The sequence below is a fragment of the Arthrobacter sp. TJ-263 genome (genome assembly GCF_058269155.1).
Genome location: NZ_JBZCNE010000001.1, coordinates 1,080,816 through 1,529,193 on the forward strand (window position 1 = coordinate 1,080,816; position 448,378 = coordinate 1,529,193).

431 protein-coding genes, 5 tRNA genes and 1 pseudogene (2 of these 437 only partly in view) are annotated in these 448,378 nt (G+C 69.8%); 167 read left to right on the forward strand and 270 right to left on the reverse strand.

Features of this window, described 5'->3' with window-relative positions:
* The 7 genes from secA to mtrA all read right to left on the reverse strand — a co-directional run.
* Nucleotides 1–507 carry the 5' portion of a preprotein translocase subunit SecA gene (gene secA / locus AC4D2F_RS05085; protein WP_490909728.1) on the reverse strand. It extends 2,202 nt beyond the left edge of the window, so the window shows 507 of its 2,709 coding nt (coding positions 1–507); the start codon lies at nt 505–507; its stop codon lies beyond the left edge, outside the window.
* Between the two features lie 122 nt (nt 508–629).
* Nucleotides 630–1,841, reverse strand: a complete 1,212-nt coding sequence (locus AC4D2F_RS05090; protein WP_490909729.1) for a winged helix-turn-helix domain-containing protein — start codon at nt 1,839–1,841, stop codon at nt 630–632.
* Between the two features lie 99 nt (nt 1,842–1,940).
* A complete protein-coding gene (hpf, locus tag AC4D2F_RS05095) occupies nt 1,941–2,663 on the reverse strand; it encodes a ribosome hibernation-promoting factor, HPF/YfiA family (protein WP_104165900.1) in 723 nt (240 codons plus the stop codon).
* 195 nt (nt 2,664–2,858) lie between these two features.
* On the reverse strand, nt 2,859–3,815 hold the full coding sequence (locus AC4D2F_RS05100) for a ComF family protein (RefSeq protein ID WP_490909730.1): 957 nt from the start codon (nt 3,813–3,815) through the stop codon (nt 2,859–2,861).
* Nucleotides 3,816–3,875: 60 nt separating this feature from the next.
* On the reverse strand, nt 3,876–5,618 hold the full coding sequence (locus AC4D2F_RS05105; RefSeq protein ID WP_490909731.1) for an LpqB family beta-propeller domain-containing protein: 1,743 nt from the start codon (nt 5,616–5,618) through the stop codon (nt 3,876–3,878).
* A gap of 14 nt (nt 5,619–5,632) precedes the next feature.
* Nucleotides 5,633–7,402 (reverse strand): MtrAB system histidine kinase MtrB, encoded by a 1,770-nt coding sequence (mtrB, locus tag AC4D2F_RS05110; RefSeq protein WP_258069720.1) that lies wholly within the window; start codon nt 7,400–7,402, stop codon nt 5,633–5,635.
* A gap of 103 nt (nt 7,403–7,505) precedes the next feature.
* Entirely contained in the window at nt 7,506–8,183 is a 678-nt protein-coding gene (gene mtrA / locus AC4D2F_RS05115) for an MtrAB system response regulator MtrA (RefSeq protein ID WP_104165905.1), read from the reverse strand.
* Nucleotides 8,184–8,353: 170 nt separating this feature from the next.
* On the opposite strand from mtrA, the gene AC4D2F_RS05120 reads away from it, so the two are divergent.
* From AC4D2F_RS05120 to AC4D2F_RS05145, 6 genes are all read left to right on the forward strand, one after another.
* Nucleotides 8,354–9,805, forward strand: coding sequence for a DUF7847 domain-containing protein (locus AC4D2F_RS05120; protein WP_490909732.1), 1,452 nt, complete (start codon nt 8,354–8,356; stop codon nt 9,803–9,805).
* 43 nt (nt 9,806–9,848) lie between these two features.
* Nucleotides 9,849–10,508, forward strand: coding sequence for a DUF4129 domain-containing protein (locus tag AC4D2F_RS05125; RefSeq protein WP_490909733.1), 660 nt, complete (start codon nt 9,849–9,851; stop codon nt 10,506–10,508).
* Entirely contained in the window at nt 10,505–11,785 is a 1,281-nt protein-coding gene (locus AC4D2F_RS05130; RefSeq protein ID WP_490909734.1) for a DUF4350 domain-containing protein, read from the forward strand. Before AC4D2F_RS05125 ends, AC4D2F_RS05130 begins: the two co-directional genes overlap by 4 nt.
* Nucleotides 11,782–12,807, forward strand: coding sequence for an AAA family ATPase (locus AC4D2F_RS05135; RefSeq protein ID WP_104165912.1), 1,026 nt, complete (start codon nt 11,782–11,784; stop codon nt 12,805–12,807). Before AC4D2F_RS05130 ends, AC4D2F_RS05135 begins: the two co-directional genes overlap by 4 nt.
* 64 nt (nt 12,808–12,871) lie before the next feature.
* Nucleotides 12,872–14,164 carry a DUF58 domain-containing protein gene (locus AC4D2F_RS05140; RefSeq protein ID WP_490909735.1) on the forward strand — a complete coding sequence of 431 codons (1,293 nt, stop codon included), beginning with the start codon at nt 12,872–12,874 and terminating at the stop codon, nt 14,162–14,164.
* Between the two features lie 66 nt (nt 14,165–14,230).
* Nucleotides 14,231–14,965: a DUF4166 domain-containing protein gene (locus AC4D2F_RS05145; RefSeq protein WP_490909736.1), complete on the forward strand. Its 735-nt coding sequence runs from the start codon at nt 14,231–14,233 to the stop codon at nt 14,963–14,965.
* Nucleotides 14,966–14,987: 22 nt separating this feature from the next.
* On the opposite strand, the gene AC4D2F_RS05150 is transcribed toward AC4D2F_RS05145, so the two are convergent.
* From AC4D2F_RS05150 to AC4D2F_RS05165, 4 genes are read right to left on the reverse strand one after another with little or no spacing between them, the layout of a single operon-like run.
* Nucleotides 14,988–16,019 (reverse strand): uroporphyrinogen decarboxylase/cobalamine-independent methonine synthase family protein, encoded by a 1,032-nt coding sequence (locus tag AC4D2F_RS05150; protein WP_490909737.1) that lies wholly within the window; start codon nt 16,017–16,019, stop codon nt 14,988–14,990.
* The gene (locus AC4D2F_RS05155) at nt 16,012–16,455 is read right to left on the reverse strand and encodes a chorismate mutase (RefSeq protein WP_490909738.1); all 444 of its coding nucleotides are present in this window, start codon (nt 16,453–16,455) and stop codon (nt 16,012–16,014) included. Before AC4D2F_RS05155 ends, AC4D2F_RS05150 begins: the two co-directional genes overlap by 8 nt.
* Nucleotides 16,456–16,498: 43 nt before the next feature.
* Nucleotides 16,499–17,638, reverse strand: a complete 1,140-nt coding sequence (mnmA, locus tag AC4D2F_RS05160) for a tRNA 2-thiouridine(34) synthase MnmA (protein WP_490909739.1) — start codon at nt 17,636–17,638, stop codon at nt 16,499–16,501.
* On the reverse strand, nt 17,635–18,858 hold the full coding sequence (locus AC4D2F_RS05165) for a cysteine desulfurase family protein (protein ID WP_490909740.1): 1,224 nt from the start codon (nt 18,856–18,858) through the stop codon (nt 17,635–17,637). Before AC4D2F_RS05165 ends, mnmA begins: the two co-directional genes overlap by 4 nt.
* A 103-nt stretch (nt 18,859–18,961) precedes the next feature.
* Here AC4D2F_RS05165 and folP point away from each other — a divergent pair, with 103 nt between their 5' ends.
* The 7 genes from folP to AC4D2F_RS05200 all read left to right on the forward strand — a co-directional run bounded on the left by folP (nt 18,962) and on the right by AC4D2F_RS05200 (nt 24,930).
* Nucleotides 18,962–19,906 carry a dihydropteroate synthase gene (gene folP, locus AC4D2F_RS05170; protein WP_490909741.1) on the forward strand — a complete coding sequence of 315 codons (945 nt, stop codon included), beginning with the start codon at nt 18,962–18,964 and terminating at the stop codon, nt 19,904–19,906.
* Nucleotides 19,903–20,646 carry a pyrimidine reductase family protein gene (locus AC4D2F_RS05175; RefSeq protein WP_490909742.1) on the forward strand — a complete coding sequence of 248 codons (744 nt, stop codon included), beginning with the start codon at nt 19,903–19,905 and terminating at the stop codon, nt 20,644–20,646. The genes folP and AC4D2F_RS05175 overlap by 4 nt, the downstream gene beginning before the upstream one ends.
* Before the next feature lie 268 nt (nt 20,647–20,914).
* Nucleotides 20,915–21,901 carry a J domain-containing protein gene (locus tag AC4D2F_RS05180; protein ID WP_490909743.1) on the forward strand — a complete coding sequence of 329 codons (987 nt, stop codon included), beginning with the start codon at nt 20,915–20,917 and terminating at the stop codon, nt 21,899–21,901.
* 9 nt (nt 21,902–21,910) lie between these two features.
* A complete protein-coding gene (locus tag AC4D2F_RS05185) occupies nt 21,911–22,378 on the forward strand; it encodes a tRNA (cytidine(34)-2'-O)-methyltransferase (protein ID WP_490909744.1) in 468 nt (155 codons plus the stop codon).
* A 19-nt stretch (nt 22,379–22,397) separates the two neighbouring features.
* Complete coding sequence (locus AC4D2F_RS05190; protein ID WP_490909745.1) at nt 22,398–23,255, forward strand: class I SAM-dependent methyltransferase; 858 nt, start codon at nt 22,398–22,400, stop codon at nt 23,253–23,255.
* A gap of 180 nt (nt 23,256–23,435) precedes the next feature.
* Nucleotides 23,436–24,053, forward strand: coding sequence for an ECF RNA polymerase sigma factor SigK (gene sigK, locus AC4D2F_RS05195; protein ID WP_490909746.1), 618 nt, complete (start codon nt 23,436–23,438; stop codon nt 24,051–24,053).
* A gap of 16 nt (nt 24,054–24,069) precedes the next feature.
* Entirely contained in the window at nt 24,070–24,930 is an 861-nt protein-coding gene (locus tag AC4D2F_RS05200; RefSeq protein WP_490909747.1) for an anti-sigma factor, read from the forward strand.
* Nucleotides 24,931–24,954: 24 nt separating this feature from the next.
* On the opposite strand, the gene AC4D2F_RS05205 is transcribed toward AC4D2F_RS05200, so the two are convergent.
* The 4 genes from AC4D2F_RS05205 to AC4D2F_RS05220 form a co-directional block, all read right to left on the reverse strand.
* Nucleotides 24,955–25,707: a PIG-L deacetylase family protein gene (locus AC4D2F_RS05205; protein WP_490909748.1), complete on the reverse strand. Its 753-nt coding sequence runs from the start codon at nt 25,705–25,707 to the stop codon at nt 24,955–24,957.
* 3 nt (nt 25,708–25,710) lie between these two features.
* Complete coding sequence (locus AC4D2F_RS05210) at nt 25,711–26,658, reverse strand: electron transfer flavoprotein subunit alpha/FixB family protein (RefSeq protein ID WP_104165935.1); 948 nt, start codon at nt 26,656–26,658, stop codon at nt 25,711–25,713.
* A gap of 44 nt (nt 26,659–26,702) precedes the next feature.
* Nucleotides 26,703–27,530, reverse strand: a complete 828-nt coding sequence (locus AC4D2F_RS05215; protein ID WP_490909749.1) for an electron transfer flavoprotein subunit beta/FixA family protein — start codon at nt 27,528–27,530, stop codon at nt 26,703–26,705.
* 199 nt (nt 27,531–27,729) lie between these two features.
* Nucleotides 27,730–29,250 (reverse strand): S1C family serine protease, encoded by a 1,521-nt coding sequence (locus tag AC4D2F_RS05220; RefSeq protein ID WP_490909750.1) that lies wholly within the window; start codon nt 29,248–29,250, stop codon nt 27,730–27,732.
* 347 nt (nt 29,251–29,597) lie between these two features.
* Between AC4D2F_RS05220 and AC4D2F_RS05225 the strand changes: the two genes are divergently transcribed.
* The 6 genes from AC4D2F_RS05225 to AC4D2F_RS05250 all read left to right on the forward strand — a co-directional run bounded on the left by AC4D2F_RS05225 (nt 29,598) and on the right by AC4D2F_RS05250 (nt 36,865).
* Nucleotides 29,598–31,715 carry a TPM domain-containing protein gene (locus tag AC4D2F_RS05225; RefSeq protein WP_490909751.1) on the forward strand — a complete coding sequence of 706 codons (2,118 nt, stop codon included), beginning with the start codon at nt 29,598–29,600 and terminating at the stop codon, nt 31,713–31,715.
* Between the two features lie 54 nt (nt 31,716–31,769).
* Nucleotides 31,770–32,588, forward strand: a complete 819-nt coding sequence (locus tag AC4D2F_RS05230) for a PspA/IM30 family protein (RefSeq protein WP_490909752.1) — start codon at nt 31,770–31,772, stop codon at nt 32,586–32,588.
* A gap of 126 nt (nt 32,589–32,714) precedes the next feature.
* Entirely contained in the window at nt 32,715–34,106 is a 1,392-nt protein-coding gene (locus tag AC4D2F_RS05235; protein WP_490909753.1) for a cryptochrome/photolyase family protein, read from the forward strand.
* 395 nt (nt 34,107–34,501) lie between these two features.
* Nucleotides 34,502–34,939: a DUF7144 family membrane protein gene (locus tag AC4D2F_RS05240; RefSeq protein ID WP_219815682.1), complete on the forward strand. Its 438-nt coding sequence runs from the start codon at nt 34,502–34,504 to the stop codon at nt 34,937–34,939.
* A gap of 164 nt (nt 34,940–35,103) precedes the next feature.
* Nucleotides 35,104–36,495, forward strand: coding sequence for a hypothetical protein (locus AC4D2F_RS05245; RefSeq protein ID WP_490909754.1), 1,392 nt, complete (start codon nt 35,104–35,106; stop codon nt 36,493–36,495).
* Nucleotides 36,488–36,865: a DUF1622 domain-containing protein gene (locus AC4D2F_RS05250; protein WP_258069725.1), complete on the forward strand. Its 378-nt coding sequence runs from the start codon at nt 36,488–36,490 to the stop codon at nt 36,863–36,865. Before AC4D2F_RS05245 ends, AC4D2F_RS05250 begins: the two co-directional genes overlap by 8 nt.
* Nucleotides 36,866–36,940: 75 nt before the next feature.
* Here AC4D2F_RS05250 and AC4D2F_RS05255 read toward each other — a convergent pair whose 3' ends face one another.
* The 5 genes from AC4D2F_RS05255 to AC4D2F_RS05275 all read right to left on the reverse strand — a co-directional run bounded on the left by AC4D2F_RS05255 (nt 36,941) and on the right by AC4D2F_RS05275 (nt 39,557).
* Nucleotides 36,941–37,561, reverse strand: a complete 621-nt coding sequence (locus tag AC4D2F_RS05255; protein ID WP_104165946.1) for an Asp23/Gls24 family envelope stress response protein — start codon at nt 37,559–37,561, stop codon at nt 36,941–36,943.
* Nucleotides 37,562–37,633: 72 nt separating this feature from the next.
* A complete protein-coding gene (locus tag AC4D2F_RS05260) occupies nt 37,634–38,215 on the reverse strand; it encodes a DUF6286 domain-containing protein (RefSeq protein ID WP_146067396.1) in 582 nt (193 codons plus the stop codon).
* The gene (locus AC4D2F_RS05265) at nt 38,212–38,682 is read right to left on the reverse strand and encodes an Asp23/Gls24 family envelope stress response protein (RefSeq protein ID WP_490909755.1); all 471 of its coding nucleotides are present in this window, start codon (nt 38,680–38,682) and stop codon (nt 38,212–38,214) included. The genes AC4D2F_RS05260 and AC4D2F_RS05265 overlap by 4 nt, the downstream gene beginning before the upstream one ends.
* 5 nt (nt 38,683–38,687) lie before the next feature.
* Nucleotides 38,688–38,870, reverse strand: coding sequence for a hypothetical protein (locus AC4D2F_RS05270; protein ID WP_104165952.1), 183 nt, complete (start codon nt 38,868–38,870; stop codon nt 38,688–38,690).
* A 165-nt stretch (nt 38,871–39,035) separates the two neighbouring features.
* On the reverse strand, nt 39,036–39,557 hold the full coding sequence (locus tag AC4D2F_RS05275) for an Asp23/Gls24 family envelope stress response protein (protein WP_104165954.1): 522 nt from the start codon (nt 39,555–39,557) through the stop codon (nt 39,036–39,038).
* A gap of 319 nt (nt 39,558–39,876) precedes the next feature.
* Between AC4D2F_RS05275 and AC4D2F_RS05280 the strand changes: the two genes are divergently transcribed.
* From AC4D2F_RS05280 to AC4D2F_RS05290, 3 genes are read left to right on the forward strand one after another with little or no spacing between them, the layout of a single operon-like run.
* Nucleotides 39,877–40,569, forward strand: coding sequence for an RNA polymerase sigma factor (locus tag AC4D2F_RS05280; RefSeq protein WP_181033557.1), 693 nt, complete (start codon nt 39,877–39,879; stop codon nt 40,567–40,569).
* Nucleotides 40,560–41,162: an Asp23/Gls24 family envelope stress response protein gene (locus tag AC4D2F_RS05285; RefSeq protein WP_490909756.1), complete on the forward strand. Its 603-nt coding sequence runs from the start codon at nt 40,560–40,562 to the stop codon at nt 41,160–41,162. Before AC4D2F_RS05280 ends, AC4D2F_RS05285 begins: the two co-directional genes overlap by 10 nt.
* Nucleotides 41,152–41,553 carry a hypothetical protein gene (locus AC4D2F_RS05290; protein ID WP_490909757.1) on the forward strand — a complete coding sequence of 134 codons (402 nt, stop codon included), beginning with the start codon at nt 41,152–41,154 and terminating at the stop codon, nt 41,551–41,553. Before AC4D2F_RS05285 ends, AC4D2F_RS05290 begins: the two co-directional genes overlap by 11 nt.
* 71 nt (nt 41,554–41,624) lie before the next feature.
* Here AC4D2F_RS05290 and AC4D2F_RS05295 read toward each other — a convergent pair.
* From AC4D2F_RS05295 to AC4D2F_RS05305, 3 genes are all read right to left on the reverse strand, one after another.
* A tRNA-Met gene (locus tag AC4D2F_RS05295) sits at nt 41,625–41,698 on the reverse strand.
* 67 nt (nt 41,699–41,765) lie between these two features.
* Complete coding sequence (locus AC4D2F_RS05300) at nt 41,766–44,705, reverse strand: UPF0182 family membrane protein (RefSeq protein ID WP_490909758.1); 2,940 nt, start codon at nt 44,703–44,705, stop codon at nt 41,766–41,768.
* Between the two features lie 328 nt (nt 44,706–45,033).
* Entirely contained in the window at nt 45,034–46,128 is a 1,095-nt protein-coding gene (locus AC4D2F_RS05305; protein WP_258069726.1) for a YlbL family protein, read from the reverse strand.
* A gap of 358 nt (nt 46,129–46,486) precedes the next feature.
* Here AC4D2F_RS05305 and AC4D2F_RS05310 point away from each other — a divergent pair, with 358 nt between their 5' ends.
* On the forward strand, nt 46,487–47,986 hold the full coding sequence (locus AC4D2F_RS05310) for a zinc-dependent metalloprotease (RefSeq protein ID WP_490910522.1): 1,500 nt from the start codon (nt 46,487–46,489) through the stop codon (nt 47,984–47,986).
* A 107-nt stretch (nt 47,987–48,093) separates the two neighbouring features.
* Here AC4D2F_RS05310 and AC4D2F_RS05315 read toward each other — a convergent pair whose 3' ends face one another.
* The 3 genes from AC4D2F_RS05315 to nudC form a co-directional block, all read right to left on the reverse strand.
* Nucleotides 48,094–48,582 (reverse strand): M48 metallopeptidase family protein, encoded by a 489-nt coding sequence (locus AC4D2F_RS05315; RefSeq protein WP_490909759.1) that lies wholly within the window; start codon nt 48,580–48,582, stop codon nt 48,094–48,096.
* 70 nt (nt 48,583–48,652) lie between these two features.
* The gene (locus AC4D2F_RS05320; RefSeq protein WP_490909760.1) at nt 48,653–50,758 is read right to left on the reverse strand and encodes an ATP-dependent DNA helicase UvrD2; all 2,106 of its coding nucleotides are present in this window, start codon (nt 50,756–50,758) and stop codon (nt 48,653–48,655) included.
* Nucleotides 50,758–51,714 carry an NAD(+) diphosphatase gene (gene nudC / locus AC4D2F_RS05325; protein ID WP_490909761.1) on the reverse strand — a complete coding sequence of 319 codons (957 nt, stop codon included), beginning with the start codon at nt 51,712–51,714 and terminating at the stop codon, nt 50,758–50,760. Before nudC ends, AC4D2F_RS05320 begins: the two co-directional genes overlap by 1 nt.
* A gap of 162 nt (nt 51,715–51,876) precedes the next feature.
* Between nudC and AC4D2F_RS05330 the strand changes: the two genes are divergently transcribed.
* The gene (locus tag AC4D2F_RS05330; RefSeq protein WP_490909762.1) at nt 51,877–53,355 is read left to right on the forward strand and encodes a phosphotransferase; all 1,479 of its coding nucleotides are present in this window, start codon (nt 51,877–51,879) and stop codon (nt 53,353–53,355) included.
* 105 nt (nt 53,356–53,460) lie between these two features.
* Here AC4D2F_RS05330 and AC4D2F_RS05335 read toward each other — a convergent pair whose 3' ends face one another.
* Genes AC4D2F_RS05335 through AC4D2F_RS05345 form a run of 3 tightly spaced genes read right to left on the reverse strand, consistent with a single transcriptional unit; the run spans nt 53,461 to nt 60,736 of the window.
* Nucleotides 53,461–56,922 (reverse strand): ATP-dependent helicase, encoded by a 3,462-nt coding sequence (locus tag AC4D2F_RS05335; RefSeq protein WP_490909763.1) that lies wholly within the window; start codon nt 56,920–56,922, stop codon nt 53,461–53,463.
* Nucleotides 56,922–60,215 carry an ATP-dependent helicase gene (locus AC4D2F_RS05340; protein WP_490909764.1) on the reverse strand — a complete coding sequence of 1,098 codons (3,294 nt, stop codon included), beginning with the start codon at nt 60,213–60,215 and terminating at the stop codon, nt 56,922–56,924. The genes AC4D2F_RS05335 and AC4D2F_RS05340 overlap by 1 nt, the downstream gene beginning before the upstream one ends.
* 56 nt (nt 60,216–60,271) lie before the next feature.
* Nucleotides 60,272–60,736, reverse strand: a complete 465-nt coding sequence (locus tag AC4D2F_RS05345; protein WP_490909765.1) for an MGMT family protein — start codon at nt 60,734–60,736, stop codon at nt 60,272–60,274.
* A 74-nt stretch (nt 60,737–60,810) separates the two neighbouring features.
* On the opposite strand from AC4D2F_RS05345, the gene AC4D2F_RS05350 reads away from it, so the two are divergent.
* Nucleotides 60,811–61,560, forward strand: coding sequence for a 3'-5' exonuclease (locus AC4D2F_RS05350; RefSeq protein ID WP_490909766.1), 750 nt, complete (start codon nt 60,811–60,813; stop codon nt 61,558–61,560).
* Here the strand turns inward: AC4D2F_RS05350 and hemL are convergent.
* The 8 genes from hemL to hemE all read right to left on the reverse strand — a co-directional run bounded on the left by hemL (nt 61,557) and on the right by hemE (nt 70,312).
* Nucleotides 61,557–62,897, reverse strand: coding sequence for a glutamate-1-semialdehyde 2,1-aminomutase (hemL, locus tag AC4D2F_RS05355; RefSeq protein WP_104165974.1), 1,341 nt, complete (start codon nt 62,895–62,897; stop codon nt 61,557–61,559). The genes AC4D2F_RS05350 and hemL overlap by 4 nt on opposite strands.
* 26 nt (nt 62,898–62,923) lie before the next feature.
* Nucleotides 62,924–63,910, reverse strand: coding sequence for a porphobilinogen synthase (gene hemB / locus AC4D2F_RS05360; protein WP_490909767.1), 987 nt, complete (start codon nt 63,908–63,910; stop codon nt 62,924–62,926).
* Nucleotides 63,907–64,782 (reverse strand): uroporphyrinogen-III synthase, encoded by an 876-nt coding sequence (locus tag AC4D2F_RS05365; RefSeq protein ID WP_490909768.1) that lies wholly within the window; start codon nt 64,780–64,782, stop codon nt 63,907–63,909. The genes hemB and AC4D2F_RS05365 overlap by 4 nt, the downstream gene beginning before the upstream one ends.
* 5 nt (nt 64,783–64,787) lie before the next feature.
* On the reverse strand, nt 64,788–65,735 hold the full coding sequence (hemC, locus tag AC4D2F_RS05370; RefSeq protein ID WP_490909769.1) for a hydroxymethylbilane synthase: 948 nt from the start codon (nt 65,733–65,735) through the stop codon (nt 64,788–64,790).
* On the reverse strand, nt 65,735–66,889 hold the full coding sequence (locus tag AC4D2F_RS05375) for a ferrochelatase (RefSeq protein ID WP_490910523.1): 1,155 nt from the start codon (nt 66,887–66,889) through the stop codon (nt 65,735–65,737). Before AC4D2F_RS05375 ends, hemC begins: the two co-directional genes overlap by 1 nt.
* Nucleotides 66,890–66,936: 47 nt before the next feature.
* Nucleotides 66,937–67,656 carry a hydrogen peroxide-dependent heme synthase gene (hemQ, locus tag AC4D2F_RS05380; RefSeq protein ID WP_104165982.1) on the reverse strand — a complete coding sequence of 240 codons (720 nt, stop codon included), beginning with the start codon at nt 67,654–67,656 and terminating at the stop codon, nt 66,937–66,939.
* Nucleotides 67,657–67,727: 71 nt separating this feature from the next.
* Complete coding sequence (gene hemG, locus AC4D2F_RS05385) at nt 67,728–69,248, reverse strand: protoporphyrinogen oxidase (RefSeq protein ID WP_490909770.1); 1,521 nt, start codon at nt 69,246–69,248, stop codon at nt 67,728–67,730.
* Nucleotides 69,249–69,250: 2 nt separating this feature from the next.
* A complete protein-coding gene (hemE, locus tag AC4D2F_RS05390) occupies nt 69,251–70,312 on the reverse strand; it encodes a uroporphyrinogen decarboxylase (protein ID WP_104165984.1) in 1,062 nt (353 codons plus the stop codon).
* Between the two features lie 182 nt (nt 70,313–70,494).
* Between hemE and AC4D2F_RS05395 the strand changes: the two genes are divergently transcribed.
* Nucleotides 70,495–71,871, forward strand: coding sequence for a glutamyl-tRNA reductase (locus AC4D2F_RS05395; RefSeq protein WP_490909771.1), 1,377 nt, complete (start codon nt 70,495–70,497; stop codon nt 71,869–71,871).
* Between the two features lie 54 nt (nt 71,872–71,925).
* On the opposite strand, the gene moeB is transcribed toward AC4D2F_RS05395, so the two are convergent.
* The gene (gene moeB, locus AC4D2F_RS05400; RefSeq protein ID WP_490909772.1) at nt 71,926–73,149 is read right to left on the reverse strand and encodes a molybdopterin-synthase adenylyltransferase MoeB; all 1,224 of its coding nucleotides are present in this window, start codon (nt 73,147–73,149) and stop codon (nt 71,926–71,928) included.
* A 102-nt stretch (nt 73,150–73,251) separates the two neighbouring features.
* Between moeB and AC4D2F_RS05405 the strand changes: the two genes are divergently transcribed.
* Nucleotides 73,252–73,872 (forward strand): TetR/AcrR family transcriptional regulator, encoded by a 621-nt coding sequence (locus AC4D2F_RS05405; protein ID WP_258069737.1) that lies wholly within the window; start codon nt 73,252–73,254, stop codon nt 73,870–73,872.
* 48 nt (nt 73,873–73,920) lie between these two features.
* Nucleotides 73,921–74,142 (forward strand): DUF3107 domain-containing protein, encoded by a 222-nt coding sequence (locus AC4D2F_RS05410; RefSeq protein WP_104165992.1) that lies wholly within the window; start codon nt 73,921–73,923, stop codon nt 74,140–74,142.
* A 96-nt stretch (nt 74,143–74,238) separates the two neighbouring features.
* Here the strand turns inward: AC4D2F_RS05410 and AC4D2F_RS05415 are convergent, their stop codons facing one another.
* Entirely contained in the window at nt 74,239–75,108 is an 870-nt protein-coding gene (locus AC4D2F_RS05415; protein ID WP_490909773.1) for a ferritin-like fold-containing protein, read from the reverse strand.
* 382 nt (nt 75,109–75,490) lie between these two features.
* Here AC4D2F_RS05415 and AC4D2F_RS05420 point away from each other — a divergent pair, with 382 nt between their 5' ends.
* The 4 genes from AC4D2F_RS05420 (at nt 75,491) to AC4D2F_RS05435 (ending at nt 80,829) form a co-directional block, all read left to right on the forward strand.
* Nucleotides 75,491–76,993 (forward strand): RNB domain-containing ribonuclease, encoded by a 1,503-nt coding sequence (locus tag AC4D2F_RS05420; RefSeq protein ID WP_490909774.1) that lies wholly within the window; start codon nt 75,491–75,493, stop codon nt 76,991–76,993.
* Nucleotides 76,994–77,295: 302 nt separating this feature from the next.
* Nucleotides 77,296–79,029: a DEAD/DEAH box helicase gene (locus AC4D2F_RS05425; protein WP_490910525.1), complete on the forward strand. Its 1,734-nt coding sequence runs from the start codon at nt 77,296–77,298 to the stop codon at nt 79,027–79,029.
* 6 nt (nt 79,030–79,035) lie between these two features.
* A complete protein-coding gene (locus tag AC4D2F_RS05430) occupies nt 79,036–79,905 on the forward strand; it encodes a DNA-methyltransferase (protein WP_104165998.1) in 870 nt (289 codons plus the stop codon).
* Between the two features lie 180 nt (nt 79,906–80,085).
* Nucleotides 80,086–80,829, forward strand: coding sequence for a polysaccharide deacetylase family protein (locus tag AC4D2F_RS05435; RefSeq protein WP_104166000.1), 744 nt, complete (start codon nt 80,086–80,088; stop codon nt 80,827–80,829).
* 39 nt (nt 80,830–80,868) lie between these two features.
* Here AC4D2F_RS05435 and AC4D2F_RS05440 read toward each other — a convergent pair whose 3' ends face one another.
* Complete coding sequence (locus tag AC4D2F_RS05440; RefSeq protein WP_490909775.1) at nt 80,869–81,711, reverse strand: PHP domain-containing protein; 843 nt, start codon at nt 81,709–81,711, stop codon at nt 80,869–80,871.
* Between the two features lie 109 nt (nt 81,712–81,820).
* Between AC4D2F_RS05440 and AC4D2F_RS05445 the strand changes: the two genes are divergently transcribed.
* Nucleotides 81,821–83,464: an aminopeptidase P family protein gene (locus AC4D2F_RS05445; protein ID WP_490909776.1), complete on the forward strand. Its 1,644-nt coding sequence runs from the start codon at nt 81,821–81,823 to the stop codon at nt 83,462–83,464.
* A 95-nt stretch (nt 83,465–83,559) separates the two neighbouring features.
* On the opposite strand, the gene AC4D2F_RS05450 is transcribed toward AC4D2F_RS05445, so the two are convergent.
* Entirely contained in the window at nt 83,560–84,426 is an 867-nt protein-coding gene (locus AC4D2F_RS05450; RefSeq protein ID WP_490909777.1) for a general stress protein, read from the reverse strand.
* Between the two features lie 156 nt (nt 84,427–84,582).
* Between AC4D2F_RS05450 and AC4D2F_RS05455 the strand changes: the two genes are divergently transcribed.
* From AC4D2F_RS05455 to AC4D2F_RS05465, 3 genes are read left to right on the forward strand one after another with little or no spacing between them, the layout of a single operon-like run.
* Nucleotides 84,583–85,863 carry a magnesium transporter MgtE N-terminal domain-containing protein gene (locus AC4D2F_RS05455; RefSeq protein WP_104166007.1) on the forward strand — a complete coding sequence of 427 codons (1,281 nt, stop codon included), beginning with the start codon at nt 84,583–84,585 and terminating at the stop codon, nt 85,861–85,863.
* Nucleotides 85,856–86,455 (forward strand): DUF1003 domain-containing protein, encoded by a 600-nt coding sequence (locus tag AC4D2F_RS05460; RefSeq protein WP_490909778.1) that lies wholly within the window; start codon nt 85,856–85,858, stop codon nt 86,453–86,455. Before AC4D2F_RS05455 ends, AC4D2F_RS05460 begins: the two co-directional genes overlap by 8 nt.
* Complete coding sequence (locus tag AC4D2F_RS05465) at nt 86,452–87,582, forward strand: Mrp/NBP35 family ATP-binding protein (protein ID WP_258069741.1); 1,131 nt, start codon at nt 86,452–86,454, stop codon at nt 87,580–87,582. Before AC4D2F_RS05460 ends, AC4D2F_RS05465 begins: the two co-directional genes overlap by 4 nt.
* 27 nt (nt 87,583–87,609) lie before the next feature.
* On the opposite strand, the gene AC4D2F_RS05470 is transcribed toward AC4D2F_RS05465, so the two are convergent.
* Genes AC4D2F_RS05470 through sigE form a run of 3 tightly spaced genes read right to left on the reverse strand, consistent with a single transcriptional unit; the run spans nt 87,610 to nt 89,687 of the window.
* On the reverse strand, nt 87,610–88,014 hold the full coding sequence (locus tag AC4D2F_RS05470; RefSeq protein ID WP_490909779.1) for a twin-arginine translocase TatA/TatE family subunit: 405 nt from the start codon (nt 88,012–88,014) through the stop codon (nt 87,610–87,612).
* A gap of 33 nt (nt 88,015–88,047) precedes the next feature.
* Nucleotides 88,048–89,031, reverse strand: coding sequence for an anti-sigma factor family protein (locus AC4D2F_RS05475; RefSeq protein WP_490909780.1), 984 nt, complete (start codon nt 89,029–89,031; stop codon nt 88,048–88,050).
* A gap of 5 nt (nt 89,032–89,036) precedes the next feature.
* Nucleotides 89,037–89,687, reverse strand: a complete 651-nt coding sequence (gene sigE / locus AC4D2F_RS05480; RefSeq protein WP_490909781.1) for an RNA polymerase sigma factor SigE — start codon at nt 89,685–89,687, stop codon at nt 89,037–89,039.
* A gap of 269 nt (nt 89,688–89,956) precedes the next feature.
* Here sigE and AC4D2F_RS05485 point away from each other — a divergent pair, with 269 nt between their 5' ends.
* On the forward strand, nt 89,957–90,595 hold the full coding sequence (locus AC4D2F_RS05485) for an O-methyltransferase (protein WP_104166014.1): 639 nt from the start codon (nt 89,957–89,959) through the stop codon (nt 90,593–90,595).
* A gap of 17 nt (nt 90,596–90,612) precedes the next feature.
* On the opposite strand, the gene AC4D2F_RS05490 is transcribed toward AC4D2F_RS05485, so the two are convergent.
* The 5 genes from AC4D2F_RS05490 to AC4D2F_RS05510 form a co-directional block, all read right to left on the reverse strand.
* The gene (locus AC4D2F_RS05490; RefSeq protein ID WP_104166016.1) at nt 90,613–90,792 is read right to left on the reverse strand and encodes a DUF3117 domain-containing protein; all 180 of its coding nucleotides are present in this window, start codon (nt 90,790–90,792) and stop codon (nt 90,613–90,615) included.
* 163 nt (nt 90,793–90,955) lie between these two features.
* Nucleotides 90,956–92,179: a hypothetical protein gene (locus AC4D2F_RS05495; RefSeq protein WP_490909782.1), complete on the reverse strand. Its 1,224-nt coding sequence runs from the start codon at nt 92,177–92,179 to the stop codon at nt 90,956–90,958.
* On the reverse strand, nt 92,176–92,829 hold the full coding sequence (locus AC4D2F_RS05500) for a DNA-3-methyladenine glycosylase I (protein WP_490909783.1): 654 nt from the start codon (nt 92,827–92,829) through the stop codon (nt 92,176–92,178). Before AC4D2F_RS05500 ends, AC4D2F_RS05495 begins: the two co-directional genes overlap by 4 nt.
* Entirely contained in the window at nt 92,826–93,230 is a 405-nt protein-coding gene (locus tag AC4D2F_RS05505) for a DivIVA domain-containing protein (protein ID WP_104166020.1), read from the reverse strand. Before AC4D2F_RS05505 ends, AC4D2F_RS05500 begins: the two co-directional genes overlap by 4 nt.
* A gap of 25 nt (nt 93,231–93,255) precedes the next feature.
* Nucleotides 93,256–94,158, reverse strand: a complete 903-nt coding sequence (locus AC4D2F_RS05510; RefSeq protein WP_490909784.1) for an LOG family protein — start codon at nt 94,156–94,158, stop codon at nt 93,256–93,258.
* Between the two features lie 139 nt (nt 94,159–94,297).
* Here AC4D2F_RS05510 and AC4D2F_RS05515 point away from each other — a divergent pair, with 139 nt between their 5' ends.
* The 4 genes from AC4D2F_RS05515 (at nt 94,298) to AC4D2F_RS05530 (ending at nt 97,597) form a co-directional block, all read left to right on the forward strand.
* On the forward strand, nt 94,298–95,074 hold the full coding sequence (locus AC4D2F_RS05515) for an amino acid ABC transporter ATP-binding protein (protein ID WP_104166024.1): 777 nt from the start codon (nt 94,298–94,300) through the stop codon (nt 95,072–95,074).
* A gap of 57 nt (nt 95,075–95,131) precedes the next feature.
* Nucleotides 95,132–95,977, forward strand: coding sequence for a glutamate ABC transporter substrate-binding protein (locus AC4D2F_RS05520; protein ID WP_104166027.1), 846 nt, complete (start codon nt 95,132–95,134; stop codon nt 95,975–95,977).
* Between the two features lie 76 nt (nt 95,978–96,053).
* Nucleotides 96,054–96,731, forward strand: coding sequence for an amino acid ABC transporter permease (locus AC4D2F_RS05525; protein WP_104166029.1), 678 nt, complete (start codon nt 96,054–96,056; stop codon nt 96,729–96,731).
* Nucleotides 96,728–97,597, forward strand: coding sequence for an amino acid ABC transporter permease (locus AC4D2F_RS05530; protein WP_490909785.1), 870 nt, complete (start codon nt 96,728–96,730; stop codon nt 97,595–97,597). Before AC4D2F_RS05525 ends, AC4D2F_RS05530 begins: the two co-directional genes overlap by 4 nt.
* A gap of 85 nt (nt 97,598–97,682) precedes the next feature.
* Here the strand turns inward: AC4D2F_RS05530 and dapE are convergent, their stop codons facing one another.
* Nucleotides 97,683–98,774: a succinyl-diaminopimelate desuccinylase gene (gene dapE, locus AC4D2F_RS05535; RefSeq protein ID WP_490909786.1), complete on the reverse strand. Its 1,092-nt coding sequence runs from the start codon at nt 98,772–98,774 to the stop codon at nt 97,683–97,685.
* Nucleotides 98,775–98,807: 33 nt separating this feature from the next.
* Here dapE and dapD point away from each other — a divergent pair, with 33 nt between their 5' ends.
* The gene (gene dapD / locus AC4D2F_RS05540; RefSeq protein ID WP_490909787.1) at nt 98,808–99,779 is read left to right on the forward strand and encodes a 2,3,4,5-tetrahydropyridine-2,6-dicarboxylate N-succinyltransferase; all 972 of its coding nucleotides are present in this window, start codon (nt 98,808–98,810) and stop codon (nt 99,777–99,779) included.
* 3 nt (nt 99,780–99,782) lie between these two features.
* Entirely contained in the window at nt 99,783–100,661 is an 879-nt protein-coding gene (locus tag AC4D2F_RS05545) for a hypothetical protein (RefSeq protein WP_258069746.1), read from the forward strand.
* A gap of 25 nt (nt 100,662–100,686) precedes the next feature.
* On the opposite strand, the gene AC4D2F_RS05550 is transcribed toward AC4D2F_RS05545, so the two are convergent.
* Nucleotides 100,687–101,301: a hypothetical protein gene (locus tag AC4D2F_RS05550; RefSeq protein WP_490909788.1), complete on the reverse strand. Its 615-nt coding sequence runs from the start codon at nt 101,299–101,301 to the stop codon at nt 100,687–100,689.
* Nucleotides 101,302–101,461: 160 nt separating this feature from the next.
* Between AC4D2F_RS05550 and galE the strand changes: the two genes are divergently transcribed.
* On the forward strand, nt 101,462–102,487 hold the full coding sequence (gene galE / locus AC4D2F_RS05555; RefSeq protein ID WP_490909789.1) for a UDP-glucose 4-epimerase GalE: 1,026 nt from the start codon (nt 101,462–101,464) through the stop codon (nt 102,485–102,487).
* A gap of 78 nt (nt 102,488–102,565) precedes the next feature.
* On the opposite strand, the gene AC4D2F_RS05560 is transcribed toward galE, so the two are convergent.
* The 3 genes from AC4D2F_RS05560 to fdxA form a co-directional block, all read right to left on the reverse strand.
* Nucleotides 102,566–103,846: a citrate synthase gene (locus tag AC4D2F_RS05560; protein ID WP_490909790.1), complete on the reverse strand. Its 1,281-nt coding sequence runs from the start codon at nt 103,844–103,846 to the stop codon at nt 102,566–102,568.
* Nucleotides 103,847–104,009: 163 nt separating this feature from the next.
* Nucleotides 104,010–105,164: a succinyldiaminopimelate transaminase gene (gene dapC, locus AC4D2F_RS05565; RefSeq protein WP_104166045.1), complete on the reverse strand. Its 1,155-nt coding sequence runs from the start codon at nt 105,162–105,164 to the stop codon at nt 104,010–104,012.
* The gene (gene fdxA / locus AC4D2F_RS05570; RefSeq protein ID WP_043440973.1) at nt 105,165–105,491 is read right to left on the reverse strand and encodes a ferredoxin; all 327 of its coding nucleotides are present in this window, start codon (nt 105,489–105,491) and stop codon (nt 105,165–105,167) included.
* Between the two features lie 144 nt (nt 105,492–105,635).
* On the opposite strand from fdxA, the gene AC4D2F_RS05575 reads away from it, so the two are divergent.
* The gene (locus AC4D2F_RS05575; protein WP_104166047.1) at nt 105,636–105,866 is read left to right on the forward strand and encodes a putative acetyltransferase; all 231 of its coding nucleotides are present in this window, start codon (nt 105,636–105,638) and stop codon (nt 105,864–105,866) included.
* Nucleotides 105,867–105,889: 23 nt separating this feature from the next.
* Here the strand turns inward: AC4D2F_RS05575 and AC4D2F_RS05580 are convergent, their stop codons facing one another.
* On the reverse strand, nt 105,890–106,177 hold the full coding sequence (locus AC4D2F_RS05580) for a hypothetical protein (protein ID WP_104166049.1): 288 nt from the start codon (nt 106,175–106,177) through the stop codon (nt 105,890–105,892).
* 153 nt (nt 106,178–106,330) lie between these two features.
* Between AC4D2F_RS05580 and AC4D2F_RS05585 the strand changes: the two genes are divergently transcribed.
* Nucleotides 106,331–106,825, forward strand: a complete 495-nt coding sequence (locus tag AC4D2F_RS05585; RefSeq protein ID WP_104166051.1) for an ArsR/SmtB family transcription factor — start codon at nt 106,331–106,333, stop codon at nt 106,823–106,825.
* A gap of 13 nt (nt 106,826–106,838) precedes the next feature.
* On the opposite strand, the gene AC4D2F_RS05590 is transcribed toward AC4D2F_RS05585, so the two are convergent.
* The 8 genes from AC4D2F_RS05590 to AC4D2F_RS05625 form a co-directional block, all read right to left on the reverse strand.
* Nucleotides 106,839–107,306 (reverse strand): hypothetical protein, encoded by a 468-nt coding sequence (locus AC4D2F_RS05590; protein ID WP_490909791.1) that lies wholly within the window; start codon nt 107,304–107,306, stop codon nt 106,839–106,841.
* Between the two features lie 22 nt (nt 107,307–107,328).
* On the reverse strand, nt 107,329–109,245 hold the full coding sequence (typA, locus tag AC4D2F_RS05595; protein ID WP_104166055.1) for a translational GTPase TypA: 1,917 nt from the start codon (nt 109,243–109,245) through the stop codon (nt 107,329–107,331).
* Between the two features lie 200 nt (nt 109,246–109,445).
* Nucleotides 109,446–111,251: a BCCT family transporter gene (locus AC4D2F_RS05600; protein ID WP_490909792.1), complete on the reverse strand. Its 1,806-nt coding sequence runs from the start codon at nt 111,249–111,251 to the stop codon at nt 109,446–109,448.
* A 342-nt stretch (nt 111,252–111,593) separates the two neighbouring features.
* Complete coding sequence (locus tag AC4D2F_RS05605; protein ID WP_490909793.1) at nt 111,594–113,321, reverse strand: ABC transporter ATP-binding protein; 1,728 nt, start codon at nt 113,319–113,321, stop codon at nt 111,594–111,596.
* Complete coding sequence (locus AC4D2F_RS05610; protein ID WP_490909794.1) at nt 113,318–114,328, reverse strand: ABC transporter permease; 1,011 nt, start codon at nt 114,326–114,328, stop codon at nt 113,318–113,320. The genes AC4D2F_RS05605 and AC4D2F_RS05610 overlap by 4 nt, the downstream gene beginning before the upstream one ends.
* Nucleotides 114,321–115,247 carry an ABC transporter permease gene (locus AC4D2F_RS05615; protein ID WP_104166063.1) on the reverse strand — a complete coding sequence of 309 codons (927 nt, stop codon included), beginning with the start codon at nt 115,245–115,247 and terminating at the stop codon, nt 114,321–114,323. The genes AC4D2F_RS05610 and AC4D2F_RS05615 overlap by 8 nt, the downstream gene beginning before the upstream one ends.
* Nucleotides 115,248–115,382: 135 nt before the next feature.
* Nucleotides 115,383–117,020, reverse strand: coding sequence for a peptide ABC transporter substrate-binding protein (locus AC4D2F_RS05620; RefSeq protein WP_104166064.1), 1,638 nt, complete (start codon nt 117,018–117,020; stop codon nt 115,383–115,385).
* Nucleotides 117,021–117,237: 217 nt separating this feature from the next.
* On the reverse strand, nt 117,238–119,079 hold the full coding sequence (locus AC4D2F_RS05625) for an ABC transporter ATP-binding protein (protein ID WP_490909795.1): 1,842 nt from the start codon (nt 119,077–119,079) through the stop codon (nt 117,238–117,240).
* An 89-nt stretch (nt 119,080–119,168) separates the two neighbouring features.
* On the opposite strand from AC4D2F_RS05625, the gene AC4D2F_RS05630 reads away from it, so the two are divergent.
* The gene (locus AC4D2F_RS05630) at nt 119,169–119,792 is read left to right on the forward strand and encodes a PH domain-containing protein (RefSeq protein WP_490909796.1); all 624 of its coding nucleotides are present in this window, start codon (nt 119,169–119,171) and stop codon (nt 119,790–119,792) included.
* Between the two features lie 8 nt (nt 119,793–119,800).
* Here AC4D2F_RS05630 and AC4D2F_RS05635 read toward each other — a convergent pair whose 3' ends face one another.
* The 3 genes from AC4D2F_RS05635 to AC4D2F_RS05645 form a co-directional block, all read right to left on the reverse strand.
* A complete protein-coding gene (locus tag AC4D2F_RS05635; protein WP_490909797.1) occupies nt 119,801–120,835 on the reverse strand; it encodes an ABC transporter permease in 1,035 nt (344 codons plus the stop codon).
* Nucleotides 120,832–122,373, reverse strand: coding sequence for an ABC transporter permease (locus AC4D2F_RS05640; protein ID WP_490909798.1), 1,542 nt, complete (start codon nt 122,371–122,373; stop codon nt 120,832–120,834). Before AC4D2F_RS05640 ends, AC4D2F_RS05635 begins: the two co-directional genes overlap by 4 nt.
* Before the next feature lie 142 nt (nt 122,374–122,515).
* Complete coding sequence (locus AC4D2F_RS05645; RefSeq protein ID WP_306738437.1) at nt 122,516–124,279, reverse strand: ABC transporter family substrate-binding protein; 1,764 nt, start codon at nt 124,277–124,279, stop codon at nt 122,516–122,518.
* 436 nt (nt 124,280–124,715) lie between these two features.
* On the opposite strand from AC4D2F_RS05645, the gene AC4D2F_RS05650 reads away from it, so the two are divergent.
* Nucleotides 124,716–125,030, forward strand: a complete 315-nt coding sequence (locus tag AC4D2F_RS05650) for a hypothetical protein (RefSeq protein WP_104166077.1) — start codon at nt 124,716–124,718, stop codon at nt 125,028–125,030.
* Between the two features lie 35 nt (nt 125,031–125,065).
* Here the strand turns inward: AC4D2F_RS05650 and AC4D2F_RS05655 are convergent, their stop codons facing one another.
* Both AC4D2F_RS05655 and AC4D2F_RS05660 read right to left on the reverse strand, forming a co-directional pair.
* Nucleotides 125,066–126,760 carry a glycosyl hydrolase family 18 protein gene (locus tag AC4D2F_RS05655; RefSeq protein WP_490909799.1) on the reverse strand — a complete coding sequence of 565 codons (1,695 nt, stop codon included), beginning with the start codon at nt 126,758–126,760 and terminating at the stop codon, nt 125,066–125,068.
* A gap of 147 nt (nt 126,761–126,907) precedes the next feature.
* On the reverse strand, nt 126,908–127,477 hold the full coding sequence (locus tag AC4D2F_RS05660) for an HNH endonuclease family protein (RefSeq protein WP_490909800.1): 570 nt from the start codon (nt 127,475–127,477) through the stop codon (nt 126,908–126,910).
* Between the two features lie 102 nt (nt 127,478–127,579).
* Between AC4D2F_RS05660 and AC4D2F_RS05665 the strand changes: the two genes are divergently transcribed.
* A complete protein-coding gene (locus AC4D2F_RS05665; RefSeq protein ID WP_490909801.1) occupies nt 127,580–128,164 on the forward strand; it encodes a DapH/DapD/GlmU-related protein in 585 nt (194 codons plus the stop codon).
* A gap of 422 nt (nt 128,165–128,586) precedes the next feature.
* On the opposite strand, the gene AC4D2F_RS05670 is transcribed toward AC4D2F_RS05665, so the two are convergent.
* The 3 genes from AC4D2F_RS05670 to AC4D2F_RS05680 form a co-directional block, all read right to left on the reverse strand.
* Nucleotides 128,587–129,087 (reverse strand): GNAT family N-acetyltransferase, encoded by a 501-nt coding sequence (locus AC4D2F_RS05670; protein ID WP_490909802.1) that lies wholly within the window; start codon nt 129,085–129,087, stop codon nt 128,587–128,589.
* Nucleotides 129,088–129,736: 649 nt separating this feature from the next.
* A complete protein-coding gene (locus AC4D2F_RS05675) occupies nt 129,737–130,018 on the reverse strand; it encodes a hypothetical protein (RefSeq protein WP_490909803.1) in 282 nt (93 codons plus the stop codon).
* 155 nt (nt 130,019–130,173) lie between these two features.
* Nucleotides 130,174–130,416: a hypothetical protein gene (locus AC4D2F_RS05680; protein ID WP_490909804.1), complete on the reverse strand. Its 243-nt coding sequence runs from the start codon at nt 130,414–130,416 to the stop codon at nt 130,174–130,176.
* A 556-nt stretch (nt 130,417–130,972) separates the two neighbouring features.
* On the opposite strand from AC4D2F_RS05680, the gene AC4D2F_RS05685 reads away from it, so the two are divergent.
* Nucleotides 130,973–131,263: a DUF1905 domain-containing protein gene (locus AC4D2F_RS05685; protein ID WP_490909805.1), complete on the forward strand. Its 291-nt coding sequence runs from the start codon at nt 130,973–130,975 to the stop codon at nt 131,261–131,263.
* 109 nt (nt 131,264–131,372) lie between these two features.
* Nucleotides 131,373–131,870 (forward strand): GNAT family N-acetyltransferase, encoded by a 498-nt coding sequence (locus AC4D2F_RS05690; protein ID WP_490909806.1) that lies wholly within the window; start codon nt 131,373–131,375, stop codon nt 131,868–131,870.
* On the opposite strand, the gene AC4D2F_RS05695 is transcribed toward AC4D2F_RS05690, so the two are convergent.
* The 6 genes from AC4D2F_RS05695 to AC4D2F_RS05720 form a co-directional block, all read right to left on the reverse strand.
* Nucleotides 131,771–131,992 carry a helix-turn-helix domain-containing protein gene (locus tag AC4D2F_RS05695; protein ID WP_490910526.1) on the reverse strand — a complete coding sequence of 74 codons (222 nt, stop codon included), beginning with the start codon at nt 131,990–131,992 and terminating at the stop codon, nt 131,771–131,773. The genes AC4D2F_RS05690 and AC4D2F_RS05695 overlap by 100 nt on opposite strands.
* A 401-nt stretch (nt 131,993–132,393) precedes the next feature.
* The gene (locus AC4D2F_RS05700; protein ID WP_490909807.1) at nt 132,394–133,026 is read right to left on the reverse strand and encodes a class F sortase; all 633 of its coding nucleotides are present in this window, start codon (nt 133,024–133,026) and stop codon (nt 132,394–132,396) included.
* Between the two features lie 164 nt (nt 133,027–133,190).
* Complete coding sequence (locus AC4D2F_RS05705; RefSeq protein ID WP_490909808.1) at nt 133,191–134,390, reverse strand: excalibur calcium-binding domain-containing protein; 1,200 nt, start codon at nt 134,388–134,390, stop codon at nt 133,191–133,193.
* 415 nt (nt 134,391–134,805) lie between these two features.
* Complete coding sequence (locus AC4D2F_RS05710) at nt 134,806–135,117, reverse strand: hypothetical protein (protein WP_490909809.1); 312 nt, start codon at nt 135,115–135,117, stop codon at nt 134,806–134,808.
* Between the two features lie 225 nt (nt 135,118–135,342).
* Nucleotides 135,343–136,194: a phosphotransferase family protein gene (locus tag AC4D2F_RS05715; RefSeq protein WP_490909810.1), complete on the reverse strand. Its 852-nt coding sequence runs from the start codon at nt 136,192–136,194 to the stop codon at nt 135,343–135,345.
* Nucleotides 136,195–136,382: 188 nt separating this feature from the next.
* Nucleotides 136,383–136,907, reverse strand: coding sequence for a putative immunity protein (locus AC4D2F_RS05720; protein ID WP_490909811.1), 525 nt, complete (start codon nt 136,905–136,907; stop codon nt 136,383–136,385).
* 455 nt (nt 136,908–137,362) lie between these two features.
* Here AC4D2F_RS05720 and AC4D2F_RS05725 point away from each other — a divergent pair, with 455 nt between their 5' ends.
* Complete coding sequence (locus AC4D2F_RS05725) at nt 137,363–138,043, forward strand: zinc-binding dehydrogenase (protein WP_490909812.1); 681 nt, start codon at nt 137,363–137,365, stop codon at nt 138,041–138,043.
* A gap of 389 nt (nt 138,044–138,432) precedes the next feature.
* Here the strand turns inward: AC4D2F_RS05725 and AC4D2F_RS05730 are convergent, their stop codons facing one another.
* The 8 genes from AC4D2F_RS05730 to AC4D2F_RS05765 form a co-directional block, all read right to left on the reverse strand.
* Nucleotides 138,433–138,780 (reverse strand): VOC family protein, encoded by a 348-nt coding sequence (locus AC4D2F_RS05730; protein ID WP_490909813.1) that lies wholly within the window; start codon nt 138,778–138,780, stop codon nt 138,433–138,435.
* Nucleotides 138,781–138,867: 87 nt separating this feature from the next.
* Entirely contained in the window at nt 138,868–139,818 is a 951-nt protein-coding gene (locus AC4D2F_RS05735) for a diacylglycerol/lipid kinase family protein (RefSeq protein WP_490909814.1), read from the reverse strand.
* Nucleotides 139,819–140,213: 395 nt separating this feature from the next.
* Complete coding sequence (locus tag AC4D2F_RS05740) at nt 140,214–140,723, reverse strand: recombinase family protein (protein WP_490909815.1); 510 nt, start codon at nt 140,721–140,723, stop codon at nt 140,214–140,216.
* 169 nt (nt 140,724–140,892) lie between these two features.
* The gene (locus tag AC4D2F_RS05745; protein ID WP_490909816.1) at nt 140,893–142,161 is read right to left on the reverse strand and encodes an RNA polymerase sigma factor; all 1,269 of its coding nucleotides are present in this window, start codon (nt 142,159–142,161) and stop codon (nt 140,893–140,895) included.
* The gene (locus AC4D2F_RS05750; RefSeq protein WP_490909817.1) at nt 142,158–142,526 is read right to left on the reverse strand and encodes a YciI family protein; all 369 of its coding nucleotides are present in this window, start codon (nt 142,524–142,526) and stop codon (nt 142,158–142,160) included. Before AC4D2F_RS05750 ends, AC4D2F_RS05745 begins: the two co-directional genes overlap by 4 nt.
* A gap of 311 nt (nt 142,527–142,837) precedes the next feature.
* Nucleotides 142,838–143,323 carry a hypothetical protein gene (locus AC4D2F_RS05755; RefSeq protein ID WP_490909818.1) on the reverse strand — a complete coding sequence of 162 codons (486 nt, stop codon included), beginning with the start codon at nt 143,321–143,323 and terminating at the stop codon, nt 142,838–142,840.
* Complete coding sequence (locus AC4D2F_RS05760) at nt 143,313–144,140, reverse strand: CPBP family intramembrane glutamic endopeptidase (protein WP_490909819.1); 828 nt, start codon at nt 144,138–144,140, stop codon at nt 143,313–143,315. The genes AC4D2F_RS05755 and AC4D2F_RS05760 overlap by 11 nt, the downstream gene beginning before the upstream one ends.
* Before the next feature lie 630 nt (nt 144,141–144,770).
* The gene (locus AC4D2F_RS05765) at nt 144,771–145,109 is read right to left on the reverse strand and encodes a P-loop nucleotide/nucleoside kinase family protein (protein WP_490909820.1); all 339 of its coding nucleotides are present in this window, start codon (nt 145,107–145,109) and stop codon (nt 144,771–144,773) included.
* 367 nt (nt 145,110–145,476) lie between these two features.
* Here AC4D2F_RS05765 and AC4D2F_RS05770 point away from each other — a divergent pair, with 367 nt between their 5' ends.
* Nucleotides 145,477–145,890 (forward strand): VOC family protein, encoded by a 414-nt coding sequence (locus AC4D2F_RS05770; RefSeq protein ID WP_490909821.1) that lies wholly within the window; start codon nt 145,477–145,479, stop codon nt 145,888–145,890.
* Nucleotides 145,891–147,127: 1,237 nt separating this feature from the next.
* A complete protein-coding gene (locus AC4D2F_RS05775) occupies nt 147,128–147,313 on the forward strand; it encodes an NUDIX domain-containing protein (protein WP_490909822.1) in 186 nt (61 codons plus the stop codon).
* A gap of 944 nt (nt 147,314–148,257) precedes the next feature.
* On the opposite strand, the gene AC4D2F_RS05780 is transcribed toward AC4D2F_RS05775, so the two are convergent.
* The 5 genes and pseudogenes from AC4D2F_RS05780 to ychF form a co-directional block, all read right to left on the reverse strand.
* Complete coding sequence (locus tag AC4D2F_RS05780; protein ID WP_104166102.1) at nt 148,258–148,689, reverse strand: hypothetical protein; 432 nt, start codon at nt 148,687–148,689, stop codon at nt 148,258–148,260.
* Between the two features lie 128 nt (nt 148,690–148,817).
* Entirely contained in the window at nt 148,818–150,740 is a 1,923-nt protein-coding gene (locus AC4D2F_RS05785) for a hypothetical protein (protein ID WP_490909823.1), read from the reverse strand.
* 80 nt (nt 150,741–150,820) lie between these two features.
* Nucleotides 150,821–150,994: pseudogene (locus AC4D2F_RS05790) on the reverse strand (transposase); the annotation flags it as partial.
* A 403-nt stretch (nt 150,995–151,397) separates the two neighbouring features.
* Nucleotides 151,398–151,679 carry a pyrophosphorylase gene (locus tag AC4D2F_RS05795; RefSeq protein ID WP_490909824.1) on the reverse strand — a complete coding sequence of 94 codons (282 nt, stop codon included), beginning with the start codon at nt 151,677–151,679 and terminating at the stop codon, nt 151,398–151,400.
* 320 nt (nt 151,680–151,999) lie between these two features.
* Nucleotides 152,000–153,085, reverse strand: a complete 1,086-nt coding sequence (ychF, locus tag AC4D2F_RS05800) for a redox-regulated ATPase YchF (RefSeq protein ID WP_104166108.1) — start codon at nt 153,083–153,085, stop codon at nt 152,000–152,002.
* A 63-nt stretch (nt 153,086–153,148) separates the two neighbouring features.
* Here ychF and AC4D2F_RS05805 point away from each other — a divergent pair, with 63 nt between their 5' ends.
* Nucleotides 153,149–154,486 (forward strand): DNA recombination protein RmuC, encoded by a 1,338-nt coding sequence (locus AC4D2F_RS05805; RefSeq protein WP_490909825.1) that lies wholly within the window; start codon nt 153,149–153,151, stop codon nt 154,484–154,486.
* 61 nt (nt 154,487–154,547) lie between these two features.
* Here the strand turns inward: AC4D2F_RS05805 and AC4D2F_RS05810 are convergent, their stop codons facing one another.
* Both AC4D2F_RS05810 and AC4D2F_RS05815 read right to left on the reverse strand, forming a co-directional pair.
* A complete protein-coding gene (locus AC4D2F_RS05810; RefSeq protein ID WP_490909826.1) occupies nt 154,548–155,639 on the reverse strand; it encodes a 4-hydroxy-3-methylbut-2-enyl diphosphate reductase in 1,092 nt (363 codons plus the stop codon).
* A 61-nt stretch (nt 155,640–155,700) separates the two neighbouring features.
* Complete coding sequence (locus tag AC4D2F_RS05815) at nt 155,701–156,543, reverse strand: hypothetical protein (RefSeq protein WP_490909827.1); 843 nt, start codon at nt 156,541–156,543, stop codon at nt 155,701–155,703.
* 181 nt (nt 156,544–156,724) lie between these two features.
* Between AC4D2F_RS05815 and xseA the strand changes: the two genes are divergently transcribed.
* Nucleotides 156,725–158,026, forward strand: a complete 1,302-nt coding sequence (gene xseA / locus AC4D2F_RS05820) for an exodeoxyribonuclease VII large subunit (protein ID WP_490909828.1) — start codon at nt 156,725–156,727, stop codon at nt 158,024–158,026.
* Between the two features lie 100 nt (nt 158,027–158,126).
* Nucleotides 158,127–158,363, forward strand: a complete 237-nt coding sequence (locus tag AC4D2F_RS05825; RefSeq protein WP_490909829.1) for an exodeoxyribonuclease VII small subunit — start codon at nt 158,127–158,129, stop codon at nt 158,361–158,363.
* A gap of 28 nt (nt 158,364–158,391) precedes the next feature.
* Here the strand turns inward: AC4D2F_RS05825 and AC4D2F_RS05830 are convergent, their stop codons facing one another.
* The 10 genes from AC4D2F_RS05830 to AC4D2F_RS05875 all read right to left on the reverse strand — a co-directional run bounded on the left by AC4D2F_RS05830 (nt 158,392) and on the right by AC4D2F_RS05875 (nt 167,951).
* Nucleotides 158,392–158,769: a glyoxalase superfamily protein gene (locus tag AC4D2F_RS05830; protein ID WP_490909830.1), complete on the reverse strand. Its 378-nt coding sequence runs from the start codon at nt 158,767–158,769 to the stop codon at nt 158,392–158,394.
* A gap of 106 nt (nt 158,770–158,875) precedes the next feature.
* A complete protein-coding gene (locus tag AC4D2F_RS05835) occupies nt 158,876–159,712 on the reverse strand; it encodes a formate/nitrite transporter family protein (protein ID WP_490909831.1) in 837 nt (278 codons plus the stop codon).
* Nucleotides 159,713–159,761: 49 nt separating this feature from the next.
* Complete coding sequence (locus AC4D2F_RS05840) at nt 159,762–160,616, reverse strand: PPK2 family polyphosphate kinase (protein WP_490909832.1); 855 nt, start codon at nt 160,614–160,616, stop codon at nt 159,762–159,764.
* A 29-nt stretch (nt 160,617–160,645) separates the two neighbouring features.
* The gene (locus AC4D2F_RS05845; protein ID WP_104166122.1) at nt 160,646–161,863 is read right to left on the reverse strand and encodes a pyridoxal phosphate-dependent aminotransferase; all 1,218 of its coding nucleotides are present in this window, start codon (nt 161,861–161,863) and stop codon (nt 160,646–160,648) included.
* Between the two features lie 89 nt (nt 161,864–161,952).
* Nucleotides 161,953–162,921: an ABC transporter substrate-binding protein gene (locus AC4D2F_RS05850; RefSeq protein WP_490909833.1), complete on the reverse strand. Its 969-nt coding sequence runs from the start codon at nt 162,919–162,921 to the stop codon at nt 161,953–161,955.
* Nucleotides 162,918–163,664 (reverse strand): ABC transporter permease, encoded by a 747-nt coding sequence (locus AC4D2F_RS05855; RefSeq protein WP_490909834.1) that lies wholly within the window; start codon nt 163,662–163,664, stop codon nt 162,918–162,920. The genes AC4D2F_RS05850 and AC4D2F_RS05855 overlap by 4 nt, the downstream gene beginning before the upstream one ends.
* Nucleotides 163,664–164,359, reverse strand: coding sequence for an ABC transporter permease (locus AC4D2F_RS05860; RefSeq protein WP_104166128.1), 696 nt, complete (start codon nt 164,357–164,359; stop codon nt 163,664–163,666). Before AC4D2F_RS05860 ends, AC4D2F_RS05855 begins: the two co-directional genes overlap by 1 nt.
* Nucleotides 164,360–164,361: 2 nt before the next feature.
* Nucleotides 164,362–165,513 (reverse strand): ABC transporter ATP-binding protein, encoded by a 1,152-nt coding sequence (locus AC4D2F_RS05865; protein WP_490909835.1) that lies wholly within the window; start codon nt 165,511–165,513, stop codon nt 164,362–164,364.
* Between the two features lie 114 nt (nt 165,514–165,627).
* Nucleotides 165,628–166,650, reverse strand: a complete 1,023-nt coding sequence (locus AC4D2F_RS05870; protein WP_490909836.1) for an N-acetylglucosamine kinase — start codon at nt 166,648–166,650, stop codon at nt 165,628–165,630.
* A gap of 59 nt (nt 166,651–166,709) precedes the next feature.
* A complete protein-coding gene (locus tag AC4D2F_RS05875; RefSeq protein ID WP_490909837.1) occupies nt 166,710–167,951 on the reverse strand; it encodes an MFS transporter in 1,242 nt (413 codons plus the stop codon).
* Nucleotides 167,952–168,119: 168 nt separating this feature from the next.
* Here AC4D2F_RS05875 and AC4D2F_RS05880 point away from each other — a divergent pair, with 168 nt between their 5' ends.
* On the forward strand, nt 168,120–168,602 hold the full coding sequence (locus AC4D2F_RS05880; protein ID WP_181033585.1) for an Lrp/AsnC family transcriptional regulator: 483 nt from the start codon (nt 168,120–168,122) through the stop codon (nt 168,600–168,602).
* Between the two features lie 38 nt (nt 168,603–168,640).
* Complete coding sequence (locus AC4D2F_RS05885) at nt 168,641–169,519, forward strand: alanyl-tRNA editing protein (protein ID WP_490909838.1); 879 nt, start codon at nt 168,641–168,643, stop codon at nt 169,517–169,519.
* A gap of 13 nt (nt 169,520–169,532) precedes the next feature.
* Here the strand turns inward: AC4D2F_RS05885 and AC4D2F_RS05890 are convergent, their stop codons facing one another.
* The 4 genes from AC4D2F_RS05890 to galU all read right to left on the reverse strand — a co-directional run bounded on the left by AC4D2F_RS05890 (nt 169,533) and on the right by galU (nt 173,568).
* The gene (locus tag AC4D2F_RS05890; RefSeq protein WP_104166141.1) at nt 169,533–170,849 is read right to left on the reverse strand and encodes a phosphotransferase; all 1,317 of its coding nucleotides are present in this window, start codon (nt 170,847–170,849) and stop codon (nt 169,533–169,535) included.
* Nucleotides 170,850–170,913: 64 nt separating this feature from the next.
* Entirely contained in the window at nt 170,914–171,912 is a 999-nt protein-coding gene (locus tag AC4D2F_RS05895; protein ID WP_490909839.1) for a hypothetical protein, read from the reverse strand.
* A gap of 123 nt (nt 171,913–172,035) precedes the next feature.
* A complete protein-coding gene (locus AC4D2F_RS05900; protein WP_490909840.1) occupies nt 172,036–172,635 on the reverse strand; it encodes a GNAT family N-acetyltransferase in 600 nt (199 codons plus the stop codon).
* Between the two features lie 30 nt (nt 172,636–172,665).
* On the reverse strand, nt 172,666–173,568 hold the full coding sequence (gene galU, locus AC4D2F_RS05905; protein ID WP_104166147.1) for a UTP--glucose-1-phosphate uridylyltransferase GalU: 903 nt from the start codon (nt 173,566–173,568) through the stop codon (nt 172,666–172,668).
* A 56-nt stretch (nt 173,569–173,624) separates the two neighbouring features.
* Here galU and AC4D2F_RS05910 point away from each other — a divergent pair, with 56 nt between their 5' ends.
* The 3 genes from AC4D2F_RS05910 to cpaB (AC4D2F_RS05920) all read left to right on the forward strand — a co-directional run bounded on the left by AC4D2F_RS05910 (nt 173,625) and on the right by cpaB (AC4D2F_RS05920) (nt 175,514).
* The gene (locus tag AC4D2F_RS05910; protein ID WP_490909841.1) at nt 173,625–174,320 is read left to right on the forward strand and encodes a 5-formyltetrahydrofolate cyclo-ligase; all 696 of its coding nucleotides are present in this window, start codon (nt 173,625–173,627) and stop codon (nt 174,318–174,320) included.
* An 86-nt stretch (nt 174,321–174,406) separates the two neighbouring features.
* The gene (locus tag AC4D2F_RS05915) at nt 174,407–174,742 is read left to right on the forward strand and encodes an FmdB family zinc ribbon protein (protein ID WP_104166151.1); all 336 of its coding nucleotides are present in this window, start codon (nt 174,407–174,409) and stop codon (nt 174,740–174,742) included.
* Between the two features lie 100 nt (nt 174,743–174,842).
* Nucleotides 174,843–175,514 (forward strand): Flp pilus assembly protein CpaB, encoded by a 672-nt coding sequence (cpaB, locus tag AC4D2F_RS05920; RefSeq protein ID WP_490909843.1) that lies wholly within the window; start codon nt 174,843–174,845, stop codon nt 175,512–175,514.
* Nucleotides 175,515–175,564: 50 nt separating this feature from the next.
* Here the strand turns inward: cpaB (AC4D2F_RS05920) and AC4D2F_RS05925 are convergent, their stop codons facing one another.
* The 4 genes from AC4D2F_RS05925 to AC4D2F_RS05940 form a co-directional block, all read right to left on the reverse strand.
* Complete coding sequence (locus AC4D2F_RS05925) at nt 175,565–179,629, reverse strand: DUF4011 domain-containing protein (protein WP_490909844.1); 4,065 nt, start codon at nt 179,627–179,629, stop codon at nt 175,565–175,567.
* Between the two features lie 93 nt (nt 179,630–179,722).
* Nucleotides 179,723–181,309: a glutamine-hydrolyzing GMP synthase gene (gene guaA, locus AC4D2F_RS05930; protein WP_104166155.1), complete on the reverse strand. Its 1,587-nt coding sequence runs from the start codon at nt 181,307–181,309 to the stop codon at nt 179,723–179,725.
* 60 nt (nt 181,310–181,369) lie between these two features.
* Nucleotides 181,370–181,858, reverse strand: a complete 489-nt coding sequence (locus tag AC4D2F_RS05935; protein WP_490909845.1) for a DUF3817 domain-containing protein — start codon at nt 181,856–181,858, stop codon at nt 181,370–181,372.
* Nucleotides 181,851–182,726, reverse strand: coding sequence for an SURF1 family protein (locus AC4D2F_RS05940; protein WP_104166158.1), 876 nt, complete (start codon nt 182,724–182,726; stop codon nt 181,851–181,853). Before AC4D2F_RS05940 ends, AC4D2F_RS05935 begins: the two co-directional genes overlap by 8 nt.
* A gap of 130 nt (nt 182,727–182,856) precedes the next feature.
* On the opposite strand from AC4D2F_RS05940, the gene AC4D2F_RS05945 reads away from it, so the two are divergent.
* Nucleotides 182,857–184,578 carry an ABC transporter transmembrane domain-containing protein gene (locus AC4D2F_RS05945; RefSeq protein ID WP_104166790.1) on the forward strand — a complete coding sequence of 574 codons (1,722 nt, stop codon included), beginning with the start codon at nt 182,857–182,859 and terminating at the stop codon, nt 184,576–184,578.
* Nucleotides 184,571–186,316, forward strand: a complete 1,746-nt coding sequence (locus AC4D2F_RS05950) for an ABC transporter ATP-binding protein (protein WP_490909846.1) — start codon at nt 184,571–184,573, stop codon at nt 186,314–186,316. Before AC4D2F_RS05945 ends, AC4D2F_RS05950 begins: the two co-directional genes overlap by 8 nt.
* An 18-nt stretch (nt 186,317–186,334) precedes the next feature.
* Here the strand turns inward: AC4D2F_RS05950 and AC4D2F_RS05955 are convergent, their stop codons facing one another.
* A complete protein-coding gene (locus AC4D2F_RS05955; RefSeq protein WP_104166162.1) occupies nt 186,335–186,826 on the reverse strand; it encodes a PTS sugar transporter subunit IIA in 492 nt (163 codons plus the stop codon).
* A gap of 17 nt (nt 186,827–186,843) precedes the next feature.
* Complete coding sequence (locus AC4D2F_RS05960; protein ID WP_104166164.1) at nt 186,844–187,983, reverse strand: GuaB3 family IMP dehydrogenase-related protein; 1,140 nt, start codon at nt 187,981–187,983, stop codon at nt 186,844–186,846.
* 169 nt (nt 187,984–188,152) lie between these two features.
* On the opposite strand from AC4D2F_RS05960, the gene AC4D2F_RS05965 reads away from it, so the two are divergent.
* The gene (locus tag AC4D2F_RS05965; protein WP_104166166.1) at nt 188,153–188,518 is read left to right on the forward strand and encodes a hypothetical protein; all 366 of its coding nucleotides are present in this window, start codon (nt 188,153–188,155) and stop codon (nt 188,516–188,518) included.
* A gap of 24 nt (nt 188,519–188,542) precedes the next feature.
* Here the strand turns inward: AC4D2F_RS05965 and AC4D2F_RS05970 are convergent, their stop codons facing one another.
* The 3 genes from AC4D2F_RS05970 to AC4D2F_RS05980 all read right to left on the reverse strand — a co-directional run bounded on the left by AC4D2F_RS05970 (nt 188,543) and on the right by AC4D2F_RS05980 (nt 194,118).
* Complete coding sequence (locus AC4D2F_RS05970; RefSeq protein WP_490909847.1) at nt 188,543–190,372, reverse strand: ABC transporter ATP-binding protein; 1,830 nt, start codon at nt 190,370–190,372, stop codon at nt 188,543–188,545.
* Between the two features lie 36 nt (nt 190,373–190,408).
* A complete protein-coding gene (gene guaB / locus AC4D2F_RS05975; protein WP_104166170.1) occupies nt 190,409–191,935 on the reverse strand; it encodes an IMP dehydrogenase in 1,527 nt (508 codons plus the stop codon).
* Between the two features lie 128 nt (nt 191,936–192,063).
* Nucleotides 192,064–194,118 (reverse strand): acyltransferase family protein, encoded by a 2,055-nt coding sequence (locus AC4D2F_RS05980; protein ID WP_490909848.1) that lies wholly within the window; start codon nt 194,116–194,118, stop codon nt 192,064–192,066.
* A gap of 305 nt (nt 194,119–194,423) precedes the next feature.
* Between AC4D2F_RS05980 and AC4D2F_RS05985 the strand changes: the two genes are divergently transcribed.
* Entirely contained in the window at nt 194,424–196,058 is a 1,635-nt protein-coding gene (locus AC4D2F_RS05985) for a ribonuclease J (protein WP_490909849.1), read from the forward strand.
* 220 nt (nt 196,059–196,278) lie between these two features.
* Here AC4D2F_RS05985 and groL read toward each other — a convergent pair whose 3' ends face one another.
* Together groL and groES are read right to left on the reverse strand one after the other, a co-directional pair.
* On the reverse strand, nt 196,279–197,892 hold the full coding sequence (gene groL / locus AC4D2F_RS05990) for a chaperonin GroEL (RefSeq protein ID WP_104166176.1): 1,614 nt from the start codon (nt 197,890–197,892) through the stop codon (nt 196,279–196,281).
* 75 nt (nt 197,893–197,967) lie between these two features.
* Nucleotides 197,968–198,264 carry a co-chaperone GroES gene (gene groES / locus AC4D2F_RS05995; protein WP_104166178.1) on the reverse strand — a complete coding sequence of 99 codons (297 nt, stop codon included), beginning with the start codon at nt 198,262–198,264 and terminating at the stop codon, nt 197,968–197,970.
* A 320-nt stretch (nt 198,265–198,584) separates the two neighbouring features.
* Here groES and AC4D2F_RS06000 point away from each other — a divergent pair, with 320 nt between their 5' ends.
* From AC4D2F_RS06000 to AC4D2F_RS06025, 6 genes are all read left to right on the forward strand, one after another.
* On the forward strand, nt 198,585–199,529 hold the full coding sequence (locus tag AC4D2F_RS06000; protein ID WP_490909850.1) for a siderophore ABC transporter substrate-binding protein: 945 nt from the start codon (nt 198,585–198,587) through the stop codon (nt 199,527–199,529).
* A 32-nt stretch (nt 199,530–199,561) separates the two neighbouring features.
* Complete coding sequence (locus AC4D2F_RS06005; protein WP_490909851.1) at nt 199,562–200,575, forward strand: ABC transporter permease; 1,014 nt, start codon at nt 199,562–199,564, stop codon at nt 200,573–200,575.
* Nucleotides 200,565–201,593 carry an iron chelate uptake ABC transporter family permease subunit gene (locus AC4D2F_RS06010; RefSeq protein ID WP_490909852.1) on the forward strand — a complete coding sequence of 343 codons (1,029 nt, stop codon included), beginning with the start codon at nt 200,565–200,567 and terminating at the stop codon, nt 201,591–201,593. The genes AC4D2F_RS06005 and AC4D2F_RS06010 overlap by 11 nt, the downstream gene beginning before the upstream one ends.
* 30 nt (nt 201,594–201,623) lie before the next feature.
* On the forward strand, nt 201,624–202,382 hold the full coding sequence (locus tag AC4D2F_RS06015; RefSeq protein ID WP_490909853.1) for an iron ABC transporter ATP-binding protein: 759 nt from the start codon (nt 201,624–201,626) through the stop codon (nt 202,380–202,382).
* A 9-nt stretch (nt 202,383–202,391) separates the two neighbouring features.
* The gene (locus AC4D2F_RS06020; RefSeq protein WP_104166187.1) at nt 202,392–203,606 is read left to right on the forward strand and encodes a class I SAM-dependent methyltransferase; all 1,215 of its coding nucleotides are present in this window, start codon (nt 202,392–202,394) and stop codon (nt 203,604–203,606) included.
* Nucleotides 203,607–203,716: 110 nt separating this feature from the next.
* The gene (locus tag AC4D2F_RS06025) at nt 203,717–204,418 is read left to right on the forward strand and encodes an HAD family hydrolase (RefSeq protein WP_490909854.1); all 702 of its coding nucleotides are present in this window, start codon (nt 203,717–203,719) and stop codon (nt 204,416–204,418) included.
* A 33-nt stretch (nt 204,419–204,451) separates the two neighbouring features.
* Here AC4D2F_RS06025 and AC4D2F_RS06030 read toward each other — a convergent pair whose 3' ends face one another.
* Both AC4D2F_RS06030 and AC4D2F_RS06035 read right to left on the reverse strand, forming a co-directional pair.
* Entirely contained in the window at nt 204,452–204,745 is a 294-nt protein-coding gene (locus tag AC4D2F_RS06030; protein WP_490909855.1) for a DUF503 domain-containing protein, read from the reverse strand.
* 35 nt (nt 204,746–204,780) lie between these two features.
* Nucleotides 204,781–205,797: a LacI family DNA-binding transcriptional regulator gene (locus AC4D2F_RS06035; protein WP_104166194.1), complete on the reverse strand. Its 1,017-nt coding sequence runs from the start codon at nt 205,795–205,797 to the stop codon at nt 204,781–204,783.
* 178 nt (nt 205,798–205,975) lie between these two features.
* Here AC4D2F_RS06035 and AC4D2F_RS06040 point away from each other — a divergent pair, with 178 nt between their 5' ends.
* The 4 genes from AC4D2F_RS06040 (at nt 205,976) to AC4D2F_RS06055 (ending at nt 208,062) form a co-directional block, all read left to right on the forward strand.
* A complete protein-coding gene (locus tag AC4D2F_RS06040; protein WP_490909856.1) occupies nt 205,976–206,362 on the forward strand; it encodes a hypothetical protein in 387 nt (128 codons plus the stop codon).
* A gap of 30 nt (nt 206,363–206,392) precedes the next feature.
* Entirely contained in the window at nt 206,393–206,908 is a 516-nt protein-coding gene (ybaK, locus tag AC4D2F_RS06045) for a Cys-tRNA(Pro) deacylase (RefSeq protein ID WP_490909857.1), read from the forward strand.
* 93 nt (nt 206,909–207,001) lie between these two features.
* Nucleotides 207,002–207,424 carry a GNAT family N-acetyltransferase gene (locus AC4D2F_RS06050; RefSeq protein ID WP_490909858.1) on the forward strand — a complete coding sequence of 141 codons (423 nt, stop codon included), beginning with the start codon at nt 207,002–207,004 and terminating at the stop codon, nt 207,422–207,424.
* On the forward strand, nt 207,421–208,062 hold the full coding sequence (locus tag AC4D2F_RS06055; protein WP_258069758.1) for a GNAT family N-acetyltransferase: 642 nt from the start codon (nt 207,421–207,423) through the stop codon (nt 208,060–208,062). The genes AC4D2F_RS06050 and AC4D2F_RS06055 overlap by 4 nt, the downstream gene beginning before the upstream one ends.
* On the opposite strand, the gene AC4D2F_RS06060 is transcribed toward AC4D2F_RS06055, so the two are convergent.
* The gene (locus tag AC4D2F_RS06060) at nt 207,963–208,799 is read right to left on the reverse strand and encodes a PhzF family phenazine biosynthesis protein (RefSeq protein WP_490909859.1); all 837 of its coding nucleotides are present in this window, start codon (nt 208,797–208,799) and stop codon (nt 207,963–207,965) included. The genes AC4D2F_RS06055 and AC4D2F_RS06060 overlap by 100 nt on opposite strands.
* Nucleotides 208,800–208,829: 30 nt before the next feature.
* On the reverse strand, nt 208,830–210,284 hold the full coding sequence (locus AC4D2F_RS06065) for an APC family permease (protein WP_104166201.1): 1,455 nt from the start codon (nt 210,282–210,284) through the stop codon (nt 208,830–208,832).
* A gap of 185 nt (nt 210,285–210,469) precedes the next feature.
* On the opposite strand from AC4D2F_RS06065, the gene AC4D2F_RS06070 reads away from it, so the two are divergent.
* From AC4D2F_RS06070 to AC4D2F_RS06090, 5 genes are all read left to right on the forward strand, one after another.
* A complete protein-coding gene (locus AC4D2F_RS06070) occupies nt 210,470–210,916 on the forward strand; it encodes a VOC family protein (RefSeq protein ID WP_490909860.1) in 447 nt (148 codons plus the stop codon).
* A 306-nt stretch (nt 210,917–211,222) separates the two neighbouring features.
* Entirely contained in the window at nt 211,223–213,286 is a 2,064-nt protein-coding gene (locus tag AC4D2F_RS06075) for a beta-galactosidase (protein WP_490909861.1), read from the forward strand.
* Nucleotides 213,264–214,202, forward strand: coding sequence for a carbohydrate ABC transporter permease (locus AC4D2F_RS06080; protein WP_490909862.1), 939 nt, complete (start codon nt 213,264–213,266; stop codon nt 214,200–214,202). Before AC4D2F_RS06075 ends, AC4D2F_RS06080 begins: the two co-directional genes overlap by 23 nt.
* A gap of 95 nt (nt 214,203–214,297) precedes the next feature.
* Nucleotides 214,298–215,131: a carbohydrate ABC transporter permease gene (locus AC4D2F_RS06085; RefSeq protein ID WP_104166796.1), complete on the forward strand. Its 834-nt coding sequence runs from the start codon at nt 214,298–214,300 to the stop codon at nt 215,129–215,131.
* A 77-nt stretch (nt 215,132–215,208) separates the two neighbouring features.
* Entirely contained in the window at nt 215,209–216,543 is a 1,335-nt protein-coding gene (locus AC4D2F_RS06090) for an ABC transporter substrate-binding protein (protein WP_490909863.1), read from the forward strand.
* A 114-nt stretch (nt 216,544–216,657) separates the two neighbouring features.
* Here AC4D2F_RS06090 and AC4D2F_RS06095 read toward each other — a convergent pair whose 3' ends face one another.
* The gene (locus tag AC4D2F_RS06095) at nt 216,658–216,819 is read right to left on the reverse strand and encodes a hypothetical protein (RefSeq protein ID WP_181033563.1); all 162 of its coding nucleotides are present in this window, start codon (nt 216,817–216,819) and stop codon (nt 216,658–216,660) included.
* Between the two features lie 107 nt (nt 216,820–216,926).
* Between AC4D2F_RS06095 and AC4D2F_RS06100 the strand changes: the two genes are divergently transcribed.
* Nucleotides 216,927–218,918 (forward strand): amylosucrase, encoded by a 1,992-nt coding sequence (locus tag AC4D2F_RS06100; protein ID WP_490909864.1) that lies wholly within the window; start codon nt 216,927–216,929, stop codon nt 218,916–218,918.
* Here the strand turns inward: AC4D2F_RS06100 and AC4D2F_RS06105 are convergent.
* On the reverse strand, nt 218,849–219,646 hold the full coding sequence (locus tag AC4D2F_RS06105) for a shikimate 5-dehydrogenase (protein ID WP_104166798.1): 798 nt from the start codon (nt 219,644–219,646) through the stop codon (nt 218,849–218,851). The genes AC4D2F_RS06100 and AC4D2F_RS06105 overlap by 70 nt on opposite strands.
* Nucleotides 219,647–219,821: 175 nt before the next feature.
* Here AC4D2F_RS06105 and AC4D2F_RS06110 point away from each other — a divergent pair, with 175 nt between their 5' ends.
* Nucleotides 219,822–220,961: a glutamate--cysteine ligase gene (locus AC4D2F_RS06110; RefSeq protein WP_490909865.1), complete on the forward strand. Its 1,140-nt coding sequence runs from the start codon at nt 219,822–219,824 to the stop codon at nt 220,959–220,961.
* A 195-nt stretch (nt 220,962–221,156) separates the two neighbouring features.
* Here the strand turns inward: AC4D2F_RS06110 and AC4D2F_RS06115 are convergent, their stop codons facing one another.
* Nucleotides 221,157–221,468, reverse strand: coding sequence for a hypothetical protein (locus tag AC4D2F_RS06115; protein ID WP_490910552.1), 312 nt, complete (start codon nt 221,466–221,468; stop codon nt 221,157–221,159).
* Between AC4D2F_RS06115 and AC4D2F_RS06120 the strand changes: the two genes are divergently transcribed.
* Nucleotides 221,406–222,290 (forward strand): AraC family transcriptional regulator, encoded by an 885-nt coding sequence (locus AC4D2F_RS06120; protein WP_490909866.1) that lies wholly within the window; start codon nt 221,406–221,408, stop codon nt 222,288–222,290. The genes AC4D2F_RS06115 and AC4D2F_RS06120 overlap by 63 nt on opposite strands.
* A gap of 420 nt (nt 222,291–222,710) precedes the next feature.
* Here AC4D2F_RS06120 and AC4D2F_RS06125 read toward each other — a convergent pair whose 3' ends face one another.
* From AC4D2F_RS06125 to arr, 4 genes are all read right to left on the reverse strand, one after another.
* Entirely contained in the window at nt 222,711–223,286 is a 576-nt protein-coding gene (locus AC4D2F_RS06125; RefSeq protein WP_490909867.1) for a dihydrofolate reductase family protein, read from the reverse strand.
* A gap of 99 nt (nt 223,287–223,385) precedes the next feature.
* Nucleotides 223,386–224,576, reverse strand: coding sequence for a glycosyltransferase (locus AC4D2F_RS06130; protein ID WP_490909868.1), 1,191 nt, complete (start codon nt 224,574–224,576; stop codon nt 223,386–223,388).
* Between the two features lie 170 nt (nt 224,577–224,746).
* Nucleotides 224,747–225,067 (reverse strand): hypothetical protein, encoded by a 321-nt coding sequence (locus tag AC4D2F_RS06135; RefSeq protein WP_490909869.1) that lies wholly within the window; start codon nt 225,065–225,067, stop codon nt 224,747–224,749.
* A gap of 137 nt (nt 225,068–225,204) precedes the next feature.
* Nucleotides 225,205–225,615 (reverse strand): NAD(+)--rifampin ADP-ribosyltransferase, encoded by a 411-nt coding sequence (gene arr, locus AC4D2F_RS06140; RefSeq protein ID WP_490909870.1) that lies wholly within the window; start codon nt 225,613–225,615, stop codon nt 225,205–225,207.
* Nucleotides 225,616–225,754: 139 nt separating this feature from the next.
* Between arr and AC4D2F_RS06145 the strand changes: the two genes are divergently transcribed.
* Together AC4D2F_RS06145 and AC4D2F_RS06150 are read left to right on the forward strand one after the other, a co-directional pair.
* The gene (locus tag AC4D2F_RS06145) at nt 225,755–226,237 is read left to right on the forward strand and encodes a DUF2975 domain-containing protein (protein WP_306738452.1); all 483 of its coding nucleotides are present in this window, start codon (nt 225,755–225,757) and stop codon (nt 226,235–226,237) included.
* Entirely contained in the window at nt 226,237–226,518 is a 282-nt protein-coding gene (locus AC4D2F_RS06150; RefSeq protein WP_219815687.1) for a helix-turn-helix domain-containing protein, read from the forward strand. Before AC4D2F_RS06145 ends, AC4D2F_RS06150 begins: the two co-directional genes overlap by 1 nt.
* Before the next feature lie 184 nt (nt 226,519–226,702).
* Here AC4D2F_RS06150 and AC4D2F_RS06155 read toward each other — a convergent pair whose 3' ends face one another.
* From AC4D2F_RS06155 to AC4D2F_RS06175, 5 genes are read right to left on the reverse strand one after another with little or no spacing between them, the layout of a single operon-like run.
* Nucleotides 226,703–228,724: a beta-galactosidase gene (locus tag AC4D2F_RS06155; RefSeq protein WP_490909871.1), complete on the reverse strand. Its 2,022-nt coding sequence runs from the start codon at nt 228,722–228,724 to the stop codon at nt 226,703–226,705.
* Between the two features lie 34 nt (nt 228,725–228,758).
* Nucleotides 228,759–229,400 (reverse strand): hypothetical protein, encoded by a 642-nt coding sequence (locus AC4D2F_RS06160; RefSeq protein WP_490909872.1) that lies wholly within the window; start codon nt 229,398–229,400, stop codon nt 228,759–228,761.
* Entirely contained in the window at nt 229,397–230,308 is a 912-nt protein-coding gene (locus AC4D2F_RS06165) for a carbohydrate ABC transporter permease (protein WP_490910528.1), read from the reverse strand. The genes AC4D2F_RS06160 and AC4D2F_RS06165 overlap by 4 nt, the downstream gene beginning before the upstream one ends.
* 5 nt (nt 230,309–230,313) lie before the next feature.
* A complete protein-coding gene (locus AC4D2F_RS06170) occupies nt 230,314–231,297 on the reverse strand; it encodes a carbohydrate ABC transporter permease (RefSeq protein ID WP_104166237.1) in 984 nt (327 codons plus the stop codon).
* 39 nt (nt 231,298–231,336) lie between these two features.
* Complete coding sequence (locus AC4D2F_RS06175; RefSeq protein ID WP_490909873.1) at nt 231,337–232,629, reverse strand: ABC transporter substrate-binding protein; 1,293 nt, start codon at nt 232,627–232,629, stop codon at nt 231,337–231,339.
* A gap of 162 nt (nt 232,630–232,791) precedes the next feature.
* On the opposite strand from AC4D2F_RS06175, the gene AC4D2F_RS06180 reads away from it, so the two are divergent.
* Entirely contained in the window at nt 232,792–233,799 is a 1,008-nt protein-coding gene (locus AC4D2F_RS06180; RefSeq protein WP_490909874.1) for an acetylxylan esterase, read from the forward strand.
* 82 nt (nt 233,800–233,881) lie between these two features.
* Here AC4D2F_RS06180 and AC4D2F_RS06185 read toward each other — a convergent pair whose 3' ends face one another.
* From AC4D2F_RS06185 to AC4D2F_RS06195, 3 genes are read right to left on the reverse strand one after another with little or no spacing between them, the layout of a single operon-like run.
* Nucleotides 233,882–235,042, reverse strand: coding sequence for a mannitol-1-phosphate 5-dehydrogenase (locus AC4D2F_RS06185; protein ID WP_490909875.1), 1,161 nt, complete (start codon nt 235,040–235,042; stop codon nt 233,882–233,884).
* Nucleotides 235,039–237,021 (reverse strand): PTS mannitol transporter subunit IICBA, encoded by a 1,983-nt coding sequence (locus AC4D2F_RS06190; protein WP_104166245.1) that lies wholly within the window; start codon nt 237,019–237,021, stop codon nt 235,039–235,041. Before AC4D2F_RS06190 ends, AC4D2F_RS06185 begins: the two co-directional genes overlap by 4 nt.
* 59 nt (nt 237,022–237,080) lie before the next feature.
* On the reverse strand, nt 237,081–237,809 hold the full coding sequence (locus AC4D2F_RS06195) for a TetR/AcrR family transcriptional regulator (RefSeq protein ID WP_104166247.1): 729 nt from the start codon (nt 237,807–237,809) through the stop codon (nt 237,081–237,083).
* Between the two features lie 117 nt (nt 237,810–237,926).
* On the opposite strand from AC4D2F_RS06195, the gene ptsP reads away from it, so the two are divergent.
* On the forward strand, nt 237,927–239,612 hold the full coding sequence (gene ptsP / locus AC4D2F_RS06200) for a phosphoenolpyruvate--protein phosphotransferase (protein WP_104166249.1): 1,686 nt from the start codon (nt 237,927–237,929) through the stop codon (nt 239,610–239,612).
* A 55-nt stretch (nt 239,613–239,667) separates the two neighbouring features.
* Here ptsP and AC4D2F_RS06205 read toward each other — a convergent pair whose 3' ends face one another.
* Entirely contained in the window at nt 239,668–240,573 is a 906-nt protein-coding gene (locus AC4D2F_RS06205) for a DUF6807 family protein (RefSeq protein WP_490909876.1), read from the reverse strand.
* Nucleotides 240,570–241,742, reverse strand: coding sequence for a Gfo/Idh/MocA family protein (locus AC4D2F_RS06210; RefSeq protein ID WP_490909877.1), 1,173 nt, complete (start codon nt 241,740–241,742; stop codon nt 240,570–240,572). Before AC4D2F_RS06210 ends, AC4D2F_RS06205 begins: the two co-directional genes overlap by 4 nt.
* A 173-nt stretch (nt 241,743–241,915) precedes the next feature.
* Here AC4D2F_RS06210 and AC4D2F_RS06215 point away from each other — a divergent pair, with 173 nt between their 5' ends.
* Nucleotides 241,916–242,968, forward strand: coding sequence for a LacI family DNA-binding transcriptional regulator (locus tag AC4D2F_RS06215; RefSeq protein ID WP_490909878.1), 1,053 nt, complete (start codon nt 241,916–241,918; stop codon nt 242,966–242,968).
* Nucleotides 242,969–243,027: 59 nt separating this feature from the next.
* Here AC4D2F_RS06215 and AC4D2F_RS06220 read toward each other — a convergent pair whose 3' ends face one another.
* Nucleotides 243,028–243,252, reverse strand: a complete 225-nt coding sequence (locus tag AC4D2F_RS06220) for a hypothetical protein (RefSeq protein WP_104166254.1) — start codon at nt 243,250–243,252, stop codon at nt 243,028–243,030.
* Between the two features lie 212 nt (nt 243,253–243,464).
* On the opposite strand from AC4D2F_RS06220, the gene AC4D2F_RS06225 reads away from it, so the two are divergent.
* From AC4D2F_RS06225 to AC4D2F_RS06250, 6 genes are all read left to right on the forward strand, one after another.
* Nucleotides 243,465–243,761: a hypothetical protein gene (locus AC4D2F_RS06225; protein ID WP_104166256.1), complete on the forward strand. Its 297-nt coding sequence runs from the start codon at nt 243,465–243,467 to the stop codon at nt 243,759–243,761.
* A 112-nt stretch (nt 243,762–243,873) separates the two neighbouring features.
* Nucleotides 243,874–244,173, forward strand: coding sequence for a hypothetical protein (locus AC4D2F_RS06230; protein WP_490909879.1), 300 nt, complete (start codon nt 243,874–243,876; stop codon nt 244,171–244,173).
* A gap of 193 nt (nt 244,174–244,366) precedes the next feature.
* The gene (locus AC4D2F_RS06235; protein WP_104166260.1) at nt 244,367–245,554 is read left to right on the forward strand and encodes a Gfo/Idh/MocA family protein; all 1,188 of its coding nucleotides are present in this window, start codon (nt 244,367–244,369) and stop codon (nt 245,552–245,554) included.
* Complete coding sequence (locus AC4D2F_RS06240) at nt 245,551–246,705, forward strand: DUF993 family protein (protein ID WP_490909880.1); 1,155 nt, start codon at nt 245,551–245,553, stop codon at nt 246,703–246,705. Before AC4D2F_RS06235 ends, AC4D2F_RS06240 begins: the two co-directional genes overlap by 4 nt.
* Nucleotides 246,702–247,583 carry a sugar phosphate isomerase/epimerase family protein gene (locus AC4D2F_RS06245; RefSeq protein WP_490909881.1) on the forward strand — a complete coding sequence of 294 codons (882 nt, stop codon included), beginning with the start codon at nt 246,702–246,704 and terminating at the stop codon, nt 247,581–247,583. The genes AC4D2F_RS06240 and AC4D2F_RS06245 overlap by 4 nt, the downstream gene beginning before the upstream one ends.
* 9 nt (nt 247,584–247,592) lie before the next feature.
* Nucleotides 247,593–247,982, forward strand: coding sequence for a nuclear transport factor 2 family protein (locus AC4D2F_RS06250; RefSeq protein WP_104166265.1), 390 nt, complete (start codon nt 247,593–247,595; stop codon nt 247,980–247,982).
* Between the two features lie 78 nt (nt 247,983–248,060).
* Here AC4D2F_RS06250 and AC4D2F_RS06255 read toward each other — a convergent pair whose 3' ends face one another.
* The 6 genes from AC4D2F_RS06255 to alr all read right to left on the reverse strand — a co-directional run bounded on the left by AC4D2F_RS06255 (nt 248,061) and on the right by alr (nt 252,770).
* Nucleotides 248,061–248,675: a GNAT family N-acetyltransferase gene (locus AC4D2F_RS06255; RefSeq protein ID WP_104166267.1), complete on the reverse strand. Its 615-nt coding sequence runs from the start codon at nt 248,673–248,675 to the stop codon at nt 248,061–248,063.
* A 133-nt stretch (nt 248,676–248,808) separates the two neighbouring features.
* Nucleotides 248,809–249,894, reverse strand: coding sequence for a tRNA (adenosine(37)-N6)-threonylcarbamoyltransferase complex transferase subunit TsaD (gene tsaD, locus AC4D2F_RS06260; protein WP_104166269.1), 1,086 nt, complete (start codon nt 249,892–249,894; stop codon nt 248,809–248,811).
* Nucleotides 249,891–250,382 carry a ribosomal protein S18-alanine N-acetyltransferase gene (gene rimI, locus AC4D2F_RS06265; protein WP_490909882.1) on the reverse strand — a complete coding sequence of 164 codons (492 nt, stop codon included), beginning with the start codon at nt 250,380–250,382 and terminating at the stop codon, nt 249,891–249,893. Before rimI ends, tsaD begins: the two co-directional genes overlap by 4 nt.
* Nucleotides 250,379–251,059, reverse strand: coding sequence for a tRNA (adenosine(37)-N6)-threonylcarbamoyltransferase complex dimerization subunit type 1 TsaB (gene tsaB / locus AC4D2F_RS06270; RefSeq protein ID WP_490909883.1), 681 nt, complete (start codon nt 251,057–251,059; stop codon nt 250,379–250,381). The genes rimI and tsaB overlap by 4 nt, the downstream gene beginning before the upstream one ends.
* Nucleotides 251,060–251,068: 9 nt before the next feature.
* The gene (gene tsaE, locus AC4D2F_RS06275) at nt 251,069–251,614 is read right to left on the reverse strand and encodes a tRNA (adenosine(37)-N6)-threonylcarbamoyltransferase complex ATPase subunit type 1 TsaE (RefSeq protein ID WP_490909884.1); all 546 of its coding nucleotides are present in this window, start codon (nt 251,612–251,614) and stop codon (nt 251,069–251,071) included.
* The gene (gene alr, locus AC4D2F_RS06280) at nt 251,598–252,770 is read right to left on the reverse strand and encodes an alanine racemase (protein WP_104166277.1); all 1,173 of its coding nucleotides are present in this window, start codon (nt 252,768–252,770) and stop codon (nt 251,598–251,600) included. Before alr ends, tsaE begins: the two co-directional genes overlap by 17 nt.
* A gap of 90 nt (nt 252,771–252,860) precedes the next feature.
* On the opposite strand from alr, the gene AC4D2F_RS06285 reads away from it, so the two are divergent.
* Both AC4D2F_RS06285 and AC4D2F_RS06290 read left to right on the forward strand, forming a co-directional pair.
* On the forward strand, nt 252,861–253,439 hold the full coding sequence (locus AC4D2F_RS06285) for a GIY-YIG nuclease family protein (RefSeq protein ID WP_490909885.1): 579 nt from the start codon (nt 252,861–252,863) through the stop codon (nt 253,437–253,439).
* An 82-nt stretch (nt 253,440–253,521) separates the two neighbouring features.
* Nucleotides 253,522–254,580, forward strand: a complete 1,059-nt coding sequence (locus tag AC4D2F_RS06290; protein ID WP_104166279.1) for a phosphatase PAP2 family protein — start codon at nt 253,522–253,524, stop codon at nt 254,578–254,580.
* 7 nt (nt 254,581–254,587) lie between these two features.
* Here AC4D2F_RS06290 and AC4D2F_RS06295 read toward each other — a convergent pair whose 3' ends face one another.
* On the reverse strand, nt 254,588–255,727 hold the full coding sequence (locus AC4D2F_RS06295) for a carbohydrate kinase family protein (RefSeq protein WP_104166281.1): 1,140 nt from the start codon (nt 255,725–255,727) through the stop codon (nt 254,588–254,590).
* 123 nt (nt 255,728–255,850) lie between these two features.
* On the opposite strand from AC4D2F_RS06295, the gene AC4D2F_RS06300 reads away from it, so the two are divergent.
* Nucleotides 255,851–256,099: a hypothetical protein gene (locus AC4D2F_RS06300; RefSeq protein ID WP_490909886.1), complete on the forward strand. Its 249-nt coding sequence runs from the start codon at nt 255,851–255,853 to the stop codon at nt 256,097–256,099.
* Nucleotides 256,096–257,451: a family 4 glycosyl hydrolase gene (locus tag AC4D2F_RS06305; RefSeq protein WP_490909887.1), complete on the forward strand. Its 1,356-nt coding sequence runs from the start codon at nt 256,096–256,098 to the stop codon at nt 257,449–257,451. Before AC4D2F_RS06300 ends, AC4D2F_RS06305 begins: the two co-directional genes overlap by 4 nt.
* On the opposite strand, the gene AC4D2F_RS06310 is transcribed toward AC4D2F_RS06305, so the two are convergent.
* From AC4D2F_RS06310 to glmS, 11 genes are all read right to left on the reverse strand, one after another.
* Nucleotides 257,406–258,206 carry an HpcH/HpaI aldolase family protein gene (locus tag AC4D2F_RS06310; protein ID WP_490909888.1) on the reverse strand — a complete coding sequence of 267 codons (801 nt, stop codon included), beginning with the start codon at nt 258,204–258,206 and terminating at the stop codon, nt 257,406–257,408. The two genes, AC4D2F_RS06305 and AC4D2F_RS06310, sit on opposite strands and share 46 nt — an antisense overlap.
* Before the next feature lie 76 nt (nt 258,207–258,282).
* Nucleotides 258,283–258,792 carry a GNAT family N-acetyltransferase gene (locus AC4D2F_RS06315; protein ID WP_490909889.1) on the reverse strand — a complete coding sequence of 170 codons (510 nt, stop codon included), beginning with the start codon at nt 258,790–258,792 and terminating at the stop codon, nt 258,283–258,285.
* The gene (gene mgrA, locus AC4D2F_RS06320) at nt 258,792–259,838 is read right to left on the reverse strand and encodes an L-glyceraldehyde 3-phosphate reductase (protein WP_490909890.1); all 1,047 of its coding nucleotides are present in this window, start codon (nt 259,836–259,838) and stop codon (nt 258,792–258,794) included. Before mgrA ends, AC4D2F_RS06315 begins: the two co-directional genes overlap by 1 nt.
* Before the next feature lie 115 nt (nt 259,839–259,953).
* Nucleotides 259,954–260,670: an EAL domain-containing protein gene (locus tag AC4D2F_RS06325; protein ID WP_258069765.1), complete on the reverse strand. Its 717-nt coding sequence runs from the start codon at nt 260,668–260,670 to the stop codon at nt 259,954–259,956.
* A 171-nt stretch (nt 260,671–260,841) separates the two neighbouring features.
* Nucleotides 260,842–262,044, reverse strand: a complete 1,203-nt coding sequence (locus tag AC4D2F_RS06330) for a GGDEF domain-containing protein (RefSeq protein WP_104166293.1) — start codon at nt 262,042–262,044, stop codon at nt 260,842–260,844.
* 155 nt (nt 262,045–262,199) lie between these two features.
* A complete protein-coding gene (treZ, locus tag AC4D2F_RS06335; RefSeq protein ID WP_490909891.1) occupies nt 262,200–263,954 on the reverse strand; it encodes a malto-oligosyltrehalose trehalohydrolase in 1,755 nt (584 codons plus the stop codon).
* Complete coding sequence (gene treY / locus AC4D2F_RS06340; RefSeq protein WP_490909892.1) at nt 263,951–266,263, reverse strand: malto-oligosyltrehalose synthase; 2,313 nt, start codon at nt 266,261–266,263, stop codon at nt 263,951–263,953. The genes treZ and treY overlap by 4 nt, the downstream gene beginning before the upstream one ends.
* A 54-nt stretch (nt 266,264–266,317) precedes the next feature.
* Complete coding sequence (glgX, locus tag AC4D2F_RS06345) at nt 266,318–268,504, reverse strand: glycogen debranching protein GlgX (protein ID WP_490909893.1); 2,187 nt, start codon at nt 268,502–268,504, stop codon at nt 266,318–266,320.
* A 141-nt stretch (nt 268,505–268,645) separates the two neighbouring features.
* Nucleotides 268,646–270,208 (reverse strand): bifunctional ADP-dependent NAD(P)H-hydrate dehydratase/NAD(P)H-hydrate epimerase, encoded by a 1,563-nt coding sequence (locus tag AC4D2F_RS06350; RefSeq protein WP_490909894.1) that lies wholly within the window; start codon nt 270,206–270,208, stop codon nt 268,646–268,648.
* Between the two features lie 44 nt (nt 270,209–270,252).
* A complete protein-coding gene (locus AC4D2F_RS06355; RefSeq protein ID WP_490909895.1) occupies nt 270,253–270,624 on the reverse strand; it encodes a holo-ACP synthase in 372 nt (123 codons plus the stop codon).
* Between the two features lie 54 nt (nt 270,625–270,678).
* A complete protein-coding gene (gene glmS, locus AC4D2F_RS06360) occupies nt 270,679–272,619 on the reverse strand; it encodes a glutamine--fructose-6-phosphate transaminase (isomerizing) (protein WP_490909896.1) in 1,941 nt (646 codons plus the stop codon).
* A 61-nt stretch (nt 272,620–272,680) separates the two neighbouring features.
* Here glmS and coaA point away from each other — a divergent pair, with 61 nt between their 5' ends.
* The gene (gene coaA, locus AC4D2F_RS06365) at nt 272,681–273,658 is read left to right on the forward strand and encodes a type I pantothenate kinase (RefSeq protein ID WP_258069766.1); all 978 of its coding nucleotides are present in this window, start codon (nt 272,681–272,683) and stop codon (nt 273,656–273,658) included.
* Between the two features lie 2 nt (nt 273,659–273,660).
* Nucleotides 273,661–274,524, forward strand: coding sequence for a M15 family metallopeptidase (locus tag AC4D2F_RS06370; RefSeq protein WP_490909897.1), 864 nt, complete (start codon nt 273,661–273,663; stop codon nt 274,522–274,524).
* A gap of 15 nt (nt 274,525–274,539) precedes the next feature.
* Here AC4D2F_RS06370 and AC4D2F_RS06375 read toward each other — a convergent pair whose 3' ends face one another.
* Nucleotides 274,540–274,770: a hypothetical protein gene (locus AC4D2F_RS06375; RefSeq protein ID WP_490909898.1), complete on the reverse strand. Its 231-nt coding sequence runs from the start codon at nt 274,768–274,770 to the stop codon at nt 274,540–274,542.
* A 126-nt stretch (nt 274,771–274,896) separates the two neighbouring features.
* Nucleotides 274,897–275,286 (reverse strand): SDR family NAD(P)-dependent oxidoreductase, encoded by a 390-nt coding sequence (locus AC4D2F_RS06380; RefSeq protein ID WP_490909899.1) that lies wholly within the window; start codon nt 275,284–275,286, stop codon nt 274,897–274,899.
* A gap of 178 nt (nt 275,287–275,464) precedes the next feature.
* On the opposite strand from AC4D2F_RS06380, the gene AC4D2F_RS06385 reads away from it, so the two are divergent.
* Genes AC4D2F_RS06385 through AC4D2F_RS06395 form a run of 3 tightly spaced genes read left to right on the forward strand, consistent with a single transcriptional unit; the run spans nt 275,465 to nt 280,596 of the window.
* Nucleotides 275,465–276,877, forward strand: coding sequence for an MFS transporter (locus tag AC4D2F_RS06385; protein ID WP_490909900.1), 1,413 nt, complete (start codon nt 275,465–275,467; stop codon nt 276,875–276,877).
* A gap of 3 nt (nt 276,878–276,880) precedes the next feature.
* The gene (locus AC4D2F_RS06390) at nt 276,881–279,043 is read left to right on the forward strand and encodes a molybdopterin oxidoreductase family protein (protein WP_490909901.1); all 2,163 of its coding nucleotides are present in this window, start codon (nt 276,881–276,883) and stop codon (nt 279,041–279,043) included.
* Nucleotides 279,040–280,596 carry an FAD-dependent oxidoreductase gene (locus tag AC4D2F_RS06395; RefSeq protein WP_490909902.1) on the forward strand — a complete coding sequence of 519 codons (1,557 nt, stop codon included), beginning with the start codon at nt 279,040–279,042 and terminating at the stop codon, nt 280,594–280,596. The genes AC4D2F_RS06390 and AC4D2F_RS06395 overlap by 4 nt, the downstream gene beginning before the upstream one ends.
* A 47-nt stretch (nt 280,597–280,643) precedes the next feature.
* Here AC4D2F_RS06395 and AC4D2F_RS06400 read toward each other — a convergent pair whose 3' ends face one another.
* From AC4D2F_RS06400 to nirB, 3 genes are read right to left on the reverse strand one after another with little or no spacing between them, the layout of a single operon-like run.
* On the reverse strand, nt 280,644–281,765 hold the full coding sequence (locus AC4D2F_RS06400) for a uroporphyrinogen-III synthase (RefSeq protein ID WP_490909903.1): 1,122 nt from the start codon (nt 281,763–281,765) through the stop codon (nt 280,644–280,646).
* Nucleotides 281,765–282,805, reverse strand: coding sequence for a uroporphyrinogen-III C-methyltransferase (gene cobA / locus AC4D2F_RS06405; protein ID WP_490909904.1), 1,041 nt, complete (start codon nt 282,803–282,805; stop codon nt 281,765–281,767). The genes AC4D2F_RS06400 and cobA overlap by 1 nt, the downstream gene beginning before the upstream one ends.
* Before the next feature lie 3 nt (nt 282,806–282,808).
* The gene (gene nirB / locus AC4D2F_RS06410; protein WP_490909905.1) at nt 282,809–285,490 is read right to left on the reverse strand and encodes a nitrite reductase large subunit NirB; all 2,682 of its coding nucleotides are present in this window, start codon (nt 285,488–285,490) and stop codon (nt 282,809–282,811) included.
* Nucleotides 285,491–285,715: 225 nt separating this feature from the next.
* Between nirB and nirD the strand changes: the two genes are divergently transcribed.
* From nirD to AC4D2F_RS06425, 3 genes are all read left to right on the forward strand, one after another.
* Complete coding sequence (gene nirD / locus AC4D2F_RS06415) at nt 285,716–286,078, forward strand: nitrite reductase small subunit NirD (RefSeq protein WP_104166324.1); 363 nt, start codon at nt 285,716–285,718, stop codon at nt 286,076–286,078.
* An 18-nt stretch (nt 286,079–286,096) separates the two neighbouring features.
* Entirely contained in the window at nt 286,097–286,918 is an 822-nt protein-coding gene (locus AC4D2F_RS06420) for a sirohydrochlorin chelatase (protein WP_490909906.1), read from the forward strand.
* 105 nt (nt 286,919–287,023) lie between these two features.
* Entirely contained in the window at nt 287,024–287,701 is a 678-nt protein-coding gene (locus AC4D2F_RS06425; protein WP_490909907.1) for a M23 family metallopeptidase, read from the forward strand.
* A 27-nt stretch (nt 287,702–287,728) separates the two neighbouring features.
* Here AC4D2F_RS06425 and glmM read toward each other — a convergent pair whose 3' ends face one another.
* The 3 genes from glmM to rplM all read right to left on the reverse strand — a co-directional run bounded on the left by glmM (nt 287,729) and on the right by rplM (nt 290,178).
* On the reverse strand, nt 287,729–289,084 hold the full coding sequence (gene glmM, locus AC4D2F_RS06430; RefSeq protein ID WP_490909908.1) for a phosphoglucosamine mutase: 1,356 nt from the start codon (nt 289,082–289,084) through the stop codon (nt 287,729–287,731).
* 112 nt (nt 289,085–289,196) lie between these two features.
* The gene (gene rpsI / locus AC4D2F_RS06435) at nt 289,197–289,694 is read right to left on the reverse strand and encodes a 30S ribosomal protein S9 (RefSeq protein WP_043440692.1); all 498 of its coding nucleotides are present in this window, start codon (nt 289,692–289,694) and stop codon (nt 289,197–289,199) included.
* Between the two features lie 40 nt (nt 289,695–289,734).
* Entirely contained in the window at nt 289,735–290,178 is a 444-nt protein-coding gene (rplM, locus tag AC4D2F_RS06440) for a 50S ribosomal protein L13 (protein WP_490910529.1), read from the reverse strand.
* Nucleotides 290,179–290,630: 452 nt separating this feature from the next.
* Here rplM and AC4D2F_RS06445 point away from each other — a divergent pair, with 452 nt between their 5' ends.
* From AC4D2F_RS06445 to AC4D2F_RS06485, 9 genes are all read left to right on the forward strand, one after another.
* Nucleotides 290,631–290,870 (forward strand): Flp family type IVb pilin, encoded by a 240-nt coding sequence (locus AC4D2F_RS06445; RefSeq protein ID WP_490909909.1) that lies wholly within the window; start codon nt 290,631–290,633, stop codon nt 290,868–290,870.
* Nucleotides 290,871–290,937: 67 nt separating this feature from the next.
* Nucleotides 290,938–291,324: a TadE/TadG family type IV pilus assembly protein gene (locus AC4D2F_RS06450; RefSeq protein ID WP_490909910.1), complete on the forward strand. Its 387-nt coding sequence runs from the start codon at nt 290,938–290,940 to the stop codon at nt 291,322–291,324.
* Nucleotides 291,312–292,349, forward strand: a complete 1,038-nt coding sequence (locus AC4D2F_RS06455) for a pilus assembly protein TadG-related protein (protein WP_490909911.1) — start codon at nt 291,312–291,314, stop codon at nt 292,347–292,349. The genes AC4D2F_RS06450 and AC4D2F_RS06455 overlap by 13 nt, the downstream gene beginning before the upstream one ends.
* Nucleotides 292,346–293,110, forward strand: a complete 765-nt coding sequence (cpaB, locus tag AC4D2F_RS06460; RefSeq protein ID WP_490909912.1) for a Flp pilus assembly protein CpaB — start codon at nt 292,346–292,348, stop codon at nt 293,108–293,110. Before AC4D2F_RS06455 ends, cpaB (AC4D2F_RS06460) begins: the two co-directional genes overlap by 4 nt.
* Nucleotides 293,107–294,303, forward strand: a complete 1,197-nt coding sequence (locus AC4D2F_RS06465; protein ID WP_490909913.1) for a CpaE/TadZ family protein — start codon at nt 293,107–293,109, stop codon at nt 294,301–294,303. Before cpaB (AC4D2F_RS06460) ends, AC4D2F_RS06465 begins: the two co-directional genes overlap by 4 nt.
* Nucleotides 294,300–295,742: a TadA family conjugal transfer-associated ATPase gene (locus tag AC4D2F_RS06470; protein ID WP_490909914.1), complete on the forward strand. Its 1,443-nt coding sequence runs from the start codon at nt 294,300–294,302 to the stop codon at nt 295,740–295,742. Before AC4D2F_RS06465 ends, AC4D2F_RS06470 begins: the two co-directional genes overlap by 4 nt.
* Before the next feature lie 4 nt (nt 295,743–295,746).
* Nucleotides 295,747–296,682: a type II secretion system F family protein gene (locus tag AC4D2F_RS06475; RefSeq protein ID WP_104166340.1), complete on the forward strand. Its 936-nt coding sequence runs from the start codon at nt 295,747–295,749 to the stop codon at nt 296,680–296,682.
* A gap of 10 nt (nt 296,683–296,692) precedes the next feature.
* Nucleotides 296,693–297,574 carry a type II secretion system F family protein gene (locus AC4D2F_RS06480; protein WP_490909915.1) on the forward strand — a complete coding sequence of 294 codons (882 nt, stop codon included), beginning with the start codon at nt 296,693–296,695 and terminating at the stop codon, nt 297,572–297,574.
* A gap of 45 nt (nt 297,575–297,619) precedes the next feature.
* Nucleotides 297,620–297,997 (forward strand): Hpt domain-containing protein, encoded by a 378-nt coding sequence (locus tag AC4D2F_RS06485; RefSeq protein WP_490909916.1) that lies wholly within the window; start codon nt 297,620–297,622, stop codon nt 297,995–297,997.
* A 15-nt stretch (nt 297,998–298,012) separates the two neighbouring features.
* Here the strand turns inward: AC4D2F_RS06485 and AC4D2F_RS06490 are convergent, their stop codons facing one another.
* The gene (locus AC4D2F_RS06490) at nt 298,013–298,795 is read right to left on the reverse strand and encodes a response regulator transcription factor (protein ID WP_490909917.1); all 783 of its coding nucleotides are present in this window, start codon (nt 298,793–298,795) and stop codon (nt 298,013–298,015) included.
* A gap of 196 nt (nt 298,796–298,991) precedes the next feature.
* On the opposite strand from AC4D2F_RS06490, the gene AC4D2F_RS06495 reads away from it, so the two are divergent.
* Nucleotides 298,992–300,680, forward strand: coding sequence for a sensor histidine kinase (locus AC4D2F_RS06495; RefSeq protein WP_490909918.1), 1,689 nt, complete (start codon nt 298,992–298,994; stop codon nt 300,678–300,680).
* A complete protein-coding gene (locus AC4D2F_RS06500; protein ID WP_104166349.1) occupies nt 300,681–301,304 on the forward strand; it encodes a prepilin peptidase in 624 nt (207 codons plus the stop codon).
* A gap of 42 nt (nt 301,305–301,346) precedes the next feature.
* Here the strand turns inward: AC4D2F_RS06500 and AC4D2F_RS06505 are convergent, their stop codons facing one another.
* The 30 genes from AC4D2F_RS06505 to rpsJ form a co-directional block, all read right to left on the reverse strand.
* Nucleotides 301,347–302,339 (reverse strand): tRNA pseudouridine synthase A, encoded by a 993-nt coding sequence (locus AC4D2F_RS06505; RefSeq protein ID WP_490909919.1) that lies wholly within the window; start codon nt 302,337–302,339, stop codon nt 301,347–301,349.
* A gap of 22 nt (nt 302,340–302,361) precedes the next feature.
* A complete protein-coding gene (gene rplQ, locus AC4D2F_RS06510) occupies nt 302,362–303,018 on the reverse strand; it encodes a 50S ribosomal protein L17 (protein ID WP_104166353.1) in 657 nt (218 codons plus the stop codon).
* 69 nt (nt 303,019–303,087) lie between these two features.
* Nucleotides 303,088–304,098: a DNA-directed RNA polymerase subunit alpha gene (locus AC4D2F_RS06515; RefSeq protein ID WP_043440664.1), complete on the reverse strand. Its 1,011-nt coding sequence runs from the start codon at nt 304,096–304,098 to the stop codon at nt 303,088–303,090.
* A 149-nt stretch (nt 304,099–304,247) separates the two neighbouring features.
* Entirely contained in the window at nt 304,248–304,649 is a 402-nt protein-coding gene (gene rpsK / locus AC4D2F_RS06520; protein ID WP_043440662.1) for a 30S ribosomal protein S11, read from the reverse strand.
* Between the two features lie 151 nt (nt 304,650–304,800).
* Entirely contained in the window at nt 304,801–305,178 is a 378-nt protein-coding gene (rpsM, locus tag AC4D2F_RS06525) for a 30S ribosomal protein S13 (protein ID WP_104166355.1), read from the reverse strand.
* 163 nt (nt 305,179–305,341) lie between these two features.
* Nucleotides 305,342–305,455, reverse strand: a complete 114-nt coding sequence (rpmJ, locus tag AC4D2F_RS06530) for a 50S ribosomal protein L36 (protein ID WP_043440658.1) — start codon at nt 305,453–305,455, stop codon at nt 305,342–305,344.
* 21 nt (nt 305,456–305,476) lie between these two features.
* Entirely contained in the window at nt 305,477–305,698 is a 222-nt protein-coding gene (gene infA, locus AC4D2F_RS06535) for a translation initiation factor IF-1 (RefSeq protein ID WP_019481515.1), read from the reverse strand.
* A 265-nt stretch (nt 305,699–305,963) separates the two neighbouring features.
* The gene (gene map / locus AC4D2F_RS06540) at nt 305,964–306,791 is read right to left on the reverse strand and encodes a type I methionyl aminopeptidase (RefSeq protein WP_490909920.1); all 828 of its coding nucleotides are present in this window, start codon (nt 306,789–306,791) and stop codon (nt 305,964–305,966) included.
* 9 nt (nt 306,792–306,800) lie between these two features.
* Nucleotides 306,801–307,364, reverse strand: a complete 564-nt coding sequence (locus AC4D2F_RS06545; protein WP_104166359.1) for an adenylate kinase — start codon at nt 307,362–307,364, stop codon at nt 306,801–306,803.
* 5 nt (nt 307,365–307,369) lie between these two features.
* Nucleotides 307,370–308,680, reverse strand: coding sequence for a preprotein translocase subunit SecY (secY, locus tag AC4D2F_RS06550; protein ID WP_104166361.1), 1,311 nt, complete (start codon nt 308,678–308,680; stop codon nt 307,370–307,372).
* A 223-nt stretch (nt 308,681–308,903) separates the two neighbouring features.
* Nucleotides 308,904–309,401 carry a 50S ribosomal protein L15 gene (gene rplO, locus AC4D2F_RS06555; protein ID WP_104166363.1) on the reverse strand — a complete coding sequence of 166 codons (498 nt, stop codon included), beginning with the start codon at nt 309,399–309,401 and terminating at the stop codon, nt 308,904–308,906.
* Complete coding sequence (rpmD, locus tag AC4D2F_RS06560; protein ID WP_104166365.1) at nt 309,401–309,619, reverse strand: 50S ribosomal protein L30; 219 nt, start codon at nt 309,617–309,619, stop codon at nt 309,401–309,403. Before rpmD ends, rplO begins: the two co-directional genes overlap by 1 nt.
* Nucleotides 309,619–310,365, reverse strand: coding sequence for a 30S ribosomal protein S5 (gene rpsE / locus AC4D2F_RS06565; protein ID WP_104166367.1), 747 nt, complete (start codon nt 310,363–310,365; stop codon nt 309,619–309,621). The genes rpmD and rpsE overlap by 1 nt, the downstream gene beginning before the upstream one ends.
* On the reverse strand, nt 310,362–310,745 hold the full coding sequence (gene rplR, locus AC4D2F_RS06570; protein ID WP_104166369.1) for a 50S ribosomal protein L18: 384 nt from the start codon (nt 310,743–310,745) through the stop codon (nt 310,362–310,364). The genes rpsE and rplR overlap by 4 nt, the downstream gene beginning before the upstream one ends.
* A 2-nt stretch (nt 310,746–310,747) precedes the next feature.
* A complete protein-coding gene (gene rplF / locus AC4D2F_RS06575; RefSeq protein ID WP_104166371.1) occupies nt 310,748–311,284 on the reverse strand; it encodes a 50S ribosomal protein L6 in 537 nt (178 codons plus the stop codon).
* 18 nt (nt 311,285–311,302) lie between these two features.
* A complete protein-coding gene (gene rpsH, locus AC4D2F_RS06580; protein ID WP_043440638.1) occupies nt 311,303–311,701 on the reverse strand; it encodes a 30S ribosomal protein S8 in 399 nt (132 codons plus the stop codon).
* An 87-nt stretch (nt 311,702–311,788) separates the two neighbouring features.
* Nucleotides 311,789–312,364 carry a 50S ribosomal protein L5 gene (rplE, locus tag AC4D2F_RS06585; RefSeq protein ID WP_104166373.1) on the reverse strand — a complete coding sequence of 192 codons (576 nt, stop codon included), beginning with the start codon at nt 312,362–312,364 and terminating at the stop codon, nt 311,789–311,791.
* Nucleotides 312,364–312,738 carry a 50S ribosomal protein L24 gene (gene rplX / locus AC4D2F_RS06590; protein WP_104166375.1) on the reverse strand — a complete coding sequence of 125 codons (375 nt, stop codon included), beginning with the start codon at nt 312,736–312,738 and terminating at the stop codon, nt 312,364–312,366. Before rplX ends, rplE begins: the two co-directional genes overlap by 1 nt.
* Nucleotides 312,739–312,741: 3 nt before the next feature.
* Entirely contained in the window at nt 312,742–313,110 is a 369-nt protein-coding gene (gene rplN / locus AC4D2F_RS06595; protein WP_026549116.1) for a 50S ribosomal protein L14, read from the reverse strand.
* Between the two features lie 344 nt (nt 313,111–313,454).
* Entirely contained in the window at nt 313,455–313,766 is a 312-nt protein-coding gene (gene rpsQ / locus AC4D2F_RS06600; protein ID WP_459277630.1) for a 30S ribosomal protein S17, read from the reverse strand.
* Entirely contained in the window at nt 313,763–314,107 is a 345-nt protein-coding gene (rpmC, locus tag AC4D2F_RS06605; protein ID WP_043440628.1) for a 50S ribosomal protein L29, read from the reverse strand. The genes rpsQ and rpmC overlap by 4 nt, the downstream gene beginning before the upstream one ends.
* Nucleotides 314,108–314,109: 2 nt before the next feature.
* Nucleotides 314,110–314,526: a 50S ribosomal protein L16 gene (rplP, locus tag AC4D2F_RS06610; RefSeq protein WP_043440626.1), complete on the reverse strand. Its 417-nt coding sequence runs from the start codon at nt 314,524–314,526 to the stop codon at nt 314,110–314,112.
* Nucleotides 314,527–315,360: a 30S ribosomal protein S3 gene (gene rpsC / locus AC4D2F_RS06615; protein WP_043440623.1), complete on the reverse strand. Its 834-nt coding sequence runs from the start codon at nt 315,358–315,360 to the stop codon at nt 314,527–314,529.
* The gene (gene rplV / locus AC4D2F_RS06620) at nt 315,361–315,726 is read right to left on the reverse strand and encodes a 50S ribosomal protein L22 (protein WP_087030095.1); all 366 of its coding nucleotides are present in this window, start codon (nt 315,724–315,726) and stop codon (nt 315,361–315,363) included. It abuts the gene before it with no gap.
* 37 nt (nt 315,727–315,763) lie between these two features.
* On the reverse strand, nt 315,764–316,045 hold the full coding sequence (gene rpsS / locus AC4D2F_RS06625; RefSeq protein ID WP_026549122.1) for a 30S ribosomal protein S19: 282 nt from the start codon (nt 316,043–316,045) through the stop codon (nt 315,764–315,766).
* 12 nt (nt 316,046–316,057) lie between these two features.
* The gene (gene rplB / locus AC4D2F_RS06630; protein WP_104121367.1) at nt 316,058–316,897 is read right to left on the reverse strand and encodes a 50S ribosomal protein L2; all 840 of its coding nucleotides are present in this window, start codon (nt 316,895–316,897) and stop codon (nt 316,058–316,060) included.
* 32 nt (nt 316,898–316,929) lie between these two features.
* Complete coding sequence (rplW, locus tag AC4D2F_RS06635; RefSeq protein ID WP_026531955.1) at nt 316,930–317,235, reverse strand: 50S ribosomal protein L23; 306 nt, start codon at nt 317,233–317,235, stop codon at nt 316,930–316,932.
* Nucleotides 317,232–317,855 (reverse strand): 50S ribosomal protein L4, encoded by a 624-nt coding sequence (rplD, locus tag AC4D2F_RS06640; protein ID WP_104166377.1) that lies wholly within the window; start codon nt 317,853–317,855, stop codon nt 317,232–317,234. Before rplD ends, rplW begins: the two co-directional genes overlap by 4 nt.
* Before the next feature lie 4 nt (nt 317,856–317,859).
* Nucleotides 317,860–318,516 carry a 50S ribosomal protein L3 gene (gene rplC / locus AC4D2F_RS06645; RefSeq protein ID WP_104166379.1) on the reverse strand — a complete coding sequence of 219 codons (657 nt, stop codon included), beginning with the start codon at nt 318,514–318,516 and terminating at the stop codon, nt 317,860–317,862.
* 16 nt (nt 318,517–318,532) lie between these two features.
* On the reverse strand, nt 318,533–318,841 hold the full coding sequence (rpsJ, locus tag AC4D2F_RS06650; protein WP_026531952.1) for a 30S ribosomal protein S10: 309 nt from the start codon (nt 318,839–318,841) through the stop codon (nt 318,533–318,535).
* A 472-nt stretch (nt 318,842–319,313) separates the two neighbouring features.
* On the opposite strand from rpsJ, the gene AC4D2F_RS06655 reads away from it, so the two are divergent.
* Nucleotides 319,314–319,697, forward strand: coding sequence for a VOC family protein (locus tag AC4D2F_RS06655; RefSeq protein WP_104166381.1), 384 nt, complete (start codon nt 319,314–319,316; stop codon nt 319,695–319,697).
* 100 nt (nt 319,698–319,797) lie between these two features.
* Here the strand turns inward: AC4D2F_RS06655 and tuf are convergent, their stop codons facing one another.
* The 9 genes from tuf to AC4D2F_RS06700 form a co-directional block, all read right to left on the reverse strand.
* Nucleotides 319,798–320,988 (reverse strand): elongation factor Tu, encoded by a 1,191-nt coding sequence (gene tuf, locus AC4D2F_RS06660; RefSeq protein ID WP_104166383.1) that lies wholly within the window; start codon nt 320,986–320,988, stop codon nt 319,798–319,800.
* Between the two features lie 204 nt (nt 320,989–321,192).
* Nucleotides 321,193–323,307 (reverse strand): elongation factor G, encoded by a 2,115-nt coding sequence (gene fusA, locus AC4D2F_RS06665; protein ID WP_104166385.1) that lies wholly within the window; start codon nt 323,305–323,307, stop codon nt 321,193–321,195.
* An 87-nt stretch (nt 323,308–323,394) separates the two neighbouring features.
* On the reverse strand, nt 323,395–323,865 hold the full coding sequence (rpsG, locus tag AC4D2F_RS06670) for a 30S ribosomal protein S7 (RefSeq protein ID WP_043440595.1): 471 nt from the start codon (nt 323,863–323,865) through the stop codon (nt 323,395–323,397).
* A 1-nt stretch (nt 323,866) separates the two neighbouring features.
* On the reverse strand, nt 323,867–324,241 hold the full coding sequence (gene rpsL / locus AC4D2F_RS06675; protein ID WP_043440593.1) for a 30S ribosomal protein S12: 375 nt from the start codon (nt 324,239–324,241) through the stop codon (nt 323,867–323,869).
* Nucleotides 324,242–324,610: 369 nt separating this feature from the next.
* Nucleotides 324,611–328,504: a DNA-directed RNA polymerase subunit beta' gene (locus tag AC4D2F_RS06680; RefSeq protein ID WP_490909921.1), complete on the reverse strand. Its 3,894-nt coding sequence runs from the start codon at nt 328,502–328,504 to the stop codon at nt 324,611–324,613.
* 197 nt (nt 328,505–328,701) lie between these two features.
* Nucleotides 328,702–332,211, reverse strand: coding sequence for a DNA-directed RNA polymerase subunit beta (gene rpoB, locus AC4D2F_RS06685; RefSeq protein WP_104166389.1), 3,510 nt, complete (start codon nt 332,209–332,211; stop codon nt 328,702–328,704).
* A gap of 313 nt (nt 332,212–332,524) precedes the next feature.
* On the reverse strand, nt 332,525–334,147 hold the full coding sequence (gene crtI / locus AC4D2F_RS06690; RefSeq protein WP_490909922.1) for a phytoene desaturase family protein: 1,623 nt from the start codon (nt 334,145–334,147) through the stop codon (nt 332,525–332,527).
* Nucleotides 334,144–335,037 carry a phytoene/squalene synthase family protein gene (locus AC4D2F_RS06695; protein WP_490909923.1) on the reverse strand — a complete coding sequence of 298 codons (894 nt, stop codon included), beginning with the start codon at nt 335,035–335,037 and terminating at the stop codon, nt 334,144–334,146. The genes crtI and AC4D2F_RS06695 overlap by 4 nt, the downstream gene beginning before the upstream one ends.
* A 6-nt stretch (nt 335,038–335,043) precedes the next feature.
* Complete coding sequence (locus AC4D2F_RS06700) at nt 335,044–336,111, reverse strand: polyprenyl synthetase family protein (protein WP_490909924.1); 1,068 nt, start codon at nt 336,109–336,111, stop codon at nt 335,044–335,046.
* A gap of 123 nt (nt 336,112–336,234) precedes the next feature.
* Between AC4D2F_RS06700 and idi the strand changes: the two genes are divergently transcribed.
* Both idi and AC4D2F_RS06710 read left to right on the forward strand, forming a co-directional pair.
* On the forward strand, nt 336,235–336,846 hold the full coding sequence (gene idi, locus AC4D2F_RS06705) for an isopentenyl-diphosphate Delta-isomerase (RefSeq protein WP_490909925.1): 612 nt from the start codon (nt 336,235–336,237) through the stop codon (nt 336,844–336,846).
* 74 nt (nt 336,847–336,920) lie between these two features.
* Nucleotides 336,921–338,120: an acetyl-CoA C-acetyltransferase gene (locus AC4D2F_RS06710; RefSeq protein ID WP_104166399.1), complete on the forward strand. Its 1,200-nt coding sequence runs from the start codon at nt 336,921–336,923 to the stop codon at nt 338,118–338,120.
* Between the two features lie 99 nt (nt 338,121–338,219).
* On the opposite strand, the gene rplL is transcribed toward AC4D2F_RS06710, so the two are convergent.
* The 8 genes from rplL to AC4D2F_RS06750 form a co-directional block, all read right to left on the reverse strand.
* On the reverse strand, nt 338,220–338,597 hold the full coding sequence (rplL, locus tag AC4D2F_RS06715; RefSeq protein WP_104121380.1) for a 50S ribosomal protein L7/L12: 378 nt from the start codon (nt 338,595–338,597) through the stop codon (nt 338,220–338,222).
* A 57-nt stretch (nt 338,598–338,654) separates the two neighbouring features.
* A complete protein-coding gene (rplJ, locus tag AC4D2F_RS06720; protein ID WP_104166401.1) occupies nt 338,655–339,257 on the reverse strand; it encodes a 50S ribosomal protein L10 in 603 nt (200 codons plus the stop codon).
* Between the two features lie 234 nt (nt 339,258–339,491).
* Nucleotides 339,492–340,610, reverse strand: a complete 1,119-nt coding sequence (locus tag AC4D2F_RS06725) for a GNAT family N-acetyltransferase (protein WP_490909926.1) — start codon at nt 340,608–340,610, stop codon at nt 339,492–339,494.
* Nucleotides 340,611–340,713: 103 nt separating this feature from the next.
* Nucleotides 340,714–341,418, reverse strand: a complete 705-nt coding sequence (rplA, locus tag AC4D2F_RS06730) for a 50S ribosomal protein L1 (protein ID WP_104121382.1) — start codon at nt 341,416–341,418, stop codon at nt 340,714–340,716.
* A 142-nt stretch (nt 341,419–341,560) separates the two neighbouring features.
* Nucleotides 341,561–341,992 (reverse strand): 50S ribosomal protein L11, encoded by a 432-nt coding sequence (gene rplK / locus AC4D2F_RS06735; RefSeq protein WP_043440576.1) that lies wholly within the window; start codon nt 341,990–341,992, stop codon nt 341,561–341,563.
* A gap of 122 nt (nt 341,993–342,114) precedes the next feature.
* Nucleotides 342,115–343,038: a transcription termination/antitermination protein NusG gene (gene nusG, locus AC4D2F_RS06740; RefSeq protein ID WP_490909927.1), complete on the reverse strand. Its 924-nt coding sequence runs from the start codon at nt 343,036–343,038 to the stop codon at nt 342,115–342,117.
* A 104-nt stretch (nt 343,039–343,142) separates the two neighbouring features.
* A complete protein-coding gene (gene secE, locus AC4D2F_RS06745; RefSeq protein ID WP_258069770.1) occupies nt 343,143–343,400 on the reverse strand; it encodes a preprotein translocase subunit SecE in 258 nt (85 codons plus the stop codon).
* 153 nt (nt 343,401–343,553) lie between these two features.
* A tRNA-Trp gene (locus AC4D2F_RS06750) sits at nt 343,554–343,626 on the reverse strand.
* A gap of 253 nt (nt 343,627–343,879) precedes the next feature.
* Between AC4D2F_RS06750 and AC4D2F_RS06755 the strand changes: the two genes are divergently transcribed.
* Nucleotides 343,880–345,130 carry a pyridoxal phosphate-dependent aminotransferase gene (locus AC4D2F_RS06755; protein ID WP_258069771.1) on the forward strand — a complete coding sequence of 417 codons (1,251 nt, stop codon included), beginning with the start codon at nt 343,880–343,882 and terminating at the stop codon, nt 345,128–345,130.
* 38 nt (nt 345,131–345,168) lie between these two features.
* Here AC4D2F_RS06755 and AC4D2F_RS06760 read toward each other — a convergent pair whose 3' ends face one another.
* Nucleotides 345,169–345,843, reverse strand: coding sequence for a LuxR C-terminal-related transcriptional regulator (locus tag AC4D2F_RS06760; protein ID WP_490909928.1), 675 nt, complete (start codon nt 345,841–345,843; stop codon nt 345,169–345,171).
* A 111-nt stretch (nt 345,844–345,954) separates the two neighbouring features.
* Nucleotides 345,955–347,337, reverse strand: a complete 1,383-nt coding sequence (locus tag AC4D2F_RS06765; RefSeq protein WP_490909929.1) for an ATP-binding protein — start codon at nt 347,335–347,337, stop codon at nt 345,955–345,957.
* A gap of 125 nt (nt 347,338–347,462) precedes the next feature.
* On the opposite strand from AC4D2F_RS06765, the gene AC4D2F_RS06770 reads away from it, so the two are divergent.
* The 4 genes from AC4D2F_RS06770 (at nt 347,463) to AC4D2F_RS06785 (ending at nt 350,595) form a co-directional block, all read left to right on the forward strand.
* A complete protein-coding gene (locus AC4D2F_RS06770; protein ID WP_490909930.1) occupies nt 347,463–349,151 on the forward strand; it encodes a PspC domain-containing protein in 1,689 nt (562 codons plus the stop codon).
* Nucleotides 349,148–349,405, forward strand: coding sequence for a hypothetical protein (locus AC4D2F_RS06775; RefSeq protein WP_181033565.1), 258 nt, complete (start codon nt 349,148–349,150; stop codon nt 349,403–349,405). The genes AC4D2F_RS06770 and AC4D2F_RS06775 overlap by 4 nt, the downstream gene beginning before the upstream one ends.
* 57 nt (nt 349,406–349,462) lie before the next feature.
* Nucleotides 349,463–349,705, forward strand: a complete 243-nt coding sequence (locus AC4D2F_RS06780; protein ID WP_104166413.1) for a PspC domain-containing protein — start codon at nt 349,463–349,465, stop codon at nt 349,703–349,705.
* A 77-nt stretch (nt 349,706–349,782) separates the two neighbouring features.
* The gene (locus tag AC4D2F_RS06785) at nt 349,783–350,595 is read left to right on the forward strand and encodes a carotenoid biosynthesis protein (protein WP_490909931.1); all 813 of its coding nucleotides are present in this window, start codon (nt 349,783–349,785) and stop codon (nt 350,593–350,595) included.
* Nucleotides 350,596–350,701: 106 nt separating this feature from the next.
* Here AC4D2F_RS06785 and AC4D2F_RS06790 read toward each other — a convergent pair whose 3' ends face one another.
* The gene (locus AC4D2F_RS06790) at nt 350,702–352,129 is read right to left on the reverse strand and encodes a phytoene desaturase family protein (RefSeq protein ID WP_490909932.1); all 1,428 of its coding nucleotides are present in this window, start codon (nt 352,127–352,129) and stop codon (nt 350,702–350,704) included.
* A complete protein-coding gene (locus tag AC4D2F_RS06795) occupies nt 352,126–352,992 on the reverse strand; it encodes a UbiA family prenyltransferase (RefSeq protein WP_490909933.1) in 867 nt (288 codons plus the stop codon). The genes AC4D2F_RS06790 and AC4D2F_RS06795 overlap by 4 nt, the downstream gene beginning before the upstream one ends.
* Before the next feature lie 219 nt (nt 352,993–353,211).
* Between AC4D2F_RS06795 and AC4D2F_RS06800 the strand changes: the two genes are divergently transcribed.
* The 3 genes from AC4D2F_RS06800 (at nt 353,212) to AC4D2F_RS06810 (ending at nt 355,446) form a co-directional block, all read left to right on the forward strand.
* The gene (locus AC4D2F_RS06800; protein ID WP_104166421.1) at nt 353,212–354,237 is read left to right on the forward strand and encodes a 6-phosphofructokinase; all 1,026 of its coding nucleotides are present in this window, start codon (nt 353,212–353,214) and stop codon (nt 354,235–354,237) included.
* Nucleotides 354,238–354,240: 3 nt separating this feature from the next.
* On the forward strand, nt 354,241–354,954 hold the full coding sequence (locus tag AC4D2F_RS06805) for a GNAT family N-acetyltransferase (protein WP_490909934.1): 714 nt from the start codon (nt 354,241–354,243) through the stop codon (nt 354,952–354,954).
* Between the two features lie 120 nt (nt 354,955–355,074).
* Nucleotides 355,075–355,446, forward strand: a complete 372-nt coding sequence (locus tag AC4D2F_RS06810) for a DoxX family protein (protein ID WP_104166425.1) — start codon at nt 355,075–355,077, stop codon at nt 355,444–355,446.
* A 69-nt stretch (nt 355,447–355,515) separates the two neighbouring features.
* On the opposite strand, the gene AC4D2F_RS06815 is transcribed toward AC4D2F_RS06810, so the two are convergent.
* The 4 genes from AC4D2F_RS06815 to AC4D2F_RS06830 all read right to left on the reverse strand — a co-directional run bounded on the left by AC4D2F_RS06815 (nt 355,516) and on the right by AC4D2F_RS06830 (nt 358,673).
* The gene (locus AC4D2F_RS06815; RefSeq protein ID WP_104166427.1) at nt 355,516–355,929 is read right to left on the reverse strand and encodes an ankyrin repeat domain-containing protein; all 414 of its coding nucleotides are present in this window, start codon (nt 355,927–355,929) and stop codon (nt 355,516–355,518) included.
* A complete protein-coding gene (gene ygfZ / locus AC4D2F_RS06820; RefSeq protein WP_490909935.1) occupies nt 355,926–357,017 on the reverse strand; it encodes a CAF17-like 4Fe-4S cluster assembly/insertion protein YgfZ in 1,092 nt (363 codons plus the stop codon). The genes AC4D2F_RS06815 and ygfZ overlap by 4 nt, the downstream gene beginning before the upstream one ends.
* Before the next feature lie 67 nt (nt 357,018–357,084).
* Nucleotides 357,085–357,684, reverse strand: coding sequence for a heme-binding beta-barrel domain-containing protein (locus AC4D2F_RS06825; RefSeq protein ID WP_104166431.1), 600 nt, complete (start codon nt 357,682–357,684; stop codon nt 357,085–357,087).
* 236 nt (nt 357,685–357,920) lie between these two features.
* Complete coding sequence (locus tag AC4D2F_RS06830) at nt 357,921–358,673, reverse strand: hypothetical protein (protein ID WP_258069774.1); 753 nt, start codon at nt 358,671–358,673, stop codon at nt 357,921–357,923.
* Between the two features lie 182 nt (nt 358,674–358,855).
* On the opposite strand from AC4D2F_RS06830, the gene AC4D2F_RS06835 reads away from it, so the two are divergent.
* The 6 genes from AC4D2F_RS06835 to AC4D2F_RS06860 all read left to right on the forward strand — a co-directional run bounded on the left by AC4D2F_RS06835 (nt 358,856) and on the right by AC4D2F_RS06860 (nt 365,600).
* Entirely contained in the window at nt 358,856–359,563 is a 708-nt protein-coding gene (locus AC4D2F_RS06835; protein ID WP_104166433.1) for a winged helix-turn-helix transcriptional regulator, read from the forward strand.
* Nucleotides 359,564–359,760: 197 nt separating this feature from the next.
* On the forward strand, nt 359,761–360,732 hold the full coding sequence (gene mshD, locus AC4D2F_RS06840; protein ID WP_490909936.1) for a mycothiol synthase: 972 nt from the start codon (nt 359,761–359,763) through the stop codon (nt 360,730–360,732).
* Between the two features lie 76 nt (nt 360,733–360,808).
* Entirely contained in the window at nt 360,809–363,031 is a 2,223-nt protein-coding gene (locus tag AC4D2F_RS06845; protein WP_181033567.1) for an RNA degradosome polyphosphate kinase, read from the forward strand.
* Nucleotides 363,031–363,996 (forward strand): NUDIX hydrolase, encoded by a 966-nt coding sequence (locus AC4D2F_RS06850; protein ID WP_490909937.1) that lies wholly within the window; start codon nt 363,031–363,033, stop codon nt 363,994–363,996. The genes AC4D2F_RS06845 and AC4D2F_RS06850 overlap by 1 nt, the downstream gene beginning before the upstream one ends.
* Nucleotides 363,997–364,203: 207 nt before the next feature.
* On the forward strand, nt 364,204–364,440 hold the full coding sequence (locus AC4D2F_RS06855) for a hypothetical protein (RefSeq protein ID WP_104166441.1): 237 nt from the start codon (nt 364,204–364,206) through the stop codon (nt 364,438–364,440).
* An 80-nt stretch (nt 364,441–364,520) separates the two neighbouring features.
* Entirely contained in the window at nt 364,521–365,600 is a 1,080-nt protein-coding gene (locus AC4D2F_RS06860) for a 4'-phosphopantetheinyl transferase family protein (RefSeq protein ID WP_490909938.1), read from the forward strand.
* Nucleotides 365,601–365,783: 183 nt separating this feature from the next.
* On the opposite strand, the gene AC4D2F_RS06865 is transcribed toward AC4D2F_RS06860, so the two are convergent.
* Together AC4D2F_RS06865 and AC4D2F_RS06870 are read right to left on the reverse strand one after the other, a co-directional pair.
* A complete protein-coding gene (locus tag AC4D2F_RS06865) occupies nt 365,784–367,151 on the reverse strand; it encodes a M1 family metallopeptidase (RefSeq protein WP_490909939.1) in 1,368 nt (455 codons plus the stop codon).
* Nucleotides 367,148–371,068, reverse strand: a complete 3,921-nt coding sequence (locus tag AC4D2F_RS06870) for a Pls/PosA family non-ribosomal peptide synthetase (protein ID WP_490909940.1) — start codon at nt 371,066–371,068, stop codon at nt 367,148–367,150. The genes AC4D2F_RS06865 and AC4D2F_RS06870 overlap by 4 nt, the downstream gene beginning before the upstream one ends.
* Before the next feature lie 176 nt (nt 371,069–371,244).
* Between AC4D2F_RS06870 and AC4D2F_RS06875 the strand changes: the two genes are divergently transcribed.
* The 4 genes from AC4D2F_RS06875 to asd all read left to right on the forward strand — a co-directional run bounded on the left by AC4D2F_RS06875 (nt 371,245) and on the right by asd (nt 374,663).
* Complete coding sequence (locus AC4D2F_RS06875; protein ID WP_104166822.1) at nt 371,245–372,024, forward strand: thymidylate synthase; 780 nt, start codon at nt 371,245–371,247, stop codon at nt 372,022–372,024.
* Nucleotides 372,021–372,584, forward strand: a complete 564-nt coding sequence (locus tag AC4D2F_RS06880; RefSeq protein WP_104166447.1) for a dihydrofolate reductase — start codon at nt 372,021–372,023, stop codon at nt 372,582–372,584. The genes AC4D2F_RS06875 and AC4D2F_RS06880 overlap by 4 nt, the downstream gene beginning before the upstream one ends.
* Before the next feature lie 168 nt (nt 372,585–372,752).
* Nucleotides 372,753–373,415 carry a hypothetical protein gene (locus tag AC4D2F_RS06885; RefSeq protein ID WP_490909941.1) on the forward strand — a complete coding sequence of 221 codons (663 nt, stop codon included), beginning with the start codon at nt 372,753–372,755 and terminating at the stop codon, nt 373,413–373,415.
* A gap of 108 nt (nt 373,416–373,523) precedes the next feature.
* Nucleotides 373,524–374,663 (forward strand): aspartate-semialdehyde dehydrogenase, encoded by a 1,140-nt coding sequence (gene asd, locus AC4D2F_RS06890; RefSeq protein WP_490909942.1) that lies wholly within the window; start codon nt 373,524–373,526, stop codon nt 374,661–374,663.
* A gap of 206 nt (nt 374,664–374,869) precedes the next feature.
* Here asd and AC4D2F_RS06895 read toward each other — a convergent pair whose 3' ends face one another.
* Nucleotides 374,870–376,591, reverse strand: a complete 1,722-nt coding sequence (locus AC4D2F_RS06895; protein ID WP_490909943.1) for an HNH endonuclease signature motif containing protein — start codon at nt 376,589–376,591, stop codon at nt 374,870–374,872.
* Between the two features lie 183 nt (nt 376,592–376,774).
* Here AC4D2F_RS06895 and AC4D2F_RS06900 point away from each other — a divergent pair, with 183 nt between their 5' ends.
* A complete protein-coding gene (locus tag AC4D2F_RS06900; protein ID WP_104166453.1) occupies nt 376,775–377,203 on the forward strand; it encodes a hypothetical protein in 429 nt (142 codons plus the stop codon).
* Nucleotides 377,204–377,424: 221 nt separating this feature from the next.
* On the opposite strand, the gene AC4D2F_RS06905 is transcribed toward AC4D2F_RS06900, so the two are convergent.
* The 5 genes from AC4D2F_RS06905 to AC4D2F_RS06925 all read right to left on the reverse strand — a co-directional run bounded on the left by AC4D2F_RS06905 (nt 377,425) and on the right by AC4D2F_RS06925 (nt 380,696).
* Nucleotides 377,425–378,516: a UDP-N-acetylmuramate dehydrogenase gene (locus AC4D2F_RS06905; protein WP_490909944.1), complete on the reverse strand. Its 1,092-nt coding sequence runs from the start codon at nt 378,514–378,516 to the stop codon at nt 377,425–377,427.
* Complete coding sequence (locus tag AC4D2F_RS06910) at nt 378,513–378,953, reverse strand: MaoC family dehydratase (RefSeq protein ID WP_490909945.1); 441 nt, start codon at nt 378,951–378,953, stop codon at nt 378,513–378,515. Before AC4D2F_RS06910 ends, AC4D2F_RS06905 begins: the two co-directional genes overlap by 4 nt.
* A 2-nt stretch (nt 378,954–378,955) precedes the next feature.
* A complete protein-coding gene (locus AC4D2F_RS06915) occupies nt 378,956–379,405 on the reverse strand; it encodes an FAS1-like dehydratase domain-containing protein (RefSeq protein ID WP_490909946.1) in 450 nt (149 codons plus the stop codon).
* A gap of 85 nt (nt 379,406–379,490) precedes the next feature.
* Nucleotides 379,491–379,721 (reverse strand): hypothetical protein, encoded by a 231-nt coding sequence (locus AC4D2F_RS06920; RefSeq protein WP_104166459.1) that lies wholly within the window; start codon nt 379,719–379,721, stop codon nt 379,491–379,493.
* A 33-nt stretch (nt 379,722–379,754) separates the two neighbouring features.
* Entirely contained in the window at nt 379,755–380,696 is a 942-nt protein-coding gene (locus AC4D2F_RS06925; RefSeq protein ID WP_490909947.1) for a DUF2797 domain-containing protein, read from the reverse strand.
* A gap of 190 nt (nt 380,697–380,886) precedes the next feature.
* On the opposite strand from AC4D2F_RS06925, the gene AC4D2F_RS06930 reads away from it, so the two are divergent.
* Entirely contained in the window at nt 380,887–381,309 is a 423-nt protein-coding gene (locus tag AC4D2F_RS06930) for a pyridoxamine 5'-phosphate oxidase family protein (RefSeq protein ID WP_490909948.1), read from the forward strand.
* Between the two features lie 11 nt (nt 381,310–381,320).
* Here the strand turns inward: AC4D2F_RS06930 and AC4D2F_RS06935 are convergent, their stop codons facing one another.
* The 3 genes from AC4D2F_RS06935 to AC4D2F_RS06945 form a co-directional block, all read right to left on the reverse strand.
* The gene (locus AC4D2F_RS06935; protein ID WP_490909949.1) at nt 381,321–382,391 is read right to left on the reverse strand and encodes an ATP-dependent DNA ligase; all 1,071 of its coding nucleotides are present in this window, start codon (nt 382,389–382,391) and stop codon (nt 381,321–381,323) included.
* Nucleotides 382,392–382,522: 131 nt separating this feature from the next.
* The gene (locus AC4D2F_RS06940) at nt 382,523–383,089 is read right to left on the reverse strand and encodes a type 1 glutamine amidotransferase domain-containing protein (RefSeq protein WP_490909950.1); all 567 of its coding nucleotides are present in this window, start codon (nt 383,087–383,089) and stop codon (nt 382,523–382,525) included.
* A 107-nt stretch (nt 383,090–383,196) separates the two neighbouring features.
* Complete coding sequence (locus AC4D2F_RS06945; protein WP_104166467.1) at nt 383,197–383,781, reverse strand: helix-turn-helix domain-containing protein; 585 nt, start codon at nt 383,779–383,781, stop codon at nt 383,197–383,199.
* A gap of 92 nt (nt 383,782–383,873) precedes the next feature.
* Between AC4D2F_RS06945 and AC4D2F_RS06950 the strand changes: the two genes are divergently transcribed.
* From AC4D2F_RS06950 to AC4D2F_RS06960, 3 genes are all read left to right on the forward strand, one after another.
* The gene (locus tag AC4D2F_RS06950; protein ID WP_490909951.1) at nt 383,874–384,974 is read left to right on the forward strand and encodes an NAD(P)/FAD-dependent oxidoreductase; all 1,101 of its coding nucleotides are present in this window, start codon (nt 383,874–383,876) and stop codon (nt 384,972–384,974) included.
* Nucleotides 384,964–385,596, forward strand: a complete 633-nt coding sequence (locus AC4D2F_RS06955) for a class I SAM-dependent methyltransferase (RefSeq protein ID WP_490909952.1) — start codon at nt 384,964–384,966, stop codon at nt 385,594–385,596. The genes AC4D2F_RS06950 and AC4D2F_RS06955 overlap by 11 nt, the downstream gene beginning before the upstream one ends.
* A 68-nt stretch (nt 385,597–385,664) precedes the next feature.
* On the forward strand, nt 385,665–386,834 hold the full coding sequence (locus AC4D2F_RS06960) for an RtcB family protein (RefSeq protein WP_490909953.1): 1,170 nt from the start codon (nt 385,665–385,667) through the stop codon (nt 386,832–386,834).
* Nucleotides 386,835–386,900: 66 nt separating this feature from the next.
* On the opposite strand, the gene AC4D2F_RS06965 is transcribed toward AC4D2F_RS06960, so the two are convergent.
* From AC4D2F_RS06965 to AC4D2F_RS06995, 7 genes are all read right to left on the reverse strand, one after another.
* Nucleotides 386,901–386,974: transfer RNA gene (locus tag AC4D2F_RS06965), tRNA-Met, on the reverse strand.
* Between the two features lie 55 nt (nt 386,975–387,029).
* A tRNA-Thr gene (locus tag AC4D2F_RS06970) sits at nt 387,030–387,101 on the reverse strand.
* A gap of 126 nt (nt 387,102–387,227) precedes the next feature.
* The gene (locus tag AC4D2F_RS06975; protein ID WP_104166475.1) at nt 387,228–389,147 is read right to left on the reverse strand and encodes a DEAD/DEAH box helicase; all 1,920 of its coding nucleotides are present in this window, start codon (nt 389,145–389,147) and stop codon (nt 387,228–387,230) included.
* Between the two features lie 337 nt (nt 389,148–389,484).
* Entirely contained in the window at nt 389,485–390,141 is a 657-nt protein-coding gene (locus tag AC4D2F_RS06980) for an MOSC domain-containing protein (RefSeq protein ID WP_104166477.1), read from the reverse strand.
* Nucleotides 390,142–390,188: 47 nt separating this feature from the next.
* Nucleotides 390,189–390,863, reverse strand: coding sequence for a response regulator (locus AC4D2F_RS06985; protein ID WP_490909954.1), 675 nt, complete (start codon nt 390,861–390,863; stop codon nt 390,189–390,191).
* Entirely contained in the window at nt 390,860–392,404 is a 1,545-nt protein-coding gene (locus AC4D2F_RS06990; protein ID WP_490909955.1) for an ATP-binding protein, read from the reverse strand. The genes AC4D2F_RS06985 and AC4D2F_RS06990 overlap by 4 nt, the downstream gene beginning before the upstream one ends.
* A complete protein-coding gene (locus tag AC4D2F_RS06995) occupies nt 392,404–393,741 on the reverse strand; it encodes a glycosyltransferase 87 family protein (RefSeq protein ID WP_490909956.1) in 1,338 nt (445 codons plus the stop codon). Before AC4D2F_RS06995 ends, AC4D2F_RS06990 begins: the two co-directional genes overlap by 1 nt.
* A gap of 143 nt (nt 393,742–393,884) precedes the next feature.
* On the opposite strand from AC4D2F_RS06995, the gene AC4D2F_RS07000 reads away from it, so the two are divergent.
* From AC4D2F_RS07000 to AC4D2F_RS07010, 3 genes are all read left to right on the forward strand, one after another.
* Nucleotides 393,885–395,084 (forward strand): amidohydrolase, encoded by a 1,200-nt coding sequence (locus AC4D2F_RS07000; RefSeq protein WP_490909957.1) that lies wholly within the window; start codon nt 393,885–393,887, stop codon nt 395,082–395,084.
* Between the two features lie 9 nt (nt 395,085–395,093).
* Nucleotides 395,094–395,510 (forward strand): hypothetical protein, encoded by a 417-nt coding sequence (locus tag AC4D2F_RS07005; protein ID WP_104166485.1) that lies wholly within the window; start codon nt 395,094–395,096, stop codon nt 395,508–395,510.
* Nucleotides 395,511–395,728: 218 nt separating this feature from the next.
* Nucleotides 395,729–397,282, forward strand: coding sequence for an LTA synthase family protein (locus AC4D2F_RS07010; RefSeq protein WP_490909958.1), 1,554 nt, complete (start codon nt 395,729–395,731; stop codon nt 397,280–397,282).
* A 112-nt stretch (nt 397,283–397,394) separates the two neighbouring features.
* Here AC4D2F_RS07010 and AC4D2F_RS07015 read toward each other — a convergent pair whose 3' ends face one another.
* Nucleotides 397,395–398,558 (reverse strand): cystathionine gamma-synthase, encoded by a 1,164-nt coding sequence (locus tag AC4D2F_RS07015; RefSeq protein ID WP_490909959.1) that lies wholly within the window; start codon nt 398,556–398,558, stop codon nt 397,395–397,397.
* A gap of 26 nt (nt 398,559–398,584) precedes the next feature.
* Complete coding sequence (locus AC4D2F_RS07020) at nt 398,585–399,961, reverse strand: cystathionine beta-synthase (protein WP_104166489.1); 1,377 nt, start codon at nt 399,959–399,961, stop codon at nt 398,585–398,587.
* Between the two features lie 177 nt (nt 399,962–400,138).
* Between AC4D2F_RS07020 and AC4D2F_RS07025 the strand changes: the two genes are divergently transcribed.
* The 3 genes from AC4D2F_RS07025 (at nt 400,139) to AC4D2F_RS07035 (ending at nt 402,593) form a co-directional block, all read left to right on the forward strand.
* A complete protein-coding gene (locus tag AC4D2F_RS07025) occupies nt 400,139–401,215 on the forward strand; it encodes a tartrate dehydrogenase (protein ID WP_104166491.1) in 1,077 nt (358 codons plus the stop codon).
* Between the two features lie 41 nt (nt 401,216–401,256).
* On the forward strand, nt 401,257–402,231 hold the full coding sequence (locus AC4D2F_RS07030) for a DNA-3-methyladenine glycosylase family protein (protein ID WP_490909960.1): 975 nt from the start codon (nt 401,257–401,259) through the stop codon (nt 402,229–402,231).
* 74 nt (nt 402,232–402,305) lie between these two features.
* On the forward strand, nt 402,306–402,593 hold the full coding sequence (locus AC4D2F_RS07035; RefSeq protein WP_104166495.1) for a putative quinol monooxygenase: 288 nt from the start codon (nt 402,306–402,308) through the stop codon (nt 402,591–402,593).
* 91 nt (nt 402,594–402,684) lie between these two features.
* Here the strand turns inward: AC4D2F_RS07035 and trxA are convergent, their stop codons facing one another.
* Nucleotides 402,685–403,074 (reverse strand): thioredoxin, encoded by a 390-nt coding sequence (gene trxA / locus AC4D2F_RS07040; RefSeq protein WP_490909961.1) that lies wholly within the window; start codon nt 403,072–403,074, stop codon nt 402,685–402,687.
* A gap of 85 nt (nt 403,075–403,159) precedes the next feature.
* Here trxA and AC4D2F_RS07045 point away from each other — a divergent pair, with 85 nt between their 5' ends.
* The gene (locus tag AC4D2F_RS07045; RefSeq protein WP_490909962.1) at nt 403,160–403,594 is read left to right on the forward strand and encodes a DUF1810 domain-containing protein; all 435 of its coding nucleotides are present in this window, start codon (nt 403,160–403,162) and stop codon (nt 403,592–403,594) included.
* Between the two features lie 14 nt (nt 403,595–403,608).
* On the opposite strand, the gene AC4D2F_RS07050 is transcribed toward AC4D2F_RS07045, so the two are convergent.
* On the reverse strand, nt 403,609–404,052 hold the full coding sequence (locus AC4D2F_RS07050) for a MarR family winged helix-turn-helix transcriptional regulator (RefSeq protein ID WP_490909963.1): 444 nt from the start codon (nt 404,050–404,052) through the stop codon (nt 403,609–403,611).
* Between the two features lie 87 nt (nt 404,053–404,139).
* Here AC4D2F_RS07050 and AC4D2F_RS07055 point away from each other — a divergent pair, with 87 nt between their 5' ends.
* Complete coding sequence (locus AC4D2F_RS07055) at nt 404,140–404,673, forward strand: DUF6314 family protein (RefSeq protein ID WP_490909964.1); 534 nt, start codon at nt 404,140–404,142, stop codon at nt 404,671–404,673.
* On the opposite strand, the gene AC4D2F_RS07060 is transcribed toward AC4D2F_RS07055, so the two are convergent.
* The 3 genes from AC4D2F_RS07060 to AC4D2F_RS07070 all read right to left on the reverse strand — a co-directional run bounded on the left by AC4D2F_RS07060 (nt 404,588) and on the right by AC4D2F_RS07070 (nt 406,348).
* Nucleotides 404,588–405,652: an acyltransferase family protein gene (locus AC4D2F_RS07060; protein WP_490909965.1), complete on the reverse strand. Its 1,065-nt coding sequence runs from the start codon at nt 405,650–405,652 to the stop codon at nt 404,588–404,590. The genes AC4D2F_RS07055 and AC4D2F_RS07060 overlap by 86 nt on opposite strands.
* Before the next feature lie 147 nt (nt 405,653–405,799).
* A tRNA-Tyr gene (locus AC4D2F_RS07065) sits at nt 405,800–405,881 on the reverse strand.
* Nucleotides 405,882–405,970: 89 nt separating this feature from the next.
* Nucleotides 405,971–406,348, reverse strand: a complete 378-nt coding sequence (locus AC4D2F_RS07070) for a hypothetical protein (RefSeq protein WP_490909966.1) — start codon at nt 406,346–406,348, stop codon at nt 405,971–405,973.
* A 147-nt stretch (nt 406,349–406,495) separates the two neighbouring features.
* On the opposite strand from AC4D2F_RS07070, the gene AC4D2F_RS07075 reads away from it, so the two are divergent.
* Nucleotides 406,496–406,984: a YajQ family cyclic di-GMP-binding protein gene (locus AC4D2F_RS07075; RefSeq protein ID WP_043440455.1), complete on the forward strand. Its 489-nt coding sequence runs from the start codon at nt 406,496–406,498 to the stop codon at nt 406,982–406,984.
* Nucleotides 406,985–407,062: 78 nt separating this feature from the next.
* Here AC4D2F_RS07075 and htpX read toward each other — a convergent pair whose 3' ends face one another.
* The 3 genes from htpX to AC4D2F_RS07090 all read right to left on the reverse strand — a co-directional run bounded on the left by htpX (nt 407,063) and on the right by AC4D2F_RS07090 (nt 410,119).
* Nucleotides 407,063–407,944, reverse strand: coding sequence for a zinc metalloprotease HtpX (gene htpX, locus AC4D2F_RS07080; RefSeq protein ID WP_104166511.1), 882 nt, complete (start codon nt 407,942–407,944; stop codon nt 407,063–407,065).
* Between the two features lie 118 nt (nt 407,945–408,062).
* Nucleotides 408,063–409,349: an MFS transporter gene (locus AC4D2F_RS07085; protein ID WP_104166513.1), complete on the reverse strand. Its 1,287-nt coding sequence runs from the start codon at nt 409,347–409,349 to the stop codon at nt 408,063–408,065.
* A gap of 65 nt (nt 409,350–409,414) precedes the next feature.
* Nucleotides 409,415–410,119 (reverse strand): esterase/lipase family protein, encoded by a 705-nt coding sequence (locus AC4D2F_RS07090; RefSeq protein WP_490909967.1) that lies wholly within the window; start codon nt 410,117–410,119, stop codon nt 409,415–409,417.
* 95 nt (nt 410,120–410,214) lie between these two features.
* On the opposite strand from AC4D2F_RS07090, the gene AC4D2F_RS07095 reads away from it, so the two are divergent.
* Complete coding sequence (locus AC4D2F_RS07095) at nt 410,215–410,694, forward strand: Fur family transcriptional regulator (protein ID WP_104166834.1); 480 nt, start codon at nt 410,215–410,217, stop codon at nt 410,692–410,694.
* Between the two features lie 7 nt (nt 410,695–410,701).
* Complete coding sequence (locus tag AC4D2F_RS07100; protein WP_104166517.1) at nt 410,702–412,189, forward strand: catalase; 1,488 nt, start codon at nt 410,702–410,704, stop codon at nt 412,187–412,189.
* A gap of 67 nt (nt 412,190–412,256) precedes the next feature.
* On the opposite strand, the gene AC4D2F_RS07105 is transcribed toward AC4D2F_RS07100, so the two are convergent.
* Nucleotides 412,257–413,228: an SDR family NAD(P)-dependent oxidoreductase gene (locus AC4D2F_RS07105; protein ID WP_490909968.1), complete on the reverse strand. Its 972-nt coding sequence runs from the start codon at nt 413,226–413,228 to the stop codon at nt 412,257–412,259.
* Between the two features lie 101 nt (nt 413,229–413,329).
* Here AC4D2F_RS07105 and AC4D2F_RS07110 point away from each other — a divergent pair, with 101 nt between their 5' ends.
* The 3 genes from AC4D2F_RS07110 to AC4D2F_RS07120 all read left to right on the forward strand — a co-directional run bounded on the left by AC4D2F_RS07110 (nt 413,330) and on the right by AC4D2F_RS07120 (nt 415,812).
* The gene (locus AC4D2F_RS07110; RefSeq protein WP_490909969.1) at nt 413,330–414,172 is read left to right on the forward strand and encodes a helix-turn-helix transcriptional regulator; all 843 of its coding nucleotides are present in this window, start codon (nt 413,330–413,332) and stop codon (nt 414,170–414,172) included.
* A gap of 152 nt (nt 414,173–414,324) precedes the next feature.
* Nucleotides 414,325–415,335 carry an adenosine deaminase gene (locus AC4D2F_RS07115; RefSeq protein ID WP_490909970.1) on the forward strand — a complete coding sequence of 337 codons (1,011 nt, stop codon included), beginning with the start codon at nt 414,325–414,327 and terminating at the stop codon, nt 415,333–415,335.
* 96 nt (nt 415,336–415,431) lie between these two features.
* Nucleotides 415,432–415,812: a hypothetical protein gene (locus tag AC4D2F_RS07120; RefSeq protein WP_490909972.1), complete on the forward strand. Its 381-nt coding sequence runs from the start codon at nt 415,432–415,434 to the stop codon at nt 415,810–415,812.
* Here the strand turns inward: AC4D2F_RS07120 and AC4D2F_RS07125 are convergent.
* The 4 genes from AC4D2F_RS07125 to AC4D2F_RS07140 form a co-directional block, all read right to left on the reverse strand.
* A complete protein-coding gene (locus AC4D2F_RS07125) occupies nt 415,809–416,819 on the reverse strand; it encodes a glycine betaine ABC transporter substrate-binding protein (RefSeq protein WP_490909973.1) in 1,011 nt (336 codons plus the stop codon). The genes AC4D2F_RS07120 and AC4D2F_RS07125 overlap by 4 nt on opposite strands.
* Nucleotides 416,816–417,523 (reverse strand): ABC transporter permease, encoded by a 708-nt coding sequence (locus AC4D2F_RS07130; RefSeq protein WP_104166836.1) that lies wholly within the window; start codon nt 417,521–417,523, stop codon nt 416,816–416,818. The genes AC4D2F_RS07125 and AC4D2F_RS07130 overlap by 4 nt, the downstream gene beginning before the upstream one ends.
* Before the next feature lie 115 nt (nt 417,524–417,638).
* A complete protein-coding gene (locus AC4D2F_RS07135; RefSeq protein WP_490909974.1) occupies nt 417,639–418,940 on the reverse strand; it encodes an ATP-binding cassette domain-containing protein in 1,302 nt (433 codons plus the stop codon).
* On the reverse strand, nt 418,933–419,574 hold the full coding sequence (locus AC4D2F_RS07140) for an ABC transporter permease (RefSeq protein ID WP_104166840.1): 642 nt from the start codon (nt 419,572–419,574) through the stop codon (nt 418,933–418,935). Before AC4D2F_RS07140 ends, AC4D2F_RS07135 begins: the two co-directional genes overlap by 8 nt.
* 222 nt (nt 419,575–419,796) lie before the next feature.
* Between AC4D2F_RS07140 and AC4D2F_RS07145 the strand changes: the two genes are divergently transcribed.
* Nucleotides 419,797–420,432 (forward strand): YitT family protein, encoded by a 636-nt coding sequence (locus tag AC4D2F_RS07145; RefSeq protein ID WP_490909975.1) that lies wholly within the window; start codon nt 419,797–419,799, stop codon nt 420,430–420,432.
* Between the two features lie 60 nt (nt 420,433–420,492).
* Here the strand turns inward: AC4D2F_RS07145 and AC4D2F_RS07150 are convergent, their stop codons facing one another.
* Together AC4D2F_RS07150 and AC4D2F_RS07155 are read right to left on the reverse strand one after the other, a co-directional pair.
* On the reverse strand, nt 420,493–423,048 hold the full coding sequence (locus AC4D2F_RS07150; RefSeq protein WP_490909976.1) for an MMPL family transporter: 2,556 nt from the start codon (nt 423,046–423,048) through the stop codon (nt 420,493–420,495).
* A gap of 49 nt (nt 423,049–423,097) precedes the next feature.
* A complete protein-coding gene (locus AC4D2F_RS07155) occupies nt 423,098–423,748 on the reverse strand; it encodes a TetR/AcrR family transcriptional regulator (protein WP_490909977.1) in 651 nt (216 codons plus the stop codon).
* A 136-nt stretch (nt 423,749–423,884) separates the two neighbouring features.
* Between AC4D2F_RS07155 and AC4D2F_RS07160 the strand changes: the two genes are divergently transcribed.
* From AC4D2F_RS07160 to AC4D2F_RS07170, 3 genes are all read left to right on the forward strand, one after another.
* On the forward strand, nt 423,885–424,868 hold the full coding sequence (locus AC4D2F_RS07160) for an aldo/keto reductase (RefSeq protein ID WP_490909978.1): 984 nt from the start codon (nt 423,885–423,887) through the stop codon (nt 424,866–424,868).
* Between the two features lie 70 nt (nt 424,869–424,938).
* Nucleotides 424,939–425,850 carry a cation diffusion facilitator family transporter gene (locus tag AC4D2F_RS07165; RefSeq protein WP_490909979.1) on the forward strand — a complete coding sequence of 304 codons (912 nt, stop codon included), beginning with the start codon at nt 424,939–424,941 and terminating at the stop codon, nt 425,848–425,850.
* A gap of 2 nt (nt 425,851–425,852) precedes the next feature.
* The gene (locus tag AC4D2F_RS07170) at nt 425,853–426,164 is read left to right on the forward strand and encodes an ArsR/SmtB family transcription factor (RefSeq protein ID WP_490910530.1); all 312 of its coding nucleotides are present in this window, start codon (nt 425,853–425,855) and stop codon (nt 426,162–426,164) included.
* Nucleotides 426,165–426,232: 68 nt separating this feature from the next.
* Here AC4D2F_RS07170 and AC4D2F_RS07175 read toward each other — a convergent pair whose 3' ends face one another.
* The 5 genes from AC4D2F_RS07175 to AC4D2F_RS07195 all read right to left on the reverse strand — a co-directional run bounded on the left by AC4D2F_RS07175 (nt 426,233) and on the right by AC4D2F_RS07195 (nt 433,199).
* Entirely contained in the window at nt 426,233–426,640 is a 408-nt protein-coding gene (locus tag AC4D2F_RS07175; RefSeq protein WP_104166533.1) for a DUF779 domain-containing protein, read from the reverse strand.
* 8 nt (nt 426,641–426,648) lie between these two features.
* Complete coding sequence (gene exaC / locus AC4D2F_RS07180) at nt 426,649–428,172, reverse strand: acetaldehyde dehydrogenase ExaC (protein ID WP_104166535.1); 1,524 nt, start codon at nt 428,170–428,172, stop codon at nt 426,649–426,651.
* 133 nt (nt 428,173–428,305) lie between these two features.
* Nucleotides 428,306–430,234, reverse strand: a complete 1,929-nt coding sequence (locus tag AC4D2F_RS07185) for a M23 family metallopeptidase (RefSeq protein WP_490909980.1) — start codon at nt 430,232–430,234, stop codon at nt 428,306–428,308.
* A 129-nt stretch (nt 430,235–430,363) separates the two neighbouring features.
* The gene (locus AC4D2F_RS07190; RefSeq protein WP_104168142.1) at nt 430,364–431,716 is read right to left on the reverse strand and encodes a GAF domain-containing protein; all 1,353 of its coding nucleotides are present in this window, start codon (nt 431,714–431,716) and stop codon (nt 430,364–430,366) included.
* A gap of 61 nt (nt 431,717–431,777) precedes the next feature.
* Complete coding sequence (locus AC4D2F_RS07195; RefSeq protein WP_490909981.1) at nt 431,778–433,199, reverse strand: FAD-dependent oxidoreductase; 1,422 nt, start codon at nt 433,197–433,199, stop codon at nt 431,778–431,780.
* A gap of 196 nt (nt 433,200–433,395) precedes the next feature.
* Here AC4D2F_RS07195 and rarD point away from each other — a divergent pair, with 196 nt between their 5' ends.
* Nucleotides 433,396–434,358: an EamA family transporter RarD gene (gene rarD / locus AC4D2F_RS07200; protein WP_490909982.1), complete on the forward strand. Its 963-nt coding sequence runs from the start codon at nt 433,396–433,398 to the stop codon at nt 434,356–434,358.
* Nucleotides 434,359–434,385: 27 nt separating this feature from the next.
* Here rarD and AC4D2F_RS07205 read toward each other — a convergent pair whose 3' ends face one another.
* Nucleotides 434,386–435,606, reverse strand: coding sequence for a saccharopine dehydrogenase family protein (locus AC4D2F_RS07205; RefSeq protein ID WP_490909983.1), 1,221 nt, complete (start codon nt 435,604–435,606; stop codon nt 434,386–434,388).
* Complete coding sequence (locus AC4D2F_RS07210) at nt 435,606–437,168, reverse strand: APC family permease (protein ID WP_490909984.1); 1,563 nt, start codon at nt 437,166–437,168, stop codon at nt 435,606–435,608. Before AC4D2F_RS07210 ends, AC4D2F_RS07205 begins: the two co-directional genes overlap by 1 nt.
* Before the next feature lie 98 nt (nt 437,169–437,266).
* Here AC4D2F_RS07210 and AC4D2F_RS07215 point away from each other — a divergent pair, with 98 nt between their 5' ends.
* Nucleotides 437,267–437,809: a TetR/AcrR family transcriptional regulator gene (locus AC4D2F_RS07215; protein WP_104168138.1), complete on the forward strand. Its 543-nt coding sequence runs from the start codon at nt 437,267–437,269 to the stop codon at nt 437,807–437,809.
* Between the two features lie 28 nt (nt 437,810–437,837).
* Here AC4D2F_RS07215 and AC4D2F_RS07220 read toward each other — a convergent pair whose 3' ends face one another.
* From AC4D2F_RS07220 to AC4D2F_RS07240, 5 genes are all read right to left on the reverse strand, one after another.
* A complete protein-coding gene (locus AC4D2F_RS07220; RefSeq protein WP_490909985.1) occupies nt 437,838–438,353 on the reverse strand; it encodes a MarR family winged helix-turn-helix transcriptional regulator in 516 nt (171 codons plus the stop codon).
* A 134-nt stretch (nt 438,354–438,487) separates the two neighbouring features.
* Nucleotides 438,488–439,330: a universal stress protein gene (locus AC4D2F_RS07225; RefSeq protein ID WP_104168136.1), complete on the reverse strand. Its 843-nt coding sequence runs from the start codon at nt 439,328–439,330 to the stop codon at nt 438,488–438,490.
* Nucleotides 439,331–439,425: 95 nt separating this feature from the next.
* On the reverse strand, nt 439,426–440,946 hold the full coding sequence (locus AC4D2F_RS07230; protein ID WP_490909986.1) for an APC family permease: 1,521 nt from the start codon (nt 440,944–440,946) through the stop codon (nt 439,426–439,428).
* A complete protein-coding gene (locus AC4D2F_RS07235) occupies nt 440,943–441,842 on the reverse strand; it encodes a universal stress protein (protein ID WP_306738608.1) in 900 nt (299 codons plus the stop codon). The genes AC4D2F_RS07230 and AC4D2F_RS07235 overlap by 4 nt, the downstream gene beginning before the upstream one ends.
* Complete coding sequence (locus tag AC4D2F_RS07240; protein WP_490909987.1) at nt 441,839–443,272, reverse strand: flavin monoamine oxidase family protein; 1,434 nt, start codon at nt 443,270–443,272, stop codon at nt 441,839–441,841. Before AC4D2F_RS07240 ends, AC4D2F_RS07235 begins: the two co-directional genes overlap by 4 nt.
* Before the next feature lie 115 nt (nt 443,273–443,387).
* Here AC4D2F_RS07240 and AC4D2F_RS07245 point away from each other — a divergent pair, with 115 nt between their 5' ends.
* Both AC4D2F_RS07245 and AC4D2F_RS07250 read left to right on the forward strand, forming a co-directional pair.
* On the forward strand, nt 443,388–444,059 hold the full coding sequence (locus AC4D2F_RS07245; RefSeq protein WP_258069906.1) for a TetR/AcrR family transcriptional regulator: 672 nt from the start codon (nt 443,388–443,390) through the stop codon (nt 444,057–444,059).
* A gap of 164 nt (nt 444,060–444,223) precedes the next feature.
* Complete coding sequence (locus tag AC4D2F_RS07250) at nt 444,224–444,814, forward strand: GNAT family N-acetyltransferase (RefSeq protein WP_490909988.1); 591 nt, start codon at nt 444,224–444,226, stop codon at nt 444,812–444,814.
* 67 nt (nt 444,815–444,881) lie between these two features.
* Here AC4D2F_RS07250 and gabT read toward each other — a convergent pair whose 3' ends face one another.
* Together gabT and AC4D2F_RS07260 are read right to left on the reverse strand one after the other, a co-directional pair.
* Nucleotides 444,882–446,264, reverse strand: coding sequence for a 4-aminobutyrate--2-oxoglutarate transaminase (gene gabT / locus AC4D2F_RS07255; protein ID WP_490909989.1), 1,383 nt, complete (start codon nt 446,262–446,264; stop codon nt 444,882–444,884).
* Between the two features lie 28 nt (nt 446,265–446,292).
* The gene (locus AC4D2F_RS07260) at nt 446,293–447,723 is read right to left on the reverse strand and encodes a gamma-aminobutyraldehyde dehydrogenase (protein ID WP_104168130.1); all 1,431 of its coding nucleotides are present in this window, start codon (nt 447,721–447,723) and stop codon (nt 446,293–446,295) included.
* A gap of 166 nt (nt 447,724–447,889) precedes the next feature.
* On the opposite strand from AC4D2F_RS07260, the gene AC4D2F_RS07265 reads away from it, so the two are divergent.
* Nucleotides 447,890–448,378, forward strand: partial view of a PucR family transcriptional regulator gene (locus tag AC4D2F_RS07265; protein WP_490909990.1) — the 5' end (the start) only. 969 nt of this gene lie beyond the right edge of the window; the window shows 489 of its 1,458 coding nt (coding positions 1–489); it begins with the start codon at nt 447,890–447,892; its stop codon lies beyond the right edge, outside the window.

Here is a 448,378-nt window from a genome sequence, read left to right on the forward strand (position 1 = left end):
GTACTGCTCGCGGCGTGTCGCGGGGTCCTGCTTCGAGAGGATGCAGCCGCTCGTCAGCCCGAGGAACCGGTAGACGCGGCCCATCAGGTCCGACTGGTACTCGGCCAGGTAGTCGTTGACGGTGACGACGTGCACGCCCTTGCCGCTCAGGGCGTTGAGGTAGGCGGGCGCGGTGGCGACGAGGGTCTTGCCCTCGCCGGTCTTCATCTCGGCGATGTTCCCCAGGTGGAGGGCTGCGCCGCCCATCAGCTGGACGTCGAAGTGGCGCAGGCCGAGCGTGCGGCTCGACGCCTCACGGACGGCGGCGAAGGCCTCGGGAAGGAGGTCGTCGAGGGTCGCGCCGTCGGCGAGGCGCTTCTTCAGCCGGTCGGTCTCCCCGCGCAGCTCTGCGTCGGACATCTCGCGGAATTCGTCCTCGAGGACGTTGATCGCGTCAGCGTAGTTCCGGAGTCGCTTCAGTGTCTTCTTATCGCCGGTGCGTAGAACTCGTTCAAGAAGTGATGGCACTGGTATTTGCTCCCAATCTGATGCTGCCCAAAGATGGCGTCTCTAGTCTACGGGAGAGACGTTCGGCCCCCCGGTTCAGTTCCCCTGCGGCACGCCGCAGCGACTCGGAACTGCGTGTCCGCTCACAGTAGCCTGCCGACCTGCCCGGACAGCGCGGATGCCAGGTCGCCACGGTCCTCGACGACGACGTCGTCGAGCTCCAGCCACCGCGCCAGCAGGCGCAGCTCGTCGGCGAGGTGGACCGCGGTGTCGGCGGGAGCGCCGGGCTGCGCATGACCGGCGCGCACCAGCAACCGCCCGGACGCGCGGTCCGCCTTGAGATCCACCCGCGCGACGAAGGAGTCGCGCAGCAGGAAGGGCAGCACGTAGTACCCGTGGGTGCGCCGTGCGGCGGGCGTGTAGATCCCGATGCGGTAGTGGAAGTCGAAGAGCCGGTGGAGCCGGTCCCGCTCGAAGACCAGCGAGTCGAAGGGACTGAGGAGCGCCCTCCCCCGTGCCTGGCGCGGGCGGGCCGCCGCGGGGTGCAGGTACCACGGCTCCACCCCTGCGTCGACGGTCACGATCTCCAGCGCCCCGGCGCCCACCAGGGCATCGAGGACGGATCGCGTCTCCCGGACGGGGGTGCGGAAGTAGTCCGCGACGGACCGCGCGGACGCGACGCCGAGCGCTCCCGCGGCCCGCTCGGCCAGCACCGCGAGGGACTCCGTCCGGTCCGGGGAGGCGACGGCGAGGGCGGCGTCGGGCAGCACGCGCGCGATGGGGGCGTACAGGCGTTCGAACTGGTCCGTCCGCCCGGCGGAGCCGATCTCGCCGCGGGCGAAGAGATCCTCGAGCACGCGCTTCGCGGCGGTCCACCGCCACCCCCAACCGTCGGCGGGGCGTGCGTCGTCCCCGCCGAGCAGCCGCTGGACGCTCGACCCGGTGAGCGGCGTCCCCCTGCCGAGGAGATCGAGGACCGCGGATTCGAGGGACTCGCGCTGGGCAGCAGGGACGCTGTCCGCCCCCATCCACGTCCGGCGTTGCCATGCCTTCAGGTGGGGGAACAGCTCGGGGGGCACGAGGCTCGCCTCATGGGCCCAGTATTCGACAAGCCTGCGCGGGGAGCGGGAGTGGAGGGCATCGAGCCCGGCGCGGTCGTACGAGCCGAGGCGCGAGAACAGGGGCAGGTAATGGGATCGGGTGAGGACGTTCACCGAATCGATCTGGATGACCTGCAGTCGCCGTGCGGCGGCCGCGACGGCGCGCGGGGACGAGGGCTTCTCGAGGCGTGGGCGATGCAGTCCCTGGGCGGCGAGGGCGATCCGCCGTGCCTGGGCGAGGGTGAGGTTCGGCATGGGCTCCTGCACCGAACTGCCTCCGCGCTGGGCGCGGAGGCAGTTCCGTGGACGTCGGTGAAGAACACGGCCGGCAGGGGCAGGCCGTGGTGGTGACCTCTAGGCGGAGGCCGCCTCCCTGGCGCGGTAGGCCAGGAGCTCCTCGGTCCCTTCGGCGCCGTTCGAGTCGAGGGTGATGACTCCGTAGGTCCATGCCTGCCGCCGGTACACCACGGAGGGGGCCCCGGTTGCGGAGTCGACGAACAGGTAGAAGTCATGCCCGACGAGTTCCATGCTGTCGACGGCGTCGTCCAGGGTCATGGGGACGCCGGAGAAGACCTTGCGGCGGATCAGGACCGGTGAGTCACCCGCGGGCACGTCGTCCGGCGAGGCGTAGGCGTCGGCGTCGTCCGGCTGCGGGGCGGGCTCCTGGGGTGTCGAGGCGCTGGCCGCCGCCTCGAGGTAGAGGGGCTGCGCAGGATCGGCGGGTTCGAGATCGGCCGTGGCGACGCGGACGGCCACCGGGGTGTGGCGGCCGTGGTGGACCTTGCGACGGTCCCGTGCGCGGCGCAGGCGCTCGAGGAGTTTCCCGTAGGCCAGGTCGAAGGCTGCGAACTTGTCGGCCGCTGACGCTTCCGCCCGGACGACCGGGCCCCTGCAGATCACCGTCAGCTCGACGGTGAGAGAGGTATCCGCCATGCGGGCACTGGGCTCCTTGGTGATCTTCGCATCGACGCGCTGTACCTTGTCGCCGAGTTGCTCTATCTTGTCGATCTTCTCCGTCGCGTACTCACGGAAACGGTCCGATACCGCCAGGTTCCGACCATTGATCACGAATTCCATGGTGCCCTCCACATCACTTGGTGATACGACGGCGGCCGAGGCGTATCCGCAGAGCCGCCACCGACGGGTACGTGTCGTCACTGTGTCGTACCCGTACTTCACGGTAGTTCACCCCCCTCCTTTATTCATCCCTCGCCACTCCGAAAGTTCCGGTACTTCGCCCGGGCCGGCCTGTGCAGTGTCGCGGCCGTCCGCTCACCCGGTGCCCGGCCCGGGCACCGTGCCGGGGCGGGCACCGGCGGGCGAGGACGTGGCAGCGATGACGACGCCGCCCAGCACCCGCGCCCCGCCGCCCCGGAGGACGCGGTGCAGCTCGCCGATCGTCGCCCCGGTGGTGAGGACGTCATCGACGATGATGCAGTCGCGGTCCGCGAGCAGCGCCCGCGCGTGCCTGCCGGCGCGCATGGACCGCAGGACGTTGGCGCGGCGCCGACGACGGCCCAGACCCTTCTGCCCGCCGCCCGGCCCGGACAGCGCGGCCAGACCGTCCCGAAGGACACCTTCGACCCCTCCCCGCATCAGGGCGCCGCTCAGGCGTGCCGCCGGCGACACCTGGCGGGCCCCCGCGACGAGCCTCGTACCGGCCGGGAGCCCGCCTCTCCGCTCCAGGCGGGACAGCAGCAGCATGAGCGGGTCATAGCCGCGCCGCCGTTGCGACGAGGCACGGCCGGGCACCGGGACGAGCAGGACCTGACGTGCCGGTCCCGGGCCGTCCGGGGACCGGCACAGGTGCGTCACGGCCTCGTGCAGCGCACCGGCCAGGGCCGCTTCCACCGGCGCCGCGAGGTCCACGTGCCCGTGATTCTTGTAGGCGAGCAGGACACCCGACACGGCGCGTCCGTAGCGCCCGGCGGCGACGACGGGGAGCGGGCCGTAGGCGTCGGTGCGGTCGCCGGATCCGGCCGTCCCGGCCGCGTCGAGGGCGACGTCGGGCAGGGATTCCGCTCCTGCTTCCGCACGGAACGGCCGCGAGGTCGCACGCCGGAAGACCGCGCTGCATCCCGGGCAGAGGGACGTGTCCCACTGGCCGCAGATCACGCAGGACGACGGCAGGACGATCGCCGCGAAGGCGGTGAGCGCATCCGCCGCACGCCGGTAGGACCGCCCGAGGACGATCCGGTCCAGGACGGACGAGGGGTCGAAGATGTTCATCCCCGCAGTCCACAGGAGGGGACGCGCACGCGGGGCCGGGCAGCCCCTATGTGGATGTCCCTACCCCGGGAAGGCCGGGTCCGTCACGGCGACCTGCTCGTCCACCCAGCTGCCGCCGATGCGCCGGTACAGGGTGGAGCCGGCCTCGGCGTAGAACGTGTCCTCCGCGTCGGAGCCCGCGCTGAGGCCGAGGACGCCGTCGAGCGCCGCCATCGACTCGCGCTCGCCGTCGAGGTGCAGGATCACCGGGGTGGCCTCCTCGCCCGCCCCGACGGACGACGCCACGATCACGCCCTGGCCGGCCCACGTCGCCGTGTCGATCGACCCGTCCGTCGGCAGCGTGAGCGGTGTCGTGAGCGTCTGCGGAGCCCCCTCGGTGGAGCGCGTGATGCCCGCCAGCAGGACTTCGCCCTCCCCGCCGCGATCCGTGACGATCAGTGCGCGCGATCCGTCGCGGGCGATGCGGAGTTCCCTGACGCTCCGGTCGCCCAGCCAACCGGCCGAGAGGACGGCGGCATTCGCCTCCGTGCCGCCCGGCGGGATGGCGAGCACCTCGCTGCGGCCCCCGACCGAGCGGGTGGTCCACACCCAGTTCTCGGGATCGAACGAGGGTTTCGTCAGGGAACTGCCGCGGATGACGGCGCGCGCGTCACTGCCCGGCGCGGTGACGTAGAGGGTCTTCCGGTCCGCGTCGAGGAAGGAGTAGGCGCTGCCCGAGACGGACGTGGCGGGGTCGCGTGGTTCGAGTGCCCGCACCGACGCCAGCCCCTCGATCTCGGTGACGGCACCGTTGCGGACCCGCACCAGTTCGCCCTGCGCGACCGCCACCTGCTCGCCGCCGACATCGGGGGTCAGATCCGGAACGATCAGGTCCGGCGCCGGCGGTCCCAGCTCGATGGGCTGGTCGCTGGCCATCTCGACCGACGTGACGTCGTTCAGGCCGAGCAGATTGACCTGGAGCTGCTGGTTCATCTGCTGCAGCCTGAGGTTCGTCGCGTTCTCGAGGATCTCCGGTGAGAGTTCGACGGAGGCCTTGCCGGAGGTGATCGGCACCGAATCACGGATGAGCGTCACACCCTCGGGGAAGGCGCTGGTGACCGACCCCTGCAGGTAGGGCGCAGGACCTGCGAGCATCGCGCTGACGATCCGCGCGGTCACCCCCGTACGCCGGACGAACCAGCGGGCATCGGGCACCCAGTAGCGGTAGTTGCTGCTGTAGAAGTACAGGCTGTGCGAGATCAGGAGGTCGCGGGCGCTGCTCTGGGCGAGCATGATGCCGTCCGGGATCTCGTCGATCCGCCATTCGCCGTCGAGCTGGACCATCCGCACGCCCAGGGTCTCCGTCGCGGGGACGACCGTGTTGGTGCGCACCCCGCGGGCATCGACGGTCCCCGCGGTCTCGAGCTGGATCTGGTAGACGCCCTCGGCCTCGCGCTTCTCGACGCGCGGATCCGACCGGAACAGGACGATCCGCTCCTCGGGCTGCCACGTCGCGCGAAGGTCCGGGCTCAGGAACTGCCGTGCCACGCTGTAGCCGTCACTCGCGCCCGTCCCCGCGGTGATGAAGTCGCGGAGGATCTGCTCGGGCGTCGCTCCGGGCGCGGGGCCCTCGGGGTCGAACACCGGCGCGACGGCGTCCGGTTCGCCGTCGGACGCCTCGATCACCCCCACCGGCCCCGTCGTCGGAATGGCCGAGCACCCCGTGAGGACGAGGAGACAGGCGAGGAGCAGCACGGCGAGCCGGGCGCCGCAGGCGCGGACCTCGGCGCGAGCGCGGGTGTGGTGCCCCTGCCGGACTGCCATGGCGTGATCTCCCACTACTCTCCCTCGCTCCGTCCGAGTGTGCGTTCCGGCTCGCGTCCGCCGACCGGCGGCAGGGTCGGCGGCGGCAGGGCCAGCGGAGAGGACGTCAGCTCGGTCCCCTGGGTCCGGGGCAGCGTCAGGCGGAAGCACGCTCCCTCCCCCGGCCTGCCCCAGGCCTCGAGCCAGGCGTTGTGCAGGTGGGCGTCCTCCATGGCGATCGAGAGTCCGAGTCCGCTGCCCCCTGTCGTACGGGCCCGGGCGGGGTCGGCCCGCCAGAAGCGGTCGAACGCACGCGAGGCCTGCAGCGTCGTCATGCCGATGCCGTGGTCCCGGACCGCGACGGCGACCGCCTCGGGACTGGACGCGATGTGGACCTCCATGGGCTTCGCCTCACCGTGCTCGAGGGCGTTGACGATCAGGTTGCGCAGGATGCGGTCGATCCGGCGCGCGTCCGCATCCACGATGCACCGCGTCTCCTGCGACACGATCGTGACGTCCGATCCGAGGCGCTCCGCCAGGGGTCCCGCCCCCTCGATCGCGTGCTGGACGAGCTGGACGATGTCGACCGATTCCGCCTCGAGGACGGCGGCGCCGGCGTCGAACCGGGAGATCTCGAGCAGGTCCGCGAGCAGCGCCTGGAACCGCTCCACCTGGTCGAACAGGATCTCGGCGGACCGCTTGTTGACCGGGTTGAACTCCGCGCGCGCGTCGTGCAGGACCTCCGCGGCCATCCGGACCGTGGTGAGCGGTGTGCGCAGCTCGTGGGAGACGTCGGACACGAAACGCTGCTGCATCTGCGACAACTGGGCCAGCTGTGTGATCTGGTCCTGCAGGCTCCCGGCCATATGGTTGAAGGAGACGCCGAGCCTGGCCACCTCGTCCTCCCCGCTGACCTCCATGCGCTCCTGCAGCTGCCCCGCGGCGAGCTTCTCGGACACGGACGCCGCATGACTCACCGGCCGGACGACGCTCCGCGTCACGTACCAGGCGATCGCGCCGATGACGAGCAGGAGCAGGACGCCGGCCAGCCACAGCACCCGGTGGATGTCGTCGAGGGTGGACTGCATGGCCGACAGGTCGTAGTAGACGTACAGCGCGTACGAGGCCTGGTCCGGGGGGAGCTGCACCTGGGTCCCGAACGCGATCCCGGGCGCGTCGGTCGCACCGCTCTCGGTGACCGGGATCTGCATGGGGGCCCAGTGGATGTCGGGGCCGTCCGCGACGGCCTCCTGGAGGTCCTGCGGGAGCATGCCGGCCGTCACGCCGTTCTGGCTGACGGTCGTCGGGATGAGGACGTCGCCCGAGATCGGTACCAGGATCGCATGCCGGGGCGCGTCGGTGTCCAGGCTGACGAGTGCCTCGACGGAGTCCAGGACGAGGCGGCTGGTGGTGTCCCTGTCGGTCGCCGAGGACTCCTTGAAGACCGCCTTCGACCGGGTCAGCTCCTCGGTGGCCTCGGCGCTGAACTGGTCGAAGCGCTGGTCGTAGAGGGCGCCGGCGATCTGGTTGGAGAGGAACCCGCCGACGGCGACGAAGGAGACCGAGGTGAGCAGCATCGTGGCGACGACGGTCCTGAACTGGAGGGAACGCCGCCAGCGCTGCGCCACCGACTGCAGCATCGAGTGGCCGCGGACCGATGCGGTGTGCAGCCGAGCGGCGACGGGACCGGGCTCGCGGGGCTTCCCGCCCCCGGACGGGGTGTCCCCCGCCGTAGCCACGTCGGCGCTGCCGGGGTCCGCGGCGCCTGCGGCGGGAGCTGCACGCACCGCCGTCGCGGGAGTCACGGGGCCGGCCCCTGGGGCGGAGCCGCCCGGAGCGGGCCCTGGGGCCCGGGTGTCGGCAGGAGGAAGGCGGGAGCCGGGGGAGCGGCTGTCCGCGCTCCCCCCATCAGCCCTGTCCGGCCTTGTATCCGACACCACGCACCGTCAGGACGATCTCGGGCGCCTCGGGATCGCGCTCGATCTTGGAGCGGAGCCGTTGCACATGGACGTTGACGAGCCGCGTGTCGGCTGCGTGGCGGTACCCCCACACCTGTTCGAGGAGGAGTTCGCGCGTGAAGACCTGCCACGGCTTCCGGGCGAGGGCCACCAGCAGGTCGAACTCGAGCGGGGTCAGCGAGACCCGCTGTCCCGCGCGCGCCACCTCGTGCCCGGCGACGTCGATGGTCACGTCGCCGATCCGCAGCGTCTCGGGTGCCTTGGATTCGGCGGGCCGCAGGCGGGCACGGACGCGCGCCACGAGTTCGGCCGGCTTGAACGGCTTGGGGACGTAGTCGTCGGCCCCCGATTCCAGGCCCCGCACGACGTCGGAGGTGTCCGCCTTCGCGGTCAGCATGACGATGGGGAGGTCGGACTCCGCCCGGATCTGGCGGCACACCTCGATCCCGTCCATCCCCGGGAGCATGAGGTCCAGCAGCACCAGATCGGGATGCGTCGAGCGGAACACTCCGAGCGCCGCTGCTCCGTCGGCGCAGAACACGGGGTCGAAGCCGTCGTTGCGCAGGACGATGCCGATCATTTCGGACAGGGCCTCGTCGTCGTCGATGACCAGTATGCGTGCCTTCATACCCCCCATAGTGGCGCATCGACCCCGCAAAGTCCCATCCGCCACAGGGTGCGGGATGTCGCGTCGGAAACGATGCTGCGCGGCTGCCTCGAATGGGCGTCGGCCTCACTATGATGCAGGAGGGGGCCGCTGGTCGCACGCCCCCGGCGAGCATCGACCGAGGGGACGCGATGAAGGATCAGGCGGAGGGTCAGCCGGACGGCGGCCGGTCGGGCGACGGACCGCTGCCGGACCGGTCACCGGACCGGTCACCCGACCGGACGCCCCCTCAGCCGCAGGACGAGCCACAGGACCAGGCGCAGCAGCGGCCCGCCCCGTGGCAGGCACCGACTCCCGGCGATCCACCCTGGCAGTCCCCCGGCCGGAACACTCCCGTCGCCCCGTCCTGGGGAACGCAGCAGGCCGGCCCCACCGCGCCGGCCGACCCGTGGGGGCATCCCCCGGGCCCATCGCCCACGGGCGGCCGCGCATACCAGGGTCCGCCCCCGGGCAGCGGGTTCCTCCCCGCGCACCCCGGACCTGCGGCGGGCAGCCAGGGCTGGGGCGACGCCTACCCGCCGCAGGGGCCGTGGCAGGGCGGCCCCGGCTTCGCTCGGGCCCCCGGCTATCAGGCGCCGCCGAAGCCGGGGGTCATCCCGCTGCGGCCCCTCGGGCTCGGTGAGATCCTCGACGGCGCGTTCCAGGCCTGCCGGAAGAACCCCCTGGCGACCTTCGGCATCGCCATCCTCCTGCAGGCCGTCGTCGCGCTCGTGACGGTGCTCCTGCTCGGCAATGTCCTGTCCGCCCTGGAGGTCTTCGAATCCGCGAATCCGACGCCGGACAGCCTCGTCGGCGCCTTCGCGGGCCTCGGCGTCTTCGCGGCGGTCGCCGGGGTGGTGTCCGCGGCGGCGCTGCTGGTGCTGCAGGGAATCCTCGTGATCCCGATCGCCCGCGCCGTCATCAACCAGGCGACGACCTTCGGCCAGGCCTGGCGGCTCGCCCGCCGGCGCATCCTCCCGCTGCTCGCCTTCGGCCTGCTGGCCTTCGCCGCGGGGCTCGCAGGGCTCGCCGTCCTCGTGGGCATCTCGGCGCTCGCGATCCTCGGGCTCGAGGAATACTCGGCCCTCGTCATCGTCCCCCTCGTGCTCGGCGCGCTGGCGGCCCTGATATGGGTGAGCACCAAGCTCGTCGTCGCCCCTGCTGCGCTGATGCTGGAAGGCGTGGGACCCTGGACCGCCGTCCGGCGCTCGTGGCAGCTGACCCGGGGCAACTGGTGGCGGACCTTCGGCATCGTGCTCCTGACGAGCATCATCGTCTCGATCATCACCTCCGTCATCTCGGCGCCCCTCTCGTTCGCGGTGACGCTCTTCTTCGGCTTCAGCACCAGTGCGTCCGCCACACCGGACGCGATGGAATCCCTGCCGGTCCTCGCCGCCTCCCAGGCCATCACGGCCCTGTTCACCGCGGTCGGCTACGCCTTCCAGGCGGGGGTCACCTCGCTGCTGTACGTCGACCTCCGCATGCGCCGGGAAGGCTTCGACGTCGTCCTCATGCGGGACCACGAGCAGGCCGGTCCGGGCAGGACGGACATCCTGCCCGGCGGCACCACCTCCTTCGGCCACCAGCCGGACGGACCGGCCTGATGCCCGACGGCGCCACGACCGGCCCCCGCCCCGGGGCGCGCGCATGAGCGGTGGGACCCGCTCCCTCCTCACCCCTGACACGGACGAGGCGCGGCGCCTGCTCGAGGAGGAACTGGCCAGACCCCCCTACGCCGAGGCGCAGCCGGGCATCGTCGAACGCCTTCTCGCCGAGGTCCTGCGCGGCCTCGGGCGGCTCCTCGACGGGATGGGCGGACTCGCGCCGGGACCGGGCACCCTCGTGCTGGCCCTCGGTGCGGTGCTCCTCGTCGTCGTGGCCGTCGTGCTCATCAGGCCACGGCTGAACGCGCGCGGCGGGAAACAGGAGCCCGCCGTGTTCGACGACGGCGCGACGCGCTCCGCCGCCCACCACCGCACCAGGGCCGCCTCCCTCGCCGCCGACCGGGACTGGAACGGGGCCGTCGCCGAAGTGCTGCGGGCCGTCATCCGGTCCGCCGAGGAACGCCTCGTGGTCGCCGACCAGCCTGGACGGACGGCCACGGAGGCCGCCGCCCAGCTCGGCGGCGTCTTCCCGCCGCTGTCCACCGACGTCGCCTGGCTGGCCGACGTCTTCAACGAGACCCACTACGGCAGCGGCACCGCGTCCGAGGCCGTGTACCGGCGCGCAGCCGCGCTCGACGCGCGCCTCTCCGCGGAACGCCCCACCCCGTCCACGGGCATGACGGTGCCGGCGGCACCCCGGTGATCCGCGAGCAGCGGATCTCCTCCCCGGACCATCCCGCGGGCAGCTCCCGCGACGCCGGCCCTCCGGACGACCGCGGACCCACACCGGCCGGGCAGGCGACGGGACACGAGATCATGGGCGACGGCGGGAGCGCGCTGACGACGGCCCGCGCGAGGCTCCGCCGTTCCCTCCCCCTGATCCTCGGCGCCGTCGTCCTGGCCCTGATCCTCCTGATCAACCTCCTCGCCGGTCAGGAGGAGGACACCCGCCCGCTGTCCCCGGGCAATGCGGCGCCGGCGGGCGCCCGCGCGGTCGCGGAGGTCCTCGCGTCCGAAGGCGTCGACGTCGTCCGGGCCGACTCCTACGACGAGGCGGTCGCCGCCCTCGAGGAGGGGCCCGCGACACTGTTCCTCAACGACGCGCAGCAGTACCTCAGCGCCGGCCAGGTGGGAGACCTGGCCGCCCTGGCGGACCGCGCGGTCCTCGCCGCCCCGGCAGGGCGCCAGCTGACCGCCCTCGACGACGACTTCGCGCAGGTCGGCGCCGTGCCCCTCGACCTGTCCGGTGACGTCCCGGCCCTGTCCGCCGACTGCCCCGACCCGGACGCCACCGCGGCCGGCACACTCACCGCGACGGGGACCGCCTACACCGGCGCGGTCGAGTGCTTCCCCGTCGCCGTCGGGGACGCGACGGGCGGCCTGTACACCACGAGCGACGACGGGTCGATGGCCGTCCTGGGCGCCCCGTCGATCCTGTCCAACGAGGCCGTCACGGAGGACGGCAACGCAGCCCTCGCCCTGCGCGCGCTGGGGTCCTCCCCCACGCTCGTCTGGTACGAACCCACGGGGGCGGACGTCGTCTCCACCGGCGAGGGCATCGATCCGAGGACGCTCCTCCCGCCCTGGGTGGATCCCCTGCTCGTCTGGCTCCTCGTGTGCGCTGTCCTCGCCGTGCTGTGGCGCGGACGGCGCGTGGGCCCCCTCGCGTCCGAGCCGCTGCCCGTCGTCGTCCGTGCGGCGGAGACGGCGGAGGGCAGGGCCCGCCTCTACCAGGACTCCCGGGCCGTGGGTCACGCAGCAGCGACCCTGCGCGCGGCGACCCTGGCACGGCTGGCCCGCCGCCTCCGCGTGGACCGGTCCGCCTCCGCCGCGGAGGTCATCGACGCCGCCTCCCGCCACAGCGGCCGGCCGCGGACGGAACTCGAGCAGCGACTGCGGTACGTCCCGACCACCAACCACCAGCTTGTGCTGTGGGCACAGGACATCCTCGACCTCGAGAAGGAGATCACGCCGTCATGAACCAGACCCGACGCTGGCAGGAAGAGCAGGAAGCCGACCTGTCGGACCAGGCAGACCGGGCCGCCGTCGACGGCGCCTCGGCGCGGGACGCCCTGCTCCGGGTGCGCGCCGAGGTGGGCAAGTCGATCGTGGGCCAGGACGCGGCCGTCACGGGCCTCCTCATCGGGCTCCTCGCCGACGGGCACGTGCTCCTGGAGGGCGTCCCGGGTGTCGCCAAGACCCTGCTGGTCAGGACCCTCGCCACCGCCCTGGACCTCGACACGAAGCGTGTCCAGTTCACCCCGGACCTGATGCCGGGTGACATCACGGGCTCGCTCATCTACGAGTCGAAGACCTCCGAGTTCACCTTCCGCGAGGGGCCGGTGTTCACGAACATCCTGCTCGCCGACGAGATCAACCGCACGCCGCCCAAGACCCAGGCGTCGCTGCTCGAGGCGATGGAGGAGCGGCAGGTCTCCGTCGACGGCGTGTCGCGGCGCCTGCCGACGCCGTTCGTCGTCGCCGCCACGCAGAACCCCGTCGAGTACGAGGGCACCTATCCCCTGCCGGAGGCCCAGCTCGACCGCTTCCTGCTGAAGCTCACCCTCCCGCTCCCCGGGCGCGAGGACGAGATCGAGGTGATCCGTCGGCACAGCGTGGGGTTCGATCCCCGCAACCTGGGTGCGGCCGGGGTGCGGGCCGTCGCGGGTGCGGCGGACATCGACCGGGCGCGGGCCGCGGTGTCCCGCGTCGCGATCGCCCCCGAGGTCCTCGCCTACATCGTCGACCTGGTCCGCGCCACACGATCCTCCCCGTCCTTCCAGCTCGGCGTCTCGCCGCGCGGCGCCACCGCCCTGCTCAACACCTCGCGGGCCTGGGCGTGGCTCTCGGGCCGCTCCTTCGTGACACCCGACGACGTCAAGGCCCTCACCCTGCCCGCCCTCCGTCACCGGGTCGCCCTGCGGCCGGAGGCGCAGATGGACGGCGTCGGCGTGGACGACGTGCTGGGCAGCATCCTCGGCTCCGTCCCCGTCCCGCGGTAGCCCCACCACCCCGCCCGAACCGGGCACGCGCCGCCGCACCCGGCGTCCGAGAGGAGTCCTTCCCATGGTCATCACCGGCCGCCTGGTCCTGCTGGCGCTGCTCGGCGTCGTCCCCGTCATCGTGTACCCGGGGGCGACGTCGATCCTGCTGTGGGCCCTGCTCCTCGCAGTGGCCGTCGGCCTCGACCTCGCCCTGGCCGCGTCTCCCCGACGTGTGGGCATCCGCCGGACCCTGCCGGACAGCGTGCGGCTGGGCGAACAGTGCACCAGCGTCGTGGTCCTGCGGAACGACACCTCCCGCACCCTCCGCGCCACGGTGCGCGAGGCGTGGCAGCCCTCCGCGGGTGCCGTGGACCCGGAACAGTCCGTCGCCGTACCCTCCGGCAGGGCCCGGCGCCTGACGCTCCTCCTCCGCCCGACGCGCCGCGGCATCCTCCGCGTGGAGACGGTCACGGTGCGGAGCGCCGGGCCCCTCGGGATGGCCGCGCGGCAGGTCACCGTGCCGGCGCCGGGCGTCCTGCGGGTGCTGCCGCCCTTCGACTCCAAGCGGCACCTCCCGTCCAAACTGCGCCGCCTGCGCGAACTCGACGGTCGGGCCGCCGTCCAGATCCGGGGCGCGGGCACCGAGTTCGACTCCCTGCGGGACTACGTGAGGGGCGACGACGTCCGATCGATCGACTGGCGCGCCACCGCGCGTCGCCGCGACACCGTGGTCAGGACCTGGCGCCCCGAACGGGACCGCAGCGTCGTCGTCGTGCTGGACACCTCCCGCACCTCCGCGGCGAGGGTCCTCGACGAGCCCCGGCTGGACACCGGTATCGAGGCCGCGCTGCTGCTGTCCGTGCTGGCCGAGCGCGGCGGCGACAAGGTGCACTTCCTGGCCTACGACCGCAGGCTCCGCGCCCGCGTCGACTCGACGGCCAAGGGAAACCTGCTGGCCTCCCTCGTGACCGCCATGGCCCCGCTCGACGCGGAACTGATCGAGGCGGACTGGTCCCGCCTCCCCGCCCAGGTGCGTGCCGTCTCCCCTCACCGCTCCCTCGTCGTCCTGCTCACCTCGCTCGACGCCGGGGCCGTGGAGGAGGGCCTGCTGCCCGCGCTGCCGGGCCTGACCGAACGCCACGTCGTCGTCGTCGCGTCGGTGCGTGATCCGCGGCTCGGGGAGATGAGTGCGGACCGCTCGACGGCGGCCGCGACGTTCCGGGCCGCGGCCGCCGAGCGCTCCCTGCTGGACCGCGGCGCGGTGGCGCAGCAGATCCGGCTGCTCGGAGCGGAGGTCGTGGACGCGACACCCGCGGACCTCCCGCCGCTCCTCGCCGACACCTACATCAGGCTCAAGGCCACCGGGCGCCTCTGACGGGGCGTCGGCGGGTCCGTCGGGTGAGGCTCACGGCGCACACCGGTTCCCGCTCAGGAACCGGGGATGCGACGGAACCTCGCGCCCGCCGGCGTGGTTGACTGGGTGTCCGGGCGACGGAAGCGGACGGACATGACCTCGATCTACCAGCAGGCGATGGGCAGCGACTTCGGCCGCCTGCAGCCGGAACTGCGCGACTACTTCGGCCTGCACGCGGAGAGCGGACTGTCCGGTCACGGGCGCGGGGTCTTCGACGTCGCCGGGTGCCCGGCGTGGTTCGCACGCCCCGCCTTCCGCCTCACGGCCCTCGAGAACGCGTTCTTCCCCGAGTACGACAGCGACGTCCCGTTCACCATCCGCAACTACCCGCATACCGACCCGTTCGGGCGGCCGGCGCTCACGGCACGCCGTGAGCTGGACTTCGGGACCGCCCTGCGGGTGTTCGAGGACACGACGTCCCTGCGCGACGGCGTCCTCACCGACTACGTGGGCCGCCACCGGCGCATGGCGACGCTCCTCACCTGCTCCGCCACCGACGACGGCCGCATCCGGATGGTCTCCTCACGGACGCGCCTGTTCGCGGGCCTCCGCCTGCCGCTCCCCGATGCGCTCGGCGCGCTCGCCTACGTGGAGCAGTGGTGGGACGACGACGCCGGCCGGTTCAGGATCAGCACGCGGGTCGTCCACCGCCAGTTGGGGACCCTGCTCGTCTATGCGGGGAGCTTCGACTACGTCCTGGAGGAGTTCGACGGCGTCCTGCCCGCCGAGGTCCGGCCGCGGCGCTGGGAAGAGCGCGTCTGACCGGTGCGGCGCCCTGCGCGGGTCACCCCTCGGCGCGGACCTGGTCCAGGGCGTCAGCGGCCTGGGCGAGCCGGGTGAGGGCCTGTGTCGCGCCGGTCGGGGTGAGCGTGTCGAGGCCCGGCAGGGCGGTGACCGTGAGCGAGGCGAGCGCCGCCACGGGAAGTCCGACGCGGCGCCAGGCGGCGAGCACCGATTCCACCAGGACCCTGACCTGCGGGAGCCCGGTCCGTCCGTCGAGGATCGCGAGCCAGAGCCGGCGCCCGGACTCGATGTCCCCGGCGAGGTCCTCCCACCCGCGGTCGGAGATGCGCACGAGGTCCAGGGACAGGGTGTGGGCCGCACTGGACCGTGCGGCGTCGACGGCCACGTCGCCGTGCCCCGGCGCCAGCACCGTTCCCGAGCCTCCGGCGGCGACGACGGATGCCGTCACGAGGTCCCATGCCTCGGTGGCTTCGCGGCGATCCAGCGCCCGGAGGGTGCGGTAGCCGCTCGCGGTGGGCACCCTGCCCGTGAGGACGTCGTCGGCGTCGGGTTCGTCGAACTGCACCACCACCCCGGCCCCCCGGGCCACCGCCGACACCCGACGGACGAGGTCCGCGGTGCCGGCGGCCAGCGATTCGTAGAGCTCCCGCCGCGCGCCGGGGTCGATCAGGACGCGCTCGCCGCCGTGCAGGTGGGCGCCGGCCGCCAGCGACAGCGGTCCGTGGAGGTGCAGCTTGACGCGCGGCGCAGGGCTCTCCTCGGCGCCGGCGATGTCCCCGAGGGCGTTGATGTCGGAGGACAGGGCCGATTCGGCGCGGCGCTGGTCCTTGCCCGGCCGCTGGACCAGGCGCCAGCCGTGCGGCTGGAGATCGAAGGGCAGGTCGACGAGCACACCGAGCGTCCGCCCGACGGCGTCGCTCCCGGGTCCCCGCGCCGGCAGGGACGGCAGGAAGGGGAGGTTCGCTCCCCCGAACTCGCCCCGCACGGCACGATTCGCCTCGTGCGGGTCCGTTCCCGGCCAGTCGCCGGGTGCGGTCGCCCCGACGGCGGGTCCCAGCGTCCCGTCAGGCATGCGGGCCGTGCGTCCCGGGCCCGGCGGGAGCCTCCGCTGAAGGTCCGGCAGGGTTCTCGGGCGCCCGACCGGCCGCGTCGGCCGCGGGCCGGCGGTTCTCCGAGATGGCCTGATGGTGGCGGATCACCTCGGAGATGATGAAGTTGAGGAACTTCTCGGCGAACGCCGGGTCGAGCTGTGCCTCTTCCGCGAGCATGCGGAGGCGGGCGATCTGGGCCGCCTCGCGTTGCGGGTCGCCGGCGGGGAGGTCGTGTTCGGCCTTCAGGTGGCCCACCCGCTGCGTCGCCTTGAAGCGTTCGGCGAGGAGGTACACGAGGGTGGCATCGATGTTGTCGATCGAGCTCCTCACCGAGAGCAGCTCGGCCATCACCTCGGGAGCTACGTCGCCTGCGAGCGAACTGGCGGCCGGGTCGAAGCCGCTGCGTGGATGCGTCATGACTCCAGTCAAGCAGACCCCCGCAGGGCTCCGTGAACTGCGACTAGCCCTGCGCCACGGCCGGTTCGGGGCGGAGGGCGGAGCGTGCGGAGTCGATGGTCGCCTGGCCGAGCACCCGCGTGCCCTGGTACAGCACCACCGTCTGCCCGGGCGCCACCCCGCGCATCGGCTCGATGAGCCGCACCACGAGCTGCTGGACGCCGCCGTCCTCCTCGACCCGCGCGCGGGCCGCCACGGGGTCGCCGTGCGCCCGGACCTGGGCCGTGCAGTCGAATTCGACGCCGGTCCGCACGTCGTCGATGGGCACACCGGCCCAGGACACCTTGATACCCCGCATCTCGTCGATGGCGAGCAGGTGCTCGGGCCCGACGACGACCTCGTTCTGCTTGGGCCGGATCTCGAGCACGAAGCGGGGCTTGCCGTCGGCGGCCGGGGTGCCGAGCCTGAGGCCGCGCCGCTGGCCGACCGTGAACGCGTTGGCGCCCGGGTGGCTGCCGATCTTCCCGCCGTCGACGTCGAGGATGTCCCCCTCGGTCATGTCGATGCGCTCCTCGAGCCAGCCGCGGGTGTCACCGTCGGGGATGAAGCAGATGTCGTGGCTGTCGGGCTTGTTCGCCACGGACAGGCCCCGGCGTTCCGCCTCGGCGCGCACCTCGGCCTTCGACGGGGTCTCCGCCAGCGGGAACATGGAGTGCTTGAGCTGCTCATGGGTGAGCACGCCGAGCACGTAGGACTGGTCCTTGGCCCAGTCCGCCGCCCGGTGGAGCTCGGGATTGCCGTCGGCGTCCTCGATCACCTTCGCGTAGTGGCCGGTGCAGACGGCGTCGAACCCGAGCGCGAGCGCCTTCTCGAGCAGCGCGGCGAACTTGATGCGCTCGTTGCAGCGCATGCAGGGGTTCGGGGTGCGGCCGGCGGCGTACTCGGCGACGAAGTCGTCCACGACGTCCTCCTTGAACCGCTCGGAGAAGTCCCAGACGTAGTACGGGATGCCGAGGATGTCGCACGCACGCCAGGCGTCCCGGGAGTCCTCGATGGTGCAGCAGCCGCGGCTGCCCGTCCGGAGCGTGCCGGGCATGCGGGAGAGGGCGAGGTGGACCCCGACGACGTCGTGCCCTGCCTCCACCGCGCGCGCCGCCGCCACTGCGGAGTCGACGCCGCCGCTCATCGCTGCCAATACCCTCATGAGAACCCTGTTCCTGCCGTCTGGATGGTCGATGCGTGCCCGGCCATGCCGGCCTTGCGGGCGCGTGCGTACGCCGCGCCGATGGCACCCACCACCGCGTCAACGTCGTCGACCGTGGATGTATGCCCCAGGCTGAAGCGCTGGGCGCCCCGGGCCTCGTCCTCCGTGAGGCCCATGGCGAGCAGCACGTGCGACGGCCTCGGCACCCCGGCGGTGCACGCGGACCCCGTGGAGGACTCGATGCCCGCGAGGTCCAGGAGGAACAGGAGCGAATCGCCCTCGCAGCCCGGGAAGGTGAAGTGGACGTTGCCGGGGAGCCGGGCGCCCTCGGGCGCCGGGTGCGGGATGCCGCGCAGCACCGCCTCCGGGACCTCCCGGCGGATGCCCGCGACGAGCCGGTCCCGCAGCGCGGCCAGTCGGGGCGCCTCGTCACCGAGGTGCGCGACGGCGTCACCGGCCGCTGCGGCGAACGCGGCGATGCCCGCGCCGTCGAGCGTGCCCGAGCGGATGTCGCGCTCCTGCCCGCCGCCGTGCTGCACGGGGGTGAGCGTCACGGCGCGTCCCACGAACAGTGCGCCGACCCCCACCGGGCCGCCGATCTTGTGGGCGCTCACGGCCATGGTCGCGAGTCCCGACCCGGCGAAGGAGAGCGGGAGGGAGCCGAAGGCCTGCACGGCGTCGCTGTGGACGGGGACGCCGTACCGGGCGGCCTCCGCGGTGATCTCCTGGACGGGCTGCACGGTCCCGACCTCGTTGTTGGCCCACATGACCGTCACGAGGGCCGTGCGGTCCGGGGCCTCGGCGAGCGCGGTCCGCAGGGCCTCGAGGGAGACGAGGCCGGTGGTGTCGACCGGCAGCCACACCACCTCGGCGCCTTCATGGCGCTCGAGCCACTCCACGGTGTCCTGCACGGCGTGGTGTTCCACGGAACTGCACAGGATCCGGGTGCGGGAGGGGTCCGCGGCGCGGCGGGCCCAGAAGAGTCCCTTGACGGCCAGGTTGTCCGCCTCGGTCCCGCCGGAGGTGAAGACGACCTCCGAGGCGTGGGCCCCGGCGGCCGCCGCGATCGTCTCGCGGGCCTCCTCGACGGATCGCCGGGCGCGTCGGCCGGAGCCGTGAAGGGAGGAGGGATTCCCGCTCCGGCTGAGTTCGCGGGTGAGGGCGGCGAGCGCGGGCGCCGAGATCGGCGTGGTCGCCGCGTGATCGACATACACGGGCATGCTCCGATTCTACGGGCGCCGCGCCGGGCCGCCGATTCCGGTGGTACGCGTCACGCGCCGCTTTTCCGGGCGGCCCGCCGGCCCGCAGTGGTAGAAAGACAGGGTGGACAGTCATGCAGCGGCTCCTTCCCCGTCCGGCCCCTACCTCCCCGGTCTCCGGCACGCGGTGCACACCTTCGGCACGCGCACCCTGGACTTCGACCGCCAGGTCGCGCTCATGGCCGTGATCAACCGGACACCGGACTCGTTCTACGACCGGGGGGCGACGTTCGCGCTCCAGGCCGCCGTCGACGCATCCCTGCAGGCGGTCGACGACGGCGCCGACTGGGTGGACATCGGCGGCGCGCCCTTCTCGCCGGGAGACGCCGTCCCCGTGTCGGAGGAGATCGACCGGATCGTCCCCGTGATCAGCGCCGTGCGCGCGGCGTCGGACGTCATCATCTCCGCGGACACCTTCCGGCCGGAGGTCGCCCGCCAGGCGCTCGCCGCCGGGGCCACGGTGGTCAACGACACCACGGGACTGCGGGACCCCGACATGGCCGCGGTGGTCGCCGAGGCCGGCGCGCACCTGGTCATCACCCACAGCCTCGCCGCTCCGCGCACGGTCTACCCGCGGCCCACGTACGACGACGTGGTCCGCGAGATCACTGACTTCCTCCTGCGGAAGGTCGACGACGCCGTGCGGCTGGGCATCCCGGAGGACCGGATCCTCCTGGACCCCGGGCACGACCTCAACAAGAACACGCTGCACTCGCTCGAGATCACGCGCCGGCTCCCCGAGATCGCCGGACTCGGCTTCCCCACCCTCGCCGCGGTGTCCAACAAGGACTTCATCGGCGAGACGCTCGACCGCCCCAAGGGCGAACGCGTCGAAGGATCGCTCGCCGCCGCCGTGATCTGCATCCTCGGCGGTGCCCGCGTGGTCCGCATGCACAACGTGGCGGCGTCGCGGGCTGCGATCGACATCACCGAGGCGGTCCTCGGGTGGCGGCAGCCCGCCTACCTCAAGCACAACATGGGCGAGGTCAACGAGCCGGTGACCCGATGATCACCTCGCTCATCCCGCCTACCGGCGCGGCGGTCGACCACGACGCCCTGCACCGTATCTACGCCTACCCCGCCACCGACAGGCCCTATGTCCGCTTCAACTTCGTGGCCGCGGCCGACGGAGCCGCCACGAGCGGCGGCTTCTCCGCAGGACTGGGGAACGACGGCGACAAGCGCATCTTCGCGGTCCTGCGACGCCTCGCCGACGTGGTGCTCGTGGGGGCCGGCACGATCCGCGCGGAAGGCTACGGGGGTGAGCTGGTCGACGACGACGCCCGCTCGTGGCGCCGCGCCAACGGGCTCGCCGCGCACCCCGCCGTCGCGGTGATCTCGGGCAGCCTCGACCTCGACCCGTCCGGGAACTTCCTCCGGGAGGCGCCCGTCCGCCCGCTCATCCTCACGAGCGCCGCGGCACCGGCGGACCGGCGCGCCGCCCTGGAGCGGGTCGCGGACGTCGTCGACTGCGGCGCCGACACCGTGGACGCGCCGGCCGTGCTCGCCGAGCTCGGCCGGCGCGGACTGCCGAAGGTCCTGTGCGAGGGCGGGCCGGCCGTCCTGGGGGACTTCACCCGGTCCGGGGCCGTGGACGAGCTGTGCCTGTCGATCAGTCCGCTGCTGGCGGGCGGCGACGGACCGAGGATCGCGGTGGGACGCAGTCCGGAGGACGCCGTCGGCCTGACGCTCTCCTCCCTGCTGACGGAGGACTCTGCCCTCTACACGCTGTACCGGCGCGCGGACTGAGTCGGGACCGCGGCGGGACCACCGGGCGGGTGGGCGAACTTCTCCGCCCGCCGCGGCGTTGTACCAGGGCCGGCACCCGCAGGCACTCCTGTCGGGACGGCGTCCACCGCGGGAGGGGGCGGCCGCCGGGACGACCGCTTTGGTCCGGGCCCGTCCGTGCCCCTAGTGTCAGGTGGAAGCGCAGGACCGCCGCCAGGGTCGCGGCTCCAGGAGCGGCTCCTGGAGCGGCTCCTGGTCCGCCGGGGCGCACACCAGAAAGGGCCGATGGATGGCAGAGGCAGGACGGAAGTCGTACTACGACATCCTCGGGGTGCCCCCCGAGGCCGGTGCCAAGGACATCAAGGATGCCTACCGCCGTGCGGCGCGCGCAGCGCACCCCGACCTCGGGGGCAGCGCGGCCCGGTTCCACGACGTCGCCGTCGCCTACGAGACGCTGAGCGACCCCCGGCGCCGCGAGCGCTACGACGCGGACATCGGACGCGGGCGGGCCTCGACCACGGGAGACACGGGAGGCACCGGCCGCACCCCCGGCGCGGCGGCGACGGCCGGCCGCAACGGGGCGCCGGCCCCCCGCAGCTCGACGCGCACGAGCGTCGAGGACGAGGAGGCCGCGCGGTCCGCGCCGATCTACCTGCCGCCGTTCTCGCCGTCGTCCCCACCCGCCGTGCCCCTGATCCTCGCCGGCCGGCAGCTCCATGGGGCTCCCCGACAGCCGGGCATGTTCGGGAGGCTCTCCTCCGGCGTCCGGGCGAGGGCCGACGGCGAGCTCCGGACCGCCGTGCTGCTCGAGCGGGCGCTGCTGTCCACCTACCCGGCCGCGCGCCTGGTCAACGGCGTCCGGTTCGACGACCGCGACGGGACGACGGCGGGCCACGTCCTGCTGGCCGGCTACCGGATCGCGGTGATCGACTCCTTCACCGCGTCCCCCGGCAACTTCTCCTGGGACGGACAGTCCCTCCGCCACCAGGGCCGTCCTGTGGAGTTGCCGGTGCCGCGGACGGTGCGCGCGGTGCAGGAGCTCTTCCCCGAATGCAACGTGGCCGGCTGGGTGGTGATCCACGGGGCACCGGACAACCCCTTCGCCCCGGTGATCGACGTCCCACCGGGCTTCGACCGCGCCTCGACGAGCCTCGTCCAGGTGGTGAATGCCGGTACCGCCGTCCGCACCATCCGCTCCTTCCTGTCCTCGGGCCCCACCCCGAACGTCGTGCAGCTGCCCGTGCTCGAGCGCCTGCTGGCCGCGGCCGGAAGCTAGGATGAAGCCGTGTTCCGCATCCTCTTCCACACGCCCGAGATCCCCGGCAACACCGGTGCCGCCATCCGGCTCGCAGCCGTCGCCGGCGCCGAACTGCACCTCGTCGAGCCGCTGGGCTTCACCCTGGAGGATTCGAAGCTGAAGCGGGCGGGGCTCGACTACCACGACCTCACGGTGCTGCACGTGCACAAGAGCCTCGACGACGCCTGGGCCGCCCTGCAGCCCGCCCGGGTGTTCGCCTTCACGTCCGAGGGCGACGTGCCCTACACGGACATCGCCTACGAGCCCGGGGACGTGCTGCTGTTCGGGCGCGAGTCCGACGGGCTGCCGTCGGAGGTGAAGCAGGACCCCCACGTCACGTCCAGGGTCCGCGTGCCCATGCTGCCGTCCCGTCGATCGCTCAACCTCGCCAACACCGCATCCATCGTCCTCTACGAAGCCTGGCGTCAGCAGGGCTTCGCGGGGGCCCAGCGATGATCCACGCCTAGGAGCCCCGATGTCCGCTCGTCATGCCGCAACACTGCCCGACGGCGGGGCCGAGGACCACGACCGCCTCGCTCCGGCCGTCTGGAACCCGGTGGGCAACGCGGTGGTCGCGGCCGCCGACATCCTCGTCGGCGAGCGCGTGCTCGACGTGTTCGCAGCAACGGGCACGGGGACCATCCCTGCCGCGCAGCTCACCGGACCGGACGGACGCGTCGACGCCGTCGACCGCTCCCCGGCCATGCTGGACCTCGCCGAAGCCAAGGCGGAGGCACTGGCCCTGGACGGCGTCTTCTTCCATCGGGTGGACCCGGCGGAGTGGACGCCCGACGCGCCGTACGACGCCGTCGTGAGCTGCTACGGCGTCCTCCTCCTCGAGGACCTGGACGCCGGCATGGACCGGATCGTCGGCCTGCTGCGGCCGGGCGGGAGGATCGCCCTGAGCACCTGGGACGACGGCGCCCTGGAACGGTTCGGGGGCATCCTCCTCGACGTCCTGCGCGAGGTCCTCCCCTCCGGCACGGACGAGGACGGCGCCGACGGTATCGACGGCCCGGAGGCGTCGGGGCGGTCGTCCGGGACGGCCTTCGTCGAGAACTGCAGGAGACTGGCCTCCGTGGAGCTCCTGACAGACTGGCTGCACGCGCGGGGGTTGACGAACGTGCGGGTCGAGCAGTTCGGGCTGACGGTCCCGCTCGACCCGGACGGCGCCTGGTCCCTGGTGCTCGGCAGCGGATTCCGCGGGCTGCTGCCCGACGACCCCGAGATTCTGCTGCGCGTGCGGTCGGTCTTCGCGGAGCGGCTCGGCGACGCCTTCGTCCTCGACGCCGACTCCCTGATCGCGGTCGCCGACTACCGGCCGGCGCAGTAGGCGTTCCGGCCGGACCATCCACCGGCCGTGCAGCTTCGAATACTCCATGTCAGCGGAATGGTCAAAACCAGCGGGGGGCGTGGGATGGTGCTTGTTCGTGAAGGACGTGCACGGTACGGGCGCCGCGCGGGTTCCGGCGCCGTTCGGCGTGGGGCCGCGGGCGCTTTATGCTGGAGCCCTATGGAAACGCCACGAGTAAGCCGGGTCGGCCCCGTAGCTCCCGCGTCGGACGAGTCCGCCGCTGATCTCGGCGCCGGTCCTACCCTGACCGATCTGCTGTCGAGGATCGCACGACAGGATCGCACCGCCTTCGCCCTGTTCTACGAGCAGACCTCGAAGCGCGTCTACGGGCTCGCACGGCGCGTGCTCATCGACCCCGAACTCAGCGAGGACGCCACCCAGGAGGTCTACCTCCAGGTGTGGAACACCGCGGACCGCTTCAACCCGTCCCTCGGCAGTCCCATGGCCTGGCTCATGACCCTCGCCCACCGCCGCGCCGTGGACAAGGTGCGCTCCGAACAGAGCGCGACGGACCGAGAGGCACGGTACGGGGCCGCCACCCAGACGGTGGATCACGACGACGTCGTCGACACCGTGACCCAGCGGCTCGAGGCGGAGAGCGTCGTGCGGTGCCTGGACACGCTGACGGCGACGCAGCAGGAGTCGGTGAAGCTCGCCTACTACGGCGGACTCACCTACCGCGAGGTGGCCGAGAGACTCGGCGTCGCGGTACCGACCATCAAATCGAGGATCCGAGACGGATTACTCCGACTGAAGACATGTTTGGGGGTGACCTGAGATGCAGGACAAGGATATGAACCGACAGTTCGCCGATGACCTCGGCACGGACCTGGCCCGAGGCCACGTCCTCGAGTGGGCCGAGCTCTACGCGCTCGACGCCATCAGCGCGGACGAACGCCGCATCATCGATGCGTTCCTGGCGGATGCCGATCCGGCCGTCAGCGCGACGTTCACGGAACGTGTCCGCACGTGCCGTGAGACGGTGACCACCGCCTACGCGAACGAGCAGATGGACCCGCCCGCCGATCTCTTCGAACGCATCCTCGCCAGGCTGCCCCGGGCCGCCGGCGACGCGGACCCGACGCCCGCGGCGACCGGCACCGACACCGCAGGGGTGTACGCGATCGGTGAACCGACCGCACCCGACACGGAACACGACGCCGGACAGGACGAACTGGCGAAGCGCCGCACGGCGAAGGCCTCGATGTCCTCACGCGCCGCGCGCTGGGTGGTGGCAGCCGCCGCGGCCGCCGTGCTGGCGGTCGGTGGCGTGACCATCGCGCAGACCCTGCAGCAGACCACGCTCCAGGAGCAGGTCCTCCAGGCCTCGGACGTCAGGACGGCGCAGCTCGCCCTCGCGTCGGGCGGGACGGCGGACCTCGCGGTCTCCGGCGAGGAGAACGCGGCCGTGGTCACGCTCAGCGGAGTCCCCGCGCCGACCCCCGGGCACGTCTACCAGATGTGGCGGATCCCCGCGGACGGAGCGGAGCCGGAATCCGTGGGCACGATGACCGGGGAGGACGTCGCCGGGACGAAGGTCACGGAACTCGAGGACATCAGCGGGTACAGCGCGATCGCGATCACCGTCGAGCCCGACGGCGGGTCGGCGACACCCACCCTGCCCATCGTCGCCCAGATCCCGCTCGGGGCCTGAGCACCGGCGGCGTCGACGGCAGGGCTAGAAGCCGGCGATCGTCTCGTCGGTGTTGATGCCCACCACGTGGAAGGACTCGGCGCTGCGCCCCTCCGGCAGGCCGCCGCGACGCGCATTGTCCCGGAGGATGTCCCGGACCCGCGCCCGCATCCGCTCCACATCGGGATGCTGGCTGCGATGGGCGCTGATCGCCGCGATCTTGGTGTCCTCGGCTCCCGTGACGTCGACGAAGCGGTTCTCGAGATGCGCAGGCCCGCCGTAGAACCACAACCAGGGGACACGGAAACTCTTCACCCCCGCCGCCTCGAGCTCCGGGTACGCGAAGGGGTTCTCGACCGCCGGGTAGATGGCGCGGGTGACGGCCTCCCCGCACGCAAGGTGGTCCGGATGGCTCTTCTGGATCCGGTCCCAACTGCGCTCGGGGTGCATGGACAGGACGATGTCCGGACGCACCTCCCGCATGCGCCGGACGATCTGCCGGATGACGCCGTCCGTCGGCTGGAGATAGCCGTCGGGCTCGCCCAGGAAGGTGACGTCCGTGACGCCCACGAGCCCGGCTGCGGCGACCTGTTCCTCCCGTCGGAGCGCGGCCAGCCCGGGCCGGTCCTCGTCGGAGAATCCTCCGGCGTCACCGTCCGTCAGGATGCAGTAGCCGACCTCCGCGCCGGCGGCGGTCCACCGGGCGATCGTGGCGGACGCACCGAAGTCGATGTCGTCCGGGTGGGCGGCGAAGACGAGGACGCGTCCGGGAGGCGCGGAGTCCGGTCCGATCGGCACCTGCTACAGCCCGCGCTTCCGGATCTCCTCGGTGGCCTGCGGCAACACCGTGGTCAGGTCACCGACGATCCCGAAATCGGCGATCTCGAAGATGGGTGAATCGGCGTCCTTGTTGATGGCGACGATCACCTTGGAGGTCTGCATCCCGGCCTTCTGCTGGATCGCTCCCGAGATACCCGCCGAGATGTACAGCTGGGGGGACACCGTCTTGCCGGTCTGGCCGATCTGCGCGGAATGCTCGATCCACCCGGCGTCGGTGGCGGCCCGCGACGCACCGACCGCGCCGCCCAGCGCGTCCGCGAGGTCCTCCAGCGGGCCGAAGTCGCCGTCCACGCCGCGGCCGCCCGCGACGATCACGCGGGCCTCCGTGAGCTCGGGCCGGCCGCTCGCCGGCTTCTCCACCCGGCCCGTGATGCGCGCCGCGGCACGGGGGAGCTCGACGGCGACGCTGACCTCCTCGGGGGAGGACGGAAGCCCGGCCTCCACCGCCTCGAAGCTGTTCGGCTTGACCGTCAGGATGGCGACGCCGGTCGTCACGCGGCACTGCACGGTGTAGGAGCCGGCGAAATCCGACTTGGTCGCCGTCAGGTCGGCGTCGAGCCCCACGACGTCCGTGATGACTCCGGAGTCGAGCTTGATGCCCAGCCGGGCGGCGATCTCCTTGGATTCGTAGGAGTTGCCGAGCAGCACGATCCCGGCGCCGGAAGCCCGCACGGCCTCGGCGAGGAACGCGGCCTTCCCGGCCACGAGCACCTCCGAGACGGCCGAGTCCTCCGGTCGGTAGTACCGCTGCACGCCGTAGGAGCCGATGCCGTCGAGATAGGCCTGTCCGGCCTCGTCGGCGAGGGCTACGGCGACATCGCCGAGCGAGGCGGCGAGCGAGAGCAGTTCGCGCTCGCTCTTGGCGAGACTCGCTGCGGGGTGGTCGAGGAATACGAGGACCGAGGTCATGAGGGAACCCTCCTGGAAGGAACGGACGAGCGGGCGGGCACCGGCTAGAGGAGCTTCTGTCCGGCGAGGAAGTCGACGAGCCTGATGCCCGCGTCGCCGTCGTCGGTGATCACGACGCCCTGGCTCCGGGGCGGCCTGGGAGCGGCCGCCTGCACCGACGTCCATGATCCGGCGAACCCGACCTCGTCCGGCCGCACACCGATGTCCGCCAGGGACAGGACCTGGATCTGTTTCTTCTTCGCCGCCATGATGCCCTTGAAGTTCGGGTAGCGGGGATCGTTGATCTGGTCGGTCACCGACACCAGGGCAGGCAGTGAGGCCTCGATGGTCTCCGCATACGTGTCGCTGTCCCGTCGCGCGGCGAGCGTCCAGCCGCCGTCGCCGGGCGTCAGGTCGAGCGACGCCGCGAACGTCACCTGGGGCAGGCCGAGCCGTTCGGCCAGCTGTGCCGGCACGAGGGAGGTCTCGCCGTCCGTGGACGCCATCCCGGTCAGGACGAGGTCGAAGGGTCCGACGTGCTGCACGAGGGCGGCGAGGGCCCTCGACGTGGCGGAGGCATCGGAGCCGGTGAGCGCGTCATCGGTCAGGTGGACGCCGTCGTCCGCCCCGATCTGGAGGGACTTCTTCACCGCGTTCACTGCGGCCGGGGGGCCCATGGTGATCGCCGTGACGCGGTGCCCGGCTGCGGCTCCCCCGTGGGCCTCGACGAGCTGCAGGGCCGCTTCGAGCGCATACTCGTCGAGCTCGCAGAGGATGCTCTCCGCACGGACGGTCGTCAGGTCCTCGCCGCTGATGTGGCGATCGAACTGAGCGTCCGGAACATGCTTCACCAGGACCGCGATGCGCAGTCCGCTTGCTGTGGCCTCGTCCATTGATGACCTTCCTCGTCCGGGGATCTTCCCATCGACTAGCTAACCATAGTGGGGGTGACACGGACCGAGGTCCTGCTGGCGCACCGCGACCGCATGCGCTCCCGCTCCTACCGGTCAACGAGCAGGAGGCGGTCCCTGATCCGGGACCGCCTCCTGCTCGGGCGCCGACCTGCCGTGTCGTCGGCGTGCTCGGTGTCCGCTACTGCGTGGGAGCCTGCGCCAGCGTCACGTCCACCGACCGGGACTCACCGCTCCGCACCACCTCGATCGGCACCTGCTGCCCGACCGTCTGGATCCGGACCGCCGCAGTGAGGGACTGGGGGTCGCTGATGGTGTAGGTGCCCACCCTGGTGATCACGTCGCCGACCTGCAGCCCGGCGTCCTCCGCGGGTGATCCCGGCTCGACCCGTTCGACGAGCGCTCCGGCGGGGAAGGTGGACGTGCTCTGGGCTCCGTCGCTCCCGGCCGGCGTGACGCTGACCCCGAGGAAGCCGTGCGTCGCCTCGCCCTCGGCGATGATCTCCTGGGCGATGCGGTCCGCGTAGTTGATCGGGATGGAGAAGCCCACTCCGATGTTGCCCGTGGACTCCCCGGAGCCGCCCGACGCGATCGCGACGTTGACGCCGATGATCCGGCCGTCCGCGTCGACGAGCGCGCCGCCCGAATTGCCCTGGTTGATGGCGGCGTCGGTCTGGATCACGTTGAGGAAGATGGACCCCTGCGCCTGCGGCTGCTGTCCGCTCGAACCGCCCGGGGGCAGGAAGTTGAATCCTTCGCCGTCGTCGGACTGCCCGCTGTCCGGCTGTTCCTCCGGCACGGCGGAGGACGCCACGCTGATGGTCCTGTTCAGCGTCGAGACGATGCCGTCCGTGACCGTTCCGCTGAGACCCAGCGGGGCGCCGATGGCGATCGCCGTGTCTCCGACGTTGAGTTCGTCGGAATTGCCGAGGGTGGCGGCGGTGAGGTCCGGTGCGTCGATCTTGATGACGGCGAGGTCGCTCAGCGGGTCGGTCCCGACGACCGTCGCCGGGAACACCCGTCCGTCGTTGAGCTTGACCTCCACGGCCGGGTCGGAGACCTGGCCGCCGAGGGTCACGACATGCGTGTTGGTCAGGATGTGCCCGTCGGTGTCGAGGATGATCCCGGAGCCGGAACCGCCGGAGGTCCCGCCGCTGACCGCGATCGTGACCACGCTGGGCGAGGCCTTGACGGCCGCTCCGGTGATGGTGTTGACGTCGTCGGTGTTGTTCACCACGATCGACTCGGGCGCGGCCTGGGAGATCCCCGCCGTCGGATCGTCGTCGAGGGCGCCGAGGCCTGCTGCCGCGACGCCTCCGCCGACCAGCCCGGCAGCGAGCACGCCCGCGGCGAAGGTGGCCATGCCCACACGCCGACGCCCCCTGCTCCCCGTGCGGCCCACGGCGTTCGGCTCGGCATGGCCGTGGGCCCGGTTCTGCTCGCCGTAGAAGGGCTGGTGTCCCGTGTAGGCGGGGTGCGAGCCGGGACGGGAGACGGACCCTCCCTGCTGGGACCCTGCCTGCTGGGACCCTCCCTGCGGTTCGAGCGTCGGCTCCGGACCGGTGACAGGATGCTGCGCGGTGGGCGGTCCAGCGACCGGCTGGGTCCCCGTCACGGGGTGGGATGCGCCCGTGCCCCACGACGGCGGAGTCTGCGGCTGGGGAGGCAGGGGTCGGTCGGGGTTACCCGGCTGCTCGTTCATGGGGGTCCTTTCGTTGCTGTTGACAACATCATGACAACTTTCCCTGAGCCTTCCGCATGCGTCCGCTGTGCGGAATCTGGGAAGTCGCTGGAGATGTGCTGCTGCGGCACGCCGCCGTCCGGGTCCTGACCCCAGTATCCTCCGACATCCCCGACCAGGGCGCGGGTGCACCGCCGTCCGGCGTCGATGGAGGCCGTGCCTTTCGCTAGGGGCATAGGTGTCGATGGTGGACGCTCCCCCACGCCAACCATAGAATCGGAAAGACAGGGAGCCTCCGGCATCCACCGGCCTCAGTCCTGGGACCGGACAGGCCCGGAGGACGTGCTGAAGGGTCGAAGATGCGAATGATGAGCAGGCGCACCCGCGTCTCTGCTGTGCTGGGCGCCGTCGTGGCGATCCCACTGGTCTCGGGCACCGCGGCGTTCGCCGACGAACCGATCACCTTCCCGTCCGGGGACTACGTGATCGACAATGCCGGAGTGCTCAGCCCCGAGGAGGAGAGCGAACTCGAAGCCGCCGTCGCAGACCTGCAGGCGTCGGAGGGATTCACCGTCCGGGTGGCCTACGTCGACACCTTCGAGAACCCGAGCAACGCCGGGCAGTGGGCGGAGGAGGTCGCCATCGCGAACGCGTCGTCCGCCGACGAGGCCGTCCTGGCCGTCGCGGTGGACCAGCGTGAGGTGGGGTTCGTGGCCGGAGAGCAGTCGGGGATCTACCCCTCGGTCCAGGAGATCCGCACCAGCTACGTCATCCCGGAACTGCAGGCCGATGACTGGCTGGGAGGCGGTCTCGCAGCGGTGGAGGGGGTCGATCAGGCGCTCGCCGGCGGGACCGGCGGTTCCCCGGGTGACGGGACGTCCCAGGACGGCGGCAGTTCGGGCGGCAGTGGCCTCGGCGGCCTGGTGCTCGTCGGCGGGCTCGTCGCCGTAGCGGGTGCCGGCGGCTACATGCTGCTCAAGAGGAGCGGCGCCGGCAGCGCGCAGCGCAAGCGCGAGGAATACGGCTACGGGCCGGTACCGTCCTCCGAGGGCGAGATCGTGGATCCGCTCGCGGCCCTGAGCGTGGAGGACCTGCGCAAGCGGGCGGGCAGCCTCCTGATCGCCGCCGACGACGCCATCAAGTCCAGCGAGCAGGAGCTCGGCTTCGCGGAGGCGCAGTACGGGGCCGAGGCCATCGCCACGTTCTCCCAGGACATCGCGACCGCGAAGCAGCACATGGGCGAGTCCTTCAAACTCCAGCAGCAGCTCGACGATCACATCCCGGACACCGAGCAGCAGCAGCGCCAATGGCTCGGGGAGATCATCCGCCGGTGCGAGGACGTGAATGCCTCCCTGCAGGAGCACAAGGAGGACTTCGACGCGCTGCGCGAGCTCGAGCGGAACGCACCGGACGCCCTGCGCCGTGCGCAGTCCGCCGCCGACGAGGCCGGCCGGCGGTTCTCCGCCGCCGAGGGGACCCTGCGGACCCTGCAGGCCCGCTACCTCGAGTCGGCCACCACCCAGGTATCCGACAACATCGAGCAGGCCCGCGAGCGCCTGGCCTTCGTGGGCAGCGCGGCCACCGAGGCGCAGGCGCGGATGGCCCAGGGAGACACCGGGCGTGCCGTCGTCGCCGTCCGCGCTGCCGAGGAGTCGGTACACCAGAGCACCGTCCTGCTCGATGCGATCGACAAGCGCGCGGAGGAACTGGGCGGCGCCGAGCGCGAGCTCGACCGCGCGCTGCCCGACAGCGAGCAGGACCTCGCGCAGGCCCAGGCCATGGACCGCACGGGGCAGTACCGCGACCTCGCCGGACCCATTGCGGCCCTCCAGGCCGCCGTCGCGACGGTGCGCCAGGAGCGGCAGAACGGGCGCAGCAATCCGCTGGCCCTGCTCCAGCGCCTGGAGGCGGCACAAGCACAGCTCGACGCCGCGCTCGGTGGCGTGCGCGACCAGGCGGAGAACACCCGGCGCGCACAGGACGCCCTCCAGCACGCGCTGATCGCGGCGCAGTCGAGCATCTCCGGGACCGCCGACTACATCCGTGCCCGTCGCGGCGGCGTGGGCAGCGAAGCCCGGACCCGCCTGGCCGAAGCCGAACGCAACTTCGACTACGCCGTCGACCTCCAGCGCTCGGACCCGGTGACCGCGCTGTCCCACGCCCAGCAGGCGACCATGCTCGCCGAGCAGGCAGCCCAGCTCGCGGAGCAGGACGTCGACGGTTTCGGCGGCGGAGGCATGGGCATGGGCATGGGCGGCCGGTACGGAGGTCGCGGCGGCGACGGGATGGGCGGCGCCCTCCTCGGCGGCATCCTGCTCGGCGGCCTGCTCAACGGCGGTGGCTTCGGCGGCGGGCACCACGACGGCGGCGGCTTCGGCGGCGGCTTCGGGGGTGACGGCGGGAGCTTCGGCGGAGGCGGCTTCGGCGGCTTCGGCGGAGGCGGGGGCGGCTTCGGGGACTTCGGCGGCGGCTTCGGCGACTTCTAGCCGTCCTCGGGCGGCCGGACACAAGGATCATTCGCAGAATCGAAAGGGAAATCAATGGTAAAGCAGTCGATATTCGGCAGGATGGCTCAACTGACCCGGGCCAACATCAATGCGTTGCTCGACCAGGCGGAGGATCCGCAGAAGATGCTGGACCAGATGGTCCGGGACTTCACCAACAGCATCGCCGAGGCGGAGAGCGCCGTCGCCCAGACCATCGGCAACCTGCGGATGATGCAGGACGACTACAACGAGGACATCGAGAACGCCCGCAGCTGGGGCAACAAGGCCCTCGCCGCCTCCCGCAAGGCCGATGAGTACCGCGCTTCCGGCGACACCGCCGACGCCCAGAAGTTCGACAACCTCGCCAAGGTCGCGATCCAGCGTCAGATGGCGTCGGAGAACGAGGCGAAGGGCGCCGAGCCGACCATCGCCTCCCAGACGGAGATCGTCGAGAAGCTCAAGACCGGCCTGAACCAGATGAGGGGCAAGCTCAACGAGCTCACGGTCAAGCGTGACCAGCTGATCGCCCGCTCGCGCACCGCGCAGGCCCAGCAGCAGGTGCACGACGCCGTCAAGAGCATCGACTTCATGGACCCGACGAGCGAGGTGGGCCGCTTCGAGGAGAAGATCCGTCGTGAGGAGGCCAAGGTCCGCGGTCAGCAGGAACTCGTATCGTCCAGCCTGGATGCCCAGTTCGAGAGCCTCGAGGACCTCGGGGAGCAGACCGAGATCGAAGCCCGCCTCGCGGCGCTGAAGTCCGGCTCCGGGTCGCAGTCCGCGATCGGCCAGGGCGCCGACAGTGATGCCGACGCCGCCATCGACCCGAGCGCCGCCACCGGCGCTCCGGCGACAAGGAGCGAGACCACCTACTGATCCGGTCCGGTCCGGCCAGTGACCGGTCAGGACCAGGATGGACAGCAGGGGACCGCAGCCGTCAGGCTGCGGTCCCCTGCTGCGTCCGCGGCCCGGACTGTCGGAGCCCGCCGGTAGATTGAATGCATGGCTGTGACACTGGTGTGGTTCCGCGACGACCTTCGGATCTCCGACAACCCGGCGCTCGCCAGGGCGGCGGAGCAGGGCGACGACGTCGTCGCCTGCTATGTGCTCGATGATCGCACCGACGGCATCCGCCCCCTGGGTGGCGCGTCCCGCTGGTGGCTCCACCACTCGCTCGCCTCACTGGCCGGGTCCCTCGGCGAGCTCGGAATACCGCTCGTGCTGCGGCGGGGGGCGGCGGCGGAGGTCCTGCCGCAGCTCGTCGAGGAGTCGTCGGCGCGGTCGGTCCTCTGGAACCGGCGCTACGGTCTGGTCGAACGCACCGTGGATGCGACGCTCAAGACCTCCTTGACGGACCAGGGGGTCGAGGCCACGAGCTTCCAGGCCAACCTCATGTACGAACCGTGGGAGGTGGTGTCCGGCGCGGGCGAGGCCTACAAGGTGTTCACGCCCTTCTGGAGGGCCTGCCTCACATTCAGGACCCCGCGCACTCCCCTGCCCGCTCCGACGTCCCTCAGGGGCCCGAAGCTGGCTTCCGACGATCTGGACGCCTGGGGACTGCTCCCGACCGCGCCGGACTGGGCGCAGGGCCTGCGGGAGACCTGGACACCGGGCGAGGCCGGCGCCCACGCCCGTCTGGACGACTTCCTCGACGGTGCCGCCCACGGCTACAAGGACAACCGCAATCTCCCCGCGGTCCAGGGCACCAGCATGCTCTCCCCCCACCTGCGCTTCGGCGAGATCAGCCCGTTCGAGGTCTGGCACGCGGCGCAGGACCACAAGGACAGCTCGACGGCGGAGGACATCCGCGTCTTCGGGTCCGAGCTCGGCTGGCGCGAATTCAGCTGGCAGCTCCTGTACTTCAATCCCGAGCTCGCCACCGTCAACTATCGTCCCGAGTTCAATGCCTTCGCGTGGGAGAGTTCCTCGCAGTCGGAGCTGGAAGCCTGGCAGCGCGGCCGCACGGGCTACCCCCTGATCGATGCCGGTATGCGCCAGATGTGGGAGATCGGCTGGATGCACAACCGGGTGCGCATGGCGACGGCGTCATTCCTCATCAAGAACCTCCTGATCGACTGGCGCGTGGGAGAACGGTGGTTCTGGGACTGCCTCGTCGATGCCGATGCGGCGAGCAACGCCGCGAGCTGGCAGTGGGTGGCCGGATCGGGGGCGGATGCCAGTCCCTACTTCCGGATCTTCAACCCGGTGCTGCAGAGCAAGAAGTTCGACCGCGAGGGGCGGTATCTTCTCCGCTTCGTCCCTGAACTCGCCGACGCCGACAACATCCACGAGCCATGGAAGGGAGCGGCACCCAGCTACCCTGAACCGGTCGTGGACCTCAAGGAGAGCCGGGAGCGGGCGTTGAGCGCCTTCAAGGCCCTCTCGCAGGGCTGAGCCCGCGTCCGGGTCCATCCCCTCCTCCGCCACTGGCGGCGCCCGCGATGCCGCGGCAGACCGAGACCCAGCAGTCCGGCCCACCCGATGGTGGGCCGGACTTGTTCCGTGTCCGTCGAAGCCGTTCCCCCTACGTGGCGGCCCACGTCCCGCCGGGCGGCGCATCATCCGGCGCGGATGACCCTCCCCCGGCCCGGCGGCCGTGAGCCCCCTGCCGCCCGCCGACCACCATCCGCGTGCTCACCATCTTGGGGTGATGCGGGTGCAGCCGCCGTGCAGGATTCTCGGGGTGTACACATGGCCCGGCCTCGGGCAGGGCCACGGTGGACTACCCGCAAGGGCAGGTCCGGTAGCCAATGCGTCCCCCCGGGGGGCCCGACCAAGGAGTAGTCAGCATGTCGAACGACAGCAGGACCTCGACCACCAACTTCGACCAATCCACCTCCCGGCGCAGCGAAGGAGCCGTCGGCGTGACCGTCCTCGCCGGCACCCTGATGATCATGATCGGCGTCTTCCACGCCTTCCAGGGCATCGTCGCACTCCTGAACGACACGTTCTACGTCGTGCTGCCCGAGTACGTCCTGGCGTTCGACATCACCACGTGGGGCTGGGTCCACCTCATCCTCGGCGTGGTCGTGGCGGTCGCCGGCGTGGCCCTGTTCCAGGGTGCGACCTGGGCCAGGACGGTCGCCGTCATCGTGGCCTGTGTCAGCATGGTCGCGAGTTTCGTGTGGATGCCCTACTACCCGCTGTGGAGCCTGACCGTCATCGCGCTCGACATCTTCGTCATCTGGGCGGCCGTCCTCCACGGCCGCGACATCGTGGCCGAGTGACAGACCGGGGCGGCTCCACGCCGAGGTCCTCGTGAAGTGGTGAGGGTCCGCCGCCTCGACCTTCGTGGACCGGCGGACCCCTCGCCGCCCCGAGCGCCCGGCAGGCCGGCCCGAATCCCAGGCGTACTCCCACGCCATCCTCCGACTCGAGAGGCGCAGTGCAGATGCATGTCACCGAGACCCGAGACCAGGAAATCGCAAGGCTGTCGGCGGAGATCGCCCGGCTGCAGTCGCAGCTCCACGCCGATCCCGTCGGGACGCCACCGCCCGCACGCGTCCGCCGGACCGGACGTGGGCGGGCGTTCCTCGCCGTGCTGCTGATCGCGCTCGGGGTGCTCCTCGCCCCGCTCGCCGTCGTCGCGGCGTGGACGAAGGCCGAAGTCACCAACACCGACCAGTTCGTCGCCACCGTGTCCCCGATCCTCGACGATCCGGCCTTCCAGTCCTACCTGGTCGATGAGATCACCGCGGCCATCAACGAGAGCGTCGACATCGAGACGATCACCTCGGACCTGTTCGACGGGATCGCCACCCTCGACCTCCCGCCGAGGGCCGCCACCGCGCTCCAGCTGCTCGAACAGCCGGCCGTGGAGGGTGCCCAGTCGCTGATCCGTTCCACGACCGAGCAGCTCATCGCCTCCGACGCCTTCGAACAGGTGTGGGACCAGGCGCTGAGGAGAAGCCACGACGGGCTGACGTCCGCCCTCAGCGGAGACACCTCCGGCGCCGTCGTGATCAGCGACGCGGGCGAGGTAGGCATCCAGCTCGGACCGATCGTCGCCGCGGTCAAGGAGCAGCTGACGGCGCAGGGCTTCTCACTGGCCGACCGCATCCCCGAGGTCGACCGCACGATCGTCGTGGCCCAGTCCGATGAGCTCGTCCAGGCCCGCTCGGCCTACCAGGCCGTCGACGTGCTCGGCTTCGTGCTCCCCTGGGTGAGCATCGCCCTGCTCGCCGCCGGCGTCCTCGTCGCACGGAGGAGGGCACGGGCGCTGATCTGGGCCGGTCTCGGTCTGGCGGTCGCGATGGCGTTCCTCGCCCTCGGCGTGGCCATCGGACGCGTCGCCACGGTCGCCGCGCTCTCACCGCAGTACATGCCGTCGGGCGCCGCCGAGGCGATCTATGACGCCCTCGTCCCCCTGCTCTACTCGACGGCCCTCGCCGTCGGGGTGGCGGGCGTGACCACGGCCGTCGTCGCCTACCTCGCGGGGCCGTTCCGGGGCGCCGTGGCGGTGCGCCGCCTGACGGTCGACACGGCCAGGCGGGCACGCGCGGCGGCGGAGAGCAACGGAGCGACCACCGGAAGGTTCGGTGCGTTCCTCTACAGCTCGCGCCGGTACATCCGGATCGGGATCGCCGTCATCGGTGCGGCCATCGTGCTGTTCGTGAGGCCGCTGACGCCGGGGGTGACCCTCTGGACGGCGGCCGCCGCGCTGATCGCCATCCTGCTGCTCGAACTGCTGCAACGGCCGCCGGCCGTCGAGGTGGACGTGCGGGTCGAGGGCGAGCCCGTCGTCGGCGTGGCCCCGCCGGCGAGGGACACGCAGCGTGTTTGAGGAGGTCGTCTCCGTCGGGGTCCTCGTCATCGAGGTCGTCGGCGCACTGATCATGATCGTCGGCGCCGGATTCGCCCTCGTGGCCGCGGTGCCGTCGATGCGGCGAGCGGATTCCCGAGGGAAGGCGTACGAGCGGTTACGCCGGAACGTGGGCCGTGCGATCCTCCTCGGGCTGGAGATCCTCATCGTCGCCGACATCATCCGCACCATCCTCGTCGACCAGACCCCGCAGAGCGTGGCGGTGCTCGCGGGCATCGTCGCGATCCGCATAGCGCTCAGCTTCTCCCTCGAGGTGGAGATCGACGGCATCTGGCCCTGGGCGAAGTGGCGTGTCGCGGCCGCGCAGTCACAGGTCGAGCCAGGAGAATGACCGCGGCGCTCGACCCGGTCTGCTGCCCGTCACCCCCTCCGATCGTCGGTGGCCTCGGGGCGACGAGGGCTGTGCTCAGAGGACGGCAGTGCTGTCGTTGCGCTGCTGGTTCCCGACGGTGACCAGGACAGCGAGATTGCGCAGCGGTGTTTCCAGGGCCGTTTCGAGGTCTGCTGCCACGTCGGTGTGGATGAGGTGCAGCAGGTCCTGCAGGTCCGCACGGTCGTCGACGCGGACCGTGAGGAACAGATCGGGTTCGGTGGCGCTTCCCCTGAGTAACGCGTCTGCTCCGGTGACTCCGGGGAGTCGTAGCACATGGTTCTCGACGGCTTCGGCGAGGACTTTGGGCTCGCACCGCGTGTAACCGGTGCCTCCGTCGTCGGTGTGCAGCCGGAAGGTGCGGGCAGGATGCCGGCGTGGGACCTGTGCGAGTAGCCATAGCAGGGCCAGAAATCCGACGAGCACGGCGAGGGCTGTCAGGACGAGGGGCGCCGCGTCGGCCGTGAAGGCGTCACGGAGTCCGGCCGGAACCACCGTGTCGGAGGGTCGCGCGGGAATGAATCCGGCGTTCAGGGCCCCGGTGACGGTGGCGGCGGCCCCACTGGCCAGCAGGAGCCCGGCCGCGCCGAGGAGAAGGACGAGGAGCCCGATGATGGCCAGCCAGGTCCGGTTGAGCCGTCCGGCAGTTTCCCTCATGAGTTCCTTCTTCCCTTGAATGCCGTCGTGAGTGGTGGGTGGTCCTCGGTCGGTCATCGCCGACGGGTGGCATCAGTCGTTGGTCGTGCCGACGCGCACCCTGATGACGGGTTTCGGCGTGATTCCCAGATCGTCCATCCTGGTGTCGAGGGACGCTTGAAGGCGATTGCCGAGGTCGCCTGCGTCATGCAGCGGTGTGCGCACGCTGACGTCCATCCGCTTGGCAGTGGTCGTCACCGAGCTCCGGTCGACCCCGTCCATGCGATCGACGTGCGCTGCAGCGATCTTGCTGAGCCCGCGACGGGTGAGGACCGCCTCGGAGTTGCCTGCCCGACGGCCGTCCGGCTCGTTCAGTCGAACAGTGCTGTGCCGGCCCGGCAGCAGGGCTGCCAGGAGCAGGATCAGTCCGAGCAGGGCCGCGATGATCGATGCGGTGATCACGGTCGGGCTGTTCCAGGTCAGGGAAGCAGAGGCCTCGCGCCCTGAGCGAAGGAAGTCCGGCCAGGAGCCGGTCGCGATCCGGGTGATGCCCATCCACGCTCCGGCCACCGCTGCCGAGAGCAGGACCAGTGCCGTGAGCGTCGCGGGTAGCGAGCGGCTGGACCGTCGGTGCAGCGACTGCGTTCTGCTGGGTGGGGTGGCGGGGCGGCTCATGCGAGCTCCCTTCGGCCCTGACTCTTCGTGAGGTCGGCGAGGGTGTCGATGTCGATGTCGACCTGCCGGACGTCGAGTCCGCAGATCCGTGAGACTTCCTCGCGGACCCGCTCCCGCAACAGTTCGCTGGTCTGCTTCAGCGGTGCCGGGTACGTGATGCCGACCTCGAGACGGAGGGACGCGATGAGTCCGTTGAGTTGCACGGCGGCCTTCGGCCGCGCCGTGTCGCTGTGGCGGGCACCGAGACCGAGGAAACCGCCGGAGGGTCCGCTGACGCCCGGGACGTTCGAGGCCGCGTTGCTCGCCACTTTCTCGATCGCGCGCTCAGCGATGACCAGGGTCCCCCGTGTCGACGGATCGGAACCGGTCGACGTCGGCGAGGCGGTGGAGCGCAGCGGGGAGGGGGGCGTCCGAGAGTGCCTGGCGGAGCTCTCCGTCGGTGTTCTCCCTTCGGTGATGTCGTCCATGTCGCTCACCTGCGGGTGGTGGAGCGTCCGGTCAGGGATCCGAGGTCGAGCTTGCCGTCGATGACGCGGGCGACGATCAGTCCGACGGCACCGAAGAACGCGACGACGACGAACTCGTAGAAGCCACCGAAGGCCGCAGCCCATCCCAGGACGAGGCCGGCCAGCAGTCCCATAGCTGTTGTGCTCATGATCGGTTGCCTTTCCGTACAGCGCCCTCCACGGGCGCATTCACACGAGGTCCGCTGCCCGGAGGGCGGCGGACAGGAGGGATCTGCAAGGATCCGTCGACGCCCGGCCCCGTGGCCATCACCGGCGTGGGAGCGCGGTCATGGCCCCGGACCACCGCGCGAGTGCTACTGCAGGGCTGCATGGGCCGGCTCGTCCGTATCGTGCTCTTCGTCGTCGGGGAGGTGCACGTCGGTGACGTTGATGTTGACCTCGAGGACCTCCAGGCCGGTGGCTTCCTCGACGGAGGAGATGACGTTGCGGCGGATCATCTGGCTGACCTCGACGATGGAGGCACCGTACTCGACGATGATGCTGAGATCGACAGCTGCCTGACGCTCACCCTTCTCCACCGTGACCCCGCCACTGACGTTCGTCCGTGATCCGGGAATGCGCTCGGAGATGCTGCTGAACGCGCGCCGGCTTGCACTGCCCATGGCGTATACGCCGGGGACCTCGCGAGTGGCGATGCCGGCGATCTTCTGCACGACGGTCTCGTTGATGGTGGTGTTGCCCTGGCTGGTCTGCAGCGGGCCCACCGGCCGTGCCTGCTCGGCTTCACGGGACTGCTCCGCCTGGCGCTTCTGCTCCTCGCCCGTGTTGGGGACGACTGCTGCCCGACGTGCTGCGGTGCTCTGATCCTCTGTCATGTCGATCGATCCTCCTGTGTGAGGTGTTGGTGCCGTACACCCTTAAAGACACCAGCAAGCCCGAAACGTCACGTCGACAGGCCACATATTTTCCTCGATCCGGTGCGGACGACTGTTGGGCACGAAGTGCTCCCCCTATGCTGAGCAGCACGTCGACGTGCCGCAACTGCAGAGCTGCAGTGAGGTCCGGAAGGGGGCAGGTGCCATGGGACCCGAGCCTGGATGCCACCGGCCTTCCTCCCCGGCGGGATCCCCCTCGGAACTGCACGCGGGCTCCGGACCGAGCCCTGGACAGGTCCTTGAATCGGGCACTGGACCTGTGCAGGGCGCGTCTCGTACGGCCCTTGCCACCGAGGCTCCCGGGCACCCTGCAGTCCTGGCGTCGGCGGAGGCGCTGGACGACCTGGACGAGCTCACCATCGTCGCTCGAGCGCAGAACGGCGATGTCCACGCCTTCGAATGGCTGCTCTCCACCCATGAGGGCGGGGTGTTCCGGTTGGCTTTCAGGATGCTCGACGATTATGCGGAAGCCGAGGACATCGTGCAGGAGACGTTCATCGCCGCCCGGCGGGGCCTGCCGGACCTTGCAGCCCCCCAGGCGTTCACCCCCTGGCTCTACCGTGCGGCCACGAACAAATGCTTCAACAACCTCCGAAGCCGCAGACGCCACCCGGCTGCCCCTGACTCGTTCGACGACGAGCCCGTACCCGGTGGCTCCCACGGCGCTTCCGCCGTAGGAGAGGCCGAACTCAGGAATCAATGGGATGCGCGCGGAGGTGGGATCTGCCAGGACCCGGCGCTGCGCTACGAGGCGGAAGCGCAGATGCAGGCCCTTGCCTGTCTCGTGCGGGCAGTCCCGGCCGGTCCGCGGGCCTGCTGGCTACTGCGCGATGTCCATGAGTTCTCCTACACCGAGATCGCAGCGATCGTGCGACTGCCGGAGAGTACGGTTCGAGGGCGCATCGCCCGGACCAGACGGATTCTTGCAGAAGGGATGGAGCCATGGCGATGAACGAGGGGCAGCCCCGATTGGGGTGCGGACGGATCATCGACGATGTCTGGGAATCCATCGACCGACCGGCCAGCATCCACGAACGAACCTGCCGGGATTGTCGGAGCGCGCGAGCCGCCCTCGAGCACCTCGAAGCGGTCACCAGGTCCATGCGCGACCGTGACCGCAGTGACCCGGCCCTGCGACCGAGCCGTCGAGTGCGGGCAGCGATCCTGATGGTCGCCCGGGCGGAGATACGGCGCAGCCGACGTGTTCCCCTTGGCACCACACCTCGGGGGACCATCGACATCAGCGAACAGGCACTCACCGGCCTGATCCGGTTTGCTGCCTCCACCCTGCCCGGCGTCCGCGCTCGCCGATGCACCACTGCCGGCACCCGGGAACCACAGACCTCACCGGCAGGGCCGCCGTCGACGGCGGCGGTCGACGGCGAGGACGTGCGGATCACGCTCACCGTCGCGCTGTCCTCCCAGGTGAGGATTCCCGCCACCGTGACTCTGCTACGCGAACGGGTCGGCACCATCGTGCAGGCGCAGACGGGGATCACCATGCAACAGATCGACATCGGTGTGGAGGATCTCTATGACGTCTGAGCAGCCCTTCCATGCGCGGGTCGTCGATCTCGACTCCATCGCCGACACGCTCGGCACCGCGCTCGGCCGGCACCCGGGCGTCGTCCGCCTGGAACCGACCATGCGCAGTGTCCTGACGCGCTGGAAAGTCGCGTCAGTCAGCCAACTCCCCCGGAACGTCCGGCCCGACACCCCGCCCCCGGCAGTCGCTACCCGCGACGGGCTGGTTCTCTCCCTCACCGACGGCGTCCTGGACCTGCACGTCGAGCTGGCGACGAACATCTCGAGACCTGCGCTCGACCTGGCCCGTGAAGTGCAGGAAGTCGCCATCGACGTCATCAGGGCGAGCGGCCTGGCCGTCGGCCACGTCGACGTCACCATCCTCGCCATCGAAGGCACGCCCGCGCCATGACACTTCGGGCGCGGGCGCCCGGGAAAGCAAGAAGTCCGGCCCATTAGATGGTGGACCGGACTTCTTTTCCGTTGCGGGGACAGGATTTGAACCTGTGACCTCTGGGTTATGAGCCCAGCGAGCTACCGAACTGCTCCACCCCGCGGCGTGTAACTAACGTTACCGGCCGCGGGGTGGAGAAGCAAATCGGGCGGCTGCCCGGGGCGCTCGGGCTACTGTCCGGCCGCAGCCGCGCCGCGTTCCTCGGCGTCGAGCGCCCGCTGGATGGCCTGCTCCAGGCGGTCCTGGGCCTCACCATAGGCTGCGAAGTCGCCCGACTCGAGGGCGGCGTTACCGTCCTGGATCGCGCTGTTCGCGTCGGCGAGTGCTGCCCGCAGATCGGCGGCCGGGTCTCCGGTCGCGCCACCGGGGGTTCCGCCCTCGGAAGGCGTGGGTGCGGGCGACGGTGTCGCTCCCCCGTCCCCACCCTCCGCCGGAGGCGCCGCCGGGTCGTCCGGGGTCTCCCCGACGTTCTCCTCGTCGCCGGTCGTGGCCCCCGAGTTGCCGCCGAACACCTGGTCCAGTGCCTCGGCGAGGGTCGGTGCGAACCCGACGGTCTCCCCGAAGCTGACCAGGACCCGCCGCAGGACGGGGAAGGACGAGCTGCCCGAGGACTGGACGTAGACGGGCTGCACGTACGCGATCCCGCCGCCGATCGGCAGCGTCAGGAGGTTGCCGTTGATGACCTCGGACGCACCCTGCCGGAGCAGGTTGAGCTCCTGCGACACGGTCGTGTCCGAGTTGAAGAGGTTCTGGGCCTGTCCGGGACCGACCACGGAATCCTGGCCCGAGCTGTCGAGCAGGGTCAGCCTGCCGTAGTTCTCGTTCTTGACGCCGTCCTCGCCCGTGCCGGCGTCACCGTTGGCCGCGAGGAAACCGTACAGCACGTTCCGCGGCGTCTGACCCACGGGCACGTACGGGATGTACGGCGTCGTCAGCGAGAACGCCGCCTCCTCCTGGTTGGGCATCTGGAGCGTGAGGTAGAACGGCGGCTGCCGCGGGGTGGACGCCGTCGTCGTGCTGTCGGACCCCGCGCCGGGGTCCGCGGGTACGCTCCACGCCTCGCTGTTGTTGTAGAACGCGTCGGTGTCGGTGACGTGGTAGCGCGCCAGGAGCTCCCGCTGCACCTTGAAGAGGTCCTCGGGGTACCGCACGTGCGCCATGAGGTCGGCCGACATCTCGCTGTAGGGCTTCAGCGAGGTCGGGTACACGTTCTGCCACGACTTCAGGACCGGATCCTGATCGTCCCACGCGTACAGGTTCACGGAACCGTCGTACGCGTCCACGGTGGCCTTCACGGCGTTCCTGATGTAGTTGACGCGCTCCGCGGGCAGCGCCGTGGCCAGGCCCTCCGCGGTCTGCGAATCCTGCGTCGCCTGCTCCAGTTCCTGCTGCATCGAGTAGGGGAAGCTGGCACTGGTGGTGTACCCGTCGATGATCCACTTGACGCGGCCGTCCACGATCGCGGGGTAGCTGTTGCCGTCGAGCGTCAGATACGGAGCGACCTTGCGCACACGGTCCACGGGATCGCGATCATAGAGGATCTGCGAATCGCCGTTGACCTGGTCGGACAGCAGCAGGTCCGTGGACTGGAACTTGAGGGCATAGACGAGGCGGTTGAAGGCGTTGCCGACGTTGGGGCCGCCCTCTCCGCTGAAGGTCGTCCGGGACTCGTTGTCGGAGTTCTCGTTCTGCGGCCGGTCGATCTCGGCGGGGGCCTGGCCCTCCGGCGCTCCGACGACCGAGTACTCGGGGGATTCCTCGCCGAAGTAGATGCGCGGCTCATAGGTGGACTCGTCGCCCAGCACACCGGTCGAGGGGATGCCGGACTGCAGGAAGGACGGGCGGCCGTCGGGCTCCACGGTCGAGCCGGCTGCGGCGACCACACCGTAGCCGTGCGTGTAGAAGACGTGCTCGTTGACCCAGCCGTCCGGCACACCGTTGGTGTCCAACTCGCGCACCGCGATCACGGTGTCCTGTACTTCGCCGTCGATCTCGTACCGGTCGACGTTGAGGGTCTGCGGGAACTGGTAGTACTGACGGAACTGCTGGAGCTGACTGAAGGCATCAGAGACCAGATTCGGGTCGAGCAGGCGGATGTTCGCGGTGGTTTCCCCGTCCTCGCCCAGCGCGCCCGCGGCCGGGATCGACTCCGGTGAGTACGCCTCGACCTCCACCTGGTCGAGCCCGTAGGCCTCACGCGTGAGCTGGATGTTCCGTTCGATGAACTCGTCCTCGAGGCTGAGCTCGGAGGGACGCACCTGGAAGCGCTGCACGACCGCCGGGTACACGCCGCCGGCGAGCAGCGCCGTGATGATGAGCATCGCGGTCCCGATCAGCGGCAGCCGCCAGCGGCCGACGAACGCGGAGGCCACGAACAGGGCGGCGACGATGATCGCAGCCACCGCGAGGATGGCCTTCGTGGGGATGACGGCATTGACGTCCGTGTACAGCGCGCCGGCCCAGGTGCCCTGGTTCAGCAGGGTGTCGTAGCGGTCGAGCCAGTAGTTGACGCCCTGCAGCACCAGGAAGAGGGCGGCGACGACGGCGATCTGCACGCGGGCCGCCTTGGTCGTGAACAGGCCCTTCTCCTCGAGGCGGATGCCGCCGTAGAGGTAGTGCGTGAGGATCGTCGCGATGGCGCTGATGATGACCACGCTGATCAGGAACCCCGTCACGAAGTTCAGGAACGGCAGCGTGAACATGTAGAAGGCGTAGTCCAGACCGAACTCCGGGTCCTGACGGTTGAACGGTTCCTGGTTGATGAACAGCAGGACCTGCTGCCACTGTGAGGAGGCGGCCGTGCCCGCGAAGGCTCCGAGGACCACGGGGATACCGAGCATCAGCAGCCGGCGGATCGGTTCGAGCTGCGCCTGGTACCTGTTGAGATTGTCCTGGATGGCACTGTCCGGCGCGTAGATGGGCCTGTTGCGGAACGCGATGCGCAGGCTGAAGTACACGGCCGCCGCCATGACGAGGAACGCGACGACGAAGAGGACGATGCGCGTCAGGTTCTCCGTCACGAAGACCTCGAGGAACCCGAGCTGGTTGTACCAGAGCACGTCAGCATAGACCTGGGACAGGTAGACGAAGGCGATGACGATCACCGCCACGACGATGATCGTCGGTATCAGCGGACTGCGGCGCCTGCTGGTGGTTCCACGTGCTGGGCTCGGGCTACTGCCGAACGGACGGTCTGGTCCGGATGTCACATCTACCTCATCGTTAGCTGCTGCGGGTCACGCCGACCGGTCCTGCGCACCGCTCCCCGCCCGGGCGGGGGCAGAGGAGAGCGCACAGTCAGGCCCTTCGTGATTTCATTCTGCCCTGTTCACGCTTGGCCCGACCAATTAGGTTCCCGCCCCGCCTCGAGGGCGTCGGGATCGTCACCGAACCGTGTCGTGCGGTGGCCGGGCGACGGCTGCACCGTTTCGCGGAGCGTCAGCAGGCGGGCACGTCGGACGCATCGCCGCCGGCACCCAACGTCTCGACGGCGTCGACGGCGTCGCCGAGCGTCTCGACCTTCACGACCGTCAGGCCGTCAGGGATGTTGCCGATGACCTCGTCGCAGTTGCCGGCGGGTGCCAGGAAGAAGTCCGCCCCACCGGCTCGGGCCCCGACGAGCTTCTGGGCGATCCCACCGATCGGCCCGACGACGCCGCCGGAGTCGATCGTGCCGGTGCCCGCGAAGTGCCTGCCGCCCGTGAGGTCGCCCTCCGTCAGGTTGTCGACGATTCCGAGGGCGAACATGGTGCCGGCCGAGGGACCACCCACGTTGTCGAGCTGGATGGACACGTCGAAGGGGAAATCGAAGGTGGAGGCGAGCAGGACACCCAGCTGGAACTCCCCCTCGGCCGATTCCTTCGGCGTGACCGCGACCTCCATCTCCGCACCGTCCCGGACGATCCCCAGGGTGGCGGCAGCGCCGCCCGCCTGGGCCAGCACACTGCGGAGGGTCTCGATGTTCTCGATCCCGCGCCCGTCGATGGTGCGCAGGATGTCCCCGACCTCCAGGATGCCCTCCGACGCGGAATCATCCGCCAGCCCCGCGACGGACAGCTCCTCGGTGAACTCGATCCCCTCGTGGGAGAGGGCCGCGGCGATCGCCGATTCCTGCGACGACGTCATGGCCACGGCGTTCCGCTCCTGGACGTCGGAGGAGGTCGTCCCTTCCGGGTACACCAGCTGCTCCGGCAGGACGTCCATGTCCGGATCAGCCCAGGCCCGGAAGGTGTCGAGGACGTTCACCCGGCCGTTCGGACCACCGCTGACGAGGACGGTGGTGAGATCGAGCTCGCCCTCGGGGGGAAAGCTCTCCCTCCCCTCCACCCGGATGAGGGCCTGGCCGTCGACCTCCCCGATGGTGTTGAAGGTGGGGCCGGGCGATTCGATGATGTAGGGCGACGGCAGCAGCACGGCGGTCGCGCACAGGACGACGGCGAGGCTCCCGGAGACGGCCATGGCGCGGAAGCGCGGATCCCTCGGCCGGGCGGGTCCCTCGGGGCTGTACGTCTCGAAGTGGACAGGCTGCGTCACTGTGCTTCTCTCTGTAGGCGCGTGCCGTGCGACGGCGCGATCAGCGTCTTCCGGCTTACTTAGAGTAGACGCTCAGGCCGGGGTCGATCCGGGAGGATGCCGTCCGTCCGCCGCCCGGCCCTTCCCGGCGCCGTCGACTGCTGCCCGAACCCCGGGGTGGGCTTTGCCCTCAGCGAACGGCCGACGGCCCGAGGGACAGCGGCGATGCCGTGCCGGTAGCGTGTATCCAACAGCCGGCGGGAGCGGAAACCCCCTCCTGCCCGGATCCCCAAGCTACTCCCCAGGACCGGTGGTATCAGTGACCAACCCATCCAACCCTTCGAACGACGACGACACACCCCAGGATCCGCTGTCCGAGATGCTGGCGAAGATGTTCGGCGGCGGGGCCGGGGGCTTCGACCCCCAGGAGATCGCGAAGGCGGCCGGGCTCCCCTCCGATCCTGCGGCGATGGCGATGATGATGCAGCAGGTCCAGGCGATGTTCTCCGCGCCGAGCGAGGGACCCGTGAACTGGCAGATGGCCCATGAGCAGGCCCGGCGGGTGGCGGCATCAGACAACGATCCCTCGGTCACCTCGCTCCAGCGCCGGAGCGTCGACGAGTCACTGAAACTCGCCGAGCTGTGGCTCGATCCCGTGACAGAGTTCCCGAGCACCGGACAGCTCGGCCGTGCGTGGTCGCGCGCCGAATGGGTCGAGGCCACGATGGCCACCTGGCGTCGGCTCACCGAGCCCGTGGCGACGAGCATCGCCAAGGCCCTCTCCGATGCCATCACCGGGCAGCTTCCCGACGAGATGAAGTCGATGATGGGCATGATGGGCGGTCCCGCCTCGATGCTCCAGAACGTGGGCGGCGCGATGTTCGGGATGCAGCTGGGGCAGGCCGTCGGTGCGCTGTCGAAGGACGTCGTCGGGTCGACGGACATCGGTGTCCCCCTCGCCGACGGGCGGATGGCCCTCCTCCCGGCCAACGTGGCGGCGTTCGGTGCGGGACTCGACATCCCCGAGCAGGAAGTCCAGTTGTTCCTCGCGGTGCGCGAGGCGGCGCACGTCCGGCTCTTCACGCATATCCCCTGGCTCACGGGCCACCTCCTCGGCAGCATCGAGCGTTATGCCCGGGGCATCCACATCGACATGGGCAAGATCGAGGAAGCCGCCCGTGACATCGACCCCACCAACCCCGAGAGCCTTCAGGGCGCCCTGTCGCAGGGCGTCTTCATGCCGGAGAGGACCCCTGAGCAGGACGCCGCCCTTGTGCGGCTCGAGACCACCCTCGCCCTCGTGGAGGGGTGGGTGGACGAGATGACCGCCGCAGCGGCGGCGAATCTGCCGTCGGCGGGTGCCTTGCGGGAGATGCTCCGTCGCCGTCGGGCCACCGGCGGCCCGGCCGAGCATGCCTTCGCCTCGCTGGTGGGACTCGAGCTGAGGCCGCGCAGGCTGCGAGACGCCGCGGCCCTGTGGTCCCTCCTCACCGAGGAACGCGGCATCGAGGGGCGCGACGCCCTGTGGCAGCATCCCGATCTGCTGCCCACCGCTGAGGACCTCGACGATCCCGCAGGCTTCGCGGGACGACGTCGGCTGCTCGACTCCTCCGACGCCGACGTCGATGCGGCCCTCCAGCGGCTCCTGTCCGGAGGCTTCGAGGAGCCGGAGGGGGAGGAGCCGGGCGAGGACTTGCCTGACGCCTCCGGGGGCACGGCAACCGGGGACGGAACGCCCACGCCCGGTCCCGACGGCGCCTCGCCCGCCGGTCGGTCCGACGACGGGGCCGGCCACCCGTCCGACGGCGGGCCGGCGGACGGGCCAGCCGACGATCCGCAGGGTGACGGGCCCGCCCCGGACGGCGACGCCAGGCGCTGACGTCGCGGCGTCCGCCCGGGCGGCGCCCCTGTGCGTCCGTCACCGGGCGGCGCCCCTGTGCGTCGACACCGGGCGGCTCGTTCCCGATGATCGGGATGACCCGGGCCCTAGAACTCCTCAGGTGTTCCCGTGAGGTTGCGGTGCGCTGCGAAGGCGGCGCCGTCGAGGAACGCCTTGGCGGTCTCGGTGCTGGGGTAGGACGTCAGCAGGTCCCAGAAGGCGGCGCTGTGCGAGGGTTCGATCAGGTGGGCCATCTCGTGCAGGATCACGTAGTCGACGACCCACTCCGGCATGCCCTGCAGCCGATGCGAGAGGCGGACGGTACGGTGGGCGGGCGTGGCGGAGGCCCACCGGGTGTTCTGGTTGGTGACCCAGCCGATCGTGCTCGGCACTCCCCTGCCACCGAGGTACTGCCGGGCCAGCGCCTCGGCTCTCCGCTGCAGCGCGGATGTGGCTTCGTCGTCGACGGCCGGCTGTGCGAGGTACTTCGCGGACATCCGTTCCACCATGCGCTCCACCCAGTGGCGCTCCTGGCCGGGCGAGAAATGGCCCGGGATGGAGACCCGCAGCACGCCGTCGCGGATGTCCGCGCTCACCGTGCGCTTCCGCCGTGCCGACCGTCTGACCTCGACCGGAAGCCGCGCGGGGTGAGGCGGCCCGCCGGTGTCAGGCGGTGTCACTGATGATCTCCAGGACCGCTTCGCCGTACCGCTCGAGCTTCGCGGAACCGACGCCGGCGAGATCGCCGAGTTCGTCGAGGGTCTGCGGCCGCGCCTCGGCGATGGCCACGAGCGTCGCGTCCGTGAACACCACGAAGGCGGGGACGTCCTTCTCCTTCGACTCCGCGAGCCGCCAGGCGCGCAGCGCCTCGAAGGTCTCCTCCTCGTAGGTGGCCGGGCAGTCGCTGCAGCGACCGATCTTGCGCTCGGCGCCCGTGAGCAGCGGCCGCTTGCACACGCGGCAGACCGCCGGCCCGGTGGACTTGCGGGTGGCCTTCGCCCGCGGCTGACGGAAGGATGCCTGGCCGGCGGTCGCGGGCCGCAGTGCATCGAGGAAGCGCGAGGGTTTCCGGGTGGCGCGTCCGCCCGCGGATCTGGACGTCGACCACGACATCGACAGGTGGATCCGGGCGCGTGTGATGCCCACGTACAGCAGCCGCCGCTCCTCGTCGATGCCTTCCTGCGTGTCCGCGAACGAGATCGGCATGAGCCCCTCGCTCAGCCCCACGAGGAAGACGGCGTCCCATTCGAGGCCCTTCGCCGAGTGGAGGGACGCGAGGGTCACACCCTGAACGGTCGGGGCGTGCTGCGCCGCGGCCCGCTCCTCGAGTTCGGCCACGAACGTCTGCAGCGTGAAGGCCTCGCCGCGGACCCTGCTGAGCTCGTCGGCGAGCCCCACGAGGGCGGCCAGCGATTCCCATTTCTCGCGGACGGCGCCGGAGTTCTGCGGGGCGACGGAGGTGTAGCCGAGGGACGCGAGGACATCGCGGACCTGCTGCGGCACGTCGTCGTCGCCCTGGGTGCGTGCCGCGGCCCGGAGCTGCAGCAGCCCGTCGCGGACCTCACGCCGCTGGAAGAACCGCTCGCCGCCGCGCAGCTGGTATCCGATGCCGGCGCTGGCGAGCGCCTGCTCGTAGGCCTCGGACTGCCCGTTCGTGCGGTAGAGGATGGCGATCTCGCTCGCCTTGACGCCCTGGCCCAGCAGGAGACCGATGCGCCGGGCGCACTCGGCCGCCTCGGCGTCGTCGTCGGTGCACTCCGTGTACACCGGCTCGGGGCCGGCGGGGCGCTGGGCGACGAGTTCGAGCGGGGCCGACCATGTCGTCTCGCCCGCGCGTCGGTCCACCTCGGTGCCCCGCGCGGCGAGCAGCGTGTTGGCGGCGCGCACCACCTGGGGTGTGGAGCGGTAGTCGCGCACCAGCCTGACCACCTGGGCACCCTCGTAGCGCTTGGTGAAGTCGAGGAGGTGGCGTGAGGTGGCGCCGGTGAAGGAGTAGATGGTCTGGCTGGCATCACCCACGACGCACAGGTCGCGACGCTCGCCGAGCCACAGATCGAGCAGGCGCTGCTGGAGCGGGGAGACGTCCTGGTATTCGTCGACCACGAACTGGCGGTACTGCGCCCGCACCGTCGCCGCCACCTTCTCGTCCTCCTCGAGGATGGCGACGGTCGTCAGCAGGACGTCCTCGAAGTCGATGAGGTTGCGGTCGATCTTCAGATCCTCGTACGCCGAGAAGATCCGGGACACCGTGATGAGGTCCATGCCCGCCGGTTCCGCCCGGCCGGCGGCGGCCCCGGCGTAGGCGTCGGGGGTGAGCATCGAGACCTTGGCCCACTCGATCTCCGCGGCGACGTCGCGGATCGCGGCGCGGTCGGTCGACAGGCGCAGCCGGCGCGCCGACTCCGCGATCAGCTGGGCCTTGTGGTCCACGAGGGCCGGCAGCGGGCCCCCGACGGCCTGCGGCCAGAAGTACTGCAGCTGCCGGAGCGCCGCCGCGTGGAAGGTCCGCGCCTGGACCCCGCCGGCCCCGAGGTCGCGGAGCCGTGTGCGCATCTCCGCCGCGGCCCGCGCGGTGAAGGTCACGGCGAGGACCTGCTGCGGCTTGTAGACGCCGGTGTGCACGCCGTACGCGATGCGGTGGGTGATGGCGCGGGTCTTGCCCGTACCTGCTCCGGCGAGCACGCACAGCGGTCCGGACAGAGTGCTGGCCACCGTCCGCTGTTCGTCGTCGAGTCCCTCGAGGATGCTGTCCTCGAGCAGTTGTCCGGACACTAGGGACGCGCCTCCGATGGCTCCTCGTCCAGCGGCCCGCCGTACCACCGCTCGATCATCGCCCGCGCGATGGAGACGCCGCCCGCCACGACGATCTTCTCGTCGCGCACCTCGGCGAAGAGTTCCTCCCGCGTGAACCACCGCAGCGACCGCACCTCCTCGCGGTCGGGTACTGCATCGGTGTTCGCGGCCCGTGCGGTGAAGCCGACCATCAGGGATGCCGGGAACGGCCAGGGCTGGGAGCCGAGGTACTCCGGGGATTCGACCCGGATCCCGGATTCCTCCCCGACCTCGCGGACGACGGCGGCCTCGAGCGACTCACCGGGTTCGACGAAGCCGGCCAGCGTCGAGTAGCGGTCCTCGGGCCAGGCGACGGCGGAGCCGAGCAGGATGCGGTCGTCGTCGTCGATGATGGAGACGATGATGGCGGGGTCCGTGCGCGGGTAATGCTCGGACCCGTCCCTCGGGCACCGCCTCACCCAGCCGGCGTGGGTGGAAACCGTGGCGGCACCGCAGCGGGGGCAGTGGGTGTGGGTCGCGTGCCAGTTGGCGATCGCGGCACCCGCCACGAACAGGCCGGTATCGCGCGCGTCGAGCGACGCCGCGATCTCGCGCAGGCCGAACCACTGGCCGAGGGGCGCGACGGCGGCGTCCTCCTCGTCGAACACGGCCAGGACGACGCGCCGCCCGGCATCGGCGAACCCCTCGTCGACGCGGCCGAGGTAGACGACCATGGCCGGGCGGGCGAGGTCCGCGGGACCGAGGAGACGGAGGGCGTTCCCGACGACGGGGGCCTTCCCGCGGGCGAGCGGCAGGACCCGTGTGTCCGCCGACGCCCACAGGTCGTCGAGGAAGTGTTCGGTGGGCCGGGCCTCGCCGTCCCGGTCCGTGGCGGCACGTGACAGTGGCAGCGATCCGAGGGGAGGGAGCACGAGGGCCCGGAGTGGATCGGTCATGGTTCTACGGTACGTTCTTGCACTCCCAAATCCCATTCACCGGAACCCCGGTGGAGGAGTAGTGCGGGGCCCGACACGAGTGGTGCATCCGGCGACTCGCCGAACAGCTGCGAGCGGCCGGAGCTGGAACGCCCTACGGTTGATCTTGTGAAACGGACACCCATGGAACTTGCAGCCATCGCCAGCGCCGCAGTACCTGGCCTCGCTCCGACCGGCGTCGCCGGCGCCCCCGACGACGCCGCGGACTTCGACGCCGCCCTGCTCGTCGACGATGCGGGGAAGCAGTGGAGGGTCCGCTCGCCCCGGCACGCGGAGGCCAGCATGCGCCTCGAGACCGAGTTGCAGGCCCTGCGTGCCTTCACCCCCGCCGTCAAGGCGGAGCTGCCGTTCCTCATCCCGCACATGGCCGGCAGCGTCCGCCAGGGTGAGCTCAGCACCTTCGTGTATTCGCACCTGGCCGGCACCACCCGATCGCTCGACGCGCTCACCGCCGGCGGGTCCGCGATGGCAGAGGAACTCGGCCGCGTGATCGCCGCGATCCACACGTTGCCGCCGGAGATAGTGCAGCGCGCGGACCTGCCCGGGTACGAGGCCGACGAGTACCGCCAGCGCAAACTGAACGAGCTGGACCAGGCCGCGACCACCGGGAGGATCCCCTCCATCCTGCTGCGCCGCTGGGAGCACGCGCTCGAGGACGTCGCCCTCTGGCGGTTCAGCCCGACCGTGGTCCATGGCGACCTCCACGAGGACCACCTCCTCATCGCCGCGGGTCGCGTCTCGGCCGTGACCGGGTGGACGGACCTGTGCGTCGGCGATCCCGCCGAGGACTTCGCCTGGCTCGCCGCGGCCGAGGACACCGCGTTCGTCGACGCCGTGTATGCGGCCTACGCGGCCGCAAGGGCCACCGCCGTCGATCCCCACCTGTCCCGCCGCGCTGCGCTCGCCGCGGAGTTCGCCCTGGCGCAGTGGCTGGTCCGAGGGATGGCCCTCGAGGACGCCGGCATGATCGACGAGGCGGAGGACATGCTCGCCGAGCTCGAAGCCGACGTGGAATCGATCGAGCGCGAACAGCACGAGGCCGCGGAACGGGCACGGCACGAGCACGAGCAGCGCCTCGAGTGGGGCGACGAACTGGGCACGGACGCGGACGGCGCGCACCTCCCGTCGGGGTCCGAGGAGGCTTCCGATGATGCGCCCGATGATGCCGGGTCGGTCACCGGCGAAGCATCGCCCCGCCCGACCAGCGGTGCAGGGGGCGTCGGGGCCGACCACCGCGGCACGCACGATCCGGCGTCCGTAGGCGGATCCCGTGCCGCGGATGACGAGGGGCCGTCGGGGCAAGCCGGGACTCCGGCCGTGGACGGTGCCCCTGCTCCGGAGCGCACCGGCAGCCACCTCTTCGACCCGAAGGCCGAAGCCAACCGGGCGCATCTCCATGCGGCGCCGACCGAGGACGACCGGCGCCGCGACCATGGGACCCCCTCCGGATCCTCGCTGGCGCACGCCCGCCTCACGGCGGGGCGTCAGCGGCCTGTCACGACCTCGTCGAAGGTCACGGTGCTGACGGGCACCGACCCCGGAACGGGGTCCCCGGACGACGTCGCCACCTCCGCCCTGCCGATCGTCCAGGCCCGGCGCTGACCCCTCCGGCCCACCTGCCGTCCGCCGTCGCCCTGACGTCGTCCAGACGGGACAGGGGTCCCGGGGACGAGCGACGCATGCGGGTACGCCCGCCCGCGCCCGTGCTCAGGAGCCGGCCGGGCCGGCCGCCCGGATGATCCTCTCGAGTTCCCCGGCATCGGCGAGATCGTGGGGCCGGACCACCAGGTTGTCGGCGACGTAGAAGAACGCCGCGCGCACCTTCTCGAGGGGCACCTCCTTCAGCCGCGACCATGCGAGCCGGTAGACGGCGAGCTGGACCGCCTTGGCTGCGCGCCGGTCCGGCGACGGCGGCCGCCCCGTCTTCCAGTCGATGAGGTCCCATCCGCCGTCGGCGTCGCGGAACACCGCGTCCACCCGGCCACGCACCACGATGCCGCCGATCTTCGTCTCGATGGGCGCCTCGATCGCCGCGGGCTCCCGCAGGGCCCACTCGGACTGCTCGAAGATCGCCGCCATGTCCGTCAGTCCGAGGGTCTCGTCGACATGCGAATCCGCACCGCCGGGGTACTCGCCGAGGTCGAGCATCCCGCCGGCCCCGTAGAACTCCTCGATCCAGGCATGGAACGCGGTGCCCTTGCGGGCGGCCGACCCCGGTCGCCGGGGCAGCGGCCGCCGCAGCTGCTGCATGACTGCGGCCGCGTCCTCGCGCAGTTCCACCAGGGTCGAGGCGGAGATGTGCGAGGGCAGGGCGAGGGGTATCCGTTCCCGCTCCCGGGCCTGCCGCGCCAGGGCGAGCCGGACCTCCCGACCCCAGCGACCGGCGTCCGGTTCGGTCTCGGGCGTGGGTGCTGCGGCCTGCTCGAGGACCGCCTGTGCCGCGTGTTCGATGGACGGCCGCCGGATGCCGAGCGGATCGAACGGCCACCGTGCCCGCTCCGGGCTCGCGTTCGCCGGGTTCGCGTCCCCCTCCTCCCCTTCCGGGAGCCAGTGCGGCAGGACGACGCCGGCCGTCCCGGATTCGGCGAGCGCCACGAGGTCCGCCAGGTAGGAGGACGGCGCCGACGGTTTCGACCGCCCGCCGCCCCACGCCGAGGACGTGCACACCAGGGCGTGCTTCGCGCGGGTGAATGCAACGTAGGCGAGCCGGCGTTCCTCGCGTTCGGCGTGCGCCCGCGCCTCTCCGGTGAACTCCGTCTCGCTGGCCAGCCATTCCTTCTGGTCCTGCTGCTCCCAGTCCCACTGCGGCAGTTCGGGCGCATCGCCACGCAGGGGCCAGGGGATGGCGGAGTCGCCGCTGCTCCAGCGCGAGTCCTTGCCGCTCGGGAACGAGCCGTCGTTGAGGCCGGGCACGAACACGACGTCCCATTCCAGGCCCTTGGAGGCGTGCACGGTGAGGAGCTGGACCGCGTCACGGCTCGCTTCGAGCTGCGTCACCGGCAGTCCGTCCTCCTCCTGGTCCGCGGCCTCGAGCCAGGCGAGGAACGCGGGCAGGTCGACGCGCTCCGCGGTGGACACGAAGCCGGCGACGGCCTCGGTGAAGGCGTCGAGGTTGCGGCGTGCCTCGTGGATGCTCACACCCGGCTTCGCGGCCACCTCGATGTCCAGCAGGATCGTGCGCTCGACCTCGCCGATCATGCTGCCCAGGTCATCGCCCACGAAGCTCCGGAGGCCGCGCAGTTCGTGGCGCAGGAGCTCGAGCCGCTGCCGGGCGGTACCGCTCAGGGTCCTGCCGGCCGACGACACCCAGTCGAGCGGCGGGAGGTAGTCGACGGCCTCGACCAGGCTCCCCGCCTCGGCGAGGTCGGGGGCCACGACGGCGTCCCTGCCCTGCTCGCGGTCGAGCTCGCCCTCCGGCTCTCCGGCGGACGGGCTGCCCCGGCGGAACATGGCCTCACGCGTCCGGGCCAGTTGCCGGGACCAGTCCCCGAGGGCCATCAGGTCCGCCGGGCCGAGCCGCCAGCGCGCGCCGGACAGCAGCCTCAGCATCGAGTCGGAGCGGTCCGGGTCGCCGAGGACCCTCAGGGTGGCGAGCAGGTCGACGATCTCGGGGGTGCGCAGCAGGCCGCCGAGCCCGACGACCTGCACCGGGATGCCGGCACGCTCCAGTTCCCGCCGGATCGGCTCGAACTGCTTGCGCCCACGGCACAGCACGGCCATGGTGGGCCGGAGCGGCGACCCGTCGTCGTCGGTCTCGAAGCTGCGCCGGCGCTGCCTCAGGGCCTCGCGGGCGACGGCCTCGGCCTCGCTGAGCGAGGTCTGCGGACCGACGGTCGGCTGCCCGTCGGCTCCCGCGGGGTCGTCCGGGGCGGCGTCGGAGCTGCTCGGCGCAGCCTGCCCGGCAGCGGGCGCATCCGTGAGGAACCGCCCCAGCAGGACCTCGCCGAGGGGCGCCCCGGGCCGCGCCACGAGTCCGGGGACCTGTTGGACGGTGGTGTTACGGAGCCACGGCGCCGGCACGTTGAGCGGAGCCGACACCGTGTTCGCGGCTTCGAGGATGGAGGTCGCGTTCCGCCAGGCGACCGACAGGTGCGCCACCTCCGACGGCGCACGGCTCTCGGGGGTCACCCGCGGGAACGCGGTGCGGAAGGTGCCGAGCTGCCCTGCGGACGCGCCCCGGAACCCGTAGATGGACTGATGGGGGTCGCCGACCGCGGTGACGGAACGCCCGTCGGCGAACAGGCGTGAGAACAGGACCATCTGGGCGTGCGAGGTGTCCTGGAACTCGTCCAGCAGCACCACCCGGTACTTCTCCCGCTCCATCGCCCCGGCCTCCGGGATGTCGCGGGCGATCCTGGCCGCGAGCGAGACGAGGTCGCCGAAGTCGAGCTGCCTGCGTGCGAGCTTCGCGGCGGCGTAGTGCTCGACCAGTTCGGTGACGGTGATGCGGGTGCGCAGCTTGTCCAGCAGGTCCTGGACCTTCTGCGTGGCTGCCCTGCCCGATCCTGCGACGTACGGCCGGGTGGCCACGTGCTCGACGTGGCGGCGGAGTTCGTCCCGGACCGTGGCCGGGCTGACCAGGTGTTCGGCGCACTCCCCCGCCATGCCGAGCACCGCCTTCACGAGCGTGCTCTTCGCTGCCGTGAAGTGCTCCCAGTCGCCGTCGTAGGCCTCGACGACGGCGTGCGCGAGCTGCCAGGACTGGGCGGTCCCGAGCATCACCGAATCACGCTCCACACCGATGCGCAGCCCGTAGTCCTGGACGATCCCGTTGGCGAAGGAGTGGTAGGTGGAGATGGTGGGATCGAGCCGGTCCAGAGCGTCCCCGCCCGCGGGTGCAGGGGCGTCCTGCGCGAGCGCGGCGTAGAGCTGGGCCAGCCGCTGCCGGACCCTCGACGCCAGCTCTCCGGCGGCCTTCCGGGTGAAGGTGACGCCGAGGACCTGTTCGGGGCGCACGAGGTCGTTGGCCACGAGCCAGACGACCCTGTCCGCCATGGTCTTGGTCTTCCCCGAGCCCGCGCCGGCGATGACCAGCAGCGGCTCCAGGGGTGCCTCGATGACGCGTGCCTGATCGTCGGTCGGGTACTGGACGGGGGCATCCGGGTCCGTGTGCAGCAGCTCCGCGAGTGCCCGGGCCGAATACCGTGCTGCCCGTCGTGCAGCGGCCACTACTGCGTCACCTGCTTTCCCTCTTCGCACAGGGGGCAGACTTCGGGCAGCCGGCATCCGCTGCCGCCGAACCCCGACCGGCGGGGGTCGTGGACGGTGTCGAACGTCGCGGCGGACATCAGCGCGGCGGCGTCCTCGATCATCGTCCTCGCCCAGGTGTCCTCCGGTCCCACCGGGGGCTGCACCTGCACCGCGACCCCCTTGGCCTTCGTGCCCAGCTGGACCAGTGCAGCGCCCCCCGGTGCGGTGCCTCCGGTGTTCGCGGCCTCCTCGGGCGCGGCCTGTGGGGCGTCCGGTGTGCCGTCCGTGTCCTGGTCGCCGAACCGGGCACCCGCGGCCAGGGCCGTCTGGTAGGCGGCGAGCTGCGGGTGGCGTGGGATGTCCGCCTGTGCGGGCGAGCTCCTGCCCGTCTTGAGGTCGACGACGACGAAGCGACCGTCGGCGTCGACCTCCAGCCGGTCGATCTGCCCGCGCAGGCGCACGAGCCGTTCGGCGTCCGCCAGGCGGAGCTCGAGCTCGACCGCGAAGTCGACCTCCGTGGCCAGCAGGCTGCGTCCGTCCTTCCGCATGGAGAGCACGTAGGCGGCGAGCTTCCGCACCATGGTCTCGGCGCGCCGGAAGTCGGACCGGCCCTCCCAGGTGTCCTTGATCCCCAGCTGCGGCCAGCGCCGTTCGAGCTCCCGCACGTACTCGGTGCCGGTGGCCTCCGGAAGGTCCTGGGCGATCTGGTGGACGAGCGTGCCGAGGGACCGGGCGAAGTCGGTGGTCCGCTCCCCGCCCGCGGCGGAGACGAACCAGCTCAGGGGCGAGGCGAGCACGGACTCGACCTTGGAGGGCGATACCGGGATCGGCTGGTCCATCGGCACCACCGGGTCCTCGCTGGTCATGCCGAGCACGCCCCACCACCGGGCCGGATGCGCTCCCGGCACCGGCGGCTCCAGCACTGCCATGCGCCCGAGGTGCCGGGCGGCCTCCGTGGACAGAGCCGGGCTCGCCTGCGGGTCCTGCGCGAACTTCCGCAGCTCGGCGACGAGCGCGCGGAGGGTGAGGGGGCGCAGGACCTCGGTGCGCGGTCGCGCTGCGATGCCGGGCGGCAGGGGGTCGAGCACGTCGAGGAACGGTGAGGGTTGCTCGTCCTGGGAGGCGACGGCGCAGCACACCAGCTCCTGCGTGGCCCGGGAGACGGCGAGCGAGAAGGTCCGCAGCTCGTCGAACCGGATGTCCTGCAGCAGGGACACCGGGTCCCGGTTGCTGCGGAACGATTCCCCGTAGTCGAGCAGCGCACGCAGTTCGCCCGATCCGAGGAGTTCTCCCCGCAACCGGAGATTGGGCCAGACGCCGTCCTGCACGCCCGCCACGATCACGAGCGGCCAGTGCCTGCCGGCGGCACTCGCGGGCGTCAGGACCGACACCGACGCCTGGCGGGCGATGCGCGTCGTCAGGGTGTCCATGGGGATGTCCTGGCTGAGGATGTAGTCCAGGAACAGTTCCGGGTCGGCGCCGGGCATCTGTTCCACGAATCGCTCCGCGGTCTGGAAGAGGGCCATCATCGCGTCGAGGTCGCGGTCGGCGCGGCTCGAGGACGGCCCCTCGGACAGGGCTGCGGCCGACCACTGCTGCGCGAGCCCCGAGGCGGACCACAGCGCCCACAGGACGGTCTCGGGATCGCGTCCGGGATCGGCGGCCGCGGACCGCCCCGCCTCCAGCATGCGGGCCAGACGCCGGACCGGCGCCCCCTCGGACGGCAGGGCGGCGATCTGCTCCGGCGCGGAGAACAGGGCGGTGAGGAGTTCATCGCTCGTCCGCCCCCCGCCCTCCTGCAGCTCGGTCCGCCGGAGGATCTGGCGCAGGCGCCGGAGATCCAGGCTGCCCGCCCCGCCGATCCGCGAGGTGAGCAGCGAGATGCACAGCTCCGTGTCGAGTTCGGTGCGGCCGACGACGACGGCGAACAGCTCGAGCAGGGGGCGCACGGCCGGTTCCTCCCGGATGGCGGTCTCCGCGGCGGGGACGTTCACGGCGATGCCCTGGGCCGTGAGGAACCGCTGCACCGCGGACACCTGCGCACCGTTGCGGACGATCACGGCGATGTCGTCGAGGCTGCGCTCCCCGAACAGGTGCGCCTCGAGCACGCGCTGGGTGATGAACCGCTGTTCGTGGAAGGCGCTGTCGAGGACGTGGGCGGACATGGCCGGGCCGTCCGTCGTGGTGCCGTCGGTTCGAGGACCCTCCACGTTCCGGTAGGCCGTGCTGATGCCCGTGGTCGCGATGCGCGCCGCGACGTTGCTCCACGCCCCGGCGAGCGGGCCGTGGAGGGTCAGCGACCCCGGCAGGGTGACCGTGGTCAGGCCGCCCCCGCGGCGGAAGAGGGTGGACAGGCGTCCGGTGAGTTCGGGGCGTGCTCCGCGGAAGCCCTGCGCCACCACGTCCGGGCAGGAGGTGATGACGACGTCGTTGCCTGCCCCGATGAGCCCCAGCAGGGCATGGACGGCGGGGTTCGCCTCCTGGTAGTCGTCCACGAGGATCAGCTGCAGGCGCCCCCGCTCCCGGTCGAGGAAGTCGCGGTCCGTCTCGAGGATCTCGCGGGCGGCGGTGAGGATGCCGGCCGGGTCGAAGGCCTCGGGCATGCGGAGGTCCAGGACGTCGCGGTATTCGCGGTAGAGAGCGGCCGCTGCGACCCAGTCCGGGCGGTCGAACCGCTCGCCCCAGGCGGAGAGCTCCTCGGCGGGGACCCCGTACTCGCTCACGCGGTCGAAGAGGTCGCGGATCTCCTGCCGGAAGCCGCGGGTCGGCAGGGCGAGGGCGAGGCCGGAGGGCCAGTCGAGTCCCGGAGCGCCGTCGCGTCCGTGGCCGGAGAGGAGCTCCTTGATGATGAGGTCCTGTTCGGCGCCCGAGAGCAGCCTCGGTGCACGCGTGATGGCGGGGGTGCGGCCCTCGGCCCTGGCCCGGCGGATGAGGTCGAAGGCGTAGGACGCCCAGGTGCGGGCGGGCGCCGTGCTGATGCTGCGGTCGAGTTTGGCGGTCAGTTCGTCCCGGAGCCGCGTCGAGGCCGCGCGGGTGGGACCGAGGAGGAGCAGGCCTTCCGGCGCCACGGTCCCCGCCCCGATACGGGCGACGGCGAGGTCGGTGAGCAGGGACGACTTGCCACTGCCCGGCGCACCGAGGACCAGCACCTGACCGGTCACGTCCGTCAGCGACCGGAGCACGTCGGCGTACCCTTCCGCGGGGGTCGCGGAGGCCGTGGCGGCGCCGTCGCCGAGGGCTGCCGACGGAGCGTCAGGAAGAGTGCTGGTCATGGATCAAGACCATCACACGCCACGGACAAACAGGAGCATCGCAACGGGCCCCGGCGTCAGGGACCGGCGCGTCGCAGGGACGCGCCGACGTCGTCGAGGACGGCCTGTTCCTCCGCCGTGGGCCACCAGCGGGCGGAACGCAGATCCACGCGGTACTCGCCGGGGTCGGTGCTCCCCTGCGGCACGCGGAGCGGCGTGCCCTCGGTCCCGTAGTGTGCGCGGGCACGCAGGGCCAGGCCGTGCGGCGGGTGGCCGCCGGCACGCAGGACACGCCACCAGGGGACGTCCCGGGTGGTGCGGGACAGCGCCCTGCCGACCTGGCGGGGCCCGCCGCGGTCGAGGAGTTCGGCGATGTCCCCGTAGGTCAGCACCTTCCCGGCGGGGATCAGTGCGGTCACGGCGAGGACGGCCTCGCAGTAGTCGTCCGGGTCGGTCCGCGGCGTCGGGTCGGCGCCGGGGACGAGGGCGGAATCCGGGACGGGCCCCCGCCCGCCGGGATGCTCGCCGGCTCGTCGCTCCATGCGCTCCACCCTAGCCCGGCGGGCCGCGCGGGCCGCACGCCTATTTGGTCGGAGCCCGCCCGTACGGTGGTCCCATGACGAGCTGGCACGAAGGCCCGAGGGCCGGGTTCGACCTCGAGACGACGGGGCGGGATCCGCTGACCGCGCGCATCGTCACCGCGACGATCGTGCTCGTCGACGACGACGGGGACGTGCTCGAGCACCATGAGTGGCTGGCTGATCCGGGTATCGACATCCCGGAGGGCGCCGCGGCGATCCATGGCATCACGACGGCACACGCGCAGGCGCACGGCCTGCCGGCCGCGGAGGTCGTCCACGGGATCTCGGCCGTCCTGGCGCGCTTCTTCTCCGCCGGCATCCCCGTGCTGGCCTTCAACGCCCGGTACGACTTCACGGTGCTGGCGCAGGAGGGGCGCCGCCACGCAGCCCGGGTCCCGGTGCCCTCGCCCGTGATCGACCCGTACATCATGGACAAGCAGGCGGACCGGTACCGGCGCGGCAAGCGGACCCTGACGGCCGTGTGCGAGCACTACGCCATCCCGTTCGAGAACGCACACACGTCGGCGGCCGACGTCCTCGCGACGCTCCGGGTCGGTGCGGTTCTCGCCGAGCGGTTCGCGTTCCTCCGGCGGCCCGCCACGGATCTGCATGCCTCACTCGTCGTCTGGGCCGATCGGCAGGCGGCGAACTTCGAGGAGTATCTCCGCCGGACGGAGCCCGACGCCGTCATCGAGCGGGCGTGGCCCGTCGTCGGCTGCACCCCCGACCAACAATCGGACCGGGCCGACGATCGACCAGCACAGCCGGTCGACCAGTTCAGCTAGTCGACCGGCACGGCCTCCGCTGCTGCCCGCGCGGCCGCCGGAAGGGCGGCGTGGATGCGCTCCATGGCGGCGTCGTCGTGCGCCGCGGAGAGGAACCACGCCTCGTACACGGACGGCGGGAGGTACACGCCCGAGTCGAGCATGGAGTGGAAGAAGGGCCCGTAGCGGAACGCCTCCTGCCCCTGGGCGTCGGCGTAGTTCCGCACGCCGTGCTCGGCGGTGCCGAACGCGACGCTGAAGAGGTTCCCTGCCCGCTGGATGGAGTGGTCGACGCCGGCCTTCGCGAGCTCAGCGGTGAGGGCATCGCCGACCTCGAGCGAGCGCGCGTCGACGTGCCGGTAGACGTCGTCCGTCGCGGCGGTGAGGGTCGCGACGCCGGCCGCCATGGCGATCGGGTTCCCCGACAGGGTGCCCGCCTGGTAGACCGGCCCGATCGGCGCGAGGTAGTTCATGACGTCCGCGCGCCCTCCGAGCGCCGCGGCCGGGATGCCGCCGCCGATGACCTTCCCGAAGGTCAGCAGGTCCGGTGTCCACGGGTGCTCGGCGTCGTCGGCGCCGCCCGTGAGCTTCCAGTACCCGCCCGGGTGGGTGCGGAACCCGGTCATGACCTCGTCGACGATGAACAGCGCGCCGTGCTCGGAGGTGATGCGGCTGAGGAAGGCGTTGAAGCCCGGCGCCGGGGTCACGACCCCCATGTTCGCGGGAGCGGCTTCGGTGATGACGGCGGCGATGCGCTCGCCGTGCGTGCGGAAGGCCTCCTCGACGGCCTCGACGTCGTTGTACGGCAGCACGAGCGTCTCCGCGGTCGTCGCCTCCGTGACGCCGGCGGAACCGGGCAGCGCAAGCGTGGCGACTCCCGAGCCGGCGGCCGCGAGGAGGCTGTCCACGTGCCCGTGGTAGCAGCCCGCGAACTTGACGATCAGGTTCCGGGACGTGAAGCCCCGCGCGAGCCGGACGGCGGTCATGGTCGCCTCGGTCCCGGTGGACACCATGCGCAGCAGTTCCACGGCGGGGACGCGCTCCTTGACGAGCTGCGCGAGGTCGGCCTCGGCCGGCGTCGAGGCGCCGAAGGTCAGCCCGTGGTCGACGGCGCGGTGCACGGCGGCGATGACGTCCGGATGCGAATGGCCGAGCAGTGCCGGGCCCCACGAGCAGACGAGGTCCACGTACTGCTTGCCGTCGGCATCGGTGACGTAGGCGCCGTGCGCGTCGACGAGGAAGCGCGGCGTCCCGCCGACCGAGCCGAAGGCACGGACGGGCGAGTTGACGCCTCCGGGCATGAGGGCGCGGGCGCGCGCGTAGAGATCCTCGGACGTGCTTGCTGGTGGTGTCGTCATCGGTGCGGTTCCTTCGCTGTGGGAGTTCAGGGGGTGGGCTCGTCGAGCCAGAGCGCGAGCTCCGAGGCCCAGTAGGTCAGGATCATCTGGGCGCCGGCGCGCTTGATCCCGAGGACGGATTCCTCGATGGCGCGGCGTCGGTCGATCCAGCCGTTCGCGGCCGCGGCCTCGATCATCGCGTACTCCCCCGAGATCTGGTACGCCGCGACGGGGACGGGCGACATGGCGGCGACGTCGGCGAGGATGTCCAGGTAGCTCATGGCCGGCTTGACCATGACCATGTCGGCGCCCTCCTCGATGTCGAGTTCGACTTCGAGGATCGCTTCACGGCGGTTCGACGCATCCATCTGGTAGGTCCGGCGGTCGCCGACGAGCTGCGAGTCGACGGCCTCGCGGAAGGGCCCGTAGAACGCGGAGGCGTACTTGGCGGCGTACGCGAGCACCACGGCGTCCTGGTGTCCGGCCTCGTCCAGCGCCTGCCGGATGACGGCGACCTGGCCGTCCATCATCCCGGAGGGGCCGAGGACGTGCGCGCCGGCCCGCGCCTGCTCGACGGCCATCTGCGCGTACAGCTCCAGGGTCGCGTCGTTGTCCACCGAGCCGTCGGCGGCGAGGACACCGCAGTGCCCGTGATCGGTGAACTCGTCCAGACAGACGTCGCTCATGACGACGAGGGAGTCGCCCACCTCGGAGCGGACGTCGGCGATCGCCCGGTTGAGGACGCCCTCCGGGTCGATGCCCGCGCTGCCGGTCGCGTCGCGATGCTCGGGGATGCCGAACAGCATGATGCCGCCGACGCCGCGCTCGACGGCTTCCGCGGCCGCCCGCTTCAGGGAATCCGTGGTGTGCTGCACCACGCCGGGCATGGAGAGGATGGGCGAGGGCTCGGCGAGCCCTTCCCGGATGAACGCCGGCAGGATCAGCTCGGACGGGTGGACGCGGTACTCGGCCACCATGCGCCGCAGGGCGGGGGTCGAGCGCAGCCTCCGGGGCCGGTGCTGGGGGAAACTCATGGCTGATCTCCGTTCGATGGTGCGGCATGCGAGGTGGGTGCGTCGTCCTGCGCGAAGGCGTCCGCCGCCGCTCGGGCGATCCCCTGCGGCGTGGGGTCGGCGGCCGTGGCGGCCGCCACCCACCCCTCGGACCGGAGCGCTCCGGCCGTGGTGCGGCCGATGGCGACGGCCCGGAAGGACAGCGGGCCGGTGCCCAGCCTGTCACGGAACTGCCGGACCGCGCTCGGGGCGGTGAAGACGACCGCGGGCCGGGGACCGCCGGACGCGAGTCCCAGGAGGTCGTGGAGGGACAGCATGGGCGGTCTCGGCCCGTCCTCCTCGACGCCGGGCACGCGGCGCGTGGACTCCGCCGGGTAGGGCACGGTGCGGTAGGCCTCGACGCGGTGGACGGTCCGGCCCGAAGCCGCGAGTCCTGCACGGAGGTCGTCCGGGGCGAGATCCGCCTGGGGCAGGAGCACCGCGCCGGGTCCGGACGGGAACGCCGTCAGCAGACCGGCCGACGACGCCTCGCCGGGCACCAGGTCGACGACGACGCCCGCCCCGGCCAGCGTCGACGCGGTCGCGGTGCCGACGGCGGCGACCCGCACTCCCCCGCGGCGGACGAGGGTGGCGAGCGGCGTACCATCGGCCGCAGCGAGCATCCCGAGGGCCTGGACGGCGTTGGCGCTGGTCACGACCAGCCACTCGTACCCGCCCTGCCCGAGGACCGCCAGCGCTCGGGCGACGTCGTCGGTGTCCGCGGGGAGCTCCGTATCCGTGAGCGGCAGGGCGTAGGCGGTCATGCCGCCGGCGCGGAGGGCGTCGGCGATCCTGACCGCCCGGGCCGGCTGCCGGAGGACGACCACCGGCCGGTCCCCTGACCAGCTGACCATGCGGGCTAGCTGTTCAGGGGCGCGATGTCGGCCGCGCCGGCGGCGAGCAGCTCCTCGGCGAGCTCGAGACCGAGCTGCGCGGCGGCGACCGCATCGGTGGCCGGCGCCGAGCGGGTCAGGCGGATCATCGACCGGCCGTCCAAACTGCACACCACGGCCTCGAGGGCGAGTACGTCGCCCTGCAACCCCGCCAGGGCGCCGATGGGCGCCGCGCAGCCCGCCTCCAGCTGCAGGAGGACGGCGCGCTCGGCCGTCACCGCGAGCCGTGTGGGCAGGTGGTCGTAGGCGGCCAGGGCGTCGCGCACCCCCGGGGTCGCCTCGCTCTCCCGGCACTCGATGGCGAGGGCTCCCTGGCCTGCGGCGGGCAGCATGACGTCCGTGTCGATCAGCTCCGTGATCGCCTCCTCGCGCCCGAGCCGCCGCAGTCCCGCCGCGGCGAGGACGACGGCGTCGAGGTCGCCGGGCGCCCCGGGGACGAGTCCGGCGACGCGTCCGAGCCGGGTGTCCACGTTGCCGCGGATGTCCACGACCTCGAGGCCGGGCCGCGCGGACCGCAGCTGCGCGGCCCGCCGCGGGGACCCCGTGCCTACGCGCGCGCCGTCCGGGAGGGTGGCCAGAATGAGGCCGTCCCGGGCGCAGAGGGCGTCGCGGACGTCCTCGCGCTCGGGTACGGACGCCACCGTCAGCCCCGGGGCGGGCAGCGTGGGGAGATCCTTGAGCGAGTGCACCGCGACGTCGCACCGCTCCTCGAGGAGGGCGTCGCGGAGGGCCGCGACGAAGACGCCGGTGCCGCCGATCTGAGAGAGCGAGCCCTTGAGGACATCCCCCTCGGTCCGGATCCGCACGAGCTCGTACGGCAGGCGGGCGAGCTCGGAGACCCGCTCCGCCACCGTCGTCGTCTGCGTCATCGCGAGGGCGCTGCCCCGCGTGCCCACCCTGATGGCTGGGCTCATCACGTACCGGGGTTGGGCAGGGGCGTTCCCACGGTGGAGTCGACGGCGGCGATGGTCGGCTTCTCCCCGCGGCGGTTCGCGCAGCAGTTCGGGCGGCACACATCGAACCAGGGTCCGAGCGCCGTCGCGGACGGGCGGTCCGCGATGTTGTCGTCGACGGTGCGCTCGAGGATGAGGTCCACCAGCCCCTCGACGAACTTCCGGTGCGTGCCCGGCGTCGGCACGCGGTCCGCGACGATCCCGAGTTCGCCGCACGTCTCCATGGCCTCGGTGTCGAGGTCCCAGGCGACCTCCATGTGGTCGGAGACGAAGCCGAGGGGGACGATCACGACGCCGCGCGTGCCGGCCTCGTAGCGGTCGCGGAGTGCGTCGCTGATGTCGGGCTCGAGCCACGGGATGTGCGGGGCGCCCGAGCGGGACTGGTACACCAGGGACCACTCGACGCCGGCGGCGTCGGGGATGCGGTCCAGCACGGCCTGCGCGGTCGCGAGGTGCTGCGCCACGTAGGCGCCCTCCTCGTAGGCCGGTCCGCCGTCGCCGTCGCGGGGTCCGGCGGCCTCGGCGTCGCCCATGGGGATGGAGTGCGTGGAGAACATGATGTGGACGGGCGCGTCCGGGGTGCCCTGCCCGGCGAGTCCGGTGCGGACCTTGGCGAGACCCTCGGTCACGCCCTCGACGAACGGTTCCACGAAGCCCGGGTGATCGAAGTACTGGCGGACCTTGTCCACCTCGAGCCGGCCCTCGAGCCCGGTCTTCACGAGCGCCATGCCGAGGTCCTCGCGGTACTGGCGGCAACTCGAGTAGCAGGAGTAGGCGCTCGTGGTCACGGCGAGCACCTTGCGGTGCCCGGCGTCGTACGCCTGCTGCAGGGTGTCGGCGATGAAGGGCTCCCAGTTGCGGTTGCCCCAGAAGACGGGCAGGTCGATGCCGCGGCGGCGGAGCTCGGCCTCCATGGCGGCCCGCAGGGCGCGATTCTGGCTGTTGATGGGGCTCACTCCGCCGAATGCGCGGTAGTGGTGCGAGACCTCCTCGAGGCGCTCGTCGGGGATCCCGCGGCCGCGGGTCACGTTCCGCAGGAAGGGGATGACGTCGTCCTGCCCCTCCGGTCCACCGAAGGAGGCGAGCACGACGGCGTCGTACGCCTTCGGTGCCATCCGCCCGTTCTCGTCGACTCCGTCGAGGGGGTTGAATGCCTGTGTCGTCACTGGAGCACCTCTGCAATCTCGTCGTGGCTGATCCGCCGGCCGGTGTAGAACGGCACTTCTTCGCGGACGTGGCGCCGCGCTTCGGTCTCCCGGAGGTACCGCATGAGGTCCACGAGGTCCACGAGCTCGGGAGCTTCGAGTGCCAGGATCCATTCGTAGTCGTTCAGGGCGAAGGATGACACCGTGTTGGAGATCACCTGCGGGTACTTCCGCCCCTTCATGCCGTGGTCGGTGAGCATCTCGCGCCGCTCGTCCGAAGGGAGGATGTACCACTCGTAGGAACGCACGAACGGGTACACGCAGACCCACTCCGCCGGCGCGACCCCGCGGGAGAACGCCGGGCTGTGCGACTTGGAGAACTCGGCGTCGCGGTGCACGCCCATGGCGGACCACGCCACCGTGGTCGCGGCGAAGGCGTCGGTGCGGCGCAGCGTCCGCACGGCGGCCTGGAGATCCTCGGGGCGGGGTCCGTGCAGCCAGACCATCACGTCGGCGTCGGCGCGCAGGCCCGAGACGTCGTAGAACCCGCGGAGGACGACGCCGTCCTGCTCGAGGGTGGAGAGGACGTCCGCCAGGGGGTGCGCGCCCGAGCCCGTGGCCGCGGCCTCCCGCTTGAAGACGGTCCAGAGGGTGTAGAAGAGCTCTCCGGGGGCTTCGGCGCCCTCTCCGGTCGGCTGTGGAGCGTGGGCGGGTGTGCTACCGGTGAGCTCAGTCATGGTACTAGTCTGCCCCTGCCCGCAGGCGAACCGAAATCGTTTTCTTCTACGATGCGTAGAAGAGATGAAGGTCACACGGCGGGTGTCCGGCCGCCCCCGATCAGGGCATCCGCGAGCGCGTCGGCCCGTGCCCGGGCGTCGTCGATGACGGCGACCAGCCCGGTCCCGGCGAGCCAGCCCCCGGCCACGGCGAGGGACGCCGACTGCTCCGCGACGAGGGCCCGGATGCGTGCGACCCGCTCCCGGTGCCCTACGGAGGCGTGCGGGAGGGCGCCGGCCCAGCGCACCACGTCCCAGTCGAGCACGTCGGCCTCGCCGACGGGTACGCCGAGCAGGGCCGAGGCGTCGGCGAGGGCGTGGCGGTAGAGGGCGTCGTCGGGCGTCTCGATCCCGACGGCGGTGGGCCGGTCCCCGACGCGGCCGAAGGACAGCCGGAGGACGTGGGAGCCGGGCCCGGCCTGTTCCCGCAGCCACGCCCACTTGGCCGTCGCGTGGGTGAGCGCCTTCGCGGCGACACCCTCGACCCCCCGGGCGACGAGCACCCCGGTGCCCCGGGGCCGGGCGTCGAGCTCCGGGACGTCGACGATCAGGGTGACGAGGGCGACGCCGGGCACGGGATCGGGGCGCTCCTCCGCCAGGGCGGGGAGTGCCGGGACGAGGAGGTCCACGGCGCCCCTGCCCTCGGTGGCCACGAGCACGGCGTCCGCCGGAAGGCGGCGCGAGAGGGCCGAGTGTTCCGTCGTCACGATCCACCCGGAGCCCGAGCGGGCGAGGCCGCTGACGTGCTCGTTCGACCGCAGGTCCACCCCGTCCTCGCGGAGCTGCCGCACGAGCGCGTCACGGAGCTGGGCGATGCCGCCGACGAGACCGCCCACGGCGGCACCGGCCGGAGCGGCCCGGCGCAGGGCGCCCGCCGCGGCACCGAGGGAGCCCAGGCGGCCCATGGTCGAGCGCAGCCCCGGCGCCACGGAGTCGACGTCGAGGTCGTCGGGGTCGGCGGAGAAGACGCCGCCCGCGACGGGCGCCACCAGGCGGGTGAGGACCTCCTCGCCCATCCTCGTCCGGACCAGGTCCCCGAGACTGACTCCGGGGCGGGTCGCGAGGGTACCGACCGGGAGCACCTTGTCCCGGGCGGCCCGGAGGGAGCCTGCGCGGCCGAGGATCGCGCTGATCGAGGGTTCTGAGGGGTCCGCGGGGATCCCGAGGACGCCGGAGTTCGGCAGCGGCCGCGCGGCAGCCAGGAGGTCCCTGCCGGGCAGCTGCACCCAGGCACCCGTGGCGTCGGGGGCCACGATCCGGTCGCCCAGCCCGAGTTCGTCGGCGAGCGCCGGCACGGTGGCGGACCGCGTGGAGAAGGATTCGGCGCCGCTGTCGAGCTGGAAGCCCCCGAGCACGCGGCTGTCGACCGTGCCGCCGAACCGGTCGGATCTCTCGAGCACGGTGACGCGCAGCCCCCGCTCCACGAGCGTCCGCGCCGCGACGAGGCCTGCCATGCCCCCGCCGACCACGACGACCGATCGGGGGCGGGCGCGCTCCGGCGGGACTCCGGCCGGTTCCGCCGGCACCCGGTCCGCCCCCGCCGCCCTCGTCACGGCTACGGCTCCACGGAATGGATGAGGTCGACGACGCGCGTCAGGACGTCCGGGTCCGTCTCCGGCGGGACGCCGTGCCCGAGGTTGACCACGTGCCCCGGCGCCGAGGCCCCGGCGGCGAGGACGTCGCGGACGTGCTGCTCGAGGACGGGCCACGGGGCGGGCAGCAGGGCCGGGTCGATGTTGCCCTGGAGGGGTACGGTCCCGCCGAGGCGGCGGTTCGCCTCGTCGAGGGGCAGACGGTAGTCGACGCCGATGACGTCCACCCCGACCTCGTGCATCGCCACGAGCAGCTCCGAGGTGCCGGTGCCGAAGTGGATCAGTGGCGCGCCGAGGCCCCGGACGTGGTCCAGGGCCCTGCGGGAGGCCGGTGCCACATGCCGCCGGTAGTCCGCGAGGCCGAGGGACCCGGCCCATGAGTCGAACAGCTGGGCGGCGCTGGCGCCGGCCTCCAGCTGGGCGCGCAGGAACATGCCGGAGGCGTCCGCCGCCCATGCGGTCAGGGCGCGCCAGGTGTCCGGATCGGCGTGCATCATGGTGCGGGGGCCGAGGTGGTCGCGGGACGGCTTGCCCTCGACCATGTAGGCCGCCAGGGTGAACGGGGCACCCGCGAACCCGATCAGCGGGGTGGATCCGAGCTGGGCGACCGTGAGGGCCACGGCCTGCCGGATCGGTTCCAGCGCCTCGTCCGTCAGCGTGGGCAGCGCGGCGACATCGGCGGCGGAACGGACGGGCGTCCCGAGCACGGGTCCCACGCCGGGCACGATATCGACGTCGACCCCCGCCAGCTTGAGCGGGATCACGATGTCGGAGAAGAAGATCCCGGCGTCCACGTCGTGCCGTCGCACGGGCTGGAGGGTGATCTCCGACGCCATCTCGGGATCGAGGCAGGACTCGAGCATGTTGGTGCCCTCGCGCAGGGCGCGGTACTCCGGCAGCGACCGTCCGGCCTGGCGCATGAACCAGACGGGGCGCCGGTGCGGAGCCTGGCCCCGGTAGGCGGAGATGAGGGCCGATCCGGACGTGCGTCCGTCGACCAGCGGGTGCGATGCTCCAAGGTCCATACCGCCGATTCTGCCGAAGTTCCCCCCGGATGGATAACCGGAGCTGCAGGATCGGGCCCGGGGTGGCCAACATCACCCCGGGCGCGAGGGGCAATATTCCGCAGGTTTCCGCGGAATGCAAGCCTCGGGTAAGCCTTGCCTATTCGGTGGAAGGTCCCCGTCCTCGATATGATCGGAGCGCTGTGGTACTTCTTTCACTTGTCGCGACACATTCGAATGTGGACCTGGAAACCGTTGCCCGACTCAGCGTCGGGGCGCCCCAGGTCCCTTCTGCTGCGCTCGCCGAGGACCGGTCCGTCTCCGGCGCCGTGGTCCTCGCGACCTGCAACCGCTTCGAGATCTACGCCGAAGCCCCGTCCGAGGACGACATCGAGGCTGCCCGTTCCGCGATCGTGGCGGCCGTGAGCGAGTACTCGGGCATCCCCGAGCAGTCCGTGTCCTCGTCCTTCGAGACGCACACCGGCCAGGATGTGGCCGAACACCTCTTCGCCGTCGGTGCAGGCCTCGATTCGGCCGTCATCGGCGAACGGGAGATCGCCGGCCAGGTCCGTCGGGCCCTCATCGAGGCCCAGGGCTCGGGTGCCGCCAGCGGCGGCCTCGTCCGCCTCTTCCAGGCTGCCTCCCGGACCGCGAAGGACGTCGGCGCGCAGACGGCGCTCGGCAGCCGGGGTCGGTCCATCGTCTCCGTGGCCCTCGAGCTGGCCGGCGACCTCTCCGAGGATGCCGACTGGTCGGCCAAGACCGTGGTGCTGTTCGGCACGGGAGCCTACGCCGGGGCCACGATGGCAGCCCTCAAGGACAAGGGGTGCACCGACGTCTCGGTCTTCTCCTCCTCCGGGCGGGCCCAGGCCTTCGTCGCTACCCGCGGCGGGACGGCGCTCGCGGCCACGGACCTGCCGGCCGCCATGCGCCGGGCGGACGTGGTCATCGGCTGCAGCGGCAGTGACGCACGCATCGACGCCGCCGACATCGAGCGGGTACGCGAAGGCAGTGCCCGTCCGCTCGTCATCATCGATCTGGCCCTGAGCCACGACTTCGACCCCGCCGTCGCGACCCTCGACGGCGTCGAGCTCATCACCCTTGAATCCGTCCGCGCGGCGGCACCCGAGGAGCAGGCCGACGCCCTGGTGCAGGCCGGCGACCTCGTGCGCGAGGCCGCGCGTTCCTTCGAGGAGCAGCAGGCCACGCGGGCGATGAATGCGGCCATCGTGGCCCTCCGCCAACACACCCAGACAGTCCTCGACGCGGAGATGGAGCGCGTCCGTGCCCAGCACGGCTGCACCGCCGCCGCGGAGGAGGTCGAGTTCGCCCTGCGGCGCATGGTCCGCCAGCTCCTGCACGTCCCCACCGTCCGTGCCCGCGAGCTCGCCGCAGAGGGACGCCAGGACGAATACACCGCAGCCCTCGAGGCCCTCTACGGCATCGACGTGGTACCTGCGCCGTCGGCCGCCGTCACCGCCCCGGCTGCGGGAGCACCCGCCGCCCTCCACACCGACCATGCCCACCTCGACGGTGCCGTGTGTCCCGTGGACCACGAACGGCCCGCGCAGAGCGCCTGACCGTCGGGCGCCGGTGCACCACCGGACGTCCGGCCCACCGGGTCCCGGTGGATCCTAGTAGGTCATCTTCTCCGGTTCGATCGCCCGTACCCATTCGATGATGCCTCCGTCCACCGACCAGACGTCCCGGTGACCCCTGCTGCGGAGGTGGCGCACGACGTCGGCCGAACGGACCCCGGACTTGCAGTGCACGTAGACCGTCCTCGTGCTGTCCACGGCGGCGGTTCCTTCGAGGATCAGGGGCTTCGGGACGAGCATCGCACCGTCGATGCTCACGATCGCGTGCTCCTCCGGGTTCCGGACGTCCAGCAGGTCGAAATCCGCGGAGCCCGCCGCCCGCGCGGCGAGGAGCTCCGCGAGTTCCCCGACGGACACGGTGGGCACCTCCGCCGGATCCTGCCCCGTCGCCGCGGCGGACGCGGAGGGCAGTCCGCAGAACTGCTCGTAGTCGATCAGTCCGGTGATGCGCGGAGCCGTCGGATCCGGCCTCACGCGCACTTCCCGCCAGCTCATGTCCAGGGCGTCGAACACCAGCACCCTGCCGAGGAGGATCCGGCCGACGCCGGTGATGAGCTTGATGGCTTCGTTCACCATCACGGACCCGATCTGGGCGCACAGGACGCCCAGCACACCGCCTTCCGCGCAGGACGGCACGGAGCCGGGCGGCGGGGCATCCGGGTACAGGTCGCGGTAGGTGGGGCCGCGGTCCTGCCAGAAGACGCTGACCTGCCCGTCGAAACGCAGGATGGAGCCCCAGACGTACGGCTTGCCGAGGATGGCCGCCGCGTCGTTGACGAGGTAGCGCGTGGCGAAGTTGTCCGTGCCGTCGAGGACGAGGTCGTACCCGGAGAAGAGTGCCAGGGCGTTGGAGGTGTCGAGCCGCTCCTCGTGCAGGACCACCTCGACCAGCGGATTCAGTGCGAGGATGCTGTCGCGCGCCGATTCGGCCTTCGACCGGCCGAGGTCCGGGACGCCGTGGATGACCTGGCGCTGCAGGTTGGAGAGCTCGACGTCGTCGTCGTCCACGATGCCCAACGTGCCGACGCCCGCCGCCGCGAGGTACAGGAGGGCGGGTGAGCCCAGCCCGCCGGCGCCGATCACGAGGACGCGGGCGTTCTTCAGCCGCAACTGCGCCTCGGTGCCGAAGCCGGGGATGATGAGGTGCCGCGAGTAGCGCAGGGTCTCCTCCCGGGTCAGGCTCCCGACGGCGTCGACCAGGGGCGGCAGGCCCGCCGGGCTGTTCTCGGGGGCATGCGCGGACGAAGTGGTAACGGTCATGCCCAAGGGTATTCCGCGCCCGCACGGCCGGGCCAGCCGCCCGGGGTGGGTAAACTGGTCCGACGCCCCCCCCCCCGACCGCTGAACCGAGGATCGCCCCCCGTGAGTGTTGAACCGACCGCCGCAGGAAAGGCCGTCCGGCTACCGCGGGACGAGCGCCGTCGCCAGCTCCTGGCGGCAGCCCAGGAGGTCTTCGTGGGCAACGGCTACCACGGGGCCGCCATGGATGACATCGCGGTGGCGGCCCGGGTGAGCAAGCCCGTGCTGTACCAGCACTTCCCCGGCAAGCGGGACCTCTACCTCGCGTTGCTGGACAGCCACCTGGCCGAGCTGACGCAGTTGCTGGTCGATGCCCTGCGCTCCACCGACGACAACAAGCTGCGCGTGCACGCGACCATGCGCGCCTACTTCCAGTTCATCGCCCAGGACAGCAAGGCGCACCGGCTGGTCTTCGAATCCGACATCAGCAACGAGCCCGATGTCAGCAGCCGGCTGGAGGCCTTCAACGCCCACTTCGCGGGCGCGATCGCCGGGGTGATCGCCGACGACACCCAGCTGTCCATGGTGGAGGCGACCCTGCTCGGCCGCGGCCTGGCGGGCATGGCGCAGATCAGCGCGCGCTACTGGCTGGAGACCGACGGGAGCCTCGACATCGATGCCGCGGCGGAGCTGATCTACCGTTTAGCTTGGCGCGGAATCAGCCGTTTCCCCAAGGAGATCTAGGGTAGGTTTCGAAGCAGCACCAGGCTCACACAACAGGAGGCACGCGCCGTGGAAGTCAAGATCGGTATCCAGAACGTCAACCGGGAGATCATCCTCGAATCCTCCGAGAGCGCGGACGCCATCGCCGAGCTCGTGGGGCAGGCCCTGGGCGGCACGGAGCTGCGGCTCAAGGATTCCAAGGGCCGCCTCGTGATCGTCCCGACGGGCGTCCTCGGCTACGTCGAGATCGGCGCCGAGGAGACCCGCCGCGTCGGGTTCGGTGCGCTCTAGCAGTACCGAGTACCCCGAACGGCAGCCGGAGAGCAGGACCGGCGACAGGAGGGCCCGCAGCCACCGGCTGCGGGCCCTCCTGCGTTGCAGGCAGCCCTACGCGGTGAGCCCCAGCGCACTCATGCGCCGTGAGTGGTTGCGGGTGAGCTCGGAGAAGAGCGCCGTCGTGTGCTGCGTGTGGTCCGGCTCGTCGGCGAACAGGAGGCCGGCCAGGTCCCCGCGTTCGATGCCCACGCGCTGCGCCTGGGTCAGCGCCTCGCCCACGAGCCGGCGCCCCCACAGGGCGAGGCGCGACGCGAGGCGGGGATCGTCGGAGAGCGCCTCCCTGAGGCGGCGCTGCAGGTGGGCGGCCCCTTCCCCGGAGTCGATGGTGCTGATGAGCCGGCGGGTCCGCGGATCGAGGGTGTCGGCCAGCGATCGGTAGAAGTCCCTGGAGAAGGCGTCGAGGACGTAGGCCTTCATGAGCGATTCGTACCAGTCGCCCGGGCGGGTTCGCTCATGGAAGGCATCGATCGAGGGCTGGAAGGGTGCCATCGCCTCCTCGATCGTGACGCCGAGTTCGCCTACGAACCGGCCCACCATCTCGAAGTGCTCGAATTCCTGCACGGCGAGGCGGCCGAGGCTCGCACGGTCGGCGAGACTCGGTGAGAAGCGTGCATCCGAGGACAGGCGCTCGAAGCCGGACAGCTCTCCATAGGCGACGACGCCGAGCAGATCGGTGATGAAGCGCGCATAGACGGGATTCGCCAGCGGGTCCTCGACACCGTCCGGGACGGTGCTCGCCGCGGCCGGGGCCGTCGGACCCTCGTCCGCGCTGCTCACGTGCGCACCTGTGACACTCGCGGCGCCCGTGGGAGCCGGCGCGGGGGACGGGCTCTTGGGCGCGGCCGCCGAGGGCCCGACGGACCCGGCGCGCTTCCGTTCGGTTGCCGAGAGGGCCGTGCTGTCGGAGGAGCCGTTGTTCATTCTGCTAAGAGTACGCACTCCAGGGGGTGCGGCAACCTGCCCCGCCCCGCCAGGGTCCGTCCCGAACCGCCGTCGCGGGTCTCTGCCCGTCACCTTTCACCGGGGGACCAGGCACGACCTGCCGGTGCTCGCGGATGACGGCCGATCCCGCGCTCGTCTCTGCGGTCGGTGCGTTGTCCGTCACCCGCCGGATGGCGCTCGTCCTGCCCATCTAGCAGGCGAAGGGACCGGACACGCGGCGGAACCGCGTCCCGAAGGCCGGCGCCGCGTCCCGAAGGCTGCGGCGTCGCTCCGCCCCCGGTAGTGCCCGATCCCGGGTCCGCGCCGCTGCGCCTGCGACTGCGACTGCCGGAAGTCTGCGACGTGCATTACCGTATTGCCTGTGCCCGCACAGCATATGGACCTCAGGGATCGGGAGTCTCACCAGCGCCTCACCGAGTCGCTGCGATCCCTCCGCGAGGAACTCGGCATCCGCGAGCAGTTTCCCGAGGGCGTCCTGCACGAGGCCGACGCCTCGGTGGCCGCGCACACCCTGCCCTCCACCGACCTCCGCGCACTGCCCTTCCTGACGATCGACCCGCCCGGCTCCACCGACCTCGACCAGGCGGTGCACTTCGCACGCCGCCGGGGTACCGGGTCTGCGGCGTACGAGGTCTGGTACGCCATCGCCGACGTACCGCTCTTCGTCGAGGCCGGGGGTGCGATCGACGCCGAGGCGAGACTCCGCGGGCAGACCCTCTACGCGCCGGACGGGCGGATCTCCCTCCACCCGGAGGTCATCTCGGAGGATGCGGCGAGCCTGCTCCCCGACCGCGACCGCCCCGCGTTCGTCTGGCACTTCCTGCTGGACGCCGCGGCGGAGGTCGAATCCGCCACCGTCCGCCGCGCCACGGTCCGCAGCCGCCGCCAACTCACGTACGCGCAGGTGCAGGCGGAGATCGACGCCGGCACCGCCGACGAGCAGCTCATGCTCCTGCAGGAGATCGGCCTGCTCCGGATCCGGCAGGAACTCGATCGCGGGGGCGCGAGCCTCAACCTGCCACGCCAGGAGATCATCTATGCCGGCGGGAGCTACGGCATCATCACGGAACCGGCCCTGCCGTGCGAGGACTGGAACGCCCAGATCTCGCTCATGACGGGCATGGCCGCCGCGCGCATGATGCTCGACGGCGGCATCGGCATCCTGCGGACGATGCCCGAGCCGGACGACGGCGCCCTCGGCAAGTTCCGGCGCCAGTCCGAGGCGCTCGAGCACCCCTGGCCCCCGGACATGCCCTACGGCGCCTTCCTCCGCACCCTCGACGTCGCCGAACCCCGGCATCTCGCCCTCATGCACGCGGCCGCGTCGCTGTTCCGCGGCGCAGGGTACACGGCGTTCGACGGCGAGGTACCGGACGCCGTCGTGCAGTCGGCCATCGCCGCACCGTACGCGCATGCCACCGCTCCCCTCCGGCGGCTCGTGGACCGCTTCGTGCTCGTGACGTGCGAGTCGCTGTGCAGCGAGAACGAGGTGCCCGCCTGGGTCCGGGCGGCCCTGCCGGAACTCAACGCGCTCATGGCGTCGTCGAACCAGACGGCGTCCCGCCTCGACTCGGGGGCCATGGACGCGGTGCAGGCCGCACTGCTGAGCAACCGCATCGGCGAGGCCTTCTCCGCCGTCGTCCTGCAGGGCTCACCCCCGGCGATCGAGGATGCACCCGGGAAGCAGGCACCCCGCCTGTCCGGGACCGTGCAGGTCACCGAACCCGCACTCGAGGCCACCTGCTACGGAGAGCTGGTGGCCGGGGAACGGGTCACGGTGGTCCTGCTGGAAGCCGACATCGCGCGCCGGCGCATCCGCTTCGAGGTGAAGCCGACGGACGCGCCCTCACGCAGCCCGCGATGACGCCGCGCAGGGGGCGGGCAGGGTAGGCTTGCCGTGTAGTAATGGATGCCCGGTCGTTATCCCTCGATAACCCGCAGTACCTACTCGATCCCGAGTTCCCCGCAGGCGCAGGTCTCACTCCGCCGCCCGCACGCAGTCGCAAGCCCGCGATCGGCTTCCACTGGACGCCCTGCGCCCGCCGATACGCTCCGCCGCGGATGGATCCCATTCGAAGCGTCGAGCCTCAGCGGCCGCTCGGCCTGAATGAACGGTAGAACGTGCAGAACACACACCACGATACGAACACAGGCGCCGGCGACACCGTGGCCGACAGCCACCACCTCGTCGCGGACAACTCCCCCGACGTCATCGACGTCGAGGAGACGCTGATCACCACGGCGGAGCCGCACGCGGCCGTGCCGGAGACCTTCGCGGACTTCAACGTCCGCCCCGACATCGTCGAGTCCCTCGCCGACGCCGGGATCATCCACCCCTTCCCCATCCAGGCGATGACCCTGTCGATCGCCCTCGGCGGCCACGACATCATCGGCCAGGCGAAGACCGGAACGGGCAAGACCCTCGGATTCGGCATCCCCGCCATCCAGCGCGTCGTCGGCCCGGAGGACGAGGGCTACGACCGCCTCCCGGTGCCCGGCGCCCCGCAGGCGCTCGTCGTCGTGCCGACCCGCGAGCTCGCGGTCCAGGTCGCGAGCGACCTGACGACGGCGGCGAAGAAGCGCAACGCGCGCATCGTCACCATCTACGGCGGACGCGCGTACGAACCGCAGATCGAGGCCATCAAGAAGGGCGTCGAGATCGTGGTCGGAACGCCCGGGCGCCTGATCGACCTGTACAAGCAGAAGCTGCTCGTCCTCAAGAACGTGAAGATCGTGGTGCTGGACGAGGCCGACGAGATGCTCGATCTCGGCTTCCTGCCCGACGTCGAGACCCTCATCGCCGCGACTCCCCCCGTGCGCCAGACGCTCCTGTTCTCCGCGACCATGCCCGGTCCCGTCATCGCGATGGCCCGCCGCTACATGACCCAGCCCACGCACATCCGGGCCGCGGACCCCGAGGACGAGGGCATCACCAAGAAGGACATCCGCCAGGTCATCTACCGCGCGCACAACCTGGACAAGGCCGAGGTCGTCGCCCGGATCCTGCAGTCCCGCCACCGCGGGCGCACGATCATCTTCTGCAAGACCAAGCGCACCGCCGCGAAGCTCTCCGAGGAGCTCATCGACCGCGGGTTCGCGGCCGGTGCCATCCACGGGGACCTCGGCCAGGGCGCCCGCGAGCAGGCCCTGCGCGCCTTCCGCGGCGACAAGATCGACGTCCTCGTCGCCACCGAGGTCGCCGCCCGCGGCATCGACGTCGAGGACATCACGCACGTCATCAACTACCAGTGCCCCGAGGACGAGAAGGCCTACCTGCACCGCGTCGGCCGCACGGGCCGTGCCGGCAAGAAGGGGACGGCGGTCACCTTCGTGGACTGGGACGATCTCCCGCGCTGGGGCCTCATCAACAAGGCCCTCGGACTCGACGCGCCGGAGCCCGTGGAGACCTACTCGTCGTCACCGCACCTGTACGCGGAGCTCGACATCCCCGAGGGCACCAAGGGACGCCTGCCCCGCAAGGACCGCAGGCTCGCGGGGATCAACGCCGAGGTGCTCGAGGACCTCGGCGAGACCGGCAAGCGCGGCGGCGGACGCCCGGACGCACGGACCGACGGCGGACGCGACGGCGGACGTGGGCGTTCGCAGTCGGGTGGACGCGGCGGACAGCGCCGCGACGGCGACGCGGGTGGAGCATCGGGCGAGGGGTCACGCGGCTCGCGCGGCCGGGGTCGCGGGGGCAACCGGAGCCAGGACGCCGACGCACCGGCCGCCCAGGGCGCTCCGGCGGCGTCGGCCGGCACCACCGACGGTGCGACCGGCGGCGGACGCCGTCGGGCCGGTGAGGGTGAGGCACCGTCGGGTGACCGGCCGCGCCGCAGCCGGACCCGGCGCCGCAACGGCGAGGTCGTCGCTAATCCTGCCGGCGGCGCAGAGGACTAGCGCTCGGTGACCGAGCTTCCTGCGCCGTCCGCGGCTCCCCCGTGGAGCCCGGACGGCGCCAACCTCGTGGTGCACGCCGACAACGCGGAGTACCTGGCCCTGCTGCCGGACGCCGCCTTCACGATGATCTACGTGGATCCGCCGTTCAACACCGGACGGGTCCAGCGCCGCCAGCAGACCACCATGGTGCGCGCGGTCGGGGGTTCCGGAGACCGTGTGGGGTTCAAGGGCAAGTCCTACTCGACGGTCAAGGGAGCGCTCGCGAGCTACGACGACGCCTTCGAGGACTACTGGGACTTCCTGGCGCCACGCCTCGCCGAGGCCTGGCGGCTCCTCGCCGACGACGGCACGCTCTACGTGCACCTGGACTACCGCGAGGTGCACTACGCCAAGGTCATGCTGGACGCCCTGTTCGGGCGGGACTGCTTCCTGAACGAGATCATCTGGGCCTACGACTACGGCGCCCGGGCGAAACGCCGATGGCCCGCGAAACACGACAACATCCTCGTGTACGTGAAGAACCCGTCCGGCTACCACTTCGACAGCGCCGAGGTGGACCGCGAACCCTATATGGCACCGGGCCTGGTGACGGCGGAGAAGGCGGCCCTCGGCAAACTGCCGACCGACGTCTGGTGGCACACCATCGTGTCCCCCACGGGTCGGGAGAAAACGGGCTACCCCACCCAGAAACCGGAGGGCCTGCTGCGCCGCGCCGTGGCGGCGAGCAGCCGCGAGGGCGACTGGGTGCTCGACTTCTTCGCGGGGTCCGGGACGCTCGGCGCCGTCGCGGGGAAGCTGGGCCGCCGCTTCGTCTGCGTGGACAGCAACCCACAGGCCATCGAGGTCATGCGGACCCGTCTGGCGGCCTGGACCTGACGTCGCCGCGGGCCGGCGATCCCCGGACTGTCGCCTGCATCGGAGCGTACCGGCCGGAGGGAAACGCGTACTACGCCCCGCCAGCCCTTCGCGCGCGAGTGTTTACAGTGCCCCCCGGCAGTCGTAGTGTGCTCATCGAGCAAGGCTGGACCCAAGCGTCGAGAACGGGAGCTGAGCACTATGAAGAAGAACAAGGTCGCCGTCACCGCCCTGGCCACCGCGAGCCTGGTCCTCGCACTGCTGGGCGGAAGCCCCATGTCGCCCGCACAGGCCGCCGACAAACCCCTGATCGGCCTGACCTTCGACGACGGGCCCTCGCCCGAGCGCACCGCGTTCGTCCTCGACGTCCTCAAGCAGAAGAACGTCAAGGCGACGTTCTTCGTCCAGGGCTCCAACGTTGAGCGCTACCCCGATCTCGTCCGCCGAATCAAGGCCGAGGGGCACGTGATCGGCAACCACTCGTGGGACCACCCCGATTTCCCCAGCATCAGTGCGACGAGGCAGAAGCAGCAGATCGACCGGACCAATGCCGCCATCAGGACCGTCACGGGTGAGGCGCCCAAGCTCATGCGCTTCCCGTACGGCAACAGCACCTCCTCCGCCACGGGCTACCTCAGGACCATCGGGATGAGCGGCGGGGTCCTCTGGCGCTGGAACGTCGGCAATCCAGGCGATTTCGAATGCCCCGGTGCGGCCGGCGTCCAGAAGTTCGTGATGGCGGAGGCTGCGCCGGGCGCGATGATCCTGCTCCACGACGCCGAGGACGTCCTATCCTGCCCCGCGTCCCAGTGGACCTACCTGGCCAGGACCATCGACGCACTGCGGGCCAAGGGGTACGAGTTCGGCGTGGTCGCTCCCTCGTCCAGTGCCAACCCGGTCAATCAGGGCTCGCCAGCCGTCGTGGTCGCGCCTGCCGCGAGGTGATCCCACTGACGATCGACAGCCTTCGGCGCCGCCCCGGTCCTAGCCGACCGCCGCGCCCGTGGCGAGGGCCCGGATGGCGTCGAAGGTCTCCTGCGCGGTGACGTTCTCGCCCAGCAGGTTCGGCTTGCCGCGCCCGTGGTAGTCGCTCGAGCCCGTCATGAGCAGTCCGCGGTTCCGCGCGATCCGCCGCAGCTTCACGCGGGCGCTCTCGGGGTTGTCCCGGTGTTCCACCTCGAGGCCCAGCAGACCCGCGTCGATCATCTCGTCGAGGACGGCTCCGCCCGCCACGGCGCCTCGGGTGAAGGCCGACGGGTGGGCGAAGACGGGGACCCCGCCGGCGTCGCGGATGAGCGCGACGGCGTGCGCGGGATGCGGTGCGTAGTGGCTGACCCAGTAGGGTGAGCGCGCGGTCAGGATGGTCTCGAAGGCCTCGGATCGCGTGGCCACGATGCCGAGCGTGATCAGCGCATCGGCGATGTGCGGGCGCCCCACGGTGGCACCCTCCGTCACGTGCTGCTCCACGAGCTCCCAGGTGATCGGGAAGTCCTCCCCCATCAGTTCGACCATGCGGCGTGCACGCGTCAGGCGGGCCGTCCGCGACTTCTCGATCTCGGTGAGCAGACCGGGATGCAGCGGGTCGTGCAGATAGGAGAGCACGTGCACGCTGATGCCCGTGTCCGTCTGGCAGGACACCTCCATGCCGGGGATGAAGGCGATGCCGAGGGTGGTGGCTGCGGCCCGGGCCCGGTCCCAGCCGGCCGTCGAGTCGTGGTCGGTGAGGGCGACGGCGTCCAGCCCCGCGGCTGCCGCGGACCGGATGAGGACGTCGGGGTCCTCGGTGCCGTCCGAGACGTTGGAATGCGTGTGCAGATCGATTCTCACCGGATCCAATCTACGCGTACCCGGCGCGAGGCCTCGCCAGGACGCCTGCGACCGTCCCGGCTGCCTCGCGCCCGGATGCGCCGCTCACCGGGATGATCCTCCCCGCCACATGCCCGTCCTCGCTCCGGGGCCAGACTTTCCCGCGGTACGGCCTCGGTGGGAGGATGACGGGGTGAGCTCTGACGACACCGCACCCGCATCCCTGAATCCCACTAACTCCCCCGAGGGCCAGGCCCTCTCGGACCGGAACGACAACCGCTCCCAGCGGCCCGACTCCGAGGCCTTCAAGGCCTTCATGGCGGGCAACTGGGCACCGGCCTCCGGGGAACTCCCCGCCGCGTCGCCCGTCGCCCCGCACGCCGCACGCCGCCGGCGGGCCATCTCCGACCGCTTTCCCGGCGAGCGCATCGTGGTCCCCGCGGGCCCCTTCAAGGTGCGCTCGAACGACACCGACTACCGCTACCGCCCCCATTCCGGCTTCGCCCACCTGACCGGCCTCGGCCTCGACCACGAGCCCGACGCCGTGCTCGTCCTCGAGCCCGTGGAGCAGGGCACCGGCGACGACGGCGGCAACCACACCGCAACGCTGTACTTCCGCGAACCCGCCGGACGCGACAGCGACGAGTTCTATGCGAACGCCCGCTACGGCGAGTTCTGGATCGGCCAGCGCCTGTCCATGGCCCAGATCGAGGCCCAGCTCGCGCTGAGGACCGCCGATCTCGCCGGGCTCGAGGTCGCCATCACGAAGGACGCCGGCGTGGTCGAGATCGGCGGCGTCGGCATCCGCCTGCTCCGCGAGGTCGACTTCAACGCCGATGCCCTCGTCGACACCTCGCGGATCAACACCGGGGTGGACCTCGAGAAGGCCGATGCCCTCGACGCCGTGCTCGCCGAGGTGCTGTCCGAGCTGCGGCTCGTCAAGGACGCCTGGGAGATCGAGCAGATGGAGGCGGCCGTCGCCGCGACGGTCGAGGGCTTCCACGAGGTGGTCCGGACCCTCCCGCGCGCCATCACGCACCCACGCGGGGAGCGGGTCGTCGAAGGCGCGTTCTTCACCCGTGCCCGCGAGGAGGGCAACGACCTCGGGTACGACACCATCGCCGCCTCCGGCAACAACGCCACCACGCTGCACTGGATCCGCAACACGGGTCATGTCCGTGCCGGGGATCTGATCCTGCTGGACGCCGGAGTCGAGGCCGAGAGCCTCTACACCGCCGACATCACCCGCACCCTGCCGGTGAACGGACGGTACACCGAGGTGCAGCGCCGGATCTACCAGGCGGTGCTCGACGCCGCCGACGCCGGTTTCGCGGCGGCCCGGCCCGGCCGGAAGTTCCGCGAGATCCACCACGCCGCGGTCACCGTGCTCGCCGAGAACCTGGATGCCTGGGGACTCCTGCCCGTCTCCCTCGAGGAGGCGCTGGCACCCGAGGGCCAGCACCACCGGCGGTGGATGCCGCACGGGACCAGCCACCACCTCGGCATGGACGTCCACGACTGCGCCCAGGCCAAACGCGAGCTCTACCTCGACGGGGTCCTCACCGAAGGCATGGTGTTCACCATCGAACCGGGCCTCTACTTCAAGGCCGAGGATCTCGCGGTCCCCGAGGAGTACCGCGGGATCGGCGTACGCATCGAGGACGACATCCTCATGACGGCCGAGGGCCCGGTCAACCTCAGCGCGGCCCTCCCCCGCACGCCCGGGGACGTCGAGGACTGGATGGGTGGCATCTGGGGCAGCACCGGCGAGTAGCCCGACCGGCGCAACCAAGGAACGAAGGCAGGGACCCCGGTCGGGTCCCTGCCTTCGTGCGTCGGGCGCCGTCGTCGTCCGACGCCGCCCGGGCTCTAGCGCTGCCCGCCTGCCGCGGTCGAGCCGTGCCCGCCGCCGTCGGCACGCGGTCCGGGTCCGGTGCGGGTGCTGTCGCCGGGGCCCGCCGCGGGCGTCCCGTCCCCCTGGCCGTCCACGCGTTCGCCGTACTGCGGCCGTCCGTCCGGGAGGTCGGGGAACTGTCCCCGCCGGGGACCCGTGGTGCCGAGGCCTGCGGTCTGGCCCTCGTCCGGCCCGGGCTGCTCCGGCTGGGTCTCCTGCTGCGGCTGCGGCTGCTGCTGACCCGCGTAGGGGTCGTTCCACGAGGCGGGGCGCTGCGGCGGCTGGCCCGGCTGCCGGCCCGGTGCCTGCCCCCAGGCGGAGGGGTTGGCGCCCGGATGCTGCGCCTGGCCGTTCATGGGCAGCTGCTGCAGGAGCCTGCGGGCCTCCGCGGCGAGCTCCGGTTCGACGATCACGTCGTAGCTCGTCGCCACGACCTGACTGGTCGAGGTGAAATCGCGCTTGCCCCGCTGGAACGCGTAGGTGATGACACCGAAGAGCAGCCAGAAGATGGCGCCGAGGACGATCGACGAGGTGATGGTGACCCCCGACTCGCTCCCCGCGAACAGGCTGAGGATGAGTCCCACGAACAGGCCGAACCATGCGCCGGTCGCCGCACTGCCGAGCGCCACCCGAGGGTAGCTGAGGCGCCCCGTGACCCGTTCCACGGTCTTCAGGTCGTTGCCGATGATGGCCACCCGCTGAACCGCGAACTTGTTGTCGGCGAGGTAGTCGACGGCCTTCTGGGCATCCAGGTAGCTGGTGTACCGGCCGATCGGCTCGCCCGTGGGCAGTACCCGGCCGAGGTCGCGGGCGGCGGTGGTTCCAAGTGGTGGTGTGGACATGCTCTCCATTCTTGCCTACCGCTCCGGCTGATGGGAGGCACTTCGCCCGGAGAGAACTGCCGGTCCGCTGGACGTGTCCTGACCGGTGGCTGGACGGGTGTCGCCCCGACCAACTCTGATGCCGTCCTGACGTGCCGCGCCCGATAGCCTAGGGAGGTGACTACCAACTCGACCCGCGTCTTCGTGGCCCGACTCCTGGGCCTCGACGTCTTCGACCCGCTCGGTGACCGCCTCGGTCGCCTGCGGGACGCCGTCGTGCTGGACCGCGGCCCCACCAAACCGCCGCAGGTCATCGGCCTCGTCGTCGAGGTGCCCGGCAAGAAGCGCGTCTTCGTGCCCATGACCCGCATCACCTCCATGGACCCGTCCCAGATCATCTGCACCGGCCTCGTCAACCTGCGCCGCTTCGAGCAGCGCGGCGCCGAGATGCTCATGGTCGCCGAACTCTTCGACCGCCGCCTGACCCTGCGTGACGGCAGCGGGAACGCCGTCGTCGAGGACGTCGCGATGGAGCGCAACAGGACCGGCGACTGGCACGTGTCGCAGCTCTTCGTGCGCCGCGGCGGCTCGTCGCCCCTGCGCGGGCTGCGCCGCGGCGGGGAACGCCTCATCATCGACTGGCTCGACGCCTTCCACGGCACCACGGACGAACCGCAGGGAGCCACCCAGTTCGTCGCCCAGCATGACGACCTCAAGGCCGCCGACTTCGCGGACGCCCTGCACGAGATGAACGACAAGCGGCGCATCGAGGTGGCCGGCGAACTGCAGGACGACCGGCTCGCCGACGTGCTGCAGGAACTGCCCGATCACGACCAGGTCCAGATCCTGACGTCCCTGACGCGCGAGCGAGCGGCCGACGTCCTCGAGGAGATGGACCCCGACGACGCCGCGGACCTCCTCAACGAGCTCCCCGAGGCGCAGAAGGAGGAGCTCCTCCAACTCATGGAGCCCGACGACGCCGAGGACGTGCGCCGCCTGCTCGAGTACGAGGAGGACACCGCAGGGTCCCTCATGACCACCGTGCCGGTGATCCTGCCGCCGGAGGCGACCGTCGCGGAGGCACTCGCCCACGTGCGGCGTGAGGAACTGACCCCCGCGCTGGCGTCCTCGATCTTCGTCTGCCGCCCACCCCTGGAGACGCCGACCGGCCGCTACCTCGGCGTCGTGCACATCCAGCAGCTGCTGCGCTACCCACCGCCGGAGCCCCTCGGCAACATCATCGACACCGACCTCGAGGCGATCGGCGACCAGTCGAACGTCAGCGAGGTGTCGCGCATCCTCGCGACCTACAATCTGAATTCGCTGCCCGTCGTCAACACGGAGGGCCGACTCGTCGGCGCCGTGACCGTCGACGACGTGCTGGACCACCTGCTGCCCGACGACTGGCGGGCACAGGACGATGCACCCGTACAGAAGCGAGGCGACCGCCGTGGTTGAGAAGATCAGGTCGAGCTCACGTGGACTGGACACGCCCCGGGTGGTCCGGAAGCGCTTCCTCCTGAGGCCGCGGCCCAACCCGGACCGCTTCGGCAGCGCGACGGAGAACTTCGCCCGCTTCATGGGCACGCCCCAGTTCCTGCTGTACATGACGGTGTTCTGCATCATCTGGCTCGTCTGGAACACTTTCGCGCCGGCGGACTTCCGCTTCGACAGCGCGGCGCTCGGGTTCACCGCGCTCACCCTGATGCTGTCCCTCCAGGCCTCCTACGCGGCTCCCCTGCTGCTGCTCGCCCAGAACCGGCAGGACGACCGCGACAGGGTCTCGCTGCGGCAGGACCGCCAGCGCGCCGAACGGAACCTGTCGGACACCGAGTACCTGACGCGGGAGATCGCCGAGCTGCGCATCGCACTGCGCGAGGTCGCCACCCGCGACTACGTGCGCTCCGAGCTCCGGTCCATCCTGGAGGAGCTGCTCGAGACGACGGACGGGCAGGAACTCACGCTGCAGAAGCGGAAACCGCGCAAGCCGTCCGAGAACACCGTCGCCCTGCCGAAGGTCCCGGCCGCCGGGAGGAAACAGTCCCGGTGAGCCGCGACCTGCCCACCGAGGAGGCCGTGCGCTCGGCCCTGGACACGGTCATCGATCCCGAGCTGCGCCGTCCCATCACCGAGCTCGGCATGCTCGAGTCCGTGGAGATCGTCGGGCGGACGGTGCGGATCCGCGTCCTGCTGACCATCGCGGGCTGCCCGCTGCGCGACACCATCGTGCATGATGCCGAGGCGGCCCTCTCCGCCGTCGACGGCGTGGACGGCACCGAGGTGGACCTCGGGGTCATGACCCAGCAGCAGCGCGACGCCCTGAAGGAGCAGCTGAAGGGCGCGGGCGGGCGCCGCGGCATCCCCTTCAACGATCCCGAATCGCTGACCCGGGTCTACGCGGTGGCGAGCGGCAAGGGCGGCGTCGGCAAGTCGAGCGTCACGGTCAACCTCGCCGTCGCCATGGCCGCGCAGGGTCTCCGCGTGGGCATCGTGGACGCCGACGTCTACGGTTTCTCCGTCCCCGCCCTCATGGGCATCACGCAGCAGCCCACACGGGTGGACGAACTCATCCTGCCGCCGGTCGCCCACGGCGTGAAGGTGATCTCGATCGGCATGTTCGTCGAGGGCAACCAGCCCATCTCCTGGCGCGGCCCCATGCTGCACCGCGCCCTCGAGCAGTTCCTCACGGACGTCTACTTCGGGGACCTCGACGCGCTGTTCCTGGACCTCCCCCCGGGCACCGGCGACATCGCCATCTCCGTCGCCCAGCTGCTCCCGGCCTCCGAGCTGCTGGTGGTCACCACGCCGCAGAGCGCTGCCGCGGACGTCGCCGAGCGGGCCGGTGCCATGGCCGCGCAGACCGGGCAGGGCGTCGCCGGGGTCATCGAGAACATGTCCTGGCTCGAACTCCCCGACGGCACCCGGCTGGAGCTGTTCGGGGCCGGCGGCGGCAGCGCGGTCGCAGCGCGGTTGTCGACGACGCTCGGCTCCCAGATCCCGCTGCTCGGCAGCATCCCGCTGGACGTGGCCCTCCGGGAGGGCGGCGACGCCGGCATGCCGCTCGTCCTGCAGGGAGGCGGTTCGGCGGCGGGCGCGGAACTGGAGTCCATCGCCGGCGCCCTCGCACGGCGGCCCCGCGGGCTGGCGGGACTGAAACTGCCGGTCAGCGTCCGCTGAGGGCTCCGACGCACCGCGGGAACGGTCCTAGGTCGCCTCGAGGTCGTACGGCGCGGCCTGGCCCGCGGGCAGCCGGGGGCCCACCGGCACGGGGAGGGCGGGGCGCGCGGCGCCCGGTGTGGCGGCCGCTGGAACGGTTCTGGGGGCGCCCTGACTGACGGGCTTGAAGGCGTCCTCGACGTCGTCGAGCAGCGCTTCCTTGATGATGCGCCGGGGATCGTACTGGCGCGGATCGAGCTTCCGCCAGTCCACCTCGTCGAGTTCGGGGCCCACTTCCTCGCGGAGCTGCTCCCGTGCCCCGGTCGCCATGCGCCGGAGCCCCTTCACGAGCCGGGCGAGCTGGGCAGCGTACTCCGGAAGCCGCTCCGGGCCGAGCACCATGACGGCGATCAGCGCCAGGACCACGAGTTCGAGACCGTTGATTCCCAACACGTGAAAAGACTACCTTCCCGTTCCGCACCGGACCTATCCGGCGTCGTCCTGCGGGTGGGTGATCATCGACAGGCCCCGGATGATGCGCCCCACCATCGAGTCCTCCCGCCCCTGCGGAGCGAGGGAGAGCTGGGCGTGCTCCGTCGTGACGAGCTGGCTGAGTGTCTGCGGCATGGAGGCCGGTGGGAGGTCCGAGACCACGGTGTAGGTGACCGATGGCGAATCGAGGACCGCCTGCCAGGGCGCCCCGGCTCGGACCCAGACGTCCTGGGCCGCACCGCCGACGTGCTCGAAACCGTCCGAGACCACGCTGTTGCCGGTGACGGCGTTGCGGGGAGCCGCGGAGGCCCTCCGGTCCATGCCCGCGCCGCCGACCTTCCGCTGCTCGTACACGGTCACCGTGTCGCCGTCGTTCTCGAGGACGAGTTCGAGCGTCGGCCTGCCGCCCACGGTGATGCCCTCCGCACTCTGCAGCGTGAAGCCGAGCGCCTCGAGTTCCGGGCAGTACCAGCCGCCGGCCCGCAGCGTCTCGAGCTGGTCCGTGTCGAGGAAGGTCGGTGTCCGGGGGGCGACCGCCTCCCAGCCCGACCGCACCGCCGCCGCCCCGGTCATCGAGCCCCCTGCCACGGGCCTGGCTTCCGAGCCCACCACGTAGGCGGAGGCGAGGATGGCGGCGGCGACGACGGCGGAGCCGCCGGCCACGGCGAGGACCGTCGGGCGGAGGCGACGGGGTTCGGCGCGCTCGTGGTGGTCGCCGACGAAGGCCGTACTCGAGCGGGCAGGGAGTCCGCGGGGCTCCGGAGCGCCATCGGGCCCTGAAGAGAGCAGCCGGCGCTGGAAGTCCGGATGCGGCTGCGGACGGCTGAGGCCCAGCAGCGTGCTCTTCAGGTCGCGGATCCGCACGAGGGCAGCCGCACAGGACGGGCAGCGGGCGACATGCCGTTCCACGGCGATGCGCCGTCGATCCGACAGCTCACCGTCCACGAGGTCCTGGAGGGAGCGATGGGGATGGAGCATGACTTTCAGCCCAGGCCCGCGATCCGCGGGACACCCAGGGCGGAACCACTCCTGCCGGCCGTACGGGGGTCGCGGTGCGCGAGCTTCTCCCGCAGCATGGTCCGGCCCCGGTGGATGCGCGAGCGCACGGTGCCGAGCTTGACCCCGAGCACCCGGCCCACCTCGTCGTACGCGAGCCCTTCGAGATCGCAGAGCACCACGGCGGCGCGGAAGTCGGGCGGGAGTTCCTCCAGGGCGGCCTGGACGTCGATGTCGAGGTTGTTGAACTCGAAGCTGCGCTCGGGGCCGGGGTGCTTGCTGGGCAGGCGGCTCTCCGCCTCCTCCGTCAGCCCGTCGAACCGGATGCGGGTCTTGCGGCGCGCCTGGTCGAGGAAGAGGTTCGTGGTGATGCGGTGCAGCCAGCCGTCGAGGGTTCCGGGCTTGAAGTTCGCGAGCGAGCGGAAGACCCTGACGAAGACCTCCTGCGTGAGGTCCTCGGCGTCGAACCTGTTGCCGGTGAGCCGGTAGGCCAGCCGGTAGACCTTGGGCGAGTAGGTGGTGACGACCTCCTCCCACGACGGCGCCACCCAGGGGTTGCCGTGCTCATCGAGGATCGGCGCATCCGCGGCAGGGAGTTCCTCCCCGGTCGCCTGGGCCGCCTTCGCACTGGACATCATGTTCCCCTCTTCGCCTCGACTTCCGGACCTGATCCGCCCGTCGCCGTGGGGCGCGGACGGTGGTGACAGGGATTCGAGACTGTGCTCGCGCCGGATGTCCCGAGCGAAAAGTCTTTCCCACCAAGCTGGGAACTCGCTGGCAGGTGCGCGGGCGTACGCCCGCGCCCGTCCCCGCATGGAAGTGCGCCCGCGCCGCACAGTAGTGTTGGGGCGGGGCTCCGGCCTGCCGACGGCCCCCGAAATCTCCCGCGCTCACAGAATGGATGTCCATGGCCGCCGACAAACACAGCAGCTGGTCCTACACCGAAGGACTCCCCGAGGAGGACGACACCCTGCTCAGGGCGCGCGATAGGTCCCACGAACTCGGGGTCAGCCCTGTGACACCGGCCGTCGGGGCGGCCCTGACCGTGCTCGCGGCGGCGTCCAAGGCGACGACGGCGGTCGAGGTCGGCGCCGGCGCGGGCGTCTCCGGTGTCTGCCTGCTGCGGGGCCTGGGCCGGAACGCGGTCCTGACGACCATCGACTCCGACGTGGACCACCTCCGTGCCGCGCGGGAGGCGTACGCGGAGGCGGGCATCCCGTCCAACCGGACGCGGACCATCTCCGGGCGCGCCGCGGACGTGCTCCCCCGCCTCACCGATGCGGCCTACGACCTGGTCTTCATCGACGCCGACAAGCCGGGACTCCCCGTGTACGTCGAACAGGCCACGCGCCTGCTGAAGGACGGCGGCATCATGATCGTCAACGACGCTCTGGACCAGGACCGGGTGGCGGAGCCGGCCGTCCGCGAGCAGTCCACCAACACCCTGCGTCAGGTCGGCCGGATGGTCCGCGAGAACGACGCCCTCGTGTCCGCGCTCCTGCCCACCGGCAGCGGGCTCCTCCTGGCGGTCAAGCAGCGCGCCTGACGGCTCGGCGTCGGGACCTAGCGCGCGAGCTGGTTCGTGACGCCGAGCAGGCAATCCTTGAGACGGCCCGCCTCCTCGGCATTGAGTTCGACGACGAGGCGTCCGCCGCCGTCGATCGGCACCCGCATGATGAGGCTGCGCCCCTCCTTGGTGACTTCCATCGGTCCATCGCCGGTACGCGGTTTCATGGCAGCCATGGGGGTGTCCCTTTCAACAGGGCGCAACCGCGATCAGCGGCAGCGCGTCAGTAAACAGTGCTCCACCGCAGCGACCTGTACAGGGCCCCGATGTGCACGTCATCACCTTTATTATTCAGCACAAGTCCTGCACCTGCTAATTCGGGTGCGGCGTGGATCACAATCATGGTGGATAATCCCCGTCCGGGCCGGTCGGGGTCCAGGCCCACAGCCGGTCCACCCACAGGAACTGCAGGACCACGCAGACCGGCAGGAGCACCCAGAGCAGGCGCCCCCCGCGCGGGGTCGCGACCGCGAGTGCCAGGGGGAACAGGGGCAGCAGGATGCGCCAGGTGCTGGACTGCGGGTCCCAGAACGCCGCGAGGTAGAGCAGGTAGGCGGCGCACCAGGCGCCGGGCACGAGGCCGATCGAGCGCACCGACGGTGCGAGGAACATGCCGGCCAGCCCGAGCACGAGGCCGAGGACCACCAGCGCCCCCGCCGCGGGGCCGACGACGGCGGCCGGCGCGTGGAACCAGGGCAGGAACGGCACGAGGGCCTCGCCCCGCCAGGCCGTCTCCGTTGCGACGTAGGCGGCGCGTTCCCCGGTCGCGGCCCAGGCGATGAGCGGCCAGGCGACCGCCGCGACGGAGGAGACCACGCCGAGCAGGAACAGCGGGACGAGGCGTCCGGCCGCCTCGTGGCGGTCGCCCGGATCACCGCCGCGGCGCGCAGTCCACAGCGCGTGGAGGAAGAGGATGCCGATCGCGATCGCGAAGGGCACCCCGGCGGGGCGGGCCAGGCCCATGAGCACGACGACGGGCATGGCTGCGACGTACCGGCCGATGGAGACGAGGTACAGCGCGGTGGCCAGCAGCAGCAGGTGCAGCGACTCGGCGTACGGCACCTGCAGGACGGCCGCGACGGGTGCGAAGGACACGACGGCGACCCCTGCGAGCGCTGTCCGGTGTTCCGATCGCAACCGGAACAGGCGGTAGACCACGAGCGACGCCGCCGCCGCCGCGGCCACCGACACCACCGGGGCGAGGGCCCCCCACCCCAGGCCGGTGGCCGCGGCCAGGCCGCGCACGAGCCCCGGGTACAGGGGGTAGAACGCCCACTGGTTGTGGCTCACCACGCCGAGTGCGTCCCTTGGCAGTTCGGACGGGTAGCCCTCCGTGAAGATCCGCTCGTACCAGCCGCTGTCCCAGAAGCTGATGAAGGCGCCGTAGCCGGGAGCGGGGCCGGACCACGGGCTGGGACCCTGGCGTGCCGCGGCGAGCAGGAGGATCGCGGTGGACACGAGACGACCGGCGGCGAAAACGGCCAGGACCTGCAGGGCCCAGTGGACCCGTGGACGGACCGGCCGTGCGGTGGAGCCGGTCGCGGCGGTCCCCGTCCGGTTCACGCGGTGCCGTCGTCGGACGAGGTCCTGACGGTCACGCCGGTGCCCGCGGGCTGCCCCGCCTCCACGGTCCCTCCCGCGGAGGCGCGGACCCAGCAGTCCTGGAGGTGGTCGTCGACGTACCCCGTGGCCTGCAGCATGGCGTACGCCGTCGTCGGGCCCACGAAGCGGAACCCGAGGCCGCGGAGGTCCCGGGCCAGCGCCGTGCTGTCCGCGGTGACCGCCGGCACATCGGCGAGGGTGGCGGGGGCAGGGCCCGCCTCAGGGCGGTGACGCTCGAGGACCGAGCCGAGGGTGGTGCCCTCCGGGAGTGCGAGGAGGGCCCGGGCGTTGGCGATCGTCGCGTCGATCTTCTGCCGGTTCCGGACGATGCCGGCGTCGGCCATGAGCCGCTCGACGTCGTGCTCGTCGAACAGCGCCACCGCTTCCGGGACGAAGCCCGCGAACGCCCGGCGGAACGCCTCCCGCTTGCGCAGGATGGTGATCCAGCTCAGGCCGGACTGGAAGGCCTCGAGGCTCAGCCGCTCGAAGAGTCCCGTCTCGTCCCGGACGGGGCGGCCCCATTCGAGGTCGTGGTACTGCTCGTACTCGGTGCTGGAGACCGCCCAGCCGCACCGCGGCCGGCCGTCCGAGCCGGGGACCGCGCCGCTCATCGCCGGACGTCCTGCGCCGCGAGCCGCGAGCGCAGCTCACCGATGACGGCGTCCCGCTCGGCGAGGGCGGCGGCGAGCCGGTCGAGGACCTCGTCCACCTGGTCCATGCGGTAGCCGCGGAGCCCGAGGCCGAACCGCACGGCGTCGACATCCGGCGCGGAGGGGTGCTCCGGCAACAGCACGGGGGGCAGGCTCGCCACCGGCTCGACGAGGCCGAGGCCGTCCGGCCGGGACGGCCCACCCCTCCCGCTGTCGTCCGCGGGCCGTCCGCCGGCCTGGCGGGAGCCCGCCCCGAGGGCCACGCCCGGGCGCCGGAGCAGTGCCGGGAGCCGGGGCCCTGCGGCGAGGACGGCGGTCCCTCCCACGAGCAGGACGGCGAGGATCACCAGGAAGATAGTCACACCGCTATGGTGCCAGAATCGCCTGTCAGCGGTGTCCGGATGCGGCACTCGGGGCCTGCCGGTGCCCCGACGAGGCCGCCACGATCCGCACGGCCTCCTCCGCCGTGTCCACGAGCTGCACCAGCGAGAGATCGTTCTCCGAGATGGTGCCCTCGGCGAGCAGCGTGCCCTCGATCCAGTCGAGGAGCGGGCGCCAGTAGTCGACGCCGATGAGCACGATCGGGAAGGAGGTGACCTTTCGGGTCTGCACGAGGGTCATCGCCTCGAACAGCTCGTCGAGGGTCCCGAAGCCGCCCGGCAGCACGATGAACCCGTTGGCGTACTTGACGAACATCGTCTTCCGGGCGAAGAAGTACCGGAAGTTGATCCCCAGGTCCACCCACTCGTTCATGCCCTGCTCGAAGGGCAGTTCGATGCCGAGACCCACGGAGACCCCGCCCGCCTCGCAGGCGCCCTTGTTCGCGGCCTCCATGGCGCCGGGGCCTCCCCCGGTGATGACGGCGTACCCGGCTGCCACGAGGCGCCGGCCCACCTCCTCGCCGATGGCATAGAAGGACGAGTCCTGCGGCGTGCGGGCCGACCCGAACACGCTGATGGCCGGGCCGAGGTCGGCCAGCGTGCCGAACCCCTCGACGAATTCGCTCTGGATACGCAGCACCCGCCACGGATCCGTCCGGGTGAATCCTCCGCCGGGATCGGCGTCCAGCAGCATGCTGTCGGACTGCGGAGCCGCCGCCTGGCCGCGCCGGAGTTCCACCGGACCCTTGTGCCGCGTCGCCCGGACCGGTGCGGGCCCCCCGTTCGCGCGGGCGCGGGACGTGCCGTTCGCGGCCTGCACGGGGCCGTCGGGTACTGCCTGCACGGCGCCGTCGTCAGCGGTGGAAGGTCCGGTGCGATCACCGGCCGAAGGATCCTGGGAGTGAGACATTGTCCTAGGCTAACCAATGACCCGGGTTCTCAGGAGATGGACAGGCCACTGGACAGGGCACTGATTGCACTTGAATCACAATCGCCCCCATCGCACCCCGGTGTATTGCTGACAAGGAATAGTTCGCTACATTTCTCCCATGACCAGTGAACCGCAACCGACTACGCCCGCGTCCTCGGGAAGCCCCCTCGTCTCGCTCAGGAACGTGAACAAGCATTTCGGGGATCTCCACGTCCTGCGCGACATCAACCTCGAGGTCGGGCGCGGCGAGGTCGTCGTCGTGATCGGGCCCTCCGGGTCGGGGAAGTCGACCCTGTGCCGCGCCATCAACCGCCTCGAGACCATCGACGACGGCGAGATCGCGATCGACGGCAAGGTCCTTCCCGCGGAGGGCAAGGCCCTCGCGAAGCTGCGCGCCGACGTCGGCATGGTGTTCCAGTCCTTCAACCTCTTCGCGCACAAGTCGATCCTCGAGAACGTGACCCTGGGCCCGATCAAGGTCAGGGGCATGAAGGGCGGCGAGGCCAAGGAGCTCGCGATGTCGCTGCTGAAGCGCGTCGGCGTCGACAACCAGGCGCAGAAGCTCCCCGCCCAGCTGTCCGGCGGCCAGCAGCAGCGGGTCGCCATCGCACGCGCCCTCGCCATGAAGCCCAAGGTGATGCTGTTCGACGAGCCGACCTCGGCGCTCGACCCGGAGATGATCAACGAGGTCCTCGACGCCATGGTCGCGCTCGCCAAGGAGGGCATGACCATGATCGTCGTGACGCACGAGATGGGCTTCGCCCGCCGTGCCGCGGACCGCGTGATCTTCATGGCCGACGGGCAGATCATGGAGGAGGCCACACCCGAGGAGTTCTTCACCAATCCGCAGAGCGACCGCGCCAAGGACTTCCTCGGCAAGATCCTCTCGCACTGACCCCCGCATCACCAGAACCCACGAGGGCCTCCCGAGGCCGCGACGCAAGGAGAACCAATGCGAAAGACCCGATATGCAGCAGCCGCAGTGGCTGCCGTAGCAGCACTCACGCTGTCCGCCTGTGGTGGCGGCGACAGCCCCGAGAGTGAAGGCGGCGGCGGCGGCGAGGGCGGCGGCGAGACCCTCCGCATCGGCATCAAGTTCGACCAGCCGGGCCTCGGCTACGACGAGGGCGGGTCCTACTCCGGCTTCGACGTCGACGTCGCGAAGTACGTGGCGGCCGAGCTCGGGGTGTCCGAGGAGAACATCGAGTTCGTCGAGGCGCCGTCCGCGAACCGCGAGAACCTGCTGGCCAACGAGCAGGTGGACATGATCTTCGCGACCTACTCGATCACCGACACCCGCAAGGAGACCGTGGACTTCGCGGGACCGTACTTCGTCGCCGGCCAGGACCTCCTCGTCCCGACGGACAGCGACATCACCGGCCCCGAGGACCTCGAGGGCAAGAACCTCTGCTCGGTCACGGGCTCGACGTCGGCCCAGAAGATCAAGGACCAGTACCCGGGCGTGCAGCTCGTCGAGCAGCCCGGCTACGCCGAGTGCGTCACGGCCATGGGCGGCGGCCAGATCGACGCCGTCACCACCGACGACATCATCCTCGCCGGCCTCGCCGCGCAGGAAGCCAACGCGGGCAAGTTCAAGGTCGTCGGCAACACCTTCTCCGAGGAGAACTACGGGGTCGGCCTGCCCAAGGGCAGCGACCGCTGCGGGGACATCAACTCGGCGATCACCAAGATGATCGGTGACGGGTCGTGGGAGGAAGCGATCACCAGCAACACCGAGGGTGCCGACTACACCTACAACGCGGAGCTGAACCCGCCCACGCCGGAGCCCTGCGCCTAGCATCACCCCTATTGGCGGGGTGGTCCGCCCGGACCGCCCCGCCAATGCCATGTCCCCACCAGGAAAGAGGTGAACCGTGGAGGACTACCTGTCGCTGTTCGAGACCTACGACGTGCTCGCCGCGTTCTGGGTCAACATCCAACTGTCGTTCTGGGCCGCCATCTGCGCGCTCATCATCGGCACGGTGCTGGCCCTGTTCCGCATCTCCCCCATCCCGAGCCTGCAGTGGTTCGGTGCAGCGTACGTCAACATCTTCCGCAACACGCCGCTGACCATCATCCTGGCCTTCGGCTTCCTCGGGCTGTTCTCCGTCATGCAGATCAGCCTGGCGGCCGACCTGAATGCCAGCCTGTTCCGCATCGCCATCGTGGGCCTGTCCGTGTACCACGCGGCCTTCGTGTGCGAAGCGATCCGCAGCGGCGTCAACACCGTCCCGCTCGGACAGGCCGAGGCTGCACGGGCCATCGGCCTGAGCTTCCTGCCGGCGGCGCGCCTCATCATCCTCCCCCAGGCCTTCCGCGGCGCCATCGCACCCCTGGGGAACGTGCTCATCGCCCTCATCAAGAATTCGACGGTCGCCGCTGCGGGTTCGGTGGCCACCGAGGCCTCGAGCCTCATGAAGACCATGATCGAGTTCCGCTCCGACCTCGTGATCCCGATCTTCCTCACCTTCGCCCTCGGTTTCGTGATCCTGGTGATCCCGATCGGACTGCTGACCACCTGGGCCTCACGGAAACTGGCGGTGGCACGATGAGCGCGCAGCAGGTCCTCTTCGACGCGCCAGGTCCGCGCGCACGCCGGAACATCCTGATCGGCAACATCGTCGGAGTGCTGATCGTCCTCGGCATCCTCGCCTGGATCATCGCGACGCTGGGCGAGAAGGGACAGCTCGAGGCGAGCATGTGGACGCCCTTCCTCGAGGCGAGGACCTGGGAGTTCTTCATCCTCCCGGGGCTCGCCAACACGCTGAAGGCTGCCGCGATCGCCATCGTCACCTCGGTGGTGTTCGGCCTGATCTTCGGCGTCGGCCGGCTCTCGCACCTGACGCCCGCCCGGTGGGTCGCCGGCGTCGTCGTCGAGTTCCTGCGTGCCGTCCCCGTGCTGCTCATGATGATCTTCTTCTGGCTGGCGCTCGGCAGCTCGGGTGCCGTGCCGCCCCAGGACGCACCGTTCATCGCGGTGGTCGTCGCCCTCACGCTCTACAACGGCTCCGTGATCGCGGAACTGGTCCGGTCCGGGGTCCAGGGCCTGCCCACGGGCCAGCGCGAGGCCGGCATGGCCATCGGTCTCACGGCCAGCCAGTCGCTGCGCAGCATCGAGGTGCCGCAGGCCCTCATCGCCATGCTGCCGGCCCTGATCAGCCAGTTCGTGGTGATCCTCAAGGACTCGGCGCTGGGCTTCATCATCACCTACCCCGAGCTCCTGCAGTACATGCGCCGGCTCGGCGTGGGCGAGGGCAACATCATCCCGTCGCTGATGGTCGCCGCCGCGATCTTCATCATCATCAACTTCGGGTTGTCCACCCTCGCGACGCGACTCTCCGTCCTCCTGAGCTTCAGGACCAAGGGACGCAAGCCCGCCGCGGAGGAAGCCATCGCCATGGATCCCGCCTCCACCTGAGCCGTTCCTGCACCCTCGACGGCGAAGGACCCGGCGGACAGGCCGGGTCCTTCGTCGTTCAGGCGGTGCGCTGCGGCGACGCCGGTCAGGACAGCCAGGTCACCAGGGCGCCCAGGCACGCGCGGATCGCGTCGGTGTGCACGTGCTCGTCGTCCGTGTGCGCGAGGAGCGCGTCGCCCGGACCGAAGTTGACGGCCGGCACCCCGAGGGCGCTGAAGCGCGCGACGTCGGTCCAGCCGTACTTGGGCTTCGGGTCCGCGCCCACGGCTGTGACGAACGCGGCCGCCGCGGGGTGCTGCAGCCCCGGGCGCGCTCCGGCGGCCGCATCGGTCCGCTCGACGTCGAACCCCTCGAGCAGCGTCCTGACGTACTCCTCGGCCTGCTCCGGCGTCTTGTCAGGGGCGAAGCGGTAGTTCACCTCGATCACCGTGCTGTCCGGGATGACGTTGCCGGCGGTGCCGCCGGTGATCGTCACCGCGTTGAGGCTCTCCCGGTAGTCCAGGCCGTCCACGTGGACGGTGGCCGGCGTGTGATCCCGGAGGCGGACGAGGACCTCGGCGGCGCCGTGGATCGCGTTGACGCCCCGCCAGGCACGCGCCGAGTGCGCGGCCTTGCCGGCGATCCGGACGTCGAACCGCGCGGTGCCGTTGCAGCCGCCCTCCACGGTGCCGTCCGTCGGTTCCAGGAGCACCGCGAAGTCCGCCGTCAGCCACTCGGGGTAGGACGCCGCGACCCGGCCGAGACCGCTGAGGGAGGCCTCGACCTCCTCGTGGTCGTAGAAGATGAACGTGATGTCGCGCGAGGGCTCCGTGAGGGCCGCTGCGAGCGCGAGCTGCACGGCGACGCCGCCCTTCATGTCGGTGGCTCCGCGCCCGTACAGGACGTCGCCGTCCCACGCCGACGGCACGGTGCCCCGCGAGCCGGGGACGGTCGGAAGGGGCACCGTGTCGATGTGCCCGGCCAGGATGACCCGCTCTGATCGTCCGAGGCCGGTCCGCGCCATGACGCAGTCGCCGTCGCGCACCACCTCCAGGTGGTCCAGCCGCCGCAGGGCCTGCTCGATGGCGTCCGCGATGCCCGCCTCGTTGCCGGAGACGCTCTCCAGGTCGAGGAGGCGCGCTGTCAGGTGGGCCACGTCGGAGCTCAGGTCGAGTGTCGTGGAGGGGGTGGGCATCATGCTGCAACACTATCGCTCGGTAGACTTGCGCCCATGACTCCTCCCACGCCCAGCTCGTCCATGTCCGCTCCCGGCCGGCCGGCCGGCGGCCTCGGCCTCGCCACCGTCGCCTCCGACGGCACCGTCCTGGACACCTGGTACCCCGCCCCCTGGATCGGCGAGCCCACGATCGACGCCGCGGCCGGCCTGCGGGACACGCTCGAGGCCCTCGCGGAGTCCGGCGTCGACAACGCGCGGCGTGTCACGCAGCGGGTCGTCGACCTGGTCGTGGACCTCGACGACGCCCCCGCGGGGACGGAGGACGCCTACCTGAGGCTCCACCTCCTGTCCCACCGGCTCGTCCGGCCGAACACCATCTCCCTCGACGGCATCTTCGGCCTGCTGGCGACCGTCGTGTGGACCAACCACGGGCCGGCTCCCGTGGACGGCTTCGAGACGGTGCGGGCCGCGCTGCGCGCCAGGGGCCCGGTGGCCGTCCACGGCGTCGACAAGTTCCCGCGCATGGTCGACTACGTGGTCCCGGCGGGCGTCCGGATCGCCGACGCCGACCGCGTCCGTCTCGGCGCCCACCTCGCCGACGGCACCACCGTGATGCACGAGGGCTTCGTGAACTTCAATGCCGGCACCCTCGGCCACTCCATGGTCGAGGGGCGCATCTCGGCGGGCGTCGTCGTCGGGAACGGTTCGGACATCGGCGGTGGGGCGTCGATCATGGGGACGCTCTCCGGCGGAGGGAAGGAACGCATCACCATCGGCGAGCGGTGCCTGCTGGGCGCCGAGTCCGGCGTCGGGATCTCCCTCGGCGACGACTGCGTCGTCGAGGCCGGGCTCTACCTCACGGCGGGCACGAAGGTGACGCTGCAGGACGGGTCGCTGGTCAAGGCCACGACGCTCTCCGGGGAGGCCGGGATCCTCTTCCTGCGCAATTCCGCCACGGGCGCCGTCGAAGCCCGTCCCCGGAGCGGCGAGGGCATCGCCCTCAACCCCGCCCTGCACGCGAACTAGCGCATGTCCCCGCGGCCCCCGTCGGCTGCCGTCCGACGACGGCGGCGACAGCTCCGTACCGGCGCCATGCTCACCGGGCTCGCCGTCGTCGTGGTGGGCGGTACCGCCGTCGCCGTACGCCAGCTGGACGAGAGCGAGGTCCTGGTGCAGGAGCGGTGCAGCGCGACGGTGGGGGCGGACACCTTCGAGCTCACCCCGGAGCAGGCCGGCAACGCCGCCCTCATCGCAGGCGTCGCCGTGAACCGGGCGCTGCCGGCCCGTGCGGCGTCGATCGCCATCGCGACGGCGATCCAGGAGTCCCGGCTGGAGAACATCGACTACGGGGACGACGCCGGACCGGACTCCCGCGGGCTGTTCCAGCAGCGTCCCTCGCAGGGCTGGGGGACGGAGGAGCAGGTCATGACGCCCCTCTACGCCGCGGGGGCCTTCTACGACGCCCTGGTGAGGATCCCGGGGTACGAGAGCCTGCCGGTCACCGAGGCCGCGCAGACGGTCCAGCGCTCCGCCTACCCGACGGCGTACGCCGACCACGAGCCGGAGGGCCGGGCGTTCGCCTCCGCGCTGACGGGCCACTCCCCCGCCGCCCTGGACTGCACCCTCCGCGAGCCCTCCGCCGACGGCGACCCGCTCGCCGTCTCGATCGCGGCCGAGGAGGTCTTCGGTCCGCTCGGCGGGACGGCGGACGGGACCCGCCTCACGCTGGACGCCGCGGACGTCAGGGGCTGGGCCGTCGCGCAGTGGGCGGTGGCGAACGCGTCCGCCCTGCAGATCACCTCGGTCGCGTTCTCCGGCCTCGAATGGGTCCGCGCGGACGGCGGCTGGTCGTCGACGACGACCGAGACCGGGGCGGTGACCATCACCGTCGCGGGGGCCACACCCTGAGGCACGGCGCATGGCGGCCAGGGGCTCAGGCGAGCACCCTGATGATCGGCTCCACGTAGCTGCGGAAGGACCGCTCGTCGTCGAACAGGTCCTGGCTCATCAGGAGCTTGTCCGGCTCCACCCACCAGGCCCGTTCACCGCCGAGGGGCAGTTCGATGACCTCGAGCATGAAGGGGCGGGCCGGCCGCTCCAGCTCGAGTTCCCGTTCCTGGATCATCCGGCCGAGCAGGCGGTCCATGCTGTCCACCCCCCTGGACCCCACGCGAAGGGCGTACTCGGCGCACCGTTCCGCCGCCCACGCCATCGCGGTGCCGAAGTGCGCGCGCAGGAGGGCCTTCAGCCCCGCCATGCCGTCCAGCGCCTCGAACGATGGCGGCAGCGGCAGGACCGCGTCCCCGACGCGGTGGGCGAGCAGGCTGTGCCACCACGCCTCCCACTCCACGCGCAGCGTCGCCCGTCCGCCCACGGGCCCGGTCAGGCGCCGTGTCTCGACCCTGCGTACCGCCGGGAGCAGGGGCGGCAGCGCCGGCAGGCCCGTGCCCTGCAGCCCCGCGCAGTCCCTGAGGTACAGCGCCACGAGCAGCACCTCCGAGGTGTCCACCGTGAAGTATGCGCTGTAGCCGGATTCGGCGTGCGACATGGGCCTCCTTCGGAGCCGGTCGGGTTCACGTCTACAGTAATCCCAGGATCCCGACGGCTCCAGAGGCATGGGCGGCATCGGCCACGGCGGCCCGCCGCCGTCCGGGGGCCGGGCCGGTCGCATCACGTCCCACCCGCGCGGATGCACCTAGGATGAAAGCGTGAAAATACTCGTTACCGGTGGCAGCGGCTACATCGGCTCGCACACCGTCCTGACCCTGCTCGACCACGGCCACGACGTCGTCGTCGTCGACAACCTGCTGAACTCCACCGAGACCTCGCTCGAACGGGTCGCCGCCCTCACCGGCCGCACGCCGACCTTCCACCGGGCCGACCTCCTCGACGAACCCCGGCTGCGCGCCATCTTCGCCGAGGAGGAGGTCGACGCCGTCATCCACTTCGCGGGCCTGAAAGCCGTCGGCGAGTCCGTGGAGAAGCCGCTGTACTACTACCACAACAATGTCGGCGGCACCCTGAACCTGCTGCGGGCCATGGACGACGCCGGCGTACGGACCCTGGTCTTCAGTTCGTCGGCCACCGTCTACGGCGCCTCCGAGGAGGTGCCCCTGACCGAGAAGCTTCCCCTCGACGCGGTGAACCCCTACGGGCGCACGAAGGAGCAGATCGAGGACATCCTGACGGACCTCGGTGCCGCGGACCCCCGCTGGAACATCGCGCTGCTGCGGTACTTCAACCCCGTGGGCGCACACTCCTCGGGCACCATCGGCGAGGACCCCACGGGCATCCCCAACAACCTCCTGCCGTTCGTGGCGCAGGTGGCGGTGGGCCGCCGCGAGAAGGTCCTGGTCTTCGGCAACGACTACCCCACGCCGGACGGCACCGGGGTCCGCGACTACATCCACGTCGTGGACCTGGCCGAGGGCCACCTCGCCGCCCTGGACTACCTCGTGGCCCGCGGCGGCGTGCACACCTGGAACCTCGGGACGGGGAACGGCTCCTCCGTCCTCGAGGTCCTCCGGGCCTTCTCCGCCGCGGTGGGCCGCGACATCCCCTATGAGTTCGCTCCCCGCCGGCCGGGCGACGCCGCGGTCAGCTACGCCGACCCGTCGTCCGCCCTCGCGGACCTCGGCTGGTCCGCGACCCGCACCCTCGCGGAGATGTGCGAGGACCACTGGCGCTGGCAGAAGAACAACCCGCAGGGCTACGCGACCGCCGGCGGGAACTGACCCGCCCGGCACGGAACGACGGCGGCCGCCCACCTCCTGGAGGTGGGCGGCCGCCGTTCGTCCGGGTGGGAGCCGGGGTCAGTTCGCGGGGTAGTGGCGCTCGCCCTCACCCGTGTACAGCTGGCGCGGACGGCCGATCTTCGTCTGCGGGTCCTGCATCATCTCGCGCCACTGGGCGATCCAGCCCGGGAGGCGCCCGATGGCGAACAGGACGGTGAACATCTTCTCCGGGAAGCCCATGGCCTTATAGATCAGACCCGTGTAGAAGTCCACGTTCGGGTACAGCTTCCGCTCGATGAAGTAGTCGTCCGCGAGGGCCTTCTCCTCGAGCCGCATGGCGATGTCGAGCAGTTCGTCGTTGCCGCCCAGCTTGCTGAGGATGTCGTGGGCCGTGGCCTTGACGATCTTCGCGCGGGGGTCGTAGTTCTTGTAGACGCGGTGCCCGAAGCCCATGAGCTTGACGCCGTCTTCCTTCTTCTTGACCTTCTCCATGAAGTCCTCGGGCTGCATGCCCTGGGCCTTGATGTCGCGGAGCATGTTCAGCACGGCCTCGTTGGCGCCGCCGTGCAGCGGGCCGAAGAGCGCGTTGATCCCCGCGGAGACGGACGCGAACATGTTCGCGTTGGAGCTGCCCACGAGGCGGACGGTCGACGTCGAGCAGTTCTGCTCGTGGTCGGCGTGGAGGATGAGCAGGAGGTCCAGCGCCTTGACCATCAGCGGGTCGAGGTCGTACGGCTCGGCGGGCAGGCCGAAGGAGAGCCGCAGGAAGTTCTCCACCAGGTTCATGGAGTTGTCCGGGTACAGCATGGGCTGGCCGATGGACTTCTTGTGCGCGTAGGCCGCGATGACCGGCAGCTTCGCCATGAGGCGGAAGGTGGAGAGCTCCACCTGCTCGTCGTCGAACGGGTCGAGCGAGTCCTGGTAGAACGTGGAGAGCGCGGAGACGGCCGAGGACAGCACGGGCATCGGGTGCGCATCCCGGGGGAAGCCGCCGAAGAAGCCCTTCAGCTCCTCGTGCAGGAGCGTGTGCCGGCGGATGCGGCCGTCGAAGGCGGTCAGCTCCTCGGGCGTCGGCAGGTTCCCGTAGATCAGGAGGTAGGAGACCTCGAGGAAGCTGGAGTTCTTCGCGAGCTCCTCGATCGGGTACCCGCGGTACCGCAGGATCCCCGCATCGCCGTCGATGTAGGTGATGGCCGAGGTGGTAGCCGCGGTGTTCATGAAGCCAGGGTCGAAGGTGACCTGGCCCGTCTGCTTCAGCAGCTTCGACACGTCGTAGCCGTGGTTGCCCTCGGCTGCGCGTACCAGCGGCAGGCTGAGTTCGCCGTCGCCGTAGTGCAGTGAGGCATTCTGCTCGGTCATTGATTCTCCTTCAGGAGCTGGAGCGCGGTCATCGCCACAAATCATCGCTTCGCACGAGGGCCCCCGGGCTCAGCACATTCACGCCAAACGCTACCGTCAGCGGGCCCCCGATCGCTAATCCTGCTGCCCTCCGGAAGTCGACGGCACGGACGACCACCGCGTCTCAGCGCGGAGCGTCCGCGAGACGCGTCACCGCGGCCCGGATCCGCTCGTCGCTCCCCGTGAGGGCCATCCTGATGAAGCCGTGCCCGGCCTCGCCGTAGAACGTTCCCGGGCCCGCGAGGATCCCGAGTCCGGCCAGCCTGTCGATGGTGTCCCAAGTGGGGCTTCCGTTCGACGCCCAGAGGTACAGTCCGGCCGCCGAGCCGCTGATCGTGAAGCCGGCGGCCTCGAGGGCCGGGACGAGCAGGGCACGACGACGACGGTACAGGTCCTTCTGCGCGGCCACGTGGGCGTCGTCCCCCAGTGCCACCCGCATGGCCTCCTGCACGGGGTACGGCACGATCATCCCCGCGTGCTTGCGGGAGTTGACGAGGTTCGCGACGATCACCGGGTCCCCGGCCGTGAACGCGGCCCGGTAGCCGGCGAGGTTGGACTGCTTGCTCAGCGAGTAGACGGCCAGCAGGTTCTCGTGGGATCCGCCGCACACCCGGGGGTCGAGCACGCTGGGCACGGGCTCGCCGCCCTCCGCGGGGTCCCAGCGGCCCCAGCCCAGCTCGCCGTAGCATTCGTCGGACGCCACGACCGCGCCGAGCGCACGGGCGTCGTCGACGACGGTCCGCAGGCCCTCGACGTCGAGCACCTCCCCCGTCGGATTGCCGGGCGAATTGATCCACACCAGGCGGACGCGGGCCCGCACGTCCCCGGGAAGGTCGGCGAGGGAGTCGGCAGCGACCGGCGTCGCCCCCGCGAGGTGGGCACCGACGTCGTACGTGGGGTAGGCGACGGAGGGCCGGACGACGACGTCGCCCTCGCCCAGTCCCAGCAGCAGGGGCAGCCACGCGACGAGCTCCTTGGAGCCGACGGTCGGCAGGATGTCCGCGGGGTCGAGCCCCGGCACTCCCCTGCGCCGTGCGAACCAGGCGCTGATCGCCTCACGGAGTGCCGCCGTGCCGTGGGTGGTGGGGTAGCCGTGCGCATCGGCGGCGGCGGCGAGTGCCGCCCGGATCAGGTCCGGCGTCGGGTCCACCGGGGTGCCGATGGACAGATCCACCAGGCCCCCGGGATGGCGGGAGGCGGTCTTCCGGTAGGGCACCAGCGCGTCCCACGGGTAGTCGGGCAGGTGCAGGCCGAACGGCTTCGGCTCCCCGGCCGCCACCTATGCGGGCTGGTTCTGGGGCGGCAGGACGGCGATGATGGGGTGGTCGAAGCCCGTGTTGCCGACCTTCGCCGCGCCGCCGGGCGAGCCGAGGTCGTCGAAGAACTCGACGTTGGCCTTGTAGTACTCGGCCCACTGCTCGGGGGTGTCGTCCTCGTAGTAGATCGCCTCGACCGGGCACACGGGCTCGCACGCGCCGCAGTCCACGCACTCGTCGGGGTGGATGTAGAGCGACCGCTCGCCCTCATAGATGCAGTCGACAGGGCACTCCTCGATACAGGCCTTGTCCTTGACATCCACGCATGGCTGCGCGATTACGTAGGTCACTTCCCACGCCTTTCCTGGTGACTGGGGTCGGGCTGACGCACCCGCGGTGCGGATTCCAGCTTAACGCAACGGCCCGTCCCGGCAGCACCGGGGCTTCCGCGGCCCCGTCGCCCGCAGGGTCCCGCCGGGGCCTACCCTTGAGGCGTGCAGACACCCGCATCCCTCCTCGCCTCCTTCCCCCTGGGGACGAGGGTCGTCGTCCGGCGTCGCGTGGACACCGGGTTCACGGACTCGCTCGGCGACCTCGTCGCCATCGACGGGACCACCTGTACGGTGCGGACCCGCAGGGGCGACGACGTCGTGCGCCTCGCCGACGTCACCGCGGCCCGGCCGGTGCCGCCGGCACCCCCACGCCGCGCGCCTCGGAGGCGGTGACCGCGTCCGCTCCGCGGACCCTGTCAGTCCCCGGGCTCCCGGGCGGCCACGCCCGACGCCGCTGATGCGAGGGCCTCGGCGTGGCGCATCACCAGCGCCGCGCCCACCAGGGCTGCGGAGAACGGGAGGAGCACGGTGGGGAGCATCGACACGAGCACCGTCACCGTCGTCGAGGCAGCCGATGCCCCCTCGACGATCGTCGTCCCGACGTTGGCGATGATCACCGGGCTCACCAGCAGCACCGTCACCGCGACGGCCCCCAGGATGATCCCCCATCGCAGAACGACTTCCCACGTCCTGACATCGGCCATACCGTCCCCCTGATGCTCACGTGATGCAGTCCCGCTACCGAATCACCGATCGGCCCGGATGGCAAGGTCCGACGAGGATGGCCGGCGGTCGCCTGCCCGACTCAGTGATTGGGACCTGCCAATCCCGCAGGCGATCTCCCGTACAATCGGCGCATGGACTCAGACGAGGATCTCCAGGCCCGGGGTCGGGCGCTCAGCTCTCCCGTCAGGCTCCGTATCCTGCGGCTGTGCCTGCACAGGGCGAGGACCAACAAGGAGATCGCGGAGGCCCTGGGCCTCAACCCGGCGACGACGCTCCACCACGTGCGCACCCTGCTCACCACGGGATTCCTTGCCGCCGAGGACACCCGCGTCGGCAACCGCGGGGCGAAGGAGATCCCCTACCGCGCCACCGGATTGTCGCGCACCAGCCGCGTGCCGCATTCGGCGCCCGCCCTCGTCGAGACGTTCCTGCAGGAGATCGAGGGCCTCGAGCCGTCGGAGATCGACGTCTGGCGCGTCGGCGTCCGGCTCAACGACGAGCACCGTACGGAGATGATGGGGCGCATCCGCGCGGTCTTCGAGGACTACGCACGGCGCGGGCCCGACGAGGACGGCACGGCGACCTCCGTCATGCTGGCCCACCACCTCGACCGCACGGCCGACTGAGTCCGGCCGCTTCCTAGGGTCGCCGGCGTGGCCGGAGCACGGCGACAGCCCGCACCACCGCGGCGAGCGTCACGACGAGCACGCCGAAGAGCCAGAGATTCCCCGCGAGCGCCGTCCCCGGGGCGACCGTCGAGGATCCGGTGACGATCAGCGTCTTCGACGACCGCGAGAGGAGCCCCACGATCCCGTACGCGACGGCGCCCGCCACCGCCGTCATCATCACGTTCCGCGCCCAGAGACCGCACAGCAGGAACAGGCTGCCCGCCAGCACCAGGGCGGCCGCCGCCCCGACGGGGAGGGCAGCCCCGCCCACGAAGAGCACGTGCGCGTGCAGGGCCGTCCCGAAGACCCCTGCCGCCACCCCTGCCGCCACGGCGCCGGCGATCGCGGCACCGCGCCGCGGGGTGTCGGGAGATGGCACCGGGAACGGCGAACGCCGGCCCTCCCCGGCAGGGGGAGGACCGGCGTCGTCGTAGGCCATGGTGCTGACGTTCCCGTCGGGACTAGGCCCGGGCGCGCGAACGCGAGGCGCGCATGCGCTCGTTGGCGTCGAGGATGACCTTGCGGATGCGGATGGACTCGGGGGTGACCTCCACGCACTCGTCCTCGCGGGCGAACTCGAGGGACTCCTCGAGGGTGAGGTTGCGCGGGGGCGTCAGGTTCTCGAAGGTGTCGGAGGAGGCCGCACGCATGTTGGTGAGCTTCTTCTCCTTCGTGATGTTGACGTCCATGTCGTCGGCGCGGGAGTTCTCGCCGACGATCATGCCCTCGTACACCTCGGAGGTGGGCTGCACGAAGAAGGAGCCGCGTTCCTGCAGGTTGATCATCGCGAACGGGGTGACGACGCCGGAGCGGTCGGCGATCATCGAGCCGTTGGTGCGGTACTCGATGTCGCCGGCCCACGGCTCGTAGCCCTCGGAGATCGAGGCCGCGATGCCGGCGCCGCGCGTGTCCGTGAGGAAGCGGGTGCGGAACCCGATCAGGCCGCGGGCGGGGACGATGAACTCCATGCGGACCCAGCCGGTGCCGTGGTTGGCCATGTTGGTCATGCGGCCCTTGCGGGCGGCCATGAGCTGCGTGACCCCGCCGAGGTACTCCTCGGGGACGTCGATGGTCATGTGTTCCATCGGCTCGTGGATCTTGCCGTCGATCGTCTTCGTGACCACCTGCGGCTTGCCGACGGTCAGCTCGAAGCCCTCGCGACGCATCTGCTCCACGAGGATGGCGAGTGCCAGCTCACCACGGCCCTGGACTTCCCAGGCGTCGGGGCGGGCCGTGGGCAGGACGCGGAGCGAGACGTTGCCGATCAGCTCCTTGTCGAGGCGGTCCTTGACCTGGCGGGCGGTGACCTTGGCGCCCTTGACCTTGCCGGCGAGCGGCGAGGTGTTGATACCGATGGTGACCGAGATCGCGGGGTCGTCGACGGTGATCAGCGGCAGCGGCTGCGGGTTGTCGACGTCGGTGAGCGTCTCCCCGATGGTGATGCCCTCGATGCCGGCGACGGCGACGATCTCGCCGGGTCCGGCGGAATCGGTGGGCACGCGGTCCAGCGCCTTGGTGGCGAGGAGTTCGGTGATCTTGACGGTCTTCAGCTCACCGTTCTGGCGGGCCCAGGCGACCTGCTGGCCCTTGCGCAGCGTGCCGTTGAAGATGCGCAGCAGCGCGAGGCGGCCGAGGAAGGGCGAGGCGTCGAGGTTGGTGACGTGCGCCTGCAGGACGCCGTTCGGGTTGTAGCGGGGCGCGGGGATGTGCTCGATGATCGTCTGGAACAGGGGCTCCAGGTTGTCGTTGGCCGGTGCGGAGCCGTTGGCCGGCTGCTCGATCGAGGCGGCACCGACGCGGGCCGCGGCGTAGACGACGGGCACGTTGAGGATCAGGTCGAGGTCGAGGTCGGGGACCTCGTCGGCGAGGTCGGACGCGAGGCCGAGGAGGAGGTCCATCGACTCGCTGACGACCTCCTCGATGCGGGAGTCCGGGCGGTCGGTCTTGTTGACCAGCAGGATGACGGGGAGCTTGGCCGCGAGGGCCTTGCGGAGCACGAAGCGCGTCTGGGGCAGCGGGCCCTCGGAGGCGTCGACGAGGAGGACGACGCCGTCGACCATGGAGAGGCCTCGCTCCACCTCGCCGCCGAAGTCGGCGTGGCCCGGGGTGTCGATCACGTTGATGGTGATGGTCTCGCCCTTGGCGGAGGGGCCGTCGTAGAACACCGTGGTGTTCTTCGCGAGGATGGTGATGCCCTTCTCGCGCTCGAGGTCACCCGAGTCCATGACGCGGTCGGCGACGTCTCCGTGCGCAGCGAACGAGTTGGTCTGCTTCAGCATGGCGTCGACCAGGGTGGTTTTTCCGTGGTCAACGTGGGCCACGATGGCTACGTTGCGGAGGTCGCTGCGAACAGCGGTGTTGCCTGTGGTTTCAGACATGCGTTATTACTCAATTCGGTATCTACTGCGGGAAAATTGACGGCGGCTGCACTGCTCGCCCTCTTACCAGTCTAGGCGCTGGGCAAAAACGGACCTAATGCACCCTGTCAACCGGCGTCCGGAGGGTGTGCACGGACGACGGCGGCGGCCCTCCCCGCGGGAGGACCGCCGCCGTCGTGCGTGGATCGCGGGGTGTGCGGCTACGGCCGGCGGGTCCGCCGGAACCGCGGACCGGCAGCCTCGCCGGCGCTCTGCCCGGCGGACCGATCGGTGCCGGCAGGTCCCTCGGACAGCGTGTCCGACGCATGGTCGGCGAGGTGTTCCTGCACCTGCCGCTCCACCCGACCTGACATCGACTCGTGGACCTGATCGGCCACGCGGTCGGCCATCGCCGTCGCCGCGAGCCTCCGCTGGGTCGCCTGCCACGCTCGGTGCTCCCCGTGGAACGCCTTGGCCGTCGCCACGCACATGGCGAGCATCACGACGCTGAACGGGAGCGCCGTGAGGATCGCCGCCGTCTGGATGGAGCTCAGGCCGGTGTCACCCACCAGGAGCAGGGCGATGGCGACGAGCGCTGCCAGCACCGCCCAGAACACGCGGATCCAGTTCCTCGGATTGGGGTCGCCGCCCGTGGAGATCATGCTCATCACGAGGGCACCCGAGTCGGCGGACGTGATGAAGAAGATCGCGATCAGGAGGATGGCGCCGATGAGCAGCGCGGGCCCGCCCGGCAGTCCGCCCAGCAGCCCGAAGAGCGCGTTCTCGGTGTCCACCGAGCCGTCCTCCGCGATCAGGCCGCCCTGGCCGAAGATCTCGCGGTAGATGGCGGAGCCGCCGAGCACGGAGAACCACAGGAAGCCCAGGGTGGTGGGGACCAGGAGCACGCCCGCGACGAACTCGCGGACGGTGCGTCCCTTCGAGATCCGGGCGATGAAGATGCCGACGAACGGAGCCCAGGACATCCACCAGCCCCAGTAGAACGTGGTCCATGCCGCCTGCCAGGCCTCACCCTCCGCGCCGGAGAACGCCAGCGTGTTGAAGGTCAGCCCGACGACGTTCTGGAGGTAGTTGCCGATGGACTGGACGAACTCGCGCAGGAGGAAGAGCGTGGGACCCGCGAAGAGCACCACGAGCAGCAGGAGCCCGGCGAGGACGAGGTTGATGTTCGAGAGCCACTTCATGCCCTTGCCCACGCCGGAGATCACGGACACGATGGTCAGGGCGGTGATGCAGAGGATCAGCCCCACCTGCGTGGCTTCGGTGGCGGCGAGGATGTTCGCGCTGTCCAGCCCCGAGGAGATCTGGAGCACGCCGAGTCCCAGCGAGGTGGCGACGCCGAACAGCGTTCCCACGAGCGCGACGACGTCGATGGCGTGGCCCCAGGCGCCCTTGACGCGGTCGCCGAGCAGGGGTTCGAGGGTCCAGCGGATGGAGATCGGGCGGCCGCGCCGGTGCACGGCGTAGGCGATCGAGAGGCCCACGACGACGTAGATGCTCCAGGCGTGCAGTCCCCAGTGGAGGAAGGTCTGGGTGATGGCCTGCTGCCCGATCTGCACCTCGGTGCCGGTGACGCCGGGGCGGGGGCTGGCGAAGTGGTTGAGCGGTTCGGCCACGCCCCAGAAGACCAGGCCGATGCCCATGCCCGCGGCGAAGAGCAGGGCGAACCAGGACATGGTGGAGAACTCGGGCTTGTCGTCGTCCTTGCCGAGGCGGATGTCGCCGTAGCGGCTGAAGCCCACCCACAGCGAGAACGCCACGAAGAAGGCCACGATGGCCACGTAGTACCAGCCGAAGGCGCCGATCACGTTCTCCTGGATGCCCGCGAACAGGGCGGCCGCGGTGTCCGGGGAAACGAGGACGAACGCGACGAAAACCACGATCAGGGCCGCGGCCGGGATGAACACCGGCAGGGCCAATCGCGCTCTTTGTCCCGTGCTCGTTTCTCTGGTCCGCTCCTTCGGCGTGGGCGGACCGGCGACAGCCTCTTCCGGGGGCTTGATACTCATGAATCGTCTCCTTCGGTGATGCGACGTGACGCGTCGCGGTGGCGCCGCGTCACAGGGCAACTGCCAAGCCTACCGAGGATCACCGCGTCAAGAGGCGAAGGACAGGAGTGCCCCGGCGCTCCCGACGTCGTACGCTGCGCCGTCGGCGCCGTACGGATCGGCGCCAGTGCAGGGATCCCGGGCGATCGGCTCCCGCGGAGGGCGCCGCCGCGGATCGTGCGCTCATTGTTACCTCCGGGACGGGTGTCACCTGTCTGTACGCAGCAGGCGGCCCCCGACCGGGGACCGCCTGCCGTCCGTCGACCGGCCTGCGCGACGACGCGCGCAGGCCGGGCCTCTACCTCAGGCGACCTCGGGAGGCAGGACCAGCCCCGCCCCGGGGATCGCCGCGAGCAGGGCCTGGGTGTAGGCCGTGCGGGGGTTGTCGAACACCTCGTCGGTGGTGCCCTGCTCCACGAGCCTGCCCTTCTCCATGACGGCCACATGGTCGGCGATCTGCCGGACCACCGCGAGGTCGTGGGTGATGAACAGGTAGCTCAGGCCGAGCTCCGACTGCAGGTCGGCGAGCAGGTTGAGGATCTGCGCCTGCACCAGCACGTCGAGCGCCGAGACGGCCTCGTCGCAGATGACCACCTCGGGGTCGAGCGCCAGGGCGCGCGCGATCGCCACGCGCTGCCGCTGCCCGCCCGAGAGCTCGTTGGGGAAGCGCTGCATCATCGCGGACGGCAGCGCCACCTGGTCGAGCAGCTCACGCACCTTCTTCTCCCGGCTCTTCGCGTTCCCCACGCCGTGGACGCGGAGCGGCTCCTCGATGGTCCGGTAGATGTTGTACATCGGGTCGAGCGAGCCGTAGGGGTCCTGGAAGATCGGCTGCACGCGCCGGCGGAAGTCGAACATCTCCTTCCGGCCGAGGGTGGTGATGTCCACGCCGTCGAACCGGATGCTGCCCGACGTCGCGTTCTCCAGGCCGAGGACCATCCTCGCCACGGTGGACTTCCCCGAGCCCGACTCCCCCACCACGGCGGTGGTGGTCCCGCGGGCGATGGAGAAGGACACCTTGTCCACCGCGGTGAAGTCGGTGGACCTGCCCCAGTTGCCGCGGATCCTGAAGACCTTCGTCAGGTCCTCGACCTCGATCACCCTGTCCCGGGCGGCGTCCGCCGGTGCCGCCGGTGCGAGCAGGTCGTCGGTCGCGACACCGGCCTTCTTGGCGGACTCGATGCGGCGCGACGCGATCGACGGCGCGGACGCCACGAGCTTCTGCGTGTAGGGGTGGCGGGGGTTCGTGAGCAGCTCGAGGGCCGGCCCGGCCTCGACGACCTGCCCCTTGTACATGACGATCACCTTGTGCGCGCGCTCGGCGGCGAGCCCGAGGTCGTGGGTGATGAGCAGCACGGCGGTGCCGAGCTCCTCGGTCATGGTGTCCAGGTGGTCCAGGATCTGCCGCTGCACGGTGACGTCCAGGGCCGACGTCGGCTCGTCGGCGATGAGCAGGCGCGGCCGGCAGGACAGCCCGATCGCGATCAGCGCGCGCTGGCGCATGCCACCGGAGAACTCGTGCGGGTACTGGTTGGCGCGCGACTCGGCGTCGGGCAGGCCCGCCTCGGAGAGCACCTTCGCGACATCCTGCGGTCCGCTGGGAAGCCCGTTGGCCTTCAGCGTCTCCCGGACCTGGAACCCGATCTTCCAGACGGGGTTCAGGTTGGACATGGGGTCCTGCGGCACCATCCCGATCGAGGACCCGCGGAGTGCGACGATCCGCTTCTCCGAGGCGTGGGTGATGTCCTCGCCGTCGAAGATGATGCTGCCGTTGGACACCCTGCCGTTGGCGGGCAGGAGGCCGATCGCGGCCAGCGCCGTCGTCGACTTGCCGGATCCCGACTCCCCCACGATCGCGACGGTCTCGCCGGGCATCACGGTCAGGTGCGCGTTGCGCACCGCCGGGACCTCCCCGGTCGACGTCGAGAAGGTGATGGCGAGGTCCCGGAGCTCGAGCAGCGGCTGCGGTGTATCCGCTCCGTCCGACGCGGCGCGGCGGCCGCGCGTCTGGGTTCCTGTGCTGTGACTCATCGTTTGCGTGCCTTCGGGTCGAGAGCGTCACGCAGGGCGTCGCCCAGCATGATGAAGCTCAGAACGGTGATCGACAGGGCGAGGCCCGGCCAGAAGATCGCCATGGGGTTGCTGCGCAGCGACGGCTTCGCCGAGAAGATGTCATTACCCCAGGACATGACGTCCGGCGGGAGCCCGATGCCGAGGAAGGACAGCGTCGACTCCGCGACGATGAACGTGCCGAGCGAGATCGTCGCGATGACGATGACCGGCGCGAGCGCGTTGGGGATGACGTGCTTGACGAGGGCGCCCAGCGGCGAGACGCCCAGCGAGCGGGCCGCGGTGACGAAGTCCGCGTTGCGCACCTCGATCACCGCCGCCCGCGTGATGCGGGCGATCTGCGGCCAGCCGAAGGCCACGAGGATGACGACGAGCGTCCACACGTTCCGGTTCTGCTGGAACACGGGCAGCTGCACGACGACGATCGCGCCGAGGATCAGCGGGAGGGCGAAGAAGATGTCGCCCACGCGGGCGAGGATCGCGTCGACCCAGCCACCGAAGAAGCCCGCCAGTGCACCGATGAGGCCGCCGATCACGACGACGCCGAGCGTGGCGAACAGGCCGACGGTCAGCGAGGACTGCGTGCCGTACACCACGCGGGAGAGGATGTCGCAGCCCTGCACGGTGAAGCCGAGCGGGTGGCCGGGGGCCGGTCCGCCGTCCGAGTTCTCCAGCAGGCAGTTCTCGTTGGGCGGCTCGCTGGTGAAGAGGCCGGGGAACAGCGCCACGAAGATGACCGCGAGGATCAGGATCGCACTGATGATGAACAGCGGCTGCTTCCGCAGGCTGCGCCACGCCTCGCCCCACAGGCTGCGGGGAGCGGCGTCGGACACCGCGCTGTCCGTGGCCCGGAGCGGCGTCTCGTCGAGGTCGGCGACGAAGTGCTCGATCGGGTAGGCGGACGTCTTGGTGCGTGCCACGGGCGCGGCGGCCTCGGTGACGGCAACGGAAGATGTTGGTTCAGGCATATCGAATCCTTGGGTCCAGCCACGCGTACAGGAGATCCACCAGCAGGTTCGCCAGGCAGAAGATGAGGATCAGGAACGTGACGATCGAGACGACCATCGGTCCGTCACCGTTCAGCACGGCGCGGTAGAGGGTGTTGCCGACGCCGTTCACGTTGAAGATGCCCTCGGTCACGATCGCGCCGCCCATGAGGGCACCGAGGTCCGCACCGAGGAAGGTCACGACGGGGATCAGGGAGTTGCGGAGGACGTGAACGACGACGACGCGCCGGCGGCTGAGGCCCTTGGCCGTCGCGGTGCGCACGTAGTCGGCGTTGACGTTCTCGATGATGCTGGTCCGGGTCAGGCGCAGCACATAGGCGAAGGACACCAGTCCCAGGACCACGGCCGGGAGCAGGAGCTCCGTGATGGTCGCGTCGCCGCTGACGGTCGGGTTGGTCCACTGGAGTTTGACGCCGATCAGGAACTGCATCAGGAAGCCGAGCACGAAGATGGGCACGGCGATGACGATCAGGGACAGGACGAGGACCGAGGAGTCGAAGATCCGGCCCTTGCGGAGGCCCGCGATGAGGCCGAAGACGATGCCGAAGACGGCCTCGATGACGAGGGCCATGATGGCGAGCTTCGCGGTGGTCGGGAAGACCTCGGCGATGATCGTCGCGATGGGGCGGCCGGAGAAGTTCGTGCCGAGATCGAAGGTCAGTACGCCCTTGAGGTAGAGCAGGTACTGGATCCAGAAGGGCTGGTCGAGGTTGTACTGCTCGCGCAGTCCGGCGACGACGGCGGGCGTGCAGCCGCGCTCGCCGCAGATGGCGGCGGTGGCGTCACCCGGGAGGCTGAAGACGAGGAAGTACACCAGCAGGGTCGCGCCGAGGAAGACGGGGATCAGCTGCAGGAAGCGCCGGACGATGTACCAGACCATCAGCGTGCACCTGCCGGTACTGCGTGCATCCGGACGGGATGCGGGTGGGGGTTGCTCATGAGGTGTCGAACCTTTTCGTTGGAGCACGGAAAAGGGGCCTGCCCTGTGCCGGGCAGGCCCCGAGACCGTTACGGGTTACTTGCCGGTGATGGCGTAGTAGAGCGGAACGCCGTTCCAGCCGAACTCAACGTTGTCCACGTTGTTGCTCCAGCCGCCCTGGGCGACCTGGTACCACAGCGGGATGGCCGGAAGGTCCTCCAGGAGGTGTTCCTGGGCCTTGTTCATGGCCTCGTTGCCCTCCTCGACAGAGCCGGCGGCGAGTCCGTCGGTCAGCTGCTGGTCGAATTCGGGGTTGCTGTAGCGGGCATCGTTGGACCCGGCGCCGGTGGCGTAGATGGGTCCGAGGAAGTTGTACAGCGACGGGTAGTCGGCCTGCCAGCCGGCGCGGAGGGCACCCGTGAGGGTCTCGTCCGTCGCCTCGGTGCGGGCTTCCTTGAAGGTCGCGTAGGGCTTGCCCGCGACCTCGATGCCGAGGTTGTTCTTGATGTTGTTCACCACGGCCTCGACCCACGTCTTGTGGTCGCCCTTGTCGGCGTTGTAGCCGATGGTCAGGGGCTGCGACTCGTCGTAGGGCGAGATCTTCTCGGCGTCGGCCCAGAGTTTCTTGGCTTCCTCCGGGTTGTACTCGAGGTTCTCGCTGCCCGGCAGGTCCGCGCTGTAGCCCTCGAGGACGGGGGCGGTGAAGTCCTTCGCCGGTTCGCGGCCACCGTTGAAGATGACCTCGGTGATCTCGTCGCGGTTGATCGCCATCGACAGCGCCTGGCGGCGCAGCTTGCCGGCCTCGCCCTCCCAGTTCGGGAGGTAGTACGGCACGGCGATGGTCTGGTTGCCCGCGTACGGCGCCTCGATGGCACGCTCGCCGAGATCGCTCTCGAAGTTCTTGATGTCGCTCGTCGGGATGGTCTTCAGGACGTCCAGGTTGTCCGAGATCAGGTCCTGGTAGGCCGTCGTGTCGTTCTGGTAGATCTTGAACGTCACGCCGCCGTTCTGGGCGGCCTGGGGACCTTCGTACTCGTCGTTGGGCACGAGTTCGATCTGCTGGTTGTGCTGCCAGGCACCCTCGGAGGCGAACTTGTAGGGTCCGTTGCCGATCGGGTTCTCACCGAACGTGGCGGGGTCCTCGAGGGCGGCGGCCGGCAGCGGGTAGAACGCGCTGTAGCCCAGGCGCAGCGGCCAGTCGGATTCCGGCTGGGACAGCGCGACGGTGAACGTCCGGTCGTCCACGACCTTCAGGCCGCTCATGGTCTCCACGGTGGAGCCCTCGGCGCTGGCCTCGTCGTAGCCCTCGATGCTCTCGAAGAAGTAGCTCGAGAGCTGGGCGTTCTTCGCCGCGGCACCGTAGTTCCAGGCGTCCACGAAGGAGCTCGCCGTGACCGGGTCGCCGTTGGTGAAGGTCTTGCCCTCCTTGAGCGTGATCGTGTAGTTCTGGGCGTCCTCCGTCTCGATGGACTCCGCCATCTCGTTCTGGGGCTTGCCGTCGGCGTCGTAGCTGACGAGGCCCGCGAAGACGAGGTCGAGGATCGCTCCGCCGCCCACCTCGTTGGTGCTGGTGGGGATCAGCGGGTTCTGGGGCTCGGACCCATCCACCACGATCACGGCTTCGGTGTTGCCACCCTCGGCGCCTGATTCGGTGTCTCCGCCGCCACATGCACTGAGCGACAGCGCGGCCAGGGCCGCGACGCTGAGCATTTTGGAAGTGCGCGTGAAACGCATTCCGCCTCCTAATAATTGGGTCCTACCGGCCCGGATTCGGCCGGTTCAGCGGCCCTCGCAGAGCGCGAGAGCCAACTCACACCGAGAAATCATATGCCCGTTCTGTTGCTTCTCTGAACATCAGGAGGAGTGGAGGCCCTCCAGCCCACGGAAAAGCCCGCCCTGCGGCGGCAGGGCGGGCATGGACCGGGCGTCGGAGCGGGAGGCGTCCCCTCGGTCAGTCGGAGACCGTCAGGAGCTTGGCGCGGAGTTCGCGGCGTTCCCGCTGCTTCTCGGGATCAGGCAGCGGGACCGCCGCCAGCAGCCGCTGCGTGTACGGGTCCTGGGGGCTGCGCAGGATCTGGTCCCGGGACCCCTGCTCCACGATCCGGCCGCGCCGCATCACGCAGATGTAGTCCGCGAGCACGTCGACGACCGCCAGGTCGTGGGTGACGAACAGGCAGGCGAAGCCCAGCTCGCGCTGCAGGTTCTGGAACAGTTCCAGGACCTTCGCCTGCACGGAGACGTCGAGGGCCGACGTCGGCTCGTCCGCGACCATCAGTTTCGGCTTGAGCGACAGCGCCCGGGCGATCCCCACGCGCTGCTTCTGGCCACCCGAGAGCTCGTGCGGATACCTGTTGCGGTAGGCACGCGGCAGCTCCACCTGGTCGAGGAGCGCCTCGATGCGTTTCTGCAGCTCGCCGCCCTTCGCCTCGCCCGCGAGGTACATCGGCTCGCCGATGCTCTCACCGATGGGCAGCCTGGGGTTCAGCGACGACGACGGGTCCTGGAACACCATGCCCACGTGGCGGCGGACCTTGGCGAGCTCCTTGGAGGAGGGGCGGAACCCGGAGACGTCCGTGCCGACGACCTTCAGGGATCCCGCGGCGACCGGCAGCAGCCCGACGGCGGCCCGGCCGATCGTCGTCTTGCCCGAGCCCGACTCCCCGACGAGGCCGATGACCTGCCCGGGGTACACCGTCAGGTTCGCGCCCTCGACGGCGCGGAACGCCGGCACGCGCCCCTGCTTCGGGTACTCGATGGCGACGTCGATCAGTTCGAGGACCGGCGCCACCCCGGGCGTCCCGTGCGAGGCCACCTCGTGCTCGGCGTCGGCGAGCTGCGCGAGCACGTTCTGTTCGCGCCGCTCGAGTTCGTCGTGGTCCACCGTCTGCAGGTCCGTGTGGGTCGCCGCCGCGAGCGCCGCGGTGACGTCGACGTCGTCGTTCCCGTCCCCCTGCCCGAGGTGGGGCACGGCGGCGAGGAGCGCCCTGGTGTACTCGTGCTGCGGGTTCCTGAAGATCTGCTCCGCCGTACCGGTCTCCACGATGCGCCCCTGGCGCATCACCGCGATCCGGTCGGCGAGGTCCGCGACCACGCCCATGTCGTGGGTGATCAGGACGATCGCGCTGTTGAGCTGGGTCCTCAGGTTGCGCATGAGGTCGAGGATCTCCGCCTGTACCGTCACGTCGAGGGCCGTGGTGGGCTCGTCGGCGATGAGGAGCTTGGGGTCGCAGGACAGCGACTGGGCGATCATGGCGCGCTGGCGCTGGCCGCCGGAGAGCTGGTGCGGGTAGGACCGGAACGCCTTGTCCGGGTCCGGCAGCTCGACCATCTGCAGGAGGCGCAGCGCGCGCTGCTTCGCCTCGTCGGGCGAGATCTCGTTGTGCAGGCGCAGCGTCTCGACGATCTGGAAGCCGACGGTGTAGACGGGGTTCAGGGCCGTCATGGGTTCCTGGAAGATGACGGCGACGTCGTTGCCGCGGATCTGGCGCAGCCTGGCCGGGGACATCGTCAGCACGGACTTGCCGTTGAGCAGCACCTCGCCCGTGACCCGGCTGTTCGAGGGCAGCAGCCCGAGCAGCGACATCGAACTGGCGCTCTTGCCGGAGCCGGACTCCCCCACGATGGCGAGCACCTCGCCGGCCTTCACCTCGTAGTTCAGGTCGATGGCCGCAGGAACCCACTTCTTGTCGACGCCGAAGTCCACGCTGAGGTTCCGGACCTCGAGCACGGGACCCTGGGATGCCGGCAGATCCGCTCCGGTGTCTCCGGTGCCGCCGATGACCTGGGTACTCATGAGGGGTCCTCCTTCGTGACGGAGGCGCCGCGGGATCGCGGCCCCTCCTGGATTGCCGCGAGCGGCTGCCGTGCTGGGATCATTGAGCCATGAAGAGCTCGAAGGTGGCCGGGGCCACCGTGTTCAGGCCGCGGACCAGTCTCTGGTTCACGGGTGTCGCCGTGCTGGTCGCGCTCGGCGGCCTGGCCACCGTCGTCGCCGCGCAGGGCCCCGCCGGCCTGCTCGCCGGCTGGCCGCTGATCGGCGTCGCCTATGCGGGCTGGTGGCTGTTCTGGTACCCGGCGGTGGTCTTCGCCGAGGACGCCGTCACCCTGCGCAACCCCCTGGCGACCGTCCGGGTCCCGTGGTCCGCGCTGATCGATGTCGACACCAAGTACGCACTGAAGCTCGTCACGCCGCTCGGCGCGTACACCGCCTGGGCGGCGCCGGCTCCCGGGGTGTGGGGGACCCACGCCGGCAAACCGGAGCACGTCACGAACCTGCCCTCGACGAGCTACGGTCCCGGCGGGTCCGTCCGCCCGGGCGACATGAAGAACACCGACTCGGGCTATGCCGCCTACGAGGTGCGCACGCGCTGGCAGGCCCTCGTGGAGGGCGGCCGGATCGACGTCGACCACCCGGGCAGCGTCCACCGCCGCTGGAACTGGTCCTGCATCGCCGGTGCGGTCCTGCTGGTGGCGGCCGGCGCGGTCTCCCTGGACCTGGGCTCCTAGGCACCTGTTCACGCGGCTGCAGGCTTCCCTGTTTCCTTGGCGCGGCTCGCGCTGAACTTCTTCTGCCGCGGGTCGAAGGCGTCGCGGAGGCCGTCGCCGATGAAGTTGATGCACAGGCAGATCAGCACGATGAACAGGCCGGGGAACCAGAACAGCCATGGTCGCGTCTGGAACGCCTCCTGGTTCTGGCTGATGATGAGGCCCAGGGAGACGTCCGGCGCCTTCACGCCGAAGCCGATGTAGCTCAGTGCGGTCTCGAGCAGGATGGCGGAGGACATGAGCAGGGTGGTGTTCACGATGATGACGCCCACCGCATTGGGCAGGATGTGCTTGAAGATGATCCGGGTGTTGGAGGCTCCGGCGATCTTCGCGGCGTCGACGAACTCGCGCTCGCGGAGCGTCAGGAACTCGCCGCGGACGAGGCGCGCCAGGCCGGTCCAGAGCACGAGCCCGAGGAACAGCCCCAGGAGCCAGATCTGCGCACCCGGGCCGACGAACCGGTTGACCGCCTCGCCAAGGGTCGCTGCGGCGAGGACCACGGGGATGATGATGATGACGTCGGTGAAGCGCATCAGCACGGCTTCGGGCCAGCCGCGGAAGTAGCCGGAGCACGCGCCGATGACGACCCCGACGAGGCCGGCGAGGGCGCCGATGATGAACATGATGATGATCGAGTTCTGGGTGCCGCGCATCGTCATGGCGAAGTAGTCGCGCCCGATCGAATCCTGGCCGAACGGGTGGTCCCCCCAGCTGAAGGGGCCGGTGACGGTCGGCGCTCCCCCGTTGACCAGGGGGAGGAACTCGGTGTGGTTGTACTTCCACCACCCGGGGATGCCGGCGAACCCGACGGATGTGAAGGCGAGGACGAACACGACGGCGAACACGACGAGGCTGATGATCGCCGCGGTGTTGTCGAAGAACTTCTTCCGGACGATCTGCCCCTGCGACAGGCCCTTGGCCTCCGGCTCGGAGGCAGGACGCTCCGGTCCGGTGACGGTCGCGGCGTCGGTGTCGGGGAAGTCGGAGGGGGTCTGGATGCTCATGCTTTTACCCTTACGCGAGGATCGAGGACCGAGTACGCGATGTCGGCGACGAGGTTGAACACCAGCGCCAGGATGCCGGCCACCAGGAAGAAGCCCATGATGGGGTCGGGGTCCGTCCGCTGGAGGGCCTGGACGAAGAGCTGGCCCATGCCGGAGAAGGCGAACACCTGCTCGGTGATGATGGCACCGCCGATCAGCGCGCCGATGTCGAAGGCCACGAGGGTGGCGAGCGGGATCAGCGCATTACGGAACGCGTGACGCATGACGACCGTCCGCTCGCTGAGGCCCTTGGCCCGGGCCGTGCGGATGTAGTCCATGTTCATGATCTCGAGCATCGAGGCGCGGGAGTAGCGGCTGTAGCTGGCGAGGGACGCGAGGAGCAGCGCGAGGGTGGGGAGCAGGAGGTGCGTGAAGGTGTCCAGGCCGTTGATCCAGAACGTCCCCTCCAGCCCGGGCGTCTCCGCGCCGACCGTGGCGATCGGCCTGCCGCGGACCCGCGGGTTGCTCACGTAGGACGGCCACGTGACCATGAAGCGGTCCACGACGATCAGGAAGCCCATGAGCAGACCGGTGAGGGCCGCCGCGCGCATGCTCTGGCTGCGGTCGTACCCGCCCATGGCGTAGCCGACCCCCAGGCCGACGAGCACGGTGATGACCGCGAGGATGATGATCATCCAGATGGTTGCCGCGTTGAGGACCGGGTTGACGACGTAGTAGGCCACCAGGCCCAGGGCCACCATGATCAGCGAGGAGTACAGGGCCTTGCGGTTGCGGAGGCCGGCGGTGAGCAGGACGATCCCGAAGGCGATACCGACGCCGGTGACGAGGATGACGACCGGTCCGAGGCCGGGGTTGGCGAACCAGCCCACGAGGTCGAGGAGGAAGAGCAGCACCGCGGCGACGACGGCGCCGAGGACGAAGGCGATCCCCTTCCGTTTCCAGGACTTGCTGGCGAAGAGCGCCCAGATCAGTCCGCTCGCTATGGCGACGACGGCGATGGTGGACGGCGGTATGTCGGGATCGTCGAGGAAGTTGTTGAAGCCGATGGCCCCGAACTCCTTGAGCAGGACGGCCAGCCAGAAGATCGGGAGGGAGAAGAACAGGAAGGACATGAAGGTCACGCCGTAGTCCAGCCCGCTGTACTGGCGCAGCGCCGTGATGATGCCGAGCGAGATGCCGATGATGATCGCGAGCACCGTGGCGGTCGCCACGAGTGTGATGGTGTTGCCCATCGCGCGGCTGAGCGAGGTGGTGACGGCCTCACCCTGGATGCTGGACCCGAGGTCGCAGGTGGCGGCGAAGGGGACGATGCACTTCGCGGCCCCGGCGAGCCAGCCGAAGTACCGCAGGGGCGCCGGCGTGTTCAGGTCGAGGAGCTCGGTGCGCGCCTGGATGAGCTGATCCCGGTTCGGGGCGTTGCTCGCGCGCAGGTCCTCGAGCGGATCACCGGAGAGGGCGGTGAGCTGGTACACGACGAACGATGCGCCGAACAGGATGAGGACGGCAGTCACCAGACGCCGAACGATGTAGGTCACCATAGGTCTCAGGCCTCAAGTTTGAATCGGGTAGGGGTTCCCGTGTTGACGCAAATTCTAATTCAGTGACGCAGAAGAAGGCGCCGGGACGGGCGAGTCCCCCGTCCCGGCGCCTTCCTCGGTCGAGCGTGTTCCGGCGTCGGAACTACTGGACGACCTGCCAGTCCCAGAAGTTCCACCAGACACCGGTCTGGTTCGGCATGTACTCGATGCCGGTGACGTTGTCGCTGTAGGCGTCGACGCCGGGCACCTGGAAGAGCGGCAGTCCGTACTTCGAGTCCCAGATCAGCTTGTCGATCTCGATCTGGATCCTGTCCTGCTCCTCCGGATCCGTGGTCACGATGAGCTCGTCCATCAGCGCGTCGGCCTCGGGGCTCGAGAACCCGTTGAAGTTGGACCCGTTGGCGGTCTTGAAGATCTGCGGAACGCCGGACACGCCGACGCCCGAGTTGATCCAACCGAAGATGGTGGCGTCGTAGGTCCCGTTGCCGAGCGCGGCTCCCCAGTCCGAGGATCCGAGGCCGCCGTCGACGATCTTGAACCCGGCCTGGGCGGCGGATTCAGCGATCAGCGTGTACGAGTTCAGGCGGTTCGGGTTGTCGCGGTTGTACATGATGCGGACCTCGGGCGTCGCTCCGGCAAGGAGTTCCTTGGCGCCCTCGATGTCGACCTCTGCATAGGCGTCCGACCCGTTGTTCGCGGCGGTCTCCTCGTAGGGCTCCTGATCCGTGAGGAACAGCTGCGAGTCGAGCGGTGCGGCGTCCGGGTTGATCTTCTTGACGATGGTGTCCACGAGCTGCTGGCGCGGGACGGTCTTCATGAACGCCTCGCGGACGTTCTCGTCCTCGAACACGCCACTGAAGTTGAGGTCGAGGTGGTCGTAGGAGAGCTGGTTGCCCTGCTCCACGGTGACGCCCTCGAGGCCCTCGAGCTGCTCGACGGTATCGGCCGACGCCTGCGGGGCGATGATGTCCACCTCGCCGTTCTGCAGGGCCTGCACCTGGGCGGGGGCTTCACCGATGTAGCGGACGGTGATCTCGTCGACCTTCGGGATGGGGCCCCAGTCGTAGTCCTCGTTGCGGGTCAGCGTCATCGACTGGTCCGGCGTGATGGCGGAGGCGATGAACGGACCGTTGGAGAGGAAGAGCGACGGGTCGGTGGGGAGCGACTTCGTGTCGAAGCCCGTGTTCCAGAAGTCCGCCAGTGCCTGGATCTCGGGGCGCTCCACGGGAGACTCCGGATCACCGGCGGGCGTCGTGTTGATGAGCTCGATCAGCGCATCCTCGTCGGCCAGGCCGCCCTTCTCCGCGAGTACGTGGGCGGGCGTGTCGATGCCACCCTCGCTCATCAGGCCGAAGGCCACCTCGTAGTCGGCGAAGGGCTCGGAGTAGTTCAGGGTGATGGAGCGGCCGTCCTCGCCGATCTCCGGGAGTTCGGTGAGCCCGAGGCCACTGGTGTCCCCCGCGTAGTCGAAGTAGGTGGCGCCCGAGACGACCTCACCGGCGTCGTCGGTGGTGGAGTCGTTGAAGTAGCCGGACTCGATGGCCCACGCCAGCAGCAGGTCTCCGCCGTCGACCGGTTCGCCGTCGGACCAGGTGACGCCTTCGTTGACCGTGTACTTGACGCTCAGCGGATCCTCGGAGAGGACCTCCATGGTGCCGAAGTCCTCGTTCTTCACGACCTCGAGGTCGTTGTTGATGTAGACGAAGCCGGAGTGGGTCGCGTAGGCGATCTTTCCGTTGATGTCCACATTGCCTTCGGAGGTGCTCGAGTTGAACGAGCTGAAGGCATTGACTTCGACGACGCGGATGTTTCCGCCGGTTGCTTCGCCCTCGGTGCCCTCTTCGGTGGTTTCAGTCCCCGTGTTGGCAGCGCAGGCGCTCAATGCGAGCGCTGCGACAGCAGCCACTCCCACAGCTTTGGAAGTACGTCCGAAACGCATTCCGCCTCCTCTTTCATAGTGTGGTTGCGGCTTCAGGCGGTGTTGCATGACAGCCGGCACGTCACCCCCAGGAGGTGACGCTACTCACGTGACCAAAAGCCTAAGTGGACATTGTTGCCGACAGGTATCCCGGGGACGGACCAGTTAGGTGTTGTTACCGAGCTGCAACCAAAGGTTCACAGGTAGTCCCCAGCGCGCCCCCAGCAATATATGGTTCCGGGGCAGGGGCTGTCGCGGCAGGATTCCCCGTCAGCAACGGGTCCTCGATCCCCGTCGCCGTCCGGTGCTTGATAAGGCGTTCGGCCCAGTGCTTTGCTAGAACGACGACGCCGGGTCGATGCTAGATGGGCGCGGACCGGGCGGACCCCCTGTGAAGTGGCACGCGGTACGGACGAGGAGCACCATGGCCTGGCTGTTCGTGGACAAGCACGCCGCGGTCTGGGACGACGACGCGAACGTCCAGGCGGCGATCGGGGCCCTCAAGGCGCGTCTCGACGAGCATGCCGAGGTGCACCTGTCCATTCAGAGCAGGGGCCTGAAGGGTCCGGTGTTCGTCATCACCCGCGACACGGTGCTCAGTTCCCCCGAGCTCAACAACCGGTTCAACGCCGACCTGTTCGCCGAGCTCACGACGCCGACCGCGCGCAACAGCCCGACGATCCACTGGTTCTCGGACGGGCGCGGTTTCGTGTCGGAGACCACCAGCCGGATGTGGTGACGGCGTTCTCGGACGTCGAGGCCCCGATGTGGCGGTCAGCCGTCCGCCGGTCTCCACGGGCCCCACTGCTCGACGCCGGGAACATCGCCGCTGGTCCACCACTGCGTCCGGTACACCTCGCCCTCGAAGACCACCCGGCGGCCCTCCGTGTAGACCTCGTCCTCGTCCCACGTCACGGGTGCGGCGTCCGCAGCCTCCTGGGCGGACAGTGAGGGTGCGGCTGCCGGCGCAGCGCCCGGAGCGGGCGTACCCGGTGCCGCTGTGGACGTACTGGGTACCTGGACCGCGGTCGCGGGCATCACCCTGTCGCGAGCCGGGCCCTGTGGAGCTTCGCGCAGCCGATCGGACAGTACAGTCAGGAGCGATCCGTCCCGGTTGCCCGCCAGGTCCCACCACATGCCACCGCCGAGCCCCTTCTCGAGGACGTAATCGCTCTTGAGGCGCACGGTTTCCGGGTTGTCGTAGCTCCACCACGTATCGCCGTCGAAACGCCAGGCCGCCCCGACCGTCGGGTCGGTGAACTCCTCGCCGACCTCCCGCAGCTCGTCGTAGTCCTCGAGGCCGGGCTCTTCGCCGCCCGGCGCCGGCCCGGTGGCTGCGCCCCAGGGCTTCGCGGTGTCGACACCTGCCCAGCCCCTGCCGAACGCCGCGAGGCCGAGCCCGAGCTGGCCGGGATCGATTCCGGCATCGAGATAAGCACTCACGGTCCGGTCCACCGAGAACCGCTGACTGTTCGGGCGCGGATCCTCCGGATCATCGAACAGGTTCCCCTGGTGGCCGGTGAGTCCCGGCTCCCACGTTCCCCACAGGTCGTAGCCCTGGATGTTCCCGAAGTCGAGGTACTCGAAGAGTTCGGGGTTGTTCCAGCCGCCGGCCTCGATGTCCACCGGATTGGCAGGAAGGAAGGCACTCAGGGAATAGGAGGCCCCCGTGACGGCACCGTAGGCGTCGAGCTGCTCACGGAATTCCTGCAGCAGCAGCCGGAAGTTCTCGGCGTCGTTCTCGGGGTCCACCCCGTTCCCGTCGAGCCCGTTGTCGCTGCCGGGCCACTCCCAGTCGATATCGATGCCGTCGAAGATGCCGGCCGCAGCCCCTGCGCCTCCCCTGCCATCGATGGTCGGAAGGTTTCCCTTGATATACAGGTCGATGCAGGAGGCAACGAGCGCCTTGCGGGAATCGTCGGTCGCGGCGGCACGGGAGAAGTTCTTCGACCAGGTCCACCCGCCGAGCGAGATCACTGCACGCAGCCCGGGGTTGGCGGCTTTCAGCTGCCGCAGTTGATTGAAGGACCCGGCCAGCGGCTGGTCGGCTGTGTCGCCGATGCCTGCAATGGAGTCGGCGGCACCGTAGGCCATTCCGTAATCCGCCCAGGCGTCGGAGGCGCCGTCGGAGCCGTCCGGACCGCTTCCTTGAGCCTGATTCGCCTCGAAACAGGTGAGCGTCTCGTGGTGGATATTGCCGAAGGCGTAGTTGATGTGGCTGAGCTTTCCGGCAGCACCCGAGTCCTGAAGGGACTTCATCGGGAATTGGCGCCCGTAGACCCCCCACTGGGGGAAGTAGCCGACGCTCCGGTACCCGTTGATGCGGGCCGGGATCGTGGCGGGATCCTCGGAACCGGCCCCCTCCGAAGGGTCCTGCAATGAGCAGGACGCAATGCCGCTGATTCCCAGCAGGGCAGCGACGGCCAGGACGCCGATCCGCTGCAATGGGCGCGGGCGCACTCGCTTCATTCGTTCCTCCGGCATGTGAGACCAGCACCGGCAGGCAGCGGCTCCATCAGGCTACGGTATGTCGCGTGCCGCGGGTGCGAGTCGGACGGAAACCACAGATAGAAACGCCCCGCACCCATTCGGAGCGCGGGGCGTTCCTTCAATAGGTCAGTACTTCGCGATGGTCAACTGTGAGACGGGACATTGGTCCGCGATACGGACGAGGGCCGCTTTCTCCCGTGAATCCACCGTCATTCCCCAGCGTGCTTTCACCGTCACCCATTGAGCGACATAGGAGCACCGGTTGAGCGGTGGCAGCCAGTCCTCGGGCCCCTTGGCCTGCTTCTGCTGGTTCAGCAGTGTGGTTTGGGCGTTGAGGGCGCCGGCATAGCCGATGTCGTTGTAGAACGCGACACGTCGGGCTTGGGTCCATTTCTGAGCGCCGGACCCCCATGCCTCGGCAACAGGGACGGTGTGGTCGATCTGCACGGTTTTCGCGGAGGTGTGCACCTTGTTGTCGAAGGTCGTGGTCCACCGTCCGGTAGCAACGGTGCAGTGACGGGCCGTCGTGTAGGAAAGCGCAGCCTTCGTCTCGGTGACAAGGACTTCGGCGCGAGTGTCCTGGCAATCCCTGAGTGATGGACGTCCCCAATGGACGCCTTTGGCAGTTTGCCATGATTTGTCACACATCGGATGGAACTGGGGTAACGCTTCCGTCTTTCCGGGCAGAACATGCACTTCGCACTCCGCGGCCCTTACCCGTCATTCCTGCGGAGGAGTTTCTGTCGGGTTCATATGATTGCTTCCTGAGGGTGCGGCAAGGGCACGATATCGTTGCGCATGGCTGAAATTCCGGGTCTCGACGAGCTCCTGACCGCATTGAACGCCGGGGAGACGATCCCCGGAGGTTCACCGCACCATGAGGCAATGCACGCAGCGAGCCAAGAGTCGCTGCGCATCACTGCCGAACTCAATGGGCGGTACCACTCCCCCAAGGAGGTGCGCGCCCTGATGAGCGAGCTGACCGGACGCGAGGTCCCCTGGTCCTTCCAACTCTTCCCGCCGTTCAGCGCTGACTTCGGCAAGAACATCCGCTTCGGCGTGGATGTGTTCGTCAACAGCGGCTGCCGGTTTCAGGACCAGGGCGGTATCGACATCGGTGATGGGTCCCTCATCGGTCACAATGCCGTGATCACGACCTTGAACCACGACATAGTGCCGAGCCGACGGGCCGACATGCACCCGGCCCGCGTGGTGATCGGCCGGGGCGTGTGGTTCGGGGCCAACGTGACGGTGTTGCCAGGCGTGACGATTGGCGACGGGGCCGTGGTGGGCGCCGGTGCAGTCGTCACAAAGGATGTTCCCGCGGGGGCAGTGGTCCTCGGTGTGCCGGCGAAGCAGGTGGGCACGGTTCCGGAAGGGTGATTCCCCGGCCTGGGACTACCTCATCGGACATCGTTGTGCGGATACAGAAACGTGCAGCTCAATCGAATCCGGTCGGCTGAGCCGCATTCTTTCGCTGCGGAAATGAAGCACTGCATGTTGACGCGGAACTCCATTACGTTCCGTCACGAAATAACGTCATCGTGACAGGGTGACGACCGACGAGATTCTGTCTCGCCGCCGCTCTGGCCCATCCTGTCGCGACGCAGGACCTAGTCCTCACGCCGAGTCTCGACGAGAACCTGCACGTCAGAGGAGCCAACCGAGGTGCGCTCCGACCGGGGCCTGTTCCGTCAGTGCTGGTGCCAGTAACGCTCTTCGAGTTGCCGGTCGATGCCCTTGCGCCGGGCCCGGGGCGCCACGATCACCTAGATTGCCCACGAAGGTATCTCACTTGAGGATGGTCAAGCGGTCATTACTACGCGCGTCATGTATGAGCTGTGCGGACCTTCTTTGTAGGAGCCGAAGGGTGGGCACGGATCGAAGCCGTGTCTGGCATAGAGTGCTCGGGCGGGCGCGAAAAAGTCCATGCTTCCGGTCTCCAAGGAGATACGACTGATGTGACGTGCTCGGGCATCCGTGAGCACGTGATTCAGCAACTCGGACGCTATTCCCCGCCCCCGCAACTCGGGCTCTGTCCGCATGCTTTTGAGCTCCTCGTGCCCTGGCTCCAGCACCGCTAATGCGCACGTGCCTGCTATCCGCCGTTCGTGCCAGGCAACCCAAAGTCTGACGCCCGGCTGCTGGAGGGCAGCCATGTCCAGCGCGTGCTGGCTCTCTTTCGGAGACTGCGGTGCCATATCCGCCAAGTGGGCACGCAGGAAGACCTCGAGGGCCGGATCCTCGAAGGCGGCGAGTTGGATGGTGCACGTCATGGGACGAAGGATAGCGGCCTCGTAGTTCATGAGCGTTTCAGGGTCGCTAGCCGGTAGGGCTTGGAGTTGGGCGGAGAAGGCGTCGTGTGTGGAAAGCAGCAGTGACTGCCGATACCGAGCCGAGCCCGACGCCCACCCGGATCGACACTCAAAGAGGCGTGCCTACCGTTGAAGGTTAGGACAGTGCATGCTGCTGTGACCGCGGCTGCTCCCAGCCCCGCAGTAGCTGAGTAGTGCAACTTTTCCGGCTCTGTGACTGCTGCGCGAACACGCAACGACAGCAAGGCGCCGAAGCCGCCGGCCAAACCCTACCCAGTCCCAAGGATCGCGCCCCCCGAAGGCGAAGATCACCGATTGCCCAGGATTCACGCTCCAGCCGCGAATCGTTCAGGGTCCAGAGCTGGTTGAGCGTGGGAGATGACGAACATCCCTATTCCGGCGATCAACCCCATGAAAGCACCTGCCGTGGCACGACGAAGGGTGACGTCTGGTAATCGCGAAGATGACGTGCACGGATGCCGTACTCATAGCTGAAACACCGGCGAGGGCCTCACTCCACCGCGGCAGATGATGAATGCTTGCGCGTGCGTGGTCAAACCAATCCCTGCAGGCGCTCGGTGCCGTTCGGAGGTGTATCCGCGGTACGAGTCTGCCGGCTGTCCTTTTCGGCATACTCCGCTCAGCTGGTCAATGCGGTGCGCTGGGACACCCAGATCGGGCCGACCTGGGACATGAATTCCTGTTCGCAGGCCTGCATCTCTTCATAACCGGATGGGGTGTCCCCGCTGTAGGAGGACTGAAATCCGAGCTGGTGGCCGTCTTGCTCAGCGACGGGCCCGACCCCCCATCCTTTGTCCTGGACGCAGTTGCGTATCGCATCGACCGCGTCCCGGTACTCGGATTCAGTCACGACCAGATCTTCCAGAACAACCTGTTGGTATTCGCTGGTGCTGTTCCGCATCTCAAGCTTCTCCTCCTCGGAGAAGGACGGAGGGAAAGAGCAGCCGGCGAGCAGAAGAGCCGTACAGACGGCAGTAACAACACATTTCGTCCGGTTCCCCATAGGAGCATCCTGCCCCACGACGGGAGACCCGTCGAGGAACCACCTTCCGACGACTATGCCTCGGGCATCTGTCGGTCGGCACGAGGGGACATCACCGACGCCCCAGGTGCTGGTGCTGGCCAGATGACGATCATCGCGGTGGCGAGCGGCCCCAACAGCAGAGAGATCAGGAACCAAGCCCAACGAGAGCGGTTCTTCTGCTCGGCGAGGCCCGCGTTGATCAGAGCGACCGCGAACCAGAAGAAGGCTCCGGATGACTCTGAACAGACATTGATCGGCCCGGAGTGATAGTTCATCACTGGTCAGGCTGTGAATCAGGGCTCGGACGCGGTGCAGCCTCGGCGTAATAGGACCGTGTTCCGTGCTTCACGCCCAATCGGATGATGAGGTACAGCACAACCCCTGCGGCTGAGATCAGGATCAGCCACACCAGCAGGAAAATGAAAATCTCCGGTCCACCAAGAGCCATTACTACCCCCATGATCAATATCGGATACCCAGTGATCAGAGCCTAGTCATCGCATTGCGATAACCCACTCCAGACATGCCATGGCTGCGTTGGCTTACTATCGAACCGGGAAGTCGAACTCGTAGTCGTTTTACCTACCCCCCTGCTATCTGCGTGGCAGATAGCAGGTCATTCACAAACGCATCCTCTCCCGGATGGGTTCCGAACCTTGACTTTGCTGGGACCGCCCGCGAGCTACTCAAGACTGTGGCGGATAGATGTAAGTTTCGACTCGAGGTTGCCAGTGAGCCCCGATGCCCGGCTTGGTGTGAAGCATGCACTTGACTCGGAATCGTGATCGGCCAGCTGGGACAAGTATCCCTATGACCACCAGGAGGCCGCGCATGACAGATACCCCCAACTTCCCCGCCCTCAACATAACCTTCTCGGCGCAGATCATCGCCGACAACAACAGCGGATGGCTGTGCGTCCAGATGCCAGGTTCGGCCGAGGCATTCGGCACCGGGAGAGCCGTCAAAGTCGAAGGTACCGTCAACGGCCACGAGTACGCCGCTTCCATGTTGCCCGTGGGCGGTGGCACCCACATGATGCCGATTCGGGCTGCCTTGCGGAAGACTCTCGGCAAAGGCCTCGGAGACGTGGTCGACGTGCACCTGTCCGCGCGCACCGCCTGAGCGGCGTCCTACATCCAGTCAAGAATTCCTGCCGGACCACGGTTCGGGCGGGCCGCGGTAGTACCGCGCTCGGTAGGCTCGAAGAAGAGACGTGAGCGAGGGACACCATATGACTGAGGAGATAGCGGTTCGACAGTGTGCCGATGGAGATTTGGTCGCACTTGAGATGGCCGAACCACCAGGATCGGGCATCGCACGGACCCTTCTTCAACACCAAGCCGCCGACCGTATCGTGTACGCCGCAGCCTGGCGGATGACCCAGCCGGTCGGGACCGTGGTCCTGGATCTGACCTCGGAATACACCCCCGAGCTGAAGCACCTGTTTGTTCAGGAAGCGGCTCGAGGTGGCGGGGTAGGCACAGCGCTCGGCGCCTGGATAGAGAATCACGCCACGCGGGCCAAATTCGACAGGCTCTACCTCGGCGTAGGCATCGAGAACCACGGTGCCCGCCGGCTCTATGAACGCCTGGGCTTCAGGCCCACGGGGCAGACAACCACGACGACCTATCAGTACGTCGACGACGATGGACAGAAGCAGTGGGCCACCGAGACAGATGACATCTTCGAGAAGATGCTGGCCGGCCTGGTCCGAGCCAGTGTCGAGTGAGACCACCCCGGGGCCGCGGGGATTTTGCGGATACACAACCCTGTTGCAACACCGCGAGAGATTTCCTCGCGCTCCTGATGAGTCAGGTGCCGGCGGTTCCGCCGAGGAACGTTCGGCTTGATGCCCCATGACCCCGGAGGAAGTACTGGACCACGTGCGCCGGTTGCCCTACCCGGTCACCGACCTGACGGAACGATTCACCGTCCCGCCACCCCTCCCAGATGGCCTGCTGCTGCTCCGTCGTGAGCTCCACACGCACCTGCACCACTCATCCTGCCAAGGAGTGGTGCATTGACCGGTTGAGGCCGCCATCGCTTCCTGAGACGGCGAATGACAGTCGGTAGCCCCTTTGGGCGCGCGCAAGAGGTACTCGTCCGTCCATCTTCATCGTGGGGGCCGAGCGTGCGCCGATCCCTCCAACCGCTGTTAAGTGGCGGCCCTATGTGGCGATAGGAGCAGTGAGGACCGGCATTGGGCGTCGGCCAACAAGCGCTTCGGTGGCTCGTCGTTGCAGCGCCGTCGATCAGTTTGCTACCGGCGTCGCATAGACGACCAGATTCTGCGTGTACACCCATGCGCCGTCGACGTTCTCCACCTCACCGCCACATGTCACGACGACGAGCTGGCGATCCCCTTCGGTCCTGAAGATCTGGTACGGGAGGGACTCCTTGTGGAGGACCGACATCTTGCTCACGACGTACTGGCGTACTTCTCCCTCGCTGTCCGTGACGTAGACAGGGGCGCCTTCCCGCACCTGGTGCAGAGGTCCCAGCGCACCCCAGGACCCGTCGGTGAAATTCACGTGCCCTGCTATCACCGTTGAACCGTCCTCGGCCTCAAGAGGAGCAGCCCCGGTGTACTGAGCGACCTTGGACGACTCAGGGAGCACCATCTCGCCGCTTTCTGCACCGCCTTCGACAATGGGCGCTGAAATGCCGACGGAGGGGATGTCGAGCGTCGATGGCGCGACCGGCACAGGAGCCGGTGCGGTTGACGGATCGGGTGATCGGGCTGCGTCTCTGGACGGCTCCTGCACGCCTTTCGGGTCGATCCCAGGCTGATCGCGGAGGGAATCCCCCTCTGATGCCTGCGTGACGTCGTGCGCCATCGGGGTCGGGTCCTGAGAGCCCCAGAAGAAGAACAACGCTGCGCCCATGCATGCAATTGCAAGGGTCACAGCGATGCCTGCTGGTCGTGCAGGCTTTCTCCGCGGGGAAACCGCGACCCTCTTACTCGGTACTGACATCATGGACCCTTCGGAGAAGGGTGGGCCGGCTGAAGACGTGCTTCAGCCGGCCCACGTCGTGGAGGCTCTGATACCTACGCTGCTGGCGTCTTCCTCCGGAGACGAACAAGGCCGAAAGCGAGAGCACCGAGCATCAGGCAGGACCCTGCGACACCGGCGGAGGTGAGACCGGAGGTCTGGGCAGTGCCGCCGTCGATGACCACGGCGGAGTCGGACCCGTCGGTCTCACACGCGATACCATCCTGGTCCCGGTCGAGAGCGGGGCTGTAGTGGGTCTGACCCTTCTCGATGTTGATCCACCCGGCGGCCTTCGCCGCTCCACAGTCTGCGTAGCCAGTGAAGATGTTCCCGTCGGCCTCCGGAGTCGCCTTCTCCGGCCCTGGCAGCTGCTCGGCGGGGCCTGCGGGAGCAATCACCTCGAGCATGAGCCCGGGGGTGCTTCCGTCCGGCTTCCACTGGGTGAAGAAGATCGGCTGGCGCTCATCGCCGACGACGATCGCATGGTCCCAGATGTAGATGCCCGCTTCGGTGACAACGATCGGTTCGGTGGTCACCTCACCAGTCCCATCGAACGATGTGACCACTGTGGCGATCGACTCGGGAATCCCGGTCCAGGCGGCGTCCACGGATTCGAAGGGACCAGCGAGGCGCGTTTGCACGTCGAGGGTCCTCCCGGCGAAGTTGTACCCCTTCAATGTCGTCGTGACCGCGCTTCCCCGCTCCACTCTCTCGGCACTCGGAGTCCACGAGAGGCTCGGGGCGAGGAGGTAATCGGTGGATGTTCCCTCAGCACCGTACTCGGTGCTCGTGTCCTGTTCGATGTATTCGGGGTTCGAACCGTCGGCAACGAGAATCGACGCCACGAACGTGTACCCGGCACCGTCCACGTAGGTCACATCCTGGGGAGTGAACGTGTGTTCCCCGGGCCCTTCGGAGGTCGTGAAGGTCTCGCTGGATACAGGGCCCGGCACCTGAGCAGGCGCAGAGAATTTTCCTTCATGCTCGTAGACATCGACTCGTACCGTGACGGGCGCTTTCGTCCCGTTCACATCGGTCCATTCATCCCCTGCCACAGCGTCTACGTTCACCGTGACGGTGGCCTTGGAACCCACCGGGGTCACCGGTGCGACCGATAGGTCGATGGCTGGGGTGAATGGCACGCCTTCGGCTGCGTGAGCGGGGATTGCTGATCCAGCGCCTAACAGCAGGGCCGAGAGGGCCAGCATCGATACCCCCCTGACGAGGTGCGTTGATTGCTTGAGCGTGACCTTCATGTGATTCTTTCTGTCTGAGGTGAATGTCCGCGGGTCTTGTCCTCGCATCATGGAATGCAATGGCCAGGACCGGGAGCGCGGGTAATTTGAGCAACTGAATACATCGTGGGAGACCGTCACGCGGGAATGCCGCAGGAAATACGACGTCGTCCAGAACGGACCCTACCGACCAGTTGCAGCGACGAACAGCACAAGATGGTTACAGGATCGAACCATCATGTCCGGGTACACCGAACGAGTGCGTCAGTTGAGTTGCTTCGACAAGTGACGTGAACTGTAATGTCGCTCGGTAAAGGTTCTCGGTTTACTAGCATTTCAGTCCCGACGTTATCCCCTACCACTGGACGCTCGACAATGTACTCGAAGTCGGTGGCTTGATTGTCCGCCGATTGCAGGCGTGGCCCGGCCAGCGGGATCAGCGCTTTTGCTTGCCCGCGGATGAGCAGAATCTGTGGTTCTGTTTCTTTGTGAGGTACAACCCGATCAGGGCAATCGCCAACAGAAGTAGGCCTGCTAGGGCAATGGTCAGTCCGAGATGGAGCAGGAGCCCAGGCACGATCGGTACCGCGGTGTGCCGCACACTGTGCGCGTACTGCATCAGGGCGAACATGCAGGCAGCGAGTGCGGCACCGAAAGCGAAGACGATCGTGCCGGTCGACTTCAATACCTTCATGCTTCCCCCAGTTCGGTCTCCGAATACCGGCATCTTCGTGTCGTACCAGTCCACCCTTCCAGCATTGACCAGCCGGAAACACCTTTCGCAGGCATACGGGGAGGAGCAGCACACGACAACACCCCTACTCGGCGTCGGTCCGCTGGGATGACAGAAGCAAATTCTCGGTAGAGGATCCCTTGAGTGCACGAGCGCGCGGCGGGTCACGACGCGCTCTGGCACACGCTGTACGACCAGCGGAGTGGCAAAGCCGGACGGCGCTGGAAGCAGGATTGATCCTTAGAAGCGGGATATCGCTTCGTGCAGCATTCTGTGTCCGTGGGCCTCGAACACGGTGTCGCCGACGAGAATGGACCACACTGCTGTGCCGACAGCTTCCCGCAGCAGATCAATCCGCCAGGTCTCCTTGCTACGTGGGTCCGGTCCGTAGCCCTCGAAGAACGCCGCCTCCAACCAGGGTCGCTCTCTCCACTGCTGGGTGGCGAGGCGGCAGAGGTCCGTGGCGGCCGGCCGGAGATCGAACCGGCCGAAGTCGATCACGTGCAGCCAGGCGCCGTCGTGCAGCCAGTTCCGCGGCTGCCAGTCGCCGTGGGTTGGTGCGACGACGGCCGGGCCCGGCCGATCCGAGGCCAGGATGCGGCGTGTCTCCGACGCCACTTCGTAATCGATGCGGTGGCGCTGACCCAGCAGGTCGATTGCCTTCTGGGTCACGCGCATCTCGTAGCCTTCATCGACGCGTGCATGCTGATCGTGGAGTGATCGAAGGGAAGAGCCCGCCTGGGCGTACATGTCCGCGCACCACTCTGCATCTGAGCCCTCGACGAGCGTGCCGGGCAGATAGGCCGTGATGAGGACGTTCGCGGCCCTACTCGCCCCAACCAGCCGCCCGGTCCTGGCCTCCCGCACGAGCGGCTCCGTGTAGGTTTCATGGGCGGTGATTTCCCGCCCGATGTGATGATTCGAGGACGGAGCAGCTTTCACCACGAAGTCCCGATCTTCGGCTCGGACGTGCAAAACCCTGGTGTCGACGAGGTTCCAGGACAAGTCCTCCACCAGTAAAGGTGTTGGGAGCTGCCCGACGACGAATTTCGCCTGTTCCTCGCTCAGAAGCTCCCGATCCCAGCTGGTCATCGGAACAGTCTAGGTCGGTGTCCACGGAACGAAACCCACCACCTCGTGGCCCGGGCATACTGCGGGAATGAGTAACGGGGGCACGTGAGTTTTCGTCAGGATGGCGGGGCCTTCACGGCTGATTGGCGGGCCAGGAGTCGCTGCAGCGCTTCGCTCGTTCCGATGGGGAACGGTTTAGGGGCTGTTCCTCAGCGGAGTTCGTCCTTGAAGACGAACCAGCAGATGCTGTTTCTGCGGCTTTGGTCCTCGAGGACAAGGGGGCGGAGATGGGCGGGAACCTGCTGACGCTGCCAGTCGCGCTCAGCACGCGCGGTGTCCCCTTGGTGATCGCGTGGCGCTGCAGCTGCGGCAGCCTTGATGGCATAGGCGGCCGCGCCTAGGTCGTGTTCGGGAACATGTGCGACGCAGGCCGCTTGGCCAGCTGCGTATGCCGCAAACCGTGGACCACCACGCAGGGGACGCGCAGCGCCCATCGCGTGTCCTCCGATCGCTCGGGTGACCATCATCGTTGCTTCGCCACGCGTCCATGCTCGTGCCGCTTCGATCGCCGCACGAGGGCGGTCATCACTAGGGTTTGATTCCTCGAACAGCCCTAGAACATGCTCGGCGCAGGTAGCTGCCCACAAGGCCAGGAGCTGATGATCAGCCTCGGCCAGTAGCCCACCGCGCCGAATGGACACGAGGCGAGGATCGCGAACAGCAGGAAGGATCATGAGACTGTTTCTTACCCCCTCTCCTCCCGGGCGGCAATACAACCTGCTGCTGCGCGGTAGGGGATCCGCTGGCGGTCATCGGCGGTCGCGGGCAGGGACATGATCTGGCCAGGTCTCCCCGATCCCTCCCGGTCCGTACACATTCTCGACGAACCCGCGGACCTCCGCGACGAGCTCTTCTCGTGTCATGCGGGCCGCATCATCCGAGGTGATTCCTCCCGTCCCGGACGTGACCCGCCGGACGCTGAAGCCATACGTTCCATCGGCTGGTCCGTTGAGCCACGCGAAGTCATAGGACAAGGCCCCACCGGGCTGTCGTCTTTCACTGACGCGGAACACTTCGTGCTCGACCGTGACGTCAAAGGAATCCATCCGGTGATCCTAGGACCAGTTCCTGCTCCGGCACCATTGACGCGGTTGGTGAGGGCGTCGGCGGGTTGACGATCGGTGACGCTGTGATCGCTTTCCTGCCCATGGAGCGTGACGGCGGAGCGGCCGAGTACGTCATCGCACCCGCGGATGCCGTTGTCGCAGCTCCGACGACCATCCCGCTGGGCGATGCAGTGGCGTTACCCTCGGTCGCGTTGACCGCGTGGCAGGCCCTTTTCGACGAGGGCCGGCTCGAAGCGGGTCAACGGGTCCTGATCATTGGTGCCGGGGGCGTCGTGGGCAAGTACGCGATCCAGCTCGCCAAGCGAGCCCGCGTGCAGGTCATTGCGACGGCCAGCCCGCGCAGCATCGATGCCGTGCGCGCAGCGGGCGCGGATCAGACTATCGATCACACCGACACGGACTTGCTCATCACCGTCGACGGGCAGGTGGACATGTTGCTGAACCTCGCACCGATCGATCCGCAGCAATTCACCGCGTTCGTGGCCGCCGTCCGCGACGGCGGTGTAGTGGTCAGTACCACGGCATTCATGCCCACCCCCAGCGACGATGCCCGAGGGGTGCGGGCGGCGACGGTGTTCGTCCTGCGCAACCGTGACCGGCTCGCGCAGCTGGTATCCCTCGTCGACGACGGCGCACTCACGGTCGAAGTGACACGCCGGATCCGGCTCACGGAACTGCCCGCCCTTCACGCCGAAGCCAATACCGGCCGCATCTCAGGGCAAGTCATCGTCATCCCCGCCTGAACCACGGCGGGCCACAAGAACCGGGTGAACATCCCAGCAACGGCACATTCAGGATCGGTCACCGGGCGACTTCCGGTGTCTGGGTGAAACGTTCGTCGTCGTAAAAATCTCGTTGTCGTGCTCAGGCGTTCAGGCGGTCCTGCAAAAGCGAGCGTCCGACAGCTGACGGACGTCCAGACGCCACTAGAAGAAGCGATAGCGCTAGTCCCCGTATCGCCTGCCCTGAGCCCATCGTGAATCCTTCGTCAGTCGCAGTGAGTTTCAGGCCAGTCAGCCATTTCTCCCCGCCGGCCAAGTGGTCGTGCCGAAGTAGACCCTAGCGTCCTCCAGCATCACCTGAAGGATTAGGCGCGTGATGCCGGGCGGACGCCTGATCTGCGGGCAAACCATCAGGTCGGATCGCTGGGCGGATCTTCCTGGAAGAGCGTGATCTGCAGACCCGCCGGGGCTTCGAGGCGTGCATTGATCGAATTCCACGGAGTGCGGGTCGGAGGTGCGATGAGTTCCGCGCCGCCCGACGTGAGAAGGTCGGTGGCCTGCTCGACATCACGAACTTCGAAGGCAACCCGCAAATCCGGGCTAACTTGCCGTCCCACTTCAACCGCGTCGATCATCGTGACCTGAGCTGGGTTGGCGATCTCGAGAGTGGCACGACCCACGTCGAGGATCGTGACTCGTTCACCGCTGTCCCCGTGCACTCGGACCTGGGCAAACGGACGGTACGAGGTCAGCGGCACGGGAAGCTGCTTGCGGGGGCGGTTGGGGCGGCAGGTGTTCCTGGGGATGTAGCTAGATCGAGCATCGGCGTCCTTCAACCGATGGTTTCACCCGAGAATGGGCAGGGCCTTGTGGATGCAGTCGATCGTGATGTCCGCCCCGGCCCTAACTTCTTTCACTTCGCCGTCGATCTGGTACGGCATGGGCTTCAGGGCTGAGAACCGGTACTGCTCGTAGCTCGGCTGATCGCCGAGACCTTTGGTCGAGGCTCGCAGGGCCGTGAGGAGGATCTTCCACTTGGCCATGTGAGGGAAGGTGATGACCTCGAACTTTCCATCGGCCGGGTGATCGTCGGCTTCGCTCAAGGTTGCGTACTTCGCCATCTGCGAGATATTAGCGAACACAAGGCTGTCGAACTTCCTTCGCTGGCCGTCGTTCTGCCGAATCTCGAACGGCTTGAACTTCGAGAAGGTCCGCACCACGGAGAACATCTCCTTGATCGCGCCCTTGCTGCCCTTCTCAAGGTCGATGGCCATGATCGGCGTCAATCCGAATCCGATGTAGGAATGCGCATGCACCGGCCCCGCCTCCAACTTCGCCTCGCGCTCCGTGTCCTGATTGGTGTCCGGGCTGGTGTCCGGCTCGTCGATGCTGATCCGCAGCAGGTCAATCCGCCGGACCCGACCCTCGACGATCGCCTCCGCCAAGGGCTGGCGTCCCGTGACGCGGCTGTGGTCATTCGCGTTGCCCGCGGCCAAGACCGCACACACAGCATCATCGCTGCCGCTGGCCATCACTCCGTTGACGACCTCGTTGTACCCGCCGTCCCCACTGACCGACACAACCAAGGCCTTCCTCGATGACGCGGCCTCACGGGCCAGGTCCACCGCGTGACCTGCGTGCTGGGTGGGAGTCAACCGGACATCGGTCCCAGGCAGCTTGATCATCAACTCGTCATGCAGCTCCCCGGCGAGCTTCGGAGCATCCCCGGTACTGTTGGGGTTGAAGATGATCGTGATTACGTCGAACTTACGCGGTAACTCCAGCGGTGCCTTCATGGATGCTCTCCCTGATCGTTCATGCCAGTAACAGTGCAATCACAGCGTCACTACTCCGATAATAAGTCGCCTTCCTATTCTCGGGCATGCCTTCTCAGCCATCGGGGCCAGATCGTGCGGTGTACTCGTGATCGGTTTTGCGCTGCTGCGGCGTAGATCTTCGCTTGGGCTGTGGCGCAGGTATGGGTGGCTGCTGGAATCGGCGGTTGTCGCCTGGAGCACTCTTGCCGTTACCCAGAGCAACCACACGCACGACGTATCCGGCTCGTAATCTGGCCGCACTTCCACCATCCGCCGTCGCGGTGCAGGATCAGTTTGCGGGCGCACCGCAGGGTAACTCTATCCTTGCTCGGCCGGCCTCAGCTCAAGCTCTTCGTCGCCGCTCCGCTACAGACTCAGGCTCTGGCGTCGTCGCCCAGGTGCCGACCCCGGGAAACCCCGAACGTCTCGGCGATCTGCTTCACCGTGTAGGTCTTCTCGTCATCCATCGCCCGCGCCTGCCGGGCCCTATTGGATGTCATCTTCACCCGACCCCTACCCGTCCGACCCCGGCCCCGGGCCGCGGCCAGACCATCCTTCGTACGCTCCACGTTCAGGTCGTGCTTGAATTCCGCGATCGCAGCCAGCATGTGGAAGAACAACCGCCCGCCCGGGGTCATCATGTCGATGCCCTGGGAGAGTGCCTCCAACCCGACGCCCCGCCGCTCGAGCCGGCCAACGACTTCCTTCAGGTTCCGCCCCGACCGGCCCAACCGGTCAAGTTTCGTCACGACCAGGGTGTCCCCCGCCCGCAGATACTCCAAAGCGTCATCCAGCACCGGCCGCTTCGCCAGGACACCCGAGGCATGCTCGATGAAGACCTTCTTATACCCGGCAGCCTCCAGCGCATCGGTCGGCCCATCCAAGTTCTGGTGCGACGGTTCGGGAAGGCCTGGGCGCTCATGCCACGACTCATCTGACTCACATACGCCTCCTACGTCGCTGTCGGCACCGCCCTCCGGAGCCCGGATGACGTCTTTCCCCGTGCACGCCGGCGGCGATGAGGGCTGACTGTCAGACCTATGACGGCACAGGTCACCGATGGGTGCGCGCTGCGAGGAGCCGGCGCTCGGCGTCGTTCGCTGTGAGTTCCAGGGCGCGAAGATCCGCCGCAAGGGCCTCGTGGTCACGGCCGAGTCGCCTCAGTAGGTGCGCGCGGACGGCGTGCCAAAGGTGCGCACGCTCGAGGTCATTCTTCAGGGTGTCGACCTCGCTGAGCGCTGCAGCGGGGGCTCCGACCCGGTCTAGTGCGACGGCGCGATTGAGCCGCACCACAGGCGATGGGTCGTAGCCGAGGAGCAGGTCGTAGAGAACGAGGACCTGCAGCCAGTCGGTTTCGGATGCGGTCTCGGCATCGGCGTGGCACGCGGCGATCGCCGCGTGCAGCTGCCAACGGCCGGGGCGACGTAACCGGGCGGCCTGTTCCAGCTCGGCGCGTGCGCGAACGATGAGAGTTTCGTTCCATCTCGACCGGTCCTGATCGGCCAGTAGCACCAGTTCGCCGTCCACGGACCGGGCCGACTCGCGCGCGCGGTGGAACAGCAGCAACGCGAGGAGGCCGTGAGCTTCCGCCTCGCGCGGCAGCGCCGCCGAGATCACGCCTGCCAGCCACAGCGCGTCGTCGGCGAGGTCGCGATTCGAGGTGGCGTCGCCGCCGGCAACGAGATGGGCTTCGTTGTACATCACCGAAACGACCGTGAGAACAATGTCGAGCCGCTCCGCCCGGTCCGGCCCGTCGGGGATGCGCAGCGGGATGCCGGTGACGCCGATCTTCCGTTTGGCGCGCACGATGCGCTGCGCTGTAGCCGGCTCGGTGCTGAAGGTGGCACGTGCGATCTGAGCAGTGGTGAGGCCGCACACCGCTCTCAGTGTGAGTGCGAGTTGAGCCTCCTGCGACAGTGCGGGGTGGCAGCAGCCGAACAGCAGCGGCAGCCGGTCGTCGATCTCATCGGACGAATCGGTGTCGGCTGGATCCGCAGTCGCATACCCCCACTCGACCTCGGGTGCCATACCCGCCAGCTTCTCGCGGTAGCGGTTCTCTCGGCGGAGCCGGTCGAGGGCGTTGTGACGTGCAGCCTGGGTGAGCCACCCGCCGGGGTCCGCCGGAATCCCATTGCCCCGCCACGCGCGCAGCGCTTCCTCGACAGCCTCGGCCACTGCCTCTTCGGCGATGTCGAGGCGGCCGAGCGACCCGGCCAAGGAGGCAACGATCCGGCCGGACTCCTCACGCACGACCCGCGCGAGGAGAAGATCGGACGCCGCGGCCCCGCCGCTCGGCCCGGCCGCGGCATCCGATTCGGTCACTGCTCGAGTTGGCTGTAGTCCGTCACCAACGGGCGGATCTCCACGCCGCAGCCGGGGAGTTCCAGCCCCGGCCACGTCTTCACCAGGGCGATCGCTGCGTCCATATCCGGGACGTCGATGACCTGGAAGCCTCCGACAACCTCTTTAGCCTCAGAGAACGGTCCATCGACAACCACCGTTCCGCTCTCCCTGTACTTCACGGTGGTGGCCGTCTCGACCGGCTGCAGCTGCGCCCCGCCGTCCGCGATCTGCGCCGCGTTCTCCCCGAACCACTGGTACATGCGGCCGTAGGTCTCCTGCTGCTTGTCCGCAGGTACCTGCGCGTCAAGCTCGGGAATGCTGGTGAACATGATCACGTACTTCACGGTGATGTCCTTTCGTCAGTGGAACAGTTACACCCATACAGCGAACGAGCAAGCCCGTTCTCGACACCTTGAGTGAAATTCTTTTGAGGGCACCGGAGATCCGTTCTGGGCGAAGACGCCGCGAGTCCAGTGCGGGGGTGTCCGCTAGGGGATCGTCTTGTGCTCCCACCGTCCCCAGCACATCCCGCGAAGAGGACCTCCCCGCGGCCATCGTGTCGATCGAGGTGGGCGTCCTCCCATTCCCGTCGACAACAGGGAGACCGCCGGTGGCGAGATACCCGCGACGCCAACGGATCGCTCGGAAGCACTCTCTAGAGGGCGGTCAGCGCCGCAATGTAGAGGGCGGACGCGGACCAGGTTGTCACCATTTGGATCCAGTTGATCGTAAAGTACTTCTGCCGTCCGGCCTCCCAGCCTGACGGCAGCGCCTCGGGGTCCCAGGCCAGAATCACCTTGTAGTGCGGCGTTTTCACGGCGTTCGAGACGATGATGACGCCGACGAACACGATGCTCAGGCCGATCGCAGTGAGTGCGAACGGTGCGGAACCGCGGTCCTCCCAGAGGAGCACGAGTGCCACTATCGGCAGGAGGAACATCCCAAGGGACCAGCCGAGGTTGTACAGCTTCCCCCAAGAGTGGTCCGCGAATCGGAGGAACGCTTCCATGAAGTTGCGGAACTCCCGGCCGTTCATCTCGGCGAGCATCGGCCGCATGATCGTGCACAGCATCCCCAGGAGGCCGCACGCGAGCCCGGACAAGAAGACGGTCGCCGAGAGCGCCCATTGCTCACCCGTCATGGCGAAACGCTCCTTCCCGGCTGTGCGGCCGGTCCGTGGAAGGCGCAAATGCTCTCCGCGGGACCACCAGGGCCAGAAGAGGTATGGCCAGGCTGACCATGACGAGAAGCAACGAGAACGTCAGGACCGCCGATGCCGGCAAGACGAACAGCTTGAAGCTGTCGATGGCGGTATGGACAAGCGCGGGCGCCCAAATCGTGCCGCGTCCCGTCTCATAGAGGTATGCCAACGGGACCGAGGTGACTGCGGCGACGAGCAAAGCACCGATCCCAACGACGGGTCCGCTTCGCAGGAGTATCGGTATGTGCGCCGCGGCCACCAGGGGCATCGTCCAGAGAACGGTGCACGAGAAGGAGCGTCCTAGCCGCAGTCGGCGAAAAGCGTATCCACGCCAGACGAGTTCTTCCGCGAGGCCGTGAAAGGCGAATAGTCCGATCAGGATCCAGGGCCAGTCGATGACGACCTCGAGCTCGGCCCCCGTGATGATTCTGGTGATCGGAAAGACGAGCAACACCAGCGCGGACACCACCGAGGCGAGTGCGACAGCACGCCAGGCGGGCCGTCCCAGACCGAGGTGCCGGATCGTCGCGCGCCACGGTGTCCGCTGGGCCACCCGATCCACCACTACCGCTACGAGCACGACGACCGTCAGGATCAAGATGCCCCACCGTCCGGTAGCGTCCCATTCGCCGAGCAGTGCGAGCGTGCCCCACAGCAAACCGAACCCGATCAGGAATGGGACCCAGGCAAGGCCACGCACGACACTCGGTTGGTTCGTCGGCGACGTGGTCGAGGCACGGTTGGTCGGAGTGATCACGACAGCCTCCGTCCGATGGCAGGTGCGGTCCTCGCAGAGTCGTCCCAGTGTGCGCTCGAACAGGCGCCCAGACCAGTGCGCGCGATCAGGCGACGGGAATCATCCGCCCACCAACTACGTCAAGAACCTGGCGATGATCTTGGTCGTTGGGCTGAGCCCAGCTGGCGGCCCCCCCCAATCGAGTAGCACCCGGTCCCGCAACTCATGGGTTGCAACACACCTGGACGAGACACAACCACTCCCCGCCACTGCTGCTCCGTCTATGTCGTGCTGCCCTGTCCCCCAAATAGCGGTAGTGACTCGCGACGCAGGATCAGGTGCAAGACAGTCTTCGCAACCGGTCTGGCTCCGGCCCGCGAGCTATATGGTCGGGATCCCATGGGTCAAACCGTCGAGCTCACCGACGCAACTACTGCTGGCCCCTGAACTGAGACGCGCTGCCTGAGCCGTCGACTGCAACGTGTTCCGTTCGTTGAATTCGATCCACGCGGGGCAGTGAAAACCATCTCCATGATGCCCACGCGGGCCAGCTGGGAAACGGGCTGGGCGGCACAGGGATTGTGCGACTGCGTGACTCTTCCTCGGTAGGTGCGGCGAACACCTCCGCGAAGCGATCGTGGTCCTCTGCAGTCATTCCGAAGGCTGCAGTATCACCGCGCCGCCATCGATGCTCGGCATGGGAACGGCGTCGGCGATGTCCCGAAGTGCGTAACGCTCCTCCGCGGACCAGAATCCGAAGTCTAGGTTGACGGAGAGACCTCCACAGAGGGCTCGATGTGCGACCCAGATCAGCCGGCCCTCGAGAACATCGCGCTTACCGTCAGCTTCTGAATCACCGAACAGCGGTTGCATCCACTCATCCGGAGTAAGCCGAAGCACACCCGACTGCTCTTCGATGCTCGAGGCGAGCGTCGTCTTCCCCACGCCCGGGAGGCCGACCATCAGATGCAGTGTCGGCATTGCAGTCATGCCGCCGCTCCTCCATCGCTTGGCGGACGTCAGCTCGTCGACGCCGTCACTCAGGCACATGCGCTCTTGATCCGTAAGCTCTCCTGTAGTTGAAGATCAAGAGTGCCGCCACGATGGCGGAGATGATTCCCGTAGTCATGTCGCCCCACTCGGATCGCTCAGGGAGGGAAAAAAAGAAGAAGCCCAGACCTCCGAGAGCATTGACGAGAAGAAGAGCGATGGCCGCTAGCCACGTGTTTTTCGGCATACCGATCACCGTAGTACCGCGACGGGGGTGCAACTCGGAAGCGGATCGGTCCTTCGTGCATGCGAGACAGAAGGCAGGATTCGCTAGCTTGAAAACCTCGAGGATCGTTAGTCTCGGTCCATGACCGGCTTCCCTCAGATACTGCACACGGTTCTCGACACCACTGATGCGCGAGGACTGGCAGAGTTTTACCGCCATCTGCTTGGACTCCAGTACCGGCCAGGAGACGAGCCCGCGGATGAGGGCATGCCTGACGATGTCGACTGGCTCGTCCTCACTGACGGACAGGGCAACCGCAAGCTCGCCTTTCAGCGGGTCGATCACCTGAAGCGGACGACCTGGCCCTTGCCTGACGTGCCGATGCAGCTGCACCTCGATTTGACCGTTCCCGACCGGGCAACACTTGAGCATCACCATTCCAGGGCGCTGGAATTAGGAGCAGAGCTCTGCTCCGATCGAACAAACGACCCGGACGAGCCCTTATACGTCTACGCCGATCCAGCCGGTCATCCGTTCTGTATCTTCGTAGCCTGAGCGACGAAGAACAGTCAGCGGGTCCGATGAAGGATCGGCTGGCGGGCAGGGCGTCGAGCTACTTGTCGGGGGGAGGAAGGCGAGAATGGGGCTCAGAAACAGTTGACGCCGTGCAGCCCGGGCCAGACGGGATTCACGCTGTCGCCGCGCACAACTAGTGATCCCCCGCCGATGCCCCAGGACAACGTGTATAGGTCTCTCTCGATCGGACGGATGCCGTCGTCTCCGAACCAAGAACCACTGCGCCAGCCGATACCCCAAGGTGGTACTGAGTAGACCTGCCCTTCACCAGCCATGAGGAATGACGCCTCTCGCACAACGGCCCGACACCCATCGGGTCCCATCGGCCTCAGGATCGTGTAAGTCGCCTCATACGCGGCATCGCCCATGAAGGCGAGCACTGACCCGGCAACAGCCAGTACTGCGGCTGTCCGCAAGAACAAGCTTGTTAAGGGGCGTATTTGCGGAGATTCCAGACTTTCCGGGTCGACCCGAATTCTCCGGCCAATGACCGAAAGCACGACTGAAATACTGCACAAAAGGGTGCCAACGATCCAGGGCGGAAGAACCAAACCACCAAAGACGAGAACGAGCCCGCTCCAGCCCAACGCGATGAGCAGGATCGCGAGCGAACTACAAATGACGGACGCACAACGAAATCGCCACCGGGCAGAATGAACGGCGACACTTTGGTTGGACCCCATCACTGAAGCCTAGTTGTCGTGCTTCAGGTAAGTGAGGTCGAGCTTTGCTCCGTTGTGGGTGTGGGTGAACTGCCTGATCAGGGCCAGAGTGATCCGGAGCAGAAATACAGAGCGTAGAGCGATCCGCTGGCGCTCATCGGCGGTATGGACGGCGAATACACCGGAAAGACGTCACCACCGACGTCGTCGAGATCACCGGCACGGCCTGTGGCAGCGAAATCAAATGCGTCGAGGCATACAGCACAGCGGAAGCCCACTGCTACCGCTTCCGAACCCACGCAGCGGCGACAGAGTACGAGTCGACCCGTGAGGACGGCTTCAGCGTGAACTACTTCGTCATGGACTTCGCCGGCAAGGAAGCATCCGAGGACGACCAGCGGTTCGCGATCCAGGTCCTGGCCGGTATGTGGAACGACTACGAAGGCGACATCCCTGCCCGCTGACCAAACGTTATCCGGTTGACTGTGACAGTGCTGACAGAGGCCCCGAACGGGTCGGTGAGGTACACAGCAAGAGGTCCGTTGAGTGAAGCGGTGACCCGTGAAGTCCAGAAAGTTGTTTACTATGTCGTGCAGGAGGGGCACCTCCTGGTGCTCACGCACGACGCATTACCCATGACGGAGGCCGGCGCCCAAGTGCCCGCCGGCTCCATCGAACCCGGAAAAACTCCGGAGGAAGCCGCGGTCCGCGAACTCTTCGAAGAGCGGTATTTCCAGTGATTCAGGCGAAGAACTTACACATTGAATCTGAATTCAACCACGTTCCGTAGCCGAATAACGTCTGAGCTCACCGTGGTTCGTCGGCTTCATGGTCGATGCCCTGTCCAGCCAGCCACTGCTGGTCGACTCCCCCACATCCCGACCAGCAGGGGCTGAACGGCGTGCAGCACAAGTTGTTGCGGCCCTGAAAGACTGCTGCTTTCGCCGCAGCCGGGTTCAGAGGGAGCACCGCTTCAGAAGATCCTCTGCTGAGAGCCGGCTCCAAGGCTGAGCCCACAGCTTCCGCTAGCTCGCCCACTAAATCGCGCGCCGCCTGCTCCAGCCAGGCACGTTCGAACCTGCGTTACACCCTCGGGAATCTGATAGAGCTGTAGGGTCCGAACCGCCGGAAAAGTGAGGCCGCTCATGGACCGGCACTGACGCTCAAAAAAGGGTTCGTGCCGCTGAGGACCGGCCCTTGAGGCCGCCTCGAACTGCCGGTGTCGATACAGGGTGAAAGTCGCCCTACAAGGCCGCATACATCCTCAGGGCATCAGCCTGGAACCTCGATCCGAACACATACGGCAGACGCATGGACAGGCGCGATACATGCGGGGAACTCAGTTCCGAAATGTCCGCGACGGTGTGTCCACGTTCGATGCACGGCCCACGGAAAACACTGGGCCCGAACGCAGGTAGATCACGCCTGCGTACGGTACACAAAGGACGCTGGCCACGCTGGCAGCCAGCCTCCTTCTCCAATTATTAAGAGCAAGTGCAAAGAATCTCCCTGGGTGCTTACTCGTTGTCCACGCGGTTGGAGGCGATGAATGTGTGGTTGTTCATGCGCATGCTCCCTTCTTCGAATGGTGTCGATCGCACAGTTGAGTTTGCCGTCTCCGGGGCCCACTAGTAGTGCTGTTCGAACTCATTGCAATTGATGGGGTCCTTTCCATCCCCCGCCTTTAGAAATCGCCGCCCGGGTAGATGCCCTCGGGCAAAGTGAAACACGCAGATCCGGATGCGATACGGATTTCGTTCGGGGACAATCCTTCGGAGACGAGGTGGCTCTCCCCTGGAGCAGGCGGGTCGATCTGGATCCGATAGATTTCATCTTCGTTCCTATCGACTTCGTCCCTATCGACGGATATTTCGGTTCCGTTCGCCCGGTAGTGGGCTTCGATGGTTTTCACGATGGGCTCTATCTCGGTTCCTTCGGCGACCGTGACCGTGGTTGAAGCAGCCCAGTGGTGCTGGGTCTCGTTGCAGGACAGAAGCGTGCCCGTCTGCTGTTGATCGATCGAGAGAACAGCGTCTTCCGGGATCAGTGCGGCGATCTCCCGTTGCATGGCCTGGGTGTGGGCTTTGGCTTCCTGCCAGGTAAGTTCAGCTTCCATCGGTTCCTCCTGTGTTTGAGCAGCCGTTGGCTCAGGTGGCTCGGTCGGATCTGCGTTTGGGTTTCCTGCACAGCCGGCAAGCCCGATCAGACCCACCAGCAACAACGCCATGGCATCGCTTCGCGCCCTCATCGAGTCACAGTTCTCAGCATTTTTTCGAGCGCTTTCATGTTGTCCTCGCTGTCGGTGGCGATGAGGCTGTGGTTATCCATGAGGATGTTCCCTTCTTCGACGCTGTTGATCGCACCGTCGAGTTCGTCGTCGTCGGGGCCGCGGTAGTAGTTCTGGTCGAACTCGTCGCGATGAATCGGGTTGTTCCCATCCCACACAACCCCTCTATTCGTGAAGGGGTTGGTGACTCCCTGACCGTGGATGAGCACATCGTAGTAGTACAGGTTCGAGTATTCCGTAGTCGGCTGGGGTTCCCAGTCCGGGAGCATCCCGGCCCCGGCGAGGGAAATCACTTTGTCATACCGGGCTCCGGCGACTTCGGAGCTGGTGACGTTTGTCAGGCCCCAGCTGTGTCCGATGCCGGTTTGTTCGGCACCGTTCAGGTAGGGATCCGTGCGCATCCCGGACTCGAAGGATGCCAGTTGCTGCCCGGACGCGCGTGCAAGGTCCTGATCGTTCGCCTCGCCGATTCTCCCCATGTTCGGGCCGCCGGCTGTGTCCTCCTCTCCAGGGAATCGCCCATCCTTGTAGACGAAAGCTACCGTCCCTGGCGCCTGTCTCCTGAGGTATTTCGACACCTGCTGTACCCCGCCGGTGTAGAAGCTGTTCATTCCGGTGAATGTCCCCGGAACGTAGGTGATCACGTGCCGTGTGTCGGGCTCTGGAGTGCCGATCATTTCCACAATCCGGGATCGATCCCGGTCGTAGAGGTAGAGCTGGACGTCCCCGGCTTCCACCTGCTTCAGGTATGCCACCGCATTCTGCAGCATCTCCGTTCGGTTCGGGTCGTGGCGGGCTTGCCCGGTCCCCGACAACTTCAGGGCTGTTTCCAGATCCTTCTCCGCCGCACGGAGCAGGCTTGGCGCGTTCAACTGGTTGGCCCGTACCCTGGCCAGTGCGGGCATCCCGTCCAAGGCGCCGAACATCGCCGGAGCCGCAGCCAGCAGAAGCTCCTGCCGCTGCGAGACGCCGGCCACGTCCGCGGCGGCGCCGGCCCCCCTGTTCATGCCCGCCCACCAAGCCCCGATCGTCGACGGATCCATGCGCTGAAGGGTCTGCTGCCATCCGGTCAATGTTGCCAGCGCTTTGATATCCGCCGGCGTCGCAGTGGACAGATAGCTCAGCAGGGCCGCATTCGATAAGGACGCCGGTACGGTGGCAAGCACAAGGACGTCGTTCGATACCGTCACCTGACCGATATGTCCGCTGCCACCGGCAGCACGGAACATCGAAGCGATGTCGGAAAGCCGGGTCGCGTCCTGCTCGTTGTCCTCCAGGAACCGCCGCAGCCCACTACCGACAGCATCGAGATCAGAGTGCGCCCAAGAGCATTCCCGCTCGAACTCTGACGCTGCTGCACCGACTCCGTCAGCCGCACCCCGGGCTGTGTCGTCTTGGATCCTGAAGGTCGACACCGCGGAGTCCAGGGTGGCAGGGTCAGCGGAACTCGCCCCGGCAGTGCTTCCGCTCGCCCAGGCACGCAGCCCCTGCCGTGCAATGTCCGCGTTCACCGACGGACGGTCGGTCTCCTCCGTGGACGGGCGCGGCTCCACATCCACTGCGACACCACTGCCAGCGCTCGCCCACCCGGCGGCAAGAACCCACGCCGTCAGCTCACTCAGGCGACGCTGCTCGACCTCCGCGGCGCTCTTCGCCTTCTGGACCTGACGTGCGACATCGTCCAGCATATGGACCAACTCTGAACGGGCCGCCCGTTCAGCGGCAACGTTCTCCCGGAAACAGTCCGCGAACACGCCCCGGAATTCCGCACAAGCCGCCGTTGAAACCGACTCCCGTCCGCCGCGTTGATCCTGCAACGCACGTGCCGCATCTCGACATGCGCCGATCAGACGATCGGCGACCCCCGTATCGAAATTCATTCAAACTTCCTCAGACAAACGAACAGGCACGCGCCACGACAAACCCAACCCAATACGGCTCTTCGGACATCGGGTGGGGGTCATTGTTCGAGGCCGCCGGCGGCGAGGAGCATGCGGAGCCGGTAGTTGCGGCGATTGCGGTAGCCTCGGGCGAGGCGACGGTGGCGTTCGATGATGCCGTTGATGGCCACTGTGCCGCCGTTGTTCGCGCGGTGGGTCGTGAAGTAGGCAAGGAAGATCTGACGCCAGCGCCGCCCGCCGCACCGTGCCCGCCACCGCGTAGTCGAACCGCCCACCATGGGAGGCATCCGATTCCGGCAACAACGGCATCTCCACGAAATCGGTCAACGAACGCCCCCCAGACACAGAAACAACAGGAAGAACCACTACATCCGCCGGGCAGAGACCCACACGGGAAAAGCACGAAGAAAAGAGACCTACAACAAGAAGAGACCTACAAGAAAAGAGACCTACAACAACCACGACCGGCGGAGGACGCCCCCGCACACGGCAGAACAACCCAAAAAGACCCGCTCTGCGAAAACCCGGTCAGGAAATGCCAGTACCGGGAAGGCTACTGTCTCGATGACGATCCGCTGACCGCACCACTCCACCGCGTGGCGCGATCAGCGGGACGTCACTACGAAAGGCTCGTGCTCAGGCGCCGCCGCCGGCGGAGAAGATGTCCTGGGAGATCTTCTGCAGCTGCGTGCGCAGCTCCTCGAGCTCCTGCTTCGCCTTGTCCAGCGCCGCCTTCGTCTCCGGCCACGTGGACCCGCGGAACTGCGTGGCCAACGGCCCGTCCCAGATATTCGGGTCCGACAGGATCCTGCCCTGCGCATCAAGCGCGGAGATCTGATCGGTGAACCCACCATTGATGATCGACTCGACCTGACCGATAGCAGCCTTCGCTTGCTCGGTAGACAACACACGCGACATGAAAAATATCCTCCCCCAGAGACCACCGCTTCAATGCCGGATGAAAGAATCACCGGCGAGCGGACGCTGATGACCCTACCAATACCAACCCGGTGAATCTAGACCGGCAAGAACGACCACACGTTCAGGTCCACGAATCCTCATCCTCCTGACAGATTGCCACGTGTAGAACCGAACGCTCTCAACTCAGCAGGAACACCCGTACGCAGAGTAGTGAAATGAAGCACATCCGGGAGGCAGGAAACCCTCACCCAATTCTACGAACGAGGATCAACAGGCCCCCTGACCCGGTGAATTGAGCCTACAAATCAGCCACGCAATTACACATTAAATCGGAACTCAACCACGTCGCCGTCGGACATGACGTATTCCTTGCCCTCGATGCGGACCTTGCCGCGGGATTTGGCCTCGCTCATCGAGCCGGCGTCGATGAGGTCCACGAAATGGACCACCTCGGCCTTGATGAAGCCACGCTGGAAGTCGGAGTGGATGACTCCGGCGGCCTCGGGCGCCGTCGCACCCTTCTTGATCGTCCAGGCCCGGCTCTCCTTGGGCCCCGCCGTGAGATAGGTCTGGAGGCCGAGGGTGTGGAAGCCGACGCGGGCGAGCTGGTCGAGGCCCGACTCGTCCTGGCCGTTCATCTCGAGCATCTCGCGGGCCTCGGCCTCGTCGAGTTCCACGAGGTCGGCTTCGAGCTTGGCGTCGAGGAAGATGGCGTCGGCGGGGGCGACGAGCTGCCGCAGCTCCGCCTGGCGCTCCTCGCTGCCGAGCACGGCGTCGTCGACGTTGAACACGTAGATGAAGGGCTTGGCCGTGAGCAGGCTGAGTTCGCGCAGGTGCTCCATCTCGAGCTTGTCGCTGGTGACCGAGGCGAAGATCGTGTCGCCGCGCTCGAGGACGGACTGCGCGGCCTGCATGGCGGTCAGCTGCGCGGCCTCGCGCTTCTTGATCTTCACTTCCTTCTCGACGCGCGGGATGGCCTTCTCCAGCGTCTGCAGGTCGGCGAGGATCAGTTCGGTGTTGATGGTCTCCATGTCGGAGCTGGGGTCCACCTTGCCGTCGACGTGGATGACGTCCGGGTCGTCGAACACGCGGATGACCTGGGCGATGGCCTCCGCCTCACGGATGTTCGCCAGGAACTGGTTGCCGAGGCCCTCGCCCTCGGACGCGCCCTTGACGATGCCGGCGATGTCCACGAAGGAGACGGTCGCGGGCAGGATCTGCTTGGACCCGAAGACTTCGGCGAGCTGCGCCAGACGCGGATCGGGCAGGCTGACCACGCCGACGTTCGGCTCGATGGTCGCGAACGGGTAGTTCGCCGCCAGGACGTTGTTGCGCGTCAGAGCGTTGAAGAGGGTTGATTTGCCGACGTTGGGCAGTCCGACGATGCCGATAGTAAGAGCCACGGGAGACAAGTCTACCGGTGAGCAATGTCGGGGAATGTCGGAGGTTCCTGCAACAGTGTGGGCATGAGCACAACCGCCGTCCTCCTCGTCGTCCTCGCCTTCGTCCTCGGGTGCGCCGTCGGCGCCTTCATGGTGGCGCGATCCCTCCGGCCGCGCGCCGAGGAGCTCCGGGCGGAGCTCGACGACGCGACCGCCCGGCTCGGACGCACGACGACGGACCTCGCGGCGGCCGCCGCGCAGCGGGACCTCCTGCAGCAGCACAATCGCGAACTGACCGGCAAGACGTCGACGGACAACGACGTCCTGCGCGCCCTCGCCCCGGTCGCCGAGAAGCTCACGCAGGTCCAGCGGCAGGTGGGCCTGCTGGAGCGCGACCGCGTGGAACAGTACGGGCAGCTCGCCCGGCAGCTCGAGGAGTCACGGGAAGCGGACGCCCTGCTGCTGTCCACGACGCATTCCCTCGCCGGGGCGCTGCGCAGCAACAGTGCGCGCGGCCAGTGGGGCGAGATCCAGCTGCGGCGGGTCGTCGAGGCGGCGGGCATGCTGTCACGGGTCGATTTCCTGGAGCAGGTCTCGGTCGCCGCCGGCAGCGACGGCGAGACGGCACGGCCCGACATGGTGGTGCAGCTTCCGGGCGACAAGCAGCTCGTCATCGACGCCAAGGTGCCGCTGAGCGCCTTCCTCGCCGCGCAGGAGCTGGCGGGCGCAGCCGACGGATCCGCGGACGCGGGGGCCGTGGCCGGATTCGAGGCGCGGCGTGCGGAACTGCTGAAGCAGCACAGCAAGGCACTCCGGGCGCACGTCGATGCCCTGGCCCGCAAGAAGTACTGGGAAGGGGCGACGAACTCCCCCGAGCTCGTCATCTGCTTCATCCCCGTCGAGTCTGTCCTGTCCGAGGCCCTGCGCGCGGATCCCGAGCTGCTGGACTACGCGTTCGGCCGCAGCGTGGCCCTCGCCTCCCCGGTGTCCCTGCTCGGCATCCTCAAGGGTGCCGCCTTCAGCTGGCGCCAGGCCGTCCTCACGGACAACGCGCGGGAACTGTTCGACCTGTCCAAGCAGCTGTACGAGCGCCTCGGCACCATGGGCGGGCACGTCACCCGCCTAGGGTCCTCCCTGAAGACATCGGTGGAACGCTACAACTCCTTCGTCGGCGCACTCGAGTCGAGGGTCCTGCCCACGGCGCGGCGCATCGGCGCCTTCGACTCGGCGTCACTCGACGTCGTCGACGCTGCAGCTGAAGGCTCCGACGCCGGCGGACCCAGCGCCGAGGTGAGCCTGCTCGGCACCGCCCGGGCGCAGCGGATCGGCAGTCCGGCGGCCTCCGGAGAGTCGGCCGCCTCGATCGACGCCACGCCGCGGTCCCTCACCGCCCACGAACTCCTCGACGGGACGGCGGGCTAGGGCTGCTGCAGCCGGTTCCGGCCGTCCCTCGCCCCTGCTTGCGTCCCTGCCTGTCTGAAGGTCAGTTCAGCGAGGTCCGGTCCGCCCCGCGTCCGCCCCGTCCCTGCGACGGGTCCCCCATCGCCTTGAGGGCGGCGCGGATCTCCTTGGGCAGGGAGAAGATGATGTCCTCCTGCGCCGTCACGACTTCCTCGACCTGCCCGTAGCCGTACTCGGCGAGCAGCCGCAGCACGTCCTGGACGAGGTTCTCCGGGACGGAGGCCCCGGAGGAGATGCCGACGGTCGCCACGCCCTCGAACCAGGACTCGTCCACCTCGTTCGCGAAATCGACGCGGTGCGCCGCCCGGGCGCCGTACTCGAGCGCCACCTCCACCAGGCGGACGGAGTTCGAGGAGTTGGCCGATCCCACCACGATGACGAGGTCCGTCTGCGGCGCGATCTTCTTGATGGCCGCCTGCCGGTTCGAGGTGGCGTAGCAGATGTCGTCGCTCGGCGGGTCCTGCAGCGTCGGGAAGCGCTCCTTGAGGAGATTCACGGTCAGCATGGTCTCGTCCACGCTCAGTGTGGTCTGCGAGAGCCAGATGAGCCGCTCGGGGTCGCGCACCTGCACCTTGTCGACGTCCTCGGGCCCGTTGACGATTTGGATGTGGTCGGGGGCCTCGCCGGCCGTCCCCTCCACTTCCTCATGGCCCTCGTGGCCGATCAGGAGGATGTCAAAATCGTCCCGGGCGAAGCGCTGGGCCTCCTTGTGCACCTTCGTCACGAGGGGGCAGGTGGCGTCGATGGTGCGCAGCCCGCGGTCCTCCGCCGACTGCACGACGGCGGGCGAGACGCCGTGGGCCGAGAAGACGACGAGCGCCCCCTCGGGGACCTCGTCGGTCTCGTCCACGAAGATGGCGCCCTTCGCCTCGAGCGTGGAGACGACGTGCAGGTTGTGCACGATCTGCTTGCGCACGTAGACCGGGGGCCCATAGTGCTCGAGGGCCTTCTCGACGGCGATGACGGCACGGTCCACACCGGCGCAGTACCCGCGGGGGGCTGCGAGCAGCACCGTCTTCTCCCCTGCTACCGGCGCAGCGGCGAGCACGTCCGCAGGCGTGCGGCGCCTGCGCGGGATGGTGGGCATGGGGACCTGAACGGTGGTACTGGTCATGCGCCGATTCTACCGGCTCGCCGAGCCGCGCCCGCGTGATCCGGGGCCACTCCGCTGTGAGCTAAGCCCCGCGCCTGCGACCGACGGCGAACTGCGTCACCACGCCGAGGGCGACCACCATGAGCCCGACCACGACCACCGGTACGCTGTCGGCGGCCGCGGCGGCGCCGATCCGGTCGGCGAGACCGCCGAGGAACACGTCGGCGACCGCATTGGTACCCGGCAGCTGCGCCGCTGCCGCGGGGACCCAGCCCACGGCGAGGGCCCCGAGAACGCCGATGACCACGACCCCCAGTCCCAGCAGGGCGAGGGTGGTGCCGCGTCGTCGTGCGGTCATCAGGGCCAGCAGGGCCAGGACCCCCGCGCCGGCGAGGTACAGGGGCCACCGCTGCACCGCATCCACGACGGCGCCGAACAGCCCGTTGCGCTCTGCGGACCCGATGGCGATGCTCGTGTCCGCGGGGACCGGGACGTCGAGGCCGAGGCTTCCGCCCACCGTCTCCGCCACGAGTTCCGCGACCGGCGCGAGGTCGAGCGTGAGGAGGGCCGGTGCCGGGTCCGAGGGGTCGGCGGCGTGCGCCAGGGTGACGGCGTGCGATCGGCGGAGCACCTCGGTCCAGGCCCCTGCGTAGCCGGAGGACGCCGTCACCGCCGCCGTCGCATCCCTGATGAGCGGTTCCGCGAGGGCGGCGAGCGGGTCAGGGAGACCGCTGTGCGCGGAGAAGTCCTCGGCGACGGACGCCGTCAGCGCGGCCTGGAAGTCCGCGTCCTGACCGAGCGGCGCCGCGAGCGCGACGAACCCGGGCTCCTCCACGACGTTCCGGTCCACCCACGCACACGCCAGGCCGCCGGCGGTGACGATGAGTGCGAGCAGGGCCAGCAGGGCAGAGGCGACGGTCCGCATGGAATCCTTCGGGTGGGGAACTCACGATTATGCCTGCTCGGACCTTCCCGGACTCCTGCCCTCGTCCCGCGGACGCACATGCCCCCGCGGTACCGGCCGCCGGGGGTGAGGGATGGTAGAGATGAACAGTGCGGATTGCACGAGCAGACGCGGCAGCACCCATCCCGAGGACAGGACACCCATGACGAGCGAGGGAACCAGCGCGCGGCCCGCCGGTGACCGCGGTGAGGTACGGACGCTGTCGACCGTCCCTGCCACCGCGGCCGAGACGTCGCCGGACTCCCCGTGGCCGCTCCATCTGCTGTCGGAGAAGCTGAAGGCGCACATCGAGAGGGCGCCGGCGGCGTGGGTCGAGGGGCAGGTCATCGAGCTCAACCGCCGCGCCAGCATGTGCTACATCACGCTGCGGGACGTCGACACCGAGGTCTCGCTCTCCCTGTCGGTCTACGGCAGCGTGATGGACCGCGTGTCCTCCCCGCTGGACCGGGGCTCCCGCGTGGTGGCGCGCCTCAAACCGGACTTCTGGGTCAAGACCGGCCGCCTCTCGATGCAGACCATCGACATCCGGCCCGTCGGGATCGGCGACCTCCTCGCGCGCATCGAACGGCTGCGGCAGTCACTGGCGGCGGAGGGCCTGTTCGCGCCGGCCCGCAAGAAGCGGTTGCCGCTGCTCCCCCACCGCATCGGGCTCATCACCGGGCGCGACTCGGACGCCATGAAGGACGTCATGCGGAACGCCGCACTGCGGTGGCCGGCCGTCGAGTTCGACGTGCGGGAGGTCGCCGTCCAGGGCGTGAACAGCGTGGCGCAGGTGACCGGGGCCCTGGCGGCGCTCGACGCCGACCCCCACGTGGACGTCATCATCATCGCCCGTGGCGGTGGCGCCCTGGAGGACCTCCTGCCCTTCAGCGACGAGTCGCTGGTCCGGGCTGTCGCCCGGACCATCACGCCCGTGGTCAGCGCCATCGGCCACGAGGCGGACCGGCCCCTGCTCGACGAGGTGGCGGACCTGCGCGCCTCCACCCCCACGGACGCCGCGAAGCGTGTGGTCCCCGACGTCACGGAGGAGCTCGGCCGGATCGGCCAGGCGCGTGCGGCTCTCGAGCGGTCGATCCGCGTCCTCGTGCACCGCGAGGGGGAGAGCCTCGCGAACCTGCGGTCCCGCCCCTCCCTGGCGCGGCCCGAGGGGATGATCGACGTGCGGCAGGCCGACGTCGAACGCCTCCGGTCGCGGGCCCTGCGGTCCACCACCGCCGCGGTGGAACGCGACGCCGACGCCGTCCACCACCTCCGCGAGCGCGTGCGCTCCCTCTCCCCCCAGAACACGCTGGACCGCGGGTACGCGGTCGTGCAGCGCGCCGACGGGCAGGTGGTGAGGACTCCCGACGACGTGGAGCGCGGGGACGCCGTGCGGATCCGGGTCGCCGGCGGGCAGCTCGGAGCGGTCATCGACGACCCGCCGGTACCCCGGGAGGCGTCGTGACCGGAAGGCACGACAGCGGCCCTGCCGGGCTTCACCCTTCAGGATCCCCGACAGATTTCCGGGCCCGGGTACGGGCCACCCAGCAGATGAGGACCATGCCATGACGGACAACCAGCAGTCGGACCCCAGCCCCTCGGCGGTGGACACGCTGTCCTACGAGCAGGCCCGGGAGGAGCTCGTCGCCGTCGTCTCGCGGCTCGAGGCCGGCGGCGTGAGCCTCGAGGAGTCCCTCGCGCTCTGGGAGCGCGGCGAGGCCCTCGCCGACCGCTGCGAGGCGTGGCTCGAGGGCGCCAAGGCCAGGCTGGCGGCGGCACGCGATAAGGCCGAGGGCACCTAGCGCCGGGAGTACTGCCCCGGGGTCCCGCCTAGGAGGAGGGCGTCGCGGGCAGCTCCTGCAGCGCCCAGGCGTTGCCGTCGGGATCAGCGAAGTACACGAACCTCCCCCACGGCTGCTCGTCGACGTCGCTTGCGTCCACGCCGCGGCCGACGAGCTCGGTCCGGGCACGCTCCGCATCGGCCACGACGATCTGGATCCCGCGCTGCGATCCGGGCGCCATCTCACTGATCCCCTCGCCGAAGGCGATGGAGCAGGCGGACCCGGGAGGGGTGAGCTGCACGAAGCGTACGCCCTCACCGACCCGGTGATCGTGGTCGAGCGTGAATCCGGCCTGATCGCGGTAGAACGCGATGGCGCGGTCCACGTCGCTGACCGGCACGGCCACGAGTTCGATCTTCCAGTCCATGGTGGTCCCCCTCCGAGGTGGTGGAGCCTCAAGACTAGGAGGTCATGCGGTCAGGACTGGTCCGCATCGGCCCGTGCGGAGGGCGGGTTCGACGAACCCGGGCATCTCACGTCCCGTGCGGGGCGTCGGGGTCGGCAGGTGCTTCCTCGCGCCGCTCCTGGATCAGTTCCTTCGTGCGCACGAGGCGCAGCAGGGTCACGAGGACGAGTCCGCCCAGCATGTTGAACAGCAGGGTGTAGCCGAAGAAGCCGAGCCACTGGCCGTAGTCGATGTCCGCGCCGGAGTGGATCGCTGCGAAGATCAGCAGCGAGTCGAGGATCGAGTGGAAGAGCTGCAGGCCCGCGAGCAGGAAGCCGCCGATCATCGTCGCCACGATCTTCGCGACATCGTTGGACGTGCCCTGCTGCATCCGGCTCATCAGGGTGATCGTGCTCCCGCCCAGGACGGCCAGGGCCACGGTCTGCAGGGAGAACGGTGCGTCGACGAAATGGCGCGCACTCTCGCTCACGGTCCCGGACCACTGGGGGAACGCCTGCATGACGATCCAGACGAAGATCCACCCGCCCACGAGGTTCGCCACCAGCGTGCCGCCCCACAGTTTCGCGAGTTGCACGAGGCTGCCCTCCTTCGCCACGACCGCGGCGACCGGCATCAGGAAGTTCTCGGTGAACAGCTCGCTGTGCGCGAGGAGCAGCGCGACGAGCCCGACGCCGAAGGCGAGCCCCGCGAGCAGCTCGTCGCCGGTCTCGTGCAGCACGGCCAGGTACGCCATGATGCCGAGCCCGATCTCGAAACCGCCGAACAGGCCGGTGACGACGATGGCCCTCATGGTCCGCTGGAGCCGGTCGGCTCCCTCGTCCACGGTCTTGTCGAACGACTCCTTGAGTTCGTCCTCGACCGGCGCGTCCGATGCGCCGAGTTCCCGCCTGCGTTCCTCGCTCATGATGTCCTTCCGGGCTCCGTCGTCGTGTCCTGCGCGCCGGGCCGGCGGGTCAGGATGCGTGCAGGCGCTCCTGCTCGGCGGCGACGTCGAACGATGCCCGCGGCCAGCTCAGCTGCATGTCCTCCAGTGTCGCGGTCAGCAGGTGCTGCACGGCGAGCCTGGCATACCACTTGCGGTCGGCGGGGACGACGTACCAGGGGGTGTCCGGGGTGCTCGTCCTCTCGACGGCCGTCTGGTAGGCCTCCTGGTACTGCGGCCAGAGGGCGCGGTCCTCGATGTCGTCGGGGCTGTACTTCCAGAACTTGTCCTTGCGGTCGAGGCGGTCGGCGAGCCGCGCCTTCTGCTCGTCCTGGCTGATGTGCAGCATCACCTTGAGCACCCGCGTGCCCGCTCCCACCACCTGGTCCTCGAACCTCCGGATGGACCCGTAGCGCTTCTCCACCTCCGCCGCCGGCGTGAGGCCCCGCACGCGGTGGATCAGGACGTCCTCGTAGTGGGACCGGTCGAAGACCCCGATCATGCCCGGCGACGGCAGTTGCCGGCGGACGCGCCAGAGGAAGCTGTGCCGCTGTTCCTGCTCCGTCGGAGCCTTGAACGCGTAGTGCTGCACCCCCTGCGGGTGCACCTGCCCGACGACGTGACGGACCACCCCGCCCTTGCCGGAGGTGTCCATCCCCTGCAGGATCAGCAGCACGGCGATCTCGCTGCCGGCCCGGCTCTCGGCGAAGAGCTTCTCCTGCAGGGACGCGAGCGTGTCGGCTCCCGCGGCGAGTGCCTGGGCACCTTCCTTCTTGCCGCCGTCGAACCCGGGGGTGGAGCGGGGGTCGACGGCACCGAGCGAGAAGTCCGGTCCCGCGAGGAGGAGCCTCCGCGTCTCGGCTGCGCTCTCGGATCCGTTCGGCATGGTGCCTCCTGCGGGTGGGTCGGGACTGCTCAGGGCTTGTAGGTGGACAGGAAGTCCGCGAGGCGCCCGATCGCGTCCTCGATCACCTCGACGCTCGGCAGCGTCACCATGCGGAAGTGGTCGGTGTTGACCCAGTTGAAGGCGCTGCCGTGCGAGATGAGGATCTTCTGCTGCTTCAGGAGGTCCAGGGCGAACTGCTCGTCGTCCTTGATCGGGTAGACCTCGGGGTCGAGCCGGGGGAACAGGTACAGGGCTCCCTGCGCCAGTTCGCAGCTCACGCCGTCGATCGCGTTGAGCATCTGGGCGGCCTTGTCGCGCTGCTGCCGCAGGCGCCCGCCGGGCAGGATGAGGTCGTTGATGCTCTGGTGCCCGCCGAGTGCGGTCTGGATGGCGTGCTGGGCCGGGACGTTCGCGCACAGGCGCATGTTGGCGAGGAGGTTGATGCCCTCGATGTAGTCGGCGGCGTCGCGCTTGGGCCCGGAGATGGCCATCCAGCCGCTGCGGAAACCGGCGATCCGGTACGCCTTCGACAGGCCGCTGAAAGTCAGGCACAGGACGTCGTCGCCCGTGACGGACGCGGCGTTGATGTGCACGGCGTCGTCGTAGAGGATCTTCTCGTAGATCTCGTCGGCGAACACGATGAGCTCGTGCTCGCGGGCCAGCCGCACGATCCCCTCGAGGATGCTCCGGGGGTACACGGCCCCCGTCGGGTTGTTCGGGTTGATGAGCACGATGCCCTTGGTGTTGGGCGTGATCTTGGCCGCGATGTCCTCGAGGTCCGGCCACCAGTGGTTGTCCTCGTCGCAGAGGTAGTGGACGGGCGTGCCGCTGGCGAGGGCGACGGACGCCGTCCAGAGGGGGTAGTCCGGTGTGGGGATCAGCACCTCGTCGCCCGCGTTCAGCAGGGCCTGCATGGACAGCGTGATGAGCTCGCTGACCCCGTTGCCGAGATACACGTCGTCGACGTCGATCGAGTTGATCCCGCGGCTCTGGTAGTACTGCACGACGGCGGTGCGCGCCGAGAAGATGCCGCGGGAGTCGCTGTAGCCCTGGGCCTCCGGCAGGTTGCGGATCATGTCCACGAGGATGGCGTCGGGCGCCTCGAAGCCGAACGGTGCGGGATTGCCGATATTCAGCTTCAGGATGCGGTGGCCCTGGGCCTCCATGGTCATGGCGTGTTCGAGCAGCGGCCCCCTGATGTCGTAGAGGACGTTCTGGAGTTTGCCTGACTGCTTGTAGGTGGCCATTTCTTCAGGATGCCACAGCAGGGGCCCACCGCGCGGCATAGCAATGCCGTGCAGCGGGCCCCCGCCGGGAGGAGCAGCCTGCCGGAGGGTCAGCCGGCGAGGCCCTTCTCGGCGAGCCAGTCGGCGGCCGCGTCCGCGGGGTTCCGCTTCTCGTCGCCGCTGACCTCGCGGTTCAGGGACAGCAGGTCATCCGTGGTCAGCTGCGCCGACACCTCGTTGAGGACGGTCTGCGCGTCCTCGTTCACCGTGTCGGTGTTGACGAGCGGGAGGACCTGCTGCGCGATGAAGTTGTTCTCCGGGTCCTCGAGGACCACGAGGTCGTTGTCGTCGATCGACGGCGTCGTCGTGTAGATGTCCGCGGCCTGCACGGTGTCGTCCAGGAGGGCGTTCAGCGTGATGTCCCCGCCGCCGTCGTTGATGGCCTCGAACCCGCCGGGCTCGCAGTCGTACTTCGCCTTCAGGCCGGGCAGGCCGTAGGCGCGCTCCTGGAACGTGCTGGGCGCGCCGATGGTGATCTCGCCGCAGACCTCCGCGAGGTCCTCGATCGAGGTGAGGTCGTACTTCTCGGCGGTCGCCGCGGTCACCACGAGCGCGTCCTTGCTCTCGGCCTCCGACGGCTCGAGCACGGCGAGGTCGACGTCCGGCGATTTCGCGGACAGGGCGTCCGGGAGCGCGGCGACGATGTCCCCGGCGGATTCGGCGGTCGCCTCCGGGTCGGCGAAGAGCAGCAGGTTGCCGCTGTAGTCGGGGATGATGTCGACGGAGCCGTCCTCGAGCGCGGTGTAGTAGATCTCCCGCGAACCGATGTTGAGTTTGGTGGTGGCCTCGACACCGGCGGCGTTGAGCGCCCCGGCATAGATCTCGGCGACGATCTGGCTCTCGGGGAAATCAGCCGAGCCGACGACGACGGACCCTCCGTCCGCAGCGGCCGATTCCTGTGGTTCCCCCTGGGGGTCGCTGTTGGCACCGCAGGCAGTCAACGCCAGCGCGGCCGTCAGGCCGCCAGCCAGTCCCATCAAAGCGCGCCGTCCGGCGCGTTGTGCTGACAGGTTCTTCATGTTGTTCCTCCTTGTGCACTGGCGACGGCCTTCTGCCGGCCAGATCCTTGGGCCCTCACCCGGTCCGAGGTCCGGAGTCCGGGTGAGATGACGATTCTCTGCAGCAGTCCCATGAGCAGATCGACGGCGATCGCCAGGACCGTGATGATCACGGCGCCGCCGAAGAGGCGCCCGTAGTCGGCGAGCTGCGTCCCCTCGACGAGGTAGACCCCGAGCCCGCCGAGGTTGATGAAGGCGACGACGGCGACGGTCGCGATGACCTGCAGCAGGGCGGCTCGCACTCCGCCGAGGATCACCGGGAGCCCGTTCGGCACCTCGACGCGGAGCAGGATCTGCCGTTCCCCCATGCCCATGCTCCGGGCGGCGTCCACCACGGCGCGGTCCACCGAGGAGATCCCTGCGTAGATCCCGGTGAGCAGGGGCGGGACGGCGAGCAGCACGAGGGCCCAGATGGGCGGCATGAGGCCGAGACCGGCGAGCAGGACGAACAGGAAGGCCAGGCCGAGCGTCGGCAGGGCGCGGAGGATGCCGACGCCGGAGACGATCACGACGCGGCCGCGTCCCGTGTGGCCCACGTAGAGACCGATCGGGACGGCGATCACCAGGGCGATGAGCATGGTCAGGCCCGTGTAGCCGAGGTGCTCGGCGACACGCACCGGGATACCGCGGTCGCCCTCCCAGTTGGCGGGAGCGGTCAGCCACTCCCACATCTGCACGAAGAGGTTGTCACTCGAGTAGTCCATCAGGCACCCGCCACCTTCGCCTCGAGCGCCACGATCTCCGCGTCCGGCGCGCTACCGGCCGCGACCTTCCGCGTCCAGGGTGTCAGCAGCCGCTCCGCGAGCACGAGCAGGAGGTCCATGACCAGCGCGAGCAGCAGGATGATGATGATCCCGACGGCGATCTCGGTCGGGAAGGACCGGAAGAGCCCGTCCGTGAACAGCGTCCCGAGGCTCGGGACGCCGATCAGCGCGCCGACGCTGACGAGCGAGATGTTGGTGACCGAGACGACCCGCAGCCCGGCGAACAGCACGGGCAGCGACAGCGGGAGGTCCACGGTCAGGAACCGGCGGACGGGCGTGTAGCCCATGGCGACGGCGGCCTGCCGGACGCCGTCGTCGATCGAGTTCAGGGCGTCGAGCGTGGACCGCACGAGCAGCGAGAAGGCGTAGATCGCGAGGGCCACGATGACGTTCACGGGGTCGATGACCCGGGTGCCCAGCACCACGGGCAGGAACACGAACATGGCCAGGGACGGGATGGTGTAGAGGATCGAGGAGCCGGTCAGCAGCACCGATCCGACGACGGCATTGAGCCGCGCGAGCTGCGCGAAGGGCACCGCGACGATCAGCCCGAGGAGCAGCGGCACGACGGCCTGGAAGAGGTGCAGGCGCGTGTGCAGCCAGACGAAGTCGAGATTCGCGAGGAACCAGTCCATGGTCAGACCGCCGTGTTGTGGTCGGCGCGGCCCCGGTCGAGCCGCGCGGCCTCGATGAGCTCGAAGACCTCGGCGGCACGGACGACGCCCACCGCGCGGCCGTCGTCGTCGACCGTCACGCCCTGGCCCGACGGCGAGGAGAGCGCGGCGTCGAGCGCGCGCCGCAGGGTGTCGCCGCGCGTGTAGAGGGAACCTCCGGGGACGGCGTCGGCCTGCCGGGCGATGCTGCCGCGGGTGGCCTGCGGGACCCAGCCGTGCGGGCGGCCGTCGGCGTCGACCAGCAGCGTCCACGGCGAGCGGACCGACACGGTCGGGTCGGCGAGCTGATCGACCTCGATGGTCTCGACGGGGTGGACCGTGACGCCGGCGCCCGGCTGGAAGGAGAGGTGGCGGAAGCCGCGGTCGCGCCCCACGAAGCCGGCCACGAAGTCGTCGACGGGGGCGCGGAGGATCTCCTCGGGGGCGGCGTACTGCGCGAGGCGGCCGCCGACGGCGAAGACGGCCACCTTGTCGCCGAGGACGGTCGCCTCGTCGATGTCGTGGGTGACGAAGACGATGGTCTTCGCGAGGTCCCGCTGCAGGCGCAGCAGCTCCTCCTGCAGTTCCGCGCGGACCACGGGGTCGACGGCGCTGAAGGGCTCGTCCATGAGGAGGATGGGCGGATCGGCCGCGAGCGCCCGTGCGACGCCGACGCGCTGCTGCTGCCCGCCGGAGAGCTGCCCCGGATACCGCCCGCCCAGTTCGGGGGCGAGGCCGACGACGGCGAGGAGTTCCTTCGCGCGCGCGTGCGCCTCGGCCTTCCGGACGCCGTTCAGGCGCGGCACCGTGGCGATGTTGTCGAGGACGGACCGGTGCGGCAGGAGGCCCGAGGACTGCATGACGTAGCCCATCGAACGCCGCAGCTCGGAGGCCTTCTGCCGGGAGACGTCCTGCCCGTCCACCAGGATCTGGCCCGACGTCGGTTCCACCATGCGGTTGATCATGCGCAGGGAGGTGGTCTTGCCGCAGCCCGAGGGGCCGACGAACACGGTGATCTTGCCGCGCTCGATGTCCATGGTGAGGTCGTCGACCGCGGGGCGGCCGCCGTCGTAGGTCTTGGTGACGCCGCGGAATTCGATCTGGTGCCGCGTGCCGGCCTGCTCGGGGGATGTCATGGCAGCTGTGCCTTTCGTGGCAGGAGCTTCTCGGCCGGGCTGCGCCCACGGACCGCCCATGCGGTTCCTGCTTGCCGTCTGGTATGTCGCCGCGCGGGATGCGCCGCGGTCAGTTCAAGCTGTCGGAGGTTCTGAGTCTAACCATCCCTTCGGAGCGGACGACACCGCGGGTTGGTGGCGCGTGCGTTCCATCAGGAACAGGGCACCCATCACGGGGTCCTCGCGGAGGATCACGACGTCGTCGATGCCCTCCTCCGCGAGCCGGGTCCGCAGGCGTTCCTGCAGTGCCGGCTGGTGCATCGCGAGCCCGCCGCCCAGCACCACGGGGCCGGATACCCCGATCACGGACACCACGTCGAGCACGAGGCGGGTGAGGTCGGTGGCCGCGCGGTCGAGGATGGCGGCGGCGTCGGGGTGGCCGTCCCGTGCGGCGTCGAACACCGCGCGGGACTGCGCCGCCCAGTAGGTGCGCCCGGCGTCCGAATGGAAGAGGCCGATGAGCTCGGTGGGCGTGGCGACACCGTTGAGGGCGAGGACCGCGGCGTCGAGGGCGTCGGCGCCCAGTCCGAGGTCGTGCCGGTGCAGGGCCCGGCGGACGGCCTCGCGGGCCACCCAGTACCCGCTGCCCTCGTCGCCGAGGAGGTACCCCCAGCCGCCGGAGCGGGCCTCACGGCCGTCGTGGCCGGTGCCCCACGCGACGGAGCCGGTGCCCGCGATGACGGCGGTGCCCGTGTGGGCCCCTCCCGCGGCGAGGATGAGGCGGGTGTCGTGCACCACGTCGATGGTCGCGCGCGGTGCGTGGAGGGCGATCAGCGCCCGGAGGCGGTCGGCGTCGGCCGGTGTGTCCACGCCCCCGGAGCCGGCGATGACGCGCGCGACCGGGCCCGAGCCCTCGTGGGCCAGGAGGTCGCGGAACAGCCCGCCCAGGCTGCGGGCGGCGTCGTCCGGGGTGACGTTCTGGACGTTGGCGCTTCCCGCCTTCGCCTCGGCGACGAGCCGCCCGCCGCGCCAGAGCACGCCGTGGGTCTTGGAGCCGCCGATGTCGAGGCCGACGACGAGCGACGCCGGCCCGCCGCCCGGGGCGGACCCCCCGTCGGCGGACGGGTGCGGGGCGGACGGCGCGGGGGTCTCGGACATGCGTACAGCCTACAAACAGGCCGGCGGGTGCCGCGGTGCGGCAGGACCGGGCCGGTGCCTCAGCGCGGGGCCCTGGCCCGGAGGACCAGGGAGCCCACGGCGAGGACGCCGCAGATCGCGCAGATGGCCAGCGCGAAGACGGTGACCGAGGCGTCGAGGCCCCAGACGCCTGCCGCGGCGCCGAGGCCGAGGACCGGGACGGCGCTGCCGAGGTAGGTGAGGACGTAGACGGCGCTGACGGTCTGCGCGTGCAGGGACGGGTCCACCGTGATGGACACCTCGTTGAAGACCACCCGGAAGGCCATGCCCTGACCGAAGCCGGCGACGACGCACGCCCCGATGAGCAGTGGCAGGCTGCCGGAGGCCTGCGCGACCGGCAGGAGGCCCACGCCCAGTGCCATCCCGGCGAGGCCCGCCGGGACCACGAACCGCCCGCGGGGCGAGACGAGCTGGCTGATGGCGGACGAGCCGAGCACGAGCGCGGCGAGGAGACCGATCAGCGGGCGGGAGGTCGTCCCGGCGATGCCCGCGAACCAGGTCGGGGCGAGGCTCAGGGTGAACCCGAACACCGCGAAGCTGAGGAACCCGACGGACGACGCCGTCCAGAAGGAACGGCGCGCCTCCTTCGACACGGCCGGCCGGCGCGGCCGCAGCGCGGCCAGGGGCCTCCCCTCCACGGCGGGCTTGATCGCCGGGCGCGCCCGGAGCAGCACCAGGGGGATCAGGAGGCTCGCGAGCACGACGAGGTACACCACGAAGGGGGTCCTCGTCGGCGAGGGCAGGAGCGAGAGCAGACCGCCGATCACGGGGCCCGCGGCGACCCCTCCGGCGGAGGCCATGAGGGTGAACCGGGAGGCCCAGTCGGGGCGGCTCGGGAGCAGGTCGCGGAGCGCGGCGGCGCTGGCACCCGTCGCCAGGGCGACGGCGCCGCCCTGGAGCATGCGGCCGGCGGCGAGCATCGGCAGCGAGGTGGCGACGGCGAAGAGGGCGGCACCGAGGAGCCCGAGGACGACGGCGAGGACGAGGGCGGCCCGGCGTCCGATGTGGTCCGACCAGTGGCCGGCGTGGACGAGACCGCCGATCAGGGCCACGACGTAGGACGCGAAGGCGACCGTGACGGCGAAGGGCGACAGCCCGAGCTCGGCCTGGATGAGCGGGTAGAGCGGGGTCGCGAGGTTCGCGCCGATCAGGAGGGTCGAGATCACGGTCACGGCCAGCACGAGACGGACGGCGAGCGATGCGTCCCACCTCCGGTCCGCGACCGCCGTCGGCCGCATCCGCAGCTCGTCGATGACGCTCATCCCACCACTTTCCTCGCTCGCACGCGCCCGCAACGGGCGCTTCCACGGCCACGCTCCTGCACGGCCCCCTCTAGGATGGGGTGGATTGACCGCAGTGCTGTGTTGCAGCGTCCGTTTTTGAGCGCGGTGCGCAACTCGGTGCAGGCCGTCTGATGGGGAGTGAGCGTGATGAGCAAGCTGGACAACCTCGACCTGCGGTTGCTGCTCGAGCTGGTGAGGGATCCCCGCGCGCAGGTCAGCGAGCTGGGCGAGGTGCTCGGGGTGGCCCGCAACACGGCGCAGAGCCGCCTCCGCAGGCTCCTGCGGACCGGGACGCTGCGCCGCAGCGGGCGTGAACTGGACCTGGAGGCGCTCGGCTACGATGTCGTCGCGTTCATCACCATCGAGGTGTCCCACCGCGAGCTCGACGGCGTCATCGCTGGGCTCCGCACGTTGAACCAGGTCCTCGAGGTACACGAGATCTCCGGCCGGGGCGACGTCTGGTGCAGGGTCGCGGCCACCGACACCCACAACCTGCAGGCCGCGCTGCGGTCCGTCCTGAGGATCAAGGGCGTCATCCGCACCGAGACCGTCCTGGCCCTGCACGAGCACATCCCCTACCGCACCGAGCCCCTGCTCGAGCGGCTCGCCCAGCGTCCCGCGGACCCCTGACCGGGACGCCCGATCACGAACCACGTCGAGGAGACCCCATGACCCTGCCCACCACCGACACGCGCGTCACCTACCCCGCCGGAGCCACCGAGGCGGCCTCCCGGGTCCTGCACGTCGAAGCCCGCGGCGGCCGGCGCGCCGTCCTGCTGGAGGCCACCGCCTTCCACCCGGTGGATTCCGCCTGGCCGGACCAGGGCGCGGATCGGGGCGTGCTCGAGATCGGCGCCCGCCGCTGGTCCGTGACCGACTGCGTCGTCGGCGCGACCGACGGCACCACGCTGCACCTCGGTGCGGACTCCCCCGTCCGCAAGGGCTCCGAGGGATGGGCGTTCGTCGTCGTCCACCTGATCGAGGGCGCGGAGGGTGACGGCCCGGCGGAGGGCGACGACGCCGTCGTGCGGGTCGACGCCGCGCATCGCGCCGCCGTGTCGGCCGGGCACACCGGGTGCCACCTCGCCTCGCTCGCGCTGAACCGGGCGCTGGCCGGCCGCTGGAAGAAGGACGTGGCGCCCGACGCCCTCGGTGCACCGAACTTCGACGCGCTGGCGATCGACACGACGGTGATCGGCGAGTTCGGGTCCCTCGACCGGTACCGCCTCGGCAAGTCCCTCCGACGGAAGGGCTTCTCCGTCGAGGACCTCGACACCCGGGCCACGGCCGAGGCGGTGAACACGACGCTCGCGGGATGGACGGCCACGGGAGCCCCCATCAGCATCGCGGCGGACGGCCCCGGACTCACCGACCGCCGCCGCTGGGTCTGCGACCTGCCCGGGGAACGGGCCGGGATCCCCTGCGGCGGGACCCACCTGACCTCCCTCGCCGGCGTGGACGTGACCGTCCGGCTCGAGCTCGCCGACGAGGACGGGACGCCGGTCCTGCAGATGAGCACCCGGGTCGGCGTTCCCGCACCGGACTGAGGACCCCTCCGGGTCACCGGGTGCGGCCGGGGCGGGTCCCTCCCCGGAGTCGCTGCGCCTCCGCCAGGAACTGCTCGGCGACCTCCAGGCGGGACACGGCCTCGGGTGCGCCGCCCCGGGCGCCGTCAGCGCCCGCCGTGCCGTCCCCGTCCTCCGCGCGGCGTCGTGCTCCGGCGACGAGCGTGAGGCTGACGGCGGCCGCGCGGCTCCGGAGTGCCACGGGGTCGACGCGGCGGTCGAAGGCCCGCAGGAAGCGGAGCAGAGCGTGCGGCACCTGGGCATATCCTGCGTGCAGCGCGGGCAGGACGGCGAGGTGGCCGAGGAAGCAGGCGAGGTCGTCCACGAGGTGCCCCGGCCCGAGCGCGTCGACGTCCAGGAGCCCGGACACCGATCCGTCCGTGATCAGGAGGTTCCCCTCGTAGAAGTCCCCGTGCGTCGGCACGAGGGGGCCGCCGTCGCTGGCGCGGACCACGGCGTCGATGTCGGCGGCGAGGCGGCGGATGCGCTCGGCCTCCCCCGGCAGCGCCGCGGCGGCTCCCTCCCCGTAGTCCCGGACCCTCGCCGACCACGGCGGGCGCGCGGGCAGCCCCAGGACCGCGGCGGGCAGCGAGGCGAGGACCTGCAGCAGCGCGTCGGGCTCGACGCCGGCCGCGCCGTCGCGCAGGAGGAGTTCCGCGAGCGGCGTGCCGGGAGCCGCGTGCATGGCGACGACGTCCTGCACCGGCCCGGCGGCGAGGGCGGGGGCGGGGACCCCGGCGGCCCGCAGCATCCGGTGCCGCTCCGCCAGGGGCCCCGCCGCGTGCTGCCGGAGCACCTTGAGATAGCGGCGCTCCTCCCCGTTCCGTGCCAGCACCACCGCACGGCGCATCGGGCGGTAGCTCCTGAGTTCCAGCACCGTCGCATCCGCCTCGTACCCGGGCCCGAAGGCGAACGGCGTGACGGCTGCCGGGTCGAGGGCCGAGGGGAGCCCCGGCAGGAGCGGATCCCCGGGGTGCGCCCATCCCGAGAGGGTGTCGGCGCCGCGCCGGTGGACCACGGTGACTCCGCCGGGCGGGTGCGGGAGCGCGCAGGAGGTGATGCACGCGTGGGTGGGGGCGGGCCCGGGCGGCATGCCGCGGCCGGACCCTGCGCCGCCGGGCGGGGCGACCTCGACGGAGAAGACGCCCGTGGCCCCCGCTCCGGGACGGTGATGCAGGGAGGCGAGCCGCCAGGTGCCGAGCTCCCATCCCGCATCGGCGAGGACACGCCGCAGGAGATCCCCCGGCGCGTCCGAACCCAGGAACGCGATGGCGTCCTGCTCCCGGATGATGCGTGCGTCCCGTGCCCTCATGCGATCGCCGGACGGGCCCTACGGGCGCAGGTCCGTCGTCGCAGCCGGGGGCATGTCGGGGTCGTCAGGCGCGCCGGCGCTGCAGCACGTCGTCGAGATTGATGCGGCCCGTCGCGGGGGCGGCGTCGTGCGCGGGAGCGGCGTCAGCGGCGTCCGCGGTACCGGCAGCGCCGGCCGCGACACGGGCAGCGGCTTCCGAGGCCTTGATGGGCGTCTTCGACGCGGCTTTCGGGGCTTCCGGCAGGTCCAGGGGGGCGGGGGCCTGGCGTTCGGCCTTCGCGGCACCGACGTACGTGGGGCGGGGTACCTCGACCGGGGCCCAGGCCGCGGATCCCGGCATGGGCGCGGCGACGCCCGCCTCGGTGGGCGGCACGGCCCGTCCGTCCTCGGCCGGCCCGGCGTCACGGACCTGCACGACGGATGAGCCGTGGGCACCGGCGAGGGCGGCCGTCCGCTGCTCCATCGCGGTGAGGGGGCGCTCGGAGGTGTCCTCGGCGTCGAACAGGACGGTCGGACGCGTCGGCGCGGTGGGGCGCGCCGGAACCATCGGGGCCGGCCGGGACGCTTCCTCGGGGGCGGATTCGCGGACCGGGGCCATGGCGTCGGCGAACGCGCGGTTCACACGGTCCCGCCGCGCGCGCACGGCGAGCAGCCTGAGGACCGCGACGGACGCGACCGTCCCGGCGAGGCAGGCCAGCGGGACGAGGAGGGACACGACGCCGATCGCGCCGAGCACGAGGGTCACCAGCGTGCCGACGAGGCACAGGACGCCGGCCAGGGCGACGGCCAGGCGCCCCCGGCGCGGAGTGAAGGACTGGCGACCGGACGCCGTGCCGGCCGGGACCGCTGTGGTGCCCGGCGTCGGCCCGGATGTGGCCCAGGGGGTGTCCGGGTGGCGTGCATCGTCCTGGTGCTCGGTCATCGTCATCATGCTCCCCCCGGGACGGCGGGTCCCGGTTGTCGGCGTCGGGCGTCTGGTCCCGGCGAGCGCCGGTGTGGTCCTGCCGAGGAGGGACGGCGCCACCCACAGCAGCCACATGCCGACGACTGCCGCGAGTACCAACGAACTATCCAGGGAGAAGACCACACTCAGAACCGTAGAAGCACATGCTGCCCGGCTCCGGCATTGGGGCCGGTGTGTCGGCGGCTGATATGCCCCCATCGGCATCCACGGCTCCGCCTGGGGCTAGTGCGGGCCCCGGCTCTCGAGCCAGGGACCGAGCAGACCCCGTGGCACGTCCTCGGCCGTCAGCGCGAAACTCCTGTGGTCGGCCCACTGTCCGGCGATGTGCAGGAACCGCGGGCGCAGGCCCTCGTCGCGGAAGTGCAGCTTCTCCACGACGCGCAGGCTCGCCCGGTTCTCGGGGCGGATGTTGATCTCCATCCGGTGGAGCCCTAGATCCCGGAAGCAGTAGTCCGTCGCCAGCGCCACCGCCGTCGGTGCGATCCCCCGGCCGGCCCGCTCGGCGTCGACCCAGTAGCCGAGCGTCGCCGTCATCGCCGAGCCCCAGGTGATGCCCGAGACGGTGAGCTGTCCCACGAGCCGCGCATCCCGGGATCCGGGCTGCTGCTCCGTGATGAGGAACGGCAGCGCCACACCGGCACGCGCCTGGGACGTCAGGGAGCGCACCATCTGGTGGTAGGTGGGCAGGAAGCCTTCCGGGTCCGGGTTGGAGGCCTCCCAGGGCGCGAGCCAGGCGGCGTTGCGCTGCCGCAACGCCGTCCAGGCTGCCTTGTCCCTGTGGCGGATGGGCCTGAGGACCAGGGATCCGGTCCTGAGGTTCACGGGCCAGCTGGTTGCCGACCACACGGCGGACTACTCGGGGATGTTCTTGCTGAAGTCCTTGATCCAGGCACGGAGGTCCGGACCGAGGTCCTCGCGCTCCGATGCGAGCGTCACCACGGCCTTCAGGTAGCTCAGCTTGTCGCCCGTGTCGTAGCGGCGGCCGCGGAACACCACACCGTAGACACCGGATCCCTCGCCCTCGGCGCTCGCCAGGGTCTGCAGGGCGTCGGTCAGCTGGATCTCGCCGCCGCGGCCCGGTGCGGTGGTCTCGAGGACGTCGAACACGCGGGGGTGCAGGACGTAGCGGCCGATCACGGCGAGGTTCGACGGCGCGTCCTCGACGGCGGGCTTCTCGACGAGCTGGTTCACACGGACGTGGCCTTCGCCGTCGATCTCGGTGATGTCCGCACAGCCGTAGGCGCTGATCTGCTGGGGATCCACCTCGATCAGGGCGATGACGGACCCGCCGGTCTTCGCCTGCACCTCGATCATGGTCTCCAGCAGGGGATCGCGCTCGTCGATCAGGTCGTCGCCGAGCAGGACGGCGAACGGCTCGTTGTTGACGTGCAGCCGGGCGCGCAGCACGGCGTGGCCGAGACCCTTCGGGTCGCCCTGGCGCAGGTAGTGGATGTCGCCGAGTTCCGAGGGGCGCCGCACCGCGGCGAGCTTGTCGTGATCGCCCTTGTCCTCGAGGGTCTGCTCGATGAAGGGGACGCGGTCGAAGTGGTCCTCGAGGGCGCGCTTGTTACGCCCGGTGATCATCAGGACGTCGGACAGGCCGGCGTCCACGGCCTCCTGCACCACGTACTGGATGGCGGGCTTGTCGACGACGGGGAGCATCTCCTTCGGCATCGCCTTGGTTGCGGGAAGGAAGCGGGTTCCCAGCCCGGCCGCGGGGATGACGGCCTTAGTCACGCGTGATCGCAAAGTCATGGGAACCACACTACATAACGGGCCCCCGTTTCCCGGGCGATCGGCACAATGGTGGAATGAGCTCTTCTCCTCGTGCTACCGGGCCCGCAGCAGCTGCCGGCCCGGACAAGGCCCGGCTGCGCCGATCGCTCCGGGAGGCCCGCGCCGCGCTGGACCCGGTCGACCGGCAGCGGCAGTCGGAGGCGCTGGCCTTCGTCGTGACGCAGTACCTCGGGGGGACCGCCGGCCGGTCCGCGGACCCGGCATCCCGCCGCCCCACGATCGCCGCCTATCTCGGCCTCGACCCGGAGCCGGACACCGCGCCGCTGCTCCGCGAACTGCACCGTCTCGGCTACGGCCTGGCCGTCCCCGTCTGCGAGCCCGGGTACCAGCTGTCCTGGACCGCCTGGGCCCCCGGCGTCCCGCTCCGGCGTTCCGTTCGCGCCCCGGTGCTCGAGCCCACCGGGCCACGGCAGGCGTTCGAGGACCTGCCGGACGTCGCCCTCGTCCTCGTCCCAGCCCTCGCCGTGGACCGCTCCGGGCACCGGATCGGTCAGGGCGGCGGCTACTACGACCGTTTCCTGGCGCGGCATCCGCTCGGTCGGCCGGACGCGGTCCCCCGGCTCGGCGCGGTCCCCCGGCTCGGCGCCGTCTACCGCTCCGAGGTCCTGCCCGCGGGCGCCATCCCGGCCGAGCCCTACGACCAGCCCCTCCAGGGCGTCTTCACCGCCGACGGGGTGCTGGACACCGGGACACGCCGCCCGCCGGTGTAGACTGGCACTCGACCCCGGAGAGTGCCAACAGCGTGTGCTGGAAGCGTGCCTGCCGGGGACCACGAAGCCTGTCCAGGAGGATCTCCATGCCCATGTACGCCTACGCCTGCAAGGACTGCGGCCACACCTTCGATATCCAGCAGTCCTTCTCCGACGACTCCCTGACCGTCTGCCCCGTGTGCGACGGCGCGTTGCGGAAGAAGTTCAACAGCGTGGGCGTGGTCTTCAAGGGCTCGGGTTTCTACCGCAACGACTCCCGCGACACGAAGTCGAGCACGGATGCGAAATCACCCGCCGCTCCCGCCGTGCCGTCGTCGGGGTCCTCGGAGTCCTCCAGCGTGCCGAGCACCGCCGGCGCGTCCGCCGGCTCCTCCTCCGGAGCTGCCCCGGCCTCGGCGGGCGCCGACCGCGCCGCCTCCTGACCGTCGGACCGTCATCCGTGTACGGCCGCGGATGCCGGCTGATGTCCACATAGCAGCGGCACGGCCCGTCGGGCGGGACACCACCGCCTAGCGTCGGTCCATGCACACCGTCCGCCGCCCCCGGGGCGCCCCTCTCAGGCACCGCCTCCACCGGATGCTGCATCGACGCCGGAGGCTCCTCGCGTGTCTCCTCCTGTGTGCTGCCGCAGGCGTCGCCGTCGAGGCGATCGTCGGCGAGGACTACCCGACGACGCCGGTCGTCAGTGCGGCCCGCGACCTCGCCGTCGGGACCGTCCTCACGGACGCCGACGTGGCGATCGTCCGGGTCCCCGACCAGGCCGTCGTCGCCGGCACCCTGCGCCGCGCCGACGAGGTGGTGGGTCGGCAGCTGGCCACGCCCCTGCCGGAAGGCTTCCCGTTCTCCGGGACCGCCTTCGTCGGCGACGGCCTGCTGACGGGAATGGCGCAGGGCACCGTGGCGGTCCCGCTCCGTCCGGCCGATGCCGCCACCGTCCAGCTCCTGGCCCCCGGGCAGCGCGTGGACGTGATCCTCAGTACCGGCAACGGGTTCGACGTCCCGGGCGACTCGACGGTCCTCGCCCGGTCGGTCGCCGTCCTGTGGACCGCGCCGGAGGCCGGCAGCGGGACGTGGCCCGGTGGCGGGGACGACGGCGGGCTCGTCGTCGTCGCGGCCGGCCCGGAGGACGCCGCGACGCTCGCCGGAGCCTCCAGCGCCGGGGACGTGCACCTCGTCCTCACCACCGGCTCATGAGCGCGCGTCTCCGCCGTCCCGCCGTCCCCTTGTGCCGCCGGATGCAGCGCTCAGCCCCAGTGCGGCGGCCGCTGCTCCTTGAGCCACGCGTCGTGATCATCGGGGGTGTCGCCCCAGGCCCGCGGGTCGTCCTCCCCCGCGGTCGCCGGGATGGCCGGCCCCGAATCCTTCGGGGACGCCTGGCCCGCGGCGGCGCCGCGGTCCGGCTGCTGGTCGTCGCGGCTCATCCTGTCGGCGTCCTTCCGTGGCGTCGGTTGGTCTGCATGATCGCGGGGCGGCAGCCCGATGAGCGCCGATGCGCGCTCCGCGCAGCCGTCCGGGTCCGTGAACACCTCGATGGTCCACAGCGGCATGTAGCGCCACCCCATGCGTTCGAGGATCTGGGGCCTGAGCCTGCTGCGCTCCCGCACGGACATGGACTTGTAGCGGCCGGTGCCGTCCGATTCGATGGCCAGCGGTGCGGGCCGTTCGTCCTGCGCGGCAGCGGCGCTCCCGTCCGCCCGGAGGTCGGCGGGCCGCACCGCGACGATGTCCAGGACACCCGCATAGTGGTCCCACACCTCGGCGCCGCGGTGCCGCAGCCGGTCCACGAGGTCCGCGACGAGGGGGTCCTCGTTGCTTCCGGACGTGGGTCTGCTCCGGCCGGCGTCGCCGCCGAGTTCGCGCTGGAGCAGCTCGAAGAAGTCCAGGGCGCCGGCGGTGAGGCGGTCGGGGTCGAGGTCGGAGGGCTCGAAGCAGGTGAGCACGTGCTGCAGCCGGCGGGCACGCGTCATGGCCATCACGAAGTTGCGGCGCCCGTCGGGACCCGACAGCGGTCCGAAGGAGTGCAGGGTACGCCCGTGGGGGGTGCGGCCGTAGCCGAGCGAGAAGATGATGTCGTCACGGACCAGGCCTCCGGCTCGTTCCACCGGCACCACCCGGAAGGACTCCCGGCCCGGCGTGAAGAACCCGGCGGCCCAGGGGAACTCCGCCATCTGCAGGCGGATGGCCTCCCCGACCCGCGCGGCGTGCCGGGCACTGGCGGTGACCACGGCGAGGGAGACGCCCGGACGGCGGCGGATGTGCTCGAAGACGAGTTCGACGACCCGGTTGACCTCGACGTCGACGCTCTCCACGCCGTCGTGCTCGGAGCTCGGCATCCCGGTCCCGTTCGGAAGGTATTCGACCACGAGTCCGCGGCCCTCCCCGGTGACCTCGGAGGCCTGCGGCAGGCGGGTGAGCTTCCCGTCGTAGAACGATTCGCTCAGGTAGGTCCCCAGGCCGCGGTCCACACCGCGGTACACCTCGGTCAGTCCGCGCACGGGCAGGACCGAACGCAGCGCGTCGAAGGCGCTGGGCAGGGGCTCGAGGGCCGAGGCGCGGTCGGCGGACTGCACCTCGATGCTGAAGCGGGTGGGAGCGGCCAGGCGGTCGTCGCCGAAGACCACGGTCTGCGAGGAGCGGGCCACACACGGCACCGCGCTCTGCAGGGACATCGACTCGCCGTCGAGGATGACGGCGGTGTCGAACCGGTAGTCCCCGGGCACCGCGCCCCGGACGGTCAGCGGGCTCACGGCCCAGATGGGCAGGAGCGCCGCCACGAGGTCGCGGTGGAGGGCGGCGAAGACCTCCAGGGTCAGGGTGCCGTCCTTCAGCTCCTGGCGCAGCCGTGCGGCGTCCTCGGGGTGGCCCTCGACCGCGGCACGCCAGCGGTCCGCGAGGATCCAGCGGACCCGGGCGGATCCGGAGGCGATGTGCGCGTTGTCCGCGAGCCGGTACTCGGCCTCCAGCTTGCGGAGGCTCGCACCGTCCGACATCGCGAGGTAGTCGTCCCCGCTGATCATGGCCTCGAGGGCGGACTGCCACCAGGCGAGCTCGAGCTCGGAGCCCACGCGGTCGGCGGGCACCTCCCGGGCTGCGAGGTCGGTGAGCAGTTCCGCGAGGCCCTGCTCGCGCATCTCGTCGAGGAGCAGCGTGCGCTCGGGCAGCGTCTCCAGCGTGTCCTTGTCCGCGGCGAGGTCTCGCAGCAGGGCCTCGAGGCCGTCCAGGGCCAGTCCGGCGAGGTCCGGGTGCTCCGCCGTGGGCCGCAGGATGGCGGTGAGCTCGGCGAGGCGCCCCTCGACGTCGCGGTAGGAGGCGTGGATCTCGGCCAGCCCGGTCGGCACGGAGGGGTGGCGCTCGGTGAGGGCGTACCGCGTCCACAGCGTGCGCTGCTCCTGCACCTCGAGCAGCGAACTGTGGAGGTCGGAGATGTGGACGCCCGGCCGGATGTACTCCTTGGCCACGCGCCGCAGCCGGGACCGCGTCATCGAGCTCATCTCGATGCCGCGTTCCTTCCGCCATGCCGACGGCGCCGTGGCCGAGATGAGGTCCGTCACGGGGCGGTCGAAGATGTCCGGCGTGAACTTGTCGAGGCTGCCCCGCACGGCGACGAGCAGCTCGAGCTGCTCCCCCCACTCCCTGAAGCTCTCGCCGAGGGTGATGTGCGAGTGTTCCGCGACGCGCTGCACCTCACCGCGCAGCGCGGGGATCCCGGTGGCGAGCTCCTCGGCGAGGCCGTGCGCGTGCTCGGTCTCCTTGCGATTGAGCAGCTGCGCGCCGTACCAGGGGCTCTCGGTCGAGGCCTTGCTGAAGCTGCCCAGTTCCGCGGCCCGCTGGAGGCGTTCCGTGAGCTCCCGACGGTCGGGGATGGAGTCGAGGACGCTGCGCTTGAGGCGCACCGTGGTGGACGGCGCCGGGTCGAGCGCGGTGAGTCCGGCCAGGGACTGCATCGCCTGGTACGGCGAGCAGCTCCACCGGCTGCGCACGTTGTGCAGGCTGCGCACGTGCTCGATCAGCTGGTGCCGGTGTTCGCTGAGCGTGGAGTGCAGGGTCCCGAGCGACGGTTCGGCCGCCTTCTCGTTCCGGACCAGGGCCCGGATGACGGCTTCCCGCAGCTGGGCGGGACCGGTCTGGCTGCCGAGCTGGAGCACGAGGGAGCCGAGGTCCAGGCCGTCGAGGTCCTGGACGAATTCGTTGAGCGTACCCCGGCGCTCGGCGGCGACGATCACGCGACGGCCCGCGGCGGCGGACCTGGCCGCCAGGTTGAGCGCCGTCTGGGTCTGGCCCGTCCCGGGCGGAGCGGCCACGACGACGCTCACGCCGGCGGACGCGAGGTCGAGGACCTCCTGCTGGGCGCGGTCCGCGTCGAGGATCAGGAGCTCGTCCTGGGGATCACACTCGTCGGGTGCCGGGAACGAGAGTCCGTCGGCCGCCGTCGTGAGCGACGCGGCGGCCTCCTCGTCACCGCGCGCCGACGCCATGAGCGCCGCCAGCACGGGGTGCTCGGGGCGCAGGGCAGGATCGCCCCTCACCCCGGCGAGGTCGGCGAAGGTCGACACGAGGATGCGGTGCTCCACCGACATGCCGCGTACGCCCTCACTGAGCACACGCATGCGTTCGAGGACCGGATGCGGGTCGAACCGGGCTGTCCCGTAGGCGAGGCGAGCGATACCCGCCGGGTCGACCTGCAGGCCCTGCTGGTTCCGCAGGTGCCGGACGAGCGCCGGGTTCATGCGGGCCTGCTCGGTGATCTGGAGCTCGTAGTCGTCCTGCGACGCGTGGACGGTCAGGGACACGGCGGTCAGGAGCACGGGGGCGTTGAGGGTCTGGGAACGCCCGGAGTCGTCCACGGACCGCCAGGACGCCGTGCCGGCGGCCAGGTAGCCGACGTCGATCCCGCGTTCGGTCCCGAGTTCGAAGATCTTGGCGCGGAGGGCGCGGGCGGCCGCCTTGGCAGCGCTGTACTGCACCGGGTCCCGGAGGAGGGTGGACAGCCTCGTCCGGCGTCCTGCGAGAAGCTGTGCGAGGCCCGAGGGGTGCGCATGGGTCAGGTCGATGCTGGTCCCGGCGGAGGGCCGGAAGTGGAGCAGGGTGTCCCCGCTGGCCTGCGATCCGAGCCCTTCGAGCCAGGGCTCGAGGAAGTCCTGGGCGGCCGGGCCCGCGGGCGACGGCGCCGGCTGCTGCTCCGGCGCGGCGACCGGCCGGCCCTGCTGCGGCTGATCCTCCGGCTCTCCCGCCGCGTCACGCTGGTCCTGCTCCGGCACCGCCGCCTTCTTCCCTGCATTGTCTCGTGCTGATCTCGACCAGATGGGCATGTCTTCCAAGCTATCCGAAAAGCGTCCGGACCCCGCGGATAGCAACGCGGCCCGGGCGGACCGGAGTGGGCTGATGCCCACCCCGGAGCGCGACTACTCCCATTCGATGGTTCCCGGCGGCTTGCTCGTCACATCGAGCACCACGCGGTTGACGCCGTCCACCTCGTTGGTGATCCGGTTCGAGATCCGCGCGAGCAGGTCGTACGGGAGGCGGGACCAGTCCGCGGTCATGGCGTCCTCACTCGACACGGGCCGCAGGACGATGGGGTGTCCGTAGGTGCGGCCGTCCCCCTGCACGCCGACGCTGCGGACGTCCGCGAGCAGGACCACGGGCATCTGCCAGACCTCGTTGTCGAGCCCGGCCGCCGTGAGCTCGGCACGGGCGATCGCGTCCGCCGTGCGCAGCAGCTCGAGCCGCTCCTCCGTGACCTCCCCGACGATCCGGATGCCCAGCCCCGGCCCGGGGAACGGCTGCCGTCCCACGATCTCCGCCGGCAGGCCGAGCTGGGCGCCGACGGCGCGTACCTCGTCCTTGAACAGGGCCCGGAGGGGTTCGACGAGTTCGAACTGCAGGTCCTCGGGCAGCCCGCCCACGTTGTGGTGGCTCTTGATGTTCGAGGCGCCCTCGCCGCCGCCGGATTCGACGACGTCGGGGTAGAGCGTGCCCTGGACGAGGAAGCGGATGGACTCGCCGTCCGCCTCCGCCTCGCGCATGATGGCCCGTTCGGCCTCCTCGAAGGCGCGGATGAACTCGCGGCCGATGATCTTGCGCTTGGTCTCGGGGTCGGAGACGCCGGCCAGTGCGTCGAGGAAGCGGCGCTGCTCGTTCGCGACGTACAGCTTGACGCCGGTCGCGGCGACGAAGTCGCGCTCCACCTGCTCGGCCTCGCCCTCTCGCAGCAGCCCGTGGTCGACGAACACGCAGGTGAGCTGGTCACCGACCGCGCGCTGCACGAGTGCGGCGGCCACGGCGGAGTCGACCCCGCCGGAGAGTCCGCAGATCACGCGGGCATCGCCGATCTGCTCGCGGATGCGCTGCACCTGCTCCTCGAGGATGTTGCCGGTGGTCCAGTTCGGGGCCAGGCGCGCGCCGCGGAAGAGGAAGTTCTCGATGACGGCCTGGCCGTGCTGGGAGTGCTTGACCTCGGGGTGCCACTGCACGCCGTAGAGCGCCTTGTCCTCGTTCGCGAAGGCCGCGACGGGCGCACCGGCGGTGCTGGCGAGGACCTCGAAGCCCTCGGGAGCGGACTGCACGCTGTCGCCGTGGCTCATCCACGCATTCTGGTGCTCGGGGGTGCCGCTGAGGATGGAGCGGGCCGCGCCGTCGGAACGCACGTCCGTGGAGCCGTACTCCCGCAGGCCCGTCCTGGCGACCGTGCCGCCGAGGACGTCCGCCATCGCCTGGAAGCCGTAGCAGATGCCGAGCACCGGCACGCCGGCCTCGAACAGGTCGGCTTCGACGCGGGGGGCACCCTCGGCGTAGACGCTCGACGGCCCGCCGGAGAGGATGATCGCCGCGGGGTTCTTCGCGAGGATCTCCTGCGTGCTCAGGGTGTGCGGCACGATCTCGGAGTAGACGTCGGCCTCGCGGACCCGGCGCGCGATCAGCTGGGCGTACTGTGCGCCGTAGTCCACGACGAGGACAGGTCGGTGTTCGGAGCCGTTCTCGGGGGTAGTCACCCGTCAACAATAGTCCGCGGACGCGGGCCGGACCGCATCAGCGGGCCTCTGTGAAGCCGCTCAGTAGCGGGACGCGGCCTCGGGGTGGGCCGCCAGGTCCTCCTCCACCTGACGGTGGATCCGCTTCTCGACGACGAACGACAGCAGCGGCACCACGCCGCCGAGCGCGATCAGGACGAAGCGGCCGAAGGGCCAGCGCAGGATCTGCCAGAGGCGGAAGTCGGCGATGAGGTAGACCACGTACAGCCAGCCGTGGACGATCAGCACGGTGGTCGAGAGATTCAGTCCCCCGGCCGTCTGCGCGACGGCTTCGGGCAGGAACTGCAGGGGCGCGCCTCCTCCGGCGACGATCTCCGTCCCGAACCCGTACTTAGCGACCATCTCCACGACGACGAGCAGGAGCATGACACCCGTCGCGTACGCGAGGACCTTGTAGAACGCCAGGGCGGAGCGGATCTGGGCATGCGTGCCGCCGAACCGCCGCTTCGGGGTGCCCGTGGCGGGCGGGCGGCCCGGTCCGGTGGTCGGGTCGAGAGCTGGCTCAGTCACGGTGCGTTCCGCCTTCGGTGTCGGGTCTCATCTCGGAGCTTGATGCAGGCGTCGGATCGGACGGGGTGCCGGACGCGGGCTGGGTCCCTGCCTCCTCGGCGGCGTCGGCGGCGTCCTCCAGCGCGCGGCGGTGGTCGTCGGCGACGAGGCGCCACCACAGGAAGAACGCGAAGCCCGCGAACACGAACCACTCGATCGCGTAGAAGATGTTGAGCCAGTTGATCGGCGTCTCCTGCGGCTGCGGACCGACGACCACCGGCTGCATGCCGGCAGCGAAGGGCACATCCGCTCCCCCGGCGGTGACCGTCGTCGCCACCACGAAGGCCGCATAGGCGCGCACGTCCCACCGGTTGGCGAGCTCGGCCGTGGACAGCGAGGGGACCTGGCCCTCGACGGGCCGCTGCACCAGGGGCGCCTCGGGCGGCAGGAGGCGTCCGACGACGGCGGCCGGGCCGTCCTGCTCGGGCAGGGAGGCGACGTCCTCCGCCGCGGGCACCCAGCCGAGCACGATCGGGATGACGGCACCCTGCGCGGCGCCCCCGGCCTCCGCGCCGTCGACGGCGAACGCCTGGATCACCCAGAGACCGTCCTCGCCGTCGCGCAGGCGGTCCTGGACCAGGGTGCGGGTGTCCGGCAGGAAATCGCCGTCGAGCGAGACCATCTGGTCGGCGCCGGAGGCGTACAGGGGGGTGAGGGGCTGGAGGACGTCGGCCAGGGGCCGTACGTCCTCGGTGGCGCTCGGCGCAGGCGGTGGGGCCTGCCGCGAGGAGTTGAACTGCCACTGGCTGAGGAGCACGAAGACCGAGGCGATCGCCATCGCGAGGATCAGCAGAAGGATCCATCGAGGCTTGAGCGCGGTCTTCAACACCCCTTAACGGTACTTCGTGCCTGTGTAGAACAACGAATGGCGCCCGCGCCGGGGCCCTCCGGACGCGGCCGGAAAAACTGATTGGGATATCTCTATCACTGGGCCCGGATACGGTCTACGCTTGATCCTCGTGCGCTCCTATCCCTACCCCCTCACCGGTCCCCCGGATCTGCGCTCGCCTGCGCGTTACCTGCTGTGGCTCGCGGGCCACCAGAAGGCGACCCTGGCCGCCGGGATCCTGCTCGGTACCGTCTGGATGGCATCGCAGGCCGTCATGCCCTTCGTGCTCGGCCGGGCCATCGACGACGGCGTGATCGGCGCGGACTATCCGGCGCTCGTCGCCTGGGCCGGCGTCCTGCTCGGCCTCATGGTGGTCCAGGCGGTCTCCGACACCGCCACGCACCGCGCCGGGGTCAGCAACTGGATGCAGGCCGCGTTCCGCTCCGTCCGCCTCGTGGGCCACACGATCAGCAGGACCGGCGATGCGCTGCCCGCGGCGCTGCCCACGGGGGAGGTCGTCTCCACGGCGGCCTCCGACGCCTTCCGCGTCGGCGAGGTCTACGAGGTCCTGACGCGTCTCGCCGGCGCGGCCGCGGCGTGGCTCGTGGTGACGGTCCTGATCTGGCAGACCTCGCCCGTGCTCGGCGTCGTGGTGCTCGCGGGCGTCCCGGTGTGCTGCGGACTGCTCCTGTTCGTGGTGCGCCCCCTGCAGGCGCGGCAGCGCGAGCAGCGTGAGGCGTCCGGCAGGATGACGGCGGTCGGCGCGGACACCGTGGCCGGGCTGCGCGTCCTGCGCGGCATCGGCGGCGAGCACATCTTCGTGGACCGGTACCGGGCGAAATCCGCCCGGACCCGCGATTCGGGCATCCGCGTGGCGCATTCCCTCGCGGACCTCGAGGCGTCGCAGGTCTTCATCGCGGGCACCTTCAGTGTGGTGTTCACGTGGGTCGGGGCGTCCCTGGTGCTCTCGGGCGACATCACGCCCGGCGAACTCGTGGCCCTGTACGGCTTCTCGATCTTCCTGATGACGCCCATCCGGGCGGCGGCCGATTCCGTAGCGCGCTTCATCCGCGCGCACGTGGGCGCCCGCAAGATCCTCGCGGTGCTCGCGGTCCAGGCGGATGTCGCCGACACCACGACGCCGGTCCCCGCCCCGCCGTCGGGCTCCGTCCTCGTCGACGAGCGCTCCGGCGTCGTCGTCGAACCCGGCCTGCTGACCGCGGTCGTCTCGAAGGACCCCGCGGAGGCGACCGACGCCGTCACGCGCCTCGGCCGCTTCGAGGACGCCGTCCTCGAGGAGGCGGGTGTCCGGTGGGGCACCGCCGACCTGCGGCATGTGCCGCTCGCTGCCGTCCGCGGGCGCATCGTGGTCAGCGAGGCGAGCCCCCAGCTCTTCAGCGGGCCGCTGCGCCGGCAGCTCGACCCGCACGGCAGGCACGACGACGGCACGATCCTCGCGGCCCTCGAGGCCGCGAGCGCCCTCGACATCCTGGACGGCCTCGACGGCGGCCTCGACCACGCGGTGACGGAACGGGGTCGGGGCTTCTCGGGGGGTCAGCGGCAGCGCCTCGTCCTGGCCCGCGCCTATCTGACGGGGGCCGAGAACCTCGTCCTGGTCGAGCCGACGAGCGCCGTCGACGCCCACACGGAGCAGCGCATCGCGTCCCGGCTGGCCGGGGCGCGGCGCCAGGACGGCCGGACGACCGTCCTGGTCAGCGCGAGCCCGCTCCTGCTGCGCAGCATGGACCGCGTCGTCTTCCTCGAGAACGGCCGCGTCGCCGCGCAGGGCAGCCATACGGACCTCATGGCCGGCAACCCCGCCTATCGGGATGTGGTGATCCGCAGTGAGTAGCACGGCCGTACTTCCCGTCGCCGCGCCGGCCACGGTCCGCGACGAAGCCTTCCGCCTGATCCGCCATCACCGGCGGGGCCTCGGAGCGGTGATCGCCCTGTACGTCGGATCGGCCGTCGCCGGGCTCGCCGGCCCCCTGCTGCTCGGGATCCTCGTCGACGCACTCGCGGCGGGCACGACGCCCGGCTTCGTCGCGACCGTATCGGCCGGGATGCTCGCGTTCCTGGCGGTGCAGTCGGTGCTGCGCCGGTACGCCGTCCGGTCCGGCATGGTGTTCGGCGAACGCGTGTTCGCCGAACTGCGCGAGGACTTCATGGAGGACGTCACGGCACTCCCCCTGTCCACGGTGGAGACGGCGGGCACGGGCGACCTCGTGGCCCGCACCACCAACGACATCGACGCCGTGTCCCACACGGTGCGCTTCGGCGTGCCGCAGGTCGTCGTCTCGGTGGTGACCATCGTCCTGACGCTCGGCGCCGCCGTCGTCACCTCCCCGGTCCTGTCGCTGGCCCTCCTCGTGGGACTGCCCCTGCTCTGGCCCGTCACGCGCTGGTACCTGCGGCGCAGCGCCGGCGGGTACATGCGCGAACGCGAGACCTACGCCGTCGTGAACGGGACGATCACCGAGACCATCGAGGGCGCCCGCACGGTGGACGCCCTCAGCCTCGGCGGGCTGCGCCGCGCGGACCTCGACGACGCCCTCGGCAGCAGCTACCGGGCGGAGCGCTACACGCTGTGGCTGCGCTCCGTCCTGTTCCCCGCCGCGGACGTCGCCTTCTGGCTGCCCGCCGCCGCCGTCCTCCTCTGGGGCGGCTGGCTCGCCGGCCAGGGCCTCGTCACCCCCGGAGCCGTGGCCGCGGTGGCCCTGTTCGCGGTACGCCTGATCGACCCGGTGGACCTGCTCATCATGTGGACCGACGAGATCCAGGTGGGCGCCGCGTCGCTGGCGCGGATCGTCGGCATCAAGGGGGTCGAGCCGGACCGGGAGGCGACGACGGCGGAACCGGCGAACGAGGACATCGTCGTGTCGGCCGCGACGTACGCCTACCGCCCCGGGCACAACGTGCTGCACGGCGTCGACCTCACGCTCGTGCGGGGCGAGCGCCTCGCCGTCGTCGGGCCCTCGGGGGCCGGCAAGTCGACGCTGGGGCGCCTGATCGCCGGGATCCACCCGCCGACGTCGGGCTCCGTCACGGTGGGCGGCGTGCCGCTCGTGGACCGGCCGCTCGACGACCTGCGCCGCGAGGTGGCGCTCGTGACGCAGGAACACCACGTGTTCGTCGGCTCCGTCTCCGACAACGTGCGCCTCGGCCGGGCGGACGCGGGCGACGGCGAGATCGAGGACGCCCTGCGCAGCGTCGGGGCGCTCGACTGGGTGAAGCAGCTGCCCGAGGGCATGGACACGGAGGTGGGCTCGGGGGCGTTCGAGCTGAGTCCAGCGCGGGCCCAGGAACTGGCGCTGGCGCGGCTCGTCCTCGCCGACCCGCACACCCTGGTGCTCGACGAGGCGACGTCCCTGATCGATCCGCAGGCCGCCCGCGACCTCGAACGATCGCTCAGCGCGGTCCTCGAGGGACGGACCGTGATCGCCATCGCGCACCGGCTGCACACGGCGCACGACGCCGACCGCGTCGCCGTCGTCGAGGACGGGCGGATCACCGAGCTCGGCTCGCACGAGGACCTGCTCGCGCTCGACGGCGCGTACGCGTCCCTGTGGCATTCGTGGCGGAGCGAGTAGCCGCCCGCGGGCTCGCCGCTAGTGGTTGTGGAACACCAGCGAGGAGTTGATCAGTTCGGAGATCACCTCGGCGTCGTGGGCACGGCGCAGCGACTCCCGGAAGTTCTCCTTGAACAGGCTGCGGGCGATCGTCGCGAGGACCTCCAGGTGCTCCGAGAAGGACTGCGCGGGTGTGGCCATGAGGAGGACGAGGGTGGCGGGACCGTCCACGGCGCCGAAGTCGAGGCTGTACCCGAAGCGCGTCACCCCGACGGCGATGGAGGTCTGGTTGACGTACTCGCTGCGTGCGTGCGGCAGGCCGACGCCGCCGGGCAGTCCCGTCGCCATCTGGTGCTCGCGGGAGTTGACCTGGTCGAGGAAGGCCTGGAGGTCCGAGAGCCTGCCGGCGTCGTACAGCCGTCCCGCGAGCTGGGCGGCGGCCTCCTCCTTGGAGGTCGCCTCCATCTCGAGGATCACGAGGTCGGGCGTGGTGAGGTCGGCGTCGTGCGGATCGAGCGGCTTCTCGCTCACGGGGTGCCTTTCGGGGTTCAGTCGACCGAGACGTAGGGCGAGAGGACTACCTCCACCCGCTGGAATTCCTTCAGATCCGAGTACCCGGTGGTGGCCATCGCCCGCCGCAGCGCCCCGATCAGGTTCGAGGTGCCGTCCGTGTGGTGGGACGGTCCCCACAGCACTTCCTGCAGGGGCCCGACGGTACCGATGTTGACCCTGTCGCCGCGCGGCAGTTCCGGGTGGTGGGCCTCCTGGCCCCAGTGCCATCCCTTGCCGGGCGCCTCCTCGGCGCGGGCGAGCGCGGAACCGAGCATGACGGCGTCGGCGCCCATCGCGATGGCCTTGACGATGTCGCCGCTGGCGCCCATGCCGCCGTCGGCGATGACGTGGACGTAGCGCCCCCCGGACTCGTCCATGTAGTCGCGCCGCGCTCCGGCGACGTCGGCGATGGCGGAGGCGAGCGGCGAGTGGATGCCGAGGGCGCGGCGGGTCGTCGTCGTCGCGCCGCCACCGAAGCCGACGAGCACGCCGGCCGCACCGGTGCGCATCAGGTGCAGTGCCGGGGTGTAGCCGGCCGCGCCGCCCACGATCACGGGGACGTCGAGTTCGTAGATGAACTTCTTGAGGTCGAGCGGTTCCTCGTTCTTCGAGACGTGTTCGGCGGACACCGTGGTGCCGCGGATGACGAAGATGTCGACGCCGGCCGCGAGGACCGTCTTGTAGAACTGCTGGGTGCGCTGCGGCGTGAGCGATCCGGCGACGGTCACCCCGGCCTCGCGGATCTCGGCGAGGCGGCTCGTGATGAGGTCGGCCTGGATCGGGGCCTCGTAGATCTCCTGCATGCGGCGGGTGGCCGCCGGGCTGAAGTTCTCCGTGCTCAGGCCCGCGATCTCGTCCAGGGCCTGCTGCGGATCCTCGTAGCGGGTCCACAGACCCTCCAGGTTGAGGACCCCGAGGCCGCCGAGCCGGCCCATCGCGATCGCGGTGGCGGGCGACATCGCGGAGTCCATGGGGGCCGCGACGACCGGCATCTCGAACTGGTAGGCGTCGATCTGCCACTGCACGGAGACGTCGAGCGGATCCCGGGTGCGGCGGGAGGGCATCACCGCCACGTCGTCCAGCGAATATGCCCTGCGTCCGCGCTTGCCTCGGCCGATCTCGATCTCGTAAGTCACTGCTCTAGGTTAGCCCAGCGCGCCCTCCCGGCAGGTGTCGCGTCGTGAAGGGCGGCCGGTCCGCGCACGGCGCGGCCGGGTCCCGCGGTCCGGCGGGAACGCACGGGCACCCTATCCTGGACCTCGGACAAGGACTGTCGGGGAAGGACCAACGGGGAAGGACGACGGGATGCCGTTCCGCAGCAAGCAGACCCTGGAGACCTGGATCGACGACTTCAGGACCACCCGGGAAGGCGGCGCCCTCATCTCGGTGCTGGTGCAGGACGGCGCCGACGGCGCCGATACCGGACTCGTGATCGTGCCGCTCAGGAACGACAGCACCGAGATCTACCTGCAGCCCGTCGCCGTGGGCGACCCGCGGTGGTCGATCTCGTTCGGCGCCCGCAGCGAGGACTCCGAGCTGACCGCCGCGGAACTGCACGGGCTGGCCGCGGAGCTCCTCGTGGCGGCGTCCCTGTGCCAGTTCCTGGAGGAGAAGTCGATCGGCCATGAGGAGCATCAGGACGACGAGCAGGCGGAGAACGTCCCGGCGTGAGACCCGGGAGGCACCGGGACGCCGTCAGGCGTCCGGCAGCTGGCTCTCGAACATCCGGAAGTACCGGCCCCGCAGCGCCACGAGCTCGCGGTGCGTCCCGGACTCCACGATCTCGCCGTCCTCGAGCATGTGGACGACGTCGGCCTTCTCGATGGTCGCCAGGCGGTGGCTGATCGCGATGATCGTCCGTGAGCGGTCGGCGAACAGTCGCGTGAAGATGCGGTGCTCGGCGAGCGCGTCGATGGCCGATGTCGGCTCGTCCATGACGATGAAGGGCGCGTCGCGGTAGAAGTTGCGGGCCATGGCGAGCCGCTGCCACTGGCCGCCGGACAGGCCGCTGCCCTTGCGCCCGCGGGGGTCCTCCATCCAGTTGCTGACGTAGTTCCCGAACCCGTTGGGCATCTTCCCGATGAAGTCCGCCGCTTCGGCCTCGCGTGCCGCCCGGCGCACCCTCGCCTCGTCGCGCGGCCGGTGGACGTCGCCGAAGTAGATGTTGTTCTCCGCCGTCGCGAACTCGTACCGCAGGAAGTCCTGCGACATGACCGCGAGGTGCCGGTGCCAGTCGTCGATGCGGATGCCCCGCAGGTCCCGGCCGTCGAGCAGCACCGTTCCCCGGCTCGGCTGGTACAGGCCCGCGAGGACCCGGATGAGCGTGGACTTGCCCGCCCCGTTCTCGCCCACGATGGCCACGTGGGTCCCCCGCTCGAAGGTCATCGAGATGCCCTTGAGGACCTCCGACTCGCCGCCGGCGTAGGTGAAGTGGATGTCGCGGAGTTCGACGGCGGACGGCGCGTCCTCCAGGCGTGCCGTCGCCGCCGTGGACACGGGAAAGTCCATGAACTGCTCGTAGTCCTTGAGGTTCGCGAGGTCCTCGTCGATGGAGCTCAGCGAGGACACCAGGCTGTTGGCGGTGCTGAGGGCCCGGCTGACGATCTGCTGCACGTAGAGGAACTGGCCCACCGGCTGCGCGCGGGCGATGATCTGCCCCACGATCCACACCAGGGCGAGCAGCTCTGCGCCGTACTGCAGGGCGTCCGCCAGCAGCTGCTTGGGGATGTACCGCTTCTGGAAGTCGAGGCGCCGCTTCTCGTCGGCGTCCCTCAGGGTGGAGCGCAGGTCCATCAGGTACCGGACGATCCCGTAGAGGCGCATCTCGGCGATGTGCTGCGGCTTCATGAGGTTGTTCTCGATCATGCGCCGTTGCCGCCGGGAGTCCACCTGCGTGTTCCAGTGCGCCATCTGCTCCCGCGCGAGCCGGAACTGCAGGTAGACGCTGGGGATGATCGCGACCAGCACGATCAGGGCGATCCACCAGCTGACCAGGAGCAGCGCGCCGATCGCGAGCAGCACGGAGACCAGCTGCGTGAAGATGGCGGCGATGCGGTCGAGCACGCGCGCATAGGAGTCGGAGAACCGGCGGGCGCGGTCGTAGAGGTCGATCGTCTCCTTGTCGTCGTACCGCCAGAAGTCCAGGGCGAGGAAGCGTTCGTACATGCGGTCGCCCACCATGGCGCCGACCCGGAAGCTCAGCACCTGCTGGATGTAGCGGTCCACGCTCGTGAACGCTCCCCACAGCAGCCCGAGGACGGCGGTGACGATCACGTAGACGACGGCGGACCGCCCGGCGTCCGGGTCCCCCGCGTAGGCGGCGGCCAGCGCCGTCGTCGTCAGGGATGCGTAGTAGGTGGTGACCAGCGGCAGGACCGCCGAGATGAGGGAGCCCGCGACCTTCATCGCGACGGCGCCCGGCGACGCCTTCGCGCTGACCACGAGGACCTGCCCGACGGCGCGGGCGTACGGTCCCAGCCGGAGCTTGCGGCGGGCGGCCGCCTGGGGCTGCGGCAGGCCGCTCACGCGGGCCCTCCCGCCCGGAGGGCCACGCGCTGCGCCCTACTTGGAGCCGTAGTTGGGTGCCTCGACCGTCATCTGGATGTCGTGCGGGTGGGATTCCTTCAGGCCGGCGGCCGTGATGCGCACGAACTTGCCCTTGGCCTTCAGCTCGGGGATGGTGCGCGCGCCGGTGTAGAACATGGTCTGGCGCAGGCCGCCGACCAGCTGGTAGGCGACGGAGGCGAGCGGCCCGCGGTAGGCGACCCGGCCCTCGATCCCCTCGGGGATCAGCTTGTCGTCCCCGGTCACGTCCGCCTGGAAGTAGCGGTCCTTCGAGTACGAGGTGTTCTTGCCGCGCGTCTGCATGGCGCCCAGCGAGCCCATGCCGCGGTAGGTCTTGAACTGCTTGCCGTTGACGAAGACCAGCTCGCCGGGGGCCTCGGCGGAGCCGGCGAGGAGCGAGCCGAGCATCACGGTGTCGGCGCCGGCCACGAGGGCCTTGCCGATGTCGCCGGAGTACTGGAGGCCGCCGTCGGCGATGACGGGCACACCGGCGGGGATGGCGGCCTTCGCCGATTCGTAGATGGCGGTGACCTGCGGGACGCCTACGCCGGCGACGACGCGGGTGGTGCAGATGGACCCCGGACCCACGCCCACCTTGATGCCGTCGGCGCCGGCGTCGATCAGCGCCTGCGCACCCTCGCGGGTGGCTGCCTGACCGCCGATGATGTCGACGTGCGCCAGGGACGCCTCGGCCTTGAGGCGCGAGATCATCTCGAGGACGCCCGCGCTGTGGCCGTTGGCGGTGTCGACGAAGAGCGCGTCGACGCCCGCGTCGACGAGCGCCATGGCGCGCTCCCAGCCGTCGCCGAAGAAGCCGATGGCCGCGCCGACGCGGAGGCGGCCGTCGTCGTCCTTCGTGGACAGCGGGTACTGCTCGGCCTTCGTGAAGTCCTTGACGGTGATGAGGCCGCGCAGGATCCCCTCGTCGTCGACGAGCGGGAGCTTCTCGATCTTGTTCTGCGCGAGGAGGTTGATGGCGTCGTCGCCGCTGATCCCCACGGCACCGGTCACGAGGGGCATCTTCGTCATGACGTCGCGCACGAGCGTGCGCGGGAAGTCGCGCTCGAGCACGAAGCGCGTATCGCGGTTCGTGACGATGCCGAGCAGGCGACCCGCCTCGTCCACGACGGGGAGGCCGGAGACGCGGTAGTGCCCGCAGAGTTCGTCGAGTTCCTGCAGCGTGGCGTCCGGGCCGATGGTCAGCGGTTTGGTGATCATGCCGGACTCGCTGCGCTTCACGCGGTCCACCTGGTCCGCCTGGTCCTGGATGGACAGGTTGCGGTGGATGACGCCGAGCCCGCCCTGCCGCGCCATGGCGATGGCCATCCGGGACTCCGTGACGGTGTCCATCGCGGAGGAGAGCAGCGGCGTCTTCACCGTGATGCGCTTGGAGATGCGCGACGACGTGTCGGCCTCCGAGGGGATGACGTCGGTGTGGCCGGGGAGCAGGAGCACGTCGTCGTACGTCAGGCCGATGAATCCGAAGGGGTCGTGGGTCTCGTTCTGGCCTGACTGCTGGGTCACTGCTGCGCCTCTTTCGATGTCGCCCGGTGGGGGGTGGGGCTCCGGAGCGGCGGCTGTGGATGCGCCGGCGGGCCCTGACAGTCTAGAACGGATCGGGGAAGCCCCCTATTCCGGTGACAGCGCTCACGTCACCAGCCGAGGGCCGCCGTGAAGCGCTCCTCGAAGACCGGGACGGTCGTCTCGACGTACGTCTTGGAGAGGTGGTCGCGGTCCATGTACACGCGGACGTTCCCCACCACGCCGGGGCACGTCGCCCCCGCGCAGACGACGTCGGTCAGGTCCAGGTGTTCGAGACCGGGCAGGCGTCCCGCCAGCGGCAGGAGGGGCGACGACGGCGCGAGCACCTCCGCCGCCGGGACGTCGCAGGCCGTGGGGTCGGCGGCGTGGCGGGCCGTGCACTCGGCCATGTCCTCCTCGAACCGCGGCGTGTCACGGAGCGCGACGACGGGGATGCCGGCGTCCAGGAGCGGCGTGATGCCGGCCTCGAAGCCGGCCGGGACCTCCTCGGCGGGCGAACTCCAGTCCGTCCGCGTCCCGACGGTGAGCACGGCGTCGGGAGCGAGGTCCAGGGCGTAGGCGCGGACGGCCTCGTTGAAGGCCTGGCACTCCGGGTCCACGCTCCCGTGCGCATCGACGAACCGGCAGTTGGGCCGGTGCACCGAGACGGCGAGCCAGTCGTTGGTCCCGGCCATGGCACCGAGGGCGGTCATCCACATCTGCGAGTGGGAGTCGCCCAGCACCAGCACGGTCCGCTCCGCCGTCGCCGCGTCCCCCGTCTGGACGCACGAGGACAGCCGCGGGTCGGCGGGCATCAGGGCCTCCGAGCACGGCCCGTCCACGGCGGCCCATTCCGCGCCGAGGCTGCTCGCGAGCGGCTTCACCAGGGCGTCCTCCGAGCCCCGGTACTCGAAGCCCGGGTGGAGGGCCTCGGCTCCCGGGTTGTCGGCGCGCGTCTGCTGCTCCACCGCCGCCTCCTGGGCCTGCACCCGGTACTCCCAGCCGGAGAGCGGGACAGCTACGAGGGCCAGGGCCAGCGCGGCCACGAGGCCCGTGCGCCGGCGCTTCGCGGCCGGCCAGGACCACGAGCGCACCGGCTCCTCCACGAAGCGCGTGGTGAGCACGGCCAGCACGAGGGAGGCACCGATGACGACGGCGCCGTCGAGCAGTCCGGCCCCCTGCTTCCCGGCGACGACGAGCCAGATGACCAGGACGGGCCAGTGCCACAGGTAGAGCGCGTAGGACGCACCGCCGAGCCGCAGGAGCGGCCCGGAGGACAGCCAGCGGTCCACGCCGGCCGGGCTGTCCGTACGGCCGGCGACGATCACGGCGGCCGCGGCCAGCGTGGGCCAGAGGGCGACGAAGCCCGGGAACTGCTGCTGCACCTGCAGGAGGACGCCGCACGCCAGCATCATCACCACCCCCGCCCAGCCGAGGACCACCCGCATCCGCCGCGGGAGCACGACGTACGGCAGGGCGAGGGCCACGAGGGATCCGAGGGCGAACTCCCACAGCCGGGCGCGCGTGTCGAAGTAGGCCGCCGCCTGGTCCGTCCCCGTCTGCCACACCGAGAACGCGAGCGACACCCCGAAGAGGCCGCCGAACAGGGCGATCAGCACGGGCCGTGGCCGCAGGCGCGTGACGGCGACGAGCGCGCCGGCCGCCGCGAAGAGGAGCGGCCACATCAGGAACACCTGCCCCTGGATGGACAGGGACCAGAAATGCTGGAGCGGGCTGGCCGCGCTGTGGTCCAGGGCGTAGTAGTCGACGGCGTTGCCCACGAGCTCCCAGTTCTGCCGGTAGGTCAGCGACGCCCACGTCTGGTCGAACACCGCACGCCACCGCGAGCTCGGCACGAAGAGGGCCGTGGCGGCGAGGACGGACAGGAGGACGACGGCGGCGGCGGGCAGCAGCCGCTTCAGCAGGTTGAGCCAGTACGCCACGAGGGCGAGGGGCTGCTGTGTCTCGAGCCTGCGCGTGAACGTGACCGTGAGCAGGAACGCGGAGACGAGGAGGAAGACGTCCACGCCGCCGGACACCCGGCCGAGCCAGACGTGGTAGACCACCACCATCGCGACGGCGAGGGCCCGCAGCCCCTGCACCTCGGGACGGAACCGGCGGGTGTCGACGCCCCCGGGCGCCGTCACGGCGGGCGCCGGAGCAGCGGTCAGGGGAATGGAGAGCACGCTGTTCCTCCTGTCGGGCGCGGGCCCGGGGCAGGGACGCAAAGCTCCAGATTACCGTCCGGCCGTCGTCGTCCGGCACCGCGGCGGACCGGCCGGCCCCCGCCCTCGCCCCGAACCCCGTACTCTAGGAGGAGTATCTTCCCCGAACGCAGGGGACCACCAGCACGGAATCGCCGGGTGTGCCGGCCTCGACGACGCTCGTCTGACGGCCGCTCCCCCGCCGTTCCTCACCAACGAGAGAAACCTGATCTGTGAATAAAAGAGCTGCCGCACTGAAAGCACCACGGGAACTTGCCAAGGGAGCCATGCGCATCGTCGCTCTCGGGGGTATCGGTGAGATCGGCAGGAACATGACCGTCTTCGAGTTCGACGGCAAGCTGCTCATCGTGGACTGCGGGGTGCTGTTCCCGGAGGAACACCAGCCCGGCATCAACGTGATCCTGCCGGACTTCTCCTACATCCGCGACCGCCTCGACGACGTCGTGGCCGTGGTCCTCACGCACGGCCACGAGGACCACATCGGCGGCGTGCCGTACCTGCTCAAGGAACGCGCCGACATCCCCCTGGTGGGATCGCGCCTCACGCTGGCGTTCATCGAGGCCAAGCTCAAGGAACACCGCATCACCCCGAAGACCATCCAGGTCAAGGAGGGCGAGCGGCGCACGATGGGCGGCTTCGACCTCGAGTTCGTCGCCGTGAACCACTCCATCCCCGACAGCCTCGCCGTCGCCATCCGCACCGCGGCCGGCATGGTGCTGCACACCGGGGACTTCAAGATGGACCAGTTCCCGCTGGACAGGCGCATCACCGACCTCGGCTCCTTCGCCCGGCTCGGCGCGGAGGGCGTGGACCTGTTCCTCACCGACTCCACCAACGCGGACGTTCCCGGCTTCACGACGTCGGAGAAGGACCTCGGGCCCGCGATCGACGCCGTGTTCCGCACCGCCCCGCGCCGGATCATCGTCTCGAGCTTCGCGAGCCACATCCACCGCATCCAGCAGATCATCGACACCGCCCACCGCCACCGCCGCAAGGTGGCCTTCGTGGGCCGCTCGATGGTGCGCAATATGACCATCGCGGCGGATCTGGGCTACCTGAACATCCCGCAGGGCCTGCTGGTGGACTTCAAGAAGCTCGAGCGCAGCGACGACCACAAGGTGGTCCTCATCTGCACGGGCTCGCAGGGTGAGCCGATGGCCGCGCTCTCGCGCATGGCCAACAACGACCACGCCATCCGGATCACCGAGGGTGACACGGTGCTGCTGGCCAGCTCCCTCATCCCGGGCAACGAGAACGCGATCTACGGCATCATCAACGCGCTCACCGAGATCGGCGCCAACGTGGTCCACAAGGGCAACGCGAAGGTGCACGTCTCCGGCCATGCCAGCGCCGGCGAGCTCGCCTACTGCTACAACATCGTCAAGCCCCGCAACGTCATGCCCGTGCACGGCGAGTGGCGGCACCTGCGGGCCAACTCGGAGATCGCCGTCGCCACCGGCGTCGATCCCCGCAACGTGGTCCTCGCGCAGGACGGCGTGACCGTGGACCTCGTCCGCGGCCGCGCGACCATCTCCGGCAAGGTGGACGCCGGACTCGTCTTCGTCGACGGCGACAGCGTGGGCGGCATCACCGAGGAGGACCTCGTGGAGCGCCGCCGCCTGGCCGAGGAGGGCGTCGTCACGATCCTCGCGATCATCGACCCGGACAACGGCAACATGGTCGAGGCACCCGAGTTCTTCACCAAGGGCTTCTCCTGCTCCGACGAGGACCTCGACAAGGCCGGCGCCGCCGTCGAGAAGGCGCTGCGCGATGCCGCCTCGAACCGCCAGGGCGGCCGCCGCCAGGACCCCGAGGACATCATCGAGCGGGCCACGGCCAACTGGATGCGCCGGTTCTACAACCGCCAGCCCGTCGTCAACGCGATCGTCGTCGACGCCTGACCCCGGCGCACTGCGCTGAAGCCCCGGTACCCGTTGGGTGCCGGGGCTTCGTCGTTGCCGGAGCCGGCGGCGTCGGATCCGGGTGTCCCGACCTGCCCACCGGGCGACGCCGCGGAGTGGGCAGGAGCGACGCCGACGCCACGACGGCCCGGACGCAGAAGCACCCCGGCTCAGCGGAGCCGGGGGGCCTCTGGGACGCAGCGGGCCGGAGCCCCTGTGACTAGTGCGAGTGGCCGTGGCCCTCATCGTCGGACGGCTCGGGCTTCTCGACCACGAGCGTTTCCGTGGTGAGCACCAGGGCAGCGATCGAGGCCGCGTTCTGCAGGGCCGACCGCGTCACCTTGACCGGGTCGATGATGCCGGCGTCGACGAGGTTCTCGTACTCGCCGGTGGCGGCGTTGAAGCCGTGGCCCACCTCGAGGTCCGAGACCTTCGCGACGACGACGTAGCCCTCGTGGCCGGCGTTCTCGGCGATCCAGCGCAGTGGCTGGGCGAGCGCGCGGCGGACGAGCCCGACCGCGGTGGCCGCGTCGCCCTCGAGTGCCAGGACGTCGGGGTCGGTGTCGAGTGCCTTGCCGGCGTGGACCAGCGCGGAACCGCCGCCGGCCACGATGCCCTCTTCGAGAGCCGCACGCGTCGAGGACACGGCGTCCTCGATGCGGTGCTTCTTCTCCTTGAGCTCCACCTCGGTGGCGGCGCCGACCTTGATCACGCCGATACCGCCGGCGAGCTTCGCGAGGCGCTCCTGGAGCTTCTCGCGGTCCCAGTCGGAGTCGGTGCGCTCCACCTCGGCGCGGATCTGCGCCACGCGGTCGGCGACGTCGGACTCGCTGCCGGTGCCGTCCACGATCGTGGTGGCGTCCTTGGTGACGGTGATCCGGCGTGCGGAACCGAGCACCTCGAGGCCCACCTGGTCCAGCTTGAGGCCGAGGTCCGGCGAGACGACCTGCGCACCCGTGAGGGTGGCGATGTCCTGCATCATGGCCTTGCGGCGGTCACCGAAGCCCGGAGCCTTGACGGCGACGACGTTGAGGGTGCCGCGGATCTTGTTGACCACCAGGGTGGAGAGCGCCTCGCCCTCAATGTCCTCGGCGATGATGAACAGCGGCTTGCCGGCCTGCAGGGCCTTCTCGAGCAGCGGCAGGAATTCCGCCAGCGAGGAGATCTTGCCGGAGTTGATGAGGATGAGCGCGTCCTCGAGGACGGCTTCCTGGCGCTCGGCGTCGGTCACGAAGTACGGGGAGAGGTAGCCCTTGTCGAACTGCATGCCCTCGGTGAGGACGAGTTCGGTCTGCGTGGTGGAGGACTCCTCGATGGTGATCACACCATCCTTGCCGACCTTGTCGAAGGCCTCTGCGAGGAGATCGCCCACCTCGGTGCTCTGGGCGGAGATGGAGGCGACGTCGGCGGTCTGCTGACCGACGACCTCGCGGGCGTTCTCGAGCAGGCGCTTGGCGACGGCCTGGACCGAGACCTCGATGCCGTGCTTGAGCTGACCCGGGGCGGCGCCGGCGGCCACGTTGCGGAGGCCTTCCTTGACGAGTGCCTGGGCCAGGACCGTGGCGGTGGTGGTTCCGTCACCGGCGACGTCGTTCGTCTTGGTGGCGACCTCCTTGGCGAGCTGGGCGCCGAGGTTCTCGTACGGGTCGTCGAGCTCCACCTCGCGGGCGATCGTGACGCCGTCGTTCGTGATGGTGGGGGCGCCCCACTTCTTGTCGAGCACGACGTTGCGTCCGCGGGGGCCCAGCGTCACCTTGACGGTGTTCGCGAGCTTGTCCACGCCGGCCTCGAGGGCACGGCGGGCGGCGTCGTTGAATTCCAACTGCTTTGCCATTCGTTGGTTCCTTTCAGGCTTGTGCAGCGAGAAAAACCCCGGCCACTTCGGGCCGGGGCTTCTCCAATCGGGGTGTTACTTGACGACGATCGCGAGGACGTCGCGGGCGGAGAGCACGAGGTACTCCTGGCCGCCCTGCTTGATCTCGGTTCCGCCGTACTTCGAGTAGATGACGATGTCGCCCTCGGCGACGTCGACGGGAACGCGGTTGCCGTTGTCATCGACGCGGCCGGGTCCGACAGCTACGACTTCGCCCTCCTGGGGCTTCTCCTTGGCGGTGTCCGGGATGACGAGGCCGGAAGCAGTGGTCTGCTCGGCTTCGAGCGGGCGGACAACGATACGATCCTCAAGCGGCTTGATAGAGACCGACACGGGCTCTCCTTTGCGTTCGATACCAATGGACTGGGGCCGTCGGGCGGGGCGTGAACCGTCGTCGCGGTGCCGGCGAACGCTTCCCTCGGGATTAGCACCCGTAGTGAGTGAGTGCCAACTCCGACTGTATGCAAGGGCTGGCACTCGGTCAAGGCGAGTGCCAATCCATGGCCACTATCGATGGGCTGCGTCGACACATCTCCTAATACGTCATGCTTCGTTTGCGTAATTCACCGCGCTTCGCCTACATTCAGGCAGGTAAGGCTTTCCTTACTGCTTGGTCCCCCGGCCGCCCGGCCCCTTCCCCCCGGAGTTCATCCATGTCACACGTGCGCCTCGCCGTCCTCTCCGCTGCCGCTGCAGCCACCCTCGCCCTGACGGCGTGCGGCGGATCCTCCGAAGCCGCCGGCGAGCCCGCAGCCTCCTCGACGGTCCCGGTCGAGCATGCGCAGGGAACCACCGAGGTGCCGGTGGACCCGCAGACGGTCTTCACGTTCGACCTCGGCGCTCTGGACACGCTCGACGCGCTCGGCGTCGAGGTGGCCGGCGTCCCGCAGGGCACCCTCCCCGAGCAGCTCTCGGCCTACGAGGGCGGGGACGTCACCGACATCGGATCCATGAAGGAACCGGACTTCGAGGCGATCGCTGCAGCCACCCCCGACCTGATCATCATCTCGGGCCGCGTCGCCGACTCCTACGACGAACTCTCCGCGATCGCGCCCACCATCGACCTGAGCGTCGACGCGGCCGATCCGATCGCGAGCTTCGCGGAGCACACGGAATCCCTCGGCCGGGTCTTCGGCGTCGAGGACGAGGTCGCCGACCGCCTGGCGGCCCTCGACGCCGCCATCGACGAGACGAAGGACGCAGCCTCCTCGGCGGGGGACGGCCTCGTCCTGATGACCAGCGCAGGCGAGATCACGGCGTACGGTGCCGGTTCTCGGTTCGGCCTGATCCACGACGTGCTCGGCGTCGATCCCGCCGCCGAGGTGAAGAGTGAGGGGACGCACGGCGAGGCCGTCTCCTTCGAGTACATCGCGGAGGTCGACCCCGCCCACCTGTTCGTGATCGACCGCGACGCCGCCGTCGGTGAGGCGGGAGCGGCAGGCGCGGCGGTCCTCGACAACGACCTCGTGAACGGGACGATTGCTGCGAAGAACGACGCCGTGACCTACCTCGACTCGGCAAGCTGGTACCTCATCGGTTACGGGCTGGACAACCTCGACGCCATGGTCTCGGCCGTCCACGAGGCCGTCGCGGCCTGATCCGCCCACCGCATCCCGCGGCAGGCGCCTCCATGCCAGCACTCGCCCTCCGGCCGCAGCGGCCGGTCCAGCAGCACGGTTCCACCGGATCACCCGCCCTGTGGCTGGCCGGTGGGGCCGTGCTGCTGCTCGCCCTCGTGAGCCTGTTCGTCGGCGTCTCCGACGTCTCGCCCGCGGACCTGCTGGCCGGTGACGCCGACGTCCGGCAGACCTTCCTCGTCAGTCGCGTGCCGCGGACGCTCGCGGTCGTCCTGGCCGGTGTGGCCCTCAGCATCGCCGGATTCATCCTGCAGCTCATGGCCCGGAACCGGTTCGTCGAACCCTCCACGGTGGGGACGGTCGAGTCCGCCACCGCAGGCATTCTCGTGGCCACGCTCGTCCTGCCCGCAGCGCCGATCGTCGGGAAGATGCTCGTCGCCGCCCTCTTCGCCATGGCCGGGACGGCCCTCTTCCTGACCGTCCTGCGCCGCATCCCGCTGCGCAACACGCTGATCGTCCCCCTGGTGGGCATCATGCTCGGCGGCGTCATCGCCGCGGTCACCACGTTCTTCGCCTACCGGTTCGACCTGCTGCAGACCCTCAACACCTGGATGATCGGTGACTTTTCGGGACTGGTCCGCGGCCGCTACGAACTGCTGTGGATCGTCGCCGTCCTCGCCGTGGTCGGTTACATCTGCGCGGACCGCTTCACGGTCGCCGGGATGGGCGAGGAGTTCACCACGAACCTGGGGCTGGACTACCGGCGCACCATGAACCTCGGCCTGGTGCTCGTGAGCCTCATCAGCGCCGTCGTCGTCGTGGTGGTCGGAGCCATCCCGTTCCTCGGACTGATCGTCCCCAACCTCGTGTCCCTGCTCATCGGCGACAACGTGCGCCGCGCCGTGCCCTGGATCGCCGTCGTCGGGGCCGGTTTCGTCCTCGCCTGCGACATCCTCGGGCGCATCATCCGCTTCCCGTACGAGGTGCCGGTGGGCGTGATCGTCTCCGTGGTGGGCAGCATCCTGTTCATCACCCTGCTCGTGAGGAGGAACGCCGGTGCGCGCTAGGACGGGGACCCTTCCCACCGCCGTCGTGCAGTCCGCACGGAGACCCGTACGGTCCCTCCCGCCCGCCGCCTGGCTGGTGGTCCTCGGCGTGACCGCTGCCGCGCTCGTCACGGCGTTCCTCCTGGTCGGCCTCGAGGGGAACCCCGCCTACGTGCTCCCCCGACGCCTGAACCGCGTGGGCGCGATGGTGCTCGTCGCCGTCGCCGTCGGGGTGTCCACGGTCCTGTTCCAGACCGTCACCGGCAACCGCATCCTCACGCCGTCGATCATGGGACTGGACGCGCTCTACATCCTGATCCAGACGGTGCTGGCCTTCGTGCTCGGCGCCGGGACACTCCTCACCCTGGGCGCTCCCGTCCGCTTCGCCGTCGAGGTGTCCCTGATGGTCGGCTTCTCCTGGCTGCTGTACCGGTGGCTGTTCTTGGGCAGCGGGCGCAGCCTCCACCTGCTGCTGCTCGTCGGGATCGTGTTCGGGGTGTTCTTCCGGGGCGCCTCGTCGCTCCTGCAGCGATTGATGGATCCGAGCGAGTACATCATCCTGCAGGACCTGTTCTTCGCGAGCTTCAACCGGGTCGATCCGCTGCTCCTGCTCATCTCCGCGGTCGCCGTCGCCGGGCTGTGCATCCCCGCCTGGCGGCTCCGACACCGGCTGGACGTCCTCGCCCTCGGCCGCGAGACCGCGGTGGGCCTCGGCGTCGACTACCGGCGCACCGTGACGCTCGTGCTCGTGGTCTGCTCGGTGCTCGTCGCCGTCTCCACCGCCCTCGTGGGCCCGACGACGTTCTTCGGCCTGCTCGTCTCCGCCCTCGCGTACCAGCTCTGCAACCAGTTCAGGCACGCCGTGGTGCTGCCCATCGCCGTCCTCCTCGGCGTGATCGCGCTCGTCGGCGGGCAGCTCGTCCTCGAGCAGGTCTTCGCCTTCGACACCGCGCTCAGCATCGTCATCGAGTTCACCGGCGGCATCGTCTTCCTCGTCCTCCTCCTGAAAGGCGTATCCGATGAAGGCCGTATCCGATGAAAGGCCGTCTCCGATGAAAGGCCGTCTCCGATGATCACCATCGACCGTGCCACCAAGCGCTACGGCGCCGCCACGGTGGTCGACGGCGTCAGCTGCACCATCCCCCGGGGCGGCGTCACCTCGATCATCGGTCCGAACGGCGCGGGCAAGTCCACGCTGCTGTCCATGATGAGCAGGCTCCTCCCGCTCGACGCCGGGTCGGTGGTGGTCGACGGACTGGACGTGAGCACGACGGCGGGCCCCGTCCTGGCGCGGACCCTGGCCATCCTGCGCCAGGAGAACCAACTCACCGTCCGGCTCTCCGTGCGCGACCTCGTGGGCTTCGGCCGCTTCCCGCACAACAACGGCCGCCCCACCGTCGTGGACCGCGAGCTCATCGAGCGGGCCCTCGCCTACCTCGACCTGACGGAGCTGGCCCACCGCTTCGTGGACGAGCTCTCCGGCGGGCAGCGCCAGCGGGCATTCATCGCCATGGTGCTGGCGCAGGACACGGACTGCATCCTGCTCGACGAACCGCTCAACAACCTCGACATGAAGCACTCCGTGGACATGATGCGCCTGCTCCGCCGCCTCGCCGACGACCTCGGGAAGACCGTGGTGCTGGTCATCCATGACATCAACTTCGCCTCCTGCTACTCGGACACGATCCTCGCGATGCGCGACGGCGCCCTCATCCGCCAGGGCCCGCCGGAGGAGATCATGACGCCGGAGGTGCTGCGGGAGGTGTACGACGTCGAGATCCAGGTGGAGCAGATCCGCGGCAACAGGATCGGCGTGTACTTCGCCTAGGCTGGCAGCATGGCGTCGGACAACATCGCGGACATCCTGACCACGGACGGCTGGGAGCTGCTGAACTCGCTCGGGCCCTACACCGAAGCGGACAGCCTGCGCCTCACCGGGCAGCTGCGGAAGGCCGGCTACTCCCCCGAGGTGGTCGCCGCGGCCCTCACCCAGTCACGGCTCCGGGCGAAGGCGTCCGCCAAGTTCGGCCCCTTCGCCGAACGCATGATCTTCACGGCCGCAGGGCTCGAGCAGGCCACGCGCCTGACCGTCGCCGCCCGCCACGCCCAGCGCTTCGTCGACGCCGGCCTCCTGAGGGTCGCCGACCTCGGATGCGGGCTCGGGGCGGACAGCATGGCCCTGGCCACCCTCGACCGCGAGGTCACCGCCGTCGAGCTCGACGAGACGACCGCCGCGGCCGCGACCATGAACCTGCTCCCCTTCCCCAACGCGCGCGTCGTCAACGCGGACGCCTCCGCCGTCGACACCACGGCGTTCGACGGCGTCTGGCTCGACCCGGCGCGCAGGACGACGACGACGTCGGGCACGTCCCGCCTCTTCGACCCCGAGGCGTTCTCGCCCCCGCTGTCCTTCGTGCAGGAGCTCGCGGACCGCGGCATGCCGGTGGGCGTGAAGATGGGCCCGGGCATGCCGCACGCCTCCATCCCGGCGAGCTGCGAGGCGCAGTGGGTCTCCGTGGACGGCGACGTCACGGAGGTGGCCCTCTGGTTCAACGCGCTCCGCCGCGCGGGCGTCCGGCGGGCCGCCCTCGTCCTCGGGGCGCAGGGCGCCGCGGAGATGGTGACGGAGCGGGACTTCGGCGACGGGCCCACACCCGCCGTCGGCGAACCTGCCGGCTATCTCTACGAGCCCGACGGCGCCGTCATCCGCGCCGAGCTCGTGGCGGATCTCGCCGCACAGCTCGGCGGGCACCTGCTGGATCCGATGATCGCCTACATCTGCGCGCCGACGTTCACGGACACCCCCTTCGCCCGCGCATACCGGGTGCTCGAGGTCCGGCCCTACAACGTCAGGGCGCTGAAGGCGTGGGTCCGCGCCGAGGGGATCGGGGTGCTCGACATCAAGAAGCGCGGCACCTCGGTAACCCCCGAGGAGGTCCGCAAGCAACTGCTGACCGGATCCGGCAAGGGCCGGAAGAGGGCCACCCTCGTCCTGACGCGCCTCGGGGACGAGCGCGTGGCCATCGTCGTCGAGCCCGTGCCGACCGCCTGAGAACGGGCCACACTTGTCGGCCTCCCGCAAGCCGGAATCCGCGACGACGCCGGGGTCCGCCCGTTCCTAGACTCGATCGGGAGCACATCCACTCCAGCGGAAGGCAGCACATGGCAGACGGCACCAGCACAGCAGCGGACCCACGGCACGGGGTGCTGTTCGACGTCGACGGCACCCTCGTCGACTCCAACTACCAGCACACCATGGCCTGGTGGCAGGCCTTCCGGCGGTTCGGCCACGACGTGCCCCTGGCCGAGATCCACCGCGCCATCGGGATGGGCGGTGACAAGCTCGTGGCGCACCTGCTCGGCGACGACCGCGACACGGACCAGGACGCCGAGCTGGACTCCACGCACAGCGCCCTCTTCTCGAGCTACTGGCCGGGCCTGCGTGCCTTCGAGGGCGCCGGCGACCTCCTGCGCCGCTGCGCCGACCACGGGTTGACCGTGGTCCTCGCCTCCTCCTCCTCGCAGCAGGAGGTGGGCGTCTCCCGCGGCATCATCGACGCCGACGATTCCATCAGTGCGGCCACCAGCTCGTCCGACGCCGAGAACAGCAAGCCGTCCCCGGACATCCTGCAGGCCGCGCTCGAGGCCGGCGGGCTCGACGCGGCGAACACCGTGTTCGTCGGCGACTCGATCTGGGACGTCAAGGCGGCGGCCGAACTGGGGATCCCGACGGTCGGCCTGGCCTCGGGCGGCACGAGCGAGGCGGAGCTGCGGAAGGCCGGCGCGGTGGAGGTCTACAAGGACATCCGGGCCCTGCTCGACGCCTTCGAGGACGGACCGCTCCGCCGGCTCGCGGCCTCCTGACGGGCTGCTGAGGACCGCCGGAGGGCCCGCACCCTAGTCCTCGCTGGTGAGGAGCCGTCGCCGGGCACTGAGGAGGTCGACCTCCGGCCTCGCCGCGACGTACCGCTCCACGCGGTCCAGGACGTCCACCACGTGCTGCCGGTCGCCGCCGACCAGGCCGACCCCGACGACGGTGCGGCGGTGCAGGTCCTGGTGGCCGACCTCCGCGACGGACAGCTCGAACTTCCGGCGGAGGTCCGCGACGAGCGGGCGCACCACCGACCGCTTGCCCTTCAGCGAGTGCACGTCGCCGAGCAGGACGTCGAACTCGATGAACCCGATCCACATGAGCGTCCTCCTCGTCGTGCCCCTCCCCTGCGGGGTCAGGCCGAATCGCGCCAGACGACGGTCGTGTCGAGCACCTGGACGGGGCTCGGCAGGCCCCGGATCTGGGCCAGCACCAGTTCCGCCGCCGTGCTGCCCAGCAGGTCGGCGGGCTGCCGGACGGTGGACAGCTGGGGCCTGGTCCTCACGGCCCAGCTGCTGTCGTCGAAGCCGACGATTCCGACGTCGTCGGGCACCTTCCGCCCCGATTCCTGGAGCGCGGTCATGGCACCCGCAGCGACGGCGTCCGAGGCTGCGAAGACGCCGTCGATCTCCGGGCAGCGGCGCAGCAGCTCCTGCATCCCCTCGAGCCCCGCCGCGTAGGTGTAGAGCGGGTATTCGACCACCAGGGACGCGTCGAAGCGGTCCCCCATCGCGTCCCGGAAACCCGTGAAGCGGTCGTACCCGGAGTCCCGGTCCAGGGCGCTCGCGATCATGCCGATCCTCCGGCGCCCGGTCGCCATGAGGCGCCGCGTGATCGCGCCGGCCGCGGCGACGTTGTCGATCGCGACGTACGGCAGGTCCGGCGTGCCGGGCGGATGGCCGACGAAGGCGGCCGGCACGCCGATGTCGCGCACCGCCGAGGCGATCGGGTCGGAGGCCCGGGCGGAGACGATGACCGCGCCGTCCACGAGGCCGCCCCTCAGGTAGTCCGCGACCCTGCGGCTGTCCCGGTCGGAGTCGATGATGAGGGAGACGAGCTGGTAGTCCGCCCGCGAGAGCACGGCGTTCGCCCCGAGGAGGATGGACCCGATGTTGGGGTCCTCGAACAGGAGCGAGTGCGGCTCGTGGATGATCAGGGCGATCGCCCGCGACTCCTGGGTGACGAGGTTCCTGGCCGCGGAGTTCCGGACGTAGCCCACCCGCGCGATCGCCTCCTCGACGGCGATGCGCGCCTCGTCGGACACGTAGCGTTCGCCGTTGACGACCCGGGACACGGTCCCCCGGGAGAGCCCTGCCGCGGTCGCGACGTCGTTGATGGTCGCCCGGCGAGCACGGGTGCGGATCGGGGGCATACGTGTACTGTAGCCGAGCGTTCACGGGCTGTTTCCGCAGGAAGGAGTACCGACCTAGTACTGTGGGGGAAGTTGTCCAGAAGAGGGCGGCTGTTTCTCCGGTTCTCCCTCTCGTCGCCCGGGCCACCACGCCGGGCACCCTGCAGCGGAGCACCCTCCCCGATCGGGGCGTGCAGCAATGACCGACCAGGAAGCCCTTCCGGACCCTCCCGCGGACGAATCCCCGCGCCACACACCCATGGCGCACCTCGACCGATTCCTCCGGGCCACCACCACCGTCACCACCGACGGCGCGCTGGTCTCCCTCGACGAACTCGAGGGCCTCTACATGTACTGGTGCTCCCGGACCGGCCAGGACCCCTCGGCCACGGAGGACCTTGTCGACGCCCTCGAGCAGCAGGGCGTGGAACCCGTCACCCACGACGGCGTGGACTACGTCGAAGGGCTCGTGCTGACCGGCGTCCTCGTGACCGGCTTCATCGTCGAGTGCGAGTTCACGGGCAGCTGGGGCGTCCCCTCGGCACACGAACCGGCGACGGCGCTGGACGCCGGGACGGCGTCCTAGCACGCACGCGCCACGACAGGCGGGAGTGATGTGGGCAGGAAGATCACGGGACCACGCGGTACGCCCGCCCTCGCCGCGCTGACGGCCGCGGCCGTCCCCTTCACGACGCATCCGTACACCCACGGGGAGGGCATCTCCTCCTACGGGCTCGAGGCCGCCGCAGCGCTCGGCGTCGAGCCGGAGCGGGTCTTCAAGACCCTGATGGCGAGCGTCGACGGGACGCTGGTCGCCGCCGTCGTCCCCGTCAGCGGTTCACTGGACCTCAAGGCCCTGGCCTCGTCGCTCGGCCGGCGCAAGGCGGCGATGGCCGATCCGGACGCCGCCCGGCGGCGGACGGGCTATGTCCTCGGCGGGATCTCCCCCATCGGCCAGCGGCAGGCATCCCCCGTCGTCGTCGACCGCTCGGCACTCGACCACGCGACCGTCTTCGTGTCCGGTGGCCAGCGGGGTCTGGACATCGAACTGGCCCCCACGGATCTCGTCGCCGTCACGCACGCCCTGATCGCCCCGATCGCGGGCACGCGACGCCGGTCCGCGGAGCTGTGACGCCCTGGCGCGGAGGGAGCGCCGACCGGTTCCTGCTCCACGGTGCCCTGCGTGCACGATGGCGAGGACGGGGTGCAGGGGTACGGTGGATCGGTGAGGATCACCGCTGAGGACGCCCCTCCCCTGGACCGGGTGCTCACGCTCTACGACGCCGTGGGGTGGACGGCCTACACGCGTGATCCCGACAAGCTCGCGCGGAGCCTGGCGGGGTCCCACCTGGTCGTCACGGCGTGGGACGACGACGGCGGACTGATCGGCCTGGCGCGCACCGTCTCCGACGGGGAATCGATCTGTTACATCCAGGACGTCCTCGTGCACCCGGCGTCCCGGCGACGCGGGGTGGCACGCGCCCTGATGGAGGAGATCCAGGGGCGCTACCGCCACTGCATGTTCGTGGCCCTGAGCACCGACGCCGGCGGGACGGAGGACGCGGCGCGCTCGCACCCGTTCTACCGTGCGTTGGGCTTCCAGCCGCACGACGACCTCCGCCTCGCGGCGTTCGGCTACCGGCCGTGAGCGGGCCCGTGGGTGCGCTGCTGCCCGACTGGCCGGACGTCGCGCCGGCCGTCGGCGACGTGGTCCTCCGACGGGTCGAGGACAGGGACTCGGGCATGGTCCGGGACCTGGCGACCGATCCCTACGTGCCCCTGATCGGCACGCTCCCTCCGCTGGCCGGTGAGCAGGAAGCCCTCGCCTACATCGCCCGCCAGCGCCAGCGGCACCCGGAAGGTACGGGCTTCTCCTTCGCGATCGCCGACGCCCGCTCCGACGAGGCGCTGGGCGTCATCGGCCTGTGGCTGCGCGACTACCCCCTGGGGCGAGGCCAGGCCGGATACGCCGTCGCCCCCGCCGCTCGCGGTCGCGGGACCGCGACGGACGCCCTGCGGGCGCTGACCTCGTTCGCGTGGACCCTGCCGGGCCTCCACCGCCTGGAACTGCACATCGAGCCGTGGAACGCGGCGTCCGTCGGCGTCGCCCGCCGGGCCGGCTTCAGCTACGAGGGGATCCTCCGCAGCTACCTGGAGATCGGCGGTGAACGGCGCGACCTCGCCGCCTACGCGGTGATCCGCACCGCGCCGCCGGAGACCGTCAGCCCCCCGGCCACCGGGATGCCGACCGTGATCAGGGACGGGCGCCCGACGTCGGAACCCTGATGCACCGTCAGGGTGGCCGGCGGGAGGACCTCGCCGCGCGCCCGCAGGTACGCGCCGAGGGATGCCGCCGCGGAACCGGTGGCGGGGTCCTCCCGGACGCCGCCCGGCGGGAAGGGGTTGCGGGCCTCGAAGACGTGCGGGCCGATCCGGTGCACGACGGCGACCGTCGCCCCCCAGCCCTGGGCGGCCATGAGCGTCCTGAGGCCGTCGTAGTCGTAGTCGAGTGCGCGCAGCACGCCCGCGTCGCGGACGGGCACGATCGGGTGGATGTTGCCGGCGAAGGACAGCAGGACGGGCAGGTCGGTCGACAGGTCCTCCTCGGCGAGCCGGAGGTGGCGCAGCAGGTCGGCGCGGCAGCCGGCGTCGATCCCGTCGACCCACGGTTCGACCGTCTCGAGGGACGCGACGAGGCGACCGGCCACGCGGTCCGTGGTGAGCCCGAGCACTCCCACCGGGGTCGAGAGGGCCAGCGTCCCCGGTCCCTCGCGTTCGGCGAGCGCGACGCCCGTGGCGATCGTCGCGTGGCCGCAGAAGGGGATCTCCGCCTCGGGGGCGAAGTAGCGGACCGTGGCATGGCCGGGCAGGCGGTCGGAGATGAAGGCGCTCTCCGCGTAGCCGAGCTCCGCGGCGATGGCCTGCATCTCCCCGGACGTCAGGCCGTCGGCGTCGAGCACCACACCGGCGGGGTTCCCGCCGTCGGGCCGGTCGGTGAACGCTGCGTAGCGGAGGATCTCCATGCAGCCGATGCTAGCGCGGCTCCGGGCCGGTCACCCGTCGATCGCCGCCGGATCCCCCGTGGGGGTGTTGGTCCTCCGGTTGATCAGCCAGGTCACGAACCAGAGCACGACGCCGATCACCATGAGGCCCCCGGCGATCTGGTACTGGATGATGTCGCGCCCCACCCAGGGGCCGGCGAGGAAGAGGCACAGGACGGCAGCCACGGCGGGAAGCGGGCCCGGGGAGGTGAAGAACACCTTCCGGTTGACGTCCCGCTTGCGGCGCAGCACCAGGCAAGCGATGTTCACCACGGTGAAGACGCACAGGAGCAGGAACGCGGTGGTCCCGGAGAGGTTGGCGACGATGTTGCCGTCCGGGTCGCTGGTCACGTAGAGGATCAGGCCGAGTGCCAGGACCGTCGAGAACACGATGCCGGCCCACGGCGTGCAGCGCACGGGGAGCACCTTGCCGAGCGGTCGGGGCAGGACGCCCTGCCGCGCCATCCCGTAGATCAGGCGGCTGGCCATCAGCATGTTGATCAGGGCGGTGTTCGCGACGGCGAAGACGGCGAGGAAGGGGAAGATCTGGTCGATGGGGAAATCGGGCGATCCCTTGTGCACCACCTCGAGCAGCGCGGCACCCTCCGCCTCCCGGATGCCCTCCAGCTCGGTGGGACTGAGCACCGTGACCACCGACACGGCCACCAGCATGTAGAAGAGCACCGCGATCCCGAGGCCTGTCAGCATGGTCCTGGGGAAGATGCGCTCCGGGTTCTGCGTCTCCTCGACCATGTTGACGGAGTCCTCGAAGCCCACCATCGCGAAGAAGGCGATCGAGGTGGCGGCGGTGACCGCCAGGAACAGGCCCTTGTCCTGGTAGTCGGTGAAGACGAAGACCTGGCCCACGTTGCCGGTGCCCTGCGCCATGGCGAGGAAGCCCACGCCGATGACGATGCACAGCGCGGCGACCTCGATGAGCGTCAGGACGACGTTGAACTTGACGCTCTCGCCGACCCCGCGGAGGTTGATCAGGGCGAGCAGGACCATGAACCCGAGGGCGACGGCGGTGAGCGCCCCCTGCCCCGGCGTGTCCGTCCAGCCGTTGACCACGAAGCCGCCGAAGAGGTTCTGGGCCAGCACGTTGGCGGAGGTCGCGGCGCTGGTGATGCCGGAGCAGACGACGGCGAACGCCACCAGGAAGGTGACGAAGTGGATGCCGAACGCCTTGTGGGCGTACAGGGCGGCCCCCGCCGCCTGGGGGTACTGCGTCACGAGTTCGAGGTAGGAGAACGCCGTCATCGTCGCGACGACGAAGGCGAGGAGGAACGGGAGCCACACGAGCCCGCCGACCGTCCCCGCCATGGTCCCGGTCACCGCGTAGACCCCGGCTCCGAGGATGTCACCCACGATGAACAGGAGGAGCAGCTTCGGCCCGAGGACCCGCTTGAGCTCGGGTTCCTCGCGGGTGGCGGATGCTTCGGACACGTGCTCTGACGAAGTACTCATGGACGGCCTCCCCGTAGTTTTCCACCTCACTGTCGACCTGTTCAGCCTGCTTCGCAAGGGGTGGACAGGAATGCGTCGGACACCGATGATTTCCCGGAGAAGTTCGCGTCCAAGAGGTACAGGGGCTCACAGGAGCCCCGGAGCACGCACCGGATCACCACCGCCCACGAAACAGGAGAACGGCCATGGCCACGAACGTCTTCATCAACCTCCCCGTCAGCGACCTCGCGAGGTCCAAGGAGTTCTACACGAGCTTCGGCTGGACGCTGGACCCGAACTTCTCCAACGAGGACGCCGGCTCAGTGGCCATCAGCGACACCATCTTCCTGATGATCCTCACCCACCAGCACTGGACGCAGTTCACGGACAAGCCCGTCGCGGACGCCCACGCCACCTCCGCAGTCATCAACGCGATCAGCGTCGACGCGCCGGAGGAGGTCGACACCCTCGTCCAGCGGGCCGTCGCCGCCGGAGCCGCCGAGAACAAGTCCCAGGAGCTCGGCTTCATGCGCTCGCGCTCCTTCTCCGACCCCGACGGCCACGCATGGGAAGTGATGTGGATGGACCCCATCGCGCAGTCCGGCGACTGGGAGGCCGTCCAGGCCAAGTACGGCGACCAGCAGCTCACCTAGGCCTCCGGCGCCTCGCTGCGCAGCGTCGCCGGCGCCGTCGTCCCCGGTCCTCGCGCCCTCGAGCAGCGTGTCGCGCCGCGACACGCTGCCCCCTCCCGGGCGGAAGGACGGGGACGACGGTGCCCTGCTGATCCGCGGCACCACCTCCGGCGTTGACAGCCGATGTGACCGTGATTACTCTGGGAACGTTCACAGATTCTCAACGGAGAGCTTGGTGGCCATTTCTGGGAGCGTTCACAGAACGCGCCCGCGGCCTCTCCTGCGGCACCTGCCCGAGAATCGGCACCGCAGCACCGAGGAGCAGGCTTGGCACACACCACCACCGTCGCAGGACTGTCCGGCAACGGGCAGCTCGTCTATGGATGTGATTACAACCCGGAGCAGTGGGACCCCTCCGTCTGGGTGGAGGACGTCCGCCTGATGAAGGAAGCCGGCGTCAATCTCGTGGCCGTCAACATCTTCGGCTGGGCGGAACTGGAGCCGGAGCCGGGCGTCTTCCGCTTCGGGAACCTCGACGCCGTCATGGACCTCCTCGCCGAACACGGCATCGGGGTGAACCTGGGCACCGGGACGTCCTCGACCCCCGCCTGGCTCACCACCGCCCACCCGGAAATCCTCCCCCGCGCTGCCGACGGCACGGCCCGCTGGCCGGGCGGCCGCCAGGCGTTCTGCCCCAGTTCCCCCGTCTACCGCGAGCACGCCCTCGCGCTCGTCCAGCAGGTCGCCGCCCGCTACGGCAGCCACCCGGCGCTCCGGCTGTGGCATGTCTCGAACGAGCTCGGCTGCCACAACTCGCTGTGCTACTGCGACGTCTCGGCGGAGGCCTTCCGCGGGTGGCTCCGCACGCGCTACCAGAGCCTCGACGCCCTCAACGCGGCGTGGGGGACCGCGTTCTGGAGCCAGCGGTACTCGGCCTGGGAGCAGATCCTGCCCCCGAGGCTCACGCTCTCGGCGACCAACCCGACGCAGACGCTCGACTTCAACCGCTTCAGCTCGGACGAACTCCTCGCCCACTACTCGGCCGAGGAAGCCGTCCTGCGGGCCAACAGCGCAGCTCCCGTCACCACGAACTTCATGGTCGCGGCCCATATCCGCAACCAGGACTACTGGACCTGGGCGCCCTCGATGGACGTCATCGCCAACGACCACTACGTGGATCACCGCCTCGACGCACCGCGGGCCGAACTCGCCTTCACCGCGGACGCCACCCGCGGGCTCGCGCAGGGCCGGCCGTGGCTGCTCATGGAACACTCCACCGGTGCCGTGAACTGGCAGCCCCGCAACATCGCCAAGGGTCCGGGAGAGATGATCCGCACCTCGCTGACCCACCTCGCCCGCGGCGCGGACGGCCTGTGCTTCTTCCAGTGGCGCGCGTCGCTGCAGGGCAGCGAGAAATTCCACTCCGCGATGGTGCCGCACGCCGGGACGGACTCGCAGATCTGGCGCGACGTCGTCGAACTCGGCTCGTCGCTGGTCAAGCTGCGCGAACTCGCGGGCACCACCGTGCACGCGGACGTCGCGCTCGTCTTCAGCTGGGAGGCCTGGTGGGCCCACGACCAGGAATCGCACCCGTCCGGCGACGTCCGCTACATCGAGCAGGTGCACGCCGCCTACAAGGCCCTGTGGGACGCCGGCATCACCGTCGACGTCGTGGCACCCGGCGCTGACCTCTCCGCCTACCGCCTCGTGGTGGTCCCCAACCTCTACCTGATCCGCGACGAGCACGCCGCGATCATCAGCGACTTCGTGGCCGACGGCGGATCCGCCGTCGTCACCTTCTTCAGCGGCATCGTCGACGAGAACGAGCGGGTGCGCCCCGGCGGCTACCCCGGAGCGTTCCGGGAGCTGCTCGGCCTCCGGTCCGAGGAGTTCTTCCCGCTCGACCCGGCGCACCCGCTCACCCTCGACAACGGCTCCCCCGCGTCCCTCTGGTCCGAGGCGGTCCGCCTCACCACGGCCGAGGCCGTGCTGAGCTACGCGACCGGCCACCACGCCGGCGGCCCCGCCGTCACCCGCAACCGCTTCGGCGCGGGCGCGGCCTGGTACGTCGGCACGGTGCTCGACGGCGGTGTCCTCCGGGACCTGCTGCTGCGTGCCGCCATCGCCGCCGGCATCCCCGTTCCCGAGGTGCAGTCCGGTCTCGAGACGGTCACCCGCCGCGGCAACGGACACGAGTACCTCTTCCTCATCAACCACGGCACCGAGGACCGCAAGCACCGGGTCAGCGGCCTGGAACTGCTGACCGCTGAGGCCGTGGCCGACGCCGTCGTCGTTCCCGCGGGCGCCGTGCGCGTTGTCCGTACCACCCCAGTTATCCCCACCGACGGCTCCGCCCCGGGCCGAAAGGATGCAGGAAATGACCGTCACTAACACTCCGGCTGAGTCCTCGAAGGTACGCCCGGCCGCGCGGAAGAGCCGCTCGTCGGGAGCCCAGCGGCGCGCCGTGGCCATGTTCATCGGCCCGTTCGCGCTGCTCTTCGTCGCCTTCTACGCCGTCCCGATCGTCTACGCGATCATCCAGTCGCTGCTCACCGTCGAGCGGGAGGGCACCTTCGGCGCACCCCAGCAGGTCTTCGGCGGCCTCGTGCAGTACCAGCAGGTCTTCCAGAACACCGCCTTCTGGCAGTCCGTGGGCCGGGTCCTGCTGTTCGGCGCCGTGCAGGTGCCCGTCATGCTCGGCCTCGCCCTGCTGTTCGCGCTGCTGCTCGACTCCCCGCTGCTCAAGGGCAAGAAGTTCTTCCGCCTGGCGTTCTTCGCCCCCTACGCCGTCCCCGGCGTGATCGCCGCCATCATGTGGGGGTTCCTGTACTCGCCGTCGCTCTCCCCGTTCGGCGCCGTGACCTCGAACGTCGACTTCCTGGGCGCCGAACTCGTCCTGTGGGCCATCGCGAACATCGTGACGTGGGTCTACGTGGGCTACAACATGCTGATCATCTACGCGTCCCTGCTCGCGATCCCCCACGAGATCTACGAGGCGGCGCGGCTCGACGGCGCCAGCAACATCCAGATCGCCTGGCGCATCAAGATCCCCCTGGTGGTCCCCGCGATCATCCTCACCGCGGTCTTCTCCATCATCGGCACGCTCCAGCTGCTGGCCGAACCGCAGACCCTGCGCAGCTTCAGCTCCGCGATCAGCAGCACCTACACCCCGAACCTCGCGGTCTACACCACGGCGTCCATCCCCAACTACAACCTGGCCGCCGCGTTCTCGGTGGTCCTGGCGCTCGCCACGTTCATCCTCTCCTTCGTCTTCCTGAAGGCCACCCAGCGGAAGGTATCCCAGTGATGGCAGCCCCAGCCACCGCCCCCAAGCGCCCGCGCGGCGGGAGCAGGACGGCCCAGAGCGCCGAGAACCGCGGACGCGGGCCACGTCAGAGCATCATGTCCCGCAGCGCGGCGATGCTCGTCATGGGTGTCTTCACCCTGTACTTCCTGACCCCCATCTGGTGGCTGCTCACCACCTCGACCAAGACCGGCGGGGAGATCACCTCCACGGCGCCGCTGTGGTTCACCGCGAACTCCTTCGCCACGTTCTTCGAGAACCTCGGCCGGCTCTTCACCTACGGGGACGGTCTCTTCGGCCGGTGGCTGCTGAACTCCGCCCTCTACGCCGGCGTGGGTGCCCTCATCGGGACGGTCATCGCGGCCATGTGCGGCTACGCCCTCGCGAAGTACGAGTTCCGGGGACGCGAGGCGATCTTCAACGTCGTGCTCAGCGGCGTCCTCGTCCCCGCCACCGCGCTGGCCCTCCCCCTGTTCCTGATCTTCAGCCGGGTGGAGCTCACCAACACCATGTGGGCCGTCTTCCTGCCGAGCCTCGTGAGCCCGTTCGGTGTGTACCTGGCCCGGATCTACGCGGCGGCGAGTGTCCCCAACGAACTGCTCGAGGCCGCGCGCCTCGACGGCTCCGGGGAGGTGCGGACGTTCTTCAGCCTGTCCACGCGCCTGATGGCACCGGCCCTGGTGACCATCTTCCTGTTCCAGTTCGTCGCGATCTGGAACAACTTCTTCCTGCCGCTCATCATGCTGCGTGACCAGGTGCTCTTCCCCGTGACCCTGGGGCTGTACGCCTGGAACAGCCAGATCAGCCAGATCCCGGAGCTGCGGTCCCTCGTGATCGTCGGAGCGCTCGTCTCCATCGTCCCGCTCATCATCGCCTTCCTCGCCCTCCAGCGGTTCTGGAGCAGCGGTCTCGGCGCCGGCAGCGTCAAGTAGCCACCCCGATCCTCCCGACCAGCACCAGGTGCGGGGGCGTCCGCCCCAGCACCGCACTACCACCGATAGGAAAGACAATGCGCGCGCATTACGGAAAAGTCACCGCGGCCTTCGCCATGATCTCTGCGCTGGCTCTCTCCGGCTGTTCAGCCGGCGGAGACAGCTCTGAAGCAGGTGGCGAAGCAGCCCCCTGCGAGGCCTCCGACGGGCCCGTCGAACTGACCTTCACCACCTGGGTTCCCGGTATGGACAAGGTCGTCGACCTGTGGAACGCGGACAACCCGGACATCCAGGTCGAGGTGCAGACCGGACCCAACGGCAACTCGGGTACGTACCAGAACTTCTTCAACCAGATCCAGGCCGGCAACGCTCCGGACCTCGGCCAGATCGAGTACGACGCCCTGCCGAACTTCCGCGTGCAGGACGGCCTGGAGAACCTCGCAGGCTGCGAAGGCGTCGCCGACGCCGAGGACCAGTTCGTCGACTGGACCTGGGGCCAGGTCACCTTCGGCGAGGAGGACGCCGTCTACGCGATACCGCAGGACAGCGGCCCCATGGCCATGTACTACCGCGCGGACCTCTTCGAGCAGGCCGGCATCGAGGTGCCCACCACCTGGGAGGAGTACGCCGCAGCGGCCGAGCAGATCAAGGCCGAAGGCTCCTACATCACCAACTTCCCGAAGTCGGACGTGAACTGGTTCGCCGGCATGGTCTGGCAGAACGGCGGCCAGTGGTTCGCGAACGACGGCGAGAGCTGGGACGTCAACCTGACCAGCCCCGAGTCCGAGGAGGTCGCCACCTACTGGCAGGACCTGCTGTCCAAGGACCTCGTCTCCACCCTGCCGTCCTTCTCGGACGAGTGGAACGCGTCCTTCAACGAGGGCCAGCAGTGGACCTGGGTGTCCGCGGTCTGGGGCGCGACGACGCTCTCGACCGGCGCTCCCGACACGGCCGGCAAGTGGGCCGTCGCCCCGATGCCGCAGTGGGAGGACGGCGGCGAGGCCGCCGGTAACTGGGGCGGCTCCTCGACGGCCGTGCTGAAGGGCTCCGAGCACCCGGCCGAGGCCGCGAAGTTCGCGCTCTGGCTGAACACGGACCCCGAAGCACTGGCCCTCGCCAACGAGCTCGGCGGCCTGTACCCGGCGGCGAAGTCCGCGGCGGACCTCGAGTCCTTCGCCGGCGGCGTCGAGTACTACGGCGGACAGAAGATCTACGAGGTCTTCTCCGAGGCCTCCGCCAACGTGAACCCCGACTTCACCTGGGGCCCCACGATGACGCAGACCTACACGGACGTCTCGGACGGATTCGGCGCTGCCATCGGCGGCTCCGGCACCCTGATGGACGCCCTGGAGAACGGGCAGCAGAAGACGATCGACTCCCTCAAGTCGCAGTCCATCCCGGTCTCCGAGTAGTCGCCGGCGGTTCCCGCCACAGTGATCACGAAGCGCCGCGTCCCGGAAGGGGCGCGGCGCTTCGCGCGTCCGGGGCGCCGCCGATGCGGTGGAGAATCCCGCGGAGGATGCCGGCTATACGTCCTGGCCGCTGGTCGGCCCGGACCCGGTGTCGTCGGCGTCCCCGGTCTCCTCGGTGTCCTTCTCCTCCACGACCCGACCGTCGTGGACCCGCTTCAGCGAAATGCCCTCGAGGTACGCGGGAACGGGCGGATCCTTCTCTTCATCAGCTGTCATGGCCCACATCCTACGGGCCCCCGAAAGAGGAGGAGTGGCCCCACCCGGGCACCGGGAGGAGACCGTCCCGCCGCCGGCGCCGGGACCGGCTGCCCTAGGCTGGCGGGATGAGTTCCTCCCACACCCTGCCCCACGACCGCATCCGGGCAGAGCTCCCCTCGGCCCGCCGCCCGACGACGTCCGACGCCGACTGGCAGTCCTTCCAGGCCCGCTTCGACACGGAGTTCCCGCGCCTGCAGGCGCTGTTCCACCGCATCTACGGTCCCGAGGCGGACGGCGAACTGCTGCAGGTGGCGCTCGACGCCGCGGCCTCCTGGCAGGACAGGCCGGAGGATCTCAAGGCCCTCGACGCCTCCCGTGCCATGGCCCCTCTCTGGTTCCAGTCCCACCGGATGCTCGGCGGTGTCTGCTACGTGGACCTCTACGCCGGGGACCTCGCCGGCCTCCGTGCGCTGATCCCCTACTTCCGCGAGCTCGGCCTCACCTACCTGCACCTCATGCCCCTGTTCCGTGCTCCCGAGGAGAACTCCGACGGCGGGTACGCGGTCTCGAGCTACCGCGAGGTGGACCCGTCCCTCGGCACCATGGACGACCTCGCGGACCTCGCGCGGGAGCTGCGCGAGGACGGGATAGCCCTCGTGGTCGACTTCATCTTCAATCACACCTCGAACGAGCACGAGTGGGCACGCCGGGCCGTCGCCGGGGATCCCGACTACGCGGACTTCTACCTGATCTTCCCCGACCGGCAGATGCCGGACGCCTATGAGCGGACCGTCCGGGAGATCTTCCCCGACGATCACCCGGGCTCCTTCGTCCCGCTCGAGGACGGCCGGTGGGTGTGGGCCACGTTCCATTCCTTCCAGTGGGATCTCAACTACCGCAACCCGCGGGTCTTCCGGGCCATGGCCGGGGAGATGCTCCACCTCGCCAACCAGGGGGTGGACATCATCCGGATGGACGCCGTCGCCTTCATCTGGAAGCAGCTCGGCACCTCCTGCGAGAGCCTGCCCGAGGCGCACCTGCTGCTGCAGGCCTTCAACGCGGTGTGCCGCCTCGCCGCCCCTTCCCTGCTGTTCAAGTCGGAGGCGATCGTGCATCCGGACGAGGTGGTGCAGTACATCGACCGCGGCGAGTGCCAGCTCAGCTACAACCCGCTGCAGATGGCGCTCATCTGGAACTCGCTGGCCACCCGGGAGGTCTCCCTGCTCGCCCAGGCCCTCGGGCGCCGGCACGACATCCCGGAGGGCACGGCCTGGGTCAACTACGTGCGCAGTCATGACGACATCGGCTGGACGTTCTCCGACGAGGACGCCGCAGAGCTCGGCATCAACGGTCACGACCACCGCCGGTTCCTCAATGCCTTCTACGTCGACCGCTTCCCGGACAGCTTCGCGCGCGGCGTGCCCTTCCAGGACAATCCCCGCACCGGGGACTGCAGGATCTCGGGCACCACGGCGTCGCTCGCCGGGCTGGAGGCGCACGACGACGCCGCCGTCGCGCGGATCCTGCTGGCCCACTCCATCATCCTCAGCACGGGCGGGATCCCGCTCCTGTACCTCGGCGACGAGGTGGGCCAGCTCAACGACTATTCCTACGCGGCTGATCCTGCGAAGGCCGGGGACAGCCGCTGGGTGGGCCGTCCCACGTACCCCGCGGACCGCTACGCCGCACGGACGGACCCGACGACGGACGCCGCCGCGATCTACGCCGGACTCCAGCGGCTGATCACCGTACGCCATCAGGCACCGGAGCTCTCCGGCGGGCGCCTCGTGCCGTTCCACACGAACAACCCCCACGTCCTCGGCTACCAGCGGCCAGGCCTGCTCGACGGCGAGGAGTCCACCGTCGTCGTGGTCGCCAACTTCGCCGAGACCCCGCAGGACATCAGCGCCCTGACGCTCTCGGGCCTGCCGGAGAGCGCCCTGGACCTCGTGAGCGGCCAGTCCGAGCTCCTGCGGGCGGGCATCACCCTGGAGCCGCTCGGGATCCGGTGGTACCGGCTCCAGCCCCCTGTGCCTCCTGCGGGGCCTCAGGCCTGCCGGCGCGAGAACTCCCCTGCTGCACGCACCTGCTCCGGCGTCGGCCGGATTCCCGTGTAGAGCACGAACTGCTCCTCGGCCTGCAGCGCGACGACCTCCGCTCCCGTGATGACCGGTCGGCCTGCCGCACGGGCGGCGAGGATCAGCGGCGTCTCCGAGGGAGAGGCGACGACGTCGAACACCACCTGCGCGGCGTCGATCGCCGGCTGCGGGAAGGCGAGGGCGTCGGCATCGGGGCCGGTCATGCCCAGCGGGGTCACGTTGAGGAGCAGGTCCGCCGTCGACTCCCCCACCTCCGGCTGCCAGGCGAAGCCGTACAGGTCGGCGAGCGCCCTGCCGGTGCGCTCGTTGCGCGCGACGACGGTGACCTGCGTGAAGCCGGAGTCCCTCAAGGCGGCGACGACGGCCTTGGCCATGCCGCCGGACCCCCGTACCAGGACCGAATGCGTGGCCGGCACGGCGTGCTCGCGCAGGAGCCGCTCGATCGCGAGGTAGTCCGTGTTGTAGGCGGTGAGGACGCCGTCGTCGTTCACGATGGTGTTGACGGAGTCGATGGCCTGCGCGGACGGGTCGAGGTGGTCCACGAGCGCGATCACGTCCTCCTTGAACGGCATGGAGACGGCGCACCCGCGGATGCCGAGACCGCGCAGGCCGGCGATGGCCGACGGCAGGTCGGTGGTGGTGAACGCCTTGTAGATGTAGTTCAGCCCCAACTCCTCGTAGAGGTAATTGTGGAAGCGCGTACCGATGTTGCTGGGCCGCGCGGCCAGGGAGATGCAGAGGGTCATGTCTTTGTTCAGGATGGGCACCTCACCATCATCCCAGCAGCACCCAGTCCGCAGACCCCGAACCGCCGTTCCGCCCGCGTACCAGGCACTAATATTGGGACGAGTCTCCCCCGCGACGGCGCGTTACCGAGGCACCCTGTCAACGTCCCTTTCAGCACCGCCCAGGAGCAAGCCCTTGAACATCGACTTCGCGCAGTCAGCCCAGTCCACACTCGGCGTCGAATGGGAGCTGGCGCTCGTGGACCGCTACAACGGGGAACTCGTCTCGGTGGCCGGTGAGGTGCTGCGGGGGGTCAGCGCGAACCACCCCGAACTGCAGGACGACGACGAACACCCGCACATCAAGCAGGAGCTGCTCCTCAACACGGTGGAGCTCGTGACGGGCATCTGCACCTCGGTCGGGGAGGCCAAGGCGGATCTGTCCCGCTCCCTCGCCGCTGTCCGTGAGGTCACCGATCCCATGGGCGTGGAACTCTTCTGCGCCGGCTCGCACCCTTTCAGCGCCCCGAAGGCCCAGCAGGTCACGGACAGGGAGCGGTACGCGAAGCTGATCGACCGCACGCAGTGGTGGGGCCGCCAGATGGTCATCTACGGGGTGCACGTGCATGTAGGGCTCGATTCCCGCGACAAGGCACTGCCGGTGGTGGACGGGCTGACGAACTACTTCCCGCACTTCCAGGCGCTGTCGGCGTCCTCGCCGTTCTGGGGCGGCGAGGACACCGGATACGCCTCCCAGCGGTCCCTCATGTTCCAGCAGCTGCCCACCGCGGGCCTGCCGTTCCACTTCGACGACTGGACCGCGTACGAGTCCTACGTCGAGGACATGTTCACCACCGGGGTGATCGACTCCGTCAGCGAGATCCGGTGGGACATCCGGCCGGTCGGGAACCTCGGGACGGTGGAGATGCGCGTGTGTGACGGCCTCTCGACCCTGCATGACGTCGGCGCGGTCGCCGCCCTCACCCAGTGCCTCGTGCAGGAGTTCTCCGAGACGCTCGACGCCGGCGGCAGCATCCCCACCATGCCGCCGTGGCACATCCAGGAGAACAAGTGGCGGGCAGCGCGTTACGGCCTCGACGCGATCATCATCCTCGACGCGGCGGGCACGGAGCGGCTCGTCACCGAACATCTCGTCGACGTGCTGAACCGTCTCGAACCCATCGCCGCGAAGCTGGGATGCAGCAGCGAGCTCGCGGACGTCGAGGCCATCCTCCAGCGCGGTGCCGGGTACCAGCGCCAACGCAGGGTGGCGGCGGAGAACGACGGCGACCTCCGCGCCGTCGTCCTCGACATGGTGCAGCAGCTGCGCGGCTAGCGACGGACCGTCGGTGGCCGCGTGCGGAACGCCGATCTCGTCGGACTCCCCACAACAGCGCGGGTCGGGTCGGCCTACGAGTGCGGCGGACACGACACGGCGTGGTCACCCGGCTCTCACCATCGGGATCAAGGACTGATGCAGAACCGTCGGACCATCCCTCCTTCTCGGACTAATGGCGGTTGATATTCGCGCTCAGATGAAAGTCCTCACGGCGCCTGCCGGCTGCCTGATCGGCGCGTGAACGGTCTGTACCAGACCCACGACATCACGGGCCACGGGCAATCCGATGGTGCAGACCAGCGAGGTGATGAGGAGAGCCGCCCGGCCCAGCACCATCAGGCCGGCGGTGCGGAACCGGCTGTCGGCGTGACAGTGCGATCTGGAACCGACGCGATCGGACCGCGATAGTAGGGTGCCGATCGAGGATGTCGGACAGGCTGGATGGTGAAGGGGGCAACCGTGATTGCAGAGTTGAACCGACTCGTCGAGTTCGTCGAGGGTCATCTGACGGACGATATCGATGTGGCCCGGTTGGCGACCGGTCTTGCCACGACGGAATATCACCTCCGGCGAATGTTCTCATCGCTGGCCGGCATGCCGTTGTCCGAGTACATCCGGCGGCGCCGCATGACGCTCGCCGCCGCAGACGTCCTCACGCACGGCGACCTGCTCGGTATCGCGGTGAGGTACGGCTACAGCTCCCCCGACGCCTTCGCTCGTGCGTTCCGATCAGTGCACGGCGTCGGCCCCGGGGACGTACGACGACACGGCGGCCCCCTTCGGACACAACCACACCTCAGGTTCCGCCTGACCGTAGAAGGAAACATCCCCATGGACACTCGTATCACCATCCGACCGGCCTTCCGCCTCGTCGGCCACGCCGCCCGTGTACCGCTCATCCACCACGGCGCCAACCCGCATATCCAAGCGCACATCGCGTCACTGCCGGCAGCGGAGCACCCAAGGCTCAAGCACCTGAGCAGCACCGAGCCGGCGGGCCTGCTCCAGGTCAGCGCCGACGTCGACCCGGACTACACCGAGGGCAGCGAGCTGACCTACCTCCATGGCGTGGCCGTCGCGGATTCGGCGGTCGTTCCCGAGGACCTCGATACGATCGAGGTTCCCGCCGGAGCCTGGGCGGTGTTCCACACCGAGGGAGACCACCCAGCAGCTCTGCAGTCGGTGTGGGCGGCCACGGCCACGGAGTGGTTCCCGTCCAACCCGTGGCGGCTACGCCCCGGCCCCTCGATCGTGGCTGTCCTCGACCGCGGCGCTGATTTCAGCACAGCCACCTGCGAATTGTGGCTCCCCGTAGAACGCGCCTGACCGTGCGGCCCCCGGCAAGACCACCAGCCTGCGGGCGTCCGGTGAGCCTCTCCCGAGGCCCTGATGCCTGCATCGGGATCCCCCGGCAGGACCTCTGTCAGTGCTGTCAGGGCAGAGACATACGTGGGATATGGGACCGTGGAGCATGATGGCTCGTCTGCGCTTCCTTCCCGGAACGACTGCACTGGTCCTGTCACTTCTCTGCGGATTCCTATGGACGCAGGAAGACCGCCTCTTGTCCTTCACCGCGGCGCACACAGGCTCCACCCTGTTGTGCCTGGATGCGCCGATGGCCTTCGTGCTGGTCGGTCTCATCGGACTGAGGCGAGCAACGGTCCCGGCCCTCGGATGAGATATCCATGGAGCAGTGGCCAGGTAGCCGCCCGGGAGGTGTGGGCGTCTTGTGTCGGTCAGAGCCGCTCAATGCATGACGTCGTAAACGGCTTTGAGAACGCCGTTGGAGTACGCGGTGGAATCCCTGAGGTGGAGCTTCTGCTGATCCCGGTCCGCCGCACTGAATACACGCTTGCCCGCGCCGAGGAGCACCGGGAAGACAAGAAGATTGTAGCGATCGATGAGGTCCGCATCGGCAAGACCCCGCGCCAGTTCCGCACTGCCATGGATGAAGATGGCACCTCCGTCGCTTTGCTTCACCGCGGAAACGTCGTCGAGGGTGCGCAGAATCTCGGTCGGCCCCCAATCACCGACGATCGCGTCCTGGCCGAGAGTGCCCGACACGACGTACTTGGGAAGATCCTTGTAGCCGGCATGGTCCTCTGATCCCGGCCAGATCGGCGCGAACGCCTCGTAGCTGCGACGCCCGAACATCAGCGCCGTCGTCTCGCTGAGCTCGTCACCCTTGAGTGCGAACGCTTCCGGGACGAATTCCGTGCTGAGGACCCAGCCACCGCTGCGGTGACCTTCGACCCTCCCTCCGGGGGAATCGACCACGCCGTCGAGCGTCATGAATCCCGTCCATACGAGTTCCCGCGTCATGAAACCTCCCAGTAGCTATGCACCCACCTATTGATACCAGTTGAGACGGAGCAGGAGGCACGAACTGAGCGGTGGGGCGTGTGCACGAGCCGGCACTGGTCAGCGGATCGATGCGAGGACGGTCAACGCCGTCAGGGTTCCGTCCTCGGCGGACATGGCTTCGGCGACGTCCGTGACGCGGGGACGGCACCACTCCGCCTCCTCGAGTGCGGCGTGGAGGGCGGGGACGGTCAGCGCATGTTGTGGGATCGGTGCCGGTGTCAGGTCCGCTTCACTCAGGCGGTATCCCCAGAAGGGTTGGTCGGCTATGAAGGGCACGATCACCGATGGTGTTGCGGCAGTCATCGCGGCGTGCACGGTACCGATGCCGCCGTGGTACACAGCCGCAGTCGCGTGCGGAAGCACAGCCGTATGCGGCACGGCCCGCACGACGAGCACGTCGTCGCCGAGGCGGTCCGGAGGCACGTCGATGCCGCCGAGACCGGTAGCGATGAGGCAGCGGCTGCCGCGAGCCCGCGCGGCATCGACGATCGTCCCTCCACGCGCTTCGGCGTTCCCCGCGGCCATCGAACCGAAACCTGCATAGAGGAATGGGCCGTCGGCGATGAACTCGTCGACGGCGGGCGCGAGGGCCTCCCCTTGATGTGCGCGAGTCCACGGCCCGGTGAGATGCACCGATGCCGGCCAGTCACGGGGGCGCTGGAGTATGGCAGGGCTGATGGGCATGAGGGTGGCAGTGGGGGCAGAGGACTTGCGTGTCTGCCCGCCGACCATCCTGCGCACCTCGCCGAGTTCGGAGCGGAACATCGTCGACGCGACGCCCACCGCCTGATACGTCCATCGATTCAGCGGGCCCAACCCACGGGTGGGGGTGCCTGCGGCAGGAAAAGCCCTCGTCGGCGTGAGAGCCGGCACGATCTCGACCATGACGTGCGGCACTCCCAGAGCATCCGCTACCAGCGGAGCCGACAGGACCTTCGGGTGGTACACGATCAGATCAGGTTCGTACTCGAGCGACACCCGCGCGCTACCGACGATGACGCCTCGCATCACCGGACGCACCACGGAGCGGTAGTTACGGAACGCTGCCATGACCGAGACGCCCTGCTCCTCGATCATCCGCGTGTAGTCGACCCCCATGCTCACCACATCGAGGTCACCCATCTCGACGCCCGAGTTGTCCGGGACGACCAGGCGCACCTCGTGCCCCGCCGCAAGCGCCCGCTCTGCCAGGGCCACGAAGGGCTCGACATCGCCCCGTGAGCCCGCCGTCGCCAGCAACAGTCTCATTACCGTCCTCCGCAGACGTCCATCAGTGCATCGAGTAGCTTAGTGCCCTTGGGAGGGCCGTGGGGTGAATCCCCGCGATCGGAATCGCACGCCGCGCCGTCGCAGCAGCCAGCCCTGTGTCCGCCCCTCGGGTGAGGCCTGCCGAGACAGCGACCAGGTCCGGAACGATGTCACCCGTCGTGCCAGGACTTCGCGCGGCGCCCACCAACGATCATCGAGACCAGCGCCATGGCCCCCGTCACGGTGAATACTGCCGGCCACGCGCCGATCTTCTTCGCCAGGGGGTGGGACGCGCCGAAGGCCGCAACGTACAGGCCCGTCAGGGCGGCAGCCCGGGCCGTGCCGGCGTCCTTGTTCCATACCGTGAAGGCGGCCACGCCGCAGGCCGCCAGAATGGCACCGCCTGCCGGCCTGCTGCCCGTATCCCGCGCGACCTTGTAGCCGAGCAGGAGACCGGTCTTGGCCAAGCCGGTCGACATGATGCGGGACATTCGATCTCTCCTTCGGCGGAACGGATGAGCGTTGACCCAAGCATAGGTTCGGACCTGCAGACCAGGCGGACCAGGCGGACCAGACAGACAGAAATTCGTCCCCGGATCATCACCTGCGGATTCTCCTCGGATGACTCCTAGTTGACGATGCTTCCCTGGGTGTCCGCGCGGAGTACTGCCAGGCGTTCTGTCCAGGCCTGTAGGGCCTCGGGCGTCTGCCGCGTCCAGTCGGTGACCTCGGCGACGATCCGCAGCGGGTCTCGACTGCGGTACGAGCGGGTGGGATTGCCCGGGAACTTCCTGTCGGTCACGTTCGGATCGTCCTCGAACGGCCCGGTCGGCTCGACGACGTAGACGCGGGGCTCATCAGCACCGGTCGCGAGCTCCGCCGCGAGGCCGGCACCGTCACGAAAAGCAGTGAAGTAGACATGGTTCATCACGATCTCGGGACGGTAATTGGAGGGGAAGCCCGGTCTGAGGAGATCCCCTGTGCGGAGATCGGCTTTCGTGCCATGGAAGAACGGTCCGTCGTCCTGCGCTCGGCTCACCGCGACAGTCTAGGCCACGACGGCGGGACATACAGGGCGTCGGCACCCTCAACCCGATCGGAGTTCTTGTTCTTTCTATCGATTAACGATAGTTTGCTACCAACATTCAAGTGGAGGGGAAGACATGGGAAAACTGACGGTGGCCGCGTTGCGCCTTGTTCTGGCGATGATGTTCGCAGGCTCGGTCTTCATCCAGATGGTGGTGCTGTCCTTGCTGACCCGGGACGTCAGTACGGCGGATCCCGACTTCGCGATGATCCGCACACCGATGGTGATCCTGACCGTCCTGGCGATCCTGGCGGGCCAGGTCGCGGTGGTCTGCGTGTGGGGGCTGCTGACGATGGCCCGGCGGGGAACCGTGTTCTCGACCGGCGCCTTCCGTCTGGTGCATCTCGTGATCGGTGCCTTCGCGGCCGCGTCCCTGTTGACCTTCGGGCTCGGCGTCGCGCTCGCCCCCGGGGAGGCGGTGGCGCCCGGAGTCGTTCTGTTGATCGGCGGGGTCGCGGTCATGCTGGCATCCGTTGCGCTGATCGTCCTGGTGCTGAAGGCCCTGCTGGAGCAGGCGGTGGCACGCGATGTCGAAGCGCGCACCCTGCGCACCGAGCTCGACGAGGTGATCTGATGCCGATCGTGGTCCGGATAGACCTGGAGCTCGCCCGACGGAAGATGAGCGTCGGAGAGTTCGCCGACCGCATCGGTCTGACACCGGCGAACGTCGCCGTCCTGAAGAACGGGCGAGCCAAAGCGGTCCGTTTCAGCACACTGGAAGCAATGTGCAGGGTTCTCGACTGCCAGCCGGGGGACCTCCTGGAATGGGTCGACGAGGTGGACGAGCCGGACCTCGCGCAGTCCTCGCACGCGAGCCACAGCACGGACGACCGTTCACGACTCGATACCCCCTGAGAGGCCGGAGATGAAGAGACTGGTACCGATCCTGCTGATCACGGTCGGCGTGGCACTCATGGTCTTCCAGATCCGTACGGAAAGTGAACCCGGAGCCATTCCCCTGGCACTCGTCGGGCTGGGCCTGGGCACTCACTTCATCGCGCGCGCCCGGCATCGGCGGGCTCGCGCTCGGCCCCGTGAATCACCGTGACCCTGGTACCGCTGGAGGACAGGGTTCCGTGGCCTCCAGGCTGGAGATGAGCACCAAGGCGTAGCCGAACGGCCGCAGGACCACTCCCCGGACCTCGCCGCCGCCCAGCGCGTCCTCCCCCTGCACGTCGATGTGGACGGGCTCGCGGCCGTGGTTGATGAGCGTGAGCAACGGCCCGCGGCGGATCGCCTCCACCAACGGCGGCAGGCCCGGATGCACAGGCTCCACCCCGGCCGCCGTGAACAGGTGGTCGAGGACCTGCCGCGCACCGTCGTCGTCGGGCACGGTGGCCAGGTAGTACGCCGATCCCGCACCGTGCGACCGCACCGTCAGCGCCGGCCGCCCATCCTGGCGGCCACCCTCGAACCGCGCCAGGACGCGGGCGTCGACGGCATGGGCCTCCTCGGCGAGGATCGACCCGACGAACGCCACCCCTGGGCCGGCGACCGGCGCCCGCTGCTCACCCGGACCCGCCGATCCGGTGTCCGCCAGGGCCCCGAAGTCCTCGATGACCACACCCAGCAGGTCCCTGAGCTGCGTGCCGAAGCCGCCCGCGCGGAAACGGTCGTACTCGTCGACCACATCACTGAACGCCGTGACGAGCAGGTGCCCGCCCTGCTCGACGAAGTCGACCAGGTTCGCGGCGGCCGGTTCGGTGAGGAGGTACAGGTGCGGGGCGACGACCGCCGTGTAGTGCGCCAGGTCGGCCGTCGGCGGGAGGATGTCCACCTGCACGTGCAGGCGGTGCACGGCGTCGTACCAGCCCCGCACCAGGGACAGGTAGTCGAGCGAGGTGGGGTGGTCAGGGTTCTCGATGGCCCACCAGTTCTCCCAGTCGAACAGGAGCGCGACCCGCGCGGCGCCGTCGTCGGCCGGCAGGTCCGGCAGCCGGCCGAGGTCGCCACCGAGGGACATCACCTCGCGCCACGTGCGTGTCTCCGTGCCGGCGTGCGGGAGCATGGCGGAGTGGAACTTCTCCGCTCCTGCCCGGGATTGCCGCCACTGGAAGAACAGGATGCCGTCGGCACCGCGGGCCACGGCCTGCATGCTCTGCGCGGCGAGCTGGCCCGGCGCCTTCGGGGCGTTGGTGGGCCGCCAGTTCACGGCATTGGTGGCCTGCTCCATGAGGAGCCACGGGGTCCCGGGTTTGAGGGAGCGCATCAGGTCACCATGGAACGCACCCTCGCGGAAACCCTCCGGATCGTTCGGATCCGGGTAGAGGTCGTCGCTGAGCACGTCGAGTTCCGCGGCCCATCGCGCGTAGTCGGCGGGTTTGAAGGCGCCCATGAAGTTGGTGGTGATGGGCTGGACGGCTCCCGCCGCCCGGATGATGTCCCGCTCCATCCGGTAGCACTCGAGGAACATGTCCGAGGTGAACCGCCGGTAGTCGAGCAGCTGCCCGGGGTTGTGACTGTAGGGGGCGTGCCGGGGCGGGAAGATCTCGGCGAAGGACCCGTAGCGCTGCGACCAGAACATCGTGCCCCACGCGGCGTTCACGGCGTCGATCGACCCGTAGCGGTTCGTCAGCCAGGTCCGGAAGGCGTCCCGCGCGGCGTCGGAGTAGTCCACGTCGAGGTGGCACCCGTACTCGTTGTTCACATGCCAGAGGACGACGGCGGGGTGCCCGGCATAGCGCTCGGCGATCCTCCGCACGAGTGCAGCGGCCAGTGACCGGTAGGCGGGCGACGACGGCGCGTAGTGCTGCCGGCTGCCGTGCCAGTAGGGGCTGCCGTGTTCATCGGCGGCCAGCATCTCCGGGTAGGCGACCGTCGCCCACGGCGGGGGCGACGCCGTCGCCGTCGCGAGGTCCACGGCGATCCCGCCCTCGTGCAGGAGGCCGATCACCCGGTCCAGCCAGTCGAAGTCGAACTCGTGCTCGGACGGCTGGATACGTGCCCAGGCGAAGATCCCGAGGCTCACCATCGTCACGCCCGCCTCACGCATGCGGGCCACGTCCTCGGGCCACACCTCGTCGGGCCACTGTTCCGGGTTGTAGTCGGCGCCGTAGTGCAAGGGGGTCTCCCGGGTGGGTCGCAGGGTCGGAGGATCAGGAGTGGGGACGGCGCTCGCGCACCGAGGTCGCGATGGCGGCGAACACCAGGCAGCCGACTCCCGGGATGATCAGCGGCGGCAGCTGCCAGGCCACCATCGCGGTCAGCACGACGGCGGCGACGAGCCAGAGGACGCCCGCGGGGTCCTCTCGTGCCTCCCTGAACCACAGGTGTCCTGCCGCCCGCCACGACCGGTCGGCCTGCCAGCGAGCCGTCACGCCGGCCAGTCCCGCCAACAGTCCCAGGAGCAGCACGATCCCGGCGGCGAGGACGATCTGCCAGCCCGGCAGGGACCGCGAGCCGGCAACCACGATGTCCAGCAGGAGGAGTGAGGCAGCGGCGATCACCCCGACGCCGACGAGCCAGCCCCTCCCGAGGGCCGCCGTGAAGTCCGCGGCGAACTGCCGGACCGTCGAGTCCTCGGCCCGCAGGAAGCGATGCAGGTGGGCGGAGCCGGCGGCGAAGGACGCCGGGATGGTGATGATCCCGAGCCCCGCCACGCAGCACAGCACGCCGACCCAGAGGACCTCTCCGAACAGCGCGAACTTCGCCGTCCCGCCGGGCCAGCGCAGCGTGCTGCCGTCGCGGGCGGCGGTCTGCCCCGGGCGATCGGCTGCGTCGCGCCGGCGCGGGCTCATCCCTTCAGGCCCTGCGTCGCGACGCCGTCGACGAGGAACCGCTGGAAGATGATGAAGAACAGCATCACGGGCAGCAGTGCGAGGACGGAGATCGCGATGGTCGCGCCGTAGTCCGAGGTGCTCGTCTGGTCGTTGAAGATGCGCAGCGCCAGCGGCAACGGGTACTTGTCCGGCGAGTTCAGGTACAGCAGCGGTCCGAGGAAGTCGTTCCAGCTCCAGATGAACGCGAAGATCGACGACGTGATGAGGGCGGGCTTGATCAGGGGCAGCGTGATCGAGAAGAAGATCCGCCCGTGCCCGCAGCCGTCGATGCGCGCCGCCTCGTCGAGTTCCCGCGGCAGGTTGCGGATGAACTGCACCATGAGGAAGACGAAGAACGCCTCCGTGGCCAGGAACTTGCCGGCGAGGAGCGGCCAGAAGGTGTCGATCAGCCCGAGGTTCCTGAAGATCACGTACTGCGGGATGATCAGCACGTGGAACGGCAGGAGCAGGGTGCCGATCATCGCCGCGAAGAGGATCTTGCTGCCACGGAAGGAGATCCTCGAGAAGGCGTACGCGGCCATCGACGAGGAGATGACGGTGCCGATCACCGCGCCGACGCCCAGCAGGGTCGAGTTGAGGAAGAACTTCCAGGTGGGGATGCCGGCGATACCCTGCATCACCTTGACGAAGTTGTCGAAAGTGGGGTTCTCGGGGAGGAAGCCCTGGTTGCTGCCGAACTCGGAGTTCGGTTTCAGGGATGCGGAGAACATCCACAGGAGCGGGTACAGCACGATCGCCGTGAGGGCGACAATCCCCACGATCCAGAGCGCCGTGGGGAGATGCCGGCGCATCGGCCGGCGGCGCGGCCGGGGCTGCGGGCCGCCGTCCGGGTCACGCGGGACGGGGACGGCGGGGTTCGATTCGATGGCGGTCACTTGGAGTCTCCTGCGTAGTGGACCCAGCTCCTGGAGGTGCGGAAGAGGATGAGGGCGAGGACACCCACGGCGAGCAGCAACACCCAGGCCATCGCCGAGGCGTAGCCCATCTGGTTGTTGGCGAACGCCCTCGTGTAGAGGTACACGGTGTAGAAGTTCGTGGCGCCGCCGGGGCCGCCCGTTCCCGATCCGATGATGTACGCCGAGGCGAAGACCTGGAAGGCGTTGATCATCTCGAGCAGCAGGTTGAAGAAGATGACGGGCGAGAGCATCGGCACCGTGACGCTGAGGAACTTGCGCAGGGGGCTCGCGCCGTCCACGGAGGCGGCCTCGTAGAGTTCGGCCGGGACGCCCTTCAGCCCGGCGAGGAAGATGACCATGGGGGCGCCGAACTGCCAGACGGCGAGCAGGATCATCATCGGCATGATCAGCGAGGGGTTCCCGATCCAGCCGCCGAGATTGATGCCGAACAGGTTCAGGGCGCCGTCTACCGGGCCGTCGGTGGAGAACATGGCCCGCCAGACGATCGCGATGCTGACGCTCGCGCCGATCAGGCTCGGAGCGTAGAAGGCGGAGCGGAAGAAGCCGGTGCCCTTCGCCCGGTAGTTCAGGAGCATGGCCACGGCGAGCGCTGCCGCGAGCTTGATGGGCGTCCCCACCAGCACGTAGATGAGGGTGATCCGGACCGAGGCCCAGAACTTCTCGTCGTCGGCCATGCGGCCGAGGTTCTCGAGTCCGGTCCACTCGGGGGCGGTGAAGAGGTTGTAGTCCGTGAAGGCGAGGTAGAGCGATGCCAGCATGGGGCCGAGCGTGAGTCCCACGAACCCCAGGAGCCAGGGTGAGAGGAAGACGTACCCGGCCAGGGAGTCACGGTTTCGGCGACGGGGCCGGGGCGTGCCCGTCCGGCGGCTGTCCGCCGGACGGGCACCGGATTCGGCGGTGCGGGCTGAAGCTGGCGCGTGCGCCGAGTCCGTGCTCACGATCTGACTCCTTTGTCCTGCTGGATACCGGGTGTCGTGCTAGTTACCGAGCGTGACGGAGGCTTCGTCGAAGAACTGCTTCGCGGCGTCGTCGGGCGTCACAGTACCGAGGCCGATCGACTTGCCGAGGTCCCAGAAGGTCTGCTCGAGGGGTCCGAATCCGGCGACGGGCGCTGCCGGGGCGTCGCCCATGCGGTTCTCGATGGAGTCGAGGTAGTCCTTGACCGCCTTGTCCGGCCCTTCGAGGTTTGCGCCCTCGAGCTGCGTCTCGGAGGCGGGGATACCGAGCGTCGCGCCGAAGATCTCGCCGACCTCGGGGCTGTTGATGAGGAAGTCGACGAACGCGGCGGCGGCCTCGGGGTGCTCGGTCGAGGCGGATGCCGCCTGCATCAGGCCCACCTTCCGGTAGAGATCCTTCTCGTCGGGGTTGCTGGTGGGCGGGGCGACGATCGTGATCTCCTCCGCCCCGGAGTCACCGAGGTACCCGCCGAGGAAGTTGCTCCAGCTCATCTCGCTGGTGGTCAGGTTGCCGCCGAAGCCGGAGACCGGGTTGATCTCCTCGAGCTTGCTCTGCGGCACGGTGACGTCCTCACGGTTCTCCTGACCCTCCGTCCAGTGCTCGGCGAGCTCCTCCTGGGTGAAGCCGAGTTCGCCCTCGTCGGTGAAGAGCTGCCGGCCCTCCTGGCGCAGTTTGAGCTCCAGGTCCTGGATGCGCTGGGTGGTGTCGGTTCCGCCGTACACCGTGCCGCCGCCCGCCTCCGTCACGGATGCCATGTAGGCGTCGTACTCGTCCCAGCTCGTGCCGCCCTCGTAGGGCTCGATGCCGGCCTCGGCCAGCAGGGCCGGGTTCTGGAACACGGACCAGGCGCTGTAGCCGGTGGGGATGGCGAACGTGCCGTCGTCGAGCGTGCCGGTGGACAGCAGGCCCTCGTCGATGGCGTCGGTGGTGATGCCGTTCCCGAAGTAGTCCTCGAGGTTCAGCAGGAGTCCGTTGTCGCCGTACTGGCGGAGGTAGGTGTAGTCGAACTGCATGACGTCGGGGAGTCCACCACCCGCCGCTTCGGTCTGCCGCTTCTCCCAGTAGGAGGGGTAGTCGGTGAACGTGTCGTTGATCGTGATGTTCGGGAACTCCTCCTCGAACGCCGCGATCGCCGCGTCGTACCGGGCTGCACGATCGTCGTTGCCCCAGAACGTGTAGTTGAGCGTGATCTGCTCGTCGGCGTCGAGGGCTGCGGGCTCGCCCCCACCACCGCCGCAGCCGGCCAGGACCAGTCCGGAGGCGGTGAGCGCTGCGACGCCTGTCAGTGTGCGTCGGGAGAGTGTGCGGAACATCGTTGTCCTCCTGGGAAACTTCATTGTCAGCCATCGTGGGACGCCCTTGGGAAAGCGTTATCCCACAGCGTAGATTGAATCGTATCAATGGTCAACAGTGCAGGGCGGGCAGGCGTGTCCGCGCTCTATCCTCGCTCATCCGCCCGTGAAAGGATGCACCCCATGCCCCATTTCGACCGCCCCCTGTCCGAGCTGCGGAGCTATCTGCCCGAACGCGACGAACCCGCCGACTACGACGCCTTCTGGGACCGGACGCTGTCGGAACAGCGCAGGCATGTGGCGCCTCCCCTGTTCGAGGAGGTCCGGGCGGGCTACTCCCAGCTGGTCACCGAGGACGTCACGTTCGCCGGTTACGGCGGGGAGCCCATCAAGGCCTGGCTGCTGCGGCCACGGCACCTCGCCGGCCCGCTCCCGACGGTCGTCACCTATATCGGCTACGGCGGCGGGCGCGGGCTGCTCGGCGAGTGGACCGCGCTGCCGAGTGCCGGTTTCGCACACTTCGTCATGGACCTCCGGGGCCAGGGCTCCGGTCACCGCCCCGGGGACACGGCCGACGGCGCCTTCACGGGCCCCCATGCCGGCGGTTTCATGACACTCGGCATCGGCAGCCCGGAGACCTACTACTACCGGCGCCTGTTCGTCGACGCCGTCCACGCCGTGGAGGCCGCCCAGGCGCATCCCGCCGTCGACCCGGCCCGCGTGGTGGTCTCGGGCGGCAGCCAGGGGGGCGGGATCACCCTCGCTGTTGCCGCCCTCGCGCACCGGGTGAACGGCACCCCGCCCGTCGGGGCCATCGTCGACGTCCCGTTCCTCGCGCACATGCGGCACGCCACGGAGATCGTCGACACCGCGCCCTACGCCGAGATCGTGAGATACCTGGGCACGCGCCGGAACGACGTCGACGACGTCTTCCGGACCCTCAGCTACTTCGACGGCGTCAACTTCGCGGCACGCGGCACCGTCCCGGCGCTGTTCTCCGTCGGTCTGCTCGACGACGTGTGCCCGCCGTCGTGCGTCTTCGCGGCCCACAACCACTACGCGGGACCGAAGCGCATGAAGGTCTACCCCTACAACGGGCACGAGCAGGGCGGCGCCTTCCAGGACGTCGAGCATCTGGCGTTCGTGCGCGAACTGCTCGCCGTGGAGCAGGACGCCCTCGTACACCCCTGAGCCGCCCACCCCCAGGTGCCGCCGGAGGGAACGACGAAGGGAGCAGCCGAGGCTGCTCCCTTCCGATCCTGCGGTCGTTGTCCTACTGTCCCGCGCGCGCCACCGCGGCGTGGTCGGCGATCAGGTCGCGCACCGCTCCGAACAGGGGATGCTCCGCCTCGAGCCCCGTGACCGACGTCGTCGCCGTGTCCGGGTCCTGGGTGGCCAGGATCTCGGCCAGCGCCGCGACCTCGGGATCATCCGGTGCCGAGAACGACAGCGCGGCCCGCATCGCCTCCAGCAGCGCCGCGGGATGCGTGCCGCGCTCGGCCAGCTCGGCGGCCGGCCCCACGAAGCGTTCCCTGCGGCCCAGCTTCCGCAGTGGCGCCCTGCCGACACGACCCACGGTGTCGGGCAGGTGCTGGTTCGTGAAGCGCCGCAGGATCTTCTGCACGTAGGCCTCCTGCTCCGCGGGGTCGAACCCGTGCTTCGCGACCAGCAGCTGCTTCGTCTCGTCCAGCACTGCCCTCACCCTGGCTGCGACGGCGTCGTCGTCCATGGCGTCCGCGATCTTCTCCACCCCGGCCGCGGACCCGAAGTATGCCGCCGCCGCGTGGCCCGTGTTGACGGTGAACAGCTTCCGCTCGATGTACGGCTCGAGGTCGTCGACGTACGTGGCGCCGGGGATCTCCGGCGGATGGCCCCCGAACGGGGTGCGGTCGATGACCCACTCGAAGAACGTCTCGACCGTTACGTCGAGGCCCTGCCCGGCGGCCTGGTTCGGGACGATGCGGTCCACGGCGGTGTTGGCGAAGACCGCCCGCGTCGCGAGGTCCGGCGCCGCGCCGTCGTAGGCCTGCTCGATCTCGCCGCGCAGGATGTCCGTGGCATTGATGGCGTTCTCGCACGCCATGACCTGCAGCGGTGCCTGGCTCTCGCTGCGGCGGGCGATCGCGCGGGCGATGACCGGGGCGAGGAAACGCAGGACGTTCGGCCCTACGGCCGTGGTGACGATGTCCGCCGTCGCGACCTCCGCGATGACGTCCTCCTCCTGGGAGCGCGAGTTCAGCGCACGGTAGTTGTCCACCGTCTTCACTGCCGGGTCCTCGCCGACCTCGTGGACGTCGTAGCCGGGGGTCGAGGCCAGCTGGTCGATCAGGGCGTCCGCGACGTCGGCGAAGACCACCTCGTACCCGGCCTCGTGGAGCAGGAGCCCCACGAAGCCGCGGCCGATGTTGCCGGCACCGAAATGCACTGCCTTCACGAGGCGTTCACCTTTCCGAAGAGGGCGATGACCTCGTCCACCGACGCGGCCTCGTCGAGCCTGGCGACCTGCGCCTTGTCGGAGAAGACGCGGGCGATCGCGGACAGGATGGACAGGTGCTCGTTGTTGACGCCTGCGACGCCGACCACGAACTTCACCTGCTTGCCGTTCCAGTCGATGCCTTCGGGGTAGCGCACGATCGACACGGCCGAGCGCTTGATCAGGTCCTTCGCCGCGTTGGTGCCGTGCGGGATGGCGAGGAAGTTCCCCATGTAGGTGGGGACGGACCGCTCGCGCTCGTGCATGGCCTCGACGTAGGTGGAATCGACGGCCCCGCGGGCGACCAGCAGCCGTCCGGCCTCGTCGATGGCGTCCTCCTGCGTGGTGGCGGTGCCGTTCAGCACGATGCTCTCCTCCGCCAGGACATCGGCGTCGGTCATGGCGTCGTCGTCGGATACGACCGCGGCGGAGGCGACCGCGGCGGGAGCGGGGTCCTTCGGGTCGACGCCGCCGTCGGCCGCCGCACCGGCCCGGACGAGGTCGACGATCTCGTCGTAGCGCGGACTGTTCATGAAGTTGTCGACGGCGACGTGCGTCGCGCTCTGCGTCAGGGGCTCCGCGCGGTCGGCGAGATCCTGGTGCGTGATGACGACGTCGTAGTCGTCCTTCAGGCTGGAGATGGCGAGGTTGGTGACCTTCACGTCCGGGAACCCGGCAGCCCGGATCTTGTTGCGGAGCACCGAGGCGCCCATCGCCGAGGAACCCATGCCCGCGTCGCAGGCGAACACGATGCTGCGGATGGGGCCGTCGGGGGCCGAGTCCGACCGGAAGTTCCCGGCCACGGAGCTCTTCTTGCCCTTGAGCTCCTCCATCCGGGCAGCGGCGGCTGCGAGGTCCTCCTGCGGGCCCTTGCCGGTCTTCAGGATGACCGAAGCGACGAGGAAGGACACCGCCGTGGCCAGCACGACCGACAGGGTGACGCCGAAGTAGCTGTCCCGGGCCGTCTGCGCCAGGACCGCGATGATCGACCCGGGGGCCGCCGGGGCCACCAGACCGGCGCTCGTGATGCTCAGCGTCGCGATACCGGTCATGCCGCCGGCGATCGCGGCGAGGATCAGCAGCGGGCGCATCAGGACGTAGGGGAAGTAGATCTCGTGGATGCCCCCGAAGAACTGGATGATGGCGGCGCCAGGAGCGGAGGCCTTGGCGATGCCGCGACCGAAGAACGAGTACGCCAGCAGGATGCCGAGCCCCGGGCCGGGGTTCGCTTCGAGCAGGAACAGGATGGACTTCCCCTGTTCCAGCGACTGCTGGACACCGAGCGGGGTCAGCACGCCGTGGTTGATGGCGTTGTTGAGGAAGAGGACCTTCGCCGGTTCGATGAAGATGCTCGTCAGCGGCAGCAGGCCGTTGTCGACCAGCCACTGGACGACGTTGCCCGCCCCCGTGCTGAAGGCGATGACCAGCGGCGAGACCCCGTAGAAGCCGATGAGCGCCAGCACGGCACCCCAGATTCCTGCCGAGAAGTTGTTGACGAGCATCTCGAAGCCGGGCTTGATCCGGCCCTCCCAGATCGCGTCGATCCTCTTCATGGTCCAGGCACCGAGCGGGCCCATGATCATGGCACCGATGAACATGGGGATGCCGGCTCCGACGATCACGCCCATCGTCGCGATCGAGCCGACCACGCCGCCGCGGACGTCGTACACCATCCGGCCGCCGGTGTAGGCGATCAGAAGGGGCAGCAGGTAGGTGATCATCGGCCCGACGAGCCCGACGTTGGCGACGCCGTCGGTCTCGCCGAAGCCGCCGAGCCGAGGAACGGGAAGCCAGCCGGCCTCGATGAACAGTGCCGTGACGATGCCCCACGCGATGAAGGCACCGATGTTGGGCATGATCATCCCGGACAGGAACGTCCCGAACTTCTGTACGCGGACCCGGGCACTCGTGCCGGACCTCGCTTCTAGTTGTGTTGCCACATTCATTCCTAACCGTAGGCCCCGCAACACTGCGGAGGGATGGCGTCGATCGGGAGGCGTCAACCGCCCGATCGGCTGGATATTCTCTGGAGCCATTCGAGGAAGAGCTTCAGTTCCGAACTGGAGAGCTGATCGGGGTGCGAGGACTGCAGTGCTGCATTGAGGGCGATCGCCGCGACGACCACCGACGGGGTCCCCTCGGTGTCGGTCACGGGATCGGACTCGGAATCCGTGGCCACCGCCGAGATGACGGCCTCACGCGTCATCGCCGAGAGTTCGAGGTTGCGCTTCGCCGCGGGCTCCGAGATCAGCATGAGGGTGACGCCGATGTTGGCGGCCAGCATGCTGCGCGCGGCTTCGTGCGGTGAGACCACCAGGCGGGCCGCCGCGGCCGCCCGCGCCAGGACCTCCTCGAGGAACGCCTCCGCGCTGGCGACCATGGAGGGCCGACGCTCGGGCCGGATGTTGCCGAACATCACCAGGTAGAGGTGCGGGTGGTCGAGGCCGAACCGCACGTGGTTGTCCCAGTGCATGCGGAGGTCCTCGATCGGCTGGCCCGACGTCGGGATGCTCCTCTCGGCCGCCAGGTACTCGGAGAAGCCCTCGGCGACCACGGCGTCGAAGAGCCCCTCCTTGTCACCGAAGTGGTGGTACAGGGTCGGAGCGGTCACCCGGGCGGCCTCGGTGATCTGGCGGGTCGAGACCGGCTCTCCGCCGGACTCCGCGAGCAGTGCCGCGGCTGCCCGCAGAAGCCTCACCTTCGGCGCCGGTTCGCCTCCTTTTTTCATGCCTGCTAGCGTAACACCTATAGCACCGTTATATGAACTGGGTCACACTCTACAATTGCCTTGCGCGACACAATGGTGTTAGACCGAGATCCACCGGCAAGGAAACGAGGACGTTCAATGGAGAATTTCGCAGGTGTCGGGGTCAGCCCCGGACGAGTGATCGGCCCGGTCCGGCACATGCCGCCGTCGGTCGGCGAACCCCCCGCCGGTGAACGTCACGACACCCCCGACGCTCCCGAACAGGCCGTCGCCGCCCTCAGGTCCGCGGCGAAGACCGTCCAGGAGGAGCTCAAGCGCAGGGCCGGCATCGCCAAGGGCGACGCCAAGGCCGTACTGCAGGCCACCTCGCTGATGGCGACGGACCCCCTGCTGCTGAAGTCCGCGACGAAGCTCATCAACAACGGCACCTCGCCGGCCCGGGCGGTCTGGGAGGCGGGCGCCTCCGTGGCCGAGATGCTGCACAACCTCGGCGGCTACATGGCCGAACGCACGGCGGACGTCCTCGATGTCCGCTCGCGGATCGTCGCGGAACTGCGCGGGCTCCCCGCACCGGGCATCCCGTCGTCGGACTCGCCCTTCATCCTGGTCGCCGAGGACCTGGCTCCGGCGGACACCGCCACCCTGGACCCCGCGGTGGTCCTCGCCCTCGTCACCTCCGGCGGCGGCCCGCAGTCCCACACCGCGATCATCGCGCGAGCCCTCGGACTGCCCGCCGTCGTGGCCGCCCACGGCGTGGACGACATCGACGAGGGCACCCTCGCCTTCGTCGACGGCGCCGCCGGGACGCTCACCCTCGAGCCCGGCGCCGCGGAGGAAGCGGCGGCCGAGGCCTACGCAGCCGCCGCGGCCGCGCTGGCCGTGTTCGATGGCGTGGGCGTGACCGCGGACGGGCACGAGGTACCGCTGCTGGCCAACGTCGGTGGGGCCGCCGACGCCGTCAAGGCCGCCGAGGCGAAGGCCCAGGGCGTGGGCCTGCTCCGGACGGAGTTCTGCTTCCTCGGACGCGACACCGAGCCGACGGCGGAGGAGCAGATCGAGGCGTACAAGGGCGTCTTCGACGCCTTCCCCGGCAGGAAGGTGGTGGTCCGCACACTGGACGCCGGCGCGGACAAGCCGCTGCCCTTCCTGACGGACACCTCCGAACCCAATCCCGCCCTCGGCGTCCGCGGCTACCGCACCGACCTCACGTCCCCGGGCGTCCTGGAACGGCAGCTCAGGGCCATCGCGGACGCCGCCGCGCAGGCGAGCGCGGACGTCTGGGTCATGGCACCGATGATCTCGACGGCGGAGGAGGCCGCGGACTTCGCGAAGCTGTGCAGCAATGCCGGGCTGCAGACACCGGGCGTCATGGTCGAGGTCCCCTCGGCGGCCGTCATGGCCGAGTCCATCCTCGGCGAGGTGTCCTTCGCGAGCCTCGGGACCAACGACCTCACGCAGTACACGATGGCCGCGGACCGGCAGCTCGGCTCCCTCGCCGCACTCAACAACTCCTGGCAGCCCGCCGTCCTGCGCATGGTGAAGCTGACCGTGGAGGGTTCGGCCGCCGAGGGGAGCGCGAAGCCGGTGGGGGTCTGCGGTGAGGCCGCGGCGGATCCCGCGCTCGCCGTCGTCCTGGTGGGACTGGGCATCTCGACGCTGTCGATGACTCCGCGGGCCCTCGCCGGGGTGGGCGCGGTGCTGAACAGCATCACGCTGGCCGACGCGCAGCGCATCGCCGGCATCGCAGTGGCCGCGCCGACCGCGGCCGAGGCCAAGGCACGGGCGCGCGCGGAGCTGCCGGTGCTCGAGTCCCTCGGCCTGTAGTCGTCCGGTCGGCTCCGGGCCGGCACCTTCTCGCCGGAGTCCTGACAGCGCGATCTCAGGCGGGATGCCCGGGAGCAGCGGCCCTCGCGGCGCCGAGCGCCGCCCGGAACGCACCTTCCTGCACGGCGCCGTCCGCGACCAGCAGCGACCACTCCCAGCGGAGCACGGCGTCGCGGGCGAGGTGCATCTCCTCATGGAAGAAGGGGGCCGCGCACAGCATCGGGGTCCCGCTGCTGCGGACGAACCAGGGAGACGGGCCTCCCGGATTGTCCACCGACGGGATCATGAGGACGGACGCACCGGCGGACTGCAGTCCGAGCCAGGCGTGCGCTGTCCCCATGGCGTCGCCCTCCCCGACGGCACCGGCGCCACCGGCGGAGGGTGCGATGATGCTGCTTCCGTCGAACGACGGTGCGAGGCGCAGGAAGAACCCGCCGTACCCGGCGTTCGGGCGGCCTGCCGTCGTCGGGCTGCCGAAGGCCAGCGGACCGCCGCTGACGTTCGCCCAGGTGCTCTGCACGGTGGTCCGGGACCATCCGACGTCGCCCGCCCGCAGGGTGTCCGCGCTCCAGGCCCGCTCCTCCTCGAGGAATTTGCTGCCGTCCGCAGCGCACCAGCCGATCCGCTGCACCACCACGTGGCCCGCGTGCCGGCGGCTGCGCACGCGCTGCGAGCCGTTGTTCGGGAGCTGGACGTAGCCCCGCGCGCCGCTGTAGGTCGGGCCTCCCCACAGGTTCACAGGGTCCTCCTGGCCGGGGACGTCGATGGCCGATACCGTGATGCCGAGCCCCCAGTGCCACGGATGATCGGCCGGCGCGTAGTCGCTGACGGGCTGTCCGCCCGGGGTCAGGACCGGGTGGAGGAAGGGCCGCGGCGCGTGCATGACCGGCTCGTCGCGGCCCTCGCGCAGGACGCCGGCCACCCGACCCTCGCGCGTGGAGAGGGCGTCCCCCGCGCTCATGCCGCGGGGGCTCCGGCGGACGCCCCGGGGCGCCCGTCGATGACCGGCGCCGTCAGGGATCCCCGCAGGGACGGATCCGCGAGATCCTCCCGGGAGACCCAGCGGTCCTCCCGGGCCGACACGTACATGCCGGTGACGATCTCGAGCGCGCGGGCAGGATGGCCGACGACGCCGGGCATGCCCCGACCCGCGATGAGCGAAGGATAGATCTCCCCGAACAGGGCGTCGTGGCCGCTCGGGATCTCCTGATCCGGCAGGCTCCACGACGCCGAGGTCGCCTCGTCGACGCCCGGCGCAGGCGTGATCCTCCAGTGGGCGTGCCCGTGGCCGTAGAGGTGCTCCAGCTCGATCGTCGCCCGCTCCGTGTCGATGCGGAGCAGGCTCGACTGCCGTGGGGCGAGGACCGTCGAGACCACCGAGGCCACCGCGCCCGAGGCGAAGACCAGGGACGCGTGGGAGAGGTCCTCGGTCTCGACGTCGTGCTGCTGCCGCCACAGCGTGGCGCGCACCGCGGACCATTCGCCGAGCAGGTATGCGAGCAGATCGACCTGGTGGCTCCCGTGGCTGAGCGTGGTGCCGCCGCCCTCGGTGGCCCACGTGCCGCGCCACGGCACGGCGAAGTACTCTGCCGTCCGGTACCAGTGCGTCTGGCACAGTGCTGACAGCGGGCGGCCGAGAGCGCCCGAATCGAGCAGTGCCTTCACATGGGCGGTGGCGGTGCCGGAGCGTTGCTGGAAGACGACGGCGAGGCCGCGTCCCGCGGTGCCCGCCGCCCGGGTCATCGTGTCGAGCTCGGCGAGGCTCAGGGCGGCGGGCTTCTCGACGACGACGTGCGCTCCCGCGACGAAGGCCCCGGTCGCCTGCCCGGCGTGCCCGCCGGGTGGGGTGCAGACATGGAGGACGTCGACCGGCTGGGCGGCGAGCATCTCCTCGAGCGAGGAGAAGCGGAACGGGACCCCGTGGGCCTCCGCGAAGGCGGCGAGGTGCACGGCGGACGGATCCGCAGCCGCGACGAGCGCCACCCCGGGCAGGTCCCGCAGGGCCGTGGCGTGGAGCTCCGCCACTCCCCCGGTCCCGAGGATCGCTGCGCGGAGCAGGGGGGCGGTGCCGTCGGCAGGGGCAGCGCGTCGCTCGGCGGAGGGGTTGTCCGCGGGACTCGGCAGGGGCACGGTTCCTCCAGGGTGAACAGGGATCACGGTTCGGGAAACCCTAGCAGAGAAAGCGCTTACCGATCAGGCGCAGCAGGGCTCGGCGTCACCCCCGGCCGTGCAACAATGGCCCTTTCCGTGGAACGCGCTGGGCGGTGGCCGCAGCGGCCGCCCGTACCTCAGGAGTGGAAGCAATGTCGGCACCGGCCAGCAAGAGTCCCGCGACGCTGCATGACGTGGCCAGGGAAGCGGGCGTCTCGCTCGCCACGGCGTCGCGATCGTTGAACGGAAGCACCCGCAAGGTCAACGAGGCCTACCGGCAGCGAGTCGTCGAGGCCGCCCAGCGGCTCGGCTACACCACGAACCTGTTCGCGCAGGCGGTGGCCAAGGGAAGCACCACCACGGTGGCGTTGCTCGTGGCGGACATCGCGGACCCCTACTTCTCCAGCATCGCGGCCGGAGTCATCGACGCCGCGAGCGAGGAGGGACTCGTCGTGACGATCGCGGTCACCGGACGCAATGCCCAGCGGGAGCTGGACACCGTGCGGGCGCTGCGCGGACAGCGCCCCCGCGTCATGATCCTCGCGGGCTCCAGGACCACCGGCTCCGCGTTCGAGGATCAGTTGCGCGGGGAGCTCACCTCCTTCGAGGACACCGGCGGGAAGGTGGCCTTCATCAGTCAGGACGCAGCCCCCTTCGCCACGGTTCTCCTCGACAACCGGGGCGGGGCACGTGACCTCGCCGTCGCACTCGCCTCACTCGGCTACCGGGACGTCGCGGTCATCACCGGGCCGCCCGAGATCAGGACGGCCGAGGAGCGTCTCGAAGGGTTCGCGGCGGGGCTGGCGGAGTGCGGTATCCCCCTGCCGGCGGATCGCATCATCCACGCCGACTTCACGCGCGACGGCGGCTACCGCGGCACCCAGGAGCTCCTGGCGTCGGGCGCTTCGGTCGACCTCGTGTTCGCCGTCAACGACGTCATGGCGGTGGGCGTCGTATCGGCGCTCCGGGAGGCCGGGATGGTGCCCGGCCAGGGGATCGGCGTGGCAGGCTACGACGACATCCCGACCGTGCGGGACATCACGCCCGCCCTGACCACGGTCCGCATCCCCCTCGAGGACGTGGGCCGGCGCGCTCTCCAGCTCGCGACAGGTTCCGCGCACGACGCCGGAGCAGCGCCCGCACCCGGGGAGCCCGCGCCCATCAGGACGGAGACGATCATCCGGGGGAGCACGCCCCGCCGGTGATTCCGTGCCGGTGATTCCGTGCCGGTGGCCCTGCGCAGGTCCCCGCACCGGCAGGTCCCTCAGGAGGGCAGGACGGACCCGGGGCCGGCGTCGCGTGCTGCAAGCCTCGCGACGTCGTCCACGGGAAGCTCCGCGACCTCGGCCACGGTCGCGATGTCCTCCCCGTGGCTGATCGCATCGGACACCGCTTCCTTCAGGGTCAGCTCGGCGCGGTCGAGCTCGAACTGGACGTCCTCCCTGTCGGCGGCAGCGACACGGATCCTCAGCAGATGGTCCTTCGTCATGGCAGGTGCATACCTCGTATCGTGGTCGGGCGGCGTGACGCCGGCGTCCCACGCCGCGCAGGTCCTGCGCGCAGGTGCGGTGATGGTGCCATTGTCGCGATCATCCTAACCATTCACGGCACGGCGTGGAATGGACCGCCGGACCTCCGATGGATTGTGTCCGTCGCCGGTTCCCGGCCCATGCTGTCGGACCCGCGGCGTACCCTCGTCGCATGGCGGAAAGACCGGGATGGCATGGCATTCCACCCAGCGCGGACCGGTACGTCGCCCCGCTCCAGCTCGAGGCGCCGACCGGTGACATCACCGAGCCGGCCCGCTCCCCCGCTCTGTGGGTGGAGCTGGACTATCCCGACGGGACCCGGCGCACCATGAAGGGATTCGCGATGGCGTGGACGGCCACCACCGTCCGTGCGCAGTGGATCGAGTACTCCCGTGCACGCGAGGCCTGGGTGGACGCCGCGCGCTGCCGACGCCGGACCCTGACGCCGCGTCCGACGCACCCGGCCTGACGGGACCCTGCGTCGAGCCCCTGCCCCTCCCCCTGCCCGCTCGGGCAGCATCCTCGTAGAGTGGAGGGATGAACCGGGCCGCACCGCACTCCACCCCGCCGGGCAGGCATGCGTGACCAGGGCTGCCGGGTGGCACGGACTCCCGCCCACGACGCACCAGTTCGTCCCTCCACTCCAGGTGGAGCCGCCCACCGAGGGCATCACGGAGTCCGTCCCCCCCTCACCTGCGCTCTGGGTGGACCTCGAGTATCCGAACGGCGCACGGCAGACCGTCCGCGGATTCGCCATGGCATGGACCAGCTCGGCGGTCCTCGCGCAGTGGGTGGAATTCTCCATCGCCCGTAGTGCATGGGTGCGTCCGGACCAGTGCACGCGGCGGTCGATCCCTGGCCGCTCGGGCGCCCCGGGCTGACCCGTCCGGCGGGTGTTCCTGCTTCCTCCGTAACGCCCGAGCGGAATGCCGCACGCCGAGCTCGAGGGTCCCGGGCGTCATCGGGGTGGGCGTCCTGACCCACGCGGCCCCTCATTGCCCCTCCCTCCTTCTTCCTCTACACTCGCGGTAAGCGTTTTCCCATATGGCGGTGCCGCCGCACGAAGGAGCAGGAATGTCAACGAGGACAATCGGGATCATCATGAACGGCGCCTCAGGGCGCATGGGCTATCGGCAACACCTGGTCCGCTCGATCCTCGCGATCCGCGACCAGGGGGGCGTGCTCCTCTCCGACGGAACCCGTGTCCAGGTCGAGCCGATGCTCGTGGGCAGGAACGAGGCGAAACTCGCCGAGCTCGCCGCCCGGCATGGCATCGAGCACTTCTCGACCGACCTCGACAGCGTCCTGGCCGACCCCACCTGGGAGATCTACGCCGACTTCCTCGTGACGAAGGCTCGGTCGGCGGCCATCCGCAAGGCCATCGCCGCCGGCAAGGCCGTCTACACCGAGAAGCCCACCGCCGAGACGGCGGCCGACGCCCTCGAACTCGCCGACCTGGCGGAGGCGGCCGGGATCAAGAACGGCGTCGTCCACGACAAGCTGTACCTGCCGGGCATGCAGAAGCTGAAGCGCCTCATCGACTCCGGCTTCTTCGGCCGGATCCTCTCGGTGCGCGGGGAGTTCGGGTACTGGGTCTTCGAAGGCGGCTGGCAGGACGCCCAGCGTCCCAGCTGGAACTACCGGGCGGAGGACGGCGGCGGGATCGTCGTCGACATGTTCCCGCACTGGAGCTATGTGCTGGAGAACCTGTTCGGCAGGGTCGAATCCGTGTACGCGCGGGCCGTCACCCACATCGACGACCGCGTCGACGAGCAGGGCCACCGTTACCGCGCGAGCGCCGACGACGCCGCGTACGCCGTCTTCGAGCTGGAGGGCGGCATCGTCGCGCAGCTCAACTCGAGCTGGACGGTCCGCGTCGACCGCGACGAACTCGTGCAGTTCCAGGTGGACGGCACCCACGGCTCCGCCGTCGTCGGGCTGTTCGGCTGCAAGATCCAGCCACGCAACGCCACGCCCAAACCCGTCTGGAACCCCGATCTCGAGGACACCCACGACTACGACGCCGACTGGATCGAGGTGCCCACCAACGAGGTGTTCGAGAACGGATTCAAGACGCAGTGGGAGGACTTCCTCCGGCACGTCCTGGAGGACGCCCCCCACCCCTACGATTTCCTGGCCGGCGCCCGCGGCATGTACCTCGCCGAGCAGGGACTCGAGAGTTCGCGCTCGGGGCGCCGCCTCGACCTGCAGGACGTCCGCAGCACCGCCGCACCTCGCCAGGCAGCGGTTCCGCTGGCATGATCACCCTCGTCGATGCGGCCGGACGCACCTCCGCCGTCGAACTGGATCCTGCGCCGGTGTTCGTCAGGCCGGCCGGTCCCCTCACGAGCAGGACCGTCTATGCCGCCGCGCACGTGGTCCCGAGGACCACGGCCGAGAACGTGCCCGGCGCGCCGGCGGACCTCGATTGGGACGCGACGCTCGCCTTCCGCCACCACCTGTGGTCGTGGGGGCTCGGGGTCGCGGACGCCATGGATACGGCCCAGCGGAACATGGGGCTCGACGCCGCCGCGACCCGCGAGCTGATCTCCCGCAGCGCGGCGGAGGCACGAACGGTGGGCGGCGGCCTGGTGGTCGGCGTCACCACGGACCATGTCGACGACGCCGTGATCCCCCTCGGCGCGGTCGTCGACGCCTACAAGGAGCAACTCCACTTCGCCGAGGACGCAGGTGCCTCGGTGGTCCTCATGGCCAGCCGCCATCTCGCGCGGGCGGCGGGATCCGCCGAGGACTACGAGCGAGCGTACGCAGAGGTCCTGGCCGCGGCCGGCGCCCCGGTGATCCTGCACTGGCTCGGCAGCGCCTTCGATCCGGAACTCGGGAGATACTTCGGCTCCTCGGACACCGGGTCGGCGTCGTCGACCCTGCTCAAGATCATCGCCAACGCTCCGGACAAGGTGGCGGGAGTGAAGATGAGCCTGCTCGACGCGGATGCGGAACGGGCCGTACGCGCACAGCTTCCGGCCCCTGTCCGCATGTTCACCGGGGACGACTTCAACTACGTGTCCCTCATCGGCGGGGACTCCTCGGGTCACTCGGATGCCCTGCTCGGAGCGTTCGCCGCCCTCGGGCCGCACGCCTCGGCGGCGGTCCAGGCCCTCGACGCCGGCGCCCACGACGCCTATGCGCGGATCCTCGGTCCCACGGAGGCCCTGTCCCGGCAGGTCTTCGCGTCCCCCACGTACTACTACAAGGCGGGCGTGGCCTTCCTCAGTTGGCTCAACGGCCACCAGCCCGGCGTCGGCATGGTGGGCGGGCTGCACGCCGCCCGCAGCCTGCCACACCTGTCGGAGATCGTGCGCCTCGCCAACGCGTGCGGCGCCCTGGAGCAGCCTGAGCTCGCCCGGGAGCGCTGGCATGCGATGCTGCGGGTGAGCGGGGTGTCGGCATGACGACGCCGCACGCCCGCCTGTCCGTCAACCAGGCCACCCTGAAGTACGCCCCCCTCCCCGAGGCGCTGGAGGTCACGGCCGCCGCCGGCATCACGAGCATCGGCCTGTGGCGCGACTCGGTGCAGGCCCAGTCCCTGCCCGAGGCGGCCCGGCTGCTCGCACTGTCGGGGCTGCGGTTCTCGAGCCTCTGCCGCGGGGGCTTCTTCACCGTCCCGGAAGGGGCTGCCCGCCGGGCGGCCATGGACGACAACCGGAGGGCCATCGAGGAGGCCGCAACCCTCGCGGCCGCCGGTGCGGCAGGCTCCGTCCCGGTGCTCGTGATGGTGGCCGGCGGCCTCCCACAGGGTTCGAACGATCTCGCGGGGGCCCGGGCCCGGGTGGAGGACGCCCTGACCGAGCTGGCGCCCGAGGCCCTCGCCGCAGGGGTGACCCTCGCCCTCGAACCCCTCCATCCGATGTACGCCTCCGACCGCGCCGTCATCTCGACGCTGAAGCAGGCACTGGACCTCGCCTCCCCCTTCCCGCCCGCCGCCGTCGGCGTCGTCATCGACACGTTCCACGTGTGGTGGGATCCGGACCTCCCGGCGCAGATCGTCCGGGCCGGCGCGGAAGGGCGGATCGCGAGCTACCAGGTGTGCGACTGGAGGACGCCGCTGGCCGCGGATGTCCTGCTCTCGCGCCACTACCCCGGAGCCGGGGTGGTCGACTTCGAAGCCATCACCGGCGCGGTCCAGACGGCCGGCTATGCGGGCGACGTCGAAGTGGAGATCTTCAACCAGGACATCTGGGACACCGCGCCGGCCGAGGTCCTGGCGCGGACGATCGGGAGCTTCGACGAGAACGTCGGCGCGCACCTGCGGACGGGCATCCACCGGTAGCATCGGTCCATGGAATCTACCGAGGTCGTCCGGCGGTACTGGTCGTCGGTGTGGAGCAGGGACTGGACCGCGGTCGGGCAGACCCTCGCCCGGGACGTGACGGTGTTCTGGCCCGTCACACGGGAGGTCATCCGCGGCAGGGACAACGTGGTGGCCGTGAACTCGGAGCGACCGAACGGGTGGAGCATCGACGTGCTCGAGGTCTACGACGCCGGCGAGGCGGTGGTGTCCGAGGTGCAGGTGCCGCAGGAGGACGTCGGGATCTTCCGCGTCGTGTCGATCTGGACGGTGTCCGACGGCGTGATCACCTCGGGCCGGGAGTACTGGACCCTGTACGGCGGCGAGGACGGCCCCGACTGGCGCCGGAAATACGCCGCCATCGGGGATCTCCCCTCCTGAGTGCCTCGTACGGCACGCGCGAAGGACACGGCAGCCGCATCATGACCGACCGTCCACGCCGCGCGCGGTACTCCTGCCCTAGCTCGCGATGAGGCTCCGGTACTGGGGGTTGTCCGCCAGGAACGCCTGGACCTGGTCGCAGTACGGCAGGGCGGCCAGGCGACGCTTGTGGGCATCGAGCAGGACCTTCTGGATGAGAACGCCCTCCAGCCCGGCCCCCTCGAAGGCCGCGGCGACCACGGTGCGGTGCAGCCGCAGGGTGCCCGCCCGCAGGGAATAGGTGAGATAGCCCGCGAGCATCCCGTCCTGGAAGAGCTCGAAGCGATGATTCATCGGGTTGTCGCGGAAGGCGCCGGGACGCTCCGCCACGCCCGAGCCCTCACGTGCCTCGGCGGCGCGCCGGTCCAGCTCATCGGCGAGGCGGTCGTAGTCCTCCTGTGCGCCGTACGGCGGGAAATCGGCGTCGAGCACCTTGTACATCTGGTTGACCAGACGGCGGAGCTGGCGCGTGGTGGTACCGGTGAAATCGTGGGGCAAGATCAGCGGTTCGACCGGAGGCTGCGCCGCTCCGAGACGGCCGGTGGCCATTCCGGGCCACGCGTCATAGGCGGTGTCGTGATCGGTGGGGAGTGCGGGAGCTGCATCGTCATCGAGGCGAGCGGTGGTGGAAGAAGTCCGGGCTACGGGTGTCATGGCATTGACCTTCAGGTCAGAAAGGAGCAGGCCGTTTTCTTGACCTTCCCCTAACCTAGCCGCCGGCTAGGACGATGTAAAGCTAGTTTATCTAGTAATAAGCATGCTCACCATCACGGGTCCGGTCGGACGGCTAGGCCTCGGCGAGCATGACGCTCGTCACGGGGAGGGACGGATCGGTCCCGAACGCGATGCCGCTCGGGCTACCCCCGTCCAGCACGATCTGCGCTCCGAGAGCGGCCACCATGGCGCCGTTGTCCGTGCAGAGCGAGGGCGCGGGAATCGTCAGGGTGATGCCGGCGGCAGCGCACCTCTCGCCGGTCAGCTCACGGAGCCGCCGGTTGGCGGCCACTCCCCCACCCAGCAGCAGGTTGGTGATCCCGTGCTCGCGGCAGGCGAGGACGGCCTTCGCCGTGATGATGTCCACGACGGCCTCCTGGAAGGACGCCGCGATGTCCGCCACCGGCACCTCCAGCCCTGCCGCCTCGTACTGCTCCACCGAGCGGGCGACGGCGGTCTTGAGACCGCTGAAGGACCAGTCGTAGCGGTGCGGGCCGGGCTCCTCCGCGCTGCCCATGTACTTGGGCTGCGACAGGCCGCGCGGGAAGCGGATGGCCTTCGGATCGCCCTGCCGTGCCAGCCGGTCGATGGCCGGACCGCCGGGATAGCCGAGGCCCAGGATCCGGGCCGTCTTGTCGTAGGCCTCGCCCGCGGCGTCGTCGATCGTGGATCCGAGCAGTTCGACGTCGTTCGCGATGTTGACCACGCGGAGGATCTCGGTGTGCCCCCCGGAGACGAGCAGTGCGCCGAGGTTCGGCGGCAGGCCGTCGCTGAACGTGCCGCCCACCATGCCGACGCCGACGTGCGCCACGAGGTGGTTGATCGCGTAGAGCGGCTTGCCGGTGGCGACGGCGAGCGCCTTCGCCGCGGAGACGCCGACCATGAGGGCGCCGGAGAGCCCGGGACCGGCGGTGACGGCGATCGCATCGAGCTCGTCGAGCGTGACGCCGGCGTCGTCGAGCGCGGCCCGGAGGGTCGGGACGAAGGCCTCCAGGTGCGCCCGCGAGGCGATCTCGGGGATGACGCCGCCGAAGCGGACGTGCTCGTCCATCGAGGAGGACACGGTGTTGGTCAGCAGCTCGGTGCCGCGGACGATCCCGATGCCGGTCTCGTCGCAGGAGGATTCGATGCCGAGGACCAGGGGTCGGTCGGTGGTCACGGTGTTCCTCCCCCGTCCGTGGTGTGGTGGTCCGCGGTGCCGTCCGCCAGGACGAGCCGCATCACCCAGGCATCCACCCCGTCCCGGTAGTACTTCCTCCGGGTGTGGATCTTCCGGAACCCGAACCGGACGTACAGGGCCTGGGCGCGGGGGTTGTCGGCGCGGACCTCCAGCATGACGTTGTCGGCGCCGCGCCGGCGGGCCTCCTCGAGCAGCTCGGTGAGCAGGGCCCGTCCGATGCCCCGGCCCTCGAAGCGCGGGAGGACGCCGATGGTCTGGATGTCCGCCGTCGTGTCGATCACCATGAGGCCTGCGTACCCGACGGCCTCGCCGTCCACCTCGGCCACGAGGTAGCGCCGGGTGTCCGGCTGGAAGAACTCCGTGTAGAACATCTCGAGCGGCCAGGCGTCGATGGGGAACAGTTCGTTCTCGAGCCGGCCGATCGTCTCGATGTCCTCGAAGGCGAGGTCCCGCAGGAGGAAGCTCACGCCGTCGCCCGCTTCCTCGGCCCGGGCACCTGCGCGTCCGATTCCCGCAGGTAGAGCGGCGAGGTGTCCCGCAGGGGCGCGCAGGCGAGCAGCCGCAGGCGGGCCACGCGGGCGAGGGACGCGGCGTCCGGGTCCGACGCCGCGAAGGACGGCACGCCGTCGACGTCGTCCGGGTACAGGCTCGCGGCCCGGCCGACGAGCGGCTGCCCGCCGGGGAGCGCGGACGCGGAGCCCACGTGCGGGCCGTCGAGGAGTTCGGGCAGGGCCCCGGGCTGCGACGGCGCCCGGTACGCCGCCCAGTACACCTCACCGCGGCGCGCATCCGTCCCCGCGAGGAACGCGCTGCCGGCCGGCACCGCGCCACCCGCTGCGGCGTCGAAGGCCAGGGCGTCGAGGCTCATGACGCCGTACAGGGGCACGCCCCACACGAAGCCGAGCGTCCGGGCGGTGACGAGACCGGCGCGCAGGCCGGTGAACGGCCCCGGGCCGACGCCGGCGACGACGGCGTCGAGCTCGGTCCCCGCCACCCCGGCGTCGGACAGGATCCGGTGCACCGCGGGTGCGAGGACCTCCGCGTGCGAGCGCGTGTCGGCACTGGCGAACCGGCCGACGACGGCGTCGTCGTGCAGGAGCGCCACGGTGGCCGCGGCGGAGGTGTCGAGGGCGAGGAGAAGCACCCGACAAGCCTAGTCGAGCGGCAGCGCCGGCACCCCTCCGCGCCAGCGTGGGCCGGCGCCGGAGAGCGTGACGGTGCGCACCTCGTCCTCGCCGTCGTCGTCGAAATCCGTGACGAGGCCGCGCGGCCCACCCGGACCGGTGCCGCCCAGCGGCCGCGTGATGTCCACCCGGAGCCAGCTGTCGGCCAGGTGCTCCACGCGCCCGGCACCCCACTCGATGACCGTGACGTTGGCATCGAGGGTGGCCTCGAGGTCGAGGTCGTCGACGGCCGACGCGCTCTCGAGGCGGTAGGCGTCCACGTGGACGAGGCCCGGGCGGCCGTCGCGGGAGCGGTGCTGGCGGACGAGCACGAAGGTGGGCGAGGTGATGCGGTCCTCGACGGCGAGGCCGCGCCCGAGCCCCTGGGTGAAGGTGGTCTTGCCCGCGCCCAGTTCTCCCGAGAGGACCAGCAGGTCCCCCGCCCGCAGGTGCCGTGCGAGGCCGGCGGCGAGCGCCTGGAGCGCGGCGGCCGAACCGACGTCGTACGACGCCGACCACTCAGGAGCCGGTGCCATCGCCGCCCTCCCGGGGTGCGTCGAGGTAGACCCGTTCCACCCGGTCGCTGATGCGGGTGACCACTTCGTAGTTGATCGTCTGCGCGGCGGCGGCCCAGTCCTCGACGGGCGGCGCGTCCCGGCCGCCGAACAGGACGGCGCGCTCACCCAGCGGGCTCGCCGGGGTGTCCACCAGACCGGTGGCGCCGAGGTCGATGACGAACTGGTCCATCGCGATCCGCCCGACCACGGGGTACACGCGCCCGCCCACCTGGACCGGAGCCCCGGTGGCGATGCGGGGGACCCCGTCCGCGTAGCCGACGGGGATGAGCCCCAGCGTGGTGGGCTTCCGGGTGCGGTACGCGTACCCGTAGGAGACGCCCTGGCCCGCGGGCACCTCCTTGCAGTTCGCGACCGTGGTGCTGAACGTCATGACGGGCCGCAGCCCCAGGTCCTCGGATCCCTGGTCGGCGAAGGGCGAGAGCCCGTAGATCCCCAGGCCCACCCGCACCAGGTCGAAGTGGCAGTCGGGCCGGGAGAGGGTCGCGGGGGTGTTCGCGAGGTGCCGCACCTCGACGTCGATCCCGGCCTTCTCGGCGGCGGCGACGGCGTCGCGGAACGCCTGCACCTGCAGGTCGGTCTCCGGCCGGGCGGGCTCGTCGGCGACGGCCAGGTGGGAGAAGACCCCGACGACGCGGATGAGGCCCTCCTCCTGGTGGGCGACGGCGCGGCCGAGCAGGGCCTCCCACTGCTCCGGCGGGCAGCCGTTGCGGCCCAGCCCGGTGTCGATCTTCAGGTGCACGATGGCGGGGCGCTCCAGCTCGCGCGCGGCGGCGACCACGTGCTCCAGCTCCCAGCCGGAGATTCCCAGGTCCAGTCCGTGCTCCACGCCCGCGGTGAAATCGGTGCGCGACGTGTGCAGCCAGGCGAGGATGGGCGCCTCGATGCCGGCCTTCCTCAGGGCGACGCCCTCGCTGACGTGGGCCACGCCGAGCCACGCGGCTCCCGCCTCGAGCGCGGCACGTGCCACCGGGAGCGCCCCATGGCCGTAGGCGTCGGCCTTCACGACGGCCATCACACGCGCCGGGTGCGCCACGTCGCGGAGGTGCCGGATGTTGTGCCGCAGCGCATCGAGGTCGATCTCGGCGGCGCGTTCGGGGAAAGTCACCCGGCCCATTCTGCCAGTTCGGCCCGCCCGTCCGCCGTCCGGTGGTTGCACGGGCCGTGGGGGTTGCGCCCGGCCACACCGCGGGGAAGGATCGAAGACATGTTCGATCCGGGGCAGGACGGCCGCACCTGCGAGCTCCGCCGCGAGGACGGGCGGCCCTGCGGCGGGGCCGTGGGCGGCGCCCCCGTTCCGGTCTGTCGGGCCCACGCCGCGGTGATCGGCGAGTGGGTCGCCGACGAGTACGGCGTGACCGACGTCCTGCCCGGCGCGTGCCGGGCCTGCGGCTCGCGCCTCGGTGTCCGGTATCCCTCCGCCTGGGTGTGCGCCGCCTGCGAGTGGCGGGTCGGCGACGTCCTCGACGACGGCCTGCCGCCGCCGCGCGTGGACATCGTGTACTACCTCAGGTTCGAAAGCCGCATCAAGATCGGCACGACGGCGAATCCGCGGCAGCGGCTCGCCCGCCTGTGGCATGACGAGGTACTGGCGTTCGAGAAGGGGGACCGGCTGGTGGAGCACCGTCGCCACCAGGAGTTCGCCGCCTCACGCCTCGGCCGCTCGGAGTGGTTCGCGGCGTCGCAGGACCTCGAGGAGCACGTCCGCGACCTCGCCGCGGGGGTCGAGGACCCGTGGGCGCTGTACGCCCGGTGGTTGGGCGAGGCGGCGGCGTTACGGGGCTGAACGAGCCCGTCCTGAGAAGCAAACACCGGATGAACGGGGTGCCGGGTGGATGAAGGGCACCTTAATGCATTAGAACTGTTCGATGAAGTCCGCGCCCTTGATGACGGGGCATGCCCCTTACAAACTCTTCCGCACAGCCTTCGCGGTGGCGGCTGCCTTCGCCGTGCTCACCGCCCTCGTGGCCGTGGTCTTCGGCCTGCCCCTGCGCGATCCCGACGGCTTCCTCGGCCCCAGCTACGTCCGGCTGCCCCTGCTCCTGGCGGCGCTCATCCTCGTCGACGTGATCACCTCCATGCTGCGCAGTCGGCCCGCCCGGGGGGACGTGCTGCGCGCGGCGGCCGTCGAACTCCGCAGGCGCTGGCCGGCCCCGCGGCTGGTGGCGACCTCGGCGGGTCTGCTGACCTTCTACCTGGCGTACGTCTCGTACCGCAACATGAAGAGCTTCCTGCCGTTCGTCCGCGACCGGGTGACGGATCCGCTCCTGCAGGCGAGCGACCGCTGGCTCGCCGGCGGCGACCACCCCGGTGACGTGCTCCAGCAGGTCCTCGGCACGGGAGCGAGCGCGCACGTCCTGTCCGCCGTCTACGTGTCCTACCTCGTCTTCGTGCCCGTCTCCGTGGCTGCGGCGCTCGTCTGGTCACGCCGGCTCTCGCACGGCGCCTGGTACGTCACCGCGCTGTCCTTCAACTGGATCCTCGGAGCGCTCAGCTACTACGCCCTGCCCTCCCTGGGCCCGATCTACGTCGAACCGAAGCACTTCGCGGACCTGCCGGACACCGCCGTCACCGCGCTGCAGGAGTCCCTCTACCGGAACCGGGTACGGGTCCTGGGTGACCCCCACGCGACCCAGTCGGTCCACGGCATCGCGGCCTTCGCCTCCCTGCACGTCTCCGTCGTCTTCACCGCCGCCGTCATGGCGCACCTGCTCAACCTGCCGCGCGTGATCAAGGCGGCGCTCTGGGTCTACATGCTGCTCACCGCCCTCGCCACCGTCTATTTCGGCTGGCACTACGTCGTCGACGTCGCCGCCGGCGCAATCCTCGGTGCCCTGGCCATCTGGCTCGCAGCACGCGCGACGCGGTCCGGGGAGGAGGCGCCGCCCCGGACCGCGCCGGTCCTGGCGACGGCGGGCAGCGTGTGAGGTCAGGTCACCGGACGCCCGGTGCGTCCGGGCCGCCCTCGCAGGGACGGACCGACGGTGAGGCGTCGGAATGCCGCGCGATCGTCGCCGCCGCCCTGCGCGATGCCTGGCCCGGGACGTCGGACACGAGGTCCTCCAGGAAGGCGTAGCGGCGCCGCAACTGCTTCTGCACCGCGTCGCGTCCCGCGCTGACCCGGTGCCACCAGTCCGCGATGTCACCCCACCCGGGAGCTGCCAGCGAACCGCCGACGTGCTGCACGGACAGCGAGGCGCAGAGATTCGCGAAACCCAGGCGTTCGGCGAGCGGGAAGCCCGCCAGGTCGGCCATGACGAAGGCGGCGCTGAAGCAGTCGCCGGCGCCCGTGGGGTCGTGGGCGGACACGGGAAGGGCGGGCACCCACTCCTCCTCCCCCGTGAGCGAGTCGATGGCGATCGCGCCGTGCTGGCCGACGGTGACGACCGCGACCGGAACCCGGTCCGCCAGCGAGTACAGCGCAGCCCATGGATCGTCCATGCGGGTGTATGCCATGGCTTCGACGGCGTTCGGCATGAACGAGTAGAAATGATCGAGTGAGGCGAGCGTCTCGGGCGCCCACGCACCGTCCGGGTCCCACCCCACATCGCCGAAGAGTTTCGTGCCGCGGGCCGCTGCCGCCTCCGCCCATGGCTCGATCTCCTGCTCCACGCTGACGACGGCGGCACGGCACGACGGCGGCGGCGCTCCGATGAGCTCGGTGGCGCGCAGCGGCGCAGCGTGGCCGTGCGTCACCATCGACCGGTCCTGGTGCACGGAGAGGGAGACCGTGACCGGAGAGTGCCACTGCCCGAAGACGCGCGAGCGGGACAGGTCCACGTGTTCCTGGTCCTGCAGCACGTCCCAGTTGAACTGCCCGTAGCCGTCGTCGCCGAACGCCGCGGCGAGCGTGGTGCGCAGACCGAGGCGGCTCGCGGCGATCGCCTGGTTCGCGATCCCTCCCGGGCCGGAACCCATGCCGTCGGTCCACACCTCGGTGCCCGGCGCCGGAAGCCGCTCCAGCCCCGTGAACACGATGTCGAAGAAGACCTGCCCGGTGAGGAGCAGGTCGAACTCGGGCCCGTCCGGGCCCCGCGTGGCTGCCAGGGGATCGAAGCGGTGCTGTTGGGCCATGTACGGCACCTTACTGGTCCGGCGGGCGGTCGGCGGCCCGCCGGAGTGCTCGTCTTGTGGAATCACCCCGAGGGGCGAGGATCCGGTGCTTCTTCCGTAGGCTGGAGGCATGGCAGGGACACCATGACCCCGGACAGGGACAGCGGCAGGGACACGGGCACCGACCGGTATCCGGGGGAGCCGTCACCGCTGCTGCCCCTGGGTGCCCGCATCCTGATCGGCGTGGCGGCCGTGGTCTTCGCCCTCTCGCTCGCCTTCGTGCTCGCGTACACCACGTCGGTGCCGGTCCTGGTATGTGTGCTCATCGGCCTGGTCCTCGCGGGAGCGCAGGTGTATGCCCTGCGCCGCGCCCTGTTCCGCGGCGGCCGATGAGCGCCGGCGCCACCCTCGTCGTCGTGGGGGGTGGGGGTTTCCGCGTGCCCCTCGTGTATCGGGCACTGTCCCAGGCACCGTTCACGGGACTGGTGTCCCACGTGGTCCTGGTGGACAGCTCGCCGGCCCGCGCCCACGCCATCGCCCGGGTGCTCGGCGCACTGCCGTCGGGCGCGTCACCTGCGCCGTCGGTCCGCGTGGCAGCCCGGCTGGAGGACGCACTGCCCGGCGCCGACCTCGTGTTCGCCGCCGTGCGCAGCGGCGGGGCGGAGGGCCGGATCCTCGACGAACGCGTGGCCCTGGCCTCCGGGCTGCTCGGCCAGGAGACCGTGGGAGCCGGCGGCATCTCGTACGCCCTCCGGTCCATTCCCGACATGATGCGCGTGGCCACGCTGATGCGTCACCTCGCCCCCGACGCCTGGCTCATCAACTTCACCAACCCGGCCGGCATGGTCACCGAGGCGCTCTCCGCGGTCCTGGGCCACCGCGTGATCGGCATCTGCGACTCGGCGTCGGGCCTCGTCACCCGGGCGGCCCGCGCCGCCGGCGTGGATCTGCGCGGGTCCCTGGCCGGGGTGGACTACGTGGGCCTGAATCACCTGGGCTGGCTGCGCCGGCTCGACGACGGCGGGGCCGACCGCCTCCCGGGGCTGCTCGCCGACGCCTCGCGCCTGGCGGGCTTCGAGGAGGGACGACTCTTCGGCCCGGATCTGCTCCGGGTCCTGGGCGCGCTGCCCAACGAGTACCTGTTCTACTACTACTTCCATCGTGAGGCCCTGCGCTCCATCCGCGCCGCCGACAGGACGCGCGGCGAGACGCTCCGCGACCAGCAGGCGGACCTCTTCCCCCGACTCCTGGCGTCCGGGGATCCGCTCGCGGTCTGGGAGGCCGCGCGGCGCGAGCGGGAGTCCGGATACCTGGCCGAGGCCCGGACGGCGGAGGAGGAGCGCGACGAGGCGGACCTCGCCGGCGGCGGCTACGAGCGCGTCGCCCTCCAGGTCATGCGCGCGCTGCTCACCGGACGCCGCGCGGAGCTGATCCTCAACGTCCCCAACGGTGCGACCTTCGGGGAGCTGCCCCCGGATGCCGTCGTCGAGGTGCCGTCCGTGGTGGACGCCGGCGGCGCCCGTCCCCTGCCGGCGGCGCCGTTGGCACCCCACCAGCTGGGGCTCATGGCCGCGGTGAAGGCCGTCGAACAGGACACGATCCGCGCCGCCGTCGACCGGGACCGCGATGCCGCCCTGCGCGCCTTCGCAGGGCATCCCCTCGTGGACTCCTTCCATGCCGCCACCCGCGTGCTCGCGGGTTACGAGGAGGCGTTCCCGGCGCTGAAGGCGTCCTGGTCCGGCTGATCCTGCCGGGCCGTCCGCGCCTGTCCGTGCAGGGCCTGGACGCCCAGGGCGAGCAGGCCCGTGTCCGTCGCGGCGGCGATCCAGTCGAAGCCCGCCGCCGCGAGCAACGCCGCCCGGTCGGCTGAACCCGCGTACGCGCCCGCCCGGATCCCGGCCTGCCTGCAGGCACGGGCGATCCGTGTCAGCGGTGCGTCGTCCTCCGCGGAGGACAGGAGGTCGTCGACGTCCAGCCCGAGGGCGAGCGACAGGTCGAACGGCCCGACGAAGATCATGTCCACGCCGGGGACGGCGGCGATCGCCTCGACCGCCTCGAGCGCGGCGGCGGTCTCGATCATGACGGCACAGAGCGGTACGGCGACGGGGGCGTCGTCGGCCCCCGGACCGTGCACCGCCCGACTGCCCGGCAGGGGCCCCCAGCTGCGGGCGCCCCGTGGCGGGTAGCGGCCGGCCGACACCGCCGCTTCCGCGTCGGCGACGCTGTTGACGAGCGGGACGACGACGCCGTCGGCTCCGGCATCCAGCGCCCTGCCGATCAGTGCGGCGTCATTGGCCGCGACCCGCACGAGCATGGGGGCGGCGTCCGCGGCCCGGAGCGCGAGGGCGTCCCTGAGCGACCGGTCGTCGAAGTGCCCGTGCTGGGCGTCGAGGCCCACCCAGCCCACGCCCGACCGCGCCAGTTCGCTGGTCAGGCGGGGCTCCCCGAGCGTCGCCCAGGCGCCGAGGAGCGGATGGTGGACGGCTGGTTCAGTAGTCATGCCCCATTGTGTCCCGGCGTCGCCGCGCCGGTGCCCCGCGCCGCCGTGGCGATGCCGTGGCGATGCCGTGGCCCGCTTACAGGAAGCGGTGCATGATGTGGAGGCCGGTCGGTCCGGCCGAGGGATGGAGGAAGGCGCCCGGGACGGTCCCGACGATCGCGAAGCCCAGTGAGATCCAGAGGGCGACAGCCCGTTCGTTCGTCTGGACGACGGCGTTGAACTGCATCGCCGTGTAGCCCGCCGCACCCGCTTCCTCGAGCACGTGGCCGGCGAGGGCACGGCCCACCCCACGGCCCCCGGCGTCGGCCGCGACCAGGAAGGAGGCGTTCGCCACATGGGCCCCGTTGCCGCCCCGGTTGGCGTGCAACTGCGCCGTGCCGACGACGCGACCGGTGTCGGCCTCCACCGCCACGACCACGACGAGGGTCGGATCGCTCCCGGCCGCACCGGGAAGCCATTCGAGCCGGCCCGCTGCCTCGTCCAGGGAGGTGTCCCAGCAGTAGGTCTCACCCGCCCGGGCCACCGGTCGCAGGATGTCCCAGATGGCCGGCCAGTCCTCCGGGACGGCCACCCGGAACCGGAGCATCAGGCCTCGAGGGCGTTGGCCCAGAGGTTGATGTCGGACTCGACGGCGTATTCGTCGATGGCGTGAAGCTCCTCGGCCGTGAAATCCAGACGTTCGATGGCGGCGAGGCTGTCCTCGAGCTGGCGGACACTGGAGGCCCCGATCAGCGCCGAGGTCACCGGGGTGCCGCTGGACCGATCCCGCAGGATCCAGGCGATGGCCAGCTGCGCCAGGCTCTGCCCCCGACCCTCGGCGATCCGGTTCAGGCCCCGGATCCGGTCCAGGTTCTCCGCACTGAGCTGGCCCTGATCCAGCGATTTCCCCGCGGCGGCCCGGGAGTCCTCCGGCACCCCGTCCAGGTACCGGCTCGTCAGCAGGCCCTGCGCCAGCGGGGAGAACGCGATCGAGCCTGCCCCGACCTGCTCCAGGGCCTCGAACAGATTCGGGGACCCGTTCTCCGTCCACCGGTTCAGCATCGAGTACGAGGGCTGATGGATCACCAGCGGCGTCCCCAGGTCCTTCAGGATCGCCGCGGCCTCCAGGGTCCGCTCCGGCGAGTACGAGGAGATCCCCGCATACAGGGCCCGCCCGGAGCGCACCGCGGTGTCCAGGGCGCCCATCGTCTCCTCCAACGGGGTCTCCGGATCGGGGCGGTGGCTGTAGAAGATGTCGACGTACTCCAGGCCCATCCGCTCCAGCGACTGGTCCAGGCTCGCCAGCAGATACTTCCGCGACCCGAAGTTCCCGTACGGGCCCGGCCACATGTCGTACCCGGCCTTCGTGGAGATCACCAGCTCATCGCGGAACGGGCGGAAATCGTCCTTCAGATGCCGGCCGAAGTTCGTCTCCGCGCTCCCGTACGGCGGGCCGTAATTGTTGGCGAGGTCGAAATGCGTCACCCCCAGATCGAACGCCCGGCGCAGGATGTCCCGCTGCACCCCGAACGCCTTGTCGTCCCCGAAGTTGTGCCACAGGCCCAGGGACACCGCGGGTAACTGCAGCCCGCTCACCCCCACCCGGCGGTACGGCATCGACTCGTAGCGGCTCTCAACAGGGTGATGCGTCATTGCTTCATCCTAGGGGAGCATCCCGACGCGGCGTGGGACGGAATGACGTCGCTGGACATCCGGCGAGGAGGCGTGGCCGGCCCGATCGTCGGGAAGCCCGGGCCGGGGCGCCTGGTCAGGCGCTGGCGCTGATCGCCGCACCCGATCGGATCCGGACCTGGGGGAGTTCCTCGAAGGCCGGCTTCGCGAACCAGTAGCCCTGGAACAGGCGGATGCCGCTCCGCTTCAGGAACGCGAACTCCGCCTCCGTCTCGACGCCTTCTGCGAGCACCGTGATGCCGAGGTCCTCGGCGATGCCCACGATGCCGGCGACGACGGCCTGGCGCGCCGGGCTGCTGTCGGCTCCCCGGACGAGCTTCATGTCGATCTTGATCAGATCCGGCTGGAACTCGACCAGGAGCCCCAGTCCCGCATGGCCGGCACCGAAGTCGTCGATGGCGGTGGTGAAACCATGCTTGCGGTACTCGGTGATGATGTTCGTGAGGTGGGCGGTGTCCGCGACTTCCTCGTTCTCGGTGAACTCGAACATGATCGACGACGTCGGGAAACTGCATCGAGCGGCCGCGAGCAGCGTCGCACGGAGGCATGCCGCCGGTTCGTAGACCGCGTTCGGCATGAAGTTGATCGACAGCTTCACCTCTTCGTCCGCGGGAAACAGCCGCGACGCGAGTTCGATGGCCTTGATCCGGCAGTCCTGGTCGAAGCGGTACTTCTGCTCCGGGGAGACCCTCGACAGCACCTCGAAGGCGCCCTCGCCCGCCAGCCCCCTGACCAGCGCCTCGTAGCCCCACACCCGGTCGTCCACCGCGTCGTAGATCGGCTGGAAAGCCATGCTGAAATCGAAGTCGAGTCGTGACGATGTCGCGCAGCCGTTGCATGCCATGCGGAGTGCCCCCTTACTGGTCCGGTCCACCATAGGACATGCACCGTCCGGTGCGGATGTGCCACGCGAGAGCCGGTTTCCGCGCGCCGCGCCGGGCTGGTGATCACCCGAGCGCGCGGTTCAGACCCTGACGTCGTCCCCGGGAGATCCCGGGGACGTGCCGTGTCGCTGGTCCGCCGGTCCGACGGCCTGGACGGACTTGTCCCGCCCCCCGGCTTTCGCCGTGTACAGCGCGCGGTCGGCCGCGGCGATCGCCGCATCGAGGTCGTAGCCGGACGCCTCGATCGAGGAGATGCCGTAACTCACCGTGGGCATCGTGAAGCCACCCGGTGTGGGCTGCACCCGCAGCGCCAGGCTCACGTCGCGGGTGATGTCCTCGGTCCGGGAGACCGAGGCACCGGGCAGCAGGAAGATGAACTCCTCGCCGCCGTACCGCCCCACGAGGTCCGTGGCACGGACCGTCTCCGAACAGGCCTGCGCGAAGGCCTTCAGCACGCTGTCACCGGCTGCATGGCCGTGGGTGTCGTTGATCGCCTTGAAGAAGTCGAGGTCGGCGAGGATGAGCGCTCCGGGCCGTTCCGTCCGTGCCAGGCGGTCCACGTGCAGGTGTGCGAGGTCGAGGAATCCGGCGCGGTTGAGCAGCCCGGTCAGGGCGTCCCGGTCGGCACGCGTCCGCAGGTCGGCCGCGATCTGCTCGGCGCTGAGCGCGGCCGCGCTGAAGGACACGATGACCAGCAGGACCAGGGTGACCAGTGCCGTGATGCTCGAATCGAAGAAGGTGGTGAACACGTAGCCGTCCGGTCCTCCCACGACGAAGGCGACGCCCCGGGCGAGGTACAGCACCGCGACGGCCCCGGAGGCGGCCGCGAGCGGCGCCTGCACCCTGCTGTAGCTGCTGGGCAGGCGCCACAGCTCCCACGAGGCGAGCCCGATCGTCAGGGACATCATGCCGAGGAACACCGCTCCACCGGACCACGTGTTCGTCGCCGGGCTGTCGACCACCGAGGCCAGCAGGGTCAGCAGCGGCGCCGCCGCGAGTTGCAGCCAGCCCGGCCTTCCGGTCCGCAGGGTCCGCGCCCCGGCCCAGACGCTGACCGTTCCCATGACCGACAGCGTGTGGGCCGTGGGGTGCGCCCAGACCTGGTGGTGGGAGCCGTCGAGCAGGTGGATGGAGGATCCGATGCAGAAGAACAGGATCGCTGCACACCACCAGGCGCTGTAGGCGGAGCGGGTCTGGCGGAACGCCACGGTGTAGAAGAGCACCAGGAGGGTGATCGCGACGGCGCCGAAGGCAACCCGCAGTGTGGTGATGTCCAGCGTCATAGGTGTTCCTGCCGTCTCGTTCTTCCCGGTCCCGTCTCCGGATGCCCAGGGGATTCGCCTCCCGGGGGGAAGAATCTCCAGCCAGTATGCAGGAGCCCACCGACCCTTCGGCCGGTGGGCGCCCTCTCCTGTCGAAACCCTTGCAGAGTCCTGATCTACGCTCGGCCCGGGGCGAGGACCAGGGAGGCGTGTGCCGGCAGCTGCACCGTGTCGGCCAGCAGCCCGACGCCGTCCACCGTGGACAGCAGGACCTCCGCGGTGCTGCCGCCCACCGGGACGGTCACCATCGCGTCGCTCAGGTTGAGGATCACGGCGGTGCTGCCCCGATGCAGGACGATCCAGCGGCTGTCCTCGTCGAAGTCCACGGAGATGCTGCCGAAGTCGGGGTCGCGCAGTTCCGGTCGTGACCGGCGGAGGCGGATGAGCTCGCGGTACGTGGACAGCAGGTCGGCGTGGTGTCCCTGCTCCACTTCCGCCCAGTCCAGCTTGGCCGAGGCGAAGGTCGCGGGGTCCTGCGGGTTGGGGACGTCCTCCGGGCGCCAGCCCATGCGCTCGAATTCCCTGAGCCGCCCCTCCGCGGTGGCCTTTCCGAGCTCCGGCTCCGGGTGGGACGTGAAGAACGGCCACGGCGTCGACGCCCCGTACTCCTCGCCCATGAACAGCATCGGCGTGAACGGCCCGAGGATGTTCAGGACCGCCGCCTGCGCGAGCTGCGCCGGGTTCAGCGTCGCGCTGATGCGGTCGCCGGCGGCCCTGTTGCCGATCTGGTCGTGGTTCTGGGTCGCGACGACGAGTTGCAGGGGGCTGACCCGGGCCGGGTCGATCTCGCGGCCGTGGTGACGTTCCCTGAAGGACGAATAGGTGCCGTTGTGGAAGAAACCCTTCTCGAGGACCTTGGCGAGCGCGCCCACCGAGTCGAAGTCGAGGTAGTACCCCTCGGTCTCCCCCGTCAGGTTGACGTGCACCGCGTGGTGGAAGTCGTCGCTCCACTGCCCGGCGAGACCGTAGCCACCGACCTCGCGGCCCTGGATGAGGCGCGGATCGTTGAGGTCCGATTCGGCGATGAGGAACAGCGGCTTGCCGAGTTCCGCCGCACACTCGTCCGTGCGGATGGCGAACTCCTCGAGGATGTGCACCGCGCGCTCGTCGTGCAATGCGTGCACGGCATCGAGGCGCAGCCCGTCCACGTGGTAGTCCCGGAACCACATCAGCAGGTTCTCGAGGACGTAGTTCCGGACCTCGTCCGACTGCGGGCCGTCGAGGTTCAGGGAGTCGCCCCACGTGTTGGACAGGCCCTCGGTGAGGTAGGGACCGAAGAGCCCCAGGTAGTTGCCGCTCGGACCGAGGTGGTTGTGGACGACGTCCTGGATGACGCCCAGACCCGCCTGGTGTGCCGCGTCGACGAAGCGCTGGTAGGCGGCCGGGCCGCCGTACGTCTCCTGCACCGCGTACCAGAGGACGCCGTCATAACCCCAGTTGTGCGTGCCGTTGAACGCGTTGACGGGCAGGAGTTCCACGTACTGGACACCGAGGTCCACCAGGTGGTCCAGCTTGCCGATGGCGGCGTCGAGGGTTCCCTCGGGGGTGAAGGTGCCGAGGTGCATCTCGTAGATGACGCCGCCGTTCATCCCCGGAGACTGCCACGACGCGTCCTGCCACTGGTGCGCGGACGGGTCGAACGTCCGCGAGAGCCCGTGCACGCCGTCGGGCTGGCGCCGTGACCGGGGATCGGGCACGGGTGTCCCGGCGTCGTCGACGAGGTAGCCGTAGGACACGTCCTCGCCGGCCGCGGGGGCCTCCGGGGCGTGCCACCACCCGCCTCCACCCTGCGTCATGGGGTATCGGGCGCCGTCGGCGACGAGGGTGAGGGACGTGGCGCGGGGTGCCCAGACCTCGAATGGCGAACTCATGCTGCGTCCTCCTGGACCAGTAGTGCTGCGGGGAAGGTGGAGAAGATGTCGGCGGCCCTGACCGTGCCGCCGGTCACCGAGGCGCCCGTGAGGGCACAGGTGTACCGGCCCTCGGGGAGCTCGAGCGTGGTGTCGCCCCAGCCGGAGCCCTGCGCGAGCGTGTAGGGCAGGCGCGTGATCAGGGTGACGGCCCCTCCGCGGTCGAACGCGAAGACGTGGTCCGCTGCCGCACCGGAGGACGTGATCGCGGTGTAGCCGGTGAACAGTTCGGGACGGTCACGGCGCAGTCTGAGGGCGCGTGACACGACGAGCAGCTTCGCGTGGGCGTCGGCATCGACCTGGGGCAGCGCGCCGAAGTCGAGGTCGGTCAGCACCTGGCGGCGGGCGTCGTAGTCCACCTCGCGGCGATTGTCGGGATCCACGAGGGAGGTGTCCCAGAACTCGGTCCCCTGGTAGACGTCCGGCACCCCCGGCATGGTGAGCTGGAGCAGCTTCAGGCCGATCGAGTTGGACCAGCCGGCCTGCTGGATCCGCGCGACGAGGCCGGAGATCAGCGACGCCACGGCGTCGTCGTCGAAGGCCGCGTCGACGGCGTCGTGCATGCCGCGTTCGAACCCTTCGTCCGGCGCGGTCCAGTGCGTGCTGGAATCCGCTTCGCGGGACGCCTTCTCGGCGTAGGCGTGGGCCCGCTCCCTGCTGAGCGGCCAGGCCCCGATGAGCGACTGCCACAGGAGCGGCGCGAAGGACGGGTCCTTGATGGGGGCCAGCTCCTCCAGCTGGTCGAGGAGGCCTGTCCATTCGCCGGCGAGTTCCGAGAGCACGGAGATGCGCGACCGCGTGTCCTCGCTGCGCTTGGTGTCGTGCGTGCTGAGGGTCGTCATGGCCAGCGGGCTCTCGGCCTGCCGTTCGAGCAGGCGACGGTGCAGTTCCAGCGGGTCGATCGAGAAGATGGACGGGTCGGCGCCGACCTCGTTGAGCGAGACGAGGCGGGAGTACCGGTAGAACGCGGTGTCCTCGACGCCCTTCGCCATCACCATGCCGGAGGTCTGCTGGAAGCGACGCGCGAGTTCGGTGAGCTCCCCGGGGCCCTCGAGGAACGGGTTCAGGAGCGGGTGGAGCACGGCGAGGGCGTCCGCGAGGTCGGGGCGGCGCACCTGGGCGTCCCGTACCGCGTCGGCGAGGTACTCGGCACCGCCGGGCAGGTAGCTGCGGTAGACGGGGAAGCAGGTGAGCAGTTCGGCGATCGCGTCGGCCGTCGTGTCGGCGTCGAGGTCCGCAGTGGCCGGGACGAGGCGCGCGAGCCGCAGCACCTCGGAGCGGAGGATGCCGTCGGCGATGCCGCGCTTGGTCCCGTGGATCATCTCGTGGAACGGCGCGACCGGCACGGACCGCGTGAGCTCGTGCTCCCCCGCAGGGTCGGTGAACAGCCGGTCGATGTCCGCGAGGGCGTCGTAGCCGGTGGTGCCCTCCGTCGCCCAGTCCGTCGGGAGCTTCTCCCCCGGCTCGAGGATCTTCTCCACGAGCACGTAGGCGCCACCGGTCAGGGTGCGGAGGTCCTCCAGGTAGCCCTTCGGGTCGGCGAGACCGTCGGGGTGGTCGATGCGCAGTCCGTCCACGAGCCCCTCGTCGAACCACCGCTTGACCTCGCTGTGGCTCTCCTGGAACACCCAGGGGACCTCGACGCGCAGCCCTGCGAGGGTGTTCACGCCGAAGAACCGCCGGTAGTTGAGCTCCGCATCCGCCCGGCGCCAGTTCACGAGTTCGTAGTGCTGGCGGGCGTGGACCTCCGCCCCCGTGTCGCCGGGGTGGGCCGTGCCGTCCGCGATCGGGAACCGGTTGTCGTAGTAGTGCAGCTCACCGTCGGCGACCGCGAGCTGGTCCAGCTCGTCGTCGCCGTCGCCGAGGACCGGGACCCGGAGGCGCCCCCCGTTGGCGTCCCAGTCGACGTCGAACGCCTCGGCCATGCGCGAGCCGCGGCCCTCCGCCAGGAGCTGCCACCACCACGCGTTGTCCCCGGGGGTCTCGATGCCCATGTGGTTGGGCACGATGTCGACGAGGACGCCCAGGCCCGCCGCCCGGGCGGCCTCACTGAGGGCAGCGAGGCCGTCCGGACCGCCGCGGTCGGGGTCCACGGTGGTGGGGTCGGTGACGTCGTAGCCGTGCCCGGACCCCTTCTCCGCCGTGAGGATCGGCGACAGGTACACCCAGTCCACCCCCAGGTCGTGCAGGTACGGCACCAGGGCCGCGGCCCGATGCAGGTCGAACTCGCTCCGGATCTGCAGCCGGTAGGTCGATTTCGGTGTCAACACGTGGGGGTCCTCCTGGGACGGTGGGTGGGTGTACCTGTCCGGGCGGGACAGGCGCTAGGGGGTGCCCGTCTTGGCGGTGACCTCGTTGGCGAGGATCGCCAGCGACGCCGCGACCGAGTGGTCGAGGTCCTCGACCTCCGTGTGGACCCGGAGGACCACCATGGACTTCGCCTCGACCGAGACCGTGGCGCCGGCCGGGATGGCGGCGGTGTCGGCGTACTTGCCGGCCGTGTCGATCACCTCGTCCCAGGAGACGCCGTACTCGTCCGACGGGATCGTGAAGTCGACGGCCTCGTCATGCGCGTTGAAGTAGAGCAGGAAGTTGGCATCGACGATCCGCTGTCCACGGGCGTCGCGCCCCTGGATGCCCTGCCCGTTGAGGAACACGCCGATCGAGCGGCCGAAGCCGCTGTCCCAGTCCTCGGGGGCCATGAGCTCACCTGCGGTGTCCAGCCAGACGATGTCCGGCAGTGCCTCGCCCTCGCCGCGGCGCACGGGCCGTCCGTCGAAGAACCGGCGACGGCGGAAGGTGGGGTGCTCGGAGCGCAGGCGGTTGACGGCCGCCGTGAACTCGAGCAGCGGCTGGTCCATCTTGTCCCAGTGCACCCAGCTGAGCTCGGAGTCCTGGCAGTAGGTGTTGTTGTTGCCGTCCTGCGTGCGGCCGATCTCGTCGCCGTGCAGCAGCATCGGAACGCCCTGGGAGAGCAGCAGTGTCGCGATGAAGTTGCGCTGCTGCCGGACCCGGAGTGCGAGGACCTCGGGGTCGTCGGTGGGTCCCTCGGCGCCGCCGTTCCATGACCGGTTGTGCGATTCGCCGTCGTTGTTGTCCTCGCCGTTGGCCTCGTTGTGCTTCTCGTTGTAGGACACGAGGTCGCGCAGCGTGAACCCGTCATGGGCCGTGACGAAGTTGATCGAGGCGACGGGGCGTCGCATGCTGTGCTCGTAGAGGTCGGCCGAGCCCGTCAGGCGGGACGCGAACTCACCGATGCTGGAAGGCTCGCCGCGCCAGAAGTCACGGACGGTGTCGCGGTACTTGCCGTTCCACTCCGTCCACTGCGGCGGGAAGTTGCCCACCTGGTAGCCGCCGGGTCCGACGTCCCAGGGCTCGGCGATGAGCTTGACCTGCGAGACGATCGGATCCTGCTGCACGAGTTCGAAGAAGGCCGACAGGCGGTCCACCTCGTAGAACTCGCGGGCGAGGGCCGAGGCCAGGTCGAAACGGAAGCCGTCGACGTGCATCTCGGTGACCCAGTAGCGCAGGGAGTCCATGAGCAGCTGCAGGGAGTGCGGGTTCCCGACGTTGAGGGAGTTACCGGTGCCCGTGGTGTCCATGTAGTACTGCTTGTCGTCCTCCACCAGGCGGTAGTAGGACGCGTTGTCGATGCCGCGCATGGAGATGGTGGGGCCCATGTGGTTTCCCTCGGCGGTGTGGTTGTACACCACGTCGAGGATGACCTCGATGCCCGCCAGGTGCAGTTCGCGCACCATGGCCTTGAACTCCTGGACCTGCTCGCCCTGGTCCCCGGAGGAGTTGTACTTGTTGTGCGGCGCGAAGAAGCCGATGGTGTTGTAGCCCCAGTAGTTCGAGAGGCCCTTCTCCTGGAGCGTGCTGTCGTTCACGAACTGGTGCACGGGCATGAGCTCGATCGCCGTGACGCCGAGCTTCTGCAGGTGCGCGATCACCGAGGGGTGGGCGATGCCGGCGTAGGTGCCGCGCTGCTCCTCGGGGATGTCCGGGTGCAGCTGCGTGAGGCCCTTGACGTGCGCCTCGTAGATGACGGACTGGTGGTAGGGCGTCCGCGGCATGCGGTCGCCGTCCCAGTTGAAGAAGGGGTTGACGACGACGCCGAGCATCATGTGCGCTGCGGAGTCGTCGTTGTTGACGGAGTGCTCGTCGCCGAAGTTGTAGCCGAACAGCGCCTGGTCCCAGTCGAGGTCGCCGGAGATGGCCTTGGCGTACGGGTCGAGGAGGAGCTTGTTCGGGTTGCAGCGGTGTCCCTCTGCCGGGTTGTTCGGGCCGTGGACCCGGTAGCCGTACTTCTGCCCGGGAGTCACCTGCGGGAGGTACCCGTGCCAGACGTAGCCGTCGACCTCCTTGAGCTCGATGCGCGTCTCCGTGCCGTCGTCGTCGAAGAGGCAGAGGACAACCAGGTCCGCGACCTCACTGTAGAGCGCGAAGTTCGTGCCGGTGCCATCGTAGGTGGCTCCCAGGGGATAAGCGTCGCCGGGCCATAGTTCCATGAGTTCTCCTTGTATCTTCTGCCGCGGCCGCCTCCATGGGCGGTCACGTATCACTCGCAGGCGTCGGGGTCCTGGTGCCCCGCGTGCTTGCTTCATACATAGCGCATTCGTCTGTCAGCGCGGTTAATTGGGTCGGTCACCTCAGGGGGTTGCGGCTAGGCGACGCTCCTCCACGAGGTCCGCGACCACCGCACGGATGGACCCGGGCAGACCGGACACCACCACGGGTCCGGACCGGGCAGCGAGCTGTCCGGCCCTTCCGTGGATCAGTGCTCCCGCGGCGGCGATGGCCGCCCAGAGGTCGGCATCCACCACCCCTACGCGGACCGCCGCGCCGTCGTCCCCGGCGAGCGTCGCGATGAGCGCACCGATGATACCGGAGAGCGTGTCCCCGGAGCCTGCGGTGGAGAGCCAGGGGGTCGCATCGGCCTGGACGAACAACGCGCCGGAGGGGGCTGCGACGACGGTCGTGTACCCCTTGAGCAGCACCGTGGCGCCCGTGCTCTCGGCGGCACGCAGCGCGAAATGCGCGGGCTCGGCCTCGATCTCGGACCGCTCCGCGTCGACCCCGCGGGCCGCCAGCAGCTCGCGCAGTTCTCCCGCGTGCGGCGTGAGGACGACCTGCGGGCCCATGCGTTCGGGCACCGCGGTCAGCGCCCCCGCGTCGACGACGACGGGCAGCCCCGAGGCGATGGCGTCGACGGCCCGGCGCCGCTGGTCGTCGTCGTCCACGGCACCGGGGCCGACGAGCCATGCCTGGGAGCGCGCCTCGGCGATCGATCCGGTGGACGCCACGGCCTCGGGGTTCCACTGGTGGACCAGCGCGGCGACGGCATCGGGGCCGAGGTAGCGCACCATCCCGACTCCGGTGGCCAGCGCCGCACCGACGGCGAGGGCGGCAGCTCCCGGGTAGCGCGTGGATCCCGCGGCGACGCCGAGCACCCCACGCGAATACTTGTGGTCGTGCGCCCCGGGCAGGCGGAGGACGGCTGCGGCGTCGGCGCCCTGGAGGCTGCGCGCGGCCGGCGTGAACCCGGAGAAGTCGAGGCCGATGTCGACCACGTTCAGCTCACCGGCCGCCACCGCGCCGCCGCCGATCAGGAGGCCGGGCTTCGCGGCCCCGAAGGTGACTGTCGCATCCGCGAGGAGGACGGGCCCGTCGATGCGGCCGGTGTCCACGCCGATGCCGCTCGGCAGGTCGCAGGCGACGACGATCGTGGATCGGGCCGCACGCGGGCCGGCCGCCGCGTCGAAGGCCCGGACGAAGTCCGCGGCGGGGCCGCGCAGGCCGCCGCCGGCACCGGTGCCGAGGATACCGTCGAGGAGGATGTCGGAGGCGGCCGCATGGGCCGCCAGGGCGGCGAGGTCGGGGGCGTCGCTTAGGCGGACGCTCGTCCCGCCGGCGTGCGTGAAAGCCTCGAGCGCAGCGTCGTGGACGCGGTCCGCCGTGAGGATCGCCGTTGCCCCGACGCCCCGCCGCAGGAGCCGCTCCCCCGCGTACAGCGCATCCGCGCCGTTGTTCCCGCTCCCGGCCAGCACGACGGCGGTGGCCCCGTAGGTGCCGCGACCGGCCTCGCGCAGGAGGCCGAGGGCCACGCCGAACAGGCCGTGGGCAGCCCGCTGCATCAGGGCGTCACCCTGGCCGGCGTCGAGGAGCGGTGCCTCCGCAGCGCGGACGTCACCAGTGGAAAATGCTTGGAGCATATGATCGAGCTTAGCGGTAAGCCAGACGATAATCAGCAAGGTTACTATTGGCGGCCTGCCGGTATGCTGCCCTCGGCCACGACCATGGCCGTGGCGAGCCCGCCGTCGTGGCTGATGGACAGATGCCACGTCTGGACGCCCCGGGCGGCGGCGGCGTCGGCCACGGTCCCGTCCACCACGACGGACGGTGCGCCGGTCTCGTCCACCGCGATGGTGCAGTGCTGCCAGTTCATGCCCACGGGAGCGCCGACCGCTTTCGCGACGGCCTCCTTGGCCGCGAAACGCGCGGCAAGCGACCGGGTGTTCAGGTGGCGTTCGGCGGGCACGAACAGACGCTCGAGGAGCGCCGGGGTGCGTTCGAGCTGCTGCCGGAAGCGTTCGACGTCCACGACGTCGACGCCGATGCCGACGATCACACCCGCACCCGGCCGGGTGCCGCCGCGGAGCTCCGCAGCGGCACCGGGAAGGGACTATTCAACCGTGACCGACTTCGCCAGGTTGCGCGGCTGGTCGACGTCGTAGCCCTTGGCGCTGGCCAGGGCGAGGGCGAAGATCTGCAGCGGCACCGTGGTCAGCAGCGGCGCGAGCAGCGTCGGGGACTCCGGCACGTAGAACACGTGCTCCGAGTACGCCTCCACCGAGGTATCGCCCTCCTCCGCGATGACGATCGTCACAGCGCCGCGCGCGCGGATCTCCTGGACGTTGGACACCACCTTGGCGTGCAGGGAATCGCGGCCGTTCGGGGACGGCATCACCACGACGACGGGCTGGCCCTCCTCGATCAGGGCGATCGGCCCGTGCTTGAGCTCGCCCGCGGCGAAGCCCTCGGCGTGGATGTAGGCCAGCTCCTTGAGCTTCAGGGCCCCCTCCATCGCCACGGGGAAGCCCACGTGGCGGCCGAGGAACAGGACCGACTTGGCGTTGGCCATGTCCACGCCGAGCTGCTTGATCTTGTCGGCGTCGTCGAGGATGGACTGGATCTTGGCGGGGATGCTCGAGAGATCCGCGAGCACGTCGGCGATCTCGTCGCGGTACTTGTTGCCGCGCAGCTGGGCGAGGTACAGGCCCAGCAGGTAGGCGGCGGTGATCTGCGCGAGGAAGGCCTTCGTGGAGGCGACGGCGATCTCCGGGCCGGCGTGCGTGTACAGCACGGCGTCCGACTCGCGCGGGATCGTGGAGCCGTTGGTGTTGCAGATCGCGACGACCTTCGCGCCCTGCTCGCGGGCGTAGCGGACCGCCATGAGCGTGTCCATGGTCTCGCCGGACTGGGAGATCGCGACGACGAGCGTCTTCTCGGTGACGATCGGGTCGCGGTACCGGAACTCGTGGGACAGCTCCACCTCGGTGGGGATGCGGCACCAGTGCTCGATGGCGTACTTGGCCACCTGGCCGGCGTAGGCCGAGGTGCCGCAGGCGAGCACCACGATCTTGTCGACCGAGCGCAGGATCGTCTCGTCGATGCGCAGCTCGTCGAGCATCAGGTTGCCGTCGACGTCGGAACGGCCGAGGAGGGTCTGGCCCACGGCGTCGGGCTGGTCGTGGATCTCCTTCTCCATGAAGGAGTCGAAGCCGCCCTTCTCGGCGGCCGCGGCGTCCCAGCTGACGTGGAACTCCGTGCCCTCGGCGGGGGCGCCGAAGAAATCGGTGATGGTGACGTCGTCGGGCGTGATGGTGACGATCTGGTCCTGGCCGAGCTCGACGGCGCGGCGCGTGAAGTCGATGAACCCGGAGACGTCGGAGCCGAGGAAGTTCTCCCCGTCACCCAGTCCCACCACGAGCGGTGAGTTGCGGCGGCCGGCGACGACGACGCCGGGCTGGTCCTGGTGGATGGCGAGGAGCGTGAACGCCCCTTCGAGGCGCTGGCATGCCTGCTGCAGGGCGAGGGTCAGGAGATCGCCCTGGGCGCCGCTCTCGACGAGCCCCCGGTACAGCTGTCCGACGAGCCCGGCGGCGACCTCGGTGTCGGTGTCCGAGATGAAGCTCAGTCCCTCACCGGTCAGTTCCGCCTTCAGCTCGGCGTAGTTCTCGATGATGCCGTTGTGGATCAGCGCGAGCCGGTCGCCGTCGGCGAGGTGCGGGTGCGCATTCTCGTCGGTGGGTCCGCCGTGGGTCGCCCACCGCGTGTGCCCGATCCCGGTCAGCGAGCGCGGCAGCGGGTTCTCCGCCAGCTCCCCGACGAGGTTCGTCAGCTTGCCGGCCTTCTTCCGCGACTCGATGCCCGTCGGGGTGATCACTGCCACCCCGGCGGAGTCGTACCCGCGGTATTCGAGGCGCCTGAGGCCCTCCATGACGACGTCGAGCGCGCCGTGCTGCGCTTCGGACGGTTCCTGATCGAACGCCGGGGCGACAGAGTCAAGCGCCGACGATCCCTGGCCGTTGTCCCGGCCTACATATCCCACGATTCCACACATGACACCTAGCGTACCGGTGGCCGTGTTTGTTAATGCGCAGGCCACCGGGCAGAATCGTCGGGTGAATGACAGAGGCACGGGGACGCAGCAGGCCATCAATGCCGAATCCTTCACCCCCTTCGTCGAACTCGACCGCCAGATGTGGTCCCGCCTGTCCCACGAGATCAGGAGCCCCCTGAACGTCGAGGACGTCCAGCGCCTGCGCGGCCTGGGTGACGCCCTGAACCTCGACGAGGTGCGCGAGGTCTACCTCCCCCTCTCCCGCCTGCTGAACCTCTACACGGCGGCGGCCGGCCAGCTCCACGCGGCCACCAACACGTTCCTCGGCGAGCGCACCACGCGCACGCCCTTCGTGATCGGCGTCGCCGGGTCCGTGGCGGTGGGCAAGTCGACGACGGCGAGGGTGCTCCGCGAGCTCCTGCGGCGCTGGCCGGACACCCCCGACGTCGCCCTGATCACCACGGACGGCTTCCTGTACCCGAACGCGGAACTGGAGCGTCGGGGCCTCATGCAGCGCAAGGGCTTCCCGGAGTCCTACGACCGTCGGCGGCTCCTGCGCTTCGTCAGCGAGGTCAAGAGCGGTGCCGCCGAGGTCCGCGCCCCCTCGTACTCGCATCTGACCTACGACATCGTGCCGGGCCGCGAGGTGGTGGTCCGCCGGCCGGACGTCCTCATCGTCGAGGGCCTCAACGTCCTGGCCCCGGCGCGTCCGCGGCCGGACGGCATCACGGGACTCGCGCTGAGCGACTTCTTCGACTTCTCCATCTACGTCGACGCGAAGACCGCCCACATCAAGGAGTGGTACGTCCACCGCTTCCAGTCGCTGCGCTCCAGTGCGTTCGCCAAGCCCGAGTCCTACTTCCACCGGTACGCCGACCTCAGCGACGAGGAAGCCCGCCGGACGGCGACCAGCATCTGGGAGCGCATCAACGAGCCCAATCTCGTGGCGAACGTCCTGCCCACGCGCGGGCGGGCGCAGCTGGTGCTCACCAAGGACGCCGACCACTCGGTGCGCCGCATGCTCCTCCGGAAGACCTGACCGTGCGCGTCCTGCCGTCGGTCGCGTTCGTCGTCCTCGCAGTGACGCTCTCGGCGTGTTCCGGGCCGGATCCTGCCCCCGCTACGCCTTCCGGCACCGCGTCGGGTACCACGGCTGCGGGGAGCACCGCTCCCCCGGCGTCGGACCCGGCCGGGACCACCCGGACGACGACGGACCTGCCGGCCCCGCCCCAGCGTGAACCCCGTCCCGCCGGGAGCGGTCCGGCGGCGGCACCCCCTCCGGCGTCGTCGGCACCCCCTGCCCCCGCCGCGAGCGAGCACACCGACCCCGCGGCCATCGACGTCGTCGTCAACAAGCGCAGGCCCCTGACCCCGCTGGACTACGCGCCCGCCGACCTGCGCCGGCCCGACGTCGCCACGCCCACCGGGTTCGACCTCCTGCGCCCCGATGCCGCCGAGGCCGTGGAGGAGATGTTCGCGGCGGCCGCGGCGGACGGCCTGGGCCTGGCCATGGTCAGCGGGTACCGCTCCTTCGCGGACCAGGAATCGACCTACGCGTACTGGGTTGGCCAGTACGGTGGTCCGGCGGGTGCGGACACCGTGTCGGCCCGCCCCGGCTACTCGGAGCACCAGACGGGCCTCGCCTTCGACCTCGCCCAGGCCGACGGCGCCTGCACCCTGGTGCGCTGCTTCCGGGACACGCCCGCCGGGCAGTGGGCGGCGGCCAACGCGGCCGACTTCGGGTTCATCCTCCGCTACCCGCTCGGGTTCCACGAGATCACCGGCTTCTCGGCGGAATCCTGGCACTTCCGGTACGTGGGCCGGGACGTCTCCCTGGCCATGGAGGCGGCCGGGACGCAGACCCTGGAGGAGCACTTCGGCCTGCCCGCGGCGCCCTCGTACTGAGCGCGGCGCGTCCGCTCACCGGCCGTCCGGGCGGCCGACCGGCAGGGACACGCCGGTCTCCCCGGCCAGTGCCTCGAGCAGGCGGTCCTGGAACGCGATGTCCCGCACGGCGTCGTGGGGCTGCCGCCGCCGGCGGTGGAACCAGTACCCGCCGGTGATGAGTGCCTCGGGATCCTCTCCCGTGGCGAGCCACACCTGGGTCCGGTGGCCGAGGTCGAGATCATCGGGTGCATCGGGCCCGCCCATCCTCGTGGGGACCCATCCCGGATCCACCGCGTTGCTCAGGACGTCCGGACGCAGACGTGCCAGCGCGGCGGAGAAGGCGGTGAGGAAGAGCTTGCTGTCCCCGTAGTGGCCGGGCGTACGGCCCCGCTAGTCGACGCCGTCGAGGGACGGGCGCCCGCTGTAGTGCGACCCGCTGCTGAGGTACACGTGGCGCCGCGGACCCTCGAGCAGTGCGGTCAGGAGGTACGGGGCGATCACGTTGACGGGCATGACGGCGGTGCCGCTCCAGACTCCCGCGTTGTGGATGACGGCGTCGGGGGTCCCGCCCGCGTTCAGCTCGGTGGCGATCCGCAGGACCGCCTGCCGGTCCTCGAGATCCCCCACCACGAGCCCCGCTCCCTGAGCGGTGAGGGGCGCGAGAGCGCCGGCACGGCTCCCGGTGCGGGCGTGCACGACGACGTCGTGACCCTCCTGCAGGAGGGCCTCCGCCGCTGCCAGCCCGAGGCCGTCCGTGGATCCGGTGACCAGCACCCTCATGATCGTCCCCCTTCGCGGGATCGGGTGTCCGCTGCGCAGCGTGCACCCAGGACCTCACCGTACCGATCCGGCGCGGATAGGTGAACGTCACGGAGCGTTTACGCAGCACGCAGGGGACGGAAACGCGCGCTCACTAGCGTCGGGGGGAAGCAGCCACACCAGCCCCTGGAGGACGTCCGTGAGCATCGACGAAGCAGCATCTCCCGCACGTGCGACGGCGGCTCCCGCGCCTGTCGCGAGCGCACCCCCGCTGGTCCACCGCCCCGGCCGGTGGATCGACAACTGGGACGCCGAGGACACCACCCAGTGGAACAGCGGCGGCAGGTCCATCGCACGGCGCAACCTGCAGTGGTCGATCGCCTGCGAGTTCCTCGGGTTCGTGGTCTGGCAGCTGTGGTCGATCGTCGTCGTGTACCTGCCGGCGGCGGGCTTCACCTTCTCCACCTCGCAGATCTTCTGGCTGATCTCCATGCCGTCCCTCGTCGGGGCGACGCTGCGCATCCCCTACACCTTCATGGTGCCGAGGCTGGGTGGCAGGAACTGGACCATCATCTCCGCGCTGCTCCTGCTGATCCCGACCATCGGACTCGGACTGTGCGTCTCGAACCCCGAGACCCCGTTCGGGGTGATGCTCGCCGTGGCGGCGCTGGCCGGCTTCGGCGGCGGCAACTTCGCGAGCTCGATGGCGAACATCACGTTCTTCTACCCCGCCCGGGAGAAGGGGTGGGCGCTCGGCCTGAACGCGGCGGGCGGCAACCTCGGCGCCGCCGTCGCCCAGCTGGTGGTGCCCATCGTCGTCGCCCTCGGCGCCGCCGCGACCCTGGACCTGCCCCTCGCCGGCTGGATCTGGGTGCCCCTGATCCTCGCCGCCGCCTTCGGTGCCTGGAAGTTCATGGACAACCTCTCCAGTGCCCGGAGTGATCTCGCCGGGTCCCTGGCGGCCGTCCGTGAGCCGCACCTGTGGATCATGGCGCTGCTCTACATCGGGACGTTCGGCTCGTTCATCGGATTCGCCGGAGTCTTCCCGAAGCTGATCGTCGATTCCTTCCCCGCCTTCTCCACGATCGCCATGGGACCGGCGACGCTGTCCCTCGCGTTCCTCGGTCCCCTGGTGGGGTCCCTCGCCCGGCCCTTCGGCGGCCGGCTGGCCGACCGGTTCGGCGGAGCAGTGATCACCGTGTGCGCCTTCGCGGTCATGGCCGCGATCGCCCTGGCCGTCGTCTGGACGCTCCCCCTGGCCGACTTCTGGCTCTTCCTCGGCCTCTTCCTCGTCCTCTTCGCCGCAGCCGGTGCCGGCAATGGGGCGACCTACCGCATGATCCCCGTCATCTTCGCCCGGCGCGGCGCCGCAGCAGGGTCCGAACTCCGGGAATCGGTGAGCACCGCCCGCAAGTCCGCCGCCGCCCTCGGGCTGATCTCGGCGGTCGGCGCCTACGGCGGCTTCCTCATCCCGCAGGTGCTCAATGCCTCGAAGGGCGCCTCGGGCAGCTACGACGGCGCGTTCTACGGCTTCGTCGGAGGGTACGTCCTCATGCTCGCCGTCACCTGGTTCTTCTACCTCCGCCGGTCCTCGACCCTCGGCAAGGTCTGACCGATGCAGCAGGCAGCGACCGGACAGCACACACACTGCCCCTACTGCGCCCTCCAGTGCGCCATGACGGTCACCGCGTCCGGTACGCACGACGGCGGTGCCCGCGTCGACGGCCGCGACTTCCCCACCAACCGGGGCGGGCTGTGCCGCAAGGGCTGGTCCGCCGCGGAGCTGCTCCGGCATCCCGACCGCCTCACCGCGCCGCTGCTCCGCGACGCCGACGGCGTCCTCCGGGAAGCCGCGTGGGACACCGTCCTGGACCTCATCAGCGACCGCGTCCTGAGTATCCAGGCCGGGCACGGCCGGGACGCCGTCGCGGTGTTCGGTGGCGGCGGGCTCACCAACGAGAAGGCCTACACGCTCGGCAAGTTCGCCCGCCTCGCGCTGCGCACGTCCCGCATCGACTACAACGGCCGGTTCTGCATGTCCTCGGCGGCCGCCGCGGGCAACCGGGCCTTCGGCCTCGACCGCGGCCTCCCCTTCCCCCTCGAGGACCTCGGTGGAGCGTCCGTGGTCCTGCTCCTCGGCTCGAACGCCGCCGACACCATGCCGCCCTTCGTCCAGCATCTGGGAGGAGCCCAGGCCGCGGGCGGCCTGGTCGTCGTCGACCCCCGGCGGTCGGCGACCGCCCGGCTGACCGACCAGGGCAAGGGGATCCACCTGCAGCCCACCCCCGGCACGGACCTCGTCCTGCTCCTGGGCCTGGCCCACGTCGTGGTGGCGGAGGGCCTGACGGACAACCGCTTCCTGGAGGCGCGGACCAGCGGGTACGACGGCGTCGCCCGTGGCCTCGCGCAGTGGTGGCCGGAACGCGTACAGGGCATCACGGGTGTCCCTGCGGCGTCCCTGCGCGCCGTGGCGCGGCTCCTCGCCGCGGGGGCCCAGCGCGGCTCGGACGGCAGCCAGGGCGCCTACATCCTGACCGGCCGGGGCATCGAGCAGCACGCCGACGGCACCGACACGACGACGGCCGCGATCAACCTCGCGCTGCTCCTCGGACTCCCGGGCACGGCCCACAGCGGGTACGGGACGCTCACGGGCCAGGGCAACGGGCAGGGCGGTCGGGAGCACGGGCAGAAGGCCGACCAGCTCCCGGGCTACCGGAAGATCACGGACCCGGTGGCGCGGGCCCACGTCGCCGCCGTCTGGGGCGTTCCGGAGGAGCTGATCCCCGGGCCGGGCCTGCCCGCCGTCGAGCTCCTCGCCTCGCTCGGGAGGCCGGGCGGCACGCGCTGCCTCTTCGTGCACGGCGCGAACGTCGCCGTCTCCGCGCCCGACGCCGCCACGGTCATCGAGGGCCTGCGCTCCCTCGACCTCCTCGTGGTGTTCGACTTCTTCCTGTCGGAGACCGCGGCGCTCGCGGACGTCGTCCTGCCGGTCCTGCAGTGGGCCGAGGAGGACGGCACGGTGACGAACCTGGAGGGCAGGATCCTGCGGCGGCGCCGGGCCGTCGAACCGCCCCCCGGTGCCCGGAGCGAGCTGTGGGTCATGCAGGAGCTCGCGCGTCGACTGGACGCGCCCTCCCGGTTCAGCGAGGACCCGTCCACCATGTTCGACGAGCTCGCCCGCGCCAGCGCCGGCGGCATCGCGGACTACTCGGGACTCGACTACGGCGTGCTCGACAGCGGCGCCCCCGCGTACTGGCCGTACCCGGCGGGCAGCACCGGGACACCGCGGCTGTTCGTCGACGCCTTCGCGCATGCCGACGGCCGTGCCGTGCTGGTCCCCGTCGTCCCGCGGACCGCTGCGGCGGCGGCGCGCCGGCCGGGCCCCCTGCTCCTGGCCACGGGCCGGCTCCTCGAGCACTACCAGTCCGGCACCCAGACCCGGCGCGTCCCGGTGCTGCTCGCGGCACAACCGGTCCCACGGTTGCAGCTCCACCCCTCCACCGCGCAGGACCTCGGCATCGCGCAGGGCGAGCGCGTGGTCGTGACCAGCCCCCACGGCGAGGCCCGGGCGCTGGCGGATCTCACCCCCGACATCCGGCAGGACACGGTCTTCCTGGCCTTCCACTTCGCGGACGCCGGGTCCGCCAACCTCCTGACGGGCGGCAGCACCGACCCGGTGTCGGGCATGCCGGAGTTCAAGACGACGCCCGTCCGCGTGGCACGTCTGGTCCCGCTGGACGACGGCGTCCGCACGGACGGACTGGAGGTCGTCGCGTGAGACCGCCGGAATCCTCCGTCCCGTGCCGCGTCGTCGTCGTCGGTTTCGGACCCGTCGCGGCGCGGCTCGTCGAACACCTCGAACCCCTCGTCGCCGCGGGGCTGGTCTCCCTGACCGTGATCGGGCAGGAGGCCGACGCCGCCTACAACCGCGTGCTCGTCGCCGATGTCGCCGTCGGCCGTACCCCTGAAGCCGCCATCCGGCTCGCCGACGCCGACACGCTCCGGTCCTCGGGCATCGACGTGCGCCTCGGCGCCTGCGTGGCGCGCATCGACCGGCCGTTCCGTCGCGTGCTGCTGACCGGTGGCGAGGCCGTCGACTACGACCGGCTGGTCCTCGCGACCGGTTCCCGCCCCGTCCGCCCGCGGCTGACGGGGCTGGAGGGGCCCGAGACCTCGCCGCTCCCACCGGGGGTCAGCTTCCTCCGCGACCTCCGCGACGCCCGGGCGGTGGCCGCCGCGCTCGCCGCGCAGCAGCGGATCGTCGTACTGGGCGGCGGCATCCTCGGGATCGAGGCCGCCCTCGCCGCGGCCGAGGAGGGTGGGCGCATCACCCTCCTCCACCACGGCCGCTCCCCCATGGAACGGCTCCTCGGGGACGGCGCGCGGGTGCTGGCGACCGCGCTGCGGCACGCCGGCATCAACGTGGTGGCCGGGACGTCCACGGGGATCGAGCTGGAGGACGGGCGATTCGCGGGCGTCGGTCTGGAGGGCGGGACCCGCATCGACGGCGGCGCGCTCGTGCTCGCATGCGGCGTGCGTCCGCGCACGGAGCTCGCCGAGGGCAGCGACCTGGCGGTCGCGGACGGCATCCTCGTGGACCATTCGCTGCGAGCGGTCGGCACGGAGGACATCTGGGCCATCGGCGACTGCGCGGAGGTGTGCTGCCTCCGCCTCTCCTGCGAGGCGTGCGCGGGCGTCACCGCCCCCCAGGGCCTCATTGGGCCGGGCTGGCAGCAGGCGGACGACCTCGGGGAAGCCTTCGCCGCGGAGTTGTCCGGGGACGCCCGCGGGCCGAGCGACGGATCTGGTGGAGGGCCCGACGCCGGGGCTGCCGGACGCCGTGACGCCGTCGTCGTGCTGAAGGCCCGCGGCGTCGACGCCGTGGTCGCGGGTGAGACGGACGCGGATCCGTGGACGGTGGAGCCGGGCCTCGCGGTGGCGGAGTGGGCGGACCCGGGGCACGGACGCTACGCGAGGATGGTCACGCGCGACGGCGTCCTCACCGGCCTCGTGTGCGTGGGGATGCCGCGCACGGGCGCCGAACTGGTCCTGCTGTTCGAGCGCGGCAGCGAACTCCCGGCGGATCGCTCCAGCCTGCTGCGGCTCGACAGCGCGGAGGGACTGCTGGCCGCCTCACCTCCCGGCCCGGCCGCCACGCTGTGCCGGTGCGCGGGGGTCACCCGCGGTTCGGTGCAGGAGTCCGTGGCCGCCGGCTGCGCCTCCGTGCAGGACGTCTCGACCGTCACACGGGCCGGGACGGGGTGCGGCGGATGCCACGACGACATCCGGACCGTCATCGAGCGGCACTTCGCCGCAGCGGTCGCGTCGTGACGGTCGCCTCGTGACGCGGCGCCGGTCCGGGTCGGAGGTGGGTCCGGTCAGAGGTGCAGCCGGTACCCGCGCTTGACGACCGTCTCGATCAGGGTGGGGTCCGGCAGGGACTTCCGCAGGCGGTTGACGCTCATGTCGAGCGCGTGCGCCGCACCGGCGGGGGTGAGGAGGTTGGTCAGGGCCTCCCGGCTGAGGACCGCGCCGCGAGCCGACAGCAGGGCCTTGAAGAGCGCCAGCTGGGCGGGGGCGAGATCCACCTCGACGCCGTCCACCCGCACGGCCCGGCCGCGCACCTCGACGTGGCCGGAGCGCGTGGAGAGCTGCTCCACGTGGTGCTCGGCCAGCTGGTCGCAGACCAGTCGGATCAACGCACCCATGCGGAACCGCTCGGGGACGATGGGCGTGATCCCGGCGTCGAGCAGGGGCTGCGCCGTCACCGGCCCGACGGCGGCCGCGAGGACGCCGTGCCGGAACCGGTGCACGAGGTCCTCCTGCAGGCCCTGCTCGGCCGCGGTGCTGAACAGGGCGTCGACCGCCGGTGCGCTCGTGAACGTGACGCAGTCGAGCTGCCCGGCGCACACGGCCTCGATGAGCCGCGGCAGGCGTTCGGAGCCCTCCGGCTTGATCCACCGGTAGGGCGTGACGGTGAGCAGCGTGGCGCCCGCGGCCCGGAGCCGTTCGAGCTGGTGCTCGTCGGCGTAGGCGTGCAGCTGGACGCCGATGGTGAGGCCCGCGAGGTCCTCCTGGAGCAGCTGGTCCACGAGGGTCGCCGTCGTCTCGTCGGAGCTGATGCCGACGTCGTCCAGCCCGGCCGCGCGCACCGCTCCCCTGGCCTTCGGGCCCCGGACGTGGATCCGGCCGTTCCCGAGCACGTCGAGCAGGTCGTCGCCCAGCCCCGCGGCATCGGCGGCTTCGAACCAGCGGCGCATCCCGTACGCGGTCGTGATGACGAAGAGGTCCGGGCGGGCGGACACCACCGCGGCGGTGTCCGCGAGGAGCGCCACATCCTCCGCGATCGGTGCGATCTTCAGTGCGGGTGCGTGGAACACCGAGGCGCCCCGCCGCTCGAGGGCGTCGATCAGATCACTGGACCGGCGGTCCGAGGTCACACCGATGCGGAATCCGGCCAGCTGGCCGCCGGAGCCTGTGGAACGGATGGCTTCGGTCATCACGCCAGCGACTCCGTCAGGCGCGCGAGGTGCGCGGCGCTGCCCTGCAGCTGGAGCCCCACCCGCACCACCTCGCCGATGACCAGGACCGCGGGCGACTGGCAACGTGCGGCACCCGCGGCGGTGACGATCGTCGACAGCGTCCCCGACGTCGTCCGCTGTGATGCGCTGTACCCGCGCTCGACGACGGCGACCGGCATGTCGGGGCGCATCCCCGCCCTGCCGAGACCCGCGACCAGCTGGGGCAGCGTCGAGACGCCCATGAGGACCACGATGGTCCCGCCGAGGCCGGCGAGGTGGAGGTGTTCGTCGTCGGTCAGCGGTGCGTGCCCGGAGACCACGGTGAAGAGGTGGCTGACGCCGCGGTGCGTGACGGGGATGCCCGCGGCCGCCGGGACGGCGATCGACGAGCTGATGCCCGGCAGCACGGTGCAGGGCACCCGCGCCTCGAGGCACGCGGCGAGCTCCTCGCTCCCGCGTCCGAACACGAAGGGGTCGCCGCCCTTCAGCCGCACCGCGTGCCGTCCGGCGAGGGCGTGCTGCACCAGGAGGGCGTTGATGCCGGCCTGCGGTACGCGGTGGTGGCCGGGCAGCTTCCCGACGTCGACGAGCTCCGCCGAGGGCGCCAGCTCGGCCAGGGACTCCGTGGGCCCCAGCCGGTCGTAGAGGACGACGTCGGCGTCCCGGAGCGCGGCGGCCGCGTCGAGGGTCAGGAGTCCCCGGGCGCCGGGTCCGCCGCCGACCAGGCTCACGTGCCCGGTGTCCGAGGCGGCCGGTTCCCGGGTCAGGAGCACGCCGGCGTCCCTGCACCGCTGCCGCAGGACGCCGTCCTGCGCGGACGCCTGCGGTAGTGCCGCGGCAGCGCCGTCCACCCGCACCACCAGGGTGGCGCCGTCGAGCTCATCGACGGCGGACGCGGCCGTGTCGAACCGATCGACGTCGGCTCCGGCGGCGCGGTACCGGGTGACGATCCGCCGCGCCTCCCGCGCGTGTCCGACCACCACCACGCGGCGTCCGGTCAGGTCGATATCCAGGTGCACGGCTCAGCCCTCCAGGTTCTCTGCTGCGGCCGGTCCCGTCGGGACGCGGACGGGGATCACTGCGCCCAGACCCACCCGGGCGGCTCCGGCGTCGATCTCCGCCTGCGTGGCGGGGCGGCGCTGGCCGCGCTCCTCGACGAGGACGATCGACTGGTCGGCGGCGTCGGGTGCGTTGACGAAGGACCTGAAGCGGCGGAGCCTGTCCGGGTCCTTGAGGGTGGCGGCCCATTCGTCCTCGTAGTGCTCGACGTGCCGGGCCATCGCGGCCTCGAGGTCCGCGGCGATGCCGAGGGAGTCCCCGATGACGACGTCGCGCACGTGGTCGAGGCCCCCGTCGAGCTCGTCCATCCACCGCGCGGTGCGCTGCATGCGGTCGGCGGTGCGGATGTAGTACATGAGGTAGCGGTCGATGTACCGGATGAGGGTCTCGCCGTCGAGGTCCTGGGCGAGGAGCTGCGCATGCGCGGGCTGGAAGCCGCCGTTCCCCCCGACGTAGAGGTTCCAGCCCTGGTCGGTGGCGATCACGCCGACGTCCTTGCCCCGGGCCTCCGCGCACTCGCGGGCGCACCCCGACACGCCCATCTTGAACTTGTGCGGGGCCCGCAGCCCGCGGTACCGCAGCTCCAGCTCGATGGCCATCGCCACGGAGTCCTGCACGCCGAACCGGCACCAGGTGGACCCCACACAGGACTTCACGTTCCGCAGCGCCTTGCCGTAGGCCTGCCCGGATTCGAACCCGGCCTCGACGAGGATCTTCCAGATCTCCGGCAGCTGCTCCAGCCTGGCCCCGAAGAGGTCGATCCGCAGCGCGCCGGTGAGCTTCACGTACAGGCCGAACTGCTCGGCGACCTGCGCGATGACCGCGAGCTTCTGCGGCGTGATCTCCCCGCCGGGGATGCGGGGCACCACGGAGTAGGTGCCGTTGCGCTGCATGTTCGCGAGTGCGCGGTCGTTGGTGTCCTGCAGGGTCCCGCGTCCGCCGTCGAGCACGTATTCCCCGCGCTGCGTGGCGAGGATGGAGCCGATGGCCGGCTTGCAGATGTCGCAGCCGTGGCCGGTCCTCGCCTCCTCGGAGGCGCCGAACCGCCGGATGATCTCCTGGAAGGACGCGAGATCGAGGGCCTGGATGGCTTCGAAGAGTTCGGGCCGGGACATCGCGAAGTGCTCGCAGGTGCCCTTCGTGACGGCCCGGCCCGCCTTCGTGAGTTCGGTGTCGAGCAGCTTCTTCAGCATGGGGACGCAGGAGCCGCACTGGGTGCCGGCGCGCGAGCACGCCTTGAGGGCCGGGAGGTCGAGCGCGGGCTCCGCGGCGGACCCGTCAGGGCCGAGTCCGTGGACCGCGGACCGGCAGGCCCCGGCCGTCACGTTGTTGCAGGAGCAGAGGATGACGTCGTCGGGCAGGTCCGACGGCGGGGCGTCGCCTCCCCCGGCCGAGGAGAGGTAGGCGCCGGGCTCGGCGGGCAGCTCGCGTCCCAGCAGCGGTCGCAGCGCGGAGTAGGGTGCGGTGTCGCCCACGAAGATCCCGCCGAGGAGCGTCCTGGCGTCGTCGGTGACCACGAGCTTCTGGTAGAGCCCCCGGGCGGGGTCGGCGTAGACGATCTCGAGGCTGCCGTCCGTCTCGGCGAGCGCGTCGCCGAAGCTCGCGACCTCGACGCCCGAGAGCTTGAGCTTGGTGGCGGTGTCGAAGCCGGGGAAGCTGGAGTGGCCTCCGAGGATGCCGTCGGCACAGACCTCCGCCATCGCGTTCGCGGGAGCCACCAGCCCCATGCTGACGCCCTCGTAGTTCGCCACCTCCCCGATCGCCCAGACGCCGGGCCTCCCGGTCCCGCAGGCCGCGCTGATCACCACGCCGCCGCGGGGTGCCACGTCGAGTCCCGCGTCACGGGCGAGCTCGTCGCGCGGCCGGATGCCGACGGCGAACACCACGAGGTCGGCCGGGAGGACGGCGCCGTCGCTCAGGGTCACGCCCGTGACGCTGCCGCCGTCGTCCGTCCCGATGGCGACGGGCGCCCCTCCGCAGTGGATACCCAGCCCCTTCGCGCTGATGAGCCGGCCGAGCGCCTGGCCGCCGCCCTGGTCGAGCTGCGCGTTCATCAGCCAGCCGGCGCGGTTGACCACCGTGGACGAGGCACCGAGCTGCTGGAGTCCGCCGGCTGCTTCGAGGCCGAGCAGCCCACCCCCGATGACGACGGCGCGGGGAGCCCGGCCGAGGGCGGCCGCCAGCCGAGCCGTCTCGGTGCGCAGCCACTGCACGTCGTCGAGGGTGCGGTAGACCGCGGCGTGCTCCGACCCCGGCAGGGGCAGGCGCACGGCATCCGAGCCGGTGGCCAGCACGACGTCGTCGTACGCGTATCTCTCGCCGGAGGCGCCCTCGACGCACCGCGCCGCGAGGTCCAGGCGGACCGCCCGCTCCCCCGTCACGAGCCGGATCGCGGGCTCCCGCCACATGAGCGGCTCCCCGAGTCCGAGGTCCACGTCGCCGGTCAGCGCGCTGCTCAGGGCCACGCGGTCGTACGGTGCATGGGCCTCCTCGGTCAGGACCGTGATGTGCAGCCCGTCCATGCCGCGCCGCCACAGTGCCTCGACCAGCCGGTGGGCGGCGGGCCCACCGCCGACGACGACGACGCGCCGCTCCCGCGGCACGGCGGCCGCCTCGGCGGGCCGGAATGATCGGGTCTCGCTCATGTGGTGCCTTCCGTCCGGACCGGGGCGCTCCCGCTGCTCCCTCCACGGTACGAACAGGCAATTTCCCGGATGTGTCGCCGATGTGTCGCCACGTTAACTTCGGGCTCACCGGCGGGACTCCGCGCCGTGAGGCGCACGTTACCGCGGCGCAACAGCGCCGGGACCTCGATGACACGTCCGCCGCCTAGCGTTGCAGGAACGCATCCCGTCACCGAGGAGAACGCCATGACCGAGCTCATCCTGCAGCGTCCTGCCCCCTCGAGTACCACCTGGGTCGCCGTCTGCCGCATCGACGACCTCGAGGAGTGCTGGGGTGAGGCGGCGCTGGTGGGCCGGGAGCAGATCGCCCTGTTCCGCCTGCCCGGCAACCGGGTGCACGCCGTCGGCAACATCGATCCGCGGACCCGGGCCGCTGTCATGGCACGGGGGATCATCGGATCACGGGGAGCGGCGCCCACGATCGCCTCGCCCCTCCACAAGGAGGTCTACGACCTGGCGAGCGGGGCCTGCCTGTCCGGCGGCGAGGGGCTCCAGGCCTACCCGGTGCGGTGCAGGGACGGCATCGTCGAGGTCCACGTTGCAGCCTGAGGCGTGGGCGGTGCTTCAATGGCAGCCATGACCGCGAATCCCGTGCCGGCGCACCCGCCCGTCCTCATCGCCTGCTCCCATGGCACCGACAACGCGCAGGGCCGGCGTGCGATCGATGCCGTGCGTGCGGGGATCACGGCGCTCCGCCCGGAGGTGGAGGTCCGCGAGGCGTACGTCGATGTGCAGGAGCCGGACCTCGTGGACGTGGTGGCGTCCCTTCCGGCCGGCCGGCCGGCTGTCATCGTGCCGCTGCTGCTCTCCGTCGGCTACCACGTCAAGGTGGACATCGCCCGGGCGGCGGCGGGCCGGCCCGGAACGGTGTCGGCTCTCCCGCTGGGCCCGGATCCGCGGCTGGCCCGGGTGCTGCAGCAGCGGCTCACCGAGGCCGGGGTGGACGACGCCGACGCCGTGGTGCTGGCCGCCGCGGGATCCTCCGACGCCTGTGCCGCGGAGGACGTCGCCGAGGTGCGGGCCGTCCTCGCCGAGCTCAGGACGGGCCGGGTGGGGGCGGGCTTCGGATCGAAGGCCGTCCCGTCCGTCCCCGACGCCGTCGCGGCCCTGCGAACGGGGTCGGGCCGGCGGGTCGCGGTGGCGTCCTACCTGCTGGCCCCAGGCTACTTCCACGACCAGTTGGCGACGGCCGGCGCCGATGTCGTGAGTGCACCCCTGCTCCCGAGTCCGCTGATCGCGGAGATCGCCCTGTCGCGGTACGACGACGCCGTCGAGCGCCTGCTCGTGGGGGTGCCGCACGGCTCCTCCAGCGGCGCTGCCGGCTGCGACCGGCCGTGCCGGGCGCAGGTGTCCTCGTGTGTCCGGAGCGGTGCTGCCCGCGTGGACTGACGGCGCCTGTCGGGGCACGGCCCTGCCGCCGTGGAGGCCTCGCTCGAATCAGGGGCGCCGCCCGCACCCTCGCCCACGGCCGCGGGGAGGATGACAATGGAGCGCATGGGACATCCTGCCGCTGACGGCAACCCGGTGCTGCTGCAGTACCCGCTGCAGGGCAGGTTCCGCGCACGCAACAGCCCTGCGCGTCGCGTCCCCAGTCACGGCACCCACCTCATGGGCACCACCTATGCCATCGACCTCGTCCCCGTGGATGCCGGCGGCCGTCCGGCGCCCAGGACCTGGCGGAGCCTCGTCGCCGCCGAGTCACCGGAGGACTTCATCGGGTTCGGTGCACCGGTGCTCGCACCCGCTGGCGGCGTCGTCGTCATCGCCCACGACGGCGAGGAGGACCACGCGGCGCGACGGTCGCAGCTGGCGCTGTTGCCCTACGCGGCCGGGCAGACACAGCGCCTCCGGCGTGGGGCGGGCGCCATCGCCGGCAACCACGTGGTCATCGCCATGGATCCGGATGGGCCCTTCGTGCTGGTCGCCCACCTGCGCAGGTCCTCGCTCCGCGTCGACGTGGGGACCCGCGTGAGCGCCGGTCAGCCGATCGGCGAGTGCGGGAACTCGGGGAACAGTACGCAGCCCCATGTGCACGTCCAGGTCACGGACAGCACGGCATGGCCGAGCGCCCGGGGGCTGCCGATCGCCTTCCGGACCCCCTCGGGTGTCGAGCTTCCGGCCGAATCGCAGCTCGTCGTCGTGCCGAGGACGGGACGCGCTGCTGCCGAGTAGTGCGTACCGGCGGGCGGAGGCGCCGGGTCAGGCGACCGTCTCGAGGGACAGACGCTCCTGCACCGTCGTGGCCAGGCTGTCGGCGATGCGCTGGGCGGTCACGAGGTCGGCTGCCTCGACCATGACGCGCACCACCGGCTCCGTACCCGAGGGGCGCAGCAGCACGCGTCCGGTCTCGCCGAGGATCGCCTCGGCCTCGCGGACGGCGTCCTGCACGCCCTCGTCCGAGTTCGCGGCGCTGCGGTCCACTCCCCTGACGTTGATGAGCACCTGGGGAAGTTTCGTCATGACGGCGGCGAGCTCCTTGAGGCTCTTGCCGGTCCCTGCCATGCGTGAGGCCAGCTGCAGCCCGGTCAGGACGCCGTCGCCCGTGGTGGCGTACTCAGCGAAGATGACATGGCCGGACTGCTCGCCGCCGAGGCTGTAGCCGCCGTCGCGCATCCCCTCGAGGACGTAGCGGTCCCCCACTCCGGTCTCCATGATGGTGACGCCCGCTTCGCGCAGCGCGATCTTCAGTCCCAGGTTGCTCATCACGGTCGCCACGAGGGTGTTGTCCTTGAGCTTCCCGGCGTCCTTCATCGCCAGCGCCATCACGGCCATGATCTGGTCGCCGTCCACGATCGTCCCCTCGTGGTCCACGGCGAGGCACCGGTCGGCGTCGCCGTCGTGCGCGATGCCGAGGTCGGCGCCGTGCTCGAGGACGGCGGACTGCAGCTTCTCGAGGTGCGTCGAGCCGTAGCCGTCGTTGATGTTCACGCCGTCGGGATCCGCGCCGATGACGATGATGTCCGCGCCGGCGTCCCGGAAGACCTCGGGCGAACAGCCGCTCGCCGCGCCGTGGGCGCAGTCGATGACCACCTTCAGTCCCTCGAGGCGGTGCGGGAGGGTCTTGAGGAGGTGGACCACGTAGCGGTCCTCGGCGTCGGCGAAGCGCTGGATGCGTCCTACTTCGCCCGCCACGGGGCGCAGCCTCGGCCGCGCCATCTCGTCCTCGATGGCATCCTCGAGCGCGTCGCTGAGCTTGTTGCCGCCGCGGGCGAGGAACTTGATGCCGTTGTCCGGGGCGGGATTGTGGGACGCGGAGATCATGACGCCGAAGTCGGCACCGAGATCGGCCACGAGGAACGCTGCCGCCGGAGTCGGCAGGACGCCGGCGTCGTAGACGTCGACACCGGAGCTGGCGAGCCCGGCCTCGACGGCGGCCGCGATGAACTCACCGCTGATGCGGGGATCACGGGCGATGACCGCGGTGGGGCGGCGGCCGTCCGAGGCGTTGTGGCCGAGGACGACGGCGGCCGCCTGGGCCAGCTGGAGGGACAACTCAGCCGTGATCAGGCCGTTGGCCAGGCCGCGGACGCCGTCGGTTCCGAATAACTTGCTCATCGTGATCATCCTAAGTGCAGAGATTGGAACCGCTAAGGCGGGTCCTCAACAGGTTAAAGCACGATGCCCGCCCGGGAGGCCCGGACGGGCATCTGCGCGTGTCCTGGAAGGATCAGCGCTTGGAGTACTGAGGCGCCTTGCGTGCCTTCTTGAGACCGGCCTTCTTGCGCTCGATGACGCGGGCGTCACGAGTCAGGAAGCCTGCCTTCTTGAGGGCGGGGCGGTTGTTCTCGCGGTCGATCTCGTTCAGCGTGCGCGCGACTCCGAGGCGGAGTGCACCGGCCTGGCCGGAGGGTCCGCCGCCGTGGATGCGGGCGATGACGTCGTAGGCGCCGTCGAGCTCGAGGAGCTTGAAGGGGTCATTGACTTCCTGCTGGTGCAGCTTGTTCGGGAAGTAGTCGGCGAGCTCGCGCCCGTTGACGATCCACTTGCCGGTGCCGGGGACGAGGCGCACGCGGGCGACGGCTTCCTTGCGGCGTCCGACGGCTCCGCCGCCGACGGTCAGCGCGGGACGCTCCTTGACGGCGGTCTCGCCGCCTTCGGTGGACTCTGAGGTGTAGCTCGTGAGCTCCTCAGTGGGTTCGTTCAGCTCTTCAGTGTTCTCAGCCACGGTTCTCCTTGAAGTGATTTTTTAGTACTGGTGGCCAGGACTACTGGGCGACCTGAGTGATTTCGTATGTCTTGGGCTGCTGCGCGGCGTGGGGGTGCTCGGCGCCGCGGTAAACCTTCAGCTTGCCGATCTGCTGTGCAGCCAGCGAGTTCTTGGGGAGCATGCCACGAACGGCCTTCTCGACTGCGCGCTCAGGGTTCTTGTCCAGGAGTTCCACGTAGGTGGTGGACTTCAGGCCGCCCGGGTAACCGGAGTGGCGGTAGGCGCGCTTCTGCTCGAGCTTGGAGCCGGTGAGGGCTACCTTTTCAGCGTTGATGATGATGACGAAATCGCCCATGTCCATGTGGGGAGCGAAGGTCGGCTTGTGCTTTCCGCGGAGCAGGATTGCGGTCTGGCTGGCAAGACGGCCGAGGACGACGTCGGTTGCATCGATTACGTGCCACTGGCGGTTGATGTCGCCTGGCTTCGGGGTGTACGTACGCACGGTTATGGCCTTCGTTTCTATTTCGGTGTCGCCCGTGGCCACGGAGAACGTCCGTACCCGCGGGCTCAGCTTATTCATGCGTTACCGGAACTTCAGGTGAGGGCTGAAATACGACCAGTCATCCCGTGAATCTCGGCTCCGCCCCCGGGCCAGGTGGTTCTGCAACTGAACCGCTCCGAAGGGCGCAGACGTATCGAGAAGGGACACGCACAACGACTCCCAAGGATAGCCTGCCGTACTGGGGCGGGTCAAAAGGGGCCGGCGGCGGCGTTGGCGGAGGCGCGAAGCAGCGCGAACGCAGGTTCTGCGCAGGGCGCGTGCAGAGCGGACGCAGGTTCGTGAATGTTCGGTCAGGATCAGGGCAAACCCGGTTTCTTGCGGGTTCCCGTTGCTAGGTTTCTGGCAGCGCTGGCGCTGGGTCAGCCAACTCGAACCGTCCCAGGAGTTCCATCATGTTCCTCGTCTCCAACTCTCGCATGCACCTCCTCCCCCGTCTGGTCCGCAAGGAAGACGGAGCGACCGCCGTCGAGTACGGCATCATGGTCGCCCTCATCGCCGTCGTCATCATCGCCGCAGTCACGCTGCTCGGCGGCGGAATGAAAACATCATTCGAGAAGGCTTCCTGCGCGGTGAAAGGTGGGGCATACACCGCGTACACCGGAACCAGCGCAACGGGCGGGTGCTCGGTCTAAGTGGCGTAGCTGAATGCCCGGTTGAAAGTTCTTCAGTCGGGCATTCAAGCTTGCAAGAAGGGTTCTGATGCGCAGTGAGAAGGGGGCCGCCGCTGTTGAGATGGCCTTGGTCCTACCCGTCCTCATCCTGCTTCTCCTCGGCATCATGGAGTTCGGCCGGGCTTTCAACACCCAGGTCATGTTGACCAATGCCGCCCGCGAGGGTGTACGCGTCATGTCCATCTCGAAGGACACGACTCAGGCCAAGACGTCGACGATCACCGCTGCGGGCACACTGAGCCCGGCACTGACTGCAACGGACATCGCGATCACGGTCCCTGGATCAACACCAGCTGGCCCGTGCCCTGCTGGTAGCACGGCTACTGTCACCATCACCTACACGCTGAGCACCCTCACGAAGATTGCTGGACCGTTCTCCATGACCGGCAAGGGAGTCATGCTGTGCGGCGGCTGACGCAGCGGCCCGGCATGCGCCAGGAGCAGGGAGCCGTCAGCGTTCTCGTCGCCCTCCTCATGGTCGTCCTGCTCGGGTTCGCCGCTCTGGCCATCGACGTGGGAATGCTCGTCTCCGAGAAGGCGCAGCTGCAGAACGGCGCCGATGCCGGCGCCCTTGCCATTGCCCAGAAGTGCGCTCTGGATCAGAATGACGCCGATTGTGACTCGACCGCGCCCGTTGCCCGCAGCCTGGCCAACAGCAACGCCCTCGATACGAAGAGCAACGTGAAGAACATCGTCGTGAACGAGACAAGCCGCAAAGTCACCGTCACCACCGGTGCGCTTCAGGACGGGCAGGCACCCAATCGCATGTCACTTGTCTTCGCCAACGCACTCGGCATCAGTTCCAGTGAGGTGACGGCATCGTCGACGGCCACGTGGGGAAGCCCTACCTCCGGGCCCGCGCCGTTTCCCATCACCTTCTCGGAGTGCGAGCTCAAGGATGGGCCCGGCTGGCAAGTGGTGGAGTTTCGAAAGAAGTCGGACGCGACACCCGCGTGCGCAGGCGGTCCACCGGGCGGCTTCGGCAGCCTGGATCAGGTAGCCGGGAAGTGCGAGGCCTTCGTCAACATCTCGCAGAGCGCCTCGGGCAGCAACACCGGCAATACCGGAGCGCCCAGCGACTGCGTCCCGCTCCTGCAGGAATGGCGGGCACAGATCGAAGCAGGCGACGCTCCCGTCGGCCTGTTCCCGATCTACCGCAGCGTCAGTGACAGCGGCAGCAATGCCGTCTACCAACTCACTGGTTTCGCCGCATTCGAGGTCCACGGCTGGAAATTCAAGCAGGAGGGCAACTCCACGTTTCCCGACTCCTTTCGCGACAACTACTACGCCGGCTACAAGTGCAGCTCCACGCAATGCATCGGCATCATCGGCAGGTTCGTGAGGATGGTCTCCCTTGACGACGCCTACAAGCTCGGCCCCTACGACCCGACCATGGGCACCGCGGTCGTCCGACTCACCCTCGAGGAAGCAACTTCATGAAATCCCGTCTCCTGGCCGGCGTCGCCGCCGTCGTCCTCGCGCTCGTCGGAGCCCTGATGCTGTTCGGCTACGCGCAGGGCGCCGAAGCACGCGCGGTCGAGGGCCTCGACCCGGTGGACGTCCTGGTGGTGGCCACAGCAGTCCCTGCAGGCACGCCGGCCGAGGAACTCCAGCCATTCCTCACCACCAAGGCCCTGCCGGCCACCGCGGTCGGAGGATCCGCGCTCAAGGACCTCGACTCGTCCACGGGCAGGATCACCGCCGTGGAGCTCATGCCCGGTGAGCAGCTGCTCGCCGAACGCCTCGTCGACCCGGATGACGCCGCAATGACCGGCAGCGTCGACGTCCCCGAGGGCCTGCAGGAGGTCTCCTTCACGATCGAGCCGGACCGCGCCGTCGGCGGCAAGATCGCCCCCGGTGACACCGTGGGGGTGTTCATCTCTTTGGAGACGGGAGGTCTCGAGCAGGAGCCGGACGTCCCGACGACGAAGCTCGCTCTCCACAAGATCCTCGTCACCTCCGTGCAGCGCGCCCCCACCCCCGTCGCAGCAGACCCCGCCGCGGATCCTGAAGCGCAGGCCCGCGCCGAGGCCGAGGCGCTGCCGAGCGGCTCCCTCATGCTCACCATCGCCGTCGACACCGCCCAGGCGACGAAGATCGTGCACGCCAACCAGAACGCCACCCTGTGGCTGAGCAAGGAAACGCCCGCGACGGTCGAGGGAGACTCCCCCATCGTCCAGAACAAGGAACTGTACCGATGAGCAGATTCGTCCTGATCACCCCCAGCTCGGACTTCGAGCAGAAGGTCCGCCACGCCGTCGCCGGCGGACTGCAGGGCCATGTGAAGAGCCTGCCTGCGAGCGTCCTGACCGGGGACCCGACCTCCGTCCTCGACCAGCTGGGACTCGAGCGGCCGGAGGTGCTGGTCTTCGGGCCGGGTATCGCCATCGAGGAAGCGCTGCGCCTCGCCCTGATCGTGGACGTGACGTTCCCGGAGATCAGCGTGGTGCTGGTGCATGACGACCACCCGGACATCGCCCTGCAGGCCATGCGCGCCGGCGTCCGCGACATCCTCTCCCCGCTGGCGGACGTCGCGAGTATCCGAGCCCAGCTCGAGCGCGCCTGCCAGGCCTTCGCGACCCGCCAGCGCACCGGGACGCAGCCGCCCCGCGAGCAACAGAGCGGCCTCGTCATCGGGGTGTTCTCCCCGAAGGGCGGCGTCGGCAAGACGACGGTCGCCACGAACCTGGCCGTCGGCCTCGGGAAGCTGGCGCCCATGAGCGTGGTCATCGTGGACCTCGACCTCCAGTTCGGCGACGTCGGCACCGGCCTCTACCTCACCCCCGAGTACTCGGTACTCGACGCCGTCACGGGCGCTGCCACCCAAGACTCGATGGTCCTCAAGGCCTTCCTGACCCCGCACCCCTCGGGGATCTACGCCCTCTGCGGACCCAAGAACCCCGCCGACGCCGACCGCGTCTCCTCGGCCCAGGTGACCCGCCTGATCCAGCAGCTGGCGATGGAGTTCCGCTACGTCGTCGTCGACACCGGCCCCGGGCTCACCGAGCCGAGCCTCGCGGCGCTGGAGCAGTGCACCGACGCCGTCTGGGTGACCGGCATGGACGTGCCGAGCGTCCGCGGCCTACGCACGGGCCTCGACGTGCTGCAGCAGCTCAACCTCCTGCCCGAGACCCGCCACGTGGTCCTCAACTTCGCCGATACCAAGACCGGCCTCTCGGTGGAGGACATCGAGGCGACCCTCAACGCGCCCGTCGATGTGTCCATCCCCCGCTCCCGGGCCATCACCCTCGCGACGAACCGCGGCGTCCCCCTGCTCCAGGACAAGGTCCGTGATCCCGCGACGAAGAGCCTCACGGAGCTCGTGCAGCGGTTCGACCACGAGTGGCGCGCGAAGTCGCAGCGGAAGCTGCACCGCCGCGTGGTGGTCCGATGAAGCTCTCCGCCCGCATCCAGGCCGCAGGGCTCTCGACCGCGCCCGCCGTCGTCGTCGAGCCCGATGCTCCCGACGCGCCACCGGCACCTCCGCGCCCGGCCACCCTCGCGCCCGCCGTCGTCCGCGACGCACCCCAGAAACCCGGCAGTGCAAAGGTGGACGTCTTCGCGGGCCTCAAGCAACGCGCGGCCTCCGCCCTGTTCGAGCGCATGGGCACCCGCGCGAGCGACACCTCCATCAGCGAGGAGGACCTGAAGGTCGTCGCGCGCGAGGAGCTGAGTCAGATCATCGACGCCGAGCAGGTACCGCTCAGCCCCGATGAACGGCGCCGCCTCATCCAGGACGTCGCCGACGACGTCCTCGGCTTCGGCCCGCTCCAGCGCCTCCTCGACGACGCCTCGGTCACGGAGATCATGGTCAACCGGATGGACCAGATCTACGTGGAGCAGCAGGGCAAGCTGACGCTCAGCGACTCCCGGTTCAGCTCCGAGGAGCACCTGCGCCGCGTCATCGAGCGCATCGTCTCCAAGGTGGGCCGCCGCATCGACGAGTCCTCCCCCTTCGTGGATGCCCGCCTCGAGGACGGCTCGCGCGTCAACGCCGTCATCCCCCCGCTCGCGGTCAACGGCTCGTCGCTGACCATCCGCAAGTTCAGCAAGGTCCCCCTGACGGTCCAGAACCTCATCGACTTCGGCACGCTCACCCCGGAGATGGCCGAACTGCTGGACGCCTGCGTGAAGGCGAAGCTCAACATCATCGTCTCGGGGGGCACGGGCACCGGGAAGACCACCCTGCTCAACGTGCTGTCCTCGTTCCTCCCCGAGGGCGACCGCATCGTCACCATCGAGGACGCCGTCGAGCTGCAGATCCAGCAGCAGCACGTGGTGCGCCTGGAGAGCCGCCCGCCGAACACCGAGGGCAAGGGCGCCGTGAGCATCCGCGACCTCGTCCGCAACTCCCTCCGCATGCGGCCCGACCGCATCGTCATCGGCGAGGTGCGTGGCGGGGAGTCCCTCGACATGCTGCAGGCTATGAACACCGGCCACGACGGCTCGCTGTCCACCGTCCACGCAAACTCGCCCAGGGACGCCGTGGCCCGCCTCGAGACACTCGTGCTCATGGCCGGCATGGACCTGCCCCTGCGGGCCATCCGCGAACAGCTGGCGTCCGCCGTCAACCTCGTGGTGCAGATCTCGCGCCTCCGCGACGGCAGCCGACGCATCACGCACGTGACCGAGGTGCAGGGCATGGAGGGCGACGTCGTCACCCTGCAGGACGCCTTTGTCTTCGACTACTCCGCCGGCGTCGACCACAAGGGCCGCTTCCTCGGTAAGCCCGTGCCGACCGGCATCCGACCGCGGTTCATGGAGCGCTTCGAGGACATGGGGATCACGGTGTCGCCGGCCGTCTTCGGGTCCGCGCCGCCGCGCGGGCGGTAGGGGCATGACCCTCCTCCTCGTCGGCGGTGCCGCCCTGGTGATCGGCGGGATCGTCCTGCTGCTCGTGGCACTCCGGCCTGCCCAGTCGCCGGTCCCGCTGGACCGCCGCCGGCCACCTCGACAGCAGCAGGACTCGCAGCTCTCACGCTTCGCGGGGGCGGCCGGACGTGCGATGGATGCCTACCTGCGCCGGCACCCGATGCGCTTCCTCGACCAGAACGTCCTCGAGACGGCAGGCATCAGGATCAGCCAGGCCGAGGTCTACCTGCTCGTGGTCCTCGGCGGCATCACCGGGCTCCTGCTGGGGTGGGCGCTGCTCGCGCCGGTCGTCGGCGTCCTCCTGTTCCTGCTCTCCCCCGCCGTCGCGCACCTGGTGGTGTCCTTCCGGACAGGACGACGGCGTCGCCGCTTCGACTCACAGCTCGGCGACACGCTACAGCTGCTCACCGGAGGCCTGCGGGCGGGTCACAGCATCCTGCGGGCGATCGACGCCGCGGCCACGGAGGCGGACAGCCCGACGTCCGAGGAGATGCGCCGGATCGTCGCCGAGACGAGCCTCGGCAAGGATCTCCTCGCCGCGCTCATGGACACCTCGCACCGCATGCAGAACGAGGACTTCGCCTGGATCGCGCAGGCCATCCAGATCAACCGCGAGGTCGGTGGGGACCTCGCCGACGTGCTCGACCAGGTGGGGCACACCATCCGCGAGCGCACCGAGATCAAGGGCCACATCCGCGCCCTCGCCGCGGAGGGGAAGTTCTCCGCCTACATCCTGGGAGCACTGCCGTTCGCGATTGCGCTGATGCTCACCGTGGTCAGCCCCGGCTACGTCGACCCGCTGTTCACGAAGCCGCTGGGCTGGGTGATGCTCGGAGCCGCCGCCGTCATGATGGCGATCGGCGGGCTCTGGCTGCGCAAGATCATCGACCTGAAGTTCTGAGGAGACCGTCATGGACCCCACCCTGCTCGCCTCGCTCCTGCTGACCTCCGCACCCATCGGCTACTTCACCTGGTCCCTGCTCACCTCCGACGCCCGGCTGCGCCGCACCGTGCAGCACAACCTCAACCAGGGGATGGCCGGGGCCGTCGCCGACGCTGACCGCCCGAACCCCCTCCTCCGGCTGGGCCGGCACCTCACCCCGCAGGCGTACGTCCTCAAACTGGACCACCTGCTGGCCCTCGCCGGCCGGCCGGCCTCGATGCCACTGGCCAAGGTCCTCACCGCCAAGCCACTCCTCGGTCTCGCCGGCGGCCTGGCCGGACTGCTGCTCGTGCAGTCGAACCCCAGCAGACTCTTCGTGCTGCTCGCACTCTTCATCACGGTCCTCGGTTACTTCGTGCCGGACCTCCTCCTCTACAGCAAGGGACAGGAACGCCAGAAGGCCATGGCCCTGGAACTGGCCAACACCCTGGACCAGATGCTGATCTCCGTGGAGGCGGGCCTGGGGTTCGAGAGCGCCATGCAGCGCGCGGGCGAGACAGGGAAGGGGCCGCTGGCGGACGAACTCGTGCGGACGCTGCAGGACATGCAGGTGGGACGCAGCCGGCGTGAGGCGTACCTCGCCATGGCGGACCGCAGCACCATCCCGGAACTGCGCAGCTTCGTGAAAGCCATCGTGCAGGCGGACGCCTACGGCATCGCCCTGTCGGGTGTGCTGCGGACGCAGGCGAAGGTCATGCGCGTGAAACGCCGTCAGCGTGCGGAGGAGAAGGCGATGAAACTCCCCGTCGCGGTGCTCTTCCCGCTCCTGCTGTTCATCTTCCCGGTGCTGTTCATCGTGATCCTCGGCCCGGCCGCACTCAACGTCATGGACACGTTCGCCGGGCAGTGAGGCGGCTCCCGGCTGACCGTCAGACCGCCGCCGTAGGCTGGGACGGTGCTTCCGAATACCGCCCAGCCCGACCCGCCGCTCGTGGACCTCACGGTCCTCGCGCACCTCGAGCAGCAGTTGAACGACGCCGGGCCGGCGCGCACCTTCGCCCGCGACTACATCACGGGCTTCGCCAACCGCCACCTTCGGCTCGTACGCTCGGTCGCCGACCAGGACCTACCCGCAGCCCTCGAGTCCGCGTTGAGCCTCCGCAATTCCTCCCTCATGGTGGGTGCCCAGCGACTCGCGGTCCTCACCGCTGCCTTCGAGGCAGCCATCTCCTCGGCCGACCTCGACGCCGCGCGCCGCACGCTCCCCGGCATCGAACGCTGCGGGCTGGAGACGATCCGCGAGCTCGAGACCCGCTACCTCGACCCTGCTTGAGGGGCGCGCAGCCCCTCAGGCGCGTACCGGGGTCAACCGGTAGCCGACGCCGCGCACGGTCTGCAGCCAGCGCGGGTTCTTCGGATCCTCGTCGAGCTTCCGTCGGAGGTTGCCGATGTGCACCTCGATCGCCCGCTCGTCGGAGTCGCTGATGTAGGTGTCCTCGCCGTAGTAGTCGCCCCGGACAACCCGCACGAGGTCGGCCTTCGTCCTCACCGCGCCGCTGCTCCTCAGCATCTCGTTGAGGAGGTCGAACTCGCTGCGCGTCAGCGGGAGGTCGCGTCCGTCGACCACCACGGTGCGCGCCGAGGCGTTCAGGGCGAGCCCGTTGTGTTCGAACACCGGCGACGCCGCGACGGCCGGTGCGGGTGCGGCGGGCGGCGCCGACGTCGTCGGCCCGGGACCCTCGGCGGCCGGCTCCGGGACCGCGCGCGGTCGCCGCAGCATCGCCGCGATGCGCGCGCGCAGTTCCCGCGGGCGGAACGGCTTCGTCAGGTAGTCGTCGGCCCCCGACTGCAGCGCCGTGAGGGTGTCCAGCTCATCACCCCTCGACGTCAGCATCACCACGTAGCAGTTGCTGAAGTCGCGGATGCGCCGCAGCACCTCGTATCCGTCGATGTCGGGCAGCCCGACGTCGACCGTCACCACCGTGGCGTCGTGCGTGCGCACCATCTCGACGCCCGCCCGGCCGTTCGGTGCCACCTGCACGTCGAAGCCCGACTGCCGCAGCACCGCCCCGACCAGATTCCGTACATCGGCGTCGTCCTCGATGACGACTGCCACTCCCGGATCGCTCATTCGCTTTCAACCCCCATCCGACCTGCGGTGAAGCCCGGTCGATTTGTCCTGGCAACCATTCTGCCCGCCTACCTGCACGAATTGCGCCGGATGGGCGTGCAAAACGCGGGGATGGCGACATAATGAAGGCAGTACGTAGGTCTCAGCGTCCGAAAGACATTCAGAATGTGGAGTTCTCCCGTCCCCTGGATCGTGCATGGCTAGGATTTCCAGCGCGTCCTGGTTGAGCGTGGCGGCGTCGAGAATGACCATCGGCCGCGCCGGGATCCTCTGCCAGATCCCCCTCACGCTGATCGTCGTCATCCTGTCGGTCACCGCTCCGGTCCTCCGGCCCGGGCTGCTGGCCGACCCGACGTACGAGCTGGGCTTCTGGCTGATCCTGGTCCTGCTGGCCCTGTGCGTGGTCGTCCCGTGGAACGAACTGCCGCGCGGCATCCTGCTGGTCGTCCCGGCCCTCGACTTCGTCGCCATCGCCCTGCTCCGGACCGGCGGTGCTGACATCCAGCCGGCGCTCGGCGTCCTCGCCGTCTTCCCCGTCCTCTGGCTCATGCGCTCCCGGCTGCCCACCTGGGCAGCCCTCGCCGGCACCGTGGGCGGTTCGCTGCTCATCACCGCCTGGCCGCTCTTCGGATCCTTCGATCCCACGCGGCTGACCTCGTACGCAGGCGCCCTGCTGCTGCCCATCGTGATGTTCTGCATCGGCGTCACGATTCACCTCATGAGCGCCGGCGCCGATGCCCGCGAAGCCGAGATCGCGCGCAAGGACCGCGAACTCAACGACCTCCTGCAAGCCGCCATCGATCGCGAGCGTGTGCTGACGGCCATCCTCAACACGGTCGACGTCGGTCTCACCGCCGTGGACGCCCACGGCAACACCACACTGACGAACCGGCAACAGGAGCTGTTCAACCGGCTCTCGACCGGCCACGGCGACGAGGCACAGGACGGCCTCGTCTTCGGGTCGGACCGCGTCACGCCGCTGCCTCCCGACCGGCGGCCCGTGCATCGGGCCCTCACGGGTGAGACGTTCGCGGACGAGCTGGTCTGGGTCGGTGGCACGGACTCCCAGCGTGCACTCTCCACGGCGGCCCGGCCCATCAAGAACGCCGACGGCGGCATCACCGGCGCCCTGGTCGCCTGCAGCGACGTCACCGAACTGGTCGAGGCCGTGACCGCGAAGGACACGTTCATCTCGAACATCTCCCACGAGTTCCACGCCCCGCTGACCTCCGTGCTGGGCTACCTCGAACTCGTCCTGGAGGACGAGCACCCCCTGCCCCCGCACCTCGCGGGCTACGTCGACGTCGCGGGCCGCAACGCCGAACGCGTACTCCACCTGGTCGCGGATCTGCTGTCCACCGCCGGCGACCGCGTCCGGGTGCATCCGCGCCCCGTGGACCTCGCGGCCGTGATCGAGATGAGCGTCCGCTCCAATCGGATCCGCGCGCAGAAGAACGGTGTGCGGCTCCGGACCGACGTGCACAGCCCGCTCTGGACGCTCATCGATCCGCTGCGGATCTCCCAGGTGCTCGACAACCTGCTGTCCAATGCCATCAAGTACTCCCCCGAGGGCGGCCTGGTGATCGTGCGCGCGGAGGAGACCGACTCGCAGATCAACCTCCACGTCGACGACCGCGGGATGGGTATGACCGAGCAGGAGGCCCGCCAGGTCTTCTCCCGCTTCTACCGGACGCCCGCCGCCCGCCGGGCGGACATCGACGGCGCGGGGCTCGGGCTGGCCATCACCAAGTCGATCGTCGAAAGCCATGGCGGCTCGATCCACTGCACGAGCTCCCCGGGCAGGGGAAGCCGTTTCACGGTGACGCTGCCGGTCGACGGGGACGTGAGCCGGTCCCCGCACGACACCCTCGAGGACTCCCTCTAGGTGGTCGCTGCCCTGATCATCGCGCCTGTCACGGCCGGGCTGGCGTACGCGCTGTTCGCCCTCGCCGGCAGGGATCCGCGGACCGTCCTGCCGGAGCGCGCGCGGCTGCCTCTGGCACTGCTCGCGGGCGTCCTCGCGGGCGCCGGCGGTGCCGTCACAGGCGAGTGGTGGACCCTTCCGCTCGTGGGGTGCCTCGCGGCCTTCGGCGTGCTCCTCGCGGCCATCGACGCCCGCTCGAAGCTGCTGCCGAACGCCGTCCTCGTGCGCTTCACCGCGGTGACCATCCCGCTGCTCCTCCTCGCGGCAGGCGCGGGCGGTCACTGGGGCGGCCTGCTCGGCGCCGCGGCCGGAGCAGCCGCGCTGTTCGCGGTCTACTTCGTCCTCGCGCTCATCAACCCTGCGGGCATGGGGATGGGCGACGTGAAGCTCGCCGCCGTGCTCGGTCTCTTCGGGGGCTGGGCCGGAGCCTCCGCCTGGCTGGGCACCCTCCTCGGCGGCTTCCTGCTGGGGGGCCTGGCCGGGCTCGCGGTCCTGCTGTTCCGCCGCGGTTCGCGCGGCTCCACCTTCCCCTTCGGCCCCGGGATGCTCCTCGCCGCGTTCGCGAGCTTCGTCCTCCTCGCCTAGTGGGGCGGCGCGTCCTCGCCCGAGCGGGCAGCGCGTCCTCGCCTAGCCGGGCAGCGCGTCGTCGCCGACGATGACGGCGTCGGCCCCCGGTGCTCCGCGCGGGGCGAGGTGCCCGGCGTTCCGCCGTGCGCGGGTGAGCCCGGCCCGCCCCGCGAGCTCGTCGCCGCCCGGGTAGGCGATCTCCTCCAGCACGAGCGGGTGCGGCGCAGCCAGGATGGACCGGGCGTCCTTCAGGCGGGCGGCCAGTCGCTCGGCCAGCCACACCGGGGGCATCTCCCCCGATCCGACGCGCAGGGTCGATCCGATCAGCGCGCGCACCATGTTGTGGCAGAACGCGTCCGCCTGGATGGTCGCCGTGATGACGCCGTCGTGGCCGCGCACGAACTCGTACCGCTGCAACTCACGGATCGTCGTGGCGCCCTCGCGGGGTTTGCAGAACGCGGCGAAGTCCTGCATCCCCAGCAGGTGGGTGGATCCTTCGTTGAGGAGCGCGACGTCCAGCGGCGCGGGGTACCAGAGCGTGGTGTGGCGGCGCAGCGGGTCCTGCCCGCTCGCCACGTCCGCGATGGCGTAGCTGTAGCGGCGCCAGAGCGCAGAGAACCGTGCGTCGAATCCTTCGGGTGCCGGGGCGGCCGACCGGACGACGACGGCGGGTACCGAGTTCCTGACGGATCGGCCCCGCCCGGTGATCCCCTCTGTGAGCACGCGGTTGACCGTGCCGGTGAGGCGCCGCAGGAAGGCCTCGGACGGATCCATGTCCCGGCCGCGGGGCATGGACTCCCACTCGGCCCGGGTGAGGTCCACATGGGCCACCTGACCCCGGGCGTGCACGCCGGCGTCGGTGCGCCCGCCCACCGTGAGACGGGCCTGGCGGCGCAGGAGCGTGAAGAGGGCGTCCTCGAGCACCCCCTGGACGGTCGTGAGCTCCGGCTGCAGGGCCCAGCCGGAGAACAGGGCGCCGTCGTACGCGAGGTCGAGCCGGACACGCAAGAGCCCGCCGTCCCTCGGGGGGACGGCGGGCTCGAGCGGTGTCATGGCGTGCGTGAGGCGGGAAGAATTACTTCTTCTCGTCCTCCACGGTGCCGTCGACGACGACGACCTCGTCGGTGCCTTCCTCGGCATCGATCGTGGTCTCCTCGGCGGCAACCTCCTCGGCGGACTCAGCCGATTCGGCAGACTCAGCCGAATCCACCGAATCCGCGGACTCGGGCGAATCCACGGAATCCACCGAATCGACGGACTCGGGCGAATCCACGGAGTCAGCCGACTCGGCCGACTCCGGCGCCTCGACGGGCGCCGCCGCGGCGGGAGCCTTGGCCTGCTCGGCCTCGGCGACGACGGACTGCTTCGCGGACATGGGCTCCAGCACGAGTTCGATGACTGCCATGGGAGCGTTGTCGCCCTTGCGGTTGCCGATCTTCGTGATGCGGGTGTAGCCGCCTTCGCGGTTGGCGACAGCAGGTGCGATGTCCGTGAACAGCTCGTGGACGATGCTCTTGCTGCTGATGACACCGAGGACGCGGCGACGCGACGCGAGGTCGCCCTTCTTCGCGAACGTGATGAGACGCTCGGCGTAGGGGCGGAGGCGCTTGGCCTTGGTCACCGTGGTGGTGATCCGCTTGTGCTCGAACAGTGAGGCGGCCAGGTTGGCGAGCATCAGGCGTTCGTGCGCCGGACCGCCTCCGAGGCGTGGGCCCTTTGTAGGTGTGGGCATGATTCTTTCTCCTCATTAGGGGTGTCCGTCCCGTCGCCCAGGAGGGCGATGGGACGGACAGATAGCGTTTTAGACCTCTTCGTCGCCGAAGGGGGCGTCGTCCTCTTCGATGGCTGCGGCGCGGGCGGCGAGGTCGAACCCTGGAGGGGAATCCTTCAGGGACAGACCGAGCTCCACGAGCTTCGCCTTGACCTCGTCGATGGACTTCGCGCCGAAGTTGCGGATGTCCATGAGATCGGCCTCGGAGCGCGCAACGAGTTCACCCACGGAGTGGATGCCCTCGCGCTTGAGGCAGTTGTACGAGCGGACCGTCAGTTCGAGATCCTCGATCGGCAGCGCCATGTCCGCAGCAAGCGCTGCGTCCGTCGGCGACGGGCCGATCTCGATACCCTCGGCGGCGGTGTTCAGCTCGCGGGCGAGACCGAACAGCTCCACCAGGGTGGTGCCGGCGGAAGCGACGGCGTCGCGCGGGGCGATGGCGTCCTTCGTCTCGACGTCGACGATCAGCTTGTCGAAGTCGGTGCGCTGCTCCACACGGGTGGCTTCCACACGGAAGGTGACCTTGAGGACCGGCGAGTAGATGGAGTCGACCGGGATGCGGCCGATCTCCGAGTCGCCGGACTTGTTCTGCGACGCCGAGACGTAGCCGCGTCCACGCTCGATGGTCAGTTCGAGCTCGAACTTGCCCTTCGAGTTGAGGGTCGCGATGTGCAGGTCCGGGTTGTGGAACTCGACGCCGGCCGGGGGCGCGATATCGGCGGCGGTGACGACGCCGGGTCCCTGCTTGCGCAGGTAGGCGACGACGGGCTCGTCGTGCTCCGAGGAGACGGCGAGGTTCTTGATGTTCAGGATGATCTCGGTGACGTCCTCCTTCACCCCGGGAACCGTGGTGAATTCGTGCAGGACGCCGTCGATCCGGATGCTGGTGACGGCGGCACCGGGGATCGAGGACAGGAGCGTGCGGCGGAGCGAGTTGCCGAGGGTGTAGCCGAAGCCGGGCTCGAGCGGCTCGATGACGAACCGCGAACGGTTGTCGGCGACTACTTCTTCAGTCAGGGTGGGGCGCTGTGCAATAAGCACTTACATTTCCTTTCGGGAAGCATCCGCTATATGACGCTTCCAAATGGGCGGGACTGCTGGTCGACCGGCTCAATAGCAGCTGGAACGGCACCGAACCGCCCTGCCGGAACCTGGGTTCCTGCAAGGCGGCACGGTGACCGGGAAGCTGGTTAGACGCGGCGGCGCTTGGGCGGACGGCAGCCGTTGTGCGCGCTCGGGGTGACGTCCGAGATGGAGCCGACCTCGAGGCCGGTGGCCTGCAGCGAGCGGATCGCGGTCTCGCGGCCCGATCCGGGGCCCTTCACGAAGACGTCGACCTTCTTGACGCCGTGCTCCTGCGCACGCTTCGCAGCCGCCTCGGCGGCCATCTGCGCCGCGAACGGCGTCGACTTGCGCGAGCCCTTGAACCCGACCTCACCGGCGGAGGCCCAGGAGATGACTGCTCCACTGGGGTCCGTGATGGAGACGATCGTGTTGTTGAAGGTGCTCTTGATGTGCGCCTGGCCGAGGGTGATGTTCTTCTTGTCCTTGCGACGCGGCTTACGCACCGCTCCACGAGTCTTGGGGGGCATTACTTCTCCTACGAAGGTATTGGGTATAGCATTGATCGACTGATCGGAAGTTCTCCGGTGATTTGGACAATCACCGAGCGGATGGGCCCCTGATGGCGGGGTTCCCTGGCCGGGCGAGCGCTAGCGAGTCCGGTTAGGGTGCCATTAGGGACTAGCGTCCGACCTTCTTCTTGCCTGCGACCGTACGCTTCGGACCCTTGCGGGTACGGGCGTTCGTCTTCGTACGCTGTCCACGTACGGGAAGGCCGCGGCGGTGCCGGATACCTTCGTAGCTGCCGATCTCGACCTTGCGGCGGATATCGGCTGCAACCTCGCGTCGGAGGTCACCCTCGACCTTGAAGTTGCCTTCGATGTAGTCGCGGAGCTGGACCAGCTCGATGTCGGAGAGGTCCTTGACGCGCGTGTTCGGGGAGATCCCCGTGTCGACGATCGTCTTCTCTGCACGGGTCTTGCCCACGCCGTAGATATAGGTGAGCGCAATGACTACCCGCTTTTCGCGGGGGATGTCTACGCCAGCGAGACGTGCCATAGTGGCGGTTCTCCTTTGGTGTTACCGGAGGTATGGAGCAGGACGTCCCCGGAACCGATGCTCCGGTCCCCGGCCTCCGAGCCGGGGGTGTACACCCCGTGAGGGGTGCTGTTCTGCCGTTGAATGTACTTCTACGCGCGGGGAAGAGCCTCGGGAGAGGTTCTTAGCCCTGGCGCTGCTTGTGGCGCGGGTTCTCGCAGATGACGAGAACGTTGCCCTTGCGGCGAACCACCTGGCACTTCTCGCAGATCCGCTTCACGCTCGGGTTGACCTTCATGGTTTTCCTTCGAGTTGATTCTTATTTGTAGCGGTAGACAATACGGCCCCGGGTGAGGTCGTACGGGCTGAGTTCCACTACGACCCGGTCCTCAGGAAGGATTCGAATGTAGTGCTGGCGCATCTTTCCCGAGATGTGGGCGAGAACAATGTGACCGTTGGCCAACTCAACGCGGAACATCGCGTTGGGCAGTGCCTCGTTCACAGTGCCTTCAATCTCAATGACACCGTCTTTCTTGGCCATATCCTCCGCTAACGTCTGTGCCCACCACTTGCGTGACGGGCGGGTTCAGGGTTTTGATTGTCTGACCCCGCGGGAGCCGGGGCTCCGCTGACGGGCAGGTCTCCATGGCCCATTGGGCATGAAAAGCAGAGACAACCAACAGACAACGATACGCTACCGCCCGGCGATAGTTAAATCGCCGGGTGACCGCAGCGGAACGGCGAAGGCCCCGCACGGGTGTGCGGGACCTTCGGTGTTCGTGCTGTCGTCTACGTGGGGGCCGCGGTCATCCGGCGAGGGGCGCCGGCGTCACACCGAGCGGCTCGAGCCGGGACGCTCCCCCGTCGGGTGCCGAGAGGACCCAGATGCCGCCGTCGTGGACGGCCACACTGTGCTCCCACTGGGATGCGCGCTTGCCGTCCGTCGTGACGACCGTCCAGTCGTCGTCCAGTACGGCGGTCTCGAGGCCGCCCTGCACGAGCATCGGCTCGATCGCCAGGCACAGCCCGGGCCGGACCTTCGGGCCCCGGTTGGCACTGCGGAAGTTGAGGACGTCGGGCGCCTGGTGCATCTGCGTGCCGATGCCGTGTCCCACGTAGTCCTCGAGGATCCCGAGTGCCGGGCCGGGGACGGACGACACGTAGTCGTCGATCGCGGCGCCGATGTCTCCGACGAACCGCGCGGTCGCCAGGGCGGCGATGCCATGCCACATCGCCTCCTCCGTCACCTCGGAGAGGCGTACGTCCTCCGGGCGGGGCGTGCCCACGATGACGGTGCGGGCGGAGTCCGAGTGCCAGCCGCGGACCACGGCGCCGCCGTCGATCGAGAGGATGTCCCCGTCCTGCAGGGCGTAGTTCCCGGGGATCCCGTGGACCACCTCCGCGTTGACCGAGGTGCAGATGCTCGCCGGGAAGCCGTGATAGCCGAGGAAGTTCGAGGTCGCGCCCTCCTCGCGGAGGACCTCCTCGAACACGGTGTTCAGCTGGGCGGTCGTGACCCCCACGGCGGCGGCGTCGACCGCACGGTCGAGGGCCTTCGCCAGCACCAGTCCGGCGTCACGCATCACGAGCATCTGCTCGGTGGTCTTGTACTCGATCTTGGGCTGGCGGAACATGGGGACGTCCTAGCGTGCGACTTTGAGGGCGGTCATGACGCGGTCGGTGACCTCGTCGATGGTCCCGATGCCGTCCACCCGGGTGACGATCCCGCGCTCGTCGTACCGGGACACGACCGGCGCGGTCTGGTCGTGGTACAGGCCGAGGCGGTGCCGGATGACCTGCTCGTTGTCGTCCGACCGGCCGTCCAGCTCGGCCCGGCCGAGGAGGCGCCTGACGAGCTCCTCGTCGTCGGCGGTGAGCTGGAGCACCACGTCGAGCGCGAGCTCGTTCTCGCGGAGGATGTCGTCCAGTTCCGCGACCTGCGAGGCGGTGCGCGGGTAGCCGTCGAGGAGGAAGCCCTCCTGGACGTCGTCGGCGGCGAGCCGGTCGCGCACCATGCGGTTCGTGACGCTGTCGGGAACGAAGTCGCCGGCGTCCATGAACGTCTTCGCCTCGACCCCGAGCGGGGTCTCCCGCTTGACGTTGTCACGGAAGATGTCGCCCGTCGAGATGGCCACCACCCCGAGGCGCTCGGAGATCCGCGCGGCCTGGGTTCCCTTACCGGACCCGGGGGGACCGATGATCAGCATTCTCGTCAACGCAACAACCCTTCGTAGTGACGCTGCTGGAGCTGAGCGTCGATCTGCTTCACCGTCTCGAGGCCCACACCCACCATGATCAGGATCGAGGTGCCGCCGAACGGGAAGTTCTGGTTGGCGCCGATGGCCACGAGGGCGATCAGCGGGATCAGTGCCACGAGCCCGAGGTAGATCGCGCCCGGGAGCGTGATGCGCGAGAGCACGTACTGCAGGTACTCCGCCGTCGGGCGTCCCGCACGGATGCCCGGGATGAAGCCGCCGTACTTCTTCATGTTCTCGGACACCTCGTCCGGGTTGAAGGTGATCGCGACGTAGAAGTAGGTGAAGAAGACGATCAGCAGGAAGTACATCGCCATGTACAGCGGGTGGTCGCCGCTGGTCAGGTAGGTGGAGATCCAGTTGACCCATCCGGCCGGCGCGCTGCCGTCCTGGGGGGTGTTGAACTGAGCGATCAGGCTGGGCAGGTACAGCATCGAGGACGCGAAGATCACGGGGATGACGCCGGCCATGTTGACCTTGATCGGGATGTAGGTGCTGCTGCCGCCGAGGGTGCGGCGCCCGACCATGCGCTTGGCGTACTGGACCGGGATGCGGCGCTGCGACTGCTCCACGAAGATCACGAGGGCGACGACGACGACGCCCATCAGCAGGACGAAGGTGAAGACCATGGCGCCCTGGGTGCGGAAGATCTCGCCCAGCGAGGTGGGGAAACCGGCGGCGATCGCGGTGAAGATGAGCAGCGACATGCCGTTGCCGACGCCCCGCTCGGTGATGAGCTCGCCCATCCACATGATGAGGCCGGTTCCCGCGGTCAGCGTGAGGATGAGCAGCAGGATGGTGACCAGCGAGTCGTCCGGGATGATGGGCACCGGGCAGTTGCCGAGCAGTGCGCCCGAACGGGCGAGCGAGACGAGGGTGGTCGCGTTGAGGAGCCCCAGGGCGATCGTCAGGTAGCGCGTGTACTGGGTCAGCTGTGACTGGCCCTGCGCGCCTTCCTGGTGCAGCTCCTGGAAGCGGGGGATGACCACGCGGAGGAGCTGCGTGATGATGCTCGCGGTGATGTACGGCATGATGCCCAGGGCGAAGATCGAGACCTGGAGCAGCGCCCCGCCGCTGAAGAGGTTCACGAACTGGTACAGACCACCCTCGGTGTTGCCGAGGGCCAGGCACTCCTGGACGTTGCCGTAGTCGACGCCCGGGGCGGGGATGAACGCCCCGAGGCGGAAGATGGTGATGATTCCCAGCGTGAACAACAGCTTGCGCCGCAAGTCTGGCGTCCGGAATGCCCGGCCAATAGCGCTTAGCAAGCGTCCTCCTGAAGGTCTGTTGGTCCTGGCGCGGACCGTACACAACAACCGAGTCTAACGGTTGGTCATGGCTGCGGGACTTCCCGCGGGTGGTGGGTGGCGTAAGCCGAAAAAAGACTCCTGGTGGGCTGATCCAGCCTTGCCCACCAGAAGTCTAGTTCCTTGATGCGGTAGATCACAGCCGACCCTCCCCCGGCGGCGCGGTGGAGGGTCGGCAGAGGACCTACAGTTCGGTGACGGTGCCGCCTGCTGCGACGATCTTCTCTGCAGCGGATGCGGAGAAGGCGTCGGCCGACACGTTCACGGCCACCGTGATGTCGCCGGTCCCCAGCACCTTGACGGGCTGGTTCTTGCGGACGGCGCCGTTCGCCACCAGGCTCTCCACCGTGACGTCGCCGCCATCGGGGTAGAGCTCGGAGAGCTTGTCCAGGTTCACGACCTGGAACTCGACGCGGAACGGGTTCTTGAAGCCGCGCAGCTTGGGAAGACGCATGTGCAGCGGCAGCTGGCCGCCGGCAAATCCTGCCTTCACCTGGTAGCGCGCTGCGGTTCCCTTGGTACCACGGCCTGCGGTCTTACCCTTCGAACCCTCACCACGGCCGACACGGGTCTTCGCCGTCTTGGCTCCGGGTGCGGGACGCAGGTGGTGGACCTTCAGGGCGTGGACGCGCTCTGCTTTTGCCTCAGTCGCGGCCGGAGCCGCGATGTTCTTGTCTGCCATTAGTTGGCCTCCTCAACCTTCAAGAGGTGCGGAACCGTGTTGATCATGCCGACGGTGACGGCATCGGCTTCACGGACCACGGTGTGGCCGATCCGCTTCAGGCCGAGCGACCGCAGCGTGTCGCGCTGGTTCTGCTTGCCGCCGATGGCGGACTTGATCTGGGTGATCGAGAGCTTCGCCGAGCTCACGGGCACCTTCTTCGGGGTGATCGCGGTCATCACGCACCTGCCTTCTGAGCTGCGATTGCGCGCAGCATCTGGTGGGATGCGACCTCGTCGAGGGGCAGGCCACGGCGTGCCGCGACGGCCTGGGGCTCCTCGAGGCGCTTCAGCGCGTCAACGGTCGCGTGAACGATGTTGATGGCGTTCGCGGAACCGAGCGACTTGGAGAGGACGTCGTGGATGCCGACGCACTCCAGGACCGCACGCACCGGACCACCGGCGATGACGCCGGTACCCGGGGAGGCGGGACGGAGGAGGACGACGCCTGCGGCTGCCTCGCCCTGCACCAGGTGCGGGACGGTGCCACCGATGCGCGGAACGCGGAACATCGTCTTCTTGGCTTCCTCGACGGCCTTCTGGATGGCCGAAGGGACTTCCTTCGCCTTTCCGTAGCCGACGCCGACCATGCCGTTGCCGTCGCCGACCACCACGAGGGCGGTGAAGCTGAAGCGGCGGCCGCCCTTGACGACCTTGGCGACACGGTTGATGGTGACGACGCGTTCGATGAACTTGTCCTTGTCGTCGTTGCGGCCGCCGTCGCGACCGTCACGGCCACCTCGGCCGCCACGCTCGCCACCGCGGGCGTTGCCGCCACGCTCGCCGCCGCGGGCGTTGCCGCGCGCATTGCGGTTGGCGTCAGCCGACGCGGTCTCCGTTGCGCCTGCGGCTGAAGTCGCTTCGGCCGCGGGCTGCTCTGTAGCCGTATTCAATGGGGCTTCCTTTGCGTTGTTCTCCTCGGTCACAGTGCCAGCCCACCTTCACGTGCGCCGTCTGCGATGGCTGCAACGCGACCGTGGTACTTGTTGCCACCGCGGTCGAAGACGACTGCCTCGACGCCGACGGCCATGGCACGCTCGGCCACGAGTTCGCCGACGCGCTTGGCCTTCGCGGTCTTGTCACCGTCGAATGCACGGAGGTCCGCTTCGAGGGTGGACGCCGATGCGACGGTCACGCCCCTGGTGTCGTCGACGACCTGCACGAATACGTGGCGGGCCGAACGGTTGACGACCAGGCGGGGGCGGACAGCCGTGCCCGAGACGCGCTTGCGTACACGGAGGTGGCGGCGTCCGCGGGAGGCGGCCTTGCTCTTCGAGCTGCGCTTCTTGTTGATGCTCAGACCCATGGTTACTTACCAGCCTTTCCGACCTTGCGGCGGATGATCTCGCCTGCGTAGCGGATGCCCTTGCCCTTGTACGGGTCAGGCTTGCGCAGCTTGCGGATGGTTGCAGCGACCTCGCCGACCTGCTGCTTGTTGATGCCTGCGACCGAGAGCTTGGTGGGGCTGTCGACGGTGAGCGTGATGCCCTCGGGAGCCTTGACGGCCACCGGGTGGCTGTAGCCCAGAGCGAACTCCAGGTCGCTGCCCTTGGCCTGGACACGGTAACCCGTGCCCACGATCTCGAGGTTCTTCTTGTAGCCCTCGGTGACTCCGACGATCATGTTGGAGACGAGGGTGCGGGTCAGGCCGTGCAGCGAACGCGATTCGCGCTCGTCGTTGGGGCGGCCGACCGTGAGCGTGCCCTCGGAGAGGGAGACCTCGATGGGGCTGGGAACCGTGTGGCTCAGCTCGCCCTTCGGGCCCTTGACGGAGACCTCTTGACCGCTGACATTGACCTCGACACCAGCGGGAACGGTGATGGGGAGACGTCCAATACGTGACATGTTTCTTTCCCTTTCCCGTTACCAGACGTAGGCGAGGACTTCCCCACCTACACCCTTCTTGGATGCCTGGCGGTCCGTGAGCAGACCGGAGGACGTGGACAGGATGGCGATACCGAGGCCGCCGAGCACGTGGGGCAGGTTCGTGGACTTCGCGTACACGCGCAGGCCCGGCTTGGAGATACGGCGGATGCCGGCGATCGAACGCTGGCGGTCCGGGCCGAACTTGAGGTCGATGGTCAGCTTCTTGCCGACCTCCGCTTCCTCTTCCTTCCAGCCGGCGATGTAGCCCTCGGCCTTCAGGATGTCCGCGACGCGGGCCTTCAACTTGCTGTACGGCATGGACACGGAATCGTGGTAAGCCGAGTTGGCGTTGCGCAGACGCGTGAGCATGTCTGCGACAGGATCTGTCATTGTCATGTGGGCTCTTGCCCTTCCTCGAAACGGTTTCCGGCTTCCGGTCGGCACACGAAGTGACGGCCGGAACGGACCTGCAACGTAGTTAGATTAATCTTCGGATTTGAACGGGAAGCCAAGCGCCTTGAGGAGCGCGCGGCCCTCGGCGTCGGTCTTGGCGGTGGTGACGACGGTGATGTCCATACCGCGGACACGGTCGATCCGGTCCTGGTCGATCTCGTGGAACATGGACTGCTCCGTGAGACCGAAGGTGTAGTTGCCGTTGCCGTCGAACTGCTTGCCGTTGAGGCCGCGGAAGTCGCGGATACGGGGCAGGGCGAGCGAGACCAGGCGGTCCGTGAATTCCCACATGCGGTCGCCACGCAGGGTGGCGTGTGCGCCGATGGGCATTCCCTCGCGGAGCTTGAACTGCGCGATGGACTTGCGGGCCTTGGTGACCTGGGGCTTCTGGCCCGTGATCGCGGTGAGGTCCTTGACGGCTCCGTCGATCAGCTTGGAGTCCTTGGCGGCGTCACCGACACCCATGTTCACGACGACCTTCACCAGGCGCGGGACCTGGTTGACGTTGGCGTAGCTGAACTGCTCCTGCAGGGCGCCCTTGATCTCGGACGCGTAGCGCGCCTTGAGGCGGGGAAGAACCTTGGCTTCTGTGGTTTCGACAGTCATTACAGATCCTTCCCTGATGACTTGGCGACACGGATGCGGACTACGCGCTCGCGGCCGTCGCGCTCGACGGTCTCGGTGCGGTATCCGACGCGGGTCGGCTTCTTGGTCTCGGGATCGACGACGGCCACGTTGCTGATGTGCACGGGTGCCTCGACGACTTCGATGCCACCGGTCGTGGTGCCGCGCTGCGACTGCCCGACCTTGGTGTGCTTGGTGATCCGGTTGATGCCTTCCACGAGGACGCGGTTGGACTCGGGGAACACCTTGAGGACCTTGCCCTGCTTGCCGCGGTCTCCGCCGCGTTCCTGCTTGCCCCCGGTGATGACCTGGACGAGGTCACCCTTCTTGATCTTGAGCTTTGTCTTCTGTGCCATGGACTACAGCACCTCCGGCGCCAGCGAGATGATCTTCATGAAACGCTTGTCGCGGAGCTCGCGACCGACAGGGCCGAAGATACGGGTGCCGCGAGGGTCGCCGTCGTTCTTCAGGATCACTGCTGCGTTCTCATCGAACTTGATGTAGGAACCGTCCGCGCGGCGGCGTTCCTTCTTGGTACGGACGATTACCGCCTTGACGACGTCGCCCTTCTTGACGTTGCCGCCGGGGATCGCGTCCTTGACGGTGGCGACGATGACGTCGCCGATGCCTGCGTAGCGGCGCCCGGATCCTCCGAGAACGCGGATGGTCAAGATTTCCTTGGCCCCCGTGTTGTCGGCGATCTTTAGCCGCGATTCCTGCTGAATCACTGATTACTCCTGTCGTCGCGCCGGTTCTCTCATCGAGCCTTGCGGAACGGATATGGGTGGGCCCCGTAATACTGGTACTCGCCGTGTGCACGCCCGGGGCGCGCGGCCATGCCAAATCTTCGACATGGTGGATCGTGGCGAACAAGATTATCGGGCTTTTGCCTATTTGCCCGGTGTGAAGGCAACCCCCGGAGGAAATCCCGTGAGGAGACCTTGTGAGGGCATGCGCCAGCCCACCAGACAGACAAGATTCCCATGGTATCGCGAAGATGCCCCGGACGCGAAATCGCGTCCGGGGCATCCGGGGCGGGTCCGGTGGTGCCGGACCCTGTGCAGTGCTGGTGTTACTTGGCCTTCTCGATGATCTCCACCAGGCGCCACCGCTTGGTGGCGGACAGCGGGCGGGTCTCGCTGATCAGGACCATGTCGCCGATGCCGGCGCTGTTCTGCTCGTCGTGCGCCTTGACCTTGGAGCTGCGGCGAAGCACCTTGCCGTACAGGGCGTGCTTCACGCGGTCCTCGACCTCGACGACGATCGTCTTTTCCATCTTGTCGGAGACGACATAGCCACGGCGTACCTTGCGGTAGCCGCGCGAGTTGGCGTCGTGGACGGCCTTCTCGGTTCCTACGGTCGTTTCGCTCTGCTGCTCACTCATTTGGCGTCCTCCTCAGAAGCCTCGGTGTCCGCGGAAGGTGCGTCCTTCGCGGAGGCCTTCTTGGCTTTCTTGGGCTTGTCCGCCTTCGCGGGCTTCGCTTCCTCGACGGGAGCGACGACCTCGGGACGGAGACCCAGTTCACGCTCACGCAGCACCGTGTAGATGCGTGCGATGTCGCGCTTGACCGAACGAAGGCGACCGTGGCTTTCGAGCTGGCCGGTGGCCGACTGGAAACGGAGGTTGAACAGCTCCTCCTTGGCCTTGCGCAGTTCTTCCACCAGACGGTCCTTATCGAAGCCGTCCAGCTGGTCTGTTGCCAGTTCCTTTGAACCCAGAGCCATAACTATTCACCACCCTCACGACGCACGATGCGTGCCTTCAACGGCAGCTTGTGGATCGCGAGGCGCAGGGCTTCGCGGGCTACCTCTTCGGAAACGCCGGACAGTTCGAAGAGAACCCGTCCCGGCTTGACGTTGGCCACCCACCACTCGGGCGAACCCTTACCGGAACCCATGCGGGTCTCGGCGGGCTTCTTGGTCAACGGGCGGTCCGGATAGATGTTGATCCAGACCTTGCCGCCACGCTTGATGTGGCGGGTCATGGCGATACGAGCGGACTCGATCTGCCGGTTGGTGACGTATGCCGGGCTCAGAGCCTGGATACCCCACTCGCCGAAGCTGACCTCGGTACCGCCCGTGGCAGCGCCCGAGCGACCCGGGTGGTGCTGCTTACGGAACCTGACTCGACGTGGGATAAGCATTTAGGCCTGGCCTCCTTCAGTCGCAGCGGGGGCTGCGGCGGTCTCGGCGGGTGCTGACGCACCCTGGCCCTCGGAGCGCTCAGGCGCACGACGACGACGGTCGCCTCCGCGGTCGGCACCGGCGGGGCCACGGCCCGGACGGTCTCCGCCACGGCCACGGGAGGGAGCTGCTGCAGCCTGAGCCGCGAGTTCCTTCGCCGTGACGTCACCCTTGTAGATCCAGACCTTCACGCCGATGCGGCCGAAGGTGGTCTTCGCTTCGAAGAAGCCGTAGTCGATGTTGGCGCGGAGCGTGTGCAGGGGAACGCGTCCCTCGCGGTAGAACTCCGAGCGGCTCATTTCGGCGCCACCCAGGCGACCGGAGCACTGGACACGGATGCCCTTGGCGCCGGCACGCTGTGCGGACTGCATGGCCTTCTTCATCGCGCGGCGGAACGCCACGCGGGAGGAGAGCTGCTCGGCGATGCCCTGGGCGACGAGCTGAGCCTCGATCTCGGGGTTCTTGACCTCGAGGATGTTCAGCTGGACCTGCTTGCCCGTGAGCTTCTCGAGCTCGCCGCGGATGCGGTCCGCTTCTGCTCCACGACGGCCGATGACGATACCGGGGCGTGCCGTGTGGATGTCCACGCGGACGCGGTCCCGGGTGCGCTCGATCTCGACCTTGGCGATGCCGGCGCGGTCCATGCCGGTCGACATCAGCTGGCGGATCTTGATGTCCTCGCGGACGAAGTCACGGTAGCGCTGGCCGGGCTTGTTGCTGTCGGCGAACCAGTGTGACCGGTGGTCGGTGGTGATGCCGAGTCGGAACCCGTGCGGGTTTACTTTCTGTCCCACTTAGCGGACCTCCACTTTCTCAGGGGTAGCGACGACAACCGTGATGTGGCTGGTCCGCTTGTTGATGCGGAACGCGCGGCCCTGGGCTCGCGGACGGAACCGCTTCATCGTGGGGCCTTCATCAACGAATGCTTCGCTGATGATGAGGTTGTCCTCGTCGAAGGCGACGCCGTCACGGTCCGCGCGAACGCGGGCGTTGGCGACTGCCGACTGGACCACCTTGAAAACCGGCTCCGAAGCAACCTGTGGGGCAAACTTCAGAATAGCCAGAGCCTCATTCGCCTGCTTACCACGAACAAGGTTGACGACGCGCCGGGCCTTCATAGGCGTTACGCGGATATGACGCGCAATAGCCTTGGCTTCCATTGCTTTCCTTCTCTCGTCTTAGCCGTAAGAGCAGCGCCTAGCGGCGCTTGCCCTTGCGGTCGTCCTTAACATGGCCGCGGAAGGTCCGCGTGGGAGCGAATTCGCCGAGCTTGTGCCCGACCATCGACTCGGTGACAAACACCGGGATGTGCTTGCGCCCGTCGTGCACCGCGATCGTGTGCCCGAGCATGTCGGGGACGATCATGGAGCGGCGGGACCACGTCTTGATGACGTTCTTCGTACCCGATTCGTTCTCGCGAGCGACCTTTACGTAAAGGTGCTGATCGACGAAGGGGCCTTTCTTCAGGCTGCGTGGCATGTCTCCAGGCTCCTATCGCTTGTTCTTGCCGGAACGACGGCGACGCACGATGAGTGAGTCGCTCTCTTTGTTGGGGCGACGGGTGCGGCCTTCGGCCTTGCCGTTGGGGTTGACCGGGTGGCGTCCACCGGAGGTCTTGCCCTCGCCACCACCGTGCGGGTGGTCGACCGGGTTCATGGCGACACCACGGACGGTCGGGCGGATGCCCTTCCAGCGGTTGCGGCCGGCCTTGCCCCAGTTGATGTTCGACTGCTCGGCGTTGCCGACCTCGCCGACCGTCGCGCGGCAGCGGACGTCGACGTTGCGGATCTCGCCGGAGGGCAGTCGCAGCTGGGCGAAGCGGCCCTCCTTGGCGACGAGCTGGACCGACGCACCGGCGGAGCGTGCCATCTTCGCGCCGCCGCCTGGGCGGAGCTCGACGGCGTGGATGACGGTACCCACGGGGATGTTGCGCAGCGGCAGGTTGTTGCCGGGCTTGATGTCCGCCCCGGCGCCGGCCTCGACGAAGTCGCCCTGCTTGAGCTTGTTCGGCGCGATGATGTAGCGCTTGGTGCCGTCGACGTAGTGCAGGAGGGCGATGCGCGCGGTGCGGTTGGGATCGTATTCGATCTCGGCAACGCGGGCGTCGACGCCGTCCTTGTCGTGGCGGCGGAAGTCGATCAGACGGTACTGACGCTTGTGTCCACCGCCCTTGTGGCGGGTCGTGATCTTACCGGTGTTGTTGCGACCACCCTTCTTGGGAAGGGGGCGGACCAACGACTTTTCCGGCGTCGACCGTGTGATTTCAGCGAAGTCGGCAACGCTCGAGCCACGACGGCCCGGGGTTGTCGGCTTGTATTTACGGATTCCCATAACTCAATTCCTCGTTAAAGTGGTCTCCGCTCTCAGGAGAGCGGACCGCCGAAGATGTCGATCGAGCCCTCTTTGAGGGACACGATGGCACGCTTGGTGCCCTTGCGCTGGCCCCACCCGAACTTGGTGCGCTTGCGCTTGCCAACCCGGTTGATGGTGTTGATCGAGTCGACCTTCACGGAGAAGATCTTCTCGACCGCCAGCTTGATTTCTTCCTTGTTCGAGCGCGGGTCGACCAGGAAGGTGTACTTGCCTTCGTCGATCAGGCCGTAGCTCTTCTCCGAGACGACGGGTGCAATGACGACGTCGCGCGGATCCTTTGCGATGGTGCCGCTCACTTGGCATCCTCCTCGGTGATGACATCAGCAGCGCCGACGAACTGGTCGTAGGCGGCCTTGGTGAAGATCACGTCGTCGGAGACCAGCACGTCGTACGTGTTGAGCTGGTCTACGTAGAGGACGTGTACCTCGGGCACGTTGCGCACCGAGAGTGCAGCGACGTCGTTGGCGCGCTCGATGATCACGAGCAGGCGGGGCCGCTCGGAGATCGCGCGCAGGGTGTCGATCGCGCCCTTGGTCGACGGCTTGCCGCCGGCGACCAGGGATTCGAGGACGTGGATACGGCCGTTGCGTGCCCGGTCGGAGAGGGCTCCGCGCAGGGCGGCGGCCTTCATCTTCTTGGGGGTGCGCTGGCTGTAGTCGCGGGGCGTGGGCCCGTGGACGACGCCACCACCGGTCATGTGGGGGGCGCGGATCGAACCCTGGCGGGCACGACCGGTTCCCTTCTGCTTGAACGGCTTGCGGCCTGCGCCACTGACCTCGGCGCGGGTCTTGGTCTTGTGCGTGCCCTGGCGGGCGGCAGCAAGCTGGGCGACGACGACCTGGTGCAGCAACGGCACGTTGGTCTGCGCGTCGAAGATCTCCGCGGGGAGATCGACCTTTACAGTGTTGGCAGCCATTTGGCTATGCTCCCTTCACGGCGGTGCGTACGAGGACGACCTGGCCGCGGGCGCCGGGAACGGCACCCTTGATCAGCAGCAGCGACTTCTCGGCGTCGACAGCGTGAACCCGGAGGTTCAGCGTGGTCTGACGAACGGCGCCCATGCGGCCTGCCATTTTCATTCCACGGAAGACGCGGCTGGGGGTGGATGCTCCACCGATGGAACCGGGCTTGCGGTGGTTCTTGTGAGCACCGTGCGAGGCTCCCACACCGTGGAAACCGTGGCGCTTCATGACGCCGGCGAAGCCCTTGCCCTTGGTGGTGCCGATGACGTCGACCGTCTGGCCGGCTTCGAACATCTCGACGGAGAGTTCCTGACCGAGCGAGTAGGAGTCGGCGTCGGAGGTGCGCAGTTCGACGACGTGACGGCGCGGCGTGACGCCGGCCTTCTCGAAGTGACCGGCGAGCGGCTTGGTGACCTTGCGGGGATCGATCTGGCCGAAGCCGATCTGCACGGCGGTGTAGCCGTCCTTGTCCTCGCTGAGGAGCTGCGTGATGACGTTCGAGTCCGCCTGGACGACGGTGACGGGGATGAGGATGTTGTTCTCGTCCCAGACCTGGGTCATGCCGAGCTTGACGCCCAGCAGGCCCTTGACCTGGCGCGTAAGTGAAGTAGACATATGTATCCGCTCTCCCTTACAGCTTGATTTCGATGTTCACGTCCGCAGGCAGGTCGAGACGCATCAGCGAATCGACGGCCTTGGGCGTGGGATCAATGATGTCGATCAGACGCTTGTGAGTACGCATTTCGAAGTGCTCACGGCTGTCCTTGTACTTGTGCGGGGACCGGATGACAACGAAAACGTTCTTCTCCGTGGGCAGGGGCACGGGGCCCACTACCGTTGCGCCTGCGCGCGTCACCGTCTCAACGATCTTCCGTGCTGAAACATCGATGACCTCGTGGTCATATGACTTCAGCCGGATGCGGATTTTTTGTCCCGCCATGGCGTCTCGACTCTCTCTCTACATAACTGCCTGGGCAGTTCCGGTACGTACGTACATTTCCTGCGCCCGTTGTGCGACGCCTCCCGAACAGACTGAATCCGGAGAACTCCGGGTTCCTCACCCTGCCGGGCTCCGACCCCCGCGCTCGGGCGTGTCGCGCTGTGCGAAAACAAGCACAGTCCGGACACACACGCTCCGCAGATCTCGGACGAGCCGAGCGGGGTGGATTATATTTGGGCTGCGCATCGGCGGACTCGATCCCTGCATCAGGCATTATCCTGACCGGGATGAGGTCCCTGACCGCACGCGCAAGCGCTTGAACAACTTATCTAGTGTCGCAGATTGCCTCCGTGATTGCGAACCGGCCCGGCGCGCGGGCGGGTGACCTGCACTACTCGACCTTCACCGGACCCGGTCAAACCGTCGGGGCAAGGCCTAGAATATTGGCCCACCACCACGAAGGAGATCCGCCATGATCAGCGCCAACAGGGCCACGACCGTCCTGCCCGTGCGGGACCTCGATCGAGCCAGGAATTTCTACGAGAACACCCTCGGCCTCCATCCCGACAACGCCTGGCACGAGGGGAGCTTTTTCTTCAGCGAGGACGGGCACAACGGGATCGAGCTCATGCTGAAGCCGGACGGCAGCCCGTCCGGCAATACCGAGCTCAGCTTCGAGGTCGAGGACCTCAGCGCCGAGATGACCTCGCTCGAAAGGAACGGCGTCAGGTTCGAGGACTACGACCTCCCGGGCCTGAAGACCGTGAACCATATCGCGGAGGACGACCACATGCGTGCGGCCTGGTTCACCGATACGGAGGGGAACATCCTCTGCCTCCACCAGCTCGTCACCTGAGGGGGGGGCGGGGCACCGCCGGCCCGGACCCGTCGACGCAGAAGGGCCCCGCTGCCGAAGCAACGGGGCCCTTCCGACGATCATTCAGGCAGTCGGAGGACTACTTGAGGATCTTGGTGACACGTCCCGAACCAACGGTGCGGCCGCCTTCGCGGATCGCGAAGCCGAGGCCGTCCTCCATGGCGATCGGCTGGATCAGCTCGACGGTCATCTCGGTGTTGTCGCCGGGCATGACCATCTCGGTGCCCTCGGGGAGGGTGATGACGCCGGTCACGTCCGTGGTGCGGAAGTAGAACTGCGGGCGGTAGTTCGAGTAGAACGGGTTGTGACGCCCGCCCTCGTCCTTGGCCAGGATGTAGACGTTGGCCTCGAAGTCGGTGTGCGGGGTGATGGAACCCGGCTTCACGATGACCTGTCCACGCTCTACGTCTTCGCGCTTGATGCCGCGGAGCAGCAGACCACAGTTCTCGCCGGCCCAGGCCTCGTCGAGCTGCTTGTGGAACATCTCGATACCGGTGACCGTGGTCTTCTGGACCGGACGGATGCCGACGATCTCGACCTCGGAGTTGATGGCGAGGGTTCCGCGCTCGGCGCGACCCGTGACGACGGTTCCACGACCGGTGATCGTGAAGACGTCCTCGACGGGCATCAGGAAGGGCTTGTCCTTGTCGCGGATGGGATCCGGGACGTTGTTGTCGACGGCTTCCATGAGGTCCTCGACGGACTTGACCCACTCGGGGTCGCCTTCGAGGGCCTTGAGGCCGGAGACGCGGACGACAGGAGCGTCGTCGCCGTCGAAGCCCTGCGAGCTGAGCAGCTCACGAACTTCCATCTCGACGAGGTCGAGGAGCTCCTCGTCGTCGACCATGTCGGACTTGTTCAGTGCGACCAGCAGGTAGGGGACACCGACCTGGCGGGCGAGCAGCACGTGCTCGCGGGTCTGGGCCATCGGACCATCGGTGGCTGCGACGACGAGGATTGCCCCGTCCATCTGGGCCGCACCGGTGATCATGTTCTTGATGTAGTCGGCGTGACCGGGGGCGTCTACGTGGGCGTAGTGGCGCTTCTCGGTCTGGTACTCGACGTGCGAGATGTTGATCGTGATGCCACGCTGCTTCTCCTCGGGAGCCGAGTCGATCGACGCGAAGTCACGCTGCTCGTTGAGAGTGGGGTACTTGTCGTACAGCACCTTGGAAATGGCAGCCGTCAACGTCGTCTTTCCATGGTCAACGTGACCGATGGTGCCGATGTTAACGTGCGGCTTAGTCCGCTCGAACTTTGCCTTCGCCACGGGTTCCTCCTAGAACGTTTGAGAAGAATTGCTTCCCAGCCACGCTTGTCGCGGCTGAAACTCATGCAAGTCTACTGGGGGCTTTTGGTTTTGATGAAATTGCTCTGCACCGCCGGGCCTGCTGGTCCGGCGGCAGAGGGGGCGGGGCGGCCTGCCCTGGGCAGGCCGCCTCCGCTCCCCCGGGATCCCGTTGCCGGGAGGGGGCTACTCGCCGCGCGTCTTCTGGATGATCTCGTCGGCGACTGCCTTCGGGACCTCGGAGTAGCTGTCGAACTTCATGGAGTACACGGCACGGCCCTGGGTCTTCGACCGGAGGTCACCGATGTAGCCGAACATGCCCGACAGGGGCACGTGCGCCGTGATGACCTTCACGCCGCTGGCGTCCTCCATGGACTGCATCTGGCCGCGGCGGGAGTTGAGGTCGCCGATCACTTCACCCATGTATTCCTCGGGGGTGCGGACCTCCACCTCCATGAGCGGTTCGAGCAGCACGGGCTTCGCCATGCGTGCGGCTTCCTTGAACGCCATGCGGCCGGCGATCTTGAACGCCATCTCCGAGGAGTCGACGTCGTGGTAGGCGCCGTCGAGCAGGGTCGCCTTGATCCCGACCACCGGGTAGCCGGCGAGCACGCCGTCGTTCAGCGCATCCTGGATGCCGGCGTCGACACTCGGGATGTACTCGCGGGGCACGCGGCCGCCGGTCACCTTGTTGTCGAAGGCGTACAGGACGCCTTCCTCGACCTCCATCGGTTCGATCGCGATCTGGATCTTCGCGAACTGGCCGGAGCCACCCGTCTGCTTCTTGTGGGTGTAGTCGTGCTTGGCGACCTTGCTGCGGATGGTCTCGCGGTAGGCGACCTGGGGCTTGCCCACGTTCGCTTCCACGCGGAACTCGCGGCGCATGCGGTCCACCAGGATGTCCAGGTGGAGCTCGCCCATGCCGGCGATGATCGTCTGTCCGGTGTCCTCGTTCAGGGAGACCTGGAACGTGGGGTCCTCGGCCGAGAGCTTCTGGATGGCTGTGGACAGCTTCTCCTGGTCGCCCTTGGTCTTGGGCTCGATGGCCACCGAGATCACGGGTGCCGGGAAGCTCATGGACTCGAGCACGATCTGGTTCGCCGAGTCGGAGAGGGTGTCACCGGTGGTGGTGTCCTTGAGGCCGATCGCCGCGTAGATGTGCCCTGCCGACGCTTCCTCGACGGGGATCTCCTTGTTGGCGTGCATCTGGAACAGCTTGCCGATGCGCTCCTTCTTGCTCTTCGTGGAGTTCACCAGCTGGGTACCGGCCGTCACATGCCCGGAGTACACGCGGATGAACGTCAGCTGACCGAAGAACGGGTGCGTGGCCACCTTGAACGCGAGGGCCGAGAACGGCTCCTCGGTGCTCGGCTTGCGCGTCAGCTCGACCTCTTCGTCCCGGGGATCGTGACCGATCATCGGGGGGACGTCGAGGGGCGAGGGCAGGTAGTCGATGACGGCGTCGAGCATCGGCTGCACGCCGCGGTTCTTGAACGCGGAACCGCAGAGGATCGGGTAGAGCTCGGAGTTGATCGTCATCTTGCGGATGCCGGCCTTGAGCTCGTCGACGGAGATCTCTTCGCCTTCGAGGTACTTGTTCATGAGCTCGTCGGAGGACTCGGCGACGGTCTCGACGAGGGCCGCGCGGTACTCCTCGGCCTTCTCCTGGAGGTCCGCCGGGATCTCCTGGATCTCGTACTTCGCACCCATGGTGACGTCACCCTTGGAGTCGCCGGGCCAGACGAGGGCACGCATGTAGAGCAGGTCGACGACGCCGATGAAGTCGTTCTCGGCACCGATGGGGAGCTGCAGCACGAGGGGCTTGGCGCCCAGGCGGCTGATGATGGTGTCGACGGTGAAGTAGAAGTCGGCGCCCAGCTTGTCCATCTTGTTGACGAAGCAGATGCGGGGCACTTCGTACTTGTCGGCCTGGCGCCAGACGGTCTCCGACTGGGGCTCGACGCCCTCCTTGCCGTCGAACACGGCGACGGCGCCGTCGAGGACGCGCAGTGAGCGCTCCACCTCGACGGTGAAGTCGACGTGCCCGGGGGTGTCGATGATGTTGATCTGGTTGTTCTCCCAGAAGCAGGTGACCGCGGCGGACGTGATGGTGATGCCGCGCTCCTTCTCCTGTTCCATCCAGTCGGTGGTGGAGGCGCCGTCGTGCGTCTCACCGATCTTGTGGTTGACACCCGTGTAGAACAGGATGCGCTCGGTAGTAGTGGTCTTGCCGGCATCGATGTGGGCCATGATGCCGATGTTGCGGACCTTGTTGAGGTCGGTAAGCACGTCCTGTGCCACGGTGTCTCCCTTAATACGTAAATGGAGTTCTGCTGGGCCGCCGGCCGGCCCGTCCCTGACGGGCTGCGGGTCCGGCCGGCAGAGCTGCTACCAGCGGTAGTGTGCGAAGGCCTTGTTCGACTCGGCCATCTTGTGCGTGTCCTCGCGGCGCTTGACTGCTGCGCCGAGACCGTTGGATGCATCCAGGATCTCGTTCTGCAGGCGCTCGGTCATCGTCTTCTCGCGGCGGGCCTTGGAGTAGCCCACGAGCCAGCGGAGGGCCAGGGCGGTCGAACGACCGGGCTTGACCTCGACGGGGACCTGGTAGGTGGCGCCACCGACACGGCGTGAGCGGACCTCGAGGGTCGGCTTGACGTTGTCCATGGCCTTCTTCAGCGCTGCGACGGGGTCGCCGCCGGACTTGGCACGGGCACCTTCGAGCGCGCCGTACACGATGCGCTCTGCGGTGGACTTCTTGCCGTCGACGAGCACCTTGTTGATCAGCTGCGTGACCAGGGGGGAACCGTAGACGGGATCTACAACGAGCGGCCGCTTCGGGGCCGGGCCCTTACGAGGCATATTACTTCTTCTCCATCTTCGCGCCGTAGCGGCTGCGAGCCTGCTTGCGGTTCTTCACGCCCTGGGTGTCCAGTGCGCCACGGACGATCTTGTAGCGGACACCCGGGAGGTCCTTCACACGACCGCCGCGCACGAGCACGATGGAGTGTTCCTGGAGGTTGTGACCGACACCGGGGATGTAGGCGGTGACTTCGATGCCGCCGTTGAGGCGCACGCGGGCCACCTTGCGGAGAGCCGAGTTCGGCTTCTTCGGGGTGGTGGTGTAGACGCGGGTGCAGACGCCGCGCTTCATGGGGCTGCCCTTCAGTGCGGGCGCCTTGGTCTTGGAGACCTTAGGTGTCCGGCCCTTGCGGACCAGCTGGTTAATCGTAGGCACTTTCGTGTTCTCCGTAATGTCTGAAGATGAGATCTGTGTCGCCCTACCCAGCGGTTGCGGCGGCTTCTCAGGGCCGCACCGTCCACAGGTCGGGTTGATCGGTCGTTTGGCGCACCACCGACGGATAGGCTGCCGCAGAACGACTGTAGGCGTGCGAAAGAGTGGCATTCGCTGTACAACTTACGTACAACACGGAGATACGTTTCTCAACGCCGATCCACTGCCACACAAACAATTGGTCCCAAGTCTACCAGAGATGGGGTGTGCCCCTGTACGGGCAGCCCTCCCCCGCATGGTAGGGGCGGAGGGCCCGGAATGGGGGAAGGCCCCGGACCGCAGGGTCCGGGGCCTTCCTCATGGGTGCTGTGCTCAGCGGAAGTCGCTGTTACCCATGTCGTAGTCGTCCAGCGGGATCGCGTGGAACTCGGGGCTCAGGCCGCCCTCGACTCCGGCGTAGTCGAAGTCGCTGAACGCGCTCGGGCCGGTGAAGAGGTTCGCCTTCGCTTCCTCGGTGGGCTCGACCGTGACCTTCGTGTAGCGGTCCAGGCCGGTGCCGGCCGGGATGAGCTTACCGATGATGACGTTCTCCTTGAGGCCGAGCAGCGGGTCGCTCTTGCCTTCCATGGCGGCCTGCGTGAGGACACGCGTGGTCTCCTGGAAGGACGCGGCGGACAGCCACGACTCGGTGGCGAGCGACGCCTTGGTGATACCCATGAGCTCGGGACGGCCGGAGGCCGGCTTCTTGCCCTCGGACACCACGCGACGGTTCTCGTCCTCGAAGCGGCGACGCTCGGCCAGCTCACCGGGGAGCAGGTCCGACTCGCCGGACTCGATCACGGTGACGCGGCGCAGCATCTGGCGGACGATGACCTCCACGTGCTTGTCGTGGATGCCCACACCCTGGCTGCGGTACACGCGCTGGACCTCGTCCACCAGGAACTCCTGGGCCTTGCGGGGGCCGAGGATCCTGAGGATCTGCTTCGGGTCGACCGCGCCGAAGACGAGCTGCTGCCCGACCTCGACGTGCTCGCCGTCGGTCACCAGGATGCGTGCACGGCGCAGGACCGGGTACGCGATCTCCTCGGAGCCGTCGTCGGGGGTGACCACCAGGCGAAGCTGCTTCTCGGCATCCTCGATGGTGACGCGCCCTGCGACCTCGGAGATCGGGGCGACACCCTTGGGGGTACGCGCCTCGAAGAGCTCCTGGATACGGGGCAGACCCTGGGTGATGTCCTCGGCCGACGCCACACCACCGGTGTGGAAGGTACGCATCGTCAGCTGCGTGCCGGGCTCACCGATCGACTGCGCGGCGATGATGCCGACGGCCTCTCCGATGTCCACGGTCTTGCCGGTCGCGAGCGACCGGCCGTAGCAGAGCGCGCAGGTGCCGACGCTGGACTCACAGGTGAGTACGGAGCGGACCTTGATGTCGGAGATGCCGGCCTCGAACAGTTCACCGATGACCACGTCTCCGACGTCGGAGCCCGCGGCAGCGAGCACCTTGCCCTTGGAGTCGACGACGTCGGTGGCCAGCGTCCGTGCGTACGCCGAGTTCTCGACCTCTTCGTGCAGGACCAGTTCGCCGTCGGCGTTCGGCACGGCGATGGTGACCTTGAGCCCGCGCTCGGTGCCGCAGTCGTCCTCGCGGACGATGACGTCCTGCGACACGTCGACGAGGCGACGCGTCAGGTACCCCGAGTTGGCGGTACGCAGGGCGGTATCGGCGAGGCCCTTACGGGCACCGTGCGTGGCGATGAAGTACTCCAGGACCGACAGGCCCTCGCGGTACGAGGACTTGATCGGACGCGGGATGATCTCGCCCTTGGGGTTCGCCACCAGGCCACGGATACCCGCGATCTGGCGGACCTGCAGCCAGTTGCCTCGTGCACCGGAGGACACCATGCGGTTGATGGTGTTGTCCTTCGGCATGGCGGCGCGCATGGAGGCGGCGACCTCGTTGGTGGCCTTGTTCCAGATGTCGATGAGCTCCTGGCGGCGCTCCTCGTCGGCGATGAGGCCCTTGTCGAACTGCGACTGGACCTTGGCGGCCTGCGTCTCGTAGCCCTCCATGATGCCGGCCTTGTTGATCGGCGCGGAGATGTCGGAGATCGCGACGGTGACACCGGAGCGGGTGGCCCAGTAGAAACCGGCGTCCTTCAGGTTGTCCAGCGTGGCCGCCGTGACGACCTTCGGGTAGCGCTCGGCGAGATCGTTGACGATCGTCGAGAGCTGGCCCTTGTCGGCGACCTTCTCCACCCAGGGGTAGTCCAGGGGAAGCGTCTCGTTGAACAGGACCTGTCCGAGCGACGTCTCGATCAGTGCCGGCGTGCCGGGCTCCCAGCCCTCGGGAGCGGCGATGTCGGCGCTGGGCACGAAGTTGTCGACGCGGATCCGGACCACCGAGTTGAGGTGGAGGGAACCCATGTCGAACGCCATGACGGCCTCGGCCATGCTCGTGAAGACGCGGCCTTCGCCGGCACTTCCCTCACGCTTGGTGGTGAGGTGGTGCAGACCGATGATCATGTCCTGCGAGGGCAGGGTGACGGGACGGCCGTCGGACGGCTTCAGGATGTTGTTCGAGGAGAGCATCAGGATGCGCGCCTCGGCCTGGGCCTCGGGGCTCAGCGGCAGGTGGACTGCCATCTGGTCGCCGTCGAAGTCGGCGTTGAACGCACCGCAGACCAGCGGGTGGAGCTGCAGCGCCTTGCCTTCGACCAGCTGCGGCTCGAACGCCTGGATGCCGAGCCGGTGCAGGGTGGGTGCACGGTTCAGCAGCACGGGGTGCTCGGTGATGATCTCTTCGAGGACGTCCCACACCTGGGGACGGTACCGCTCGACCATGCGCTTGGCGCTCTTGATGTTCTGCGCGTGGTTGAGGTCCACCAGGCGCTTCATCACGAACGGCTTGAAGAGCTCCAGGGCCATCTGCTTGGGCAGACCGCACTGGTGCAGCTTCAGCTGCGGGCCGACGACGATGACCGAACGGCCCGAGTAGTCGACGCGCTTGCCGAGGAGGTTCTGGCGGAAACGACCCTGCTTGCCCTTGAGCATGTCCGAGAGGGACTTCAGGGGGCGGTTGCCCGGTCCGGTGACCGGACGGCCGCGGCGGCCGTTGTCGAACAGCGAATCGACGGCTTCCTGCAGCATGCGCTTCTCGTTGTTCACGATGATCTCGGGGGCCCCGAGGTCGAGCAGGCGCTTCAGGCGGTTGTTGCGGTTGATCACGCGGCGGTACAGGTCGTTGAGGTCGGACGTCGCGAAACGGCCGCCGTCGAGCTGGACCATCGGGCGCAGTTCCGGCGGGATCACCGGGACGGCGTCGAGGACCATGCCCAGCGGGCTGTTCGTCGTCGTCAGGAACGCGTTGACCACCTTGAGGCGCTTCAGGGCGCGCGTCTTGCGCTGTCCCTTGCCGTTCTGGATGATGTCGCGCAGCATCTCGGCCTCGGCCGGCATGTCGAAGTTCTCGAGGCGCTTCTTGATCGCCTCGGCGCCCATGGAGCCCTCGAAGTACAGGCCGTAGCGGTCGCGCAGCTCGCGGTACAGGCCTTCGTCACCCTCGAGGTCGGCGACCTTCAGGGTCTTGAAGCGCTCCCAGACCTGGACCAGGCGCTCGATGTCGGCGTCGGCGCGCTTGCGGACGTTCGCCATCTGGCGGTCGGCGGAGTCACGGGCCTTCTTCTTGTCGGCGGCCTTGGCGCCCTCTCCTTCGAGGCGGGCGAGCTCGTCCTCGAGGTCCTTGGCGATCGCGGCGATGTCGGCGTCACGCTGGTCCGTCATCTGCTTCTTCTCGAGGTCGTGTTCGGCCTGGAGGTTCGGCAGTTCGGCGTGGCGGTTCTCCTCGTCGACCGAGGTGATCATGTAGGCGGCGAAGTAGATGACCTTCTCGAGGTCCTTCGGCGCCAGGTCGAGGAGGTAGCCCAGGCGCGAGGGGACGCCCTTGAAGTACCAGATGTGCGTGACGGGAGCGGCGAGCTCGATGTGCCCCATGCGCTCACGGCGCACCTTGGCACGCGTCACCTCGACGCCGCAGCGCTCACAGATGATGCCCTTGAAGCGCACACGCTTGTACTTGCCGCAGTAGCACTCCCAGTCGCGGGAAGGGCCGAAGATCTTCTCGCAGAAGAGGCCGTCCTTCTCGGGCTTGAGCGTGCGGTAGTTGATGGTTTCCGGCTTCTTGACCTCGCCGTAGGACCAGCCGCGGATTTCGTCCGCGGTGGCAAGTCCGATTCGCATGAGGCCGAAGGAGGATTCGCTGGACATAGGGTCCCTGTTCTCTCTTTGTTCTCTAAATTCTTGAAGTCTTATGGGGTGCGGCGGAAAGGTGCCGGCTGGTGCCCCGGGGTGCCCGGTCCAACGCCTGGAACGGCGGCAACGAAATTTCCTCGGCCGCGGGCGGCCTCCGAAATATTAAAGCCGCCTTCCTCCAGGCGCCGGACCGGGCAAGGTCCGGATGTCGCCTAAACCTCTTCGACAGAACTCGGCTCGGCCCGTGAGAGGTCGATGCCCAGTTCCTCCGCGGCCCGGAAGACTTCTTCATCCGAGTCACGCATCTCGATCGTCGTGCCGTCGGTGGAGAGGACTTCCACGTTCAGGCAGAGCGACTGCATTTCCTTGATCAGGACCTTGAAGGACTCGGGAACACCCGGCTCGGGGATGTTCTCGCCCTTGACGATGGCCTCGTAGACCTTGACGCGGCCGTGGATGTCGTCCGACTTGATGGTCAGGAGTTCCTGCAGCGTGTACGCCGCGCCGTAGGCCTCGAGGGCCCAGACCTCCATCTCGCCGAAGCGCTGGCCACCGAACTGTGCCTTACCACCCAGCGGCTGCTGCGTGATCATCGAGTACGGGCCGGTGGAACGCGCGTGGATCTTGTCGTCCACCAGGTGGTGGAGTTTCAGGATGTACATGTAGCCGACCGAGATCGGGTCCGGGAACGGCTCGCCGGAGCGGCCGTCGAACAGTCGCGCCTTGCCGGACTCGCCGATGAGGCGCTGTCCGTCGCGGGTGACGTTCGTGGAACCGAGCAGGCCGACGATCTCGTCCTCGGTGGCGCCGTCGAACACGGGGGTCGCGACGGTGGTCGAGGAGATCTCCCGGGGAAGGTTCGGGAGGTTCTTCAGCCACTCGGGCTCGCCCTCGATCTTCCAGCCCTGCTTGGCTGCCCAGCCGAGGTGGATCTCGAGGACCTGTCCCACGTTCATGCGGCCCGGGACACCCAGCGGGTTCAGGACGATGTCGACGGGCGTGCCGTCCTCCAGGAACGGCATGTCCTCGATCGGGAGGATCTTGGAGATGACGCCCTTGTTGCCGTGGCGGCCGGCGAGCTTGTCGCCGTCGGTGATCTTGCGCTTCTGCGCCACGTACACGCGGACGAGCTGGTTGACGCCCGGGGGCAGCTCGTCGTCGTTGTCGCGATCGAAGATGCGCACGCCGATGACCGTACCGGACTCGCCGTGGGGGACCTTCAGCGAGGTGTCGCGGACTTCGCGGCTCTTCTCGCCGAAGATGGCGCGCAGCAGGCGCTCCTCGGGGGTCAGTTCCGTCTCGCCCTTGGGGGTGACACGGCCCACGAGGATGTCTCCGGCCTCGACCTCGGCACCGATGTGGATGATGCCGCGCTCGTCGAGGGCTCCGAGGACCTCCTCGGAGACGTTCGGGATGTCACGCGTGATCTCCTCGGCACCGAGCTTGGTGTCGCGGGCATCGACCTCGTGCTCCTCGATGTGGATCGACGTCAGGACGTCGTCGGAGACGATGCGCTGCGACAGGATGATCGCGTCCTCGAAGTTGTGACCCTCCCAGGACATGAACGCGACGAGCATGTTCTTGCCGAGCGCGAGCTCGCCCTGGTCCGTGGAGGGACCGTCGGCGATGATCGTGTTGTACTCGACGCGGTCACCTTCGGCGACCAGGACGCGCTGGTTGTACGCGTTGCCCTGGTTGGAGCGGGCGAACTTCATGATCGGGTAGTTCGTCTCGGTGCCGTCGTCGTTGAGGATGCTGACGAGGTCCGCCGACACCTCCTTGACGACGCCGGCCTTCGTCGCGGTGACGGCGTCACCGGCGTCGACGGCGGCGTTCTTCTCCATGCCGGTGCCCACGAGGGGGCGCTCGGAACGGAGCAGGGGCACGGCCTGGCGCTGCATGTTCGCACCCATGAGGGCGCGGTTCGCGTCGTCGTGCTCCAGGAACGGGATCATCGCTGTCGCGACGGACACCATCTGGCGCGGGGAGACGTCCATGTACTCGACCTCGCCGGGTACGACGAGCACGGGCTCGCCGGAACCACCGCGGGTCCGGACGAGGACCATGTCCTCGACGAACGTGTTGTCCGCGGCGAGGGGCGCGTTCGCCTGGGCGATGAGGCGCTCCACCTCGTCGTCGGCGGTGAGGTAGTCGATCTGGTCGGTGACGATGCCGTCGACGACCTTGCGGTACGGGGTCTCGATGAAGCCGAACGCGTTGATCCGGCCGTAGGAGGCCAACGAACCGATCAGGCCGATGTTCGGGCCTTCAGGGGTCTCGATGGGGCACATGCGTCCGTAGTGCGAGGGGTGGACGTCTCGGACTTCCATGCCTGCACGGTCACGGGACAGACCACCGGGGCCCAGCGCGGACAGGCGACGCTTGTGCGTCAGGCCGGCGAGGGGGTTGTTCTGGTCCATGAACTGCGAGAGCTGGGAGGTCCCGAAGAACTCCTTGATCGCGGCGACGACGGGGCGGATGTTGATCAGGGTCTGCGGCGTGATCGCCTCGACGTCCTGCGTGGTCATCCGCTCGCGGACGACGCGCTCCATCCGGGACAGGCCCGTGCGGACCTGGTTCTCGATGAGCTCGCCCACCGCACGGATGCGACGGTTGCCGAAGTGGTCGATGTCGTCGACCTCGACGCGCAGCTCGACGTCGCCGCCGTCACGCTTGCCGCCGAGGGTCTTCTCGCCGGCGTGCAGCGCGACCAGGAACTTGATCATCGCGACGATGTCGTCGATGTTCAGCACCGACGCGTCGGAATCCGTGAGGTCCTTGTCGATGCCGAGCTTGCGGTTGATCTTGTACCGGCCGACCTTGGCGAGATCGTAGCGCTTGGGGTTGAAGTACAGGTTGTCCAGCAGCGTCTGGGCAGCCTCGACCGTGGGGGGCTCGCCTGGTCGCAGCTTGCGGTAGATGTCCAGGAGGGCGTCCTCGCGGGTCTCCGTGGCGTCCTTCTCCATGGTGGCGCGGATGGAGTCGTACTGGCCGAACTCCTCGAGGATCTGGCCCTCGGTCCAGCCGAGCGCCTTCAGGAGCACGGTGACGGACTGCTTGCGCTTGCGGTCGAGGCGGACGCCGACCTGGTCGCGCTTGTCGATCTCGAGCTCGAACCAGGCACCGCGCGACGGGATGATCTTCGCGCTGAAGATGTCCTTGTCACTGGTCTTGTCGGCGGTGCGCTCGAAGTAGGCGCCCGGCGAACGGACGAGCTGCGACACGACGACACGCTCGGTGCCGTTGATGACGAAGGTGCCCTTGTCGGTCATGAGGGGGAAGTCACCCATGAACACGGTCTGCTGCTTGATCTCACCCGTGTTGTTGTTCATGAATTCGGCCTTGACGTACAGCGGGGCGGAGTAGGTCGCGTCGCGATCCTTGCACTCGGCCATCGTGTACTTGGGGTCGGCGAACTCGGGCTCGGAGAAGCTCAGGGACATGGTGCCCTGGAAGTCCTCGATCGGGGAGATCTCCTCGAAGATGTCCGCGAGGCCGGAGGTGGTGGCGAAGCCCTGCAGCCCCTTCTCGAGCGCTTCCTCTACACGGGTCTTCCAGCGCTCGTTGCCGACGAGCCAGTCGAAACTGTCCGTCTGGAGCGCGAGGAGATTGGGAACGTCAAGCGGTTCGTGAATCTTTGCGAATGAGAGCCGGGGTGCGGCGCCGTCGGCGTCGACCTGGCTGGTAGCGGTTGCATTATTAGAGGTGCTCGGGGCGACCAAGAGGGATCCTTCCACAGACCGTCAGGCTTGTCAGCGCCTTCATCTCGGCACCGCCACCGCAGGATGCTGCGGGGATCTCAGTGCTCACCGGAGTCTGCTCACATCCGTCCCAACCGTGGGGCCAGGTCAAATGACGAGAGCAGAGCAAAGCCCACCGCTATATGAAGGCTGAGGTTCGAGGGAAGACGCAAAGACCTACACTACGGGAAGGGCAGGAATAAGTCCAATAGCTCCTCTCCCCCTTTTCCGTCAAGCCGCCGCGCCTCGCACCGGGGAGTGGAGATGGGGAAGGCCGGGCGCGCGAGCTCCGGCCCTACCCGGCGGCGGGCTCCGGGAGCGGGCCCGTGCTCACGTCGCCGCGGAGCCGCTTGACGATCAGTTCGGCACTGATCAGGCACATCGGGATGCCGATGCCCGGCACGGTGGAGCTGCCCGCGTAGAACAGGTTCTCCACCTTCGCGCTGCGGTTCGAGCCGCGGAAGAACGCGCTCTGCTTCAGGATGTGCGCCGGTCCGAGGGAGGTCCCCCGCCAGGCGTTGAGGTCCTCCGCGAAGTCCTGCGGTCCGTAGCTGCGCCGCACGACGACGCGCTCCGCCAGATCGGGGATGCCCGCCCACTCGGAGATCTGGCCGATGACGGCGTCGGCGAGGTCCTCGACCCGCGGGTCTCCCCCGCGCTCCAGCCCGCCCTTGCCGATCCCCACGTCCGCGGGGATGGGCACGAGCACGAAGACGTTCTCGTGGCCCTCGGGCGCGACGGAATCGTCCGTGGCGCTGGGACGGCAGACGTAGAGCGACGCCGGCGAGGGCACCGAGGTCTCCTTGCCGAAGATCCGCCCGAAGTTGTCCCGCCAGTCGGTGCTGAACAGCAGCGTGTGGTGTTCGAGCTGCGGGAGGGTGCCGCGCACGCCCAGGTACAGCAGCAGCGCGCTCGGTCCGGGGACGCGCTTCTCCCAGTACTTCTCCGGGTAGGTCTGGAGGTCCGACGGCAGGAGGGTCGTCTCCGTGTGGTGGAGATCGGCTGCGGAGACGACGAGGTCGGCGGCGGTCGACGTCGTCGTGTCCGCGGTGCGGTGGGTGACCGACCGCACCGTCGCGGTCCGGCGGTCCAGGGGCGACCGGCCGGGCGTGCGTGCGTCCGTGTCGATCGAGACGACGTCGGCACCGGTGCGGATCTCGACGCCCGCGCCCTCCGCGACGCGGCGCATCGCGTCGATGAGCGTCGTGAAGCCGCCCATCGGGTAGAGCACGCCGTCGTCGAGGTCGAGGTGGCTCATCAGGTGGTACATGCTCGGGGCGTCGAAGGGCGAACTGCCGAGGAAGACGGCCGGATACCCGAGGATCTGCTGGAGACGGGGGTCCTCGAACCGCTTCTCGACGAACGACTGCAGCGGCTGCAGGAGGAGCAGGCCGATGCGGGGCAGCCGCTTCAGGACGTCGGGCCGGAGGAACGGGAGGAAGGAGTGGAACGTCGAGTAGAGGAAGCGCTTCTTGGCGATCTCGTAGGCGTCCTCGGCGGAGTCCAGGTACTGCGAGAGCTGCTCGCCGGCCCCGGCCTCGAGGGACTCGAAGAGCTTGGTGACGGCCTCCCGTTCCGCGGGGACGTCGACGGCGTCGAAGCCCTCCTCGAAGATGACGCGGTAGCCGGGGTCGAGCTTTACCAGCTCGAGCTGCTCCGCGGCGCTCGTGCCCATCAGCTTGAAGAAGTGGTCGATCACCTCGGGCATCAGGTACCAGGAGGGGCCGGTGTCGAAGCGGAAGCCGTCCTGTTCCCAGGACCCCGCCCGGCCGCCGACCTCGTCCCGCTTCTCCAGCAGGGTGACGCGGTGGCCCTCCCGTGCCAGGAGGGCCGACGTCGCCAGTCCGCCGATCCCGCCGCCGATCACGACGACGTCCTTCGCCCCCACACGTGCGCGCCTGCTCTGCTGTGCGGTCATGCCGTCCTCTCCTGCGCGGCAGGTTCCGGTACCGCGCGACCGGTGAAGGCTTGCGCCATGATGCGGAACTTCACCGGGTTTGGAACCCTGATCCGTGCCCGAAGGAGTTCCTCGGCGGGGGTGCGCCGGAGGCGCACCGCGAGGTCGGTGAACAGGCCCTGTGCGAGGGCGACGGCGCGGCGCGGCGTCGGGGGCAGCCCCGGGAGCGCGGCGGCCGAGATCCGCAGGTCCTCGTCGATGTCGTCCAGCAGGCGGTTCTTGTCCGCCTCGGTGAAGTTGCCGGGCCGGACGCCGGGGAAGTAGCTGCGCCCGAGGGTCGTGAAGTCCTCGGCGAGGTCCCGCAGGAAGTTGATCTTCTGGAAGGCCGCGCCCAGGTGCCGTGCGCCGTCGACCAGCACGGCGTCCTCCTCGGGCGGAACCGTCCGGCCCACCAGGAACGCCTTCAGGCACATGAGCCCGACGACCTCCGCCGAGCCGTACACGTACAGGTCGAAGGAGTCCTGGGTGTGCTCGTGCTGGGTGATGTCGGCGCGCATCGAGGCGAAGAAGGGGCGGGTGAGGTCGACGCCGATGCCGGTGTTCCTCGCCGTGACCGCGAAGGCGTGCACCACGAGGTTGGCGCTGTAGCCCGTGGCCATGGCCGTCTCGGTGTCCCGCTCGAGGTCGTCGAGCAGGCGCTCCACGTCCGCGTCGGAGAGGCCGGCCCCGGCAGCGGCGCCGTCGACGATCTCGTCCGCCACGCGCACGAGGGCGTACACGGCCTCGATGGCGCTGCGCGTGGTGCGGTCGAGGATCCTCGACGCCAGGCCGAAGGACGTCGAGTAGCAGCGGATGACCTCGGCGGAGGTCCTCAGCGCGGCGTCGGTGTAGCGCGCGAGCGAATCGTCCACGCCCACTCAGTGCACCCTGTCCACGACGGCGGTCACGACCGGTTCGAGCGCGGACCGCAGGGCGGACGGCACCGCCGCCGACTCGAGGTGCGTGCGGGCACGCGACGCGTACTGGGCGGCGAGATCCGCGGAGTAGTCCTTCGCACCGCTGTCCACGAGGATCCGCCGCACGAAGTCGGCGTCCGACGCCGACATGCCGGGGCTCCCGACGAGCGAGGAGATGCTCTCCCATTCGGGGCGCGCGGACATGTAGGACAGGAGCGCCGTCCGCTTGCCCTCGCGCAGGTCCCCCCAGTTCGTCTTCCCGGTGCGCGTCTCGCTGCCGAAGACGCCGAGCAGGTCGTCGGCGATCTGGTAGGCGATCCCGGCGTCGCGCCCGAAGTCGCCGAGCCGTTCGACCACTTCCTCCTCGGCGCCCGCGAGGACGGCGCCGGCCTGGAGGGGCCCCTCGAAGGAGTACACCGACGTCTTGAGGCGGGCCATCTGGACGATGTCCTCGAGCGGGGGCACGTCGGCGCTGAGGGAGGTCTCGACGTCGAGGAACTCCCCGGCCGCGGAGGCGAACACGGCGTCGTCGAGGATGCCCCCCAGCCGGCGGCGCGTGGCGGGCGGGGCGGCGACCCGCTCGAGCAGGCGGTAGGCGTTGGACAGTGCGAGGTCGCCGGCGATGACCCCGGCGGAGAGCCCGACGTGGCGTGCTCCGTCCGGGGACAGGCCCGCGGCCTCCGCCACACTGCGGTAGCGGCCGGACACGTTCGGGATCCCCCGGCGGACGAAGTCGCGGTCGATCACGTCGTCGTGCACGATCAGGGCCGTGTGGAGGAGCTCGAACGCCGCGCCGAGTTCGGCGGCGTTGTCGAGGTCCCGCCCGCCGAGCATCTGGTAGGCGGACATCACGAGGCGGGGCCGGAAGCGCTTGCCACCCGTGGTGCAGCGCTCGAGGGTCTCCCACAGGGCGTGATAGCCGGGGCCGATCTTCGCGGCGCGGTTCTTGGACTCCTCGAAGAACCGCCCGAGGGCATCCTCGACCTGCTCCAGCCCGGCGGGCTCGACCAGCAGAGTGTCCATGTCCATAGGTAAAGTAAACAACGGAAAGTGCGCCCTTGACGACACGCGGGGGCGGACGGCGGCGGGCCGGCCACGCGGCGACGCCGCCCCCCGCGCCACGCGCGGACAACCAGCGAAAAGAGAGCCACCATGGCGAGCGAAACAGGAACCATCGAGCACGGGACGGCCGGTAGGGGCGGCGGCACACGGCGGGACGCCGAGCTCGTCGTGCTGCTCGCGGAGGACGGCACGCCGCTCGGGACGCAGGAGAAGGCGACCGTCCACACCCTCGACACGCCCCTCCACCTCGCCTTCTCGACCCACGTTTTCGACGGCGAGGGGCGCATCCTCGTGACCCGGCGCGCGCTCGGCAAGAAGGCCTGGCCCGGCGTATGGACCAACTCCTTCTGCGGGCACCCCGCCCCGGGCGAGGACTTCGAGGATGCGGTGCACCGGCGTGCCGCCCAGGAACTCGGGTTCACGGTCAGGGACGTGCGGGCCGCACTGCCCGACTTCCGTTACCGGGCCGTGGACGCCGGCGGGATCGTCGAGAACGAGATCTGCCCCGTCTACACGGCCGTCGCCGACAGCGCCGTGGCTCCCCTGCCCGAGGAGGTCATGGACCACCAGTGGGTGGACGCTCGGAGCCTCGTGCGAGCCGTCACCGCCACCCCGTGGGCCTTCAGCCCCTGGCTGACCCTCCAGCTGCCGCTGCTCTACCCGCAGGGCGCCGACGGGCCGGGGCCGCACCGGCGCGACTGAACCCGGTCGGAGGCGGAGGGACCAGGCCCTAATCTGGTAGCGGCACCATTTCAACGACGAAAGAGAGTTTCGCCATGGCGACACCCACGCCAGCCCCCGACGACGTCGTCCTCGTCGGCGGAGCCCGCACACCCCTCGGGCGCCTCAACGGACAGCTCGCCTCCTTCACCGCCGTCGACCTCGGCGCGCTCGCCATCACGGGTGCGCTGGAGCGGGCGGGGGTCGATCCCTCCGCCGTGGACGCCGTCATCATGGGCCACGTGGTGCAGGCGGGCTGCGGCCAGAACCCCGCGCGGCAGTCGGCCGTCAAGGCGGGCATCCCCTGGAACGTCCCGGCCGTCACCCTCAACAAGGTGTGCCTGTCCGGGCTCACCGCCGTGATCGACGCCGCCCGGCTGATCCGCAGCGGCGAGGCGCGCGTCGTCGTGGCCGGCGGCCAGGAGTCCATGACGCGTGGTCCCCACCTGCTCCCGGGCGCCCGTCAGGGATGGACCTACGGGTCCATCCACGCCCTCGACTCCGTGGCCCACGACGGGCTGACCGATGCGTTCGACGACGAGTCGATGGGGGCCTCGACCGAACGCGGCAACGTGCGGCTCGAGATCGACCGCACGGCCCAGGACGCGGTCGCCGCGGCGTCCCACCAGCGGGCCGCGGCTGCCACGGACGGCGGGGTCCTCGCGGAGGAGATCGTCCCGGTGACGGTACCGCAGCGCAAGGGCGACGACGTCGTCCTCACGGCCGACGAGGGCATCCGCCCGACGACGAGCGTGGAGTCGCTCGCGAAGCTGCGGCCGGCGTTCAACCCGGACGGCGCGATCACGGCGGGCAACTCCTCCCCGCTGTCCGACGGCGCCGCCGCGCTCGTCGTCACCACCCGCGCCCATGCCGAGGAGCTCGGGCTCACGGTGCTCGCCGTCGTCGGCCGCCCGGGCCAGGTGGCGGGCCCGGACAACACGCTCCACTCGCAGCCCTCGGCCGCCATCAGCCAGGCCCTCGACCGTGCGGGGTGGTCCGCGGCCGATCTGGACTTCATCGAGATCAACGAGGCGTTCGGCTCGGTGGCCGTGCAGTCGCTCAAGGACCTCGACTACCCGCTCGAGAAGTGCAACATCCATGGCGGGGCGATCGCGCTCGGCCACCCCATCGGAGCGTCGGGTGCCCGGCTGGCGTTGCACGCGGCCATGGAGCTCGCGCGCCGCGGGACCGGGAAGTCCGCCGTCAGCCTGTGCGGCGGAGGCGGCCAGGGCGAAGCCCTCCTCCTCTGGCGCTGAGGCGTCCCCCGATCCTCCTGTCGGACGAGAAGAGCCCCGCTTCGTGAGAAGCGGGGCTCTTCCGTCGTGCGAGCGGCCGGCACGCGCCGGCCGGAGGTGCTACTTGAGGGTAACGGTGGCGCCGGCGGCCTCGAGGGCCTCCTTGGCCTTCTCTGCGGCTTCCTTGGTGGCACCTTCGAGGACGGCCTTGGGCGCGCTGTCGACGACGTCCTTGGCTTCCTTCAGGCCCAGCGAGGTGAGCGCGCGAACTTCCTTGATCACTGCGATCTTCTTGTCGCCTGCAGCCTCGAGGACGACGTCGAACGCGGTCTGCTCCTCTTCGACAGCATCTGCGCCGCCGCCGGCGGGGCCGGCGACTGCAACTGCAGCAGCGGTGACATCGAAGGTCTCCTCGAACAGCTTCACGAAGTCCGAGAGTTCGATGATGGACAGTTCCTTGAAGGCCTCGATGAGCTCTTCGTTGGTGAGTTTCGCCATGGGAGGCGTCCTTCCTTTAGTGGTGCAGTGCACCGGAATATGTGGGGCGAAGGAAAACTAGTTCGCTTCGGGTGCTGCGGCTTCCTCGACGGGAGCCTCCGCGGGAGCTTCTGCGGGCGCAGCGGCTTCCTCGGTTGCAGCGGGAGCGTCGGCATCGGCTGCAGGTGCAGCGTCGCTTCCCTCCTCGAGCTTGATGCGCAGGGCATCGACGGTGCGTGCCAGGGAGGACATCGGTGCCTTGAGGACACCGGCCACCCGGGCGAGCTGGAGTTCACGGGACTCGAGGGCCGCCAGGGCGATGACCTCGGAGGCGTTGAGCGCCTTGCCCTCGAAGATTCCGGTCTTGATGACGAGCTTCGGGTTGGCTTTCGCGAAATCCGTGAGGCTCTTGGCTGCAGCAACGGCGTCGCCCTTGATGAAGGCGATCGCGGTAGGTCCGGAGAGCTGGCCATCGAATGCGTCGATGCCTGCTTCCTTCGCCGCGATGCCGGTCAGGGTGTTCTTGACGACGGAGAACTTGTTGTCGGTGCCGAGCGCACGACGCAGGTTCTTCAGCTGAGCAACGGTGAGCCCGCGGTATTCGGTCAGGACAGCGGCGGTGGATTCCTTGAAATCGGTGGCGATCTCATCCACTGCGGAAACCTTTGTTGGCGTTGCCATAACCCTCCTTCCGGGGGAATATGCGCCGGCTTTCCAGCTCCAATGAAAAACGCCCCGCGCAGATGCACGGGGCTTTGCTCGACACGGGCCGGGGCCAGTGGAGAGGAGCTTCGTTCACCTGCGTAGGCCGTCCCTCACGGGCACTTTCGGATCCTGATCCTTCTTCCCTGCAGCTCACGAGTGAGCAACCGGGAAGCGGACGCGGACCGACCGACGGTCTTTGGTGCCTCAAGCCTACGTGACGCCCGAGGCGTCTCCAAATCGGTGCGGGGGAAGCACCTTCTGCCAGCCGGCCGTCCGGCCCGCCGGCCGGAAGCCGAGTGCCACGTTCACGTCGAGCATGAACGTGTTCTCCTCGGCGTTCCAGGTGTAGACGCGCTCCGCGCCGGGCCATTCCGCGAGCACACGCCGGAGGTTGGCCGCCTTGAGCCACAGGCCGAGCCGGTGGCCCCGATGCTCGTCGAGGACCAGCGTGTCCTCCTGGTGGACGATGGCGGGCCTGGAGGCGAAGCGCTCGAGGATGGTGTGCCCTACGAGGTGTCCGCTGGGCCGGTGCCGTGCCGCGCAGACAAGGGTCGATGTCCCGCCCTCCGCGGACCTCCCCTCCTCCCGACGGATGCGGTCCGCGTCCCACTGCTCCTCCTCCTGGGCGAAGCCGCCGAGCGGCGGGTCGGTGCTCATCTTCCGCCGCAGCAGGGAGTAGTCCGCCAGCAGCCCGTCCGGGCAGCGCCCACCCCACGCCACCAGCTCGTAGTCGGGCGCGCCCACCCTGCCCGCATCCTGCTCCAGTTGCTGCACGCCCTCCAACCGGTCGAGGTGCAGCACACTCAGGCGATCCACCTGGACGAGCTCGAATCCCGACCGCAGGGCGAGGATCGCGGACGCATCGCCGGCGGGGAAGGATCCCGCGCCGGTCGGCGGGACGATCATGGCACCCTGGTCCCGGCCGTCCCCGACGGCCACGTCGCTCCAGGACATGATCGTGGTACGCCCCCTGAGCCGCACCTGCTGCTCCGCGAAGGCGAGCAGCGCGGCACCCAGCCCCCGCCGCCGGTACGCCGGTAGCACCTCGATCTGCAGGAATGCCGCCTGCAGGTTGTCCCGGAGCGGGAAGCCGAGGCGCGCGTTGGCCACGATGCTGCCACCGTCCCACGCCACCCCGAGCACGTACTCACGATCGGGGCTCGGCTGCATCATCGCGATTCGCTCGTCCGGCGCCGTGCAGAAATCGTCATGACCCCACACGGCGTGCTCCACCGCGTTGCTCACGGCCGCGCTCCGCCGGAACCCGTCGCCTCCCTCGACGTCGAGCGTGCGGGGAATCGGTAGCTGCTCGATGGTCGCCGTAATCACGGGCCCAGCATAGCCCTGCGATTGGGACCTCTCAATCACTGTTGCCCCCAGACACGAAGAAGCCCCGCGGCTGATGCCGCGGGGCTTCTTCGGGAACAACGCCTCAGACGGCGAAGACCTTGGTGACGTTCGGGTCGACGGAGATGCCGGGACCGAAGGTGGTCGAGACGGTCGCCTTCTGGATGTAGCGGCCCTTCGAGGCGGAGGGCTTCAGGCGGAGGATCTCCTCGAGCGCCGCGGCGTAGTTCTCGCCCAGCTTCTGCTCGTCGAAGGACACCTTGCCGATGATGAAGTGAAGGTTCGAGTGCTTGTCGACGCGGAAGTCGATCTTGCCACCCTTGATGTCGGTGACGGCCTTCGCGACATCTGCCGTGACCGTACCGGTCTTCGGGTTCGGCATCAGGTTGCGGGGGCCGAGGATCTTTCCGAGGCGTCCCACCTTGCCCATGAGGTCAGGGGTCGCCACGGCCGCGTCGAAGTCGGTCCAGCCGCCGGAGACCTTTTCGATCATGTCGTCGGACCCGACGAAGTCGGCGCCGGCCGCGATGGCCGCCTCTGCCTTCTCGCCGGTCGCGAAGACCAGGACGCGGGCGGTCTTGCCGGTGCCGTGGGGGAGGTTCACGGTGCCGCGGACCATCTGGTCCGCCTTGCGGGGGTCCACTCCGAGACGGAAGGACACCTCGACCGTGGCGTCGAACGTGGAAGGGTTGGTCTCCTTCGCGAGGACTACCGCTTCGAGGGGGGCGTACTGCTTGTCCGCCTCGATCTTCGCGGCAGCTCCCTTGTATGCTTTGCTGCGCTGTGCCATCTGCTTGTTCTCCTTATGCAGTCGTGGTCTGCGGACCGCGCTGGGCCCTGCCACTCACGACGTCGTCCGCGGGAGCGTCGCCGTCGTGCCTATTGGTGGTGTGCCCTGTCCGTCGAAGCCGGACCGGGCGGGGGTGGGGTGGTTAGCCCTCGACCGTGATGCCCATGGAGCGGGCGGTACCGGCGATGATCTTCGCGGCTGCCTGGACGTCGTTGGCGTTGAGGTCTTCCATCTTCATGGTGGCGATCTCCTCGACCTGGGCGTTGGTCAGCTTGGCGACCTTGACCGTGTGGGGCGTCCCCGAGCCCTTGGCGACTCCGGCCGCCTTCTTGATCAGCTCGGCTGCCGGCGGGGTCTTCGTGACGAAGGTGAACGAACGGTCCTCGTACACCGTGATCTCGACGGGGATGACGTTCCCGCGCTGGGACTCCGTGGCGGCGTTGTACGCCTTGCAGAATTCCATGATGTTGACACCGTGCTGGCCAAGCGCGGGACCGATGGGAGGGGCCGGGTTGGCGGCACCTGCATTGATCTGCAGCTTGATGAGGCCGGTGACCTTTTTCTTGGGGGCCATGAAAGGGTCCTTCTCTTGCATTGCGATCCCGCGGGACAGGAGCGTCCTGCGGGGTGGTGGCCGTCATGGCGTGACGGCCTTCACGGTGCCCCCGGCCAAGCACGCCGGGTGGCACCGAAGCTTTACTGGATCTTGGTGACCTGGTTGTAGGAGAGCGTGACCGGGGTCTCGCGCTCGAAGATCGAGACGAGCACGACGAGCTGCTGCGACTCGTGCTTGATCTCGGAGATCGTCGCCGGGAGGGTCTCGAAGGGACCCTCGTTGACGGTGACGGACTCGCCGACCTCGAAGTTGACCGTTGCGGGAGTGAACTGCGGCTGGACGGGCTTGCCGGACACCGCGTCCGTGTGGACGATGGTGTGCTCGAGCATCGAGAAGACCTCGGAAAGGCTCAGCGGGACCGGGTTGTGGGCATTGCCCACGAAGCCGGTGACGCCCGGGGTGTGCCGTACGGCACCCCAGGACTCGTCGGTCAGTTCCATGCGAACCAGTACGTAGCCGGGGATACGCACGCGGTTGACGATCTTCCGCGTGGTGTTCTTGATCTCGACGACCTCTTCCATCGGGACCTGGATCTCGAAGATGTAGTCTTCCATGTCCAGCGTCTGGATGCGGGTCTCGAGGTTCGCCTTCACGCGGTTCTCGTAGCCGGCGTAGGAGTGGATGACGAACCAGTCGCCCTCCTGGCGGCGGAGTTTCGCCTTGAACGCGACCACGGGGTCCTCGACGGGAGCTTCCTCGGCGGCCTCGTCGGTGGCTTCCGGGGCCTCCGCCTCGGCGTCCCCGGACACGGCATCCGCTTCGTCGGCGTCGTCGTCGGCGTAGTCGTCGTCATCGGCGGCAGTGTCGGCGTCGGAGGCTGCGGCCTCGTCGACGGCGTCGATCGCCGTGGCCTCGATGTCGGAGTCGGTGGAGTCGTCGACCGCGTCGGAGCCGTCAGCAGGCACGTCGATGTCGGCGGAGTCCACCTCCGCCTCCGTCCCGTACTCCTCGTTCTCCAGACCATCTTCGGGAGTGATCTGCCGTTCGAGTTCTTGCTCGGACACCTAGCCGCCTGCTTTCTGACATTCTTCGAAGGTTGTTCTGCTTGCCTGCACTCGACCCGGCGCTCCGCCGGCGGTGCGTCGGTGGGGTGTCCCCCAGGGCAACGTCAGTTGCCGCCGAACACCCACAGCGCGCCGGCCCCGAACAGGAGGTCCAGTCCGGTCACGATGAGCATCATGATGATCACGAAGACGAGGACGGTGATGGTGAACCGGACCAGCTCCCGGCGGGTCGGCGTGACGACCTTCCCGAGCTCCGCGAGGACCTGGCGGATGAACAGCATGATGCGTCCGAAGAACCCGCGCTGGGGTTCCTTCTTCTCGGAGGGGCTTCCCTTGGAGCTGCTCGCAGCCGTATCGGTCACCGTCAACCTCATCAATCTGTGTGGTGTTCCAGCCGGACCACCAGAGGCGCGTCCAGCTGATCATGTTTACCGTCGCGCGGAACCGATACCTGCGTCGGGACTTCGTGATCTGTTTCTGCCGTGCCTTCGCCGTCGTTCCGCGAAGGCCACGCGCAGGGCAGACAGGACTCGAACCTGCAACCTGCGGTTTTGGAGACCGCTGCGCTACCAATTGCGCCACTACCCTTTGGTCTTGAACCGGTACAGCTCCACTCCGGACGGCCCGGGGAGGGCACGAACCATCATGGTGTTTCAACACCGAGGGACAAGTCTACGCATTCACCGCCGGAACGTCGAACCGGCAGCATTCGCACCCGCCACGGCGCCCTCCCCGGACGTGGCACGGCAGCGGCCGCGCGGACGCTCCGGCGCAGGGAGGCGGCCCTGTTCGGGCCCTGGCAGGTGCCAGCGCCTAAGCTGGGACGAGACACTTGCCCCCCATGGAACGGGACCCGATGAACGCGACGACCGACGACTCCGCCCGCGCAGCACTCCCCCGGATCTCCCGACGGATCGGCTCGATCGCGGAGTCCGCGACACTCGCCGTGGACGCCAAGGCCAAGGCCCTGAAGGCTGCCGGGCGCCCCGTGATCGGGTTCGGCGCGGGTGAGCCCGACTTCCCCACCCCGGACTACATCGTCGAGGCGGCGATCGAGGCGGCCCGCCAGCCGCGGTTCCACCGCTACTCCCCCGCCGGCGGACTGCCGGAACTGAAGCAGGCGATCGCCGCCAAGACGCTGCGCGACTCCGGCTACGGCGTCGACCCGTCCCAGGTGCTGGTGACGAACGGCGGCAAGCAGGCCGTGTACGAATCCTTCGCCGCGCTCCTCGATCCCGGGGACGAGGTCCTTGTACCCACTCCGTTCTGGACCACCTACCCCGAGGCCATCCGCCTGGCCGGCGGTGTGCCGGTCGAGGTGTTCGCCGGCCCCGAGCAGGGTTACCTGGTGACGGTGGACCAGCTGGCGGCCGCCCTGACGCCGCGCACCAAGGTGCTCCTCTTCGTCTCGCCGTCCAACCCCACCGGTGCGGTGTACGGCCCGGACGCCGTACGGGAGATCGGCGAGTGGGCCGCGGCGCGCGGACTGTGGGTCGTCACCGACGAGATCTACGAGCACCTGACGTACGACGACGTCCCGTTCACCTCGATCGCGACGGCGGCCCCCGCCCTCGGCGACAGGGTGGTGGTGCTCAACGGCGTCGCGAAGACCTATGCGATGACCGGATGGCGCGTGGGCTGGATGATCGGACCGAACGACCTCGTGAAGGCGGCGACTAACCTGCAGTCGCACGCGACGTCGAACGTCTCCAACGTGCCGCAGATGGCGGCGCTCGCCGCCGTCTCGGGCCCGCTGACGGCGGTCGAGGAGATGAAGGTCGCGTTCGACCGGCGGCGCCGCGCGATGGTCTCGGCGCTCGATGCGATCGAGGGCGTCGAATGCCCCACCCCGCACGGGGCCTTCTACGCCTACGCGGATGTCCGCGCCCTCCTCGGCAGGAGCTTCGACGGCGCCACGCCCGCGACGTCCGCCGAACTCGCCGCACTGATCCTCGAGAGGGTGGAGGTCGCCGTCGTTCCCGGCGAGGCCTTCGGGCCCAGCGGATACCTGCGGTTGTCCTACGCCCTCGGCGACGAGGACCTCGCGACGGGTGTGCGCCGGCTGCAGGAGTTCCTCGGGTCCGTCCGCTGACGCTACGGCCAGGGCGCCCGGCCACGGCCGGCGGCTGATCAGAGCAGCCGGCGCTCCGTGGCCCAGCGCGTGAGCTCGTGGCGGGAGGAGAGCTGCAGCTTCCGGAGGACCGCCGACACATGGGTCTCGACGGTCTTGACGGAGATGAACAGCTCCTTCGCCGTCTCCTTGTAGCTGTAGCCGCGGGCGATCAGCCTCATGACCTCCAGTTCGCGTGCGGACAGGCGATCGAGCTCGTCGTCGACGGCGACCGACGCCGTCCCGAACGCATCGAGGACGAATCCGGCGAGCCTCGGCGAGAAGACGGCGTCCCCCGAGGCGATGCGCTGCACGGCATCGGTGATCTCCGGCCCGGAGATGGTCTTCGTGACGTAGCCGCGGGCCCCCGCGCGGATGACGGCGACGACGTCCTCGGCCGAGTCGGACACGCTCAGCGCCAGGAAGCGGGACGGGACGCCGAGCCGGGAGCACCGGTGGATGACCTCCGCGCCGCCGCCGCCCCGCCCGCCCGGCAGGTGCACGTCGAGGAGGACGACGTCGGGCCGCACGGCATCGATCACGGTCTCCGCCTCCTCGACCGTCGCCGCTTCGCCGAGGACCCGGATCACGGGGCCGAGCGCCCCACGGAGCCCTGCTCGGAAGATCCCGTGATCGTCGACGATGACCACGGAGACGGTTCCCGGAGCCGGTCCCGGTTCATCCATGCTGTCCATGTGTCTCCCTTCCGGCCGTCGGCCGTCCGTCCTGTCGCCGTGCACGGCTGCCGATCGTCCCGGCGCCTTGGCCGCCGGGCGCCCCGATCGCCCCGGGGCGGGGCCGCGTCCTCATGCGGGGACGCCGGTGGCCCGGGGCAGGCGGAGCCGCACCTCGGTGCCGTCCGCATCGCTGCGGAGTTCCGCCGTTCCACCGTGACGCTGCATCCTGCTGTGGATCGACTCCCGGATGCCCAGGCGGTCGGACGGGACCGCCGCCGGGTCGAAGCCCGGGCCGCGGTCCCGCACGAAGACCTCCATGGTCTCCGGTCCGGCCTCGAGGTACACCGACACGGCGACACCGGCGTGCTTCGCCGCGTTGAGCATTGCTTCACGGGCTGCCTGCGCGAGGGCGTCCTCGGCCTGCCCGAGAGGGGCGTCGCCCACGGCGACGACGGTGACCGGGTGCCCGTAGAGGTCCTCGATCTCCCCGGCCATGCTCCGGAGCCGTTCGGCGAGGCTGACGGGGTCCCGCCCGGCGTCGGCGAACAGCCACTGGCGCAGCTCGCGTTCCTGGGCCCGGGCCAGGCGCAGCACATCCGTCTCCGAGTCCGCCCGATTCTGGATGAGGGCCAGGGTCTGCAGTACCGAGTCGTGGAGGTGCGCGGCGATCTCCGCGCGTTCCGTCTCCCGCACACGGGCTGCCTGCTCGCTCTCCAGGTCCCGCCAGAACTTGAGGCCCCAGGGGGCGAGGACCAGCCCCACGCCCGCGAGGACGGCGAGGACGGCGACGAGGGTCGCCATGGTCAGGGTCCATGAACCGCTGCTGGAGAGTGCAACGAGGACCCCCGCGATGACGAGCACCATGCCGGCGAACAGGCGCAGGGCGCCGCCCGCCCGCTCGGCGCCGGCCCGGTTCATCACCCGTGCCCGGCGCACGTCGTCGAGCTGGGACCAGGCGAGGGCTGCGCCCGTCGCGACGACCGCGATGGGGACGAGGAAGCCCCAGTCGACCGCGACGCCGAGCAGCTGCACCACGAGGACGGCCGCAGCGACCAGCAGTGCGGTGCCGAACAGGATCTCCCGGTGCCCGGCACGCTCCGTGCGGTCGCTCCAGGAGTCGGTGGCGAAGGGGTCGGCGCCGTCGGGGCGCGCCCCTGCAGGAGCCGAGACTGCGGGAGGTGCGGAGCCGATCTGTCCCGTGCCGGGCAGCACGGCGAGGGAGGCGGCCGGCCGGCCCGTCCGACCACCGAGGTCGTCCTGGGGGCCCGTCGCGCCGACGTCGTGCATGAAGGCCGCAGGACCCCTCCTGTGTCCCGCCGCAGCGGCCCGGTCCGACGCCGTCGGAACGAAGATCCAGAGCCAGGCGTACAGGAAGACTCCAGCGCCGGAGGCGAGGGTCAGGACCGCCATGCCGACCCGGACCCAGGACCGGGGGACGCCCAGATGAGCCGCGAGGCCCGCGCACACGCCGGCGATGATGCCGTCGGAGGTGCGCAGCAGCGGGGGTCTCATGTCCTCATCAAAGCACGCCGAGGGCCGCTCGGGGACGGTCCCGGAGCAGATTCAGGGGGCTCTCAGGGTTCAATCAGGGTAGGCCCCGATGTGCGCGCCACGGCGTGGGCGGAAGGATGGGGGACATGACCTCAGCACCACCGCCAGGCGGGCCGTCCTGGCACCAAGAACCGGCCGCATCGCACCCCGCGGGACCTCCCGCGTCGTCGTCGTTCTTCCGCTGGTTGCGGGGACTCGACATCACCCGGACCCCGGACCGCTGGGTCGGTGGAGTAGCCGGCGGCGTGGCCCGGCGTACCGGCCTGGACATCGCCCTCGTCCGCGGACTGATCGTGATCCTCGCGGTCTTCGGCGGTATCGGTGTGCTGCTGTACGGGCTCGCCTGGGCGCTGCTGCCGGAACCGGACGGGCGCATCCACGTGGAGCAGGCCGGCCGGGGCTCCTGGACCTCGGGACTGACCGGGGCCGCCGCGCTCGTGGCGATCGGCCTCTGGCGCCCGAATCTGCCGTACCTCGACGGCGGCGGTGCGGGCGGCCTGCTGTGGACCCTGTTCTGGATCGGCGCCGTCGTCCTCTTCGTGTACTGGATCATCAACCGCTCCACCGGCGGACAGGCCCGCCGGGACATCCCCGGTGGCCCGTCGACCCCCGGCGGGTCGGGCAGCGGCCCCGTGCCGCCCGGCCCCGTGCCGCCGTCGGGTCCGGACGGTGAAGCACCCGCGGCAGGACCGGCAGCAGGTCCCGGCGGGGGCTCGCCCGATGACGACTCCTCCAGCGGTCCGGTCGGCTCCGGCTTCCCCGTCGGCTCCGACACGGAACGGGACGGAGGAGCCGACGGCGCCGCGGATGACGGCGCGGATGACGGCGCGGATGACGGCGCGGACGGGAGCACCGACGATCCTGCCGACGATGACGCCGCGGCCGACGCCGGGCACCGCACCGTACCCCTGCCGTACCAGCCCCGCGCCTACTCGGCGACGGAGCCGTGGGCGCAGCAGACCCAGCCGTTGCCCTACGAGCCAGGGTCGTCCTGGTCGGGGTCCACGTATCCGGGGGCCTACATGGCCCCCGCCACCGGCCGGCCGCCGGTCACGAAGTACCGGCCGCCGCGGGCTCCCGGGCCCGTCACGGCACTGCTGGTCGGCGGGGCCGTCGTCGTCGGGGCAACGCTCCTCGCCCTCGACTACGTCGGAACGCTGGATCTCGCCAATCCGGTCGTCGTCGCCCTCGCTGCGGCTTCGATCGTCCTCGCCCTCGGTGTCATCGGGCTCGGAGCATGGGGGCGCACCTCCGGATTCGCCGGATTCGCGGCGGCGCTCGCCGTCATCGGCGCACTCATCGCGTCCTTCACGATCGTGGGCGGCGCATGGATCGTCGCCGAGGAGCGGAGGGCCACCCCGATGTCGCTGCAGGCCGCCTCCGGCGGCTACAGCGTCCTGGCCTCGCAGAGCACCATCGATCTCACCAGCCTGCCGCCGCTGTCCCGCGACGTCGTGGTGCCGGTCAACTCGCTCGCCAGCGCCGTCACCGTGGTGGTGCCCGACGACGTCCCGATCGAGGTCCGCACACGGATGGCGCTGGGCAGCTCCGGGACCCGCGGGACCCTGGAGGGGCCGGACGGCTCGTCCGCGGAGCCCCGGAGCGACGGCGGTGTCCTGCAGGTGCGGAACGGCACGCTGAACCCCGACGCCACCGGATCGGCGATCGTCCTCGACGTGCGCGGCGCGATGAGCGACGTCAGCATCGTCACCGCTCCCGGCTCCGGCGACACCTCTTCGACCATCAGTCCCACCCCGACCGGAGACACACCATGAGCACCGCACTGAACGGAACGAAACACCACCCACGCCTCCTGACCATCGTCTGGGGGTCGGTGATCCTCGCCGTGGCCTCCCTCCTCCTCGTCAGCCAGGTCGTGGAGCTGTCCATCGACCCCGTGATCGTGGCACTGGGCCTGCTCGTGGGCGTCGGGCTGGCGCTCGTCGCGGGCGGCATCCTGTCCCTGCGATCCAGGCCGACCGGGGACGGCCGGGAGGACCCGCACGACGACCCCCTGTCCGGATACTGACTGCAGTTGGATACTGATTCCCACGACCCCACCCACCCGAGAACCGAAAGGCACACCATGCAGTCCTTCTACCGCATGCTCCGCTCCTCACCCATCAAACGCGCTCCCGGGGGCCTCCTGGGCGGCATCGCCGCGGGCATCGCACTGCAGTACGGCTGGCGCGTGACCTACGTCCGCATCGGGATCCTGCTGAGCTTCCTGCTCCCCTTCATCGGCCTCCCGCTCTACCTCGTCCTCTGGCTCCTGCTCCCCACGACGGAAGGCACCATCGCCCTCGAGCGGCTCCTCGCCGGAGGCTAGGACCGGGCGTGCAGCAAGGGGCACCCGCCGCACGGCGGGTGCCCCTTCCGTCTGCGTGACCTGCAAGGATGGATGACGTGCCGAAGACTCCTGCTGCCCGCCGCTTCCCCCGCCTGCTCATCGCGTCCTGTGCCTTTTTGTTCGTCTCCGGCTACTTCGTGGTGCGGTTCCCGGACGTCGAGGGCGCGAGCTACGCGTCCTACGGCTTCAACCTGCTGATCGCCCTGCCGGCGTTCATCGCGCTCGTGCAGCAGCTCGGTGCCGCGCGGGGTGCCGCCGCCCTCGCGGCCGTGTCCGTCTTCGGCTACCTGATCGAGGGCTTCGGCGTCGCCACACATCTGCCCTACGGAGAGTTCTACTACGGTGAACCGCTGGGGCCCACGATCCTCGGCCTCGTCCCGTACCTGCTGCCCCTCTCCTACGTGCCGCTGGTCATCGGGGCGGTGGCCGTCGTCTCGGGCGGCGGGAGCGCCCTGCGGAGGATCCTGCTCGGCGGGCTGCTGCTCGTGGTCATCGACGGCGTCCTCGATCCCGGGGCGGTGTCGCTCGGCTTCTGGATCTGGCCGGGTGGCGGGCCGTACTACGGGGTCCCGCTCTCGAACTACGGCGGATGGCTCATCTCCGGGCTGGTCGCTTCCGCCCTCGTGACCTGGATCGGCGGGCGACGCCTGACCGATGTCCCGCTCCGGCCGGGCCTGCTCGACAGCCTGCTCGTCTCCATGTTCCTGTGGCTCGGCGTCTGCGTCTTCTCGGGACTCGTGTTCCCGGCAGTGCTCGCCGTCGCCCTGATCGTCCTCGTGGCGCGTCGGCGGGTGCAGCTCACGTGTACCGCGCCAGCGTCCGCGTCGGCGGCGGGCGGGGCGACGGTCGACGCCGCACGGCAGGTCTGAGCCACTCCACCCCACACGAACGGACCCCGGCCGTCCCGCGGTCCGGCACCCGGGCAGTCCGGGCCGTCCGGCACCCGGGCGCGAACGGACACGGGCCGGCCGGCCGTCAGGCGGTGGAGCCCAGGCGTGCCAGCAGTTTCTGCGTGGACATCATCGCGCCGCCGAGGACCGCCGGCAGCCCGCCACCGGGGTGGACGGAGGCGCCCACGCGCCACAGCCACGGGCGCAGCGGATCCGAGTAGGGCGGAAGGTGGAACGGGCCGCTCATCCACGCGGGCCGCACAGCCCCGTAGAGCGCCCCGCCGGCCGAACCGCGCTCGCCGAAATAGCCCGGGTCGAGGATCTCGTGGCTGCCGAAGTAGTCCTCGATCGGTTCGGGCAACCCGAGGACGCGCGTCGTCCGGTCGAGCTCACGGCGCACGAACGGGTCCTCGAGCGAGTATCTCCGGCCGTTGGCCGGCGCCGTGAGCAGCAGTGCGAGCGTCGCCGAGCCGTTGGGATAGACGCCGTGCGCGGGATAGTAGTTCGCGAAGGCCATGGTCTGGTCGGGTTCCTCCCCGGCCTCGAGGCTCGCGTAGAGCGCCGCCGGATCGTCCGGCATGACCACGCCGTGCCGGGCCGTCCCCTCGGGGAGCGGCCTTGCCAGGACGGCGTAGATCCCGATGGCGGAGCAGGTGAGCTTCCGCGGCAGCCGCGGGGCACGTCCGGCCAGCAGCCCCGCGAGGCGGTGCGCGTCGAGACCGCTGACGACGGCGTCGGCCGGGTAGTTGCCCGCGGCCGTGGTGACCCGCCGTCGTCCGATGCGCTGCGCGGGCTCGCCCGTGCGGATCTCCACGCCGGCGTCCTCGGCGATGCGCCGGAGCGCCAGCACGAGTTCGTAGACGCCGCCCTCGGGGATCCAGACGCCGTCCTGGGCCATGATGGCGGGCATGCTGGCGTAGAGGGCGGGCGTCCGGGTAGGGCTGACGCCCGCATTGAGCGTGTGGATCGCGATGACCTCGCGGAGCCCCTCGGGCAGCCACGGCAGGCTGTCGAGATAGCTCCGCGTGGTGAGCCTCCGCCCGTACAGTCCACCGAGCTTGGCCAGCGCGGGGTAGGAGGACTTCTCGAGCGGGCCCGTGGTGAGCAGGCGCGACACGTCCTCCCCGAGGACGCCGTGCTCCGCCGCGAAGCGGGTCCAGGCCGGGTGCCACGGATGACCCTCCGGTACCGGCAGGGCGCACGCCTCGCCGCGGTAGTAGTAGGTCCCGACCTCCGGAAGCCGTTCGAGGCGGAGGCAGGCGATGTCCGCGGCCGGCGTCGCGTCGGCGGGGGCGACGGCGTCGAGGAGGCGCAGGAGTTCCTGCCACACGCTGGGGAAGGTGACGAGCGACGGCCCCGTGTCCATGCGCTGCCCCGAGACCTCGACGCGGCGGCTCTTGCCGCCCACGTGGTCCGACGCCTCCAGCAGGGTCACGCCGTGGCCTGCGCGTCCGAGGAGGGCCGCGGCCGTGAGGCCACCGATACCGCCTCCCACGACGACGACCCGGCTCATCGGTAGAGGCCCAGCGTCAGGGCGACGACGAGCTGGACGCCGGCGACGGTCCCCGCCACGTAGGGGAAGGCGATCGAGTACCGGTACAGCCGATGCCCGGTCTCCGGGCGGGGATCCCGGTGGAGGCCCAGCAGCAGCCAGCCCGCGATCACGGTGTTCACGACGGCGACCGGGATGTTGACCACGGCGAAGCACGCCGTCGACACCGCCCACCAGGCGCCGCTCCAGGCGACGACGCCGCGGGGCCCGAGCCGCACGGCCGTCGTCGTGATGCCCACTCCCCGGTCCTCGTCGATGTCCTGGACGGCGTCGTAGGTGTGCTTCGCCGCACTCCAGGCCATCAGGCCGAGGGCGGCGGCCCAGACCGGCGTGTCACCGAGGGCGTAGGGGACGAAGACGAGCGGGAACGCGTAGGCCGCGTTGCTGAGGGAGTCGAGGTACGGCCGGGCCTTGAAGCGCAGCGGCGGCGCGGAGTAGAAGACGAAGACGAGGGCGTACAGGGCGATCCAGGCGAGGGCCGCCGGGGGGAGGGTGGCCGTGAACCATGCGAGGAACGGCAGGTTCGTGACGAGCACGGCGATCCAGATGGAGCGGACCTCCGAGGCCCTGATCCTGGCCCCCTCGAGCGATCCCTTCCGCGGATTCAGGGCGTCGGTGTCCTGGTCGAAGATGTCGTTCACGCCGTAGATGAGCAGGTTGAACGGCAGGGTCAGCCAGACCAGGAGGGCGAGGGCCTCCCACTGCCAGAAGGTCCCGGTGAGCCACATGCCGACGACGCCCGTGCCGAGCGTGTTGATCCAGAGGACCGGCCGCGAGATGTGGACCATGCGCAGCGCCGCTGGCGCAAAACCTGCCTGGGGCACTGCTGGTGTCCTCCTCGGACGGGCGGCGCGCACCCGGGGGTTCGGGCCCTCGTGCGCTGGATGCTCCCAGCCTACGTGGTCGCCGATGTGCCCGGTGCCGGGTGCCGGACGGGCGCCCTCTGTGAAGGGGGTGGGCCGTATGTGTCTAGAATCATAGGCGGGCCCGACGGCGTGCTCCTGATGCACCATCACACCCTCCTCGAAGGAACCCCACGCCATATGAAGATCGGAATCCTCACCAGCGGCGGCGACTGCCCCGGACTCAACGCGGTCATCCGCGGCGCTGTCCTCAAGGGCATCAAGGTCCACGACCAGGAGTTCGTCGGATTCCGGGACGGCTGGCGCGGCGTCGTCGAGGGCAACATCGTCGACCTCCCCCGGCATGCGGTGCGCGGCATCTCCAAGCAGGGCGGCACGATCCTCGGGACCTCCCGCACCAACCCCTTCGAGGGCAACGGCGGAGCGGACGTCGTCAAGGCGAACATGGAGCGCCTCGGCATCGACGCGATGATCGCGATCGGCGGCGAGGGCACGCTGGCGGCGGCGAAGCGGCTCACGGACCTGGGCGTGAAGATCGTCGGCGTCCCCAAGACCGTCGACAACGATCTCGACGCCACCGACTACACCTTCGGCTTCGACACCGCGGTGCAGATCGCCACCGAGGCCATCGACCGCCTGCGCACCACGGGCGAGTCCCACAGCCGCTGCATGATCGCCGAAGTCATGGGCCGGCACGTCGGGTGGATCGCCCTGCACGCCGGCATGGCCTCCGGCGCCCACGCCATCCTCATCCCCGAGCACCAGACCAGTGTGGAGCAGATCGCCGAGTGGGTGTCCACGGCCAACGCCCGCGGGCGCGCGCCCCTCGTCGTCGTCGCCGAGGGCTTCGTCCCCTCGCACATGGAGCAGGCGCACTCGGAGCGCGGCCTCGACACCTTCGGCCGTCCGCGGCTCGGCGGGATCGCGGACCAGCTCGCGCCCGAGCTCGAGGCACGCACCGGCATCGAGACCCGCGCCACGATCCTCGGCCACATCCAGCGCGGCGGCGTCCCGACGTCGTTCGACCGCGTGCTCGCCACACGCCTCGGCATGGCCGCCGTCGACTCCGTGAGGGACGAACTCTGGGGCACCATGGTGGCGCTCAACGGCACGGAGATCGCCCACGTGGGCTTCGAGGCGGCGCTCGGCAACCTCAAGCGGGTCCCGCAGCACCGCTACGACGAAGCCTCCATCCTGTTCGGCTGACCCGTGGACCTCGATCCCGGCACGGTCTCGATCATCCAGCTCGCCTGGTCGCGGCTGCTCGGACTCGACGACGGCGCCCTCGCCGGCGGCTCCGACCGCCTGTACGCGGTGGACGACGGCGCCTCGGTGCTGACCTTCGTGACCCTCTTCGGCCGCGAGGTGCTCAAGGGACCGGGCTGGGCCGTGGACGCGGGACGCACCATGTCCGGGACGGAGCTGCGCAGCCACTCGACGCTGCTCACGCTCAGCAGGGAGCATGGCGGACGAGGTCTCGGCGAGGCCCAGCTGTATTTCTGTGACGACCTGCCGCGGTTCGAGGGCCCCCCTGCCGTCGTGTCCGGCGAGGCCTCGCTCGTCCGCGAGCTCGAGCGCCGGTGCCCGCCGGACGACGTCGCCGAAGCGGGCCTCGCAGCGGTGGAGCACCCGTTCGTGCTCATCGACGAGGGCGACGCCGACTCGGCGCCCACTCCCCTGTCCGGCGCCGGTTACGACATCTGGCAGGGCATCCTGGCGCACATCGCCGTCATCACCCCGCCCGAGGAACGACGCAGGGGTTATGCCGGGCGGGTTGCCGCGGTCGCGGTCGAGGAGGCGATGGCCGCCGGGCTCGTGCCGCAGTGGCGCGCGCGGACGGACAACACGGCGTCCCAGCGGACCGCCCGACGGGCCGGCTTCGCCTTCGCGGGGACGCAGACCTTGGTCCTCCTGGGCGCCTGAGCGCCTCCGCCTTGGGGAGAAGCCGGCAGTCGGACCCGGGCACTTCCTTCTGGCGAGTCCATAGCCAAAGCACCCCGACGAGAGCATGCTTGTCCTGTCGGGGCTCCAGGAGGAGAGGTCATGAACATTGCCCTTTGGATCGCGTCCGGCACCCTTGCAGTCTTCTTTCTGGCTGCCGGTGTCACGAAGACCTTCCAACCCATCGACAAGATCGTGTCCCAGGGTCTGACCTGGGCGAAGGACAAGCCAGGCTACGCGCGCACCGCTGGTGTCTTCGAAATCCTTGGTGCTTTGGGGTTGATCCTCCCGGGCATCTTCCGGGTGGCCACTTTCCTGGTCCCGGCAGCAGCACTGGGGCTGGCGTTGATCATGGCGCTGTCGATCGCGTTTCACCTTTCGCGTGGCGAGAAGGGGTTCACCATCAACATCGTGGCTCTGCTGCTCGCCTTGTTCGTGGCCTGGGGACGCTCCACCGCGTGGGCCCTCCAGTAAGCGATCGGCCCTGCAGCGGGCGGTCCTGCAGGGAAGATCACAGCCCTGTCGCGAACCCGGCGCTGGCCGTCAGCCGAGCAGCCCCAGGAGCTCCGTCCTACCGAACATCTCGGCTGCGGCCCGGGCCGACGGCGTCCCGGCGTCGGCGTCCGCTCCCGCCTCGACGAGCAGCCGTACGACGTCGTCGTGCCCCTTGAAGACGGCACCCGCGAGAGGTGTCTGCCCCCGGTCGTTGACCTGGTCCGCTTCCGCTCCGCGGGCCAGCAGATCGCGCACGATCGCCGGATGACCGTTGTACGCGGCGAGCATCAGCAGGCTGTCGCCCGCGGTGTTCGTCAGGGTGAAGGGCACCCCGGCGTCGAGGTACCGCACTAGTGTGGCGGTGTCACCTGCCCGCGCGGCGTCGAACAGGGCGTGCGCGAGGGCGATCGCCGCGGCCGCACCGGCGTCGTCCGTGGGGCCCTGACCGGCGTCGGCGCTCATCGCGGGGCCTTCAGGAATCCCGAGGCGCGCCCGACGACCTGCCCGGCATCCGTCGCCACGATGACTTCCTGGCCGGCGGCGTAGGCCTCGTCCCCGTCCTGCACGAGCAGAACCGCGGACGCGTCCACGGACCGCTTGAGCACGGCGAGGGCGATCGGGCCCATCTCGTAGTGGTGGCCGACCGACGTCACCCTGCCCACCGTGCGGCCCTCGCTGAGGACCGGGCTTCCGGGCGCGGGGAGGGTGTGCTGGCTCCCGTCGAGGTGCAGGAAGGTGAGCCGGCGCGGCGGGTGCCCGAGGTTGTGCACGCGGGCGATCGTCTCCTGGCCCTTGTAGCAGCCCTTCGCGAGGTGGACGGCGGTGCGCATGAGGTCGAGCTCGTGGGGAATGGTCTTCTCGTCGGTCTCGAAACCGGGCCGGGGACGCCAGGCCGCGATCCGCAGGGCCTCGGCGGCCAGCGAGCCGGCCAGTGCGCGTCCCGTGGCGGATACCGCTGCGTCCAGGTCTGCGCGCGGCACGAGGTACTCGAACCAGGGCCGCTCGCGTCCCGGGTGCTCGTGCTCGTCGACGACCGCGTAGGAGTATCCGCCGGGAACGACAGTGGGCCAGGGGTCCTCCCACACGACGGCGTTCCCACCCGGTGCGGGCAGGGTCGTCGTCGATCCGAGCACGGCCCAGGCCTCCGTGGCGTCGGCGACCTCGACGCGGAGCATGAACTTCATGCGTTCCAGCCAGGCGGCCAGTGGCGCCGCCTCGCCTCCCTCGGTGATGAGCCAGGTGGTGGCGCCGTCGTCGACGACGTGGGCCGCGTACTCGATCCGGCCCTGCACGGTGAGGAGGAGCGTCTCGGAGCTTCGGCCGGGCCGGAGATCGAGGAGCAGCTGGGAGGAGAGCGTGTTGAGCCAGCTCAGGCGGTCGGGTCCGGAGACGGTGACGACGCCGCGCTGCGACAGGTCGACGACGGCCTCCCCTGCGGCCAGGAGCCGCTGCTCACGGAACGGGTCGCCGTAGTGGGATGCCACACCGGCGTCGGCTCCGCCGCCCTCGACGGCACCGGGTCGGCTCAGCAGGGGGCTTCGTGGGGTCATGTGATATCACAACGCCTTCCAGGCGGGACTATTCCGGGATGTCGCCGACGGGCGGCCTACGGACGGTTCAGGAGATCTTCCTGAGGATCGCGGACGCGTGGGCCTCGAGGGAGTTGCCCTGGGCCGCGACGTCCCAGCGCCAGTACAGGTTGCCGTCCACCAGGCCGAACAGCCGGGTGGCGGCGGCGTACTCCTTGGAGTGCTGGCCGCGCATCACGAGGTCGGTACTGAGCTGGATCTGCGGGCCCTTGATGCTCCCGTAGTAGAGCTCGGCGATACCGCCGGGGTGCACCACGGTGGCCGTGATGTCGAAACCCCCGGAGTCGTTGCGGAACTGCTCCACCTCGTCGGCCGTCTTGAGGGCCGGGACGATGTCCGCGGGGTTGAGGCCGGGGCCGACGTCGGAGTCGTTCAGCTTGCGGTCGAGCGCCCAGAAACCGGTCTCGACCGAGAGCGGGCGCAACTGCGCGCCCTGCTCGTCGATGAGCCAGGATTCGGCGCTGTACTGCAGGTACGGCAGACCGTTCTGCGAGAACACGACACGCTGCGAGAAACGCTCCGAGTCGGCGGTACCTTCGCCGAGCATCCCCGTCCCCTCCCAGGTTCCGAGGAGCCACGACAGTGGGACGAGCTCGGGTGTCAGGTCGGTGGGCAGGTCGATCGACATAGGGCCTCCGGGGTCAGTCGGCTACTTCTGGCCCTTGTACAGGCGCGTGATGACGAGGGCCGCGAAACCGGCCATGCCGAGACCGGCGACGACCAGCAGCGAGATGAAGAAGATTTCAAGGGCGAGGATGGACATGCTCCCATCCTAACGCCCGGTCCGGACAGCGGAGGAACGTGCGCAGAGGTCGTTCGTCCGGCCGGGGCGAGCCGGACCACGGCCGGGATCGGCGGCCCGGCTCAGGCGAGGAACAGCGTGTCGAGGAAGTACACGACGGCGCCGATCGCGAGCACGGGGGTGACGCCGGCCGCGATGGCCGCGATCAGATCGATCGGCGCCTCCCGGGCGACGAGCAGCCGCCGGGTGCCTGCGATCACGGCACCGCAGGCGAGCCCGACGACCGCGGCGGCGAGGGCCGGCACATCGGTGAAGAGCAGCGCTCCGAGCGGGCCGGCGAGCGCGGCGAGGACGACGGCTGCGGGTGCGACGAGGCGGTCCGGCAGGGGCAGCAGGCACACGGCGATCGCGATGAGCATGCTGACGCCGGTCACGAGCGTCATGCCGGAATCAGCGGCGTTGACGGCCAGGCGGTCCGTGGCGACCCAGCCCGAGCCCATGCTCACGGCCACGACGCCGGAGCTCGCCCCGAGGGTCGATTCCAGCCGGAGGCTCTGACCGGTCCCGCGCAGGAGCTGGATCATGAAGACCGCGCCGACGCCGAGGGCCACGGAGATCGGGAACCAGGTCATGAAGAACGGTCCGGACACGGTGGCGGCGAGGACCACGGCGAGCAGTGCGGCGAGTCCGATCGCGGCCGCCAGGCTCTTCTTGGCCGGTACGCGGAGGATGGAGGGCCACCCGATGGCGGTCAGGACGCAGAGGGCGCCGACGGCCACAGCGACCGCCGTCGCCGAGATGTAGGAGGACGCGACGACCGCTCCGGTCGCGACGGCCGCGGCTCCGGCCGCTGCGGCCACACTCGTCCTCTTCACCCGAGCAATACTGCCCTACCCGCGCTGGTGGGCGGAAAAGCTGCGCCGCCGGCGGCCGCCGTGCGTGTGGTGCATCACAGGGCGGAGGCTATACTTGACCAAATTTCGACCGCACACTCCTCCCCGTCCGGGGGGATGGCGCCGTTGCCCGATGATGCGCATTCCCGACCCGTGGAGGACACATGCCGCACATCCTGATGCTCACCAATTCCACCGGCTCGTCCGTGGACATCCTGCCGGCCCTGGAACTGCTCAATCACAAGGTGCACATCCTCGCGGCGGAACCCACGGCGCTCCTCGAGACGGAACCCTGCGACGTCGTCCTCGTCGACGCGCGCAAGGACCTCGTGGGCGCCCGGTCCCTCACCCAGCTCCTGAAGGCCACCGGCCTCAGCGCGCCCCTCCTGCTCGTGCTCACGGAGGGAGGCATGGCGGCGGTCGCCGCGAACTGGCTGGCGGACGACGTCGTCCTGGACTCGGCGGGCCCCGCGGAGGTGGAGGCGCGGCTGCGGCTGGTGATCGCACGTTCGACGGCAGCCGGCGAGCAGGCGAGCACCGAGATCCATGCGTCCGGCGTGGTGATCGACGAGGCCAGCTACACGGCACGGGTGGGCGGCGAGCCCCTGAACCTGACGTACAAGGAGTTCGAGCTCCTCAAGTACCTGGCCCAGCACCCCGGGCGTGTGTTCACCCGCGACCAGCTCCTGCACGAGGTGTGGGGCTACGACTACTACGGGGGCACCCGCACCGTCGACGTCCACGTGCGGCGACTGCGGGCGAAACTCGGCTCGGACCACGAGCAGCTCATCGGCACGGTCCGGAACGTCGGGTACCGCTTCACGCTGACCCGCCTGCCGGAGGACCGCAGTTCGGTCAACCAGGACGCCTGACCCCACGCGAAAGCCCCTTCCACCCGCGGGTGGAAGGGGCTTTCGGTGTTCCCGGCTGAGCCGGTAGGAGTGGAGGACATACGGTTCGAACGTATCGCGGGCGCCCCACTGGCGCATCCCCCTCGAGCAGTTCCCGACACTACCGCACCAGCCGCGCGACCACCAAACCGTGGGATGGGCGGGACTAGGCTGGGCGCATGACCGCCGCTCAGCATGCCCCCACCTGGTCCGTCAGCAGGATCGCCGGAGCCCCGCCCACGGACGTCGTCGACGAGGTACGGCGCCTCGCGGCGTCCGCCGCCGAGGCCGACGGCAACCCGCCACTGTCCGAGCAGACCCTCCTCACCCTGCGCGCCCCCGACGCCGGTGACCGCCTGCTCGTCCTCACGGCCCGCACCTCCGAGGCGCCGGACAGCGAGCTCGCCGGGGTCGCCGTCGTCACGCACGGTTCCGGGGACGGCGCCGTGCTCGAGCTCGTCGTCGGGCCCGACTGCCGCGGGGAGGGTGCCGGGACGGTCCTGATCGAGGCGGTCCTCGCCGAGGGGATCGCCGGGCTCCGCGGCTGGTCCCACGGCAACCATTCCGCGGCATCGGACCTTGCGGCACGGTTCGGCTACGCCCCGGTGCGGGAACTGTGGAGGATGCGCCTGACCCGCGCGGCCGTCACGGAATCGGTCCCCGCCCTCCAGCTGCCCGACGGCGTCGTGCTGCGCTCGTTCGTCCGTGGGCAGGACGAGGAGGCCTGGCTCGCGGCCAACGCGGCGGCCTTCGCACATCACCCCGAACAGGGCGCTACGACGCGCGCGGATCTCGACGCGCGGATGGACGAGGACTGGTTCGACGCCGACGGCTTCCTGCTCGCCGTCCGCGAGAGCGACGGCGCCCTCCTCGGCTTCCACTGGACCAAGGTCCACCCCGCGGTGGGGGCCCACCCGGCGATGGGCGAGGTGTACGTGGTCGGCGTGACGCCGGAGTCGCAGGGCATGGGCCTCGGCAAGGCCCTGACGATCGCCGGCATCGAGCACCTCCACGCCCGGGGCCTGCAGGCCATCATGCTGTACGTCGACGCCGATAATACGGCCGCCGTGGCGCTCTACCGCGCGCTCGGGTTCACGCGATGGGACGTCGACGTCATGTACGCGGCCAAGGCGGCGCACCCCACCTTGTAAGGTTGAATCGAGGTGTCCCCTGGCCTGTCGGTGCGGGGTTCCCGCCACCATGACCGCCCACGCTGCAGGAGACGCTATGGATTCAGGAATCAAACGCCGGGGTGCGTCACTGTACGGGTCCTCGGAGACGGCTCCGGCCCGGGCAACCCAGGACCGCATCGACATCCCGGAGTTCGCTCCCAGCCTCCTGCCGTCCGGCGACATCCGGGCGGACCGTTTCCTCGACCGCGAGATCAGCTGGCTCGACTTCAATGCGCGCGTCCTCGAGCTCGCGGAGGATCCGGACCTCTTCCTGCTGGAGCGGGTCAGCTTCCTGTCGATCTTCGCGTCGAACCTCGACGAGTTCTTCATGGTGCGGGTCGCCGGCCTCAAGCGCCGGATCGCCACGGGCCTCGCGGTGCCGTCGGCTGCGGGCCTCAGCCCCATCGAGCAGCTCGAGAAGATCATGCAGGACGGCTACCAGCTGCAGCAGCGGCATGCCGCCGTCTTCGCCGAGCACATCCGGCCTGCCCTCGCCCGCGAGCAGATCCACCTCACGACCTGGGAGGAACTGGACGACACCGCACGCGCCGAGCTGCACAAGATCTTCGCCGAGAAGGTCTTCCCGATCCTCACGCCCCTCGCCGTCGACCCGGCCCACCCTTTCCCCTACATCTCGGGGCTGTCCCTCAACCTCGCCGTCGTGGTCCGCAACCCCGTCAGCGAGAAGGAGCTCTTCGCCCGTGTGAAGGTGCCGGACCAGCTGCCGCGCCTCATGTCCGTGGACGGGCCGCGGGCGGGCAACATCGCCGGGCGCATCGCCCGTTTCATCCCGCTCGAGGAAGTCATCGCCGTCCACCTGGACCAGCTCTTCCCCGGGATGGAGGTACTCGAGCACCATCTTTTCCGGGTCACGCGCAACGAGGACCTGGAGGTCGAGGAGGACGACGCCGAGAACCTGCTGCAGGCCCTCGAGAAGGAACTGCTGCGCCGCCGGTTCGGTCCGCCCGTCCGCCTCGAGGTCACCACGGACATCAATCCCAGCATCCGGGGGCTGCTGTCGCGGGAACTCGGCGTGGAGGAGGACGAGGTCTACAACCTCCCGGCACCCCTGGACCTGCGGGGCCTCAGCGTGATCGCGGGGATCGACCGCGGAGACCTGCACTTCCCCAAGCACGTCCCCCACACCAGCCGCCACCTCAACGAGAGCGAGACGTCGAAGGCGGCGAACGTCTTCGCTGCGATGCGCCGGCGGGACATCCTGCTGCACCACCCGTACGATTCCTTCTCCACCTCCGTCCAGGCGTTCCTGGAGCAGGCGGCCGCGGACCCCAAGGTGCAGGCCATCAAGCAGACGCTGTACCGGACGTCGGGCGACTCCCCCATCGTGGACGCCCTGATCGACGCCGCCGAGGCCGGCAAGCAGGTGCTGGCGCTCGTGGAGATCAAGGCACGCTTCGACGAGCAGGCCAACATCTCCTGGGCCCGCAAGCTGGAGCAGGCCGGCGTGCACGTGGTGTACGGCATCGTGGGACTCAAGACCCACTGCAAGCTCTCGCTCGTGGTGCGGCAGGAGATCGACGGCCTCCGCCGCTACTGCCACATCGGCACCGGCAACTACCACCCGCGCACGGCCCGGTACTACGAGGACCTCGGCCTGCTGACCTCCAACGAGCAGGTGGGCGAGGACCTGTCGCGCCTGTTCAACCAGCTGTCCGGATATGCCCCGAAGTCCACCTTCAAGCGCCTCCTGGTGGCTCCGCGGTCCGTCCGTTCGGGTCTGATCGACCGCATCGAGCGGGAGATCGCGAACAAGCATGCCGGGCTCGCCGCGCGCGTGGTCATCAAGGTGAACTCGATGGTCGACGAAGCGATCATCGACTCGCTCTACCGCGCATCGCAGGCGGGGGTCAAGGTGGACGTGATCGTGCGCGGTATCTGCTCGGTACGGCCCGGGGTCCCGGGGTTGAGCGAGAACGTCACGGTGCGCTCCGTACTCGGCCGGTTCCTCGAGCACTCGCGTGTCTTCGCCTTCGCGAACGGCGGGGAGCCGGCGGTGTTCATCGGATCGGCCGACATGATGCACCGCAACCTCGACCGCCGCGTCGAGGCGCTCGTGCAGCTCAGCTCGGCCGAGGACATCTCCTACCTGATGAACCTGATGGATCGCTACATGGACCCGACGGTCTCCAGCTGGCACCTCGACGAGACCGGCTGCTGGACCCGGCATCACAAGGACGCCGACGGCGCGCCGCTCGAGGACATCCAGTCGTCGCTGCTCGCCTCCCGCGCCCGCCAGCGGGCAGTGTCGCGCCGCTGATGGTTCCACCCACGAAGGATGCCACCATCGCGACGGCGACCGGCGGCTCGGCGGTCGTCGCTGCAGGCACGCTGTGCTGGCGGATCGAGAAGGGCTCGCTCGAGGTCCTGATCATCCACCGGCCCCGGTACAACGACTGGTCCTGGCCGAAGGGCAAGCTCGATCCGGGCGAGACGACACCCGAGTGCGCCGTCCGCGAGACCCTCGAGGAAGTGGGACTGAGTGTGAGGCTCGGCATCCCGCTGGCAACCATGACCTACCCGGTGAACTCCGGTGACAAGACGGTGTACTACTGGGCGGCGAGGATCGAGCGGTCCACCCCGGTGCCGGACGGCAGTGAGGTGGACGCTCTGCGCTGGGTGTCCCCCGAGGAGGCCCGCGCCGTGCTGAGCAACCCGACCGATGTCGCACCGCTCGATTCGCTCATCGAGGCGCACCGTGCCCGGAACCTCCAGACGTGGCCCCTGATCGTGGTCCGCCATGCGAAGGCCAAGCCGCGTTCGTCGTGGAGCAGGGCCGAGGGCGAGCGTCCTCTCGCCGCCACCGGCCGCCGGCAGGCCACCGCCGTGAGCCGCCTGCTCCAGGCGTGGACCCCCGAGCGCGTGGTGAGCAGTCCCTGGGTGCGGTGCGTCCAGACGATCTCGCCCTACGTGAAACAGCGCAGCGCGAAGCTGAAGCTCGTCGACGCCCTGACCGAGCACGACGCCAGGAGGAAGCCGGCGCGCACCCGTGCCGCCATCGAGCGGCTGCTGGACAAGCGCCGGCCCGTGGCGATCTGCACCCACCGCCCGGTGCTCCCGTCCGTCCTCTCGGTGCTGCGCCGCCACATGCCGGACCACCTGCACGAGCTCCTGCCCGTCGAGGACCCGCACCTCGCGCCCGGCGAGGCGGTGGTCTGCCAGGTGAGCAGCGCGAACCAGGGGCGCATCGTGTCCGTGGAGCAGTTCCGCGCCTACGACGACTGAGGTCAGTCCCTGGCAAGCGGTCCATCCAGGCGCCTGTCGAGCGCCTGTCGACAGTGTGTCAGGCGCACCTCCGTCCGTCCGTCGGGCGAGGACGGACAGTTCATCCGGCGTCAGCAGCCTGATCGCCCCCGTTCATCCCTCGTTCATCCATGGTGCCTAGTGTCGGACGCTCACGCAGCGACCGGCACCGACGACAGGAACGCTCCCATGGCCGATGTGAAGAGCCTCGTACGGGCACTCGCACCGCACGAGATCGAGCAGATCCACCGGATCGGACCTGCAGGGCCGCTCACACCGAAGCTCATGCACGCCATCGATCGTGCTGCCGGCGGGCCGGGCGAGGGCCGTGGTTACTACGTGTACGGACGGCGTGCCGATCCTGACCGGCCGCGACCGTTCGTCCTGCGCGACGACGTGTGCGCCGAATTGTTCGACGGCCATTAGGACCACCGCCGCCCACCCGCTCTTGTACCGATTCCCTGCCCGGATGGCCTCTCGGCCCGATCCTCGGGGACGATGATGGTGTGAAGCGACTTCCCGGCACCCAGGCTCACGGCACCCAGGCTCACGACCCCCCGGTCCCCGGCATGGTGGTCACGGCCGGCGATCCCGGCACCCCGGCTTCGAGTACTCCCTTCCCGGGCCTGCCGACCACGGCCGCCGACCCGGCCGACCCCGCAGGCCTGCCTCCGGGCACCGTCCTCCGGTTGCGGAGAATCGGTCCGGGGTCCGACCTCCCTCCCACCACTGCGATGCTCCGATTCCTCGACGACGCGGAACGCGCGCGGGCGGCCCGGACCGTCGATGCCACGCAGTCCGCGTCCTTCATCGCGGGCCGGTACCTCCTGCGTGAGCTTGTCGCCGACCTGCTCGGGACTCGGGCGGGCCTTCTCGTGTCCTGCTTCCAATGCCCTGCCTGCGGACCGGATGGCGTGTCCGATCATGGCCGACCGGCCTACCGGCTGCGGGGCGAACGCGTGCCGCTGGCACTCAGCCTCTCCCGGGCCGAAGGTTTCGTCCTGCTCGGAGCGCTCGAAACGCTCGAGGGGCATGGCACGGCCGGCATGGCCAGGACGGTTGGGACGCTTGGTACGACCAGCACGGTCGGCACGGCCGGCACGGCCAGGACAGTTGGGACGCTCGGTACGACCAGCACGACCGGAACGGCCGGCACGGCCGTGACAGTTGGGACGCTCAGCGCGGCCGGCACGGTCGGGCCGGTCAGTACGCACAACCCACACACGGCTCGTGGGACCCTCGAGACGCCGGCATCGCGTGGTGCAGGCGGGACGCCCCGACCGGGGCTCGGGGTGGACCTCGCAACCGTCGCGGCGGTGGACTTCGACGGCTTCGACGACGTGGCCCTGACTCCCGGCGAGCGCCGGGCGGTCCGTGAACTTCCGACCGCCGAACGAGGGACGGCCCGTGCACGCCTGTGGGCCCGCAAGGAGGCACTCGTCAAGGCTCTGGGCACGGGCTTCGCCGATCGAGGCCCGGACGCGGTGGAGGTGCTGCGGGAGCGCAGCATCATCGATCTTCCCTCCGTCGGCGGAGAAGCACTGGAGCCCCTGGGTCTCGTGGCCGCCGTCGCCGTCGGCCCCTGAAGAACCGACCGATCTGGGAGGATCCGAGCGGCCGGTGAGGGGTCGGCCGGGGCGGGGCGGGGCGTGCTGCCCTGCCCGGACAGCGTGCCCGGCAGGGCTACGTGCCGGTGAAGAGCGGGCCTACCCGACGGGGCGGATGGGCCCCGGAGGAGGAGGCCTCCTCGAGCGCCAGGACAGCACGCGTCACAGGACGGGTAGCGGCCTCGAGAGCAGCCACGGCACCAGGAGGTCGCCGACGCCGGCACCGGGGAGCGTGCGCACCGCGAACGCGATGAAGTCCGCCGTGGTGGCCGTCCCGAAGCGGTGCTCGCTGGACCAGGAACGCAGCAGGGCGAAAAATGCGTCGTCGCCTGCGGTCTTCCGGAGCGCGTGCAGTGCGAGGGCGCCGCGCTTGTACACGCGGTCGTCGAACATGTCGACGGCGCCGGGGTCGGCCAGGACGAGGTCCTGGGGTGCCCTGCTGAGGCGCTGGTGTGTGGACCGCGCGTGGGCGTCCGCCGTCGTCGACCCGCTGGCTTCGGACCAGATCCACTCGGCGTAGCAGGCGAAGCCCTCGTGCAGCCAGATGTCCTGCCAGCGCGCCGCGGTGACGGAGTTCCCGAACCACTGGTGCGCGAGTTCGTGGGCGATCAGCCGCTGCGCGTCCCACCCCTGGTCCAGGTGGTTGCGCCCGATGATGGAGAGCGTCTGAGCCTCGAGGGGGATCTCGAGGTCGTCGTCGGCGACGACCACGAGATACTGCGGGTAGGGGTAGGGCCCGAAGCACTCCTCGAACACGGACATCATCTCGTGCTGGCGCATCAGCGACGCCTTGGCTGCGGGGGCGAGCGACGGCGGCACGGCGGCGTACAGCGGGACGGGGGCACCCTGTGCGCGCGGCGTACCCGGGGCGGGCAGGCCGACGGCGGGCCCTGAGGGGTCGTTCAGTGCCACGAGGGCATAACGACCGATCTGCACCGTCGCGAGGTAGGTGGCCATCGGTTCCGCCTGCTCGTAGGTCCAGGTGGTCCGGCTGGACCTGTCGATCCGCGAGACGAGGACGCCGTTGCAGATGGCCCGGTAGCCGGCGTCGGTGGTCACCGCAATCCGGTAGGCCGCCTTCTGCGAGGGGTGGTCGTTGCACGGGAACCACGACGGCGCTCCGGTGGGCTGACCGGCCACGAGGACGCCGTCGGTCAGTTCCTCCCACCCGATCTCGCCCCAGATCCCGGTGAGGGGGCGGGGATTGCCCTCGTACCGGATGTCGAGCTTGAACGTGGCCCCGGCCGGCACCGGGTCGCGGAACCCGATGACGAGTTTGCCCGCGCGGTCCTTGAAGGACCGGACGCGGACGGTGTCGGAGGTGATCCTCGTGGTACGGAGCCCCTGGAGGTCGAGTTCGAGCTGGAGCAGGCCCCGGTGAGTAGTCACGGTCAGGGCCGCGCGACCGGTCAGGCGGTTGCTCGAGAGCCGGTAGTCGAGGGCGAGGTCGTAGTGCGCGACGCGATAGGAGGTGCTGCCATTGGTCGGGGTGTACGGGTCAGGCGAAAAACTCTCGGAACTGGTGCTCACGCACCGTCTCCCGGGCCCGACCACGAACTGACCGGGTTGCCCATCCAGTAGGTCCCTGCGGGGACGGTCTCGCCACGCATCACGAGCGACGCCGGCCCCACGGTGCCACCCTGGTCGATCCGGGCGGCGGGCAGGATCACGCTGTGCGGGCCGAGGGTTGCTCCTGCGGCGAGCTCCACGGTGTCCATGCTCATGATCCTGTCATGGAAGAGATGCGTCTGCACGACGCATCCGCGGTTGACAGTGGACCCGGTACCGAGGCTCACCAGGTCCGCTTCGGGCAGCCAGTAGCTCTCGCACCAGACTCCGTGCCCGATCTTCGACCCCAGCGCCCGCAGCCACCAGACCAGTGACGGCGTGCCACTGGCGGCCCGGGCGAACCACGGGGCGCTGACGCTCTCGATGAACGTGTCCACCACCTCGTTGCGCCAGATGAAGGAGCTCCACAGCGGGTGCTCGCCCGCCGTGATCCGGCCGACCAGCAGCCACTTCGCGATGACGGCGCTGGTAGCAGCCACGGCGCCCAGAACGGTGAAGACGACGCCGCTCAGCAGGGCTGCCACGAGGTAGCCGCCCCAGAGGGCGAGCGCGTCGAAGATCACGAGGGCCAAGGCGGCGATCGTGACCGTGAGGATGACCGGCACCACGCGGCACAGCTCCCAGAACGCGCGCGCCGCCTTCAGTCGCGTGGGGGGTTGGAACGTGCGGCTCTGGTCCCCCGTGACGGCGAGCCGGCGCAGACGGGAGGGCGGACTGCCCAGCCAGGAGCTGCCCGCCTTGGCCTTGGCCGGCGTGGCGGACAGCACCGCGACGAGCGAGTTCTTCGGTACGCGCCGACCCGCCGACGTCATGCCCGAGTTGCCGAGGAAGGCGCGCCGGCCGATCTTCGCGGGCGCGATGCGCAGGTACCCGCCCCCGAGCTCGTAGGAGGCGACCATCGTGTCGTCCGCGAGGAAGGCACCCTCGCCGATCGTCGTCATCTTCGGGATGAGGAGCACGGTGGACGCCTCGACGTTCCGGCCCACCCGCGCCCCGAGGAGCCGCAGCCACACGGGCGTGAACAGGCTTGCGTAGAGCGGGAAGAGGAGGTCGCGCGCCATGTCGAGGGTCCGCTCCGTGGCCCAGATCTGCCAGCCGATGCGGCTGCGCGCGGGGTAGTGGCCCTCCCGCAGGCCGATGCCCAGTATCCGGACCGTGGCGAGCACCAGGGCTGCGGTGGTGACGAGCCAGAGGACGGCGGCAAGCGCTACAGGTCCCATGAGGGACGGCCAGGCCGAGGACAGGGACGGTGCGCCCCGCAGGGCTGCCACGACGGGCAGGGCGGCGACGACGGCGGCGACGTACGGGATGAGTGCGAGCGCGCCCGAGGCCGCGGCGAACGCCACGAAGGCCAGGCGCGTGTGCCCGCGGGAGCGGGCCGGCGGGGCGTCGGGCCAGTCCTGCTTGGCCCTGCCCGCCCGGGTGGCCGGCGAACCCGCGAAGAGCTGCCCGGGCCGGACGGCGCCCTGCACCGCCGAACCGGGGGCCACCTCGGCGCCGGCGCCGATCCTCGCACCCGGCATCAGTGTGCTGCGTGCCCCGACGACGGCTCCCGCGCCCACGGTGATCGCGCCGATGTGGATACGGTCTCCGTCGATCCACCAGCCCGAGAGGTCCACCTCCGGTTCCACGGACGCGCCGGCTCCGAGGGTGAGCAGACCCGTGACGGGCGGGACGGAGTGGAGGTCGACGTCGGGCCCGATGCGCGCGCCCAGGGCCCGCGCATAGACCTGGACCCAGGGTGCGCTCGCGAGGCTGACCGCCCCGACGCTGTCCGAGATCTGCTCGGCGAGCCAGAGCCGCAGGTGCACCCTGCCGGATCGCGGGTAGACGCCGGGCTCCACGCCGCCCAGCAGGAGGCGGGCCGCGAGGACGGAGAGGCCCATGCGCCCGAACGGGCTGACGAACACGAGCCAGGACAGCGCCACCCACCACCAGGACAGGGTGGCCGCCGAGGTGAGGACCCCGAGCCCGGCGAGGACGTTGCTCGCGATCATCGCGTAGGTGAGCCAGCGCATGCCCGCGAGGAACTGCAGCGGGATGCCCATGATCGTCTGGAAGACCTGCGACCGGCGCGCCGTGCGCCGGACGGCGCGTTCCGGGGTGGGCGGCTGTTCGTCGCCGTCGCCCGTCCCGGCGGCGAAGGAGGCGAGCGCGCCGAGCCGCGGATGGGCGTAGATGTCGGCGACGGTGATGACCGGGTAGCGGGTGCGGATCAGCGACACGAGCCGGGCGGCCGCGAGGGACCCGCCGCCGTGGAGGAAGAAGTCGGCGTCCTCGTCGGCCGGGACGGTGCCGAGGACGGCGGCCCACTGGTCCGCGATCCACCGTACGCGCGGGTCGAGGTCCTCCAGGCTGCCGGGCCCGCTCGGGTCGCCCACGCCGGCGAGCGGCCAGGGCAGGGCGTTGCGGTCCACCTTGCCGCTGGTCTTCGTGGGCAGGGAGTCGGTGACGGTCAGCAGCGGGACGAGCGCGGCAGGCAGCTCCTCGGCGAGCAGCGTGCGGAGCACCGCGAGGTCCGGGTCGCCGTCGGCCGGGACGAGGTAGCCGACGAGGAGCTGATTGCCCGACGGCGTCGTCCGGACGGCGGCGGCGGCGCCGGCGATCCCGGGCAGGGCCTGGAGCGCCGCATCCACTTCACCGAGCTCGATGCGGCGCCCGCCGAGCTTCACCTGATCGTCGGCCCGGCCCACGAAGACCAGTCCGGCTGCCTGCAGCTGCACGAGGTCGCCCGAGCGGTAGGCACGGCTCCACCCGAGCGTCGGCATCGCGGCATACTTCTCGGCGTCCTTGGCCGGGTCCAGGTAGCGGGCCAGCCCCACTCCCCCGATGATGAGCTCGCCGGTGCCGTCCTCCGGCACGGGCAGGCCGGACTCGTCGACGACGGCGAGATCCCAGCCGTCCAGGGGCAGCCCGATGCGCACCGGGCCGTCCCCGCCGAGCCGTGCGGCGCAGGCGACGACGGTCGCCTCGGTAGGGCCGTAGGTGTTCCAGACCTCGCGGTCGTGGACGACGAGGCGCTGCGCGAGGTCCGGAGGGCATGCCTCCCCGCCGAAGATGAGGAGGCGGACGTTCTCGAGGGAGTCGGCGGGCCACAGAGCCGCCAGCGTGGGCACGGTGGACACGACGGTGATCCCGCGGGCGATCAGCCAGGGACCGAGGTCGACGCCGGTGCGCACGAGTGCGCGGGGGGCCGGCACGAGGCATGCGCCGTGCCTCCAGGCCAGCCACATCTCCTCACAGGAGGCGTCGAACGCGACGGAGAGGCCGGCCAGGACGCGGTCGGTGGGCCCGAGGGGTTCGTGCTGCAGGAACAGGCGCGCCTCGGCATCGACGAAGGCGGCCGCCGAGCGGTGCGAGACGGCGACGCCCTTCGGCGTACCCGTGGAACCGGACGTGAAGATGACCCATGCGTCGTCGTCCGGTGTGGGGTCTCCGGTGATCCCCCGGCGTCCGCCCGGCCCGGTGGCCACCGACAGGCCGTGCCCGACGACGGCGGCTGCACGCGCTTCCGCGAACACGACGCGGGCGCGCTCGTCCGGGTCGTCGGCGTCGACCGGCACGTAGGCCGCACCCGCCGCGAGCACGCCGAGGATCGCGATGTACAGCTCGTTGGTGCCCGAGGGGAGGCGTACCCCGACGGTGTCGCCGCGCCCCACGCCGGCGTCGCGCAGGACGGCGGCGAACCGGTCGGCGGCCGCCACCAGCTCGGTGTAGCTGAGGTCCTCGGTGCCGTCGTCGAGCGCCGAGGCGCTGGGGTGTTCCGCGGCCGTGGCCCGCAGGATGTCGAGGAGTGTGCGGGGGGATGGCGCCCGCCCGGACGCCGTGAACCGCGCGGCGGCGGGGGCGGTGTCGGTCTGGGGCGTGGGTGTGGTCACGGCTGGATTCTTCCGGTGCGAAATGAACAGCAGGTGATCAGGGGCGCCGTCACCTGCACGGCCCGGGGGTAGTCTACCCGCGGTCGATGCGGCCGACCGGGGCGGGCGGTTCGTCCTAGACTGGCCGGGTGAGCACTCCCATCCCCACCCCCTACGAGGACCTGCTGCGCGACGTCATGGCGAACGGCGCGGCCAAGAGCGACAGGACGGGCACCGGTACCCGGAGCGTGTTCGGCCGGCAGCTCCGCTTCGATCTCAGCGAGTCCTTCCCGCTCGTCACCACCAAGCGCGTGCACTTCAAGTCCGTGGCGCTGGAGCTGCTGTGGTTCCTCCGCGGTGATTCCAACGTGCGCTGGCTGCAGGAGCGCGGTGTGTCCATCTGGAACGAGTGGGCGGACGAGGACGGCGAGCTCGGCCCCGTTTACGGCGTCCAGTGGCGGTCGTGGCCCACACCCGACGGCGGCCACATCGACCAGATCGCCCAGGTGGTCGAGGCACTCAGGACGAATCCGGACTCCCGCCGCCACCTGGTCTCGGCCTGGAACGTCTCCGAGCTGCACAACATGGCCCTGCCACCCTGCCACGTGTTCTTCCAGTTCTATGTGAGCCCCGGCGTGGACGGTGGCCCCGGCCGACTCTCCTGCCAGCTGTACCAGCGGTCCGCGGACACGTTCCTCGGGGTCCCGTTCAACATCGCCTCCTACGCCCTGCTGACCCTGATGGTCGCCCAGCAGACCGGCCTCGAGCCCGGCGAGTTCATCTGGACCGGCGGCGACGTCCACGTGTACGACAACCACGTGGAGCAGGTTGCCGAACAACTGTCCCGGGAGCCCTACCCGTATCCGCGCATCGCGCTGAACCGGAAGCCGGACAGCATCTTCGACTATGCCCTGGAGGACTTCGACGTGATCGACTACCAGCACCACCCCACGATCAAGGCACCGGTGGCCGTATGAACGCGGCCCCCTCACCCCCCACGCTGAGCGTGGCCGACGCCGTCGGGTCCCGTCCCGTGATCGGCATGATCTGGGCGCAGACCGAGGACGGCGTGATCGGCAAGGACGGCGGCATCCCCTGGCACGTGCCGGAGGACCTGGCGCACTTCAAGGCCACGACGACGGGACATCCCGTGATCATGGGTCGGCGTACCTGGGAATCGTTCCCCTCCACCTTCCGCCCCCTGCCGGACCGCACGAACATCGTCGTGTCCCGGTCCGGAGCGGACCTGCCCGGTGCCGTCGTCGTCGATTCGCTCGATGCCGCCTTCGACGCCGCCCGGGCCAGTCCCGGCGCGGAGGAGATCTGGGTCATCGGTGGTGGCCGCGTGTACGCCGAGGCCATGCCGCGCGCCAACGCAGCGCTCGTCACCGTCGTCGAATCCGCAGCGGAGGGCGACACCGTGGCTCCCCTGCTGGGAACGGACTGGGCGCTGGCAGCCCTGACCCCGGAAGCAGGATGGCTGGAGTCCGCGAAAGGTCCCCGCTACCGCATCAGCCTCTGGACCAGGCAGGGCTGACGCGGCACCGACGGTCCTCCGCGGACGACGGCACGCACGGGCGCGTGCGTCGTCAGGAGCACGGTGCCCGGCCGGTTCCGCTCCACGGCGGCACGGCTCCGCCGGCGCTGAGGTGCTCCCGGAGCCGCCGGGCACCTCTCCGGACTCCGACAACCGAAGGACACGGACATGACTGACGCAGGCAACCACCCGTCGGACCCGGTGCAGGTCGCGGTCCCGCCCAAGGCTCTCGGACTCGGCTACGCCGAACTGGCGGCGCTGCTCGCGATGAGGCCCGGCGGACCGTCGACGTCGAGCGCGGCTGCGTTGCGCATCCCGCAGGAGGCCGCCGACAGCCAGGTCATCCGTGCCGGCACTTCGTCCCTCGTCGCACACGGCCTCGCGACCGTGGGTCCCAAGCGCGAGCTGGTGGTCCGCGGAGCCATGGCGGCGATCCTCTCCGCCCTGTCCGGCGCCCGGCGGCGCGTCGACATCGGACTGCTGGCGCCCGGCCGGACCAGCGGGAGCATGCTCCAGGTGGAGTCGGACGAGTTCTCCATCCTGCTGCAGCCACGCTCGTACCTCTCCTGGTTGGCCATGGCGCAGGACCCTGGGCTGTCCGGAGCACAGGCCCTCCTCATGATGGTCACCTCGCACCTCACGACCCACCCCGACGGCGGAGCCACCGTGTACCGCCACGAGACGCCGGCCAAGGGCCGCCTCCTCATCAGGAGCGATGCGTCGGGCTGGACGGTGGGCTACCAGTACGAGGGCCGGGAGGACGTCCCCCAGCGGACGGGACTCGACGACGACGCCCTGCTGGCCGAACTCCGGAACGTGAGGGGAGACTGACGGGTCCCTCTCCCCGTTCCCTGACGACTGCCGCCGACGCCGGCGATCTGCGGGAGGCATCGGTCACAAACCAGCGTGTCCGGGGAGCCTCCGCCTAAACTGGAGGGCATGACTTCAGCACCCGAGAGTTCCGCCCTGCCCTCCGTCGGCTTCGTCGGCTGGCGCGGCATGGTGGGCTCCGTCCTCATGCAGCGCCTCCAGGACGAGGGCGACTTCGCCCTGATCAACCCCGTGTTCTTCTCGACGTCTGCCGCCGGAGGCGCCGCACCGCAGTTCGCGGAGGGCTCCGGCACGCTGCAGGACGCCTACGACGTGGAGACGCTCGCCAAGCTGCCGATCATCGTCACCGCCCAGGGCGGCGACTACACGGCCGAGGTCTACCCCAAGCTGCGCGACGCCGGGTGGCAGGGCCTCTGGCTCGACGCCGCGTCGACGCTGCGCATGGAGCAGGACAGCATCATCGTCCTCGACCCGGTCAACCGCGACGCCATCGACGCCGGACTCGCGCGTGGCGTCCGCGACTTCATCGGCGGCAACTGCACGGTCTCCTGCATGCTCATGGGGTTGGGCGGGCTCTTCCGCAACGGCCTCGTGGAGTGGGGCACGTCGATGACCTACCAGGCGGCCTCGGGCGGCGGCGCACGCCACATGCGGGAGCTGCTCAACCAGTTCGGTACGCTGCATGGCACCGTTGCCGTCAATCTCGACGACCCCGCCTCCGCGATCCTCGACATCGACCGTGCGATCCTCGCCAAGCAGCGGCACCCGAGCCTCGAAGCGAGCCAGTTCGGTGTGCCGCTGGCCGGTTCCGTCATCCCGTGGATCGACAGCGACCTCGGCAACGGCGTATCCCGCGAGGAGTGGAAAGCCGGAGCGGAGACCAACAAGATCCTCGGCACCGCCACGCGTATCCCGTTCGACGGCCTCTGTGTCCGCGTGGGCGCCATGCGCTCGCACTCGCAGGCGCTGACCCTGAAGCTGACACAGGACCTGCCGGTCAGCGAGATCGAGTCGATCCTCGCAGCCGACAACGAGTGGGTGCGCGTCATCCCCAACACGAAGGTCGACACGATCGCGGGCCTGACGCCGGTGGCGGCCACCGGCTCGCTGGAGGTCCCTGTCGGCCGGATCCGTAAGCTCGAGATGGGCCCGGAGTACATCAGCGCCTTCACGGTGGGAGACCAGCTGCTGTGGGGAGCTGCCGAGCCGCTCCGCCGGATGCTGATGATCGCCACCGGGAATCTCTGAGGCGTCTTTCCACGCGCCGGTGACCCGTGGGTGTTGTCCGGGTGATCTGACGGCGAGCTGAAGAACCGGTTGGATGCGCGTTGCTGGGGATTCGGCGGCGATCTGCCGATGTCGGACGGCGAGAGCTGTCGGTGGTGTCCCGGTCGCCTCGGTGGACATGACACTCCACCGATCGTTCGAAGCGGCCGCTCCTTCCACTGCTTTCCCTACTGCTGTCCAGTCGAAACCGCGCCCCCGGCGCCACCCGGCAACCCGGGCTCGGCATGCCAGTACCTGTTGCGCCGCGCGGTGGTTCCGGGTCGACCGAGATGTGGCGGTGGGGTGAACCAGGGTATGCCGTTGTGCGATGCGACCGTCCAGAGGCCGTCATGGATGGTGTGGTGGTGGTGTGCACACAGCAGGACTCCGTTGGCGATGCCGGTGGTACCCCCGGAGGCCCAGGGCGTCATGTGGTGGGCCTCGCACCACGTGGCTGGAACAGTGCAGTCCGGGAACGCGCAGCCGCGGTCCCGGGCGATGAGGGCTCTACGCACGTGTGGCGGGAAGAGCCTACCCGCGCGGCCGATGTCGAGGATCTGCCCCTCGCCACCGAGTACCAGGGGAACGAGGTCCGCGTCGCAGGCGATCCGCCGGATGGTGCTGGCACTTAGCTGCTCGGCGAAAACGGCACGCCCGGTCCCGCTTCCGCCCCTCGAGCCGGCGGTGCGGGCATCACCCGAGGTATCCCGACCGGTGGTTCGACCGGCAGGTCGACCGGCGGTCGAACCACCGGTTCGACGTGCCGTATCCCGACTGCTGCTGTCGTGACTGCTGGTGTCCCGGCTGCGGGTGTTGCGGAGCTCGTCGAGGAGGTCGCGGTAGTCGATGGTCACCATGACCTGGGGCCTGTGGCCACCGGTTGCCGGCAGGAGGGACGTGGACAGGGCGATGCGGCATGCACCCACCAGCCCGTCGAGCAGGCTCTGCGCCCGTGTAGGACTTCCCGGTCCCTTCGACGGCATGATCGGATCGCCTGCACCGTCCGTCACGGCTCCGGCACCGTTCACGCACTGGGAAGCGTCCGCGGCGCGGTCGGCCTTGGGACTCCGGGGGTTCGTGGCGGTGGTCATGGCCGTGACCAGATGCTCGAACTGCTCGTCGGTGGCCCCGATCTCGAGGATGCGCAGTCCGTTGCGCCGCCCCCTGAAGAACACGCCCTGACGGGCCCGCAGAACCTTCTCCGTGGGCTCCTGACCGTCCTGGTCCAGCACGGTCTCCCAGCGACGGGCGAGGACACGCAGAACATCCTCATCGGATTCCAGTGCCTGACTGGTGAGATGACGTTCCATCGACGCCAGCTGCTCGGGTGCAGCGAGGCAGCCGGCCCGTTCCACTGCTGAACAGATGAGCGTCGCTGCCCTTCCGCTCAGGGTGCCCGAGGCGAACGCGGCACTCACGGCCGCCGACTGCGGCTCGAGGGGCGCACCCGAGGGAGCGACACCGGGCAGCACGCGATGAGCCAGGTCCAGCCTGCGCTTCGCCTCAGCGCGGCTGATACCCAGCCTGGCCCGCAGGTAGTCCGCGCAGTTCCGGAACCGGTTCCCGCCGGCACTGGCGGCCGCACTCCCGCCGGAAGCCCTCACCCCGGCCGCACCGACTGGTTCGGACGTTCGGAGGGACTCTTCCGCCCGTGTCTGGAGGGAACCGACTTCACGAGGCTTGTCACCCGACGCCAGATCCGTCTCCTCCGCCAGTCCCGCGGCGAAGACCTGGAGGAAATCGACGACCCGCGAGATGTCCTCGACGTCGACCAGCGTCCGCAGCGCCTCGCTCCGTGACAGCATCCGGCCCTGAGCCGTCAATGAATCAGCCACCTGCACGAGCGCGGCGTGCACGAATCCGAGGGAGAGTTCGGAGTCTTGGGGATTCTCCAGCGGTGCGACAGCCATACCTGATTTTATCGAACGCACGTACTATTTCCGAGGGCGGACGGTGATTGTGGAGGACAGGTCAGCGTCGCCTCGTCCACATCTCCTCGCGCCCATCACCGGCCGAGCACGGACCCCTGCCAGGGGATCCGGTACCGCCGGGAGCCGCACGAAAAGGTCGGAGGCCACAGGCAGGATGGGCGCATGGACCCCGTGAACGCAGACATCGTCCTCCGGCGCTTCTTCGCGGCCAGCGGCCATACGCGGCACCCCGAGAGCCTGCTGCGATACGAGCGGATCCAGGTCCACCTCCGCGCCTACCTCGAACACGTCGCTGCGACCAGGCTGACCGACACCGACCAGGAACTACTCGCGCTGGAACGCCAGTTCGGCACCGAGGACCCCTACGTCCAGGTCATGGGAGCGCGCGAGCTGCTGCACGCGCTGCCCGACTTCCTCGCTGCGCCCCAGCTCCTCCCGGACTTCCACGATCGGCTCGCTCAGATCAGCGTCGCCTCACGCCTTGCGCAGTGGCTCTGTTCACGGCAGCTCGTGCAGCGCGAGGACAGCTGGCAGGACGTCGTCCTCACCCGCGCCGCCGCCGAACAGGCGCGCCGATCCCCCGCACGCTGAGGGAACCCGGTGATCAGGCGGCCGACTCGGCCGGGCACCGAGCCACAGGCCGGACCGTCGGCCCACGCGAACCGGGCCAGCGGCCGATTCGCCCGGCGCGCGGCCTGACCAGGCTGGAGGGCCGACTGCCTGTCGGCAGACGCGCCGCCTACCACCTGGCGGGCGGGACGCAGAGGGTGCGCGGCCGACAAGCAGCAAGCGGGCAGCCGACGGCGGGCACGCTACAGGGCGCAGTTGATGAGCAACGGCTCGGGCTCCAGCCGGATCCCGAAGGCCCGCTCCACCCCGTCCCTCACGAGGCGGGCGACGGACAGCAGGTCCGACGCCGAGCCGCCGCCCCTGTTGGTGAGGGCGAGTGTGTGCTTCGTCGACAGCGCGGCCCGCCCGCCGCCAGCGGCGAACCCGTCATCGTCCGCGAGACCGAATCCCTTGGAGAACCCTGCATGCTCGATGAGCCAGGCGGCGCTGAGCTTCACGTGGCCGTTCTCACCCGACGGGTAGCGGGGAGCATCGGCCGGCAGCCGGTCCGCGACATCCTGCGGCACGATCGGGTTGGTGAAGAACGATCCCGTACTCCACGTGTCCGGGTCCGGTGCGTCCAGCACCATGCCCTTCCCGGCCCTCAGTCCGAGCACCTCACGGCGCACATCGTTGGCATAGGCACGCGCCCCGACCTCGACACCGAGTGCACGGGCCAACTCCGCATACCGGATCGGGGTGCTCATGCGTCCGAGGCCGAGCTGGAACTCGACCGTCAGCACCACGTAGCGCGGCGACCCGTCCACCGTGCTGCGCTTCAGCAGGGAGTCCCGATAGCCGAACTGCAGCTCGAAGTTGGTGAAGCTTTTGATGCTGTCCGTCTGGCGGTCGAACGTCCGCACCGTGGCGATGGTGTGGGAGACATCCGAACCGTACGCCCCGACGTTCTGGACGGGCGTCGCTCCCGTCGAGCCGGGGATACCCGAGAGTGCCTCGAGCCCCGTGAAGGCGTGAAGGACGGTGTACCGCACGAGGTCGTCCCAATCGTGCCCGGCCTGCACCTTCACCATGACGCCGCCGCACGTGGCGTCGTCGTCGTCGACGGTGAAACCGCTCGAGGTGATGCGGACGACGGTGCCCGCGAAGCCGTCGTCACCGATCAGCAGGTTCGACCCGCCGCTGATGATGAGCAGCGGGTCCCCGGCGGTGTCGGCGGCGCGGACGGCCTCCACGATCTCCTGTTCGGTCGAGGCCTCCACGAGCGTGCGCGCGGGTCCCCCGACGCGTGCCGTCGTGAGGTCGGCCAGGAGGGTCCCGGTCAGGGGCACGGTCATGGCAGCTTCACCACGGCCTGCGCCTTCACGAGCACCTTCTGCCCGGCGAAGGTCACGGTGAGGTCGATCCGCGCCGTCGACCGCTCGGTGTCGATCGCGCCGACGACGCCCGTCACCTCCACCACGGCACCCGGCTCCCCGGGCTGCGCCGTGGTGTCCTCGACGACCACGGGCTTGGTGAACCGCGTCTGGTAATCGATGACGGCGGCGGGGTCGCCGACCCAGTCCGTGACGAGCTGGACGACGGCGCCCATGGTGAACATGCCGTGGGCGATCACGCCGGGGAGTCCTACCCCCTCGGCGAAGGCCTGGTTCCAGTGGATCGGGTTGAGGTCTCCCGAAGCGCCCGCGTACCGGACCAGGTCCTGGCGGGTGATGTCGATGGTGGTGGAGCCGATCTGCCGGCCCACCTCGAGCGTGCTGATGGAAACTGCCATGGCTACTGGTCCTCTCCGCGGACGAGGAGGGACGAGGTCGTGGTGGCCGTCGGCTCGCCCTCGATCGTCGAGATCTCCGCACGCGTGGTGATCATCGCGCCGCCGCCCATGGCCCGCACCTGGTCCACGTGGAGTTCGGCGACGAGCTGGTCGCCCGCGATGATCGGACGGTGGTGGATGAAGCGCTGGTCGGCGTGGACCACGCGGGTGAAATCGATCCCCGCACTCGGATCGGCGATGAGCTGCGCGTCGGCACGCTGCGCGATGATGATCGCGAAGGTGGGCGGGGCCACCAGGTCCCGGTGTCCGAGCGCTGCCGCGGCGTCGACGTCGTAGTGTGCCGGGTGTGTCGCCTTGACGGCCCGGGCGAAGTCGCGGATCGCCTCACGGCCGACGGAGTAGGTCTCTCCTGCGGGGTAGCTACGCCCCTGCAGGTCTGGGTCGATGGTCATGGTTCCTCCGATGGAAACGGCGTCGGGCGGGCGGGGAGATCCTGGCTGAGGGCGCGGGAAGGGGGCGGCGTCGGGCTGTGCGGGCTCAGCGCCGGTCCCGAAGGCGGCGCCGGGTGTCCCGCGAGCGCACCACCATGCCCGCAACGTGGCACACCATACCGACCACGATGATCGGGATGCCGGTCGAGACGAGCGTCCGCTGGTCCGTGACGGCTCCGACCACGGCGATGAGGATGCCGAGCGCCGTGGTCACCAGGGCGGAGACCACCAGCTTGCGGTACAGGTCCGAGCCGGTCTCCCAGGGCGTATTCAGCATTCACCGATTCTACTGCCGCCCGCCCCTCGGTCATCAGAAGAGCGCTTCCTGGACAGCCGGCACCGGCGTGCTGAAGTCCCCGGCCCGGAGCCGCCGGCCCTTGAGCTGGGCCAGGTCCGCGACGAACACGAGGTCCGCGCCGTCGATCGAGACCAGCGCCGACGGGCCGAGTACCTCGCGGACGGTGACGCCGTGCCTGCCCTGACCGAGCGGCAACGGATACGGCTGCAGCCCCCGTCGGCCGAGGACGGCGGACCACGACGGCGGCGGGTCGAACTCCTCATGGACCACCTCGAAACCCTCGATCTCCAGGCCGCCACCCAGCAGCCCCCGGGCCGCCAGGGCGAAGCCGTCGTTGACGTGCTCCAGCTGCACCGCGGGCAGCGGCGCGCACAGGGACGCGGCCTTGGTCGCGGACCGTACGGCCTGCTGCAGGCCGACCGTGCGCGTGACCTCGTCCTCGAGGATCCGCACGATCCGCCCGTCCCGGGCGTACGCGACGAACTGCGCCACGACGGCGCCCTGCTCCACGAGGCGCGCCCGCTTCCGCAGGTGCGACGCCGTCCCGACCTTCGTCGAGCCGTCCGCGAAGGTCGCGACGTAGAGCCAGTGCGGCTGGTCGAGGTAGCGCTTCAGCCCGGCGGGGGCGATCCCGGAGCGGTGGATGTCGTGCATGTAACGGAGGTCGTCCTGTGCGAAGCAGCGCCCGCACTGGGAGCCGCGCTCGGCAGGCGCCTCATCGGCACACGGCACCCAGGTGCGGTCCTCCCGTCCGTGGACCCGGTGGAAGCCGAGGCAGTACTTCCCCTCGGCGGTGACCTCGAACGCGAGTCTCGTGCCCGGGCTGAGCGGCAGCTCGCACCGCCCCTCGTCCTCCCCACCGGAGTCGGCGCGCAGCGCGGACACCTCATGCATCGACAGGGACGGCCCTGCCTCGTCCCAGGTCACGCCGCTGCAGAGATAGGTCGGTTCCACGGCTCCAGCGTAGGGGCTGGTACCGACAACGACGGCGTACCGCGCAGGCCCGGCGCCGATCGACCGGCCGGGCTCCTCGGACATCGGGGCCGCCCGACTCTGGTGCCCGCAGCGGACGTCGGGGACACTGATGCCGCATCACCCCCGCATCCGCCACGGCGGACACCCCGACGTCCAGGAGGATCACGCCATGGAAAGTGACGAACGACCCGGAACGGTCCTGTCCGAAGCCGAAGCATGGGACATGCTGAAACGCTCCGAGTACGGTCGGCTGGCCGTGAGCGTGCTGGGCGAACCGGACATCTATCCGCTCAACTTCGTCGCGCACAACGGGGCACTGTTCATGCGGACGAATCCGGGGACGAAGCTGGCCGAACTCACGGTGAACGAGCGCGTCGCCTTCGAGGTGGACGAGGTCACCGGCGACGAGGCCTGGAGCGTGGTGCTCAAGGGCACGGCCCGGGTGATCCTCTCGCAGTCCGAGGTGGACGAGGCGGACACGCTGCCGCTCAGGCCCTGGATCCCGACGCGGAAGTACACCTATGTGGAGATCACCCCCACCTACATCCATGGACGCCACTTCGAGCTCGGCGAGGAACCGGAACGGTACTGACCCGCCGGGCGTCACCCCGGGGACGTGACGCCACCCGTGAGTACGCGGCTGAGATCGTAGGCCGCGGGGAGGTCGAGCTGGTCGAACGTGCACGAGCGGGCTTCCCGGTCCGGCCGCCACCGTTCGAACTGGACCGTGTGGCGGAAGCGGTCACCCTCCATCTGGTCGTACCGCACCTCGACCACGCGTCGCGGATGGAGCCGGATGTAGGAGACGTCCTTCGCGGACGCGAACCGGCTCCGCTCGGTGGCGCCCAGTTCCGCGGTGCCGTCGTCGTCGCGCATCACGTCCTGCTCCAGTTCGTCGACCAGCTCCAGCCGACGCGTGTCCGAAAACGCGGAGATGCCGCCGACGTTCCGCAGCGCGCCGTCCTCGTCGTAGAGACCGAGCAGCAGCGACCCCACACCCTGCCCCGACGTGTGGATCCGGTAGCCCAGCACCACGGTGTCGGCGCTGCGGTGGTGCTTCACCTTGAGCATGCGCCGCTTGTTCGGTTCGTAGGCGGCGGCCAGCGGCTTCGCGACGACGCCGTCGAGGCCGGCGCCCTCGAACTCCACCAGCCAACGGCGCGCGAGCCCGACGTCGCGCGTGACCTGCGAGAGATGGACCGGCTGCGCGAAGGACTCCCCCACACGCTCCAAGGCTTTCCGGCGCTCGTCGAAGGGCACACCCGTCAGGTCGGCGCCGTCCAGCGCGAGGAGATCGAAGGCGATGAACGACGACGGCGTCTGCCCGGCCAGGAGCTTCACCCGGCTCTCCGCCGGGTGGATCCGCTGCGAGAGCGCGTCCCAGTCGAGCCGCTCCGCCCCCGGATCCCCTTTCCGCACCACGATCTCCCCGTCCACCACGCAGCGGTCGGGGAGGTTCTCGAGCAGTGCGTCGACGAGTTCCGGGAAGTACCGGGTGAGCATCTTCGAGCCCCGGCTGCCGATCTCGCAGGTGCCGTCCGCGATCCTCACGATCGCCCGGAAGCCGTCCCACTTGGGCTCGTACACGAGGCCGCCGGGCACGCTGTCGGGCTCGGGGACGGCAGCGACGGCCTTGGCGAGCATGGGCCGGACAGGGAAGGGAAGGTCGGTCATGCTCCGATCCTGTCCTATGGGCGCGAGCTGCGCCATCACCGCCCGGGCCTCGCGCCCCCCCCCCCCCCGAGGACACTGCAGGGCCCGCCGTTCGGCGGGCCCTGCAGTGGGTGGTCGGGTGAGCGCCCTGGTTATGGGGTCTGGCCCTCGTGGGGGCCTTCCTCGATCTCCTCGAGGAGCTTGTCGTTGAACGCCTCGAGGTCGTCCGGGGTGCGGCTGGTGACCAGGCCCTGATCCACCACGACCTCCTCGTCGCTCCAGTTGGCGCCCGCGTTCTTCAGGTCGGTCGCGAGCGTGTGGTAGGACGTCATGTCCCGGCCGCTCACCACCCCGGCCTCGATCAGCAGCCAGGGTCCGTGGCAGATGGACGCGACGGGCTTGTGCTGCTCGAAGAACGCGCGGGCGAACGCCTGGGCATCCGTGTCGACGCGCAGGAAGTCCGCGTTCACGACGCCGCCGGGCAGGACGAGCGCGTCGTAGTCGTCGGCCTTCGCGTCGGCGACGGCGAGGTCCACCTCGAAGGTGTCGCCCTTGTCCATGCCGTCGAAGCCCTGGAGGGTCCCGGCTTTCGGCGAGACCAGGGTAGGGACTCCGCCCGCCTCCTTGACGGCGTTCCAGGGGCTCGTGAGCTCGATCTGCTCCACCCCGTCCGTCAGCAGGAATGCGACCTTCTTGCCGGAAATGTCGTGCTCGGACATGCTGTTCTCCCTTGCGTAGAGCGTGGCTGTCGTACCGTGTCCAGCCTAGGAACGCACCAGATCATAAGCAAGCTGAGTAATAACCGCCTGCACGACACCGGGGCGGACTAGGGTCGCTTCGGCCGCGCCCGGACGTGCATCCGCTCGCCCTGCTGACCGAAGAGGCTGATGAGTTCCACGGGCTTCCCGTCGGCGCTGGCGAACCAGTGGGGGGTGCGGGTGTCGAATTCGGCGGCCTCACCCGGTCCGAGCACGAAGTCGTTGTCACCGAGGACGAGGCGGAGGGAGCCGCTGAGGATGTACAGCCACTCGTAGCCCTCGTGCACCTGCGGATCCGGTTCGGTGCCGCGCGCAGCGCCGTCGAGCACCATCTTGAACGCCTGCATGCCGCCCGGGCGGCGCGTGAGGGGGATCGCGGTGGTCCCGTGGTACTCGATGGGACGGAGGTGGATGCGGGGGTCGCCGGTCGGCGGCGCTCCGACGAGATCGTCGAGCGGCACCCCGTACACCCGGGCGATGGGCAGCAGGATCTCGAGGTTGGGGCGGCGCCCACCGGATTCCAGCCGCGACAGCGTGCTCACGGAGATACCGGACGCCGCGGACACGTCGCCGAGTGTGAGGTTGCGCTGTGCCCTCAGGGCGCGGAGACGGGGTCCGACGGCGTCGAGTACCGCCTCGAGGTCTGCAGTCATGACCCTATTTTGCCATACCGGCAAAGAAGTTTGCACTCCCTGCGGGAGTCGCCCGATGCTGGATGTATCGGCACACTCGAAGGAGAACCACCATGTCACCCACCGATCGCACCCTGCAGGAGCGGCACGACGTCGTCGTCATCGGCGGCGGACCCGCGGGCCTGAGCGCGGCCGTCACGCTCGGCCGTGCACTCCGCTCCGTCGTCGTCCTCGACGCCGGGCAGCCGCGCAACGCCCCCGCCCAGGGCGTCCACGGCTTCCTGGCCCGCGAGGGCATCAGCCCGGCTGCGCTGCTCGACGCCGGGCGCGCCGACGCCGAGAGCTACGGCGCGGAGTTCGTCCGCGCCGAGGCCGTGCGCGTCCGGCGCGTCGCCGAAGGATTCGCCGTGGCGCTGGCGGACGGGCGCGGCGTCGTCGGGCGGCGCCTGCTCCTCGCCACGGGCCTGGCGGACGGGTTGCCGGCGATTCCCGGTCTGCGTGAGCAGTGGGGTGCGGGCGTCGTGCACTGCCCGTACTGCCACGGGTACGAGATCCGCGGGCAGCACATCGGCGTCCTCGGGACGGGCCCGATGTCCATCCACCAGACGCTCCTGTTCCGGCAGTGGTCGGAGCACGTCACGCTGTTCCTCAACGACACGGTGACTCCGACGGACGAGGAGTGGGACACGCTGGCCGCCCGGTCGATCCGCGTGGTGGACGGCGCCGTCGCCTCCGTCGACCAGGCGGACGGCGTCCTGACCGGGGTGACGGTACGGGACGGTACGACCTTCGCCCTGGACGCCCTCGCCGTCGGGACGCGGATGGAGGCCCGCGGGGACCTGCTGGCGCCGCTGGGCCTCGCGCCGCAGGATCATCCCTCCGGCATGGGCCACTCGATCGTCCCCGGCCCCATGGGCTCCACCGCGGTGCCCGGGGTGTACGTCGCGGGCAACGTCTCGAATCTCTCCGCGCAGGTCGTCGTCGCTGCGGCCGAGGGCACCATGGCGGGTGCGGCGATCAACGCGGACCTGGTCGCGGAGGAGACCGCCTGGGCCCTCGACGGATACCGCGGTCCCTTCTCGGCGTCGTCGGAGTCCGGCGTCTCGGAGCGCGTGCTTGGTGTCCACCGCCACGGGCTGGATGATGGGCAGGTCACGGGTGCCTCCGCGCCCTCCGCTTCGACGCGTCGGGAAGAGGTACGCAGTGTCGGTTGAGTACACGCAGGAGTTCTGGGACGACCGCTACCGGCAGCACGCGTCGAGGATCTGGAGCGGCAACCCGAACCGGCAGCTCGTCGCTGCGGCGCAGGACCTGCCGCCGGGCCGGGCGCTGGACGTCGGCTGCGGGGAGGGAGCCGACGCCGTCTGGCTCGCCTCCCGGGGCTGGACCGTCCTCGGGATCGACGTCTCGGAGGTGGCCCTCTCCCGTGCCCGGACCCACGCCGAGGCGTTCGAGGAGCCGGTCACGGACCGCCTCGAGTGGCGGCACGCGGACCTGCTGGCCTCGCCGGAACTCCCGGACGGACAGGACCTCGTCTCCATCCAGTTCATGCACCTGCCCGATCCGGACCGTTCGCGGGTCTTCCGACGGTTGGCGGCGCTCGTCGGCGTCGGCGGAACCCTCCTCATCGTCGCCCACGACCCCTCGGACCGGCACGCCGGAGTGGGGCGACCGCCGCACGCCGAGCTGTTCTACACCCCGCAGCAGATCGCCGCCCTGCTGGACGACTCCTGGGACATCCGGGCCTGCGAAGCCCGGCCGAGGACCCAGCGCACCGCGGACGGCCGCGACGTGACCATCAGGGACGCCGTCCTGCAGGCAGTACGGCTCCGCTGAGGCCCGCAAGGGCCGGGTAGCAGCCCGTACCGCGTGCGCTCCCACCGGTCCCTCGATAGCCTCGACGGATGCAGTGGATCACGGAGAAGTACGTCAATTTCGCCAGCGTGATCGACGAGGTGACGCTCGCCCAGAACCTGATGACCAGTTCCATGACGTTCGTGTACCCGCACTTCGCCTCCATGCCCGATGCCCATCTGGGGAAGGGCTGCGCCGTCGGCTCGGTTCTTCCGACCCTCGGGGCGATCATCCCGGCGGCCGTCGGGGTGGACATCGGCTGCGGGATGGTCGCGGTGCGGACCGACTTCAGGGCCACGGACATCGCCCACCTGGACCGTCGTCGCCTGCGCCAGGCGATCGAGCGGGCCGTGCCGCTCTCGGCCGGCAACAACAACAAGCGCGTCAGCGCCTCCGCCCAGCCCCGCGTCGACACCCTCGAGCAGGACGCCCGTGCCGCAGGATTCGACCCGTCGAGCTACGTGAAGCAGTGGCGGCTGCACCTCGGCACCCTCGGATCGGGCAACCACTTCATCGAGGTGTCCCTCGACGAGCAGGACGACGTCTGGCTCTTCCTGCACTCCGGGTCCCGGGGTATCGGCAACCGGATCGCGCAACGCCACATCCGTGCGGCACAGGACTACTGTGCGCGACGGTCCCTCGGCCTCCCCCACCAGGACCTCGCGTACCTGGAGGAGGCGACGCCCGAGTTCGACCGCTACATCAGCGAACTGCTGTGGGCCCAGAAGTTCGCCCTGCTCAACCGCGAGGAGATGATGGACCGCGTGGTCCGGCAGTTCGCCGACTGGGTGGGCGGTCCGGTACAGGAGCGCGAGCGCATCAACTGCCACCACAACTACACGCAGCGGGAGACGCACTACGGCAGGGACGTCTGGCTCTCCCGCAAGGGCGCCATCGCCGCGGACCCCGGCCGGCCCGGCCTGATCCCCGGCTCGATGGGCACGCGCTCCTACGTGGTGACGGGCAGGGGCAGCAGGGAGTCCATGGACTCGGCGCCCCACGGCGCCGGACGCGAGTACTCCCGCACCAGGGCCCGGAAGACGTTCACGCAGGACCAGCTCCGGGCAGCGATGCGCGGCATCGAGTACCGGGACACGCCGGCGTTCCTCGACGAGATCCCGGCCGCCTACAAGGACATCGACGTCGTCATGCAGGACGCCCGGGAGCTCGTGGACGTCCGCCACACGCTCCGGCAGATCATCAACGTGAAAGGCGACTGACGCGGCGCCTGGGACACACGGAAGGCCCCGGAGCCGAAGCTCCGGGGCCTTCCGGGGTTCTGTCTGTAGCGGTGGTGGGACTCGATCCCACGACCTCACGATTATGAGTCGTGCGCTCTAACCAGCTGAGCTACACCGCCCCAAATGAGTCTGCCCGCACCGATCGGACGATCGTCACGGGCCCCCTCATTTGCGAGCCCCCCACCGGAATCGATCCGGTGACCTCGTTCTTACCAAGAACGCGCTCTACCACTGAGCTAGGGGGGCAACAGCAAGAAACTTTACCAGTTCCCGGCCGCTGGTGTGAAATCGGCAGCCGCCCGATCGGCGGCCCCCGCATTCCGCGTCGGACCCGTGCAGGCACGGGTCCGACGGGGGTCTGTCAGCTGGGTCCTACCACTGCTCGGACTGCGCGCTGGGGCGTCCTGCCCCGGCGCCGGCGCCCTTGGCCTGGCGTGGCTTGCGGGTGGCGTCGCCCGAGAAGCGGGTGTCGCCGTCGCGCTTGGGGTAGTCCTTCTTGAAGGGCTTCTTGAACTCGCCCGCGCCACGGTTGCCTGCGGGCTTGCGGCCCTTGTCGAGCTCCAGGTGGATCAGCTCGCCGCCGATGCGCGTCTTGGAGAGCGCCCGCAGCTGGTCCTTGGAAAGATCGGCCGGCAGCTCCACGAGGCTGTGGTCCGCACGGATGTCGATGCCACCGATCTGCGAGGAGGACAGGCCGCCCTCGTTAGCGATGGCCCCGACGATCGAGCCCGGCATCACGCGCTGGCGACGGCCCACCGCGATGCGGTAGGTGGCGTTGCCCTCGGTGAGGGTGCGGGTCGGGCCGCGGGACCCGAAGGCGTCCTTGCGTCCGTCGGCGCGCTCGCGCTGGCCGGCGGGAGCCACCGGGATGTCCTGGACCAGGACGGGCTGGCCGCCCTGCGCCATGATGGCGAGGGCCGCTGCGATCTCGGCGGCCGGCACATCGTGCTCGACCTCGTAGTTCGCGATCAGGTCGCGGAACAGCGAGACGTCCTCGGTCGCCAGCGTGGTGGTGATCTTCTCCGCGAACTTGTTCAGGCGCAGCTCGTTGATCTTCTCCGTGGAGGGCAGCTGCATCTGCTCGACCGGCTGGCGCGTGGCCTTCTCGATCGAACGGAGCAGGTACTTCTCGCGGGGGGTGATGAAGAGGATCGCGTCACCCGAACGCCCCGCGCGGCCGGTGCGGCCGATGCGGTGCACGTAGGACTCGGTGTCGTGCGGGATGTCGTAGTTCACGACGAGCGAGATGCGCTCCACGTCGAGCCCACGGGCGGCGACGTCCGTGGCGACGAGGATGTCGATCTTGCCGTCGCGCAGCGCCTCGACGGTGCGCTCGCGCTGCTGCTGGGGGATGTCTCCGTTGATGGCTGCTGCCGAGAAGCCCCGTGAACGCAACTTGTCCGCCAGGTCTTCGGTCGCCATCTTGGTGCGGACGAAGGCGATGATGCCGTCGTAGTCCTCCACCTCGAGGATGCGGGTCATCGCGTCGAGCTTGTGCGGGCCCATGACCTGCAGGAAGCGCTGACGCGTGTTGGTGCCCGTCGTCGTCTTGCCCTTGACCGAGATCTCGGCGGGGTCGTTCAGGTACTTCTTGGCGATGCGGCGGATGGCCGGGGGCATCGTCGCGGAGAACAGGGCAACCTGCTTCTCGGCCGGGGTGGAGGAGAGGATCTGCTCCACGTCCTCGGCGAAGCCCATGCGCAACATCTCGTCGGCCTCGTCGAGCACCACGTACTCGAGGTTGGACAGATCGAGCGAGCCCTTGGAGATGTGGTCGATGACGCGACCGGGCGTGCCGACCACGACCTGCGCGCCGCGGCGGAGCCCGGCCAGCTGGGGGCCGTAGGGCGATCCACCGTAGACGGGGAGGACGGTGAAGCCCTCCATGTGCTTGGCGTAGGAGGCGAAGGCCTCCGCGACCTGGAGCGCGAGTTCGCGGGTCGGTGCGAGGACCAGGACCTGCGTGTTCTTGCTCGGGCCGCCGTTGACGTCGGCGAGCTCGGCCATCTTCGACAGCGCGGGGATGGCGAACGCGGCGGTCTTGCCGGTGCCGGTCTGGGCGAGGCCGACGACGTCGCGGCCCTCGAGCAGCGCGGGGATGGTCGCCGCCTGGATGGGCGAGGGCTTCTCGTAGCCGACGTCGGTGAGGGCGGCGAGGACGCGGCGGTCCAGGTTCAGGTCGGTGAAGCGGATCTCCGCGGCGTCGTCCTCGGCCGGTGCTGCCGGGGCCGTGACGGCCTCGTCGGTGACGGGCGTGGAGTCGGTGATCTGTTCGGACAGGTTTTCAGGCACGGGAAATAATCCTCCAGGTAGGTGCCGGACGGCCCTGGCAGGATGGAGCCCGCAGTGCCGAATGAACGTAGGAATCCGGCACTGTTTCAATCCCGGCGCCGAACTCCGGGCCACACGGTTCTCTCTGCTCTCTCAGCAGTGACGTGTGACGTTTCTTCTAGCCGGCGCTCCCTGATGAATCTGCTCGCGAGTCTGTGCTCCGAGCCCCAACACAACCAATCCGGCCCGAGAGGGCGGACATAAAGGGAATACCGGTGTGGGGGATGTTCCCAGTCTACGGCACGCCGGCCTCGCCCCGAGCCAGAAGGGCGACGGCGGCCGGGTGACGTTCGGCACGTCAGGCCGGCGCCGCGACCCTCAGGGCCTGCAGGGCTGCCTTCCGCACCTGCGGGGTGAGCGCCAGCGACCCCCCTGCTGCGGCATCGAGGAGCGCCAGGGCGCGGGTCCCGTCGAGGCCGGCGTAGACCTGGGCTGCTGTGACGCCGTGCTCCGGGACGCTGCTGATCCGGATCGCGTCCCCGGCCTCGATGCTGCCCTTCACCACCACGCGCAGGTAGGTCCCCACGCGGTTGGCCTCGCTGAAGCGCTTCACCCAGGACTTCTCCCCCAGGTACCGCGCGAAGTTCACGCACGGTGTCCGGGGCATGGTGGCCTCGAGGACCACCTGCTCCCCCACGCTCCAGCGTTCGCCGATGACCGCGTTGGACGCGTCGATCCCGGCGACGCGGAGATTCTCCCCGAAGAGACCCGGTGTCACGTCCCGCCCCAGCTGGGCGGCCCAGAAGTCGGCGTCCTCCTGCGAGTAGGCGTAGACGGCCTTCGTGGGCCCGCCGTGGTGCTTCCGGCTGGCCTGGATGTCCCCTGTGAGTCCCAGCGGGTGGACGTTCACGGGCCCGACGACGGCCCGCTTGTCGATCGCGGTGACGCCCGTGGAGTCCCTCGTGGGCAGCAGGTCGTGGACGCGGCATACCGCGAGGAGGGTGCCGGAGGTCATGGCCACCATCCTAGGTCGCGTCCGGCCGCCGCCGGGGATCTCGGCGCTCACGGCTCGAACCGGTACCCCATGCCGCTCTCCGTGACGAAGTAGCGCGGCGCACCCGGGTCCGGCTCGAGCTTCTTGCGCAGCTGCGCCATGTACACGCGGAGGTACTGCACGTCCTTCGCGTACGCCGGACCCCAGACGTCCAGGAGCAGTTGCTGCTGCGACACGAGCCGGCCGGGCTGACCGATCAGCCGGTCGATGATCTTCCACTCGGTGGGCGTCAGCCGGACGTCCCTGCCGTCCCTGACCGCGCGGCGCGCACCGGCGTCGAGGGTGAAGTCAGGGGTCTCGATGACCGGTGCCTCGGCCGCGATCGCCGACCGCCGGGCCGCCACGCGGAGGCGGGCCAGCAGTTCGTCGAGGCCGAAGGGCTTCGTCACGTAGTCGTCGGCACCGGCGTCGAGCGCGTCCACCTTGTCCTGCGACCCGTGCCGCGCCGATAGCACGATGATGTGGACCTGGGACCACCCGCGGATCCGCCGGATGACGTCCACCCCGTCGAGGTCCGGCAGGCCCAGGTCCAGCACGATGATGTCCGGGTGGTGCTCGGCGGCGGCGGCGAGCGCGGTCTCGCCGTCGACGGCCGTCACGCACTGGTAGCCGCAGGCGCGCAGGTTGATCTCGAGGGCCCGGAGGAGCTGCGGTTCGTCGTCGACCACCAGCACGCGCGTCACAGCTCCGCCGCTCCCGTCGAGATGGGCAGGCGGATCACGAGCGTCAGGCCGCCGCCCGGCGTCTGCTCGGCGTCGAGCACGCCGCCCATCACCTCGGTGAAGCCCTTCGCGACCGCCAGCCCGAGCCCGACGCCGGCACCCGACGGCGCGTCGTCGAGGCGCTGGAACGGGCGGAACATGGCGGCGACGTCGTCCCGCGACACACCGCGCCCGTGGTCGATCACCCGCAGTTCGCTGGCGGGGAAGCCGTTGATGAGCGCCCTGCCGGTCCCACCGACCGACGCCGTCACCTCGATGGGTGATCCGGGGGCGTACTTCACCGCGTTCTCCACGATGTTCGCGAGCACGCGCTCCAGCAGCCCCGGATCCGCCTCGATCGCGGGGAGGTTCGGCGGGATGGCGACGTGCACCCGGTCGGCGGGGACGCCGGCGAGGGCGGGGCCGACGACGTCGATCCACCGGAGGGGGCGCAGCAGGGCATTCACGGCGTCGCCGGTGATGCGCGACATGTCGAGGAGGTTGTTCACGAGTGCGTCCAGCCGGTCGGAGGAGTCCTCGATCGTCTCGAGGAGCTCGTCCTGCTCCTCCCGGGAGAACCTCATCTCCGAATGCCGGAGGCTGCTGACCGCCAGTTTGATGCCGGTCAGGGGCGTGCGCAGGTCGTGGGAGACCGAGCGCAGGATCGCCGTGCGCATGACGTTGCCTTCCACCAGCCGCTGGTTGGTGCGCGTGCTCCTGATCAGTTCCTGCCGCTGGAGCATGGACCGCAGCTGCCCGGCGAACGCTGTCAGGAGGCCGCGTTCCCGCGCCGACAGCGGGTGGCCGTAGAGGGCCAGGGTGACGTCGCCGTCCACCGGCTCGAGGGTGGTCGCCGTCTCCGGCATCCAGGCGTCCGCGCCGCCGACGCGGCCTCCCCACGCCGCGCCGCGCTGCCCGGGTCCCCGATCGGGGGTGTCGCGCACCGCCAGTGCGGTCCGTTGCACGCCGGTGTCCGTCGTGGTCCCGTCCCCCGGAGCGTCAGCCGTGGCCGTGGTGCGGCCGAACAGGGCGACGGCGTCGACGTCGAAGTGGGTCTGGACGTGCCGCAGGAAACCCTGCAGCGTGTCCTCCTCGGCGAGCGCGCCGCGGGCCAGCGCTCCGAGCAGTGCCGCTTCCTGCTGGGCCAGCGCCGCATCGCGGGATCGCTGCGCGGACAGTCCGACCACGAGGGACACGGTCACCGCGACGGCGATGAAGATCAGGACCGTGGCGACGTTGTCGGCGTCCGAGATCTCGAGGGACCCGAAGGGTTCGGTGGACGTGTAGTTCAGGATGATGCTGCTCCACAGCGCGCCGAGGAGGGCCGGCCAGAGGCCCCCGATCAGGGCGACGGCGATGACGCCGGCAAGCTGGAAGAGGACGTCGACCGCGAGCAGGGAGCCGCCCGCCTCGAACACGGCTGCCTCGAGCAGCGGGGGCAGGACCAGCGCGACGGCGCACGCGACGCCGACGCGCAGGCGACCGACGGGAGCCGCGAGGGTACGCCGCGCCGCCGGCGCCATCAGGGGCGCGGGGTGCCGGGGAGGGCGGCGTCGGGCGTGGCGGGGTGGTCCGTCCCGGCTCCGACAGCGACCTGCCCGCGGCCCGGGGCGGGCACCGGCAGCGACCGCCGGGCACGGCACAGGAGGACCCAGAAGACGGTGATCGCGAGCGCGCAGAAGACGCCGGCACTGGAGGCCATGAGCCAGCCCGTGGTCTGCTGCGAGTCGAGGTCGTCGGCCCCGAACAGCAGGCCGATCGTCTTCGGTGAGTAGATGAAGACCGGGAGGGTCGCGACGAGAAGGACCGCCGCCGTCGTCCGGAGGGCCGACAGGGCCGGGGGAAGCCCGGCCGCCTGCCCGGCAAGGACCGCGAGGACCACGACGATCCAGACCCAGTGGTGGGACCACGAGATGGGCGAGATGAGGAGCATGAGCAGCGAGGTCATCGCGATCGGCAGGAAACGGTCGCCGTGGCGCTTCGAGGAGCGGATGACGTACGCGGTCGCGGCGACGAGCAGGAGGGAGACGACCAGCCACGGGACGGTGGAGGGGAATCCGGGGCCCAGGAAGTGGAGGATGGCGCCGCGGACCGAGAGGTTGTCGACGTACCCCTCGCCGCCGATGCGCCCGGTGTCCCGCAGCATCTGCAGCCAGTACGTCGTGGATTCGCCCGGCAGGAGGAGGAATCCGACGGCGATGGTCCCGAAGAAGCCGCCCGCCATGGTGAACAGCTGCTTCCACTCGCCGCGGACCAGGAAGTACAGGCCGAAGACCAGCGGCGTCAGCTTGATGCCGGCCGCGATGCCGGTGAGCAGGCCGGTCGGCATGCGGCGGTGCGGCCCGGAGAGGAGGTCGGCGGCGATCATGGCGAAGAGCACGATGTTGACCTGCGAGAACGCCATGGTCTCCCGCCAGGGCCCGAGCAGGCACACGAGGCCGGTCCCGGCGATCGCCAGCGGCAGGGCGGTCGCATGGCGGAGCACGTCGCGGACGGCGCGGAAGCCGCCGAGGTACCGGGTGATGAGCAGCGACGTCGCGGCCGCGATGAGGACGGACAGCGCGACGAAGAGCGCAGCCCCCGTCTCCGCGCTCACCAGCGTCAGCGCGGTGAAGACGAGCGCGGCGAACGGCGGATACGTGAAGAGCAGGGAGCCCTCGCCCTCGCCGAAGGAGCGCGAGTACAGCGACCCGTCGGCGTCGACCACGGACTGACCGCCCATGCGGTACACCCTGAAGTCGAGGCCGATGAAGTCCGCCCAGGCGAACGCCCAGGCCGCCAGGGCCGCGGCCACCACCACTGCGGCCACCAGGCCCAGCGCCCGGGTTCTCGCCGCCACTGGGGCACTGCGCTGGCTCATGCTGTCCTTCCGAAGGATCGGGTGCTGGGACCGGTCCGGGAAGCCCGACGAACGGCTCATCCAGTGTAGGCACGCTCCGGGGGGGCCGCCCGCCTGCCGATAGGGTGGAAATCACCCGACCCCCTGTGAAAGGTCTCACGCCGATGTCGCACTCCAGCGGAAACACCGCCCCCGTCACCGCCATCACGAACGCCCACGTCGTCCCGATCGACGGCGAGCCCTTCGACGGCACCGTCGTCGTCGAGGACGGCCGCATCACGGCCCTCGGCGCGGCCGTCGCCGTACCCGACGGCGCGGCCGTCGTCGACGCGGCCGGCAAGTGGCTGCTGCCCGGCTTCGTCGACGCCCACGTGCACCTCGGGACGCACGAGGAGGGTGAAGGTTCCGCGGGCGACGACACCAACGAGATGACCAACCCGAACACCGCCGGCGTCCGCGCGATCGACGCCATCAACCCCTTCGACCCGGGATTCGACGACGCCCTTGCGGGCGGCGTGACCACCGTGAACGTGAACCCGGGGTCCGGCAACCCGATCGGAGGGCTCGCCGTCGCCCTCCACACGCACGGCCGGTACCTCGAGGAGATGGTGCTGCGCTCCCCCAGCGGCCTGAAGTCGGCGCTGGGCGAGAACCCCAAGCGCGTGTACGGCGGCAAGGACAAGACGCCGTCGACGCGCCTCGGCACCGCGCTCGTCATCCGCGAAGCGTTCATGAAGGCCCAGAACTACATGGGCAAGGCCGACGAGAACGCACGCGACCCGCACCTCGAGGCGCTCGCCATGGTGCTGCGGCGCGAGATCCCGTGGCGCCAGCACGCCCACCGGGCCGACGACATCGCCACGGCGCTCCGCATCGCCGACGAGTTCGGGTACGACCTCGTGCTGGACCACGGCACCGAGGCGCACCTGCTCGGCGACATCCTGGCGGAGCGCGGGACCCCCGTGCTGATCGGCCCCCTGTTCACCACGAAGTCCAAGGTGGAACTGCGCGGCCGTTCGATCGCCAATCCGGGCAAGCTGGCGAAGGCCGGCGTCGAGATCTCGATCATCACCGACCACCCGGTCATCCCGATCAACTTCCTCGTGCACCAGGCGACGCTGGCCATCAAGGAGGGCCTCGACCGCGAGACGGCCCTGCGCTCCATCACGATCAATCCGGCGAAGGTCCTCGGGCTGGCCGACCGTCTCGGCTCGCTCGCCGTCGGCAAGGACGCGGACCTCGTGCTCTGGAGCGGCGACCCGCTCGATGTCATGCAGCGCGCCCTGCAGGTCTGGATCGGTGGCACGGAGGTCTACTCCTACGACACCGGGACACATACCGGCACCGTCGCGCCGCGGGGCTGAGGACCACCCGTGGCGACGCCCCTGCCACCCCGGCCGTTCACCCTGCGTGCCGCCGTCCTGCTGTGGCTCGTGATCGCGGTCCTGCTGCTCATCGCTGCCGGTACCTTTCTCGCGTCGTCCGCTGTGCAGGACGGCGACCGCGCCGGTTTCATCGGCCTCGGCGCACTGTTCGGGGCACTCGCCGTGCTGCAGTTGCTCCTCCTGCTCCCGCTGCGCCGGGGCAGGAGGAGCGCCCGCGAGCTGCTGAGCACCATCGGCATCATCGCGGGCGTGCCGATCGTGGTCCGCGGGACACCCGGACTGTCGCTGATCGCAGGGGCGATGCTCGTCGCCGTGCTGCTCATGTGGCTGCCGCAGAGCAGCGACTACTTCCAGCTCACGCAGCCGAAGGCGAAGAAACGCCTCCGGCTGCCGGGTTCCCGCTGACCACAGCCCGGTCGCCACGGCGTTCCGATAGCCACACCCTGTCCGGCCGCCGCGCCGGGTCGTCGAAGCTGGCAAAACCATGTGAACGGTGCACCACCACCGGGTGAACCGCTGTTGAACAGGTAGCGTGGCGATACTAGGATCTTCTGAACCCGAGAACGGGTGCAATGTCAAGGGTGTACGGCGAACACGCGGGCATCTGAAACGCGAGGTGGCGCATGTCTGACCCGAATCTTCACGTGACCCGACGGGTCGGCGCCGCCGTGGGGCGTGTCCTGCTCTACTCCATGCTCTGGGCCGGGATCGCGTTGCTCATCGCCGCCGCCGGCATCCGCTTCCTCTGGGGTCACATCTCCGTCAACCAGATGCTCCTCAACCTCGTCTCCGTGGAGACCGACGGTGGGGGGGGACCCATCGTCTGGATGGGCCTCCTGGGCGTCGGCGTCCTGCCCCTCGTCATCACCGTCGGCATCGCGCTGTGGCAGCGCTCCCGCCGCAGGCGCCTCCGCGATGACGACGACGCCCGCCCTCGGCGTTCACCGTGGATCGGGCGAACCGTCTCCACGGTCCTGGTGGCTGCGGTGATGATCGGCGGCACCACCGCCTTCGGGAGCGCCGTCGGGATGGGCGACTACATCGAGGCGGGGAAGTCCGAGTACGACCTCGGCGAGTACCACGCGGAGCCGATCGTCACCAGCGATGAGCGGAAGCGCAACCTGGTGCTGATCTACCTGGAATCGGGCGAAGCCACCCTTGCTGACGACCGGCTCTTCGAGAAGGATGCGTTCGCTCCCCTGAAGGACGCCACCAGGGACACGGACGGCTGGCAGAGCATCGACGGCCTCCAGCAGTACAGGGGTGGAGGCTGGACCATGGCGGGCCTCGCCTCGACCCAGTGCGGCATCCCCCTGAAGGGCGGCGGCCCCGCGGCGAGCAGCGGTACCACCAACGAGCTCGGCAACGACGTCGACACCTACCTGGGCGGGACGACCTGCCTGGGCGATGTCCTGGACGATCACGGCTACACGAGCGTGTTCATGGGCGGCGCCAATGCCTCCTTCGCGGCGAAGGACACGTTCCTCGCCAGCCATGGCTACTCCGAGGTGAAGGATCTCGCCGACTGGCGCGCAGCCGGCGAACCGGCGACGAGCTTCCGCAGCGACTGGGGCCTGAGCGATCAGCGCCTCCTGGCCCGTGCCAGGGAGGAGGTCGACGCGCTCCACGCCGAGGCGGAGAAGACGCGTCAGCCGTTCAACCTCTCCATCCTGACCCTGGACACCCACGAGCCGGTGCACGTCTACGACTACTGTCCCGTGGACACGCAGAACGAGGTGACGTCCGTGTTCGCCTGCTCCATGACCGAGGTGGCCGGTTTCGTGGACTACCTGGAGGAGAAGGGCTACCTCGAGGACACCGCCGTGGTGATCATGGGTGACCACCTCAAGCACATGAACGCCGGAGACGCCTTCCACGAGCAGCTGGACGACCATCCCGACCGCACCATCTTCAACCGGATCTGGATCCCGGACGCAACGAAGGACGCTGCGCTCCGCCCCGGCGTGGACCAGCTGAACATGTACCCGACCCTTCTGGAAGCAGCCGGCCTGACCCTGAAGGACCGGCAGGCGGGGCTCGGGGTGTCCGCCTTCGCCCCGGCGGTCCCGGACGGGTCGGCGCAGGCCATGGAGCCGGGGCGCTATGCGGATCTGCTGGACTCGCGCTCCGCGGACTTCTACGCGGACGCCTGGGCGGCCGCTCCGTCGCCCCGGTGACGTCGCCGGACCCACCGGACCCGACAGCACCGGCGCCAGACGAGCGCGCAGGACCGCTCCCCGGACGGACGAAAGGGCCCCTTCCGCAGAAGGGGCCCTTTCGACCGAGGGGCTACCGGAGGGCCGCGATGGCCTGCTCGAGGTCGCCGATCAGGTCCTCGAGGTCCTCGATGCCGACCGACAGCCGGATGAGGTTCTCGGGCACGGCCAGCTCGGTGCCCTTCACGGAGGCGTGCGTCATGTCGCTCGGGTAGTTCATGAGTGACTCGATGCCGCCGAGGGACTCCGCGAGGATGAACACGTGCGTCGACTCGGCCACCTTCTTCGCAGCCTCCGCCCCGCCCTTGAACGTCACGGAGATCATGCCGCCGAAGTCCTTCATCTGGGCCGCGGCGAGGTCGTGGCCGGGGTGCTCAGGCAGACCGGGGTAGAACACGCGTTCCACCTCGTCCTGCTGCTGCAGCCAGCGGGCGATCGCCGTCGCGTTCGAGGAGTGGCGGTCCATCCGGACGCCGAGGGTCTTGAGGCCGCGCGTGGTCAGCCAGGCCTCCATCGGCGCGGACACGGCACCGACCGCGAACTGCACGAACCCGACCTTCTCGGCGAGCGCGTCGTCGTTCACGACGACCGCCCCGCCACTGGCGTCGGAGTGCCCGCCGATGTACTTGGTGGTCGAGTGCACGACGACGTCGGCCCCGAATGCGAGCGGCTGCTGCAGGTACGGGGAGGCGAACGTGTTGTCGACGACGAGCAGGGCGCCGGCCTCGTGCGCGAGCTGGGCCGTGGCGGCGATGTCGGTGATCTTCATCATCGGGTTCGACGGCGTCTCGACCCAGACCATCTTCGTGTTGTTCGCGGTGATGGCCGCCTGGACGGCAGCGCCGTCCGCCATGTCCACGGCCGTGTTCGTGATGCCCCACTCGGACAAGACGCGGTCGATCAGGCGGTAGGTGCCGCCGTAGGCGTCGTTGCCGAGCACGATGTGGTCACCCGGACGCAGCGCGGCACGGATCAGGGCGTCCTCGGCGGCGAGGCCCGAGGAGAAGCTGAAGGCGTGCCTTCCCCCTTCCAGCGCCGCGATCTGGACCTGCAGCGCGTCCCGGGTGGGGTTGGTGCCGCGGCCGTACTCGTAGCCGTTGCGCAGCTGGCCGATGCCGTCCTGCGCGAACGTGGTGGTCTGGTACAGGGGCGGGATCACCGCTCCGGTGGTCGGATCGGGGGCCTGGCCTGCGTGGATGGCCCGGGTGTTGAAGCCCTGGGCGTCAGAGTGCGTCACGATGCTCCTGGAGTTCGGGGAGGGGGTCACTTGCTCATGTATGTCAGCAAGTCGTGGCGCGTAAGAATTCCCACCGGCGAGCCGATGAAGGTCACCATGAGCGTGTCGCTGTCCTGGAGCCTCTCGCGGGCCGCCTCCACGGATTCGAGGGACCCGATGAGGGGCAGCTTCGCGTCCATGTGCTGGGAGACCTCGTCCGTCAGCTTCGCCTCGCCGTGGAAGATCTTCGCCGTCAGGGACCGCTCGTCGATCGATCCCACGACCTCGCCCATCTTGACCGGCGGCTCCTGCGACAGCACGGGGATGCTGGACACGCCGTACTCACCCATGATCGAGATGACATCGCGGACCGTCTCGGTGGGGTGCGTGTGCACGAGGTCCGGCAGGGCGCCGCTCTTCGCGCGCAGCACCTCGCCCACGCTCGTGTCCTCGCCGCTGTCCATGAAGCCGTAGGACCTCATCCAGTCGTCGTTGAAGATCTTGCCGAGGTAGCCGCGGCCGCCGTCGGGCAGGAGGACCACGACGACGTCGTCCTCCGTCAGATCCTTCGCGACACGCAGCGCCGCGACCACCGCCATGCCGCAGGACCCGCCGACCAGCAGGCCCTCCTCGCGGGCGAGGCGCCGGGTCATCTCGAAGCTCTCGGCGTCGGTGACGCCGTGGATCTCGTCCGGCACGGCAGGGTCGTAGGAGTCCGGCCACATGTCCTCGCCGACGCCCTCGACGAAGTAGGGCCGGCCGGTTCCGCCGGAGTAGATGGAGCCGTCCGGGTCCGCGCCGATGATGCGGACGGGTCCGCCCTCGCGGTCGGCGGAGACCTCCTTGAGGTACCGGCCCGTGCCGGTGATGGTCCCGCCGGTGCCGACGCCGGTGACGAAGTGCGTCACGGTGCCGTCGGTGTCGTTCCAGATCTCGGGCCCGGTGGTCTCGTAGTGGCTGAGCGGACCGTTGGGGTTGGAGAACTGGTCCGGCTTGTACGCGCCGGGGATCTCGCGGACCAGGCGGTCGGAGACGCCGTAGTAGGACTGCGGGCTGTCGGGGGCCACGGCGGTGGGCGTGACGACGACCTCCGCGCCGTACGCCTTCAGGACGTTGCGCTTGTCCTCGCCCACCTTGTCGGGGACCACGAACACGCACTTGTAGCCTCGCTGCTGGGCGACGAGGGCGAGACCGACGCCGGTGTTGCCGGAGGTCGGTTCGACGATGGTGCCGCCGGGCTTGATCCTGCCCTCGGCCTCCGCGGCGTCGATGATCTTCGCCGCGATGCGGTCCTTCACCGACCCGCCGGGGTTGAGGTATTCGACCTTCGCGAGGACGGTTGCTTTGATGCCGTCGGTGACGGAGTTGAGCTTGACCAGCGGGGTGTTGCCGATCAGGTCAACGATGGAATTGGCGTACTTCATGACGACAACGCTACCGGCTGGCTCCCCCAACGTTCGCGCCGCTGTTACGCCGCAGGACGTCGTGACGTCACCGGCCGCCGCGGCGACGTCACCTGCCACCGTCCCCGGACTGGGGCTGCCCGGCACCCGAGCCTAGGGTGGGAGGGACAGGATCGCGCCGACGAAGGAGACCCGGAGATGACCAGGACGTACAGGATCGCGGTGATCGCAGGGGACGGCATCGGCAAGGAGGTCGTACCGGAAGGGCTGAGGGCACTCCGGGCCGCCGCGGACAGGTTCGGCTTCACCATCGACGCCGTGGAGTTCGACTACGCCAGCGCCGAGTACTACGTGGCGCACGGGCAGATGCTTCCCGACGACTGGTTCGAGGAGCTGCGCACCTTCGACGCCATCTTCTTCGGCGCGGTCGGCTGGCCCGACGTCGTCCCCGACCACGTCTCCCTGTGGGGCAGCCTCCTGCAGTTCCGGCGCCACTTCGACCAGTACGTGAACCTGCGCCCCGTCCGCCTCCTGCCGGGGATCACCAGTCCCCTCGCGGGGCGGAAGCCGGGCGACGTCGATTTCTACGTGGTCCGCGAGAACACCGAGGGCGAGTATTCGAGCGTGGGCGGCCGGATGTTCGAGGGGACGGACCGCGAGACCGTCATCCAGGACACCGTGATGACCCGCACGGGCGTGGACCGGATCCTCCGGTACGCGTTCGAGCTCGCGCAGCGGCGCGGGAAGAAGCACCTGACGTCGGCGACGAAGAGCAACGGCATCTCGATCACCATGCCCTACTGGGACGAGCGGGTGGAGGCGATGGCGGCGGACTACGGGGACGTCCGCGTGGACAAGTTCCACATCGACATCCTCTGTGCGAACTTCGTGCTGCACCCGGACTGGTTCGACGTCGTCGTGGCCAGCAACCTCTTCGGCGACATCCTCTCCGACCTCGGGCCGGCCTGCACCGGGACGATCGGCGTCGCCCCCAGCGGCAACATCAACCCGGACCGCACGTTTCCCAGCCTCTTCGAACCGGTGCACGGCTCGGCCCCCGATATCGCGGGCCGGGGTATCGCCAACCCGGTGGGCCAGATCTGGAGCGCCTCGATGATGCTCGAGCACCTCGGCGAGGCGGACGCCGCGGCGTGCATCCTCTCCGCGATCGAGTCGGTGCTCGCCGCGGGCGGGGACACGCTCACGCCGGACCTGGGCGGAACCGGCACGACGGCGTCGCTCGGGGACACGATCACGCGCACCATCGCGGGCTGAGCGCGGGTGCGACCGTCCGGGCCCCGTGGGACGATTGACCCATGACCCTTGCTCCCGTCGTGCTGCCCTCGGGTGCCGAGGCCACGGAGTGGGTGCCCGACGGCCCGTACAGCCTGGCCAGGACGATCGGCACCCTGCAGTGCGGGCCGCACGACCCGTCGTTCATCGTGCAGGGCACCGATCACTGGCTCGCGTTCCGGACCGCCGACGGACCGGTCACGCTGGCCCTGCGCCAGCGCGGGTCGCTGAACGACAGCCGCGTCCAGGCGACCGCGTGGGGGCCCGGGGCGGCCCGCGCTCTCGCGTCCGTCCCCCGCCTGCTCGGCGCCGACGACGACTGGAGCGCGTTCGACGCGTCCGCGTTCCGCGCCACCCTGCCCGACCTCGCCCGCAAGGGCCGGTACCTCAGTCCCGGGCTGCGCCTGCCGTCGTCGGGCCGCATGCTCGACACGGTCGCGCGGGCCGTCCTCGAGCAGAGGGTCACCGGCATCGAGGCCAAGCGCGCCTGGCGCTACCTGCTCGTCCGCTACGGGGACGCCGCCCCGGGGGCCGGGGGCGTCGCGCCGGCCGCACTCCGCCTCCCGCCGACCGCCGAGCAGTGGCGCCGGGTCCCCTCCTGGGACTGGCACCGGGCCGGCGTCGACGCCCAGCGCTCGTCCACCGTCCTCAAGGCCGCCCTCGTCGCGACCGGCCTGGAACGCCTCGCGTCCCTGCCGGGAGGCGACGCCGTCCGCACAGGGCTCCGGTCCATCTCGGGGATCGGTGTCTGGACGGTGGCCGAAGTGGTGCAGCGGACGCACGGCTGCCCCGATTCCATCTCGGTGGGCGACTACCACCTCGCCGCCTACGTGGGTGCGGCGCTCACCGGCCGACGCACCGACGACGCCGGCATGATCGAACTCCTGAAGCCGTGGAAGGGCCAGCGCCAGCGCGTGGTGCGCTCGCTCTACGCCAGCGGGTTCCGCAAACCGACGTTCGGGCCGAGGCTCTCGCCCGAGGACCACCGCCGGCGCTGACGCGGGTGCGGAGCGCCGAAGAGGCCGGCACGCAACGATGCGACCCACAGGCGGGCCACCGCTAGGGTTAAAGGATGAGCCAGCCCGTAGACGTCACCGCAGTATTCACCCCGCTCGACGGCGAGTTCTTCCGTGTGGAGCTCGCCCTCGGCATCGCCATCGAACAGGTGGTGGAGGAGCCCGGCTGCATCCGCTACGAGATCACGGATGCCCGGGAGGACCGCATCGTCCTCACCGAGCAGTGGGAGTCCACCGAACTCCTCGACCAGCACCTGCGAGGTCCCGCCGTCCAGGATCTCGGCGAATCCCTGAGCGCCCTGCTGGCCCGGCCCGTGGAGGTCGTGCGCTCGGATCAGGCCTGACCGGGCACCCGCGCGCACCAGAACCAGCTCCGATGGACGAAGGAAGCCCCGCACTCGAAGGAGTGCGGGGCTTCCCGGTTCGTCGGAGCGACTACTGGGTGTCGGCGGCCGGGGACGCCTCGGCCTGCTGCTGGGCGATCTGCTCGTGCACGGCCTTCATGTCCAGGCCCTTGACGGCGTCGACGAGTTCGCCGAACTGGGTCGCGTTCAGGGCGCCCGGCTGCGAGAAGACGAGCACCTTCTCGCGGAACGCCATCAGCGTGGGGATGGACGTGATGCCCGCGGCCGCAGCGAGCGACTGCTCGGCCTCGGTGTCCACCTTCGCGAAGGTGACGTCCTCGTGCTGCTGGGACACGGCGTCGTACACGGGGGCGAACTGCTTGCACGGACCACACCAGTCGGCCCAGAAGTCGACGAACACGATGTCGTTGCCCTCGATGGTTTCTGGGAAGCTTGCCTCAGTGATATTGATTGTCGACATCCTTCAACGCTAGCGACCGCCGGCACCCGTGTCAGGCGTGTTCGCTACCGATGAAGAATCCCCACCATCCCTCCCGGAGGCCCCAGTGACCGACGACCCCTACGACCTGGCGCGATTCGTCGAGGTGCAGGATGCCCAGGGCACCTACGCGCAGGCGCTGGCCGAGCTGAACCGGGGACGCAAGACGAGCCACTGGATGTGGTTCGTCTTCCCCCAGATCGCGGGGCTCGGGAGCAGTCCGACGGCGGTCCGGTATGCCGTCACCTCGCTCGAGGAGGCACAGGCCTACCTGTCGCACCCGGTGCTCGGACCCCGACTGATGGAGAGCACCCACGCCCTCCTCACCCTGGACGGCAGCGATCCCGTGGCCGTGCTCGGCGGGATCGACGCCCGCAAGCTGCAGTCCTCCATGACGCTCTTCAACCGGGCCGCACCCCAGGAACCGTGGTTCCAGGCAGTGCTGGACCGCTACTACGGGGGCGTGGAGGACCAGGGGACCGTCTCGATCCTCGCCGGCTGACGCCGTGGTGCCCCCTATCCGAGGGTGTGGTTGATCTTCTGGATGACCGGCAGAGCGGCGGCGAGGGTAGCCCGTTCCCCGTCGTCGAGGCGTGCGAGCAGGGCTGCCACGCGCGCGTTGCGGCGCCGGCCGGCCTCCTCCCACGCGGCACGCCCCTGGGCGGTGAGCTTCACCAGGACGGCGCGCGAGTCGGTCGGGTCCGGCTGGCGGCTGACGAGGCCGGCCTGCTCGAGCTTGATGATCTGCTCGGTGGCAGAGGGAACCCGGATGCCGAGATTCGCTGCGACCCGGCTCACCCGGAGCGGGGCGTCGGCCGCCATGCCGAGGGTGCTCATCTGCATGGCGGTGATGTCCCCGTCGCTGTCCATGGAGCGGCTCAGGAAGACGGTGTGACGCAGCGTGGTGCGGAAGGACTGCGCGAGGTCCAGCAGCTGCGGGTCCGGAGGGTCGGGGTTCATAGTTAGGCAGCCTAACATTCTCCCGGGTCCTCGGCAAGGTGCGGCCCGGCCGGTGCCGCGTTAGCGTGGGGTCGACACGGAGGAACCATGCAGGAGGATGCGCCGATGGCCGCGATGCCCGCCGGACCGGTTCCGGTCCACGATCCGATTCCGTTCCTGGCCGGAACGTGGGCGACGGAGCGCACCATGCTGGACCGGGCGGGCGGCGCGACGGGCATCTTCACCGGCACCACGACCTTCACCCCCGATGACGGCGGCCTGCGCTGGGACGAGCAGGGTACGGCCACCTGGCCCCATTTCCAGGGACCCGCCTCCCGCTCGTACCGGGTCGTGGCCGACGGCACGACGATGACCGTGCAGTTCGTCGACGGACGCACGCTGTGCCGCCTCGACCTGAGCCGGGGAACGGCGCGCGACGAGCACCTCTGCTCCCCCGACACCTACCGGGTGGACTTCGCGGTGCCGTCACACCACATGGTGCGGTACTCCTGGGACGTGACCGGACCGGCGAAGGACCTCCTGCTGACCACCACGCTCAGGCGCCGGGTCCAGGCATCCGGCCCGCCCGGGAGTCCCGGGAGCGCGGGCCGTCCGGCGCGGCCGCCTGCGGACGGCGCTTGAGCGCGGGCAGCTCGAACAGCAGGTTCACCGACGCGTGCTCCCGCAGGGAGTACACCCGGGCGAGTCCGGCCGGGATCCCCACTCCCACCACCAGGAGCACCGGCAGCAGCCACGTCCCGGCAATCCCGACGGCGTCCGCGAGGGCGAGCACGCCCATGATGGGCCCGAGATGGACCACGTAGAAGACGATGGAGTAGCGCCCCACGAACTCGAGGGCCGCCGTCGCGCGATGGGTGCCGAGCCGCGGGAAGAGCCAGCACACGACGCCGAGCGCACCCACCACGCCCCAGGCGAACTCCCCCCGGTAGAGCACATCCCTGCCGGCCGCGGCGAGCACGCCCACCGTGACCGCCGAGACCCCTGCCAGCGCCAGCACCCAGGGCCTGCCGATGGCCCGCTCCACCATCCCCGCATGCTGAGCGCACCACGCGCCGAAGAAGAAGAACGCCGCGAGGAACGTCAACGTCCCGGGACGGCCGCCGTCGGGCAGCACGACCGACGCGGCGAGGCTTGCACCGGCGACCGCCAGCGGGGGGACGCGGCGCAGCGGGTAGGCCGCGGCATAGAAGACGAGGATGAACCACAGGTACCAGAGGTAGGTCGGCGAGAGATAGGCGATCTGCGCGAGGGCGCCCACACCGAGGCCTCCGGTCGCGGTCAGGATGATCAGCGACCACAGCAGGTACGGCCACGCCACCAGGGAGACCTTGCCGGCGAAGTAGGTGCGAGCCGGCTTGGCCACCGACCGCGGAAGCAGGATGCCGGACAGGAACATCAGCACCGGCATGCGGAAGGGCTCGAGGAAGAGGTTCACCTGGTCGAGCCCGGGCGTCGGACCCACCGCCATCCGAAGGGCCTCGCCCGCGTGGAGCAGGACGACGAGGAGGATGGCGGCGCCGCGGAGGCTGTCCAGCCATCCGATCCGAGTCTGTGTGGTGCTGATCGTGGTCCCCCGCCGTCGAGCCTCAACTGTAGGCATGCGTACAGGGAGTTCGTCGAACCGGCCCGGGGGGATTGCTACGGACACGGATCCGTGCTGGGGCGGTGCCCGGGAGCGTGTGCAGCGCCGGGATTTGAGCGTCAACGGCGAAGGGCCCGCTCCGATGGAGCGGGCCCTTCCTTGCTGTGGCAGATGAGGGATTCGAACCCCCGTAGGCGTTGCCAGCTGATTTACAGTCAGCCCCCTTTGGCCGCTCGGGTAATCTGCCGAACGTCTTCACAGGAAGACCGCCCGCAGCAAGCGCGGGCAAGACAACTTTACCCACAAACCGCCCCGGAGACGAATCGGCCCGGGACGCTACAGGCCCGCGGCCACCCGGCGCTCGATCTGCGCGTAGAAACCGGAGGCCTGCTCCGGTGTGACCAGGCGCAGCAGGACGGCGGTGTCGAGGTCCGCCCGCACTCCTGCCAATCGCTCCTGCGCGGACGGAACCGTGACCCCGGCCGCGGCAGCACCCCACGACGCGACACCGGCCTCCCCGAGGTGCACCCCGGGGAGGAGATCGGATGCATCACTGCGCGTGCTGTCCGAGGGGGCGGTCACCGCCGGCGGGGCGGCGAGCGCCGGCGCCGCGGTCAACCCGGCCAGCGACGCCGCCGAGGCCGCCGCGAGGAATGACCCGGCGACGGCCCGGCGGAGCCGGACGCGGTAGCGGCGGCGTCGTGTCCTGGTCATGGCGGTCCTCCTTCGGTGTGTCTGCTCGGCACCACCCTGCCAGCCGACCGTGTGCTTGCCCCCGACGACGCCTGAGCACCCGCTGTGAAGCGCAGGGGTTGCAGATAGGCTTGAGGGCAAGGAACCCAACCACCCCGAGGAGGCATCGTGGCGAGTGAATCCACGTTCGACGTCGTAAGCAAAGTGGACAAGCAGGAGGTCGCCAACGCGCTGAACCAGGCGCAGAAGGAGATCGCCCAGCGGTACGACTTCAAGGGGGTCGGCGCGGAGGTGGACTTCAGCGGCGAGAAGATCCTCATGAAGGCGAACTCGGAGGAGCGCGTCCTCGCGGTGCTCGACGTCCTGCAGTCCAAGATGATCAAGCGCGGCATCTCACTGAAGTCCCTCGACACCGGAGAGCCCTTCCCCTCGGGCAAGGAGTACCGCCTCGAGACCTCCATCAAGGAGGGCATCGCCCAGGACCTCGCGAAGAAGATCAACAAGCTGATCCGCGACGAGGGCCCCAAGGGCGTCAAGTCCCAGATCCAGGGTGACGAGCTGCGCGTCAGCTCCAAGTCGCGTGACGACCTGCAGGCCACCATGGCCCTGCTCAAGAACTTCGACGAGGCAGACCTCCAGTTCGTGAACATGCGCTGACCGCGCCACTCACACGACCAGCACGGACGACGGCGGCCCCACCTGCGGAAGGTGGGGCCGCCGTCGTCCGTTCCGGCCCTACCGGCCGAGCGGGCGGCCCGCCATGCCCTCGAGGCGGGCGATGCGCTGGTCCATCGGGGGGTGGGTCGCGAAGAGCTTGCCCACGCCGGCCCCCTTGAACGGATTCGCGATCATCAGGTGGGAGGTGTTGACGAGGCGCTGGTCCTGCGGCAAGGGGGCCCGCTGGGTACCGCTCTCGAGCTTGCGCAGCGCCGAGGCGAGGGCCAGCGGGTCGTCGGTCAGGGCGGCGCCGTCCTCGTCGGCGTCGTACTCCCGGGTGCGGCCGATCGCGGTCTGGATGAGCCCTGCGGCGAGCGGCGCGAGGAAGGCGAGCAGCAGCGCCGCGATGGGGTTGCCGCCCTGGTTGCGGTTGCCGCCCATGATGCCGGCGAAGGCGAACATCTGCGCCACGGACGTGATGACCCCTGCGACGGCGGCCGCGATGGACCCGGTGAGGATGTCGCGGTTGTAGACGTGCATCAGCTCGTGCCCCAGGACGCCGCGCAGTTCACGCTCGTCCAGCAGCCGCAGGATGCCCTGCGTGCAGCACACCGCGGCGTTCTCCGGATTGCGGCCGGTCGCGAAGGCGTTCGGGGCCATGGTCGGCGACACGTAGAGGCGCGGCATGGGCTTGTTGGCCCGCGTGCTGAGCTCCCGGACGATCCGGTACATGGCGGGCTGCTGCTGCTCCGTCACCTCGACGGCGCCCATGCTGCGGATCGCGATCTTGTCGCTGTTCCAGTAGCTGTAGGCGATCGACCCGACGCCGAGCAGGGCGAACAGCCAGATGAACATGGAGCTCCCGGTCGCCCCGGCGATGACCGCACCGAAGACGAGGAAGATCCCCATCAGGGCACCGAACAGCAACGCCGTCTTGGCACCGTTGAAGTGGTTGTGCACTGCACTCTCCTTGCGCTGTGGAGGCCGTGGCGGTGATCGGTACAACGCGGGTGCCGGGCGGCCTGTTCCGTTCATCGTACGGGCCGGCGCTGCGAGCCGGCAGGGAGCCTCCGGCTCGTCAGGGCTCGGGACGGCGCGCATCGTACTGCGCGAACCGGGGCTGCCAGCGTGCGACCGCGAGCACCAGCACGGCGCACGCGATCCCCCCGACGACGGCGGTCCAGCCCTCCCCGAGCCATGCCGCCTGACCACCGGCCACCATGTCGCCGAGGCGCGGTCCGCCGGCGACGACGACGATGAACACTCCCTGGAGGCGCCCGCGCATCGCGTCCGGCGTCGCCGACTGGAGGATCGTGTTGCGGAAGACACTGCTGACGGAGTCGGCGATGCCGGCGAGCACGAGGCAGGCCGCCGCGGGGAGAACCCACACGGAGATCTCGCCCTCGCCCGCCGCGGGCTGACCGGTCGCGGTGGCCATGACGACGACGAGCCCGAAACCCGCCACGGACGCACCCCATCCGACGATCGACCAGATGACCGCCTGGCCCTGCCTGTGGATGTGGCCGAGCGGGCCGGAGAACAGCCCGGCGAGCACCGAGCCGAACGCGCCGGAGGCCAGCAGGATGCCGACGGTCAGCTCACCACCGCCGATGAGCACAGCGCCGACGGCCGGCAGCAGTGCTCTCGGCTGTGCCGTGATCATGGCGATGAGGTCCAGGATGAAGGTCATGCGGATGTTCGGCCGTGTGCCGAGGAAGCGGAACCCCTCGAGCACGGTCGCGAGGCCTGCCCGCCGCGTGGGACCCTCGGGCGGCAGCGGCGGGAGCCGGTAGACGGCCCAGAGCGCGAAGGTGAAGGTGACGACGTCGACCGTGTACGTCCAGGCGTAGCCCACCTGCGCCACGAGGACGCCTGCGAGCAGCGGACCCACCGTGAAGGCCAGGCCGAAGGTGATCATGCTCAGGGCGTTGGCAGCGGGCAGCAGCGCCGGCCGGACCAGGCGCGGGATGATGGAGCTCCGCGTGGGCTGGTTGATGCCGGCCGCACCCGACTGGATCGCGATCAGGGCATAGAGCAGCCCCACGCTGTCCACACCGATCCACGCCTGCAGCGCGATGGCCGCGGTGGTGGCCCACAGCGCCAGCCCCGAGAGCAGCGCGACCGTGCGGCGGTCCTGGGCGTCGGCGATCGCGCCGCCGTAGAGGCCCGCCACCACGAGGGGCACGAGGGCGAACAGGCTGAGCAGGCCGACGCTGAGGGTGGACTGCGTGAGGGAGTAGATCTGCAGGCTCACGGCCACGATGGTGAGCTGCGTGCCGATCGCCGAGAGCGCCGTGCCGATGTACAGCCTGCGGAAGGCCGGGCTCTCCTTCAGGGGGGTGATGTCGGCGAGGAGTCTGGGCACGGGGAAAGTCTAGCGGCGGATTGATTCGCTCCGGCAACGGTTGCGGCGCGCCGAGGAGGTGGTGCTCAGGCGGTGCCGGTGTCCTCCGCCGCGATCGCCCGATCGATCTCCCGCAGGACGCGGCGGTCCGCGATGGGCCGAAAGTGCCCCATCGTCTCGAGCTGCACGTTGCGGGCGCCCTCCACGAAGCTGCCGCCGGGGATGTGCGGATCGAACCGCCCGTAGATCGAGGTGATGTGTCGGTTCAGACCGAGGTTCTCCCGGAGGGACTGCAGGGTGGGATTGCCGGGCGAGAACGCCCTGATGCTCGGCAGGAGGAAGAAGTTCGCGTAGACGGACCCGGAGAAGGGCGTGTTCACGGCCACCAGGCGGGTGACCCGCGGTGCGGCGCTGGACATGGTCATCAGGAACTTGCCGATCAGGCCGCCCTTGCTGTGCGCGACGACGACGACGTCGGTGAGCTCGTGCTCCTCGAGGTAGCCGGCGGCGAGCTGCGCCATGGCCGCCACCGTGCCGCGGTTGTACCCCAGCTTCTGTACCACGTGCACCGCGTGCCCGGCCCGGTGCAGGTGGTGGGCGATCGGCCGCATGAACTGCCAGGTCTCATAGATGCCGGGAAGGAGCAGGACGGCGGCCTTGCCCTCCGGCGATCCGGGGGCGGGTGTCCGGTACTGCGTGGGGTCCGCCCGGAAGAGGAAGCCCTGGACCTGCCAGAAGCCCACGTAGGCGTAGTCCAGCGCCCAGGCCCAGCCGCGCGCAAAAAGGTTCATCCTGTCAACGGTACCGACTGCACGGGCCGCGTGGTGGAGAAGTTCGCGGCAGCCTATTATGACAAATTCAGATTTACTGGTTCACTGAAGCAATGATGCAGACGAGGAGTGCGACCCGCGAGGCCCGGTGGTCCGCTGCCCTGCACGCGCACCAGCGTCGGGTGACGCGCCAGCGCCTCGCCGTCCTCGCCGCCGTCGAGCAGTCGCCGCATGCCACCGCCGACGACACCGCGGGCGCGGTCCGCGCCGAACTGCCCCAGATCACCGTGCAGTCCGTGTACGTGATCCTGGCGGATCTGACCGCCATCGGCCTGCTGCGCCGCATCGAGACCCCCCACTCCCCCGCCCGCTACGAGACACGCGTGGACGACAACCACCACCACGCCGTCTGCACCGGATGCGGGCGGATCGAGGACGTGGACTGCGCCGTAGGGCACGCCCCCTGCCTCACCCCCGAATGGTCGCCCGGTGCCTCCCGGATGACCATCCAGATCGCCGAGGTCCTCTACCAGGGACTCTGCGACGACTGCCGCCCGGCAGCCCCACACCACCATCAGTCCCACCACCAGGAATAGGAGCACTATGTCCGCGAACTTCAGCACCACGCAGTCCGGCGCCCCCGTCATCGATGACAGCAACTCGTCCGCCCTCGGCCGCGATGGCGTCATCCCGCTCACCGACCACTACCTCATCGAGAAGCTGGCGCAGTTCAACCGCGAGCGCGTCCCCGAGCGCGTGGTCCACGCCAAGGGCGGCGGAGCCTTCGGTGTCTTCGAGACCACCGAGGACGTCAGCATGTACACCCGCGCCGCGCTCTTCCAGAAGGGCACGACGACGGAGACCCTTCTGCGCTTCTCCTCCGTGGCCGGCGAGCAGGGTTCCCCCGACACCTGGCGGGACCCGCGCGGCTTCGCCCTGAAGTTCTACACCTCCGAGGGCAACTACGACCTCGTGGGCAACAACACCCCGGTCTTCTTCATCCGCGACGGCATCAAGTTCCCCGACTTCATCCACTCGCAGAAGCGCCTGCCCGGCACCAACCTGCGTGATGCCGACATGCAGTGGGACTTCTGGACCCTCAGCCCCGAATCCGCGCACCAGGTGACGTGGCTGATGGGCGATCGTGGCCTGCCGAACTCGTGGCGCACCATGAACGGCTACGGCTCCCACACCTACATGTGGATCAACGAACTGAACGAGAAGTTCTGGGTCAAGTACCACTTCAAGTCCAACCAGGGCCACGAGGTCCTGACGGTCGACGAGGCCGAGGCGCTCGCCGGGTCGGACGCCGACCACCACCTGCGCGACCTCTCGGAGAACATCGCCAAGGGCAATCACCCGAGCTGGGACCTCAAGGTCCAGATCATGCCGTACGACGACGCGAAGACGTACCGCTTCAACCCGTTCGATCTCACGAAGGTGTGGCCGCAGGGCGACTACCCCCTGATCCCGGTCGGCAGACTCACACTCAACCGCAACCCGGAGAACTACTTCGCGCAGATCGAGCAGGCCACGTTCGCGCCGTCGAACTTCGTGCCCGGCATCGCCGCGAGTCCGGACCGCATGCTGCAGGCGCGCATCTTCTCCTATGCCGACGCGCACCGCTACCGGGTGGGCACCAACCACGCGCAGCTGCCCGTGAACATGCCGAAGAACGAGGTGCGCAACTACTCGAAGGACGGCGCGGCGCGCTACCACTTCAATGCGGCCTCCACCCCGGTCTACGCGCCGAACTCGGTCGGCGGACCCGCCGCCGATCCGGCGCAGTACGGTGAGCACGGCGGCTGGGAGAACGACGGCGACCTCGTCCGCGCAGCGCACTCGCTGCACGCCGAGGACGACGACTTCGGCCAGGCCGGGACGCTCTACCGCGAGGTGTTCGACGACGCTCAGCGTGCCCGCTTCCTCGAGACCATCACCGGCGCCGTGGGCGGCGTGCAGAGCGACGAGATCCGCGCGCGGGCCATCCAGTACTGGGCCAACGTCGACGCCGAGCTCGGCGCGAAGCTCGCAGCGAATCTCGGCAGCGGCGACACGCCGGCCACCGAGTCGGAAGCCGCGCTCTACTAGGCGCTCCGGCACGAAGCACGAGGAGGGCGGACCCGTTCGGGCCCGCCCTCCTTCTGCGTTCCCAGGGTCACGAGCTTGCCAGGAGCGCGAGCGATACCTCCCACAGCCTCCGGGCGCTGACCGGGTCCAGGGCGTAGTCCCGGACACCGTGGAGCCCGTCGACGATCGCCGGCACGACATCCGCCTCATGGCAGTCCTCGAGGTACAGCCCGCCGACCCCGTCGAGCAGCGGGGACACCGCGGCGAACACCGAGGTGGCGGCGCCCTGCGCCGGCGTCTTGACGGTGAGGCCGAGCGCCGCGACCTGCTCCTTCGTCGCGGCGAGCACCGCGGGGTCCCAGTGGCGCTGGAGCCCGGTCCACACCCCACCCGGCATGACGGCGTTCGCGATGATGCCGTCGTCCGCCCAGCGTCCGGTCGCCTCGACCGCGAAGAGCACGTTCGCGGTCTTGGACTGCCCGTAGGCGTGCCCCGCGTCGTACGGATGACGGTCGAAGAACAGGTCGTCGTACACGATGTCGGAGTTTCCGTGGCCGCTGGAGCTCACGGACACGATGCGCGCACCGCCGGCTGCCGCGAGTGCGGGGCGGAGTCCCGTGGCGAGGGCGAAGTGGCCCAGGTGGTTCGTTGCGAACTGCAGCTCCCAGCCCTGCGGCGTCCGCAGCTCCGGCGTCATCATGACCCCGGCGTTGTTGACGAGCAGATGGAGCGGCCCGGTCCACTCGCCGGTGAAGCGGCGCACCGAGCCCGGGTCCGCAAGATCCAGGCCCCGGACGTCCACGGTGGCACCGGGACTGCCGCGCCGGATGTCCGCAGCGGCGCGCTGGCCCGCCTGAACGTCCCGGACGGCGAGGGTCACCGCGACGCCCGCGTGGGCGAGCGCCCGCGCGGTCTCGGCGCCGATGCCCGAGGAGCCGCCGGTGACGACGGCGGTGCGGCCGCGGAGGTCGATGCCTTCGATCACTTCCAGGGCCGTGCTGTCCGCCCCGAAGGGTGAGGTGTGCGGGGCAGAGGGGGTTGATGCCGGTCCGGTCGTCATGCTCCCAGTTCTATACGCCGCGTAGCAGGGGAACCAGACCGTACCGGACCGGGGTACGACAAAACCACGATGCGGGCGACGCCACCTCCTAGAGTGGGGAGATGCCCGCAGACCGCACCCAGCTCGGAGCGTTCCTGCGCTCCCGCCGCGACAGCCTGACCCCCGCCGACGTCGGCCTGCGCGCCTTCCCCGGTCCGCGGCGCGTACCCGGGCTGAGGAAGGAAGAGCTCGCCGTACTGGCCGGTGTGAGTTCCGACTACTACAGCAGGCTGGAGCAGGGACGGCAGGCGAACGTCTCCCGCAGCGTCCTCGAGGGGCTCGCGACGGCGCTCCGGCTCGACGACGTCGAACGCGACCACCTGCTCGCGTTGGCCGACCCGCCGAACCGCCCGCGGCGGTCGACGCCGGCGGCCCAGCAGGCCGATCCCGGGTTGCTGCGCCTGATGTCCGTGCTGGACCACATGCCGGCGCTGGTCCTCGGCCGACGCGGCGACGTTCTCGCCACCAACACGCTCCTCGCCGCCGTCCTCACCGGCCTGCGGCCGTCGTCGTCCTTCGCCCGGTTCATGTTCTTCGACCCGCTGGCCCGTGAGCGCATCGTCAACTGGGAGCATTTCGCGGCGGCGTCGATAGCGGCCCTGCGCGGTGAGCTGGGCCGCCATCCTGATGACCACCGACTGGTCGCGCTCATCGACGAGCTCCGCTCGCGGGATGCCGATGCGGAGCGGTGGTGGGCCGATCACGGCGTGCAGGACTACGCATCCGCCGCCAAGCGGATCCTCCACCCGATCGTGGGCGACCTTTCCTTCGACGTCGAGACGGTCGTGCCACCCCGGGGTGTCGATCAGGTGCTCGTCGTCTATACGGCGCAGCCGGAGTCCGAGACCGCCCGCAAGTTGCCTTTCCTCGCGAGCTGGAGCGTGCAGGAGTCGGCCGGGGGCTGATCCTCCGGTGTCATCACCGGGTGGTCGGGTGGACCGACGCCGCGAGGCACGGTCCGCGCCCGGTGGTCCCGCTCCGCTCATACGGATCGCCCCGGCCGTCGGAGCACCCTTGTGTCTGGCGGCCCGCGGTCCGTGCCTCCTAGGCTGGGGCAATGCCGCCACCGCCCTGCGCCGAACTGCACCTCCACATCGAGGGGACCCTGGAACCTGAGCTCATCTTCGCGCTCGCGGCGCGGAACGGGATCACCCTGCCCTACGCCGACCCCGCAGACCTCGCGGCGCGGTACGCGTTCACGGATCTGCAGTCCTTTCTGGACCTCTACTACGCGAACATGGATGTGCTGCGGACGGAGGAGGACTTCGCCGACATGACCCGTGCGTATCTGCGCCGGGCGGCCGCTGCCGGCGTCCGCCACGCGGAGATCACGATGGATCCGCAGGCGCACCTGGTCCGCGGCGTCTCCCTCGCGACGTGCGTCAACGGTGTGGCGGCGGCCCTGTCCACGAGCGAGGCCGACCTCGGCATCAGCACGTCCCTGATCGCCGCCTTCCTGCGGGACCGTCCGGCGGCGGAGGCGCTCGTGGTGCTGCGCGACCTCCTCGCGATGGACGCGCCCATCGTCGGGATCGGCCTGGACTCGGCGGAGGTGGGCTACCCGCCGTCGCTCTTCCGGGAGGTGTACGACGTCGCCCGGGACGCTGGCCTGAAGTGCGTCGCGCACGCGGGCGAGGAAGGCCCGCCCGCCTACATCCGGGAGGCGCTCGATCTCCTGGCGGTGGACCGGCTGGATCACGGGATCCGCTGCCTCGAGGACGAGGCGCTCGTCGAGCGGCTCGTCGCCGAGCAGGTACCGCTCACGGTCTGCCCGCTCTCGAACGTGCGGCTGCGGGCCGTCGACGCAATCGGCGCTCATCCCCTGCCGGAGATGCTCGCGCGGGGCCTGAACGTCTCCGTGCATTCGGACGATCCGGCCTACTTCGGTGGGTATCTCGACGACAATGTGGCGGCACTGGTCGACGCGTTCGGGCTGGGCATCGACGACCGCGCGCGGCTGGCCGCGAACTCGGTCCGGTCGGCGTTCGTCGGGGAGGACCGGCGCAGGGGTCTGCTGGCGGAGATCGAGGAATGGCGGGTGTCCGCCCATGTCACGCGCGCCGGGTAGGCGAGGACGCCGATCGTTCCCCGATCCCGGCCACCCGTGGGAGACTTCAGTTCACAGTGCCTGCGCCGGCAGGTTCCGACCGAGGGAGGCACCATCGTGGATGACTTCACGATCATCGACGACGCGGGCATCCTGGAGGTCCTCTGGCGGCCCGGCATCGGGATCGGGCCGGCCGAGCTCGACGTCCTGGCGAACACGGTCACGCATTTCCCGCGCTGGCACGCATCCCCGGTGCTCGTGCACCTCAACCTGGTCCGGCACATCACGCCGCCGGCGCGCCGCATGCTCGTCGCCTACCACCATGCGGGGCCGATCGGGCTGACGGGCAGCGACCCCGTGGACCGGGTCCTCGCGGCGTTCATCGCCCAGTCGCGCAGCCGGACCCGCTATTTCACGGAGAGCGGGGAGGCCCGCGCCTGGCTGTCCTCGATCGGCGCGGCGTCCGGGCCACGGCCCGTCCCGGCAATGGCGCGCTAGGGCCTGGAGATGAACCCGTTGTCCACCATGAAGTCGAAGGCGACGTCGGCGGGTTCCTCGCCCTCGACGTCGACGCGGAGGTTCATGACGCGCAGCGCCTCGTCGGTGAGCGTCGGGGTGATCGCGTCGAACACGTCCTGGAGTTCCGGGAACTCCTCGAGGGTCTCCCCGTAGTACACCGGCGCTGCGTTGTAGGCCGGGAAGAACCCGAGGTCGTCCTCGAGGAGGGTCAGGTCCAGGGCCTCGATGCGCCCGTCCGTCGCGAAGACCTCGCCGAAGTTGCAGGCTCCCGTGTCGGTCGCCCCGTAGATGGCCCCCGTGTCGTAGATCCCGATGTTCTCGTCGGGGACCCCGGTCGCCGTGCCGCGCTCGAGGCCGTAGTGCTGCAGCATGGGCGTCATCCCGTCGGCGCGGGAGTTGAACTCCGCCTCCACGCAGAACGTCCGCTGCTCGGGTGGCAGCTGGGCGAGCCCCGACATCGTGGTGATCCCGCCGAGCTCCGGGATGGCCTCGGTCCTCACGGCCATGGCGTAGGTGTTGTTCAGCGGCGCCGGGCCGCCCCAGACGAGCCCGTTGGCGACGTCGGCGTCCCGCACCGCCGTCCACTGCTCCTGCTGGTCGGCGATGCCGGCCTCCTCGCCCAGGAAGGCGAGCCAGGCCGTACCGGTGTACTCCCACGTCAGGTCTGCCTCACCCGAGAGGATCAGGTCCCGGGCCGGCTGCGACCCGGGCGCGTTGGTCAGGTCCGTGACATCGAAGCCCGCGGCCTGCGCCGCCAGGACGGAGATCTTCCCGAGGATCAGCTGCTCCGTGAAGTTCTTGGACGTCACGGTGAGCGGTGCGTCGTCGGCGCCCTCGATGGGCTGGATGGAGCCCGGACCGGCGGCGGGGACGTAGGACGTGGCGGGCTCGAGTCCGCACCCGGCCAGGAGGAGGCCGGCGGCGGCGGCTGTCAGCGCCATGCCGGTGCGGAGCCGGACGCTGCGGGGGCCGGGACGCCGGCTCATGCGAGTCCCTTCGGGCGGGCGAGGAGTTCGACGACGCGCCCCACCCAGTCCACGAGCAGCGCGAGAAGGGCGACGCTCACGGCACCGGCCACGAGGACGCGCGACAGGTTGAGGTTGACCCCGGTGGTGATGAGGATGCCGAGCCCGCCACCGTTGATGAACGTGGAGAGCGCGGCGGTCCCGACGAGCAGCACCAGCGCCGTGCGGATGCCCGCGAGCATGATGGGCACCGCGAGCGGGAGTTCGACGCGGAAGAGGACCGCCGCGGCGCTCATGCCCATCCCCCGGCCGGCCTCGACCAGCCGGTCGTCGACCTGGCCGATACCGACCATGGTGTTCCGGAGGACCGGCAGGAGCGCATAGACCACGAGCGCCGTCACCGCCGCACGGAAGCCGAAGCCGAGCCAGGCGGCGAGCAGTACGACGAGCCCGATGGCCGGCGCGGACTGGCCGATGTTCACGACCGCGAGAACGGGCCCGGCCAGCCGCCGGAGCGGCTTCCGCGTCAGCAGGATACCGAGCGGGATGGCGATCAGGAGCACGATCGCGGCGGACAGCAGCGTCAGCGCCAGATGCTCCCGCGTGTAGCCGAGGAGGGACGCCGGGTTGAGGGTGATCTGTTCCGTCTCGGTGAGTTGCGCCGTCGTCAGCCAGACGGCCAGCGCACCGCCCGCCAGGAGGATGCCGGCGAGCTGGAGGAGCAGGGGGCGCCAGCCGCGGCCGGTGCTGACGGTGAGGGGATCGGCTGCACCGCGCGGGACGAGGGCGGTGCCCGCACCCGCCGTCGGGCGTTGGGCTGCGGCGGGAGCGCCGAAACCCTCACTCACTTCCGCCACCCCCGGCGGCCGGATGCAGGGGCTGGGGCTGGGGCTCGACGCCGGTGTCCGGCTGCGTGGTGAGCGCGCCGGTGTTGATGCCGACCGGCTTGCCCTCCGCGTGGGAGGTGCGCGCATGGGCGTGCGCCTGGGTCATCGCCACCATGATGGTCTCCACGTCGACGACGCCGCGGAAGCTGTCACGTCCACCGGTGACCAGCGCCGCGCCGACACTGGAGACGAGCATGATGTCGAGCGCGTCGTTCAGGGTGGCACGTTCGCCGATGAGGGGAAGACGCGGATCACTGTCGCCACCGATCCGCTCGAGCCGGGCGAGCTGCCGCCTCGACAGCCACTGCAGCGGCCGGTTCCGGCCGTCGATGATGACCGCGTGGTCGTCACCCTGCTGGTCCAGGCGCGAGAGTACGTCGGAGGCGAGATCGCCCGGGGACGCGGTCACGGCGGACCGCAGGGCCACCTCGTTGACGCGCGTCAGGGTCAGTTGCTTCAGGCCGGCACCGGCGCCGATGAAGTTCTCCACGAACTCGTTGGCGGGCTCGGCGAGGATCCGGGCCGGGGTGTCGTACTGCACCAGCTGCGCGCCCTCCGTGAAGATGGCGATCCAGTCGCCGAGCTTCACCGCTTCGTCGAAGTCGTGGGTGACGCAGACGATCGTCTTCTGGAGCTCCTTCTGGATGCTGATGAGCTCGTCCTGCAGGCGCACCCGCGTGATCGGGTCCACGGCGCCGAACGGCTCGTCCATGAGCAGCACGGGTGGATCCGCCGCAAGCGCGCGGGCGACGCCCACACGCTGCTGCTGCCCGCCGGAGAGCTCCCGGGGGAACCTGTCGCGGTACTGCTCCGGGTCGAGGGAGACGAGCTCCAGGAGCTCGTCGACACGGGCGGCCACGCGTTCCTTGCCCCAGCCGAGCATCTTCGGGACGATGGCGATGTTCGTCGCGACCGTCATGTGCGGGAACAGGCCGCCGGCCTGGATGACGTAGCCGATGCGGCGTCGCAGGGCATCGCCGTCGATGGCCGTGACGTCGTCGCCGTCGAGCACGATCCGCCCCTCGGAGGGTTCGATCAGGCGGTTGATCATCTTCAGCGTGGTGGTCTTGCCGCAGCCCGAGGGGCCGACCAGCATGACGATCTTGCCGGCCGGGATCTCCATGGTGAGTCCGTCGACGGCCGCCTTGGCCTGGCCCGGGTACCGCTTGCTGACCTTGTCCAGCAGGATGCTCGCGCCGGTGATCTCGGCCGTGGCGTCCGGGGACGCGGGAGTGGCGGGAATGTTGTCAGACACGGATACCTCGCGGGATTGTGAGCCGGCCGAGGCCGACCAGAAGGAGATCGAGCACCATGGCCAGGATCACCACGGCGATGATCCCGGTGGCGACGGATTCGAGGGCGTTGGCGCCGCCGAGCCGGGCGAGGCCCGTGAAGATGAACCCGCCGAGTCCGGGCCCGAGGACGTACGCGGTGATCGCGGCGATGCCCATGACCATCTGGGCGGAGACACGCACCCCGGCCAGGATGACGGGCCAGGCCATGGGCAGCTCGATCCGGCGGAAGGTCTGGAAGCGGCTCAGCCCCACGCCCCGGGCGGATTCGATGATCGATCGGTCCACGCTCGTCAGGCCCACGACCGCGTTGCGCAGGATCGGCAGGACGGCGAAGAACACCACCACGATGACGGCCGGCGCGACGCCGAAGCCGAACGGGGCGATCAGGAGGCCGATGAGGGCGAAGGACGGGATGGTCAGGCCGACCGCGGAGACGCTGTTCGCGACGGCGGTGAGGGCCGGACTCCGGTAGACCAGCGCCGCGACGGCGATGGCCAGGACGGTCGCGATCACCAGGCACTGGACCACGAGCGAGAAATGCTGCCAGCTGGCGAACAGGATCTGCTCGAGCCTGCTGCCTACGTAGTCGAGCACGTCCACCTCCTCGTCACGCCCACACCGCGCCCCTGATCCAGCGCAGGGCGCAGCCGTAAGCCGGCTTATTTTTTCAACCGTACCGGAGATCGGGGACGGGCGGGCAAGAGATTCCTGCCGCCGGCGTCCTGGTGATCCGCGTCCGGGCCACCCCCTGTGCCCTTGTTCACATCGACGGCCCCCGGTGCGTCGGGCCGCACCTGCCGGTGATAGCTTGCCGCCATGGACACCACAACAGCCCCCGCCCCGATCGGCGCCGAGGTCATCGTCAGGCACTCGGTGCCGGAGGACATCCTGGGGATGGTCACGGGTACCTTCACGGTGTCCCTCGGCCTGTTCCTGCTCACGACGAGCGGCGCCGTGACCGGCGGGACGGCGGGCCTCGCCATGCTCCTGAGCTATACGGGCGGCCTGTCCTTCAGCGCGCTGTTCTTCCTCGTGAACATCCCGTTCTTCGCCCTCGCCGTGTGGAAGAAGGGCTGGGACTTCACGCTGCGCACCATGGTGGCCGTGGCGCTCGTCGCGGGCCTGGCCGCCCTGCACCCCGTGTCGCTCGGCGGACTGACGCTGAACCCCCTCTATGCGGCGCTCGGCGGGAACCTGCTGGCAGGTGTCGGGCTGCTGATCCTCTTCCGCCACCGGGCGAGCCTCGGCGGCTTCAACATCCTCGCCCTCATCCTGCAGGAACGGTTCGGCTGGCGTGCCGGGTACGTGCAGATGGCTCTCGACACGACCGTCATCCTCGCCGCCTTCACCGTCGTCGAGCCCGCGGGCGTGCTGCTCTCGGCCGTCGGCGCCGTGGTGCTCAACCTCGTCCTGGCGCTCAACCACAGGCCCGGACGCTACCTCGGCGCCTGAGGGCCCAGGGGCGGGGCCGCCCTTCCCGGCCGCGTGCCCCCGTACCTCCGACCCAGGCCCTCAGGCGGGAACCGGGACGGACTCCTTCTCCTTCTCGTCGCGCAGGAGCCGGGCTCCTTCGACGTCGACGTCCGGGAGGATCCTCCCGAGCCATGCGGGAAGCCACCAGGCGTGCCGGCCCAGCAGGTACATCGCGGCCGGGACCAGGGTCATGCGGACCACGAAGGCATCGAGCAGCACCCCGAAGGCGAGACCGAAGCCGATCGGGCGCACCATGGCCAGGTGGGAGAACACGAAGCCCGCGAACACGGAGACCATGATGATCGCCGCTGCCGTGACCACCCGGGCGCCATGACTGAAGCCGATGCGCACTGCGGCCTTGGGGTCGTCCCCGTGGACGTACGCCTCCCGCATGCCGGACACCAGGAACATCTGGTAGTCCATCGCGAGGCCGAAGAGCACCCCGATCAGGATGATGGGCAGGAAGCTGAGGATCGGCCCGGGGTTCGTGACCCCGAAGACGTCGCCGAGCCAGCCCCACTGGTAGATGGCGACCGTCGCGCCGAAGCTGGCGAGCAGTGAGAGCAGGAACCCGGCGGTCGCGATGATCGGGACGAGGATGGAGCGGAACACCAGCAGGAGCAGGATCAGGGACAGCCCGACCACGATGGCCAGGTACACCGGCAGCGCCTCCATGAGCTTGGCGGAGACGTCGATGTTCGCCGCGGTCTGACCGGTCACGGCAATGGCGACGCCGGTCCGGTCCTCGAAGTCACCGGTCGCGGCGCGAAGGTCGCGGACCAGGTTCTCGGTGGCCTCGCTGGCGGGTCCTTCCTCGGGGATGACCTGGAAGATCGCAGTGCGGCCGTCCTCGCTCACCGTCGCAGGCACCGACGCGGCGACCCCGGGCACGTCCCGCAGGCGGTCGTTGACGTCGAGCCGGAGCGTCGTGAGCTCGGCCTCGTCGGCAGTCCCGGGGAGGGATCCGACGACGATCAGCGGGCCGTTGGTGCCGGCCCCGAACTTGTCGCCGATGGTGCTGTAGGCCTGGAACGCCGTGGAATCGGCCGGTTCCGTGCCGCCGTCGGGCAGGCCGACGCGCAGCTGCGCGGCCGGGATGGCGATGACGCCGAGGAGGACCACGCCGGCGAGGACCGTCAGGACGGGCTTCCGGGTCACGAAGCCGCCCCAGCCCGCGCCGCGCGCGGCGCGCTGGTCGGCCAGGGCGGTGCTGTCCTCGGAGTCCAGGGATGCGGCGGCGGAGTGCCTGTGTCCGGCGGCCTTGGCCCACCGGCGCTTCGAGATCACGCGACGTCCCATCAGCGCGAGGAGCGCAGGCGTGAGGGTGAGCGCCACGAGGACGGCCACCGCCACCGTGCCCGCTGCGGAGAGACCCATGACGGTCAGGAACGGAAGCCCTGGCACGGCGAGCGCGGCGAGGGCCACGATCACGGTGATGCCTGCGAAGAGCACGGCGTTCCCGGCGGTGCCGGTGGCACGGGCGATCGACTCCTGCAGGTCCATGCCGTGCAGGAGCTGGGTCCGGTGCCGGTTCACGATGAACAGGCAGTAGTCGATGCCGACGGCGAGGCCGAGCATCAGGGCGAGGACCGGGGAGATGCTGTTCATCTCGACGATCCCCGACAGTGCGAAGGTGACCCCCACGCCCACGCCGACCCCGACGATGGCCATGAGCAGCGGCAGCCCGGCGGCGACCAGGGTGCCGAGCATCAGGATGAGGACGATCGCGGCGACGGCCAGGCCGACGGCCTCCGTCGCCCCGACGATCCCGGAGACGTCCTCGACGATCTCCTTGCTGTACTCGACGGTCACTCCTGCCGACTCCGCCTCGGCAGCCGCCTCCTGCACCGCTCCGCGCAGCTCCGGAGAGACCGCGTTGATCTGCTGGTCGAACTGCACGCTGGCCACGCCGGTGGAGCCGTCCTCGGACACCAGCCTCACCCCGGAGGTGGCGTCGAGCTGCCGCTGGGCGAGGTCGAGTTCGGTGCGCCCGGACTCGAGCTGCTCCCGCCCTGACTCCAGCTCGGTGCGGCTCGCATCCAGCCTCGCCTGGCCCTGCTCTAGCTGCTGGGCGGTGGCCGCCGCCTGGGGTCCCGGGAGCTGCGCCCGGACCTGTTCGAACTGTGCACGCTGCTCGTCGAGCTGCTGCTGGCCCTGCGCGAGCTGGTCCTCTCCGGCGCTCAGCTGCTGCTCGCCGGCGTCGAGTTCCGCGCGACCGGCGTCGAGCTCCTCACTGCCGGACGCCACCTGGTCCGCGACGTCGAAGGGGTCGATGACGCCGCGCACGCCGTCGAGCGCGGCGATGTCCGCCAGGGCCGCCTGCACGCCCTCACGCTGCTCGGGCGAGAAGGCGGCGCCGTCGTCGGACGTGAACACCACCGTGCCCGTGCCGCCGACCGCCTCCGGCAGTTCCTCCCGCAGCCGGTCGGAGATGCGCTGCGACTCGGTACCGGGGATGGTGAAGTTGTTGGTGAGCGTCCCGGAGAAGGCGACGGCGGCGGCGCCGACCGCCAGCATGATGGCGAGCCATGCGGAGACGACCCACCACCGCCTTCGGAACGCGAAGGAACCGAGCCGGTAGAGGAGGAAAGCCATGGAGGAGTCCTAGCAGGAAGGGAGCGGGCAGGGGAGGAAGGACAAGGAGTCAGGTCCGGGAGACGGGCCCGGTGGTGCGGGGGGAGAACCCGTCGCGGAGCATGGTCAGCACTGCGAGGATGCGTTCCTCGAGCTCCTGCCCGGGGTTGCCGGTGGAGTCGTGGCTCACGGCGGCCCAGTCGCGCATCGCCGCCTTGGTGCAGGAGAGGACGCTCCCCACCAGGGCGGTGAGGTAGAGCTCGGAGGCGTCCGCCCCGAGCCGTCGGCGCAGCCCCTCGACGATCCGCACCTCGGCGCGTTCCCACGAGTGCAGCTGCGCCCGCAAGAGATCCGGGTTGGAGTCCGCCATGCGGAAGAGGGCGCCGTGCTGCGAGAGGCCCTCCATCCGCGTGGTCTCGGTGAACGCCCGGATAATGGAGTCGAAGAGGGGCTCGTCCTGCGGCATCCGCCCGAAGACCTCCAGCGCCAGGTCGAGGAACCCGTCGGTGCGGACGGTCAGGGCGTCCTCGGCGCTGTGGAAGTAGTTGAAGAACGTGCGGCGGGAGACCCCGGCCCGTACGGCGATCTGGTCCACGGTGAACGAGCCGGGCCCTACGGACAGCGCGAGGTCGATCGCCGCATCCGCGATCGCTCGGCGAGTGTCGATCTTGTTCTGCTCGCGGCGGCCCACGGGCACTGCGTCGTCGGTCGTTTCCAGCACGATCACAGCGTAGGCGAATTCTTGCACAGCGTGCAACAAGATCTCCGACGCCGGCCCTGACCGCGGGCGGGCCGCCCGGCGTACTCTGGCCGAGGCACCCTTTTCCTCCCACGATTCCCCTGCGAAGGCGGCTCCCATGAGAACCATCACCCTCGGCGCCGCCGGCTCGGGCCTCGACGTCTCCCGGCTCGGCCTCGGCTGCATGGGCATGTCGGCGTTCTACACCGGCAGCGGGAAGGACGACGCCGGGGCGATGGCCACCCTCCACCGCGCGCTCGACCTCGGCGTCACCTTCTTCGACACCGCCGAGATGTACGGCCCCTACACCAACGAGGAGCTGCTGGGCCGGGCGTTCAGGACCAGGCGCGACGACGTCGTGCTGGCCACGAAGTTCGGCACCATCCGCCATGCGGCGGGTGACGCCATGGGGCTCGACGGCAGTCCGGAGAACGTGCGCCTCGCGGTCGAGGGGTCGCTGAAGCGGCTGCAGACCGACCACATCGACCTCTACTACCAGCACCGCATGGACCCCTCGGTGCCGGTCGAGGACACCATGGGCGCCCTTGCCTCACTCGTCCAGGAGGGCAAGATCCGGCACATCGGGCTGTCCGAGGCGGCACCCGCCACGATCCGCAGGGCGCACGCCGTCCACCCGGTGACGGCGCTCCAGACCGAGTACTCCCTATGGAGCAGGGAGCCGGAGCGCGAGATCCTCCCGCTCGTCCGCGAGCTCGGGATCGGCTTCGTCCCCTACTCGCCGCTCGGCCGCGGCTTCCTGACCGGTACCATCCGCTCGGTGGACCAGCTCGACGAGTCGGATTTCCGCCGCAACAATCCGCGTTTCGCCGGCGAGAACCTGCAGACCAACATCCGGATCGTCGAGCAGGTGGACGACGTCGCGCGGCAGCTCGAGGCGACGCCGGGGCAGGTGGCCCTCGCCTGGCTCCTCGCCCAGGGCACGGACATCGCCCCGATCCCGGGAACCAAGCAGGTGCGCTACCTGGAGGAGAACGTCGCGGCGGACGCCCTGACGCTCACCCCCGAGCAGCTCGCGCAGCTGGACGGTGTGGCCGCCCCCGTCGGAGACCGCTACGAGGACATGTCCGGCGTCGACCGGTAGCCGCCCGTCCCTCCGGATCAGCCGGCGACCCGCTCGCCCCAAGGTTCACGGACGGATGTACTATCGGGGCATGGGTACCCACCACGCACCGGCGAGCGCCGGCCGGCGCGGCCCGCTGGCCGGCGCGCTCGCCATCACGCTCGGCGTCTTCCTCCTCCAGATCGTCGGCGCCCTGTGGACAGGCAGCCTGGCCCTCCTCTTCGACTCCGTGCACGTCCTGACGGACGCCGCAGGCCTGGCCATGGCGCTCGGCGCCGCCACGCTCTCGGTCCGGCCGGCGTCGGCGCGACGCTCGTGGGGCTTCCGCCGGGCGGAGGTCATCGCCGCCCTGCTGCAGGCCGCGTTCCTCCTCGCTGTCGGAACCTACGTCCTGGTCGAGGGGGTGCGGCGCCTCATCACGCCGACGGACGTCGCGGCTCCGGAGATGATCGTCTTCGGGGTGATCGGCCTCCTCGGCAATCTCGCTGCGCTCGGGCTGCTGGCGCGGCACCGGACCGCCAGCTTCAACCTGAGGGCGGCGTTCCTCGAAGTCCTCAACGACGCCCTCGGGTCGGTGGCCGTCATCGTGGCCGCCGTGATCATCACGCTGACGGGGTGGATGCGGGCGGACGCCGTCGTGGCAATGCTCATCGGCGCGCTGATCATCCCGCGGACCCTGAAGCTGCTGCGCGAGACCATCGACGTGCTGCTCGAATCCACCCCCGCCGGTATCGACCTCGAGGAGGTCCGCAGCCATATCGCGCGCCTGCCCCACGTCCGCGACGTCCACGACCTGCACATCACGCAGATCGCCACCGGCCTGCCGGTCCTCACCGCGCACATCGTCGTCGATGACGACTGCTACCGGGACGGCTCCGCGCACGCCGTGCTGGACCAGCTCCAGGAGTGCGTGGCACGGCATTTCGATGTCAGCATCGACCACTGCACCTTCCAGATCGAGCCGCTGGGACACATGCGCCACGAGACGGAGCTGACGCACTGATGCTGCAGACCCTGACCTCGACGTCGGTCCTGGAACGCGTGGGCACCGCCCTGTCCGATCCGACGCGCGTGCGGATCCTCGTGGCCTTGCGGGATGCGCCGGCCTATCCCACCGAACTGGCCGGACTGCTCGGCGTCAGCCGCCAGAGCCTGTCCAACCACCTCTCCTGCCTGCGGGGGTGCGGCCTCGTGGTGTCGGTCCCCGAGGGGCGGCGCTCGCGTTACGAACTCGTGGACCCGAAGCTCGGGCATGCCCTCACGGACCTCCTCGGCATCGTCCTCGCCGTGGACCCCGCCCACCGCAGTCATCCCTGAACCAGGGCCGACCGGTCATGGGACGGGGCCCGGCGCAAGACACGCACCGGGCCCCGTCCGTCCTCCCCTTAGCCCATCAGTCGGGAGCGGATCAGGAACCTCTTGCCCTCCGGGGCCTCGACGGAGAAGCCGCTCCCCCGGCCCTGGACGACGTCGACCGTCAGGTGCGTGTGGCGCCAGTACTCGAACTGCTCCCGCGACATCCAGAACTCGATGAGCCGCGGCTCGCCCCCGGCGTCCGCACGAGGTCCCGCCGAGATGTCCAGGACGCCGAGCAGCACGTCCGCCTCCGCCGTGATGAACTCGCCCGCCGGATAGCACATCGGCGACGAGCCGTCGCAGCACCCGCCGGACTGGTGGAACATCAGCGGCCCGTGGATGAGCCACAGCTTGTCCAGCAGTTCGACGGCGGCGCCGGTCAGCGCCACCCGCGAGATGGTCTCCCCCGGGATCGTCACCGAAGCCTCGACGGTCACGGCGTCTCCTAGAAGAACCCGAGCTTGGACTCGGAGTAGCTGACCAGCAGGTTCTTGGTCTGCTGGTAGTGATCGAGCATCATGGCGTGGTTCTCGCGGCCGATGCCCGAGGACTTGTAGCCGCCGAACGCCGCTCCCGCGGGGTAGGCGTGGTAGTTGTTCACCCACACGCGCCCGGCCTGGATTTCGCGCCCTGCCCGGTATGCCACGTTCCCGTTCCGCGACCAGACGCCCGCACCGAGACCGTAGAGGGTGTCGTTGGCGATCTCCAGGGCCTCCGCGTAGTCGTCGAATCGCGTCACCGAGACCACGGGGCCGAAGATCTCCTCCTGGAACACCCGCATGCTGTTGGTGCCCTCGAACACGGTGGGCTTCACGTAGTAGCCCTCGGCGAGATCGCCGCCGAGGATGTTCCGTTCGCCGCCGGTGAGGACCTTGGCGCCCTCCTGCCGGCCGATGTCCATGTAGGACAGGATCTTCTCGAGCTGGTCGTTGGAGGCCTGTGCCCCGACCTGCGTGTCGGTGTCCAGCGGATTGCCCTGCACCATCTTCTCGACACGGGCGATCGCGTCCGCCATGAAGGAGTCGTAGATGGAACCCTGCACGAGTGCGCGGGAGGGGCAGGTGCAGACCTCACCCTGGTTCAGCGCGAAGAGTGCGAAGCCCTCGAGCGCCTTGTCGTAGAACGCGTCGTTGCTGTCGGCGACGTCCGAGAAGAAGATGTTCGGGCTCTTGCCGCCGAGCTCGAGCGTGACGGGGATCAGGTTCTGGCTTGCGTACTGGCTGATCAGTCGGCCCGTGGTCGTCTCGCCGGTGAAGGCGATCTTGCGGATGCGCTTGCTCGAGGCGAGCGGCTTGCCGGCCTCCACGCCGAAGCCGTTCACGACGTTGATGACACCAGCGGGCAGGATGTCGCTGATCAGTTCCATGAGGACGAGGATCGACGACGGCGTCTGCTCCGCGGGCTTGAGCACGACGGCGTTGCCTGCGGCGATCGCCGGGGCCAGCTTCCACGTCGCCATGAGGATCGGGAAGTTCCAGGGGATGATCTGCCCGACGACGCCGAGCGGCTCGCGATAGTGGTAGGCCGTCATGTCCTCGTCCAGCTGGGACAGGGCACCCTCCTGGGCCCGGATGGCGGCGGCGAAGTACCGGAAGTGGTCGATCGCGAGGGGGATGTCGGCGGCGAGGGTCTCCCGGACCGGCTTGCCGTTGTCCCAGGTATCGGCCACCGCGAGCATCTCGAGGTTCTCCTCCATGCGATCCGCGATGCGGTTCAGCACCAGCGCCCGGTCCGCGGCGGAGGTCTTGCCCCAGGACGGGGCGGCCTTGTGGGCTGCGTCCAGCGCCAGTTCGATGTCCTCGGCGGTGCCGCGCGCCACCTCGCAGAAAGCCTTGCCCGTCACCGGGGAGATGTTCTCGAAATACTGGCCCTTGATGGGGGAAACCCACTCACCACCGATCCAGTTCTCGTACCGCGGCTTGAAACTGACCTTCGATCCATCCTGGCCAGGCTGGGCGTAAACAGTCATCGTCGAACTCCTTGAATTCCTCGGGTGCAGGACGTCGTCGTCCCTGGAGCACACAGTAGGAGCGCGAAGGTTGCATCGACGTTGCACGAGCTCCGCGGGGCGGCGACGCTCCGTCGGATCACTGCTCCGTGCGTCAGCCCTCTCCGACTGCGGGCGCAGCCTCGTCCTTCGCCGGCCCGGCCGGTGCAGCAGGATCGACGCCGGCCGGGGTCGGAGCGGGGCCGGGCTCGGCGGGCGCGTTCGGGTCCTCGCACGACGGATCGGTTTCGGCGCCCTCGACCGGGGTCGCTTCCGCCACTGGTTCCGTCGTTCCGGCGGGCGTCTCCGGCGTCGACGGATCCGCCTCGCACGGTGCTTCCGGGGCCGGCGCCGGAGCAGGGGCTGGCGCCGGGGCAGGGGCCGGGGCAGGCTCCGGCGCTGGGGCAGGAGCAGGCGCCGGGGCTGGTGCTTCCGGGGCCGGGGCAGGCGCCGGGGCAGGGGCCGGGGCAGGGGCCGGGGCAGGAGCAGGCGCCGGGGCGGGCTCGTCGACCGGCTCCTCGGCAGGCTTCTCGGCCGTCTCCTCGGCCGGCTTCTCGGCGGGCTTGTCGGTCGTCTCCTCGACCGGCTTCTCCGCAGGCTTGTCAGCTGGCTTCTCAGCGGGCTTCTCAGCGGGCTTCTCGGCCGGCTTCTCCGCAGGCTTTTCGGCGGGCTCGTCGATCGGCTTCTCAGCAGGCTTCTCGGCGGGCTTGTCGGTCGTCTCCTCGGTCGGCTTCTCGGCGGGCTTGTCGGTCGTCTCCTCGGCCGGCTTTTCCGCAGGCTTTTCGGCGGGCTTGTCGATCGGCTTCTCGGCAGGCTTGTCGGCGGGCTTGTCGACCGGCTTCTCCGCAGGCTTGTCGACCGGCTTCTCGGCCGGCTTCTCCGCGGGCTTGTCGACCGGCTTCTCCGCAGGCTTCTCGGCGGGCTTCTCCGCGGGCTTGTCGACGGGCTTGTCGACCGGCTTCTCGGCCGGCTTGTCGGCAGGCTTGACCACGGGCGCGGGCCTGATGCCCGACGACCCTGACGGGAGGTCGGGACGCGGAGCGGGCGTGACGCGTCCCGTCGCGGAGCCACCGGATGCCCCAGGCGCATGGCCCGCATGGACTACGGCGTTGCCGCCCCACGGGGCCGCGACGAACGGATGATCACCGTGCACGGACTGGTCGGGCCGGGTGATGAACTGTGCCCACGCCGGGATGCTCGTCGCGGCACTGCCCTCGGGGTTGTAGTCCCTGAACATCCCGGCGCGCTTTCCGTGGTGCGTGGGGGCCATCCTCCATTCGACCGGATCCGCATGCTCGCCGTCGAGGATCGTCTCGAAGTGCAGATGGCAGCCGGTCGAGGATCCCGTGGACCCGACCTCGGCGATCGTGTCCCCGCCGTTGACGGCGTCCCCCTTCTGCACGGAGATGCCCTGCAGGTGGTTGTAGCTCGTGATCAGGCCGTTTCCGTGGTCGATCTCGACGCGGTTGCCGCCACCCCACGGGTGCCAGCCCACAGCTCGCACCGTGCCGGCGTCTGCCGCGTAGACCGGCGCGCCGCAGGGAGCCGCGTAGTCCTGACCGGTGTGGAACTCGCCGGCCTCGCCGGAGATGGGGCTGGTGCGGTGACCGAAGGAGGAACTGGGCACGAGAGCGTCGAGGGGCGCGAAGAGGGTGCCCGCCGTCGGTCGCCGCACGGCGGACGTCATCAGGACCTCGGGGACGGCAGGTTCAGCGCCGATGGCCGGCGGAACGCCGAGCGGTGACCGCCCGGGATCACGGGCAACCAGGGGATTGAAGGACTTGAGGGGGTCGAGCGCCTCAAGGGGCATCAGCAGCGACGGGCCCACGAGGCCCGTCGGCGACAGTGCGTCGTGCCCGGACCGGGCGAGCGTCGAAGCGGACGAAGGCCCGGAGGAGATCGTGGAGGCGGCCTCTTCCGACGGCGGCACGAATCCCTGGAAGCCGACGAAGCAGACCACGATCGCCACACTGGCATGCATGGTGGTGCGCGATGTTCGGGCGCTCCGGACCGGCCCGGCCGGGTGCCTTGCGGACTGCGTCATGCGTATCCCCCCTTGCCCGTCTGCTGCTTCAGTGCAGCCGCCGGGAAATGTTGTCCGGCGGAATCATCAGCCACCAGGCATAACGCTAACCCGGCCCCTGCCCGTACAACGACGGATTATTGCGATTGGCTAACAAACTTTAGGAGAAATTGAGGAGGACGTCGAGGGTGCCGTCAGCTCGGCGTCGAGCCATTCCACATGCGCCACCACCGCAGCCCGCCGTGGGGAGCGCGGCGGGAGGACGCGCAGGGCAAGCTGCCACGCCTCCGCGTCGTACTCCGCCTCCGCGAGGGCGAGGTACTGGAGCACGGTCTCCGGTGCGCCGTCGTTGAGCACTGCGTCCCGCAGGAGGACTGACACCTCGTTGCGCAGTCTCACGATCGCGGGGGCCTGAGACCGAGGAAGGACCGGCCCGCGGTAGATGCCGAGTGCCATGCGGTGCGCGCCGCGATGAAGGTAGCTCAGGACCTGCACCGCATCGACGACCAGCTGTCCCGGCAGCCGGTAGGGGCGGGACTGTGGCACCGTGGCGTCCCCGTACTGCGCCAGGACCTTCCGCAGCCGCAGGATCTCCGCCCGGACCGTCGTCCCGGACGCCTCCTCCGGGTAGGCCATGGTCGCCAGCTGGTCCGCGGTGAGTCCTTCCGGGTGCAGGGCGAGGATGGTCAGCAACTCGGCATGGCGGAGGCTCAACTCGAGCGAGGCGCCGCCGGTGTGGACCACCCCGTGGTCTATCCCCAAGATCTGCAGGCTGTTCCGGTAGAGCGCCGCCTGGCCACGCCCCTGCCGGCGTCGCTTCGTGCGCGGCAACCGGTCCTGCAGCCGGTGGATGCTCAGCTGCGCCTCGGCAGCCGCCACCGCGGCTTCGACGAGCGCCAGCGTGTGGGTGGCGACGGCATCGTCGGTGCCCGTGATGTCGACGACGCCGAGCACCGTCCTGGAGTCGGGATCGTGCACCGGCACCGCCGTGCAGCTCCACGGATGGGCCTTGCGACTGAAGTGCTCCGCCCCGGCGATCTGCACGCTGCGGTCGAGGGCGAGCGCCGTGCCGGGAGCGCTCGTCCCGACGGTCGATTCCGACCAGTCCGCTCCGGGGACGAAGAGCATGCCCTCCGCGCTGCGGCGAAGCTCGCGATCCCCGTCCACCCAGAGAAGCCGTCCGTTCTCGTCGCCGACGGCCACCAGCATCCCCGCTTCCAGGCTCGGCTGGACGAGCAGGCGGTGGATGACGGGCATGACGGCCGCCAGGGGATGGCCCTGGCGGTAGGACTCGAGCTCCTCCTCGGAGCAGAACAGGCGGGCCTCGGCAGCGGCGGGATCACGGAGGAAACCGAGGGACCTGCGCCAGGATTCGCGGACGACGCCGCGGAGGTCACCGTCTATTCCCGTGCCCTGCCCCAGCGTTTCGTGTGCTGCGAAGGCTCTTCGCTGCAGCGCATCGGAGGAGAGCTCGGCTTCGGCTAATGAACGGGACGGCGACATCGGCACTCCGCTTCGTGACCAGTCCCAGGGATGGCGTGGGACAGGTCACAGTGTAGCCGGACTACTCACCGCGGGAAATGGCCACCATGTCCTCGCGGGGCACGAGTTTCACGCGCTCCCGGACGAGCTCGGCGTTGCCCGAGGTGTTGACGAAGTTGGCGCCCAGCTTCATCTCGTGGGCGTCCAGTTTCAGCCACCCCTCCCAGGTGGTGTACCGGACGCCGCGCGCCTCGAGGAGTTCGATGATCGCGTCCTCGGAGCCGTCCTCGGCGGGCGGGAGATTCAGCCGGTCCTCGAGGAGGTAGCCGATGGTTTCGAGCGCGTCTCCCTTGGTGTGGCCGATCAGGCCCACGGGACCCCGCTTAACCCAGCCGGTGGCGTAGATGCCGGGCACGGGCGTGCCGTCCTCGTCGATGACGCGTCCGCCCTCGTTGGGGATGACGCCGCGCTTCTCGTCGAAGCCCACCTCGGGAAGTTCAGACCCGAAGTAGCCGATGGCACGGTAGACGGCCTGGACGGGGTAGTCGATGATCTCCCCGGTCCCGCGGACACTGCCGTCCCCGGTCAGTTCCGTGCGCTCGAACCGCATCCCCGCGACCCTGCCCGGGGTCTCGGGAGAATCGTGGACCTCGATCGGCGAGTGGAGGAAGTGCAAGTGGAGGCGGCGGGAGGCGCCGGTCGGCTCGTCCTCGACCAGCCAGTTGGTCAGCGTCTTCACCATGGTCTTCGTCTGGTTGTTCGATGCGATCTGCGCCTCCGAACCGGCGTCGAAGTCGAAGTCCTCGGGGTAGAGGACGATGTCGACGTCGCGGGAGTGCGAGAGCTCCCGCAGCTCCAGGGGCGTGAACTTCACCTGCGCGGGTCCGCGTCGGCCGAAGACGTGGACGTCGGTCACGGGCGAGGCCTTGAGCCCCTGGTAGACGTTGTCCGGGATCTCGGTGGAGAGGAGGTCGTCGGCGTGCTTGGACAGGATGCGGGCGACGTCGAGCGCCACGTTCCCGTTGCCGATCACGGCGATCTCGCGGGCCTCGAGCGGCCAGTCCCGGCTCACATCGGGATGCCCGTCGTACCAGGACACGAAGTCGGCACCGCCGAAGGAGCCCTCGAGCCCGATGCCGGGGATGTCCAGGTCCGCGTCCCTGATGGCCCCGGTCGCGAAGATGACGGCGTCGTAGAAGCGCCGGAAATCGGAGAGTGTGAGGTCCCGGCCGTAGTTCACGTTCCCGAGGAAACGGATGTCACCGCGGTCCAGCACCTTGTGGAGAGCATTGACGATGCCCTTGATGCGCGGGTGATCCGGGGCGACCCCGTAGCGGATCAGGCCATAGGGTGCCGGGTACTGGTCGAAGAGGTCGATGCTGACGGCGAAGTCGCCCCCCTGGACCTCGTTCGACTTCGTCAGGATGTCGGCAGCGTAGACGCCCGCCGGACCGGCGCCGATGATCGCGACCCGCAGCGGCCGTGCCGCAGCTGAGGTAGACACTGATTAGCCTTCTTCCCGGTGGAATGCTCCCGATGGTTACCGCGGTGCGAATAAGCGCACAGTTCCTTATTCTAAATGCCGCAGGGCTGCGCCGACGAAAACAGTGGCGCGCATCTCCCCCGGCATTCGTTCCCGGATGCGTACCGGATCGGCCGGGCAGGGGAATAAAGGCCTTGCGGGCCCCGTTCACGCCCTCGTGACTGCAACACGCGGGAAGACACCGAGGCCGGCACGGAGCGAGAACTCCACGGGAATCCTCTTCGGGATCGGCGCGTACGGGCTGTGGGGGCTGCTGCCGCTGTACTTCCTCGTCCTGGCGCCCGCCGGTCCCGTCGAGATCGTGGCCAACCGTGTGCTCTGGTCGCTGGTCTTCTGCGCCCTGCTCCTCACGGCGCTGCGCTCGTGGCGGCCTGTCCTGACGGCCCTGCGCACGCCGCGGATCGTGGGGACCCTGACCATCGCCGCACTGCTGATCGCGGTCAACTGGCTGGTCTACACCTATGGGGTCACCACCGGGCAGGCGATCGAGGCCTCCCTCGGGTACTTCATCAATCCCATCGTCTCGGTCCTGCTGGGCGTCGTGGTGCTGCGCGAGAAACTGCGTCCGCTGCAGTGGACGGCGATCGGCATGGGCATCCTCGCCGTGATCGTGCTGGCGATCGGGTACGGCGCGGTGCCGTGGATCGCCCTCACGCTGGCCTTCTCCTTCGGCCTCTACGGATTCGCGAAGAAGAAGGTGGGGTCCCGGGTGGACGCGATCTCCAGCCTCAGCATCGAGACGGCGGTCCTGGCGCCGATCGCCCTCGCCGTCATGCTGTGGCTCGGGTCGACGGGCGCCGCGACCCTGACCACCGAGGGCGCGGGGCACTTCTGGATCATGGCTGCCTCGGGTGTCATCACCGCCGTCCCCCTCATCTTCTTCGGCGCGGCAGCGCGCCGTCTGCCACTGACCACCATCGGACTGCTCCAGTACCTCGCGCCCGTGCTGCAGTTCCTGCTCGCGCTCCTCGTCCTGCACGAGGAGATGCCGTTCGAGCGGTGGATCGGCTTCAGCCTGGTGTGGGTGGGGCTCATCCTCCTCACCGTCGACATGCTCCGGACCGTGCGCCGCCAGCCGAGGTCCGCGCAGGTGCAGGAACCCGCCGCGACCGCCGTCTGACGCCGGACGCAGGACCGCGTCCCAGGGTCAGCGTTCCTCCATCCCCCAGGGCGATCCGTAGCCCAGCGGCGCGTCCGCGGCGAGCAGGTCCAGGAAGGGTCGCGCGTCGAACGCTTCCGGCCCGAGGACCCCCGAACCCCGCCAGGTCCCCGCGGCCAGCAGTTCGAGGGCTATCACCGGGTTGACGGCGGTCTGCCACACCACCGCCTGCGAGTTGTACTGCGCCATGGTCCACTCGTTGTCCACCACGTGGTAGAGGTACACCGAGCGCGGCGCCCCGTCCTTGCCCACGCCCGTGACGAGGAGCCCGGCGCAGGTCTTACCCTTCATCCGGTCGCCCAGCGTGGCCGGGTCCGGGAGCACCGCGGCGACGACGTCCCGGGGCGCCACGGCCACGCCTTTCACGGAGACCGGCTCGGTGGAGTCCAGGCCCAGTTTGTGCAGGGTCCGCAGGACCCCGATGAACTCCTCGCCGAGGCCGTACTTGAAGGTCACCTTCCTGGCGTCGGTCCAGCGGGGCATCAGGATCACCTCCTCGTGCTCCACGTTCACGCACTCCACGGGGCCGATCCCCTCCGGGAAGTGGAACACCTCCGGCGCGCTGAACGGTTCGGTCGTGTACCAGCCACGGTCCCGTTCGAAGACCACCGGCGGGTTCAGGCACTCCTCGATGGTGGTCCAGATGGAGAACGACGGCGCGAAGTCGTATCCCTCCACGGTCAGGTTGGCGCCGTCGCGGACCCCGAGTTCGTCGATGGAGGAGAACAGCTCGTCCTCGGCGTACCGGGCGAAGACGTCCGACAGCCCCGGTTCCACGCCGATCCCCACCAGCGCGAGCCGCCCCGCAGCCGACCAGCGCCCGGCCGCCTCGAACTGCTCGTCGCCGAGCATGACCCCCGTCTTCTCGTACGGCTGGTCGGGATGCCGTACGGAGAGGCTCATCGCCATGTCCAGGTAGGTGGCGCCGGCGTCGAAACAGCCGTTGAACACCGGCATCACGAAGCGCGGGTCCACGGCGTTCAGCACGTGGGTGATCCTGTGCGCGCGCACGACGGCAGCCACGGCGTCCGCGGACGAGGCGTCGACCTGTGCCGCGAGGAGCCGGGGGTCCCCCAACTCCTCGACGAGGCGCCGGGGTCGGGCGGGATCGTGGTCGGCGACCACCAGCAGGTCGAAGAAGGACCGGCGGACCGCGATCCGGGCGGCGGCGGAGCCGACTCCGCCGGCCCCGACGATGAGTATGCGCATCAGGACAGACCTCCGTCGATCGAACGCCTGCGGGTGTCCGGGGAGTCCGGCACCAGGACCGGGGTGTCCTCGTCGAGGCTCTCCCCGCGGAAGAAGGGAAGCGAGCCGGACCGGGCCCGCCAGAGCATCATGAGGACGAGTCCCAGCGCGAGTGAGCCGATGCCGGTCACGAAGGTCCCGCCGATGCCCAGCAGCACGCTGTAGCCGTAGTCGACGTCGGCCATGTCCATGGCGGACCTGACGAACGCGGCCGTCAGCATCAGCGCACCGAGCAGCGGCAACAGGAACCGGAAGATCACGTTGTGCCGTGAGGTGAACAGCTCGCGCCGGAAGTACCAGACGCAGGCGTAGCCGGTGATCGCGTAGTAGAAGGCGATGGCCAGGCCGAGCGAGAGGATGGAGTCGGCCAGGATGTTCTCGCTGATGATGGTCATGACCACGTAGTAGGCGATCGCGGAGATCCCCATCACCAGGGTCGAGAACGAGGGGGTCCTGAAGCGGGGGTGCACCGTGCCGAACCGGGCCGGCAGGGCGCGGTAGACGGCCATGGAGAGGGTGCCGCGGGCGGTGGGAAGGATGGTCGTCTGGGTCGAGGAGACCGCGGACACGAGGACCGCCACGACCAGCAGCCACGCCCACGGACCCAGCACGGCGTCCTTGAGCGCCAGGAACACGTCCTCGGAGTTGGCCTCGTTCCCGAGGCCGATCCCCTCCTCCCCCACACCGGCGTACATCATCGCCGCGACGCTGACACCCACGTAGGTGATGAGCAGCAGGACCGTGGAGATGAGGGCCGCGAGACCGGGGATGCGGCGCGGGTCCTTGGTCTCCTCGTTGAGGGCCAGGCATGCATCCCAGCCCCAGTAGATGAACAGGGCCAGGAGGATGGACTCGGTGAAGCCTTCGACGCTCTCGAAGGCGAAGGGGTTGAACCACTCGAGGGACACGGGTGTGGCGTTCTCCGCGGTCCCGCGTCCCACCGAGACGAGAGCCACGACCACGAAGAGGGCCAGCGCCAGGTACTGGATGCCGAGCAGCACGTTCTGCAGCCTGGCCCCGATCTCGACCCCTCGGTAGCTCACGAACGTCATGAGGGCGATGAAGACGACACCCGTGATCGTCACCAGCAGCGGGTTCCCGGCCAGGGATCCGTCCCCCACGAGCAGCCAGAGATAGAGGCCGCTGATCTGTGCGAGATTGGCCAGGACGACGATGCCGGCGACGGCGACGCCCCAGCCGGCCATCCAGCCCAGCCAGGGACCGAACGCCTTGGTGGCCCAGGTGAAGGAGGTCCCGCAGTCGGGGACGGCCTGGTTCAGCTCCCGATAGGCGAAGGCGACGAACAGCATCGGGATGAACGCGAGGATGAATGCGATCGGCGTCTGGGCGCCGACGGCGAGGACCACGAAGCCGAGGGTGGCCACCAGGGAGTACACGGGTGCCGTCGACGCCAGGCCGATGACCACGGACGCCCAGAGCCCCAGCGTCCCGGCCGCCAGGCCCTTGCCGGGCCGCACCGCTCCCCCGCCGGGGTCCCTCGTGGGGGACGGGATCGAATTCATGAGGGCCTCGTCTCTGGAAGAAACCGACGCCACGCGTCGTGGCTGACGTCACTATACCGACCAGTCGGTTTTCTGAGAAGGGTCCTAGACTGCGGATCATGGCCACGCCTCCGACGACCGCCCAGCGCCTGATCGACGCCTACGAGGACATCCTCCTCACGGACGGGGAACGGGCCGCGACCCTCGATGCGATCGCCCTGAGGGCGGGGGTGTCCAAGGGCGGCCTCACCTACCACTTCCGGTCGAAGGACGAACTGGCGGCCGCGCTGTTCGACCGCCTCCGCCTCCTCGTGGCCGAGGACGTGGCGATCATGCGCGCGGACCCGGCGACGGCGGCCACCTACTACGTCACGAGTTCGCTCGACGTCCGCAGTCCCCTGGAGCGGTGCAACGTGGCGGTGACACGGCTGGCGCAGGGTTCACACCCGGAGGCGAACGAACTGCTGGCGCAGTGCCGGACGCTGTGGTTCGAGGTCCTGATGGAGGCCATGGGACACGAGGACATGGTGCACCTCGTGATGCTGCTGGGCGACGGCATCTACTTCAACGCGTCCCTCACCGGCACGGGCGCGCTGCCCGCGGAGACCGACCCCGCGACGATCGACCGCATCATCGCGCTGGTGAGGACCATCCGGTACTGAGCCGGCCGGCCGGACCACGCACAGCGTGTCAGGCGGGCGGTCCGTCCCCTCGACCGAGATACGCCGCGTTGAAGCGCGTCAGGAGAGCCGCGAGGTCGACGACGTCGGTCCTACTCCATCCCGCGAGCTGCCGCCGGAAGCTCCGACGCCGGTCGGCGCGTGCTTCGTCGATGCGCCGGAGGCCCTCGGGCGTCAGGTGGACCGGGTGGGACCGCTCGTCATCGCGGGTCGCACCACGCTCCACCAGCCCGAGCCGCTGCAGCGCAGCGACGTGCCCGCTCACCGCCGACGCGCTCATGCCGAGCGTCACCGCGAGGTCGCTCACCCGGCAGGAACCGGCCAGGCGCACGGCGCACAGCAGGCTGTAGGCCGCGGGTTCCATCGCCGGGTCGATCCCGCGGGCGAGCGCCCAGCAGACCCGCTGCTCGCTGCGGCACATCGAGGCGGCCGTGTCCTCGACGGCGTCGAGCGCGGCATGGCGTCCGTCCTCGCACGGATCGGCGGGGACCGGGCCGGCACCCGCGCGGTCGTGGAGTCCTTCCATCGCCGCATCGTAGGCCGGAGGGAACCCGTTCCGCCCCTGAATCCGCAGCATTACGTGTCATGACGTCGCAGGCGGGACGACGGCGGGGATCGGCGCGGCGTGGATCGGCGCGGCGGGGATCGGCGCGGCGTGGATCAGCGCGGCGCGCGCGCCCAGTCCCGTGGCACCACGACCATGGGCACCGGCAGGGCACGCAGCATCTGGTTGGCGGTGGTGCCGAGGAAGATCTGCCGGCGCTGGGCGAGACGGCTCGATCCGACGATCACGAGCTCTCCGGGATCCCACTCGATCTCGTCGATGGCCTGCTCGATCGTCCGGCCGTGGGCGACGGCGATCGAGGCCTCGTGGCCTGCTGGCAACTGCTCGACGGCGCGCGCCAGCACCGAGTGGGCATGCTGGTGGGCCTTGTTGATGGCCTCGCCGGAGTCGGACGCCTCGTGGACGTCCAGGGCGACGAGCGAGATCAGCCGCAGCGGGAGGCCTCGCCGTGCCGCGGACTCGACGGCGACCTCGAGCACGCCGTCCGCCCCGGCGCGGGTGCCGACCGCGCTCGTCATCCGGGTGAAGGCGGACCGGTGCCGGTAGCCGCGGGGGGCGAGCGCCACCGGGACGGTGGAGCTGTGGAGCACGGCATTCGCGACGCTGCCGACGGTGAAGCGCCGCAGGAGGCCGTTGCTGGACGCCCCGACGACGATCAGTCCGGCGTCGACGTCGGCCGCGACCTCGAGGAGCCCCTGCGCGAACGAGTCGGCGAGACGCACGTGCGTGGCGACCTCGACGCCGTCGGGCACGCCGGCGGCCGCGTGGTCGAGGGCGTCCTGCGCGCGTTGGCCGCCGGGTGCCATGCTGCCGTCCTGGGGCCAGTCGAGGACGGTGACCAGGTCGATGGCCGCCCCCTGTGTGAGGGCGAGCGACGTGGCCAGTTCGAGGGCGTCCTGCCCGCGGTCATTCCCGGTATAGCCAACGACGTAGCGCACGGCGGTTCCTCTTCCTCGATCGGGGCGAAGGCAGTGCGGCCTTCGGGAGCGCCGCGGAGTCGGTCCACTCTAGCGCAGCGCCCCCGTCCGTCCCGCTACGGCCTCGGAGCCGATCCCCGGACGATCACCTCCTGGCGGAAGAACGCCGGGTTGATCCGCCACCAGATGAGCATGAGCACGGCACCGAGCAGGATCACGCCGATTCCGAGGATGAACACCATGCCGACCCCGAACAGTTCGGACCCGGAGCCGTAGGCAGGATCCATGGAGTCGTTGGCGGTCTTGAAGAACATGACCAGCAGGATGACCCCGCCGAGCAGCGGCGCGAGGAAGCGGAACAGCACGTTCCTGGCGCTGCTGAAAGCCTGGGCCCGGAAGTACCAGACGCAGGCGAGGGCGGTGATGCCGTAGTAGAAGCAGATCATCATGCCGAGCGCCGTGATGGTGTCCCAGAGTGCGTTCTCGGAGACCAGCCGCGTGAACACGTAGAAGCCGGCGGCGGCGATCGCTGCGGCGATCGTGGCGTAGCTCGGCGACTTGTGCTGCGGGCTGATGCGGCCGTACCCCTTCGGCAGGGCCTTGTAGTGGCCCATGGCGAGCAGGGTGCGGGCCGGGGAGACGAACGTGGACTGGAGTGATGCGGCCGAGGAGCTGAGGACGGCGATCGACATCAGGATGGCGAACGGACCCATCACGGGACCGGCCAGCGCAGCGAAGATGCTCTCCTGGTTGTCCGGGTTGCCCGCTCCGAGTTCACCCTCCCCGACGCCCGCGAAGGAGAGGGTCGCGAGGGCGACGGTGAGGTAGATGACCACGATGACGACGACGGTGAGGGCGCCGGCGCGGCCCGGGGTCTTCTCCGGGTTCCTGGTCTCCTCGTTCATCGTGAGCGTCACGTCCCAGCCCCAGTAGATGAAGATGGACAGCGAGACGCCCGCGGCGAAGGCGGAGAACGAGCCGACGGCGAACGGGTTGAACCACTCCGCGCTGATCGGCGTGGCGTCGAAGGCGGTGCCGTTGGCGACGTGGACGAACGCCGCGATCGCGAACCAGGCGAGGACGACGACCTGGAAGGTCACCAGCACGTACTGGACCGCCTTGGTGGTCTCCATCCCGCGGTAGGAGACGTAGCAGGCGAGCGCGATGAAGACGAGCGTCGTCGCGATGTTCACCGGCAGGTTGAGCGTGAGGTCGGCGATGCCCGGGTTGTCGAGGACCTGCGCGAGCATCAGGTAGAAGAAGTCGACGGCGACCGCGGCCAGGTTGGAGAGCACGATCACGGTGGCGGCGATGAGTCCCCACCCGCCCATCCAGCCGACCCACGGCCCGAACGCACGGGTGGCCCACGTGAAGGTGGTGCCGGAGTCGGGCATGGCGCTGTTGAGCTCCCGGTAGCCGAGGGCCACGAGCAGCATGGGGATGAAGCCGACCAGGAAGATGGCCGGCAGGTTGACCCCGACCTCGGCGACCGTGGGCCCGAGGGCCGCGGTCAGCGTGTACGCGGGGGCCACGCAGGACACCCCGATGACGACGGCGCCCAGCAGTCCGACGGTTCCGTCGTCAAGGCCCTTCCTGCTGAGCCCTGTTCCTTCCCGTGTTGTCTCCTCGATACTCATGCGTCCGCCTCTGTGGTGTGGGAACCCGGGCCGGTGGTGGTGCCGGGTGTTGAGTACGTACGCGGGACGACGACCATGGGGATGGTCAGCGTACGCAGGATCTTGTTCGCCGTGGAGCCGAGGAAGATGCGCATGTGCTGCGCGAGGCGGCTGGACCCGACGAGCAGCACCTCTCCCTCGTCCCAGGCCAGGGCCTCGATGGCCTCCTCGATGGAGGAGCCGTGCGCCGTCTCGACGCTCACCCGCCCGCCGGCGGCGAGGGCGGACGCGGCCTCCGCGAGCCGGCGGTTCGCCGCGTCCTCCATGCCCTCCGGGTCCGAGTGCCCTGCATCGAGTGCGACGAGGGATACGAGGCGCAGCGGGAGGCCGCGGCGCTGCGCCGAGGCCACCGCGACCGAGACGACGTCGTCCGCTCCCGCCCTGTTGCCGACCGCGCAGGTCATGCGGGTGACGGGATCGGTGCGGCGGTAGGACTTGGGCGCCAGGGCCACCGGGACGGGTGAGGCGTGGAGGAGGCTCCGGGCCACGTTGCCGATGCTGAACCGGTTGGCGAGGCCGCGGGAGCTGGCCCCGATCACGATCAGGGACGCCTCGTTGTCCTCCGCCGCCCGGATGAGGCCCTCGGCGTTGGATTCCGCCCGCACGATCACGCCGCGCGCCGGGACGTCGTCCGGCACGAGCGCGAGGCCCTGGTCCATCCACTCCTGCAGCTGGTCGGTCAGGAGGCTCTCGAAGCCCTTGCCCCGCTGGTGGATCCCCGCGTAGGGGGAATGCTGGGGGGTGACGAGCACGAGGTCGAGGCTCGCGCCCTGGCGGCGCGCGAGGGCGACGGCGAGGCAGACGGCGTCGTGCCCGCGCTCATCGGCGGTGTATCCCACGATGTAGCGCATGGTCATGCCCCCCGACCGGTCGCGGCGGCCTGCACGCCGGTGGACAGGACGCGATGGAGTTCGGCCGCGGTGTGCCGGCCCATCCGGACGGCGCCGTCGACGTGCTGGTAGCCCTCGGCCGCGATGTCGGAGCAGGACCAGTGGATGGGGCCCACGGGCGTGCGCTGGTCCCGGCCGTACCGGTGCAGCCCGCCGAGGTCGTAGCTCGAGGCGTACGCGCCGCGCGTCCACTCCTCCGCCGCCCAGTCCGACTCGTAGTACACCTCCGGCTCGAGCGCCTTCGGGCCGAGGAAGTTCGCGATCGCGGAGAGGATGCGCTCGCGGCGCTCGTGCGGAGGCAGCTCGAACATGGCGTCGGCCTTCTCGTCGGAGACGAAGCCCACGAGGGTACCGCGGGGGTCCTCGAAGTTCGTGTTGTCGTAGACCTCCTGGACGATCGACCCCGCACTGAAACCCGTCCCCGAGAGCCCCTCCTCGCGCCAGAACGGGGTGCTGTAGACGGCGTGCACCTTGATCACCAGGCCGAGCGACTGGTGCTGGTGCATCTGGTGCTGGCGGCGCGGCAGCGGCGGGTCGTAACTGATGCGCGAGTAGAGATTGGGAGGGACGGCGACGACGGCGTACCGCGCCCGCACCGTCGTCGTGTCCGAGACCACCGTGACACCCTCGGTGGTGTCGGGGCCCTCCATGCCGCTCCAGCGGAGCGTGCGCACGGGGCTCGAGAGGATGACGTCCTCCCCCAGCTCGGCCGCCATGCGCTCCGACACGGACTGCATGCCGCCGACCACGCGCTTGTCGAGGATGAAGTCCTCGTCCACCAGGTTCGAGAAGGACCCGGCGGTCGCCGCCATGAGGATCGCCTGCAGGGTGGAGAACGAGTGCGCCGGCTTCGTCAGCATGCCACCCGCGATGAAGAGGCCGATGTTGTCACAGGCCTCCTCGTCGTCGGACTGCTGCCGGAGCCAGTGGTGGAAGGAGATGGTGTCGAGGGCGCGGGCGTCCGGGTGGTTCCACGGCGCCTCGGGCCCGGCCTCGTCGACGAGCCGGTCGAGGATCACGATGAGGCGCTCCATCTCCTCGCGCGTGTAGTCGCTGACGGGGAACATCTCCCCGCTGTAGCGGATCGGTTCCCCGTCCGGGCCGATGTACACGGAGTCGCCCTCCCGGTACCGGGAGAAGGTCTTCAGGCCCAGCTCGTGGAGGAGGTCGATGAGCGCGGTCTGGTCCGGCGACACCCACTGCCCCCCGACCTCGAGGACGGCGCCGTCGATGACGTCCGTGTGGGTGCGTCCGCCGACGCGGTCCCGCGCCTCGAGCACGGCGACCGAGTGCCCGGCTCTCCTCAGCTCGCGTGCGGCGGTGAGGCCCGAGGGTCCTGCTCCGATGATGACGACGTCGCGGTCGATGGTGTTCACGTGATCCTCCTGGTGCTGCATGGCGCAGGCCACAAAATGAATGGTATTCATTATTGGGCCCACTATAGCTACATGGCCACCCGGAGGGAAGGGTCCGCCCGTAGGGTTGATGCCATCGGAACAGGGAGCAGGATCGATGACCTCAGCACTACCGACCCCCCGACGCGCCGGGCGGCCGCCCCGCAGCGTCCTGTCCAGGGACCGCATCACGGCGGCGGCGCTCGACCTCATCGCCGCGGAGGGCTACGAAGGCCTGACGATGTCAGCCCTGGCGCGCCGGCTCCGGGTGGCGCCCTCCGCCCTCTACAACCACGCCGCGTCGAAGCAGGAGGTGCTCCGCTGGGTCCAGGACCACGTCATGACCATGGTGGACTTCGGCGCGTTCGCCCTGGAGCCCTGGGATGAGGCGGTACGGCAGTGGGCCTGGTCCTACCGCGAGGTCTTCGCGCGGCATGCCCCTCTGGTCCCGGTGATCGCCGTCCTGCCGGTGACCGATGCCGCGGAGACGCTGCGCATGTACGAGGAGGTGGCTCGCGGCTTCGCTGCGGCGGGCTGGCCCGAGGACCGCATCGTGCCCGCGATCGTGGCCCTCGAGTCCTTCATCTACGGCTCGGCGCTCGACGTCGCCGCGCCCGGCGACATCTTCGACTCCGGCACGCTCGCGGAGGAGTTCCCGGTGTTCACGTCCGCGGTGCGCAGCGCCTCGGAGGCGGCGGGAGCCGGACGGGCCGCGGATGCCGCCTTCCGGGCCGGGCTCGACGCCATGATCGCGGGTCTCCGCCAGCAGCTGGCCGCCCATTCCTCCTGACCCTCCCGTCCCGCGAGGGGCCGCCGGATCGGACCGACACCCCGGCCACTTCCTCGGGACACGGATTGCTAGGGAGGTTAGCTTTACGGATCCCCCGCGGGCTGTTACGGTACGTGACAGGTCAAGCAACGGCCGAGCCACCCACAGATCCTCAGAGGTTTCCCATGTCCGTTGCACCCCTCCCCCCGAGCCCCGATTCCCTGCCGGCCGCGCGCGCCGCTCACGGCCCCTCGTCCGATGCCGACGTCGTCGATCGCGCGGCCCGGGAGGCGCCCGACGCCGAGACCCCGGAGGTCCCCCGCGACCTCTCGTCGGTCTCCACCCGGGAGTTGCGCATCCTGTGCAACGAGCTCTACCGGGCGCTCGATGCCGATTTCCCGCCCTATGGCGTGCTGGACGACTACGAGGCGGTCGTCGAGGCGATCACCGACCGCGAGTCCCGTGCCAGCGAGCGCGCGGAGACCGAGCAGCTCCGCGAGAAGTTCCGCGACAATCCGGCGGCCTCGCGCTTCGAGCTGTTCCATGACGGCGTCATGGTCGGCTACGTGAAGTACGATCTGCGGGCCGGCCGCCTGCGCCTGCTGCAGACCGTCGTGGGATCCGACCATGACCGGTCCGGCCTCGAGGCCGTCCTGGTCCGCAAGGCGCTCCTGAACGCCCACCGGCGCCGCCTCGCGCCCGTCCCCTACTGCGAGCATGCCCAGGCCTTCCTGACCGAGAACCCCCACTTCCAGGCCCTCATCCCGGTCGGCTGACCTCCCCGGACCACGACGAAGGCCCTGCAGCACGGACTGCTGCAGGGCCTTCGTCGTGTGTCGGGGGTCAGCCGGCGCTGACCGTGCGGATGGCGGTCTCGAGGACGTCGAGGCCGTCCTCGAGGAGCTCGTCGGTGATGACGAGCGGCGGCAGCAGGCGGACCACGTTGCCGTAGGTGCCGCAGGTGAGGATGATGACGCCCTCACGAAGACACTGGGCGGCGATCGCCTTCGTGGCTTCGGCATTGGGTGTCCTGCCGCCCGGTTCCACGAACTCGATGGCCAGCATGGCGCCGCGTCCTCGGAGTTCCCCGATGATGCTCCGCTCGCCGAGCTCGGTCTGCAGGGCGGCGATGCGCTCGGAGACCCTGGCCTCGATGCTGCGGGCGCGACCGGCGAGGTCGTGCTCCTTCATGGTGCCGATCGCGGCCAGTGCCGCCGCGCAGGCGACCGGGTTGCCGCCGTAGGTGCCGCCGAGCCCGCCGGCGTGCACGGCGTCGAGCAGGTCCGCGCGCCCCGTGATGGCCGAGAGCGGCATGCCGCCGGCGATGCCCTTGGCCATCGTGACGATGTCGGGCACCACGCCCTCGTGGTTCACGGCGAACCATTCGCCGGTGCGGCAGAACCCGGACTGCACCTCGTCGGCGATGAACACCACGCCGTTGGCCTCGGCCCACTCCGCGAGCGCGGGGAGGAAGCCCTCGGCGGGCACGATGAAGCCACCCTCACCCTGCACGGGTTCGATGATGATCGCGGCGACGGACTGCGCGCCGATCTGCTTCTCGATCATGGTGATGGCGCGCTGCGCCGCCTCGGGGCCCGTGATGGACGGGTTCTCCTCGCGGAACGGGTAGCTCATGGGGACGCGGTAGATCTCGGGCGCGAAGGGGCCGAAGTTCGCCTTGTACGGCATGGACTTGGCCGTCAGGGCCATCGTCAGGTTGGTGCGCCCGTGGTAGGCGTGGTCGAACGCGACGACGGCGTCGCGACCGGTGGCCAGCCGCGCCACCTTGACCGCGTTCTCGACCGCTTCGGCGCCGGAGTTGAACAGGACCGTCCGCTTCTCGAAATCGCCCGGCGTCAGCTCGGCGAGCTGCTCCGCGACGGCGATGTAGCCCTCGTAGGGCGTCACCATGAAGCACGTGTGCGTGAAGTGCCCCACCTGCTCCCTGACCGCGGCGACCACCGCGGGGTCCGACGCGCCGACGCTCGTCACGGCGATGCCGGAGCCGAGGTCGATGAAGGAGTTGCCGTCGACGTCCTGGATGATCCCGCCGTCGGCGTCCGCCGCGTACACGGGTACGCCCGAGGCGACGCCCTTGGCGACGACGGCGGAGCGGCGCGCGGCCAGCTCGGTGGATTTCGGGCCCGGGAAGTCGCCGTTGATGCGGCGCTTCTGCTCGAGCCGGAAGGTCGGCGCGACGGCGCCGGGGGTGGTTGCGATGGTCATCAGGGGGTTCCTATCCAGAAGGGGACTGTCAGACGTCCAGCACGCTCATGACGTGCTTGATGCGGGTGTAATCCTCCACGCCGTACATGGAGAGGTCCTTGCCGTAGCCGGAGTGCTTGAAGCCGCCGTGGGGCATCTCGGCGGTCAGCATGATGTGCGTGTTGATCCAGACGGCCCCGAAGTCGAGGTCGCGGGACACGCGCATCGCGGTGCCGTGGTTCGAGGTCCAGACGCTGGAGGCCAGCGCGTAGTCCACGCCGTTGGCGAGCTCGATCGCCTCCTCCTCGGTGGCGAACGTCTGCACCGTCACGACGGGCCCGAACGTCTCCTGCTGCACCACGGAGTCGTCCTGCCGGGCGCCCGTGACGATCGTCGGCTCGAAGAAGTAGCCCTTGTCCCCGGCGCGCTTGCCGCCGGTCGCGATGCTGCAGTGGGCGGGCAGCGCGTCGATGACCGCGTTCACGGCGTTGAAGTGGTTGATGTTGTTCAGCGGCCCGAAGTAGTTCTCCGAGTCCTCCGCGCTGCCGGTCGTCAGGGTGGCCGTGTGCGCGACCATGGCGGCGACGAACTCGTCGTGCGCCTGTTCCTGCACGAGGACCCTGGTGATGGCCGTGCAGTCCTGGCCTGCGTTGAAGAACGCGAACTCGGCGATGGCCTCGGCGCTCTTCCTGAGGTCGGCGTCCGCGAAGACGACGGCGGGAGCCTTGCCGCCGAGCTCCAGGTGGGCCCGCTTGAGGCCCTTCGCGGCGCTGGTCGCGACCGCGATGCCGGCGCGTACGGATCCCGTGATGGACACCAGGCCGGGCACGGGGTGCTCCGTCATGGCGGCGCCGGTCTCGCCCGTGCCGAGCACCACGTTCAGGACGCCGTCGGGCAGGATGCCCTGCGTGAGGCGTGCGAGGACGAGGGTCGATTCCGGGGTGGTGTCGCTCGGCTTCAGGACCACCGTGTTGCCCGCGGCGAGGGCGGGGCCGATCTTCCAGATGGCCATGAGGAACGGGTAGTTCCACGGCGCCACCTGGGCGACGACGCCGATGGGCTCGCGGCGCACGTAGGAGGTGTGGCCCTCCATGTACTCGCCCGCGGACTTGCCCTCCATGAGCCGCGCGGCGCCGGCGAAGAACCGCAGCTGGTCGGCGCCGACGGCCACCTCCTCGGCGGCGATCATCGCGCGCACCTGGCCCGTGTTGCGGTGCTGTGCCTCGACGAGCTCGTCACTGGCGGCCTCGACGGCGTCCGCGAGCTTCAGCAGCATGAGCTGGCGCTGGCTCGGCGTGGTCCGCTTCCAGGTGGTGAAGGCACGCGCTGCGGCGCGCATGGCGTCGTCGACATCCGCGGTGGTGGAGACGGGCGACTGCGCGACCACCTCGCCGTTGGTCGGGTTGACGATGTCGAGGAGCTCGGTCCCGGCGGGCGTGACGAACGCTCCGTCGATGTAGTTCTGAAGGGTCTCGGCCACGCTGCAGTGCCTTTCACGAGGAGGGAGTCGGCGGCGCGTACGGGTACGACCGGCCACGGGGTATCGACATGACGCTACCGGGGCACCACGGGGCGTGCCAGAGCTATCTGCACAGCGCTTGCCGCTTGCGTACGTGCAGGGGCACAACGCCCCCTACGCTGGACCCATGGCCATCACCCTCGCCGACCTGCTGTCCGATCCCGCCCTGGGCCTGGTCGTGGAGGGCGGCTCGGAACCGCCCGCCCAGCCCATCCAGTGGGTCGCCGTGACCGAACTCGAGGACCCGCGGCCGTTCCTCGGCGGGGCCGAGGTGGTGCTCACGACGGGCGTGCGACTGAAGACCGGCGCCGCCCAGCGGACCTTCGTCCGGCGGACACACGACGCCGGGGCCCTGGCCATCGGGTTCGGCGTGGGGCTCACCCATCGGAGGATCCCCGCTGCCCTGCTCGCGGAGGCGGACGCCGTCGGCCTCCCCGCGTTCCGCGTCCCGTACGAGGTCCCGTTCATCGCCATCGGCAAGAGGGTGGCCGACGCCCTGTCCGCCGATCACTACGCCGGGCTCGAGGACCTCCTCGAGGGGCACGCCGTCCTGGCCTCGGCGCTGCTCGGCGCGGGAGGCCTCGCCGCACTCCTCGGCGAACTCGCCCGGATGCTC

Excerpts from the sequence above, each read along its gene's own strand:
- AC4D2F_RS06490 (WP_490909917.1), bottom strand. The coding sequence starts at position 298,795 with ATGAGCGATCCGGGAGTGGCAGTCGTCATCGAGGACGACGCCGATGTA.
- xseA (WP_490909828.1), top strand. The coding sequence starts at position 156,725 with ATGACGAGCGAGGGAACCAGCGCGCGGCCCGCCGGTGACCGCGGTGAG.
- AC4D2F_RS06700 (WP_490909924.1), bottom strand. The coding sequence starts at position 336,111 with ATGGACATGGACACTCTGCTGGTCGAGCCCGCCGGGCTGGAGCAGGTC.
- AC4D2F_RS06950 (WP_490909951.1), top strand. The coding sequence starts at position 383,874 with ATGTCACCCACCGATCGCACCCTGCAGGAGCGGCACGACGTCGTCGTC.
- AC4D2F_RS05845 (WP_104166122.1), bottom strand. The coding sequence starts at position 161,863 with ATGGCCACCTACAAGCAGTCAGGCAAACTCCAGAACGTCCTCTACGAC.
- AC4D2F_RS05520 (WP_104166027.1), top strand. The coding sequence starts at position 95,132 with ATGCGAAAGACCCGATATGCAGCAGCCGCAGTGGCTGCCGTAGCAGCA.
- AC4D2F_RS06895 (WP_490909943.1), bottom strand. The coding sequence starts at position 376,591 with ATGGCTGTCGCACCGCTGGAGAATCCCCAAGACTCCGAACTCTCCCTC.
- AC4D2F_RS05640 (WP_490909798.1), bottom strand. The coding sequence starts at position 122,373 with ATGGTGACCTACATCGTTCGGCGTCTGGTGACTGCCGTCCTCATCCTG.
- cpaB (WP_490909843.1), top strand. The coding sequence starts at position 174,843 with ATGCACACCGTCCGCCGCCCCCGGGGCGCCCCTCTCAGGCACCGCCTC.
- AC4D2F_RS06285 (WP_490909885.1), top strand. The coding sequence starts at position 252,861 with ATGTTCGATCCGGGGCAGGACGGCCGCACCTGCGAGCTCCGCCGCGAG.
- AC4D2F_RS05850 (WP_490909833.1), bottom strand. The coding sequence starts at position 162,921 with ATGAAGAACCTGTCAGCACAACGCGCCGGACGGCGCGCTTTGATGGGA.
- AC4D2F_RS07205 (WP_490909983.1), bottom strand. The coding sequence starts at position 435,606 with ATGCGCATACTCATCGTCGGGGCCGGCGGAGTCGGCTCCGCCGCCGCC.
- AC4D2F_RS05255 (WP_104165946.1), bottom strand. The coding sequence starts at position 37,561 with ATGAGGGAAACTGCCGGACGGCTCAACCGGACCTGGCTGGCCATCATC.
- AC4D2F_RS06825 (WP_104166431.1), bottom strand. The coding sequence starts at position 357,684 with ATGTCGATCGACCTGCCCACCGACCTGACACCCGAGCTCGTCCCACTG.
- rplX (WP_104166375.1), bottom strand. The coding sequence starts at position 312,738 with ATGGCACAGAAGACAAAGCTCAAGATCAAGAAGGGTGACCTCGTCCAG.
- AC4D2F_RS06465 (WP_490909913.1), top strand. The coding sequence starts at position 293,107 with ATGAGCAGATTCGTCCTGATCACCCCCAGCTCGGACTTCGAGCAGAAG.
- AC4D2F_RS06330 (WP_104166293.1), bottom strand. The coding sequence starts at position 262,044 with ATGACGCTGGACATCACCACACTGCGGGTTGCCTTCGGCGCCGTCGCG.
- AC4D2F_RS06015 (WP_490909853.1), top strand. The coding sequence starts at position 201,624 with ATGATCACCATCGACCGTGCCACCAAGCGCTACGGCGCCGCCACGGTG.
- AC4D2F_RS05490 (WP_104166016.1), bottom strand. The coding sequence starts at position 90,792 with ATGGCTGCCATGAAACCGCGTACCGGCGATGGACCGATGGAAGTCACC.
- AC4D2F_RS05780 (WP_104166102.1), bottom strand. The coding sequence starts at position 148,689 with ATGGAAGCTGAACTTACCTGGCAGGAAGCCAAAGCCCACACCCAGGCC.
- AC4D2F_RS06100 (WP_490909864.1), top strand. The coding sequence starts at position 216,927 with ATGAGTTCCTCCCACACCCTGCCCCACGACCGCATCCGGGCAGAGCTC.
- AC4D2F_RS05585 (WP_104166051.1), top strand. The coding sequence starts at position 106,331 with ATGGACTCAGACGAGGATCTCCAGGCCCGGGGTCGGGCGCTCAGCTCT.
- AC4D2F_RS07035 (WP_104166495.1), top strand. The coding sequence starts at position 402,306 with ATGAGCCAGCCCGTAGACGTCACCGCAGTATTCACCCCGCTCGACGGC.
- AC4D2F_RS06945 (WP_104166467.1), bottom strand. The coding sequence starts at position 383,781 with ATGACTGCAGACCTCGAGGCGGTACTCGACGCCGTCGGACCCCGTCTC.
- AC4D2F_RS07025 (WP_104166491.1), top strand. The coding sequence starts at position 400,139 with ATGACCAGGACGTACAGGATCGCGGTGATCGCAGGGGACGGCATCGGC.
- rpsM (WP_104166355.1), bottom strand. The coding sequence starts at position 305,178 with ATGGCACGTCTCGCTGGCGTAGACATCCCCCGCGAAAAGCGGGTAGTC.
- AC4D2F_RS05690 (WP_490909806.1), top strand. The coding sequence starts at position 131,373 with ATGACTGAGGAGATAGCGGTTCGACAGTGTGCCGATGGAGATTTGGTC.
- treZ (WP_490909891.1), bottom strand. The coding sequence starts at position 263,954 with ATGAGTTCGCCATTCGAGGTCTGGGCACCCCGCGCCACGTCCCTCACC.
- AC4D2F_RS06905 (WP_490909944.1), bottom strand. The coding sequence starts at position 378,516 with ATGACCGTGCCCCTGACCGGGACCCTCCTGGCCGACCTCACGACGGCA.
- AC4D2F_RS05330 (WP_490909762.1), top strand. The coding sequence starts at position 51,877 with ATGGAACTTGCAGCCATCGCCAGCGCCGCAGTACCTGGCCTCGCTCCG.
- AC4D2F_RS06255 (WP_104166267.1), bottom strand. The coding sequence starts at position 248,675 with ATGACACCCGTAGCCCGGACTTCTTCCACCACCGCTCGCCTCGATGAC.
- AC4D2F_RS05635 (WP_490909797.1), bottom strand. The coding sequence starts at position 120,835 with ATGAGCATCCAGACCCCCTCCGACTTCCCCGACACCGACGCCGCGACC.
- rplE (WP_104166373.1), bottom strand. The coding sequence starts at position 312,364 with ATGACTGTCGAAACCACAGAAGCCAAGGTTCTTCCCCGCCTCAAGGCG.
- AC4D2F_RS06835 (WP_104166433.1), top strand. The coding sequence starts at position 358,856 with ATGCCGCACATCCTGATGCTCACCAATTCCACCGGCTCGTCCGTGGAC.
- AC4D2F_RS05675 (WP_490909803.1), bottom strand. The coding sequence starts at position 130,018 with ATGCGGAACAGCACCAGCGAATACCAACAGGTTGTTCTGGAAGATCTG.
- AC4D2F_RS05550 (WP_490909788.1), bottom strand. The coding sequence starts at position 101,301 with ATGTCGCACGCCGAATCCGGCTACAGCGCATACTTCACGGTGGACACC.
- cpaB (WP_490909912.1), top strand. The coding sequence starts at position 292,346 with ATGAAATCCCGTCTCCTGGCCGGCGTCGCCGCCGTCGTCCTCGCGCTC.
- AC4D2F_RS05510 (WP_490909784.1), bottom strand. The coding sequence starts at position 94,158 with ATGTCTCACTCCCAGGATCCTTCGGCCGGTGATCGCACCGGACCTTCC.
- AC4D2F_RS06080 (WP_490909862.1), top strand. The coding sequence starts at position 213,264 with ATGCAGGAAATGACCGTCACTAACACTCCGGCTGAGTCCTCGAAGGTA.
- rplV (WP_087030095.1), bottom strand. The coding sequence starts at position 315,726 with ATGGAAGCCAAGGCTATTGCGCGTCATATCCGCGTAACGCCTATGAAG.
- AC4D2F_RS06375 (WP_490909898.1), bottom strand. The coding sequence starts at position 274,770 with ATGGGCGGGCCCGATGCACCCGATGATCTCGACCTCGGCCACCGGACC.
- AC4D2F_RS06020 (WP_104166187.1), top strand. The coding sequence starts at position 202,392 with ATGGCGTCGGACAACATCGCGGACATCCTGACCACGGACGGCTGGGAG.
- AC4D2F_RS07150 (WP_490909976.1), bottom strand. The coding sequence starts at position 423,048 with ATGGCTTTCCTCCTCTACCGGCTCGGTTCCTTCGCGTTCCGAAGGCGG.
- rplD (WP_104166377.1), bottom strand. The coding sequence starts at position 317,855 with ATGGCTGCCAACACTGTAAAGGTCGATCTCCCCGCGGAGATCTTCGAC.
- AC4D2F_RS05600 (WP_490909792.1), bottom strand. The coding sequence starts at position 111,251 with ATGAGTATCAAGCCCCCGGAAGAGGCTGTCGCCGGTCCGCCCACGCCG.
- rplF (WP_104166371.1), bottom strand. The coding sequence starts at position 311,284 with ATGTCACGTATTGGACGTCTCCCCATCACCGTTCCCGCTGGTGTCGAG.
- AC4D2F_RS05435 (WP_104166000.1), top strand. The coding sequence starts at position 80,086 with ATGAAGAAGAACAAGGTCGCCGTCACCGCCCTGGCCACCGCGAGCCTG.
- AC4D2F_RS07240 (WP_490909987.1), bottom strand. The coding sequence starts at position 443,272 with ATGCAGCACCAGGAGGATCACGTGAACACCATCGACCGCGACGTCGTC.
- AC4D2F_RS06240 (WP_490909880.1), top strand. The coding sequence starts at position 245,551 with ATGATCACCCTCGTCGATGCGGCCGGACGCACCTCCGCCGTCGAACTG.
- AC4D2F_RS05715 (WP_490909810.1), bottom strand. The coding sequence starts at position 136,194 with ATGACCAGCTGGGATCGGGAGCTTCTGAGCGAGGAACAGGCGAAATTC.
- mshD (WP_490909936.1), top strand. The coding sequence starts at position 359,761 with ATGACCGCCGCTCAGCATGCCCCCACCTGGTCCGTCAGCAGGATCGCC.
- mgrA (WP_490909890.1), bottom strand. The coding sequence starts at position 259,838 with ATGACGCATCACCCTGTTGAGAGCCGCTACGAGTCGATGCCGTACCGC.
- nirD (WP_104166324.1), top strand. The coding sequence starts at position 285,716 with ATGACCGAGCTCATCCTGCAGCGTCCTGCCCCCTCGAGTACCACCTGG.
- rpmD (WP_104166365.1), bottom strand. The coding sequence starts at position 309,619 with ATGACCGCGATCACCCCGAAGAAGGTGCCCGTGAGCTCGGCGAAGCTC.
- AC4D2F_RS06800 (WP_104166421.1), top strand. The coding sequence starts at position 353,212 with ATGAAGATCGGAATCCTCACCAGCGGCGGCGACTGCCCCGGACTCAAC.
- AC4D2F_RS05230 (WP_490909752.1), top strand. The coding sequence starts at position 31,770 with ATGGTAAAGCAGTCGATATTCGGCAGGATGGCTCAACTGACCCGGGCC.
- AC4D2F_RS05365 (WP_490909768.1), bottom strand. The coding sequence starts at position 64,782 with ATGGTCAGCTGGTCAGGGGACCGGCCGGTGGTCGTCCTCCGGCAGCCG.
- AC4D2F_RS06845 (WP_181033567.1), top strand. The coding sequence starts at position 360,809 with ATGGATTCAGGAATCAAACGCCGGGGTGCGTCACTGTACGGGTCCTCG.
- AC4D2F_RS06295 (WP_104166281.1), bottom strand. The coding sequence starts at position 255,727 with ATGGCCCAACAGCACCGCTTCGATCCCCTGGCAGCCACGCGGGGCCCG.
- AC4D2F_RS07250 (WP_490909988.1), top strand. The coding sequence starts at position 444,224 with ATGTCCGTTGCACCCCTCCCCCCGAGCCCCGATTCCCTGCCGGCCGCG.
- AC4D2F_RS05210 (WP_104165935.1), bottom strand. The coding sequence starts at position 26,658 with ATGACCTCGGTCCTCGTATTCCTCGACCACCCCGCAGCGAGTCTCGCC.
- AC4D2F_RS05145 (WP_490909736.1), top strand. The coding sequence starts at position 14,231 with ATGCGACGGAACCTCGCGCCCGCCGGCGTGGTTGACTGGGTGTCCGGG.
- AC4D2F_RS07190 (WP_104168142.1), bottom strand. The coding sequence starts at position 431,716 with ATGTCGCCGTCCCGTTCATTAGCCGAAGCCGAGCTCTCCTCCGATGCG.
- sigE (WP_490909781.1), bottom strand. The coding sequence starts at position 89,687 with ATGATGTCCAGTGCGAAGGCGGCCCAGGCGACCGGGGAGGAACTCCCT.
- AC4D2F_RS06810 (WP_104166425.1), top strand. The coding sequence starts at position 355,075 with ATGAACATTGCCCTTTGGATCGCGTCCGGCACCCTTGCAGTCTTCTTT.
- AC4D2F_RS06780 (WP_104166413.1), top strand. The coding sequence starts at position 349,463 with ATGCAGTCCTTCTACCGCATGCTCCGCTCCTCACCCATCAAACGCGCT.
- AC4D2F_RS05090 (WP_490909729.1), bottom strand. The coding sequence starts at position 1,841 with ATGCCGAACCTCACCCTCGCCCAGGCACGGCGGATCGCCCTCGCCGCC.
- AC4D2F_RS05620 (WP_104166064.1), bottom strand. The coding sequence starts at position 117,020 with ATGCGTTTCACGCGCACTTCCAAAATGCTCAGCGTCGCGGCCCTGGCC.
- AC4D2F_RS05655 (WP_490909799.1), bottom strand. The coding sequence starts at position 126,760 with ATGAAGCGAGTGCGCCCGCGCCCATTGCAGCGGATCGGCGTCCTGGCC.
- AC4D2F_RS06475 (WP_104166340.1), top strand. The coding sequence starts at position 295,747 with ATGACCCTCCTCCTCGTCGGCGGTGCCGCCCTGGTGATCGGCGGGATC.
- AC4D2F_RS06940 (WP_490909950.1), bottom strand. The coding sequence starts at position 383,089 with ATGTCCGAGCACGACATTTCCGGCAAGAAGGTCGCATTCCTGCTGACG.
- AC4D2F_RS06025 (WP_490909854.1), top strand. The coding sequence starts at position 203,717 with ATGGCAGACGGCACCAGCACAGCAGCGGACCCACGGCACGGGGTGCTG.
- AC4D2F_RS05165 (WP_490909740.1), bottom strand. The coding sequence starts at position 18,858 with ATGCCCGTGTATGTCGATCACGCGGCGACCACGCCGATCTCGGCGCCC.
- AC4D2F_RS06425 (WP_490909907.1), top strand. The coding sequence starts at position 287,024 with ATGGGACATCCTGCCGCTGACGGCAACCCGGTGCTGCTGCAGTACCCG.
- AC4D2F_RS06310 (WP_490909888.1), bottom strand. The coding sequence starts at position 258,206 with ATGACTACTGAACCAGCCGTCCACCATCCGCTCCTCGGCGCCTGGGCG.
- AC4D2F_RS06305 (WP_490909887.1), top strand. The coding sequence starts at position 256,096 with ATGAGCGCCGGCGCCACCCTCGTCGTCGTGGGGGGTGGGGGTTTCCGC.
- AC4D2F_RS06710 (WP_104166399.1), top strand. The coding sequence starts at position 336,921 with ATGGCGACACCCACGCCAGCCCCCGACGACGTCGTCCTCGTCGGCGGA.
- AC4D2F_RS07020 (WP_104166489.1), bottom strand. The coding sequence starts at position 399,961 with ATGAAGTACGCCAATTCCATCGTTGACCTGATCGGCAACACCCCGCTG.
- AC4D2F_RS07235 (WP_306738608.1), bottom strand. The coding sequence starts at position 441,842 with ATGACCATGCGCTACATCGTGGGATACACCGCCGATGAGCGCGGGCAC.
- AC4D2F_RS06545 (WP_104166359.1), bottom strand. The coding sequence starts at position 307,364 with ATGCTGATCATCGGTCCCCCCGGGTCCGGTAAGGGAACCCAGGCCGCG.
- AC4D2F_RS05765 (WP_490909820.1), bottom strand. The coding sequence starts at position 145,109 with ATGACTGCAATGCCGACACTGCATCTGATGGTCGGCCTCCCGGGCGTG.
- hpf (WP_104165900.1), bottom strand. The coding sequence starts at position 2,663 with ATGGAATTCGTGATCAATGGTCGGAACCTGGCGGTATCGGACCGTTTC.
- ptsP (WP_104166249.1), top strand. The coding sequence starts at position 237,927 with ATGGAGAATTTCGCAGGTGTCGGGGTCAGCCCCGGACGAGTGATCGGC.
- AC4D2F_RS06980 (WP_104166477.1), bottom strand. The coding sequence starts at position 390,141 with ATGACCTCCGGCACCCTCCTCGCGGTATGCCGCGTCCACGACCTGCTG.
- glmS (WP_490909896.1), bottom strand. The coding sequence starts at position 272,619 with ATGTGTGGAATCGTGGGATATGTAGGCCGGGACAACGGCCAGGGATCG.
- AC4D2F_RS06655 (WP_104166381.1), top strand. The coding sequence starts at position 319,314 with ATGATCAGCGCCAACAGGGCCACGACCGTCCTGCCCGTGCGGGACCTC.
- AC4D2F_RS05605 (WP_490909793.1), bottom strand. The coding sequence starts at position 113,321 with ATGAGTCACAGCACAGGAACCCAGACGCGCGGCCGCCGCGCCGCGTCG.
- AC4D2F_RS05245 (WP_490909754.1), top strand. The coding sequence starts at position 35,104 with ATGCATGTCACCGAGACCCGAGACCAGGAAATCGCAAGGCTGTCGGCG.
- AC4D2F_RS05125 (WP_490909733.1), top strand. The coding sequence starts at position 9,849 with ATGAGCGGTGGGACCCGCTCCCTCCTCACCCCTGACACGGACGAGGCG.
- AC4D2F_RS06765 (WP_490909929.1), bottom strand. The coding sequence starts at position 347,337 with ATGAGACCCCCGCTGCTGCGCACCTCCGACGGCATCATCGCCGGCGTG.
- hemB (WP_490909767.1), bottom strand. The coding sequence starts at position 63,910 with ATGAGTTTCCCCCAGCACCGGCCCCGGAGGCTGCGCTCGACCCCCGCC.
- AC4D2F_RS07185 (WP_490909980.1), bottom strand. The coding sequence starts at position 430,234 with ATGACGCAGTCCGCAAGGCACCCGGCCGGGCCGGTCCGGAGCGCCCGA.
- hemE (WP_104165984.1), bottom strand. The coding sequence starts at position 70,312 with ATGGACCTTGGAGCATCGCACCCGCTGGTCGACGGACGCACGTCCGGA.
- AC4D2F_RS05965 (WP_104166166.1), top strand. The coding sequence starts at position 188,153 with ATGCCGTTCCGCAGCAAGCAGACCCTGGAGACCTGGATCGACGACTTC.
- AC4D2F_RS06090 (WP_490909863.1), top strand. The coding sequence starts at position 215,209 with ATGCGCGCGCATTACGGAAAAGTCACCGCGGCCTTCGCCATGATCTCT.
- AC4D2F_RS06915 (WP_490909946.1), bottom strand. The coding sequence starts at position 379,405 with ATGACCATCGACCCAGACCTGCAGGGGCGTAGCTACCCCGCAGGAGAG.
- AC4D2F_RS06000 (WP_490909850.1), top strand. The coding sequence starts at position 198,585 with ATGTCACACGTGCGCCTCGCCGTCCTCTCCGCTGCCGCTGCAGCCACC.
- AC4D2F_RS06035 (WP_104166194.1), bottom strand. The coding sequence starts at position 205,797 with ATGCCCCCGATCCGCACCCGTGCTCGCCGGGCGACCATCAACGACGTC.
- AC4D2F_RS05880 (WP_181033585.1), top strand. The coding sequence starts at position 168,120 with ATGAGCAAGCTGGACAACCTCGACCTGCGGTTGCTGCTCGAGCTGGTG.
- hemQ (WP_104165982.1), bottom strand. The coding sequence starts at position 67,656 with ATGACTGAGCTCACCGGTAGCACACCCGCCCACGCTCCACAGCCGACC.
- rpsK (WP_043440662.1), bottom strand. The coding sequence starts at position 304,649 with ATGCCCCCCAAGACTCGTGGAGCGGTGCGTAAGCCGCGTCGCAAGGAC.
- dapD (WP_490909787.1), top strand. The coding sequence starts at position 98,808 with ATGACTCCTCCCACGCCCAGCTCGTCCATGTCCGCTCCCGGCCGGCCG.
- AC4D2F_RS05680 (WP_490909804.1), bottom strand. The coding sequence starts at position 130,416 with ATGAACTATCACTCCGGGCCGATCAATGTCTGTTCAGAGTCATCCGGA.
- nirB (WP_490909905.1), bottom strand. The coding sequence starts at position 285,490 with ATGAGCGAGACCCGATCATTCCGGCCCGCCGAGGCGGCCGCCGTGCCG.
- AC4D2F_RS06495 (WP_490909918.1), top strand. The coding sequence starts at position 298,992 with ATGGCTAGGATTTCCAGCGCGTCCTGGTTGAGCGTGGCGGCGTCGAGA.
- AC4D2F_RS05200 (WP_490909747.1), top strand. The coding sequence starts at position 24,070 with ATGAACCGACAGTTCGCCGATGACCTCGGCACGGACCTGGCCCGAGGC.
- AC4D2F_RS05100 (WP_490909730.1), bottom strand. The coding sequence starts at position 3,815 with ATGAACATCTTCGACCCCTCGTCCGTCCTGGACCGGATCGTCCTCGGG.
- AC4D2F_RS06005 (WP_490909851.1), top strand. The coding sequence starts at position 199,562 with ATGCCAGCACTCGCCCTCCGGCCGCAGCGGCCGGTCCAGCAGCACGGT.
- AC4D2F_RS06990 (WP_490909955.1), bottom strand. The coding sequence starts at position 392,404 with ATGGCGCCGGCGGCGCGGCGTACCCTCGCGGCTCCCGTCGGTCGCCTG.
- AC4D2F_RS06085 (WP_104166796.1), top strand. The coding sequence starts at position 214,298 with ATGTCCCGCAGCGCGGCGATGCTCGTCATGGGTGTCTTCACCCTGTAC.
- sigK (WP_490909746.1), top strand. The coding sequence starts at position 23,436 with ATGGAAACGCCACGAGTAAGCCGGGTCGGCCCCGTAGCTCCCGCGTCG.
- AC4D2F_RS05795 (WP_490909824.1), bottom strand. The coding sequence starts at position 151,679 with ATGTCGCGTGTGTTGTCTACCGAGCAAGCGAAGGCTGCTATCGGTCAG.
- AC4D2F_RS06205 (WP_490909876.1), bottom strand. The coding sequence starts at position 240,573 with ATGAGCGCGGGGGACGCCCTCTCCACGCGCGAGGGTCGGGTGGCCGGC.
- AC4D2F_RS06350 (WP_490909894.1), bottom strand. The coding sequence starts at position 270,208 with ATGCTCCAAGCATTTTCCACTGGTGACGTCCGCGCTGCGGAGGCACCG.
- galU (WP_104166147.1), bottom strand. The coding sequence starts at position 173,568 with ATGACTTTGCGATCACGCGTGACTAAGGCCGTCATCCCCGCGGCCGGG.
- alr (WP_104166277.1), bottom strand. The coding sequence starts at position 252,770 with ATGGGCCGGGTGACTTTCCCCGAACGCGCCGCCGAGATCGACCTCGAT.
- AC4D2F_RS06875 (WP_104166822.1), top strand. The coding sequence starts at position 371,245 with ATGGCGAACGGCGCGGCCAAGAGCGACAGGACGGGCACCGGTACCCGG.
- AC4D2F_RS06135 (WP_490909869.1), bottom strand. The coding sequence starts at position 225,067 with ATGTCCCGCATCATGTCGACCGGCTTGGCCAAGACCGGTCTCCTGCTC.
- AC4D2F_RS05835 (WP_490909831.1), bottom strand. The coding sequence starts at position 159,712 with ATGAGCGAGGAACGCAGGCGGGAACTCGGCGCATCGGACGCGCCGGTC.
- AC4D2F_RS06420 (WP_490909906.1), top strand. The coding sequence starts at position 286,097 with ATGGCAGCCATGACCGCGAATCCCGTGCCGGCGCACCCGCCCGTCCTC.
- AC4D2F_RS06770 (WP_490909930.1), top strand. The coding sequence starts at position 347,463 with ATGACCTCAGCACCACCGCCAGGCGGGCCGTCCTGGCACCAAGAACCG.
- AC4D2F_RS05175 (WP_490909742.1), top strand. The coding sequence starts at position 19,903 with ATGATCACCTCGCTCATCCCGCCTACCGGCGCGGCGGTCGACCACGAC.
- AC4D2F_RS05445 (WP_490909776.1), top strand. The coding sequence starts at position 81,821 with ATGCCCGTCCTCGCTCCGGGGCCAGACTTTCCCGCGGTACGGCCTCGG.
- glmM (WP_490909908.1), bottom strand. The coding sequence starts at position 289,084 with ATGAGCAAGTTATTCGGAACCGACGGCGTCCGCGGCCTGGCCAACGGC.
- AC4D2F_RS05580 (WP_104166049.1), bottom strand. The coding sequence starts at position 106,177 with ATGGCCGATGTCAGGACGTGGGAAGTCGTTCTGCGATGGGGGATCATC.
- AC4D2F_RS06900 (WP_104166453.1), top strand. The coding sequence starts at position 376,775 with ATGGACCCCGTGAACGCAGACATCGTCCTCCGGCGCTTCTTCGCGGCC.
- AC4D2F_RS06920 (WP_104166459.1), bottom strand. The coding sequence starts at position 379,721 with ATGCTGAATACGCCCTGGGAGACCGGCTCGGACCTGTACCGCAAGCTG.
- moeB (WP_490909772.1), bottom strand. The coding sequence starts at position 73,149 with ATGACCGTTACCACTTCGTCCGCGCATGCCCCCGAGAACAGCCCGGCG.
- AC4D2F_RS06060 (WP_490909859.1), bottom strand. The coding sequence starts at position 208,799 with ATGGAGATCCTCCGCTACGCAGCGTTCACCGACCGGCCCGACGGCGGG.
- AC4D2F_RS05885 (WP_490909838.1), top strand. The coding sequence starts at position 168,641 with ATGACCCTGCCCACCACCGACACGCGCGTCACCTACCCCGCCGGAGCC.
- AC4D2F_RS07055 (WP_490909964.1), top strand. The coding sequence starts at position 404,140 with ATGCAGGAGGATGCGCCGATGGCCGCGATGCCCGCCGGACCGGTTCCG.
- AC4D2F_RS06115 (WP_490910552.1), bottom strand. The coding sequence starts at position 221,468 with ATGACCCTCGACGAACTCGACGAGTCGGTTCAACTCTGCAATCACGGT.
- AC4D2F_RS05615 (WP_104166063.1), bottom strand. The coding sequence starts at position 115,247 with ATGGTCTGGTACATCGTCCGGCGCTTCCTGCAGCTGATCCCCGTCTTC.
- AC4D2F_RS05825 (WP_490909829.1), top strand. The coding sequence starts at position 158,127 with ATGACGGACAACCAGCAGTCGGACCCCAGCCCCTCGGCGGTGGACACG.
- AC4D2F_RS05215 (WP_490909749.1), bottom strand. The coding sequence starts at position 27,530 with ATGGACGAGGCCACAGCAAGCGGACTGCGCATCGCGGTCCTGGTGAAG.
- AC4D2F_RS05610 (WP_490909794.1), bottom strand. The coding sequence starts at position 114,328 with ATGCCTGAACCAACATCTTCCGTTGCCGTCACCGAGGCCGCCGCGCCC.
- rplQ (WP_104166353.1), bottom strand. The coding sequence starts at position 303,018 with ATGCCCACACCTACAAAGGGCCCACGCCTCGGAGGCGGTCCGGCGCAC.
- rplP (WP_043440626.1), bottom strand. The coding sequence starts at position 314,526 with ATGCTTATCCCACGTCGAGTCAGGTTCCGTAAGCAGCACCACCCGGGT.
- AC4D2F_RS07000 (WP_490909957.1), top strand. The coding sequence starts at position 393,885 with ATGTCGCACTCCAGCGGAAACACCGCCCCCGTCACCGCCATCACGAAC.
- AC4D2F_RS07160 (WP_490909978.1), top strand. The coding sequence starts at position 423,885 with ATGAGAACCATCACCCTCGGCGCCGCCGGCTCGGGCCTCGACGTCTCC.
- AC4D2F_RS06390 (WP_490909901.1), top strand. The coding sequence starts at position 276,881 with ATGCAGCAGGCAGCGACCGGACAGCACACACACTGCCCCTACTGCGCC.
- AC4D2F_RS05180 (WP_490909743.1), top strand. The coding sequence starts at position 20,915 with ATGGCAGAGGCAGGACGGAAGTCGTACTACGACATCCTCGGGGTGCCC.
- AC4D2F_RS05860 (WP_104166128.1), bottom strand. The coding sequence starts at position 164,359 with ATGGACTGGTTCCTCGCGAATCTCGACTTCGTCTGGCTGCACACGCGC.
- rpmJ (WP_043440658.1), bottom strand. The coding sequence starts at position 305,455 with ATGAAGGTCAACCCGAGCGTGAAGCGGATCTGCGAGAAGTGCCAGGTG.
- AC4D2F_RS06755 (WP_258069771.1), top strand. The coding sequence starts at position 343,880 with ATGGAACGGGACCCGATGAACGCGACGACCGACGACTCCGCCCGCGCA.
- AC4D2F_RS05810 (WP_490909826.1), bottom strand. The coding sequence starts at position 155,639 with ATGACCAGTACCACCGTTCAGGTCCCCATGCCCACCATCCCGCGCAGG.
- AC4D2F_RS06315 (WP_490909889.1), bottom strand. The coding sequence starts at position 258,792 with ATGCTCCGGTTCCGGGTGGCCGTCCCGGAGGACTGGCCGGCCATCTGG.
- AC4D2F_RS05630 (WP_490909796.1), top strand. The coding sequence starts at position 119,169 with ATGAAGAGCTCGAAGGTGGCCGGGGCCACCGTGTTCAGGCCGCGGACC.
- AC4D2F_RS06095 (WP_181033563.1), bottom strand. The coding sequence starts at position 216,819 with ATGACAGCTGATGAAGAGAAGGATCCGCCCGTTCCCGCGTACCTCGAG.
- AC4D2F_RS05140 (WP_490909735.1), top strand. The coding sequence starts at position 12,872 with ATGGTCATCACCGGCCGCCTGGTCCTGCTGGCGCTGCTCGGCGTCGTC.
- AC4D2F_RS05265 (WP_490909755.1), bottom strand. The coding sequence starts at position 38,682 with ATGGACGACATCACCGAAGGGAGAACACCGACGGAGAGCTCCGCCAGG.
- AC4D2F_RS07220 (WP_490909985.1), bottom strand. The coding sequence starts at position 438,353 with ATGGAAGGACTCCACGACCGCGCGGGTGCCGGCCCGGTCCCCGCCGAT.
- AC4D2F_RS05545 (WP_258069746.1), top strand. The coding sequence starts at position 99,783 with ATGTCCCCGCGGCCCCCGTCGGCTGCCGTCCGACGACGGCGGCGACAG.
- AC4D2F_RS06445 (WP_490909909.1), top strand. The coding sequence starts at position 290,631 with ATGTTCCTCGTCTCCAACTCTCGCATGCACCTCCTCCCCCGTCTGGTC.
- glgX (WP_490909893.1), bottom strand. The coding sequence starts at position 268,504 with ATGGAACTATGGCCCGGCGACGCTTATCCCCTGGGAGCCACCTACGAT.
- AC4D2F_RS07125 (WP_490909973.1), bottom strand. The coding sequence starts at position 416,819 with ATGAGCCGGCGTCCCGGCCCCCGCAGCGTCCGGCTCCGCACCGGCATG.
- AC4D2F_RS06130 (WP_490909868.1), bottom strand. The coding sequence starts at position 224,576 with ATGAGACTGTTGCTGGCGACGGCGGGCTCACGGGGCGATGTCGAGCCC.
- AC4D2F_RS06125 (WP_490909867.1), bottom strand. The coding sequence starts at position 223,286 with ATGACGCGGGAACTCGTATGGACGGGATTCATGACGCTCGACGGCGTG.
- AC4D2F_RS06290 (WP_104166279.1), top strand. The coding sequence starts at position 253,522 with ATGAAGTCCGCGCCCTTGATGACGGGGCATGCCCCTTACAAACTCTTC.
- AC4D2F_RS05290 (WP_490909757.1), top strand. The coding sequence starts at position 41,152 with ATGACGTCTGAGCAGCCCTTCCATGCGCGGGTCGTCGATCTCGACTCC.
- AC4D2F_RS06300 (WP_490909886.1), top strand. The coding sequence starts at position 255,851 with ATGACCCCGGACAGGGACAGCGGCAGGGACACGGGCACCGACCGGTAT.
- AC4D2F_RS05670 (WP_490909802.1), bottom strand. The coding sequence starts at position 129,087 with ATGAACTACGAGGCCGCTATCCTTCGTCCCATGACGTGCACCATCCAA.
- AC4D2F_RS05870 (WP_490909836.1), bottom strand. The coding sequence starts at position 166,650 with ATGTCCGAGACCCCCGCGCCGTCCGCCCCGCACCCGTCCGCCGACGGG.
- AC4D2F_RS07105 (WP_490909968.1), bottom strand. The coding sequence starts at position 413,228 with ATGACGACCGGACCGGCATCAACCCCCTCTGCCCCGCACACCTCACCC.
- AC4D2F_RS05805 (WP_490909825.1), top strand. The coding sequence starts at position 153,149 with ATGAGCACAACCGCCGTCCTCCTCGTCGTCCTCGCCTTCGTCCTCGGG.
- AC4D2F_RS07090 (WP_490909967.1), bottom strand. The coding sequence starts at position 410,119 with ATGAACCTTTTTGCGCGCGGCTGGGCCTGGGCGCTGGACTACGCCTAC.
- AC4D2F_RS05910 (WP_490909841.1), top strand. The coding sequence starts at position 173,625 with ATGAGCTCTTCTCCTCGTGCTACCGGGCCCGCAGCAGCTGCCGGCCCG.
- AC4D2F_RS05450 (WP_490909777.1), bottom strand. The coding sequence starts at position 84,426 with ATGTCCACACCACCACTTGGAACCACCGCCGCCCGCGACCTCGGCCGG.
- rplC (WP_104166379.1), bottom strand. The coding sequence starts at position 318,516 with ATGTCTACTTCACTTACGCGCCAGGTCAAGGGCCTGCTGGGCGTCAAG.
- AC4D2F_RS07010 (WP_490909958.1), top strand. The coding sequence starts at position 395,729 with ATGTCTGACCCGAATCTTCACGTGACCCGACGGGTCGGCGCCGCCGTG.
- AC4D2F_RS07210 (WP_490909984.1), bottom strand. The coding sequence starts at position 437,168 with ATGAATTCGATCCCGTCCCCCACGAGGGACCCCGGCGGGGGAGCGGTG.
- trxA (WP_490909961.1), bottom strand. The coding sequence starts at position 403,074 with ATGTCGACAATCAATATCACTGAGGCAAGCTTCCCAGAAACCATCGAG.
- AC4D2F_RS05830 (WP_490909830.1), bottom strand. The coding sequence starts at position 158,769 with ATGGACTGGAAGATCGAACTCGTGGCCGTGCCGGTCAGCGACGTGGAC.
- AC4D2F_RS05890 (WP_104166141.1), bottom strand. The coding sequence starts at position 170,849 with ATGAGGGCACGGGACGCACGCATCATCCGGGAGCAGGACGCCATCGCG.
- AC4D2F_RS05190 (WP_490909745.1), top strand. The coding sequence starts at position 22,398 with ATGTCCGCTCGTCATGCCGCAACACTGCCCGACGGCGGGGCCGAGGAC.
- AC4D2F_RS05350 (WP_490909766.1), top strand. The coding sequence starts at position 60,811 with ATGACGAGCTGGCACGAAGGCCCGAGGGCCGGGTTCGACCTCGAGACG.
- AC4D2F_RS07110 (WP_490909969.1), top strand. The coding sequence starts at position 413,330 with ATGCCCGCAGACCGCACCCAGCTCGGAGCGTTCCTGCGCTCCCGCCGC.
- AC4D2F_RS05530 (WP_490909785.1), top strand. The coding sequence starts at position 96,728 with ATGAGCGCGCAGCAGGTCCTCTTCGACGCGCCAGGTCCGCGCGCACGC.
- AC4D2F_RS07095 (WP_104166834.1), top strand. The coding sequence starts at position 410,215 with ATGCAGACGAGGAGTGCGACCCGCGAGGCCCGGTGGTCCGCTGCCCTG.
- AC4D2F_RS05685 (WP_490909805.1), top strand. The coding sequence starts at position 130,973 with ATGACAGATACCCCCAACTTCCCCGCCCTCAACATAACCTTCTCGGCG.
- rpmC (WP_043440628.1), bottom strand. The coding sequence starts at position 314,107 with ATGGCTCTGGGTTCAAAGGAACTGGCAACAGACCAGCTGGACGGCTTC.
- AC4D2F_RS06325 (WP_258069765.1), bottom strand. The coding sequence starts at position 260,670 with ATGGCTTTCCAGCCGATCTACGACGCGGTGGACGACCGGGTGTGGGGC.
- AC4D2F_RS05415 (WP_490909773.1), bottom strand. The coding sequence starts at position 75,108 with ATGAACAACGGCTCCTCCGACAGCACGGCCCTCTCGGCAACCGAACGG.
- rplO (WP_104166363.1), bottom strand. The coding sequence starts at position 309,401 with ATGGCAGACAAGAACATCGCGGCTCCGGCCGCGACTGAGGCAAAAGCA.
- AC4D2F_RS06450 (WP_490909910.1), top strand. The coding sequence starts at position 290,938 with ATGCGCAGTGAGAAGGGGGCCGCCGCTGTTGAGATGGCCTTGGTCCTA.
- ygfZ (WP_490909935.1), bottom strand. The coding sequence starts at position 357,017 with ATGACCCCACGAAGCCCCCTGCTGAGCCGACCCGGTGCCGTCGAGGGC.
- AC4D2F_RS06175 (WP_490909873.1), bottom strand. The coding sequence starts at position 232,629 with ATGTTCCGCACACTCTCCCGACGCACACTGACAGGCGTCGCAGCGCTC.
- AC4D2F_RS06105 (WP_104166798.1), bottom strand. The coding sequence starts at position 219,646 with ATGACCCTCTGCATCTCCCTGGCCGCGCGGCCCAGCAACATCGGTACG.
- AC4D2F_RS06030 (WP_490909855.1), bottom strand. The coding sequence starts at position 204,745 with ATGTGGATCGGGTTCATCGAGTTCGACGTCCTGCTCGGCGACGTGCAC.
- AC4D2F_RS05225 (WP_490909751.1), top strand. The coding sequence starts at position 29,598 with ATGAGCAGGCGCACCCGCGTCTCTGCTGTGCTGGGCGCCGTCGTGGCG.
- AC4D2F_RS07030 (WP_490909960.1), top strand. The coding sequence starts at position 401,257 with ATGACCCTTGCTCCCGTCGTGCTGCCCTCGGGTGCCGAGGCCACGGAG.
- AC4D2F_RS05150 (WP_490909737.1), bottom strand. The coding sequence starts at position 16,019 with ATGCCTGACGGGACGCTGGGACCCGCCGTCGGGGCGACCGCACCCGGC.
- AC4D2F_RS06505 (WP_490909919.1), bottom strand. The coding sequence starts at position 302,339 with ATGACACCGCTCGAGCCCGCCGTCCCCCCGAGGGACGGCGGGCTCTTG.
- AC4D2F_RS06040 (WP_490909856.1), top strand. The coding sequence starts at position 205,976 with ATGACCGACCAGGAAGCCCTTCCGGACCCTCCCGCGGACGAATCCCCG.
- AC4D2F_RS06150 (WP_219815687.1), top strand. The coding sequence starts at position 226,237 with ATGCCGATCGTGGTCCGGATAGACCTGGAGCTCGCCCGACGGAAGATG.
- AC4D2F_RS06215 (WP_490909878.1), top strand. The coding sequence starts at position 241,916 with ATGTCGGCACCGGCCAGCAAGAGTCCCGCGACGCTGCATGACGTGGCC.
- AC4D2F_RS05785 (WP_490909823.1), bottom strand. The coding sequence starts at position 150,740 with ATGAATTTCGATACGGGGGTCGCCGATCGTCTGATCGGCGCATGTCGA.
- rpsJ (WP_026531952.1), bottom strand. The coding sequence starts at position 318,841 with ATGGCGGGACAAAAAATCCGCATCCGGCTGAAGTCATATGACCACGAG.
- AC4D2F_RS06400 (WP_490909903.1), bottom strand. The coding sequence starts at position 281,765 with ATGACCGAAGCCATCCGTTCCACAGGCTCCGGCGGCCAGCTGGCCGGA.
- AC4D2F_RS06245 (WP_490909881.1), top strand. The coding sequence starts at position 246,702 with ATGACGACGCCGCACGCCCGCCTGTCCGTCAACCAGGCCACCCTGAAG.
- AC4D2F_RS05285 (WP_490909756.1), top strand. The coding sequence starts at position 40,560 with ATGGCGATGAACGAGGGGCAGCCCCGATTGGGGTGCGGACGGATCATC.
- AC4D2F_RS06960 (WP_490909953.1), top strand. The coding sequence starts at position 385,665 with ATGCAGTGGATCACGGAGAAGTACGTCAATTTCGCCAGCGTGATCGAC.
- AC4D2F_RS05590 (WP_490909791.1), bottom strand. The coding sequence starts at position 107,306 with ATGGCCTACGACGACGCCGGTCCTCCCCCTGCCGGGGAGGGCCGGCGT.
- AC4D2F_RS05270 (WP_104165952.1), bottom strand. The coding sequence starts at position 38,870 with ATGAGCACAACAGCTATGGGACTGCTGGCCGGCCTCGTCCTGGGATGG.
- AC4D2F_RS05815 (WP_490909827.1), bottom strand. The coding sequence starts at position 156,543 with ATGCGGACCGTCGCCTCTGCCCTGCTGGCCCTGCTCGCACTCATCGTC.
- AC4D2F_RS06850 (WP_490909937.1), top strand. The coding sequence starts at position 363,031 with ATGGTTCCACCCACGAAGGATGCCACCATCGCGACGGCGACCGGCGGC.
- AC4D2F_RS07100 (WP_104166517.1), top strand. The coding sequence starts at position 410,702 with ATGTCCGCGAACTTCAGCACCACGCAGTCCGGCGCCCCCGTCATCGAT.
- rpsS (WP_026549122.1), bottom strand. The coding sequence starts at position 316,045 with ATGCCACGCAGCCTGAAGAAAGGCCCCTTCGTCGATCAGCACCTTTAC.
- AC4D2F_RS05840 (WP_490909832.1), bottom strand. The coding sequence starts at position 160,616 with ATGCCGAACGGATCCGAGAGCGCAGCCGAGACGCGGAGGCTCCTCCTC.
- AC4D2F_RS06250 (WP_104166265.1), top strand. The coding sequence starts at position 247,593 with ATGGAATCTACCGAGGTCGTCCGGCGGTACTGGTCGTCGGTGTGGAGC.
- AC4D2F_RS05375 (WP_490910523.1), bottom strand. The coding sequence starts at position 66,889 with ATGGCACCGAAGGCGTACGACGCCGTCGTGCTCGCCTCCTTCGGTGGA.
- AC4D2F_RS07145 (WP_490909975.1), top strand. The coding sequence starts at position 419,797 with ATGGACACCACAACAGCCCCCGCCCCGATCGGCGCCGAGGTCATCGTC.
- AC4D2F_RS06930 (WP_490909948.1), top strand. The coding sequence starts at position 380,887 with ATGGAAAGTGACGAACGACCCGGAACGGTCCTGTCCGAAGCCGAAGCA.
- asd (WP_490909942.1), top strand. The coding sequence starts at position 373,524 with ATGACTTCAGCACCCGAGAGTTCCGCCCTGCCCTCCGTCGGCTTCGTC.
- AC4D2F_RS06180 (WP_490909874.1), top strand. The coding sequence starts at position 232,792 with ATGCCCCATTTCGACCGCCCCCTGTCCGAGCTGCGGAGCTATCTGCCC.
- AC4D2F_RS06220 (WP_104166254.1), bottom strand. The coding sequence starts at position 243,252 with ATGACGAAGGACCATCTGCTGAGGATCCGTGTCGCTGCCGCCGACAGG.
- AC4D2F_RS05875 (WP_490909837.1), bottom strand. The coding sequence starts at position 167,951 with ATGAGCGTCATCGACGAGCTGCGGATGCGGCCGACGGCGGTCGCGGAC.
- AC4D2F_RS06235 (WP_104166260.1), top strand. The coding sequence starts at position 244,367 with ATGTCAACGAGGACAATCGGGATCATCATGAACGGCGCCTCAGGGCGC.
- AC4D2F_RS06195 (WP_104166247.1), bottom strand. The coding sequence starts at position 237,809 with ATGAAAAAAGGAGGCGAACCGGCGCCGAAGGTGAGGCTTCTGCGGGCA.
- AC4D2F_RS05735 (WP_490909814.1), bottom strand. The coding sequence starts at position 139,818 with ATGAAGGCACCGCTGGAGTTACCGCGTAAGTTCGACGTAATCACGATC.
- AC4D2F_RS06775 (WP_181033565.1), top strand. The coding sequence starts at position 349,148 with ATGAGCACCGCACTGAACGGAACGAAACACCACCCACGCCTCCTGACC.
- groL (WP_104166176.1), bottom strand. The coding sequence starts at position 197,892 with ATGGCAAAGCAGTTGGAATTCAACGACGCCGCCCGCCGTGCCCTCGAG.
- typA (WP_104166055.1), bottom strand. The coding sequence starts at position 109,245 with ATGTCTGAAACCACAGGCAACACCGCTGTTCGCAGCGACCTCCGCAAC.
- AC4D2F_RS05135 (WP_104165912.1), top strand. The coding sequence starts at position 11,782 with ATGAACCAGACCCGACGCTGGCAGGAAGAGCAGGAAGCCGACCTGTCG.
- AC4D2F_RS05700 (WP_490909807.1), bottom strand. The coding sequence starts at position 133,026 with ATGGGCGCAGCGTTGTTCTTCTTCTGGGGCTCTCAGGACCCGACCCCG.
- AC4D2F_RS05855 (WP_490909834.1), bottom strand. The coding sequence starts at position 163,664 with ATGGACTACTCGAGTGACAACCTCTTCGTGCAGATGTGGGAGTGGCTG.
- AC4D2F_RS06065 (WP_104166201.1), bottom strand. The coding sequence starts at position 210,284 with ATGAGTACTTCGTCAGAGCACGTGTCCGAAGCATCCGCCACCCGCGAG.
- AC4D2F_RS06885 (WP_490909941.1), top strand. The coding sequence starts at position 372,753 with ATGACTGACGCAGGCAACCACCCGTCGGACCCGGTGCAGGTCGCGGTC.
- AC4D2F_RS05770 (WP_490909821.1), top strand. The coding sequence starts at position 145,477 with ATGACCGGCTTCCCTCAGATACTGCACACGGTTCTCGACACCACTGAT.
- AC4D2F_RS05220 (WP_490909750.1), bottom strand. The coding sequence starts at position 29,250 with ATGAACGAGCAGCCGGGTAACCCCGACCGACCCCTGCCTCCCCAGCCG.
- AC4D2F_RS07050 (WP_490909963.1), bottom strand. The coding sequence starts at position 404,052 with ATGAACCCCGACCCTCCGGACCCGCAGCTGCTGGACCTCGCGCAGTCC.
- AC4D2F_RS05155 (WP_490909738.1), bottom strand. The coding sequence starts at position 16,455 with ATGACGCATCCACGCAGCGGCTTCGACCCGGCCGCCAGTTCGCTCGCA.
- AC4D2F_RS06070 (WP_490909860.1), top strand. The coding sequence starts at position 210,470 with ATGGCCACGAACGTCTTCATCAACCTCCCCGTCAGCGACCTCGCGAGG.
- AC4D2F_RS06760 (WP_490909928.1), bottom strand. The coding sequence starts at position 345,843 with ATGGACAGCATGGATGAACCGGGACCGGCTCCGGGAACCGTCTCCGTG.
- hemL (WP_104165974.1), bottom strand. The coding sequence starts at position 62,897 with ATGACGACACCACCAGCAAGCACGTCCGAGGATCTCTACGCGCGCGCC.
- infA (WP_019481515.1), bottom strand. The coding sequence starts at position 305,698 with ATGGCCAAGAAAGACGGTGTCATTGAGATTGAAGGCACTGTGAACGAG.
- AC4D2F_RS05915 (WP_104166151.1), top strand. The coding sequence starts at position 174,407 with ATGCCCATGTACGCCTACGCCTGCAAGGACTGCGGCCACACCTTCGAT.
- rplB (WP_104121367.1), bottom strand. The coding sequence starts at position 316,897 with ATGGGAATCCGTAAATACAAGCCGACAACCCCGGGCCGTCGTGGCTCG.
- AC4D2F_RS05120 (WP_490909732.1), top strand. The coding sequence starts at position 8,354 with ATGAAGGATCAGGCGGAGGGTCAGCCGGACGGCGGCCGGTCGGGCGAC.
- AC4D2F_RS05865 (WP_490909835.1), bottom strand. The coding sequence starts at position 165,513 with ATGACATCCCCCGAGCAGGCCGGCACGCGGCACCAGATCGAATTCCGC.
- AC4D2F_RS06160 (WP_490909872.1), bottom strand. The coding sequence starts at position 229,400 with ATGAGCCCGCGCCGGCGCGACGCAGCCGATCGCCCGGGGCAGACCGCC.
- AC4D2F_RS07215 (WP_104168138.1), top strand. The coding sequence starts at position 437,267 with ATGGCCACGCCTCCGACGACCGCCCAGCGCCTGATCGACGCCTACGAG.
- AC4D2F_RS05650 (WP_104166077.1), top strand. The coding sequence starts at position 124,716 with ATGGCCTGGCTGTTCGTGGACAAGCACGCCGCGGTCTGGGACGACGAC.
- idi (WP_490909925.1), top strand. The coding sequence starts at position 336,235 with ATGGCGAGCGAAACAGGAACCATCGAGCACGGGACGGCCGGTAGGGGC.
- AC4D2F_RS06855 (WP_104166441.1), top strand. The coding sequence starts at position 364,204 with ATGGCCGATGTGAAGAGCCTCGTACGGGCACTCGCACCGCACGAGATC.
- rpsH (WP_043440638.1), bottom strand. The coding sequence starts at position 311,701 with ATGACAATGACAGATCCTGTCGCAGACATGCTCACGCGTCTGCGCAAC.
- rpsQ (WP_459277630.1), bottom strand. The coding sequence starts at position 313,766 with ATGAGTGAGCAGCAGAGCGAAACGACCGTAGGAACCGAGAAGGCCGTC.
- AC4D2F_RS05705 (WP_490909808.1), bottom strand. The coding sequence starts at position 134,390 with ATGAAGGTCACGCTCAAGCAATCAACGCACCTCGTCAGGGGGGTATCG.
- AC4D2F_RS05665 (WP_490909801.1), top strand. The coding sequence starts at position 127,580 with ATGGCTGAAATTCCGGGTCTCGACGAGCTCCTGACCGCATTGAACGCC.
- exaC (WP_104166535.1), bottom strand. The coding sequence starts at position 428,172 with ATGACTGTTTACGCCCAGCCTGGCCAGGATGGATCGAAGGTCAGTTTC.
- rplL (WP_104121380.1), bottom strand. The coding sequence starts at position 338,597 with ATGGCGAAACTCACCAACGAAGAGCTCATCGAGGCCTTCAAGGAACTG.
- AC4D2F_RS06910 (WP_490909945.1), bottom strand. The coding sequence starts at position 378,953 with ATGGCAGTTTCCATCAGCACGCTCGAGGTGGGCCGGCAGATCGGCTCC.
- AC4D2F_RS05105 (WP_490909731.1), bottom strand. The coding sequence starts at position 5,618 with ATGGCAGTCCGGCAGGGGCACCACACCCGCGCTCGCGCCGAGGTCCGC.
- AC4D2F_RS06470 (WP_490909914.1), top strand. The coding sequence starts at position 294,300 with ATGAAGCTCTCCGCCCGCATCCAGGCCGCAGGGCTCTCGACCGCGCCC.
- AC4D2F_RS05485 (WP_104166014.1), top strand. The coding sequence starts at position 89,957 with ATGGCCGCCGACAAACACAGCAGCTGGTCCTACACCGAAGGACTCCCC.
- AC4D2F_RS05515 (WP_104166024.1), top strand. The coding sequence starts at position 94,298 with ATGACCAGTGAACCGCAACCGACTACGCCCGCGTCCTCGGGAAGCCCC.
- AC4D2F_RS05475 (WP_490909780.1), bottom strand. The coding sequence starts at position 89,031 with ATGCTCCATCCCCATCGCTCCCTCCAGGACCTCGTGGACGGTGAGCTG.
- AC4D2F_RS07070 (WP_490909966.1), bottom strand. The coding sequence starts at position 406,348 with ATGACCAGGACACGACGCCGCCGCTACCGCGTCCGGCTCCGCCGGGCC.
- AC4D2F_RS06680 (WP_490909921.1), bottom strand. The coding sequence starts at position 328,504 with ATGTCCAGCGAATCCTCCTTCGGCCTCATGCGAATCGGACTTGCCACC.
- AC4D2F_RS05500 (WP_490909783.1), bottom strand. The coding sequence starts at position 92,829 with ATGAGCGGCGCGGTCCCCGGCTCGGACGGCCGGCCGCGGTGCGGCTGG.
- AC4D2F_RS06380 (WP_490909899.1), bottom strand. The coding sequence starts at position 275,286 with ATGAGGGTGCTGGTCACCGGATCCACGGACGGCCTCGGGCTGGCAGCG.
- crtI (WP_490909922.1), bottom strand. The coding sequence starts at position 334,147 with ATGACCGCACAGCAGAGCAGGCGCGCACGTGTGGGGGCGAAGGACGTC.
- rplJ (WP_104166401.1), bottom strand. The coding sequence starts at position 339,257 with ATGGCAACGCCAACAAAGGTTTCCGCAGTGGATGAGATCGCCACCGAT.
- AC4D2F_RS06935 (WP_490909949.1), bottom strand. The coding sequence starts at position 382,391 with ATGACCGACCTTCCCTTCCCTGTCCGGCCCATGCTCGCCAAGGCCGTC.
- rplK (WP_043440576.1), bottom strand. The coding sequence starts at position 341,992 with ATGGCCCCCAAGAAAAAGGTCACCGGCCTCATCAAGCTGCAGATCAAT.
- AC4D2F_RS05985 (WP_490909849.1), top strand. The coding sequence starts at position 194,424 with ATGCGCATCGTCGCTCTCGGGGGTATCGGTGAGATCGGCAGGAACATG.
- map (WP_490909920.1), bottom strand. The coding sequence starts at position 306,791 with ATGTTCCGCCAGCCCAAGATCGAGTACAAGACCACCGAGCAGATGCTC.
- rpsG (WP_043440595.1), bottom strand. The coding sequence starts at position 323,865 with ATGCCTCGTAAGGGCCCGGCCCCGAAGCGGCCGCTCGTTGTAGATCCC.
- tsaE (WP_490909884.1), bottom strand. The coding sequence starts at position 251,614 with ATGGCACCGGCTCCTGAGTGGTCGGCGTCGTACGACGTCGGTTCGGCC.
- AC4D2F_RS05260 (WP_146067396.1), bottom strand. The coding sequence starts at position 38,215 with ATGAGCCGCCCCGCCACCCCACCCAGCAGAACGCAGTCGCTGCACCGA.
- AC4D2F_RS07230 (WP_490909986.1), bottom strand. The coding sequence starts at position 440,946 with ATGAGTATCGAGGAGACAACACGGGAAGGAACAGGGCTCAGCAGGAAG.
- AC4D2F_RS06880 (WP_104166447.1), top strand. The coding sequence starts at position 372,021 with ATGAACGCGGCCCCCTCACCCCCCACGCTGAGCGTGGCCGACGCCGTC.
- AC4D2F_RS05235 (WP_490909753.1), top strand. The coding sequence starts at position 32,715 with ATGGCTGTGACACTGGTGTGGTTCCGCGACGACCTTCGGATCTCCGAC.
- mtrA (WP_104165905.1), bottom strand. The coding sequence starts at position 8,183 with ATGAAGGCACGCATACTGGTCATCGACGACGACGAGGCCCTGTCCGAA.
- AC4D2F_RS06995 (WP_490909956.1), bottom strand. The coding sequence starts at position 393,741 with ATGAGCCAGCGCAGTGCCCCAGTGGCGGCGAGAACCCGGGCGCTGGGC.
- dapE (WP_490909786.1), bottom strand. The coding sequence starts at position 98,774 with ATGATGCCCACCCCCTCCACGACACTCGACCTGAGCTCCGACGTGGCC.
- AC4D2F_RS07115 (WP_490909970.1), top strand. The coding sequence starts at position 414,325 with ATGCCGCCACCGCCCTGCGCCGAACTGCACCTCCACATCGAGGGGACC.
- AC4D2F_RS05310 (WP_490910522.1), top strand. The coding sequence starts at position 46,487 with ATGCTGGCGAAGATGTTCGGCGGCGGGGCCGGGGGCTTCGACCCCCAG.
- AC4D2F_RS05625 (WP_490909795.1), bottom strand. The coding sequence starts at position 119,079 with ATGAGTACCCAGGTCATCGGCGGCACCGGAGACACCGGAGCGGATCTG.
- mnmA (WP_490909739.1), bottom strand. The coding sequence starts at position 17,638 with ATGAGGGTATTGGCAGCGATGAGCGGCGGCGTCGACTCCGCAGTGGCG.
- AC4D2F_RS07060 (WP_490909965.1), bottom strand. The coding sequence starts at position 405,652 with ATGCCTACAGTTGAGGCTCGACGGCGGGGGACCACGATCAGCACCACA.
- AC4D2F_RS05275 (WP_104165954.1), bottom strand. The coding sequence starts at position 39,557 with ATGACAGAGGATCAGAGCACCGCAGCACGTCGGGCAGCAGTCGTCCCC.
- AC4D2F_RS05240 (WP_219815682.1), top strand. The coding sequence starts at position 34,502 with ATGTCGAACGACAGCAGGACCTCGACCACCAACTTCGACCAATCCACC.
- AC4D2F_RS06790 (WP_490909932.1), bottom strand. The coding sequence starts at position 352,129 with ATGAGCCGGGTCGTCGTCGTGGGAGGCGGTATCGGTGGCCTCACGGCC.
- AC4D2F_RS05345 (WP_490909765.1), bottom strand. The coding sequence starts at position 60,736 with ATGGAGCGACGAGCCGGCGAGCATCCCGGCGGGCGGGGGCCCGTCCCG.
- hemC (WP_490909769.1), bottom strand. The coding sequence starts at position 65,735 with ATGAGCCCAGCCATCAGGGTGGGCACGCGGGGCAGCGCCCTCGCGATG.
- rplA (WP_104121382.1), bottom strand. The coding sequence starts at position 341,418 with ATGGCACAGCGCAGCAAAGCATACAAGGGAGCTGCCGCGAAGATCGAG.
- nudC (WP_490909761.1), bottom strand. The coding sequence starts at position 51,714 with ATGACCGATCCACTCCGGGCCCTCGTGCTCCCTCCCCTCGGATCGCTG.
- AC4D2F_RS06225 (WP_104166256.1), top strand. The coding sequence starts at position 243,465 with ATGGCGGAAAGACCGGGATGGCATGGCATTCCACCCAGCGCGGACCGG.
- AC4D2F_RS06815 (WP_104166427.1), bottom strand. The coding sequence starts at position 355,929 with ATGAGCGCCGACGCCGGTCAGGGCCCCACGGACGACGCCGGTGCGGCC.
- AC4D2F_RS06120 (WP_490909866.1), top strand. The coding sequence starts at position 221,406 with ATGGTGAAGGGGGCAACCGTGATTGCAGAGTTGAACCGACTCGTCGAG.
- AC4D2F_RS05340 (WP_490909764.1), bottom strand. The coding sequence starts at position 60,215 with ATGACCAGCACTCTTCCTGACGCTCCGTCGGCAGCCCTCGGCGACGGC.
- gabT (WP_490909989.1), bottom strand. The coding sequence starts at position 446,264 with ATGACCATCGCAACCACCCCCGGCGCCGTCGCGCCGACCTTCCGGCTC.
- AC4D2F_RS05720 (WP_490909811.1), bottom strand. The coding sequence starts at position 136,907 with ATGATCCTTCCTGCTGTTCGCGATCCTCGCCTCGTGTCCATTCGGCGC.
- AC4D2F_RS07165 (WP_490909979.1), top strand. The coding sequence starts at position 424,939 with ATGGGTACCCACCACGCACCGGCGAGCGCCGGCCGGCGCGGCCCGCTG.
- AC4D2F_RS05755 (WP_490909818.1), bottom strand. The coding sequence starts at position 143,323 with ATGACGGGTGAGCAATGGGCGCTCTCGGCGACCGTCTTCTTGTCCGGG.
- AC4D2F_RS05925 (WP_490909844.1), bottom strand. The coding sequence starts at position 179,629 with ATGCCCATCTGGTCGAGATCAGCACGAGACAATGCAGGGAAGAAGGCG.
- AC4D2F_RS05560 (WP_490909790.1), bottom strand. The coding sequence starts at position 103,846 with ATGACCGAGCAGAATGCCTCACTGCACTACGGCGACGGCGAACTCAGC.
- AC4D2F_RS07245 (WP_258069906.1), top strand. The coding sequence starts at position 443,388 with ATGACCTCAGCACTACCGACCCCCCGACGCGCCGGGCGGCCGCCCCGC.
- rplR (WP_104166369.1), bottom strand. The coding sequence starts at position 310,745 with ATGGGTCTGAGCATCAACAAGAAGCGCAGCTCGAAGAGCAAGGCCGCC.
- AC4D2F_RS06480 (WP_490909915.1), top strand. The coding sequence starts at position 296,693 with ATGGACCCCACCCTGCTCGCCTCGCTCCTGCTGACCTCCGCACCCATC.